The 456,702-nt window shown below is 68.6% G+C and carries 409 protein-coding genes, 1 tRNA gene, 5 pseudogenes and 2 riboswitches (1 of these 417 only partly in view); of the genes and pseudogenes, 203 read left to right on the top strand and 212 right to left on the bottom strand.

From position 1 onward, the window contains the following. The 5 genes from KME78_RS07835 to KME78_RS07815 form a co-directional block, all read left to right on the top strand. Nucleotides 1-1,571 carry the 3' portion of a hypothetical protein gene (locus KME78_RS07835; RefSeq protein ID WP_219528094.1) on the top strand. The gene continues 391 nt to the left of window position 1, outside the view, so 1,571 of the gene's 1,962 nt are visible here — the last part of the coding sequence; its start codon lies beyond the left edge, outside the window; it ends in the stop codon at nucleotides 1,569-1,571. Then, nucleotides 1,555-2,604, top strand: a complete 1,050-nt coding sequence (locus KME78_RS07830; RefSeq protein WP_219528093.1) for a hypothetical protein — start codon at nucleotides 1,555-1,557, stop codon at nucleotides 2,602-2,604. The genes KME78_RS07835 and KME78_RS07830 overlap by 17 nt, the downstream gene beginning before the upstream one ends. 5 nt (nucleotides 2,605-2,609) lie before the next feature. Beyond that, complete coding sequence (locus KME78_RS07825; protein WP_219528092.1) at nucleotides 2,610-3,254, top strand: hypothetical protein; 645 nt, start codon at nucleotides 2,610-2,612, stop codon at nucleotides 3,252-3,254. Next, complete coding sequence (locus tag KME78_RS07820; protein WP_219528091.1) at nucleotides 3,251-3,478, top strand: helix-turn-helix domain-containing protein; 228 nt, start codon at nucleotides 3,251-3,253, stop codon at nucleotides 3,476-3,478. Before KME78_RS07825 ends, KME78_RS07820 begins: the two co-directional genes overlap by 4 nt. Nucleotides 3,479-3,745: 267 nt before the next feature. Next, complete coding sequence (locus KME78_RS07815) at nucleotides 3,746-4,159, top strand: RNA-binding S4 domain-containing protein (RefSeq protein ID WP_219528090.1); 414 nt, start codon at nucleotides 3,746-3,748, stop codon at nucleotides 4,157-4,159. A 36-nt stretch (nucleotides 4,160-4,195) separates the two neighbouring features. On the opposite strand, the gene KME78_RS07810 is transcribed toward KME78_RS07815, so the two are convergent. From KME78_RS07810 to KME78_RS07800, 3 genes are all read right to left on the bottom strand, one after another. Beyond that, entirely contained in the window at nucleotides 4,196-5,638 is a 1,443-nt protein-coding gene (locus KME78_RS07810; protein WP_219528089.1) for a serine hydrolase domain-containing protein, read from the bottom strand. Between the two features lie 53 nt (nucleotides 5,639-5,691). After that, nucleotides 5,692-7,269 carry an SMI1/KNR4 family protein gene (locus tag KME78_RS07805; RefSeq protein ID WP_219528088.1) on the bottom strand — a complete coding sequence of 526 codons (1,578 nt, stop codon included), beginning with the start codon at nucleotides 7,267-7,269 and terminating at the stop codon, nucleotides 5,692-5,694. 390 nt (nucleotides 7,270-7,659) lie between these two features. Beyond that, nucleotides 7,660-8,691 carry a DUF6461 domain-containing protein gene (locus KME78_RS07800; protein ID WP_219528087.1) on the bottom strand — a complete coding sequence of 344 codons (1,032 nt, stop codon included), beginning with the start codon at nucleotides 8,689-8,691 and terminating at the stop codon, nucleotides 7,660-7,662. A gap of 844 nt (nucleotides 8,692-9,535) precedes the next feature. On the opposite strand from KME78_RS07800, the gene KME78_RS07795 reads away from it, so the two are divergent. Continuing rightward, nucleotides 9,536-9,760 carry a hypothetical protein gene (locus KME78_RS07795; protein ID WP_219528086.1) on the top strand — a complete coding sequence of 75 codons (225 nt, stop codon included), beginning with the start codon at nucleotides 9,536-9,538 and terminating at the stop codon, nucleotides 9,758-9,760. Between the two features lie 48 nt (nucleotides 9,761-9,808). Here the strand turns inward: KME78_RS07795 and KME78_RS07790 are convergent, their stop codons facing one another. The 10 genes from KME78_RS07790 to KME78_RS07745 all read right to left on the bottom strand — a co-directional run bounded on the left by KME78_RS07790 (nucleotide 9,809) and on the right by KME78_RS07745 (nucleotide 20,505). Continuing rightward, nucleotides 9,809-10,363, bottom strand: a complete 555-nt coding sequence (locus KME78_RS07790) for a hypothetical protein (RefSeq protein WP_219528085.1) — start codon at nucleotides 10,361-10,363, stop codon at nucleotides 9,809-9,811. A gap of 59 nt (nucleotides 10,364-10,422) precedes the next feature. After that, complete coding sequence (locus KME78_RS07785; protein WP_219528084.1) at nucleotides 10,423-11,709, bottom strand: Nramp family divalent metal transporter; 1,287 nt, start codon at nucleotides 11,707-11,709, stop codon at nucleotides 10,423-10,425. A 28-nt stretch (nucleotides 11,710-11,737) separates the two neighbouring features. After that, nucleotides 11,738-13,387 (bottom strand): chaperonin GroEL, encoded by a 1,650-nt coding sequence (gene groL / locus KME78_RS07780; RefSeq protein ID WP_219528083.1) that lies wholly within the window; start codon nucleotides 13,385-13,387, stop codon nucleotides 11,738-11,740. 64 nt (nucleotides 13,388-13,451) lie between these two features. Then, nucleotides 13,452-14,477: an NAD(P)-dependent alcohol dehydrogenase gene (locus tag KME78_RS07775; protein WP_219528082.1), complete on the bottom strand. Its 1,026-nt coding sequence runs from the start codon at nucleotides 14,475-14,477 to the stop codon at nucleotides 13,452-13,454. After that, entirely contained in the window at nucleotides 14,474-15,199 is a 726-nt protein-coding gene (locus KME78_RS07770; RefSeq protein WP_219528081.1) for an iron-sulfur cluster assembly protein, read from the bottom strand. The genes KME78_RS07775 and KME78_RS07770 overlap by 4 nt, the downstream gene beginning before the upstream one ends. Beyond that, a complete protein-coding gene (locus KME78_RS07765; protein ID WP_219528080.1) occupies nucleotides 15,196-16,224 on the bottom strand; it encodes an amidohydrolase family protein in 1,029 nt (342 codons plus the stop codon). Before KME78_RS07765 ends, KME78_RS07770 begins: the two co-directional genes overlap by 4 nt. 15 nt (nucleotides 16,225-16,239) lie before the next feature. Continuing rightward, nucleotides 16,240-16,599 (bottom strand): propane 2-monooxygenase effector subunit MimD, encoded by a 360-nt coding sequence (gene mimD, locus KME78_RS07760; protein WP_219528079.1) that lies wholly within the window; start codon nucleotides 16,597-16,599, stop codon nucleotides 16,240-16,242. 1 nt (nucleotide 16,600) lies between these two features. Continuing rightward, on the bottom strand, nucleotides 16,601-17,716 hold the full coding sequence (locus tag KME78_RS07755; RefSeq protein WP_219528078.1) for an aromatic/alkene monooxygenase hydroxylase subunit beta: 1,116 nt from the start codon (nucleotides 17,714-17,716) through the stop codon (nucleotides 16,601-16,603). 13 nt (nucleotides 17,717-17,729) lie between these two features. Further along, nucleotides 17,730-18,770 carry an FAD-binding oxidoreductase gene (locus tag KME78_RS07750; RefSeq protein WP_219528077.1) on the bottom strand — a complete coding sequence of 347 codons (1,041 nt, stop codon included), beginning with the start codon at nucleotides 18,768-18,770 and terminating at the stop codon, nucleotides 17,730-17,732. A 91-nt stretch (nucleotides 18,771-18,861) separates the two neighbouring features. Beyond that, on the bottom strand, nucleotides 18,862-20,505 hold the full coding sequence (locus KME78_RS07745; protein ID WP_219528076.1) for a ferritin family protein: 1,644 nt from the start codon (nucleotides 20,503-20,505) through the stop codon (nucleotides 18,862-18,864). 213 nt (nucleotides 20,506-20,718) lie between these two features. Between KME78_RS07745 and KME78_RS67065 the strand changes: the two genes are divergently transcribed. Beyond that, entirely contained in the window at nucleotides 20,719-22,518 is a 1,800-nt protein-coding gene (locus KME78_RS67065; protein WP_219528075.1) for a sigma-54-dependent Fis family transcriptional regulator, read from the top strand. Between the two features lie 84 nt (nucleotides 22,519-22,602). Here KME78_RS67065 and KME78_RS07735 read toward each other — a convergent pair whose 3' ends face one another. Then, nucleotides 22,603-24,486: a DNA/RNA helicase domain-containing protein gene (locus KME78_RS07735; RefSeq protein WP_308126841.1), complete on the bottom strand. Its 1,884-nt coding sequence runs from the start codon at nucleotides 24,484-24,486 to the stop codon at nucleotides 22,603-22,605. 616 nt (nucleotides 24,487-25,102) lie between these two features. On the opposite strand from KME78_RS07735, the gene KME78_RS07730 reads away from it, so the two are divergent. The 11 genes and pseudogenes from KME78_RS07730 to dpdD all read left to right on the top strand — a co-directional run bounded on the left by KME78_RS07730 (nucleotide 25,103) and on the right by dpdD (nucleotide 46,012). Further along, on the top strand, nucleotides 25,103-25,342 hold the full coding sequence (locus tag KME78_RS07730) for a hypothetical protein (protein WP_219528074.1): 240 nt from the start codon (nucleotides 25,103-25,105) through the stop codon (nucleotides 25,340-25,342). Between the two features lie 63 nt (nucleotides 25,343-25,405). After that, entirely contained in the window at nucleotides 25,406-26,491 is a 1,086-nt protein-coding gene (locus tag KME78_RS07725) for a scabin-related ADP-ribosyltransferase (RefSeq protein ID WP_219528073.1), read from the top strand. Between the two features lie 2 nt (nucleotides 26,492-26,493). Further along, nucleotides 26,494-26,928: a hypothetical protein gene (locus KME78_RS07720; protein ID WP_219528072.1), complete on the top strand. Its 435-nt coding sequence runs from the start codon at nucleotides 26,494-26,496 to the stop codon at nucleotides 26,926-26,928. Between the two features lie 341 nt (nucleotides 26,929-27,269). Then, nucleotides 27,270-27,380: pseudogene (locus KME78_RS64015) on the top strand (transposase); the annotation flags it as partial. A gap of 1,184 nt (nucleotides 27,381-28,564) precedes the next feature. Next, a complete protein-coding gene (dpdE, locus tag KME78_RS07715) occupies nucleotides 28,565-31,726 on the top strand; it encodes a protein DpdE (protein WP_246650732.1) in 3,162 nt (1,053 codons plus the stop codon). Next, on the top strand, nucleotides 31,723-34,164 hold the full coding sequence (gene dpdF, locus KME78_RS07710) for a protein DpdF (protein WP_219528070.1): 2,442 nt from the start codon (nucleotides 31,723-31,725) through the stop codon (nucleotides 34,162-34,164). The genes dpdE and dpdF overlap by 4 nt, the downstream gene beginning before the upstream one ends. After that, nucleotides 34,165-35,142 (top strand): hypothetical protein, encoded by a 978-nt coding sequence (locus tag KME78_RS07705; protein ID WP_219528069.1) that lies wholly within the window; start codon nucleotides 34,165-34,167, stop codon nucleotides 35,140-35,142. After that, complete coding sequence (locus KME78_RS07700) at nucleotides 35,139-38,078, top strand: ATP-binding protein (RefSeq protein WP_219528068.1); 2,940 nt, start codon at nucleotides 35,139-35,141, stop codon at nucleotides 38,076-38,078. Before KME78_RS07705 ends, KME78_RS07700 begins: the two co-directional genes overlap by 4 nt. A gap of 751 nt (nucleotides 38,079-38,829) precedes the next feature. Next, complete coding sequence (gene dpdJ, locus KME78_RS07695; protein WP_219528067.1) at nucleotides 38,830-43,245, top strand: protein DpdJ; 4,416 nt, start codon at nucleotides 38,830-38,832, stop codon at nucleotides 43,243-43,245. Further along, the gene (gene dpdK, locus KME78_RS67850) at nucleotides 43,242-43,778 is read left to right on the top strand and encodes a phospholipase D-like domain-containing protein DpdK (RefSeq protein ID WP_372454889.1); all 537 of its coding nucleotides are present in this window, start codon (nucleotides 43,242-43,244) and stop codon (nucleotides 43,776-43,778) included. Before dpdJ ends, dpdK begins: the two co-directional genes overlap by 4 nt. After that, on the top strand, nucleotides 43,775-46,012 hold the full coding sequence (gene dpdD / locus KME78_RS07685; protein ID WP_219528065.1) for a protein DpdD: 2,238 nt from the start codon (nucleotides 43,775-43,777) through the stop codon (nucleotides 46,010-46,012). The genes dpdK and dpdD overlap by 4 nt, the downstream gene beginning before the upstream one ends. 313 nt (nucleotides 46,013-46,325) lie before the next feature. On the opposite strand, the gene KME78_RS07680 is transcribed toward dpdD, so the two are convergent. The 8 genes from KME78_RS07680 to queC form a co-directional block, all read right to left on the bottom strand. Beyond that, nucleotides 46,326-46,580, bottom strand: coding sequence for a DUF6444 domain-containing protein (locus tag KME78_RS07680; protein WP_219528064.1), 255 nt, complete (start codon nucleotides 46,578-46,580; stop codon nucleotides 46,326-46,328). A gap of 354 nt (nucleotides 46,581-46,934) precedes the next feature. After that, entirely contained in the window at nucleotides 46,935-48,044 is a 1,110-nt protein-coding gene (dbpB, locus tag KME78_RS07675) for a DGQHR domain-containing protein DpdB (protein WP_219528063.1), read from the bottom strand. After that, nucleotides 48,044-49,279 carry a tRNA-guanine transglycosylase DpdA gene (dpdA, locus tag KME78_RS07670; protein ID WP_219528062.1) on the bottom strand — a complete coding sequence of 412 codons (1,236 nt, stop codon included), beginning with the start codon at nucleotides 49,277-49,279 and terminating at the stop codon, nucleotides 48,044-48,046. The genes dbpB (KME78_RS07675) and dpdA overlap by 1 nt, the downstream gene beginning before the upstream one ends. Further along, entirely contained in the window at nucleotides 49,276-50,424 is a 1,149-nt protein-coding gene (gene dbpB, locus KME78_RS07665) for a DGQHR domain-containing protein DpdB (RefSeq protein WP_219528061.1), read from the bottom strand. The genes dpdA and dbpB (KME78_RS07665) overlap by 4 nt, the downstream gene beginning before the upstream one ends. 966 nt (nucleotides 50,425-51,390) lie before the next feature. Beyond that, nucleotides 51,391-52,185 carry a GTP cyclohydrolase FolE2 gene (gene folE2, locus KME78_RS07660; RefSeq protein ID WP_219528060.1) on the bottom strand — a complete coding sequence of 265 codons (795 nt, stop codon included), beginning with the start codon at nucleotides 52,183-52,185 and terminating at the stop codon, nucleotides 51,391-51,393. Further along, nucleotides 52,185-52,544 carry a 6-carboxytetrahydropterin synthase QueD gene (gene queD / locus KME78_RS07655; protein ID WP_219528059.1) on the bottom strand — a complete coding sequence of 120 codons (360 nt, stop codon included), beginning with the start codon at nucleotides 52,542-52,544 and terminating at the stop codon, nucleotides 52,185-52,187. The genes folE2 and queD overlap by 1 nt, the downstream gene beginning before the upstream one ends. Beyond that, nucleotides 52,541-53,179, bottom strand: a complete 639-nt coding sequence (gene queE, locus KME78_RS07650) for a 7-carboxy-7-deazaguanine synthase (RefSeq protein ID WP_219528058.1) — start codon at nucleotides 53,177-53,179, stop codon at nucleotides 52,541-52,543. Before queE ends, queD begins: the two co-directional genes overlap by 4 nt. A gap of 6 nt (nucleotides 53,180-53,185) precedes the next feature. Further along, a complete protein-coding gene (gene queC, locus KME78_RS07645) occupies nucleotides 53,186-53,890 on the bottom strand; it encodes a 7-cyano-7-deazaguanine synthase QueC (protein WP_219528057.1) in 705 nt (234 codons plus the stop codon). A 493-nt stretch (nucleotides 53,891-54,383) separates the two neighbouring features. On the opposite strand from queC, the gene KME78_RS67060 reads away from it, so the two are divergent. Further along, nucleotides 54,384-54,899, top strand: a complete 516-nt coding sequence (locus tag KME78_RS67060; RefSeq protein WP_219528056.1) for a VUT family protein — start codon at nucleotides 54,384-54,386, stop codon at nucleotides 54,897-54,899. A gap of 842 nt (nucleotides 54,900-55,741) precedes the next feature. Continuing rightward, nucleotides 55,742-55,945, top strand: coding sequence for a hypothetical protein (locus tag KME78_RS07635; RefSeq protein WP_219528055.1), 204 nt, complete (start codon nucleotides 55,742-55,744; stop codon nucleotides 55,943-55,945). Between the two features lie 423 nt (nucleotides 55,946-56,368). On the opposite strand, the gene KME78_RS07630 is transcribed toward KME78_RS07635, so the two are convergent. Further along, nucleotides 56,369-56,851 (bottom strand): ATP-binding protein, encoded by a 483-nt coding sequence (locus tag KME78_RS07630; RefSeq protein ID WP_219528054.1) that lies wholly within the window; start codon nucleotides 56,849-56,851, stop codon nucleotides 56,369-56,371. Between the two features lie 395 nt (nucleotides 56,852-57,246). On the opposite strand from KME78_RS07630, the gene KME78_RS07625 reads away from it, so the two are divergent. Together KME78_RS07625 and KME78_RS07620 are read left to right on the top strand one after the other, a co-directional pair. Next, a complete protein-coding gene (locus KME78_RS07625) occupies nucleotides 57,247-58,062 on the top strand; it encodes a helix-turn-helix domain-containing protein (protein ID WP_219528053.1) in 816 nt (271 codons plus the stop codon). Next, on the top strand, nucleotides 58,050-58,256 hold the full coding sequence (locus KME78_RS07620) for a DUF397 domain-containing protein (protein ID WP_246650605.1): 207 nt from the start codon (nucleotides 58,050-58,052) through the stop codon (nucleotides 58,254-58,256). The genes KME78_RS07625 and KME78_RS07620 overlap by 13 nt, the downstream gene beginning before the upstream one ends. 245 nt (nucleotides 58,257-58,501) lie before the next feature. On the opposite strand, the gene KME78_RS07615 is transcribed toward KME78_RS07620, so the two are convergent. The 3 genes from KME78_RS07615 to KME78_RS07605 form a co-directional block, all read right to left on the bottom strand. After that, nucleotides 58,502-58,963 carry a PaaI family thioesterase gene (locus KME78_RS07615; RefSeq protein WP_308126839.1) on the bottom strand — a complete coding sequence of 154 codons (462 nt, stop codon included), beginning with the start codon at nucleotides 58,961-58,963 and terminating at the stop codon, nucleotides 58,502-58,504. A 137-nt stretch (nucleotides 58,964-59,100) separates the two neighbouring features. Further along, a complete protein-coding gene (locus KME78_RS07610; RefSeq protein WP_219528052.1) occupies nucleotides 59,101-59,772 on the bottom strand; it encodes an enoyl-CoA hydratase-related protein in 672 nt (223 codons plus the stop codon). A gap of 40 nt (nucleotides 59,773-59,812) precedes the next feature. Then, complete coding sequence (locus KME78_RS07605) at nucleotides 59,813-59,986, bottom strand: LmrA/YxaF family transcription factor (protein ID WP_219528051.1); 174 nt, start codon at nucleotides 59,984-59,986, stop codon at nucleotides 59,813-59,815. 375 nt (nucleotides 59,987-60,361) lie between these two features. On the opposite strand from KME78_RS07605, the gene KME78_RS07600 reads away from it, so the two are divergent. Both KME78_RS07600 and KME78_RS64005 read left to right on the top strand, forming a co-directional pair. Further along, a complete protein-coding gene (locus tag KME78_RS07600) occupies nucleotides 60,362-63,304 on the top strand; it encodes a glycosyl hydrolase (protein WP_219528050.1) in 2,943 nt (980 codons plus the stop codon). Nucleotides 63,305-63,392: 88 nt separating this feature from the next. After that, complete coding sequence (locus KME78_RS64005) at nucleotides 63,393-63,935, top strand: MarR family winged helix-turn-helix transcriptional regulator (RefSeq protein WP_219528049.1); 543 nt, start codon at nucleotides 63,393-63,395, stop codon at nucleotides 63,933-63,935. A gap of 1 nt (nucleotide 63,936) precedes the next feature. Here the strand turns inward: KME78_RS64005 and KME78_RS07590 are convergent, their stop codons facing one another. Genes KME78_RS07590 through KME78_RS07570 form a run of 5 tightly spaced genes read right to left on the bottom strand, consistent with a single transcriptional unit; the run spans nucleotide 63,937 to nucleotide 69,773 of the window. After that, entirely contained in the window at nucleotides 63,937-64,974 is a 1,038-nt protein-coding gene (locus KME78_RS07590; RefSeq protein ID WP_219528048.1) for an ABC transporter permease, read from the bottom strand. Beyond that, entirely contained in the window at nucleotides 64,967-66,535 is a 1,569-nt protein-coding gene (locus KME78_RS07585; RefSeq protein ID WP_219528047.1) for a sugar ABC transporter ATP-binding protein, read from the bottom strand. Before KME78_RS07585 ends, KME78_RS07590 begins: the two co-directional genes overlap by 8 nt. A gap of 33 nt (nucleotides 66,536-66,568) precedes the next feature. Continuing rightward, nucleotides 66,569-67,648: a sugar ABC transporter substrate-binding protein gene (locus KME78_RS07580; RefSeq protein WP_219528046.1), complete on the bottom strand. Its 1,080-nt coding sequence runs from the start codon at nucleotides 67,646-67,648 to the stop codon at nucleotides 66,569-66,571. Between the two features lie 53 nt (nucleotides 67,649-67,701). Then, nucleotides 67,702-68,490, bottom strand: a complete 789-nt coding sequence (locus tag KME78_RS07575; RefSeq protein ID WP_246650603.1) for an SDR family NAD(P)-dependent oxidoreductase — start codon at nucleotides 68,488-68,490, stop codon at nucleotides 67,702-67,704. Next, nucleotides 68,475-69,773 carry an enolase C-terminal domain-like protein gene (locus KME78_RS07570; RefSeq protein ID WP_308126838.1) on the bottom strand — a complete coding sequence of 433 codons (1,299 nt, stop codon included), beginning with the start codon at nucleotides 69,771-69,773 and terminating at the stop codon, nucleotides 68,475-68,477. Before KME78_RS07570 ends, KME78_RS07575 begins: the two co-directional genes overlap by 16 nt. 340 nt (nucleotides 69,774-70,113) lie before the next feature. Between KME78_RS07570 and KME78_RS07565 the strand changes: the two genes are divergently transcribed. The 8 genes from KME78_RS07565 to KME78_RS07530 are packed head-to-tail and all read left to right on the top strand — an operon-like array spanning nucleotide 70,114 to nucleotide 76,922. Beyond that, a complete protein-coding gene (locus tag KME78_RS07565) occupies nucleotides 70,114-70,812 on the top strand; it encodes a FadR/GntR family transcriptional regulator (RefSeq protein ID WP_219528045.1) in 699 nt (232 codons plus the stop codon). Continuing rightward, complete coding sequence (locus tag KME78_RS07560; protein WP_219528044.1) at nucleotides 70,809-71,660, top strand: fumarylacetoacetate hydrolase family protein; 852 nt, start codon at nucleotides 70,809-70,811, stop codon at nucleotides 71,658-71,660. The genes KME78_RS07565 and KME78_RS07560 overlap by 4 nt, the downstream gene beginning before the upstream one ends. Beyond that, nucleotides 71,660-72,634: an aldo/keto reductase gene (locus KME78_RS07555; protein ID WP_219528043.1), complete on the top strand. Its 975-nt coding sequence runs from the start codon at nucleotides 71,660-71,662 to the stop codon at nucleotides 72,632-72,634. The genes KME78_RS07560 and KME78_RS07555 overlap by 1 nt, the downstream gene beginning before the upstream one ends. Then, a complete protein-coding gene (gene larA, locus KME78_RS07550) occupies nucleotides 72,619-73,917 on the top strand; it encodes a nickel-dependent lactate racemase (RefSeq protein WP_219528042.1) in 1,299 nt (432 codons plus the stop codon). Before KME78_RS07555 ends, larA begins: the two co-directional genes overlap by 16 nt. Beyond that, nucleotides 73,914-74,606: a nickel pincer cofactor biosynthesis protein LarB gene (larB, locus tag KME78_RS07545; RefSeq protein ID WP_219528041.1), complete on the top strand. Its 693-nt coding sequence runs from the start codon at nucleotides 73,914-73,916 to the stop codon at nucleotides 74,604-74,606. Before larA ends, larB begins: the two co-directional genes overlap by 4 nt. Continuing rightward, nucleotides 74,603-75,775, top strand: a complete 1,173-nt coding sequence (gene larC / locus KME78_RS07540; protein WP_219528040.1) for a nickel pincer cofactor biosynthesis protein LarC — start codon at nucleotides 74,603-74,605, stop codon at nucleotides 75,773-75,775. Before larB ends, larC begins: the two co-directional genes overlap by 4 nt. Continuing rightward, entirely contained in the window at nucleotides 75,775-76,638 is an 864-nt protein-coding gene (gene larE / locus KME78_RS07535) for an ATP-dependent sacrificial sulfur transferase LarE (RefSeq protein ID WP_219528039.1), read from the top strand. Before larC ends, larE begins: the two co-directional genes overlap by 1 nt. Next, the gene (locus KME78_RS07530; protein WP_219528038.1) at nucleotides 76,635-76,922 is read left to right on the top strand and encodes a WD40 repeat domain-containing protein; all 288 of its coding nucleotides are present in this window, start codon (nucleotides 76,635-76,637) and stop codon (nucleotides 76,920-76,922) included. Before larE ends, KME78_RS07530 begins: the two co-directional genes overlap by 4 nt. 8 nt (nucleotides 76,923-76,930) lie before the next feature. Here the strand turns inward: KME78_RS07530 and KME78_RS07525 are convergent, their stop codons facing one another. The 3 genes and pseudogenes from KME78_RS07525 to KME78_RS67840 all read right to left on the bottom strand — a co-directional run. Beyond that, nucleotides 76,931-77,590 (bottom strand): hypothetical protein, encoded by a 660-nt coding sequence (locus KME78_RS07525; protein WP_219528037.1) that lies wholly within the window; start codon nucleotides 77,588-77,590, stop codon nucleotides 76,931-76,933. Next, nucleotides 77,587-77,973 (bottom strand): serine hydrolase domain-containing protein, encoded by a 387-nt coding sequence (locus KME78_RS67845; RefSeq protein WP_372454888.1) that lies wholly within the window; start codon nucleotides 77,971-77,973, stop codon nucleotides 77,587-77,589. Before KME78_RS67845 ends, KME78_RS07525 begins: the two co-directional genes overlap by 4 nt. A 103-nt stretch (nucleotides 77,974-78,076) precedes the next feature. Then, nucleotides 78,077-78,604: pseudogene (locus tag KME78_RS67840) on the bottom strand (serine hydrolase domain-containing protein); the annotation flags it as partial. Nucleotides 78,605-78,979: 375 nt separating this feature from the next. On the opposite strand from KME78_RS67840, the gene KME78_RS07515 reads away from it, so the two are divergent. Further along, nucleotides 78,980-79,219, top strand: a complete 240-nt coding sequence (locus tag KME78_RS07515) for a hypothetical protein (RefSeq protein ID WP_219528036.1) — start codon at nucleotides 78,980-78,982, stop codon at nucleotides 79,217-79,219. 275 nt (nucleotides 79,220-79,494) lie between these two features. Then, complete coding sequence (locus KME78_RS07510) at nucleotides 79,495-79,635, top strand: hypothetical protein (protein WP_219528035.1); 141 nt, start codon at nucleotides 79,495-79,497, stop codon at nucleotides 79,633-79,635. On the opposite strand, the gene KME78_RS07505 is transcribed toward KME78_RS07510, so the two are convergent. From KME78_RS07505 to KME78_RS07490, 4 genes are all read right to left on the bottom strand, one after another. Then, a complete protein-coding gene (locus KME78_RS07505) occupies nucleotides 79,619-80,230 on the bottom strand; it encodes a TetR/AcrR family transcriptional regulator (RefSeq protein WP_281428632.1) in 612 nt (203 codons plus the stop codon). The two genes, KME78_RS07510 and KME78_RS07505, sit on opposite strands and share 17 nt — an antisense overlap. Next, the gene (locus KME78_RS07500; protein WP_219528034.1) at nucleotides 80,227-81,309 is read right to left on the bottom strand and encodes a saccharopine dehydrogenase family protein; all 1,083 of its coding nucleotides are present in this window, start codon (nucleotides 81,307-81,309) and stop codon (nucleotides 80,227-80,229) included. The genes KME78_RS07505 and KME78_RS07500 overlap by 4 nt, the downstream gene beginning before the upstream one ends. 328 nt (nucleotides 81,310-81,637) lie before the next feature. Beyond that, a complete protein-coding gene (locus tag KME78_RS07495; RefSeq protein WP_219528033.1) occupies nucleotides 81,638-83,188 on the bottom strand; it encodes a right-handed parallel beta-helix repeat-containing protein in 1,551 nt (516 codons plus the stop codon). 279 nt (nucleotides 83,189-83,467) lie between these two features. Then, nucleotides 83,468-84,982, bottom strand: a complete 1,515-nt coding sequence (locus tag KME78_RS07490; RefSeq protein ID WP_219528032.1) for an MFS transporter — start codon at nucleotides 84,980-84,982, stop codon at nucleotides 83,468-83,470. A gap of 175 nt (nucleotides 84,983-85,157) precedes the next feature. Between KME78_RS07490 and KME78_RS07485 the strand changes: the two genes are divergently transcribed. Genes KME78_RS07485 through KME78_RS07475 form a run of 3 tightly spaced genes read left to right on the top strand, consistent with a single transcriptional unit; the run spans nucleotide 85,158 to nucleotide 88,917 of the window. Beyond that, a complete protein-coding gene (locus KME78_RS07485; protein ID WP_219528031.1) occupies nucleotides 85,158-85,529 on the top strand; it encodes a YciI family protein in 372 nt (123 codons plus the stop codon). After that, on the top strand, nucleotides 85,526-86,746 hold the full coding sequence (locus tag KME78_RS07480; RefSeq protein WP_219528030.1) for an RNA polymerase sigma factor: 1,221 nt from the start codon (nucleotides 85,526-85,528) through the stop codon (nucleotides 86,744-86,746). The genes KME78_RS07485 and KME78_RS07480 overlap by 4 nt, the downstream gene beginning before the upstream one ends. A 44-nt stretch (nucleotides 86,747-86,790) precedes the next feature. Beyond that, nucleotides 86,791-88,917 (top strand): P-loop NTPase family protein, encoded by a 2,127-nt coding sequence (locus KME78_RS07475; protein ID WP_219528029.1) that lies wholly within the window; start codon nucleotides 86,791-86,793, stop codon nucleotides 88,915-88,917. Here the strand turns inward: KME78_RS07475 and KME78_RS67055 are convergent. Genes KME78_RS67055 through KME78_RS07450 form a run of 5 tightly spaced genes read right to left on the bottom strand, consistent with a single transcriptional unit; the run spans nucleotide 88,886 to nucleotide 95,909 of the window. Further along, nucleotides 88,886-90,106: a cytochrome P450 gene (locus tag KME78_RS67055; RefSeq protein ID WP_219528028.1), complete on the bottom strand. Its 1,221-nt coding sequence runs from the start codon at nucleotides 90,104-90,106 to the stop codon at nucleotides 88,886-88,888. The two genes, KME78_RS07475 and KME78_RS67055, sit on opposite strands and share 32 nt — an antisense overlap. A gap of 22 nt (nucleotides 90,107-90,128) precedes the next feature. Beyond that, a complete protein-coding gene (locus KME78_RS07465; RefSeq protein ID WP_219528027.1) occupies nucleotides 90,129-91,322 on the bottom strand; it encodes a cytochrome P450 in 1,194 nt (397 codons plus the stop codon). After that, nucleotides 91,319-91,537 carry an MbtH family protein gene (locus KME78_RS07460; RefSeq protein WP_219528026.1) on the bottom strand — a complete coding sequence of 73 codons (219 nt, stop codon included), beginning with the start codon at nucleotides 91,535-91,537 and terminating at the stop codon, nucleotides 91,319-91,321. The genes KME78_RS07465 and KME78_RS07460 overlap by 4 nt, the downstream gene beginning before the upstream one ends. Then, the gene (locus KME78_RS07455; protein ID WP_219528025.1) at nucleotides 91,534-94,626 is read right to left on the bottom strand and encodes a non-ribosomal peptide synthetase; all 3,093 of its coding nucleotides are present in this window, start codon (nucleotides 94,624-94,626) and stop codon (nucleotides 91,534-91,536) included. Before KME78_RS07455 ends, KME78_RS07460 begins: the two co-directional genes overlap by 4 nt. Before the next feature lie 32 nt (nucleotides 94,627-94,658). Further along, on the bottom strand, nucleotides 94,659-95,909 hold the full coding sequence (locus tag KME78_RS07450; protein WP_219528024.1) for an MFS transporter: 1,251 nt from the start codon (nucleotides 95,907-95,909) through the stop codon (nucleotides 94,659-94,661). Between the two features lie 140 nt (nucleotides 95,910-96,049). On the opposite strand from KME78_RS07450, the gene KME78_RS07445 reads away from it, so the two are divergent. Beyond that, on the top strand, nucleotides 96,050-97,216 hold the full coding sequence (locus KME78_RS07445) for a cytochrome P450 (protein WP_219528023.1): 1,167 nt from the start codon (nucleotides 96,050-96,052) through the stop codon (nucleotides 97,214-97,216). Next, complete coding sequence (locus KME78_RS07440; protein ID WP_219528022.1) at nucleotides 97,213-99,426, top strand: M20/M25/M40 family metallo-hydrolase; 2,214 nt, start codon at nucleotides 97,213-97,215, stop codon at nucleotides 99,424-99,426. The genes KME78_RS07445 and KME78_RS07440 overlap by 4 nt, the downstream gene beginning before the upstream one ends. On the opposite strand, the gene KME78_RS07435 is transcribed toward KME78_RS07440, so the two are convergent. The 8 genes from KME78_RS07435 to KME78_RS07400 form a co-directional block, all read right to left on the bottom strand. Beyond that, complete coding sequence (locus KME78_RS07435; RefSeq protein WP_219528021.1) at nucleotides 99,414-100,166, bottom strand: thioesterase II family protein; 753 nt, start codon at nucleotides 100,164-100,166, stop codon at nucleotides 99,414-99,416. The two genes, KME78_RS07440 and KME78_RS07435, sit on opposite strands and share 13 nt — an antisense overlap. Nucleotides 100,167-100,171: 5 nt before the next feature. Continuing rightward, on the bottom strand, nucleotides 100,172-101,434 hold the full coding sequence (locus KME78_RS07430) for a cytochrome P450 (RefSeq protein WP_246650602.1): 1,263 nt from the start codon (nucleotides 101,432-101,434) through the stop codon (nucleotides 100,172-100,174). Beyond that, on the bottom strand, nucleotides 101,431-103,584 hold the full coding sequence (locus KME78_RS07425; RefSeq protein WP_219528020.1) for a non-ribosomal peptide synthetase: 2,154 nt from the start codon (nucleotides 103,582-103,584) through the stop codon (nucleotides 101,431-101,433). The genes KME78_RS07430 and KME78_RS07425 overlap by 4 nt, the downstream gene beginning before the upstream one ends. Then, nucleotides 103,571-108,757 carry a non-ribosomal peptide synthetase gene (locus tag KME78_RS07420; RefSeq protein WP_219528019.1) on the bottom strand — a complete coding sequence of 1,729 codons (5,187 nt, stop codon included), beginning with the start codon at nucleotides 108,755-108,757 and terminating at the stop codon, nucleotides 103,571-103,573. Before KME78_RS07420 ends, KME78_RS07425 begins: the two co-directional genes overlap by 14 nt. Before the next feature lies 1 nt (nucleotide 108,758). Next, the gene (locus KME78_RS07415; RefSeq protein ID WP_219528018.1) at nucleotides 108,759-113,192 is read right to left on the bottom strand and encodes a condensation domain-containing protein; all 4,434 of its coding nucleotides are present in this window, start codon (nucleotides 113,190-113,192) and stop codon (nucleotides 108,759-108,761) included. 3 nt (nucleotides 113,193-113,195) lie between these two features. Further along, complete coding sequence (locus KME78_RS07410; RefSeq protein ID WP_219528017.1) at nucleotides 113,196-113,939, bottom strand: thioesterase II family protein; 744 nt, start codon at nucleotides 113,937-113,939, stop codon at nucleotides 113,196-113,198. A gap of 97 nt (nucleotides 113,940-114,036) precedes the next feature. After that, nucleotides 114,037-114,243 (bottom strand): hypothetical protein, encoded by a 207-nt coding sequence (locus KME78_RS07405; RefSeq protein ID WP_219528016.1) that lies wholly within the window; start codon nucleotides 114,241-114,243, stop codon nucleotides 114,037-114,039. 3 nt (nucleotides 114,244-114,246) lie between these two features. Continuing rightward, nucleotides 114,247-116,169 (bottom strand): B12-binding domain-containing radical SAM protein, encoded by a 1,923-nt coding sequence (locus KME78_RS07400; protein WP_219528015.1) that lies wholly within the window; start codon nucleotides 116,167-116,169, stop codon nucleotides 114,247-114,249. Between the two features lie 126 nt (nucleotides 116,170-116,295). On the opposite strand from KME78_RS07400, the gene KME78_RS07395 reads away from it, so the two are divergent. Beyond that, on the top strand, nucleotides 116,296-116,514 hold the full coding sequence (locus tag KME78_RS07395) for a ferredoxin (RefSeq protein ID WP_219528014.1): 219 nt from the start codon (nucleotides 116,296-116,298) through the stop codon (nucleotides 116,512-116,514). On the opposite strand, the gene KME78_RS07390 is transcribed toward KME78_RS07395, so the two are convergent. The 11 genes from KME78_RS07390 to KME78_RS65970 are packed head-to-tail and all read right to left on the bottom strand — an operon-like array spanning nucleotide 116,502 to nucleotide 132,773. Beyond that, on the bottom strand, nucleotides 116,502-119,903 hold the full coding sequence (locus KME78_RS07390) for a non-ribosomal peptide synthetase (RefSeq protein ID WP_219528013.1): 3,402 nt from the start codon (nucleotides 119,901-119,903) through the stop codon (nucleotides 116,502-116,504). The two genes, KME78_RS07395 and KME78_RS07390, sit on opposite strands and share 13 nt — an antisense overlap. A gap of 5 nt (nucleotides 119,904-119,908) precedes the next feature. Beyond that, a complete protein-coding gene (locus tag KME78_RS07385; protein WP_219528012.1) occupies nucleotides 119,909-120,874 on the bottom strand; it encodes a carbon-nitrogen hydrolase family protein in 966 nt (321 codons plus the stop codon). A gap of 1 nt (nucleotide 120,875) precedes the next feature. Further along, the gene (locus KME78_RS07380; RefSeq protein ID WP_219528011.1) at nucleotides 120,876-121,592 is read right to left on the bottom strand and encodes a gamma-glutamyl-gamma-aminobutyrate hydrolase family protein; all 717 of its coding nucleotides are present in this window, start codon (nucleotides 121,590-121,592) and stop codon (nucleotides 120,876-120,878) included. Further along, nucleotides 121,589-122,959, bottom strand: coding sequence for a PLP-dependent aminotransferase family protein (locus tag KME78_RS07375; RefSeq protein WP_219528010.1), 1,371 nt, complete (start codon nucleotides 122,957-122,959; stop codon nucleotides 121,589-121,591). Before KME78_RS07375 ends, KME78_RS07380 begins: the two co-directional genes overlap by 4 nt. Then, nucleotides 122,956-125,304 (bottom strand): carbamoyltransferase HypF, encoded by a 2,349-nt coding sequence (gene hypF / locus KME78_RS07370; RefSeq protein ID WP_219528009.1) that lies wholly within the window; start codon nucleotides 125,302-125,304, stop codon nucleotides 122,956-122,958. Before hypF ends, KME78_RS07375 begins: the two co-directional genes overlap by 4 nt. After that, complete coding sequence (hypE, locus tag KME78_RS07365) at nucleotides 125,305-126,354, bottom strand: hydrogenase expression/formation protein HypE (protein ID WP_219528008.1); 1,050 nt, start codon at nucleotides 126,352-126,354, stop codon at nucleotides 125,305-125,307. After that, nucleotides 126,351-126,935: a cysteine hydrolase family protein gene (locus KME78_RS07360; protein ID WP_219528007.1), complete on the bottom strand. Its 585-nt coding sequence runs from the start codon at nucleotides 126,933-126,935 to the stop codon at nucleotides 126,351-126,353. The genes hypE and KME78_RS07360 overlap by 4 nt, the downstream gene beginning before the upstream one ends. After that, on the bottom strand, nucleotides 126,932-128,209 hold the full coding sequence (locus KME78_RS67050) for a 2OG-Fe dioxygenase family protein (RefSeq protein ID WP_219528006.1): 1,278 nt from the start codon (nucleotides 128,207-128,209) through the stop codon (nucleotides 126,932-126,934). Before KME78_RS67050 ends, KME78_RS07360 begins: the two co-directional genes overlap by 4 nt. Further along, the gene (locus KME78_RS07350; protein WP_219528005.1) at nucleotides 128,206-129,606 is read right to left on the bottom strand and encodes a condensation domain-containing protein; all 1,401 of its coding nucleotides are present in this window, start codon (nucleotides 129,604-129,606) and stop codon (nucleotides 128,206-128,208) included. Before KME78_RS07350 ends, KME78_RS67050 begins: the two co-directional genes overlap by 4 nt. Continuing rightward, nucleotides 129,603-132,593 (bottom strand): condensation domain-containing protein, encoded by a 2,991-nt coding sequence (locus tag KME78_RS07345; protein ID WP_219528004.1) that lies wholly within the window; start codon nucleotides 132,591-132,593, stop codon nucleotides 129,603-129,605. Before KME78_RS07345 ends, KME78_RS07350 begins: the two co-directional genes overlap by 4 nt. Nucleotides 132,594-132,641: 48 nt before the next feature. Then, entirely contained in the window at nucleotides 132,642-132,773 is a 132-nt protein-coding gene (locus tag KME78_RS65970; RefSeq protein WP_281428630.1) for a hypothetical protein, read from the bottom strand. A gap of 158 nt (nucleotides 132,774-132,931) precedes the next feature. Here KME78_RS65970 and KME78_RS07340 point away from each other — a divergent pair, with 158 nt between their 5' ends. Further along, a complete protein-coding gene (locus KME78_RS07340; protein ID WP_219528003.1) occupies nucleotides 132,932-133,531 on the top strand; it encodes a hypothetical protein in 600 nt (199 codons plus the stop codon). 1 nt (nucleotide 133,532) lies between these two features. On the opposite strand, the gene KME78_RS07335 is transcribed toward KME78_RS07340, so the two are convergent. After that, nucleotides 133,533-135,770, bottom strand: a complete 2,238-nt coding sequence (locus tag KME78_RS07335; RefSeq protein WP_219528002.1) for a helix-turn-helix transcriptional regulator — start codon at nucleotides 135,768-135,770, stop codon at nucleotides 133,533-133,535. A gap of 701 nt (nucleotides 135,771-136,471) precedes the next feature. Here KME78_RS07335 and KME78_RS07330 point away from each other — a divergent pair. Continuing rightward, entirely contained in the window at nucleotides 136,472-137,947 is a 1,476-nt protein-coding gene (locus KME78_RS07330; protein ID WP_219528001.1) for a serine/threonine-protein kinase, read from the top strand. Here the strand turns inward: KME78_RS07330 and KME78_RS07325 are convergent. The 3 genes from KME78_RS07325 to KME78_RS07315 all read right to left on the bottom strand — a co-directional run bounded on the left by KME78_RS07325 (nucleotide 137,944) and on the right by KME78_RS07315 (nucleotide 141,246). Next, nucleotides 137,944-139,944 (bottom strand): GxGYxYP domain-containing protein, encoded by a 2,001-nt coding sequence (locus KME78_RS07325; RefSeq protein ID WP_219528000.1) that lies wholly within the window; start codon nucleotides 139,942-139,944, stop codon nucleotides 137,944-137,946. The two genes, KME78_RS07330 and KME78_RS07325, sit on opposite strands and share 4 nt — an antisense overlap. 160 nt (nucleotides 139,945-140,104) lie before the next feature. Beyond that, a complete protein-coding gene (locus KME78_RS07320; RefSeq protein ID WP_219527999.1) occupies nucleotides 140,105-140,803 on the bottom strand; it encodes an SDR family NAD(P)-dependent oxidoreductase in 699 nt (232 codons plus the stop codon). 77 nt (nucleotides 140,804-140,880) lie between these two features. Next, nucleotides 140,881-141,246, bottom strand: a complete 366-nt coding sequence (locus KME78_RS07315) for an SgcJ/EcaC family oxidoreductase (RefSeq protein ID WP_219527998.1) — start codon at nucleotides 141,244-141,246, stop codon at nucleotides 140,881-140,883. A 69-nt stretch (nucleotides 141,247-141,315) separates the two neighbouring features. Between KME78_RS07315 and KME78_RS07310 the strand changes: the two genes are divergently transcribed. Further along, nucleotides 141,316-141,951 carry a TetR/AcrR family transcriptional regulator gene (locus KME78_RS07310; protein ID WP_219527997.1) on the top strand — a complete coding sequence of 212 codons (636 nt, stop codon included), beginning with the start codon at nucleotides 141,316-141,318 and terminating at the stop codon, nucleotides 141,949-141,951. Here KME78_RS07310 and KME78_RS07305 read toward each other — a convergent pair. From KME78_RS07305 to KME78_RS07290, 4 genes are all read right to left on the bottom strand, one after another. Then, entirely contained in the window at nucleotides 141,942-143,096 is a 1,155-nt protein-coding gene (locus tag KME78_RS07305; RefSeq protein ID WP_308126837.1) for a glycerophosphodiester phosphodiesterase, read from the bottom strand. The genes KME78_RS07310 and KME78_RS07305 overlap by 10 nt on opposite strands. Before the next feature lie 137 nt (nucleotides 143,097-143,233). Beyond that, nucleotides 143,234-143,659 (bottom strand): hypothetical protein, encoded by a 426-nt coding sequence (locus KME78_RS07300; RefSeq protein WP_308126836.1) that lies wholly within the window; start codon nucleotides 143,657-143,659, stop codon nucleotides 143,234-143,236. Then, nucleotides 143,656-143,934 (bottom strand): CopG family transcriptional regulator, encoded by a 279-nt coding sequence (locus KME78_RS07295; RefSeq protein WP_219527995.1) that lies wholly within the window; start codon nucleotides 143,932-143,934, stop codon nucleotides 143,656-143,658. The genes KME78_RS07300 and KME78_RS07295 overlap by 4 nt, the downstream gene beginning before the upstream one ends. Nucleotides 143,935-144,050: 116 nt before the next feature. Further along, nucleotides 144,051-146,546 carry a polysaccharide lyase family 8 super-sandwich domain-containing protein gene (locus KME78_RS07290; RefSeq protein WP_219527994.1) on the bottom strand — a complete coding sequence of 832 codons (2,496 nt, stop codon included), beginning with the start codon at nucleotides 146,544-146,546 and terminating at the stop codon, nucleotides 144,051-144,053. A 257-nt stretch (nucleotides 146,547-146,803) separates the two neighbouring features. Between KME78_RS07290 and KME78_RS07285 the strand changes: the two genes are divergently transcribed. The 3 genes from KME78_RS07285 (at nucleotide 146,804) to KME78_RS07275 (ending at nucleotide 148,607) form a co-directional block, all read left to right on the top strand. Beyond that, nucleotides 146,804-146,986 (top strand): hypothetical protein, encoded by a 183-nt coding sequence (locus KME78_RS07285; protein ID WP_219527993.1) that lies wholly within the window; start codon nucleotides 146,804-146,806, stop codon nucleotides 146,984-146,986. 82 nt (nucleotides 146,987-147,068) lie between these two features. Next, nucleotides 147,069-147,845: an SDR family oxidoreductase gene (locus KME78_RS07280; RefSeq protein WP_219527992.1), complete on the top strand. Its 777-nt coding sequence runs from the start codon at nucleotides 147,069-147,071 to the stop codon at nucleotides 147,843-147,845. A 90-nt stretch (nucleotides 147,846-147,935) separates the two neighbouring features. Then, the gene (locus KME78_RS07275) at nucleotides 147,936-148,607 is read left to right on the top strand and encodes an expansin EXLX1 family cellulose-binding protein (protein ID WP_219527991.1); all 672 of its coding nucleotides are present in this window, start codon (nucleotides 147,936-147,938) and stop codon (nucleotides 148,605-148,607) included. Between the two features lie 19 nt (nucleotides 148,608-148,626). Here KME78_RS07275 and KME78_RS07270 read toward each other — a convergent pair whose 3' ends face one another. The 4 genes from KME78_RS07270 to KME78_RS07255 all read right to left on the bottom strand — a co-directional run bounded on the left by KME78_RS07270 (nucleotide 148,627) and on the right by KME78_RS07255 (nucleotide 151,772). Continuing rightward, nucleotides 148,627-149,010, bottom strand: coding sequence for a VOC family protein (locus KME78_RS07270; protein WP_219527990.1), 384 nt, complete (start codon nucleotides 149,008-149,010; stop codon nucleotides 148,627-148,629). Beyond that, on the bottom strand, nucleotides 149,007-149,786 hold the full coding sequence (locus KME78_RS07265) for an arsenate reductase/protein-tyrosine-phosphatase family protein (protein WP_308126835.1): 780 nt from the start codon (nucleotides 149,784-149,786) through the stop codon (nucleotides 149,007-149,009). The genes KME78_RS07270 and KME78_RS07265 overlap by 4 nt, the downstream gene beginning before the upstream one ends. A gap of 81 nt (nucleotides 149,787-149,867) precedes the next feature. Beyond that, entirely contained in the window at nucleotides 149,868-151,088 is a 1,221-nt protein-coding gene (locus tag KME78_RS07260) for a cytochrome P450 family protein (RefSeq protein WP_219527989.1), read from the bottom strand. A 99-nt stretch (nucleotides 151,089-151,187) separates the two neighbouring features. Continuing rightward, complete coding sequence (locus KME78_RS07255; RefSeq protein WP_219527988.1) at nucleotides 151,188-151,772, bottom strand: TetR/AcrR family transcriptional regulator; 585 nt, start codon at nucleotides 151,770-151,772, stop codon at nucleotides 151,188-151,190. A gap of 74 nt (nucleotides 151,773-151,846) precedes the next feature. On the opposite strand from KME78_RS07255, the gene KME78_RS07250 reads away from it, so the two are divergent. From KME78_RS07250 to KME78_RS07195, 12 genes are all read left to right on the top strand, one after another. Then, a complete protein-coding gene (locus KME78_RS07250) occupies nucleotides 151,847-152,800 on the top strand; it encodes an SDR family oxidoreductase (RefSeq protein ID WP_219527987.1) in 954 nt (317 codons plus the stop codon). A gap of 61 nt (nucleotides 152,801-152,861) precedes the next feature. Beyond that, nucleotides 152,862-154,043: a helix-turn-helix domain-containing protein gene (locus KME78_RS07245; protein ID WP_219527986.1), complete on the top strand. Its 1,182-nt coding sequence runs from the start codon at nucleotides 152,862-152,864 to the stop codon at nucleotides 154,041-154,043. A 104-nt stretch (nucleotides 154,044-154,147) separates the two neighbouring features. Further along, complete coding sequence (locus KME78_RS07240) at nucleotides 154,148-155,185, top strand: ABC transporter substrate-binding protein (RefSeq protein ID WP_219527985.1); 1,038 nt, start codon at nucleotides 154,148-154,150, stop codon at nucleotides 155,183-155,185. Then, entirely contained in the window at nucleotides 155,182-156,762 is a 1,581-nt protein-coding gene (locus KME78_RS07235) for a sugar ABC transporter ATP-binding protein (RefSeq protein ID WP_246650600.1), read from the top strand. The genes KME78_RS07240 and KME78_RS07235 overlap by 4 nt, the downstream gene beginning before the upstream one ends. Continuing rightward, nucleotides 156,755-157,849, top strand: coding sequence for an ABC transporter permease (locus tag KME78_RS07230; protein ID WP_219527984.1), 1,095 nt, complete (start codon nucleotides 156,755-156,757; stop codon nucleotides 157,847-157,849). Before KME78_RS07235 ends, KME78_RS07230 begins: the two co-directional genes overlap by 8 nt. 133 nt (nucleotides 157,850-157,982) lie before the next feature. Then, a complete protein-coding gene (locus tag KME78_RS07225; protein ID WP_219527983.1) occupies nucleotides 157,983-159,008 on the top strand; it encodes a LacI family DNA-binding transcriptional regulator in 1,026 nt (341 codons plus the stop codon). Beyond that, the gene (locus tag KME78_RS07220) at nucleotides 159,005-161,065 is read left to right on the top strand and encodes a beta-galactosidase (protein WP_219527982.1); all 2,061 of its coding nucleotides are present in this window, start codon (nucleotides 159,005-159,007) and stop codon (nucleotides 161,063-161,065) included. The genes KME78_RS07225 and KME78_RS07220 overlap by 4 nt, the downstream gene beginning before the upstream one ends. Further along, nucleotides 161,058-162,383, top strand: a complete 1,326-nt coding sequence (locus KME78_RS07215; protein ID WP_219527981.1) for an ABC transporter substrate-binding protein — start codon at nucleotides 161,058-161,060, stop codon at nucleotides 162,381-162,383. Before KME78_RS07220 ends, KME78_RS07215 begins: the two co-directional genes overlap by 8 nt. Then, nucleotides 162,380-163,276, top strand: a complete 897-nt coding sequence (locus KME78_RS07210; RefSeq protein ID WP_219527980.1) for a carbohydrate ABC transporter permease — start codon at nucleotides 162,380-162,382, stop codon at nucleotides 163,274-163,276. The genes KME78_RS07215 and KME78_RS07210 overlap by 4 nt, the downstream gene beginning before the upstream one ends. Further along, on the top strand, nucleotides 163,273-164,112 hold the full coding sequence (locus KME78_RS07205) for a carbohydrate ABC transporter permease (protein ID WP_219527979.1): 840 nt from the start codon (nucleotides 163,273-163,275) through the stop codon (nucleotides 164,110-164,112). The genes KME78_RS07210 and KME78_RS07205 overlap by 4 nt, the downstream gene beginning before the upstream one ends. 24 nt (nucleotides 164,113-164,136) lie before the next feature. Beyond that, complete coding sequence (yicI, locus tag KME78_RS07200; RefSeq protein ID WP_219527978.1) at nucleotides 164,137-166,419, top strand: alpha-xylosidase; 2,283 nt, start codon at nucleotides 164,137-164,139, stop codon at nucleotides 166,417-166,419. Nucleotides 166,420-166,421: 2 nt separating this feature from the next. Continuing rightward, the gene (locus KME78_RS07195; RefSeq protein WP_219527977.1) at nucleotides 166,422-167,816 is read left to right on the top strand and encodes a GH1 family beta-glucosidase; all 1,395 of its coding nucleotides are present in this window, start codon (nucleotides 166,422-166,424) and stop codon (nucleotides 167,814-167,816) included. 16 nt (nucleotides 167,817-167,832) lie between these two features. On the opposite strand, the gene KME78_RS07190 is transcribed toward KME78_RS07195, so the two are convergent. Then, nucleotides 167,833-168,360: a hypothetical protein gene (locus tag KME78_RS07190; protein ID WP_219527976.1), complete on the bottom strand. Its 528-nt coding sequence runs from the start codon at nucleotides 168,358-168,360 to the stop codon at nucleotides 167,833-167,835. A 105-nt stretch (nucleotides 168,361-168,465) separates the two neighbouring features. Here KME78_RS07190 and KME78_RS07185 point away from each other — a divergent pair, with 105 nt between their 5' ends. Continuing rightward, nucleotides 168,466-169,410: a hypothetical protein gene (locus KME78_RS07185; RefSeq protein ID WP_219527975.1), complete on the top strand. Its 945-nt coding sequence runs from the start codon at nucleotides 168,466-168,468 to the stop codon at nucleotides 169,408-169,410. Between the two features lie 7 nt (nucleotides 169,411-169,417). Then, entirely contained in the window at nucleotides 169,418-169,711 is a 294-nt protein-coding gene (locus tag KME78_RS07180; protein ID WP_219527974.1) for a hypothetical protein, read from the top strand. Nucleotides 169,712-169,736: 25 nt separating this feature from the next. Here the strand turns inward: KME78_RS07180 and KME78_RS07175 are convergent, their stop codons facing one another. Together KME78_RS07175 and KME78_RS07170 are read right to left on the bottom strand one after the other, a co-directional pair. Then, nucleotides 169,737-170,696, bottom strand: coding sequence for an LLM class F420-dependent oxidoreductase (locus KME78_RS07175; RefSeq protein WP_219527973.1), 960 nt, complete (start codon nucleotides 170,694-170,696; stop codon nucleotides 169,737-169,739). Next, entirely contained in the window at nucleotides 170,693-172,126 is a 1,434-nt protein-coding gene (locus tag KME78_RS07170) for a carotenoid oxygenase family protein (protein WP_219527972.1), read from the bottom strand. Before KME78_RS07170 ends, KME78_RS07175 begins: the two co-directional genes overlap by 4 nt. A 78-nt stretch (nucleotides 172,127-172,204) precedes the next feature. On the opposite strand from KME78_RS07170, the gene KME78_RS07165 reads away from it, so the two are divergent. Next, complete coding sequence (locus KME78_RS07165; protein ID WP_219527971.1) at nucleotides 172,205-173,767, top strand: class I adenylate-forming enzyme family protein; 1,563 nt, start codon at nucleotides 172,205-172,207, stop codon at nucleotides 173,765-173,767. On the opposite strand, the gene KME78_RS07160 is transcribed toward KME78_RS07165, so the two are convergent. Then, nucleotides 173,745-174,680, bottom strand: a complete 936-nt coding sequence (locus tag KME78_RS07160; protein WP_219527970.1) for a winged helix-turn-helix transcriptional regulator — start codon at nucleotides 174,678-174,680, stop codon at nucleotides 173,745-173,747. The genes KME78_RS07165 and KME78_RS07160 overlap by 23 nt on opposite strands. 119 nt (nucleotides 174,681-174,799) lie before the next feature. On the opposite strand from KME78_RS07160, the gene KME78_RS07155 reads away from it, so the two are divergent. After that, entirely contained in the window at nucleotides 174,800-175,831 is a 1,032-nt protein-coding gene (locus KME78_RS07155; RefSeq protein ID WP_219527969.1) for a hypothetical protein, read from the top strand. Nucleotides 175,832-175,926: 95 nt separating this feature from the next. On the opposite strand, the gene KME78_RS07150 is transcribed toward KME78_RS07155, so the two are convergent. Next, entirely contained in the window at nucleotides 175,927-177,279 is a 1,353-nt protein-coding gene (locus tag KME78_RS07150; protein ID WP_246650595.1) for an RNA-guided endonuclease InsQ/TnpB family protein, read from the bottom strand. A gap of 66 nt (nucleotides 177,280-177,345) precedes the next feature. Between KME78_RS07150 and tnpA the strand changes: the two genes are divergently transcribed. Then, the gene (gene tnpA / locus KME78_RS07145; protein WP_219527968.1) at nucleotides 177,346-177,762 is read left to right on the top strand and encodes an IS200/IS605 family transposase; all 417 of its coding nucleotides are present in this window, start codon (nucleotides 177,346-177,348) and stop codon (nucleotides 177,760-177,762) included. 291 nt (nucleotides 177,763-178,053) lie between these two features. On the opposite strand, the gene KME78_RS07140 is transcribed toward tnpA, so the two are convergent. Further along, nucleotides 178,054-178,602 carry a hypothetical protein gene (locus KME78_RS07140; RefSeq protein WP_219527967.1) on the bottom strand — a complete coding sequence of 183 codons (549 nt, stop codon included), beginning with the start codon at nucleotides 178,600-178,602 and terminating at the stop codon, nucleotides 178,054-178,056. Nucleotides 178,603-178,661: 59 nt separating this feature from the next. On the opposite strand from KME78_RS07140, the gene lepB reads away from it, so the two are divergent. Further along, entirely contained in the window at nucleotides 178,662-179,153 is a 492-nt protein-coding gene (gene lepB, locus KME78_RS07135; RefSeq protein ID WP_219527966.1) for a signal peptidase I, read from the top strand. A 47-nt stretch (nucleotides 179,154-179,200) separates the two neighbouring features. Here lepB and KME78_RS07130 read toward each other — a convergent pair whose 3' ends face one another. From KME78_RS07130 to KME78_RS07120, 3 genes are read right to left on the bottom strand one after another with little or no spacing between them, the layout of a single operon-like run. Then, nucleotides 179,201-179,842 carry a phospholipase gene (locus tag KME78_RS07130; protein WP_246650590.1) on the bottom strand — a complete coding sequence of 214 codons (642 nt, stop codon included), beginning with the start codon at nucleotides 179,840-179,842 and terminating at the stop codon, nucleotides 179,201-179,203. A gap of 7 nt (nucleotides 179,843-179,849) precedes the next feature. Beyond that, nucleotides 179,850-180,956 carry a Gfo/Idh/MocA family protein gene (locus KME78_RS63995; protein ID WP_219527965.1) on the bottom strand — a complete coding sequence of 369 codons (1,107 nt, stop codon included), beginning with the start codon at nucleotides 180,954-180,956 and terminating at the stop codon, nucleotides 179,850-179,852. Then, nucleotides 180,941-181,645, bottom strand: a complete 705-nt coding sequence (locus KME78_RS07120) for a ThuA domain-containing protein (RefSeq protein ID WP_246650589.1) — start codon at nucleotides 181,643-181,645, stop codon at nucleotides 180,941-180,943. Before KME78_RS07120 ends, KME78_RS63995 begins: the two co-directional genes overlap by 16 nt. A 244-nt stretch (nucleotides 181,646-181,889) precedes the next feature. Between KME78_RS07120 and KME78_RS07115 the strand changes: the two genes are divergently transcribed. Continuing rightward, a complete protein-coding gene (locus tag KME78_RS07115; protein WP_219527964.1) occupies nucleotides 181,890-183,185 on the top strand; it encodes an extracellular catalytic domain type 1 short-chain-length polyhydroxyalkanoate depolymerase in 1,296 nt (431 codons plus the stop codon). 25 nt (nucleotides 183,186-183,210) lie between these two features. On the opposite strand, the gene KME78_RS07110 is transcribed toward KME78_RS07115, so the two are convergent. From KME78_RS07110 to KME78_RS07085, 6 genes are all read right to left on the bottom strand, one after another. Then, a complete protein-coding gene (locus tag KME78_RS07110) occupies nucleotides 183,211-183,978 on the bottom strand; it encodes a trypsin-like serine protease (protein WP_219527963.1) in 768 nt (255 codons plus the stop codon). 127 nt (nucleotides 183,979-184,105) lie between these two features. Then, nucleotides 184,106-185,329 (bottom strand): formaldehyde dehydrogenase, glutathione-independent, encoded by a 1,224-nt coding sequence (gene fdhA / locus KME78_RS07105; RefSeq protein WP_219527962.1) that lies wholly within the window; start codon nucleotides 185,327-185,329, stop codon nucleotides 184,106-184,108. Nucleotides 185,330-185,386: 57 nt separating this feature from the next. After that, nucleotides 185,387-186,286, bottom strand: coding sequence for an MIP/aquaporin family protein (locus KME78_RS07100; RefSeq protein WP_219527961.1), 900 nt, complete (start codon nucleotides 186,284-186,286; stop codon nucleotides 185,387-185,389). A 71-nt stretch (nucleotides 186,287-186,357) separates the two neighbouring features. Next, on the bottom strand, nucleotides 186,358-188,163 hold the full coding sequence (selB, locus tag KME78_RS07095) for a selenocysteine-specific translation elongation factor (RefSeq protein ID WP_219527960.1): 1,806 nt from the start codon (nucleotides 188,161-188,163) through the stop codon (nucleotides 186,358-186,360). Next, nucleotides 188,163-189,455, bottom strand: coding sequence for an L-seryl-tRNA(Sec) selenium transferase (gene selA / locus KME78_RS07090; RefSeq protein ID WP_246650588.1), 1,293 nt, complete (start codon nucleotides 189,453-189,455; stop codon nucleotides 188,163-188,165). The genes selB and selA overlap by 1 nt, the downstream gene beginning before the upstream one ends. Nucleotides 189,456-189,467: 12 nt before the next feature. Beyond that, nucleotides 189,468-189,560, bottom strand: a tRNA-Sec gene (locus KME78_RS07085). A 59-nt stretch (nucleotides 189,561-189,619) separates the two neighbouring features. On the opposite strand from KME78_RS07085, the gene selD reads away from it, so the two are divergent. Next, entirely contained in the window at nucleotides 189,620-190,624 is a 1,005-nt protein-coding gene (selD, locus tag KME78_RS07080) for a selenide, water dikinase SelD (protein ID WP_219527959.1), read from the top strand. A gap of 41 nt (nucleotides 190,625-190,665) precedes the next feature. Here the strand turns inward: selD and KME78_RS63985 are convergent. Then, nucleotides 190,666-190,794, bottom strand: a pseudogene (locus KME78_RS63985) (DUF4287 domain-containing protein); the annotation flags it as partial. A 17-nt stretch (nucleotides 190,795-190,811) separates the two neighbouring features. Between KME78_RS63985 and KME78_RS07075 the strand changes: the two are divergent. Beyond that, nucleotides 190,812-191,036, top strand: coding sequence for a hypothetical protein (locus tag KME78_RS07075; protein WP_219527958.1), 225 nt, complete (start codon nucleotides 190,812-190,814; stop codon nucleotides 191,034-191,036). A gap of 30 nt (nucleotides 191,037-191,066) precedes the next feature. Here KME78_RS07075 and KME78_RS07070 read toward each other — a convergent pair whose 3' ends face one another. Both KME78_RS07070 and KME78_RS07065 read right to left on the bottom strand, forming a co-directional pair. Next, the gene (locus tag KME78_RS07070; protein ID WP_219527957.1) at nucleotides 191,067-192,566 is read right to left on the bottom strand and encodes an alpha/beta fold hydrolase; all 1,500 of its coding nucleotides are present in this window, start codon (nucleotides 192,564-192,566) and stop codon (nucleotides 191,067-191,069) included. Nucleotides 192,567-192,621: 55 nt separating this feature from the next. Further along, entirely contained in the window at nucleotides 192,622-193,113 is a 492-nt protein-coding gene (locus KME78_RS07065) for a hypothetical protein (RefSeq protein ID WP_219527956.1), read from the bottom strand. A 103-nt stretch (nucleotides 193,114-193,216) separates the two neighbouring features. Here KME78_RS07065 and KME78_RS07060 point away from each other — a divergent pair, with 103 nt between their 5' ends. Both KME78_RS07060 and KME78_RS65965 read left to right on the top strand, forming a co-directional pair. Beyond that, nucleotides 193,217-193,801, top strand: a complete 585-nt coding sequence (locus tag KME78_RS07060; protein WP_219527955.1) for a TetR/AcrR family transcriptional regulator — start codon at nucleotides 193,217-193,219, stop codon at nucleotides 193,799-193,801. A 215-nt stretch (nucleotides 193,802-194,016) separates the two neighbouring features. Next, nucleotides 194,017-194,139: a hypothetical protein gene (locus KME78_RS65965; protein ID WP_281428629.1), complete on the top strand. Its 123-nt coding sequence runs from the start codon at nucleotides 194,017-194,019 to the stop codon at nucleotides 194,137-194,139. A 182-nt stretch (nucleotides 194,140-194,321) separates the two neighbouring features. Here the strand turns inward: KME78_RS65965 and KME78_RS07055 are convergent, their stop codons facing one another. Continuing rightward, nucleotides 194,322-194,627 carry a hypothetical protein gene (locus KME78_RS07055; RefSeq protein ID WP_219527954.1) on the bottom strand — a complete coding sequence of 102 codons (306 nt, stop codon included), beginning with the start codon at nucleotides 194,625-194,627 and terminating at the stop codon, nucleotides 194,322-194,324. A gap of 193 nt (nucleotides 194,628-194,820) precedes the next feature. Here KME78_RS07055 and KME78_RS07050 point away from each other — a divergent pair, with 193 nt between their 5' ends. The 3 genes from KME78_RS07050 to KME78_RS07040 all read left to right on the top strand — a co-directional run bounded on the left by KME78_RS07050 (nucleotide 194,821) and on the right by KME78_RS07040 (nucleotide 197,573). Next, nucleotides 194,821-195,363 (top strand): GntR family transcriptional regulator, encoded by a 543-nt coding sequence (locus KME78_RS07050; RefSeq protein WP_219527953.1) that lies wholly within the window; start codon nucleotides 194,821-194,823, stop codon nucleotides 195,361-195,363. 14 nt (nucleotides 195,364-195,377) lie between these two features. After that, nucleotides 195,378-196,094: a GntR family transcriptional regulator gene (locus tag KME78_RS07045; protein ID WP_219527952.1), complete on the top strand. Its 717-nt coding sequence runs from the start codon at nucleotides 195,378-195,380 to the stop codon at nucleotides 196,092-196,094. A gap of 102 nt (nucleotides 196,095-196,196) precedes the next feature. Beyond that, nucleotides 196,197-197,573 carry a sensor histidine kinase gene (locus tag KME78_RS07040; RefSeq protein WP_219527951.1) on the top strand — a complete coding sequence of 459 codons (1,377 nt, stop codon included), beginning with the start codon at nucleotides 196,197-196,199 and terminating at the stop codon, nucleotides 197,571-197,573. Here KME78_RS07040 and KME78_RS07035 read toward each other — a convergent pair. Both KME78_RS07035 and KME78_RS07030 read right to left on the bottom strand, forming a co-directional pair. After that, nucleotides 197,511-198,155, bottom strand: coding sequence for a response regulator (locus KME78_RS07035; RefSeq protein WP_219527950.1), 645 nt, complete (start codon nucleotides 198,153-198,155; stop codon nucleotides 197,511-197,513). The genes KME78_RS07040 and KME78_RS07035 overlap by 63 nt on opposite strands. Before the next feature lie 2 nt (nucleotides 198,156-198,157). Next, the gene (locus KME78_RS07030; protein WP_219527949.1) at nucleotides 198,158-199,033 is read right to left on the bottom strand and encodes a CPBP family intramembrane glutamic endopeptidase; all 876 of its coding nucleotides are present in this window, start codon (nucleotides 199,031-199,033) and stop codon (nucleotides 198,158-198,160) included. A 197-nt stretch (nucleotides 199,034-199,230) separates the two neighbouring features. Between KME78_RS07030 and KME78_RS67045 the strand changes: the two genes are divergently transcribed. Continuing rightward, complete coding sequence (locus tag KME78_RS67045) at nucleotides 199,231-200,427, top strand: right-handed parallel beta-helix repeat-containing protein (RefSeq protein WP_219527948.1); 1,197 nt, start codon at nucleotides 199,231-199,233, stop codon at nucleotides 200,425-200,427. 46 nt (nucleotides 200,428-200,473) lie between these two features. Here KME78_RS67045 and nrfD read toward each other — a convergent pair whose 3' ends face one another. Genes nrfD through fdh form a run of 3 tightly spaced genes read right to left on the bottom strand, consistent with a single transcriptional unit; the run spans nucleotide 200,474 to nucleotide 205,351 of the window. Beyond that, nucleotides 200,474-201,379 carry an NrfD/PsrC family molybdoenzyme membrane anchor subunit gene (gene nrfD, locus KME78_RS07020; RefSeq protein WP_246650587.1) on the bottom strand — a complete coding sequence of 302 codons (906 nt, stop codon included), beginning with the start codon at nucleotides 201,377-201,379 and terminating at the stop codon, nucleotides 200,474-200,476. Beyond that, the gene (locus tag KME78_RS07015) at nucleotides 201,376-202,167 is read right to left on the bottom strand and encodes a 4Fe-4S dicluster domain-containing protein (protein WP_219527947.1); all 792 of its coding nucleotides are present in this window, start codon (nucleotides 202,165-202,167) and stop codon (nucleotides 201,376-201,378) included. Before KME78_RS07015 ends, nrfD begins: the two co-directional genes overlap by 4 nt. After that, a complete protein-coding gene (gene fdh, locus KME78_RS07010) occupies nucleotides 202,160-205,351 on the bottom strand; it encodes a formate dehydrogenase (protein WP_246650583.1) in 3,192 nt (1,063 codons plus the stop codon). Before fdh ends, KME78_RS07015 begins: the two co-directional genes overlap by 8 nt. Nucleotides 205,352-205,412: 61 nt before the next feature. Between fdh and KME78_RS07000 the strand changes: the two genes are divergently transcribed. From KME78_RS07000 to KME78_RS06990, 3 genes are all read left to right on the top strand, one after another. Further along, nucleotides 205,413-205,715 (top strand): PadR family transcriptional regulator, encoded by a 303-nt coding sequence (locus KME78_RS07000; protein WP_246650577.1) that lies wholly within the window; start codon nucleotides 205,413-205,415, stop codon nucleotides 205,713-205,715. Between the two features lie 28 nt (nucleotides 205,716-205,743). After that, complete coding sequence (locus KME78_RS06995; protein ID WP_219527945.1) at nucleotides 205,744-206,559, top strand: hypothetical protein; 816 nt, start codon at nucleotides 205,744-205,746, stop codon at nucleotides 206,557-206,559. A 53-nt stretch (nucleotides 206,560-206,612) separates the two neighbouring features. After that, nucleotides 206,613-206,701, top strand: a riboswitch (SAM riboswitch). A gap of 7 nt (nucleotides 206,702-206,708) precedes the next feature. Continuing rightward, nucleotides 206,709-207,332, top strand: coding sequence for a GNAT family N-acetyltransferase (locus tag KME78_RS06990; RefSeq protein ID WP_219527944.1), 624 nt, complete (start codon nucleotides 206,709-206,711; stop codon nucleotides 207,330-207,332). Between the two features lie 7 nt (nucleotides 207,333-207,339). On the opposite strand, the gene KME78_RS06985 is transcribed toward KME78_RS06990, so the two are convergent. Beyond that, on the bottom strand, nucleotides 207,340-207,861 hold the full coding sequence (locus KME78_RS06985; protein WP_219527943.1) for a hypothetical protein: 522 nt from the start codon (nucleotides 207,859-207,861) through the stop codon (nucleotides 207,340-207,342). A gap of 106 nt (nucleotides 207,862-207,967) precedes the next feature. Then, nucleotides 207,968-211,483: a WD40 repeat domain-containing serine/threonine protein kinase gene (locus tag KME78_RS06980; protein ID WP_219527942.1), complete on the bottom strand. Its 3,516-nt coding sequence runs from the start codon at nucleotides 211,481-211,483 to the stop codon at nucleotides 207,968-207,970. Nucleotides 211,484-211,630: 147 nt separating this feature from the next. Here KME78_RS06980 and KME78_RS06975 point away from each other — a divergent pair, with 147 nt between their 5' ends. The 3 genes from KME78_RS06975 to KME78_RS06965 all read left to right on the top strand — a co-directional run bounded on the left by KME78_RS06975 (nucleotide 211,631) and on the right by KME78_RS06965 (nucleotide 214,883). Further along, complete coding sequence (locus tag KME78_RS06975) at nucleotides 211,631-212,884, top strand: AAA family ATPase (RefSeq protein ID WP_219527941.1); 1,254 nt, start codon at nucleotides 211,631-211,633, stop codon at nucleotides 212,882-212,884. Further along, nucleotides 212,884-213,597 carry an RloB family protein gene (locus KME78_RS06970; RefSeq protein WP_219527940.1) on the top strand — a complete coding sequence of 238 codons (714 nt, stop codon included), beginning with the start codon at nucleotides 212,884-212,886 and terminating at the stop codon, nucleotides 213,595-213,597. The genes KME78_RS06975 and KME78_RS06970 overlap by 1 nt, the downstream gene beginning before the upstream one ends. 212 nt (nucleotides 213,598-213,809) lie before the next feature. Next, nucleotides 213,810-214,883 (top strand): RICIN domain-containing protein, encoded by a 1,074-nt coding sequence (locus tag KME78_RS06965; protein ID WP_219527939.1) that lies wholly within the window; start codon nucleotides 213,810-213,812, stop codon nucleotides 214,881-214,883. Between the two features lie 49 nt (nucleotides 214,884-214,932). On the opposite strand, the gene KME78_RS06960 is transcribed toward KME78_RS06965, so the two are convergent. Together KME78_RS06960 and KME78_RS06955 are read right to left on the bottom strand one after the other, a co-directional pair. After that, on the bottom strand, nucleotides 214,933-218,472 hold the full coding sequence (locus KME78_RS06960; protein WP_219527938.1) for a serine/threonine-protein kinase: 3,540 nt from the start codon (nucleotides 218,470-218,472) through the stop codon (nucleotides 214,933-214,935). Nucleotides 218,473-218,520: 48 nt separating this feature from the next. Further along, entirely contained in the window at nucleotides 218,521-218,958 is a 438-nt protein-coding gene (locus KME78_RS06955) for a hypothetical protein (RefSeq protein WP_219527937.1), read from the bottom strand. Between the two features lie 141 nt (nucleotides 218,959-219,099). Between KME78_RS06955 and KME78_RS06950 the strand changes: the two genes are divergently transcribed. The 4 genes from KME78_RS06950 (at nucleotide 219,100) to KME78_RS06935 (ending at nucleotide 223,124) form a co-directional block, all read left to right on the top strand. Beyond that, entirely contained in the window at nucleotides 219,100-220,146 is a 1,047-nt protein-coding gene (locus KME78_RS06950; RefSeq protein WP_219527936.1) for a hypothetical protein, read from the top strand. 105 nt (nucleotides 220,147-220,251) lie between these two features. Beyond that, nucleotides 220,252-221,244: a zinc-binding dehydrogenase gene (locus KME78_RS06945; RefSeq protein ID WP_308126834.1), complete on the top strand. Its 993-nt coding sequence runs from the start codon at nucleotides 220,252-220,254 to the stop codon at nucleotides 221,242-221,244. Nucleotides 221,245-221,351: 107 nt separating this feature from the next. Then, a complete protein-coding gene (locus tag KME78_RS06940) occupies nucleotides 221,352-222,368 on the top strand; it encodes an RNA polymerase subunit sigma-70 (RefSeq protein WP_219527935.1) in 1,017 nt (338 codons plus the stop codon). A 234-nt stretch (nucleotides 222,369-222,602) separates the two neighbouring features. Beyond that, nucleotides 222,603-223,124, top strand: coding sequence for a hypothetical protein (locus KME78_RS06935; protein WP_219527934.1), 522 nt, complete (start codon nucleotides 222,603-222,605; stop codon nucleotides 223,122-223,124). A 45-nt stretch (nucleotides 223,125-223,169) separates the two neighbouring features. Here the strand turns inward: KME78_RS06935 and KME78_RS06930 are convergent, their stop codons facing one another. Both KME78_RS06930 and KME78_RS06925 read right to left on the bottom strand, forming a co-directional pair. Beyond that, the gene (locus KME78_RS06930) at nucleotides 223,170-224,696 is read right to left on the bottom strand and encodes an alpha/beta fold hydrolase (protein ID WP_219527933.1); all 1,527 of its coding nucleotides are present in this window, start codon (nucleotides 224,694-224,696) and stop codon (nucleotides 223,170-223,172) included. Between the two features lie 127 nt (nucleotides 224,697-224,823). Beyond that, the gene (locus tag KME78_RS06925) at nucleotides 224,824-225,453 is read right to left on the bottom strand and encodes a TetR/AcrR family transcriptional regulator (RefSeq protein WP_219527932.1); all 630 of its coding nucleotides are present in this window, start codon (nucleotides 225,451-225,453) and stop codon (nucleotides 224,824-224,826) included. A 77-nt stretch (nucleotides 225,454-225,530) separates the two neighbouring features. On the opposite strand from KME78_RS06925, the gene KME78_RS06920 reads away from it, so the two are divergent. Both KME78_RS06920 and KME78_RS06915 read left to right on the top strand, forming a co-directional pair. After that, entirely contained in the window at nucleotides 225,531-225,926 is a 396-nt protein-coding gene (locus tag KME78_RS06920) for a DUF4345 domain-containing protein (protein WP_219527931.1), read from the top strand. Nucleotides 225,927-225,985: 59 nt separating this feature from the next. Continuing rightward, complete coding sequence (locus KME78_RS06915; RefSeq protein ID WP_219527930.1) at nucleotides 225,986-226,504, top strand: hypothetical protein; 519 nt, start codon at nucleotides 225,986-225,988, stop codon at nucleotides 226,502-226,504. Nucleotides 226,505-226,522: 18 nt separating this feature from the next. Here the strand turns inward: KME78_RS06915 and KME78_RS06910 are convergent, their stop codons facing one another. After that, complete coding sequence (locus KME78_RS06910) at nucleotides 226,523-227,008, bottom strand: hypothetical protein (protein WP_219527929.1); 486 nt, start codon at nucleotides 227,006-227,008, stop codon at nucleotides 226,523-226,525. 203 nt (nucleotides 227,009-227,211) lie between these two features. Between KME78_RS06910 and KME78_RS06905 the strand changes: the two genes are divergently transcribed. Both KME78_RS06905 and KME78_RS06900 read left to right on the top strand, forming a co-directional pair. Continuing rightward, nucleotides 227,212-228,531, top strand: a complete 1,320-nt coding sequence (locus KME78_RS06905; RefSeq protein WP_219527928.1) for a hypothetical protein — start codon at nucleotides 227,212-227,214, stop codon at nucleotides 228,529-228,531. Between the two features lie 167 nt (nucleotides 228,532-228,698). After that, nucleotides 228,699-229,037 (top strand): MiAMP1 family antimicrobial peptide, encoded by a 339-nt coding sequence (locus tag KME78_RS06900; protein WP_219527927.1) that lies wholly within the window; start codon nucleotides 228,699-228,701, stop codon nucleotides 229,035-229,037. A 94-nt stretch (nucleotides 229,038-229,131) separates the two neighbouring features. On the opposite strand, the gene KME78_RS06895 is transcribed toward KME78_RS06900, so the two are convergent. Together KME78_RS06895 and KME78_RS06890 are read right to left on the bottom strand one after the other, a co-directional pair. Then, on the bottom strand, nucleotides 229,132-229,947 hold the full coding sequence (locus KME78_RS06895) for an alpha/beta fold hydrolase (protein WP_246650572.1): 816 nt from the start codon (nucleotides 229,945-229,947) through the stop codon (nucleotides 229,132-229,134). A gap of 133 nt (nucleotides 229,948-230,080) precedes the next feature. Further along, nucleotides 230,081-230,662: a dihydrofolate reductase family protein gene (locus tag KME78_RS06890; protein WP_219527926.1), complete on the bottom strand. Its 582-nt coding sequence runs from the start codon at nucleotides 230,660-230,662 to the stop codon at nucleotides 230,081-230,083. A 445-nt stretch (nucleotides 230,663-231,107) separates the two neighbouring features. Between KME78_RS06890 and KME78_RS06885 the strand changes: the two genes are divergently transcribed. After that, entirely contained in the window at nucleotides 231,108-231,923 is an 816-nt protein-coding gene (locus KME78_RS06885) for a CPBP family intramembrane glutamic endopeptidase (RefSeq protein ID WP_219527925.1), read from the top strand. A 232-nt stretch (nucleotides 231,924-232,155) separates the two neighbouring features. Next, nucleotides 232,156-232,743 carry an RICIN domain-containing protein gene (locus tag KME78_RS06880; protein ID WP_219527924.1) on the top strand — a complete coding sequence of 196 codons (588 nt, stop codon included), beginning with the start codon at nucleotides 232,156-232,158 and terminating at the stop codon, nucleotides 232,741-232,743. A 107-nt stretch (nucleotides 232,744-232,850) separates the two neighbouring features. Here KME78_RS06880 and KME78_RS06875 read toward each other — a convergent pair whose 3' ends face one another. Both KME78_RS06875 and KME78_RS06870 read right to left on the bottom strand, forming a co-directional pair. Then, nucleotides 232,851-234,101: an RNA polymerase sigma factor gene (locus tag KME78_RS06875; protein WP_219527923.1), complete on the bottom strand. Its 1,251-nt coding sequence runs from the start codon at nucleotides 234,099-234,101 to the stop codon at nucleotides 232,851-232,853. Further along, a complete protein-coding gene (locus KME78_RS06870; protein ID WP_219527922.1) occupies nucleotides 234,101-234,481 on the bottom strand; it encodes a YciI family protein in 381 nt (126 codons plus the stop codon). The genes KME78_RS06875 and KME78_RS06870 overlap by 1 nt, the downstream gene beginning before the upstream one ends. A gap of 317 nt (nucleotides 234,482-234,798) precedes the next feature. On the opposite strand from KME78_RS06870, the gene KME78_RS06865 reads away from it, so the two are divergent. Further along, nucleotides 234,799-235,536, top strand: coding sequence for a VOC family protein (locus KME78_RS06865; RefSeq protein WP_219527921.1), 738 nt, complete (start codon nucleotides 234,799-234,801; stop codon nucleotides 235,534-235,536). 65 nt (nucleotides 235,537-235,601) lie between these two features. On the opposite strand, the gene KME78_RS06860 is transcribed toward KME78_RS06865, so the two are convergent. The 6 genes from KME78_RS06860 to KME78_RS06835 all read right to left on the bottom strand — a co-directional run bounded on the left by KME78_RS06860 (nucleotide 235,602) and on the right by KME78_RS06835 (nucleotide 241,761). After that, the gene (locus KME78_RS06860; RefSeq protein WP_219527920.1) at nucleotides 235,602-236,033 is read right to left on the bottom strand and encodes a BP74-related protein; all 432 of its coding nucleotides are present in this window, start codon (nucleotides 236,031-236,033) and stop codon (nucleotides 235,602-235,604) included. 162 nt (nucleotides 236,034-236,195) lie between these two features. Then, nucleotides 236,196-237,182 (bottom strand): hypothetical protein, encoded by a 987-nt coding sequence (locus KME78_RS06855; RefSeq protein ID WP_219527919.1) that lies wholly within the window; start codon nucleotides 237,180-237,182, stop codon nucleotides 236,196-236,198. Between the two features lie 75 nt (nucleotides 237,183-237,257). Further along, nucleotides 237,258-238,325 (bottom strand): glycerophosphodiester phosphodiesterase family protein, encoded by a 1,068-nt coding sequence (locus KME78_RS06850; protein ID WP_219527918.1) that lies wholly within the window; start codon nucleotides 238,323-238,325, stop codon nucleotides 237,258-237,260. A gap of 199 nt (nucleotides 238,326-238,524) precedes the next feature. Next, on the bottom strand, nucleotides 238,525-239,658 hold the full coding sequence (locus KME78_RS06845) for a hypothetical protein (protein ID WP_219527917.1): 1,134 nt from the start codon (nucleotides 239,656-239,658) through the stop codon (nucleotides 238,525-238,527). 40 nt (nucleotides 239,659-239,698) lie between these two features. Then, nucleotides 239,699-240,745: a winged helix DNA-binding domain-containing protein gene (locus KME78_RS06840; protein WP_219527916.1), complete on the bottom strand. Its 1,047-nt coding sequence runs from the start codon at nucleotides 240,743-240,745 to the stop codon at nucleotides 239,699-239,701. Beyond that, nucleotides 240,742-241,761 (bottom strand): epoxide hydrolase family protein, encoded by a 1,020-nt coding sequence (locus KME78_RS06835; protein ID WP_246650569.1) that lies wholly within the window; start codon nucleotides 241,759-241,761, stop codon nucleotides 240,742-240,744. Before KME78_RS06835 ends, KME78_RS06840 begins: the two co-directional genes overlap by 4 nt. 265 nt (nucleotides 241,762-242,026) lie before the next feature. On the opposite strand from KME78_RS06835, the gene KME78_RS06830 reads away from it, so the two are divergent. Then, nucleotides 242,027-242,458 carry a DUF3592 domain-containing protein gene (locus KME78_RS06830; RefSeq protein WP_219527914.1) on the top strand — a complete coding sequence of 144 codons (432 nt, stop codon included), beginning with the start codon at nucleotides 242,027-242,029 and terminating at the stop codon, nucleotides 242,456-242,458. Nucleotides 242,459-242,519: 61 nt separating this feature from the next. Continuing rightward, nucleotides 242,520-243,398 carry a DUF1963 domain-containing protein gene (locus tag KME78_RS06825; RefSeq protein ID WP_219527913.1) on the top strand — a complete coding sequence of 293 codons (879 nt, stop codon included), beginning with the start codon at nucleotides 242,520-242,522 and terminating at the stop codon, nucleotides 243,396-243,398. A gap of 42 nt (nucleotides 243,399-243,440) precedes the next feature. On the opposite strand, the gene KME78_RS06820 is transcribed toward KME78_RS06825, so the two are convergent. After that, nucleotides 243,441-244,427, bottom strand: a complete 987-nt coding sequence (locus KME78_RS06820; protein WP_219527912.1) for a WD40 repeat domain-containing protein — start codon at nucleotides 244,425-244,427, stop codon at nucleotides 243,441-243,443. 404 nt (nucleotides 244,428-244,831) lie between these two features. Between KME78_RS06820 and KME78_RS06815 the strand changes: the two genes are divergently transcribed. Continuing rightward, the gene (locus KME78_RS06815) at nucleotides 244,832-246,133 is read left to right on the top strand and encodes an aspartyl protease family protein (RefSeq protein ID WP_219527911.1); all 1,302 of its coding nucleotides are present in this window, start codon (nucleotides 244,832-244,834) and stop codon (nucleotides 246,131-246,133) included. On the opposite strand, the gene KME78_RS06810 is transcribed toward KME78_RS06815, so the two are convergent. Then, a complete protein-coding gene (locus KME78_RS06810) occupies nucleotides 246,090-246,494 on the bottom strand; it encodes a glycerophosphodiester phosphodiesterase family protein (protein WP_219527910.1) in 405 nt (134 codons plus the stop codon). The genes KME78_RS06815 and KME78_RS06810 overlap by 44 nt on opposite strands. A gap of 39 nt (nucleotides 246,495-246,533) precedes the next feature. Then, nucleotides 246,534-247,109: a hypothetical protein gene (locus KME78_RS06805; protein WP_219527909.1), complete on the bottom strand. Its 576-nt coding sequence runs from the start codon at nucleotides 247,107-247,109 to the stop codon at nucleotides 246,534-246,536. Here KME78_RS06805 and KME78_RS06800 point away from each other — a divergent pair. The 4 genes from KME78_RS06800 (at nucleotide 247,080) to KME78_RS06785 (ending at nucleotide 249,810) form a co-directional block, all read left to right on the top strand. Then, nucleotides 247,080-247,322 carry a hypothetical protein gene (locus KME78_RS06800; protein WP_219527908.1) on the top strand — a complete coding sequence of 81 codons (243 nt, stop codon included), beginning with the start codon at nucleotides 247,080-247,082 and terminating at the stop codon, nucleotides 247,320-247,322. The two genes, KME78_RS06805 and KME78_RS06800, sit on opposite strands and share 30 nt — an antisense overlap. A 421-nt stretch (nucleotides 247,323-247,743) precedes the next feature. Further along, entirely contained in the window at nucleotides 247,744-248,271 is a 528-nt protein-coding gene (locus KME78_RS06795) for a SigE family RNA polymerase sigma factor (RefSeq protein WP_308126833.1), read from the top strand. A 1-nt stretch (nucleotide 248,272) separates the two neighbouring features. Then, entirely contained in the window at nucleotides 248,273-249,436 is a 1,164-nt protein-coding gene (locus KME78_RS06790) for a WD40 repeat domain-containing protein (RefSeq protein WP_219527907.1), read from the top strand. Between the two features lie 83 nt (nucleotides 249,437-249,519). Then, nucleotides 249,520-249,810, top strand: a complete 291-nt coding sequence (locus KME78_RS06785) for a hypothetical protein (protein ID WP_219527906.1) — start codon at nucleotides 249,520-249,522, stop codon at nucleotides 249,808-249,810. 63 nt (nucleotides 249,811-249,873) lie between these two features. Here KME78_RS06785 and KME78_RS06780 read toward each other — a convergent pair whose 3' ends face one another. Next, on the bottom strand, nucleotides 249,874-250,422 hold the full coding sequence (locus KME78_RS06780; RefSeq protein WP_246650565.1) for a TetR/AcrR family transcriptional regulator: 549 nt from the start codon (nucleotides 250,420-250,422) through the stop codon (nucleotides 249,874-249,876). 25 nt (nucleotides 250,423-250,447) lie between these two features. Continuing rightward, entirely contained in the window at nucleotides 250,448-250,921 is a 474-nt protein-coding gene (locus KME78_RS06775) for a nuclear transport factor 2 family protein (RefSeq protein WP_219527905.1), read from the bottom strand. 515 nt (nucleotides 250,922-251,436) lie between these two features. Between KME78_RS06775 and KME78_RS06770 the strand changes: the two genes are divergently transcribed. From KME78_RS06770 to KME78_RS06755, 4 genes are read left to right on the top strand one after another with little or no spacing between them, the layout of a single operon-like run. Next, the gene (locus KME78_RS06770; protein ID WP_219527904.1) at nucleotides 251,437-251,838 is read left to right on the top strand and encodes a YbaB/EbfC family nucleoid-associated protein; all 402 of its coding nucleotides are present in this window, start codon (nucleotides 251,437-251,439) and stop codon (nucleotides 251,836-251,838) included. After that, nucleotides 251,835-252,155 (top strand): hypothetical protein, encoded by a 321-nt coding sequence (locus tag KME78_RS06765; protein ID WP_219527903.1) that lies wholly within the window; start codon nucleotides 251,835-251,837, stop codon nucleotides 252,153-252,155. The genes KME78_RS06770 and KME78_RS06765 overlap by 4 nt, the downstream gene beginning before the upstream one ends. A gap of 45 nt (nucleotides 252,156-252,200) precedes the next feature. Beyond that, on the top strand, nucleotides 252,201-256,241 hold the full coding sequence (locus KME78_RS06760) for a zeta toxin family protein (protein WP_219527902.1): 4,041 nt from the start codon (nucleotides 252,201-252,203) through the stop codon (nucleotides 256,239-256,241). Beyond that, nucleotides 256,238-257,311, top strand: coding sequence for a hypothetical protein (locus tag KME78_RS06755; protein WP_219527901.1), 1,074 nt, complete (start codon nucleotides 256,238-256,240; stop codon nucleotides 257,309-257,311). The genes KME78_RS06760 and KME78_RS06755 overlap by 4 nt, the downstream gene beginning before the upstream one ends. Before the next feature lies 1 nt (nucleotide 257,312). Here KME78_RS06755 and KME78_RS67040 read toward each other — a convergent pair whose 3' ends face one another. The 3 genes from KME78_RS67040 to KME78_RS06740 are packed head-to-tail and all read right to left on the bottom strand — an operon-like array spanning nucleotide 257,313 to nucleotide 260,673. Next, nucleotides 257,313-258,140, bottom strand: a complete 828-nt coding sequence (locus KME78_RS67040) for a zeta toxin family protein (RefSeq protein ID WP_219527900.1) — start codon at nucleotides 258,138-258,140, stop codon at nucleotides 257,313-257,315. Between the two features lie 20 nt (nucleotides 258,141-258,160). Then, on the bottom strand, nucleotides 258,161-258,325 hold the full coding sequence (locus KME78_RS06745; protein WP_219527899.1) for a hypothetical protein: 165 nt from the start codon (nucleotides 258,323-258,325) through the stop codon (nucleotides 258,161-258,163). A gap of 17 nt (nucleotides 258,326-258,342) precedes the next feature. Further along, nucleotides 258,343-260,673: an ATP-binding protein gene (locus tag KME78_RS06740; RefSeq protein WP_219527898.1), complete on the bottom strand. Its 2,331-nt coding sequence runs from the start codon at nucleotides 260,671-260,673 to the stop codon at nucleotides 258,343-258,345. 368 nt (nucleotides 260,674-261,041) lie between these two features. Here KME78_RS06740 and KME78_RS67835 point away from each other — a divergent pair. From KME78_RS67835 to KME78_RS06725, 3 genes and pseudogenes are all read left to right on the top strand, one after another. Then, a pseudogene (locus tag KME78_RS67835) lies at nucleotides 261,042-261,185 on the top strand (IS5/IS1182 family transposase); the annotation flags it as partial. Nucleotides 261,186-261,470: 285 nt separating this feature from the next. Then, on the top strand, nucleotides 261,471-261,704 hold the full coding sequence (locus tag KME78_RS06730; RefSeq protein ID WP_219527897.1) for a hypothetical protein: 234 nt from the start codon (nucleotides 261,471-261,473) through the stop codon (nucleotides 261,702-261,704). Continuing rightward, complete coding sequence (locus tag KME78_RS06725) at nucleotides 261,701-263,767, top strand: hypothetical protein (RefSeq protein ID WP_219527896.1); 2,067 nt, start codon at nucleotides 261,701-261,703, stop codon at nucleotides 263,765-263,767. Before KME78_RS06730 ends, KME78_RS06725 begins: the two co-directional genes overlap by 4 nt. A gap of 922 nt (nucleotides 263,768-264,689) precedes the next feature. On the opposite strand, the gene KME78_RS06720 is transcribed toward KME78_RS06725, so the two are convergent. Beyond that, entirely contained in the window at nucleotides 264,690-265,199 is a 510-nt protein-coding gene (locus KME78_RS06720) for an ATP-binding protein (protein ID WP_219527895.1), read from the bottom strand. A 180-nt stretch (nucleotides 265,200-265,379) separates the two neighbouring features. On the opposite strand from KME78_RS06720, the gene KME78_RS06715 reads away from it, so the two are divergent. The 6 genes from KME78_RS06715 (at nucleotide 265,380) to KME78_RS06690 (ending at nucleotide 273,546) form a co-directional block, all read left to right on the top strand. Further along, nucleotides 265,380-266,237: a helix-turn-helix domain-containing protein gene (locus tag KME78_RS06715; protein WP_246650561.1), complete on the top strand. Its 858-nt coding sequence runs from the start codon at nucleotides 265,380-265,382 to the stop codon at nucleotides 266,235-266,237. A gap of 18 nt (nucleotides 266,238-266,255) precedes the next feature. Further along, a complete protein-coding gene (locus KME78_RS06710) occupies nucleotides 266,256-266,465 on the top strand; it encodes a DUF397 domain-containing protein (protein WP_219527894.1) in 210 nt (69 codons plus the stop codon). A gap of 131 nt (nucleotides 266,466-266,596) precedes the next feature. Continuing rightward, the gene (locus KME78_RS06705; protein WP_219527893.1) at nucleotides 266,597-267,511 is read left to right on the top strand and encodes a YDG/SRA domain-containing protein; all 915 of its coding nucleotides are present in this window, start codon (nucleotides 266,597-266,599) and stop codon (nucleotides 267,509-267,511) included. A 203-nt stretch (nucleotides 267,512-267,714) separates the two neighbouring features. After that, nucleotides 267,715-270,780 carry a DEAD/DEAH box helicase gene (locus tag KME78_RS06700; protein ID WP_219527892.1) on the top strand — a complete coding sequence of 1,022 codons (3,066 nt, stop codon included), beginning with the start codon at nucleotides 267,715-267,717 and terminating at the stop codon, nucleotides 270,778-270,780. A gap of 484 nt (nucleotides 270,781-271,264) precedes the next feature. Next, on the top strand, nucleotides 271,265-271,951 hold the full coding sequence (locus KME78_RS06695) for a hypothetical protein (RefSeq protein ID WP_219527891.1): 687 nt from the start codon (nucleotides 271,265-271,267) through the stop codon (nucleotides 271,949-271,951). Beyond that, on the top strand, nucleotides 271,948-273,546 hold the full coding sequence (locus tag KME78_RS06690) for an ORC-CDC6 family AAA ATPase (RefSeq protein ID WP_219527890.1): 1,599 nt from the start codon (nucleotides 271,948-271,950) through the stop codon (nucleotides 273,544-273,546). Before KME78_RS06695 ends, KME78_RS06690 begins: the two co-directional genes overlap by 4 nt. A 120-nt stretch (nucleotides 273,547-273,666) precedes the next feature. Here KME78_RS06690 and KME78_RS68400 read toward each other — a convergent pair. After that, nucleotides 273,667-274,096 (bottom strand): annotated as a pseudogene (locus KME78_RS68400) (IS1634 family transposase); the annotation flags it as partial. A 271-nt stretch (nucleotides 274,097-274,367) separates the two neighbouring features. Next, a complete protein-coding gene (locus tag KME78_RS06680) occupies nucleotides 274,368-274,607 on the bottom strand; it encodes a GntR family transcriptional regulator (RefSeq protein WP_219527888.1) in 240 nt (79 codons plus the stop codon). Between the two features lie 180 nt (nucleotides 274,608-274,787). Here KME78_RS06680 and KME78_RS06675 point away from each other — a divergent pair, with 180 nt between their 5' ends. Further along, nucleotides 274,788-274,970, top strand: coding sequence for a hypothetical protein (locus KME78_RS06675; RefSeq protein WP_219527887.1), 183 nt, complete (start codon nucleotides 274,788-274,790; stop codon nucleotides 274,968-274,970). Between the two features lie 116 nt (nucleotides 274,971-275,086). Here KME78_RS06675 and KME78_RS06670 read toward each other — a convergent pair whose 3' ends face one another. Next, nucleotides 275,087-275,350: a hypothetical protein gene (locus KME78_RS06670; RefSeq protein WP_219527886.1), complete on the bottom strand. Its 264-nt coding sequence runs from the start codon at nucleotides 275,348-275,350 to the stop codon at nucleotides 275,087-275,089. A gap of 5 nt (nucleotides 275,351-275,355) precedes the next feature. Here KME78_RS06670 and KME78_RS06665 point away from each other — a divergent pair, with 5 nt between their 5' ends. Continuing rightward, nucleotides 275,356-275,622: a hypothetical protein gene (locus tag KME78_RS06665; RefSeq protein ID WP_219527885.1), complete on the top strand. Its 267-nt coding sequence runs from the start codon at nucleotides 275,356-275,358 to the stop codon at nucleotides 275,620-275,622. Between the two features lie 140 nt (nucleotides 275,623-275,762). Here KME78_RS06665 and KME78_RS06660 read toward each other — a convergent pair whose 3' ends face one another. The 9 genes from KME78_RS06660 to KME78_RS06620 all read right to left on the bottom strand — a co-directional run bounded on the left by KME78_RS06660 (nucleotide 275,763) and on the right by KME78_RS06620 (nucleotide 285,057). Next, complete coding sequence (locus KME78_RS06660) at nucleotides 275,763-276,089, bottom strand: hypothetical protein (protein WP_219527884.1); 327 nt, start codon at nucleotides 276,087-276,089, stop codon at nucleotides 275,763-275,765. Nucleotides 276,090-276,151: 62 nt separating this feature from the next. Next, a complete protein-coding gene (locus KME78_RS06655) occupies nucleotides 276,152-276,439 on the bottom strand; it encodes a hypothetical protein (protein WP_219527883.1) in 288 nt (95 codons plus the stop codon). Nucleotides 276,440-276,497: 58 nt separating this feature from the next. Continuing rightward, on the bottom strand, nucleotides 276,498-276,809 hold the full coding sequence (locus tag KME78_RS06650) for a hypothetical protein (protein ID WP_219527882.1): 312 nt from the start codon (nucleotides 276,807-276,809) through the stop codon (nucleotides 276,498-276,500). Between the two features lie 349 nt (nucleotides 276,810-277,158). Then, on the bottom strand, nucleotides 277,159-278,367 hold the full coding sequence (gene hutI / locus KME78_RS06645) for an imidazolonepropionase (RefSeq protein WP_219527881.1): 1,209 nt from the start codon (nucleotides 278,365-278,367) through the stop codon (nucleotides 277,159-277,161). Further along, the gene (locus KME78_RS06640) at nucleotides 278,364-279,695 is read right to left on the bottom strand and encodes a formimidoylglutamate deiminase (protein ID WP_219528163.1); all 1,332 of its coding nucleotides are present in this window, start codon (nucleotides 279,693-279,695) and stop codon (nucleotides 278,364-278,366) included. Before KME78_RS06640 ends, hutI begins: the two co-directional genes overlap by 4 nt. Nucleotides 279,696-279,733: 38 nt before the next feature. Then, nucleotides 279,734-280,921, bottom strand: coding sequence for an allantoate amidohydrolase (locus tag KME78_RS06635; protein ID WP_219527880.1), 1,188 nt, complete (start codon nucleotides 280,919-280,921; stop codon nucleotides 279,734-279,736). Between the two features lie 35 nt (nucleotides 280,922-280,956). Beyond that, on the bottom strand, nucleotides 280,957-282,630 hold the full coding sequence (gene hutU, locus KME78_RS06630; RefSeq protein WP_219527879.1) for a urocanate hydratase: 1,674 nt from the start codon (nucleotides 282,628-282,630) through the stop codon (nucleotides 280,957-280,959). A 70-nt stretch (nucleotides 282,631-282,700) separates the two neighbouring features. Then, entirely contained in the window at nucleotides 282,701-283,561 is an 861-nt protein-coding gene (locus tag KME78_RS06625) for a MurR/RpiR family transcriptional regulator (RefSeq protein WP_219527878.1), read from the bottom strand. A gap of 14 nt (nucleotides 283,562-283,575) precedes the next feature. Further along, nucleotides 283,576-285,057, bottom strand: coding sequence for an aromatic amino acid ammonia-lyase (locus tag KME78_RS06620; protein ID WP_219527877.1), 1,482 nt, complete (start codon nucleotides 285,055-285,057; stop codon nucleotides 283,576-283,578). Between the two features lie 122 nt (nucleotides 285,058-285,179). On the opposite strand from KME78_RS06620, the gene KME78_RS06615 reads away from it, so the two are divergent. Genes KME78_RS06615 through KME78_RS06600 form a run of 4 tightly spaced genes read left to right on the top strand, consistent with a single transcriptional unit; the run spans nucleotide 285,180 to nucleotide 288,523 of the window. Next, on the top strand, nucleotides 285,180-286,268 hold the full coding sequence (locus KME78_RS06615; RefSeq protein WP_219527876.1) for an ABC transporter ATP-binding protein: 1,089 nt from the start codon (nucleotides 285,180-285,182) through the stop codon (nucleotides 286,266-286,268). Further along, nucleotides 286,265-286,912: an ABC transporter permease gene (locus tag KME78_RS06610; RefSeq protein WP_219527875.1), complete on the top strand. Its 648-nt coding sequence runs from the start codon at nucleotides 286,265-286,267 to the stop codon at nucleotides 286,910-286,912. Before KME78_RS06615 ends, KME78_RS06610 begins: the two co-directional genes overlap by 4 nt. Then, entirely contained in the window at nucleotides 286,909-287,571 is a 663-nt protein-coding gene (locus KME78_RS06605) for an ABC transporter permease (protein ID WP_219527874.1), read from the top strand. The genes KME78_RS06610 and KME78_RS06605 overlap by 4 nt, the downstream gene beginning before the upstream one ends. 19 nt (nucleotides 287,572-287,590) lie before the next feature. Then, complete coding sequence (locus tag KME78_RS06600) at nucleotides 287,591-288,523, top strand: ABC transporter substrate-binding protein (RefSeq protein WP_219527873.1); 933 nt, start codon at nucleotides 287,591-287,593, stop codon at nucleotides 288,521-288,523. Between the two features lie 3 nt (nucleotides 288,524-288,526). Here the strand turns inward: KME78_RS06600 and KME78_RS06595 are convergent, their stop codons facing one another. Next, nucleotides 288,527-289,030 (bottom strand): hypothetical protein, encoded by a 504-nt coding sequence (locus KME78_RS06595; RefSeq protein ID WP_219527872.1) that lies wholly within the window; start codon nucleotides 289,028-289,030, stop codon nucleotides 288,527-288,529. Nucleotides 289,031-289,286: 256 nt separating this feature from the next. Here KME78_RS06595 and KME78_RS06590 point away from each other — a divergent pair, with 256 nt between their 5' ends. The 5 genes from KME78_RS06590 to KME78_RS06570 all read left to right on the top strand — a co-directional run bounded on the left by KME78_RS06590 (nucleotide 289,287) and on the right by KME78_RS06570 (nucleotide 294,971). Further along, nucleotides 289,287-290,066: a hypothetical protein gene (locus KME78_RS06590; RefSeq protein WP_219527871.1), complete on the top strand. Its 780-nt coding sequence runs from the start codon at nucleotides 289,287-289,289 to the stop codon at nucleotides 290,064-290,066. Between the two features lie 182 nt (nucleotides 290,067-290,248). After that, nucleotides 290,249-290,881, top strand: a complete 633-nt coding sequence (locus KME78_RS06585; protein WP_219527870.1) for a hypothetical protein — start codon at nucleotides 290,249-290,251, stop codon at nucleotides 290,879-290,881. Between the two features lie 74 nt (nucleotides 290,882-290,955). Further along, nucleotides 290,956-292,335: a DUF4331 domain-containing protein gene (locus KME78_RS06580; protein WP_219527869.1), complete on the top strand. Its 1,380-nt coding sequence runs from the start codon at nucleotides 290,956-290,958 to the stop codon at nucleotides 292,333-292,335. A gap of 24 nt (nucleotides 292,336-292,359) precedes the next feature. Beyond that, complete coding sequence (locus tag KME78_RS06575; RefSeq protein ID WP_219527868.1) at nucleotides 292,360-293,643, top strand: tetratricopeptide repeat protein; 1,284 nt, start codon at nucleotides 292,360-292,362, stop codon at nucleotides 293,641-293,643. Beyond that, nucleotides 293,640-294,971: a High-affinity nickel-transporter gene (locus KME78_RS06570; protein WP_219527867.1), complete on the top strand. Its 1,332-nt coding sequence runs from the start codon at nucleotides 293,640-293,642 to the stop codon at nucleotides 294,969-294,971. The genes KME78_RS06575 and KME78_RS06570 overlap by 4 nt, the downstream gene beginning before the upstream one ends. Nucleotides 294,972-295,063: 92 nt before the next feature. Here KME78_RS06570 and KME78_RS06565 read toward each other — a convergent pair whose 3' ends face one another. Both KME78_RS06565 and KME78_RS06560 read right to left on the bottom strand, forming a co-directional pair. Continuing rightward, nucleotides 295,064-295,672, bottom strand: a complete 609-nt coding sequence (locus KME78_RS06565; RefSeq protein WP_219527866.1) for a DJ-1/PfpI family protein — start codon at nucleotides 295,670-295,672, stop codon at nucleotides 295,064-295,066. A 67-nt stretch (nucleotides 295,673-295,739) separates the two neighbouring features. Beyond that, on the bottom strand, nucleotides 295,740-296,729 hold the full coding sequence (locus KME78_RS06560) for an alcohol dehydrogenase catalytic domain-containing protein (protein ID WP_219527865.1): 990 nt from the start codon (nucleotides 296,727-296,729) through the stop codon (nucleotides 295,740-295,742). A gap of 27 nt (nucleotides 296,730-296,756) precedes the next feature. Between KME78_RS06560 and KME78_RS06555 the strand changes: the two genes are divergently transcribed. Continuing rightward, nucleotides 296,757-297,329: a TetR/AcrR family transcriptional regulator gene (locus tag KME78_RS06555; RefSeq protein ID WP_219527864.1), complete on the top strand. Its 573-nt coding sequence runs from the start codon at nucleotides 296,757-296,759 to the stop codon at nucleotides 297,327-297,329. Here KME78_RS06555 and KME78_RS06550 read toward each other — a convergent pair. Continuing rightward, nucleotides 297,288-297,755: a tautomerase family protein gene (locus KME78_RS06550; RefSeq protein ID WP_219527863.1), complete on the bottom strand. Its 468-nt coding sequence runs from the start codon at nucleotides 297,753-297,755 to the stop codon at nucleotides 297,288-297,290. The two genes, KME78_RS06555 and KME78_RS06550, sit on opposite strands and share 42 nt — an antisense overlap. Nucleotides 297,756-297,950: 195 nt before the next feature. Then, complete coding sequence (locus tag KME78_RS06545) at nucleotides 297,951-298,916, bottom strand: helix-turn-helix transcriptional regulator (RefSeq protein ID WP_219527862.1); 966 nt, start codon at nucleotides 298,914-298,916, stop codon at nucleotides 297,951-297,953. Between the two features lie 63 nt (nucleotides 298,917-298,979). On the opposite strand from KME78_RS06545, the gene KME78_RS06540 reads away from it, so the two are divergent. The 5 genes from KME78_RS06540 to KME78_RS06520 all read left to right on the top strand — a co-directional run bounded on the left by KME78_RS06540 (nucleotide 298,980) and on the right by KME78_RS06520 (nucleotide 304,961). Next, nucleotides 298,980-300,125 carry an epoxide hydrolase family protein gene (locus KME78_RS06540; protein WP_219527861.1) on the top strand — a complete coding sequence of 382 codons (1,146 nt, stop codon included), beginning with the start codon at nucleotides 298,980-298,982 and terminating at the stop codon, nucleotides 300,123-300,125. A 62-nt stretch (nucleotides 300,126-300,187) separates the two neighbouring features. Next, nucleotides 300,188-302,488 carry a helix-turn-helix domain-containing protein gene (locus KME78_RS06535; protein ID WP_219527860.1) on the top strand — a complete coding sequence of 767 codons (2,301 nt, stop codon included), beginning with the start codon at nucleotides 300,188-300,190 and terminating at the stop codon, nucleotides 302,486-302,488. Nucleotides 302,489-302,635: 147 nt separating this feature from the next. Continuing rightward, nucleotides 302,636-303,121 (top strand): hypothetical protein, encoded by a 486-nt coding sequence (locus tag KME78_RS06530; RefSeq protein ID WP_219527859.1) that lies wholly within the window; start codon nucleotides 302,636-302,638, stop codon nucleotides 303,119-303,121. Between the two features lie 96 nt (nucleotides 303,122-303,217). Further along, nucleotides 303,218-304,447: a serine hydrolase domain-containing protein gene (locus KME78_RS06525; RefSeq protein WP_246650558.1), complete on the top strand. Its 1,230-nt coding sequence runs from the start codon at nucleotides 303,218-303,220 to the stop codon at nucleotides 304,445-304,447. A 31-nt stretch (nucleotides 304,448-304,478) separates the two neighbouring features. Further along, entirely contained in the window at nucleotides 304,479-304,961 is a 483-nt protein-coding gene (locus tag KME78_RS06520) for a hypothetical protein (protein ID WP_246650555.1), read from the top strand. Here the strand turns inward: KME78_RS06520 and KME78_RS06515 are convergent. Continuing rightward, entirely contained in the window at nucleotides 304,878-305,528 is a 651-nt protein-coding gene (locus KME78_RS06515; RefSeq protein WP_219527858.1) for a TetR/AcrR family transcriptional regulator, read from the bottom strand. The genes KME78_RS06520 and KME78_RS06515 overlap by 84 nt on opposite strands. A gap of 48 nt (nucleotides 305,529-305,576) precedes the next feature. On the opposite strand from KME78_RS06515, the gene KME78_RS06510 reads away from it, so the two are divergent. After that, a complete protein-coding gene (locus tag KME78_RS06510) occupies nucleotides 305,577-306,026 on the top strand; it encodes a VOC family protein (RefSeq protein WP_246650553.1) in 450 nt (149 codons plus the stop codon). 157 nt (nucleotides 306,027-306,183) lie between these two features. Beyond that, nucleotides 306,184-307,176 carry a DUF8094 domain-containing protein gene (locus KME78_RS06505; protein ID WP_219527857.1) on the top strand — a complete coding sequence of 331 codons (993 nt, stop codon included), beginning with the start codon at nucleotides 306,184-306,186 and terminating at the stop codon, nucleotides 307,174-307,176. On the opposite strand, the gene KME78_RS06500 is transcribed toward KME78_RS06505, so the two are convergent. The 4 genes from KME78_RS06500 to ilvD all read right to left on the bottom strand — a co-directional run bounded on the left by KME78_RS06500 (nucleotide 307,163) and on the right by ilvD (nucleotide 312,424). Then, nucleotides 307,163-308,335 carry a hypothetical protein gene (locus KME78_RS06500; RefSeq protein WP_219527856.1) on the bottom strand — a complete coding sequence of 391 codons (1,173 nt, stop codon included), beginning with the start codon at nucleotides 308,333-308,335 and terminating at the stop codon, nucleotides 307,163-307,165. The genes KME78_RS06505 and KME78_RS06500 overlap by 14 nt on opposite strands. Before the next feature lie 4 nt (nucleotides 308,336-308,339). After that, nucleotides 308,340-308,636, bottom strand: coding sequence for a calcium-binding protein (locus KME78_RS06495; RefSeq protein WP_219527855.1), 297 nt, complete (start codon nucleotides 308,634-308,636; stop codon nucleotides 308,340-308,342). Nucleotides 308,637-308,743: 107 nt separating this feature from the next. Then, the gene (locus KME78_RS06490; RefSeq protein WP_219527854.1) at nucleotides 308,744-310,738 is read right to left on the bottom strand and encodes a hypothetical protein; all 1,995 of its coding nucleotides are present in this window, start codon (nucleotides 310,736-310,738) and stop codon (nucleotides 308,744-308,746) included. A gap of 39 nt (nucleotides 310,739-310,777) precedes the next feature. After that, entirely contained in the window at nucleotides 310,778-312,424 is a 1,647-nt protein-coding gene (ilvD, locus tag KME78_RS06485) for a dihydroxy-acid dehydratase (RefSeq protein WP_219527853.1), read from the bottom strand. An 84-nt stretch (nucleotides 312,425-312,508) separates the two neighbouring features. Here ilvD and KME78_RS06480 point away from each other — a divergent pair, with 84 nt between their 5' ends. The 3 genes from KME78_RS06480 to KME78_RS06470 all read left to right on the top strand — a co-directional run bounded on the left by KME78_RS06480 (nucleotide 312,509) and on the right by KME78_RS06470 (nucleotide 314,069). Next, a complete protein-coding gene (locus KME78_RS06480) occupies nucleotides 312,509-313,228 on the top strand; it encodes a GAF and ANTAR domain-containing protein (RefSeq protein WP_219527852.1) in 720 nt (239 codons plus the stop codon). 210 nt (nucleotides 313,229-313,438) lie between these two features. Further along, nucleotides 313,439-313,762, top strand: a complete 324-nt coding sequence (locus KME78_RS06475) for a DUF6355 family natural product biosynthesis protein (protein ID WP_219527851.1) — start codon at nucleotides 313,439-313,441, stop codon at nucleotides 313,760-313,762. A 13-nt stretch (nucleotides 313,763-313,775) separates the two neighbouring features. After that, on the top strand, nucleotides 313,776-314,069 hold the full coding sequence (locus KME78_RS06470; protein ID WP_219527850.1) for a DUF6355 family natural product biosynthesis protein: 294 nt from the start codon (nucleotides 313,776-313,778) through the stop codon (nucleotides 314,067-314,069). 96 nt (nucleotides 314,070-314,165) lie between these two features. On the opposite strand, the gene KME78_RS06465 is transcribed toward KME78_RS06470, so the two are convergent. Together KME78_RS06465 and KME78_RS06460 are read right to left on the bottom strand one after the other, a co-directional pair. After that, nucleotides 314,166-315,128: a quinone oxidoreductase family protein gene (locus KME78_RS06465; protein WP_219527849.1), complete on the bottom strand. Its 963-nt coding sequence runs from the start codon at nucleotides 315,126-315,128 to the stop codon at nucleotides 314,166-314,168. Beyond that, nucleotides 315,091-315,435, bottom strand: coding sequence for a hypothetical protein (locus KME78_RS06460; RefSeq protein WP_219527848.1), 345 nt, complete (start codon nucleotides 315,433-315,435; stop codon nucleotides 315,091-315,093). Before KME78_RS06460 ends, KME78_RS06465 begins: the two co-directional genes overlap by 38 nt. 270 nt (nucleotides 315,436-315,705) lie before the next feature. On the opposite strand from KME78_RS06460, the gene KME78_RS06455 reads away from it, so the two are divergent. After that, nucleotides 315,706-317,694: a zinc ribbon domain-containing protein gene (locus KME78_RS06455; protein ID WP_219527847.1), complete on the top strand. Its 1,989-nt coding sequence runs from the start codon at nucleotides 315,706-315,708 to the stop codon at nucleotides 317,692-317,694. Here KME78_RS06455 and KME78_RS06450 read toward each other — a convergent pair. After that, the gene (locus KME78_RS06450) at nucleotides 317,687-318,532 is read right to left on the bottom strand and encodes a helix-turn-helix transcriptional regulator (RefSeq protein WP_308126831.1); all 846 of its coding nucleotides are present in this window, start codon (nucleotides 318,530-318,532) and stop codon (nucleotides 317,687-317,689) included. The genes KME78_RS06455 and KME78_RS06450 overlap by 8 nt on opposite strands. Nucleotides 318,533-318,590: 58 nt before the next feature. On the opposite strand from KME78_RS06450, the gene KME78_RS06445 reads away from it, so the two are divergent. From KME78_RS06445 to KME78_RS06435, 3 genes are read left to right on the top strand one after another with little or no spacing between them, the layout of a single operon-like run. Beyond that, nucleotides 318,591-319,385: an alpha/beta fold hydrolase gene (locus tag KME78_RS06445; protein ID WP_219527845.1), complete on the top strand. Its 795-nt coding sequence runs from the start codon at nucleotides 318,591-318,593 to the stop codon at nucleotides 319,383-319,385. Beyond that, nucleotides 319,382-319,828 (top strand): DUF1905 domain-containing protein, encoded by a 447-nt coding sequence (locus KME78_RS06440; RefSeq protein ID WP_219527844.1) that lies wholly within the window; start codon nucleotides 319,382-319,384, stop codon nucleotides 319,826-319,828. The genes KME78_RS06445 and KME78_RS06440 overlap by 4 nt, the downstream gene beginning before the upstream one ends. Nucleotides 319,829-319,884: 56 nt before the next feature. Beyond that, entirely contained in the window at nucleotides 319,885-320,424 is a 540-nt protein-coding gene (locus KME78_RS06435) for a ferritin-like domain-containing protein (protein ID WP_219527843.1), read from the top strand. 10 nt (nucleotides 320,425-320,434) lie between these two features. On the opposite strand, the gene KME78_RS06430 is transcribed toward KME78_RS06435, so the two are convergent. Beyond that, nucleotides 320,435-321,610 (bottom strand): cytochrome P450, encoded by a 1,176-nt coding sequence (locus tag KME78_RS06430; protein WP_219527842.1) that lies wholly within the window; start codon nucleotides 321,608-321,610, stop codon nucleotides 320,435-320,437. Nucleotides 321,611-321,659: 49 nt separating this feature from the next. On the opposite strand from KME78_RS06430, the gene KME78_RS06425 reads away from it, so the two are divergent. The 3 genes from KME78_RS06425 to KME78_RS06415 all read left to right on the top strand — a co-directional run bounded on the left by KME78_RS06425 (nucleotide 321,660) and on the right by KME78_RS06415 (nucleotide 324,474). Next, complete coding sequence (locus KME78_RS06425) at nucleotides 321,660-322,217, top strand: TetR/AcrR family transcriptional regulator (protein WP_219527841.1); 558 nt, start codon at nucleotides 321,660-321,662, stop codon at nucleotides 322,215-322,217. Between the two features lie 172 nt (nucleotides 322,218-322,389). Then, complete coding sequence (locus tag KME78_RS06420) at nucleotides 322,390-322,791, top strand: VOC family protein (protein WP_219527840.1); 402 nt, start codon at nucleotides 322,390-322,392, stop codon at nucleotides 322,789-322,791. Between the two features lie 147 nt (nucleotides 322,792-322,938). Beyond that, the gene (locus KME78_RS06415; RefSeq protein ID WP_219527839.1) at nucleotides 322,939-324,474 is read left to right on the top strand and encodes an alpha/beta fold hydrolase; all 1,536 of its coding nucleotides are present in this window, start codon (nucleotides 322,939-322,941) and stop codon (nucleotides 324,472-324,474) included. Nucleotides 324,475-324,542: 68 nt separating this feature from the next. Here the strand turns inward: KME78_RS06415 and KME78_RS06410 are convergent, their stop codons facing one another. Next, nucleotides 324,543-325,205, bottom strand: coding sequence for an NADPH-dependent F420 reductase (locus KME78_RS06410; RefSeq protein ID WP_219527838.1), 663 nt, complete (start codon nucleotides 325,203-325,205; stop codon nucleotides 324,543-324,545). 101 nt (nucleotides 325,206-325,306) lie between these two features. Between KME78_RS06410 and KME78_RS06405 the strand changes: the two genes are divergently transcribed. Then, a complete protein-coding gene (locus KME78_RS06405; protein ID WP_308126830.1) occupies nucleotides 325,307-325,693 on the top strand; it encodes a winged helix-turn-helix transcriptional regulator in 387 nt (128 codons plus the stop codon). A gap of 40 nt (nucleotides 325,694-325,733) precedes the next feature. Here KME78_RS06405 and KME78_RS06400 read toward each other — a convergent pair whose 3' ends face one another. Next, nucleotides 325,734-326,492 (bottom strand): SRPBCC family protein, encoded by a 759-nt coding sequence (locus tag KME78_RS06400; protein ID WP_219527837.1) that lies wholly within the window; start codon nucleotides 326,490-326,492, stop codon nucleotides 325,734-325,736. Nucleotides 326,493-326,709: 217 nt separating this feature from the next. Between KME78_RS06400 and KME78_RS06395 the strand changes: the two genes are divergently transcribed. The 4 genes from KME78_RS06395 (at nucleotide 326,710) to KME78_RS06380 (ending at nucleotide 329,517) form a co-directional block, all read left to right on the top strand. Further along, nucleotides 326,710-327,294 carry a hypothetical protein gene (locus tag KME78_RS06395; protein WP_219527836.1) on the top strand — a complete coding sequence of 195 codons (585 nt, stop codon included), beginning with the start codon at nucleotides 326,710-326,712 and terminating at the stop codon, nucleotides 327,292-327,294. Between the two features lie 36 nt (nucleotides 327,295-327,330). Further along, nucleotides 327,331-328,500 carry a sensor histidine kinase gene (locus tag KME78_RS06390; protein ID WP_219527835.1) on the top strand — a complete coding sequence of 390 codons (1,170 nt, stop codon included), beginning with the start codon at nucleotides 327,331-327,333 and terminating at the stop codon, nucleotides 328,498-328,500. Further along, nucleotides 328,497-329,174 (top strand): response regulator, encoded by a 678-nt coding sequence (locus KME78_RS06385; RefSeq protein ID WP_219527834.1) that lies wholly within the window; start codon nucleotides 328,497-328,499, stop codon nucleotides 329,172-329,174. The genes KME78_RS06390 and KME78_RS06385 overlap by 4 nt, the downstream gene beginning before the upstream one ends. Before the next feature lie 130 nt (nucleotides 329,175-329,304). After that, a complete protein-coding gene (locus KME78_RS06380; RefSeq protein WP_219527833.1) occupies nucleotides 329,305-329,517 on the top strand; it encodes a hypothetical protein in 213 nt (70 codons plus the stop codon). 64 nt (nucleotides 329,518-329,581) lie between these two features. On the opposite strand, the gene KME78_RS06375 is transcribed toward KME78_RS06380, so the two are convergent. After that, nucleotides 329,582-330,187, bottom strand: a complete 606-nt coding sequence (locus KME78_RS06375) for a TetR/AcrR family transcriptional regulator (RefSeq protein ID WP_219527832.1) — start codon at nucleotides 330,185-330,187, stop codon at nucleotides 329,582-329,584. Between the two features lie 45 nt (nucleotides 330,188-330,232). Here KME78_RS06375 and KME78_RS06370 point away from each other — a divergent pair, with 45 nt between their 5' ends. The 6 genes from KME78_RS06370 (at nucleotide 330,233) to KME78_RS06345 (ending at nucleotide 333,668) form a co-directional block, all read left to right on the top strand. Beyond that, nucleotides 330,233-331,171: a beta-ketoacyl-ACP synthase III gene (locus tag KME78_RS06370; RefSeq protein WP_219527831.1), complete on the top strand. Its 939-nt coding sequence runs from the start codon at nucleotides 330,233-330,235 to the stop codon at nucleotides 331,169-331,171. A gap of 21 nt (nucleotides 331,172-331,192) precedes the next feature. After that, on the top strand, nucleotides 331,193-331,912 hold the full coding sequence (locus KME78_RS06365; protein WP_219527830.1) for an alanyl-tRNA editing protein: 720 nt from the start codon (nucleotides 331,193-331,195) through the stop codon (nucleotides 331,910-331,912). Beyond that, the gene (locus KME78_RS06360) at nucleotides 331,909-332,484 is read left to right on the top strand and encodes a helix-turn-helix domain-containing protein (protein ID WP_219527829.1); all 576 of its coding nucleotides are present in this window, start codon (nucleotides 331,909-331,911) and stop codon (nucleotides 332,482-332,484) included. Before KME78_RS06365 ends, KME78_RS06360 begins: the two co-directional genes overlap by 4 nt. 98 nt (nucleotides 332,485-332,582) lie before the next feature. Continuing rightward, nucleotides 332,583-332,918, top strand: coding sequence for an antibiotic biosynthesis monooxygenase family protein (locus KME78_RS06355; RefSeq protein WP_219527828.1), 336 nt, complete (start codon nucleotides 332,583-332,585; stop codon nucleotides 332,916-332,918). Nucleotides 332,919-332,983: 65 nt separating this feature from the next. Next, entirely contained in the window at nucleotides 332,984-333,310 is a 327-nt protein-coding gene (locus KME78_RS06350) for an ArsR/SmtB family transcription factor (protein ID WP_219527827.1), read from the top strand. Further along, nucleotides 333,279-333,668 carry a VOC family protein gene (locus tag KME78_RS06345; RefSeq protein ID WP_219527826.1) on the top strand — a complete coding sequence of 130 codons (390 nt, stop codon included), beginning with the start codon at nucleotides 333,279-333,281 and terminating at the stop codon, nucleotides 333,666-333,668. Before KME78_RS06350 ends, KME78_RS06345 begins: the two co-directional genes overlap by 32 nt. Here KME78_RS06345 and KME78_RS06340 read toward each other — a convergent pair. Both KME78_RS06340 and KME78_RS06335 read right to left on the bottom strand, forming a co-directional pair. Continuing rightward, complete coding sequence (locus KME78_RS06340) at nucleotides 333,665-334,318, bottom strand: response regulator (protein WP_219527825.1); 654 nt, start codon at nucleotides 334,316-334,318, stop codon at nucleotides 333,665-333,667. The genes KME78_RS06345 and KME78_RS06340 overlap by 4 nt on opposite strands. Beyond that, nucleotides 334,315-335,496, bottom strand: coding sequence for a sensor histidine kinase (locus KME78_RS06335; protein ID WP_219527824.1), 1,182 nt, complete (start codon nucleotides 335,494-335,496; stop codon nucleotides 334,315-334,317). The genes KME78_RS06340 and KME78_RS06335 overlap by 4 nt, the downstream gene beginning before the upstream one ends. Nucleotides 335,497-335,667: 171 nt before the next feature. Here KME78_RS06335 and KME78_RS06330 point away from each other — a divergent pair, with 171 nt between their 5' ends. Further along, complete coding sequence (locus KME78_RS06330; RefSeq protein ID WP_219527823.1) at nucleotides 335,668-336,066, top strand: hypothetical protein; 399 nt, start codon at nucleotides 335,668-335,670, stop codon at nucleotides 336,064-336,066. After that, the gene (locus KME78_RS06325) at nucleotides 336,066-336,359 is read left to right on the top strand and encodes a multicopper oxidase domain-containing protein (RefSeq protein ID WP_219527822.1); all 294 of its coding nucleotides are present in this window, start codon (nucleotides 336,066-336,068) and stop codon (nucleotides 336,357-336,359) included. Before KME78_RS06330 ends, KME78_RS06325 begins: the two co-directional genes overlap by 1 nt. Here KME78_RS06325 and KME78_RS06320 read toward each other — a convergent pair. After that, nucleotides 336,282-336,884, bottom strand: a complete 603-nt coding sequence (locus KME78_RS06320) for a TetR/AcrR family transcriptional regulator (protein ID WP_219527821.1) — start codon at nucleotides 336,882-336,884, stop codon at nucleotides 336,282-336,284. The genes KME78_RS06325 and KME78_RS06320 overlap by 78 nt on opposite strands. A 64-nt stretch (nucleotides 336,885-336,948) precedes the next feature. Between KME78_RS06320 and KME78_RS06315 the strand changes: the two genes are divergently transcribed. Beyond that, the gene (locus tag KME78_RS06315; protein ID WP_219527820.1) at nucleotides 336,949-338,199 is read left to right on the top strand and encodes an FAD-dependent oxidoreductase; all 1,251 of its coding nucleotides are present in this window, start codon (nucleotides 336,949-336,951) and stop codon (nucleotides 338,197-338,199) included. Nucleotides 338,200-338,234: 35 nt separating this feature from the next. Then, nucleotides 338,235-341,132 carry an ATP-binding protein gene (locus KME78_RS06310; protein ID WP_219527819.1) on the top strand — a complete coding sequence of 966 codons (2,898 nt, stop codon included), beginning with the start codon at nucleotides 338,235-338,237 and terminating at the stop codon, nucleotides 341,130-341,132. Here the strand turns inward: KME78_RS06310 and KME78_RS06305 are convergent. Then, nucleotides 341,054-342,376, bottom strand: coding sequence for an FAD-dependent monooxygenase (locus KME78_RS06305; protein WP_219527818.1), 1,323 nt, complete (start codon nucleotides 342,374-342,376; stop codon nucleotides 341,054-341,056). The genes KME78_RS06310 and KME78_RS06305 overlap by 79 nt on opposite strands. 197 nt (nucleotides 342,377-342,573) lie before the next feature. Between KME78_RS06305 and KME78_RS06300 the strand changes: the two genes are divergently transcribed. Beyond that, nucleotides 342,574-343,587 (top strand): fatty acid desaturase family protein, encoded by a 1,014-nt coding sequence (locus KME78_RS06300; RefSeq protein WP_308126828.1) that lies wholly within the window; start codon nucleotides 342,574-342,576, stop codon nucleotides 343,585-343,587. On the opposite strand, the gene KME78_RS06295 is transcribed toward KME78_RS06300, so the two are convergent. Next, the gene (locus KME78_RS06295) at nucleotides 343,588-343,800 is read right to left on the bottom strand and encodes a hypothetical protein (protein WP_219527817.1); all 213 of its coding nucleotides are present in this window, start codon (nucleotides 343,798-343,800) and stop codon (nucleotides 343,588-343,590) included. Nucleotides 343,801-343,866: 66 nt separating this feature from the next. On the opposite strand from KME78_RS06295, the gene KME78_RS06290 reads away from it, so the two are divergent. The 4 genes from KME78_RS06290 (at nucleotide 343,867) to KME78_RS06275 (ending at nucleotide 347,753) form a co-directional block, all read left to right on the top strand. Next, entirely contained in the window at nucleotides 343,867-344,991 is a 1,125-nt protein-coding gene (locus KME78_RS06290) for a sensor histidine kinase (protein WP_246650550.1), read from the top strand. Continuing rightward, complete coding sequence (locus KME78_RS06285; RefSeq protein ID WP_219527816.1) at nucleotides 344,988-345,656, top strand: response regulator transcription factor; 669 nt, start codon at nucleotides 344,988-344,990, stop codon at nucleotides 345,654-345,656. Before KME78_RS06290 ends, KME78_RS06285 begins: the two co-directional genes overlap by 4 nt. Before the next feature lie 96 nt (nucleotides 345,657-345,752). Then, a complete protein-coding gene (locus KME78_RS06280; protein ID WP_219527815.1) occupies nucleotides 345,753-347,003 on the top strand; it encodes a cytochrome ubiquinol oxidase subunit I in 1,251 nt (416 codons plus the stop codon). Between the two features lie 9 nt (nucleotides 347,004-347,012). After that, nucleotides 347,013-347,753, top strand: a complete 741-nt coding sequence (locus KME78_RS06275) for a cytochrome d ubiquinol oxidase subunit II (protein ID WP_219527814.1) — start codon at nucleotides 347,013-347,015, stop codon at nucleotides 347,751-347,753. 264 nt (nucleotides 347,754-348,017) lie between these two features. On the opposite strand, the gene KME78_RS06270 is transcribed toward KME78_RS06275, so the two are convergent. The 4 genes from KME78_RS06270 to KME78_RS06255 all read right to left on the bottom strand — a co-directional run bounded on the left by KME78_RS06270 (nucleotide 348,018) and on the right by KME78_RS06255 (nucleotide 352,471). Further along, on the bottom strand, nucleotides 348,018-348,365 hold the full coding sequence (locus KME78_RS06270; protein WP_219527813.1) for a hypothetical protein: 348 nt from the start codon (nucleotides 348,363-348,365) through the stop codon (nucleotides 348,018-348,020). Nucleotides 348,366-348,490: 125 nt separating this feature from the next. Next, nucleotides 348,491-351,241 (bottom strand): DNRLRE domain-containing protein, encoded by a 2,751-nt coding sequence (locus KME78_RS06265; RefSeq protein WP_219527812.1) that lies wholly within the window; start codon nucleotides 351,239-351,241, stop codon nucleotides 348,491-348,493. Nucleotides 351,242-351,438: 197 nt separating this feature from the next. Further along, complete coding sequence (locus tag KME78_RS06260; protein ID WP_219527811.1) at nucleotides 351,439-351,657, bottom strand: DUF397 domain-containing protein; 219 nt, start codon at nucleotides 351,655-351,657, stop codon at nucleotides 351,439-351,441. Next, nucleotides 351,650-352,471 carry a helix-turn-helix domain-containing protein gene (locus KME78_RS06255; protein WP_246650647.1) on the bottom strand — a complete coding sequence of 274 codons (822 nt, stop codon included), beginning with the start codon at nucleotides 352,469-352,471 and terminating at the stop codon, nucleotides 351,650-351,652. Before KME78_RS06255 ends, KME78_RS06260 begins: the two co-directional genes overlap by 8 nt. A gap of 159 nt (nucleotides 352,472-352,630) precedes the next feature. Here KME78_RS06255 and KME78_RS67830 point away from each other — a divergent pair, with 159 nt between their 5' ends. Both KME78_RS67830 and KME78_RS06245 read left to right on the top strand, forming a co-directional pair. Then, entirely contained in the window at nucleotides 352,631-353,107 is a 477-nt protein-coding gene (locus KME78_RS67830; RefSeq protein WP_372454886.1) for an ATP-binding protein, read from the top strand. 145 nt (nucleotides 353,108-353,252) lie between these two features. Then, nucleotides 353,253-353,561, top strand: coding sequence for a hypothetical protein (locus KME78_RS06245; RefSeq protein ID WP_219527808.1), 309 nt, complete (start codon nucleotides 353,253-353,255; stop codon nucleotides 353,559-353,561). Between the two features lie 7 nt (nucleotides 353,562-353,568). On the opposite strand, the gene KME78_RS06240 is transcribed toward KME78_RS06245, so the two are convergent. From KME78_RS06240 to KME78_RS06225, 4 genes are all read right to left on the bottom strand, one after another. Further along, nucleotides 353,569-354,456: a hypothetical protein gene (locus KME78_RS06240; protein ID WP_219527807.1), complete on the bottom strand. Its 888-nt coding sequence runs from the start codon at nucleotides 354,454-354,456 to the stop codon at nucleotides 353,569-353,571. Beyond that, nucleotides 354,453-355,034, bottom strand: a complete 582-nt coding sequence (locus KME78_RS06235; RefSeq protein ID WP_219527806.1) for an RNA polymerase sigma factor — start codon at nucleotides 355,032-355,034, stop codon at nucleotides 354,453-354,455. Before KME78_RS06235 ends, KME78_RS06240 begins: the two co-directional genes overlap by 4 nt. 140 nt (nucleotides 355,035-355,174) lie before the next feature. After that, complete coding sequence (locus KME78_RS06230; protein WP_246650549.1) at nucleotides 355,175-356,869, bottom strand: alpha-amylase family protein; 1,695 nt, start codon at nucleotides 356,867-356,869, stop codon at nucleotides 355,175-355,177. Continuing rightward, complete coding sequence (locus tag KME78_RS06225) at nucleotides 356,870-357,853, bottom strand: aldo/keto reductase (RefSeq protein ID WP_219527805.1); 984 nt, start codon at nucleotides 357,851-357,853, stop codon at nucleotides 356,870-356,872. Nucleotides 357,854-357,909: 56 nt separating this feature from the next. On the opposite strand from KME78_RS06225, the gene KME78_RS06220 reads away from it, so the two are divergent. From KME78_RS06220 to KME78_RS06210, 3 genes are read left to right on the top strand one after another with little or no spacing between them, the layout of a single operon-like run. Continuing rightward, complete coding sequence (locus KME78_RS06220) at nucleotides 357,910-358,794, top strand: LysR family transcriptional regulator (RefSeq protein ID WP_219527804.1); 885 nt, start codon at nucleotides 357,910-357,912, stop codon at nucleotides 358,792-358,794. A gap of 29 nt (nucleotides 358,795-358,823) precedes the next feature. Next, the gene (locus KME78_RS06215) at nucleotides 358,824-359,027 is read left to right on the top strand and encodes an EF-hand domain-containing protein (protein ID WP_219527803.1); all 204 of its coding nucleotides are present in this window, start codon (nucleotides 358,824-358,826) and stop codon (nucleotides 359,025-359,027) included. Between the two features lie 59 nt (nucleotides 359,028-359,086). Further along, the gene (locus tag KME78_RS06210; protein ID WP_246650548.1) at nucleotides 359,087-360,277 is read left to right on the top strand and encodes a PucR family transcriptional regulator; all 1,191 of its coding nucleotides are present in this window, start codon (nucleotides 359,087-359,089) and stop codon (nucleotides 360,275-360,277) included. 4 nt (nucleotides 360,278-360,281) lie between these two features. Here the strand turns inward: KME78_RS06210 and ccrA are convergent, their stop codons facing one another. Both ccrA and KME78_RS06200 read right to left on the bottom strand, forming a co-directional pair. Beyond that, entirely contained in the window at nucleotides 360,282-361,574 is a 1,293-nt protein-coding gene (ccrA, locus tag KME78_RS06205) for a crotonyl-CoA carboxylase/reductase (RefSeq protein WP_219527802.1), read from the bottom strand. Further along, a complete protein-coding gene (locus KME78_RS06200) occupies nucleotides 361,571-367,225 on the bottom strand; it encodes a type I polyketide synthase (RefSeq protein WP_219527801.1) in 5,655 nt (1,884 codons plus the stop codon). Before KME78_RS06200 ends, ccrA begins: the two co-directional genes overlap by 4 nt. 228 nt (nucleotides 367,226-367,453) lie before the next feature. Between KME78_RS06200 and KME78_RS06195 the strand changes: the two genes are divergently transcribed. Both KME78_RS06195 and KME78_RS06190 read left to right on the top strand, forming a co-directional pair. Continuing rightward, nucleotides 367,454-368,614, top strand: coding sequence for an alpha/beta hydrolase (locus KME78_RS06195; protein ID WP_219527800.1), 1,161 nt, complete (start codon nucleotides 367,454-367,456; stop codon nucleotides 368,612-368,614). Nucleotides 368,615-368,740: 126 nt separating this feature from the next. Next, nucleotides 368,741-368,965 carry a hypothetical protein gene (locus KME78_RS06190; protein ID WP_219527799.1) on the top strand — a complete coding sequence of 75 codons (225 nt, stop codon included), beginning with the start codon at nucleotides 368,741-368,743 and terminating at the stop codon, nucleotides 368,963-368,965. A 313-nt stretch (nucleotides 368,966-369,278) separates the two neighbouring features. Here the strand turns inward: KME78_RS06190 and KME78_RS06185 are convergent, their stop codons facing one another. From KME78_RS06185 to KME78_RS06165, 5 genes are all read right to left on the bottom strand, one after another. Then, nucleotides 369,279-370,460: a hypothetical protein gene (locus KME78_RS06185; protein ID WP_219527798.1), complete on the bottom strand. Its 1,182-nt coding sequence runs from the start codon at nucleotides 370,458-370,460 to the stop codon at nucleotides 369,279-369,281. 154 nt (nucleotides 370,461-370,614) lie between these two features. After that, nucleotides 370,615-371,844, bottom strand: a complete 1,230-nt coding sequence (locus KME78_RS06180) for a glycosyltransferase (RefSeq protein ID WP_219527797.1) — start codon at nucleotides 371,842-371,844, stop codon at nucleotides 370,615-370,617. Then, complete coding sequence (locus KME78_RS06175; protein ID WP_308126827.1) at nucleotides 371,841-373,190, bottom strand: MFS transporter; 1,350 nt, start codon at nucleotides 373,188-373,190, stop codon at nucleotides 371,841-371,843. Before KME78_RS06175 ends, KME78_RS06180 begins: the two co-directional genes overlap by 4 nt. Further along, nucleotides 373,187-375,958, bottom strand: a complete 2,772-nt coding sequence (locus KME78_RS06170) for an MMPL family transporter (RefSeq protein ID WP_246650546.1) — start codon at nucleotides 375,956-375,958, stop codon at nucleotides 373,187-373,189. Before KME78_RS06170 ends, KME78_RS06175 begins: the two co-directional genes overlap by 4 nt. Beyond that, on the bottom strand, nucleotides 375,951-377,621 hold the full coding sequence (locus tag KME78_RS06165; RefSeq protein WP_219527796.1) for a fatty acyl-AMP ligase: 1,671 nt from the start codon (nucleotides 377,619-377,621) through the stop codon (nucleotides 375,951-375,953). Before KME78_RS06165 ends, KME78_RS06170 begins: the two co-directional genes overlap by 8 nt. 188 nt (nucleotides 377,622-377,809) lie before the next feature. Here KME78_RS06165 and KME78_RS06160 point away from each other — a divergent pair, with 188 nt between their 5' ends. Continuing rightward, the gene (locus KME78_RS06160; protein WP_219527795.1) at nucleotides 377,810-379,060 is read left to right on the top strand and encodes an MFS transporter; all 1,251 of its coding nucleotides are present in this window, start codon (nucleotides 377,810-377,812) and stop codon (nucleotides 379,058-379,060) included. Here KME78_RS06160 and KME78_RS06155 read toward each other — a convergent pair. Both KME78_RS06155 and KME78_RS06150 read right to left on the bottom strand, forming a co-directional pair. Next, nucleotides 379,019-379,570: a hypothetical protein gene (locus KME78_RS06155; RefSeq protein WP_219527794.1), complete on the bottom strand. Its 552-nt coding sequence runs from the start codon at nucleotides 379,568-379,570 to the stop codon at nucleotides 379,019-379,021. The genes KME78_RS06160 and KME78_RS06155 overlap by 42 nt on opposite strands. A 102-nt stretch (nucleotides 379,571-379,672) precedes the next feature. Further along, complete coding sequence (locus tag KME78_RS06150; RefSeq protein ID WP_219527793.1) at nucleotides 379,673-380,254, bottom strand: hypothetical protein; 582 nt, start codon at nucleotides 380,252-380,254, stop codon at nucleotides 379,673-379,675. Between the two features lie 129 nt (nucleotides 380,255-380,383). Between KME78_RS06150 and KME78_RS06145 the strand changes: the two genes are divergently transcribed. The 7 genes from KME78_RS06145 (at nucleotide 380,384) to KME78_RS06115 (ending at nucleotide 386,965) form a co-directional block, all read left to right on the top strand. Further along, on the top strand, nucleotides 380,384-381,013 hold the full coding sequence (locus tag KME78_RS06145) for a helix-turn-helix domain-containing protein (RefSeq protein ID WP_219527792.1): 630 nt from the start codon (nucleotides 380,384-380,386) through the stop codon (nucleotides 381,011-381,013). A gap of 113 nt (nucleotides 381,014-381,126) precedes the next feature. Beyond that, complete coding sequence (locus tag KME78_RS06140) at nucleotides 381,127-382,296, top strand: homogentisate 1,2-dioxygenase (RefSeq protein ID WP_219527791.1); 1,170 nt, start codon at nucleotides 381,127-381,129, stop codon at nucleotides 382,294-382,296. Next, nucleotides 382,278-383,048: a hypothetical protein gene (locus tag KME78_RS06135; protein WP_246650545.1), complete on the top strand. Its 771-nt coding sequence runs from the start codon at nucleotides 382,278-382,280 to the stop codon at nucleotides 383,046-383,048. Before KME78_RS06140 ends, KME78_RS06135 begins: the two co-directional genes overlap by 19 nt. Beyond that, entirely contained in the window at nucleotides 383,045-384,148 is a 1,104-nt protein-coding gene (gene fahA / locus KME78_RS06130) for a fumarylacetoacetase (RefSeq protein WP_219527790.1), read from the top strand. Before KME78_RS06135 ends, fahA begins: the two co-directional genes overlap by 4 nt. A 70-nt stretch (nucleotides 384,149-384,218) precedes the next feature. Beyond that, nucleotides 384,219-385,385, top strand: a complete 1,167-nt coding sequence (locus KME78_RS06125) for a L,D-transpeptidase (protein WP_219527789.1) — start codon at nucleotides 384,219-384,221, stop codon at nucleotides 385,383-385,385. A gap of 72 nt (nucleotides 385,386-385,457) precedes the next feature. After that, nucleotides 385,458-385,889 (top strand): NfeD family protein, encoded by a 432-nt coding sequence (locus tag KME78_RS06120; protein ID WP_219527788.1) that lies wholly within the window; start codon nucleotides 385,458-385,460, stop codon nucleotides 385,887-385,889. A gap of 2 nt (nucleotides 385,890-385,891) precedes the next feature. Then, a complete protein-coding gene (locus KME78_RS06115) occupies nucleotides 385,892-386,965 on the top strand; it encodes an SPFH domain-containing protein (protein WP_219527787.1) in 1,074 nt (357 codons plus the stop codon). Between the two features lie 22 nt (nucleotides 386,966-386,987). Here KME78_RS06115 and KME78_RS06110 read toward each other — a convergent pair whose 3' ends face one another. Beyond that, nucleotides 386,988-387,626, bottom strand: a complete 639-nt coding sequence (locus KME78_RS06110) for a hypothetical protein (protein WP_219527786.1) — start codon at nucleotides 387,624-387,626, stop codon at nucleotides 386,988-386,990. A gap of 363 nt (nucleotides 387,627-387,989) precedes the next feature. On the opposite strand from KME78_RS06110, the gene KME78_RS06105 reads away from it, so the two are divergent. Together KME78_RS06105 and KME78_RS06100 are read left to right on the top strand one after the other, a co-directional pair. Beyond that, nucleotides 387,990-388,847: a helix-turn-helix transcriptional regulator gene (locus tag KME78_RS06105; protein WP_219527785.1), complete on the top strand. Its 858-nt coding sequence runs from the start codon at nucleotides 387,990-387,992 to the stop codon at nucleotides 388,845-388,847. A 2-nt stretch (nucleotides 388,848-388,849) separates the two neighbouring features. Next, the gene (locus tag KME78_RS06100) at nucleotides 388,850-389,680 is read left to right on the top strand and encodes an oxidoreductase (protein ID WP_219527784.1); all 831 of its coding nucleotides are present in this window, start codon (nucleotides 388,850-388,852) and stop codon (nucleotides 389,678-389,680) included. A 16-nt stretch (nucleotides 389,681-389,696) separates the two neighbouring features. Here KME78_RS06100 and KME78_RS06095 read toward each other — a convergent pair whose 3' ends face one another. The 3 genes from KME78_RS06095 to KME78_RS06085 are packed head-to-tail and all read right to left on the bottom strand — an operon-like array spanning nucleotide 389,697 to nucleotide 392,053. Continuing rightward, on the bottom strand, nucleotides 389,697-390,263 hold the full coding sequence (locus KME78_RS06095) for a hypothetical protein (RefSeq protein ID WP_219527783.1): 567 nt from the start codon (nucleotides 390,261-390,263) through the stop codon (nucleotides 389,697-389,699). Further along, a complete protein-coding gene (locus tag KME78_RS06090) occupies nucleotides 390,260-390,847 on the bottom strand; it encodes an RNA polymerase sigma factor (RefSeq protein WP_219527782.1) in 588 nt (195 codons plus the stop codon). The genes KME78_RS06095 and KME78_RS06090 overlap by 4 nt, the downstream gene beginning before the upstream one ends. Before the next feature lie 30 nt (nucleotides 390,848-390,877). Beyond that, nucleotides 390,878-392,053, bottom strand: coding sequence for a Gfo/Idh/MocA family protein (locus KME78_RS06085; RefSeq protein ID WP_219527781.1), 1,176 nt, complete (start codon nucleotides 392,051-392,053; stop codon nucleotides 390,878-390,880). A gap of 177 nt (nucleotides 392,054-392,230) precedes the next feature. Between KME78_RS06085 and tdh the strand changes: the two genes are divergently transcribed. The 4 genes from tdh to KME78_RS06065 are packed head-to-tail and all read left to right on the top strand — an operon-like array spanning nucleotide 392,231 to nucleotide 396,561. Beyond that, entirely contained in the window at nucleotides 392,231-393,259 is a 1,029-nt protein-coding gene (gene tdh, locus KME78_RS06080; protein WP_219527780.1) for an L-threonine 3-dehydrogenase, read from the top strand. After that, entirely contained in the window at nucleotides 393,259-394,434 is a 1,176-nt protein-coding gene (locus tag KME78_RS06075; RefSeq protein WP_219527779.1) for a glycine C-acetyltransferase, read from the top strand. The genes tdh and KME78_RS06075 overlap by 1 nt, the downstream gene beginning before the upstream one ends. A 28-nt stretch (nucleotides 394,435-394,462) precedes the next feature. Further along, nucleotides 394,463-395,389 carry a LysR family transcriptional regulator gene (locus tag KME78_RS06070; protein ID WP_219527778.1) on the top strand — a complete coding sequence of 309 codons (927 nt, stop codon included), beginning with the start codon at nucleotides 394,463-394,465 and terminating at the stop codon, nucleotides 395,387-395,389. A gap of 5 nt (nucleotides 395,390-395,394) precedes the next feature. After that, nucleotides 395,395-396,561: an MFS transporter gene (locus KME78_RS06065; RefSeq protein WP_219527777.1), complete on the top strand. Its 1,167-nt coding sequence runs from the start codon at nucleotides 395,395-395,397 to the stop codon at nucleotides 396,559-396,561. A 78-nt stretch (nucleotides 396,562-396,639) separates the two neighbouring features. Here the strand turns inward: KME78_RS06065 and KME78_RS06060 are convergent, their stop codons facing one another. From KME78_RS06060 to KME78_RS06025, 8 genes are all read right to left on the bottom strand, one after another. Beyond that, nucleotides 396,640-398,271, bottom strand: a complete 1,632-nt coding sequence (locus tag KME78_RS06060) for a GTPase (protein ID WP_219527776.1) — start codon at nucleotides 398,269-398,271, stop codon at nucleotides 396,640-396,642. Beyond that, nucleotides 398,268-400,043, bottom strand: coding sequence for a GTPase family protein (locus KME78_RS06055; RefSeq protein ID WP_246650544.1), 1,776 nt, complete (start codon nucleotides 400,041-400,043; stop codon nucleotides 398,268-398,270). Before KME78_RS06055 ends, KME78_RS06060 begins: the two co-directional genes overlap by 4 nt. Before the next feature lie 9 nt (nucleotides 400,044-400,052). After that, on the bottom strand, nucleotides 400,053-400,709 hold the full coding sequence (locus KME78_RS06050) for a response regulator transcription factor (protein ID WP_246650632.1): 657 nt from the start codon (nucleotides 400,707-400,709) through the stop codon (nucleotides 400,053-400,055). A gap of 65 nt (nucleotides 400,710-400,774) precedes the next feature. Further along, a complete protein-coding gene (locus tag KME78_RS06045) occupies nucleotides 400,775-402,196 on the bottom strand; it encodes a sensor histidine kinase (protein ID WP_219527774.1) in 1,422 nt (473 codons plus the stop codon). Continuing rightward, nucleotides 402,196-402,891 (bottom strand): response regulator transcription factor, encoded by a 696-nt coding sequence (locus tag KME78_RS06040; protein WP_214644281.1) that lies wholly within the window; start codon nucleotides 402,889-402,891, stop codon nucleotides 402,196-402,198. Before KME78_RS06040 ends, KME78_RS06045 begins: the two co-directional genes overlap by 1 nt. Before the next feature lie 14 nt (nucleotides 402,892-402,905). After that, nucleotides 402,906-404,096 (bottom strand): L-2-hydroxyglutarate dehydrogenase, encoded by a 1,191-nt coding sequence (lhgD, locus tag KME78_RS06035; RefSeq protein ID WP_308126826.1) that lies wholly within the window; start codon nucleotides 404,094-404,096, stop codon nucleotides 402,906-402,908. After that, entirely contained in the window at nucleotides 404,093-405,082 is a 990-nt protein-coding gene (locus KME78_RS06030; RefSeq protein ID WP_219527773.1) for an NAD-dependent epimerase/dehydratase family protein, read from the bottom strand. Before KME78_RS06030 ends, lhgD begins: the two co-directional genes overlap by 4 nt. 48 nt (nucleotides 405,083-405,130) lie before the next feature. Further along, complete coding sequence (locus KME78_RS06025) at nucleotides 405,131-405,949, bottom strand: NAD(P)H-binding protein (protein ID WP_219527772.1); 819 nt, start codon at nucleotides 405,947-405,949, stop codon at nucleotides 405,131-405,133. Between the two features lie 66 nt (nucleotides 405,950-406,015). Between KME78_RS06025 and KME78_RS06020 the strand changes: the two genes are divergently transcribed. Continuing rightward, on the top strand, nucleotides 406,016-406,423 hold the full coding sequence (locus tag KME78_RS06020; protein ID WP_308126825.1) for a winged helix-turn-helix transcriptional regulator: 408 nt from the start codon (nucleotides 406,016-406,018) through the stop codon (nucleotides 406,421-406,423). Between the two features lie 13 nt (nucleotides 406,424-406,436). On the opposite strand, the gene KME78_RS06015 is transcribed toward KME78_RS06020, so the two are convergent. Continuing rightward, nucleotides 406,437-406,742 (bottom strand): hypothetical protein, encoded by a 306-nt coding sequence (locus tag KME78_RS06015; RefSeq protein WP_308126824.1) that lies wholly within the window; start codon nucleotides 406,740-406,742, stop codon nucleotides 406,437-406,439. A 157-nt stretch (nucleotides 406,743-406,899) separates the two neighbouring features. Here KME78_RS06015 and KME78_RS06010 point away from each other — a divergent pair, with 157 nt between their 5' ends. Both KME78_RS06010 and KME78_RS06005 read left to right on the top strand, forming a co-directional pair. Beyond that, on the top strand, nucleotides 406,900-407,400 hold the full coding sequence (locus tag KME78_RS06010; RefSeq protein WP_219527770.1) for a MarR family winged helix-turn-helix transcriptional regulator: 501 nt from the start codon (nucleotides 406,900-406,902) through the stop codon (nucleotides 407,398-407,400). After that, on the top strand, nucleotides 407,391-408,674 hold the full coding sequence (locus KME78_RS06005) for an MFS transporter (RefSeq protein WP_219527769.1): 1,284 nt from the start codon (nucleotides 407,391-407,393) through the stop codon (nucleotides 408,672-408,674). The genes KME78_RS06010 and KME78_RS06005 overlap by 10 nt, the downstream gene beginning before the upstream one ends. Here KME78_RS06005 and KME78_RS06000 read toward each other — a convergent pair. Further along, nucleotides 408,606-411,767: an ATP-binding protein gene (locus tag KME78_RS06000; protein WP_219527768.1), complete on the bottom strand. Its 3,162-nt coding sequence runs from the start codon at nucleotides 411,765-411,767 to the stop codon at nucleotides 408,606-408,608. The two genes, KME78_RS06005 and KME78_RS06000, sit on opposite strands and share 69 nt — an antisense overlap. Nucleotides 411,768-411,983: 216 nt before the next feature. On the opposite strand from KME78_RS06000, the gene KME78_RS05995 reads away from it, so the two are divergent. Next, nucleotides 411,984-412,541, top strand: a complete 558-nt coding sequence (locus tag KME78_RS05995) for a hypothetical protein (protein WP_219527767.1) — start codon at nucleotides 411,984-411,986, stop codon at nucleotides 412,539-412,541. 67 nt (nucleotides 412,542-412,608) lie between these two features. Here the strand turns inward: KME78_RS05995 and KME78_RS05990 are convergent, their stop codons facing one another. After that, complete coding sequence (locus KME78_RS05990; protein WP_219527766.1) at nucleotides 412,609-413,466, bottom strand: helix-turn-helix transcriptional regulator; 858 nt, start codon at nucleotides 413,464-413,466, stop codon at nucleotides 412,609-412,611. A 162-nt stretch (nucleotides 413,467-413,628) separates the two neighbouring features. Here KME78_RS05990 and KME78_RS05985 point away from each other — a divergent pair, with 162 nt between their 5' ends. Next, on the top strand, nucleotides 413,629-414,552 hold the full coding sequence (locus tag KME78_RS05985; protein ID WP_219527765.1) for an NADP-dependent oxidoreductase: 924 nt from the start codon (nucleotides 413,629-413,631) through the stop codon (nucleotides 414,550-414,552). Nucleotides 414,553-414,555: 3 nt separating this feature from the next. Here the strand turns inward: KME78_RS05985 and KME78_RS05980 are convergent, their stop codons facing one another. Beyond that, nucleotides 414,556-415,563 (bottom strand): hypothetical protein, encoded by a 1,008-nt coding sequence (locus KME78_RS05980; protein WP_219527764.1) that lies wholly within the window; start codon nucleotides 415,561-415,563, stop codon nucleotides 414,556-414,558. A gap of 7 nt (nucleotides 415,564-415,570) precedes the next feature. Continuing rightward, nucleotides 415,571-416,845 (bottom strand): MATE family efflux transporter, encoded by a 1,275-nt coding sequence (locus KME78_RS67035; protein WP_219527763.1) that lies wholly within the window; start codon nucleotides 416,843-416,845, stop codon nucleotides 415,571-415,573. Between the two features lie 52 nt (nucleotides 416,846-416,897). Here KME78_RS67035 and KME78_RS05970 point away from each other — a divergent pair, with 52 nt between their 5' ends. Next, complete coding sequence (locus KME78_RS05970; protein WP_219527762.1) at nucleotides 416,898-417,866, top strand: aldo/keto reductase; 969 nt, start codon at nucleotides 416,898-416,900, stop codon at nucleotides 417,864-417,866. Between the two features lie 95 nt (nucleotides 417,867-417,961). Here KME78_RS05970 and thpR read toward each other — a convergent pair whose 3' ends face one another. From thpR to KME78_RS05950, 4 genes are all read right to left on the bottom strand, one after another. Further along, entirely contained in the window at nucleotides 417,962-418,519 is a 558-nt protein-coding gene (thpR, locus tag KME78_RS05965) for an RNA 2',3'-cyclic phosphodiesterase (protein WP_219527761.1), read from the bottom strand. Nucleotides 418,520-418,541: 22 nt separating this feature from the next. After that, complete coding sequence (locus KME78_RS05960; RefSeq protein WP_219527760.1) at nucleotides 418,542-419,765, bottom strand: MFS transporter; 1,224 nt, start codon at nucleotides 419,763-419,765, stop codon at nucleotides 418,542-418,544. Between the two features lie 23 nt (nucleotides 419,766-419,788). Further along, on the bottom strand, nucleotides 419,789-420,241 hold the full coding sequence (locus KME78_RS05955; protein ID WP_219527759.1) for a MarR family winged helix-turn-helix transcriptional regulator: 453 nt from the start codon (nucleotides 420,239-420,241) through the stop codon (nucleotides 419,789-419,791). A gap of 114 nt (nucleotides 420,242-420,355) precedes the next feature. Beyond that, on the bottom strand, nucleotides 420,356-421,798 hold the full coding sequence (locus tag KME78_RS05950; protein ID WP_308126823.1) for an NCS2 family permease: 1,443 nt from the start codon (nucleotides 421,796-421,798) through the stop codon (nucleotides 420,356-420,358). Nucleotides 421,799-421,880: 82 nt separating this feature from the next. Here KME78_RS05950 and KME78_RS05945 point away from each other — a divergent pair, with 82 nt between their 5' ends. Beyond that, nucleotides 421,881-422,096, top strand: a complete 216-nt coding sequence (locus KME78_RS05945) for a DUF2530 domain-containing protein (RefSeq protein WP_308126822.1) — start codon at nucleotides 421,881-421,883, stop codon at nucleotides 422,094-422,096. Between the two features lie 91 nt (nucleotides 422,097-422,187). After that, nucleotides 422,188-423,708 carry an alpha/beta hydrolase gene (locus KME78_RS05940; RefSeq protein WP_219527757.1) on the top strand — a complete coding sequence of 507 codons (1,521 nt, stop codon included), beginning with the start codon at nucleotides 422,188-422,190 and terminating at the stop codon, nucleotides 423,706-423,708. Nucleotides 423,709-423,788: 80 nt separating this feature from the next. Here KME78_RS05940 and KME78_RS05935 read toward each other — a convergent pair whose 3' ends face one another. Both KME78_RS05935 and KME78_RS05930 read right to left on the bottom strand, forming a co-directional pair. After that, complete coding sequence (locus tag KME78_RS05935) at nucleotides 423,789-426,845, bottom strand: sacsin N-terminal ATP-binding-like domain-containing protein (RefSeq protein ID WP_219527756.1); 3,057 nt, start codon at nucleotides 426,843-426,845, stop codon at nucleotides 423,789-423,791. A 101-nt stretch (nucleotides 426,846-426,946) separates the two neighbouring features. Beyond that, nucleotides 426,947-427,747: a DUF3027 domain-containing protein gene (locus tag KME78_RS05930; protein WP_219527755.1), complete on the bottom strand. Its 801-nt coding sequence runs from the start codon at nucleotides 427,745-427,747 to the stop codon at nucleotides 426,947-426,949. Nucleotides 427,748-427,915: 168 nt separating this feature from the next. Between KME78_RS05930 and KME78_RS05925 the strand changes: the two genes are divergently transcribed. Next, nucleotides 427,916-429,529, top strand: coding sequence for an MFS transporter (locus KME78_RS05925; RefSeq protein WP_219527754.1), 1,614 nt, complete (start codon nucleotides 427,916-427,918; stop codon nucleotides 429,527-429,529). On the opposite strand, the gene KME78_RS05920 is transcribed toward KME78_RS05925, so the two are convergent. Continuing rightward, complete coding sequence (locus tag KME78_RS05920) at nucleotides 429,526-429,921, bottom strand: cold-shock protein (protein ID WP_219527753.1); 396 nt, start codon at nucleotides 429,919-429,921, stop codon at nucleotides 429,526-429,528. The genes KME78_RS05925 and KME78_RS05920 overlap by 4 nt on opposite strands. 91 nt (nucleotides 429,922-430,012) lie before the next feature. Next, nucleotides 430,013-430,633: an HAD family hydrolase gene (locus KME78_RS05915; protein WP_219527752.1), complete on the bottom strand. Its 621-nt coding sequence runs from the start codon at nucleotides 430,631-430,633 to the stop codon at nucleotides 430,013-430,015. A gap of 102 nt (nucleotides 430,634-430,735) precedes the next feature. Here KME78_RS05915 and KME78_RS05910 point away from each other — a divergent pair, with 102 nt between their 5' ends. Together KME78_RS05910 and KME78_RS05905 are read left to right on the top strand one after the other, a co-directional pair. Further along, nucleotides 430,736-431,173 carry a hypothetical protein gene (locus KME78_RS05910; RefSeq protein ID WP_219527751.1) on the top strand — a complete coding sequence of 146 codons (438 nt, stop codon included), beginning with the start codon at nucleotides 430,736-430,738 and terminating at the stop codon, nucleotides 431,171-431,173. A gap of 35 nt (nucleotides 431,174-431,208) precedes the next feature. Then, complete coding sequence (locus tag KME78_RS05905) at nucleotides 431,209-431,826, top strand: TetR/AcrR family transcriptional regulator (protein WP_219527750.1); 618 nt, start codon at nucleotides 431,209-431,211, stop codon at nucleotides 431,824-431,826. Nucleotides 431,827-431,830: 4 nt separating this feature from the next. Here KME78_RS05905 and KME78_RS05900 read toward each other — a convergent pair whose 3' ends face one another. Then, complete coding sequence (locus KME78_RS05900) at nucleotides 431,831-432,805, bottom strand: hypothetical protein (protein WP_219527749.1); 975 nt, start codon at nucleotides 432,803-432,805, stop codon at nucleotides 431,831-431,833. Nucleotides 432,806-432,849: 44 nt separating this feature from the next. Here KME78_RS05900 and KME78_RS05895 point away from each other — a divergent pair, with 44 nt between their 5' ends. After that, nucleotides 432,850-435,246 carry a helicase-associated domain-containing protein gene (locus KME78_RS05895; RefSeq protein ID WP_219527748.1) on the top strand — a complete coding sequence of 799 codons (2,397 nt, stop codon included), beginning with the start codon at nucleotides 432,850-432,852 and terminating at the stop codon, nucleotides 435,244-435,246. Between the two features lie 31 nt (nucleotides 435,247-435,277). Continuing rightward, nucleotides 435,278-436,756: an AMP-binding protein gene (locus KME78_RS05890; protein ID WP_219527747.1), complete on the top strand. Its 1,479-nt coding sequence runs from the start codon at nucleotides 435,278-435,280 to the stop codon at nucleotides 436,754-436,756. Here the strand turns inward: KME78_RS05890 and KME78_RS05885 are convergent. Both KME78_RS05885 and KME78_RS05880 read right to left on the bottom strand, forming a co-directional pair. Then, complete coding sequence (locus tag KME78_RS05885) at nucleotides 436,753-437,673, bottom strand: hypothetical protein (protein WP_219527746.1); 921 nt, start codon at nucleotides 437,671-437,673, stop codon at nucleotides 436,753-436,755. The genes KME78_RS05890 and KME78_RS05885 overlap by 4 nt on opposite strands. Nucleotide 437,674: 1 nt before the next feature. After that, on the bottom strand, nucleotides 437,675-438,178 hold the full coding sequence (locus KME78_RS05880) for a SigE family RNA polymerase sigma factor (protein WP_308126821.1): 504 nt from the start codon (nucleotides 438,176-438,178) through the stop codon (nucleotides 437,675-437,677). 124 nt (nucleotides 438,179-438,302) lie between these two features. Here KME78_RS05880 and KME78_RS05875 point away from each other — a divergent pair, with 124 nt between their 5' ends. Together KME78_RS05875 and KME78_RS05870 are read left to right on the top strand one after the other, a co-directional pair. Beyond that, entirely contained in the window at nucleotides 438,303-438,665 is a 363-nt protein-coding gene (locus KME78_RS05875) for a hypothetical protein (protein ID WP_219527745.1), read from the top strand. Nucleotides 438,666-438,727: 62 nt separating this feature from the next. After that, complete coding sequence (locus KME78_RS05870; RefSeq protein WP_219527744.1) at nucleotides 438,728-440,380, top strand: DNA repair helicase XPB; 1,653 nt, start codon at nucleotides 438,728-438,730, stop codon at nucleotides 440,378-440,380. 215 nt (nucleotides 440,381-440,595) lie between these two features. Here the strand turns inward: KME78_RS05870 and KME78_RS05865 are convergent, their stop codons facing one another. Then, nucleotides 440,596-440,931 carry a hypothetical protein gene (locus KME78_RS05865; RefSeq protein WP_219527743.1) on the bottom strand — a complete coding sequence of 112 codons (336 nt, stop codon included), beginning with the start codon at nucleotides 440,929-440,931 and terminating at the stop codon, nucleotides 440,596-440,598. A gap of 112 nt (nucleotides 440,932-441,043) precedes the next feature. Here KME78_RS05865 and KME78_RS05860 point away from each other — a divergent pair, with 112 nt between their 5' ends. The 3 genes from KME78_RS05860 (at nucleotide 441,044) to KME78_RS05850 (ending at nucleotide 444,084) form a co-directional block, all read left to right on the top strand. Beyond that, nucleotides 441,044-443,044: a HelD family protein gene (locus KME78_RS05860; protein WP_219527742.1), complete on the top strand. Its 2,001-nt coding sequence runs from the start codon at nucleotides 441,044-441,046 to the stop codon at nucleotides 443,042-443,044. A gap of 78 nt (nucleotides 443,045-443,122) precedes the next feature. Beyond that, nucleotides 443,123-443,653, top strand: coding sequence for a YbhB/YbcL family Raf kinase inhibitor-like protein (locus KME78_RS05855; RefSeq protein ID WP_308126820.1), 531 nt, complete (start codon nucleotides 443,123-443,125; stop codon nucleotides 443,651-443,653). Next, nucleotides 443,653-444,084: a GNAT family N-acetyltransferase gene (locus tag KME78_RS05850; protein ID WP_246650532.1), complete on the top strand. Its 432-nt coding sequence runs from the start codon at nucleotides 443,653-443,655 to the stop codon at nucleotides 444,082-444,084. Before KME78_RS05855 ends, KME78_RS05850 begins: the two co-directional genes overlap by 1 nt. An 80-nt stretch (nucleotides 444,085-444,164) precedes the next feature. Here KME78_RS05850 and groL (KME78_RS05845) read toward each other — a convergent pair whose 3' ends face one another. The 5 genes from groL (KME78_RS05845) to KME78_RS05825 all read right to left on the bottom strand — a co-directional run bounded on the left by groL (KME78_RS05845) (nucleotide 444,165) and on the right by KME78_RS05825 (nucleotide 448,859). Then, nucleotides 444,165-445,790 (bottom strand): chaperonin GroEL, encoded by a 1,626-nt coding sequence (gene groL, locus KME78_RS05845; protein ID WP_219527740.1) that lies wholly within the window; start codon nucleotides 445,788-445,790, stop codon nucleotides 444,165-444,167. A 309-nt stretch (nucleotides 445,791-446,099) separates the two neighbouring features. Further along, nucleotides 446,100-446,300: a cold-shock protein gene (locus KME78_RS05840; protein WP_173525743.1), complete on the bottom strand. Its 201-nt coding sequence runs from the start codon at nucleotides 446,298-446,300 to the stop codon at nucleotides 446,100-446,102. Between the two features lie 239 nt (nucleotides 446,301-446,539). After that, on the bottom strand, nucleotides 446,540-446,815 hold the full coding sequence (locus KME78_RS05835) for a MoaD/ThiS family protein (protein WP_214644534.1): 276 nt from the start codon (nucleotides 446,813-446,815) through the stop codon (nucleotides 446,540-446,542). Between the two features lie 23 nt (nucleotides 446,816-446,838). Next, nucleotides 446,839-448,071 carry a threonine synthase gene (thrC, locus tag KME78_RS05830; RefSeq protein ID WP_219527739.1) on the bottom strand — a complete coding sequence of 411 codons (1,233 nt, stop codon included), beginning with the start codon at nucleotides 448,069-448,071 and terminating at the stop codon, nucleotides 446,839-446,841. Nucleotides 448,072-448,084: 13 nt separating this feature from the next. After that, nucleotides 448,085-448,225: riboswitch (SAM riboswitch) on the bottom strand. A 79-nt stretch (nucleotides 448,226-448,304) separates the two neighbouring features. Then, nucleotides 448,305-448,859 (bottom strand): RNA polymerase sigma factor, encoded by a 555-nt coding sequence (locus KME78_RS05825; protein ID WP_219527738.1) that lies wholly within the window; start codon nucleotides 448,857-448,859, stop codon nucleotides 448,305-448,307. A 31-nt stretch (nucleotides 448,860-448,890) separates the two neighbouring features. On the opposite strand from KME78_RS05825, the gene KME78_RS05820 reads away from it, so the two are divergent. Together KME78_RS05820 and KME78_RS05815 are read left to right on the top strand one after the other, a co-directional pair. Then, the gene (locus KME78_RS05820; protein ID WP_219527737.1) at nucleotides 448,891-450,315 is read left to right on the top strand and encodes an alpha,alpha-trehalose-phosphate synthase (UDP-forming); all 1,425 of its coding nucleotides are present in this window, start codon (nucleotides 448,891-448,893) and stop codon (nucleotides 450,313-450,315) included. Between the two features lies 1 nt (nucleotide 450,316). Next, nucleotides 450,317-451,480 (top strand): MFS transporter, encoded by a 1,164-nt coding sequence (locus tag KME78_RS05815; RefSeq protein WP_219527736.1) that lies wholly within the window; start codon nucleotides 450,317-450,319, stop codon nucleotides 451,478-451,480. Here the strand turns inward: KME78_RS05815 and KME78_RS05810 are convergent. The 3 genes from KME78_RS05810 to KME78_RS05800 are packed head-to-tail and all read right to left on the bottom strand — an operon-like array spanning nucleotide 451,458 to nucleotide 453,227. Further along, entirely contained in the window at nucleotides 451,458-452,048 is a 591-nt protein-coding gene (locus KME78_RS05810) for a hypothetical protein (protein ID WP_219527735.1), read from the bottom strand. The two genes, KME78_RS05815 and KME78_RS05810, sit on opposite strands and share 23 nt — an antisense overlap. A 51-nt stretch (nucleotides 452,049-452,099) precedes the next feature. Then, nucleotides 452,100-452,870 carry a trehalose-phosphatase gene (gene otsB, locus KME78_RS05805; protein WP_219527734.1) on the bottom strand — a complete coding sequence of 257 codons (771 nt, stop codon included), beginning with the start codon at nucleotides 452,868-452,870 and terminating at the stop codon, nucleotides 452,100-452,102. 54 nt (nucleotides 452,871-452,924) lie between these two features. Further along, nucleotides 452,925-453,227, bottom strand: a complete 303-nt coding sequence (locus KME78_RS05800; protein ID WP_214644527.1) for a DUF3263 domain-containing protein — start codon at nucleotides 453,225-453,227, stop codon at nucleotides 452,925-452,927. A gap of 116 nt (nucleotides 453,228-453,343) precedes the next feature. Between KME78_RS05800 and KME78_RS05795 the strand changes: the two genes are divergently transcribed. The 3 genes from KME78_RS05795 to KME78_RS05785 all read left to right on the top strand — a co-directional run. Beyond that, entirely contained in the window at nucleotides 453,344-454,150 is an 807-nt protein-coding gene (locus tag KME78_RS05795; protein ID WP_219527733.1) for an SAM hydrolase/SAM-dependent halogenase family protein, read from the top strand. Between the two features lie 193 nt (nucleotides 454,151-454,343). Further along, nucleotides 454,344-455,357: a hypothetical protein gene (locus KME78_RS05790; RefSeq protein ID WP_219527732.1), complete on the top strand. Its 1,014-nt coding sequence runs from the start codon at nucleotides 454,344-454,346 to the stop codon at nucleotides 455,355-455,357. Continuing rightward, nucleotides 455,354-456,702 (top strand): S8 family serine peptidase (locus KME78_RS05785; protein WP_219527731.1); only part of this gene is annotated, 1,349 nt, incomplete at its 3' end. The genes KME78_RS05790 and KME78_RS05785, both read left to right, overlap by 4 nt.

Raw genomic sequence — 456,702 nt, 5'->3', positions numbered from 1 at the left:
TCCTCGTCGATCTGTCAGCGGCCGACCCCTCGGAGTACAAATCCGTGCAAGAGCGGCTCTCCTCCTACCGCGCCCAGTTACCCGACCACCGGGCCTGCATGGTCGTAGTGGTTCCCGACGAGTGCCATCTGCTTGCCGAGTTCGGCTCGCTGCTGGTCCGTATCGGCGGCCCCTCGGCCAGGCGCGTGTTCCAGCGCTATCTACATGTCGAGGGGATTGAATACACGGTCGAGGAGATCGATACGGCTGGGCTCAAGCGATATCTGGTGTCCGGCTCGATGCTGGATGTTGCCGAGCTCGCCGACCGCGTGCGTGAGGTGAAACGCTCCCAAGGCGGCCGTGGCGGCTTCGCGATGTGGTGCCGCGAAGCCATCGCGGCGCTCTCCGACCGGGGCAGTGACGTTTTCAACGACGTCAGGAAGCTTCGAGATGGAGGCCAACGCGCTCTGCTGCTGTCCGCCGGGCTGTTGAGCGGTGCCCCCGCCGAAGCGGTGGAGCACACCGCCGGCATCCTCCTCACCGTGTCGGGCCGCCCCGAGGAGGAGCCAACGTTCGAGCGGCCGGACCTGGCCGAACGCTTTCACGAATTGAAGCTGATCCGGGACCGAGAAAGCGTCCGCTTCAAACGTTCGGCCTACGACCAAGCCGTCAGAAAGTACTTCTGGGACAACTTCCCCAGGCTCCGGGACTCCTTCCGAGAGGCGGTCGCACGCGTGGTCGAATCCGGGGAACTGGAGACCGACAAGCGTCTTGAGCTCGTCTCCCGCTTCGCCTATGAGTGCTTGAGGACGAACCGTCCGGATGACCTCGATCAGCTGGCCTTCCGATGGGCGCGGAGAGAAGACCTGCTCCCATTCTCGGCCCGCGCGCTGGAGTACGGGCTCCTCGACCCTCGTCACGCACGCCGGTTTCGTCAGCAGATCTACGTTTGGGTCAGTGGAACGGAGCCGCAGCCCTGGTTCGGATGGGTCCTCGTCCGGGTCTGCGCCGACATCATGGCGCAGCAGTATCCGGAACAGGCGCAGATCCGGCTGCTCCACCTCACCCGGCACAGCAGCTCCCTGGTCTCTACCCGGGCTCAGGACGCGCTGTGCGAGCAGGCCGAGCAGAGCCTCCGCCTCTACCGCCGTCTCCTGGCCCGATTGACTCTCAACGCCAGGCGGGGGTGGTCCTACGGTGAGGCCGCGACCTTTCTCAAAGCCTCCGCCCCGGAGAGACTGACCGTCCGCTCCCGTGGCCGATCGGCGCCGCTCGGAGACAGGAGAGTCAGAGAAGGGCTATCCACCTGCTGGACGGCCCTGCTGACCCAAAGGCCCCGCGAGGAATGGACGGAACGGCTACGCACCTGGCTCGACCAGCTCGACGCCGACCCCTGGAGGAAATACTTCATGAACGTTCTGATCGCAGCGGTCCGCGACGACGATCGAAGCTGCGCGCTGCTCTATCTGGAAGTCCACGCCCGGTCACTGAGACAGCCGGAGGACTCCGCCAAGACGCTCCTGGACGCCATCGATACCGCTCAGGGCGTGACCTTCGCAGCTCAGGAGGGCCCCGGTGAGCACAGGCAGTAAAGTCATCGCTCTACTCGTCGCAATCGTGCTCGCAGGCCTGGCATACCTGCGGATAGGAGCATCACTCGGATGGCCGGCCTGGCTCTGGCCGGTCACCGCCGCCGGCGCTCTGCTCACGGGTCTTGCCCTGTTCGTCCGGCGCGCGACCAAAACGTCTTCACGCCCGCTACCGGTGACCGACTTCCCCGAACCGATCCATGTTCCACCGGCGGATCCGTTCCGCAATTCTCTGGTCTCTGACCTGCGGCTCCAGAGCGCCGACCCCGACTACTGGTTCTCCTTGTCGGTCACTGTCCGATGGCGCCCGTCGAGGTACGCCGACGCCTCCGCTTCCGACGTACATCTCGACGATGTCGCCATACAGTCGATTCTGGATCGCGCCCGCCCCGTAGCCGCTCGGCACTCCCCTATCCACCCCGACCTGCTCCGACACGACCTCGCAGCCGCGCTCGGCGATCTCCGCGCCGATTCGTCAGGCAGCATTCTGGTCATGGGCCGCGACGTCGCGGTGAGGCTCCCGGACGAAGACGAAGCACGCCTCACCGAAATGTCACGCATCCGAAAGGACTACCAGCTCTGGGAGCAGAGACGCGAACACGAACGCCTCCAGCGTGACTATCTCGCCAAGAACTTCTTTCCGGACATGGGAAGCGCCGTCGTATGGCTGCTCGCCACCAACGAATGCGAGATAACGGAGACGGTCGCGCGCCTCGCCGATCTCGCCCAGTTGACGTCAGCGGCCAACAACGAGGAGGTCCCGCCCGCGCTCCGATCGCTTGTGACGCAGCCATTCACCCTGGCTCCGACGCTTCTCGCCGCCGACTCCGAACCTCTCGACCTCACTCCCCCAGTCGCCCAATGGCTCGACGGGCTCACCTTCACATCCGACGAGGAACGCCAGGTATTCCGCCTGCGCCTCACCAAGTTCCTGCAGGAAACGAAGCAGGCGCCTCAGGCCGACCGGATCACCGAATGGTATGGCGACGCGGAGCCCGATGGTCCAGCAGAACCCACCGACCCATCAGAGGAGTAGGACTCATGGCACTGCTCCCTTGGAAGGAAGCACACCACGTCATCAGCGAAGCCGTTCTCCGATCTCCGCTCACCTTGGTCATCCCGACCGATCAGGGGCCTGTGACGGTGAGGTACGAGGAGGTCAGGAACGCGTCGTCCTGCGAAAATCAGGCCAAACGCGCCGCTGTGTGGCGGCAGGCCATCACTGCAGCGCGTCGCGAACACCAGCAGGACGACTCATGGCGGTTGTTCGTCCTTTGGCTTGCGATGCCACGGATCCTGCGTGCTTCGTACAACGCCGTGATTCGGCTCCGCGTTGAGCGGAGGGACGTGGAGGCCGAGATGTTCCTCGCCCTCCTGGAGGGCCTGGAGACCGTAGACCTCGCGCAGACAGATGTCGGCGAGGTTCTCATCCGAACCGCGGCAAGCCGAGCTTGGCGCTTCGCACGAACTTCGGCAGCTCGTCAGGCCGTCGGAGATGTCGCCGATCTACCGGACCCGGCCCCACCGGACTTCCCGAACATGGATGTCTCGAACCTTGCCGCTGAGCAGATCGAGGACATACGGCGTGACCTACTGGCCAAACGCCTGGGGCTGGCTCCCCCACGACGTCCTCGGAGAAGAAGGCAGGGAACTCTGGCGCTGCGTCAGGCAGGAGACCCCCGATGACCCGGCCCCTCACCTTTGCCGAAGCCTTCGACCTACCGCTCTCCGTCGATCTCGCCACGGCGGCCCGCGCCTTCGGCATCTGTGTCGGGACGGCGTACCGGCTGGTCCGCCTCGGAACGTTCCCTTGTCCCGTTATCCGGGTCGGACGCCACTACCGCGTCCCCACCGCCTCGATGCTCGTAGCCCTGGGCGTCGAGGAAAGACCTGTCTATTCCGAGGAGTGACCGAGGGTACCCATCCTGATCCGTCTGTTGTGATCGTTGATCTGGATGCTAGGGCGGCAGGTAGAGACGGACGCCGATGCCTCTGGTTAAGTTGGCGGGCCACCGCAGCCGTAGACGGCGGCAAGGTAGTGAAGGCTCAACAGGACAGGCCGACGTCGACAATCCGGTCAGCCCGGCCGTCGTCGTTGAGGCCGTTGGCGCGCCGCTCGACCTTGGCCAGACAAAGCTGTGAGGCTGGCGGCGCGACGGTCTCAGTAAAATGTCGGGATGGCAGGTGAGCAGCTGAGTGCGCGGGCGGACAGCTGGATCTGGTCGGTGCGGCTGACCAGAACTCGTTCGATCGCGTCCGACGCCTGCCGGGGCGGTCACGTCCGGGTCAACGGGGTGCGGGTCAAGCCCGCGCACGTCGTCCGGGTCGGGGACGAGATCCGGCTGCGGCACGAGGGCCACGAACGCATCGTGGTCGTCTCCCGGATCATCAGCAAGCGCGTCGGCGCCACCGTGGCCGCCGAGTGCTACGTCGACAAAAGCCCTCCGCCTCCTCCGCGCGAGGAGACCGTGACGGTGGCCGTCCGGGCTCGGGGTGCGGGTCGTCCCACCAAACGCGAGCGCCGCAGCATCGACAAGCTGCTCGGACACCGGGCGGTGGAGTCGCGCGGCGGCCAGGAGCGTCCGGAGTGAGCGCGCATGCCACATCGAACTGGATGTGCGGTTCTCCTACGCGACGTCGGGCCGTGTCATCAGCGGCGAACGTAAATGCAACGCCAAACTGGGGCCGGTAAGAGGCACGGTGCTCCACGTCGCCACCGCTGTCCCCGCGTCGGCGTCGAGCACCAGCCGTACCCGGTGCGGGGTAGTGATGACATAGAGGTCGGCAACGAACATGTCGCCCTGCCAGGCGCCGGCGGCGACGACCGGGCGGCCGAGCGGCGAGCTTTCCCGCCATTCGCCGTGGCCGACGGCGATCTTGAGAGACGACCCGAGTCGCAGGTGCCATCCGCCGTCCACCGGCTCGACGGACACCGTGGTTCCGTCGGGCACGGCCGAATCCTCGGCGGAGGCGTCGATCCTCGCCGCACCGGAACGGGAAGGTGCGGCCGAACCCGGCACCAGCGCGAGTGACAGCCGCCGCAGCCGATCGGCGAGGATCTCGTCGTCCTCGGCGCTTCCCGCGTCATCCAGACCGGGCAGCAGACAGTCCCAGAAGACGCCGGGCAGTACGTCTGTCTGCTCGACGGCGGCGGTCACGACGACCACGAGATCGTGGGACGGGACGACCACGCATTGCTGGCCGAAGGCGCCGTTACCGTGGTAACCGTGACGCGACATCCAGAACTGGTAGCCGTACCCGCAATGAAAATCGGGGTTGGGCGAGTCGTCGTCGAGTTGCCGGGTCTCGATGGGGGTCTCGATGTGCCGTCTGGTCGCGAGCTCCACCCATTCGCGCGGGACGAGCCGGCGGCCGCCCCAGACGCCGCCGCGCAGCAGCAACTCGCCGAAAGCGGCGACGGCCTCGGTCGTGAGGTGCAGCCCATGGAATCCGAAGGCGGCACCGCTCGCCACTCGATCCCATTCGGCGTGGTCGACGCCCATCGGCCGGAACAGGCGGTCGTCGAGCAGCTCCGGCAGGCCGCGGCCGGTGACCCGTTCCACCATCCGGGCCAGGACGAAGGTAGTCGCATTGTCGTAGGTGTGCCGGGTTCCCTCAGGATCGGAGAACGGTACGCGCAGGAAGCCCTTCACCAGGTCATCCGGTTCCAGCTGCCAGGCCTCGGCGAGGCTGTCCGTTGGGTGTCCGGCCGTCATGGACAGCAGGTGGTGAACGGTGAGGCGGCGTCCCTGCTCCGAGATGTCGGCCGGAACGTGATCGGGCAACACGTCCACCACCCGATCGTCCAGCGAGAGCAGCCCGTCGGCGATCGCGAGCCCCACGGCGACCGAGGTGAACGACTTGGTCAGCGAATAGAGAAGGTGCGGGCGTTCGGCCGAGTACGGTGCCCACCAGCCTTCGGCGACGACGTGGCCGTGGCGTACGACCATGATGGAGTGACACTCGATGGATTGCGCTTCGAGCCGGTCCAGCAGCGCGGTAATTGCGCGGGACGACATCCCCGAGGCGGCCGGTGTCGACCGTGGCAGCAGGGCGCGTTGAGAAGCCATCCAGGGACCCTAACAAATCAGCCCAATCAAGTTTCGAGACATCGCCTGCTGCCTCAGAACCACATCATGGGCCCGTCACTGGACGGATCCAGCGCGGTGAGCGGCGAGGCCAGCCTGCTCGTCAGGTCGGCGATCACCAGCTCGATCAGGGTGCCGGGGAAGGTGCGCCGGTCGAATTCGACGTCCCAGACCATCGTCCACCGGTCGGGGTCCGGATCGCCGGTATCCCACCAGATGCAGTCACGCCCTTCGGTGTTCGCGCACCACAACAGCCCTCCTGAGGCAGGATGCACGGCCATCGCCTCGTCTTCCTCCCAGCCGAGATATTCGACCTCCTCTTCGTGCCGCCCCTGGAGCTCCTCCGGATGTCCGATCATGATGCCGTTGATCCCGATCGACCCGTACACCTCGAACAACCTCTTGTAGTCCCTCGGCAGCCGCAATCCGAGCGACCGCTCGATCCCCGGCCAGTCGTAGGTGTGACCACCGGTCCGCGACTCCCCGATGATCGACGCCAACTGCGCCAGCACATCTCGCGGCGCCTCCTCGGCAGGCGCGGTGGAAGCGGCGGGATCGACGACCGGCGGGAACAGCACGCGTGCACGCGGCACCGCCGACAGCGACAGCACGGGCAGATCCAGTCGCCCATCCAGCCACCGATCGAGAAAGCCCGTGGCGCCGTACGGCAACCGCTGCCACCCAAGACCGTCGGCATCCAGCAGCACCACCGGCCACTCGGCCGACTCGGCGCTGACAGGAAGCCACCAGCATGTCTCGCCCCCGTCGAACACCCCCCACAGCCGCAACCCGCCCGGCTCGGGCGCGATCGGCGACGGGACCACCCGCTCCCCCGCCGCCCTCCGCGAACGCAACCGCTCACTCACCACGGCCTCCTCCGCAGCCAGGTCGAAGCCCTCCGGCGCCCCGGGACCGAGCAACCGCAGCACGCCGGCCAGTCTCCCCACGCCGTACTCGCCTACAAGCGCGGCATAGTCATCGGGCACCCCCGTGGCTGCCTCGACCCTCGCCGCTTGCCCAGCGACCTCGAGAGCGAGCGGCACTCCCGGGAAGGAAGCCCTCTCCGGCACGTCCTTCAGCACGAGCGGGGCGAAGTTCCAGGCGTACGGAGGCGACACCGCAGGCAGGGCCTCCCCCAGATCCAGGCCTCCGCTCACCCGCGCGGCGAGCACCTCCGTCAGGGGCGCGTCCACCAGCCGCCACTTCTCATCCGGCCAACTCTGGGTGAATACCCTGGTCGGCCAGTCATTCGGATCGGCGGACACCGAGGTGTCCCAGAAGTAGTACTCGCTTCCGCGCGACTCACCCCACACCAGGAGCCCACCTGGTTCGGGATGAAAGGCGAACGGGTGAGACGGCGGATCACCGGCACGGATGCTGCGCTGTAGCCCTTGCCGTTGGTCGAGTTGTCGGAAATAACCGCCGCGGTCGGAGTGATGGGGCACCACGACCCAGATCCATTCTCCGACCAGTACGGGACCATACCTCTCTGCGAACTCTTTGTAGTCGTCGGGAAGCCGGAGCCCGAGCCACTGTTCGAGGCCGGGCCAGTCGATGGAAAAGGCAGCGGGGGTCGGCGGGCCGATGACGGTGGCCAGGGAGGCAAGGTCCATGCCTGGATTGTGCTGCAGCACACCCGCTCCCGCCTGGCGGACAACGCCAGCAAAGGTTCGCTTGATCGCGGCGGGCACCGCAAGGGGTTAGCCCCGGGTGCTGGTGCACTCCCGGGGCTGGTCCTCGTATATGTCGTGCCGCTGCGCCCGACCTGGATCACAACGCTCCCCGCAGGCGTGTACGGCGAATTGACCTCAGACAATCCAGCACCAGCTGCGCGGGCGGCACCGGCGGGTGCCTCCTTGACGGCATCGTCGTACATGCCCGCCAACTCGTCCTGAAAGGCGTCATCGAACAGCTTGTGCCGGTGTAGACGCAGGAAGATGACCAGCTTGGCCCGTTTGATCGCCTTGATAATGGTCTGCCATCAGAACTACATGATCGGCGCTCTAGGGCGAAGAGCGGGCGATACGGCGCAGACATCGGTCCATAAGAACGATGACGGCTTTCTGGTCGTCGGTGAGATGCCCCATATAGGCGTGATCCGCGACTGCGCGCGCGGATCCAATAAGATCGCCTCCCAGCGCGTCCAGCAGTACATTCACTGCCCGCAGGCGCAGCGCCTGCTCCGGGCCGGTGTCCTGTACGAGGTAGTCGCGCAGCGACGCGACCTGGCGGCGGAGTTCCTTGCGTCGCGTGGCGTCGTCGTCGCCATTCAGGGCCTCCAGCGCCTCGTCCACGGTGGGGTGCAGCAAATGCGAACCCTTCACCACCGCCATCACCATCAGGTATCTGATGCGAGCGACATTGCCGGGCGAGGGCTCATCGACGATCGCCCGGATCTCCGGATCGTCCAGCACGTGGTGATCGCGGTACCGCTCCGGGACGATGTCGTCAGGGAGAGGATCCTCGACGAGCAGGCGCGTGAGGCCGTCGCTCAGAAGCCACTGTTCCGTGAGCCGTTCACCAGTAATGTGCTCTGCTGCCAGGAGAGCGGCGGCCTGCCGCGCGAAGAGATCTTCGGCGTCAGCCGAGTCGATGATCGCGTCGGCGTCTCCCGGAAGGCGGCCTGATCGGGCAGACGGAGAGCCCGTCGGCCGAACGGCGTTCAACTCGCCGGCGGCGGCGTAGCCCAGACGGTCGCCTTGCTCGCTGTCGAGCACGACGCTCACCGCTCGCCCGCGAGCCGATAATGCCCGCAGGACTTCAGGTCTCGCGCCCTCGCATCCGTTCGGTTCGACGACCAGTGTCCAGCTACCGATCGTCCCGGCGACCAGAATGGGCAGAACACCGGGGATGTCCGCGTTGTACTGCTCAACCTGGGCATCTTCCACGCTCATGTGTTCCGCTGCGGCGAGGTCGGCACCGAACACGCGCGCCACCTCGTCCAATCCGGCCAGCTCGGACCATGTCAGGCATGTCGGATCGGAAAACCACACCGACACAAGCGCCCTGTAGTGATCGAAGTCGTCTTCTCGCACGCCTCATCGTCCATCGTGAGGAGCCCGGCGGACGTCCTGGAACGCCCGCCGGCTCGGTTATCTACTGCGCGGACTGCTGCCCGTCATGGATTTTCACGTAGAAGGTGTCTCCGGGGAGCACCCTGTATCGCTGCCAGAAAATGCTCTGGGTTGACCCCGCCTTGCCGAAACGGGTCTCGCATTCGGCCTTGACGTCTCTCCTCGCCGGGTTCTTGAGCTGGACGGGCCGGGTAGCCGGGTGTACAGCCCGGCACGTAAATGCCTGCCGTCGGGGTTCGCCCAGACCTTCATGGTCTCGGTGAACCGGACCGGAATTTCGACAGGTTTACCGGACTTGGACGCTTTCTCCCAGACACTCTTAAGAGCTGGATCCGAAGCGACGCCGGGTTTCGTTGTTGACGCGGAAGTCGGGCTGGGGGATGGCGTGGGGCCCTGGGCGATCGCGGGCGCACTCATGAGCGAGAGCGGCAGCATCAGAGCTGCGGTCAGGGCAGCGCGGCGGCGCATCAGGGCGGATAAGCCGGACGCTGATCGAATAAACGTAAAGATCATTTCCAGTAACGGGAACGACATGCTCCGTGATCATCAGACGTGATCCTTCCGAGCACCTCGGCGAGCTGCCCCATCACGCTCATCCGATCCAGCGGCAACCGTCCGTTCTCCACCTTCGACAGTCAGGAGACGGACCGGCCAACCTTTTCGGCAAGGATGGCTTGATCCCCATCCTTACGGGGTTGCGTCCAGGCCTGGAGTGGCGGTTCGGTGGCGAGCCGACGCAGGCGGAGACCGAGCCTTGTCTCACAGTGAGACGCGCGCCGTCGACGTGACGGGGTTGGATGTCTGTATGGAATGGGTCACGCTCGCGGAAGCCATGGCACGGCTCGGCGCACTCGGCCTGGGCACTGCGATCGTGAACGTCATAGCCCTGCGGCTGGTCCGGATTGACGAGGTACCCGGCTGGGTTCAGGTCCGGATCCGCTGGTGGAGCGCGCACAACCCGGCGTTCCTGATGGCCAGCGCGGCGGTCATGGTCGTCGGCCTGGTGACCCTCGCGGCGACCGCGGGCTGATTGCGGCGGTCGGCTTCGGGACATGGAAGGCGTTCTCACGTTCCTGAACTATGCCAAGCCGGATGCGGCCTCCCTGCGCCACGGCAGCACTACGCCCTGCCCGAGAACCGCGTCCCACGCCTGGAAGATCTGCATGACTCCGATTGCGGACTCGTCGTCGAGCAGGTTGCGCGGCCCCGACGCGACGGCGAGGAGCGCATAGGAGAAGACCAGGCAGGTCTGCTTCTCCGGCGAGTTCTGATGAGTCTCCAGCTCCCCCAATGCAGCCGGGATCACGCGTTTGGCGAGCCGACTGATCCCGCCGATGCCACGAGTGGCGAAGTCGTGGGCTCCGCGCACAATCTGCGCACGGCCGGCGGTGATCTCCGGCGTCGGCGCGGGCACTTCCGACGGGGCGAACCGCGCCGAGTTGACGATCGCGCCGAACAGGGCGCTCACGACGCGGCTGCCGTGCTCGACGGTGTACGGGGGTTGCCGGGCTCCGGCTCCCATCAGGTACTCAGCGATGTCGTCGAGGAGGAGCACCTCGACCGCGGGCATCGCATCGACGGTGAGCGCCGCGAGCCCGTCGAGACTCGCTTGCTGCCAAGACTTGCCGGTCATGGTGCTCCAATCTGGACTGTGCGGGGCCGCCGCCCTGACTCGGCCGGTTCGGCCAAGCGCTACCCGGTCAGTACGAGGTCGATGATCACGAATCCGTTGAGCGCCAACACGACCGTCGTGACGACCACGCCGAAGAAAGTGGTCCGCACGCGGTTGGCGAACGCACCCATGAGGTCACGGCGAGCCGTGAAAATCATCAGGGGAACGAGCGCGAACGGCAGGCCGAACGCGAGTGCGACCTGGCTGAACACGAGCGCCTCGGTGGGGTCGGTCACCAGCGCCAGGACGACCAGTGCGGGCACCGAGGACACGGCCCGGCGCAGCCACACGCTGCTGTTGCGCCGCAGGAATCCCTGCATGACCGCCTGCCCGCTGTAGACACCCGCGCACGCCGAGGCGAGCCCGGAAGCGAGCAGCGCCACCGCGAAGACCGCCGCGAACACCGCCCCCGAGCGGTCGAGGAATGCCGCGTGCACCGAGACGAGCGAGTCGCCGTTGCCCGCGGGCAACGAGGTCGCCACCAGGAGCATCAGGAGGTTCACCACGCCGGCCACGCCCAACGCGATGATCACGTCGCGGCGCAGGAACCGCAGGACGGCCTGGGTGCGCAGCGTGCCCTGCCGGTCCGGGGAGAGGCCACCGATCAGGGAGGAGTGCAGGAACACCGCGTGCGGCATCACGGTGGCACCGATGATGCCGCACGCGAGCAACGCGCTGCGGGAGTCCGGCAGGCGCGGCACCAGACCCGACACCGCGGCGACCGGATCCAGCGGTGAGTTCACCACCAGGTAGAGGAAAGCGAGCGCCAGCACGAACAGCAGCCCGACGACGACGGCGGAGAAACCCTCCCGGCCGCGCAGGCGTACCCGCAGGATGACCATGGTGGCCGCTGCCACGATGAGCCCCCCGTTGAACAGCGAAATGTCGAACAGCAGGTTCAACGCGACCGCGCCACCGACGAACTCGGCGAGGTCGGTCATGATCACCACAGCCTCGGCGACCAGCCACAGCCCCAACCGCACCGGCGTCGAGGTGTGGTCACGGCAGACCTCGGCGAGGCTGCGTCCGGTCGCCAGCCCGAGCTTGGCCGCCAGGTACTGGACGAACATGGCCATCAGACACGCGGAGACCACCGCCCAGATCAGCATGTAGCGGTAGTCGATGCCGGCGCTGATGTTGGTGGCGACATTGCCGGGATCCACGAACGCGACCGCGGCGACGAAGGCCGGGCCGATGAGCCCCAGGAACCGGCCGCGGGCGAGGAACCCGCGGCCGGTCTTCGGGTCGACACCGTGCTGTTCAGGAGCGGGCGGCGCGTAAGCGATGTCGGGCGGTTGCGGGTTCATGTCGACTCCTGACGGGTCCGGCCGAGCATCACGGAATGTTCGACGGCCGTACGAGACCCTCTGCGAGATCACCGAATCCGGGTGCGTGGATCGCGCCCGGATTGCCCACGACCTCCTCGACGATCAGCGTCTCGGTGGTCAGCAGCAGCGCGGCGATGGAGGCGGCGCTCTGCAGGGCGGAGCGGGTCACCTTCAACGGGTCGATGATGCCGAAGTCGAACATGTCCCCGAACTCGCCGGTGACGGCGTTGAACCCGTGCCCCGTCGGCAGGTTCTTGACGGCGTCGACGATCTCGTCCCCGTGGTAGCCCGCGTTGATGGCGATCCAGCGCAGCGGTTCCGCGAGGGCGTCGTGCACGATCCGGGCGCCCAACCCCTTCTCGCCCGGCAGCTCCAGCGCGTCGACCGCACCGCCCGCCTGCACCAGCGCGGAGCCGCCGCCCGCCACGACGCCCTCTTCGAGCGCCGCCCTGGTCGCCGACAGCGAGTCCTCGACCCGGTGCTGCTTCTCGGTGAGCTCGACGCCGGTGGCCGCGCCGACGTGGATGACCGCGACGCTGCCGGACAACCGGGCGATCCGGGCCTGCAGAGCGTCCCTGTCATGGTCGTTGGCGGCCCGCTCGAACTCCGTCTTGAGCTGCTCGATGCGCGCGGAGACCTCGCGGTCCGGACCGGCGCCGCCGACGAGCGTGGTCGTGCCGTCGGTGACGGTCACCCTGCGGACCTGGCCCAACTGGTCGAGTCGCACGGTGTCCAGGGCGAGGCCCGCGTCGGAGGTGATCACCTGGCCACCCATCCAGATCGCCAGGTCGCTCAGCTCGGCGATGCGCCGATGCCCGAAACCGGGCGCGCGCACGGCGACCGAGCGGAACGTGTTGTGCACGTTGTTGGCCGCCAGCATGCCCAGTGCTGGGCCTTCGACGTTCTGGGCGAAGATCAGCAGCTGGCGACCGGACCTGGTGACCTGCTCCAGGACCGGCATCAGCTCCTGGACCTTGGTGATCTTCTCCGACGTGAGCAGCACGTACGGGTTGTCGAAGACCGCTTCCATGCGTTCGCGGTCGGTCACCATGTAGGGCGAGATGTAACCGTTGTCGATCTCGACGCCGTCGACGTAGGTGACGTCGAGCCCGAACGTCGGCGACTCCTCAACGGTCACGATGCCGCGGCGGCCGACCCGGCCGATCGCCGACGCGATCACCTCGCCGATCTCGCGGTCGTTGTTGGCCGACAACATCGCCACGCTCGCCAGGTCGGACGGGCCGCTTACTTCACTGGCCTCGCTGGACAACCGGTCGAGCACGGCTTCGACGGCGGCCTCGATGCCGACCTTGAGCAGCATCGGGTTGGCGCCCTCGCCCACCGCCCGCAGGCCCTCGCGGACCATGGCCTGCGCCAGCACGGTCGCGGTGGTGGTGCCGTCGCCCGCCACGCCATTGGTCTTGGTGGCCACCTCCTTGACGAGCTGTGCGCCCATGTTGGCGAACGGGTTGCGCAGTTGGATCTCCCGCGCGATGGTGACGCCGTCGTTGGTGATCGTGGGCGCGCCGACCAGCTTCTCGATGACGGCGTTGCGCCCCTTGGGACCGAGGGTGACCTTGACCGCGTCGGCGAGCGCGTTCACGCCGGTCTCCAGCAGTTGCCGCGCCTCGACGTTGAACCGCAGATCCTTGGCCATGACGTCCTTCTTCCGGGGTGTGTGGTGGCTGCGGGGACTTCCGGGGTGTGTGGGCTGCGGGGATCTAGGGCACGAGGATCGCCCGGCCGCGGACCTCACCGCGGTCGAGGTCATCCAGGGCCTTGGCGAAGTCGGACAAGGCGTACGTGGAGGTGTGCAGGGTGACTTTGCCCTGGGCGGCCAGGACCATCAGCTCGGCAAGGTCGTTGTAGGAGCCGACCAGGTTGCCGATGAAGTTGATCTCGGTGGAGATGATGTCGATCGTCGGCACATGGAGAGCGCCGCCGTAGCCGATGACGTAGTAGCTGCCGTTGCGGCGCAGGCTCGCGACACCGTCCTCGATCGCGCCGCCCTCACCGACGAAGTCGATGACCGCCTCGGCGCCGCTTCCACCGGTCAGCTCCCGGACGGCTTCGATCTGGTCGCCGTCGGCGAGCACGGTGTGGTCGGCGCCGAGCTGCTCGGCCAGTGCCAAGGCGTCGGCGTTGCGGTCGACCACGATCATCTCCGCCGAGGACAGCGCGCGTAGCACCTGGACGCCGATGTGGCCAAGCCCGCCCGCGCCGATGACCAGCGCCTTGTCGCCGGGGCGCAGGACGCGGGCCGCCTTGGCCACCGCGTGGTAGGCGGTAAGCCCGGCGTCGGCGAGCGCTGCCACGTCGGCCGGCTGGAGCGAGTCGTCGAGCCGGATCGCCGACCGTGCCGTCGTCTTCAGGTATTCCGCGTACCCGCCGTCCGTGTCGATGCCGGGGAAGGAGGAGTTGACGCAGTGCACGTCGTCGCCGAAGCGGCAGGCCCGGCACAGCCCGCAGGTCACCAGCGGGTGCAGGATCACCGCGTCCCCGACGGCCACGTTGGTCACGGCGCTGCCGACCGCCTGCACCCAGCCCGCGTTCTCGTGGCCGATCGTGTACGGCAGATCCACATTGGACTTATCCGCCCACTGGCCCTCGATGATGTGCAGGTCGGTTCTGCAGACACCAGCCCCGCCGATCCGGACGATCACGTCCAGCGGCGAGTTGATCTCCGGATCGGCGACGTGGACCAACTCCGGCGCCGCGTGGTACTTCCCGAGCTGGACGGCCTTCATGCCGACGCCTCCTGTTCCGGGTGACGGGGTCGCTGGTCGGCGGCCGCGTGCGGGTAGCGGGTGGTGAGCAGGCCGCGGCAGAAGTGCGCGTTGCCTTCGATGCTCACGCGTACGGTGCGGGCGAACCGGAGCCGGAACGGGATCTGCTCCGCCGGCACCGGTTCGCCACCTTCGTCGACGAACACCGGCGAGTCGGCTGCCACCGGCAGGCCGATGTCGGCGCGTCGACGCAGCAGGCTGGCGCGTTCGGGGCCGTCCGGCAGATCTCCCAGGTGCGCCTGGGACAACCCCTCGACCGTCCAGCCGTCCTTGATGAGCCGCTGACAGGCGCGTTCCAGGCACGCGGTGTGCGCCTTGCGCTGGAAGTTGCGCCGCAGGTCGTGCAGTTCGGCCACGGCCTCCCCGGGGAACGATCCGACGAAGCCCGCCCCGGCCGCGACGCCCGCGTTGATCTCGGCGGCGGCGAAGTGCTCCTCCAGCACGACGGACACGTGGTCGACACCCTCGACGGCCATCACGGCGTCGTATGCGTCGGCCACCATGAGGTAGGCGAAGTTCGGTGCGCAGAAGTACGTCGGCAGCCGGAGCCGCACTTCCGCGCGGCCGCCCCCGACGGTGGTCTCCGTGACGAATCCGAGGTCGACGATCGACTCGTCCAGCTCCGGATCCCGAACGGTGCTCAACGCGGTGACCACCGCACCGCACGGGTCCTGGGTAATCATGCCGTCGCACCCACGGCGACCTCGGCCGCGGGCTCCACCGGGATCTTCGACGCGAGCCCTTCCGGTACAGGCAGATCGTAGAGCCGGGCGGCGGTGAGGCCGAGGATCTTCCGCTTCACATCGGTCGTGAGCGGCGAGTACTCGTCCAGGTCCGCCGGGATCTGGAAGTCCACGAACTTCTCGATCAGCCACTTCGGCGTCCAGAGCGCGTAGTCGCTGGAGAACATGATCCGGTCCTCCCCGATCCAGTAGAGGAGCTCGCCGATGATCTGGGCGAAGTACCGCGGCCTGGTGTGGATGAACGGCATCGCGACGGCCAGTCCGCCGTAGACGTTGGGCTCCTGGGTGGCGATCCAGCAGAAGTCCTCCAGGCGCGGCAGTCCGACATGCTCCACGATGAAGTTGAGGTCGGTGAAGTCCGTCGCCACGGCGTCGATGTCGGCGACGTCGAAGGAGTCACGGTCGAGCGGGCGGATCGTCGGTCCCTTGTGCACGTGGATGTTGGTGATGCCCAGCTCCTGGCAGGCTTCCAGGTACCGGTACGACCACGGGTCGGTGAGCTTGTAGCCGCGGGAGTCGCCGTGCCACTCGGCGGTGTAGAGCTTGACTCCCTTGAGCCCGAACCGTTCGGCGTCCGCCCGCAGCCGGTCGAGCCCGGCCTGCTCGTTGCGCGGGTCGAAGTTGTGGTTGTACGTGAGCTTGCCGGGATGCCGCTGGGTCAGCGCCCACGCCTCTTCGGTCTGCCCGAACCCGTTGCGGTAGAAGTCGCCGAGGTAGGCCGGCTGGAAGATCGCGTGGTCGACGTAGCCGTCGGTGAAGAGGTCCTTCATCAGGCGTCCACCGCCGTAGTAGGTGTACTCGTCGTACGGCCACACGGCGTCTTCGGGGCTCAGGTTCTTGTGGTAGTCGTAGAAGCAGTCGATGAACTGCTTGCCGTGGATATTGCGGCAGTTCTGCTCGCGGCCGTCCCACAGGGCGATGTGCGAATCGACGATGAAGTAGTCCTCGCCGTCCTTGGTGTACATCTGTTCGGACCTCCTCTACTCCACGGGCGTGAGATCGAAGCCGATGTACTCGGCGGCGTCCTCGGGGTTGGCGAACATGATGGTCTTGTCGTCGAGGTGGACCATGCGGCCGTAGTGGGTCGACATGATCTCCTCGAAGTCCGACCCGTCGAACTCCGTACCCAGGGCCTCGGAGATCTCCTGGTAGTCGAAGACGATCTTGTTCTGACCGTCCACGCGGATCATCGACGGGTACTCGGAGATGACGATGCCGTCCTTGGCGCCCATGACCTCCGCGACGACATAGCCGTTCTGGTTGTTCATGAGCGTGACTCCGCACATGTTGGACGAGGTCCGGTTGACGTCGAAACTCGCAGAACTCGCAGAAGAGGTCATTTCACTGCTCCTTCGCCGCGATGAGGCCGAGGTCGGTGATCAGAGTCTGGAAATCGGCGGTCGCGGCGGCGTACGACTCCGCGAACGTGACCGCCCGGTCCGCCGGCTGCGACCAGATGGGCTGCAGCTCGTACGCGGCGCGCCGGCTGACCGGCACCCACTTGTCGAGCCAGCCCTGCATGACGGACCTGTTCTGCTCGCCGTGCTCGGCGTCGTTGGCCAGCAACGAGAACAGCGCGCGGGTGTAGCGCAGGTCGCGGGTGTAGTCGTTCTCGCCCGCGCCGATCAGCGTCGGGGTGATGTAGTCGCCGTTGCGTGCCGCGATCTGCATGATGAGGTCGCTGCGGAACAGCACCCCCACGAGCGGCTCGAACACCACGTTGGTCGCGAACACCGCCTCGGCCCAGTCCTCGACCGCGGTCAGCAGTTCCACGTTCTCCCGGACCCCTTGCCACGACGGGTTGTCCTTCCACGTGGCGCGGTGCGCGCCGCCGTCGAAGGCCTCAAGGGACTGGCTCAGATCCAGGTTGTACAGCGCGATGTCCTGCGCGAAGCGCAGCCGGTGGACGCTGTTCACGGCGATCGCATTGTTGATCATGTTGGTCGGCGCGGACCGCTGCGCGGACACGAAGACGTGCATGCCCAGCCCCTGCTCGGCGTGCATCCAGGCGCCGACGTTCTCGGCGACGAACCGGGTCCAGGTCGGCGACCAGTGCGCGTAGGCGCCGGCCTCCTTGGCGTTCTGGAGGTTGAGTTCGATCTGCCGCACCACGTTGGCGTTGTTGCGGTAGATCGTCTGCTCCCACTCCTCGTTCGGGTCGAGGAAGGCATGCCAGTTGCCACTCTTGAGCGCGGTCCAGTCGAGCGGGTAGCCGCCTTCGCCGTCCGCGAACCCGTAGATCCAGCCCTGGGTGAGGTGCCGCGCCGGGTCCGGCTGGACGTCGGTGGTAACGTCCTCGTAAACGGTGGCGCGCATCTTCTTCGGTTTGAAGTAGTTGTAGGACCTGCTGCTGGAGCTCGGGAATTCCAGCATCCCCGCCTCCGCGCCGGTGAACTCGGGCTTCGGGAAGCTGACGGGAGCCTGGTGCTGCCTTTTCTCCTTGGCCGGCGTGCTCATGAACAGCCTTCTTTCAGTCGTTGCCGGATTCGGCGGTGATGGTGAACTTGTCGAAGTGGATCTGCTCCCGCGGGACGCCCACCTCGCTCAGCAGTCCCAGTGCGGCGTCGATCATCGGGGGCGGCCCGCACAGGTAGACGTCGCACGACGACAGCGAATCCTCGTGCCGGCCGACGACGTCGTGGACGAAGCCGGTGGTGGCCTCGTTCCAGTCCTCGGGCCAGGACTCCGACAGGCACGGCACGAACGTCAGTTGTGGCAACCGTTCCCGCAGTTCCGCGATGTCCTCGAGCGAGATCAGGTCCGCTTCGGTGCGCGCGCCGTAGTAGAAGACGACCTCGCGCTCGTTCCGGCTCTCGGCCATCTGCCGCAGCAGGGCCAGCATCGGCGCCATCCCGGCGCCACCGGCCGCGAACACGAGCCTGCGTTCCGAGGAGGCCTTGAGGGTGAACGTCCCGTACGGGCCGGTCACGTCGAGCTTGTCGCCGACGTCCAGCTGTCCTTCCAGCAGACCGGAGAAGTGACCGCCGGGGTAGCGCTTGATGATGAATTCGAGCGTCCCGTCCGGGGACGCCGGCGCCGCCATCGAGAACGACCGGTGCTCGTCGTGGTCCGGGATCCGGATGTCGACGTACTGGCCGGGATAGAAGCGCAGCTCCCCCTCCACGATCCGCAGCACCAGCCGGGTGATGTCGCGGCTCAGGTCGGTCATCGACATGATCTCGGTGCTCACCGTCACCACCGGCAGCCCGGAGTGGATCATCTCCTCATCGAAGTTGATCAGCTCGACCTGCAGGTCGGAGTAGGCGTGCGACCGGCAGAGCAGGACATATCCCTCGTCGCTCTCGTAGTCGGCGAGCGCGAACGTCGAGTAGCGGTCCATCTGGACGTCGCCGTCGAGCAGGAACGACTTGCACGCCGAACACTGGCCTTCTTTACACCCATGCATGAGCATCACGCCCTGCCGGAACGCGGCGTCGAGAACGGTCTCGTCCTCGGACACCTCGATCTCGATGCCCACAGGCTCGAAACGCACTTTGTGCTGATCGTTCATCGCCTTGCCGCCCTTTCGACGCGGTTCGGGACCCGTGCAGCGCGAGGTGGGTGGTGTGCACTGCCCACCCCGCCCTGGTCCACGGCGTCGGTCACACGCCCGACGGCGTCCGGTTCGGGTTGGCCCGGTAGGAGGCGGCCCACGCCTCGCGCTCGGCGTCGGCCATCTCGTTGAGGGTCACGTTCGGGCTGCCGAACGGGATGCCGCGCATGTCGTCGAGCGTCCACAGCTTCTTGGGGTCGCTGAGGTCGAGGTGCGGTTGCGGGATGAGCGTCTTGCCGTCGTCCCGGACGTAGCCGAGGTCGGAGATGATGTCGGCGAGGTCCTGGCCGTGGTACAGCGTCTCCCACTCCCGCTTGCCGGTGAGCCGCCCCATGTTCGGGGTCTCCCTGCCCTCGTACACGGGCCGGAACGCCACCGCGTCGGTCCAGTGGCAGGTCTCCGAGCAGTAGGTGCGCCACTGGCCGTCGACCTTCTCGACGACCATGTCCTCGCGGATCAGCGCGGGCACCATGCACGTCCAGCAGCGGTGCGGGTACTCGTAGCCGACGTTCTCGAAGGCGATCGGCTTGTTCTTGCCGGGGTAGGCAAGCCGGTTGTAGGCCTCCCACCAGTTGCCGAACTGGTCGTACCAGCCGGGGTACTTGTGCTCGAACCACTCGAAGTCCGCGTCGGTCATGGCGTCGATCCGCCAGTAGTTGACCGGCCAGCCGGTCGCGAAGAACTGCGCGACGCGGTGCACGTAATGCTGGTTGTAGATCCGGTCCCATGCCTTCTCGACCAGGTCGTGCGGGATGACCAGGCCGTACTTCTCCAGCGGGATCAGGTAGCTGCGGTAGTAGTCGTCGTAGATCCACCGCCGCCACATCTCGGCGTAGGAGTCCCGGTCCTTGCGGCGGTCCTTCGTGCCGTACTCGATGAACGTGCCGATCGCCGCGTCCACGACGCAGTGGTTGTTCCACCAGGCGTAGCGCAGGTCCCGTTCCAGCAACTGGCGGTTGCCCTCGTCCGCCAGCGCCATCAGCAGGATCGAGTAGCCGTTGCTGATGTGCCGCGACTCGTCGGACTGCACCGAGTGGAACACCGTCGGAAGCAGGTAGTCGCCGTTGGCGGCCGCCTCGGACGGCATCGCCACGAACAGCGTGTTCGTGAACGCCGTCTCCGCGACCAGCGTCAAGTACACGTTCGCCGCGGTGATGGCGTCGCCGGTGATGAAGCCCTCGCCGAACTGGCGGCCGATGGTGCCGCAGTAGCTGTTGGCGAACGCCTTCTCGGTGATGTCGAACCCGGCCGGGTCGATGTAGTGGTTCATGTACAGGCGCTTGAGGTTCATCTGGATCGTCGAGTGCCGGACCTCGTCGATCATCTGCACCGCGAGCCCGTTGTGGATCTGCGGGTTGGGCACGGCGTCGATCGCCAGCGGCATCGCCCGCGCCGCCGAGATCTCCGGGAACGGGATGATGGACAGGAACAGCTTCTGCCACTCCATCCAGCGCTCCTGGACCTGCCGGAACATGTTCCCGCGAATCGCGCCGTCCATTGCGCCGAATACCCGGTTGTCCTTCTCCTCCTCCATCGGGAAGTAGGAGCGCAGGATCTGCTTCAGCGGGTCCTTCTTCGGCGACTTGTCGAACTTGTAGTCGGTGCCGAACTTCTTGGCCGGGGTGGCGAACGTCGGTTCCCACGACAATTCCGTGATCTTCTCGTGCGCCTTGCTCAGGCTCTGTCTGCTCACTGCGTGGTCCTCTCTCGACCTCTCTCGACACGGGATTCGGCGCCGCCGGCCGATGACCGTGGCGAAAACGCCGTCATCCACGAGCGGGCTTGTTGACGCGGGGTTGCTGACTCATGACACCCCGACTACGGGAGTGTTACCGTCTCAATCTGAGATCCCGGTCACACGCCCGACGCCTACTCTTGGAGAGAACGGCAATCCAGGGAGGCTCCCGTGGCGAAGGCCCTGAGCAGCGGATCCGCAGAGCCCGCACCCGCGGCGGCCAGCGACGCCGAGATCCGCCACGCCCGCGACAGCTTCCTCAGCGGCACCGGTGAGCGCGGTCCCCACGTCAGGTGGACGATCCTGGCGTCCTGGGAGCGGTCGCGGGACAACAACGTCGAGGCGGATCGGATCCTCGCCCCGTTCATCCGCGATCCCGATCTCGAAACGCCGTTGGCGCGCGGCGCGGCCCCCATTCTCGACATGCTGCACGAACAGTTGCGCGGTGAAGCGGTCAGCACGATCCTCACCGATCAAACCGGGCTGGTGCTCGATCGGCGGGTTTCCAGTCTCCAGATCAGCGAAGCCCTCGACGCGGTCCAGTTGGCGCCCGGTTTCAGCTATGCCGAGAAATTCGTCGGCACGAACGGAATCGGCACCGCCATCTCCAGCGGATCGTCCGCATTCGTCGACGGCAGCGAGCACTACGCGGGTCAGCTGGGCCAATTCGCCTGCGCGGGTATGCCCATCCGGCACCCGGTCCGCGGCAAGGTGATCGGCATCCTGGACATCACGGCGTGGCGACATACGCCCGGACCGCTGCTGACCGCGCTGGCGGCGTCCACCGCCCGCCAGATCGAGGCGGAACTGCACGCCCAGACCGGCATGCGCGAACTCGCGCTGGTGCACGAATACATGAAGATCTGCCAACGGTCGCCCGGGCCGGTGCTCGCGTTGAACAACGACGTGGTGATGATGAACGACGCACTCCGGCACCTGGTCGACCCCGCCGAGCAGCAGACGTTGATCGGCTACGCGGTCGACACGATGCGCGCGGACAAACGGCACGCGTTGCGGACGGTCGAGCTGCCCAGCGGGCGTACGGCACACCTGCGCTACTCCCCCGTGTCGACGGGTTCCGGGCTCGCGGGTGGCGTGTTCCGCATCCGGGTCGAACGACTTCCGGCACCACTGGCGGGCGGCGTCTCGCTGCACCGCACTCAGCGGATGAACCCACCCGGTCTGGCGGGCACCGGCCCGGCGTGGACGCGGTCGGTGCAGCAGGCCGCCGCGTGCTTCGCCACAGGTGACTGGTTCGTGATCGAGGGCGAAGCGGGTGCCGGCAAGTTCGCCCTGCTACGCGCGGTGCACCAGCAGCGCGAGCCCGGCAGACACTTCCGCGTCACCCAGCCGCCCGCCGCGGACGATTTCGACAGCTGGCTCGAAACCCTGACCGAGGACCTGACCACACCCGGCGCCACGGTCGTGCTCCGGCACGCCGAGCGGTTGTCCGAACAGCAGGCATCGGCGACGGCAGACCTGCTCACCGACCGCACATGGGACGCGGCGCGGATGGTCATCGCGCTCCAGACACCCGACGCCGTGGCGCCCCTGCGGTCCATCTTCCCGCGCACCGTCGAAGTTCCCGCGCTGCGCCACCACATCGACGACCTGCCCGACCTCGTGCACCACCTGCTCCGGCAGTTGACCAAGGACGACCAGCTGATGTGCTCGCCCCAGGCGCTGGCACAGCTGGCCCGGCTCGACTGGCCGGGCAACGTGAGCCAACTACGCGGGGTGCTCGCCACCACGATCAAGCACCGCCCCAAAGGCGTCGTCGATGTCGCCGACCTGCCGCCGGAATGCCGGTCGGCGAGCCATCGGCTGCTCACACCAATCGAGGCGCTCGAACGCGACGCCATCGTCAACGCGCTGCGGGACAACCAGGAGAACCCGACAAAAGCCGCGAAGGCGATCGGCATGTCACGAGCCACGATCTACCGGAAGATCCGCCAGTACGGCATCTCGTGACCCGGCAGAAGGATCTGGACACGATCTTCCTCGCCCTTCCTCGCGTGGAGTGGGCTGGGCAGGTTCAAGTCCTGCCCGAGGCCTTCATACACGCGGCTCCAGCAGCTTCGCGAGGAACTCCTGCGTTGCCGGATCGACCGAGTACACGGCAGTGCCCATCATGCCCCGAGTCAGCAGCACCTTGTACGTATTGCGGATCAGTCGGTCCGCGTGTTGGTCGCTGACCCCCCTCCGCCTCAGCTCCGGGTCCTTGCTGGCGCTGCGCACGGTGACCAACTTTCCGTCGCGATAGACGAGGTCCGGGCCGAAGATCACGCCGTTCCAGTCGTACTCGAAGCCCTGCGCGGTGTAGACGCACCCCACCTGCTCGAATCCACCGGGCGCCGAGGCCCATAAGGCACTGGCCGGAGCGTTCCCCACGGCCCTGTCGCCCTTGACGTTCCACGGCCGCACCCAGTCACCGATTCGTACATCGGCGACCAGGCTGTCATCTTCGTTCGGGGCACTCCAGGGCCAGCAGAACCCGGCCGTCATCCGCGCCGAGTACCCCGCTTCCAACTGGGCCCGCAGCAGAGCCTCCAGCTCGTAGGGCGACTCGGTGAGGGAAACCGCGAAATGGTCGTCGCCCGTCCACATCTCCGGAGCGTCGCCGTCCAGCCCCAGCAGGCGCAGCACCCACTCCTCGTACTTACGGCTCCCACCGCAGCGGAACTGCGCATCCAGATCGACCTGGTGCACAGCAAGGCCGAGAGAATCGGCGTGGGCGGTGATGTCGGCGACCCGCCCCATCTCGCCCGGCCGTACCACCTGATGCTCATCCAGCAGGAAGACCGGCACCCTCGCTGCGTTGATCAGCTCGTCCAGTTGTGGCCGGCCCGTTCGCTGGGCCGATTTGGTGAACCTGTTGGCCGAAGTCTCGCGAATGCGGTGGGCCTCGTCGCAGATGAGGACATCCAGATCATTGGGGTTGGCGGTCATGAAGTTGTTGAAGTACTTGAACATCGTCTTCATCCGGGTCGACCCCTTGGCGACAACACGCCTCATCGTCTCAGTGAAGGAGCGTGAACCAGTGGCATGCAGAGCCGAGTAACCACGGTCGGAGAGCTCACCCAGCAAGGACAACGCGATGACGCTCTTGCCGGAGCCAGGCCCGCCGGTAATGATCACCACCTGCTTCGAGTTGCCCGCTCGAGCCTTCTCCACTGCATGCAGCACCATCTCGTAGGCCAGGCGCTGTTCGGCCAACAGGACGAACTGATCGCGATTCTTGATCTCCCCGGCGGCGGCCTTGAGCAGTTGCTTGGACGGCCGGATGGAACTGGACAGCAGGCGATCGGCCGCCGCAGCCCCAGGATCGGGCGCGAACTGCGCCTTGAGATAGTCGACGAACTGGCCCCGGCGCGTCTTGCTGAAGAGCCGGGTGCGCTCGTCCTCGACGTGGTCATAGAGATCGTGGATGTCCGGGTCGCTGGCGTTGTGCAGGTAAGCCACCCCACGCACCGCATTCCAGTGCTGGTCCAAGGCTCCGACGAAGTCGGCCAGGTATTCGCAGTAGCCTCGCACCTGCACGACCGGGTGAAGCTTGGGCCGATCGCCCATGCCGGACACCAGAACGAGATCAGCGTCGTCCTCGTACAGCTCGGCCTGGCTCCACTGCTTGAGCTCGACGATCAGGTAAGAGTCAGCTCCCGTACGCCGGTCGTGCCCGGCGAGAATGACGTCGGCCCGCTTGCTGGTTAACGGCAGCTGGTACTCGATGAGTATCTCGACGCCACCGAGTCCGGCTTCGACCAGATCTCGAGCCAAAATCGGGATGCTCCGATCCCAGGACCTGCGTTCCCCCTTGCCCGGATTGATGCCTTGGGTAGCGCGCAGGTTCTCAGCGATCACATCGCTGAGGATGCGCTCGGGCACCGACTCAGACACCAACTGAACCAGGCTTTCCGCCGAATGCCGGAAAACGGCCACGGATGTACCCCCAGGCAGCACGAAAGACTCGTGCGGTATGGGGGCATGTCCGCTACCAGAGCGGAAGCCCGTCGGGCCGCATCACCGATACGTCCAGAAGATTACCGGGATCTTCCGTCTATCCGGTCCCGATGAGCCAACGAGAGTCTCGAACGGAGCACCAATCAATATCCCCATGTGGCCCGAGGATCTTGATCACGTGAGATAGCGAGATGATTTGGAAGGCATTGTTCGAGGTACGTAGCGAATCGCGGGACGGCCTGTAGCCGACGAGACGCCCACGCCTACGGTGCCATCGTGCAGCACCTTGCCCTCTTCGATCTCGACAGAACTCTCATCGACCTCGATACGGCGTTCTTGCATTGCGACGGAGTCGGTGGTCAGGGAACTGGATAGCGCCACCGCGGCCAGCGTCCGTGCTGTGAGCACGAGCTTACGCGTCTCCTGTCAGACGTAAGAGCGCGCCCGAACGAGAAGAGGCACCAGAGCCTCCCAGCGCATTATCTGAGATATCAGACCAATCCCGACGATTCGGTTGCCCTCCCTCCTGCCTTTGCAGTCCAATGGCTTCACATCTTGGTCTCGTGCTCGATCACCGCGCCCAAGGGAGCCGCGTATGACCCGGGAGCAAGTGGAACAGGCGTTACGCCGAGCAGAGCAACTGGTCGACGAGGCCCGGACCAGCCTCGACCGGGCCGTGTCGCTCATGTCGCAGGACATCTGGACTGGGCCGGCCGCGCAGCGCTTCGGCCACGAACTCACCGGTCAGCGCCAGGTCCTCGTCGCGGCATGCACGGAGGCAGTAGACGAACTCCGGGCGCTCCTCGCCCGTACGCCCATGGACAGCCCCGGCTAGGCCATGGGGGAACTTGAGGGCATGGTCCCTGAGGGAGTCAGGGCGCTGAAGGAAGCACTGCGCGTGGCTGAATCGTCGCTGGGTTCCATCGGGGACGAGTTATGGGAGTTGCTGCGTGGGGCCTGGCTGTCGCCGGTCTCGGCCAACAGGATCCGACAGGTAGCCGGGTGGGCCGGGCAGCAAGGGCCGGAGGTCAACCGGCGGTTGCTGATCCTGGAACGGATGGAACTCGACAAGCCGGAGATGTTCGGCGGCGGCAAGCCGGTCCTTGTCGACGAGTCGTTACTCGCCCCCGGAGCGGTCCTCCCGCTGACGGGAAACTTCTGGGACCGCATGGGCCAGCAACTCCAGGCCACCTTTGACCCGAACCTGAACTCCGGTAACCCGGTGACCGAACAGGTCAAGGGCGCCGTCGAGGGCGTAGCCGGGTTGGGCGAGATGGTGGTCAAGCTCTCCCCCAATCGTATGATCTTCGATCACATGGGATGGGAACGCAACATCAATGACCTTGCGCAGGCCGTGGTTTCGGGGGTTCAGGATCCGGCCGCGCTCGCCAAGTCGGCGGTGGACTGGGACACATGGGCGTCCAACCCTGACCGGGCGTTTGGCCGTCTCATCCCGGACATCGTGGCGGCCATCACGTCGGGCGCGTCCAGCAGCGTGGTCTCCGGCGGCAAGCGGGTGACTGGCGCCCTGGCGCGAGCCGCCGAGAGCGCGCGGGCTCACCCGCCACCGAAGACCTGGTTACTCAAGGGCGGGACCCCTGGACGCGTAGCCCAGGACGTAGCGCCGCTGTTCCGCGGCGATGGCCGCAGAGCAGAGAAGATATTCGAGAACGGTATGACCGCCCGCGACCCCGAGATGAGCATCGAACAACACATGACCGGCGGAAACGGGTTAATCGCAGCCTCCGAGAGCAAGAGTGTGGCCCGAGGGTTCGCGATCAGGCACAAGGGCTTCATCTATGAGATCGATGACTGGGGCAACGGCACGCCTGTGAAATACGGGGGCCGTGTCAAGTACCTGCTACCTGAGCAAGAGATCGTATTCACCAAGATCGAACCTGAGCAGATCAGAGGCGCTTGGAAATTGGGCAAGTTCGACGAGCCGGACACATGGCTTCCGAACCCGAACTATGTACCGAGGTGAGCATGTACAGGCTCGAACTGGTCGGCCTTGCAGACGAGTCACGTCTGCCATGCGTCGTGACCTTGCGAGACGCTGACGACGACATATGCGAGCTCCGCCTCGATCGGGAGGGCGCTCGGCCTCTGGTGTTCCGATCGCCGGTGGACTTCGAGGACACCCTGATCGAGCTGAGGAAGGAGCTTGAGCGCCAAGGCCTTCTCTTGCTGTGTAACAGGTTCCGACGGAACGCGTTCGTCTCCTCGATGGCCCGCCAGATGAGCACCGGCCTGTCGTGCTATCTGGTGAGCCCAGGCAAGCCAGTAGATCCCGAGAACGTCGTCGATTCCCTCGGCCCAGCCCCCCGGGAGGCCGTGGTCATCGCCGAGGAAGGCGCGAAGTACATCAGCGAATGGATCGCCGGCTTTGACGACGATGACGACGGGCCTAGCTGGAGATAGAGCTGATGACACGCCAGGTTGCGAGGTGGCACGCGGGGCGGGAACGCGGGAACAACTCGTCGCACCCGACGTAGCGACTCGGGGGCGACGAGGGCATCGGAGCACCCGTTGTAGCCGCCCGCGTCACGAACGCCCTCGCCCTGTACAGGCCGCTAGTCGGCATCGATCAGGCGGAGATCAGGCTCCACGGAACCGTGCTCTACAACTCCATCTACAGCGCAGACGATGAGCTTCCGATCAGAGTGTGGTTCGTGAGTCTATGCCCGTGATGTCGCGGTGTGATCGTATGGATTTGTAGCGTTACCGCCGGTTGGCGGGTCCGGTCGTGCTGTGATGGTCGAGTGACTGAGCGCAAGCCCTACCCCAGCGACTTAACCGACGCGCAGTGGGCATTGATCGAACCGGTGCTCACCGCATGGAAGGCCGACAGAATGATCACACCGGAGCCCGCCTACATGTCAGGTCGTACGGGAAACGACATGTCAGGTAGTACGCCGACAATCTCCTCGTGGTCTTTGATTTCCTCCAGCATGTCGTCTCTCCCGCCGTGGTCACTTGCGAGCGCCCTGCACAGGCTGCCCGCAAGAGCCGCTAGGACGGAGCGAATCTAATCCGCGTGCTCGAAGCACAGTGAAGGGCCCATGGCGCGACTCCGGCGTCCGACTAACAAACGACCTCAACGGGTCAAGCAGCTACGACGTCGGCGGGCAACCACCCCGATTTTCAGCCCAGAACGGGCATCCCGCCAGGGATATCGAGGACTAACAACGGCCTTGGACGATCACGGACGTAGGTGGACTGGGATCGCCCGATAGAGGCCCGTGACCAGCATGTCGAGGCGCCTGTGGACAGCTGTGGACGATTACGTTCTCACTCGTAATGAAGTGATCGGGTTGAGGCCGTGACGATCGCCCGCTCCGACTCTCCGCTGGCGCGCCGAAGCCGGCCAGGCGCGCCGCGGGCGCCGGTCGCCGGCGGCGGGAAAGAGTTCGTATCGAGGCCGAGCTCAGCAATAAGTTCCCGGCGCGATAGTTCCGACGCCGACGACTTTACCGAGTTGGGCCTCCACGGCGGGGTAAGGGCGATCGTGCCCTCGGTCTTGTGGGAGCGGCCCCGATCCGGGCGGTCAGGTCATCGGTACGCGTTCGCGCACCACAAGGCCGCTCTTTAACCGCAAGTGCAGCCACGGCATCTAACCGCGAACGCGCTGGTGGCTGGCTCCTTGGATCTGGGTGGATGTCGACCAGGCGAGGAGGCTGGAGAAACGATAGTCGCCCCCCAAGCAGAGACAGCATCGCCTCATTGCCTTCTCATCCTCGCGACAGCCGTGCTGGTAGTGGTCTTCGCGCTACAAATCACGCTGACCTTGCTGTTCGGCGTCGTGCGTCGAGTTCGCTTAGCCTGCCACGCGTCGCCGTAGACTGGCCCTGCGCAGCTCGCCACCGCCCTGACACTGCTCATGGCGGCTGCCTCAACATCACCACAGAACAAACCTCTAGCACGCACTTCTACCACTCGATCCGTCATCTGAGTACGCATCAGCCGGCCGATACCGGGGGAAATCCAGATAACAGAACGGATGACGCCTTCGCCAGGTGCTATGAGAAGTGCTACAAAAGATGTCTAGTTGCTGCGGATGCCGGAGGTCGTTGGGGCTGTGATGGGTCCATCGCTTACCAAAGAACCCTTTCCGGCCGTAAATATCCGCTTTGTCAGGGATAGCGAGCTGGGCTGGGGCCGCACCGACCCTGCCTCAGGAACGATCGCCTTCTTTGATTCGCCGATGCGATCTGAGGTGGTTCTGCCGGTGGCTGGCCGAACGTACCAGGCGGCTCGGCTACCTCCACAACAGAGGGTGTGGTGGTTTGATGGCGCGCGGTGGATCATAGGGCGGATCGACTCCCCCCGCAATGCGGAGGCCGATGCCTACTTCGTCCATCTGCCGAACGGCAGCACGAAGATCTTGCCCTCCGCTGAACTCCGCGTCCGTTGGTCCGTCCCACTAACGGACCCGCTCGGCCTGCTCAAGGCGGGCACAGTAGAGACCCGCTTTTTCCATACCCATAGGACTCGCTTCCTGCATACGGTATTGGAACAGCGCAGCGCCTCCCTCAGCCTCGGCGGGATTCTCTCGTCCGCTGTAGAGATTCACGATCATCAGGTCGGTGCGGCGCGCCGGGTGCTCGCGGACCCAATACCTCGCTATCTGCTGGCTGATGAGGTAGGCCTAGGCAAGACCATCGAGGCTGGCATGGTGCTCCGGCAGTTGCTGCTCGACATGGCAGGATCCGCAGTTGTCATTGTTCCTGACCAGGTCGTCGGGCAGTGGAAGCGAGAGCTCGCGATGAAGTTCCGGGTGCACTATCTTCCTGGGACAGTAGAGGTCATCGCGCATTCAGCAATCGGATCCATCCGACCTGAGCCGAGAATGCTCACGATCGTCGATGAGGCACACCGATTTACCGAACGAGTGAACTACGGTGGGAATAGTCCCCGCGACCAGCAATACGACGCACTGCGCACCATCAGCCATGCATCGAAGGCGCTTCTTCTGTTGAGCGCGACACCAGTTCGAAGTAACGAGGATGCCTTCCTGGGGCTACTGCACCTGCTGGATCCGGTGAACTATCCCCTGACAGACCTAGCCGCATTTAGGCACCGCGTAGAAATGCGCGATGACCTGGCCCAAGCCATGTCGGCGATCAACGCTGAGACTCCACTCCGCTATCTCGACGAGCCGCTAACCAAACTCTCCCAACTGCTACCGAACGACCCAGTGGCCAAGACACTCATTTCCGATGCTCGCCGGTGCATCGGAGCCGGAGTTGAGGACGAAGCTAGGAGGGAGATTAGTGCACTCCGTGTCTACATCTCCGAGACCTACAGACTGCACCGCCGGATGGTGCGCAATCGCCGCTCCACAGCGGTCAAGAAGGGCTTTCCCGCACGAGGCCGCCAGTTGGCAGACCCATGGCTTCTCCCAGATCCTGATCACCGCCGCCAGGATCTATTCGCCGCGTTTGACGACCTTCGTCTCGGCCTTGAGTTGGAGGAGCACCCCAAGGCGGGATACATTCTGCAGATCATTCTTGGACGCATTCTTGCACCCATCGTCTCACTTGAAGATCTTGTTAGGGCGCTACGGGGCAATCCAGATCACGACCTATCGGCCGGTGAACTAAATGCCGTTGACGACCTCATGCAATCGGTCACTGGTCAGGCATTCGCCGGTGATCTCGAACAAATTATGACCATGGCCACCGAAGCCGATCGGCTGTCTGCGGCAGTCGAGTGGGCCAGGCAACGGGTCGGGAGGCAGAAATACGCTGTTGCTTGCACGTTCCCGAATACTGCCCGCCTCGTTAATCAATTGCTAGTAAACGAGTTGGGTAGCCATCGCGTCACTGCTCTGCTTGAAAATCAAGGAGAAAGTCTTCGAAGCCGCCTGACAACTGAGTTCAAACGCAGTACGGAGCGAAGCATACTTGTCATCGACCGGTCCGCCGAAGAGGCGACTAATCTTCAATTGATCGAAGAAGTACTACACCTCAACATGCCCACGTTTAGCACCCACCTCGAGCAGCGCCTCGGCCGCTTCGACAGATGGAGCGAACTGCACAGCCCAGTGCGTTCCGTGACTTTCAGGGAAGCTTTCGCCATCGGGCGCGACCATATTGACGCCTGGACAATGACGCTAAACGACGTATTCGGCGCTTTCACCTCCTCGACGTCGACCCTGCAGTATGTCTTGACGGACCTTGAGCGCGAGTTCTTTCAGACGGCAGTTACCGAGACTCTTGCTGGTGCGCGAGAGCAGATGCTAGGAAAAGTCGGCGAGTTGACAATCCAGCATCGCCGGATATCTGGGCAAGATATCCTTGACAGCATCGAGGATCGGGCCCAAGACGAAGACTTAGCGCGGCGACTCGCCACCGTTGACGCTGGCCAACGCCAGATCGACAAGGCCGTTCATGGCTACCTAGTGGAGATGCTCCGCTTCTCTGTCTTTCCCGAAGACGATTACGTGCGTTTCGGTGTGAGTAAATCGAATCCGCCCTTGCTGACAGAGGATTGCGTGAGGGCAATCGGAACACAGGTGTTTAAACAGGGATACACCTCCGATCGCATCACGGCCGAGTCCGGCCTAGGTTTCCTACGCTGGGGCGAGCCATTGGTCAATGCCTTCGCCCAGGCGGCTGAGATCGACGATCGAGGGAAAGCCTTCGCAATCGAGGTCCAGTGGCCGTCCCGTCAGCCAGATCGAGAGCCTTGGGTAGCCTTCTGCTTCGATGTCAAGATTGCGCCTGCGCCGATCGACCTTTTCGGGGCCTTCGACCCCGACGGAACTCTCTACCGAGCGGTGCAGGCACGCACTGAGTCCTTTCTGCCGACCACCATGGAGCGGGTCTGGTGGCTGTTGGGCCGACGCGAAGGAGAACCCTCCCTAATTCGTGCTCTGGAGCAGGCGGAAGGAGTAAACCTTGGCAGCCGTCCCGAGCGTTTTCGCGAACTAACCGCCCCCTTCAATTGGCCTCGTGTTTGCGACGATGTGTTCCGGAGCGCCATGGCCGCCGTCCATGGTCGCGACCGCGTGATCCAGCGTCTCGACGAGGCACGTCGGCGGGCTACTGCCGCGCATGAATGGGAAAATGTGATCTTGCAGGCCCGGTCTCGCATCGACGGAGAGTCACCTTCAGATGAGACTGTCATGGCCGCCGTTAACCACTCCCTAGCCCATCCGGTGTTTAACCTCGATAGCTGTGGGGCGGCGTTCATCACTTGGGTGTTCCGCCCATGACTACCTACCCTTTGCAGGAGATAGCAGAAGCGTGCCCGCGCCTGGTCCGGCGGCTGAAGTCGGCCGGGAATCCGCGCCCGGCGGAGATTCTGCCGATGATCCGGTCAGTACTGGTCGCCCGGGGCTATCAGTCGGTCGCCGATTCCTCCGAACTGTCGGCAATATCAGCGGTCGAATGGCGCGCTCATGGCTTTGTAGGGGGAGAAGGGCATTCCTGGCGAGCCCAGCCATGGCTGCCCTTATGGCTGGACGCCCAAGGATCGGCACCTGACGAGGAGCCCGCTCGATGCTCCCCACGGAGACCCAACTGGCGATTGACCGCCGACCGTTTTTACGCCAGCGTGGCGAAACGGTCTGACTATCTGAGTCCTGGTCAAAAGGCCAGCGTCCGCGCGATCAGCGCAGCCCGCGGGGGCGACGCCATCATCTGTGTGCTTCCCACCGGATCTGGGAAGACGGACGTCATCCTTACTCGAGCAATCAGCAATCGTCCCCGGCAGACATGCCTCATTGTTCCCACCACTGCCCTTGCGCTAGACCTTGAGCGACGGGTTCAGGAGCTCACGGGGGAACAACTCCTGTTCGCCTATCACGGCGAACTGACCACGAGCGAGAAGAAAGAACTGGCGCAACGGGTGCGCGAGGGAACACAGTGGCTGATTATCTCTTCTCCCGAAGCGGCGTGCACCGTACTTGCGCGACATCTTGAAGAATCCGCAGCTGAGGGCAGGCTGGATCTACTCGCGATCGACGAAGCACACATCGTCGCGGAGTGGGGCGACACGTTCCGACCTGCCTTCCAGACATTCGCGGGACTGCGGCGGCGCTTGCTTGACCTTGCACCCACTGGCCGGAAACCCGTCACTGTGATGCTCACAGCAACCCTTGACGACTATGGCCTCGAGGCGCTGCGTCGCCTCTTTCCTGGAGAGAGCGAACTGCTGGTATCTGCGCAGGTGACCCGTCCGGAGCCAGCCTGGTGGATGAGCCACTGTGCGACAGAGGAAGAGAAGCGTGAGCGCTTCCTTGAAGCATGCCGGCACATGCCACGACCACTCATCGTCTACACCAGTTTGCATACCTCTGAGGACTCCACCAATGTGTCGACAGCCTTGTCCTGGCTTCGCGCTGCAGGGCTGAAGGCAATCGCCGGTGTATCAGGCGGCGTATCGGCACAGACACGTCAGGACGCTACTCGTGGTCTGCACCTCGCTGGTGACCAGGCCAAAGACCTCGACATTGTTGTGGCCACGTCAGCTTTTGGCCTTGGCATGGATGTCCCTGACGTACGGGGTGTGATTCACCTATGTGTGCCCGAGTCAGTGGATCGCCTGTACCAGGAAGTAGGCCGGAGCGGCCGAGATGGCAGAGCATCGGTCGCAATGGTCTTGTGGACTGACTCAGATGCCAAGGTCGCACAGGGGATGGCCGAAGCGAGGCTCATCGGAGATGAGAAGGCATGGAAGCGATGGCGCAGCATGAAGAGTCGAGGTGCCATTGAGGAGGGTGTACTAAAGGTGGATCTCACTGCGCCTACCGAGGACGTGACCTATCCATGGAGCGACGCCAACCGTTACTGGAACACACAGACTCTCTCCGCGATGGATCGTGCCAGGATGATCAGTGTGGAATGGCCGACTCCGCCGGGTGTCCCGGTTGATGCCACAGACGAGGCATTGCAGGAGATCTTTGCAACGCATCGAAACTCGATGTCTGTCCGTATCCGACATGGTGACCTCGCTGACGAAGCCACCTTCCGCAAGCGTTTCCGCGATGCACAGTCACTGAGTCGCGCAGCGGCGGCCGCGTCCCTGGAATCTGCGACGAAGATCCTCGATGGACTTGACAACTGCGTGAACCGCTACTTGGCTGATCACTACCGCCTCAGCATGGGATCTGGCATGCTCCCAACTATTCGACAGTGCGGAGGCTGTCCCTTCTGCCGAGCGCGTCGATTGCCGCCAGCGTTGCTGAAGCATCCTGTGAACCCGCTGTTCAACGGCGCCCTCACTGCTACGGCTGGTCTTAGGCTGCGCCGCCTGGCACCGGAAGGACGGCTATGTGTATGGACCGAGGGGCTTCAACCCGATGCCGTGCAGGAACTCATCAACCGCCTGGTCAGTCAAGGCGTCATAGCCCTGGTGACCGCGGGGCCATGGTCGCTGCATCCTCGCACGGCCCGATCCATCTGGTGGGAAGACACCGTCTCGGGCTGGCTGGCCGCCTCGAACAACGTGCTCGTTCCCACGCTTGTCCGGGTCGACGCGGGACAGCCGCCGGCGAGCGAGTGGGCACTCTTGCTGACCCAACTCTCGCGGGGACCGCTGACCGTTGTGCTATGCACCCGTGACGAACCGAGTCCCTTCGGTGGTCCAGCGTTACTAAGGGAATCCTGGGGCCCGGCTTACCACATCGATCACATTTTGCGAAGGCTATAGATGGCACTCCTCAACCCGCCGGATATCCTCCCTGAGGCGATGCGCTTTCTGGTGAGGGCGCTGGTCGCACTCCCGAAAGCGGAGGCAGAGCGGGAAGAACTTGTGAGCCTGGTGGCTCCTCGTGGCCTCGCAGAGGCAATGGACTCGATGGCCATCGGGGCGGCCGATCCTTCCGAGGCTGACCCGGATGACCTACGTGCGGGTGGCTCTATCATCGCCAGTGCCTCACTCGACGCGCTGCGGATGCTCGGCATGGTTGAGCAGTCAGGCAACCGAATCAAGCTGGCCACCGCAGAGGTAGAACGCTGGAAGGTCCCAGCCGACGTCACCCCTCGGAGCATGTTCCAAGCCTTGCTCGATGCAGTGATCACGGTGGCCGACTCGGATGCATCGAGCGGGGTGGGAGACTTCGTTCAAACGTTGGTTCTCCTACATACAGCCGGAGAGCCCTTGCGTCCGTTTGACAGATTCGAGTCCCCTGCGACCAGTCGTGACGGACGGAGCTTTGCAATCAGGCAAGAGCAAGTCCTCGGCTCCGAGCGCAAAGGCTGGCTGGTTCCGAACCGGGAACAGTGGTCATCGTTTCGCCGTTGGGCGTCGTACTTGGGACTCGCCCGTCCTGTGGGCAGCAGTGGACTTATTCCAGACGCTAGCGAGGCCTTGGCCTGCCTACTGCCGACGCTAGCGCCTGGCGACTACGATGTGCGTGACTTCGCTGCACGATGTGCATCAGCAGTTCCGATCCTGGATGGCAGGGGCTTGCAGTTCGGCCACGATCCGCAGTATGAGGGTGATCACGCGATACTCACCGGCGGTTTAACAGTTTCGCTCCTCCAACTCGAGGCGGACGGTTTCCTGACAATGGAAAGAAGGAGCGACGCAGGCGGCCGGACCCTTCGACTGCGTCCTGATGGGTCAGCCGATCGTATCGTCACCACGGTAGTTTGGGAAAAGACTCGAATTAGAGGTGACCTGTGACCGGGAATCGCGTCTGCTGGAATCGGGCAGCGGTCGACTTCGCCACGCAGGTAGACGTTGGTGGCCTAGAGGTAGACGACCCTCGCGCCGACGCCGTGTTTAACGCTATCCACCAGCAGTTGCCGGTATGCCGGGAGCAGGGCGGCCGCTCCGTCGAGGAAAGCGAGGAGGATGTCCTTCGCACCTTTACGCGGCCGATCACCTCGAATGAGCCGCTGTTGCTCTTCATCAAGGGTGAGAAGGGTACGGGGAAGAGCCATCTAGTGAGGTGGCTCAAGACTCGTCTAGGGGCTCGTCCGTCCTGGCATATCGTCTATATCGAGAAGCGGAACACATCGCTCCGCAGAGTAACAGAGAAAATTCTCGCAGGAATTGACACGCCTAAGGCGAGGCAACTCCGTGAGGAGCTTGAGCGCGCGTCGTCGGAGATCGCGAGCGCAGAAGAGGCGGTTAGCGCCCTGTTGGCCAGGCTCGACCACCTGGTGACATTCGACCCAGCCGCCGAAATCCGTGGCCTATCGGGCATGTCGGCAGCCGAACTCACCGACCTACGCCGTAAGACGCACCGACTGCTCGGTGACTACACCTTTCGCAATGCACTGAGCAGAAGCGACGGTCCAGTGCACCGGATCGTCCGCCTTGCTCGTGGCGGGGCAGAGCCATCAGAGGACATCGATGAGGCCGACCTTCATCTGACTGAGGCCGACCTACAGGTTGACCCGTCTGTCTTCGACGATCTCGGGCCAGAACTCCAAAACCTGGTGGGGTCTCTGGTGTCGAACCGACACCTACGTGCTGATATTGCCACCCTATGCGACTGGTACCTGCCACGCGCAAAGGCTGAGGTGTTCATGGGGCAGGGAACCGATCTGCTTAGCGTCTTCGAGGACGTGCGAGAGGAGATCGCTACCCGCGGGCAGGAACTCTGCCTACTGATCGAGGACCTCGTGTTGCTGCATGGCATCGACAAGCAACTGGCGCAGGCACTCACGATTCCTGCCTCCTCCCGGTTGTGTAAACTCCGTGCCGCGATTGCCGTGACATCCGGGTACCTAAACTCCCTGGACACCTTCACCGATCGAGGCGTGCAGTTCACTCTCAACATCAACCTCAAGGCCATCGGCCAAACAAGCCTGCGAGACTTCGTCGGCCGATACCTGAATGCGGGACGCCTGACCGATGCTGCGCTCAGTGACCCTGGGTCTCGCAACCAGAAACCCGACATCCCGAACGCATGCCTATCGTGCGAAGACCGACTCCGATGCCACGCAACCTTTGGCGCGTCAACGGACGACTATGGATTCTATCCCTTCAACGGCGCTGCCATCGACAGGTTGGTTGAACTAGCCAGCCCTGGCGACTTCCAGCCTAGGGAGATTCTCCGTGAGGTCATCCGGGGACCACTGGAGACTGCCGAAGAGGAGTTGCCATCGGGCGGAATATTCCCGTCTGGCCAATTCGCCAAGCCCCTGGACGACGTACGGCAATCAATCCCCCCAGGGATGCGAGCCGCTATTCGTCGTACTAATCATTCCAACGCCGATGCCGAACTGAGCCTGCGCGCCTTCTACGCTCAGTCACCACCAAACGCCGATCTGGCACTCGAAGCCGTCGCAGCCTATTTCGGCAGTCAACTGAGTAGTGGCATAGCCGGTGACCAAGATGACTTGGAGGAGAGGGACGATCCGCCGCGTAAACTGCAACGGCAACCGGCAAGCGAGATCGATCAGTGGGCCAACGGTGTTGGGTTGCTCACCTCTGGCAACGCAAATCGCGTTCGAAGATGGATCTGCGACGCAGTGATCGCCCACCTGCAGAACGGCCCATACGGAGTCGTCACCAGTAGGACCAAGGGGTCCAGGCCTGCCTGGCTGATCGGTTCTCACACACTGCGCCTGACTGACGTCCAAATTGACCGGGCGCAGGGCGGAGGTGCGGGCGAGAGCCCAATCCCATTCCGGATAGAGGCCACGGACGATAACGCCCTCCTTATCCAAGGAATCCTAGCGGCCGTCGATGGAAGCAGCTTGGACTCTGTAGATCAGGGGCGTTGGTTCTTCTACCTCCAGACAAGAATTAGCGCCTACGCGAGCAAACTCGCCCATCTGGCAACAGTCGATGCTGCGACCCTACCGGCCGCCGTGCAAGCGCTTGAGGTGCTGCGCTACGCGGCCATAGATCCCGGTCAGACAGTCTCCACCGCTCTGCCGGCGATGCTAATGCCGGTATCGCCGGCGGGGCAGCATCCGGTCGTCGAGAAGTTCCTCAAGGAGGTGCGGCCAGTTCGTGAAGAGGCGCTGGCAACTGTCCGAGCCCATGCCACGGCGGCCAAGGGAGCAGGAAAGCCATCGCTGTTCGACGTAGGCCCACTCTTGCGGCATATCCAGGCGCACCTGAAAGCACGGTCAGTTCAAAGGGAAACCGCCGCTGAAGACCATGACAGCCAATTGCTGAGGCAACTTCAAACTCGACAGTCGCGAGCGGCAGAACAAGCCTGGAACGACGTGGCACGAAGCGTCCAGGACGTGGGAAGATTCCTGGATCCAACTGAGGACCTGAGTGCTACCCTCAAGGTCGTCGATCGTCTCGTTAAGGAGTGCCATCCTCGGGGTCGATTGCCGCGCGCTGACTCCAAAGAGCAGTACGAAACGATTCGGAACCAAGTCGGTACTGAGGCTATGGAGTCCTATCGACGCCTCGGCATAAAGATTGCCAGCAAAATTGGACCCGGCGACCTCTGGGACATCCTCAATAATCCCATGCCACAACTGACCGCGCTTGGGCGCTTCGCACAAGTGACGAACGAACTTCTCTCCAGCCTGGAGCAAAACTTGACGGCTACGCAGATCACTGGAGCCGTAGACACAGATGCCCTGATACGAGAACTCCGAGACCTGGCCACACTGCTGGACAAGGCAAGTCAGGAAGCCCAGTGATGCCCTCACCAGAGTCGCTAGCCTCTCGAGCCGAAGCCCTGCTCAACCGACTGGCGCAAGTAGAGGCCCAGGAGGCCGACCAGCAGGCACGGGCCGAGATCGAGAAAGCTAGGATGCGAACTAGCAGAGCGCGCGAGGATCTAGATAATGCGTTGCGTGTAATCCCACTTCTTGCAGAACATGGGCTAACCCTGCCTGCAGCCCGCAAGGCGATAGCGGCCGAGCTTGCTAAGGCCCGAACTGCATTGCGGACAGCAGCGACCACAATCGTCGGGGCACCCATCGGAGATGTTGCCTCCCGAATACGCTCACAGTCGGTCAATAACGCATTGGACAGTGCTGGCAAGTTCTCCCGATCCCTTCTCGTCGACCTTAATCGATCCGTTGACACGAAGCGGATGCAAATTCGACCGGATGGGATCGAGCAGCCGATAGTCGCTTATCCCGGGTCCAGCGAGGCGCTGGCAGCCAGGCTGCGAGGGATCCAGTCGCTATTTGCACGCAAGGTCGAGAGTCTCAGCCCAGACGACTTGGTGAAGCGATTTCAGGACATCGTGAACGGCGCCGCATCGTGGACGGCGGATCGGCCGAAGTTGGACCAGAGCCTCGAACGCCAGCACCCGGAGGTCAGTGACTTCCTCCGCCAGGCGGCAACTGAGGATGGCGCGCCCTGGCGACTCATCACGTCTGCCGTCCGGGCTTGGTTGTCTGACCCCGAAAACACGGTGAACCTTAGGATCGTGCTGCGATCATGACTACTCTTGACCGTTCCGCTCTTCTCGCCGCTCTCGACGCCATCGAGGAAGCCGACGCACGGCATATCGCGTGGGGACTCATCGACGAGTCCTGGACACGAGACGGCCTTGTCGAATTCCTCCGGGAACATTGGGGCGGCCCCGATACGGAAGCCTGCATCGATGAGTTGCTGGCCGAAAACCTCTTAGTCCAGTTGCCTAGAGAATGGCCGGCCAGGTACCGGACTAGAATGTCTGAGTCGGTGCGCCTTTTCGCCAGACTCCGTCAGTTGTTTCCTGGCAAGCCCTGGCAGTCCGGAAGCCGACTGGTCTCAGACTTCCGTTTCCTTCGCAGGCCGCGAGCCTTTCCCGAGCGAGACTTCAAGCCTGCCGAGGTCCCCAAACTGTTGCAGGGGCGTGAGATCCCTGTCGCTGTTCTCTCTCAGGTCGGGCGTGTCCTGGCTGGACGGTCCCTGTCTCGCTTTCAACTCGCCGCTACAGCTGAGATCTTCTCGGCGCTTCGATCCAAGAGGGATCGTGGTGTCGTGGTCGGTGCAGGCACCGGAAGCGGCAAAACCCTTGCATTTTACCTACCTGCATTGTCGCAGTTGGCGGCTGCGGCCACCGGCTCGCGCCTTATTGCGATCTATCCCCGCAACGAGTTGTTGAAGGATCAGTTGGTGACGGCGTTGCAGGAGGTACGTTCCCTCCGATCCTCTGGCAGTCGCCTCCTGACCATCGGAGCCTATTTCGGGCCGACGCCATTCAGCAGCGATGGCGAACCAGACAGACGAGGCGGTTGGCGGAAAGACGGATCGTCTTGGCTCTGCCCATTTCTGACCTGCCCTGCAACTAACGGTGGCATTAACTGTGGTGGCGCGCTTGCTTGGGTCCGCCCTCCAGGCCGCCCCGCCAGTCCTGTGGACTGGGGACATCTAACGTGCCAGACATGCGGTGGCCAGGTCACTTCGGACGAACTCCGACTGACCCGCACTGCTATGCAGAAGCAGGTGCCCGACATCCTGTTTACGACCACAGAGATGCTGAATCAGCAACTAAGCGACGGGTGGTCGAGGCACGTCTTCGGGGTAGGGCAGGGTCAAGCACCCGATCTCGTCCTGCTCGACGAGATCCACACCTACTCAGGCACGAGCGGCGCCCAAGTTGCCTATCTACTCCGGCGCTGGCGCAAGCTCATGAGCCGCCCAGTCACTTGGGTGGGCCTGAGTGCCACACTGGCAAATGCAGCCGCGTTCTTCGCTGATCTGTGCGGCCTTTCCCCCGAATCTATAGCTGATGTCCGTCCTGATCCGGATGCAATGAAACGCAAGGGAAGCGAGTACCAACTCCTCCTTCGCGGGGATCCCGCCTCTCAGGCAGCTCTGCTGTCGACCTCCATCCAGAGCCTCATGCTGCTGCGGCGGATCCTGGACGAGAACGGAGTCAGCCCTGGCGGGCCGTATGGGACACGGGTTTTCGCTTTCCTCGAGAACCTTGATCTGGTTAACCGGCTCTACCGCCAGGTGCTGAACGCAGAAGGCCGCGATCCCTTCGGGAATCCCGATCGCCAAGGACACGTCCTCGCCAGCCTCCGTATCCCGGATGACGCTGCTCGCTACGCTGGGATCAGTGACGAAGCGGAATGGGATCGTGAAGGCCAGTTTTGGTGGCTTCCAGACAAGCTGGGCTTCGCGACACGTTCTCTACAAATATCCCGGACATCGTCACAGGACACCGGCGTCAGCCAGTCCACCGACATTGTCATTGCAACCTCGTCCCTAGAAGTGGGATACGACGATCCCCGAGTGGGGGCGATCCTTCAGCACAAGGCGCCGCGTGACATTGCACAGTTCCTGCAACGCCGAGGTCGGGCCGGAAGAGTACAGGACCAACGTCCCTGGACCGTCGTCGTGCTTTCAGATTACGGGCGCGATCGGTTGGCCTTTCAGTCGTACGAGACGATCATTGACCCATCGGTTCCGGCCAAGAACCTACCGTTGGGGAATCAATCTGTACGCAAGATGCAGGCCGCGATGTGTCTCATTGACTGGATCGCCGTGCGACTTGGCGTCGATGGATCGCAGCGTTGGTCCGTACGCAGGATCCTTTCGAAACCCGGCGAAAAATCTGGCCTAGTACAGGCGTGCCAGCAACTTTTAGTTGAGGTCCTCGAAGGCGGTGCTGCTCAACAGGACCTGTTCGCCTTCGTCCAGTCGAGTCTCAGCTTGAGCCGTGAGGAGACGCAGAGTATCTGCTGGGAGTATCCTCGCTCGCTCATGCTCGAAGTCGTGCCAACCGCCTATCGCCGGCTGACCAGCAACTGGTCCACCGTACAATCGCGGGAGGTAGTCCCGGGCACTGACATCGTCGCGCGGCAGCCACTACCAGAGTTCATTCCGTCAACGTTGTTTAGTGATCTCGCACTTCCGGAAGTAGAGATTGTCCCACCGCCTAATTACGACCCGGCGGCAGAAACGTCCATGCCAGTTGGAATGGCACTCAGCGAACTCGCTCCAGGGAAGGTAACGCTTCGCTGGGCCGTGCAGAAGGTGCGGGGCCTATGGATCGAGGCACCAGCATACGGGGTGCTTGATCTTGACGCCGGGTTGGCTTCCGGCGGTGAAGTGATCACCAATGTCTCTACGCCGGATGGCCCCGTCCCCGTGGTCCGGCCCGTCGTTATCCGCCCGACTGTACCGCCGCCCCACGTCCAAGCAACCTCCAACGGTTGGCTCAAGTGGCGTTTCGCCATCGACGATGACGAAGAGGGAACGCAACTGCCCCGTCCGCGCAACAACCCTCTCGGCCAGTTGGTCCCTGAGGTAACAGCGTTCCTAAATGCTGATCGCGGTCCCCTGCAAACCTGGCGGTTCGCGCTGGAAGGTACGGCCGAAGTCGTGATGCCGGGGACTCGAAGGCGCCAAAACCTCACGTTCACGCGTCGGGAAAGACGCGCCGCCGTCGGCTTCGCCAGCACCATCGATGCGCTCCTTGTCACCGTTGCCGTGCCGCAGTCACTGGCCGCCTTCAAGCTGGATACCGATCCCGGCAGGCTTCGGCAATTGCGCACGGATCGGTTCGCGCACCTTACCCGTGAAGGTCTTGAACAAAGCGGCTTAGGCCCATTTACTGCGGCATGGGTCACCGACGTGGTCCTATCGGTAGCGGCTGACGCAGTGCTTCGCGGAGACGGCATCGATAGCCTGCTCGGACTCGGGCCACAACAGTGGCAGTCGCTGGCAGCGAGCGTAGTAGACGGCGTCCTTCTCGCCACCAACCATACCGAAGTCGACGAGACGCCCCTTCGAGATACAGTTCTTGACGCCCTTCAGAACTCAGACACAATCCAGGTTCTGGAAGAGACAATTCCAACCCTTAACGAGAAGCCCGACCAGACATGGCTACCGTGGATCCGGTCTCGGTTCATGCACACCCTAGCCGCGGCCTGGCAGGCCGCGGTACAGCAAGTCTGCCCCGATTTCAACGTAGACGCCGATGCCTTGGTAGACATCCTCGACGAGGGAGGGCCGCGCGCACGCATCGTCATGTCTGACACCGTTCCGGGTGGCGGTGGATTAATCGAGGCCCTGACTCGCCGCCTAGCGGACGATCCGCGGAGATTTGATGCCCTCGTCGCGGCAGCTGTGGAGCCCTCGGACTCCGAAGAGGTAGACCCATCGCTACGCCGGGTCCTGGAGTTGCTGGCGACCAGTGCTCCGGTCCGCGATGCGGCACAGCGTTTCCGGGCAGGAGTAGCCGACAGACTGCAGGCGTGGCAGGATCTCAACGCTTGCCTTGCCGAGGAGGGAATCCCCCAGACGCATGCGAATCTCACCGCGCTGTCAACGCGCATATTTCGGCCGGGATCAGGCGCCGAGAGTGACGATCTTCTCCGCCTGGCTCTGGACCGCTGGGATGACATCGACGTTCGCGCCGGATTCGCGATTGACCACCGCGCCATATGCGCGTTCCTGGCAAAAGACGATCAGGTGCTCGACAAGCTTAGGCGCGTTGCGGCTCCCACAAACGAAGCAGATTCACAGACCAGAGCGCAACTGGTCCTTCTCAGCCTGCTGTGGACGCGAGCATACGCACGGCGCCCGGAAACGCTACGAGCAACCAATCGCTTCATACAAAACCCCCTAGCCACGGAGAGAACTCTGCTGAGAGACGTGCTGCCCACTCGGCCTGCGGGTGTCGATGTTGACAGTGAAGAGTGGCGCGACGCCCTAGCCTCTGCGCTGCGCACCCGCGGCACCGCCCGACTTGTCAGCAGTTCCGGCAGGACATCGGTTCTAGCGCGGGCGGTTCGGGAGTTGATGGTTGACCCACTCGAACTCGATTGGCTGCATGTCTATCCACAAATGGAAGGGATCATTAGGGAAGACGGTCGGTACTCAGTCTCAGTCTCGCTTCGAGAGGCGCCGCAATGAGCACGCGACTCATCCATAGGTCAGCGGCCTCACCCAGTCGAGACCTTACAGAGTGCCTTGAGGGTTTGTTCCTCTCCGAACTGCTAAACCCAGGAAAACGCCTGCTCGTTGTCTCGCCCTGGATGTCGGACTTTCCAGCGCTGGACAACCGAGGTGGCAAATTCACTTCACTCAATGCAGCCTGGACAGCGACGTTCGTACCATTTTCCAGTTTACTTCGGGCAATGCTCCAGCACGGCGCCTTTATCCGACTCGCCTGCGGCCCTGGCGATCGTGAAACGGAACTCCTATCACGCGTCGAGCAGGCCGCATCGCTGGACGGGACCACTGCTCGCCTCTCGCTCACTCGACTGCCACGGGAGCATCGCCTATTCAGCCATGAAAAGGCACTGATAGGTGACACATGGGCAGTCTATGGATCAATGAATCTTACCTATAGTGGAGTTACTATGAATGGGGAACTTATCACGGTCACGACAGATGCCGCACGAGTTGCAGCGGTCGCAACCGAACTACTTGGCCTCTTCAAGTGAACTCCATCCTCCCCGATGCGGCGTGGACCAAGTTTATTGCGGCCTTCTTTTCACCGCCCAACGAAATCACCGCCACCGGCAATGAAGCGGCCGAAAGAATTATCGCCCAAGCTGAAGCGGCATGGTTTGCCAATCCAGCGTCTCCCTTTGTTCTCCCGGTCAGTGCATCCAGTTGGACATACTGGTATGTAATCTTCCCTGATCAGGATCAACAACTGTGGATTCGCGATCTGATCCAGGCTTACGTAGGATCGTGGATCGACTTTTCCGGACAGCCTGTCCCCGAGGACTCCGATTTGCCACTGGATCAGGCCGTCCGTGCGCTCACTGGCCCGCAAGGCTGTTCATACCGGCTTCTGGTCCCGAGGGATGCCAATGTGGAAGCCAGAGTCCGCGAAGGCTTAGTCCGGCTGACTCGCTCACTTGTGGCCCGTCCCTATCGAAGGATCAATCTGGCTTTGCCGTTGGGGCGACTCATCGGCGACTTCTGGGACTCCTGTGCTTCTGGAGCGGAGGCCAGGACTGAAGAAATCCTGAACGTCCTAGAGAAGGATCATCGGCTTTCGAGGGCCAACAAACTGTTTCTACGGTTGCAGTATCTGGCAACCTTCGAGCAGTGGGATCGGCTTGAACAGTTCGATGAACTTCCGGACCTGATCCGCCTTGACCGGCCCGTCTTGGCTTCGGATGCACTAGCTCGCCTCGCCATGGCCCGCCTTCCAGATACGGCCGACCTCACAGACTTTGTGCGATCGACTTCAGCGTACGGATGCCTCCTGGGATCGGCGACCATGATTAGGTCAGCGGCCGGGGCCCAGTACTACGCCTACTGGTCGCTGTCATCAGGAGAGCCGGCTGAGGTCGTCGCGGCACGCCTCCTCGAATCGGGCTGGCTTGATCGAGCCAACGGCCGGCGCGACCTTGCGGCTCTACTGTCCGTGCCGGGCACACTCGACCGGACACCAACCGGAGAGCCGGACCTCGCCGAGCTGCACTTGGCTCTCGGAGGAGGACGCCTCGACGCCGCGATCGAGGTCCTTGCGCGAGTCACTCCGTCCGCCACCTTGCTTCCGGTCCTCCTCGAACTGGTTACAAAGACTCTTAGCAACCGCTCGATACAACTCCTCCAGCATTGGCGGGGGCAGCTCGTCGAGTCAGACATCTGCCACATAGTGTCTGGCCGACTCGCAACGAGTGGGAACCAGGTCGCCATCGCTGCCGAGCCTATAGGAGTAACGCTCAAGGCCGTATTCGCCGACGGCATTAGCGCCACTGAACGCGCTCGGACAATTGCTGAACTGCGAGCCCAGGCAGTCCCCCGCCTCATGCAGCCTGGAGTACTGCATGAAGTTGTCGACGTGGCGCGGCCTCTCAGTAGGTCACTAGACTCTTCCCTTCTTCCACATCTCATCGACCTGCTGCTCGACATGGAACGGAATCTCTTCTTGGCGGCCGGTGACGTAGCCGGGATCCAAGACCTGCGGTTGACTATCGTCGAGGCCTGGGCCCTGGGCGACGAGTCGGGCGATCGCCATCGAGCCGCCCGACTCCTCGATCTCGTCGCCCGAACTCTCACTACGGGCGTATCAGCATCGATCTTCGATGAACTGGTAGAGAGCCTTCGTGCCGGTTGGACACCGTTCCTGACTGACGCCGACCTGTCCCTCGGCCTCGAAATGATAGAAGTCCTTGCAGCAACACGGCCCGACGCGGCCGTGGAGATTCAAACGTTCGCTACGCAGATTCTGAGCCGGATTGGTCCACACAACGCACGGCGAATTGACGCCGTATTGCTGGAAACGGCCAAGATGCTGGCGGCAGACTTCGGGCTGGAACTGGCAATCCCACTAGAGCCAGATGGCCAAGCACTGAAGGCCGGCCTTCGGACCAGGCCACCTGAAGGTTGTTTCGTGGCGATATATTCCTTAATGGAGCCTGCAGCCAACCGGGCAGCAGCAATTGTGCGCGACTGGTACCCCGAAACCCGCGTCGAAACTTTCACTGATAAGGTGGCAAGCACAGCGCTAAGAAACGCTGCGAAGCAAGCCGACCTACTAGTCATCGCAGATAAAGCGGCAGCACACGCCGCGACAGATGCTCTCAAAAAAGCGCGTGGCCGTAAACCAATTAATTACGCGCTTGGCAAAGGATCCGCGTCTCTAGTAGAGGCGGTTATCGAAGGTTTCACCACAATTTTTGGCGATGCCGCCCATCGCACGGAGAAGCATAACTAGAATATTTCAGTTGGACTGCAGACGAATTTTTCCAGGATAAAGGAATCGGGCGAAGCCGCCAGTCAGCCTTTCAATGGGCGGCCGTGTTTCCGATTGCTCTACTCGCTCGACGAGGGTGTTCTCAAAAGAACTGAGCATGTATCCATTCACGCCTGTGAATGATCAGGCGTTACTCGGTGACCTGCAGCTTCACCGGCGGAGTGTCGAACACCTGCACCCGCGCGCCAACCCTGCCCTCCAGGCACGCCAGTTTGTGACCACACCCGGCACAGCCGGGCGGGCCGATCATGGCGACCCAGTCAGCGCTGGTCCGTCACACCAGCGCATGGCCGTCATGCCCCGACTGTCCGCCGCGCGGCCGGGACGAACGCCTCTTGGCCTTCTTGGCGCGCTTGTCTCGCGTCGCCGGACCATCCGAACCCGGCGGCATCGAGAAGTGGGACGAATCCATCCCCACCCGCCGATTCAACTGCTCGATCTCGGCCATCAGAGCAGCGATCACCCTGTCCCGCTCGGCCACTGCAGCCAGCAGTTCCTCACGACTCCAACTCGCGGAATCGGGGGCCACCAGCCCAAAGTATGACGACCCGTCCCAAGATCCCTATAGTCAGCAGAAATAGCGCGTCTACCCCAAACAAGACACCCAGCTCAACAGCAGGCCTGAATGGATACGTTCCACGCTCGTTTGTTCGCCGTCGTCGTCGAGCGGCTATACCACTTCCGTCAGTACTGAAACAGTCGTCGGCGATCGACTTGACGTCCGCGGCCGAGACGATCCATCGGCACAGCCCTGCTCCTACGACGTCATGTCCACCAGGTAGCCCATGGCGTCGATGCCAGCGCATCCCGTTATGCGGAATTTCTTGGTCTTTACGCTGCCCGCATGCCAGAGAATATCTCCGTACTTGATCGCCACTCTTTCTCAAAAGAGAGCTTCCTGTTTGATCAGATACAGCAAGCCTTCCGTTAGCAACCGGACGTCATTAGGTGTGTTTTGGAAGCTGTTCCACTTACGGGCCTCATTTGCGCCGAACTTCCACGCACCGCCCGTCCACGCAGCACCTACCTCGATTCGTTTGAGCGCGTCGTTGACTGCGCCAGCGATCTGCCGGGGAGGCAGATCCTCTGTGAGGTGATCCATGATGAATCCCATCGCCTGGATTCCCACGCCATGAGTGAGTCGCGAGAGCCTGGGAGGTAGTGACCATGCCTCGGGGAACATCTCGCGCACCAAATCCCAGTAAGCGTTGAGATGGGCCAGCATCTGGTCGATATCGCCGGCACCGTCCATGGGATCGCGATACTGATAGAGGGCACCCTGATACAAACTGTGCTCGATCATGCGGAGGATACTGTTGTCTTTGATGTAGCCATTGGGGGACGTTGGCGTGGCGATGATTCGGTAGAACGGGCCATTAAACGTCCCATTGAGGCGAGTCATCAGAGCCGCAGGAAGTTGGCGACGAGCATAAGCGGGTGGCAGGTGTGCGTTCGTATCCGGCAGGAGCTCGTGGATCAAACCCTTAGGAAGGGGTTTGGTGTTGTTGACGAGGATGAACTGAGCGCGCTGTTCGGCATCGTTGTCCGCTATGAAGCCGACAGCCGCGACAGGGAACTCCCCGATGTCGGCATCCCGGATGGCAGCACTTCGCTGCTGTCCGTCGACTACCCATGCCGGCTTCTGATCATCCTCTAGGGTCTCGTCCATGGGGACAACCAGTTCCCCGGGCACCGAGTAGCCGACCTCGTGACTCGTGACCCCGGCTTCGAAGCGAACACGGCTGTCGAAGGCGAGTACTAGCGCATTCGGCAGCATCGGGTTCTCGGACTCCAGGTAGCGCTGGATCGCCCGAATGTGACTAGCGACCTCAGGGCGCTGATACCCCTGGAGTTGGTCCTTCCCATCGCGACGTATGCGGGAGACCGCAGCGAACTCGTGGAGCCTCTTACCGTCGACGGCGAAGCAATATATACGGCGCGATCCCTGCCGGACCTCCAACGCTGGAAGACGAAGGATCTGGCGGTCGGCCATTAGTTCTCCTGTCCAAGGGGGTGCTTGATGTGGTGCATCTTAGTGGCGAACACCGACAAGTTATGAAACCCGCGACTCTTGTTCCGCTCAGATCCACGGAAGATGGCTATCTCAATACCATGAGCCGTACAGATCGTGCACTTGCAGGACTTCCAGGGCTTGGCTTCAAGGGTAACTCGATAAGCCGAAATCTTGCTCTTCTTTTTTTCCGGCTCAACCAGATTTTCATACTCTCCGAGAATCTCGATCACCCTGTCCACGTTTTCGAGGTCTACGTCATACGCACGAAGGCGCTTCATACATTCTCGCTCTGCGGACTTGGCTTTCGCCTGCGATATCTCGCCTGCCAGGATCCGCCGTTTGAGTACCGGGTTCCCGTCGACCTGCGGCACACGAATAGCGGTATACGCCACGCTCTCCGTATGATAGTTGTTACGGTCGTCCATGAACGCCTGCCGGAACGGCGAAGTGCTGTCGAAACTCGTGACACCATAGACGGAAAATTCTTCCATAGATGTCACCCTTGTGATCCCCAAGAGATGCAACTCTGTGGCGGGCAGGCGCACCTGATCGATTTCTTTTAGGCAAGCGAGGATGTCGTGCGTCTTCAGCGGTACCATACCTCCGAGGGCGATGCGCTGATACCCGAATTCTTGCAGGCATTTGACGCTGTCGGCATAGCTTGCCGGGCTCCATCCCTGCGCAGCGCCTACGGCTTCGATCTTGTTCCCTCGCTCTTGAACGCGGGTATAGAACTCAGCCGCATACCGCAGCGAGATCTGCCGTCGCTCCTTCCAAACGCGGTTCACCAATGCGTCGGGCACTGTCGGATCGTAGCCGAAGATCACATGATCGATACTAATCCCCGAATGGAAGTCGCAGCGCTCGTAGAAGTCCAGCACCTCTTCCGTTGTGTATGGTGGCAATTCCTCGTCCACATAGTTGAAAGCGCCGCAATCCCCAATGGTCACTACGTTCTCGGGCAGCCTGAAATATCTTGAGACACCCAATCGATACAGCCGCTCCCGCTGTGGCATCGAGTATTTCCCAGCTCCCCTCACTGAGCCGTCAACGATCGCTTTGCTCACAAGGAGTCCATCATATGGTTGTGGCTTAAGAACTTCATGAGCATATTTATCATCGCGCTGCCGCACGCGATACGGAGAATGCTCTTCGGTAACAAAATTGAAAGTCGGACTGATCTGATCCTGACTGTCTGGGAAGTAAAATTTCACGCCAGCTCCCTACGTGCAATCTGATAGACCCGGATGAGATAGTTAGAGAGCTCGTGAACGTGCTTGCTTACATTTTCGATCTCATTCCATCGGTGCCCTAGCTCATCCCAGGAACCCGAGGTCCACCTACAGTACGGGGCGATAATTTTTAGATGTTTCCGCACTGTCTCCGGAGCGTCTGCACGCAGTGGGTCTACGACACCCAAGATCCTGTCCATGAGTCGACCCATGGCTCTGATCCCCGCACCATGCATAAGCCGACTCTTCTCTGGAGGTTTCGCCCACGCCTCGGGGAATGTCTCTCTAACCGCCATCCAGTAGATGAAGAGCGCCTGAATGATCCCGTCGAAGTCAGTCTCTCCTCTACCGATATCCCGGTACGGATAAAGGGCCCCAGAAGGTGACGTGAGACTCTCCTGAATCATGTCCACGATTCCAGTATCCGTTACTACCGCGCCACTTTGCTTCGAGCCTGCTGTAGACGCACGCTTGATCAATCCGTAGAACGGCGAGCTCTTATCCGAATTCAGGACATCGCACAGTTGAGAGGGCGCCTTTCGGATTGTAAGGCGTGATGGAAGTGGGCTGTCGACCTCGGGAAGGAGTTCCGTTACAAGTCCACGAGGCAACGGTTTCGTGTTGTTGATCCGGACGAACTGATCCCGCTGCAGGTTGACCGTGTCAGCGACGAACGCAGTGATCGGTACGGGAAAGTCACATCGTCGTGTCTGTGCGAGCGCTAACGCGCGCTGTTGCCCATCAACAATCCAAGCCGGCTTGGGCTTCCCATGCTCCGGAAGGGGTATCGTGAGTCGTCCGGTATCGGAGACTCCGTCGTCAGGATGCCTGTTTCCACCACGAGTGCTCCGGAAATGTACTCGCGGCGATAGGGCCATGATGATCGGATTGGGGAAGATCGGGACATCGCTATCCAGGTATTGAACGATCTCGTGTATGTGCTTCTTAACCTGGGGGCGCTGGTATCCGATCAGCTTGCCTGCCTCATCTCTGCTCACCCTGGAAATGTCGGCGAAATCGAGAATCTCCTCGGCACGCAGCATAAAGACGTACAGAGGGTAGTCCTTCGCCTGGATGATCCGAAGAGCACGAACCTCGGTTGTACGCGACTTGGGTGAGGTCGTCATCCCCACTCCCCCGCCGCCGTCCGAGACTGTTCAAGGAACAAGTTTCTAAAGCGGGCTTGCTCGCAGGAGCGTCCTGAACTTCGCAACTCACGCAGCAGACGTGTAGCTGAGGTGGGGCCAAACTCAAGGCGTTCCTGGATGAACGCGCGGACTTGGTCGTCAGTCATGGGAGTGCCTGCCGGCTTGCGAGGGGCGTCAGGCGCGGAGGCGATGACCTCCCTCATGAGCTTGGCAAGCAACGGACGTCGCAAAGCATCCCCACGCAGGCCAGATTCCTTGAGCGCATACTCCGCAGCACGAACGTTTAGCGAGAGGAGACTGCCGCCCACCACGGTTCTGAGAGCTGCTGTCACCGGGACCACCAGGTCATCGATCTCTGGACAGCGTCCCGCGGGTCCGATCACGGAGAGACTGTCACTATCGGACAACAGCGTGGCTGCGTCACGTAGATCAGTTGAGCATGCTCGCAGGTAGGGTTCCGATAGGACGGCAATGATCGCGGAGTTAGGGTCTTGAGCCGCTAGCGCTGCGAAGGAACGTGGCTGGTCGCCCTGCGGTCCGACCCACTGCGACATCCGCGCCCACCACTGGCGGGTTCCTTCAGCGTCGCTGGCGACTGAGTCCCCGTGTCCGAGAGCGAACGTGGCCGCATACGGGGCGAGGGGCGTTGTGACGGGGATTAATCCATACCCAGCCGAGCAGACCCAGAGGGTTGCGTGCCCGCCAGCCACTTCAGCCAAGCGCCGAGCAATCAGCCAGTGTTCACCAGCGTACATACCGCTGGCCGGAACCCGAGAGGGTGCGGTAGAGATGCGCCTAACCCATTGGTTGCAGCGCTCATCGACATCTATACTCGGCAGGTTCCGCACTCGGAGGTCGTCGGCAACGGCGATGCGCTTACGGTTCGTGCACGTCACCACGACATGCACGGTTTGGCCGTTCTGGCCAACGCTGTGGTCCATATTTCTATGCGCCGTTCGGAGAGGTCCAGGAGACTACTGCATAGGCCGCGTGGTTGTGGATGCTCTCGTCGTTGACAGCCCGCACCCGGTATGCGGTGATGCAGTCGGAGGCCGCCAGGACCAGACAGACGTTGCGGACCATGTCTTCAACGAAGACTGGATTGTCGTAGCCGGCCATGGTCACATAGCGCTCATCCGGACGCTTGAGCAGCGCGTAGACCGGAGAGGAGGCTGCGCTCTCTGCGATGTCGATCAACTCATCGAACCACAGATCAGTCGAATGGTTGGACGGTTTGATCTCAATTGTGATGTGACCGCGCTGGTTGTGGGCACCACGGTCGCTGATGGCTTTGCTGCAGGGGCATACGCTGGTGACCGGTACGTCGACCCTCAATATTGATTGGGCGCCGGAATCGCTAGTGGAGGCCGTTACTGCGCACGTGTATTCGACGTACGCTCGCGACCGTGTGACGGGTGCCTCGCGTTCGAGGAAGTAGGGAAAAGCCAGATGCACGCGGGCGCTGGAGCTTCCCATGTGCTGCCGCAAGTCTTCAGCTAGACCGGTCGCAGTAGCGAGGGTCAACTGGTCGCGTGCACCATGAAGCGCCTCGATGAAGCGGCTTAGGTGAGCGCCCTTGACTTCGGGGCCGAGGGTGACCGACATGGCAGCCGTGGCGACGGTTTCTCGCTTGGCGCCCTGCCCGTCGGCGACGAGAATCGGGTAGCGAAGACCCTCGATCCCAACTTCGTCAAGGCCTATACCGCGACTGTCAGGAGTTCCCTGCACGTCCTCGAGCATCAGTTCTCCCCGCGGTAGACGCAGCCGGAAGTACAGGTCTCTCGAACAAGGATCGCCGACAGAGGCAGACTAACGATAAGACGATCCCAGATCCATTTCGCTAGAACTTCGCTGGTCGGGTTCTCGAGCCCGGGCACCTCATTGAGGTAGTAGTGGTCGAGCTGATCCAGAATGGGCTTGAACGCAGCCTTGATCTCGGCGAAGTCCATCAGCCAGCCCGTACCGGGGTCGACCTCGCCGCGGACATGTACCTCTATCCGGTAGCTGTGTCCGTGGAGCCTGGCGCACTTGTGACCAGGCGGTACGTTCGGCAGTCGGTGAGCGGCTTCGAACGTGAACTCACGGAAGATCTCGATCAACGGATTCCCAGGGTCTTGTGGGTTTGTACGCTCAACTGCCACTGCGGATGTTCGAGGCAGTACTCGATCGCAGCCTTTGTGTTGGCGACGAGGTCCTCGCTATCCATCGGTTGAAGCAGGAAGCGATCAAAGTCAAGGCCTTCGAAGAGTTCGGGCTCCACACCGGCCTGTGGGTAGACCAATTTCAAGTCCTGCCCTGACGTCAGTACCAGTTCAGTGCCGGCCTTCGGGCTCACACAGATCCAGTCGATCCCGCCGGGAGCGTGCTGGGTGCCATTCGTCTCGATGGCGACTTCGAAGCCTTCAGCATGCAGGGCATCGACTGCTTCGGTGTCCAGTTGCAGCAGGGGCTCTCCCCCCGTGCACACCACATACGGGCGGCTACGCGGATGCGGCTGTCCCCGCCACGTCTTGGCTACAGCAGCGGCGAGATCGGCTGCCGTGCGGAACCGGCCGCCGCCAGGACCATCCGTCCCCACAAAGTCTGTATCGCAGAACTTGCAGATCGCTCTGTGCCGGTCCTTCTCCCAGCCTGTCCACAGGTTGCAACTGGTGAAGCGGCAGAATACGGACGGCCGCCCTGCGTGGCTCCCTTCCCCCTGCAGCGTGTAGAAGATCTCCTTCACCCGGTACATGGCAGATCAAGCCCTCTTAGAGGTGAAGGATGGATCGACCATGCCTAGCTCAGCGAAGCCCCGTCCACGAAGAAGGCAGGAGTCACAGGTCTCACAAGCGCGCCCATCGATCGGGTCGTAGCAACTGTGGGTCCAGGAGTAGTCGACTCCCAGATCGAGACCGCGCTGGATCGTCTGCGCTTTCGTGAGTTCGATCAGAGGGGTATGGATCTTCAGCTTCTGAGTGCCCTCCACACCGGCTTTGGTTGCGAGGTTGGCCATGCGCTCGTAAGCCTCGATGTACTCCAGTCGGCAGTCCGGGTAGCCGCTGTAGTCCAAGGCGTTCACCCCGATGAACACATCTGACGAGCCAAGCGTCTCCGCCCAGGCGAGCGCGAAGGAGAGAAAGACTGTGTTGCGAGCCGGGACGTACGTGATCGGAATCTCGGTGCCGAGATCGTCCACACTGTCATGGTGCGGCACGTCGAGAGCATCGTCAGTGAGCGCGGATCCACCGAAGACAGCAAGGTTGATGTCAGCGATCACATGCTCTGCCGCCCCCAATTCGACGGCGATCTTCTTAGCAGCCTCGAGCTCCTCGGTGTGACGCTGCCCGTATCGAAAGCTGAGCGCGTAGGTCTCGTAGCCTTCCTGACGCGCGATGGCGAGGACAGTCGTCGAGTCGAGACCGCCGCTCAGGAGGACAACGGCCTTCGGCTTACTTGCATCCATCTGATCACCCTCAGTCATCGCACTCACCGAAACTTACACCTCAGGAACCTCAGAAGGCAGCGTAGTTTCCAGAGATGCATCTGCCAACCCAACCGTCACCCGATGGGCTGCAGGCGCACCACCTCCCGAGCGGGCCTCCTGCTCGTCGTTACTCCTCACCGTTGCCAGGCTAGAAGGCACTGGGTTGCCGAGGCCCTCGACCACACGAATCTGTTGGGAAAGTGAGGCCCAAACTCTGATCGCTGAACTAGCAGTTTCTGGCCCTTGCAGCCACAGCTAGACAAAGATCACGTTGGAGCCGCAGCTTCCTTCGGAAGGTGACGCACCTGTAGCAGACCAAGATCATATGATCCATCCGGCAAGGAGGGGGGATGTCCAGAAACTACGGGATCCGCACAGTTGTCGGTGCCAGGCGTTGTAATGTCGGGACGCTCGCCCTGATGGCATCCCCTTGGGAGGGCCAGACAGACCGTTCTGATCAGAGAGTAGAACCGTGAAGGTTTCCGTTGCCGCCGGTAGCGCCGCACTCCTCGCGTACATCGCTACGATCCCTGCAGCGAACCTCGCGGTGACCCACCTTGGGGCGGTCCCTGTGGGCTTCGGTTACGTCGCGCCTGCCGGCGTGTACATGGTGGGATTGGCGCTCGTGCTTCGCGACCTCAGCCGAGAAACTGCTGGCCGCTTCGCTGTCCTAGTAGCAATGGCCGTTGGCATTGTGCTCTCATACTTGCTGGCCGATCCCGACCTCGCCATGGCCTCAGCCGTGGCCTTCGCCGTGGCTGAACTGGCGGACTTCGGTGTCTACGAACCGCTTCGCCGGCGAGGATTGATGATCGCCATGCTTGCATCGAACGCCGTCGGCCTACTAGTCGACAGCTTCCTGTTCCTGAACCTGGCCTTCGGCTCCCTTGAGTACCTCCCTGGGCAGATTCTCGGCAAGGTGTGGATGACCCTTGCGGCAGTTGCAGCCTTGGCCCTTCTCCGGCGGCGGCGACGGGTTGCGGCCTGAGGTTCCTTGGTGGCTATCGTCGGGCAATCGGATGCCGCGGTAGTCCACCACACAGCGCCGGGACATACGCGGGATGATCAAGCAGGTGGTACGATCCGTCACTGCGTTTTAGCAGGTCAGCACACCTAGGTCGGTGTCCCCGTCGGCGCTCTCCTAGAGCGGCACCGCTTGGCTGCCACGCGGCTTCCGTTCCTCGGGCCTGGCGGCTCTGCGGTATGGGTCCACTCGCCACCGGATGATGAGGCAGGCCGCTGGCCGGGGGGACCGAGTACAGCAACACTGCCTTACGCGAATACAGGCCGCCGATCCCCTGGCATTTTCGCGGGACACGATGTCGCCGTCACGGCCGTGGGGCGATCGGCGCCGAGGCGCGAACTAACCATGCTGAGGCGCCAGCGGCACTGACTGCAACGTCCCCACACCGACGCGTCCGGGCCGCACTGTTCGGAATCACCATGGCCCCTCACTCTTCCAGACTTCTGTCAGCTTAGGAGCCGCCGGAAAATTACTAGGTGCTTTGATCTCGGCAGGCTGGCGTGTCGGGGTGGGCCTGTCAATGGTCAGCTGCGTGTGGGTCTGGCCCACTTTTCGGAAAGTGGGCCAGACCCACCTCGAACCGGCCACCTGCGGGGGCTTTTACATGGCCACGGACAGGGCCTGTCATGGTGAGGGTATGGGCGATGGGCGAGATGGCTCGGCGATGACCTTGGCGGTGAAGTTTCGGCTGCTCTTTCCTCATCTGGACGAGCGTCAGCGGCAGCTGCTGATGGGGGCCGAAGCCCAGACGCGCACAGAGAGGGCCCCTGCGGGACGCCTATGATCCGCTGGCACGATGCGCCAGGGTGATTCTCCTCGAAGGGCCAGAAGCCGTCGCCGCGAAGGCAGAAGCCGTCAAACAGGCGGCCACAGATGCCAACGGAGCGCTGTGGTACATCGCACAAGGCGCCCCTGAAGCACGTTCCCGCTTCGACAACGCCCACCAGGTGTTCCGTGACCGGCTGCAGAGCTTCATCGAAACGGCCCGAGCGACGATCGGCTCCCCGTAACAGGTTGCTCTGCGAATACCAAAGGGGACGTAGTGGCGTTCACTGGCCTTACTGGGCGCTTCGGAGGTGAGACACGAACATAAGCTGGCCTCGCCCGAGAGGATCAGCGCCCACATGCGTTCCGCCACCTGGTGGCGCCACGGGCCGGCGTATGCCTCACCAGGAGGCAATGCCTGGTTCGTGCGGCGGATCCGATAGTTGCCGCCGCAGGCCAGGAGTTCGTAAACGATCGCGCCACATGAGCAGGTGTAGTCGAGGACCCGGCAGCGGGACGGCTTATCCGCGGTCCACTCCAGGAGGGTCTTCGGGCCGTCTGCCCGGTGGGGTGGGTGTGGAGAGAGTCCAGGGCAGGGCCATGTCTTCGTCTCCAGACATGCGGGTGGAGCCGGGGCGTCAGCCGCGCGCTTCTCGTTGGCCGCGGCCTCAACGCGGCTCATCCAGCGCTCCAGATCCTTGGTTGATCTTCAGGGCGGCCCAGACGATTTTCCCGCCCGTGCTCGGCCATCGATAACCCCAGCATGCGGCTGTCTTGTCGACCACCTGCAGCCCTCGTCCGCCCTCTTCCGACGCGTTGGGGTGAACGATTCTCGGCGGCTTACGACTGGGATCCCACACCTCTATGACCACGTCATGGACCGTCCGATGGAGGCCAATCCACACGCGTCGATCACACCAGGCGAACATCCCGATTTCTTCTTCATGGGCATTTTCGCTTTGTTCCACGGCTTTTATGCCATTGGTAACGAGCTCGCTGATGATGAGCTGTGCGTCGTCGATCAGCTCTTCGCAGGCCCACCCCTCTAGCACCCGCACGACATGTCTACGCGCAATCGACACAGATACCGGAAAGGCGGGCAGCTCTATGCAGTTGTGTTGATTCGCCGTTTTCTTCGCCGCTCCGCTCACATCGCGCTCCCGGAGACAGTCGTGTGGATCCGCACTCGCTTGGGTCGGCGCCGGCCGCATCTCCCACTCATGGCCTGCGACCCCTTTCTCCTGCCGATCAAGCTCCGGATGTACGGGCCGGACGACCTCTCCACGAGCTGAGCAGTGCGCGTCCATCTCGTCGACCACCTCCACGGGCCTGGAAATCCGTTCATCGCACGCGACGAAAGCGCCGTCGTTCGCTGTTGCGTGGAACCCAAGCATGAGGAATATTGGCGGCCGGTAGAGCCTCCGCTTCACGAAACTGGATGACAAAAGAAGACGCAAAGCCTGTATTATCTGTCGCACATCCGTCGTTCTATTGCTGCGGCCCTGGATATTCCATGGGCGGCAGAGCGTGATGATCGGAGGGCAGGGTGGATACCGGCAACAGCGATCAGATGTCACCGCGGGCACGCTTCGCCTCTAACCTGGAGCACTACCGGAAGAAGGCGAAGCTTTCCCAAATATCGCTAAGCGCCCGTATGCGATGCCATACCTCCCTTATCAGCCACGTCGAACGGGGGCGCCGGACGCCGACGCTGGAGTTCGCCGAAGCGGCCGATCAGGCTTTCGGGCTTGATGGGCATTTCGCAAAGCTATATAGGCAAATCGCCCATTCACCCGCCCTCGGGTGGTTTGCACGCTGGGTGGAGGAGATAGAGCCGCAGGCGGTCATCCTTCAGTCGTGGGATCCACTCCTGGTGCCAGGGCTGCTCCAGACCCCGGAGTACGCGCGAGCGATCTTCTCCACAAAATCCCCTCCTGACCGAGCAGAGGAACGGGTTCAGGCTCGTACTCGACGCATGCAGATCTTCGACGGTCCTACCCCGCCGGTCTTCCTGGCATTGATCGAAGACAGCGTGCTGCATCGTCCGATCGGAGGGGCAGAGATCCTCTTGAATCAGCTTCGCCACCTGCAAGAGCTCTCACAGCATCCACGAATCACTGTCCAGCTAGTGCCTACCACTGCTGGTTGCGTGGCTGGCACAATGAGCGCGTTCGCTCTGGCGCGTCTACGCGATGGCTCCGAGGTTGTTTCAGCCGACTCGGTCCTGTCCGGCCAAGTCACCGGCGATCACGATGCAGTCGCGCAACTCAAGGTGAGATATGACAACATCAGAGCGGACGCACTTCCACAAACAGTGTCGCAACAGGCAATAGAGGATGCGATAAGGAAATGGGCGAGCTGAACCTTGACAAGGCGGAGTGGCGCAAGGCGACCGCCAGCGGCGATAACGGCCAATGCGTTGAAGTAGCAACCAATCTGCCCAACGTCGTAGCCGTGCGTGACAGCAAGAACCCAACCGGGCCTGCATTGATCTTCACGCGCGATGAGTGGACGGCTTTCCTGCACGGAGCGACCCACGGCGAGTTCGACGTCTGATCACCGGGAAGCCTTCGCGTGCTGTCGCAAAGACTTCCCGCATCGCCGTACGACTCTTAACGAGAACCTCATGTTCGGGGTCAGGCGCCGCAGCAACGGGGTACAGCGGCATTGCTCTTCTCCCCCACCGCGGCGCCGATTCCACTCGCGGCCACCGTCCTGGCAATCACCGTGCAGGCCGTGTACGGCAGCGGTGTCCTCAAGCACGCTCGCCCTGCGGTGTGAACCAAGGCTCCAAACCACGGTCAGTCGCTGCCTCCGATGATGAGGCAGGTGGTGGTGGCATGGGCGATCAGCTTTCCCTGATCGTCCAGGACCTTGCCTTCTGCTGTGGCAGTACGGCGGCCGGCGTGGATGACGTTCCCCTCGGCGGTGAGCGTTTGACCTCCGGTGTGGGCTGCCCGGATGTAGTTGACCTTGAGTTCGAGGGTCGTGAAGCCGACGCCCGCCGGGAGGGTGGTGTGCACCGCGCACCCCATGGCGGAGTCCAGGAGTGTGGCCGCGATGCCGCCGTGGACCGTACCGAGGGGGTTGGCGAAGTCGGGCCGGGTGTCGAGCGAGATGACGATGCGGCCGTGCTCCACTTCGTCGAACCGCATGCCGAGCAGCCTGCCGATCGAAGGGACGTCGGGTTCGGTCGACCGCACGGACTGTACCCAGCGCATCAGTTCGAGGCCCGACAGAGCGGTGAAGTCGGTCGTGGACACGGATTGCTCCTTGCGGTGGTGCTGATAGAGAGCCGTCGGGTGATGGTCAATCCTGGAGGCGTTCAATGCGGGTGAGCGCCTGCTTGTGCCAGGTAGGGGTGGTACCGGGCTACTCGTCGGCCGTGGCGGATACGGCGTCAGCCCATGACGCTGGTCGTGTCACGCAGGGCGGCCAGGACAGGTGCGTACATGCGGGTTCTGATGGTGGCAAGGATGTCGCCCGCCTTGGGCGCCTGGGCCCGGGCGATCTCGACAGCGGTCGTCCGTACGACGTCCTCGTCGACGGCGTGGTCAACGATGCCGGCGGCCGCGGCGTCATCGCCGCCGTAGCGGCGGGCGGTGAGCATGGCCTCGTGGGCGGTCTGCGGCGTCAGGCGGGACTGGATGAGAGCGGACATGCCGGGGGTGAAGGGGATGTTGATGCCAGCCTCGGGCAGGCACCAGAAGCCGCGGTCGGCGCGCATCACACGGAAGTCGTGGGCCAGCGAGAACATGGCGGCGGCGGCAAAGGTGTGCCCCTGTAGCGCTGCCACGGTGGCCACCGGCAGGCACAGCAGTCGCGCGAAGAGCGCGTGCACCGAGGTCACGTAGTCCTGCTGCTGGTCCGCGTGGGCGAACAACCAGTCCAGGTCGAGCCCGGTGGAGTAGAACTTTCCGGTCGCGGCGGTCACCAGGGCGCGGGGCCCGTCCGCCTTTTCCACCTCGTCCAGGGCGGCATCGACGGCGGCTATCCAGTCGGGGTGGAAGCGGTTCTCGCCGTCGCCGAGGTCGAGGATGAAGATGTCGTCCTGGCGGTCGAGTACGGGCATGGCGCGGCTCCCTCAGGCTGGGCGATCACGGGCGGGGCGGTCACGGGCGGGTGCCGAGACCGGGGTCAGGGTTGGGCCGGTCCCTCAGGGCGTGGACCAGCAGGTCGTGGATCTCGGCGGCGGAGCGGGCGAGTTGCGGGGCGTCGTCGTTGGTCTCCACGGCCACCGCCACAATCGGGCAGCCGGCCCGGAAGTCCCTCTTGCGCGGACTCACACCGCCACCGACTTTCTTCCTGCACTCATCGACACTACCGATGGGTAACTTATGCCGTACGTCATAGAAGATGCAAGAAGCAACCGAACGAACGTCGGCCAAGGAGCCCAGGAACCCAAACCGCATGAATCGTTTTAAGAATCATGAGCGAAAGAGAGTACTCGTGAGGTGTGAGTGCGAGGCATGGCAGCCCGACACCTGAGCCTCTCACGCAGGAGCGCGAGGCTAGTCAGGCCCGGTTAGAGCAGGAAGCTGCCCCACGCCGACGTTTTATAGTTTCCTCACGACATTGCTTTTGCGCGCGACGCGGCCTAGTGTCGGCCCCAACGGCACCCGCAGGATGCGTTAAATCGATGCAACCGTGAAGAGGAACGCATGTCACTTGACGACCTCACCCGCCTGGTCACCGACCCAGCCATCGAGTACCGCCCGGAGGTGCGATGGTGGCTCGCTGAGGGCCTGCACACTGACGAGACGCTGCTGCGCGAGGTCGACACCGCGCACCGGCTCGGGTTCGGCGGCATGGAGTTCCTAGCCATGGACGAGGCCGGCATCGACCACGCCCGTTACGGCTGGGGCTCAGAGGAGTGGACGCACGACTCTCACGTGGTGGTGAAGGAGACGACCAGCCGGAACATGGCGGTGAGCTTCACCTCCGGTACGAACTGGGCGAACGCGAACCTGCCCACCATCACCCCCGATCACCCGGCCGCGGCGCAGGAGCTCGACGTGGTGACCGAGGACCTCGGGCCCGCCGGCTCGCGCAGCGGCCTGCTCCCGCGCGTGGACCTCGACGCCGAGGCGCCCACGACTCAGCTCCCCGGCCATCGCGGCAAGGTGACCGAGCAGCATCTGGTGGCCGTCGTGGCCGCGCGCGTGCTGGAAGCCACCACGCTCGACCTTCAATCTGTCGTCGACCTCACCGACCAGGTGCGGGACGAGACGCTGGAGTGGCGCGCCCCTGCGGACGGCCAGTGGCGACTGTTCGTCTTGTGGATGCACGGCACCGGGCAGACCGCCTCGCCCTCGGCGTCGGTCAACTACACCGTCAACTACCTGGACCGGGACGGCGTCGAGGCGGTCATCGACTACTGGACCTCGGTCGTGCTCACCCCCGAGCTGCGCGAGCAGATCAGCCGCAACCCGCGGGTGCAGATGTACATGGACTCCTTGGAGCTGTCGACCTACGGCGCCGGCGGCCTGTTCTGGGGGCGTACCTTCGCCGAGGAGTTCCGGGCCCGCCGCGGCTACGACATCACGGTCTGGCTGCCCTTCCTGCTGCGCAGTGTGCCGTTCATGGCGGTCAGTACGACCTATCACTACGACGTACGCGAGGAGCACCGCGTCACCGTCGAGAAGGTGCGCTTCGACTACGTGCGTACGCTCACCGACCTCTACATCGAGAACATGCTGCGCCCGTTCGCCTCGTTCCTGCACGACAACGGGATCACGCTACGCTCCGAGATCAGCTACGGGCTGCCGTTCGAGCTCACCCGGCCCGGGCCTGAGGTCGACGGCATCGAGAGCGAGTCCCTGGAGTTCGGTGCGCAGATCGACGCCTACCGGTTGATGGCCGGGCCCGCCCACCTGTTCGGCAAGCAGTACTCCTCCGAGACCGGCGCGACCACCCGCAACCACATCCTCGACCACCGCTTCTACGACCAGATCATCGCCACCCAGCTGGCGGCCGGGATCACCAAGACCGTGCTGCACGGCTGGGCGAGCACCGCCGGCGCCGAGGGTGTCACCCAGTGGCCGGGGCATGAGGGCATGTGGTCCAGGTTCTCCGAGCGGTTCGACACCCGGCAGCCCGCGGCCGAGTTCTACCCCCTGTGGAACAAGGCGATCGGCCGATACCAGGCCGTCCTGCGCCAGGGCAGGCCACGGATCGACGTCGGGATCCTGCGTACCGACCACTTCACCGACAACACCATTGGCCTGGCCCTCACGGACTCGGAGGGCCGTCGCATCCAGGACGAGGACGCCTACGGGCGCATGTGGATGCGCGACCGCCAGAACCACTGGTGGCAGGACCTGGACATGCAGGACGCCGGGTGGACGTACGAGTTCTTCGACGGATCGCTCCTGCCGCGCGATGAGGTGTCGTTCACCGATGGACTCGTCCAGCCTGACGGCCCCGGCTACCAGGCGCTCATCGTCTACCAGGAGACGCTGGACGCGAATGTGGCGGCCAAGCTTCTGCAGTGGGCGCGCCAAGGTCTGAAGCTTGTCATCGTCAACGGCGCCCGCGAACTCAAGTGGCTCGTCGCCGGCCAGCACACCACCCATCACCAGGCGGCGGCCCGAACCCCGGGCCTGGACGGCCGCGATGAGGAGCTCGCCCAGACGATGGCGGAGCTGCGCGCGCTCCCGACCGTCGCCGAGGTCCACGATCCCGCCCATAGCCGCCAGGCGTTGCGCGACCTCGGCATCTCCGGACGCGCCGAGTTCACCACCGGCAACCAATCCGTCCTGAGCCACCTGCGCGAGGACGGTGACCTGCTGCACCTGTACCTGTACCACTTCCTCTACGAGACCGGCGAGCCGACCACCGTCGAGGTCGCTCTCCCAGGCATCGCGGCCGCCCACCGGATCGACGCCTGGTCCGGTGACATCCGGCCCCATCACGGCGTACGGCACGAAGCGGGCCGGACGATCGTCACCGTGTCCCTGGCCCCAGGCGAGATGGCGCTGCTCACCCTCGACCGCGCGGCGGCGCAGCCGACGGGGTCCGATCCCGTCACGGCGAAGCCGTTGCAGGAGATCTCCCAGTGGACGATCGCGGTCGAGAGCTGGGACGCCGGCGACCTGGAAGTGATCTCCGAGGACCGCGGGCTCGGCTATGAGACCCGCGAGGAGCGCCCCCTCACGGCCATCACCCGCCTCGACGCCGGCCACGGCCCCCTGCGGCCATGGAAGGACCTCCCCGAGGTGGGGCCCGAGGTCAGCGGTGTCGGCGAGTACACCGCCACTTTCACTCTCGACCAGGCCCCGGCCGCCGGGACCAGGTACGTGCTCGACCTCGGATCGACCGCCGGCGCCTTGGGCTGTGTCCAGGTCAACCAGGGCGTGGTCAAGGGGTTCGACACTTCCTGCCCGCAGGTGGACGTCACCGGCGACCTGCGGCCGGGCCAGAACCAGGTGACGGTCCGCGTTTCCAGCTCGCTGAACAACCGGCTGCTCGCCCGTGGCTACTACGACGCGATCCCTGACATCATCGCGTCCTTCACCGGCGGCAACGAGACGCAGCAGACGACCGTGCACGGCCACGGGCTGCTCGGACCGGTACGGCTGCTGCAGGAGACGACGACAAGCTGAGCCGGTCGCGCGGGCGACCAGGTGCCCTGACCGGTCGCCCGCGCCAGCACATAGGCTTTCGCCGAGTACGAACTAGGGGAGGCACATCGTGGCGCGCGCACAACGCTACGAGCTGGACGATCCAGACATCGACCTGTCCCCCGCCATCGCGCCGGATCCTCTCGACCTGCGTGTCTCCTTGGCCTCGATCATCCACGAGGCCGACAGCCTCACCAGGCGGCTGACCGTCATGGCCGCTGTCGACTTCCCGGTGAACGACGTGTCGATGTTCCTCGTCGTCAACCAGCTCAGTTATCGAGGGGCGATGCGTCCCAGCGAACTGGCGGAGGCCCTGGGCACAGGACGGGCGAACCTCTCCAAGATCGCCCACCGCCTGGACGAGGCGGGCCTCATCGTACGGGTGCGCGAGCCCTCCGACGAACGCGGCGTACTGCTCGCACTGACCCCCCGAGGCCGGGAGATCGGGGAGCGGATCATGGCGCACGGCCAGCAGCATGTCGACACGATGCTCGCCGACTGGAGCGAGGAGGACGTGACCACACTCAAGCACCTCCTCTCCCGCCTGGCCCGCGACTCCATGGGGATGCGGCAGACGCCACAAAAGCGCATCGAGCCGAACCGTCACCGGTGAATCATTCTTGGACCTTTCCTCCGGTGATGCGGGAGATGACCAGAGCGATGATGATGATCGCACCGTTGAGGGCGCCGATCCACTGGGCGGGGACGCCCGCGAGGGTGAGCACGTTCTGGATCAGGTAGAGGAGCAGAACGCCGGTGAAGGCCCCGAAGATCGTCCCCTTTCCGCCGTTCAGGCTGATGCCGCCGATGACGGCAGCGGCGAAGACCGTGAAGATGTAGCCGTTGCCCTGGGCGGAGGCGACAGAGGCCAGCCGGCCGGACAGCAGCAACCCGCTGAGCGCGGCCAGAACGCTCGCCGTGACGATGACGATCCACAGCACGCGGTCGGTGCGGATGCCGGCCGCCTTCGCGGCGTTCACGTTGCCGCCGATGGCGTACAGCGACCGGCCGAAGCCGGTGAAGCCGAGTACCACGATCCCGATCGCGAACAGCGCCAGGCAGATCCAGATGGAGGCGGGGACGCCGAGCCACTGGGTCGTACCGAGGTACATCATCGATTCGGGCAGTTGGAAGAACGTCTGCCCACCGGAGATCCCGGTCAGAATGCCGCGCAGCACGATGAGCATGCCGAGCGTGACGATGAAGCCGTTGAGCCCGAACCGGATGATGAGCAGCGCGTTGGCGGCGCCCACCAGCAGACCGACGGCGAGGGTGACGGGCACCGCCCAGGCACCCGGAAGGAGGCCGAGACCGTGGCCCGTCCCGGCGGAGACGGTGAGCCAGGCGGCGACCCCGGGCGCCAGCCCCATGGTGGACTCAAGTGAGAGGTCCATCTTCTTGACGATCAGCACCATGGTCTGCGCGAGGACAAGTATCGCGATCTCGGACATGGTCTGCAGGATGTTGATGAGGTTGTCAGGCTGGAGGAACACCGGGCTGACAAGCTGGCCGACCACTCCGATGACGATGATCGCGGGGATGAGCGCCAGATCGCGCAGGCGGGCGAAGGCGATCCGGCGCTGGTTGCCGTCGGCCGAGGACGAATCGGTGCCGGGGGTGGCGTCCGGGTTCGCGGTCGCGGTCTCATGCATCGAGGTCCACTCCTTCCATCGCGGCCACGAGGTCGTGGTCGTGCCAGCCGCTGGCCATCTCGGCGACCACGCGGCCCTTGAACATCACCAGGACGCGGTCGCACATTCGCAGGTCGTCCAACTCGTCGGACGCGATAAGCGCGCCCGTGCCCAACTGGACGATCTCCTCGACCTTGCCGAGGAGGAATTCCTTGGACCGCACGTCGACGCCGGCGGTCGGGTTGATGAGGACGAGCAGCCGTGGGTCGTTGGCCATCGCCCGAGCCATGACGACTTTCTGCTGGTTGCCTCCCGAGAGTCCGGAGACCGGCACCTCATGCCCGGGAGTTTTGATCGCCAGCCGCTTGATCATCGAACGGGCGAGGGCGTCCCGGCGAGGCCCGCTGATGAATCCCGACGGTCCGAGCCGTTCGGGAATCGTCAGCGTGCTGTTGTCTGCGATGGACATATCAGGCACGAAGCCCTGATCGTGGCGGTCCTGCGGGACGAACCCGGCTCCGGCCGCCAGGGCGGCGGACACGCTGCCGGGCCGTGGGCGCTGTCCGGCGATCTCCACGGCGCCCGCGCCGGCAGTGCGCAGGCCGACGACCGTCTCGGCCACCTCGGTACGGCCACTGCCCGCCGCACCGGCCAGACCGACGATCTCACCCACGCTGACCTGGAACGACACATCGTCGTACGCGCCCTCCGCGGACAGGGCATCGACCCTGAGCACGTGCTCCCCGCCGGGCCGGTGCGCGGCTTCATGCCCGTGCTGTGCCGCGGCCGTGGCGGCCTCGCCGGTCATCGCCGCGACCAATTCCGCGCGCGGCAGCTGCTCCACGGGCGCGGTGAGGATGTGGCGCGCGTCCCGGAAGACCGTCACCATGTCGCAGATTTCATAGATCTCCTGCAGATGGTGACTGATGAAGAGGAACGTGACGCCCTGCTGCTGGAGATCATGGATACGGGCGAAGAGCCGGGCGATCGCAGCGGCGTCCAGTTGAGCCGTCGGCTCGTCGAGGATGATGAAGCGCGCGCCGAACGACAGCGCTCTGGCGATCTCGACGAACTGCCGTTGCTCGATGGTGAGGTCTCCCGCCCTGGTTCCGGCGCTCACGTCCACCGACCAGCTCTCCAGCAGTTCCTGGGCTTGGCGGCGGAGCGTGCGCCAGCTGATCAGTCCGGCGCGGCCCCGGCTGTACCGGTTGAGGCACAGGTTCTCGGCGACCGTCAGCTCAGGGATGATCGTCGATTTCTGGTAAACGCAGGCCACTCGCTGCCGCCAGGCGTCGCGGTCGGCGAGCCGTGGCGCGGGCTGCCCGCCGAAGGTCAGCACCCCTTCATCCGGGGCCTGCAGACCGGTCAGGATCGACACCAGGGTCGACTTGCCGGCTCCGTTGCGCCCCACGAGCGCGTGGGTCTCACCCGGCATGATCGTGATCCCCGCGCCGTCGAGCGCCAACGTCGAACCGAACCGCTTGGTGATCTCCGCCGCCTCGGCGACGGGTGGCCCGGCCGGGGGCCGCCCGTCGCCGCTCGGGGCTGGACCGGAGCTCGTCGCCGGCTCCCGATCGCCCATATCAGCCGCCTTCCTTCTCTCGCCGGCTTCCGATCAGCCGAGGTTGTTGCCCCACAGGGACTTGTCGTCGCTCTTCAGGCTCTTGACGCCGCCGTAGGTGCCGCCGTCGGAGGTGACGAGCGGGGCCGAGAGCTGGTCCTCCAGCAGGCCCGGGCGGACCTGGATGATGGTGCTGTCGTGGTCGGTCGGGCCCGGCTGGAACGTCTTGCCGTCGATCGCGGCCTTGAGGTAGTCCAGGGCGTACTTGGCGTAGAGGTCGGCCGGCTGCGAGACGGTCGCGTCGACCTTGCCCTCGGCGATGGCCTTGAGCTCCTCTGGGATGCCGTCGTTGGAGACGACGTAGACGTGCTTGGGGTCATCCGGCTTCACCAGCAGGCCTCGCTGTTGCAGCACCTGCAGCGTCCCGGCGAGCGCGAAGCTCGACTGCATGTAGACGCCCTTGATGTCGGGGTTGGCGATCAGGTCCGTCTGCAGCTTCTGCGCGGCGATCGCGCCGTCCCAGTTCGTGGCCTCCCCGAAGACCTTGATGCCGGGGTAGTTCTTCTTCATGCAGTCGTTGAAGGCCTCGGTGCGGTCGCGGCCGTTGACCGAGGCGAGGTCGCCCTGCAGCATGACGACTTTGCCCTTGCCACTGAGCTTGGTGCCGAGGAACTGGCAGGCCTTCTCGCCGTACGCGCGGTTGTCGGCCCGGACGACCATGTAGACGTCTCCGGTGTCGGGTCGGGTGTCGACGGTGACAACAGGGATCTTCTTCGCGGCGAGTTGCTGGAGGGTCGGGGCGATGGCGGCGGTGTCCTGGGGTGCCATCGCGACGCCCTTCACGCCCTGACTCATGAACGTCTGCGCGTTGGCGGTCAGCTTGGCGACGTCGTTCTGGGAGTTGGTGGTCTTGATGTCCAGGCCGAGCTGCTTGGCGTATTCGGGCGTGTACTTGATGTAGGAATTCCAGAAGTCGGTGTCGGAGCGCGGGTAGTCGACACCCACCACGGGGGAGCCGCCGCCGGTGGTCGCCGTGTTGCCGGAGGCGCCGCCAGAGCCGCCACCGCAGGCCGAGAGGAGGGAGATGGCCAAGCAGGAGCCGATGCCAGCCACGGTTGCCGACCTGAGTTTCATGTGTTCTCCTTGCCGCTGACCTCGGTTCGCCGAGGGACAAAGTTGGTGCTGAGTCAGTTGCGTGGACGGATTCGCAGGCCGCTCATGCCGCCGTCCACGGCAAGATCGATTCCTGTTGTGGCTCCGGCGAGCGGGCTCGCCAGATACGCGATGGCCGCGGCGACTTCCTCGGCGGTCACGAGCCGGCCGGTGGGTTGACGCGCTTCCAAGGCGCGGCGTTCCGCGGCCGGGTCCGACGCCGCCGCCAGTAACCGGCCGACCCACGGGGTGTCAACGGTGCCGGGATTGACGCAGTTGACCCGGATACCGGCGTGCACCAGGTCGGCCGCGCTCGCGCGGGTCAGCGACAGCACGGCGCCTTTGGTGGATGAGTACAGAGCGCGGTTCGGCAGTCCCGCCGTTGCCGCGATGGAGCAGGTGTTGACGATCGCGGCCTTCCCCGGCCGGGTCCGTGCGGAGTGGCGCAGGTGGGGAAGCACGGCACGGGTGACCCGGACGATCCCGAACACATTGATCTCGAAGACCCGGCGCCACTCCTCGTCGTCGTTGTCCTCGATCGTGCCCTGGGCGCCGATTCCCGCGTTGTTGATCAGGATGTCGATCCCGCCGAGGAGCTCGGCGGCTCTGCCGACGGCCCCGCGCACCGAATCGTCGTCGCCGACGTCCGCCTGGAACCCGGTGAGCGGTTCGACCACGTCAGGCTTCAGGTCGAGGCAGGCGACGCGTGCGCCCCGCTCGGCGAGGAGCGTCGCGGTCGCCAGCCCTATGCCGGAGGCGCCGCCGGTGACGATCGCGGCCAGGCCCGCGAATTCCTGCGGGCCGTTCATCAGGTGGTCGCCCATTCCGGGCCGTCCGGATAGCGGTGGCGGGCGACGGAATCCGGGTGGAGCTGGGCACCGATCCCCGGAGCCACCGGGGCGAGGTAGTGGCCTTCACGGATCCGGACCGGGTCGGTGAAGTGCTCGTGCAGGTGGTCGACGTACTCGATCACCCGGTCCTCGGTGCTGCCGCTCACCGCGACGTAGTCGAACATGGCGAGGTGCTGGACCATCTCGCACAGTCCGACGCCGCCGGCGTGCGGGCAGACCGGGACGCCGAACTTGGCGGCGAGCAGCAAGATGGCGACGTTCTCGGTGACGCCCGCCACCCTGCTCGCGTCCATCTGCAGGATGTCGATCGCGCCGGCCTGGAGCAATTGCTTGAACATCACCTTGTTGTGGGTGTGCTCGCCGGTCGCCACCTTCATCGGCGCCACGGCCTGGCGGATCGCCGCGTGGCCGAGAATGTCGTCGGGCGAGGTGGGCTCCTCGATCCAGTACGGCTTGTACGGCGCGAGCGGCCGAAGCCATTCGATGGCCTGGGGAACGCCCCAAGCCTGGTTGGCGTCGATGGCGATGCGGATGTCGGGACCGACGGCCGAGCGGGCCAGTGCGAGGCGACGCAGATCGGTCTCCTGATCGGCGCCGACCTTCAGTTTGATCTGGGTGAAGCCGTCGGCGACCGCCTGTTTGGCCAGATGGACGAGTTTGTCGTCGGTGTAGCCGAGCCAGCCTGGGGTGGTGGTGTAGGCGGGGTAGCCGTGCGCGAGCAGGTGACGCGTCCGCTCGGCCCGGCCAGGTTCGGCTTGCCGGAGGATGGCCAGAGCCTCCTCGCGCGTCAGCGCGTCCTGCAGGTATCGGAAGTCGACCAGGTCGACGAGCCGCTCCGGGGACATCTCCGCCAGCAGGCGCCATACCGGCTTGCCTTCGCGGCGGCCATAAAGATCCCAGATCGCGTTGTCGATGGCCGCCGCCGCCATGTGGATGGTGCCCTTCTCCGGGCCGAGCCACCGCAGCTGGCTGTCACCGGTGAGCCTGCGGGAGAACGCGCCGAGGTCGGCGAGCACCTCCTCCACCGGCAGGCCGATCACCAGTGGCGCCAGTGCCTTCACGGCGGCGACCTCGAGGTCGTTGCCGCGGCCCACGGTGAATGCCAGTCCGTAGCCCTCGCCACCCGCGCTGGTGCGGACCACCACGTAGGCGGCGGAGTAGTCCGGTTCGGGGTTCATCGCGTCGGAGCCGTCGAGATCGCGTGAGGTGGGAAACCGGACGTCCACCGCCTCGACGGCGCTGATGACCTCAGTCACGGCGGCCGACGCCTTCCCAGCGACCTCTATGGGTCGCGACGGTCATCGGTGCCGGTCTCCCGATGGGTTTCGGTTGCGTGAACGGTGCGCTAGGTCGGTGCTTCGACATGGGATGAATGTATACGCAGAAGGGAACGTCGTGTCTAGGCTTGCTCTCATGATTTTGACATAATCGCAGTTCACCTTGATGACGTGGACATATCATCAGCGCCGCCCTCCCGGCGAGACATGGGATTACTGCTTTCCAGACATGGGATGTCGCTGCTACGCTGCGGAGACGAACCGATCACAATGTCCGGCTCTCCCCCTGTGAAGGCCGGACCGCCCCGGGGGATCGTCGATGTCATTGACCGACAAGGCCATCACGCGTATTCGCGAGCTCATCCAGTCCGGAGAGCTGCCGCCCGGTTCCAAGCTGCCGCCCGAGCAGCAGCTGGCCACCGAGCTCGGCCTGTCGCGCAACCTCATGCGCGAGGCCGTCAAAGCGCTGGTCGTCACCCAGGTCCTGGAGATACGTCGAGGTGACGGCACCTATGTCACCAGCCTCGAACCGAGCCTGCTGCTCGGCGGGGTGGGCGGCGCGGTCGAACTGCTCCAAGGCGACATGCTTCTGGAGGTCACCGAGGTGCGGCGGCTGTTCGAGCCCATGGCCACCGGGCTGGCCGCAGTGCGGATCTCCGCCCAGCAGCTCGGCGAGGTCGAGCGGCATCTCGACGCCATGCGCGAGGCGCGTGACGACGTCGAACTGCTGAACAGGCACGACGCCGCGTTCCACCAGGCGGTCATCGCCGCCACGGGCAACCAGACCCTGGCGACCCTGCTCAAGGGCATCGCCGGCCGTACGCTGCGGGCCCGGGTGTGGCGCGGACTGGTGGACGGCAACGCCGGCGCCCGCACGCTCGCCGAACACGAGGCCATCTACGAAGCTCTGGTCGAAGGGGACGCCGCGCTGGCCGAGGCCGCGGCACGCATGCACGTCAGCACAACGGAGCGCTGGCTGCGCGCATACCTCCAGCAGAGCGAGACGGAGAAAAGATGAAATTCCTGCGTGTGGGACCTGCGGGCGCCGAGCGTCCCGTCGTCCTCGACACCGATGGCCGACCCCGTGACCTGTCCCGGCTGGCCTCCGACATCGACGGCCGATTCCTGTCGGGCGACGGCGTCGAACGCACCCGCGCGGCCTTGGCGGCCGACGAGCTGCCACCGATCGAGCTCAGAGGGCAGCGGATCGGCGCACCGGTCGCGCGCCCCGGCAAGGTGGTCTGCATCGGGCTCAACTACAGCGATCATGCGGCCGAGACCGCGACACCGGTCCCCGGCGAGCCCGTGGTGTTCATGAAGGCCGCCAACACCGTGATCGGCCCGGACGACACCGTGCTCATCCCGCGTACCAGCGTCAAGACCGACTACGAGATCGAACTGGCGGTGATCATCGGCCGCACCGCGCGTTATCTGGACTCGCCGGAGGACTCCGACGCGGTCATAGCGGGGTACACGATCGCCGACGACGTCAGCGAGCGGGCCTTCCAGCACGAGCGCGGCGGACAGTGGGACAAGGGCAAGTCCTGCGAGACGTTCAACCCGCTCGGCCCCTGGCTCGTCACGCCGGACGAAGTCGGTGACCCGCAGGCGCTCGGCATGCGCCTGTGGGTCAACGGGGAGCTCCGCCAGGACGGTCACACCAAGAACATGGTGTTCGGGGCCCGCCACCTCGTCTGGTATCTCAGTCAGTTCATGGTCCTCGAACCAGGGGATGTGATCAACACCGGCACTCCGGCGGGCGTGGCTTTCGGGGCCAACGACTTCCCCTATCTGCGTCCGGGTGATGTCGTCGAAGCCGAGATAGACCGGCTCGGCCGCCAGCGCCACACTTTGGGGCGGGCCTGATGTCGGCTCTGGGCACGAGCGCGGCCGGGTGTGTCCCGCTCGGCCGCACCGAGGTCACCGTGAGCCGCATCGGACTCGGCACCGCACCGCTGGGCGGCCTGTTCGCTCCCGTGTCCGAAGATGAGGCGGCCGAGACCCTGGCGGCGGCCTGGGACGCCGGAATCCGGTTCTTCGACACCGCACCTCACTATGGTGCGGGGCTCGCCGAACGGCACCTCGGCGCCTTCCTCACCGACCGGCCCCGCGCCGAGGCCGTCGTGTCCACCAAGGTCGGCAGGCTGCTCGACCCAGGCCCGGCCACGTCCGGCGGCGAGGGGTTCTTCGGCGCCCCCGACATGATCAGGACACGCGACTACAGCTCGGCCGGAGTCCGCAGGTCGCTCGCCGAGAGCCTGGAACGCACCGGTCTCGACGCCTTCGATCTGGTGCTGATCCATGACCCGGACGACCACTGGGAGCAGGCCGTGGGCCAGGCGTTCCCCGCGCTCGCCCGGCTCCGCGACGAAGGGATGATCAAGGCGATAGGCGTGGGCATGAACCAGAGCGAGATGCTCACCCGCTTCGTCGCCGAGACCGACGTCGACTGCGTGATGGTGGCCGGTCGTTACTCCCTCCTCGACCGCGGCGCGGCGGACGAACTCCTGCCACTCTGCCTGGCGCGCGGGGTCTCCGTGCTGGTCGCGGGCGTGTTCAACAGCGGCGTGCTCGCCGACCCGCGTCCTGGCTCCACCTATGACTACGCTCCCGCCTCGCAGGACGTCCTGCGGCGCGCCATGGAGCTGGCGGAGTGCTGCCGCTCCCACGGAGTCCCGCTGGCGGCCGCCGCGTTGCTGTTCCCGCTGCGCCACCCGGCCGTTACCGGGGTGGTGGTGGGTGCCCGGACCCCCGCCGAGGTCATGGAGAACGTAGCCCACGCCGCTATGACCGTTCCCGAGCCGCTGTGGGACGAGCTCGACGCATGGGGGCGATCCTGATGATGAAGAAGGTCCGCCTCGCCTACGGCGAATCCGGGCTCGATATCGACGTCGACCCCGCGGTGACCACGGTGGTCGAGCCCGTGCACCACGACGCGGCACCCGACCAGATGGCCATGCTGGTGCGGGCGCTGCGCGAGCCGGTGTCCGGGCCGCCCCTGCGCGAGCGGGTACGTCCCGGGCAAACGGTGGCCATCTCGGCCTGCGATGGCACCAGGCCGCAGCCGCGGCACCTGATGATTCCGGCGATCCTCGCGGAACTCGACGGAATCATCGATCTCGACGACGTGGTGGTCCTGGTCGCCACCGGCACCCACCGGGGCAACAGCACCACCGAGCTGCGCCAGATGTTCGGAGACGACGTCGTCGACTCCGTCAGGGTGGTCAACCACGACGCCCGCGATCCGGGGCAGCTCACCTGGCTCGGCACTCACGGCGACGGGGTGCCCGTCTGGCTCAACCGCGAGTGGGCCGAGGCCGACGTGCGGATCACCACCGGCTTCGTCGAACCACACTTTTTCGCCGGTTTCTCGGGCGGTCCCAAACTGGTGGCGCCCGGACTGGCCGCCCTGGAGACCGTGCTGGTCCTGCACGACGCGGCCCGCATCGGGAACCCCAGAGCCACCTGGGGGATCACTCACGGAAACCCTGTCCATGACGACGTACGGGCCATCGCGGCGGCCACGGGGGTCACCTTCTCCTGCGATGTGATACTCAACCGCGACAAGGACATCGTCGCGGCCTTCGGCGGCGACCTGCTGCCGATGCACGCCGCCGCGACCGCGACCGCCAAGCGCATGGCGATGCGACCGGTCCCGGAGCCCTTCGACGTGGTGGTGACCACCAACTCCGGGTTCCCGCTGGACCAGAACCTCTACCAGGCCGTCAAGGGCATGTCCGCCGCCTACCAGGTGGTCCGCCCGGGCGGCACCATCATCTGCGCCGCCGAGTGCCGCGACGGGTTCCCCGGCCACGGCTCCTATCGCGAGGTGCTGGCCTCCGCGCCGTCGCCCCGCGCACTGCTGAACGAGATCCAGGCCCGGGCCCGCACCGTACCCGACCAGTGGCAGGTCCAGATCCAGGCCCGCATCCAGTGCGGCAGCCGGGTCATCATGCATACGTCGTACCTGAGCGACGCCGACCTTGCCACCGCGCATCTGGAACAGACCGGCGACGTCTCCACCGCGCTCGCCGCCGCGCTGGCGGCGGCTGGGCCGGGGGCGCGCGCGTGCGTTCTCCCGGAGGGGCCACAGACGATTCCCTATCTCGCGGGGGCGTCATGACCCGCCCGACGAACGAACCCACCGTGCTCGATCTCGGATTCGCCAGAGTCGACGTCGGCAGGGAGGCGAGGCAAGGGCTTCCGGAGGTCGTCTACGGGCCCGGCAAGACGGCGGAGCAGGTGAAGGCCATCGTCGCCGGCCTGCTCGCGCACAACACCGGTCCCGTCATGGTCACCCGCGTGGCCCCTGAGGCGGCTGGCGAGATCCTCACCGGTAGTCCGGGCGGCACGTACGACCCTGAGGCGCGGCTGCTGCTGTGGCGGCCGGCGGCCATCGGAAGTTTCAAGGTCATGGTGGTGGCGGCCGGTACCTCCGACCGTCCGGTGGCCGCCGAGGCGGCCACCGTGTGCGCGGCCGTGGGCCTCGACACCACCGCCGTCCACGACGTGGGCGTCGCCGGGATCGAACGCGTCCTGCAGGTGCGGGAAAGACTCCAGGCCGCGGACGCCGTCATCGTCGTCGCCGGCATGGAGGGGGCCCTCGCCAGTGTCGTTGGAGGCATGGTCCGCTCGCCGGTCGTCGCCGTGCCCACCTCCGTGGGCTACGGGGCGTCCCTGGAAGGGGTCACGGCTCTTCTCGCCATGCATGCCTCCTGCGCCGCGGGTGTGACCGTGGTCAACATCGATTCCGGGTTCGGCGCCGCCATCGCCGTCCACCGAATCGCCCAGGCCTGGGGAGGACGCCGGTGATCTGCTGGATCAACCCCTTCACGGGTCTGGCCGGCGACATGCTGCTCGGCGCGCTCATCGACGCCGGAGCGCCACTGCCCCGGATCCGCGCCGCCGTCGAGTCCACCGGCCTCACCGGCTTCGAGCTGACCGCCGAACGCGTGGTCGAGCACGGCCTGGCCGCCACCCGCGTCCACGTCGACGTCACCGACGACCGCTCCGAACGCCGCGCGGCCGAACTCATCGAGTCGGCCGCCAGAGCACGGCCCCAGCAGGCGGGCGCGCTCGCCGTCGCGGCGCTGACCGCCATCGCCAAGGCCGAGGCACGGCTGCACGGAGCCGACCCCTCCATCGTTCACCTGCACGAGCTCGGGGGCCATGACACGATCGTCGACATCGTCGGGGTCGCGGCGGCACTGCACTACCTGGACGTGACCGAGGTCGTCTGCGCGCCGCTCCCGCTCGGCACCGGTTCGGTCCGCTCCGCCCACGGGGTGATTCCCTGCCCGGCCCCCGCCACCCTCGCGCTGCTCAACGGAGCCGCCGTCACCGGTACCGCCATCCCAGGGGAGACCGTCACCCCCACCGGCGCCGCCCTGCTCGTCGCGGCCCACACGCGGTACGGGCGGCCTCCGCCGATGACGGTTGCCGCGACCGGCTACGGCGCGGGCACGCGGCCCTTGGCGGACCGTCCGAACGTCACCGCCGTGACGATCGGTCACCCCGCCGAGTCCCAGCAGGGAGCCGCCGAGCAGGTCGTGGTCCTGTCCACCAACCTCGACGACGTCACCGGCGAAGTGCTGGGCCACACGATCTCCCGGGCGCTGGAAGTCGGCGCGCTCGACGCGTGGGCGACGCCCGCGGTGATGAAGAAGGGCCGTCCCGCGCACGTTCTGCACGTCATGGCGCGGCCGGAGACCGCCGACCAGCTCAGTCGGCTCGTCCTTGCTGAGACCGGCAGCCTCGGGATCCGCCAGACCACGGCCGACCGGGTGGTGCTCCCCCGGAAGACCCGCACGGTCGACGTGGACGGGTGCGCCGTCCGGGTCAAGTGCGGGCCCTACGGCGCCAAGCCCGAACACGACGATGTCGCCGCGGCGTCCGCCCGCCTCGGCCTGCCGCTGAGGACCATCGCCCGGCACGCCCTGCAGGCGTGCACCGGGGTCGCGGACGACGAAGGGGAAGCCTAGTGAGCGCCGCCATTCCCGAGCGGTCCGCCGGCCCAGGGCTGGAGGAGACCCTTCTGGCGCGCATACGGGCCGTCGGTCCGATCGCCGTCGCCTATTCCGGCGGGGCCGATTCCGCACTCGTTCTGGCTGCCGCGGTGCGGGCCCTCGACCCGGAACGGGTGCTCGCCGTCACAGCCCTGTCCGAGAGCCTGGCCACCGCCGAGCTCGCCCCCGCCACGGAGCTCGCGGCGTCCCTGGGAGTCCGCCATCTGACGCCGCGCACGCATGAATTGAGCCGTCCCGGATACCGGGCCAACGGCCGCGACCGCTGCTACTTCTGCAAATCGGAGGTGCTGGACGTGATCGCGGAGGTGGCCGCCGAGCACGGGTTCGACCGGATGGCCACGGGCACCAACGCGGACGACGCCGCCGACCCGTTCCGCCCCGGCATCCAGGCCGGTGCCGAGCGCGGCGTCCACACGCCGCTGCGCGACGTCGGCTTCACCAAGAGTGACGTCCGCCTGGTCAGCCGCCGGTGGGGCCTGCCCACCTGGGACAAGCCCGCGACGCCGTGCCTGGCGAGTCGCATCCGTTACGGCATCGAGGTCAGCTCCTACCGGCTGGCCCGCGTCGATCGCGCCGAGACCGCGATGCGAGCGCTGCTCCACCGTACGGGCGTGCGAACCTCTGACCTCCGTGTCCGCGATCTCGGCGACGCTGTGCGCGTCGAGGTGGACGCCGCGGCCGTGCGAGCGGTCATGGCGTTGCCGGGCCTGGCAGAGGCCGTGGCCGCCGCCGGGTTCGGGCACCGCCCCGTCAAGGTCACGCCGTTCCACTCAGGCGCCCTCAACATCGAGCCCTCCGCCCTCCCGCAGCAGGAATGACGTTGGTCCTCGCCACCGCGGAGCGCTCCTGGGGCCTCACCGACCGCCGCCGTCCCCAGGAGCGCTCCGCGCTGGAGGCCCATTCCGACCATGTGTCGTCGGTCGCGTTCAGCCCGGACGGGCACACCCTGGCGACCGGTGGTTACGACCGGGCGGCGCTGCTGTGGGAGACGGACGTGGGGCGCCTGGCCGCGCGGATCTGCCGGACCGCCCATCCGCCGATCACCGCGGCCGAATGGGACCGGCATTTCCCCGGGCTGCCGTACCGTCGGCCGTGCCCGTAGCTGCGCGTTCAGCTCGAACGACCAGCCCGCTCGTACTCGATGACTCGGGCGTTCAGCATGAGCAATCGGAGGTTGTTGACCAGCGTGACGGCGACCAGGCAGCCGGCGATGAGTGCGATCGTGCCGTAGCCGGGGCGGTCGTCGGCCAGCGAGCCCACGGTGGCGAGCCCGCCGATGACGACGACGATCCAGCCGAGCCGCAGGCCGGGCGCGATGCCGTCAATGGCTCCGTGCAGCACCAATTGGCCGCAGCGCAGGAACTGGATGCCGAGCAGCGTTGGTATCCCGGCGATGAAGCATCCGACGACCATCACGGCGACGATCGCTCCGGCGCTGCTGCCGTTGTCGTGTGGGATTCGATAGGCCGAGACGAGGATCGCGACGGCCACGAGGAACCACGGCACGCTGTAGGCGATGAGGAACACGGCGACGCTGCGGAAGTTGCGCCGTAGCGTGGGATCCGCCATCGCCGGTGACGGCCGGAAATCTGGCATCCAGCCGGCGATCATCCGACGGACCAGCAGGCCCGCCGGCACTCCGGCGAAAACGAGGCCGACGACGAACAGCGGAAGACCCGCCCGGACGTCGCCGTCCACGAGCTCGCCCAGCCCGATCGCGAGCGTCAGCACGCCGGCGGCGACGACGAAGCGCAGAAGCCGGAGACTCACGCGGCCCCCTCGGCCACCTCGGCCGCCACGGCGCGGAACGCGATGAGGGCCTCTTCCTGATCAGGAGCGCCTCCGGCGATGGACGACTTGACGATGACGACGCCCTGCTGAGGTGAGACGTAGATGTACTGGCCACCTAGCCCGGCCGCCGTGAAATCGCCTCCCTCGCCGAGCCACCAGTGCAGGCCATAGTGCGGATTGGCCGGCGACGGTTTGGTGGACAGCTTGACCCAGGAGGCCGGGACGACCTGGCGGCCGTTCGCCTTGCCGCCGTGCAGGTAGAGCAGGCCGAAGCGGGCGAAATCGCGGTCGGTGGCGTAGTAGCAGCAGTAGCCCAGACTGTCGCCGTGCGAGTCGTTGCCGACGGTCGCCGTGGACTCCATGCCGGCGGGCCGCCAGATCTTGCGCTCGACGTAGTCGTGGTAGCGGCATTCCGGTGGTCTTGGTGATGAGCCGGGCCAGGACGAAGGAGTTCATGCTGGTGTACTCGAACTGGGTGCCGGGCTCCCAGCCCTGCTTCTGGCGGGCGGCCATCTTGCTGATCGAGTAGCCCTTGTTGGCCGCGGCCTGCAGGCGTGGCGCGTCGGTGGCCTCGTCCCAGTCGATGCCGGACGACATACGCAGCAGCTCGCGAATGGACACCCCGGCGTAGCCGGAGCCGGTCAGCTCAGGCAGATATTTGTCCACGGGGTCGTCGATCGATCGGATGTGCTTCTCCCTGAGCGCGATGCCGACGGCGGTCGCGGTGAATGACTTGGCCATCGACCAGGACTGGAAGCGGGTGTCACGGCTCGCGCCGGTGTAGCGCTCCGCGACGATGTCCTGGCCGTCCAGGACGAGGAAGCCGTTGGTCCTCGTACGGGTGAGGAAGTCGTCCAAGGTGTGTTCCTGGCCTTGGTAGGTGTAGGTCACCGAGAGCTTCCTGGGCGTGCTGCGTAGCTTGATGGGGTGGGCCGACGGTTTCAGCACGTCGGCGGTCTCGGCTGAGGCCGGGGCCGGGGCCACTGCCGGCATGGACAGTGCGAGCGCGACCGCGACCGCGTAATGGGTGATGCGCATGTCATCTCCTCCGAAGGATCAGTTCGGACGGATGGTGACGTGCTTTTCTGTCATTTCTCTGGCAAGAGCTAGCCCATCAACTCATGGCAAGCCTGGTTGCGCATCTGGAACTCCGGGAGGGAAGGCGGGAACAGTTCGTCGCACTTCGCGGCCAGCGGCGGGACCGGGGGCTTGCTCTCGCTGTCCTTCGGCTCGACTCTCCTGGTCTTCCTCACAACACGATCAACGGGGATCGTGGTCTTCCTGGGTGGGGGCGCCGGGACATGCTGATGACGCTTGCGCGGCACAGCCGAGACCGGTGATCGACGAAGGCTCCCCGACGATGTCGCCTTGCTCTTCGGCACCTTGGGACGTGAACGTGGCGTCGCCGAGGACAGCATCCGAGGTGCGGGCGTGGATGCCGGCGGCGAGGTGACCACAGCCGAACGCTCGGCAACGCTCTGGCGGGGTGTCGGCATCGAGGCGACATTGGTTCGAGGTGAGGCGCTGTCAGTAGGCCACCCGCCCGACCAGATGCCGAAGCCTACGCAAGCCAGGAAGCCGGCAATGAGCGCCGGCCTGGCCGAATGAAGCCGCTTCCGCAGAAGTGATCGCTTCGGCGGGGTTGGCGTCGAGTACCTTCTCCAGGTAAGGGAGTCGGACGCGGTGAGGAGCCGGGGCCGCTTCCGGAGCGGCAGGCCGTACGGCGGGCGCCGTGTTGGGCGGGGCTCTTCGGGTGAGGGAGCGGGGTGGTCGTGATCGTGCATGATCCTCCCTACTCACTGCCCTACCTGCCAGCGTGCCGCAGCGCGGCCACGTCCAGCGGAAGCGACTCGGCAAAGAAGGCCGTGCACTAGGAATTGGTCATGCGGACCTCAGTCTTGGCACTCGTGGCGATCGCCGGAATGGTGATCATCGTGGTCGCGGCCGCGATCGCCACTGTCGTGCTCGTCCTACCAGGGCCGCCTACCCGTACGATGATCGTCGCGATCAGTTGGCCTCGTTGACTCCTAGCAACACCAGGGCGGTCCTCAACAGCTGCGCGTCGGTGGAGTCGGAGCGGTCTCCCGTGATGCCGGAGCGGAACAGGGAGGCTCCCTCCAGCAACATGACGAGGATTTCCGCCCGCGCGCGGCGCTGATCCTCGGGTTGGTGGGGGTCGATCCGGCCGATGAGCGAGGCGACGTGGTCGAGGTAGTCCCGGTAGAAGGCGCGGGTGACCGAGGCGATGTCAGGGTCACGGGCGGCCAGGGCCCAGATCTCGGTGAACAGCTGGGTCAGCCGCGGGTCGGTGTGTTCGGCCAGCAGGGTGGTGACCAATTCGGTTGGGTCGTTGTCCAGGGGTCCGTCGGCCGGGGCGCGGGTGAGCTGGGCGAGCCGGCCCAATGAGTGCTCCAGGGCACGGGCCAGCACCGCTTGGATCAAGGCGGCGCGGCTGGGGAAGTAGTACTGCAGATGACCCAACCGCACCCCGGCACCTGCGGCTACGGACCGCATCGAGAGTCGAGCGTTGCCCTGATCGATCAGGATGCGCTCGGCGGCCTGCAACAGGGCTTGTCGTCGGTCGTCCCCCTTAGCGGTAAGGGACCCGGGGGTTGTCATGCCGCTCGCGCCTCATGGCCGGGGTGGCGCAGGAGTACGACGCCCATGCTCTGGAGGAATTCGGGAACCTGCGCGGCTCGCGGGGTCATCTCGGGGAAGACCACGCCCTGAGGGGCGGGGGCGCCATCGAGGCCCAGCACACGGTGCAGGCCCGCGAGCGCGCCGACCGCGGTGAGGTGGCTTTGGCCGTGGGGGTCGCTGATGGTGACCGCCGCCGTTTGATCACCTCGGGTGACGTCGATGCGCACCTGTGCGGTGCCACCGTCTCCGGGGGAGTACAGCAGGGTCCGGCGCAGGGCAGTGAAGCGATCTCCGCGCCCCCAGCGGAACAGGCCAGTGCGTTTGGCGGCCAGCAGCGCGGAGGTGGTGGCGGTGGAGCTGAATCCGATCCGGGTGGTCGCGGTGGTGACTCCCAGGGTGAGAGGCAGGGTGAACTGCTCGGGAGTGTCGATGCGGGCCACGCGGGTCAGCGTGTCACCGATCCGCACGCGGCGGGTGTCACTGAGGGGCATGACCAGCCGCCTGCGGCCGTTCTCGACCACCTCGTAGTCCAGGCCGAGGCGGTCCATGAATTCCACCGAGTCGGCTCCGGCCTGGTCGGCCAGGTCCCAGCGGATGGCCACTTCCGCTTGGTCGGCGCCACCGAGTGCGGCCGCCAGCGCGGCGGCCACCAGGTTGACCACCCCGCCCATCCATCCCGACGACAGCAGGACGGGCGCGCTGGGGTGTGCCAGCGTCGCCACGGTCGCGGCCCGTTGTAGCCGGGCAGTCCATCGGGTGATGTCGACGTACGGCACGCCCCCCGCGAGTGCGGCGCGCAGCACTCGGTCGTCGGGGTCGTTGACGGCGCTGACCACTGCCCGTACCGAGGCCGAGAATCCCGTTGGGTCGGCCAGGTCCCAGCGTCGCACTTCAGCCCTCAGACGGTCGGCCAGAGTCGCGCCTCGCTCGGGTGACCGGCCGGTCAGCAGCAACGGCCATCGCTGGGCCGCCATCGTGGAGAGTTCCGCTCCCACGGTTCCGTAGCCGCCGACAACCAGCACCGGGCCTGTCTCATCAAGGCGCAACCTATCGCTCATGACACGCACTATAGGTCAGTCGACCTAAAATAGCGAAAGTAACCTGGTCCGGCTCCTGTGGCCGGATGAGGTGCGTGCGGCCCAACAGGGTCGCACGCACCAAACCGGCCTCGATCCACCTAGAAGATGAGCGCGTACTCGACGGCCGTGGCGGCGGAGGCTGCGGCCTGTACGGCTGCGACGGTGACCAGCGCCACTGCGAGCATGATCACGAATCTGATGGCAGTACGCATGCGAGTTCCCTTCGGCTGTCGGTTGGCGAATTTCCTTTCTTCATCCTCTTCGACGCGGGGCGGAGTCGGGATGACTCGGTCACGGCGTTGGCGGGCTAGCCGAAGGTCACGACGAGGTGGCCGTCCGCGGCGAAGGACCAGTGCAGGGAGCCGGTGTAGGAGGAGCATCGGGAGCCGTTCGAGCCGGACCAGAACTGGTTCGAGCTGTCGGCGTCGCCGACGATCCGGTCGTTCGTGCCGCTGCTGCTGCGGCACGAGACGTTGTTCCGGAACACCGAGGTGCCGCCGTCGAACGAGTAGTTGCGCTCGGTGTTGTCGATGCTGACGTTGTTCGAGATCGACATCGTGCCGAGGTTGCGGTTGTAGGTGAAGCCGTGCTTGCCGTTGCGGTACGCGATATTGCGGCGGATGACGTGGTTGACGCCGATGTCCTCGCCGCCGAGCTTGTAGCCGTTGCGGTCGCCGTTTCCGTTCTGGGTGCCGTTGCTGAGAGTGCCGTTGCCGTACGAGAGGGAGTCCTCGATGGTCACCGCGCCGATGGGGCCCGTGTCCGTCTTGGTGTAGAGGTCCCAGCCGTCGTCGATGTTGTTGTGGGAGACGGCGTAGCGGAAGACGTTCCCGGGGCCGGAGGTGAGCTTGGCGGCGAAGCCGTCGGCGTCCTCGCCGTCGGAGTCGGCGTTGTCGTGCGACTCCGCGCTCAGGACGAGGTTGTTGGCCGGCCACTGGTCGTGGGGGGTGTCAGAGGCGATCCGGGAGATCTGCAGGCCCGAGTCACGGTTGAAGCGCGTCACCGTGCGCTCGATGATGTTGTTGCTGCCGCCGACGAAGATGCCGTTGTCGCCGGCACGCTCGACGACGATGCCGTACAGGTGCCAGAACGACCCGTTCAGGGCAAGCCCGCGGTTGGCCGAGTCCTCGCTCATGGCGGAGAAGTTCAGTACTGGGGTCTCACCTGGGTAGGCGGACAGTTTCTTGCGGGCGCTGGAGGTGCCGTTGTTGCCCGCTGCGATGGTGAGCGTCTGGGAGAGGCTGTAGGTGCCGCCGCGGGCGTAGATCGTCCCGCCGGCGGTGATGCGGGTGATCGCTGAGGCGAGGGTGGTGGGGCTCGATTCCGTTCCGGGGGCGCTCGCGCTGCCGTTCGGGGATGCGTACAGGGTGTCGCCTGGGGGTTGTGTGCTGCCTGTTGTGAAGTCGAGGTAGTCGAGGTTCGGCAGGCCGGTGCTGCCGGTGGGGTTGAAGCGGATCGTGTTGGTGCCCGCGTTGACGTTGATGGTCAACGTCTTGGTGACCCAGGTGTCCCAGGTGCCCGTGCCTTCGAATGACGGCGACTGCGTGGTCGTACCGTTGACGATCAGGCTGGTGGGACGGGTGGTGGTGGTGCCGTTGGCGAACCGTGCTCCCAGCGTCGCCGTGCCTGCCGCCGAGGCGTTCACCGTGAACTGGGCGTAGGCGTTCGCGGCGTTGGTGCCGTTGCAGAAGCCGCTGCCGGAGTAGCCGGCCCAGTTGGAGTCGATCGTGCCGGTGCAGACCGCGGGCGAGGTCTCGGCCTCGTACCGCGTGGTCGCGGCATTGGCGGCGGATGGGGACAGTCCGACTAGTCCGCTGGCTAACAGGCTGGCGCACGCGATGACGGCTTTTAGGCGCATCTTTCGTCTCCATGGGCTTGGTAAGCGCTTTCCGGTGGACGAGCGAAGCTAAGCACGCACCGCCGAGTGCGGGAAGCCCTGGTGCGACGAGACCAGCCGCAGCGCGGCAACCTCACCGGGAGGTGGCGAGTTGGCCCAGGTCACGGGCGGGGAGGAGGTCTCGTCCTCATGCTGGGCGGCTGGGCGGCCGTGAAAATTTCAACGGCGACAGCGAACGGACAGCACGCGCCGGGCGAATGAGCGCAGGCAGCCACAACGTCGGCCTCGGCAGGGTGCCAGCTATGAGTGAGTCGCCTCGAAGTCAGGCATTGCGGCCGGGGTGATCCGGGTTGCCGGGCGCAGGATCAGGACCAGCACGGCCAGCCCGGCGAAGATGATCGCGGCGACGACGCCGGTGACGTGCAGGCTGGCGGTGAACGCCTCCCGGGCGGCGTGCAGCAGCTCAGCGCCTTGGTCGGCGGGAAGGCGCTGGCTGGCGGCGATCGCGCCCGCCAGCGAGTCGGACGTGCCAGCGAGTGATCTGCCGGCCATCCCGCTGCGGTAGACCACCGCGGCCACCACCCCGAACAGCGCGAAGCCCAACGAACCGCCGAAATAATTGCCGGTTTCCGACATCGACGCCGCCGAGCCGGCCCGCTCCGGCGGTACGGAGCCGACAACCAGACCGGTGCCCAGCGCGAACAGCGGGCCGGTGCCCAGCGCCAGTACGGTGATGCCGATCATCACCAGCGGCAGGGCGATCGCACCCTCGACGTCGACGGCGACCAGCAGCAGGCCGCCCAGCGCCGACCCCACCAGCCCGCCGGCGATCGCGGTCGTCTGCTTCATCCGCCTGGCCAGCGTCGGCGCGGCCATGGTGCCGGCCGCCACACCCAGGCCCATGGGTGCGAACAGCACCGCCGACGCGACCGGCGAAAAGCCCAGCACGCTCTGCAGGTACTGGGTCACCAACAAACCCGTGCCGGCCATGGCGATGCCGGCGAAGACCAGCGCGACGACTACCGCTGTGAACGGGCGGTTGCGGAACAGGCGCAGGTCCAGCAGCGGTGTCTCCAGCCGCAACTGCCGGCGTACGAAGACGAATCCGATCGCCGCACCGGCGACGAGGGCAGCGGCCGGGACGACCGGCGCGCTCTCGACGGTCAGTTGCTTGATGCCGTAGACCATCAGAAGGACCGACACGAGCGACAGCCCGACGCTGGCCAGGTCCAGCCGGCCGGCCTGGTCGCTGCGGAACTCCGGCAGCAGGAACGGCCCGGCGAGCAGCAGCAACGCCATCGCCGGTACGGCGGCCAGGAACACCGATCCCCACCAGAAGTGTTCGAGCAGGAATCCGGCGAGTACGGGGCCGAGTGCGCCGCCGGTGAACTGGCAGGTCGCCCAGATCGCGATGGCCTGCCCGCGCCGGCGTTCGTCGCGGAACATGTTGGTGATCAAGGCGAGGGTGGACGGCGCCAGGGTCGCGCCGGCCACGCCCAGCAGCGTACGCGCGGCGATCAGCATCAGCGGGCCGGTCGCGCAGGCGGCCACGACCGACAGCACCGCGAACGCCGCTCCGCCGATCATCAGCAGGCGTCGGCGGCCGATCCGGTCGCCGAGCGTACCCATGGTGATGACCAGGCCGGCCACCATGAATCCGTAGCTGTCGCTGATCCACAGCTGCTGGACGTTGGTGGCACCCAGGTCGGCGCTCAGCTGTGGGAGTGCGAGGAGCAGCGCCGTCATGTCCATCGCGACGATCAATGTCGGCAGCGTGAGGACGATCAGGCCCAGCCACGCCCGGTTGACTCGCATATCTGTAACTTCCTGTTCTCTAGAGGGTTCGACGGATGGTCGGAACGGTCGAGAGCTTCTTGACATCGGTCCCGGTGAAAACTCATGCGAAAGTTCTGGCGGGGGATGTCAAGACGAGGGCGGCGGCTCCGACCAACCAGTCGAAGGGACCAGCCGAACCACGAGGGAGTACGAGATGAAGTTCCTGATCAGCCTGCACATCAACCCGGCCGTGCTGGACGCGCTGACCGACGAGGAGAAGGCCGCGATCGGTGACGGCCACGGCAAGTTCATGGAGGCGCTGAAGAAGTCCGGCGAGCTGATCACCACGCAGGCACTGGTCGACCCGTCGCAGGCCGCGGTGGTGTCCGTACGCAACGGCCAGCCGGTGGTGACCGACGGGCCTTTCCTGGAGTTCAAGGAGTATCTGGGCGGCTTCTACCTGATCGACTGCGAGAGCAAGGAGCGGGCGATCGAGCTGGCGGCGCAGATCCCGGACTGCGCGATCCAGGGGCTGGGGGTCGAGGTGCGGCAGGTGATGTTCGCTGACGGACAATTGGAGGCATGACCACCGCACCTGCCATCGAGGACCTGCTGCGTGAGCTCACGCCGCAGGTCCTCGGCACGTTGGTACGCCGGCACGGCCAGTTCGAAGGGTGTGAGGACGCCGTACAGGAGGCCGTTCTCGCCGCGACCACGCAATGGCCGGCTGAGGGGCTGCCGGACAATCCGCGCGGCTGGCTGGTGACGGTCGCGTCCCGGCGGCTCATCGACCAGATGCGCAGTGACCACGCGCGCCGCGAGCGGGAGTCGGCGACGGCCACCGAGGTGGTGCCTGAGGACGTACCGGACACCGACGACACGCTCGTCCTGCTGTTCCTGTGCTGCCATCCGACGCTGACCGCGGCCTCCCAGACCGCCCTGACGCTGCGCGCGGTCGGCGGCCTGACCACCGCCGAGATCGCCCGCGCGTTCCTGGTGCCGGAGGCCACGATGGCGGCCAGGATCAGCCGGGCCAAGCAGCGCATCAAGGCGGCCGGCAGCTCGTTCAGCCTGCCGGACGGCGCGGAGCGCGAGGAGCGGCTGCGGGTCGTACTGCACGTGCTGTACCTGATCTTCAACGAGGGCTACACCGCCTCATCGGGCAGCGAGTTGCACCGCGCCGACCTCGCGCGCGAGGCGATCCGGCTGACCAGGATGGTGCACGCGCAACTGCCCGAGGACAGTGAGGTGACCGGGCTGCTCGCGCTGATGCTGCTCACCCACGCCCGCCGGGAGACGCGTACGACGGCGACCGGCGACCTGGTGCCGCTGGACCAGCAGGACCGTACGCGGTGGGACCGCGAGCTGATCGACGAGGGCATCGAGCTGGTCAAGACGTCGCTGGCCGGCCCGGCGCTCGGGCCTTACCAGCTGCAGGCCTCCATCGCCGCCACGCACGCCGACGCGGCCACGGCCGAGGAGACCAACTGGCCGCAGGTGCACGCCCTCTACCTGGTCCTGGAACGGATCGCGCCCAATCCGATGGTCACCCTCAACCGGGCGATCGCGCTCGCCGAGACCGAGGGCCCGGCGGCCGGGCTGGCTCTGCTGGCCACGTTGGACGGTGACGAGCGGATGGCCGGGCATCATCGGCTGCTGTCCGTACGGGCGCATCTGCTGGAGAAGACGGGCGACCTGGCCGGGGCGTACGAGCACTACCGGCGGGCCGCGAAGGCCACCGCCAGCCTCGCCGAGCAGCGCTACCTGGAGTCCCGGGCCAGTCGGGTGAGAACACACCGCTAACGGGCTTGACCGTGCGGGCGACGGCCGCGCATGGTGCTCCTGTGGTGCAAGCCAACCCTCTGCACTCCGATCCCGCCTTACGCGACCTCTACTCGGCCGCGCTGACCCGGGCGCTGCACGATCCGGAAATCCGTGACGCCTTCGACTATGTGACGGTGAAGCCGCTGCACATCCGCCTGGAGATGATGGAGCAGGCGGGCGAGGTCTTCGCGGCCGTGGTGACCCCGGCCGAAGATCTCCCTGGTAAGAATCCCCCAGCGCGCCCTGCCTCGGTGCCATGGACCCCGCTGGTCCTGGTGGCTTTCGTGCCGCTCGCGCTGGGTGTGGCGATGGCAGACTGGCGGATGACCGTGCTGGTCGCCTTCGCCGGCCTCGTGATCGGCTCGTACGTGATTCTGGCGCGTTCGCGGGGGTGGGCCGACGTAAACGATCGCCTGCGGTCGTTTCCGTACTCGCCCTTTCAGGTAAAGCTTGTGCGGGCTCTGGAGAACGGCGAGCTCACGGCACAGATCCGCCAGCGCATCAATGCCCGCCGGGCCCGCTTCGACCCCACCTTCGGCGTGGTGGCCAGTCCCGGGCTGAGTGAGTCGTTCGACAGCGCCTACCATGTGCCGACGCGGGCGGTTGACGACCTGGAGGAACTGCTCGGCCGGCTGTCCGGGGCAAGCTTGGGCATCGCGGGACCGCGTGGATCCGGCAAGTCGACGTTGATCCGGCGCTACTGCGAGAACCACTCCCTCAAGCCGGGAACCGGACATCTGCGGTTGCTGGTCTCGGCTCCGGTGGAGTACGCCTCGCGCGACTTCGTCCTGCACCTGTTCGCCGCGTTCTGCCGTGCCACGCTGCGGCACCTCGGCCCCGGCCGCAGGCGGCGCGTCGGGCTCGCTCAGGTCCTCGGCCTGCTCGTGTACTGGCTGGTGGCCAAGGCGCTCGCCACCTGGCCCGCGGTCCTGGGCGAGGCTGCCGAAGGAGCGGCCGTGGCCGTCGGGCGAGTGCTCGCGCGGCTCATGAACGCGACAGGCCCGGCGCGCGAGTGGCTGGCCGTCATCGCCGACCGGTACGCCGACGACCTAACGCCCAAGGCCGTCGGCCTCTGGTCATCCGGCCTCGTTATGCTGCTCGGCCTGGTCCACTTCGGTCTGTCGATCCGCCGCAGGGGGCGCAGGCACGATCCGGCCAACGAGCTGAGGACGCGGGCACGCCGCCATCTGGTGCAGATCCGCTATCTGCAGACCCAGAGCGTGAGCTGGTCGGGCACGGTCAAGTTTCCGGCCTGGGTCGACGCGCAGCTGAGCGGCGGGCGAAGCCTGACAGAGCAGCCGCTCAGCTACCCGGAGATCGTCTCCGCCTTCCGTTCCTACGTCCGCGACGTGGCCGATCGCCTCCAGCCGGACCACAACGTGTACATCGGCATCGACGAGCTCGACAAGATCGGATCGGGAGAGCGGGCTGAACGCTTCCTCAACGAGATCAAAGGCATCTTCGGCCTCCCCCACACGTACTTCATGATCTCGGTGTCCGACGACGCGATGAGCGCCTTCGAACGCCGCGGACTGCCGTTTCGCGATGCTTTCGACAGCTCCTTCGATGAAATCGTGCGAGTGGGACCACTCTCCTACACCGAGTCCATGCGCTTCCTCTACCGGCGCGTCGTCGGACTCACCGAGCCCTACATCGCCTTCTGCCACTGCCTGTCGGGCGGGATGTCCCGCGATCTCCTTCGCGCCGCCCGCGCCGTCATTCGCGCCGCCCACGCTCTGCCCTCCGCGGCGCTGACCCCGATCTGCCTCGCCGTGCTCAAGGACGAGGTACGGAAGAAGTCACGCGCGCTCATGGACGTGGCGGACGACCTGCCCGACGACGTCCTCGACCTGCTCCACGACCTGGCCCATCGCCGATCGGACCGCACACCGCGCGAAACCCTGCGGAGCCTGCCGCACGGTCCATTGGCCGAGCCCGCCCTCGAATTCGCCGCCTACTTGTACTTCTGCGCGACCCTCGAGGAGATCTTCACGGGCGAGCTGACCGGGCCTGGCGATGCGGACGCCTTCGACGGCCTCGCCGCCGCCCGTCACGCCTTCGCCTTCGACACCCGCCTCGCCTGGCGGACGATCTCCGCCGCTCGGCGAGCGTGGGCGCTCAGGCCGTACGACCTGCCTGTCGGAGCTTGAGGTGGACGGGCAGGGACACCACGCCGGCGATTTCGATGGAGGAGAGGTGTGTCGGTGGGGCGGTGAGTTCGATGTGGTCGAGGCGGTCGATGAACTCCTCGAAGACCAGCCGGAGGGTGAAACGGGCCAGGTGACTGCCGATGCAGCGATGGGAGCCGCTGCCGAAGGCTATGTGGCGGTTCGGGCTCCTTGCCGGGTCGAAGGTGAAGGGGTGGGCGAATTCCCGTTCGTCCCGGTTGGCTGAGGCGATCCAGGCGGCGACCGCCTCCCCCGCGCGGATCGTCCTGCCGTACATCTCCACGTCTCGGCGGGCGTGCCGGACGAAATGGGTGGTCGGCGAGGCCCAGCGGAGCGCTTCCTCCACCGCTGTGGCCGTGGACGCGACGGCGGGCACGCGGCCGCCCCGTTCAGCGAGGGCGATGAGGGTGGCCAGCACCACCTGGCCGGAGGTGACGACGCCGCCGATCAGCAGGCTGAAGCAGTTGAGGACCACCTCTTCGCTGGTGAGCGGACGGCCGTCGACGGTGATCGCCTGGAGGTGGGCGATCAGGCCGTCCTCCCGGGGGCGCCCGATCTCGTCGGCGAAGTACGCCATGAGCTGGTGGTGCGCCCGCAGCCGGGTGACGCGCTCCGAGCCGGTGCGATAGTGCGGGTCCAGCGGTGCTATCGACGCGTAGCCCAGGTCGGCGAGCAGGTCGACGTCGGCCTTGGGCAGGCCCATGACCAGGGCCAGGATCTCCATGGGCAGGCGCGAGAAGGCCGGCGCGCAGTCCCACTCGCCCGGCTCGACGGCCGCGCGGATCAGGGCGCGGGCGGCGGGTTCGTACCGGAGCACGGCCTGGGTGGTCAGCTCGTGGCCGAGCGGTTTGCGGATCCGCCCGTGCGCCGGTGGGTCGGTGCCGTGCATCATGCGGCCGGCCGCCGGGTCGGGTGTGCCGCTCTGCCACAGAGCTGTGCCGCACTCGGAGGTGAAGTTCTCGTGGTCGCGGAGCACTCGCTTGACGTCGGCGTGCCGGGTCACCGACCAGAAGCCCGGGCCGCCGGTCCGCTCGCTCCAGTACAACGGCTGCTCCGCGCGTAGCCTCTGCCAGGCGAGGTGGGGGTCGCCGGAGGTGTACAGCGCCACGTCGGCGAGGTCGGTGTGGTCGAGGTCGGCCCGCTCCTCGGGCCCGGGTGCGGTGATCCTCACGGGTCCGCCTTCAGAGTGATCTTCACGGCTCCGCCTTCAGCGCGACGGGCAGGCTGCTCATCCCGGACAGGAAGTTGGAGTACAGGTGGCGCTCGGCCCCGGCACGGTCGAGCGCGCCCACGTACGCGCGCAGAGCGTGGAGCATCGCCGCGATCTCGACCCGGCCCAAGTGCGCCCCGAGGCAGAAGTGCGGTCCGTACCCGAGCGTGAGGTGCTTGTTCGGCGATCTGCCCAGGTCGAAGACGTCGGGCGCGTCGAAGACGGCCTCGTCGCGGTTGGCGGAGGTCAGCCACAGCGTGACCAGGTCGCCGCGCCGCAGGACCGCGTCGCGCAGCGTCACGTCCTGGGTGACCGTACGGCCGAAGTGCATGGTGGGCGTGGTCCACCGCAGGACCTCCTCGACGGCGTCGCCGATGGAGACCTGGCCGTCCTTGAGCGCCCGCCACTGGGCAGGGTGGTCGATCAGGGCCGCCACGGCGCCGATCATCGACAGCCTACTGGTCTCGTCTCCCCCCATGATCAGGCTGTAGCAGTTGAGCACGATGTCATCGTTCGACAGGGCGGCGCCCTGGACGGTCGCCCCGGCCATCAGACTGATCACGTCGTCGCCCGGCGCGGCCCGCCGTCGCCGGACCAGGTCGGTGAAGTACAGCAGGATCTCCACCCGGGCCACCTGGTCGGCGCGGGCCTCCGGCGTGCTGTAGTCGGAGGCCAGCGCGGACTTGGTCAGCCGCAGCACGTGCTCGCGATCGGCTTCGGGCACCTGGAGCAGGTCGCAGATGGTGGTCAACGGGATGATCGAGGCGACGTCCCGGGCGAAGTCGCATTCCCCGCGCTCCAGTGCCAGGGCGATCAGCCGGTCCGTGCTGTCGCGCACGCCGTCCGCGACGCGCTCCAGCGCCCTGGGGGAGAACGCCTTCAGCAACAGCCTGCGCAGCTCGGTATGACGCGGGCCGTCGGTCACGGCGAGCATCCGTCCCGCTCCCCCGTCGGCGCCCTGCAGCATCGTCGCCAGGACGTTGCCCTTCTGAGAGGTGAACCTGTCGTTGTCCATGAGCACCCTGGCTATGTCGGCGTGCCGGGTCAGCGCCCAGAAGCCGGGTTCCGGATGCCAGTGCACCGGCTGCTCCGCCCGCAGCCGCCGCCACACCTCGTGCATGTCGTGGCGGGCGTAGGTGGCCGGGTCGGCCAGGTTCGGCGGGTGCGCGGCGGTCATGGCCGGGCGTCGTCCATGGCCTCGATCAGGCTCTTGGGCCGCATGTCGGTCCAGGTACGCTCGACATAGTCCAGGCAGGACTGACGGTCGGCCTCGCCGTAGGCGATCTGCCAACCGGCCGGCACGTCGGCGAACCGGGGCCACAGCGAGTGCTGTCCCTCGTCGTTGACCAGGACGTAATAGCGACCCTGCGGGTCTTCGAACGGGTTGCTCACGGCGGTGTCCCTTCTGCTGGCGATGCTGACAGGGCCGGGTGGCTGAGCAGGCGCTCGACACTGGGCGCCTCATAGAGCGCGCGGATCGGCAGGCGTACGGCCATGGCGTCCTCCAGGTCGCTCACCAGGGCCATGGCGCGCCTGCTGTCACCGCCGAGCGCGAAGAAGTCGTCGTCGACGGAGACCTGCTCGGTCCGGAGAGCTCGGGCGAACAGGGCGCACAGGATTCGCTCGCGGGAGGTGCGTGGCGGGGTGCCGGAGCGCGGCACCTCCGGTGCGCGGTCGAGGGCCTGCCGGTCGAGGGCCTGGCGGTCGAGGGCCTGGCGGTCGAGCTTGCCGTGCGGGGTGAGCGGCAGCGCGGCGAGCGCTGTGAACGTCGAGGGCACCATGTAGTCGGGTAGCGCGCCAGAGACGTGTTCCCGCAGGTCTTGCGCCACGGGCGGCGGCGTCACGTAGGCCACCAGACGCTGGTCGCGGACGACCACGGCGGCCTGCTTGACGGAAGGGTGAGCGCTCAGCACGGCCTCCACCTCGCCGAGTTCCACCCGGTTGCCGCGCACCTTGACCTGCTGGTCCGCGCGGCCGATGAAGGACAGTTGCCCGTCCGGCTCCCACCGCGCCAGGTCCCCTGTCCGGTACATGCGTTCGCCTGGGGCGCCGAAGGGGTTGGCGATGAAGCGCTCTGCGGTCAGCCCTGGGCGGTTCAGGTATCCGCGTGCCAGGCCGGGGCCGGCGAGATAGAGCTCGCCTGTGACGCCTTCGGGCAGGGGGCGCAGCCACGGGTCCAGCACGTACGTCTGGGCATTCACCACCGGCCGCCCGATCGGCGGTGCTGCGCTGCTGGTCAACGGGTCACTGATGGTGGCGCACACCGTGCTTTCCGTCGGACCGTACGCGTTGAACAGCCGCCGCCCGGCCGCCCACCGTTCCACCAGATCGGGCTGCAGCCTCTCCCCGGCCAGGATCAGGGCCGCGCCGGGCAGGGTTCCCTGTTCTGGTAGTACGGCCAGCGCCGCAGGGGTCAGGGTGGCGTGGGTGATCGCGAGCGGGTCGAGCCGTCGCGGGTCCGACAGCAGGTCGACCCGGCCGCCGCCGGTCATGACGAGCGTCCCGCCGGTCAGCAGCGCCATCGCCACCTCCCACCCCCAGGCGTCGAACCCGGGCGAGGAGAACTGCAGCACCCGGGCCCCTGGACCGGCTCCCAGCCGTTCGACCTGGGTGGCGACCATGGCGGCCAGCCCGGTGTGCGGGACGACCACGCCCTTCGGCTCTCCTGTGGAGCCCGAGGTGAAGATGACGTAGGCCGGGTGCTCCGGGCGGAGCGCGACCTCGCCCAGGTCGGTGTCCGGCTGCCGGGCGATGTCCGGCGCATCCAGCGCGATGGTGGGGATACCGGCGTGCCGGGCGATGTCCCGCGCGTCCGGCGCGATGGTGGGGATACCGGCGATCGTGGAGCCGGATTCGGTGACGAGGGCGACGGGCTGGGCGAGCTCGACGGCCTGCGCGATCCGGCCGGCGGGGTAGGCGGGGTCGAGCGGCAGGAAGGCCGCTCCAGCCTTCATGACGGCGAGCGCGGTGATGACCAGTTCTGGGGAAGGCGGCAAGGCGATGGCCACGATCCGTTCGCGCTCCGCTCCCTGTTGCCTGAGGTGCCTGGCCAGCTGGTTCGCGCGGGCGTTCAGCCGGGCGTAGGTGAGTCGTCCGTCGGGCCATTCGAGTGCCGTGGCGTCGGGGGTGGCGCGGGCCTGGGTCTCGAAGAGGCGGGGCATGGGGTCGCGACGGACTCGGCGGGGCGCGGGACTGTGTCCGCTGGGGTCTACGGTCCGGAGCCGGTGGAGGGGAAGGTCTGGTTCGCCGGCGGCGGCTTCCAGCGTGCGCATGAGCCGGTCGGCGAGGTGCCTCGTCTGCTCCTTAGTCAGCTGTTCTGGGCGGCGGCTGAGCGTGATGTGGTCGGGGTCGTCCCAGGTGAGGGTCAGGGCGCAGCGCTGGCCGTGCCGGTGGCGGACCCGTGTGACGGCCGCGTCGTGGATCGTGGCGGGAGTCGCCTCTGGGGGGAGGACGAGGGTGTCGAAGAGCCTGTTTTCGGTGGGTGGCGGGCCCTGCTCCGTCAGGCGCCGTACGCGCTTGAGCAGGACGGCGAAAGACTCCTCCGGGTCGAGGCGCACCCACAGCGGCACGAGGGCCGTCAGCGGTCCTATCGCCTCTGGCGGGCCCTGGCGCTGGGCGATGCCCAGTACGGGGTCCGTCCGGCCGGTGTGTTCGGCCAGGACCATCGCCCAGGCGGCGGCGAGCATGTCGGTGCGGCTGCTGCCGAGGTCCGCCAGCCCTTTGGGGACGGGCAGCACGATCGACTCGGGCCACGCGGTGGCGAGCGAGATGTCGGGGACGAGCGCGGTCGTGAGCGAGGCATCGGGGACGAGCAGGGTCGGCCGGTCTGGCAGCTCGACGGCGGACGACGGCCGGGCCGCTGGGCGCGGCGGCTCGGTGGCGGACGGGGGCCGGGCCGGTGCGAGCGGCGGCTCGGTGGCGGACGGGGGCCGGGCCGGTGCGAGCGGTGGTGGGTCAGGGCGGTGGCCGCGGTAACGCAGGAGCAGCTCGTCGAGGATCAGCCCGGCAGATCGCCCGTCCATCACCATGGCGTGGCCGGTCAGCGCCAGGCGATGCCGGTCCGGGGCCAGCCGCAGCGCCAGGAACCGCAGCAGCGGCGGCGCCGCGAGGTCGAAACCGCGAGAGTAGTCCGCGCGCAGCAGCGCTTCCGCGCCCCCGGACGCGCACGACAACGCTTCCGCCGACGCGCTCAGCAACACTTCCGCGTCGCCGGACACACACGGCCGCGCTTCCGCGTCCCCGGACGCGCTCAGATCACGCTCCACCCACGCGGGACCGGCCGACCCGGCGACGACCTGGCGCCGTCGGCGGACGCAGGCGCGCAGGATCTCGTGTGCGGCCACCACCTCCTCGGCGGCCCGGCGCAGCGCCGGAAGGTCCACCGGGCCCCGCAGGTCGACGACGAGCTGCCGATGGCAGGCCGCGGCGGAGCGATCGTCGAACAGCGACAGGAACAGCAGCTCCTCCTGCTGAGGCAGCAAGGCTCGCGCCTCGTCCCGCCGCCGCCGCGTGATCATGTCGTACGGCAGGCGGGCAGGATGGCACGCAACGGCACGATGCTCAAAGCCATGATCGCCACCGCCGAGAACAAAGCCACCCGAGGACCGAACGAGTCACTGATCAGCCCACCGGCCAGCGAGCCGACCGGAATGGAGGCGAACAGCACCAGACGCACACTGGCGCTCATCCGGCCGAGAAGGTTGTCGGGGGTGACCCGCTGCCTGAGCGTGTACGACAGGACGTTGCACATGCTCACCGCGATGTTGGCCAGGAAGAACCCGACCAGCCACATGACCCCCATCGTCACGGCGGAGCCCGACGCCGCGGGCACGATGACGAACAGCACCGCGCTGCCCACCACGCTGACCGCGAAGACGCGACGCTCGCCGTACCGCTCGATGAGCTTGGGCACCTGGGTGGCGCCGAGGAAGGCGCCCAAACCGGCGGCGGTCAGGGATGCGCCGTACCAGCCGGCGCCGGCCTCCTGCGTCTGGGTGGCGTGCAGCAGGAAGGCGACCAGGAAGGCGAAGCTGCCGCCGTTGAAGAAGAAGCCCTGGATCGCCAGCGAGCGGATCGTGCGTTCCTTGGCCACGTAGCGCAGTCCCTCGCCGATGTCGGCCAGGACGGTACGGTCGCCCGCGGGTTCCGGCTCCGGCTCGCGGCGGCGGATGGTCAGCAGGGAGAACACCGACAGCAGGTACGAGAACGCGTCCACCACGAGCGCGACCGGCGGCGACTTGGTGGCCTGCACCACCAGACCGGCCGCCGCGGGGCCGAAGAGGTCGGCCGCGCCCTCCGTCGAGGTCGTCCACGAGTTGGCCTCCGCGAGGCGGTCACGGCTGACCAGCGCGGGCACGTACGCCATGTGGGCCACCTCGAAGATCACCGTGCAGCAGCCGGTGACGAGGGCGATGAGGCAGAGCAGGGCCAGATTCAGCATGTCCGCCCAGGCCAGCAGCGGGACCGACAGCACGAGCAGGAAGCGCACGCTGTCACACATGATCATCAGCGGCCGCTTGGCGCGCCGGTCCACCAGCGCGCCCGCCAGCAGGGGGACCACGAGATAGGCGGCGTAGACCGACCCCTGGACCAGGCCGAGCCCGGTTCCGTCCGCGTGCAGGGTCTGCGTGGCCAGCAGGGGCAGGGCCACGACGGTGAACTGGGTGCCCATCATGGAGACGCCCTGGCCGAGGCAGAAGGCCACGAAGTCCCTGTCCCGCCACAGAGATCGCTTCGATGCCGCGGATGGCGCCTCGCCCGTCATGTTCCTCCAGCAGCCGTCATGAAGCCGGACTCATGCAGGATCCGCCGCGCCCGCTGAGCTCGGGAAGTCCGGAAATCTCCTGACAGCCCGCGAGGCCTCCGGACAGGGTCACGGCGGTCGGCCCGTCATACGGTGAGTGCATGTCCGTCACCATGACGCTGACCACATACGCCGACGCCTTGGACGCCTACCACCGAAGCGAACTGTGCCAGGCCCAGTACGACGACGGCACCGTGATCATGGCGGACGTCCTGGTCAACCTGCACGGCACCGATCACCGCGACCGGCGGCGAGTGGAGAACCGGCTCTTCAGGCGGGAGACGCTCGCCCACTACGAGCGGGTCGTCATTCCCCCGGTGCTCGACCGGGCGGTGGAGAAGGCGCGCGCCGAGGGTGCGACGGAGCTCGTGGCGTTCGGCCACGACGTGATGCTGGAGATCGCCACCAGGATGTGCGGGATCGACCGGCACGAGGGCGACGCGGCCGAGCTGGCCAGGCTGAGCGCCCACCAGCGCACCTTCATCGAGGCGCTGACGCTCAAGCAGTCCACCCTCGACAAGGGCGAACGGCTGGCCGCGATCAAGGCGTCGCTGGAGGAGTGGGTCGCCGAGTTCTTCGAGCCGTCCGCACGGCGGCGACGCGCGCTGCTGGACGAGGGCACGGACGCGCCACCGCTCGACCTGCTCACCACCCTGCTGCGGGCCCAGCGGGAGCTCGGGTTGCCCGATGACGTGATCGTCAGGGAGTGCGCGTTCTACCTCATCGTCGCCTCCCACACGACGGCCACCGCTTTCGTACGCGCGGTGGACGACCTGATGAAGTGGCGGGAGTGGCACCCGGACATGCCGGACGACGCCTCCTTCGTCCAGCGGTGCGTGCACGAGACGGTGCGGCTGAACTCCAGCAGCCCGGTCGGGATGCGCCGGGCGCTGTCCCCGGTCACGCTGCGCTCGGGGCTGGAGATTCCCGAGGGCGCCACCGTGCTCATCGACCTGCACGCGGTCAATCGCGATCGGTCGGTCTACGGGCCGGACGCCGAGGAGTTCAACCCGGCTCGTACGGTGCCCGCCGGGGCCCTGCCGTACGGCCTGACCTTCGGCTCCGGCATGCACGTGTGCATCGGCCAGGACCTGGCCGTGGGGTCCGTGCAGCGTGACGACCCGGAGACCCGGCTGTTCGGGCTCGTCACGGTCGCCGCGCGGGAGTTGTTGCGTTCCGGTGCGCGTGCCGATCCGGAACAGCCGCCCGAGCGTGACACCACCACGGTCCGGCGTTACTGGTCGCGGTATCCGGTGCTGCTGACGTGAGGAAGTGGCTCGCGCTGCTGCCTGTCGCGCTGGTGGTCGCCTCGCTGCTCACCATCCGCCCCTCGCCGCCACCTGGGCCGTTCTCCGTCGAGCGAGCCATGGAGCACATCCGGAGGATCGCGGTCCGGCCCCACCCGATCGGTTCCGCCGCCAACGCGGCCGTACGGGACTACGTGACGGCCCAGCTCAAGACCGTGGGCCTGACGCCGTCGGTCGAGCGCGCGGCGACGGCCGTGGTCCATCCGGAACGGACGTACCGCGCGGGCACCGTGGAGAACGTCAGGGCCGCCATCCCGGGCCGGGACAGTACGGACAAGGTGCTTCTGGTCGCCCACTACGACTCGGTGACCGGCGGGCCCGGGGCCTCCGACGACGGCTTGGGCGTGGCCACCCTGCTGGAGATCGCGCGCCTGCTGCGCATGGAACCGCAGCAGCGCAACACCGTCGAGCTGCTGTTCACCGACGGCGAGGAGGCCGGAACACTCGGCGCGCACGCCTACCTCGCCGGATCGGCCGCGCCGTCCGCTGATCACACGGTGGTGCTGAACCTGGAGGCCAGGGGCACGACGGGGCCGGTCGTGATGTTCCAGACCGGGCCGGGTAACAGCGGGCTCGTCTCGGCTCTGCGCGGGGGCGTGCCGTTCGCGACGTCCTTCACCGACGAGGTGTACCGGCGGCTGCCGAACGACACCGACCTCACCCAGTTCCTCGAGCGCGGCTTCACCGGGATGAACTTCGCGGTCATCGGCGGCTCGGCCAGGTACCACACGACCGTGGACGACCTGGGCAGCGTCGACCCGGCCACGCTGCGGCAGATGGGGACGACGGTGCTGGCCGCGAGCCGCGAGCTGGCGCAGGCTGATCCGCGCGTGCGCGACAGAACAGACGCCTCCTACTTCACGGTGCTCGGGCTGCTCGTCTCCTACCCGTTGTGGCTGGCCGGGCCGCTGGCCGGGTGTGCCGTGGCCGGCTGCGTCGCGGCGATCGCGGTGGCCAGGCGGCGGGGTGTGCTTCGGTTACGCGCGCTGGGTGTGGCGGGGGTGGGGCTGCTGGTTCCGGTGATCGGGGCGGCAGTTGTCGGGTGGGTCTCGTGGCAGGGGCTGCTGTTGTGGCGTACGGACTATCGCGCGCTGTTCAGCGGGGAGCCGTACTGGAGCGGGGTGGCGGCCGGTCTGGTCTTGGTGACGGTGGTGCTCGGGCTGGTCTGGGCGGGTCTGGCGCGTCGCCGGGCGACCGAGGCCGAGCTCGCGGGCGCGGTGTGCGTGTGGTTCGCCGTGCTGGCTGTGCTGCTCGCGGTCTTCGTGCCGGGGGCCGCCTATCTGTTCACCTGGCCCGCGATCGTCGGGGCGGCCGGGGTGTTCCTGTCGGCCGTGCATCGCCCCTTCTATCTCTCCGCGGCGGGGGTGGTCGCGGTGCTGCTGTTCACGCCGTTGATCGTGCTGTTCTTCCCTGCTCTGGGCCTGGGTGGCGCGCCGGTGCCGCTGGTTCTGACCGTGCTGGGTGTGCTGGCGTGCGTGCCGTACGTTCCGCCCGCGCGCCGCCGCGCCGGCCCGGTGGGGATCGCGTCGATCGTCGTGCTCGCCGTCGTCGTGCTCGTCGCGGGTGCCGTGCTCGACAGGGTCGACGCCCGGCACCCGGCCCAGGTCAGCCTGCTGTACACCGCCGACGCGGACACCGGGCGGGCCCGCTGGGCGGGCCGGCCGGCCGGAGACTGGCAGCGGCGCTACGTCTCCGGCGGGCCCACCTCGCTGGAGGCCGACTTCCCCATGCTCCTGACCGGCGACGGCTACCACGCCGGGCCGGCGCCCGCCGAGCAGGTCCCCACGCCGAAGGTGACGGGCCTGCGCGCCGTTACCGTCGGATCGGCTCGGGAGTACGTCGTGGACGTCGCGATCGGCCCGGGCACCGCCACCGGGCTGGCGGCCTACCTGGACGCCGGGCCGCAGACCGTGGAGAGCGTGACGATCTCAGGGGTGCGGCTGCCCGGCGGGCACAACCGCCCCTTCGCGTCGACCCCGTGGCGGTGGGGTGTGGAGCTGGCCGGGCCCGGCACGAGCGTGCGCCTGACGGTGCGTGCCAGGGACACACGGCCCATACGGCTGCGCCTGGTCGCCCGAGGAACGCTGACCCTCCCGCTTCCGCCGGATCTCACCTGGTCGGCCGCGGACTCCGGCGAGACGCTGGCCGCAAGGACCGTTCAGCTGAAGTGAAGCCCGGATCGGGCCCTGAGGTCGACCACGAACATGTCCAGCAGCTCCGGCGGCGCGGACATGAACCGGTAGTGCTCGCCGTCCAGCAGCCGGAAGTCCGTCGGCGCGCAATCAGCCCATCCCGCCATGAGGTCCGGCGCCACCTCGTCGTCCTGCCGCCAGCCGATGGCGCTGATGGGGCAGTCCAGGCGGAGGGGCTCGGCCAGGTGATAGCGCTTGTTCATCTCGATGTCGGCGCGCAATACCGTCATGCTCACGTCGAGCAGATCGGGAGTGGGCCGGCCGCCCAGCTGCCGGATCAGCTCGGCCAGCTCCGTCCGCAGTTCCTCGTCGCTCATCTCCAGGAAGCGCCCGTACGGTCCCTGATGGGGAGCCACCTGGGAGGAGACGAAGATCCGGGCGGGCACCGGATAGCCGCGCTCGGCCAGCCGTACCGCCGTCGCGTAGCCGGGAAGGGCCGATCCGCAGTGGCCGAAGAACGCGAACGGACGGTCCAGGTAGGGCAGCAGGCCGTCGGCGAGCTGCCCGGCCAGCTCCTCGTAGGTGGCGCAGGGCTCCTCGCGCAGCCGGCTCTCCCTGCCTGGCAGCTGGACGGGGCAGATCTCCAGCTCGCCGACGAAGCGCGGCCACTGCCGGTACATGCTGGCCCCGCACCCCGAGTACGGCAGGCAGAACAGCCGGATTCCGGCCTGCTCCGACGGGGTCCGCAGCAGCCAGCGGCGTGATCGGTCAGCGGGCATCGGCGTCACACCGTCTCGGCGAGGGCCGCGTACGACGCGTTGGCCCGGGCCGTCAGCGGCATGTGCTTGATGCCCGCCACGAAGTTGGACCGCAGATGCTCCACCTCGCCCGCCTGCTCGAAGTCGGAGAATCCGGCCAGCAACTCCTCGAAGAGCACCCGCAGACTGGCCCGCGCCACGGTGTGGCCCACGCAGTAGTGGGCGCCGCTGCCGAACGCGATGTGCCGGTTGGGCCGGCGCCGGATGTCGAAGACGAACGGGTCGGGGAAGACCGTCTCGTCGCGGTTGGCCGAGGCGAGCCAGACCACGGCGGCGTCGCCCGCCCTGATGGTCTCGCCGCCCAGCTCCACGTCGGTGGTGGCGTACCGCATGAAGTGCACGGCCGGAGAGGCCCAGCGCAGCGCCTCCTCCACGCCGTTCATGAGCAGCTCGGGGTGCGCTGCCCAGTCGGCGAACCGGTCGGTGCCCGCCAGCTCCAGCATGGCCGAGGTCGGCACGCAGGGCGTGGTGACGTTGGCGCCGAGCAGCAGGCTGTAGCAGTTGGACAGGATCTCCCCCAGGCCGAGCGTGCGGCCACCGACGTCCATGGTCGCCAGCAGGCTGATGAGGTCCTCACCCGGACTCCGCCTGCGCCCGGTCACCACGTCCTGGAAGTAGGCGAACAGTTCCCGGTGCGCAGTCTCAAGCGTCTCCTCCGACCCGCCCAGGGTGTATTCGGGGTCGTCGGGCGCGATGGACATCGTCGTCAGTCTGATCAACTGGGGCCAGTCCTCGCGGGGCAGCGCCATGATCGTGCCCGTGACGGCCATCGGGAGTGCCGACATCGCCGCGGCGAAGTCCATCGGCTCACCGGTGGCCAGGGGCGCGAGCAGCGAGCGTACCTCCTGCCGGATGGTCTCCTTGTGCCGGGTGATCGACTTGACGGCCAGGGCCCGCTGCACCGGCTCGCGCATGCGGGTGTGCTTGGGCGGATCGGTCGCCGCCATCTGCCTGCCGCCCGCCGGATCGTCCTTGCCCAGCAGGTTGAGCAGGGTGCCCCGCTGGGAGGTGAAGCAGGTGTGGTCACGCAGCACCCGGTCGCCGTCCTCGAAGCGGGAGACGGACCAGAACCCCAGCTCCCCGTCCACCGGATGCCAGCGCACCGGGTGGCGCACGCGCAGGGCGTGCCAGACCGCGTGCGGGTCGCCCTCGCTGTACAGCCGGGCGTCGATCAGGTCCAGGCCGTCGAGGTCGACGGCCTGGGGGTCGCCTGGCAGGGACATCCTCATGAGCGCTGACTTCCCTTCGCGTGGTGCCCGGCCGGGGCGAGCAGCCGGTGGATCTCCTTGGCCAGCTCGGTGACGGTCGGGTTCAGGTACAAGGTTCTGGCCGGGATCTCCAGCTCGAACTCCTGCTGGACCCGGCCGAGCAGCTCACCGGCGATCAGCGAGTGGCCGCCCAGCTCGAAGAAGTCGTCGTGCACGCCCACCTTCTCCACGTCGAGCGTGTCGGCCCAGACGTCGGTCAGGTACGACTCCAGCCAGTCCGAGGGCGCCACGTACGGACCGTCGACGGTACGCGGCGCGGGTGTGCCGGCGGCGACCGCGGCCCGGTCGACCTTGCCGTTGAGGGTCAACGGCAGCCGCCGCACGACCAGCAGCCTCGGCGGGACCAGGGTGGGCGGCAGCTCGCGGCGCAGCGCGGCGCGCAGGTCCGCGGCGAGCCCGGCCGTGTCGGCCGCGTCGTCGCGGGGGGTGACGTAGGCCGCCAGGCGCCTGCCGCCCGCCGGATCGTCCTCGGCGAGCACCAGCGCGCCGGAGACCTCGGGCCGCCGCATGATCGCGGCCTCCACCTCGCCGGGCTCCACCCGGAATCCATGGATCTTGACCTGCTGGTCGGCGCGGCCGAGGAATCTGATGGTGTGATCGGGCTGCCAGCACGCCAGGTCTCCCGTGCGGTACAGGCGCGCCCCCGGCTCGGCCGCGAACGGGTCGGCCACGAACCGCTCCGCAGTGGCGCCGGGTCTGCCCAGGTAGCAGCGGGCCAGACCGGCGCCGCCCGCGTACAGCTCCCCCGGCACGCCGACGGGGACGGGCCGCAGCAGCGAGTCGAGGATCGCCACCCGGGTGCCGCGGATCGGCCGGCCGATCGGCACCCAGTCGATGGCCGGCGGCGTGGCCGAGGTCCAGCAGGTGGTGAAGGTGGTGTTCTCGGTCGGTCCGTAGCCGTCGGTGAACAGCAGGTCCGGGTGGGCCGCCATCAGCTCGCGTACCGCCTCGACGGAGACCACGTCGCCGCCCGCGAGCAGGTGCCGCAATCCGGCCAACGCGTCGAGATGCTCGGCCACCATGCGGTGGAAGAGCCCCGCGGTCAGCCAGAGCACGCTCACCCCCTCCGCAGCCAGGGTCTCAGCCAGCTCCTCCAGGTCGAGGGGGCCGGGAGGGTGCACGACCAGCAGCGCGCCGCTGGTCAGTGGCGCCCAGAGCTCCATCGTCGAGGCGTCGAAGGCGACCGGGGCCAGCTGCAGGAAGACGTCGCCGGAGCGGAAGTCGGCCCAGTCGGGACCGTCGACCAGCCGGGCCACGGCCGTGTGCGGCACGCAGACACCCTTGGGCTCTCCGGTCGAACCCGAGGTGTAGCTCACGTAGGCCAGATCAGCCGGACCTACCCGGGGTGGGGGCACTGGCGCGTCTTGCTCGTCGGGGCGTACGAGCGTGATGTCCGGGGGAAGGCCGAGATCGTCCCGGGAGCTGATCACGATGTGCGCGCCCGCGTCGCGCAGCAGGATGTCCCTGCGCTCGGCGGGCGCGTCGAGCTCCAGAGCGACATAGGCGGCGCCCGACCGCAGGACCGCCAGCAGGGCGATCACCGCGTCGGCCGACCGGTCGAGGAGGACCGCCACCGGCCTGCCGGGCCCCGCGCCGTGGCGCAGCAGCACGGCCGCCAGGCCGTCCGCCCGGTCGCACAGCTCGCGGTAGGTCAGCGTCGACCCGGCGAAGCGGACGGCCGGCGCTTCGGGCGTCCGTGCGGCCTGCTCGTAGACCATGTCGTGGACGCACCGGGGTACGGCCGTCGGCAGGTCGTACCCGCCCCAGCCCAGGAGCTCGCGGCGGTCGAGCACCGTGGCGAGCGGTAGGCAGGACAGCGGCAGCGACGGGTCGGCCACGCCTGCCGACAGCGCGACCGCTACCTGCCCGGCCGGCGGTTCACCGGCCGGAAACCGTACCGACGACGCCTTGACCAGCGCCGCACGCCCCGCGACCAGCCGCTTGCGCAGGGCGCCGAAGCTCGGGTCGTCGCCCACGGCCACCTCGGCCGGCCTCTCCTCCTGCCCGGCGGAGGGGGTGTAGACGACGGAGACGCGGTCGGCGCCCGTTCGCCGCCAGGCGACGGCGAGGGCGGCGGTCAACCAGTCCGCCCGGTCGTCAGCGAAGCTCATCGGCCCTCCTGTCCCTGGGGAGCAGGCCGGGCACCATCGTGTCCGGCAGGTCACGCAGCCGCTCGATCAGCTCGCGCAGCTCCGTACGCGAGGTCTGGGCCAGTTGGAGCAGCTCGATCTGCCGGGCGAGCTCGGTCAGGCTCCGCCGGCCGAGCACGTCCGACATGCCGATCCGGACGCCGAAGGTGTCGCGTACGCGCGTCATGACCTGCGCCGCAACCAGGGAATGTCCGCCCAGTTCCGCGAAGTCGTCGTATCTGCCCACCTGGGGCACGGCGAGCACCTCGGACCAGATTCCGGCCAGTATCGTCTCGGCAGCCGTCTGCGGCGCCACGTACTCCTGGCCGGCGGCCGGCCCGGGGTCGGGCAGGGCGGCGCGGTCCACCTTGCCGCTGTTGTTCAGGGGCAGGGCGGCCAGTACGACGAACGTGGCGGGGACCATGTAGTCGGGCAGCCGTTCCGCCAGGAACCTCCGCAGGTCGCCGACCGGGGGCGGGGTGCCATGGTGGGTCAGGTAGGCGATCAGCCGCTGGTCTCCCGCTGGTCCGCTTCTGCTGTCGACGACCACGGCGCGGACGGCCGGATGGGTCAGCAGGACGTGTTCGACCTCGCCTGGTTCCACCCGGTTTCCACGGATCTTGACCTGCTGGTCGACTCTGCCGAGGTACTCCAGCGTGCCGTCCTGCAGCCAGCGGGCCCGGTCGCCGCTGGCGTAGCGGCGGCCACCCGGCAGGTGGGGATCGGCGAGGTACCGCTCGGCCGTCAGCGCGGGCTGGTTCGCGTAGCCGCGTCCCGGCGCCACGCCTCCGACGCAGAGCTCGCCGGGCATGCCGGCGGGGGCGGGCCGGCCGTACCTGTCCACGATGTAGATCACCGCGCCGGGCAGCGGGCGGCCGATGGTCACGCGGTGCCCGGGGTCCGGGCCGGGGAGGATCCTGGCCACAGTCACCTCGATGGACGCCTCCGCCGGGCCGTACATGTTGAGCAGCTCCACCCCCGGCAGCACCCGGGCGACGTCGGCCACCAGGTCGGCGGTCAGCTCCTCACCCGCGGCCAGCACCCGCCGCAGGGTCGCGGCGCACCCTCCCGCGCCCGGGGTGTCGAGGAAGGCCCGCAGCACCGACGGGACGAAGTAGCAGTCGGTGACGCCGTTGCGGGTGATGAAGTCCACGAGGTAGTGCGGGTCCCTGCTGCCGTCCGGATCGGGCAGGGCGAGCGAGGCGCCCGTCAGCAGCGGCCACAGCATCTCGGTGATCGAGACGTCGAAGCCTCTGGGGGTTCGCACCAGCATGGAGCGGCCCGGTCCCAGAGGTATGGTGTCGCGTTTCCACGCGGCGTGATTGGCCAGGCCGCGCCCGGTGACCGCCAAGCCCTTGGGGCGGCCGGTCGAGCCGGAGGTGTGCAGCACATAAGCGAGGCTGTCGAGCGGGGCGCGGCGTCCGGGGCGGGCAGGGGAACCCTGGTCCGCCGGCAACCGGTCGATCACGGTGAGCGGCCGGACGTCGTCGATCGTGGACCGGGTCCTGGCGGGCGGGTGGTTGGTGTCCAGCGGCAGGTAGACGCCTCCTGCCTTCCATACGGCCAGCATCGCGACCACGGCGTCCGCCGAGATCGGCAGGTGCACGCCGACCAGCCGCTCGGGGCCCACGCCTCGGTCGATCAGGTGCCGGGCCAGCCGGTTGGCCCGCTCGTCCAGCTCGCGGTAGGTCAGCCGGGCCATGCCGGTCAGCGCCGGAGCGTCGGGAGTCCGGTCGACCTGGGCGTGGAAGTGGTCGAGCCAGTGGGGGTGCTCGGCCACCGGCGTGTCCAGCCCGCCGAAGCGCCGCAGCACGCGGTCGAGTTCCGGCGCGTCCATCGTCGCCAGCCGGGACACGGGCTCGCCCGGGTGGTCGACGGCTTGCTCCAGGATCAGCGTGAACGACCTGAGGACGGCTCTGACGGTGGACTCCTCGTAGAGGTCCGCGGCGTACCGGAGGGAGCCGGCCAGTCCTCGGTCCGGTGTGTCGGCCAGGTGCAGGGCCAGGTCGAAGGCGGCTTGTCTGGGCAGGATCTCCAGTTCGCTCGCGGTCAGTCCCGGCACGTCCCACTGCGGCGTCACCGGCTCGCGCATCACCAGGCCCGCGCGCAGCAGAGCGGTGGGATCGCTGCGGGCCGCGCCCGCCTGCCCGGCGATCTCCTCGAAGGGGACCGACGCGTGGCCGAAGGCTGCCAGGCATGTCGTACGCACTCGTTCGAGCAGCTCGTTGAAGGCGGGGTCGCCGGTGACGTCGACGGGGAGCGGCAGGGCGTTGGCCAGGAACCCGACCACGGCCGCCGCCTGGGGTGCGGCGCGGTTGGCGAAGGGCACGGTGACGGGCACCGTGGGCTGGCCGCTCCACCGGGAAAGGGTCAGGCCCAGGGCGGACAGGAGGACCATGAAGGGTGTCGCACTTGTCTGCGCGGCGAGGGATTTGACGCGGCGTACGGTCGCGGGCGACAGCTCGACGCGGAGCTCGGCGGCTTGGTGGGCGGTTCTGCCTTGGCGCGGCCGGTCAGGGATGAGCTCGAGGAGCGGCACATCGGCCAGCGTTTCCCGCCAGAAAGCGCGGCCTGCCGGGCTTGGTGGCGGGAAAGCCTGGCTGGCCGAGCTCGGCGCTCCATGGGATGCCGCGTCTGTGCGGTGTGTTGCCGGTTCCCGGCCGGCCGGGCTCAGCGCTCCGTGGGATGCCGTGCCTGTGCGGTGTGTTGCCGGTTCGCGGACGGTGGTGCGGGCGTGCACGATCTGTCCGAGATCGCGGACGAGCAGGCCCGCCGACCATGCGTCGAGCGCGCCGTGATGGCCGGCGAAGGCGAGCACGTGATCATCGGCGGCGAGCTGGAGCACGGCCGCTCTGACGGCGACCTCGCCGTCGAGCGGGATGGCCGCGCCGAGAGTGTCACGGCACCAGCGGGCCACGGCCGCCTCGTCCGCGCCGGGCAGGTCGACGATCGGCACGTGGACACCGGCGCCCTGCCTGACCTGCTGAACGATCGTGCCGTCGGGTGCCTGCACGATCGCCGTGCGCAGGGACTCGTGGCGGCCGATCAGCTCGGCCGCCGCCCGCGCGAGCAACGTGCCGTCCAGCGGCCCGGTGAGCCGCAACCCGCCCATGACGACGTAGGCGGCGCCCATGCCGAGCTGGTCAAGGAGCCACATCCGCCGCTGTCCCGGCGAGGCGGGAACGGGCTCACCCGGGTCCCTCGGCCCGGACATGGACGAGGGAGCGGGAGCGGGTATGGGCGCGGACACGAGCGCGGACACGGCGGCGGCGGGCAGCTCGGCCGGGCTGATGCCGGACAGCAGCTGCTCCAACGGCACGATCAGGCCGAGGTTCTCCGCGAGCGCCACGCTCAGGCGGACCGCGCGCACGGAGTCGAGCCCCTGCGCGGTCAGCGGCAGGCCGTGCTCGACCCGCTCGACGGGCAGCTCCAGGATGGCGGCGACCAGCTTGAGCAGATCCTCGCGCGTCGTGCGGACCGCGCCGCCGCTCTCGTCGGTGGACAGGCCCCTCTCTTCGGCGGGCGGGTCGACCGGCTTAAGCCTCCTGAGGGTTCCCGCGAGGTAGCGGTCCCGGCAGGCGCGCCGCCGGGGCTTGCCGCTGGTGGTGTACGGCACGGCGCCCGGTGGTACGAGCAGCACCTCGTCCACGGTCAGTCCGTGCTGTTCCGCCACGGCGACCCGGACGGCCGCGCGTGCCCGATCGGCGGTGGTCGCGTCGATCCTGGGATCCGCCTCCTGGACGACCACGACCTGTTCCCTGCCGCCGTCGTCCACGCCGAAGGCCGCGCCGCGTCTGCGCAGTGCCGGGTCGGCCCGGCTGACCGTCTCCTCCAGGTCCTGGGCGTGGTGGTTGCGGCCACGGACGACGATGACGTCCTTGGCCCGGCCGACGACGTACAGCTCGCCGTCGCGCAGGAAGCCCAGGTCGCCGGTCGGGAGGTAGGGCTGGTCTCCGAGACGGGCGGAGAAGGCGGTGACCGTGTCGTCTGTGCCGTTCAGGTAGCCCCGTGTGATGCTGCCCCCGCTGACCCACACCTCGCCGACCGCGTCCGCCGGGCACGGCTGGGTCGTATCGGGATCGACGATGAGGACGTCGCACCCGCGGGGCCGGCCGCAGCTCACCACATTGACGGCGGGCCCGTCGGCGGGCGGCTCGACGCGGCCGGACGTGAGCGCCTCCCGCGAGACCTCGACGGAGGTGACCGGCTGCCCGGCTCCTACGCCGGTGACCAGGAGCGTCGCCTCCGCCAGCCCGTAGCAAGGGCGGAAGGCGGCCCGATCGAACCCGGCAGGAGCGAAGCGCGCGGCGAACTCGTCCAGCGTCGCCGCTCTGACGGGCTCCGCGCCCGCCAGCGCGTGCCGCCACGAGCTCAGGTCGAGGCCGTCGAGCTCGTCGGGGGCGATCCTGCGTACACACTCCAGGTAGCCGAAGTCGGGCGCGACGCTGATGGTGGCACCGTACTCGCTGATCAGCTCCAGCCATCGGCGCGGCCGGCGCAGGAACTCCAGCGGCGACATCAGCACGCACGGAAAGCCGCTGTAGACGGGCTGGACGATACCGCCGATCAACCCCATGTCGTGATAGGGCGGCAGCCAGCTCACCCCGACGCTCGACGGTCCCAGCTCGAAGGTGGCGGCGATCGTGGCGGAGTTGTGTACGAGATTGTCGTGGCCTATCAGCACCCCTTTGGGGGCCAGGGTGGAGCCGGAGGTGTACTGCAGGAAGGCGATGTCGCCCGGCACGGGCACGGCCGCGTGTCCGGCGCTCTCCAGGTCCGTGCAGAGGTAGTGCGTCTCCAGCCCGCCGACGGCCGCGAGGGTGACCGAGTCGGTCAGTACGACGTCCGCGGCCGCCTCGGCGGCGATGCCATGCGTCCGTTCCAGCCCCTTGGCCGTCGTCGGCGGGTAGACGGGCACGGCCATGACCCCGGCGTACAGGCAGCCGAAGAACGCGGCCAGATACTCCGAACCCGGCAGGTGCATCACCAGCGCCCGCCTGGACCCCTCAGCGGCGAGCAGGCCCGCGACCTCGCGGGCCCTGCGGTCGAGCCAGGCGTAGGTGAGCGTACGCACCTTGCCGTCCTCGCACACGTGGAAGGCGGTCTCCTCCGGCGTCGCGGCGGCCCGCCCGGCCAGGACGTCGACAATGGTCATCTCAGGCCTCCGCGCCACCGCGTCGCCTCCTGCGGTCGATCCTGCGGATGGCGGGCGCGGCACGGCCGCCGCTGCCCACCTGTTCCACGTAGCCGGCCACCGCGGCCACCGTCGGCGTCTCGAAGAGCTGCCCCAGGGGCAGGTCGGTGTTCAGTTCCGCGCGGATCCGCTCGACGACCTCCGCGCCCATGATCGAGTGGCCGCCGAGTGCGAAGAAGTCGTCGTCCACGCTGATCTGGTCGATGCCCAGGATGTCGGCCCAGATCTTGGCGACGGCCTGTTCCATCGGGGTGCGCGGCGGGGTGCCCTCCGCGGCCTGCCGTACGCGCTCGGTGCGGGGCAGCGCCTGGAGGTCGAGCGTGCCTTCCGGCGCGATCGGCCAGTCCTTGAGCACCCGCAGCGAGCTCGGGAGCAGGTATTCGGGCAGCCGCTGGCGCAGATAAGCGCTGATCTTGGGCGCCGCCGCGCGCGCCCTGGCCGGGTACGCGACGTCGTTGGCCCAGCCCAGTGGTCCCTGGGTCGTGGGGCCGAGCGGCGGGAGGGGCAGGTGGCCGTCCTGGGTCCTGCGCAGGATCACGTCGGTGAGACCGCTCGACGCCGGGCCGATGATGGTCTGGTAGCCCAGCCGTCCCGCGCCCTCGGCCAACGCGACCAGGTCCACTCCCGGCCCGGCGGCGGCCAGCAGGGCGGCCAGATCTCGCTCGTCGCCACCGTCCATGAGAACGGCGGCCTCCGCGTACGGCTGCAGGCGGGCGTCCGGCAGTCCCCGCACCTCGAGCATGGGCTGCTCCGTGAGCCGGTCGAGCAGCGAGTCGAGGGTGAGGCCGTCGGCGCGCCAGTCGACGCTCGGATACGCGGGCGGAGTGACGGCGTCGCCCACGTGCAGGACCACGTCGTAGCGGTAGCCGTACAGCTCGGGGGCCTTGACACCCGTCCTGGCCAGGACGGTGGCGTGGGAGATCCCCGGTGTGCGGCCCGCGAGGCCGGTGAACCAGGCGGGGTCCACCGCCAGCTCCTCCTCCTGGGCGATCCGCTCCGCGATCGTCCTGCGCAGCTCGGGGGCCGGCGCCTGGGGGTGCTCGCCGTACGTGGACAGGAGCAGCGCGGGCAGCAGCGGCAGGCTCCTGACGTCGGAGATCACGATCGCGCCGCCGGGCGCGGTCCGCCGGATGGCAGCCCGTACGGTGAGCTCCAGGTATTCCAGGTGAGGGAAGTGCTGGACCAGCGAGTTGAGCAGGACGACGTCGAAGCCGGCCGTGGGAAGCCCGTCCATGTCGTCCGGGGCGAGCCGCAGCAGCCGGGTCGTGTCCGCCTTGGTGGCCAGCCAGTCCTCCTGCTCGCGGATGCGGCTGAGCGCTCGCGCGGACAGGTCCGTGGCGGTGTACTCCTGGCACCGGGGCGCGAGGCGGAACAGCAGGTGGCCGTTGCGGCAGCCGATCTCCAGGACGCGGCGCGGGCGCAGGTCGAGCACTCGCTGGACGGTCCCGTTCACCCAGGCGCGCATGTCCTCGGCCGGGAAGCGGGCGCCGGTGACGGGGCTGGTCCAGCCGGTGAGGTTGAGGGCTGGGTCGTCCTCGGTGGCGCGGGTGGCATAGCGTTCCTCGAACGCCTTCCTGCCGTCCGTCGTCTCCTGTGCCGGGCGGAGTGTCACGTAGGCGGCGATCTCCTCTCCGGCCACGAGGGCGGTCGCTCGCCGTACCTCCGGGTGGTCGTGCAGGACGCCGCGCAGGTCGGTCACCTCTACGCGGCGGCCGCGCACCTGGGCTGGTTCCCGCTCGGGACCGAGGATCTGCAGACTGCCATCGGCCAGCCACCGTCCTCTGTCCCCTGCTGGGCGGATCCAACCGTGGGGGCTGTGCGGGTCGCGGACCGCGGCGGGATCGCCTGCGGCCTGACCGCCCAGGTGGATGCGCCCGGGGACGCCGATCGGGAGGGGGGCCAGGTGCTGGTCCAGCACGTACAGGGTCGCGCCCTGAACCGGCCGTACGGCGGGCAGCCCGGCCGGTTGTACGGCAAGCAGCCCGGCGGACCGGTCGGTGGGCCGGTCGGTGGGCCGGTCGGTGGGCCGGTCGGTGGGCCGGTCGGTGGGCCGGTCGGTGGGAGGCGGGCAGGGCAGCGGCGCGGCGGCCACGGGGAGCAGGCCGGCGGAGGGCCGGTAGACCTGCCACAGCGACACCTGCGGCCAGCGCTCCGTGTGCTCGGCCAGCAGGTCGGGCCACGGGTCCTCGCCGCCGAGCACCACGTGACGCAGGCTCGGTGGGTGCGGCAGGTCGAGCAGTTGGGACGGTGTACAGGCGACGACACTGACGCGCTCGTTCGCGAGCAACGCCGCGAGGCCGTCTCCGCCGCCGTCGCCACGGTCGTCTCCGCGGTCATCGCGGCGGTCGTCTCCACGGAGTACGGCACGCCCGCCGAGAACCAGGGCCGCCAGTGGTTCGAGGAGTTCGACGCCGGGCACGCGGGGGCCCAGGCAGGCCAGCGCGTCCCCTGGGCGGAAGCCGAGTGCGTCGCGCATCCAGTCGGCGTAGGACAGCAGTTCGGCCACCTGCGAGGAGGACGCCTCGGGCATGGCGCGCGCGTCAGGACCGGTGCCGATGGTCAGAGAGCGCAGGTCGTCGTGGAGCAGTCGGAGAACGGGGGCGGGTGTGCCGGGACCCGCCACGACCGCGCCCGATTCCACGACGGCCAGCGCCGCGACCGCCGCCCAGGCCGACGGTGGGGCGTCGATGGCGACGGCCTGCCCTGGCTCGAGTCCCAACTGCTCCAGCCGGCGCGCGACGGCGTCGCGCGCTGCCGCCACCTGGCCGGCGTCCCAGCGTCGCCCGCCGTCACTGAGCCCCGATGCGGTACCAGCCGCCGCCCGCAGGCGCCAGGCGAGCATCGCCGCCGAAGACCGCGCATCCGACCCGGCGAGCACATCCGCCGAGAACTTCGCATCCGACCCAGCTAGCACAGCCGTCGACGACTGGGCAGCCGGCCCGGCGAACCTGGCGCGTTCCCGCTCGTCCAAGACAGGCAGTCTCGACACCGCTCGCAGTGGGTCGTCCAGCGCGGCGTTCAGCACCGCCCGCAGCCCGCCGTACAGCCGATTGACCCCGCCTTCGTCGAACAGGTCGGTGGCGTACCAGATGTTGCCTTCGATCCCGCCGTCCGAGCTGGGCGACAGCTCCAGCTCCAGGTCGAATCGGGCCTTGCCGGTGTTGAGGCCGCCGAAGTCGATGCTCAGGCCGGGCAGTTCCAGGCGCGGCCGTGGCGCGTTGTGCAGGCCGAGCATGTGGCGGATGAGCGGGGCCTGCGCTCCGGCGTCGCGCTCGGGGTTGACCTCCTCGACGATCCGGTCGAACGGCACGTCCTGGTGCGCGTACCCCTCTAGGCAGACCTGCCGCGCCTGGCGCAGCAGGGTCAGAAAGGAGGGGTCGTCCGACAGGTCGAGCCGCAGCGGCAGGGTGTTGACGAAGCAGCCGACCAGGTCCTCCAGCTGCAGCCGGTTGCGGTTGGCGATGGGCGAGCCGACGACCACGTCTCGTTCGCCGCTCCATCGTGACAACACCACGCCCAGGGCCGCCAGCAGCACCATGTACGGCGTCGCCCGCTCCGACTCCGCGAGCCGGGTCAGCCTGCTCACCAGGCCGGGCTCCAGGTACACCGGGACCGCGCTGCCGTCCCAGGTCCGCGTGGCCGGTCGGGGGCGGCCCGTCGGCAGTTCCAGCAGCCGTACGCCGGCCAGCTTCTCCTTCCAGTAGGCCACCTGCAGACCCACCTTTTCGGCCAGCCATTCCCGCTGCCACAACGTGAAGTCCGCGTACTGCACGGCCAGTTCCGGCAGCGGGGAGGGCAGGCCGCTGACGCGGGCGCCGTAGAGCGCGGCCAGCTCGCGCAGGAGCACGCCGAGAGACCAGCCGTCGGTGGCGATGTGGTGCTGCGCCAGCAGGAAGAGATGATCGTCCGGGGCCAGCCTGACCAGCATGGGCCGCATCGGCACGTCGCGTTCGAGGTCGAACGGCTGGTTCACCACCTGGTCGCGCAGGCGCCGGAGCTCGGCCTCGCGCTCGCCCGGCGCCCGCCCGGACAGGTCCGTGACGGGCAGGTCCAGGTCACGATGCGCGGCGACCCGCTGCACCGCCCGGCCGTCGACCATGTGGTAGGTGGTCCTGAGCACCTCGTGGCGGCGTACGATCTCCGTCAGGCACTGGCGGAGGACGCCGACGTCCAGCCGGCCGCGCAGGCGCGCCTCTCCGGCGATGTTGTAGATGGTGGAGCTCGGCTCCAGCCTGCTGAAGAACCAGATCCGCTGCTGGGCGTAGGACAGCGGCACCTCGCGCAGGCTCGGGGCGCGCGCGGTGATGGCGGGGATTTCGCGGCCGATACCCTGCTCGTCCAGCAGCCGGTCGAGCAGCCTGATCTTCTCCGGTGACAGTGATGTACGGCCGGCCATCGCCTACCTCTCCGTCGCGGCGGGCAGATCGTTCAGCAGGGCTTCGAGCAGCGGCTCCGTGGCCGTCTGCGGGAAAAGGTGCCCGCCTGGGAAGACGCGCACGGCGAAGTCGTGGGCGCCGGTGTCCTGCCAGGCGAGCGCGTCGGCCCTGGACATCGAGGGATCCGACTCCCCCAGGTAGACACGGACGGGGCAGCTGAGCTTCGGCAGCGGCACCGCGCTCCTGCGGGAGGCGAGGGCGAGGTCGGCGCGGACGGCGTCGATCAGGTGCCGCATGAACTCGTCGTGGCCCCGGATGCCGGGCGGCGTTCCGCCCACGGCATCGAGGTAGGACAGGATCTGCGCGTCGGTGGCCGTGTCGTCGAAGGGGATCCGCTCGCGGTTGGGGACCTGGGCGGCCGCGGCCACGAACAGCGCGGGCTGCCAGTCCGAGCGCTGCTGGAGCGCCTGGCACAGGTCGGCGGCGAGCATCGCGCCCATGCTGTGGCCGAACAGCGCCAAAGGTCGGTCGAGCAGGGGTTCGACGGCTCTGATGAGGGGGCCTTCGAGGAGTTCGTCGAGGTTCGTCACAGGGGATTCCGTCAGGCGTGAATCGTGTCCCGGCAGTTCGAGTGCCAGGACTCCCACCCAGCGCGGCAGGCGTTGCGCCCATCGGCGGTAGACGTGAATGCCGCCGCCGGCGCACGGCAGGCACAGCAGCCGTATCGACGGATCCTCGGCCTTGGACCAGTCACGGATCCACCTCATGAAGCACCTCGTCTCATCGGGGTCTCAGCCGGGCCGGGCGTAGCGTGCCGGGGCGGGCGAAGCTGCTCCCACCCCGGCGGCCTTGTTCCTCGGCCGTCTACCTCAACCGCTCGTGAGCGATGCCTTCCTGGGCGAGACGCTCATGCGCGATGCCCTCCTGGGCAAGGCGCTCATGCGCGATGCCTTCCTGGGCGAGGCGCTCGTGAGCGATGCCCTCCTGGGCGAGGCGCTCGTGCGCGATGCCCTCCTGGGCCATCCGTACCGTCACGGGGCGACGGGCTTCCAGCTTCGTGATCAGGGCCACCTGTTACACCTCCTCCGACACTCTCGTGGGCTCAAGGAGCCCCGCCGACTGCAACTCCGCGAGCAGGTCCGGGGCGAGCTCCAGTTCTCCGCCCTGCGCCACGCAGTCGCGTACGCGGTGCAGCTCGCCGGCCACCGCCTCATCCACGAGGCAGTACCGCAGCTCACCGCCCTCCCGGAACACCACATAATGTCCGGGACCTTCGCCGGGATCCGGTTCGTCGTCACGAGTCAGTCCGGCGAGAGGCTCCTGGAGCCACACCAAGTCGTACGGCATGACCTGATAGAGGGTGGATCGTCCGTCCTGGCGCACGCGCACCCCGCTCCGCATCGGGGTGACGCTCACCTCGAGTTCGGCTCGCTCCAGGTCGAAGGCGTCCTTGGCGCGTCCCGACGACGACAGGGCCGCGAACCGCTCCTGGAACAGCTCGCGTTCGGTGTGCCTGCGTATCGGCGCGGCCATGGCGGTCAGGTCGCCGAGCTCGTCGGCCAGCCCGTCGAGCAGGCCCCACAGCGAGCCGCCGTCGTCCAGCGCGTGCCTGAGCAACGTTCTGGGGAAGCTGCTGAACAGCGTGTACGCCAGGTGCATGGCCGTGACGAAGCGGGTGTACCGCGGGACCGGCATCACCGTGGAGTGGAACGGGAACAGCTCGGGATGCGCCTGCGCGTAGGGGTTGACCTGGATGACGGGCGGCGTGTCCAGCAGCAGGCGCGGCTTGAGCTCGGTGTAGTGGCGAGGGACGTCGGCCATCTGCGCGCTGGTCCCGGTGCTGTTGTAGACCGTGAGGGTGTTGAGCCGGATCCCGCAGCCGAGGTTGCGGGTGAGCAGGGCGGTCATCAGCGCCTTGTCGGTGTCGCCGACGTCGCCGTTGCTCGGCGGGTCGATCATGAAGGCGCAGGTGGGTACGATGCCCCGCGACAGGCACGCCGACAGCCGGTCGCGCAGGCCGTCCCAGCCCTTGAAGAAGTGCTTGCCGAAGGCGAGACGAGCCTGGTCGGAGATGGCGTCCACCCCGATGAACAGCTCCGTGCAGCCCGCCTCCGCCAGCGGGTCGAGCAGGTCGGGCACCAGGCGCTGCATGGTGGCGTAGGCGTTCCACGTCATTCCCGTGTCGGCTGCGATCAGCGCCTGGCACAGCTCCTTGGTGGCGGCGGCGGAGTTGACCAGGTTGTCCTGGACGAAGAACAGGTGCCGGGCGCCGAGCTCGTAGAGGCGTCCGACCTCCTCGGCCACCCGGTCGAAGGATTTGACCTGCTCGCCCTGCCCCCAGTGGCCGGGGCTGTAGCAGAAGGAGCAGCGGAAGATGCAGCCTCTGCCGGAGTCGAAGTTGAGCAGGCGCAGCGGGTTGAGCCGGAAGTAGTCCTGGAGCGGCACCAGGTCGTAGGCCGGAAACGGCAGTTCGTCGAGCGAGCCGAGTGTCTTGAGCCCACGACGCAGCTCCACGTCCCCGCCGCGTCGTGAAGCCACGTTGACCAGCTCGTCCCCGCCCGCGGCGCCGCGTAACCGGCGCAGGAGGCCGAGCAGCGGCTCCTCCCCCTCGCCGGTGATCACGTGGTCGATCCAGGGATAGAGGGTCAGCGCCTCGCGGGCGATGGCGGAGAAGTGCGGGCCGCCCAGCACGGTGACCACCGCCGGGTCGGCCTCCTTGACCAGCCTGGCCAGTTCGAGGCAGACGTGCGACTCCAGCGCCATGGAGGTGAACCCGACGACGTCGGGCCGGGTCTCCGCGATGGCGTCGACGGCCCGCCGGTAGAACTCCTCCTGGAGGAACGACGGGTCCAGCATGCCCTGGAGATTGAAGTCCAGCAGCGACACGTCGGCACCGTCCTCGCGGGCGATGGCCGCCAGGGTGAGCAGGCCGAGCGGTGGCGCGAGATCGTAGCGGTCGAGGTATCCGTTCGGGGGCTGGACCAGCGTCAGGCGCATAGCAGCCACCTTTCGACACGCTCCCACCCTCGGGTAGTCGGGAGAACCCCTGACCGGCATGGCCCTGGCGACCGGCCGTGGCTGGGATAGCGTCGCATCGTCGTCCGAATCGTCTGGGCAGGGATCATGGGATACACCGTCCGCATCGACAAGAACCTCTGCATGAGCTCGGGAAGGTGCGTCCTCGACGAACCTGATGCGTTCCGTTTCGACGACGACGAGCTGGCCGAGCCGACCACGGGCGTCACGGAACTTCCCGGGGAGCGGCTGAACGCGGCGGCCAGGGCCTGCCCGTCGGGCGCGTTGCGCGTGTTCATGGACGGGCAGCCGCTTCAGCCGCGCTGATCATGGCCCGTCACGGTCTCCTCCGCCAGCCCCACCACCAGGTCGGCGACCGCGTCGACGTCGACGCCGCCCATCATGCCGAGCTCGCGCAGCTCGGCGGCCAGGTCACGGACGGTGCCGGCGATGAGGAAGACAGGGATCGGCAGGTCGACGCGGAACAGCTCTCTGATGCGTGAGACCGCCTGGGTGGCCAGCAGCGAATGGCCGCCCAGGTCGAAGAAGTCGTCCAGGACGCCGACCCGGTCCACCTCCAGCACGTCCGCCAGCACGTCCGCCAGCACCTCTTCCAGCTCCCCTTCCGGCGGTTCGTAGTCGGTCGAGGGGTTCAGCCGGCCTCCTGGATCAGGCAGCGCGCCGCGGTTCAGCTTGCCGCTGGGCAGCCGGGGCAGCCGGTCCAGGACGACGAACTGGCTGGGCACCATGTGACCGGGCAGGCGGTCGGTGAGGAACTGGCGCAGCTCCGACTGGCTCGGCGCGGGGTCGGCGGTGACCGTCACGTAGGCGACCAGCCGCCGGTCTCCCCCGGGTTCCTCGCGCGTGACGACGACCGGCTCGCCCACGGCCGGGTGCGCGGCCAGGGCGGCCTCCACCTCGCCCGCCTCGATGCGGAAGCCGCGTACCTTCAGCTGGTGGTCCAGGCGGCCGAGGAATTCCAGGTCGCCGTTGGGCAGGAACCTGGCCCGGTCACCGGTGGCGTACATGCGTCCGCCGGGTCGTACGGCATGCGGATCGGCCAGGAACCGCTGGGCGGTCAGCCCCGGGCGTCGCCAGTAGCCGCGGCCGGGACCGAGACCGCCGATGTACAGCTCGCCGGGCACGCCGAGGGGGACGGCGCGTAGATGCCGGTCCAGGACGTAGACCCGGTGGCCGGGCAGCGGGCGGCCCCACGGGATGCTGGGCAGCGGGATGTCGCCGCGCGGCACGGGATAGGAGGTGGAGCAGTAGGACACCTCCGTCATGCCGGCCAGGTTGAGCAGCCGGACCTCCGGCACGAGGCGCTGGAGCCTGGCGGGAAGCGCGGGGGGCATCCGGTCACCGCCGAGACCCACCGTACGCAGCCGTACGCCGGGCAGGCCGTCCCGCTCGGCGGCGTAGTTGACCAGCATGTCCATGAGGGCGGGGGCGGAGCTCCATGCCGTGACGCGCTGCCGTACGAGCAGGTCCCTCAGCTGGACCGGGTCGGTGATCTCGATGTCGGAGGGCACGACGACGGTGGCGCCCGCGGCCAGCGCACCGAAGATCTCGTATACCGACATGTCGTAGTTGAGGGAGGAGATGGCGAGCATGCGGTCGTCGGGCGTCAGGTGGTAGACACCGTTCATCCCGCAGACGCTGTTGACGACGCCGGCGTGTTCGTTCATGGAGCCCTTGGGCCTGCCGGTGGATCCGGAGGTGTAGATCACGTAGCACAGGTGGTGTCCGCGCGCCCACTGCGCGGGCCGGTCGGCCGGGCGGGCGGCGATCTGTTCCGCTTCGCGGTCCAGGCAGACCACGTCGAGCTCGGCGTCCGCCAGGATGCCGGAGTCCGCGACGGGTCCCGTGGTGATCACCAGCCGGACTCCGGCGTCCTCGACCATGTAGGCGACCCGCTTGGGCGGATAGCCGGGGTCGAGCGGGACGTAGGCGGCGCCCGCCTTGAGCAGGCCGAGCAGTGCCACGACCATGTCGGCCGAGCGGGGCAGGCAGACGCCGACGACCTGCTCAGGCCCCGCCCCGCGCTCCCGCAGGTGCCGGGCCAGGCGGTTGGCGCGTTCGTCCAGTTTCCGGTAGGTGAGCCGGTCGTCGCCGCAGACGACGGCGACGGTCTCGGGGCCGGCGTCGGCGCGCGCCTCGAACAGGCCGTGGATCGTCTCCGCCGCGACCTCGGCCCTGGAGTCGCCGCCGCACAGCCGCTCCAGCAGGTCGAGCCCGTCCGGCGCGGGGATCAGCGGGGCGGCCGAGATCGGCTGTGCCGGATCGTCGACCAGGCCGGACAGCAGCAGGCCGAAGCAGTCCATCATCCGCTCGATGGTGGCCGCGTCGAACAGGCCGGTGCTGTACTCCGCCCGCCCCTCGATGCCGCCCTGCCCGTCGGGCACCAGGTCCAGGCACAGGTCGAACTTGGTCGACTGGGACTGCTGCTCCAGCAGTTCCAGGCTCAGCCCGGACAGCCTGATCTCCGGCATCGGTACGTTGCGCAGGGCCAGCATGACCTGGACGAGCGGGACGGGCCCCGTCGTACGGTCCACGCGCAGCTCGCGGACCAGCCGCTCGAACGGCACGTCCTGATGCTCGTAGGCGGCCGTGCATTCGCGGCTCACCTGGGCCAGCACGTCGGCGAACGCGGGGTCGCCCGACAGGTCGAGCCGCAGGGGCAGGGTGTTGGCGAAGAACCCGATGAGGTGTTCCAGGTCGGGGTCGCTCCGGCCGGCGATCGGATAGCCGATCACCAGGTCCTCCTGGCCGCTCCAGCGCAGCATCAGCACGGCGAAGGCGGCCTGCAGCCCCATGAAGAGGGTGGCGTCGTGCTGCTTGGCCAGCAGCTCCAGGCGGCGCGTCACCTCCGGGTCCAGCCGCAGCGGCACCGCCGCCCCGGCCGAGGTGCGAGCCGCCGTGCGCGGCCGATCCGTCGGCAGCTGGAGCACCGGCGCCCCGTCGAGCCGCTCGCGCCAGAAGCCGAGCTGCGCGGCCAGGGCTTCCTCGATCCGGTCGCGCTGCCAGACCGCGTGGTCGCCGTACTGGACGGACAGCTCCGGCAGCGGCGATGGACGCCCCTGGGCGAGGGCCTCGTACAGCGTGGCGAGCTCGCGTACGAGCACGCCCATCGACCATCCGTCGGAGACGATGTGGTGCATCGTGAGCAGCAGCACGTGCTCCTCGTCCGCCAGGCGGAGCAGCGCCAGCCGCAGGCCGTGCTCGGCCGTCAGGTCGAAGGGCCGGCCGACCTCGGACCGGTAGCGCGCCTCGACGGTGGCCTCCCGATCGGCCGCCGGCAGCTCCCGCAGGTCGGTGACCGGCAGCCGTACCAGCGCTGGCTCGTCGACCCGCTGGTACGGCTTGCCGTCCACGATGGGAAAGGTGGTGCGCAGGGTTTCGTGGCGCCGCACGATCTCGGTGAAGCAGCGGGCCAGAACATCGACGTCGAGCCGCCCGCGCAGCCGTACCGCGACGGGCATCACGTACGCCACCGAGCCGGGTTCGAGCTGGTCGAGGAACCACAGGCGTTCCTGGGCGAAGGAGACGGGCAGCGGGGAGCCGCCCTGGCGCCGGGGGATGCGCGGCCGGACGGCACGGCGCCTGGCCAGTTCCCTGGTGAGCAGGTCGCGCCGCTCGGGCGACAGCGACTCGTACGCCGCCAGCAGCTCGGCGTCGAGGCCGTCGAGGCCGTCGAGGCCGTCGATCTCGCTCATGCCGCTCACCTCTCCTCGGTGCTGTCGACATCGGTGCTGTCGATGAAGCGCACGGCCGCGGCGCGTCGGCGGTCCACCGTCATCTGGAAGACATCGGGCCGTGAGTAGTGCCCGGTGGGGTCCAGGTTCTGGCGCGCGCCCCGTACGACGGCGGGATCCAAGTCGGCGACGATCACGCTCTCCTCACCGACGAGCGGAGGGACCAGCCAGGCGCCGTCCGGCCCGGCGATCGCCGAGCCGCCGTCGTGGCCGGTGCCGCCCGCCGCTTCCAGGGCCTGGCGCAGCGGGAAGTCCTTGGGGACGTCCTCGGCCGAGGTCAGCCCCGAGGCGGCCAGCGAGTAGACCCGCCCCTCCATGGCGATGAACCTGGCGCAGTCGGTGGTGTTGCCTCCGGAGCCCGGCCAGACCGAGACGTGGAGCGTCTCCCCGTCGCCGTAGAGGGCGTGGCGGGCCAGCGGCATCCAGTTCTCGTAGCAGCACAGCCCGCCGACGCGGAAGTCGCCGATCTGGTGAGTACGCAGTCCGTTGCCGTCTCCCGGGGCCCAGACCAGGCGTTCCTCGTAGGTGGGCACCAGCTTGCGGTGGACTCCCACGATGCCGTCATCCGGTGAGATCGTCACCAGGGAGCAGTAGATCGAGCCGCTGGCCGTACCGGCGCCGCGCTCCGCCACACCGACCATGGCGAACAGGCCGTGCTCCCTGGCGGCGCCGGCTATGGCGTGGATCTCCGGCCCGGGGATGGTCACCGCGGCGTCCAGATAGGCGGCGTACGCCTGCTTCTGCGCGGTGTCCTCGAAGCGCGAGGCGCTCGTCATGGACAGCCAGAACGGGTAGCCGGGTAGGAAGGTCTCCGGGAAGACGACGCAGGTGGCGCCCTGCCGGGCGGCCTCGGCCATGAGCCCGAGCGCCTTGTCGGTCGTTGCGCCTGCATCCAGCCAGACGGACCGGGTCTGGACCGCCGCGATTCGCATGTCACACCTCGCTGAGCTTGGCACGGTAGGTGGCCGCGGCTCGGACCAGCGCGGCGAAGAGCCGGTCGTCGCCGAGCAGTTCGGGATGCCATTGGACGCCCACGACGAACGGCTTGCCCGGGTCCTCGACGGCCTCGGCGACGCCGTCGTCGCTGAAGCCGGTCACCGTCAGGCCGCCGGGGTCGGCGACGGCCTGGTGGTGATGGGAGTTCACCACCGCGGCCGCGCCGAGGAGCCCGGCGAGCGCGCTGCCCTCGGCGAACTTCACCTCATGACTGCCCATCGTCCCGGTCCGAGGGCAGTGCCGCGTGTGTCCGAGCAGGTCGGGCAGGTGCTGGTGCAGGTTGCCGCCGTAGGCGACGGCCAGGAGCTGGATGCCCCTGCACACGCCCAGGACCGGCAGGTCCACGGCCAGCGCGGCCCTCAGCAGGGCCAGCTCGGCGACGTCGCGCTCGGCGTGCGGCGGCTCGCCGCACGGGTGCGCCTCGGCCCCGTACAGCGCGGGGTCGAGGTCGGCGCCCGCGGGCAGGACCAGCCCGTCCAGGCGGTCGAGCACGCCGGCGTCCGCCCCGTCAGGCGGCAGGATCACGGCGCAGCCGCCGCCGCGCTGGATGCCCTGGACGTAGGAGTGCGGCACCAGCGCCGCGGTCGTGTCCCAGATGTTCCACTGGGCGCGCTCCAGGTAGGAGGCGATGCCGATCACCGGCCGACGGCTCATACCAGCTCCGCCGCGAGCCGCTCCGACAGGTCGAGCGCCGCCGCCTCACCATCGGGCAGGTCGAGCAGGCCGGCCGCGCACAGGGCCAGCGCCTGGCGGAAGAGCGGCGATCCCGGCTCGACCGGCGTGCCGTACCCGGTCCGGTCCCGGCAGCCGCGCCGCAGTTTGGCGACGCGGGCGCGCAGCGACTCCGCGCTCGCTCTGTCGTGTACGGCGAGCACGAAGATCTCGGCGAGCTCGTCGATCTCCTGCCCGGCCAGGCCGCGCCAGGTCGGTTCGTTCAGCCCGACGCGGAGCGCCCATCCCTGGAAGCCGGGCAGGTCGGGGATGGCGTTGACGCGCAGGCCCGCCTCGTACAGCCGGGCGCCGGCGTCCATGGCGGGCACGCCGTCGGCCTCGATGTCGATCCACAGCTGGTGTCCGGCGGAGTAGCCGCGATCGGCCGCCGCCAGCGTGAGTCCCAGCTCGGCGGCGCGCGCCCCGAAGCGGTGGGTGTTGTCGACCACCGCGCGGGCGTAGCGGTCGCCGCCGAAGTCGCGGAACTCCTTCAGCGCCAGCCCGAGGCTGATGGTGGCGGCGAAGTGGTGGCTGCTGATGAGGTAGTCCTGGGCTTCCAGCACGCGGTCGGCCAGATCCTGCCTGTTGGTGGTGAAGACCGCCTTCTGCGGGCCCGGGAAGGTCTTGTGGGTGGATCCGCCGAAGCTGTCGGCGCCGCAGCGCAGCGGGTTGGGGAAGACTCCGCCGAGCACCAGCCCCAGCCAGTGGCTGACGTCCACGTGCACCAGCGTGGGACGGCCGGTGGATCTGACGGCGGCGACCAGCGCGGCGACGTCGATCGGGAACAGGCAGTGCGACTGGTCCACGTAGACCAGCGTCGGGGCGGCCTCCGCCACCAGCGCCGCGACCTGCTCGTAGTCCAGCTCATGCGGGTCGGGTCCGCGCAGGAAGCGCACGTTCAGCCCCAGGCGGGCCGCGATGCTGGGAGTGGCGTAGTGACCGCCGTTCTCCGGCGCGATCGTGAGGACGGTGGAGCCGTGCGGCCCACCTAGCGCGGCCAGCACCAGGGTCATGGCGGAAAGGCCGCTGAGCGGTCGCAGGGTGGCGTGGGCGGCCCCGGTCATCTGCCGCAGCAGCGGACCCGCGAGCTGGGTCTCCAGCTTGGCCAGGCGCTGGCCGCCGCGGAAGCGCCAGCTCTGCGGGTCCTCCGTCTCGTTGAAGAAGTAGCGGTGGTAGGCGTCGAGCATCATCGGCAGCTTGGCCAGGCCGGACATGGCGTTCTCCGAGGGGACCATGCTGAAGGTGCGGCCCGCCTCCTGCTCGTTGTCCCGCAACAGGCGCAACACGTCGGCGATCGACGGTTCGCTCATTCGGCCACCTCTCTGGTCAGACGGGCGTTGGCCACCATCACCTGGCCGAGGGCGATGCCCCCGTCGTTGGTCGGGACCAGCCGATGGCACCAGGCCCGGAACCCCGCCCTGCGCAACGCCACCAGGCAGTTGATCAGCATGAACTCGTTGAGGAAGACCCCGCCGGACAGCACGACCTGGTCGACGCCGTACGCCTGCCTGATCACCGTGCACTCCTCGACGACGGCGGCCACGACCCCCGAGTGGAAGCGCCTGCTCAGGTCCGCCAGGGCCGCGCCGGCCGCCAGGTCGTCCGCGAGCCCTCGTACGGCCGGCCGGAAGTCCAGCTCGCCCACCCCTTCGTGCTCCGTGCGCTCGAAGGGGTACGGCGAGCCGACGGTGAGGTCGCGGCCCAGGAGCCCTTCGAGCCCGATGGGGCCCTGGGCCTCGAACTCGGCGCGCGAGCACACGCCGGCCAGCGCGGCGACCCCGTCGAACAGCCGGCCCATGCTGGAGGTCGGCGGCGAGTTGAGTCCCCGCTCGGCCATCGTGGCGAAGACGTGGCGCTGCCGTTCGTCGAGCTGCCGGAGGACGGGGAACGCCTCGACGGCCGCCTCCGGCCGCCCGAACGCGGCCATGGCGAGCGCGAACCCCGTCCTGATCGGTTCCAGCACGGCCTTGTCCCCGCCGAGCAGGGGAAGGCGCCGCAGATGGGCGACCCGCTGAACGGCCGCGTAGTCGCCGAGCAGGAACTCCCCGCCCCAGATGGTGCCATCGGGGCCGTAACCGGCGCCGTCGAAGATCACCCCGAGTGTGGGGCCGTCGAGTCCGTTCTCGGCCATGCACGCGGCCATGTGGGCGTGGTGGTGCTGCACGCGCAACGCCCTGGAACCGAACAGCTCGAGCGCCCTGCGCGTCGAGCGGAAACCCGGGTGCAGGTCGCAGGCCGCGTACGCGGGGGTCACCTGGTGCAACCGGGCCAGGTGCTCCGCCGTTCGGCCGTGGGAGGCGAAGGTCTGCTCGTTCTTCAGATCGCCGATGTGCTGGCTGAGATAGACCCTGGCGCCGTCGGCGACGGCGACGGTGGTCTTCAGCTCGGCGCCGTAGGCCATGATGGCCGCCGCCGGGGCGCTCAGGTGCACCGGATACGGCGCGTAGCCGCGTGACCTGCGGATGAACGTGATCACGGACCGGTCGAGGTCCGGATGGGTGGAGCAGCGCACCACCGAGTCGTCCACCCGGGTCTCGATCTCCCTGTCGTGGTGCAGGATGAGGTCGGCGACCTCGAAGAGCTGGTCGAGCGCGTCACGATCGCGATAGGCGATCGGCAGGCCCGAGACGTTCCCGCTGGTCATCACCATGACGTCGAGGCCGGACTCGTCGAGCACCAGCCAGTGCAGCGGCGCCGACGGCAGCATCACCCCGAGGTTGGGGTTGCTGGGGGCCAGCTCCTCCGGCAGGGCGCCCGGCAGCTTTCTGACCAGGACGATCGGGCGGGCAGGCGAGGTCATCAGCTCGGCCTCGTCCGCGGTGACCTCCGCGATCCCCGCCACCGCCGCCAGGTCCCGCACCATGATCGCGAACGGCTTGGCGTCGCGCTTCTTGCGCGCGCGCAACCGCCGGACCGCGTCGGCGTCGCGGGCGTCGGCGGCCAGATGGAAGCCGCCGACACTCTTGATGGCGACGATCCGGCCGGCCGCCAGAGCCATCGCGGCCAGGCGCAACGCCTCCTCGCCGGATCCGGCCTCGCCATCGGGTCCCGAGAGGGTCAGAGCCGGCCCGCAGGCGGGACAGGCGATCGGCTGCGCGTGGTAGCGGCGGTCGGCGGGATCCTCGTATTCGCCGCGGCAGTCGGCGCACATGGCGAAGGCTGCCATCGTGGTCCGCTCCCGGTCATAGGGCAGGGAGCGGATCAGCGAGTAGCGCGGGCCGCAGTTGGTGCAGTTGATGAACGGGTAGCGGTGGCGGCGGTCGGCCGGGTCGAACAGCTCGCGCAGGCACTCGTCGCAGACGTGGGCGTCGGCGGGGACGATCGTCGCGGCCCTGCCCTCTCCGTTGCTGTGCCGGATCTCGAAGCCGCCGTCCTGCTCGCCCGTGGGCGTAAGGTGCTCGACCGACACCTGGACGACCCGCGCCAGGACGGGGGCCTGCTCGCGCAGCGCGGTGGCGAAGCGCGCCAGGGCCTGCTCCTCTCCCTCCGCCTCGACGAGCACGCCGCGTGGATCGTTGAGCGCCCAGCCCGACAGCCCTTCCGACCGGGCCAGGTTGTAGACGAAGGGCCGGTACCCGACGCCTTGGACGACCCCGTTGACCCGGATCCGCCATCGCCTGAGCGTGGTGGCCGTGGAGGACAACTGCGCGGTCATCTAGCACAACCTCGGCAGCTCGGCGCCCTGGAGATCCTCCAGCTCGGCGACCCGGCCGTCGGGCCTGACGATCTCCACCCGCGCTCCCCGCGGCTCGGCCACCTCGCCGATCTGCGCCGCGGCCGTGCCGTACTTGTGCGAGCGGAGGATCTCCAGCACGGCGTCGGCGCTGCGCGGGGCGACGAACAGGCACAGACAGCCCTCGTTGGCGCAGTTGACCGGGTCGATGCCGAGCATCTCGGTCGCCATCCTGGTCTCGAAGCGCACGGGCAGCGCCGTCTCCTCGATCCGGATGCGCGCCGCCAGCCGGAGCGCGTACTCGTGCAGCACCGCCGACAGCCCGCCACGCGTCACGTCCCTGATCGAGCGGACGTCCCCGGCGGGGACCGCGTCCAGCACGGCCTCGACGAGACCGTTCAGCGGCGCGCAGTCGCTGGGCACCCGCTCTTCGAAGCCGAGTCCCTCCCTGATGGACAGCAGGTGGACGGTGTGGTCGGCGATGTGGCCGCTCAGCAACACCCGATCGCCGGGCCGTACATCGGTCATGCGCATCGAGGGGCGGTGCAGGAAGCCGACGCCTGTGGTGTTCAGGTAGATCTGGTCGGCTTCGCCGGTCCTGACCACCTTGGTGTCGCCGGCCACCACGCGTACTCCGGCCTCACGCGCGGTCTCGCGGACCGACTCCAGCACGCGGATCAGCTTGCCGAACGGCAGGCCCGACTCGATGATCATGGCGAGCGTCAGGTAGCGCGGAGCCGCCCCGATGACCGCCAGATCGTTGACCGTCCCGCAGACCGCGATCTTCCCGATGTCGCCGTTGCCGAAAAAGGGCGGGTCCACCACGAAAGAGTCCGTGGTGACCGCCAGCCGGGCGCCCTCGACCGCCAGCTCGGCGCTGTCCTCCAGCTCTCCCGCGTAGGCGTCGCCGAGCACCTCGACGATCAGGTCGACCAGCTCGCGGCTCAGCCGGGCACCGGTGCCGTGGTCGAGGACGATCCGCTGATCGGTGTCGGGCTCGGCCGCTGACTTCACCCAGGCGCCGTGCGTCACGGCGTGATCTGGACCTTGCGTGGCAGATGCCCCTGCTGGTCCAGGGTCCGCAGCAGTTCGCCGGCGTCGGTCACGGTCGCGCAGTAGCCGGCCAGCCACTCCAGGGCGCGATCGCGGTCCTCCGCGCGGGCGGACATGACGCAGTCGGAGGGGACCCAGACGTTGTAGCCGCGGAAGAAGGCGTCGGCCGCGGTGGTCTGCACGCAGATCTGGGTCTGCATGCCGGTGATCACGACCGTGGTGACCCCGAGCGCCTGGAGCCGGTCATGCAGGTCGGTGCCGTAGAAGCCGCTGTCCTTGTTCTTCTCGACGACCTGGTCCTTCTCGGCCAGGAACCGCGGCAGGATCTCCGCGCCCGGCGTGCCTTTCTGCACGGGCAGCACGCCGTCGTAGCGTTCGGCGTCGGGATCGTCGGCCAGGTTGATGAGCTGCAGATGGAAGATCGCGTGGCCGCGTCCGCGCATCTCGTCGAGGAACCGGATGAAAGCCGGGGCGGCCGCCTCGACCGCCGCCTGCCGCTCCTTGTTCTTGTTCACCAGGTCGAACTGCAGATCGTTGGTCAGTACCGCGATCTCGGTCATGGCTGCCCTTTGGTCGCGTCGGCGGGTGGGACGAAGTCGACGATGAGGACGTCTCGGGCGGCGAACCGCTGGGGGTCGAGCGGCTCGATCGGCGTGACGTAGTGCTGGAGGCGGCGATCGTCCAGGACGAGCTGGTCACCTGGCTGTTCGAGCGTCACGACGCGCAGCACTTCGCCGTCGTCGGTGTGGACCGAGCTCTCGCCGCCGACGATGTTGATGCGGTTGACCAGCAGGGAGGTCACGAACGTGACGCCATCGCGGTGGCGGCCCTGCGGCGCCGGCTTGCCCACCTGCTCCGCGCTGGTGATGATGCGGAACGGATGCACCTGGACGCACCAGCGATCGATCCCCTCGACCGCGCTCACGACGTCGCCCAGGACCCAGATCAGGGGCTCGAGCAACGGGTCGGTCGCGAAGCCGTCGGTGAGCGGCTCGAACTTGCGGTCGATTCCGCCGTTGAGGGTGTTGACGGACAGCTCCTGCCGGTAGCTGGTGTGCGGGAGCCGGGTCAGGGTGCGTGTTCCGGTGTCGAGGTCGTACTGACCGAAGCGCCGGTAGCGGTAGGTGCCGCCATCGCGCATGTAGGTGTCGAGGATGAGTTCCTCCCAGTGGCGGGCGAAGCGCTGCCAGTCCGGTGGCCTGGCGCCCAGCAGCTCCGACAGCCCGGCCGATCCCATGACGTGGTTGCCGTCCTGGGAGAGCTCATGGGCGGCATGTCGCAACGCGTCCATTTCCCCTGCTCGCCTTTCCGATCCGTGGCGGTACACCTGGGACTCTTCAGAGGCCGCCGAGGGGGTGCGAGTCCGGGGAACCCCCGACACGCCGGGCATCCACTCGCGTACCAGGTCGGCCAGATCCCGCGGGTAGACGGGCTCGGTCGCCGACGGCAGCGCGGCCAGCGGCCACCAGCGGTCGCCCTCGCCCGACGGCAGTGCGGCCGGCGGCCACCAGCGGCCGCCCTCGCCCGGCGACCGTCGTCCCGCGCCGCAGCGGCACAGGACGATGTCCTGCTCGTGCCTGACCAGCTCGCCGGACCGCTCGAAGGTCACGGTACGCCGGAGGGGCGCCCCTGCCGGAGACGCGGTCAGGCCCAGCTCGCCGAGCAGCCGCAGGCAGCCGTCGACCGCGGACTCGCCGGCCCGCAGCGGCCGGCCGGGCAGGGACCAGAAGGCCGGCTCGGCGGGGCGCGCGTGCCGTACCAGCAGCACTCTGTCCTGCTCGTCGAGCACGGCGACCCTGACGTGCCGCGGTTCGCCCCCGCGCGGGATGATCACGACACCCGCCCCCGCCGGCGACCGTCGAAGACGGGGAGGTCCTGGCCGGCGATCAGCTCCGCCAGCAGATCGAGGTAGTCGGCCGCGAGGTCGGCTATGCGCTCAGGCGAGAACAACGCGGTGCGGTAGGTCATCACCAGCACGGCCTGCCTGCCGCGTGTCCTGATCCGTACGGCCAGCGGGCGGAAGGCGTACTGCCACGGCGGCGGCATCAGCTCGACCGCGAGGTCACCGGTGGGCAGGTCGACGTCGGGCTCGCTCTCGGTGGTGAACTGCACGTGGAACAGCCTCGCGAGCAGCCCGGGGTCGCCCAGCTCGTCGGCCAGCAGATGCGGTGGCAGGTCATGGTGGGCGAAGTCGCTGGTGGCGGCCTCGCGTACCTGGGCGAGCAGCTGCGTGAAGGTGGGATCGGCCGACAGGTCCTGGCGGAAGACGATGTCGTTGGAGAAGTCGGCGATCAGGTCTTCCACCTCCAGCCGGTCCCGGTAGCTGATCGGCGCCCGCACGCTGATGTCACGCTGCCCCGAGTACCTGGCCAGCTGCACCATGAAGGCGGCGCAGCCGAGCATGAACAGGGTGACCCGGTGTGTCCTGGCCGTCTCGGTCACCTTGGCCAGCAGTTCGGGCGGGATCGGGAAGTAGGCGGTGTGGCCGCTGATCGAGTGTTCCGTTGGGGTCAGGTCCGTGGGGATCCGGGCCGGTTCGGCGCCGGCGAGCCGTTCGGTCCAGTAGCCGAGCAGTTGGTCGCCGCGGGGTCCCGCCAGGTGTCGCCGGTACCAGGTCGCGAAGTCGGCGTACTGCACCGGCAGCGGCGGAAGGCCGGCTTCGCCGCCCGAGCGGGCCGCGAGGTAGCCGATCACCAGGTCGCGGACGAAGACCTCGAGCGCGCGGGCGTCGCCGATGATGTGGTGGATCAGCAGCATGGCGATGTGGTCGTCCTCGGCCAGCCGCAGCAGCCGCAGCCGGAACAGCGGCCCCCGCTCCAGATCCACCGGGGTGTCGACCTCCGCCCAGGTCAGCGCGGGGAAGTCGGCCAGCTCGACGTCCTGGACGGGGATCCGGCCCGGCCCCGGCGGCAGCACGACCTGGCTGAGCCCCGCCTGGCCGGCCTCGAAGACGGTGCGCAGGGTCTCGTGCCTGGCCACGAGCGCGGTCAGGGCCCGCTCCAGCGCCGCCACGTCCAGGTGGCCGCGCAGGCGGATCCCGCCCAGGATGATGGAGGCCAGCTCCGGCTCGGCGAGCACCTCGGCGTACATGCCCTCCTGCGACGGTGACGCGGGAAAGCGCTGCACGCCCCCGGTCCGTTCGAGTGCCGGGATCCGCGCCGGGCGCCGGGCGGAGGCGCGGCTCAGCAGCCTGGCCTCCAGCCTGGCCCGCTCTTCGAAGTCGATGCTCATAGCGCGGCATCGACCTCCTCGGCCCGCGCCAGTTCCTCGAACAGGTGCCTGGCGAAGGCCTCGAGCGTGGCGTCCGGCGCGTAGAGCAGCCTCAGCGGCAGGTCGGCCCCGAACGCGTCACGCGCGCGGGAGACCAGCTGTACGGCGAGCAGCGAGTGCCCGCCGAGCTCCAGGAAGTTGTCGTCCATGCCCACCTCGGGCAGGCCGAGCAGGTCGGCCACGATGGTGGCGATCTCCTGCTCGATGGGGGTCCTGGGCGCGATGCTGCCGGTCTGCAGCTCGCCGACGTCGGGCAGGTCGCTCCAGCGGACGTCTCCTGAGGGATCGCGCGCGATGGCGCCGACCATGGCCCACCTGCCTGGCACCATGGGCGCCGGCAGCCGAGTCAGAACGTGTCTGCGCAGGTCGCCGAGGCTGCTCTGGCCGGTGGGCGTGAGCACGACATAGGCGACGAGTTCCCCGGGCCGTACGCCGACGGCGCAGTCGGCGACGTCGCGATGCCCCATCAGCACGGTCTCGATCTCGTCGGTGGGCACCGGGTAGCCGTCCAGGTCGACCACGCGGTCGAAGCGGCCGAGCAGCTCCAACCGCCCGTCCCTGAGCCGGGCACGGTCACCGGTACGCCGCAGCCGCCCGCCCGGGTGTTCCGCGAACGGGTCGGGAACGAAGCAGGCCGCCGTCGACGCCGCGTCCTCCCGCCCACGTCCCAGGGCGGGACCGGCGAGGTACACCTCTCCCGGCATGCCTTCCGGCACCGGTTCCAGCCAGGGGTCGAGCACTCGTACGCCGGCCGTGTCTCCGTTCTCGTCGCCGGACGGCGACCGTCTTCTGACGGCGTGCACGGCGCAGCCGCCCTCCGGCCGATACAGCTGGATGAGCTCCACCGGCCGGCCCGCCCACAGGCGCCTGGCCACCGCCCAGGCCGCCGGGCCGCCGTCCAGGACGATCCGCAGCACTGAGCCGGGCACGACACCCGTCCCGGCGGCCGCCAGGTCCGGCAGGACGCTCGCCGGCACGGCCAGGCCGGTCACGTCGGCTTCCGCGACGGCCGCCAGAGCCTCCGCGAAGGCGGGTTCGCCCTGCGGCAGGACCAAGGTCGCGCCGGCGGCGAGGATCGGCAGGACGTCGCGCCAGGCGGACTCCACCGGGGCGAGGCACAGCCACCGCTCTCCGGCCTGCCACTCCGGCGTCCGGCACAGCGCCGCGAGCCCCGCGTGGGTGTCCGTCCCGCACACCAACTGGCTCGGCAGGATGGCCACGTCCGGGCCTGGCTGTGGGAGTTCCGCGCCGTCCGCGGTCGTCACGGTGATCGCCGGTCGTGGGGCACCGCGTCCCGCCGGTCTGATCACGTAAGCGGCCCCGGTTCGCTGGAGCAACTCGGTGGAGGCGTGTGCGGCGAGCGGTGCGATGACGCCACCCGCCTGCAGAATCCCCAGATAAGCGGCTACCAACTCCGCCGAACGGCCGAGCGACACGGCGACGGGAGTCTCGGCCCGCAGCCCGGCGGCCCGCAGGCGACGGGCTATCTGGCGGCTCCACGAGACCAGCTCGCCGTAGGAGACACGGCCGGCACCCTGGATCACCGCTGGAGCGTCCGGGTCCGCCGCGGCGCGCGCCTCGACCAGCTCGTGCGCGGGCGTGAACTCACCCTTCGCCACCACGCCCGATCGGGCGGCCGCCGCGCGCTCCTCTTCCGTCAGCAGGGGGAGCCGGGAGATCGGCTGCTCGGGATCGGCGGTCAGTCCGCGGAGCAGTGTCACGAACTGCCTGGTGAGGCGCTCCGCTCCGGCCCGGCTGAACAGGTCGGTGCTGTACTCCAGGACGCCCAGGTAGCCGGATCCCGCCGGTTCGACGTTGAGGGCCAAGGCGTACTTGGCGGTGCCGGTCGGCACCCACGTCGGCTCCAGGGTCAGCTCACCCGCGTGCCACGGCTCGCTGGGGATGTTCTGCAGCACGAACATGACCTGCGCGAGCGGGGTGCCGGGACCCACGTGCCGCTGTGGCTTCAACAGCTCCACCAGCTTGCCGAACGGCAGGTCCTGATGGCGGATCGCGCCGGCGCACACCTCTTTGACGTGGTCGAGCAGCTTCAGGAAAGCCGGGTCGCCGGACAGGTCGCCGCGCATGACCAGCGCGTTGACGAACAGCCCGATCAGGCCCTCGGTCCCCGTCTGTCCGCGGTTGGCGACCGGACAGGCCACGGCGACGTCGTGCTGCCCCGAGTGCCGGTGCAGGAGCACCTGGTAGGCCGCCAGCAACACCATGAAGACGGTGGCGCCGCGCTCCTTCGCCAGCCGCTCCAGATCGGAGACCACCGAGGCCGGGATGTCGAACATGACGGTGTCACCGTGGAAGGACGGCTCTCGGGGCGTCTCGCGGTCGCCCGCCAGGCGCAGCGGCGCCACTCCCGCCAGTCGGTCCGACCAGTAGTCGACGAGCTTTTCCAGCCGCTCCCCGCGGAGGTTGTCCAGCTCCCACTGCGCGTAGTCGGCGTACTGGACGGGCAGGTCGCCGAGCTCCGGCCGCCGTCCCGCGGCGAGCGCCGCGTAGCTGTCGGCCAGTTCCCTGAACAGGATGGCGTTGGACCAGCCGTCAGTGACGATGTGGTGCATCACCAGCACCGCGACGTGCTCGTCGGGAGCCACGCGCAGCACGGTCATCCGCAGCAGCGGGCCCGCGGCCAGGTCGAACGGCCGGGTCACCTCGGCGCGGACGGACGACTCGACGTCCTCCGGTGCGACCTCGCGCACGGGGACGGTCACGGGCATGCCGGGCAGGATCACCTGAACGGGGACGCCGTCCTCCACCTCGAAGACGGTACGCAGCATCTCGTGCCGGTCGACGACCACGTTGAGCGCGCGTTCCAGGAGCGCCGTGTCCAGGGGGCCGCGGATCCGCATGACGCCGCTGATGTTGAAGACCGGCTGCGTCGGGTCGAGTTCGTTGAGGAACCACAGGCTGCGCTGTGCCAGAGAGGTCTCCGCCACAAATGCCTCATCGGACACGCTCGGCCCTCCGATCTGCAGGCGACCGTGTCAGTAGACAGGCGGGCCGACGACCGTCACCAGTCCGGTGAACTCCGGACGTACGGGGCCGGGCCGCGGAATGTGCTCGGCGAATCCGGTGCGTGCCGGGTCCTGGACGCCTGCTTCCCGAGCCTGTCGCATGCCCTGTCAGGGATGGTCCCGACTTCGGGCCGGCGGCGGGAGCCGTCAGCATCCCTGGTGGAGGTGCGACCATCAACCTTTCGATCCCACGCCGGTTCAACGGTCCCCCCACGACGGCCCATGGAGGGTACGCCTGCGGCGTCCTCGCCGCGCGTGCCATGCCGTACCTGGGAGAGAGAGTCGCGGTCAGCCTGCACCTGCCGCCGCCGTTGGAGCGGGACCTCGATGTACGGGTCGCACCGCGCCGCGTGTCGCTGTGGGACGGCGAGGAGCTGATCGCGAGCGCGTCGCCCACCTCGATGCGCATCGCGCCGCCCGCGCAGCCTCCTTCGGCGGCTGTGGCGGCGGCCGAAGGACGTTACCCGGGGCACGCCGCTCACCCCTTCCCGAGCTGCTTCGTCTGCGGAGTGACGCGCGAGGACGAGGGGCTGATGCTGACCCCGGGGCGGGTCACCGGGCAAGCCGACACCGTGGCCTGCACCTGGACCCCGGCCGGGACGGTTCCCGAGGAGATCGTCTGGAGCGTGCTGGACTGCCCGGGCGGGTGGACCGGCGATCCGGTGAAGCAGCCTGCTGTGCTGACGTGGATGACGGCGCGGATCCGCCGGCTTCCCGAGCCCGGCGACCGCCTCACCGTGGTCGGACGGCTCGTGGAGCGCAGACCGCGGACCATGATCACGACGACCGCGCTGTACGGCCGACCGGCGAGAGCGCCACTGGCCTCGTCCGCCTGCATCTGGACCCGGCTCGAGACGTGAGCTACCGGGCGCCTTCCTGGCCGACGATGTGCGCGATCTGAGCGCGGGAGTAGATTTCCAGCTTCTTGAAGATTCGGCTGAGGTAGGTCTCGACGGTCTTGTGGCTCAGCCGGAGCCGGCGGGCTATCTGCTGGTTGGTGCAGCCGGTGCTGACCAGCACGGCGACCTCGGCCTCGCGCGAACTCAACATGCTCAGCTTGTCGTCCGTGACCGGGGTGTCGGCGGCGATCTTCGCTCTGACGGTCTCCATCGCGGCGTCCAGTTCGATCTCCACCGCCATCCCGCGATCGTGGCCATGGGTGAATCCGTTGTCACCGGCGAGCTGGGCGCCGAGGCGGCTGAACCGGTCGGCGAGGCCGTCCGCGCCCTGGCTCCGATGCGCCCGCTCAAGCCCCCTGGCGAACTGCTCGAACAGGAACAGCTGCCCCCGGCTGGAGGCCAGCTGGAATCCGCGCTCCAGGTGGGCCAGGGCCGATTGCTCCCAACCCAGGCGCATCTCTGTCGTGCCGAGCCGGTGCAGCAGCTCCGTCTTGGCGGCGAGTTGCTCGTCGGTGAACGCGTCGACGAGCACCCCGGCCTCGGTCGCGTACAGTGCCGCCGCGCCCTCGCAGTGCGTACGCAGGCTCGCGTCGGCCAGGATGCTCAGCGCCGCGCACTGGACGAGCGGGTCGGGATGAGTGAGCGCCGGGTGCAGCATCGTCTCGGAATCCACCTCGGCGGCCTGGCTCGAGTCCACGAGCGTGGCGGCGCTCTCCAGCAGCACGCCGACCTCGCGAACCTGCTTGCTGAACGCCTCCCCCGCCAGGTCCATGGCGAAGGCGTGCCTGCCGAGCAGCCGGTGCGTACGCATGCACCACTCCACGGCGTCGGCCCGCGCCTCCGGGGTCAGCTCGTCCAGGTGCGGCCAGGCCGCGGTCAGCACCACTCGGCTCTCGTCCAGTCGCCCCATTATGGTCAGGGCCTTGCCGAGCAGCAGGCGGCACTCGGTGTCCGCGCACCGGCTCAGCGCGTTGCGCATCCACCGCGCCGAGCTGGCCGGCGAGGTGAACAGGGTGGCCCTGGCCGCCTCGACCAGCGCCTCGTGCCGTTCGGCCGGCTGCGCCGTCGTCTGCTCGATGCAGGAGGCGATGGTGACCGGCGAGGGCCGGTGCCCGGCCGGCATGTCGAGGGTGCGCCGTTTGACACCGTACGACCAGCCGCCATCCGCCGCGTGATAGATGAGCGCGCGGGTGATGGGATGGTGGAAGCGGAGCCTTCCGGTGAGGCCGGCCGTACTGACGATGCCCTCTCTTTGGAGCTCGTCGATGCCGGCGAGGACGTCATCCTCCCCCATGTTCCCGATCGCGGCCACGACGGAGGGCTCGAAGAGGTCGCCGTTGATCGCCGCGGCGCACGCCACCCGCCAGGCGAGTGCCGACAGCGCGCTGAAGTCGAAGATGGACGGGTCGGGTATGGCGGGCGGTGTCCCTCTGACCAGGTCGTCCGCCGCGTAGAACCGTACGTCGGGATATGCCTGCTCCACGCCGCCCTGCACCATCGACTGGAGCAGCCCGGGATTGCCGAGGGCGTCGCGCGAGACCAGGTGCCGGTGGATGGGGTCGAGCCCGGACGGCAGGATCCGTTCCACGTCGGTGTCGCTGAGCGGTTTGACCTCGATCGGCACAAGATGGCGGTGCCCGGCCTGCCGCAGCATCGAGGTGATGCGGGTGCCCCCGGTGGAGGTCCGGTAGGCGAGGGCGAAGATCACCCGCGTGTCGGGCGGGTGCCGCAACAGGTAGTCGATCATGGCCAGCGACTGGGTGTCGGCCCGGTGCACGTCGTCGAGCGCGAGCAGCAGCCCCACCGATCCGGCCAGCCGGTCCAGGAGGATCCGCATCGCGTGACACAGGCCGTACATGTCCTCCGAGCGCGCCGGCTCGCCCAGAGCCGGCGAGATCCGCGCCAGCTGGGCCACCTCCTCCACGCTGAACCCGTTTGGAGAGAGATCCGCCAGCACCGGATCGAACGCGTCGGTGAGCAGGGCCAGCGGGCCGCCTTTGGCCTTACCCTCCACCACGGTGAAACGGCGCTCGCGCGCCTTGCGGATCAGCTCGTGCAACAGACTGGTCTTGCCCACGAAAGGGTCGCCGCTGATCTGGACCGCGCGTATGGCCGGGCTCGCCTCGTCGAGGATTTCGTCGAACAGGACCAGCTCGCGCCCGCGCCCCGCTAACCCCGCCGGACACTCACGAGTGGTCATGGAAGCACTCGCGGCGCTTGAAACGTTTACCGGCACCGCGCTCTCGCCGCCTTTGGCATCATCATGATCAGCCATCCCCGAAAGACGACCCTGACCGGGTCAACAACCCCAAACTGGCCGAACCTCCGTCACCCAGCGCGGCATACCTTTCACTCCCAGGCATTTAGCGCCACAAGCGGAATTCCTCCGGCAAGTATCTATAAGAATCGGCGATGACACCAGGGCTTGACAGTCTGCTTGACGCCTGGATCAGTTCCAAGGTGGGCGAGTCGCGGACTTCCCGTACCAGACCAATCACCAAGCGTGGTGCCTTTTCGTCCGACTGACGATTCCACGGCAATTCACTTGAGCATCAGTTGTCGCGCAGCCGCTGCGCCTAGCCGGGCGGGCCCTGAGATAGATCGGGCCGATTGCCCGATTGACGAGGATTCGGGGTGGACCTTTAAAAGGGACATTATCGCCTCGCACCACAAAATTAACTATGCGCGGGCGTTGCCCGGCATCAATTGTGTCGACTTTTAATCCGCGGGTTCTCCGGAAGGGGCGCTGCCGCCATGCCCGGTGATCCTCCTGTCCATCCACGACGGCGGCCAAGCGGACGAACCCGTAGAATGCCGATCTTCAGCTGAGGAGGAGCAGATGAAGATGGAGACCCGATTAGCTCACGAGCGGACGGCGCCGATCGCCGCCCCCGACCCGACGTGACCGTCATCGCGAACCGCTACCGCCTGCTGTCGCCTCTGGGCCAGGGCGGTATGGGCACTGTCTGGCGGGCCGTCGACGAGCTGCTGCGGCAAGAAGTCGCCGTCAAGGAGGTACGCCTGCCGCCGGAGCTCGATCAGGCCGCCCGCGCGGAGCTGACCGAGCGCACCCTGCGTGAGGCCCGGGCCGCGGCGCGGCTGCGCTCCCATCCGTCGATCGTCACCGTCCTCGACGTCGTCATGGACGGCGGCCGGCCATGGATCGTGATGGAGCTGATCAACGGCCGCTCGCTCGACCAGATCGTCCGCCAGGACGGGCCGACCTCCCCCAGCCGGACGGCATGGGTGGGGCAGCACGTGCTCGACGCCCTGACGGCCGCGCACTCCATGGGTGTGCTGCATCGTGACGTCAAGCCCGGCAACGTGCTGATCACCCAGGACGGGCGCGTTCTGCTCACCGACTTCGGGATCGCCACCCTCGCCGGGGACGTGGCCCTGACTCAGACCGGCCTGCTCAACGGCTCGCCGGGCTACATCGCTCCCGAGCGGCTGCGCGGCGAGGCCGACGGCCCGGCGGCCGACCTGTGGTCGCTCGGCGCCACCCTGTACACGGTGGTGGAGGGCAGTTCGGCCTTCTCCGGCATGAACTCGGCCGCGGTGATGGCGGCCGTACTGCTTCATGAGCCCGCGCCCGCCCGCCTGGCGGGGCCGCTCGCGCCCGTCCTGGCCGCGCTGCTGGAGAAGGATCCGGCCCAGCGCTGCACTCCCGAGCAGGCGGCCGTCTGGCTGCGGGACGTCGCGCGGGGCGACGTGCCCGAGTCCGTGCCGACGGTCCCGCGTGGCCGGCCGCGCCCCGTGAAGAGGCGCCGGATCGCCCTGATGGGCGGCGCGGCCGCCGCCGCGGCGCTCTGCGTCGTGGCGGGGCTGATGATCTGGCTGAACATGCGTGGCGTGCCCCAGCATCCCGGCTTGAAGACGCTGCCATCGACCGGCTCCACCTCCTCCGCCCCTTCGCCCGCGGCCGTGAAACTGTTCCGCACCCAGCCCAAGACCTGCAAGCTGCTGAGCAACACGCAGGCAGGCACGGTACTCAGCGGTTCGGCGAAGCTCACGCTCCGCTCCACCGCGCGCTGCCAATGGTCGAGCCCCGACAGCGCGATGATCACGCTCACCACGTATCGCGTCCCCACGGTCAAGAACTGCAAGGCGAACTTCGACGGCGCGGTGACCCCGATGAAGGACGAGAAGCTGAACTTTCCGAAGACCAAGTTCCGGTCCTCTCGAACGGCCGGGTACCGTACGTTCTCCTACGCGCGCAGCGCTCCTGATATACGCCCGGGGTTCCACCGTTCCGGGACGGTGTTCTGCCTGACGAACCTCTTGGTTTCCGTGGACTACTGGGGTCCGCAGGCCGGATACGGCGCCGTGGACCGCACGGCCGCGTACGCCGTCAAGGCGTTGGGGGCCAAACGTTAAAGTGCCGCGTCGTTCAGCAGTTTGAAGAAGGTGTCGCCGCGGACGATCTCAAAGGGGTCGGTGAGCAGGGCGCCGAGCTCGGCGACGTCGGACGGCGTCCAGTTCCACGCGTTGATCGCGCCGGCGATGAACAGTGGTGACTTCCCGTCCCAGCCCTCGATGTGCTTCAGCAGTGTGTCGCGATACTCCTGGGCTTTTCCCTGCGGGGAGAAATTGCCGATCAGCGGAATGCCGGCCGGGCGGGTCAGCAGGTCGCCGCTTTCCCACGACTGGATGATGCCGCGTAACGGGGTGTTCTTTCGGTACGAGCCGACGATGCGCTCGTCGAACGCCACCCAGCCGGTGTTCTCCGGGTTGCGGTAGTTGTAGGCGTAGACCAGGTCCATGCCGGTCTCACGCAGGAAGCGTCCGCTGAGTTCGGTGTAGGCGTCCACGTCCTTCGCGGGCCACGAGCCCGGATAGGTGTAGCCCGCGCCGGAGGGGCCGGAGATCAGCAGGTCGTTGGCGGTGGCCGTGCGCTGGTAGTGCGCCAGGAGTGCGGGGCCGATGTCGGCCAGCAGGGGGCTGACGGTCCAGTTCACCGGCACGCCGCCGCGTTTCGGGTCGTCCCAGAGTTCGCGCATTCTGCGCTGGCAGTACTGGATGTTGTCGCCCTCGCCGAAAGTGAGGGTGAGGTAGACGCGGTTGCGCAGGGTGGCCGCCGGTCTCGGGCGTACGCGGTTGGAGACCTTCGCGGGGACGCCCGCGTGCACGGTGGCGTTCATGTAATAGTCGGCGGGCACCACTTCCACGGCGTGCTGCGAGGCGCGGTCCACGCCGCCCCATTCGCCCGCCACGTCGTTGGAGAACCAGCCCGTATAAGGGGTGGTGGGCTTCACCTTGCTGAAGATCTCGTCGAGTAACGTCCCCGTCGCGCCCGAGGGCGGCAGCCAGAACACCATCGCGCGCATCGCCGCCGCGTAGTCGCGGAAATACGGGAAGGGCTCCACGCGCGTGGGCGCGGTGGTGGCGGCGGTGACCAGGTATTGGTTCCACAGGTCGACCTCGACCAGGAGCTGCTGGGTGCCGGCCGGCGCGGTGAATCGGTAGATGAAATAGCCGCCACCGTCGGAGAAACGGTTGGCGTCCCCGCCGATGGAGGAGTTGAGGCCGTCGAACAGATAGGGGGCCTCGGCGTCCGTGCCCGGGATGAAGGACACGATCTCCTTGCCGTCGGCCTTCACCTTCACCGAGCCGACCGAGGCGCCCCAGCCGTCGTCGCCGAGGGAATCCTGGAAACGCAGGTACACGCCGTCCTGGCCGGAGAGCTCCTGGCTCAGGTCGAAGCTGCGTACGGCCCGGTTGGAGGCGTCACGGATGCGCTCGCTCTCATGGGCGACCTCCCGCCACTGAACGCCGTCCACCCGCGCCGTCCTGGTCGGCGGGAGTCCGGTGAGCAGCGCGTGCGTGCAGCGGGGGAAGAGGTTGTCGAGCTGCCACCGATACGTCCCCAGAACGTCGTCGGCTTTGAAGCGGCCGCGCAGGTCGGTGATGATTCTGAGGCCGTACCGGCCGGCCTGCTCGGCGGTGGCGGCGACGGCGTTCTCCAGCCCGGCCAGCGTGGTGGCGACGTTCACGGAGTCGGGCACCGCGGGATCGTGCACGATCGCGCCGCGTACCTCGTTCTTGTAGCGGGCCACGAGGTCGAGCGGCCGGTCGTGGCGCGTCACGGCAGCGCCGGTGCTGGACAGCCAGCGGAGGTCGTAGCCGGCGCTGTCGTAGTTGAAGTAGAGGCGGGGCTGCCGCCGGTTGACGATTCCCTGGAGGGTGGTCAGCAGCAGCTGGTCGTTTCCGTGGAGCGCGCTGACGTCGGCGACGTCGAGCCGGGTGGGACGGCCGAAGTTCGGTAGGAGAGCAGTACGGGTTGTGGCGGCGGCAGGCTCGGGAAGCGTGATCCCGAGACCGCCGGCCGCGAGGACCACGCCGTTCGCCCAGAGGAAAGTACGTCGTGACACCATCAGCGATCGCTGCTCCTTGCTGGAGGGACCGGGACTGACATCGTTGTCATCTGCAGCGAACCTAACCGCCTGACGAAATGTTGTCCATGGTGTAAATGCGCCGGCAACCAGCACGACCGCGAGCACCCGTCACAGACCCCGCGGAAGTGCGGTCACGCGGTCAGTGGCCGGCGCTCATGCCACCGTCGACGTGCAGGATCTCGCCGGTGACGAACGGGGCGTTCTCGAGGTAGACCACCGCGTCGACGATGTCGCTCACCTCGCCCATCCGCCCGACCGGGTGCAGGCCGGCGAGGACCTGGTGGGACTCCTCGGGGTGCATCGGGGTCTTGATCGTGCCCGGCGCGACGGCGTTGACGCGGACGCCGCGGGTCGCGTACTCGATGGCGAGGCCCTTGGTGACGGACTGCAGGCCACCCTTCGTCAGCGAGGCCAGCGCGGCGGGGACCCTGGAGTCGGCGTTGTCGACCAGGCTGGTGGTGATGTTGACGATGTGGCCGCCGCCCTGAGCCAGCATGTGCGGAATGGCCAGCTGGGTGATGCGGAAGAACCCGGTCAGGTTGATGCCGGTCACGGTCGCGTAGTCGTCGGCGGTGTACTCGGTGAAGGGCTTGGCGACGAAGATCCCGGCGTTGTTGATCAGAGTGTCGACCCGGCCGAAACGCTCGACGGCGGCGGCGATGACGCGCTCGGCGGTGGCCGGGTCGGCGATGTCACCCTGGACGGTTACAACGTCGGCGTCGTTGACGGGGGCGATCGTGCGCGAGGTGGCGACGACGCCATAGCCGAGCTTGCGGTAGGCGGCGACGAACCCGGCACCGAGGCCCTGCGACGCACCGGTGATGACTGCGACCTTCATGATGACCTTCTTTGTGCTTGTGGACTGATTACTAGCCGACCGGTCGTCTATTAACATAGACGACCGGTCGACAATCGTCAATGTTCCGTGATGACCTTGGACACGTGGTACTGGCGAATCCGCCACGTGCCCTGATCACGCCGAAGGACCAGCGAAAGGTGCACCGCCACTTCCCAGCCCTTGGGGCCACCGAAGGTGACGTCCGCGAATCCGCCGGCCATCTCCTCGCCGATGGTGTACGTGCCCAGGACGGTGACCTCGGCGGTGCGGCCATCCGGCACCGCGTCGTAGTAGGCGCGTACCGCGTCGCGGCCGGTGACGACCTTGGGCCCGAAGCCCTGGAAGAGGGCGTCCGAGGTGAACAGGTCGGCCATCGCGTCCACCTGGCGGCCGTCGAAAGCGGCCTTCCAGCGGTTCAGGATCTCGCGCATCGGATCGGTCATGGTAGCTTCCTTCGTGATGAGTAGTCGACCGGTCTAGTAAAAGTAGACGACCGGTCGTACACTGGCAACATGGGACGAACCAGTGATGCCAAGGAGAGGATCCTCAGCGCGGCGCAGACACTCATCGAGCTGCGTGGCTACTCGGCACTAGGGGTGGCCGAGATCTGCAAGGCGGCAGGCGTGCCGAAGGGTAGCTTCTACTACTTCTTCGACTCCAAGGAGGAGCTCGCCCTGGCCGTCATCGACGAGCATTGGGCCGAGGAGCGCAGCGGCTGGAACCGCATCCTGCGCAGCGATGACCCGCCCCTCCAGCGGCTCCGGCAGCTGTTCGAGGCCACCGAAGCCGACCAGCGCGCCGGGCAGCAGAGCTGCGGCACCGTCTCGGGCTGTCTTTTCGGGAACCTGACCCTGGAGATGAGCAACCAGACGGAAGCCCTACGCGAACGCCTGCAGCAGATCTTCGAGGCGCAGGTCGGCATGGTGGAAAAGGTCATCACCGAAGCCCGGGAGCGCGGAGAGGCCACCGTCGCCGACACCCACGAGGCCGCGCGATCCGTCGTCGCCCAGCTCGAAGGCCAGGTGCTCTTCGCCAAGCTCTACAACAACACCCAGCACCTCGACGCCCTGTGGACGAACTGCCTGGCCCTCCTCGGCGCCACCGTTCCCGGCCGCGCCGAGGAAGACTCCTTGCCCAGCTACTCCTGACCCTCTTCCGGCAGGCCGTTGTCGAACTGCTTCGGCTGCACCTGCTTGTGCGGCTGACCCCGCTCGGCCTTCGCCAGAGCGGCGGTGTCGGGATAGTCGGCGACGAAGGCGTCCACGCCCTGGTCCAGGTGCGCGCGATACTCCGCCAGCGCGTCACCGTGGTCGGTCGGGACCTGACCGCGGCGCAGCTGCAGGGGCAGATACTGGTTCTCGCTGCGGAAGGTGTACACGCCGATCTTCAGTCTCGCCTTGTGCGCGTCGGAGACCAGCGTCGTCGGGGTGCCCGAGCTGCCGTCCGGGTTGATCGGGATCACCGATGACTTGTCCGGCCCGATCCACTGCGCGTACTGCGCGATCTTCGCCAGCCCTTCGGGCTTCATCATGTCCGCGTAGGTCGTCGGGTCTCCGGCCGCGGTCAGATCGTACGGCTGGCCGGTGGTGCCCAGGGCCTGCCACAGGGGCACGCGCAGGTCCTTGGCCACCCGCTTCAGGCTGGACGGCTCGAACGACTGCACCACGACCGGACTGTTCGGCCGGTTGAGCCCGTTGCGCTTGACGGTCTCGATCAGCGGCTCCTCCAGCGGCAGCCCGATCGACCTGAAGTAGGTCGGGTGCTTGGTCTCGGGAAAGACGCCGACCTGCTTGCCGTACTGGTGCGAGAGCCGCTTGGCCAGGTCGAGCACCTCCTGGAAGGTGAGCACCTGGTAGTAGCCGTTGTACACGGTGTTGCGCTGGCGGATCGCGGGCAGTCGCTCGACCGCGCGCAGCGTCTTCAGCTCGGCCAGCGTGAAGTCCTCGGTGAACCACCCGGTCACGTTGCGCCCGTCGACGACCTTGGTGGTCTTGCGCGCGGCGAACTCGGGACGCAGCGACACGTCGGTGGTGCCGGAGATCTCGTTCTCGTGCCGGACGACCAGCACGTGGTCCTTGGTCGGCACCAGGTCGGGCTCGATCCAGTCGGCGCCCATGGCCACGGCCAGCTCGTAACCGCCCTGCGTGTGCTCGGGGCGGTGACCCGCCGCGCCGCGGTGGCCGATGATGACCACCTGGGACCGGTCGGGCGCGGCTTCGGCTTCGGCCCGAGCCGGGCCGGCTCCGGCCAGGGGGATGAGGAGGGCGAGGGTGGTGGCTGCGATCTTTCGCACGTGAGACTCCCGGCGGTGTCCGCACCGGAGACTTTCACCGGTGATCACCGCGGGCATTATGGTAAGGACCGAAATCCGATAATGGGCCAATAACGGCGAAATTTCCGGTGACAAGCACGATCACCTTGCGGCGGACGTCACACCTTCTTGACGACGATCGAGTCCGGGACCAGCTTCTCCAGGTCGTCCGCATCCGAGGTGAAGACGGTGACCTGCCCCTTCTGCTGTCGTGCGATGACGGCGAGCACAGCGTCGATCGCGTACTTGTGGCCGTGCAGCTTGGCATCGGCCAGGAGCCGGCGGGCCTGACGGGCCTGATCTTTCCCGATGTCGGCGACATCGAGCCGGGACAGCACCCAGTCCCAGCGCTGCTCGGTGATCCTGCCGTCGAACGCCTCGACCACCGTCATCGGAGACGTCACCACCTCCGCTTGGCCCCGAGCCGCCAGGTCCAGCCAAGCGATCATCTTCCGGTCGCCCCGGACGGCCAGGGACAAGGCTTCGCAGTCGAGTACGAAGATACGCAGCGGCGCCTGCCCGTGCTCACTGCTCGGCTTGCTCACGCAGTCTCTCCGGCGTCGCGCTTTCCCCCGGCGCGGCGGCGCTCGTGCTCAGCGTCGAGATCTTCCAGATCCTCGATCGCCGCCGCGCGCTCCTCGTCGGTGACCGGGCCGTACTCCTCCCCCAGCCAGTTCACCAGTTCCAGCAACCTGTCCCGGTCGCGCTTGAAGCGCAACGCCTCGGCGACGTACGCCGACAGGCCCCGTTCGGCCGCATCCGCGCGGATCTCGTCAAGGAGCTCCTCAGGGATCGTCACCGTTACCTTCTTGGTCGCCATACACCAGACCATACTTCAGGTACAGATCGCCTTACCAGGCTTTCAGCGCGCTCTCCCTTGCGTCCGCAGGGTCGCTTCGGTCTCTTGTCCTTCGCCGACTGGGGCCGAAGGCCGGTTCAGCGCAGCGTGGCGGTGAAGGTGCGGCCGTGCGTGTGCCGGGTTGTCGCCTGGATCAGGGTGCCGCCCGGTACGCGGCGTACCGTCACCCCTTCGTCGGCCTTGTCGAGCCTGAGGGAGGCGCCGAGCAGGACGACGGAGACGCGGTCGCGTTTCATCGTGGGGTCGGACAGGGCGACGACCGTGCGCTTGCCGGACTGGACGATGACCGAGGCGGGGCCGTCGATGAGCAGGCGCTCGGCGTGGCGCGGGCCGTCGGAGAAGACGTTGGCGGCGACGATTCCGAGCGTCTTGTGCTTGATCGCTTGTACGTGCCGGTCGTTGGCCAGGACGACCAGGTGGCCGTCCGCGTAGCCGCGCAGGCGGGCCTCGGTCGCGTTCGGGACCAGGGCGTAGGCGAGGGCGGGGACGGCGCCGGTGGTGGGGTGGGCGATCGAGGCGGTGAACACGTTCTTGGTCACGCTGGTGTCGGGATTGGACGTACGCACGACCCTGCGGCTGCGGGTCACCGTCTCCAGCCCGGCCGCGACGGCCTGCCGGGTGAGGAAGGCGTAGCCGATCGCGGTACGGCGGGTGCCGTTGGCGTAGCGCAGCCAGCGCGGGGGCGTGGTGTCGCCCGTCTGCCAGGCCTTGCCGGTCCAGCCTTCGCCGGTGAGTACGACCGCGTCGCCGGGAGCGGCGATGCGGCTGTCCACGGTGGTCACCGCGTCGCGGCCGCCCTCGCCGGAGACGCCCGCGGCCAGCACCACGATCTCGTTGTCGAGCATGAACCAGGACTTGGTCGCGCGGGCGTTCTGGTAAGCGACGAAGTCGTCCGGCAGGATGCCCGCCTGTTTGGCGGTGTAGGCGGCGTCGTCGGACTGGACCATGCCGGCCGCCCCGTACGCGCCGAGCGTCGTGCCGCCGGAGAAGGCGTTCCCGGCGCGGGGGAAGTACACGTAGGTGTTCTGGGACTCCGAGGAGGAGGTGAAGTTCAGCGGGTGACCAGGGTTCTCGTACCAGAGCCGGCCGTACAGCTCGGGCACCGTCCGCCGCTCCTGCACCGGCGCGGTGATCCCGGCCAGCCGGTACGGCGAGACGGCCGTGTAGTAGTCGACGCCGAAGACCTCGCGCTGGTCCTCACCCGCGAGGTAGAGGTAGTAGGCGCCGTCGCCCTGGAACCAGGGCATGAGGTTCTCGCCGCTCATGTACTCGTACTTGCTGATCCGGTCGGAGCTGCGCGCCAGGGCGAAGGCGTAGCCGGGGCGCCGGTGGACGGTCCTGTCCATGGCGTTGAACGCCACACAGCGCTCTGGCGCATTAAGGTCGGCGGCCGGGATGGCGGAGTCGGCGCGGATGGCCGCGTACCGGGCGACGCTGATCGGGGAGACGAAGGTGGCCGTGTCGGCGGCCGGCAGGAACTTGACGTACTTCTTCAGGGCGAGCGCGCCGGCGCCCTCGACGTGATCGGCCAGGTCGGAAACGGCCTCCACGACCACCCCTACGTCGGCGTAGCCGGTGGTGGTGCGCGAGGCCGCCCGCCCCTTGACGATCTCCATCATCCACCCCTCGAAGATCAGCGGGGCGAAGCCGTCGGCGACCCAGCGGTACACCACGCCGGCCAGGTCGGAGGTGCCGCCACTCGTCGCGCCCTCGAGCATCTTGAGGGTCTGGACGACGCGGGTGAGCAGGGCCTTCCCGTACGAGCCCGTGTAGGCGACCGAGTCGTGCTGGATGAAGGAGCCGTCGCGGTAGTAGCCGTCGGTGACCCCGTGCTGGAGGTTGTAGGGGTCGATCGTGGCGAAGACGGTGGCCTGGTCGGAGATGGCCTTGCCGACGCGGGCGTCGTCGCCGGTGAGCGCGCCCTGCAGGATCCGGTTGCCGGTGATGTCGGCCAGGTTCGCCCCGGTGTGGAAGCGGGAGTCGAGGTCGACGTCGCCGTTCTTGCCGTTGCGCAGGTAGGCGTCCATCGAGGCGATGTAGGTCGCCGTCAGGTCGGGCCGTTCGGCCCGCAGCCGTTCGGCCAGCAGGGCCAGCGTCCTGCTCACCTGGGTGGAGATGCCGATCTCCCAGTTGAACCAGTTGCCGTAGTAGCCCGCCGACTGGTTGCCGTAGTAGCGCTCGTGCAGCCACAGCAGACCGTCGACGACCCGCCGCTGGGCCGCCGCGTCACCCTCCAGTTCGCCGCCTGGTGTGCGGGTCGCGAGCGCGATCTCGTACAGGTACTGGAAGGCCAGTCGCAGGTTGGCGTCGTCGGTGCCGAGCCGCAGGCCGGAGAACAGCTCGCCGTCGCCCGCCTGGTCCATGGCGGTCAGCCGCTGCTTGGCGTTCCGGAGGATCACCGCGAGATTGCCTGCTACCTCGGGCCGGGCGTTGACCTCCGGGGTGCCCGCGAAGATGGCCACGGTGTTGGCGAGCAGCCGCGCGTGATCGACCCCCGCTGCGGCACGCGAGGGGGAGGCTACGGTGAGCAGGCCGGCGGCGGGGAGCAGGGAGAGAACCTGGCGACGAGACATGTGCGACACGGCGGACTCCAGGCTATTGGAGGGTATGCCGGGCTCACCTTACATGATCTATTACGTCGGCCAAGGTGCGAAAAAAGCGGCATGCGGACTTTGCAGTGCTTTGCCGCTTGCCGAGAGACCCCGCGGACCACCCTCGCTAGAGTGAGAAATGTTCGATGCGCCGTTCTGGCGCTTCCCGGGGAGCCCAAGTCGACGCTCCGTCAGTCCTGAATCATCTGGACGATCATCACCTTACGGAGTGATCTCTGATGTTCGAACGCCTTCTTGTTGCCGCCGCCGTGGTGGCCTCCGCAATCATCGGCTCGACCGCACTCACCACGCTGGCCGCGAGCGCGGCCGACACACCGAGCACGACCATCGCCGCCGCCCAAGCTGCCGCCACACTGGCGGAGCCTCCCATCCCTGATGACGACGAGGACAGAGCACGCTGACCTAGGTGACCGCCGCGGTGAACGACCCGTCGGCCGGCAGCCGGCTCAGCGAAATCAAGCAAACGCTTGGTAATGTTGTGGCGTGCTGCTGGAGGGCAAGGTCGCGGTCGTCACCGGGGCGGGTCCCGGGCTGGGTCGGACGCTGGCGGGGCTGCTGAGCGAGGAGGGCGCCAGGGTCGTCGTGGCCGCCCGCACCTCGGCGACCGTGGCGAAGACCGCCGCCGAGGTGCCGGGCGCGCTGGCCGTACCCGCCGACGTGACCAGGGTCGACGACGTACGGCGGCTGGCCGACACCGTGATCGACCGGTTCGGCCGGGTGGATGTGCTGGTCAACGCCGCCTTTCCCGGCTCGCACCGCAGGAACGTGCTCGACATGTCGGCCGACGACCTGGAGGCCTGGCGCGGGGCCGTCGAGACAGGCGGCTATGGGACGCTGCTGGCCTGCCGGTTCATCGCGCCGCACATGGTGGCCCAGGGCTCCGGCTCGATCGTCAACATCACGTCCATGTCGTCCCGCACGGGTTACGCGGGGCGCAGTGACTACGCCGCCGGCAAGGCCGCCGCGCACCTGCTGTCGCACTGCCTCGCCGACGAGCTCGGGCCGTACGGGGTTCGGGTGAACTGCGTCGCGCCCGGCTGGATCGCCAGCGAGGTGCTGGACGAGTGGATGCGTACCCGGGCGGCGGCGGAAGGCGTGACCTTCGAGGAGATCCTCGCCCACGACGTCTCGGCGATGGCGCTGCGCCGCATCGCCACGGAGGAGGACGTGGCCCGCGCCGTCGTTTACCTCGCCTCCGACCACGCCAAGGCCGTCACCGGCGCCACCATCGACGTCAATGGCGGCCAGCTCTTCACGTGACACGGCATATACGGATATCTCGTGCTTTACCGTACCGTGATGCACTCTTTTCGCTACTGTCACATCCGTCCCGCACGAGAGGAACCCCGGATGCGACTTTTACCCCCCGTTCTCGCCACCGCGCTCGCCGCGACCTCGCTCCTCCCAGCCCCCGCCCTGGCGCAGGCCAAAGCGATCAAGGGGCAGGCGACCATGTACGAGCTCCAGTCGGGGGGTGGCAACTGCTCATATCCGTCTTCTCCCGCCGGCAACCTGTACGCCGCGCTCTCCCCCGGCGAGTACGCCGCCGCGGCCGCCTGCGGCGGCTACCTGGACGTCACCGGACCGAAGGGCACCGTCCGGGTCAAGGTCGTCGACCAGTGCCCGGAGTGCGCCGCAGGGCACATCGACCTGAGCCGTACGGCCTTCGCCCGCGTCGCGGACCCCGCCAAGGGCCTGGTGGGGGTCACCTACCGCCCGGTCTCCAACCCGCGCGTCGGCAGCCCGCTGTCCTTCCGCGTCAAGGAGGGGTCGTCGCAGTGGTGGCTGGCCCTGCTGGTCATCGACCACGGCAACCCGCTCACGTCGGTCGAGGTGAAGGGCGCCGGCGGCGCGTGGCGCAAGCTGGCCCGGGCCGACTACAACTACTGGATCGCCGATTCCGGCGCGGGCCAGGGCCCCTTCACCGTGCGGGTCACTGACACCCGCGGCCACAAGGTCACGGCCAAGGGCATCCGCCTGGCTCCCGCTGCCGTCCAGCGCACCACCACCAAGATGTACTGACAGAGGGCGGCACCACGGTTCAGCGGGCCGGTTCGAATAGTTCGATGAGGTTGCCGGCCGGGTCGGTGAGCAGGATCTGGCGGCCGCCGGGGCCGGCGACGACGTCGCCGCGGAAGGACAGTCCGGCGGTACGCAGCCGGTCGATCTCAGCGTCGAGGTCCTTGACGATGAGATGGATGCGGTTGCGGCCCGGCGCGGTGGAGTCGTCGGGCGTGGCCCGGGCACCGGAGCTCGCCGGCCCGGACAGCAGCAGCCGCAGCGGGCCGCGGACCACGTCGGCGAACGCGGGCGCGGGGTTGGTGCGCAGGGTGAAGCCGAGATGAGTGGTGTAGAAGTGGACGGCGGCGGCCACGTCGTCGACGATGTAGCGGACGCCGGCGAGCTCGTCGGGTGTTGTTGTCACGGCTGAACCTCCGTATTCGTGACGTGGGAAAGAACGGGCAGCAGATAGCGGATACGCGTGTCGATGTCCGCCGCCATGTGCCGGAAAGCGGGGTAGCTGGCCTGATCGTTGTCGTTGCTGGCGGCGGGGTCGGGGATGCTCCAGTGGATCGGTCGCGGCTGATCGCCGAACTCGGGGCGGACCTCGCGGACCTTGTCGCACAGGCTGATCAGGTGATCGAAGCGGTGGTGGGCGACCGTGTCCAGGTGGCGTGGCCGCTGGCCGGCGATGTCGATGCCGTAGTGCTCGCGCAGGACTCGCACGGCGTTGGGATGCAGGTGCGGTTTGGGGTGGCTGCCGGCGCTGGCCGCCTCCACGTGACCGCTGGTGCGATGGCGGAGCAGGGCCTCGGCGACGGGCGAGCGGGCGCTGTTGCCGGTGCAGGCGAACAGCACGCGAGGCCGGACCGGGGGGTCGGCGGTCGTGGCCGATGGTGGAGCGGGATCGAGGCGCAGCGCCGGGTGCAGGGCGGCACCGGCGGCGGTCAGCGCCTGCGCGCAGCGCTCCAGGTCGAGGTGGTAGTAGCTGTCACGGGCGTCGAAGCTGCTCCGGTGGGCGGTGACCAGCCCGGCTCCGCGCAGCAGTCGCAGATGGTAGGAGATCAGGTTCTGCGGGTGGCCGAGCCGGTCGACGAGCTCGCGGACCCGGTAGTCGCTCGCGGCCAGCTCGGTCAGCAGCCGCCACCGCAGCGGGTGGGCGGCCATGCGTACGAACGCCGGGGCCGTGCTGGACACCACGCCTAGCAGAATACATCAAACCTGTTTGATGCATTCTGTCCGGCCCGGCAGCCAGGGCTGTCCGGGCCGGACGTCAGCGCGTCAGGGAGTGGCTATACCGAGGTCGACCGGCAAGGACAGCGGGCCGATCGTGAAGAACGACGGGGAGTACGGGATCTCGTCGGGGTCGATCGCGAGGCTGAGCCCCGGAAAACGCCGGTACAGCGCGGCGAGCGCCAAACGGCCCTCCATCCGGGCCAGCGGCGCCCCGATGCAGAACCGCGGGCCGTGACCAAAGCCGAGGTGTCCGGTCTGCTCGCGGGTGATGTCGAACCGGTCGGCGCTCTCGCCGTGCTCCGCCGGGTCGACGCCGGTCGCCTGGAAGACCACACCCACGGCGTTGCCCTTGGGGATGTCCACCCCGGCGATGGTCACGTCCTCCGCCGTGAAACGGAAGCTGGTCATCATCACCGAGTGGCGGTAGCGCACGGTCTCCTCGACCACGTCGGCCCACCGGTCCTCGGCCTTGGCGAGCTCCAGCTGGTCGGGATTCCGGGCCAGCGCCACGATGGCGTACCCGAGCAGGTGGACGGTGGTCTCGTGGCCGGCCACGAGCATGATCCACAGTAGGCCGACCAGTTCGTCGGCGGTGAGGTGGTCACCCTCGTCGCGGATCTGAACCAGGCCGGTGGTGAGGTCGTCGCCCGGTTCGCGCTGCTTACGCTCCACGAGGTCGTGCAGGAACGCCATGAGGTTGTTCTGCGTCGCGAACGCCTCCTCCGGCGGAGTGGTGTGCGCCAGCAGCGTGGCGGTCCACTTGCGCAGCCGGAGCCGGTCCTCGACGGGCACGCCGAACAGCTCGCAGATCACCCACATCGGCAGTGCCTCGGTGAAGGCGGGAACCAGGTCCGCGCCGTCACCGGTGGCCGCCACCTCATCCAGTAAGTCATCGATCATCTGCTGGATCCGCGGCTCCATGGCCTGCACCCGGGCGGGCGTGAACGCCTTGCTGATCAGGCCGCGCAGCCGCCGGTGGTCGCCGCCGTCCATGGTGGACAGGTGACCGCCCTGAATGATGGCGCGCAGCGGCCAGTCCTCGGGAATGGAGCCGTCGTGCAGCGCGGGCCAGTGCTGGGGATCCCTGAGGAAGGTCTTGTTGTCCCCGGCGAGGATCTCCCGCACCGCCTTGTGGGTCAGTGCCAGGTAGGCGGGTACGCCTCCCGGGAATTCCACCTCGACCACGGGCGCGATCTCCCGGAACCGGATGCAGGTGTCGAGCGGGTTCTCGCCCACGACCGGGAAAGAGGGGAGGCTTGTCGTCATTTGACCCCTTAGTCAGGAACTCCGTAAATAGTCAGTGATCACATCACATAGCGGTTGGGGTCGACAGACAACAGATAGCAGTGATCAGTAACGTGATGGTTACCTTGTGTCCACCCTAGAGGCGCCCGCGGTCACGGCTTTCAGCTCGTCCATCGACTCCCGGATGACGCGCGACAGGTCCGGCCGGCCGGTCTCGCCGATCCAGCGGGCGAAGGCGACCCTGAAGACGGCGATCCCCGCCTCGGCGGCCAGGCTCGCGGCCGGGTCGGTGATGCCACGCAGGCGCAACGCGTCGGCGATCGCCTCGGCGAGTGAGGCCAGCTTGATCAGCTCACGCTCCAGAAGCTCCGCGTTCGCGGCGATGATGGCCTGGCGCCGCTGGGAGTGTTCGTGGCGCTCCTGAAACAGGGCACCGGCGGCCTCCAGGGCCGCGGCTATCGCGTCGATCGGCGCCGCGGAATCAGGCGCCTCGGCGACGGCGTGCACGAAGACCTCTCGCAGTGCGCCCTGCCCCCCGAACAGCACCTCGCGCTTGTCGGCGAAGTGCCGGAAGAACGTTCGCTCCGTGAGCCCCGCCCGCTTGGCGATCTCGGCCACCGTGGTCTGTTCGTACCCGCGCTCGCCATAGAGCTCCAGTGCCGCCTGCTCAAGTCGGCCACGCGCGTTCGGCTCCCATCGCCCCATGCCCAGATCATAGTTGATGACAGTGACTGACATGCCTTACAGTGATGTCAGTACCTGACATCGGAGGTTCTCTCATGCGTGTTTTCGTCACCGGCGCGTCCGGCTGGATCGGCTCCGCCGTCGTCCCCGAGCTCATCGGCGCGGGCCATCAGGTCACCGGGCTGGCCCGGTCGGACGCCTCGGCCGCCGCCCTCACCGCGGCCGGGGCGCAAGTACATCGCGGCACGCTTGACGATCTCGACAGCCTGCGGAGTGCGGCTGCCGCGTCGGATGGCGTGATCCACCTCGCGTTCAAGCACGACATCGCCTTCTCGGGCGACTTCCAGGGCGCCGTCGACGCGGATCGACGCGCTGTCGAGGCGTTCGGCGAGGCACTCGCGGGTTCCGACCGGCCGTTCGTACTCGCCTCCGGGACGCTCGGGCTGGCGCCGGGGCGTGTGGCGACCGAACAGGACGGCCATGGCTCAGGGGAGCCGAGTAGCGGCGCGCGGAGTGCGCTGCCGGGCGGCGGTGCGCAGGGCCGGATGGCCACCGCGCAGTTCACGCTCGCCCTCGCTTCCCGCGGCGTCCGCTCGTCGGTGGTACGGCTCCCCCCGACGGTGCACGGCGAAGGAGACTACGGCTTCATGGCGATGTCGGTCGGCATCGCCCGCGACAAGGGCGTCTCCGGCTACCCCGGCGACGGGTCCAACCGCTGGTGCGCCGTGCACCGACTCGATGCCGCGCACCTGTTCCAACTGGCGCTGGAGCAGGCCCCGGCGGCATCGGTGCTGCACGCCGTCGCCGACCAGGGCGTGCCGATCCGGACCGTCGCCGAGGTGATCGGCCGGCATCTGGGCATCCCGGTGGCCGCCATCTCTCCCGAGGACGCGGGCGCGCACTTCGGCTGGCTGGCCGGCCCCCTCTCGGCCGACTGCCCGGCCTCGAGCACGCTGACCCGCGAGCTGCTGGGCTGGCAGCCGACCCAGCCCGGGCTCATCGACGACCTGGACAAGGGCCACTACTTTGATCTACCGACCAAGGACTGACGAGACGACCCCAGAAAGGGGACAATAGGCACAAATCACCTAGGCGGTCGGGGGAACGCCAATGGTCGACATCGATGTTCCGATCTGGGCCGCGCGTCTGCGGGTCCTGCGCCGGGGGCGGCTGTGGAACCATCGGGAGCTCGGGAGACGGCTGGCCGACGCGGCGGACGAGACGGGGCGTGATCAGCTACCCGACCCGGAGACGATGATTCGGCTCTGGGAGGCCGGGGAGCGGCGGCCCGACGAGGCGAACGCGGAGTTGCTCTGCCGGGCGTTCGGCGTGGCCGAGTCGGATCTCTTCGTCGGGGACGCGGCCGGCACCACGCTGTGGCACTACCTCACCGGCATTCCGCTGCGGTCGGGGATGTTCACCGCCGAGGAGGAGGAGCGTACCGGCCGGGCGATCGAGGCACCCCAGCGGGCCGATGAAGGAACGGTCAGTTACTTCAGGACCACCCTCGACGCCTACACCCGAGCCGATCTCCGACCCGCCGACCTGATCCACGTGCTGCGGCCGGTCTTCGCCGGGATCGAGGAGTTCCACCGCGAGGCCGGTCCACCTGTCCGGCGGGCCTTCCTGATGCTCGCCGCGGAGAACGCGGAGCTGATCAGCCGCATGCACCACGAGTCCGGCGACCCTGACGAGGCGCTGGCCTGGTCGGACGAGGCCATCCGCGACGCGCGTGAAGCGGCGGACGCGCTGCTGGAGGCCTATGCGCTCGCCCAGCGGGGCGGTCTTTCCGACACCATCGGCGACCCCGGCCGGCTCGTCGACCTCGCCGTCGCCGCCCGCGAACGCGCCCACCTCCCGCCGTGGGTGGACGCCCTGTCGCGGGACCACGAAGCGCAGGGTCATGCCCTCGCCGGGGACGTGGACATGTGCCATCGCCGCCTGGAGGAGTCGGCGCAGTCGCTGGAGGAATGCGGCGACGAACCGCCGTACCGGTCCGAAGCGCACAACGCCCTGTGCGCTGGGTGTCTCGTCGATCTCGGCCAGGCCGGCGGCGCGATCGAGATCCTGGAACACGAACCGCCGAAGGCGCAGCCGACCTATGCCGTCGCCTACGCCCTGGCCCGCATGGCCCACGCGTACGCCGACGCCCACGAGCGGGAGCGCTCGGCCGAGACGGCCCGTCAGGCTCTTGCCCTGGCCAGGCGGAGCGGCGCGTCGCGAGCGCTGCGCGAACTCGCCAGGGTCCAGCTTCCCCGCCAGGACGTGCGGCACAGACGCATCCTGCTGTAGCGCGTGGCGAGCACGAGTAATGCGTTCTTTTCTCTTCGCTAACTCCAACCAGTGAATTCCCGGGCTTTGCTGGAAGGGAATCAAGACTTCTCCGGGGGGCCGTCATGGCTCGTTCTCGTATCGTCTTCTCGCTCTCACTGGTCGCGGCGATCGCGTTGGTGGCGCTGGTGCTCGGGGTGGTGGGCGGCCGGGCGACGAGCTCGGCCGTACAGGCGGCCGGTGGAGCCGCGGGCGGGGCGGCCAGCGGCAAGAAGATCGACGTGATCATCAAGGCGAGCGACTCGTCGTTCTGGCAGACGATGATCGCCGGGGCCAAACAGGCGGGTGGGGATTTCGGGCTGAACGTGAGCACCTTCGGCCCGACGTCCGAGACGAACATCGACCAGCAGGTCCAACTGGTGGAGAACTCCATCTCCCGGGGCGCTGACGGGCTGGTCATCGCGCCCAACTCCTCCAGCGCCCTGAACTCGGCGATCGACCGGGCGCGCAAGGCGGGTCTCAAGGTCATCACCGTGGACAGCCGCGTGACCACCCCGTCGGAGGGGTTCATCGGCACCGACAACGTCAAGGCCGGAATGCAGGCGGGCAAGCGCATGTGCGCGCTGCTCAAGGCGCAGAACAAGACGAGCGGCAGCGTCATGATCGAGTCCTCCGTGGCCGGCATCCAGTCACTCGTCGATCGGGACGCCGGCTTCAAGCAGGGCATCGCGATCAACTGCCCGCAGGTCAAGGTGGCGCTGCAGCGCTTCAACAACAACGACATCAACACCGCGGCCTCACAGGTCAACGACGCGCTGACGGCCAACCCGAACCTGGCGGGGGTGTTCGCGGACAACAACACCTCAGGCGTCGGCGCCGCTCGGGCGATCCAGGACAACCACGCCGCCGAGACCGTCCCCGTCGTGGCGTTCGACTCCGACCCGCAGGAGAACGCCGCGCTGTCGGCCGGCACCATCGACGCGCTGGTGGTGCAGAACCCGTACTTCTTCGGCTACCAGGGCGTCCTGGCCGCCGGGATGGCCACGGTCAAGCGCATCCCGCCGCGTGACATCGATCCCGGTGCGGTCGTGGCCGACAAGACGAACATGACCGAGCCCGACGTCAAGCAGCTGCTCAACCCGCCGACGATGAAGGCGGAATGATGGCCGAGCCCGTCGTCGAACTGCACGGCGTCTCCAAGGCCTTCGGCCCGGTCCAGGCACTCAACGACGTCTCGCTCCGGCTGGTCCCCGGCCAGGTGAACTGCCTCGCCGGGGAGAACGGCGCGGGGAAGTCGACCCTGATCCGGGTGCTGACGGGCGCGCTGCGCCGGGACAACGGCAGCTACGAGATCGCCGGCCGGCCGGTCAACACGCCGACTCCGGCATCCGTACGCGCGGCCGGCGTCCAGGCCGTCTACCAGGAGCTCAGCCTGCTGCCTCACCTGTCGGTCGCGGAGAACCTGTTCATGGGCCGCCTTCCCGCCCGTACCGGGATCATCGCCAGGGGCCGGCTGGAGACCCGCGCCAGGAAGGCCCTCGACGAGGTCGGCCTGACGGAGCTCAGCCCGCAGGCGATCGTGGAACGGCTCCCGGCGGCCACCCGCCAGCTCGTGGAGATCGCCAAGGTGCTGACCGCGGACTCCGTGAAGGTGATCGTCTTCGACGAGCCGACCACGGCGCTCACCGAGGCGGAGTCGGAACGACTGCTCCAGCACATCCTGCGGCTGCGCGAGCGCGGAATCGCGATGCTCTACGTGACCCACCGGCTGGAGGAGATGTTCGAGATCGGCGACTGGGTGACCGTCCTGCGGGACGGTGGCCTGTCCGAGGCCGGGCCGATCAGCAGGTACGACGAGGACCGGCTGATCACCGCCATGGTCGGCCGGGAGATCAGCTCGCTCTATCCGGAGACCCACCGGCACGCGGGACCGCCCGCGCTCCAGGTCCGGGGGCTGCGCCGGTTCGACGGCTCGCCGAGCATCGACCTCCACGTCGGGGCCGGGGAGATCCTCGGCATCGGCGGGCTGCTGGGGGCGGGAAGGAGCGGGTTGCTGCTGTCCATCTTCGGCGCCGCGCCCATCGTCGCCGGTCAGGTGGAGGTCGCCGGCAAGCCGGTGAAACCGTCCGGGCCGCGCGTGATGATGAACGCCGGAGTAGGGCTGCTCACCGAGGACCGCAAGGTGCTGGGCCTGCTGCCGGAGCTGTCGATCAGGGAGAACGTCACCATCGCGAGCCTGCGCAGCGGCTCTCGCCACGGTCTGCTGCCCGGCCGCGAACAGGCCGAGGAGGCGGACCGGCTGCTCGACAGCCTGCGGCTGCGTGCCGGTTCCTACGACCAGCCGGTCTCGACGCTGTCCGGCGGCAACCAGCAGAAGGTGCTGCTCGCCCGCTGGCTGCTCACCAAGCCGAAGGTGCTGATGTTCGACGAGCCCACGAAGGGCATCGACGTCGGGGCCAAGGGCGAGCTCTACACCGTCATCGGTGACCTGGCGGCGAGCGGGCTGGGGATCATCGTGGTCTCGTCGTACCTCCCGGAGCTGCTGGGGCTCGCCGATCGCATCCTCGTGCTGCGCGACGGGGCGGTCGCGGGCGAGCTGCCCGGCTCCGCCACCGAGGAGGAGGTGCTCCACCTGGCGAGCGGCACCGGAGGCGCCGCACCTCCGGCCACTGCGGATGAGCCTCCGGCCGCCGCAGGCGAGAGCACGGACGACCCAGGAGGGGTGAGCCGAGATGCCTAAGCTGATCTGGCGCGAGCCGATCGAGACCACGACGATCACCAACCGGCCACCCACCGACCAAGCCGACGCGGCCGCGCTGGAGACGGTGCCGCAGCCCAGGCAGGCGGCCGAAGCGACGGCCGAGCCCAAGCGACGGGTCATCACGCTGGGCGACATCGCCGGACGGGAGAGCGGCGGGCTCGTCGTGCTGCTCGTGGCGATCGGCGCCCTCACGCTCGCCAGCGACGAGTTCCTCACCGGCAACAACCTGGCCAACCTCGCCCGCCAGGTCGCCATCTTCGGGATCATCGCGGTCGGCCAGCTCCTGGTCATCCTGACCGCCGGGATCGACCTGTCGGTCGGCTCGATTCTCGGCCTGTCCGGCGCCTCCACCGCGCAGTTCCTGGTCGCGGGCATGCCGATCCTGCCGTCGATCCTGCTCGGCGTGGCGATCGGCACCGTGCTCGGCATCGTCAACGGCCTGCTGGTGACCAAGGCCCTGCTGCCGCCGTTCATCGCGACGCTGGGCATGCTCGGCATCGCCCGCGGACTGGTCCTGGTCACCACCGACGCCCAGACCATTCAGGGTGTGCCGGACGCGTTCCAGGTCATCGCCAACGGCACGATCCTCGGCATCCCCAACCTGCTCATCATCGCCGCGGCGATCACCGCCGTGATGTGGTTCGTGCTCGCCCGGACGGTCTTCGGCCGCTACATCTACGCCGTCGGCTCGAACCCGGAGTCGGCCCGTCTCGCGGGTGTCCCCGTGCGGATGGTGACGATCTCGGTCTACATGATCTCGGGCCTGCTCGCCGGTCTCGGCGGGGTGCTGCTCGCCTCCCGCCTGGGCGCGGGCATCCCCACCGCCGGCACCGGCTTCGAGCTCAACGCGATCGCCGCCTGCGTCATCGGCGGCGCGAGCCTGTTCGGCGCGAAGGGCAGTGCGGTCGGCGCCGCCACCGGGGCGCTGATCATGGGCGTGCTGAACAACGGCGGCAACCTCCTGGCGATCAACGCCTTCTACCTCCAGATCGCCATCGGCGTGCTCATCCTCGTCGCGGTCGGGTTCGACCAACTCAACACCAGGCGGTCGGCCGCGAGCGGCTGACCACGCAGGCCGTATTTAGGACGGCAGATTTAACGATATTGACATCTCCGTAAAACGGACCCTAGGTTGTGCGAAACGTTTCGACAACCGTACAGGCCGGTCATCGGCGGCCTCGCACAGGGCCGGAGTGGGTATGTCCAAGTTGCGTGACGTGGCCGAACGGGCACAGGTGGCGGTCAGCACCGTCTCCGCCGCGCTCAACGGCACCCGCCCGGTGGCGGCGGCGACCAAGCGGCGCATCGAGCAGGCCGCGGCCGAGCTCGGCTACCGCCCGAACCTGCTGGCCCGGGGCCTGCAGAGCAAGCGGACGCGCATCCTGGCGCTGCTGTTCCCGGCGCCGCGCAGCGGGTTCGGGCTCACCGAGATGCAGTTCGCGACCGGCGCCGCCGAGGCGGCCAGCGAGCTGGGCTATCACCTGCTGCTCTCCCCCGAGAACGCGGACCCGATCGAGGAGCTGCGCCACCTCACCGGCCTGGGGCTGGTGGACGGCGTACTGCTGATGGAGGTGGGCCTCGACGACGAGCGGCCGGAGTTCCTGTCGGCGGCCGGGGTGGCGTTCAGCATGATAGGGCGGACCCGCGAGCCCGGCTCGATCGACTACGCCGACATCGACTTCGCGGCGACGGCGAGGGACGCCGTGGCGCACGTGGCCGGGCTGGGGCATCGCAAGCTGGCCTTCTTCAACCTGTCGACCGACACGTACGCGGCCCAGTATGGGCCCGCGATCCGGGCCGAGATCGAGTTCGCCGGGGCCGCCCGCGCGGCCGGGATCGATTACGTGGACGACTTCCGCCCCGGCTCTGCCGAGGAGGGCAGGCAGGCGTTCGAGGAGCTGGTCGCCGCGCATCCCGACGTGACGGCGCTGGCCGTCATGGACGATCACGCGGCGGTCGGCGTGATCGCCGCCGTGGCGGCACGCGGCTGGCGGATCCCGGAGGACCTGACGCTGCTGCTGGTGCTGTCGTCGGCGCGCGTCGCCGAGATGTTCCACCCCAGGCTCACCACGCTGGAGCCGCCCAGCGCCGAGCTGGGCCGGCTCGGCGCGCGGATGCTCATCGACCGGCTGCGGGGCGACGCCCCGCCACAGCAGCGGCTCGTGCCCTGCCGCCTGGTGATCGGCGACAGCTCCGCACCACCACGCGAAGGGAGAACGGTATGAGGCTGGGGACGCACACGCTGACCGACGGGCGCGGCCTGCTGTTCGGCGGGGACTACAACCCCGAGCAGTGGCCGGAGGAGGTCTGGACCGAGGACGTCGAGCTGATGAAGGCGGCCGGGGTCAACCTGGTCACCGTCGGCGTGTTCAGCTGGGCACGGATCGAGCCGGAGCCGGGCGCGCGGGACTTCGGCTGGCTGGACCGGGTCCTCGACCTGCTCGGCGCGGCCGAGATCGCGGTCGACCTGGCCACGCCGACCGCCTCGCCGCCGCCGTGGCTGGGACACCGCTGGCCGGAGACGCTGCCGGTCGACGAGTCGGGGCACCGCCTCTGGTACGGCTCGCGCAACCAGTTCTGCCCGTCGTCGCCGGTCTACCGGGAGCGGGCGCTGGCGATCGTGACCGACTTAGCCGACCGGTACGCCGGCCACCCCACCCTGGCCCTGTGGCACGTGGGCAACGAGTACGGCCAGATCTGCCACTGCGACGAGTCGGCGGCGGCCTTCCGCACCTGGCTCCAGGCCCGCCACGGCGACCTGGACACGCTCAACGAGGCATGGGGCACCACGTTCTGGAGCCAGCGCTACAGCGACTGGGCCGAGATCATCCCCCCGCGCCGCGCCCCGTACATGATCAATCCCACGCAGCAGCTCGACTGGCAGCGCTTCTGCTCCGACGCGCTCCTCGCCCACTACCAGGCCGAACGCGACATCCTGCGCGAGCGCACCCCCGGCACGCCGGTCACCACGAACTTCATGGGCCTGTTCAAGCCGGTGGACTACTGGTCGTGGGCCGGCGAAGAGGACATCGTCTCCAACGACTGCTACCCCGACCCGGCGGACCCGCTCTCCCCCGCGCGGACCGCGCTCACGCACGACCTGATGCGCGGGCTCGGCCAGGGACGGCCCTGGCTGCTGATGGAGCAGGCCACGAACGGCGTCAACTGGCGCCCGCACAACCTGCCCAAGCCGCCGGGGCAGTTCCGGCTCGAATCGCTGCAGGCGGTGGCCCGCGGCGCCGACGGGCTCTGCTACTTCCAGTGGCGGGCCTCGCGCTTCGGCGCCGAGCGCTTCCACGCCGCGATGGTGCCGCACGCGGGCCCGGACACGCGCCTGCACGCCGAGGTCCGCGCGCACGGCCAGGAGCTGCGCGAGCTCGCCCCCGTGGCGGGCGAGCCGGTGCCGGCGCGGGTGGCGATGGTGTTCGACTGGGCGAGTTGGTGGGCGCTGGAGGAGCGCGGCCGGCCCAGCGACCGCCTCAACGCACCGGACCAGCTCCTGAGCTACTACCTGCCGTTCTGGGAACGCGGTGTGAGCGTGGATCTGGTGCCGCCTTCGGCCGAGCTGAGCGGTTACCCGCTGGTTGTGGTGCCGAACCTCTACCTCATCAGCGATCAGGACGCCGCCGCGTTGACCGCGTACGTGCACGGCGGCGGTGTGCTGATGGTCGGGCCGTTCTCCGGGATCGTGGACCCGCGGGCGCACGTACGGACCGGGCGGTTCCCCGCGCCGCTGCGTGAGGTGCTCGGCGCGTCCGGCGAGGAGTGGCTGCCCGCGCCCGAGGACCGGCCCGTGCGCTGCCAGTGGACCGGCGGCGGCGAGCCCGCCGCGCACGCATGGACCGGCGGCGCCGAGTTCACCGCGCACACCTGGACCGAGCTGATCGCCGCGGAGGGCGCCGAGACGGTGGCCGAGTTCACCGAAGGTGACCTCGCCGGGTACCCCGCCGTGCTGCGGCACCGCGCCGGGCAGGGCGTCGCCTGGTACGTGGCGACCATGCCCGAGCCGGTCGCGCTCGGCGCGCTGGCCGGGCGGCTGCTGGCCGACGCCGGCGTGCGCGGGGAGCTGCCCGACCTGCCGCCGGGCGTCGAGGCGGTCCGCCGCGGCGACGTCCTGTTCCTGCTCAACCACGGCACCGCCACCGTACGGCTGCCGATCCCCCACGCGGCCGATGACCTGCTGACCGGATCCCCCGCGACGGGCCACGTCACGCTCACGCCGCGTGCGGTCGCCGCGCTGCGCCCCCGAGTTCAACCACCGTTTGGAGATCCCCTTGCGTAGAAGAACGTTCCTCGCCTCGTCGGCCGCCACGCTGCTCCTGGCCGGTTGCGGCAGCACCGACGACTCCGGCTCCGACGCCACCGCCCCGGCTCCCTCCCCCATCGCCGGGGACGAGAACGCCGCGGCCTCCCTGGTCTTCTGGAGCTGGGCGGAGAACATCCAGCGCGTCGTCGACCTCTGGAACAAGAAGAACCCCAACCAGCAGGTCACCCTCAGCGGGCAGGCCGCCAGCGACGAGCTGATCGCCAAGTTCCTGACGGCGGTCAAGGCGGGCAACGCGCCCGACGTCCTGCAGGCGGAGTACCAGTCGCTGCCGACCCTGATCACCAACAACGCCCTTCAGGACCTGACCAACTCGATCACCCCGGTCAAGTCCGCCTTCCCCGAGGGCACCTGGAACCTGACCTCCTTCGGCGGCGCCACCTACGCGATTCCCGCGGACGTCGGCCCGATGATGCTCTTCTACCGCGCGGACCTGTTCGAGAGGCTGGGCCTCGCGGTGCCGAAGACCTGGGAGGAGTTCGGCGCGCTCGCCGAGACGGTCCGGCAGAAGGACCCCAAGCGCTACCTGACCACGTTCTCGCCCGGCGACGCCGGCTGGGTGGCCGGGTTCGCCCAGCAGGCCGGGGCCAACTGGTGGTCCAACCAGAAGGAGGCGTGGAAGGTCGCCATCGACGACCCGGCCACCCGCAAGGTGCTGAGCTTCTGGGGCGGGCTGGTCAACTCGGGCGCGGTGCTCGGCGACCCGATGTACACGCCGCAGTGGAACAGCCAGATGAACGATGGCACCATCATCGCCTGGCCCAGCGCGGTCTGGGGCTCCGGCGTCCTGGCGGGCGTCGCCCCCTCCAGCAAGGGCAAGTGGAAGATGGCCCCGCTGCCGCAGTGGAGCGCGGGCGAGAACGTCACCGGCTTCTGGGGCGGCTCGTCCACCGCGGTCAGCGCGACCTCCAAGCAGAAGGCGCCGGCGGCGAAGTTCGCCAGATGGCTGAGCACCGACCCCGAGGCGCTGAAGGTGCTCGTCGAGATCGGCCTCTACCCGGCCGCCACGCTCGGCCAGACCTCCGGCGGGCTCGACGCCGCGCCCGCGTACATGACCGGTCAGCCCGACTACTACGAGTCCGCCTCGAAGATCTCGAAGACGGCGCGCGGCTTCGACAGCTGGGGGCCGAACACCAACGTCACCTACGGCCAGTTCGAGGACCAGCTGCCGACGGCGGTCAAGAACAAGGCCGACCTCGCGGCCGTGGCCACGAAGGTGCAGCAGGCGAGCGTCGCCGACCTGAAGAAGCAGGGCTACCAGGTCGTCGGCGGATGACCGGAAAGCAGAAGCGCGCGCCCTACCTGATGGCGGCGCCGGCCGTCATCCTGTTCACGGTCTTCATCGTCATCCCGATCGGGTACGCCATCTGGCTGAGTCTGCACGCCATGCGGGTGCGGGGCGCCGGGTTCGGCATCCGGACCGAGGTGTTCATCGGCCTGGAGAACTACCTGGAGGCGATCGGGGACTCGGCGCTGTACGAGGCGATGCAGCGCATGCTCGGCTACGGCGTGATCATGGTGCCCGCCACCATGGGCCTGGCCCTGCTGTTCGCACTGCTGCTGGACGCGCCCAGGGTCGGGGGCAAGCGCGCCTCGAGGATCACGATCTTCCTGCCGTACGCGGTGCCGGGCGTCATCGCCAGCCTGCTGTGGGGGTTCATCTATCTTCCGGCGGTCAGCCCGATCAGCGCCGCCCTGAAGGGGGCCGGCCTGCCGGCCGCGGACTTCTTCGGTGACGTGTCGATCTTCTTCTCGGTGGCCAACATCGCCGTGTGGGGCTCGGTCGGGTTCAACATGGTGGTGCTCTACACCACGCTGCGGGCCATCCCCAAGGAGCTGTACGAGGCCGCCCGCCTCGACGGCGCCAGCGAGTGGCGGATCGCGCTGCGGATCAAGGTGCCGCTCCTGCGCCCGGCGCTCACCATGACCTCGGTCTTCACGCTGATCGGCATGCTGCAGGTCTTCAGCGAACCGGCCACGCTGCGGCCGATGACCAACGCCATCAGCCAGGACTGGGTGCCGCTGATGCGGATCTACCAGCAGGCGTTCGTGGACAACGACATCTACCTGGGCGCGGCCAGTTCGGTGCTGCTGGCCGGCGCGACGGTGCTGCTGTCACTGGCCGCGCTGGCCGTCCTCAGGACCCGTAGCGCGAGGAGCGATCGATGAGAGCGCGCACCAAGATCGTGCCCACGCTGATCCTGGCGCTCGGCGGCGTGTACGCCCTGCTGCCCCTGCTGTGGGTGGTGATCGCGGCGACGAAGGGCCCGGAGGAACTGTTCACCACGTTCTCCGGCTGGCCCAGCTTCAACGGCGGCTTCACCGGCAACATCGCCGCGCTGAGCGCGTACGGCAACGGGCGGTTCTGGCTGTGGATGCTCAACAGCCTCATCTACGCCGGCGGCGGCGCCTTCCTGACCGTGGTCGTGTCGGCCGCGTGCGGGTACGCCCTGGCCAAGTTCCGCTTCGCCGGGCAGCGGCTGATCTTCGGGGCGCTGCTGGCCGGGGTGCTGGTGCCGCAGATCACCCTGGCCATCCCGCAGTATCTCCTGCTGTCGGACATGGGGCTGGTCGGCACCTACTGGTCGGTCATCCTGCCCAGCGTCATCAGCCCGTACAGCATCTACCTGTGCCGCATCTACGCCGCCGCGGCCGTGCCGGACGAGATCCTGGAGGCCGGCCGGGTGGACGGGGCGGGTGAGTTCCGGCTGTTGTGGTCGGTCGGTGTGCCGATCATGACGCCGGGGCTGGTGACGGTGTTCCTGTTGCAGTTCATCGGCATCTGGAACAACTTTCTGCTGCCGTACATCATGTTGGCGAACGACGACCGCTTCCCGCTCACCGTGGGGCTCTACTCGCTGCTCAACCGGGGTGCCTCGCAGCCGGCCCTGTACAGCCTGGTGATCAGCGGCTCGCTGCTGTCGATCATCCCGATCATCGCGCTGTTCCTGTTCCTGCAGCGGTTCTGGCGGCTCGATCTCGTGGCCGGCAGCGTCAAGGGCTGACCACCCGACTCACGAAGGATTGTGATGAAGTTCAAAGACGGCTATTGGCGGATGCGTCCCGGGGTGCGGGGCGACTACGCCACCGCGGCCCACGACGTGACCGCGGACGCCGCCTCGCTGCGGGTGCTCGCGCCGACCCGGCCGATCACCCGTCGCGGCAACACCATCGACGGGCCGGTCCTGCGGGTGGACCTGTCGTCCCCCATGCCGGACGTGATCAGGGTCCGTACGGTGCACTTCGCCGGGTCCGTACCGGCCGCACCGGTTTTCGAGGTACGGGACGAGGCGCCTGCGGTGAAGGTCACCGTGGACGGCGAGGAGGCGAGCCTGACCAGCGGCGCCCTGACCGTCAAGGTGCGCAGGGACCTGCCGTGGGAGATGTCCTTCAGCGCGGACGGCCGGGAGCTGACCCGCAGCGCCGGCAAGAGCCTGGGCGTCATGCACGATGCCGACGAACGGCACTTCATGGTCGAGCAGCTGCGGCTGAGCGCCGGGGAGCTGGTGTACGGGCTGGGCGAGCGGTTCGGCGCGCTGGTGCGCAACGGGCAGTCGGTCGACATCTGGAACGACGACGGCGGCACCAGCAGCGAGATGGCCTACAAGAACATCCCCTTCTACCTGACCAACCGCGGTTACGGGGTGTTCGTCAACCATCCCGGGCGGGTCTCGTTCGAGGTCGGGTCGGAGACGGTGTCGCGGGTGCAGTTCAGCACCGAGGGCCACGACCTGGAGTATCTGATCATCCACGGGCCGACGCCCGCCGAGATCCTGCGCCGCTACACGGCGCTGACCGGCCGGTCGGCGCTGCCGCCCGCGTGGTCGTTCGGGCTGTGGCTGTCCACGTCGTTCACGACCGACTACGACGAGGCCACCGTGGCGTCGTTCGTGGACGGGATGGCCGAGCGGGGGCTGCCGCTGAGTGTGTTCCATTTCGACTGCTTCTGGATGCGGCAGTTCCGATGGTGTGACTTCGAGTGGGATCCCGAGGTGTTTCCGGACCCGGCGGGGATGATCGCCCGGCTCAAGGAGCGCGGGCTGCGGGTCTGCCTGTGGCTCAATCCGTACATCGGGCAGGCGTCCGCGCTGTTCGACGAGGGGGCGGCGGCCGGTCTCCTGCTGCGCCGCCCGGACGGCCGCGTCTGGCAGGACGACCACTGGCAGGCGGGGCGGGCGGTGGTGGACTTCACCTCCCCGGCCGCCCGCGAATGGTACGCGGACAAGCTGCGCGGGCTGCTCGACCTGGGGGTGGACGCGTTCAAGACCGACTTCGGGGAGCGCATCCCCACCGACGTGGTCTGGGCCGACGGCTCGGACCCCGAGCGGATGCACAACTACTACAGCCTGCTCTACAACCAGACCGTGCACGACGTACTGGCCGAGCGGCGCGGCGCGGGCGAGGCCGTGCTGTTCGCGCGGGCGGCCACGGTCGGCGGGCAGCGGCTGCCGGTGCACTGGGGCGGCGACTGCGAGTCGACGTTCGAGGCGATGGCGGAGAGCCTGCGCGGCGGGTTGTCGCTGGGCCTGGCCGGGTTCGGGTTCTGGAGCCACGACATCGGCGGGTTCGAGGGGCGGCCGGATCCGGCGGTCTTCAAGCGGTGGGTGGCGTTCGGGCTGCTGTCGTCGCACAGCCGGTTGCACGGGAGCGGGTCGTATCGGGTGCCGTGGCTGTTCGACGAGGAGTCGGTCGACGTGCTGCGCTCCTTCACCGAGCTGAAGCTGCGGCTGATGCCCTATCTGTACGGTGTCGCGGTCCAGGCCGTTCATGAGGGATTGCCGATGATGCGGGCGATGCACCTGGAGTTCCCCGGCGACCGGGCCTGCGACCACCTGGACGCCCAGTACATGCTCGGGCCGGATCTGCTGGTGGCCCCGGTGCTGTCGGCGGATGGGGAAATTTCCTATTACGTCCCTGACGGGGGGTGGACGCGGCTGCTCGACGACGGCGAGACCGTCACCGGGCCCGGGTGGCGTACCGAGCGGCACGGGTTCGACAGCCTGCCGCTGCTGGTACGGCCGGGAGCGGTGCTGGCGACGGGCGCCCGCGCGGACCGGCCCGACTACGACTACGCCGACGGCGTCACCCTGACCGCCTACCAGCTCGCCGACGGCGCGTCCCGTACCGTTACCGTGCCCGCCATGGACGGCGGCGCCGGGGCCGTGTTCGAGGTGACCCGCTCGGGCGACCGCGTCCACGCCCGCCGCGTCCAGGGCGCGCCCGCCCCCTGGAACCTGCGGTACGCGGGCGCCCACGGCACCGCGGCCGCCGACACCGACCACATCGAGATCACCCTCAGCTCGAAGGAGTGACCATGCCCACCTTCCCCGAGAACTTCCTGTGGGGCACCGCCACCGCCGCCTACCAGGTCGAAGGCGCCTGGGACGAGGACGGCCGCGGCCCCTCCATCTGGGACACCTTCTCCCACACGCCCGGTCTGGTGACCAACGGCGACACCGGCGACCTGGCCTGCGACCACTACCACCGCCTGGAGGAGGACCTCGACCTCCTGGCCGGCCTGGGCGTCGGCGCCTACCGGTTCTCCATCTCCTGGCCGCGCGTGCAGCCCGGCGGTCGCGGGGCCGTCAACCGGCCCGGCCTCGACTTCTACGCGCGCCTGGTCGACGGGCTGCTGGCCAGGAACATCGCCCCGGTGGCCACCCTCTACCACTGGGACCTGCCGCAGGAGCTGGAGGACGCGGGCGGCTGGCCGCACCGCGACACCGCGCTGCGCTTCGCCGACTACGCCAAGCTCATGGGCGAGGCGCTCGGCGACCGCGTCCACACCTGGATCACCCTGAACGAGCCGTGGTGCTCGGCCTACCTCGGCTACGCCTCCGGCGTACACGCGCCGGCCAGGACCGACCCCGCGGCCGCCCTGGCCGCCGTGCACCACCTGAACCTCGGCCACGGCCTGGCCGTCCAGGCCCTGCGCTCGGTCGCCGACCCGGCCGCGCGGATGTCGGTCACGCTCAACCTGCACCACGTACGCGGCGTGTCCGAGCGCGACGCCGACGCGGTGCGGCGCGCGGACGGGCTGGCCAACCGGGCCTTCCTCGGCCCGATGCTGCAGGGCGCCTACCCGAGCGACCTCATCGCCGACACCGCCTCGGTGACCGACTGGTCGTTCGTCCGCGACGGCGACGAGGCCGCCGCGTGCGCGCCGCTGGACCTGCTCGGCGTCAACTACTACAACCCCGTCCTGGTACGCCAGTGGGACGGGGTCAGTTCGCGGGAGACCGCGGACGGCCACGCCGACGGCGCCGCCTCCCCGTGGATCGCCTGCGAGGACATCGAGTTCGTCCGCCAGCCCGGCCCGTACACCGAGATGGGCTGGAACATCGACGAGACCGGCCTGACCGAGCTGCTCCTGCGCCTGCACCGCGACCACCCCGGCCTGCCCATGATGATCACCGAGAACGGCGCCGCGTTCGCCGACGTCGTCGGCGATGACGGCCGGATCAGGGACGAACGGCGCATCGACTACCTGCACCGCCACCTGACGGCCGTCACCGAGGCGATCGCCGGCGGGGCCGACGTGCGTGGGTACTTCGTGTGGTCGCTGATGGACAACTTCGAGTGGGCGCACGGCTACGCCAAGCGGTTCGGCATCGTCCGTGTGGACCACGACACGATGGAGCGCACCTGGAAGGACAGCGCGTACTGGTACCGCGACGTGGTCGCCTCGGGCAAGCTGCCGGTGAGCTGAGGCCCTTCGCCCCCGGTCAAGCTGGGAAATCCTTCGGATTGATGGAGCTGGTCCGCGCGTTTCCTCCCTTGACCGGGTTGAGGGTCAGGGTCCAGATGCTCGTCGAGGTAGCGGTCGTGCTGAACTTCAGCCGATCGTTGAACCGCTGGTACACGGCGTTCCGGCCGAACCTGCCCTTCGACGTGCTGAACCGGGAGCCGGTGGTGAAGAAGACCCGGTACGTCCCGTCCCTGACGTCCTTGACGCTGGCGGTGGACCTGGCGCGAACGTAGATGCTGACCGCCTTGGCCTTGCCCTTGACCAGCGTGACGACCCCGTCCCTGGAGGTGCCGTTCTTGATCTTGAGAGTGCCCAGCCCGCCACCGAGCCGGTGGTAAAGAATCTTGCCGTTGCCCGGACGCGCCGCAGCATCCGTCCGCACCACCGCGACGACGGCCCGCTCGCCGACCGCGGCGGCGGGGGCAGCGGCCACCAGTCCACCAGCCAGCGCGAGGGCCGCGACGACACCGGCACGTAACGGGGTTCCTTCGAGAAGTCTCTTCACGGTGAACATCTCCCTGGGAGGGCGTACGGTCAGACCGAACATAGAAGAGCCCGGCGCGCTCGCCTAGATGCGGTGTCGGAAGCGGCATCCTGTCAAGATCGCCAAATGCTGCGATTAGTCACGACACTCCTGGCGGCGATGCTGCTATTCGACGGCAGCCAACTCCCGTTCGAACCGCGTACGTTCGAAGACCACGCCGCCCAAGCCGTCGGGACCTGGCGGACCAGCGGTGCCGGGGAGATCTGGCGCAAGGGTTTCGTCCCGATCGAGGACCTGAGCGCGATACCGCCGAAGGTGCTCAAGCAGATCGAGAAAGATGAGGAGTACGGCTGGGTGGTGGCCGGCCCGCTCCCCGCTCCGCCGGCCGACGCGCAGGTCCAGTGGGACGACGGGTCCACGATGCGGGTCCCCGTGGTCACACCGCGAGAGGCACTGCTGGCTTTGTCGCCCTGGCCTCATGAATACACCTTCCCTGACGGCGAGGCGTACAAGCTGACCAGCGCCATCTACACGAGGATGCGGCTGAGCACCCTACGCGGCATGGCGACCGTGCCCGCGTGGCGACTGTACTTCTCGAACCTGCCCGGCCCGATCGACCGCGTCGCGGTCGATCAGAAAGCGGTCGGTACAGTCGAAGCCGCCGTCGGGGACCACTTGGCAGGCCCCGTCAGAGACTTCGAGGTGCTCGACGAACGCACCCTGCTGGTCAGCTACGACTACGGCTCCTGCACCAGCGACCAGCCCGACGTCCGCCTACGAGTTCGCGAAGATCCGGATCTGGTGGTCCTGGGGATCTACGTCACCGAGCACGTCAGCGGCATGTGCGCGGGTGTCGGCCGATCCGGCCAGGGTGTCATCAAGCTCCACGGGCCGCTGAATGACCGCGTGGTGTTGGACGCGGTAAGCAGGCTCCCCGTCCTGTGTAATCGTGCGCTGAACACGTGCCTTCTGGAAAAGGATGACATCCCGGGCAGAGAGCGGAACATTACAGTGATCGTCATGAGGACATCAGCGGCTCTGGTGGCTCTCGCCCTGCTCGGCGCAAGCTGACGACCGGGTGCTGCGCGACCCCTCGACGTGGCCGCTCGACGAGTACAGCACCACGACCACCGCTGAGGAGGGTTTCGCGGGCCCGGCCGAGCCCGCTGTCGTGGCCATGGTGGGAGAGAGCGGGGTGATTCTGTTCTGCACGCCCACCCGGATGTTGCTCAAGGTCAAGACCAAGGGCGCCAAGGTCACGCTGGACGGGAACGCCGCCGCCCAGGTGTCCGGCAACAGTGTGTCGGTGGTCGTCGGCACGCCCGCCGCTCGCAAGGAGTCGCTGCCCCAGGCGACCGTGAAGGTCCGCTAGGGCGGGCTGGAAGGCTGCACCGAAGTCAGCGTAATGCCACGTCCAAAGCCTTGAGCGTGGCCGCGCCGCCGGGGTCGCGGTCCGTGCTCACCGGTACCAAAGCCACCTCATCCACCCCAGCCTCGGCGTACGCGGACAACCGCGCGCCGACCGTATCCACATCGCCGAGCAGCGAGACCGAGGCGGCCAGTTCGTCGGGCACGGCGGCGAGCAGTTCCCGGGGATGCGGCCGGGTGCGGGCGAATGCGACGACGTCGGCGAAGCCGGCCTCGGCGAACATATCGCCGTACCCCGGAGCGGGCAGGTACCCGACGACGGCCCGGCGGATCCGATCGATGGCCTCGCGGTCGGGATCCACAGCGGCGGTGACCCAGGCGGTCACGGGGGTGGCCGGGTTCACCGCACGCACCTGGGCGACCAGTCGCGCGGCCGAGGCGGGCGTGATCAGGTTGAGCACCATCCGGTCGGCCATGGCGGCGGTCCGGACGGCCGACGGCCCGAAGGCCGCGACGGACAGCCGCGAGCGCGGGGCGGGCAGGCGGAGCCGGTAGCCGGTGCTCGCCACGGACGATCCGGCGAAGCCGGAGCGCTCGCCGTCCAGCAACGGGCGGAGGGCCTCGACGGCCTCCCGCAACGCGGTCGCGGATCGAGCGCGCGAACGCCCGTGCCACCCCTCCACGACGAGCGGGCTGGAGGTGCCCACGGCGACGTCCACCTGCCGCCCGGTCAGCCCGGCGACCGAGGCCGCGCCCATCGCGATCATCATCGGATCGCGTACGGCCACCGCCAGCGGCCCGATCGTGAGCCGGATCCGCGTGGTGGCCAGCCCGATGGCGGTGGCCAGGGCGAAGGCGTCGTACGTGGCCATCTCCCCGATCCACAGGGACGGATAGCCCAGCTCGTCAGCGACCCGGGCCGTCAGCAGGGCCTCCTCCGCGGGGCGGTCCTGCCACAACCCAAGAGACACGCTGAGCGAGGGGTTCACCGCAGTTGCTCCGCCCGTACCCAGGTGGCGTGGAAGCCGAGCGGGACCCGCCGGGGCAGCAGCACGCGGGCGATCGGCCCCTCCGAGAGCCGGGCGGCGTGCAGGACCTGCACCTCGGAGCGGCCCTCCCGCTCGTCGGTGACGAAGCTGACCAGGTAGCCGTCGTCCTCGGCGGTCGAGCCGTCGCGCGGGGCGAACGGCGCCTCGCTGCCGTATCGGCCGGGGCCGTAGCGGTAGGTCTCCTTGGCGCCGGTGACGTTGTCGTAGCGGACCAGGCCGTCGAAGAGGTTGGTCTCGGCGTCGGCCACGGTGACGTTGTAGGCGTACCGCGTGGGGTATCCGGTGGAGCGGGCGTCGATCGAGGGGAACTCGGTGTTCTGGTCGGCGTCCACGTACCCCTCCGACGTGCGTCCCGTCCGCAGGTCGAAGCGGTAGCGGTACATCCGCGCGTCGAGCTTGAGATAGGAGATCATCCGCGCCAGCGGCGAGCCGGTCGTGGACGGCGTCGGGCGCGAGACCCGGCAGACGTCCAGGATGATCTCATCGCCCTCCTCCCAGGCGTTGACGACGTGGTAGATGTAGCACGGCTTCGCCTCGAACCAGCGAATCGCCCGGCCCCGCCGCGGGATCACGCCGAAGCGCGCGGGCAGCTCCCGGTCGAAGGTCAGCTTGTAGCGCCCCTGCCGGGCGGCGTCGAGGTCCTGGTACAGCGGCAGATCCATGAGGATCGCGTGGTCCCGCGTGATCGCCATGTCGTGCGGCAGCCGCGCCCCCGGAAGGTCCAGCTCCACGCAGTGCTCCACGGCGCCGCCGGGTCCGACCACGCCGTAGCGCAGGTACGGCGGGCGCGGCCCGTAGTCGAACCAGAACAGCTCACCGGTGCGCTCGTCCACCTTGGGATGCGCCATGAAGTCACCGTTGAGCGTGTCGAGGAAGGTGTCGACGCCGAGCGTCTCCAGTGAGAGCGGGTCCAGACTGTACGGCGCGCCGCACAGATACCACGAGGCCAGCACCTTGCCCCGATGGAAAATCACATCAGTGTTGGCCGTGTCCTTGAACGGCAGGCCGCGCGCGTTGCCGAACGGGTTGCCCTTCGGGTTCTCCATCACACCGGTCCAGAGCGACCGCCCGGCGGCGGACTCGGCCTCGAACGCCCTGGTACGCACCCAGCGGTTGCGGTAGCGGGCCCGGCCGTTCTCGAAATGCATGGCGTGGACCATGCCGTCGCCGTCGAACCAGTGGTAGCGCCCCCTGACCGGGAAGCGGGCGTTGGGCCCGTTGCGCAGGTAGACGCCGTTGAGGTCCGCGGGAATCTGCCCGATCACCGTGAGCTCGTCCGCGGTGACCTCGTCCTGGACCGGTGCGTAGACGCCCAGCAGGTACGGGTTTAACTCGCCGGATTCATCCACCATCACGATACTTTCGGCCATATCTGAAAGCTACGATAAGCGAAGTCAGGAGTCAATTGACGGCGTATTCTTGGGGCCATCACCCCCACGGGAGTCGCGATGACGCATTCCGCCGACCGGATCGCCCGCTACACCGCCAAGGGCTGGTGGACCGGTGACACGATTGACCAGCTCCTCAGGACGCAGGTGGCGGCCAAGCCCGACGACACGGCGATCGTGGACCCGCTCGACAAGCTCGTCGGTCCGATCAAGCGGCTGACCTGGGGACAGCTCGGCTCGGAGGTGGACCGGGTCGCCGGCCTGCTGCACGAGCGGGGGATCGGCCCCGGCGACGTGGTTGCCGTACAGCTGCCCAACAGCGTCGAACTTGCGGTGAGCCTCCTGGCGATCGTCCGGCTCGGCGCGACCGTCACGCCCTTCCCCGTGCAGTACCGCGCGTACGAGCTGGCCCAGCTACTACCCCTGTCCGGCGCCCGGCTGCTCATCACCGGCCAGGAGTCCAGAGCACCGGAAGGCACGCCCACGCTGTCGTGGCCGGGCGATCTGGAGGACGTGACCGGCGCCGAAGCACCGTGGCGGGTGGCCGATCCCGCCGAGCGGGTGACGATCTGCTGGACCTCCGGCACCGAGGCCACTCCCAAGGGCGTGCCGAGGTGCCACTACGACTGGCTCGCGGTCGAGGCGATCTGCACCGCCGCACCCGCGCTCACCGGCCAGGACGTGATCCTCAACCCGTTCCCGATGGTGAACATGGCCGGGATCGGCGGCGTCTTCCTGCCGTGGCTGCGGGTCGGCGCGGTGCTCGTCCAGCACCACCCCTTCGACCTGCCCACCTACCTGGCCCAGATCGCGGCCGAGCGGGTCACCTACACCCTGGCCCCGCCCGCACTGCTCACCCTGCTGCTGCACCAGGAGGCGATCCTCGCCAAGGCCGACATCTCCTCGCTCACCCGCATCGGCTCGGGCTCCGTCCCGCTGCCGCCGCCGATGGTGCGCGGCTGGCAGGACCGGCACGGCATCGCGATCATCAACTTCTTCGGCTCCAACGAGGGCATCGCCCTGCTGTCGGACCCCGCGCACATGCCCGACCCGGAGGTACGCGCCCGCTTCTTCCCGCGCCCAGGAGCGCCGGGGGCGCCGGAGTTGCTCGACCCGGTGCGCACCAGGCTGGTCGCTCCGGACGGGAAGGAGATCACCGAGCCGGGGATCCCCGGCGAGCTGCGGCTGACCGGCCCCACGGTGTTCGCGGGCTACCTGCCCGGCACGGCCGAGACGGACCCGTTCGACGAGGACGGCTATCTCAGGACCGGCGACCTCTTCGAGATCGCCGGCGACCAGGGCCAGTACCTGCGCTATGTCGACCGCGCCAGGGACATCATCATCCGCGGCGGCATGAACATCGCCCCCGCAGAGCTGGAAGCCCTACTCGCCGGGCACCCCGCGGTCGCCGAGGCGGCGGTCGCCGGCTACCCCGACGACGTGCTCGGCGAGCGGGTCTGCGCGGTCGTGGTCCCCAACGGAGAGATCGACCTCGACTCGGTCGTCTCCTTCCTCAGGGACAAGGGCATCGCCTCGTACAAGCTCCCGGAGCGGCTGGAGATCGTCGAAGCGCTACCCCGGAACCCCGTCGGCAAGGTGCTCAAGAGGGAGTTGAAGCTGTGACCCGCTTGGGGATGACGAAGTGCACCTCCGTACGGCTGAGCGCCTGCCCACACGACCGGCACCGTAGACACGGGCGGAACGGCTGCCCGCACGCGCGATGGGTGACACGCAGGTCGGTGTCCGGCGGGCCGGTGTACCAGGTCTGCGCCCAGTCGACGATGAACGCGAAGACCCCGAAGAAGTCCATGCCCTTGTCGGTCAGCCGGTACCGGGGCCGCGTCCCGGGCTCCTCCACGGCGAGCACGCCCAGCTCCGTGAAGAGACGCAGCCGGTTGGACAACACCGACGGGGCCACGCCGAGCTCCGCCTGGAAGTCGGCGAAGCGCCGGATGCCGAGGAAGGCGGCCGCGAGGATCACCGTGCTCCAGCGGTCGCCCAGCAGCTCGAACGTCTCGGGGAGGTAGGACAGCGGATCGCCCTCGCCGCGGACGGTCCTGCGGTGATGGCGCGGCACCGTCACCTGGGCGAAGGTGGCCGCGCCCCGTACGGACTCGGTGTCACGGGCGGCGACCGGCGCCCGGCCGCAGCTCGCACAGCCCAGCTCCACGTCGGTACGGTTGCCGCAGACGTCGTGCGTCAACTCCGGCAGCCCCTGGCGGCGCGGCACCCACCTGCGTTCCCATGACCAGATCTCCACCAGCATCGGCCACAGCTCGACCGCGCGCTCGGTCAGGAGGTATTCGGTGCGGGTGCGGCCTTGCTCACGGTAGGGGACCGGCCGCAGCAGCTCCCCCGCGACCAGCTCCTTGAGCCGGTTGGCCAGCACCGACTCGGACATGCCCAGCTCGTCCCGCCAGTCGGCGAAGCGCCGGACGTGCAGGAGGAAGGACCGCTGCAGGATCAGCAAGGTCCACTGGTCACTGATCGCCAGCAGCGCCTGCCCGATCGCGCTGGGCCGCTCCGCTCCCGCCACCCGTTCCTCGCCTTCCTGCTCCTTCGACGATAAAAGCTATCTCGGCCCGGCGCACGCCCGGCGCTCCGTTCTCCTCAATGACCACCTCCGTTCACAACCGCCCCATAGATTCCGAGACCATGGGATTCAATGACCTGTCCCGGCGGTCCCTGCTCGCCGGCGCGCTGTCCGGAGTCGGGCTCACCGTGCTGGGCGGTACCGCCGCCCAGGCAGCGGCTCGACCGACCCGGGTACTGATCGCCACGAACGAACCGTGGGGCACCTATCACGCGGCACCGCTGCTGCCCGAGGCGCGGCGCCTGGGATGGGAGGTCGTGCAGCTCGTGCCCGACCGATCAGGGATAAAGCCAGGTGATCCAGTCCCGGTCGCGACACCTGACGAGAACCCGCGAGGCGATCTGCTCGTGGTGACCGGCGCCGGGGACTGGCCCGCCGACTGCGCCGCGCGGCTGCGCCACCTGCCGCTGATCGCGAGCTCGCTGGCCTACCAGTTGCCCGTCGAGGCGCCCCGCGCGAAGGAGTTCCGCGAGCGGCTACGGGCGATCACCGCCTCGTCGCCCGCCGAGGCGAAGGTGTTCGACGACTACCTGGGCACGCGCCGCCCGATCACGGTCGTGGGCACGCCGCAGACCGACGACCTGCCCCGGCATGTTCCGGAAGCGGGCACCGTACTGGTGCTCACCAGCGTGACCAAATCCAGTAGCACCGGCGGTTCCGCACCCGGCACGGACCTGCTGCTCGCCGCGGCGGAACGCCTCGCGGCGGCCGGCAAGCACATCCTGGTCGGGCTGCACCCGCGCGAGGACCGCTCGCTGTGGGAACGGTACGAGATCAGCGCGGTCCCGTCGGTCCAGGCGTCGGCACGGGCCGAAGCCGCCATCGGCATCCCCGGGACCGTTTTCCCGGTCGTCGCCGCAGTAGGTGTCCCGCTGGTCGGCTGCACGGACCCGCGCCTGCAGATCCCCGACTACCTGCTGAGCGTCTGCACGCACACGATCAGCAGCGCGGACGACGCGGTGACCGCCGTGGAAACGGCCGAGCCCGTCTCGCGCGAGGTGCTCTACGAGGCGGTCGGCCCGATAGGCGGCTCGGCCAGGCGCCTGTTCAAGGTATGGCGAAAGGCCGGGCTCAGGGCCCACGCCGCAGCGTGACATAGCCCTCGACCCCTGGACAATATGGCAGTCAGTTACGTGATCTGACGGATTGACCTGCTCCCCGTCCTGAAGGGACGGGGATTCCCGTGCCGCTATGCGGCAGCTCGTGCCGGTTGCGCGGCTCGTGCTGTGGGACGGGGTGCTTGACGTTTCTCGGACCCGGGTGGGTCTCCACGCCCTGAGACGACCAGCCCGGCCGCCTGTCCTTTGGTCTTGATGTTCTGCGCCGCGACGATGTCGGCGTGCTCGGTGTGCCCGCAAGACGTGCAGGAGAAGATCGCTTGGCTCTTGCGGCTCTTCTCGTCCACCTTCCCGCACGCAGGTTCCGGGCACGTCTGGGACGTGTACGCGGGGTTGATCTTATAGATGACGCTGCCGGTGTAGCGGGCCTTGGAGCGGAGGGCGACTTCCAGGCCGTACCAGCCCTTGTCGAGAATCGCCTTGTTGAGCCCGGATTTCGCGGCCGCGCCGTTGCGCAGGAACCTGCCCGGCCGGTCGGGGTCGGGCTTCGGTTTGACGGCCGCGCTCATGCCCTTGGTGTTCAGGTCTTCGATGACCACGTGCCCGTACGTGCGGGTGAGTCGGTGCGCGGCTTGGGCGTTGAAGTCAGCGCGCCGCCACCGGACCCGCCGCATGATCTCACTCATCGCGGCCACGACCGTCTTGCGCCGCTTGGATCCCTTCTTCGTGCGGGCGAGTTGGCGTTGCAGCCGCAGATACCGTTCCGCTTGGCCAGGCGTGAGATACCCGAGGTCATCCTCCCGTTTCCCCCGCTCCTTCCGACCCTCTCTCCTCTCCGGTGGGAGCTCCCTCGAGGAAACACCGTCAGTTCCGGCGTGGCGGCGGTCGAAGAACTCCCCATCAGAGGTCACGGCGGCCGTGACCACCCCCCGGTCCACGCCCACCCATTGAGGGCACGCATGGCGCTCACGCTCGGCGATCCCATCGTCGACCAGGAAGCTGATGAACCAGTGCCTGCCGTCCCGGGACACGGTCGCGGACTTGACGCTCCCCCCGAGCGGGCGCGACATCCGAAACCGCGCCCACCCGAACTTGGGCAAGAACACCCGCCCCCACTTACGGCCTACCCGCTCAACGGGCAGGTGTTTGCCGGTGGGGAACCGAAACGACGGCTGGCCCTTCGCCTTCGACATCCAGCGCACCTTCCATGTGCCATGCTTGCGGCACGCCTGGTCCAGGTCCTTCAGCGTCTGCTGGATCACCTGGGCGGGGGCGTCGGCGAGCCACCCGCAGTACGGGTCCTTCTTCGCCTCGGCGAGCTGCTTGCACTGCTGCTCATAGTTGATCCACTGCCCGCGCCGCCGGTACTCCCGCCGTTGTTCCAGCCCGGTGTTCCACACGGCCCGGCAGATCCCGCCCAGCCTTTCGGCGAACGCCCGCTGCCCGAAGTCGAACTCCAGGCGGTACTTCCGGCCCGCCAACATGCGCAACACCCCCTGCCCCACGGGACGCTTGCATCTCACCGACTCGAACACATTATCATCTGGTCTATGAGCCAGGAAGTGGAATATCGACGAGGCAGACACGTGGTTACCGCGATGCACGTCCATCTGGTCTTTGTCACCAAATATCGCACAAACGTGTTCAACGACGCGATGCTACGCCGCTGCGAAGACATCATGATCGAGGTGTGCGACAGCTTCGAGGCCGAACTCCGCGCGTTCAACGGCGAACACGACCACGTCCACCTGCTCATCCACTACCCGCCCAAGGTCGCGATCAGCAAACTCGTCAACTCGTTGAAGGGCGTCTCCTCGCACTACCTCCGCAAAGAGTTCACCGACCGGGACAACCCCGCCATCACGCACGGCCCCTTCTGGTCACCCAGCTACCTCGCCGCCTCCTGCGGCGGAGCACCACCATCGATCATCAAGGCATACATCGAACAACAGCGCCGCCCCACCTGACGCTCCGGCTCCACACTCCGCGCTCCGGGATGCCCCGTCTACCGCAGGCCACCCCCCAACCCCAAAAGAGGACCGCATTCAACCCCGGCCCGAAGGCCGAGGCTTTCTGCAGACCTTCGATAGGAGCGCCGACGATCACGAACAGGAGCACCTGGAATGAGCGATGCGCCACGACTGCACACCGTCGGCACCACTCCGCTGAACCGAGCCCGCGACCTGCGCCCGATGATCGAACTGGCCGGCCCCTGGCCCCAGATCGGTCGTGGCTGCTCTTCGCCCTCGAATAGCGCGTCAAAGCCAGAAGATCACCAACACGACGAGGCCGAGGCCCAATGCCGTGAAGGCCGCTGTTCTGGGGTCGCGGGCGGCCTCCCGGCGCGCGGAGATCACCAGCACGACGCCCATGGCCAGCGCCGCCAGCAGGTGCAGGCCGTACCAGAAGGGAATGGGAAGTTTCCCCAGGACGGTCCCGGACAGCAGGTCGTCGACGGATCCATAGCCGGTGAGGCCACCCAGCAGACTCAGGCCCAGGCCCAGCAGCGCGAGCGTGTGCCGCAACCGGCCGAGCAGGGCCCAGACGACGGCTCCTATCACCAGCAGAACCGAGGATTGATGGTGCAGTTGCCGCATGAGCGCACCGCCACGCACCTCGAAACTAGTCGTCAGGGCGGACTCGTAAGCTTCGCTCATCATGACGCCTCGGAGCGGCTCGTAGCTGCCGTCGTACGGCGTCAGCTGGCCACTGGGCGTGTAGAAGAAGGTCAGAAAGCCGCCGGTGAGCAGGACCACCACGAAACAGTAGATGAGCATCTCGCCTACCAACTGCCGCGCTCGCTCCATTCGGCATATTTCACCACGAGCTGCCGGACGGTGATCGTTAGATGGGCATAATGGCGACGGTGAAGCGTGCACCGTTAGTCCTGCTGGCCGTCTTGACGGCGGGCTGCTCGCTCTTCGGGCAGCAGGGATATACCGTCTCCAGCGCCGCCATGGAGCCCACGCTCAAGCAGGGCAGCCATGTCACGGCCCGCCTGACCGGCGATGATTACGCGCCCAAGCCGGGAGACATCGTGGTCTTCTCGGCGCCGGAGTGGGGAGAGACGGACGCCCATATCTTCCGCGTCATAGGAGTGCCAGGGAGCACGGTCGCCTGTTGCGACGAGCGGGGGCGGCTGACCGTCGACCGGCGGCCCCTCGACGAGCCGTACATCGGCAACGCCGACCCCTCCGCTCTCACGTTCTCGCTCACTGTGCCGCCGGGGCGGCTCTGGGTGTTGGGCGATAATCGCGGCAAGGCGCTGGATTCTCGGGCGCACCAGGGGGATCGGGGCGTTGGCACCATCGCCGTAGCGAACGTCATAGGCGTCGTCGACGCCGAAACCCTCACCTGAACGCGAGGAGGGGATGCGATGAATGCATCCCCTCCTCTCCGTTCAGTTCACGCGTCGGCGTTCTGGGCGTTCAGTTCGGCGTCCCGCTTGACCCGCTGGATCTGCGCGTCCGTGACGACGAGATCACCGAGCTCCCTGACGGCCTGGTAGTACGTCCAGGCCAGGCCGTCACACGTGGCCTTGGAGATTCCCGAGTATCCGGCGCACACCTGCTTCATATCGAAATAGAAGGCGCTGTCGATACGATCCTTGTTCGCCGGGAATTGGCTCACGGCCTTGTAGTTTCGATAACCGAAATCGTGCCGCCTGCACGGCATCCGGAAATCGAAGCCGAGTGGTTGGTCGGGGCTGCTGGAGCACAGGTCGGTGGACCAGTCGAAGGCGTAGTCGGCCCAGGCCGCCTGGTTCTGCCAGGCCGCCTTCCAGGAGGCGGCGCTGGCGGCGGTGGGCTGGGAGAATCCGGAAAGGGCGGCGAGTTTCTGCTCCAGCGTCACCGCGTAGGCTGGTAGTGCGAATCCGAGGACGGCGATCAGGGAGAGGACGACGGAGGCTAACGGCGCGAGGGATCGTCTGACCATGAGGACCTGCTTCTCTTGCCAAGGTTCACCGGACGGTCCAACAATGATGCGAAGTGCCGCCTGACGCAGAAGCAGATCCTGCTTAACTTCCTCGGGAATGTTCGCCGACAAAGAACCTTTACATCGAGTCGATATTCTGCAAAGGCTCGATCAGGGCCACCGGCGGTGGCCGTTCGCAGGTGCTCGTGATGTTCACCGAAGTGCCCGAGTGTGCCGAGGTCAGCAGCGACTCCATGACGTCGAGCACGTGGTAGGCCAGCGATCCACTCGTACGAGGCTCCTCGCCCGCGGGGGTCGACGCGAAGTCGGCCAGGCCCACTCCGCGACCGGCCCCGACGTAGCCGGCCGCCGCCGGAAGAGTCTGCCAGCCGTCCTCCCGCCCCTCCGAGAACAGGACGGACCCATCGAAATAGTTGGGGTCGGGGACGACGAGCGAGCCCGCCTCGCCGTGCACTTCGATGTTGGGCGCCTTGGTCGCCGTCCCGTCGAAGCTCATCACCAGCGTGGACAGCGCTCCGGAAATGTGCACGAGCACTCCGGTGACGTGCGTGTCCACCGTCACCGGGATCTCCTCGCCCTGGCGGGGGCCCGAGCCGATGGTGCGCTTGGCCCGGGTGCGGCTGGCGGCGCCGATGACCGTCGCCACCGGCCCGAGCAGCGTCACCAGGCTGGTGATGTAGTAGGGGCCCATGTCCAGGAGCGGGCCGCCGCCGGGGGCGTAGTAGAAGTCGGGGTTCGGGTGCCAGCGTTCGTGGCCGGGCGTCATCATCGTCGCGGTCGCCGCGACGGGTCTGCCGATCAGGCCGTCGTCGATCGCCTTGCGCGCCGTCTGCGTACCGGTGCCCAATACGGTGTCCGGCGCGCAGCCCACGCGGACCTGAGCGGCCTCGGCCGCCCGCAGCATCCCCGCGGCGTCCTCGGCGGTCGCGGCAAGGGGCTTCTCGCAATAGACGTCCTTGCCGGCCGCGATGGCCTGGAGCGCGATCTCGGCGTGGGCCGCCGGAATGGTGAGGTTGAGCACGACGCCGACGCGCGGGTCCGCCATCAGCTCCGCCACGCTCAGCACGTCGACCCCCGCATAGGGCCGCACCGCGTCCCGCGCCCGGTCAAGGTCCAGGTCGGCCACGGCCACCAGCCGCAACTGCGGCAATCGGTCGATGGTCTGGAGATACTGCGCCGAGATGGCACCGCACCCCACGATGCCGACGTTCACCGGCTGGCCCACAGCATGCCCCTTTCGATGATGGTGCGCACGTTCTCGTCCTGGAGGACGTCAAGGCTGTGCCCCGGGGTCGCGACGAAGATCCGCCCGCTCCCCCACCGCCGGGTCCAGATCGCCGGCGAGGTGACCTCCCGATGCCAGGGGTCCCACGGGCGGACCTTCTGCGTCGTGGTCGCCAGCACGTCGATGTAGTCGTCCGTCAGCACCCAGTACTGCTCGGTCACCAGGCCGAAGTCGGCGAGGCCCGCCGTGATGGGGTGATCGCCCGCTTCAGGCGGCAGGTTCACGGTGTACGGCACGTAGTTGTCGGCCTGCGAGCCTTCGCACTCGGCCGGATCCTTGCCCGGATGGCAGGCGAACTGCCCGCCGATGAGATGCAGGTAGTCGGAGGAGTTACGGAAGGAGTCGGCGATGCCACCGTGCCAGCCCGCCAGCCCGGTGCCCGACTCGATCGCGGCCCGCAGGCCGTTGAGCTCCGCGGGCTCGATCGTCCCCATCGTGTAGCACTGCACGATGAGATCGACATCGGCCATGAACCCAGGATCCGCGTACGGCGCGGGCGAATCCGCCCGGTGCACCTCGAACCCCTGCTTTTCGAGGAAGGGGATGAACAGCTCGGTGGCGGCGACCGGAGCGTGCCCTTCCCAGCCGCCTCGCACCACCAGAGCCTTCCGGCCGTGATCGTCCGTCATGCTTCCACCCATCCGCTCGGCAATGGACGACTCTGATCATCGCATTCCATCCCAAAACGGCCTAAAGGTAGGTCACGAACGCCTGGCCATCGATCCGAAAGTTTCAAGCTTCTTGCCCTCGCTGGCTGAGCCTTCCCAGGTCACTTGCCTGCCCAACTCTAAGGCCCACGTGGACTCTTGTCTCTCGAAATATTTTTGCGAATACTCCGAATATTTCGGTCCGCATCGAGAGAACGGGAAGCGGATGAGGACAACCACCAGAGTGCTCGGCGCCTTGATCGCCGCCGCGATGTTCGTCGTCGCCTGGCTGACCATGGCCTCGCCGGCGTCGCCGGCCTCGCTCACCGAGGTGACCAACTTCGGCACCAACCCCAGCGGCCTGCGCATGCACCTGTACGTACCGAACAACGTCGCGGCCCGGCCGCCGATCCTGGTGGCCGTGCACTACTGCACGGGCTCCGGACCCGCCTTCTACTCCGGCACCGAGTTCGCCTCGCTGGCCGACAGGTACGGATTCATCGTCATCTACCCCTCCGCCACCAGGAGCGGAAACTGCTTCGACGTCTCCTCGCCGCAGGCGCTCAAGCACGACGGCGGCAGCGACCCGGTGGGCATCGTGTCCATGGTCAAGTACGTCGAGCAGCACAACAACGGCGATCCTGCCAGGGTCTACGTGACCGGCGCGTCCTCGGGCGGCATGATGACGAACGTGCTGCTGGGCGACTATCCCGACGTCTTCAAGGCCGGGGCGGCGTTCATGGGAGTGCCGTTCGGCTGCTTCGCCACCACCGACGGCTCCGGCTGGAACAGCGCCTGCGCCAACGGCACCATCATCAAGACCCCGCAGGAGTGGGGCGACCTGGTGCGCGGGGCCTTCCCCGGCTACACCGGGGCGCGTCCGCGCATGCAACTGTGGCACGGCACTGAAGACGCAACCCTCCGCTACCCGAACTTCCAAGAAGAGATCAAGCAGTGGACCAACGTCCACGGGCTGAGCCAGACCCCCGCCTTCACCGACCACCCGCAGTCGACCTGGACTAGGACCCGTTACGGCGGCACCGGCACCAACGTCGCCGTCGAGGGCATCAGCCTCCAGGGCGTCGGGCACAGCCTCCCGCAGGGCGGCATGGCCGCGTCGGTCATCCAGTTCTTCGGCCTGGACGGCGGAACGCCCGGCACCCCGACGCCGACTCCGACTCCGACGCCCACCCCGACGCCGGCCGGGGCCTGCCGCATCACCTACACCATGAACACCTGGAACACCGGATTCACCGCGTCCGTCACCATCACCAACACCAGTGCGTCCCCGGTCAACACCTGGGCCCTGACCTTCACCCTCCCCGGCGGACAGACGGTCACCTCCGCCTGGAGCGCCACCATCTCCCCCGCCAGCGGCCAGGTCACCGCCAGGAACGTCAGCTACAACGGCACCATCGCGGCCGGGGCCTCGACCAACTTCGGCTTCCAGGCCAACCACAGCGGCAACACCGGCAAACCCACTTCTTTCGCCCTCAACGGCACGACCTGCGGCATCGCCTGACGTAGTGCGGGGCCGGGGACATGTCTCAGGGCAGCGTGACGAACTTACCGAGGAACTGCCGGGCAGCGGCGGTGTCCAGGCGGTAGTCGAAGTTGGTCGCCTTGCAGAAGTCGTCGGCTCCGCTGACGGTGGTGGCGATGAGGAGGTGCGAGGTGGGACCGCCCAGGAAGTTCGGGCCGCCCGAGTCGCCGAAGCAGGTGCTCCCGTCGCCCTTGGAGCGGTTCACCGACAGGTCGAGCCACTTGCGGGAGAGGGCCTCGAAGGAGATGGAGGCCTGCTGGCGGATGTCGGAGTAGTCGAAACGCCGCTCTTTCCGGCCCACCGCGCCATATCCGACGGGGGTGAACCGCGCTGTCTTCAGCTTGTTGTCGGCCTTGAGATGGTCGAGCATCCCCGCGGCCGGCAATGAAGCCGGCTTGATGCCCGGGACGGCCGTCTTGAAGATGACGACGGCCATGTCATGAAGCTCGGAGCTGTCCTTGAAGCGCGTGTCCGGCACGTAGCGGCCGGTGTAGGTCTTGTCCCCACGCTGGTACTCGCTGTCGAAGGAGACCTGGGCGGTCTTCTGGCCGTGCTCTCCGCAGTGGGCGGCGGTGAGGAAGACGGTGGGCGAGATGAGCGTTCCGGTGCAATAGCTCCACGTGCCGTCGTCGTGCGGCTTGCCGGCGATGAGAGCTCCCACCTCCGGATGGCCGTTTCCGTCGGCGGAGCCATGGGTGATGGCAGCGGACGCGGGCGTGGCGACACCGGCCACACTGGCCACAGCAATCAGGGCAAAGGGGACAAAACGCATGCGGGAACTGTAAGTTGCGTCAGGCCTCCGCACAAAAGAATGGGGGGAAAATTTACCTACCGATTGTCACGCGGCAGGACGAAGGCGACGTGCTGCGAGCGGCGCTTCGCACCGCTCGCAGTTGTCGCTAGGACGACCTGGCGAGCATGCCGTGCGGGTCGAGCACGTACTTGCGCGCGGCCCCCTCGTCGAACTCGTGGTAGCCCCGCGGCGCGTCGTCCAGCGGGATCGCCGTGGCGTTGACGTTCTTGGCGATCTGCACCCGGTCGTTCAGGATCGCCATCATGAGCTGACGGTTGTACCTCATGACCGGGCACTGTCCGGTGACGAAGGAGTGCGACTTGGCCCAGCCGAGGCCGATCCGGATGGACAGCGAACCGCGCTTGGCCGCCTCCTCGTGCGCACCGGGGTCGCCGGTGACGTACAGGCCTGGGATGCCGAGCGCGCCACCCGCCCGGGTGACGTCCATCAGCGTGTTGAGCACCGTGGCGGGGTGCTCCTCCTCCGACTCGTGTCCGTGACCGCGCGCCTCGAACCCGACGGCGTCGACGGCGCAGTCCACCACTGGTTCGCCGAGAATGTGCTCGATCTGGTCCTTCGGCTCGCCCAAGGCTACGTTGATGGTCTCGCAGCCGAAGGTGTGCGCCTGGTCCAGCCGCTCCTTGTTCAGGTCGGCGACGATCACCACGGCGGCACCGAGCAGGAACGCCGAGGTCGCCGCGGCGAGCCCGACCGGGCCGGCGCCGGCGATGTAGACGGTCGATCCCGGCTTCACCCCCGCGCTCACGCAGCCGTGGAACCCCGTCGGGAAGATGTCCGCGAGCATGGCCAGGTCGAGGATCTTCTCCATGGCCCGGTCCTTGTCCGGGAACTTGAGCAGGTTCCAGTCCGCGTACGGCACCAGGACGTAGTCCGCCTGCCCGCCTACCCAGCCGCCCATGTCGACGTAGCCGTACGCCGAGCCGGGCCGGTCGGGGTTGACGTTCTCGCAGACGCCGGTCTTGCCCTCCTTACAGTTGCGGCAACGGCCGCAGGCGATGTTGAACGGTACCGACACGAGGTCGCCGATCTTGACGAACTCCACGTCGGGACCTACGTCGACCACCTCGCCGGTGATCTCGTGGCCGAGGATGAGGCCCTGCGGAGCCGTGGTGCGGCCGCGTACCATGTGCTGGTCGCTGCCACAGATGTTCGTCGCCACCGTTTTGAGGATGGCGGCGTGCGGTAGTTTGCGCCCTACATTGGCCGGGTTTACACCTGGGCCATCTTTGAGCTCGAATTCGGGATAGTCGGTCTCGCGTACCTCGACCTTGCCTGGACCGTCGTATGACACGCCCCTGTTACCGGGCATGACGATCCCTCCCTTGTACGAAATGACGGATGTTTCGTTCGGTCACTTGGTCACGGATCACCTCCTGTGTCCGAGGTGCCAGCGGCGGCGGCCTCCGTGCCCCACCCGGTCACGGATCTGTTCGTCGTGCGGCTGCCGGGCCGCCGGAATGTCACCCACGGCACCCTGCGCGGCCTCGGCCATCTCGCTCCGCGGCTCCCCCGCGCCGACGATCTCTCCGGCGGCGCCCTGTTCGACCAGCTCCGGCACCTCGCGGGCCGGGCGTGCCACCAGGTCGTACACCACGACGGCCAGCACCGCGCCGATGATCGGGCCGGCGACGTAGACGCCGTACAGCGCCCATGGCGCGTTGCCGCCGAACAGAGTGGTCGTCAGGTACGGCCCGAACGTACGGGCCGGGTTGATGGAGCCGCCCGTCAGCGGGCCGATCAGGAAGATCTCGCACGCCACGGCCAGTCCGATCATCCAACCGGCCCAGCCGGACGGCGCCCGCCGGTCGACCGCCAGCGCCATGATCGTGAGCAGCAGCAGGAACGTCCCCAGTGCCTCCAGCAGGATGCCCTGCCCGTAGTTCACGCCCGGCCCGAGCGCCGTCAACCCGACGCCCATGGTGACAGCCCGCCGGCCGAACCCACCCACGATCAGCAGGCCGCCGGCGAACGCGCCGACGAGCTGGGCGACGATGTAGAACGGCACCTCGGCCCACGGGAACCGGCGTCCCGCGGCCAGGGCGATGGTGACCGCCGGGTTGATGTGCGCGCCCGACGTGGTGCCGAACGCGTAGATGACCAGCGCGACCACTATGGCGAACGACAGCGAGATGATGCCGAGCCCGGGATAGTCCAACCGGCCGTTCCCCATGACCAGCGCGGCCACCACGGAGCCGGCACCGAACAGCACCAGCAACATCGTTCCGATGGCTTCCGCGACGAGACGCCGCGGCAGGTCTCCAACCATCGCAACCCCCCGATGACGATGGTTTATCCCCAAATTCGAATATATACCTGACATCCCGAAAAGGAGTTTTGTCAGGGGCAGCGGCGATGGACCTCGTCCACCCGTCGGGTGAGCCCGCTCCGGTCGAGGTGTTCGAGCAGCGGCACCGCGACCCGCCGGCTGGTGTCGAGGGCGCGCCGGGCCTGGCTCACCGTGAAGGGCTGCGGCAGGCGGCTCAGCACCTCAGCCGCCCGGGCGTCCGCGCCGGGCAGCAGCACGATCCCGTCGGTCACGCGCAGCAGCCGCCCGGCCCGTACGGCCGCCGCCACCTCCCGCGAACCCAGCCCCAGCTCGGCCAGCCGCCCGGCCTCCGGCGCCTGGAACGGGTGCGCCGACAGCTCCACCCTCAGCCGCTCGACCGCCCGGGCGACCGGCGCGGGCAGGGCGGAGGGGCCGGTCATGATCCGGCCCTCGGTGAGTGTGAGGGGTGGGCGTACCAGCGCGGCGACCAGTTGCCGATCGGGCAGGTCGAGCTCGTGGCGGGCGGCTTCGAGTGGCATGCCGGGGTCCAGCGGGTGTTCGACGGCGTACCGGCGCGCCGTGGCCGTCAGCCGCTCGGCCAACTCGGCCCAGTGGTCGGGATCGGCGTACCAGTCCCCGCAGACCGTGGCGGTCACGCCCAGGTCAGACGCGCCGACCACTCCCGTGCCGTATGTGCCGGATGTGCCGGATGTGCTGACCATCGCGATCAGGTCGGCCGCCCGCAGCAGCCGGTGGATGCGCAGGGCGGAGGCGGCGTCCGGTCCGGCCGACTCCAGGCGGGCGGCGTGCTCCCGCGCCGCGCCCCGGCGGCCGAGCGCCGGCGGACGTACGTCGAGCACGCTCGCCCCCGCCAACACCCGTACCTCCGCCCGGTCCCGGCCGGGATCGCGCAGCAGCAGCACGTCCCCGAGGCGGAGCGGGAGCGGGCGGGCCAGGCGCAGCCGTACGACACGCCCGCCGAGCATCCGCACCTCACACCCCACCGCCGCCGACCCGATGTGCGCGATCAGCCGCCGAGGCGGCCGCCACTCCTCCCCGACATCGCGGAGATCCCCTACCGGGGAGATCCGGACGTCGACCAGCTCCGTGTACGTCCACCGGCCGGGTGTGACCAGCGCCCGGCCTCGCTCAGGCAGCCCGTGACCACGCAGGTTGACCGCCACCCTGGCGACACCGGCCACCGAGGACAGCGGCTCCTTCAGGGCCTCCAGCGCCCGCACCCGTACCGACTCCCCACCAAGCGCCAGCTCGTCACCCACCGAAATGGTGCCCGCAGGCAGAGTTCCGGTCACGACAGTCCCGCTACCGACCACGCTGAACGCCCGGTCGATCCACAACCGCACCGGCGCCTCCGGATCAGGCACGGGAAGCCCGGCGACCAGCCGATCCAGCGCCTCCCGCAGCCCCCCGAGCCCCTGTCCGGTCCGCCCGCTCACCACCACAGCCTCAAGCACACCAATGGTCAGCCGAGTACGGGCCTGTTCGAGGGCCGGGCCCGGGTCGGCGAGGTCCGCTCGGGTCACCACGAGCAGGCAGTGCCGCACGCCGAGCGCCTCCAGCGCCACCACATGCTCCTCGGACTGCGGCATCCACCCCTCATCCGCGGCCACCACGAACATCACCGCCGGCACCGGCCCCACCCCGGCCAGCATCGTCCCGAGAAACCGCTCATGCCCCGGAACATCCACAAAGGCAAGGCGCCGCCCCGACGGCAGCGTCGTCCACGCGTACCCCAGCTCGATCGTCAGCCCGCGCCGCCGTTCCTCCGCCAGCCGGTCGGGCTCCATCCCGGTGAGCGCCCGCACCAGCGTGGACTTGCCATGATCGACGTGCCCCGCCGTGGCCACGACGTACATCAGCCGCCTGCCCCGAGGATCGCCCGCACCACGTCCTCGTCGCGCTCACCGGGAACGGTACGGAGGTCGAGCAGCAACCGCCCGCCTTCGATCCGTCCGACCACCGGCGGCTCACCGGTCCGCAGCGGTGCGGCGAGCCGTTCGGGCAGGCTGACGGCGGCGCTCGGCAGCGTCACGCCGGGCGCCCCGCCGCCCCCCACGGCGGCCTGGCTGGGCACCGCCCGCGCGTCGACACCCGCGTCGACGAGCCGCCCGGCGAGCACCGCGGCCCGGTCACCAAGCGCGGCGGGGTCGGCGCGCAGCGCCCGCCGAACGGGCACGGCGGGCCCGCGGAGCGTGGCCTCCAGCGCGGCCAGCGTCAGCTTGTCGACCCGCAGGGCGCGGGCGAGGGGGTGCCTCCTGCACTGTTCGACCAGGTCACGGCGGCCGAGGAGGAGACCCGCCTGCGGCCCGCCGAGCAGCTTGTCGCCACTGGCCGTCACCAGATCCGCCCCGGCCGCCAGTACGGTCGTCGCGTCCGGCTCGGCGGGCAGCAACGGCTCACGAACGAGCAGGCCGGAACCGATGTCGGCGACGACGGGCACGCCGAGCCCGGTCAGCTCCCCTACCTCGACGGAGCCGGTGAACCCCTCGATCCGGAAGTTCGACGGATGGACCTTGAGCACGCATCCGGTCTCCGGTCCCACTGCTTTGGCGTAGTCCTGGTAGGAGGTGCGGTTGGTGGTGCCCACCTCGCGCAGCCGCGCCCCGGTGGAGCCGAGCAGGTCGGGGATGCGGAACCCGTCACCGATCTCCACGAGCTCGCCCCGGCTGATCACGATCTCCCGCCCGGCGGCCAGTACGGTCGCCACCAGTACGAGCGCGGCGGCGTTGTTGTTGACGACGTGCACGTCCTCGGCGGCCGGCACGGCCCGGGCGAGCGCGTCCAGCGCACCCCGCCCGCGCCGGGCCCGAGCACCGGTCGCCAGATCGAACTCCACGTCGGCGGGGCCGGCCACGGCGACCATCGCCTCGATCGCGGCGGCCGACAGGGGCGCCCGGCCGAGATTCGTGTGCACCAGCACACCCGTCGCATTGATCACCGCTCGCAGGCTCGCGGCCTGCGGCGGGAGCGCCGCCACCGCCGCGTCGGCCACCTCCTCGGGACCGATCTCACCGCTCCGCGCCCGCCGCTGCGCCCACGCCACGGCGTCCTTGACGACCGACCGCCCCAGCCGCCCGCCCGCCGCGACCAGCCGCGGATCGGCGAGTACGGCATCGGTACGCGGTACGTGCCTTCGTGGGTCCACCATTCGAAAATAAGACGGAGGCGGACGGGAATCGAACCCGCCAGGCCGAGGACCTCGGCCTCGTCGGTTTTGAAGACCGCGGGGGCCACCAGGCACCCAGACGCCTCCAAGGGGAAACCTACTCGTTCAGCGGGGTATGAGCTGAAACGCCACACCCGGAGGACGCCATGACACGATCCAGCGAGAAGGTCCGGCTGACGCAGTACGCACACGGTGGCGGCTGCGCCTGCAAGATCCCGCCAGGCGAGCTGGAGGCCGTGGTGGCGGACCTCCACACACGTGACCCCGGCGCCACAGGTGAGCTGATCATCGGGCTGGACGACGGGGACGACGCCGCCGTGGTCCGCATCGACGGCGACCGGGCGATCGTGGCCACCGCCGACTTCTTCACCCCCGTCGTGGACGACCCTTACGACTGGGGCCGCATCGCGGCGGCCAACGCCCTGTCAGACGTGTACGCCGTCGGCGGAGAGCCGTTGGTGGCGGTCAACCTGCTCGGCTGGCCCCGGGAGAAGCTCCCCTTGGACCTGGCGAAAGAGGTGCTGCGCGGCGGCCTGGACATGGCCATGGCCGCGGCCTGCCACGTCGCCGGCGGCCACAGCGTCGACGACCCGGAACCGAAGTACGGCATGGCCGTCACCGGCCTGGCCGATCCCGCGCACCTACTGCGCATCGACGGCGGCCACCCCGGCCTGCCGCTGTCTCTCACCAAACCGCTCGGCATCGGCGTGCTCAACACCCGGCACAAGGCGACCGGCGAGGTCTTCCCGCAGGCAGTAGCGGCGATGACCACCCTGAACCGCGACGCCTCCCGAGCGGCGCTGGCCGCCGGAGCGGAATGCGCCACGGACGTGACCGGCTTCGGCCTGCTGGGCCACCTGTACAAGCTGGCCAGGGCGAGCGGCGTCACGGCCGTCGTGGACGCAGCGGCCGTACCGTACCTGGAAGGGGCCCGTGAGGCGGTACGCGACGGCTACGTCAGCGGCGGCACCCGCCGCAACCTCGACTGGGTCCGTCCATGGCTCGATCCCGGCGACCTGGGCGAGAACGACCTGCACCTCCTCGCCGACGCCCAGACCTCCGGCGGCCTGCTGGTGGCCGGAGAGATCCCCGGCGCACCGATCATCGGCGAACTACTCCCCCTGAACGGCCCCCACCTGCGACTCCGCTGACCATCTAGTAAGCAGCAGCAGCGTTTGCGCGGGTCAACTCCTCAGGGCCGATTGTTCTTGCCGTCCAGCCACAGCGTGTCGGACTCATCGCGATGGGAACCCGAGCTGTCGACGTGTTTAGCGTCGATCTTCGACCCCTTTTTGATCACGTGCACCAACGCCATCGCGTGCCGGCTACGAGGTCCGCATGGGCGATGTCACGCTCCACCTGCAGATCATCGATGGAACACTCACGGACGGCATCGGCCCGCACCCTGCCCCCGACCTCGTCATCGAACGGCTGACCGGCCACCCCATCCGCGAACTGATGAGTGGCAGCAAGACTCCCAGCGAAGTACTCCACGACGGCAGCGTGCGCGTGGAAGGCGATCCCGCGCTACTCAGCCGATTCCCCGAGATGTTCCGCTTCTGATCAACAGACCGATGATCCGCCGGGTTCGGCTCAGATCCGGGTAACGATGACCTGCCAGGCCTGGATGCCGGCCGATCCGGTCGGGCTGTCGAGCGTCGTTGGTTCGAGCGAGTCGATCCGCCAGCCGTCGGCGAACGTGGTGGTGATGTCGTCGAGGGTCACCCGCCGCGGTCCCTGATCGCCCGGCTCCTGGTCGCTGAAGCACAGCATGAGGTACCGGCCGCCCGGCGTGAGCACGCTGCGTACGTTGTCGACGTAGGTGGCGCGCTCGTCGTCGTCGAAGATGTGGAACAGCCCGCAGTCGAGCACCGTCTCGTAGGATCGTCCGAGGTCGGTCAGGCGCTGGGCGTCGCCCAGGACGAACTGCGCCGAGAGTCCCCGCTGCCGCGCTTTGTCCTCGGCGGCGCGCAATGCCGCGGGAGCGAGGTCGACGCCGGTGGCGTCCAGGCCGAGTGCGGTGCACATGAGCACGTGCTCGCCGGTCCCGCAGCCGACGTCCAGCACCCGACCCTCGATGATGCCCCTGTCCGCGAGTGCACGCATCGCCGGTTGGGGCCGGCCGAGATCCCAGTGCGGCGTGGCGACGTACGAGTCGTCCCACTCGCCTGGACTCATCAAACCCGGCGAATGTGTCGCGTGGTAGCCCCCGTTATGACCCGGCTGGTGGTCGCGATCTAAATCCCCGTGGCCCGGGTGATCGTGGCCCGCGGGGTTCGGCGGACTCTGCGGTATCGGAGCGCCGGTCCGCTCAAGCGCCGCGACGAGCCCAAGGGCGAACCCCTCGGGGTACGAAACGCAACCGACATGGCCACCAGGCAGTTCGACGACGGTTCGGCCGAGCGTCTGGCCCAGCACCTCGGTGACGTCGTGCGCCGGGTAGCCGTGTCCGTCGCGGCCGACCGCGGGCACGATCCGGTCGGCGTACGTCCTGAGCGCGGCCAGGTCCAGCTCGACCGCCGGGTACTGGCGCAACTCATGCTCGAACCAGTAGGCGGCATTGGCGTCGTTGCGTGGCGCGCCCGCCATGACCAGCCGATCCGACGGTGGGAAGGTACGGTCACGGAACGCCTCCAGCGCCGGCCCGATGCCGACCCGGCGGTACATCTCATAAAGCTCCGCGAAAACGTCGATCCATTTCTGCCCGTCGGGCAGGTACCGCATGACCGGCGGCTCGAACGGGATGACGGTGCCGACCGCGGCCGGATGCCGGGCGAGCGCGGTGAGCGCCACGATCGCGCCGGAACTGGCGCCGAAGACGATCGCGGGGTCGTCGCCGAGGTGCGTGATCAGCCGCTGGACGTCGTCGGCGTCGGTCGCCAACCGGCGGCCGTAATCCTGCGGTCCGTCCAAACGGCTGCGTGAGAAGCCGCGCCTGTCGTAGATGACGACCATGTACCGCGCCATGAGGTGTTCGGTCACCCTACGGAAGACGTCTGCCGTGCCGCCCGCCCCCGCGATCATGACCAGGGTCGGGCCGCTGCCGTGGGTCTCGTAGTAGAGCCGAGCCCCGGGCACATCGAGGTAACTCATCTGCCTTCTCCATTCTTGAAGATCTTGATCGCAAGCCGGAGCCGCACCGGGCGGGTCATGTGAGGGCCTGCTTGATCGCCGCGAGATGCGCCGCCTGGTGCGCCGTCATCTCGTCGATCACCTGCTGGAGCGTGCGGTGCCCGTCGGCGAACCGGTTCGCCTTGGCGGGCACGCTGTCGAGTTGCTGGTCGGTCAGGTCGCCCAGCAGGGTGACCGGCTGTTCCACCCGGTGCAGCAGTTCCAGCACGTCGGCGACGGTCGCGGGCGGCGGCGCGTGCCGGTGGCCGGCACCGTGCGCATGGCCGTGACCGTGGCCGTGTTCAGGAGCGGCCGGGACGTACCCGGTCGAATGCAGGAACCGGCCAAGACGGGCATAACCCTCGGCCAGATGCGCAGCGGCCGAGGCGACGGTGCCGGTCGTTTCCCCATCACCATCTGGGCAGCACTTACTCAGGTCCGCGTCGTCCAGGGCGGCGAAGACCGCCGCGCTCTCGTCGAGTTGGCGGCGCACCTTCGCCATCAGCTCAACGCCATGTCCGTCCACCACGATGTCTCCTCGTGTCGGTGCCAACGAGATCAGTTTTGCTATACATAATGTCTCTGTCAATTGCAGAGTGTCTCGATGCTTGTCACTGTGTATCATCGAGCTCATGCCGAGGCTGTGGAACGAGACCATCGAGGCGCACCGCCGCGACGTGCATCAGGCCATCCTCGACACCACCGCCGAGCTCGTCACCGAGCGCGGGCTGCGGTCGGTGACGATGGCGCAGATCGCCGAGCGGACCGGCATCGGGCGCGCGACGCTCTACAAGTACTTTCCGGATGTCGAGGCGATCCTGGTCGCCTGGCACGACCAGCACGTCGCCGGCCACCTCCAGAACCTTGCCGACGCCAGGTCGACGGCCGCGGACCCCGCCACGCGACTGCACGCCGTGCTGGCCGCCTACGCACACATCGCCCACGAGATGTCACACCGGCACCCCGGCACCGAGCTAAGCGCGCTGCTGCACCGCGACGAACGCGTCGCACATGCTCAACAGCAACTGCACGACCTGGTCCGCGATGCACTGACCGAGGCCGCCCACGCGGGCATCATCCGCGCCGACGTCACCCCCGACGAACTGGCGACCTACTGCCTGCACTCCCTCACCGCGGCCGGCGACCTGCCGTCAACGGAATCGATCGGCCGCCTCGTCACGCTCACGCTGGCCGGACTACAACCCGACGAACGGTAACGACCGAGGCGGCCGATCTTGAGGAGCGGCAGCCCGGGTGGCGCGGTCGGCATGTTGGCCACAACACGTTGGTCGCGGTTGCCACCTGTTTTGGCTTTGCCACAGGCGCGTCCACGCCGAACAGGACAACATCGACACGGGGTCGCCCCATAAGGACGACGATCACCACCTCGCCCGGCCGGACCAGTGCAAACCCTCCCGGACGTTGAGGAACTTTGCTCACAGTGACCTGCCTGGGGCAGTTCATGGTGCTGCTCAACAGCACGATGGCGCTGCCCGATATGCAGTCCCTGGCCGGCGCCCACGTACTGCCGTTGCTGGCCGCGGACAGGCCGTAACACCTCATCAGGCCCGATCACCCCCGACTCGATCTGCAGGTCGTCCCAGTGGACGGACCATCGCCGCACCCCGCCAGGCAACTGGCCTAGCTCGTCCTCCAGCGCGATCAAGGCGAACGTGCCATTACGCAGAATGCTCACCACGGTGCCTTGCCGTCGGGCGGAAGAGACGACATCGGCGATCAGCTCCGAGTGCGGATGGTGCCGGTAGACCTCTGCGTACCGGCAAGCCACCCGCCGAGCGGCTCTAACGGGTTCGTCCGCTGGATGCCGGGCGTACAAGACTCGCTTGCGCTGGTCGTTCCAACCACCCGCCACCAGAACCAGTTGCCATCGCACCACACCACGAGGCTGACCCACACCGATACCAGAGCAAGCCCGTAGCCGACGTGAATGTCGGAGGCGATGCCCTGATCAGCCAGGGCATCGCGAAGGGCATGAGCGCTCTGTGCAGGGCTGATGGCGATCACCGACGGCTTGAGAAGCATGCATCCCCACCCCTTCGACCTCTTCGCGGGCCGCCGATCCTAGACCCGATCGACTTGCGACAACCTTACTGCGATTCGCGAAAGGCAGTAAAAAAACAACGTCCGCCAGCCACAACTCCCTTGATCAGCGTGTGACGCCACCGACCCGGTACGGTGGCTGCTGAACGGGCTTTCGTGACCGAAGGAGGAGCGCATGGAAGACGCGGGCTGGGTCAGCGTTTCCGCGCCCTACGTACGGCCGCGGCGTCCCGGAGAGCCCGATGCATGGGCGGAGGAAGCCGCCCAGCACGGCAAGGTTGGGACGCACCACCTCCAGGCAGTGGAAGAGGTCCATCCGCCGAAGGAAGTTGCGCGGGCCTTCGGACTGGCAGCGGATCAGACCGCCTTCGTCCGCCGCCGTCTCGTGCTCGCGGACGGCCAGCCCACGGAGCTCGCCGATTCCTACTACCCGGCGACGATCGCCCGTGGCACTCAGCTCGCCGAAATGCGGAAGATCCCTGGCGGGGCTCCCACCCTTCTCGCCCAGCTCGGCCACCACCCGCACAGCGCGGAAGAAGCCGTCCGAGCCCGCCCCGCGACCGAATCAGAGCGACAGGCTCTCGATCTTCGACCAGAGGACTGGGTTCTACTCCTGACCCGCATCGTTCGAACTGACGACGGAACGCCGATCGAGGTCAGCGTGATGACGATGGTGGCCCACGGTCGCGAGTTGCGCTATCAGATGATCATCAAGTGAGGAGACCGGCAATCGTGGGTACGCGGCTGGATTCTCGTCCGCGCCATCAGCAGATCGCGGCCGAACTGCGTGCGGAGATCATGTCCGGTGACCTGAAGTCGGGCGAGCAACTCCCTTCCACGCCTCACTTGGTGGCACGTTTCAACGCGGCGAACGCAACGATCCAGCGCGCTCTTCAGTCACTGAAAGACGAAGGATTCGTACGCGGCCACGCTGGGAAGGGCGTGTTCGTCCGCGACAGGCAGCCTCTCGTTGTCAACACGAGCACGTACATGTCTCCAGATCCCCGTGGATATAGCTACGAGCTACTGAAGGTCGGGCAGGTAGCACCGCCCAGTGATGTGGCTGCGGCGTTCACTGTCAGCGGTGAAGATCTCGTCGTCATGCGTCATCGACTGCTGCTGCACGACGGCGCCCCCGTGGAACTGTCATGGTCTTACTACCCGGTAAGCATCGCAGCAGGAAGCCCGCTGGCCGGCCGGGGAAGAATCCGCGGTGGCGCGCCACAGGTGCTGGCCGACCTCGGGTTTCCGCAACACCACTTCATAGACCGCATCTCCGTTCGGCAGCCGACCGAAACGGAGGTGCAGGAGCTGGATCTCCCACCTGACGTGCCGGTGTTTCGGCAGTTCCGTGTCGTCTACAGCGACAGTGAGCGGCCGGTCGAAGTGTCGGTCTTGATCAAGGGTGGGCACCTGTACGAGCTGTCGTATCACCAGACCGCAGACTGACGGACCCGGACGCGAGTCGACGGGAGGAGCTCCGTGGATGACCCCCGTGGTCACCACGGGGTTTGGCGCGTCGCTGGAGCGGCCAGGCTCCACAATGGTCGGGTGCCCAGGCTGATCACCCTACTCGCGGTCGTGCTCGCCGCCTTGGGAACAATGGCCATGATCGGTGCGGAGTTCGTGGTGACGAAGGTCCCGCTGCTGTTCATGGGATATGCGGCGGGGGCTGCCGCGGTATCGGGTGGCCTCTGGGCGAGGACGCGGTGGCCGGACAGCCCGGTGGGATCGTTGCTGGCCTGGAGCGGGGTGATGTGGCTGGCCACCGGGGTCGGCTACGCGGGCGCGCCCGCGGCTGTCGCGCTGGGCGCGGTGGCGGCGGCCCTTCAGCACGGACTGCTCGGACACGTGATGGTCGTGCTCCCGCACGGCCGCGCGGACACGCCGGTCCGTCGAGGGGTCGTGGCGCTCGGCTACACGGTGCCACTCCTCTCCGCCGCGATGTCGATGGCGTACGGAGAGCAGCCCGACGGGGGGTGCCTCTGTCTGGCTCAGGTGTCAGGACGGACGGCGCTGGCCCTGTTCGGGGTGGCGATCGCCGGTGCGTATGCGGTCGGGCTGTCAGCGGCGGTGTTCCTGCGCTGGGCTCGGCTGCCGCGGCAGGAACGCGATGCGGCCGTCACGTTCTCCGGGCTGGTGCTCATGCTGCTGGTGCTGGTACTCGAGGCGGAAAACCTGGCGCAGGCCGGTGGACTAGCGGTGTACTTCACCGGCGGGTTGCTGGACAGCCTGGTCGTGCTGGGTTTCATCGTCTGGCCGCTGGCCTATCGTGTCGTGCTCGGACGCAGGGAGGCGACGCGCCGGATGGCCGAGCTCCTCGACGCCGGCGATGAGGCCAGGCGCCGGATCGAGCGGGACCTCCATGACGGCGCCCAGCAGCGGCTGGTCAACGTGCGGCTGTTGCTGGGACTGGCGCGTGATGAGCCGGCCCGCCTCGGTCAGGCCGTCGCCGAGCTGGGCCGGGCTTTGGAGGAGTTACGGGAGTTGGCGCGCGGCGCGTTCCCCGCGGTGTTGGCCGATGCTGGGCTGGGTCCCGCGCTCGGCTCGCTGGCTGAGCGGGCCGCCCTGCCGGTCCGGGTGCGAACCGATCTGCCCGTTCGGCTGGCGCCGCAGGTCGAGCGCACCGCGTACTTCGTGGCCGCGGAGGCGCTGGCCAACGCGAGCAGGCACGCCCGCGCGACAACCGTGGGGATCACCGCTGTGCTGGAAAAGGGCCTGGTGACCGTGGAGGTGACCGATGACGGATGCGGGGGTGCCGTACCGGGAGGAGGCCTGCGCGGCCTGGCCGACAGGGTGGAGGCGTGCGGGGGGAGTTTCTTACTGCACAGCCCGCCTGGGGCTGGAACCACCGTACGAGCTGTGCTACCCGCGCAGATATCGGAGGACGGCCAGGACCCGTCGGTTGTCGGCGGCCGTGTCCGTTAGGCCGAGCTTGCCGAAAGTGCCACGGACATAGCCTTCGACCGTCTTCTGCGTGAGTCCGAGCAGGTCAGCGATGCCCTGGTTTGATCTGCCCTCCGCGACGAGAGTGAGCACTTCCCGCTCACGTGGGCTGAGCCGGTCGAGCGGGCCGGGCTCACGGGGCCGGGACACCAACTGCGAGACCACGGCGGGGTCGAGCACGGTCTGTCCGGCCGCCACGCGGTGCAGCGCGTCGGCCAGCTCGGCCGGTGCCCCGACCCGGTCCTTCAGCAGGTAGCCCGTCCGGTGCGGGATACCGCCGAAGAGCTCTCCCGCGTGGTAGGTCTCCACGTGGTTGGACAGGAGCAGCACCGCGACGGACGGATGCTCCCGGCGCAGCCGGATGGCCAGCTCCAGCCCTTCGACCGTATAGGTGGGCGGCATGCGGATGTCCAAGATCGCCACCTCGGGCGGGTGGGCGCGAACCAGTCGCGCCAGCGTCTGCCCATCGCCGGCCAGGCCGGTGACGGTGAACCCCGCGCGTTCCAGAAGGACGGCCAGGCCCTCGCGGAACAACGCGGAATCGTCGGCGATCATCACCTGCATGGTCACACGGTAGCCAGAGCCGCCTTCCCGCGCGGCGCCCGGATGTGGCCCGCCCGCGCGGCCAGGAAGAGAAGGACAGCTCCCACGACCGTGGCGACCAGGATGAGGACGAGTCCGGACTCCGGATCGCCAGGGCCGCCGGTCCACAACTGCGGGCCGTTGACATGCCCTCGCAGCAAAGGGGTTTCGCTGTTGGCGCCGGCACCGGTCGATCCCGCCCCGAACACCGAGTTCTCGAACAGGTTCCAGCCCGTATGGATGCCGATGGGCAGCCACAGCGAGCGGGTCAGCAGGAAGCCGCCGCCGAGCACGAGCACGCCCGCCACGGTGACGCCGACCAGTGTCAGGGCCGTGGCGTTGGCGTTGGGCGCGTGGATGAGCCCGAAGACCACGGCGCTGAGCACAAGCGCCCACCAGGAGCCGATGGCCTTCTCCGGCAGCCGCAGCATCACGCCGCGGAAGGCCCACTCCTCCCAGAAGGCGACATACAGGGCGAGCAACGTCATGGTGACGAGCGAACCAATGTCCACCGTGACCGCCGAGACGGTGTACCAGCCGGCCACAGCCATGATTCCGAACACCGCCGCCTGAACACCCGCGCCGACCGCGAAACCGCTCAACAGGTGGCGGACCGCGTTCTTGGCCGGGAAGCCGAGACCGGCGAGCGATTGACGCTCCATGCGCCGGGCCAGCGGAATGGTGATGAGCGCTGCCACCACTCCGGCCAGGCCCAGCAGCAGCCCCAAGACCGGGGTGAAGTTCTCAGGGCCGATCTGTAAGGCCGTGGCCAGGACGGCTTGCAGGGCGAAGAAGACGGCCAGCACCACGAACAGCAGGGCGAATGCCTGAGGCAGCGGATGGCCGAGGAGTTTGCGCATGGGGGAACTCCGGTTGGTAGGGGGCGGCTCGATACTCCGGCACGCTGCTCCAACCGTTCAAGATCCGTATTTTCCTCGAGGGATAACCCTGGGGACGGGTTCCGCGCATCTGTGACCAATCTGACATTCATCTCAATAGCCATACATTTCATACTGATCTTGCACGTAAACGATCTTTATCCCCCTGGAGACGAGAAGTGCATAAATCGGTATTCACCCTGGTCTCGGCCACCGTCCTGGCCTTGGCCGCCACCGGGATCGCCGTCATAGCGCAACCGACCCCCGCCGAGGCCGCCCGCAAGGAGGTGCAATGCACCGGCACGGACGACGCCACGATCATCAACAACGCCATCACGGCATCGAAGGCCGGCGACGAGATCGTGATCTTAGGACGCTCGGTGACCGCGGCCGAGCCGGCCGTGTGCGTCATCAACAAGACCATCGTGCTGCGCGGAGATCGCACGTACCGCGGTGACTCGCGCACCGGCCTGCGGATCAAGCAGGCGGACAGCGTGAACCTGCCCGCCCTGCTGGCCTCGGACACCTGGGACGCGAATCAGGCGTACTCCGGCAACCCCATCCGCGTCGAGCGGCTCACCCTGGACGGCAACCGCGCCAAGAACACCACCGGGACCGTCGGCCTGATGCTGCGCTCCTGGGGCAGCAGGATCTCCGACATCCAGATCGAGCAGACCTCCTCGGACGCCATCCGCCTGAGCAACCCGTCGAAGAACGGGACGACCATCGATTCCGCCACCAACACGATGGTGAACGGGGTGATCAGCGACGTCTACATCACCGGCTCCGGCGGCGCGGGCGTCAAGGTCCTCGACCCGGACGGCGGCGTGATCACCGACTGGACGTTCACCCGCTCATGGGTACGCGACAGCGGCACCAGCGCCGTCGAATCGGACAACGCCGCCGGCTGGCTCCTCAGCGACCTGCACCTGTACGGCAACGCGAGCAGCGCCCTCGACCTCAACCGCTGCTTCGGCACGTCGATCCAGGGCAACTACATCGAGGACTTCGGCTACCAGGCCACCACGGCAGAGGCGTGGTTGTACGGCATCCGCTGCGTAGTGCAGGAAGGCGCGACCACGACGATCTCCAACAACAAGATCCACAACTTCCGCGACGCGGGCAAGACGCCGCCGACGGGCCCTCACTACTACTACATCGCCCTGGACGGGGTGGACTCGGGCGCCGGGAACGTCGTGGTCACCGGCAACGCCATTCTGGGCAACGGCACCGCCGACCAGACAGGGCTGCAGTACGAGAAGAAGAGCGGCGCGTCACTGACCGTCGTCTCCACCGGCAACCTCGTCAAGAACGTGACCAAGCCCCTGGTCAAGGTCCCGAATGACACGACGGTCACGGTGAACGCGGGCCTCTGACACACCTGCTCGGGCGCGCATGCGACCGCATGCGCGCCGCGCTGTCCTAGGTGCAGAGGCGCTCTCGCTGCGGAACGACGGTGTACTTCGGGTCGGCGGCCGACGCCCTGCCCGCCTCCAGGATGCCGAACCGAGTACACAGCGCACCCGCCGTCAGGGCGAGACCGGAAAGCGCGGTCAGGACACGGCCGCGCCCGGCGACCGCCGCGAGCAGCCCGCCACCCGCCGTCAGCACGCGGGCCGAGAGCATCAGGCGCCCCGCCTTCCCCACCCGATACGGCTCACCGACCAGCCCGAGCCGACGTTCCATCAGCATGCCCGCGACACTCTCCACCACCGCCCCGACCACCGCCACCACCCGAGCCGGCCCCGCCTCCGCCCGAGGGGTCGCCAGCATGCCCACCGCCCCGGCGCTGGCCAGCGCGCTCCCGGCGAACAGGAACGGCAGCTCCCGATAGGCCTCGTGCCAGGCGGGTACGGCGGTGTCGGCGACCACGACGGCCGTGTAGGTGGCGGTCAGCGGGCCGGTCAGGCCCGTGGCGAGGGCCGCCGCGTCGCCCGCGACGGGCAGGATCCCGGTCAGCTCGGTCGAGGCGGCGACCGCCGACAGCCCGCCCTGGGCGGCCAGGAGCCAGGAGCCCAGGCTCATCGGCGAGGTGGGCTTGAACACGCGGAACATGTTGAGAAACCGAGAAGGCCTGCCCAGTTCGGCTATGAGGAACCCGGTGCCGGCGGCGGCGCCGAGCGCCGCCGCGACCCGGGCGGTGCGCGCCAGCCGGTCGTGCCCAGTGAGCCCGGCCATGACCGCCATCACCGACGAGGCCCCCGACAAACCCCCCGAATAGAGATATGTCGGCATATGGGGTTCGTGCCAGACGGGGGCCTTGAGCACCGGCCGGCCGTAGTACGAGCGGAACTCCGCCTCCGGCACCATCGACCGCTCCCGCGTCATCGCCGCGCCCCCGAACCCACAAAGGCCACCGCCACCGCCCCGGCCAGGGACAACGCCGCCACCCCCGCCCAACGCCACATGGACGGCAGGTCGCGGGTGGTCACCACGGGATCCGGCGGCAGCCCGTACACCTCAGGCTCGTCAAGCAGCAGGAAGAACGCGCCCGCCCCGCCCACCCCGTCGTCCGGGCTCTCGCCGTACAGCCGGGCCTCGGTCCGCCCGTCGGCGCGCAGCCGTTCCACCCGCTCCTCCGCCCGCTCGCGGAGCTCGTCGAGCGGGCCGAACTGGATCGAGTCGGTCGGGCACGCTTTGGCGCAGGCCGGTTCGAGGCCGCCGCGCTGCCGGTCGTAGCACATGGTGCACTTCCACGCCCGCCCGTCGCCCTCCCTGCGGTCGATCACCCCGTATGGGCAGGCCGAGACGCAGTAGCCGCAGCCGTTGCAGATGTCCTCCTGGATCACCACCGTGCCGAACTCCGTGCGGAACAACGCACCGGTCGGGCAGACGTCCAGGCAGGCGGCGTGCGTGCAGTGCTTGCACACGTCCGACGACATCAGCCACCGCTCCACGCCGTCGTCAGCGCGGTCGTCAGGCGCCCGCACCGACTGCTCGATGAAGGCCACGTGCCGCCAGGTGCTCGCCCCGAGCGCCCCGGTGTTGTCGTACGAGGTCGCCTCGAACACGAACCCGTCGTCGGGCAGCTGGTTCCACTCCTTGCAGGCCACCTCGCAGGCCTTGCAGCCGATGCAGACGCTCGTGTCGGTGAAGAACCCCATCCGCTCAGCCATGGCGGTAACCCTCCAGCAGATCGAGCATCGCCTGTCCCCTCGGCCGTCTGCCGGGCCGTACGTCGCAGGTCATGGCCTTGCCCTCCTGAATGTGCACGTTCGGGTCGAGCACCAGCGGCAGCAGGTCGTTGGCGACGTCGCCGGTCACCAGGCCGCCACCGCCCCAGCCCCAGTGGTACGGCAGGCCGATCTGATGGATCACCCGGCCCTGGACGCGCAGCGGCCGCATCCGGCCGGTGACCAGCACCCTGGCCTCGATCACGGTGCGGGTGGTCACGATCGTCGCCCAGCCGCCGTTGACCAGCCCCACCTCGGCGGCCAGCTGCGGGGACACCTCGCAGAACAGCTCCGGCTGCAGCTCGGCCAGGTAGGCCAGCGGCCGGCTCATGCCGCCCGCCGTGTGGTGCTCGGTGAGCCGGTACGTGGTCAGCACGTAGGGGAAGCGCGGCGACTCCGGCGGGTTGTAGGGGCTCTCCGGCCGCGAATAGATCTCGCGGGCGGGGTTGGCCTGCTGGGCGTACAGCGGGTTGCCGACCGGCGACTCGTGCGGCTCGTAGTGCGCGGGCAGCGGGCCGTCGGCCAGCCCGGCCGGCGCGTACAGCCAGCCCTTCCCGTCGGACTGCATGATGAACGGGTCGATCCCGGCCAGCGCCGCCTCGGCCTTGGCACCTTCGGGCGGCACGTAGTCCGGTGGCTTGCCCTTCTCGAAGTCGGGCACGTCGTGGCCGGTCCACTCCCCGCGTTCGGCGTCCCACCAGACATAGGCCTTGCGCTCGCTCCACGGACGGCCCTCCGGGTCGGCGGAGGCCCGGTTGTAAAGGATCCGCCGGTTGGCCGGCCAGGCCCAGCCCCATTCGGGCGCCACGGGGGACTGCTCCCGCCCCGGCCGGCGCCGGGCCGCCTGGTTGACCTCGTCGGCGTAAACCCCGCAGTAGATCCAGCAGCCGCAGCTGGTGGACCCGTCCGGCTTGAGCTGGGTGTAGGAGGACAGCGCCCGCCCGTCCGGGCCGACCCCGTTGATCTCGCGGAGCACCGCCGACGCCGACGGATCCCGGTGCGCCCCCTCCTCGGGATAGTCCCAGGTCAGCTCGCGCAGCGGCCGGTCGATCTCGTCGCCGGTCAGCCGCCGCCTGACCAGCTTGCCGAGGTGGTAGTAGAACCACAGGTCGCTGCGGCAGTCGCCCGGCGGGTCGAGCGCCTTCTCCCGCCACTGCAGCAGCCGCTGGGTGTTGGTGAACGTGCCTTCCTTCTCCACGTGGCTCGCGGCGGGCAGGAAGAACACCTCGGTGGCGATGTCCTCGGTACGCAGCTCCCCGGTCTCCAGCTCCGGGCCGTCCTGCCAGAAGGTGGCCGTCTCCACCAGCGTCAGGTCGCGTACCACCAGCCAGTCGAGGTTGGCCAGGCCGAGGCGCTGCGCCCGGCCGCCGGAGGAGCCTACGGCGGGGTTCTCCCCCACCACGAAGTAGCCCTTCACCGTCCCGTCGATCTGGCCCATCACGGTGTTGTAGTGGCCGTGGTCGCCGGTGAGGCGTGGCAGGTGGTCGAAGCAGAAGTCGTTCTCCTCGGTGGCCGCCTCCCCCCACCACGCCTTGAGCAGGCTCACCAGGTAGGAGCGCCGGTGACCCCAGAAGCCCTTCTCGCCGCCCTCGCGGGCCAGGTAGTCGGCCAGGCCCTCGTGCCGGTGGGCGTGGGGCATGGACAGGTACCCGGGCAGGAGGTTGAACAGCGTCGGGATGTCGGTCGAGCCCTGGATGCTCGCGTGCCCGCGCAGCGCCAGGATGCCGCCACCGGGCCGGCCCATGTTGCCCAGCAGCAGCTGGAGGATCGCGGCGGTGCGGATGTACTGCGCGCCCACCGTGTGCTGGGTCCAGCCGACCGAGTACACCCAGGCGGTGGTGCGCTCCCGGCCGGAGTTCGCGGTGATCGCGTCGGCGAGCTCGACGAAGTCCGCCCGCGAGATGCCGCACAGCCGCTCGACCAGCTCCGGGGTGTAGCGGGCGAAGTGCCGCCGGAGGATCTGGTAGACGCAGCGTGGATGGCACAGCGTCGGATCCGTCGCCGCGCTGGGATGCGCGGCGGGCCCGCCGGAGCCGTAGGTGTCCGCACCGGCGGCAGCGGCGTGGTGCCGGCCGCCCTCCAGGTGCTCGCCCGGCGCCTGCTCGCCCGTCCCCTCGTACGCCCAGCTGCTCGGGTCGTACGTACGCGTCTCCGGGTCGAAGCCGGAGAACAGCCCGTCGAGGTCCTCGGTGTCCCGGAAGTCCTCGGACACGATCGTGGCGGCGTTGGTGTAGGCCAGCACGTACTCACGGAAGTCCAGCTCATTGCCGAGCACGTGGCTGATCAGCGCCCCGAGCAGCACGATGTCGCTACCCGCGCGGATCGGCAGGTGGCGGTCGGCCAGCGCGCTGGTCCGGGTGAAACGCGGATCCACGTGGAACACCTTCGCCCCCCGCGCCTTGGCCTCCACCACCCACTGGAACCCCACCGGATGGCATTCGGCCATGTTGGAGCCCTGGATGACGATGCAGTCCGCACCCGCCAGGTCCTGCTGGAAGGTGGTCGCGCCGCCACGCCCGAAGCTGATCCCCAGACCGGGGACGGTGGAGGAGTGTCAAATACGCGCCTGGTTCTCCACCTGGATCGCGCCGAGGGCGGTGTAGAGCTTCTTCATCAGGTAGTTCTCTTCGTCGTCGAGCGTCGCCCCGCCCAACCCGGCGATGCCCATCGTGCGGCGCACGACCTTGCCCTCATGGGTCTGCTGCCACGTCTCCCGCCGGGTCCGCACGACCCGGTCGGCGATCATCTCCATCGCGGTGCCGAGATCGAGCCGCTCCCACCCGGTGCCGTGCGGCCTCCGGTACAACACCTGTGTCTGGCGCCCGGGATGCGTGACCAGTTGCTTGCTCGCCGACCCCTTGGGACACAGCCGCCCGCGCGAGATGGGCGAGTCGGGGTCCCCCTCGATCTGCGTGACCCGGCCATCCTTGACGTACACGAGCTGCCCGCAACCGACCGCGCAGTAGGGACAGACCGACCGCGCGACCTTGTCGGCCTCCTGGATGCGGGGAGTCAACGCGTCGGTACGGGCGGAGCGCGCGGCGTCGCTCCTGCCGTCCTCTCCCTTGAGCTGCCGAACCACCGGCCACCGGGAGAACCATCCCCCACCGGACACAATGCGAGCCATGCCCAGATATGTACGGCCTAACCACCGTTATATGCATAGATCATCGACATATGCTGATCGCATGAGGCAAATGCAGGAGCCCAGCTTCCTGATCCTGACCGCGCTCGCTGCCGGTCCACAGCATGGATACGGCGTCATCACCGACGTGGAGCGCATCTCCGACGGCCAGGTCCGCCTACGCGCCGGCACCCTGTACGCCGCTTTCGACCGCCTCCAGGCGGAAGGACTCATCACCGAGGACCGGGAGGTCGAATCCGATTGCGTACGAGGAAGCCGGCATTCAATATTGACTCGGAATCCCGAGGAGAGCCGGTTCTTAAATGGCAAACCATTCGAAATACCCACGAATCCGACATCCTGTTGAGCAGCGGCGTTGGTGGAATCGGCCTGCCGTGAAATGGGCCGGCACTGCCATTGCCACCCCGGTGCTTGTCGGCGTGCTGATCTGGGCGATACAACAGCCGTTCACCTCGTCGGCCCGCCCGAGCGCCACACCGGATTCTCGTACGCCCTCTCCGACCCCGACACGCCCCGCGGGGCCAGCGGCGTCAGTCGATCTCGTCCAAGTGGAACATTCGAACCTTCACAACACCTGGATCTTTCCCCAGGTGGTGACCCTCTCAGGTGATCAACTTGCCCAGCTCAATGCCCTACCGGAATATTCAGATGCACAACACAGGTGGTTTCGGCAACAAGGTGGCGTCGACCCGTACAGCACCGACCTCAAGATCGTCGTTCACGGAAACGCGGATCGGCCCGCGCGCATCATCGGAATGAAGGCGGTCCCCCGCTGCGGCCCACCGCTGGCCGGCACATTGTTCGAGAGCCCGAGCGCGGGCAGCGAGGACAGCATAAAGATCGGCCTCGACCTCGATGAAGCAGACCCCCGAGGCAAGACGCTGGTCAACGACTCCGAATGGGGTGGAGATTATTTTCGAGAGAAGACGATCTCCCTCAAACGCGATGAAGAGATCGCTTTTCAAGTGATCGCGACAACACAAAAGCATTACTGCGAGTTCTCGATCGAGCTCGATGTGCTCAGCAACGGCAAACTGACCAATCAGCGCATCGACGACCACGGCAAGCCTTTCAAAGTCAGCGCCCGCAACACCGACTACGCCTCCTATCAGAAAATGTATATCGGCGGAGTGGCCAACGACGACGGCAGCGGCAAGTGGCGCAGTGTGGATCCGCAGACATACCAGTAGGTCGGGTTGACGTTTGACGCCGCCCGCCACGCTGAGGCAGGATCTCTCCACCGAGATCATCCAGAGGATCCGAGGGGCCTGGCCCGATGACGGTCCGGCAACCTGCCCGAGGGCAAGGTGCCAACGCCAGGAACGATGAGGAGAGTCCCATGAGCCCACGGCTCGATGTCCCCGTGCTTCATGGATCGTCCGTTCGGCTGGAGCCGCTGGCGATGAGGCACGCGCCGGATCTGGCGCGGGCGGCAGAGGAGGATCGTTCCTCCTACGGTTTCACCTTGGTCCCCCGGGCCACCGAGATCGAGGATTATCTGGCGGCCCAGTTCGCTCGGGTGGACGAGGGGCTGACTCCGTTCGCGCAGGTTCGGGTGCGGGACGGGATGGCGGTGGGATGCACCGCGTTCTGGGACCCCCGGACCTGGCCGGACCGGCAGGACCTGCGCGCCGTCGAGGTCGGTTGGACCTGGCTCGCGGCTTCGGCGCAGGGCGCCGGGATCAATCTCGAGGCGAAGCTCCTCCTCTTCACCCATGCGTTCGAGACGCTGGGCGTCGCGCGCGTCGACCTCAAGACGGACGCCCGCAACGAGAGGTCTCGTCGGGCCATTGAGCGCCTCGGCGCGTGCTTCGAGGGGGTGTTGCGTAGCTGGTCGCCGTCCTGGGCGCCCGGCGAAGCGGGGATGCTGCGAGATTCGGCCATGTTCTCCGTGATCGCGGCCGAGTGGCCGACCGTCAAGGCGGCGCTGCACACTCGCCTCACCCCCGTGAGTGGCGGGTAGTCCGCCATCAGGCGATGATCATTGCTACCAGGACGAGGGCCGAACCACCCATCACCACAGCGTGGCGAATGTTCTGGAGGACAGGCATGACCCAGGTGGGAAAGCCGTCCCCGGCGGCCTTGAGGAGGGCCTGCACGTCGATGCGCTGAAGGATCGGGTCGCCCTTGCGGTCGAAGGCGGCCTTCACCGACTTGGCGGCGGTCAGCTGGCTGTACAGGATGAGGACGTTGCCGGCGAGCACGATCGGCTGGAAGATCCACGACAGGGTCTGTCCCCAGTGGCTGCCGGACAGGTTGAGGACGGCGACGATCGTCATGACCAGAGCGACCGTGGCGGGGACGATCGTTTCGTGGCCACTGGCGTCAAAGCTGATCTTGTTCTGTTCCAGGACGGCTACGGGGACGCCTTGGCGGTTCAGTTCCGCCTCCGCGCAGGCTTTCGCGCGGGGTCCGTAGAGGTGGCGTACCAGAGGGATGCTCAGGAAGGCCAGGGCGATGAGCAGTTGCAGCAGAGCAGCGAATGCGATCATGGTGGGTGTTCTCCTCATCCCGGTGTTCCGTTCTCGACGAACACGACGATGCCCACCACCCCTGAGACCCGGCTGACCGCGCGCTGTCACGGGCCCGCGGCGACTGTCAGCCCGGATCAGTGACAACCGTCAGAGCCGGCTTCGGGCAGGTCTCCCGGTACGCGACATCACCCAGGTAGTGGCTCCACTCCGCTTCGCTGAGCCTGCGTCCCGCGCGCCCGCACACCAGCGCGGCGACCCGTTCTGCGCCGACGGGGATCTCCCAGATGTCGCCGTCGGCCGAGTAGTACAGCATGCCGCCGTCGGCGCTGAAGGCCAGCGAGTCGACATCCTGGATGGTCCCGGGGTCGAAGCCGCCGCCGAGCCGCCGCCTGTTGACGGGGTCCCAGAGCTGGAGGACGCCACCGCTGGCCGCCGCGAGCACGTCCCCGCTCGGTGAGAAGGCCAGGACGCTCGCGGGACCCGCCGCTTTCGGCAGCATGGGACGCAATGCCTTCGGCTCGGAGGGGTCCCAGAGCGAGACGCGACCCGTCTCGTCGTAGGCGATGGCCATGAGACCACGGCCGCTCAGGGCGACACCGTTCCCACCGGAGGTGGACGTGTCATAACCCTCCCCGACCAGCTTGCCGGTGGCCACGTCCATGAACCTGCCGGAGCCGGTGGCGAGCCTCTTGCCGTCGGGCAGGTACGGGCCGCCGTCGCTGGTGGTGGCGCTGTCGTGCAGAACCCGTCCGGTGGCCGCGTCGACCACGGTCAGCCAGTACTTCAGGGTCTGCCCGTACGGGCCGAGGACGAGCGCGATCGTCCTGCCGTCGGGGCTGAACACGGCCCGTGACGGTGAGAAGCCGTCGACGGCGTGCCGAGAGCGGATCGACCAGATCCGTTTGCGGGAAGCGACGTCGACCAGCTCGATCCGGCCGGACTCCGACGCGATGAGCAGCCGCCTGCCCAGCTCGTCGAACCGCAGCACGGCCAGCATGTTCGGGTCGGCGGGAAAGCGAGCGACCTCCTTGCGCTCGCGCATGTTCCAGAGCCGGATGTACTTGCTGTCAAGGCCGCGGATCGCGGCCCACTCGCCGCCGGGACTGACGATGGCGTCGTCGCCCCCCGTCCTGACCGAGGCGGCGCGCGTGGACAGGTCGACGCTGACCACCGAGTCGTCCATCAGATAGCGCAGGGTCGAACCGTCGAAACCGACATCGGACAGATCGCCCTCGGACTGGTACGTGAGCAGCTCCAGGTCGTGGTCGGCGACCTTCCACACCCGGAGCTTGCGTACGTTGAACGCGGCGAGATAGCGGCCGTCGGGGCTGAACCGGAGCCGCGGAAAGTGGCCGGCGCAGACGTCACAGGACCAGGCGTCCTTGTTACGACGGCGTCCGGTGACGGTGTCCAAGAGCACCACCTCGCTGCCCGCGCAGGCCAGGGTGCCGCCGTCGGACGAGAACGCGGCGACCGAGTGCGTCCGGGGGCCGCAGCCCGCGTAGCGATGCTCGGGGGTCCAGCCGGGCAGAGCGCGCTCGGCGAAGCTGTCGCCGGTGAGCAGCAGGTGCTTGCCGGTCCGGTCGATCAGCGGACCCCACCCGTGCATGGCTTCGACCCTGCCGAACTTCCTGCCGGTGCGCAGGTCCACCAGGTGGTCGAGGTCGTTGTCGTAACTGACGGCGAGAGTGGCCTCGTCCTCGCCGATCGTGACGCCGATCAGCATGCCGCCCGCCGGAATGAGCTCCTTGAACAGCCGCTTGCCGGTGGCGAGGTTCCAGACGCCGAGCTCTTCGTGGGTGTAGATCGCCACCAGCCGTCCGGTCCTGCTCAGCACCGGAGCATTGAGCTCCGAGCTGTCCCTCAGCCCCAGCCCCTGCCAGCCGCCCGTCCGCTTGCGCGTGCGGACGTCGTACACGTTGACGCCGCCGTCGCTGACACTGACCAGCGTGCGGCCGTCGCCGCTGAGCGTCCGCGTGGCCACCCCCTTGACCTGCGGATCGTGGAAGACGGCCGTCTCCTGCTGCTGGAGCGAGGCCATCAGCGCCGAGCGGGCCTCGGCCTGCGGGGAGACGCGCCACGCCGCCACGCTGAGCAGCATCGCCAGGACCGGGTCGGTGGTACGCAGCCGGTCCGCCTCGGCCGCCACCTGCTTGGCGGTGACCACGTCGCGCTGACCGGTCGCCTGCTGTCGTTGCCACAGCGCCAGCCCGCTCGCCACCAGCGACACCACCAGCAAGGCCGCCAGCGCCGTGGTGGTCAGGGCCCTGCGCCTGGCGCGCTTCCTGGTCAGCGCGGTGCCCGCCTGGAGGAAGTCGCGCTCGCGGGGAGTGAGCGTCACGTGGCGGCGGCCGGTGGCCGCCCAGCTCAGCGCGTGTTCCAGGCGGCTGCCCTGGAGCAGGTCGCCGTCGCGCCGGCCGTTGTCGGTCCAGTGCCGCGCCGCGCTGGTGATCTGGCTCAGGACGGCGAGGCCCTCGCGGTCGGCGTCCACCCACATACGCAGCCTGGGCCAGGCCCGCAACAGCGCGGGACGCGACAGCGCGACCGACTCCTCGTCGGTGACGACGACGTACGAGAACGTCCGAAGGATGCGCCGGATCGCGGCGGCCTCGGGCTCGGGACGCCCGCCGAACAGCTCGTCCTGGGAGACGGCCCTGCCGCTCTCGCGACCGTCCTCGTCCACGGCGACCAGGCGCAGGAACACCTCGGCGGCCAGCTCACGCTCCTGCGCCCCGAGCGCGCCATAGGCGTCCTCGGCGATGGTGCCGAGCGCCGGATCGACCTCGCCCTCGCCGCGCACACCCTGGGCGGCGCGGCTGCCTTCGGTCAGGAGCCCTCTGGTGTCGCCACCGTTGCCGCTGACCAGCGCGAGCAGCAGGTCACGGGAGGCCGGCCTGGTCGCGGGGTCCTTACGCATCGCGACCGCGACCAGCTCGGCCAGCCGGGGCGGCAGCGCGCTCAGATCGGGCTGGTGCGACAGCACCCGGTGCATCACGCCGCCGAGGTTGTCGGCGTCGAACGGCTCCTGCCCGGTGGCGGCGTACACCATGATCACGCCCCACGCGAACACGTCCGCCGAAGCACCCGCCCGCTGCCCGGTGAACACCTCGGGCGCCATGTAGCTGGGCGTGCCCGACACCTCTCCGGTCCTGGTGAGCGACATGTCCAGGGTCCGCGCGATGCCGAAGTCGATCACCCGCGGACCGTCGGGACCGAGCAGCACGTTGTCGGGTTTCAGATCGCGGTGGATGACGCCCGCCTCGTGGATCGCCGTCAGCGCCGTCGCCACCGCCGTCGCCAGCCGGTGCAGATCGTCACCGGTGAACCTGCGCCCCTCACGCACGGCCTGCCGCAGACTCGGCCCGGCAACGTACTCCGAGACGATGTACGGCCTGGGCCCGTCCAGCTCCACATCCAGCACCCTGGCCGTGCAGAACGAGGCCACCCGGCCCGCGGCGGTCGCCTCCTTGGCGAACCGGTCGCGGCTGTCGTCGCCGACCGCGTGCAGCATCTTGAGCGCCACCCGGCGCCCGTCCCCGTCGTACGCCTCGTAGACGACCCCCTGCCCGCCCGACCCGATCCGGCCGGCCAGCCAGTAGCCCCCGATGTGCTGCGGATCTCCCCCGCTCAGCGATCCCACGGCGGATTAGACGCGCATCGTCACGCATGAGTTGTCCCGCTTAACCCTCATCATGCACCTTCTTCTCCGGCGCCCGACGAGCGTCGCGTAGAAAATCTGCATGTATCAAACTAGAATGGATCCAGAGAACGGATTAGAGGGCGTGCAATGCTGCTCAGATTCAGAGGCGCCAACCATAGATCGTTTCGCGACGAGTTCGAGGTCTGGCTGGCGGCGAGCAAGTTCAATCAGGAGGCAAGGCGCCCTGCCGGTCTCGCTGAAGATCCCGACCTGGCCTACCTACCCGCGACCGCGATCTACGGCTCGAACGCGTCCGGCAAGTCGAACGTCCTGCATGCCATCCGCTGGATGCGGCAGGCCGTCCTCAACTCCGTTCACGGCTGGTCCACCCTTGACGGCATCCCACGCGAGCCGTACGAACTCGACCCGGACGCCCGCACGGATACGTCCCTTTTCGAGGTCGACATCGTTCTCGACGGTGACCGGTACGTCTATGGCTTCGAGGTGTCCGACCAGCAGGTCGAGACCGAATGGTTGCATACATACCCCGGTGGACAGGCCCGTCGGCAGGTCTGGTTCGAACGCGACGCCGATGCCGACGAGCCGTTCGCTTTTCCTGGCGAAGGACTGAAGGGGCCGAAGGAAAGCCTTGTCTCCCAGACTCGGCCCGACGCGCTGTTCCTGACCGTCGCCGCGGCCTTCAATCAGCCATATCTCAAGCCGATCCACGACTGGTTCCGGCACAACCTCTGGTGGATCAGCCCAGGGCACGACTTCGAAGATCGGCAGAGCTTCACCCGCAAGATGCTCGACGATCCACGGCAGCGGGAGCGCATCATCGGGCTTCTCAAGGTCGCGGACCTGGGAGTCGTGGGCACCGAGATCGACAGCCTGACCGGCGAGCTCCGGCTCGTACACGAAGGCTCCCACGGACCTGTCGCGTTGAGCTACGAACGACAGGAGTCCATGGGCACCCGATCCTGGTTCGCCTTCCTCGGCCCCCTCCTCACCACCCTGGACCACGGGGCGGCCCTCCTCGTCGACGAACTCGACACCAGCCTGCATCCCCTCTTCGCCGCCGAGGTCCTCCGGCTCTTCCAGGATCCCGCGGCCAACCCCAACAACGCGCAACTGGTGTGCACGGTCCACGACGCGACCCTGTTGGGCCGCACGCACATCTTCCAGCCATTGGAGCGGGACCAGGTACGCATCACGGTCAAGAACCGGCACGGCGCCTCCGAGATCTATCCGCTGACCGACGCCCGTCCTCGCAAGACCGAGGCCCTCGACCGCAACTACCTGGCCGGCGTGTACGGCGGCGTGCCAAGGCTGACCGTCGGCGAGATCGCGGAGACCCTTGCCAGGCCACTCACGGAGCCGACGACGGAAGTGCGTCCTTGATGGCCAAACGCGGAGCACCCGGTGGAGCTACTCCGCCGCGTCCAGGTCAGGGCAGCCGCCGAAAGAACAATGTCCTGTTCATAGTCTGCGAGGGGCAGACCGAGCGGAGCTACTTCCACCATCTCAACCACCGTTATGGAGCGGAGCACAATTTCCAGATCCAGCTCACCCCGCGCAAGGTCACCGAAGGACAGCAGTTCAACGGCTATAAGCCAGCCCCTGCGGTACGAGAGGCGATCCGGCTCAAGAAGTCCACGAAAGGGATCAAGAACTCCGTGTTCTGGGCGGTCTTCGACCGTGATGAGAACGAGGACATCTACGAGGCGTTTCGTCTTGCCCGCCAGAACGGGATCAACGTCGCCTTCTCCCATCCGCACTTCGAACTCTGGCTCTGGCTCCACTTCGCGTCAGGCCCACCTGGCCGGCTCGGCGGAGACCGTACGGCGATCCCCGCGAAGCTTCGAAGGACCAAGGAGTTCGCAGATTTCGAAAAGCTCATCGAGCCTCATCACTTCGAAGAGCTGATCAAGGAAGGTCGACAGGCAACGGCGGTCAAACTGGCCCAGCAGCTCGTGATCGACTGCCCGAGCGGACGCTGCGCTCCCGCATCAGAGCTCGGCGCACCCGGCCATGCACCCTACTGCGACATCCTCTTGCGCGATCCCTCTACCGACATCTACCGCATCCTTGAGGTCCTGGGGATCATCTCCTAACGGCCGAAAAGCATTTCGGGAAACCTGTTCTCAGTACGTCGGTGCCGCTCTGTAACGTTCATAAGATCTTGCCGAAAACCTTTTCGTCAGTCATGGTGTCCGTTAGGTCGGCCTGCGCTCGTTCCCCACGACACGGAAGACGTGTACCGATGAGACGATTACCAGCTGCCATTGCGTCACTCGCCGCCGCCACGCTCTTTTTGATCATGACGGTGGCCGCCCCACCAGCCAATGCCGCCACGACATTCACCTCGACAGCCGTCAACCAGAACGGCGGCAACTGTCTGACCCTGCCCAACAGCTCCACCACCAACGGCATCCAGCTCACGCAGGCAGCCTGTAACGGCGGCGCCAACCAGAACCTCACCTTCACCCCGGTGAGCGGCACCACCGACCAGTACACCATCGCCACGTCGACCGCCGGCAGGTGCGTGGACGTCTACGGCGCGTCCACCGCCGACAACGCCACGGTCATCCAGTGGACCTGCTCCAGCGCCAACAACCAGAAGTTCCGCCTGGTGACGGTCAGTGGGACCGACAAGACCTTCAGGCTCCAGGCGGTGCACTCCAGCAAGTGCGTCGTGCCCACCGGCGGCTCCTCGGCCGCCAACGCCGGCCTCGTACAGTTGCCCTGTGACGCGGTGTCCTCACGGACCTGGCGGTTGCCGAACTACAGCAGCGGTGGCGGCACCACCACACCCCCGGAGAAGACCGTCCGGGTGTACTGGCTGAAGCCGTCCGACGTGGCGTACGACCAGCGATGGCCGGACGGCATCGCCAACGTCATGCGCGAGGCGCAGCGCTACTACAAGCAGGAACTGGGCAAGACCTTCACCCTCAACTCCACCGTGGTCGAGGTCGTCAACGGCGACCACGTGAAGAGCTGGTACGAGACCACCCCCAACGGCAGCGACCCGTACTGGTGGACCGTCTTCAACATGCAGCAGGAACTGATCAGGAAGCTGAGCCTGCGAGCACCCGACTCGCGCTGGATCAACGTGGGTGAGATCAGCGCCGAAGGCAACGGCGCGGGCGGCGGTGGCGGAGGCGGCTGGGTGATCCTGAACCAGCACGACGCCGACGGCGCCGCGGGCGTGAACGGCCCGATGAACCGCTGGTACGGCGGCATGGTCCACGAATTGGGCCACGCCTTCGGCCTGCCCGACTCGACGTCCACCGACGGGACACCGATGTCCGCGTCGTTCTACAACTACCCGAACACACACTTCAGCCAGAGTCAGAAGAACGGCATCTTGACCGGCCCGTACGGCAGCTTCCTGAGCTGACCTCGACAGACGTATACCGGCCCGACCTCGATCGACGGGGACGGGCCGGTCACGGGCAGACCTCCCGGTACGGCACGCCGGGCAGATACCGCTGCCAGTCGGCCCGCGTCAGCCCCCGCCCGGCGCGGGCGCAGATCGTGGCGGCCGTCGCCTCGGGGCCGACGGACATGTCGCGCAGCACGCCCGTGTTGTCGAGCGTGTGCAGCACCACGCCACCCGATCCGAACGCGGCTGACACGAGGTCCTCGTCCACCGCCATCGACGGCCCGAGCTTGCGCGGCGTGGCGACGTCCCACAGCTGGACCTGTCCCGCGCCGATCGATGCGGCCACGTCGCCCTGGGGGGAGAAGACGATCTGGGTGATCCCGACGCCGTCGTTGGGGCTCGCCCGGAGTGTCGGGCCGCGCTTGTCTCCCGTGGCCACGTCCCAGAACGCGAGCCTGCCCGACCCGTCACCGGTGGCGAGGGTGGCCCCATCAGGGCTGAAGGCCATCCTCTGCAGCCTGCCCTCGAGCCCTCCTGAGCCGAACCCGGGGCCCGTCGGCTGTCCGGTGGAGAGATCGATCAGGTGGTTCCCCGAGTTGGTCACCGGGACCAGCATCGGGCTACCCGGCCGGAACACGACCTCCCACAGGTTCCCGGTTTCGACGGACCGCATCCACCTGTGGTGCGGCACGTCCCAGACGAACACCCGGCTGTGCCCCGTACCCTCCAGGTCGTCGGTGGTGTCGGCGGCGCCGACCGCGACGAGCGTCCCGTTACCGTTCACCGCCACGGTGGACGCGATCCAGCCGCTCGGCAGCCGCCCCGCGGACACGCGCGCCGGCTGCGAGGTGTCCCGCATCTCCAGCCGCTGTCCCATGGCGCCGATGGACGCCAGCAGCCGCCCGTCCGCGCTGAAGGCGAGGGCCATGGCCCCGTCCCCGATCGTGATCTTCAGCGGGGAGCCCAGCGGGCGGCGCCGCACCACGTCCCAGAGCACCAGGTGCCGCGACCCGGCGTTCTGCTGCGTGGCCAGGAACCGGCCGTCGGGGCTGAACACGGCGGTCTCCGGGGTACGGCCGGGCAGCCGTACGGGGTGGATCAGGTCGGAGATGTCGAGGCTCACCACGGTCTCGTCGGCCAGGTAGCGCAGGGTCGTACCGTCGAAGGCCACGTTCTGCGGCTCGACCCGGTAGTCGAGCAGGGTGTCCCCATCGGAGACGCGGACGAGCCGGAAGCGGTCGTCGTCACCGGTCACGAGGTAGCGGCCGTCGGGAGTGAACCACATGCCCCAGCCCGAGGACGCCCGGTGCGCACGCGTATGTCCAGTACGCAGGTCCACGAACGAGATGTCCGAGTCGGTGCCGCACGCGACCGTGTGCCCGTCAGGGCTGATGGCCGCCACCTCCCCGTCCTTGACGCAGGTCGTGTTGTCGTGCCACCGCGCCACCGGCTTCCCGCCCGGCAGCCTCAGCAACTGGAAATGCCCTTCGAGGTCGGCGTTCACCACCAGGTCGCCCGCCGCCGTGACGCTCGGCCTCAGCATGCCGGCCCTGGTGGAGATGGTCGCGCCGGTCCGTAAGTCCCACAGGTCGCCGCCTTGGCTCCCCAGGACGTTCACGTACCGGTCGCCGGTCAGGAACTGGAGACCGCCGAAGAACCCCGGAACCTCGATCTTGCGCCTGGCTCCCGTCTGCCGGCCGGTGCTCGTGTCCCAGATGGTGACGGCATGCCCCGCGGCCACGGCCAGCAACCGGCCGCTGGGGCTGAGGCCGGCTCCGAGGAACCGGTCCGCGCCCAACTTCAGGTCGTTCCAGCCGCCGATCCTCTTGCCCGTACGCACGTCGTAGATCCGCACGCCCTGCGGGAACACGCTGACGAACGTACGCCCGTCCGCGGTCATCTGCCGGACGGTCTCGGCGCCTGTGTCAGGGTCGGTGAACGCCGCGCGCTCACGCTGTGCCCACGCGTTCTCCAGCGTCGCCCGCGTCGCGGGGACGGGGGCCAGCCGCCAGGCGGCGACGCTGAGCTGCATCGCCCGGACCGGGTCGGTCGCCCGCATGGTGTCGGCCTGCGCTGCCACCTTGCCCGCGACCGCCTCGTCCCGCTGTGCCGCGACGATCCTGCTCTGCTCCGAGACCAGGCGGCTCTGCCACACGGCGACGCCGCCGCCCACCAGGGCGAGGACGAGCAGGACGGCCAGGGCGACCGTGAGGAGGCGGCGGCGCCTGACCCGGTGGCGGGTGGCGGTGGTGCAGGCGTCGAGGAAGTCGCGTTCGAGCTTGCTCAGGGTGAGATGGCGGCGGCCGGCGGCGGCCCAGCGCAGGGCGGTATCGAGGCGGCTGCCCTGGAAGACGTCGCCCTCACGGCGCCCATGGGCGTTCCAGTGGCGCGCGCCACTGCGGATCATGTCGTGTGTGGGGAGTCCGTCGCGTTCGTCGCCGACCCAGGAGCGCAGCCGCGGCCAGGCCTGCACCAGCGCCGGCCGGGCCAGGGCGATGTCGTCCCCCCGCGTGATCACCAGGTAGCCGAAGACCTCCAGGATCCGCTCCAGTGCGGCCTGTTCCTGCGGCGTCCTGGCCTCCGCCAGCTCCTCCCGCGACGCCGCCCGTACGGTCACCTCGCCGGTGTCGGTGACGTTCACCAGGCGCAGGAACAGATCGGGGACCAGATCACGTTCGGCGGGGTCGAGGAATCCGTAGGCGTCGTCGGCCAGGGTGCCGAGCGTGGGGTCGGCCGGGGCGCCACGGTCGAGCAGCCCTGCCTCGGCGCTGCCGACGGTGAGCAGGTCGGCCTGGCTGCCCTGGAAGCCGCTGACCAGGCCGAGCAGCAGCTCGCGCGCGGCCGGCCTGCCGACGGGGTCCTTGGCCAGGGCCGCCGAGACCAGAGGCCGCACCGACCGCGGCAGCACCGTCAGATCCGGCTCGGCCGACAGAACGCGGTGCATGACCGCGCCCAGGTTCTCCGCCCTGAACGGATCGTCGCCGGTCGCCGCGTACACCATGATGGCGCCCCAGGCGAACACGTCGGCGGGCCCGCCGGCGCGCTGCCCGGTGAACACCTCCGGAGCCATGTAGGTCGGGGTGCCGGTCACCTGACCGGTGGCGGTGAGCGACATCTCCGGGGTACGCGCCACGCCGAAGTCGATGACGCGCGGCCCGTCGGGCCCCAGCAGCACGTTGTCGGGCTTGAGATCGCGGTGGACGACCGCGGCGTCGTGGATGGCGGTCAGCGCCGTGGCCACCGCGGTCGCCAGCCGGTGCAACTCGTCGCCGCCGAACCGCCGCCCGCCGTCGACCGCCTGACGAAGGCTGGGCCCCTCGACGTACTCACTGACCAGGTACGGCTTGGGCGCGTCCAGATCAACCGCCAGCACCCGCGCGGTACAGAACGACGCCACCCGCTGAGCGGCGGCGACCTCCTTGCCGAACCGGGCCCGCAAATCCCGATCGCCGGCGGCGTCCCCGTGCAGCACCTTGATCGCCACCCGGACGCCCTGGGGATCGTACGCCTCGTACACCACCCCCTGTCCCCCGGCACCGAGCCGCCCGGCCAGCCAGAAATCCCCCAGCCGCGCCGGGTCTCCAGGAAGCAGGGCCGACGCCATCTCTCCACCCCGTCATCTTTGATCGACTATGTCGATTAGATGCCGTCCTCATGCCGGGAGTTGTCCGCTACGCAGCGCGCGGATCGCGGCCAGCACCTCCGCCCGGTTCCCGGCCGCCTTCATCCACCCGGGCAGCCGCTCCAGCAGCGTCTGCGACCCCGCGGGCGTGGGCCGCTCCCGCTGCGCCGCGGCCACGTACGCCTCCAGCAACTCCAGGTGCGGAACGTTGTACGCCCACAACACCCGCCCACAGCACGGCCGCCGCAACCACAACGGCAGCCCGAAGTAGGGGTCGTCCGGCCCGCCGAGCTCCGGCACCACGAGCGGGCCGCCCCGGGTGAAGTACGCGTCCCCGGCACCGCTGCTCCACTGCCGCGGCCCCCATTCGGCAACGTGGGCGCACCCGGGGCAGGTCAGCCGGTGCGGCGCCGTCAGCCAGCCGACGGCGTACTTATGGACATCGCGATGATCAGGATGTACCGCCACCAGCGCACATCCGTCGCACCGCGGACACCGGACCAGGATCTCCTTGGCGAAATGCCACAGACGCACACCGGGATCCCGAAACCGTTCTCCTGGGGCTCGCTCGACTTCCACAGCACACATCCTGCCCTCAGGGTGATCTTTGTGAAAGAAATGGACATGGCCATCGAGGAACACCTGATCACCACAACCGCGCGCCTGCTGGAGCAGTGGCTACCTGACGTCCCCGCATGGCGTGTGCAGATCATCAGCGGCAGTGCGCCTCGCGTGTTCGACGAGGATTGGGAATCGCCGCCGCCACTGACAAAGGTCAGCGAGTACGGCCGGTTCCCGGAGACGTTCGGCGGCGCGGACGGGAACCGTTTCCCTGTCGAGGCCGAGCTGCTGGAGTTCGAGGAAGGCCTGGACTACTACTGCGGCCAGCGGGCTTCAGCCGGTCGGCCCGACGAGTCCGCCGCGTACGTCATCGAGGCCCTGACCGAGACCTTGGAGGCGGGTTCCGGACCGCTCGACCGACGCGTCCGGCCGCTGGTGGGCTTCCTGGCCGGCGTGCTGACCGAGTGGGCCTGCGAGCACCTGCTGCGGATCCACGTCGCCACCGAGCCGGGCGGCGCCCGGCTCGACGACGAACTGCACCTTCTCGTACGCGATCACGATGGGAAAGCCTGCCGGCTGTCCGTGGCCCCGAGCACCGCGGTGCCGGCCGCCGGACTGGACACGCGGACCACCTGGGACACGACGCTGCTCAGCGAGTTCCTCTGGGTGAACAACAACAACGCGGTCGGCTTCGAGATCACCGTCGAACCGCACGGCCTCGTCCTGGACACCAGTGCCGATGCCACTTTCCGCACCTGGAAGGGGGTCGAAGATGACGACTTTCGGCTTCTGGACGGCGCGGCCCTGGCCACCGTACTCGCCGAGACCGAGCAAGCCGCCGCCGACATGGCCCTGTCCGTGTGCCTGAGCGAGGACGACGACCTGGACGACCCTCAGCCACCCGCGGACCAGCTCGTCATCCCGGTCCTTCGCGATCTCATCGACACGCTCACCAAAAGGGTCGCCGGCGACGACGAGAAACCGCTGCTCGCCTACAGCAACGGCTGGCCGCTGGAGTTTCGCGGTGAAGGCGCCCGACTGGTTCTCGTCGGTCCCGAACAGGTCGCTGTCATCGACGTCGATGACTCATGCTGACCACCGCTTCAGCGGCCGCCGATTCCTTTCCACGGTGGCCGAGGTCTACATGGTCGACGGTCCGGCCCGCCGAAGAGGCCGGCCGAGAGTAGAGAGCTGATCACCGTGACCATTCCCGCCACCATGCGCGCCCTGCGGCAGACCTCGCTGAAGGGCACGCAGGACGTACGTCTGATCACCGACGCGCCGGTACCGAGCCCTGGCCAGGGCGAGGTGCTGATCCGGGTCGCCGCCGCCGGCGTCAACTTCGCCGACATCTCGAAGGCCCACGGCACGTTCCTGAACGGCCCGCAGCCACCGTACCTGGCGGGTTTCGAGGCCGCCGGCGAGGTCGTGGCGGTGGGCGAGGCGGTGACCGGCCCACGACCCGGGACTCGCGTCGTCGGCGTCGGATACGGGGCTTTCGCCGAGTACATGGTCCTGCCCGCTGCCGCGGCGATGCCGCTGCCGGCCGGCTGGACAGCCGAGCAGTCGCTGGGCCTGGTCGTGAACTGGCCCACCGCACTCGCCGCGCTCAAGCCCCTGGGCCGCATCACCGCCGGGGAGACCGTGCTGGTCCCCGCTGCGGCGGGCGCGACCGGCCAGGCCGCGGTGACCCTGGCCAAGCACTACGGCGCGACGGTCATCGCCACCGCCTCGCCGAGCAAGCACGAGACGGTGCTGGCACTCGGCGCCGACCACGTCCTGGACTCCCTCGACGGCGACCTCGCCGCCGAGGTGCTGCGGCTGACCGGCGGTGCCGGTGCCGATCTGGTGCTGGAGTCGGCGGGTGGTGCCACGTTCAGCGCCGGCCTGGCCGCGGCCAAGCCGGTCACCGGCCGGATCATCGTGTACGGCCTGGCAGGCGGCGAAGCCGCGATCACCAACTGGGAGCTGGTGTACAAGCACCAGGTCCACATCATCGGCCTCAACATCGGCGTGCTGATCCAGGCCGCACCCCAGATGTTCGGCGAGCTCATGGGCGAGCTGTCCGCCCTCATCGCCGCCGGCGTCCTCACCCCGACACGCCCCACCACCTACGACCTGGCCGACGGCCCGAAGGCCCTCGCCGAACTGGAAAGCCGCGCCACAATCGGCAAACTGGCCCTGCTACCGTGACAACCCGGATGCCCGCTGACCTGGGTTTCGATTCCTTCGCAACAGCGTCCCGGTCGTAATGAACGACGGCCCCGACCGGCGGGACCGGTCCGGACAAGGAACAACGCATGCCGAGCAAGGAATCCGCGGCGGCAGCTCACCTGCGGGAGGCGGCGGACCAGGACCGGTTCGCCGCCGAGACCGAGCGGTTCCGCCGGGAGCTGCTGGCGCACTGTTACCGCATGGTCGGCTCGGCGCATGACGCCGAGGACCTGGTGCAGGAGACGTATCTTCGAGCATGGCGTTCCTACGCGGGCTTCGAGGGCCGTGCGTCGATGCGGTCCTGGCTCTACAAGATCGCCACCAACGTCTGCCTGACCGCGTTGGAGCCGCGCCGGATCCGGGTGCTGCCCTCAGGCCTGACCGGCCCGTACGACGGACCCGATCACCCGCCGAGTCATGTCGCGCCGGGCGAGGTCTCGTGGCTGGAACCGCTGCCGGACCGATGGATCGCCCCGGCCGCCGACGATCCGGCCGCGGCGGTGGTCGCCCGCGAATCACTCCGGCTGGCGCTCATCGCCGGCCTTCAGTACCTGCCCGCCCGCCAGCGCGCGATCCTCATCCTGCGCGAGGTGCTGGCGTTCTCCGCGGCCGAAACCGCGAAGATCCTCGGCACCACTACCGCGGCGGTGAAGAGTGGCCTGCAGCGTGCCCGGGCACGGCTGGACGAACTGGCGCCAGAGCCCGAGAAACTGCTCGAACCGACCGACCAGCGGGCGCGTGCGCTGCTCGACGGCTACATCGCGGCCTTCGAGCGCTCCGACGCCGGCCTGCTGGAACAGGTGCTGCGGGCGGACGCCACGCTGGAGGCGACACCGTTCCGCGAATGGCAGGCCGGTCGGGTGCGGTGTATCCGCATGCTCGACGCGTACGTGATGGGCGCGCCGGGCGACTGGCGGATGATCGCCACAACAGCCAACGGCCAGCCCGCCGCCGTCGAGTACTACCGGGACGCGGACGGCGCATTCCGGGCGAACGGCATTGTGGTGCTGGCCGCGACCGCCACCGGTGTCTCCCGCGTAATCGCGTTCCATGATCCGGCGCTGGTCGCAATGTTCGGCTTCCCAGACGTGCTCGCGGACTGATGAATTGCCGCCATTCTTCCGGGAGCTGGACGAAGAACATTCTTTGCCGCCCGGCTGACGTCACACGACATTAAAGCGTCTCTCTTCCGTTTTTCTTCCGTTCGCCTTCCGTCGCAGGTGAGCGATGCGCGAGCGGTTCCGCAATTCGCCGCCACCCTCGTGGACCGGGCGAATCTGCTATACCTCTCAGGGCCGCGCCAAAGGCGCGTGGCATTAAACCCGAAAGAGGTCCGAATGGCCATGTACGAACGGCAGACACCCGCCCAATTCGACGACCGGCGCGCCGCCAATGCCCCCGAGAGGCCGGCGAACTTAACCCGAGCGGTGTACGCGGCCATCGCCGCCGCGACGCTCAACGTGATCAGCGCCATCGGACTCATCGTCTCCGGCGCGGAGGCGATCAAAGAGCAGATCGCCGCGAACTCGAACGGCGGCTCCGCCCCCGTGAGCCTCGACGAGGTCGACATCCACAGCGACCGGTTCGAGTCGCTCCAGATGATCTACTCCGGGCTCGCCTACAGCACGATCTTCTGGTCGCTCGTGCTCGTCCTGCTCGCCTGGCTGGCGCTGCGCGGCGGCGGCGCCGTCCGGATCTTCGCCACGATCATCGTCATCGTCTCGGTGCTGTTCAAGCTGGTGGGCCTGTTCATCACCCTGCCCACCCTCACGCTGGTCGCCGACGCGCTCGTCGCCGTGCTGGGTCTGGCCGCGACCATCTTGTTCTTCGGCGCCGGTGGCAAGGCAGCCCGCACATGAAAAGACCGCCGGACCGCGGCGTATGCCGTGGTCCGGCGGCTCTGGTTACCAGTGCTGCTTGTCCGTTGGCCACGTCCTCTGTGGCTGCTTCTTGAGCAGGCTCTCCTCAGGCGTACCCACGGCGCAGCGGGTGCCGCGCGGAGGCACGGTCAGAGCGATCAGGTATTGGTCGATGATGTCCGTCTGGCACTTGTCCTTGCCGTAGATGCGGTGCCCCCAGCCCTCGTAGGTGAGCAGCACAGCCTTCGGACCGAGTTGCCGCGTCGCGTTGGCGGACCACATGTACGGCGTGGCGGGATCATGCAGCGAGTTGCCCAGCAGGATCGGTGCGCTGCCCGTGTACTTCAACTGGTGCGGCGGGTTAGTCGTCGTGGAGTTGAGGCAGATGGGCATGTCGTCGATCGGGTACGGGTGGTACCCCACGTCGGGCGCCAGGTGCTTGGAAATCTTCATGTAGAAGGCGTATTCGGCGTAGTTCCGCACCCGGAGGTTGTAGTCCTGGCAGAGGATCCGGGTGGGCAGCTCGGCGGTGTCGCCCTCCACGGGCCCCCGGCCCGGCAGCGGCGGGACCCACGACGGCTCCGGCCCACCGCTCAGCCAGTTGATGACCTCGCTCAGCAGGCGCCAGTCGGGCCCCTCGGTGCCGAGCGCCGCGTTGTAGATGACCTGCAGCTCGGTCATCGGGCGGTCCGGGGCGGTCGGGTAGTACAGCTTGCCGCTCCGGGCCTTGGCCCGCAGATCCCGCCACATCTGACGGACGTCACGCCCGTGCAGGACACAGCTGGTGTCGGCCTCGCACCATCCCACGAACTGGTCGAAGGCGTCCTCGATGGCGATCGCCTCGGTGCTGAGGAAGCCCGCGACGCCGAGACTGTGGTCCATGTTGCTGTCGAGCGCGAGGGCCCGGATCCGGTTCGGGAACATCTCCGCGTACATCTGGCCCATCAGCGTCCCGTACGAGATGCCGTAGTAGGTCAGCTTCTCCTCACCGAGGGCGGCGCGGAGGGCGTCCATGTCGCGCGCGACGTTGCGCGAGTCGACGTGGTCGTACAGGGGGCCGGTACGTGCCCGGCAGTCCTGATGCAGCTTCTTGGTGAAGGCGTCCCAGGCGCTGTACTCGGCCTGGCTCGAGATGACGGTGTGCGGCATCTGGTTGTACACCGAGGCCGAGCAGATCACCGGGTGACTGCGGCCCACGCCCCGGGGGTCGAAGCCGACGATGTCGAAGCGCTTCTGCAGCTCCTCGGTGTACGAGTCGGGAGCGCCGTAAACGGCTTCGACACCCGACCCACCCGGGCCCCCAGGGTTGATCACCAGAGACCCGACCCGAGCCGTCGGGTCGGTGGCCTTGCGCCGGGCGATGGCCAGGTCGATGGTCTCGCCGTTCGGCTTGGACCAGTCGATGGGGACGGTCAGCTTGCCGCACTCGGCGCTGGGCTCCTCCTCACAGGGCGCCCAGGTGATGCTGCTCTGTCCTGCTTCCGGCTCGGTCGCCGCGGACGCCGCAGGGACGGGTAGGACCGCCGACAGTGCTAAAAGCGCGGTAGCGAGCAGAGTCGTCTTTCTTCGCACGTTGCTCCAATCATGGTCGGCCTGCACGCCCCCCGTTTATGAGCGTTCGGCCAGCCTCGATCATGGCTTGTGCGGGACGTTGTTGTGACTTGCACTCATAAATTCGCACAAAGTGGTACGGCAGGCCCTAGGCACCCGCGGCGGGCCCTTGTCGCGGCCAGTCGGGGGCGAGGTCCTCGGCGAACAGCGGGCGGAGGGCGCCGATCACCGCGCCGACGCAGACATCGCGCAGCTGGGTGCGCGTACAGGTCGCGTGGGTGAGCCAGTCGACGCAGAGCACCTGGACGAAGACCAGCCAGCTCTTCAGGACGCCGGACACGGCCTCGCGGGCGCTCTCGTCCGCGAGCGGGAGTACGGTCAGCAGCCGCGCGCGGAGCGCGTCCAGCTCGTTCGTCATGATCGTCTGGATGACCGGGTCACCCGCGAGGACCCGGTTCGCGGCAAGGACGGCGTTGCGGTTCGCCACGAAGTAGTCGAGATGGACGTCCAAACCCTGGATGAGCTGCCCCACCAGGGAGTCGGCGGAGTCGAGGCGCGTCTCGGCGAGCAGCTGGTCCGCCGCCTGCTGGTAGACGGCCGCGAAGAGAGCCTGCTTGCTGGGGAAGTGACGGTAGAGCAGGGCCCGCGAGACACCGGCCTCTTCGGCGACCTCCTCCATCAGCACGTCGGCGTACGGGTGTGCGGCGAACAGCCGTGCGCCGACGGCGAGGAGTTGTGCGCGACGGTCGGCGGGCGTGAGTCGCTGGCGGGTAGGCACGCAAAAAGCTTAGTTGACATGAGTCTACTAGTGCGCCCACTGTAGTAGACACATGTCAACTAAGCGTTGGAGGGATCATGGCCAGAGTTCTGCGCGTTCTCACCCAACTGATGGGCTGGGCCTGCGTCGCGATCGGCCTGTTCCACGTGGCACTCGGCAACGCGGCGATCCCCGGCGCCGGCTCCGCCGGTACGACGATCGACAGCTGGGGCCGGTTCATGGGGGCCAGCTTCGTCGGCTACGGGCTGGCCTGGCTGTGGGCCGCGCGGCAGCGTCCGATCCCGGCTCGGGCGGTGCGGTGGCTGGCCGCCGTCTTCCTGCTGGGCGGCGTGGGCCGGCTGCTCTCGCTCGCCGTGTACGGATGGCCGCAGTGGTTCCAGATCGCGCTGACGGTGATCGAGCTCGGCCTGCCGCCGGTCTTCTTCTGGCTGGCCGACGCGGAGGAGCGGGCCCTGCGCAGCGATGTCAGGTAAGTAGAAATCAGTTACGTGAAATCGTGACAAGCGTGTGCGGCATGCTGGAACCTGGATAGGTGGCCACCTTCATTGCCATTGCGGGTCTTCTATTCGCCGCAGGCAGCTTTGTGTACGCTGCATTGACCTATCACGTCAAAGATCGAAAAGGCCCGACGACCACGGCTCCACAATCGCCGTACTTCGCCACGCCACCGGTGCACGATCCTGCACAACCGCCAGCACAAGGCATCTCTTGGCCCATACGCGCCTATCCGCAGCGGCGGTCCATCAACCGACAGCCGCAGTGGGTGTTTGTCAGTGCCTGGAGCATGGCCGGGTTGATCATAGTTGGAGAGCTGGTGGGCTTCGTAAATCCGGGCAAAGATCTCGGTTGGCTCGGCCTCTCGGCTGCTGGAATTGGCCTTGCTGTCGCCGTCCCCTTGACCATTCGTCTCGAAAGAACTGCTGACGACGACTACATCGGCACGCTCATCGGGGTTCTGTTCTGGGCACTTGTTGTGATCGTCATCAGAAGTTTTTTCCCAGACTTGATGATCCTGGAGATCACCTGGCCGGGCGGTGTTCTCCGACTGTAGTCCCGCGGCCTGAAGTCCTTACCGGTGGAGGCCGCGTTGGCGGGAAGGTTGCCTGCCGCAGTCGCCGTAGCCGCTCCAACCGCCCGAGGCTCGGAAGGCGGATTCGATCGTTCCCCTGAAGGAGACGCATCTGCCCCTGGCGTTCGCCTTCACCGGACCCGCGTAGTACTTGAAGTTTCCCGCGTCCTCTTCTTTGCGCGGAGCGGTGAAGGCGAGGCCCTGCACGAGGAGGGTCGCCGTGGCCCTGGTGGGCGTGCCCACGAAATCCGACTTTATGGTGACGACGCAGTGCTCTCCCGTGGGCGGGCTGTAGAGCAGGTAGACCTGGCCACGCATCGTGTTCGTCTGGTCGGTGACCGGCATGCGGCCGAGCGCCACCGTGTTGAAACCGCTGCCACATAGTTGCTCGGGGGTGTACCCGCTTGCGGCGCCGACTGGTGCTGCTAACCCGGCGGTCGCGAGCAGGGTTACTGCGGCGAGTCGAGTGAAGGCGTTTCTGGTCACGAATTCTCCTCCCACGCCAGATACCCATGATCTGGCGGAACTTGGGGGCGGCAGGGCGGCGCGGATGGTGACCATCCGGCGTTTTCGAGGCTGGCGGGTCCGCCGGTTGTCCGGAAGTGGCGCTGATCAAATCCGGACAATGAGTTGTCCACGGACAATCGGGTCTGTTGACTTGATCACTAGTGGAGGCAGCGGAGGAGGCGATGGCCGCGATGAACCGCAAGGTGGGCAGGCCCCAAGGCGCCCCTCGCGGCAGCACACAGCAGGCGAACACGTTGGCGGAGTTCCTGCTGACGCTCACCGCCGGGATGACCGTCCGCGAGCTCGCCGCGCGGTATCACGTGGGCAAGACGCTCTGGAGCGAGTACCGCTCAGGACTGAAGATCATCCCGTTGGAGCTGCTGACGCGACTGGTACAGGACCAGCACGAACCGGACGAACGCATCCGCCACGGTCACATGGAGACTGCCGCCCGGCTGCACACGGCGGCCCTCGAAGCAACACACCGGGAACCCGTCCCGGTAGCTCCGCCTCCGCTGCCCTCACCGACGGCGGCGACGGTCACAGAGGCGGCGGTCATGGAACCGGCCGCGAGCCCCGAGCCGCCTGCGGCAAGACGGCATCGTCCACGCCCCCTGTTCCTCGTCGGTGGCGGCACCGCGATCGCGGTTCTCACGGTGCTCGCCCTGCTGCTCGGATGGGGTTCTTCGAGCGGGGACGCCGTGTTCGCCGTGGGACCGGGCGGTCATGGCATCTTCCGCTGGGATGGCGCGGACGCAGCGGGCTGGACCAGAATCGGCGACGGAGCCAAGCGCCTGCACTCCGGGCCCGCCGGCCTGTTCGCGACCGGCACGGACGACCGCCTCTACCGATATGAAGGCCGACCCGGCCGCTGGTCACTGATCAGTGAGGCCGGCGGCGACTTCGCGGTCAGCGGCGCACACGTCTTCCGGCTGGCCGCCGACCACCAGTCCGTCGCCGTGTGGAACGGGCACGGCACGTCATGGACCACGATCGGCGGCCCAGCAGTGCGGTTGTACGGCGGCGAGCCAGGGCTTTTCGCGACGAGTCCGGAGGCGGGGTGGATCTTCCGGTATGCGGGCCGCCCCTTCTCCTGGGACCGCGTCGGCACGGCGGGGGCCTCGTTCGCTCTCACTGACCGTCACCTGTACGGCCTGACCCCGGAACGCGCTCTGGTCAACCGTTGGCTCTCGGACGATCCGTCGGCACCCTGGCCGTCCTGGACGTACGCGGCAGGTCCGGCGGCAGAGCTGTACGGAGGCCCCGCCGGCCTCTTCTCCACCGACCCCACGGGCGCACGGCTGCGCGTTCTCACTGACTCGACGACCGGCCTCGCGGACCAGATCTGGCAGGACATCGGCCCGGCCGGCGCGGAGGTGGCGGTCGGCCGGGAGGCGGTGTTCGTACTGACCGAGGACCGCTCCCGGATCCTGCGCTGGTCCGCCGACTCCGGCACCTGGCAGCACATCGGCGGCCCCGCCCAGACCGTGACGGCGGGCTGAGTTCGCTCCACGGACGGGATCTCGTAGAGACGGTGGCTTGACGTCCAGTTGTCACGCGTGGTGCAAGTGGGGCGTAAGTGGCGGTCAACCGTTGATCCATATGTTCCTCATGTCAGGAAAAACCACGAACTTTTGGTAATCAGTTGCGACGCATTCGGAGGATCACTGTGAAGAGCATCAAGAAGATCGCGCTCGTCTCTGCCATCTCTGCCTCCCTGCTCACCATCATGGGTGGTGCCGCCAACGCCTCAACCTCCGCGGCCCCCGACTCGATGTTCGTGGCCTACGAAGGGCCGGGCTTCACCGGCAGGACTCAGGTCATCACCCAGTGCGGCGTGACCAACCTCCGCTACCGCGGGTCGTACAAGTGGTACGGCGCCGGCCAGTCCGGCCGGATGCACAACGAGATCAACACCAGAGGATCGGTGCACTTCACCCTGCCCACCAACCGCAACGCGCAGCAGAAGACGGGCATCGGCTGGAAGAGCATCTTCAAGGTGTGCTGACGCCACTGTGACATCGGTTTCGCGCCGTGCCGTCCCGGATCAAGGTTCGCCTGCCCGTCGGCCGCCCGCGCGCGGTGGCCGCCGACAAGGTTCGCTAGCACAGATCGTCCAGGAAGCTGCTCAGCGCGGCATTGACCTCCTGAGGCCGCTCCAATGGCGGCAGATGTCCCGTTGCCGGCAGGTCGAGCCGCCGGGCTCCCTTGATCTTCTCGGTCAGCAGATCCGACACCGCCTGGATGCCCGGCACATCCGACAGCCCGTTGATGACCAGAGTGGGCGAGGTGATCTCCTGCAGCCGATCCTTGGCCGACAGGTGCCGCTCCGTCACGGGCCGGCGATTCCAGGAACGCTCGAACACCCGGCGTATCATGGCGAACGCCAGCTCCCACACCTCCGGATCGAGATCGTCCATAGCGCGGTCGGGCCCGGCCACCTGCCATAGCGCATGGGCCCGGGCGAAGGCGTCGAGATCGGCGGGAACGACCTCCGCTGTCCCGCTCCGATAACGGGCCAGCCGGTCGGCAGGGACGGTGCTGTGCACCCGCTCCCGCGCTTGGGCGATCATGTCATCGGGCCATTGGTGGCCCGACAGCCCAGAGGAGATCAGCACGAGCCCGGCCACTCGATGCGGCGCCACCAACGCCGCCTCCACCGCGTGCGAGCCCCCCATCGAATCACCCACCAGCACCGCCCGTTCCACGCCGAGTCCGTCCATCAGGCGCAGCAAATCTTCATGGTGTACGAGTTCGCCTGCAGGATCGGCCGACTCGCCATACCCGCGCCAGTCGTAACCGATCACCCGGTAACGGTCGGACAGCGCGTCGCGCTGGTGTCTCCACATGCGCCGATCGGCGATCCCCGCGTGGATGAGCACCACCGCAGGCCCCTCACCCACCTCGTCATAGGCCAAACCATCGATCCTCATCACGCCCCGGATCGTATGAGCCGAATCGAAGCATCACAGGGGAGTTCGCAGCCGGCGTACCTGGTGCCGGCTCCGCTCGCTCTCAGCCACGTCCCAGCCGTTGAGCGCGACAAATATGTCAGACATGCAGGGTGGGCCGGTAGACGAGCTCTTGGATGTGGCCGTCGAGCGTCCGGCTCTCGAGCAGCTCGAGGTCGAAGTCGCCCGCGCCCGCGAGGATTGGGCTGATCCCGGTCCGTCCGGAGATAACGGGGAAGATCGTCACTTGCAGGCGGTCGACAAGGCCGGCGGCCATCAGTGCCCGGTTCAGCGACAGGCTGGCCTGCGAGCGAAGCGGCACGTTCGACTCCTTCTTGAGCCGGGCGACGATGTCCACGGCGTCACCGCTCACGATGGTCGCGTCCGGCCAGCCAAGGGTGTCCTGCAACGTGGAGGACACCACCGTCGCCGGCATTCGCATCGTCCGGACGTTCCACTCATCGAGCGTGTTGGGGTCGATGCCCGAGGACATGATCTGAGCGGTCTCCCGAAAGGTGGTGGCCCCGAAGACCATCCGCTGCTCGGTAGCGAACGCTGCGGCGCGGTGCTCGAGCAACTCGGGGCCCTGCTTGCTCCAATAGCCGCCCCAGTCAGCGCCCTCGGCGTAGGAGCCGTAGCCGTCGAGGGTGGAGAAGACGTCCCAGGTGTAGGTAGCAGTCATGATGCTCTCCTCGAGTGCGGTTGATCGGGTGTGTGGATTCAGACTGGAAACCACGGCGAAACTCATCGCCGTATGAGCGGGAGAGATCGACCTGACGGGTCAAGGCGGAGCGCCTGCGGGCCGTACGAACGCGAACCTGGAACGCCGAATTGCTCTCGGCTGACGGGTCGCGAGTAAGGACGAAACACCGCACTGATTTTGGCCTACGGAAAAGCGCCTGACCAGGTCATTGATCGGACATTCTCCGGACATTGGCGGCGATCAAGGCAGGGCCCGGCTCACCGGACCAACATCGCGCGCCCCGTCACGACGTCGGACGCATCCTGGCCACTCTCTAGCCCCCGCCCGGTCCGCACCCACCATAACCTGCACCTTTCACGGCGACTCGAAGCCGTATCAGGTCCATGTCAGCTCCGTGTCGGGTCGCGGGGCCACGATTCTCGGCATGGACACATCAATGCAGCCCCCGGCCAACACCCAAGGCGCCCAGCCGAAAGGCTTCGTCGCGAAGCTCCTCGCCGACCGTCACTCCGTCCCGCTCTCCATCGCACTGCACCTGGTGCCCGGCGCGGTCATCGTCGCCGTGTACGCGTTCATCGCCGCTCCCCTGGTCCGGACGATGGGCTTCCCGATCTTCCTGGCCTGGGCCATCGCCCTCGCGGTCGTGCTCTTCCCGCTCCAGCTGTTCCTGCTGTGGCTGGGCAAGAAGCAGACCGGCCGCTTCACGATGAAGGGCGTCGTCCACTACCGGGACAAGCCGCTCTCGCGCGGCAAGGTCTTCTGGCTCGGGGCCGCGTGCCTCGTGTGGATGACCGTGGTCTCGCTCTCGCTGACCCCGCTGGACAACATCGTCTACGACTGGTTCTTCACCTGGGTGAACTACCAGGGCGCCGGCCCCGACGGCACCGCCTACCTCCAGGGCTACTCGCAGGAGCTCGTGCTCACCACGCTGCTCATCTGCGCGCCGTTCACCGGCTTCACCCTGCCCCTGCTCGAGGAGTACTACTTCCGCGGCTTCCTGCTGCCCCGCCTCCCGCAACTCGGCAAGTGGGCCCCGTTCTTCAACACCTTCTTCTTCTCGGTATACCACTTCTGGGCCCCCTGGACGGTTCTGTCGAAGCTCGTCTTCCTCTACCCGGGCGTCTGGCTCGCCTGGAAGAAGAAGGACATCCGCCTCTCGATCACCATGCACCCCGGCTCGGCACTGCTGATGACCGTGGTCGGCGTCATCGCCCTCGCCTCCGGCGCCTACTCGATTTGACCTGCTCTCCGCCCTGAAGGACGGATATTCCAGGCACAGAAAGCAACCGATCACGGCTTTATGCTTCGGCCTCATTTGACCGCGAAAGATGCACCGAGCCACCTTTTCTTTACTTTTCCTCAAAACTCGAATCCAGCGAATCCACAACCATCGCAACCCCTAAATCTGAGGATTCTTGCGCAAGCCACTGCGGTGCACGGTTAGAGAAATTCCTTTAGCCGTGGAGGTAGACATGAAGAAGTCAGCGCGACTGGCAATGACGCTGGGAGCCTCTGCCGTCATCGCCAGTGGCATCCTCGCCACCCCAGGAGCAACAGCGGAAACCGGCTCCGCAGGGCAACCTGTCGTCGCCGCCCATGCGAACGCTCTCCCCTCGACCGTCTTGCGCAGCAAGGCCGGCAGCGGCAAGTGCGTCGGCCTGGGGAACGGCGGCAGCATCGCGAACGGGACCCCGCTGGTGATCTGGGACTGCCACTTCCACCCCGACCAGATCTGGCAGGGCAACAACGACCGCTCCATCCGCACACTCGCCGGCAGCGGCAAGTGCGTCGGCCTGGCGAACCGCGGCAGCACCGAGAACGGCACGCCGCTCGTGATCTGGGACTGCCACCTCAACCCCGACCAGCAATGGAGGTTCGCGGCCATGGGCGGCGACACCTACTCCATCCGCAGCTTCGCCGGCAACAACAAGTGTGTCGGTCTGGCGAACCGCGGCAGCACCGCCAACGGCACCCAGCTGGTGATCTGGGACTGCCACCTCAACCCCGACCAGCGATGGGGTCTGCCTGAGTCCCCTGCGGCCTTCGGATTCGCTTCCTGACCGAGGCTTCGCCACCACGCTCGCCATGAAAAACGAGCGTGACCACAGCGTCGCAGGCCAAGGTCGTACCCCACTGTCAGCCATCTCCACAGGCCGCGCTGGAGAAGTCAGTCCAGCGCGGCCGCCTTGCGTAGCAGCACTGAGCGTTCGCGCTGGTTGGCGCACAGCCGGGCCGCCAGTTCCAGCTCGGCGCGTGCCTCCGGGAGCCGTCCGAGTCGGGCCAGCAGCTCCCCGCGTACGGTCGGCACCAGATGCGAGCCGGGGAGCCGGTCCAAGGCGATCAGCTCGTCCACGATGGCCAGGCCTTGCGCCGGACCCGAGGCCATGGCCACGGCGACGGCCCGGTTGAGCTCGACCACCGGCGAGGGCGCGACCCGGCCGAGCGCCTCGTAGAGCACCACGATCCGGTCCCAGTCGGTCTCCTCGACCGACGGCGCCGACGCGTGGGTGGCGGCGATCGCGGCCTGCAGGCCGTACGGGCCGAGCCCGCGAGTCGATGCCTTGGCCAGCGCGGCCAGCCCACGGCGGATCGCCGAGAAGTCCCACCGCCGCCGGTCCTGCTCGTCGAGCAGGACCGGCGAACCGTCCGGGCCGGTCCGGGCCGGGAAACGCGCGGCCGTCAGCTCGCACAACGCCAGCAGGCCGTGCACCTCCGGCTCGTCCGGCTGCAGCGCGGCCAGCGTGCGGGCCAGCCGGATCGCCTCATACGCGACATCGGGGCGCAGCAGCCGGTCACCCGACGTGGCCGTCGACCCCTCGGTGAAGATCACGTAGAGGACGCTGAGTACGCCGCCCAGCCGCTCCCGGCGCTCGCCGGCTGGCGGCAGCTCGAACGGCACCCCGGCCGCCGCGATCGTCTTCTTGGCCCGGGTGATGCGGGCCTGCACGGTCGGCACGGGTACGAGGAACGCGCGGGCGATCTCCTCGCTGGACAGGCCGGCGACCACGCGCAGGGTCAGCGCCACCCGGGCCTCAGGGGAGAGCACCGGGTGGCAGCTGATGAACATCAGCGCCAGCACGTCGTCATCGATCCGGTCGGGATCGATGCCTTCGTCAACCGCCGAGCCGACCGCCGAGCCGACCGCCGGGTCGACCGTCGGGTCGGTCGCCAGCAGGGCGTATCGGTCCTGCAGGGCGCTCCGGCGGCGGATCGCGTCGATCGCCCGCCGCCGGGCCGTGGCCATCAGCCAGCCGGCCGGATTGGCCGGAGCGTCGAGCGGCCACGACACCAGCGCCTCGGCCACCGCCTCCTGGGCCGCGTCCTCGGCCAGCCCGAAATCGCCGGTGAACCGGGTCAGCGCGGCGACGATCCGCGCCGACTCGATCCGCCAGACGGCCTCGACGTCGGCCGTACCCATCAGCCCTGGACCGTGCTGTCCTGCGGAACCTCGTCCTCGCCGGGCACCCGCCGGATCTCGATCTTGGCCCCAGGGGCCACCGGGACCCGCTTGGCCCACTCGACCGCCTCCTGCTTCGAGGCGACGTCGAGCAGGAAGAAGCCCCCGAACAGCTCCTTGGTCTCCCCGTACGGCCCGTCCGTGACCACCGGGACCTCACCACTGAAGTCGACCACGACGCCCTGGCCCGGATCGTCCAGACCTTCGGCCCCGAGGAGCACGCCGGCCTTCATCATCTCCTCGATGAACAGGCGGGTCTTGGCAATCCCCTCCTCGATCGAGGCCATCATGGCGGCGTTCGACTCATCGGTGCCCCGCATGATCAGCATGTACTTCGACATCGCGTTCTCCTCGTCCCGCGGGGCCGCCTCTCGGCCCTCGCACCTACAGGTCGAACGAGCGGCCCGCGGATCGACACGGCCCCGGAAAAATCTCTCACCGCGACACAGCCGATCCCTCCGACCCGCGCGTTTCGCCCGTCAGACCGGCCCCTGAGCGATGGCTGACGCGGACGCCCTGCTGATCAGAGAGCTTAACGTCGCGTCTTTGGAAGGCGGCGACGCTCACACGGACCTGGGACTGGCCACCTCGCACCTAGCCCACCTTGAGCGGCCGAATACGAACAAGGCCTTATCTACCTGGGCATATGATCAGCGGCATGGCATTGAGACTTGTTCAGGTGAACTTCAAGGCTCAGGATGACGCGGCGCTCGGCCGTTTCTGGGCGGAGGCGCTTGGCTGGGGCATGTCCAGCGAGGGACCCGGCGTGACCAACCTCGAGCCCGAGGGCTTCGTCTGGCCGGACCCCGCCGGCTTCTACATCGATTTCGTGACCGTCCCGGACCCCGAAACGGTGAAGTACCGCGTACACCTCGAACTCGCCACCACCTCCGCGGCCCATCAGACCGAGTTGGTCGCGCGCCTGAAGGAGCTCGGCGCCACGCCCGTCGATGTGGGCCAGGGCGACGTCCCGTGGACGGTTCTGACCGACCCTGAGGGCAACATGTTCTGCGTGCTGGAGCCTCGGGAGATCTATCGGGACACCGGCCCGATCGCCGCCGTGGTGGTCGACTGCGCGGACCCGCGGGCCTTGGCGCGGTTCTGGGGCGAGGCGGTGGACTTGACCGTGCACGAGGTGACCGACGATCACGCGGTGCTGCGCTCCGCCGATGGCGTCGGGCCGTATCTGGAGCTTTGCCGCACGTCCGACGTGACGACCGTGTCGAATCGCATCCATATCGACCTGCTGCCGTACCCCATTGACGGCAAGGAGGCGGAGGTGGCCCGGCTGCGGACTCTGGGCGCCATCAGCGCCGACGTCGGCCAGGGCGAGGTGTCGTGGACGGTGCTCGCCGACCCGGAGGGCAACGAGTTCTGCGTCATCGGCAAGGGCTGACGCAGAGCATGGGGGCGGCCCCTGGAGCGGTTCTCCAGAGGCCGCGGCGGCGGACGACGTCCGTTCTATGGCGCCGGAATTTCGCGCACGAGCCTGGAAGTCCAGTCGCACCAGACGAGGCCGGGCAGGAACGCCCCGCCGGCCTCGTCCAGGTAGTCCTCGACGTAGGGGATCGTCGCGTCGCATACCTCCAACGCCTGGTCGAAGAAGTCGACGGTGTCGGTGTTCAGGTGATAGCTCCAGCGCGGGTTGTAGGGGGCTTGGCGCTTGAGGATGCGTCCGATGACGTGCGGCCGATCTGCGGTCTCGCCGTTCACCAGCTCGCGGGCGTGCTGGATCTTGGCAGGGTCGGTGAGCTTGACGACGAACTCTTCGCGGGTGACGTCGGTCATCACGAAGTAGGCCGACTCTGCCGCCTGAGCGGGTGCGGGGGTGGCGACGCTGAGAGCCGCGATGGCTGCGAGAGCCGTGACGATCTTAGTCAGGGTGCGGTGCATGGATGCCTTTCACCTCGTACGATTACTGAGCGTTGACGTTGCATACGCTAAGTAATCACAAGCAGACCGGCGCACCCTCTGGCGTCACAGTGACAAGGTCATCACCTTCTGCCACGCCCTTCCGCTGGACCGCCAACGGCAACGTCGCCGGGCTGTGTGCGGCTACCGGGTGTCGGTGACTCGGAAGGTGCTGAGCTGGTCGGAGTAGCGCGGATCGCTGCCCGAAGGGTAGAAGGACGCCTCGGCGCCCACCCAGCCGTGGAAGCCGCCGTCGTCGTCGATGATCTGCAGCAGCGGCTTGACGTGGGAGTTGCCGGTGTAGCAGAACTCGCCGCGCTCCCTGGCCAGGCACGTGCACCAGTGCCAGAGCGTGTCGCGCCGGTCGTTGCTGGAGACCTTGACCAGGTAGTACTGGATCGAGCTGTCGTTGGTGGCCGTGCCGCCGCCGTAGTTGGGGCAGCCGCCGCTCGCCTGGCAGGCGCTCGCCGACGACGGCTGGGCGTAGGTCAGGCACCAGGTCGTCGTCGTGCACGTGCGGTAGGCCGTGTTGGCGAACACCTGTCCGGTCGAGGTGGTCACGTTCTCCTTCGTCCAGGACGCGAGATCCTGCTTGAGCGTCCCGGGGAAAGCTTGCACGGTGCTCATCGACCGGCGTGTGGACAGCGCCGCGTTGCTGCCGTAGCCGTAGGCGTGGGTGGCGAGGGTGTTGTACTTGCTCTCCAGCCGGACGAGCGTGCCGTCGCTGTTGGGCCGCAGGTACCACTGTTCGGACCAGGTCTGGGCGATGTTCCACGTGATGTTCAGGACGTCGCCGGCGACGCTGAAGGTGCCGGTGCGCGACTCGGGCAGGGAGTCCATGAACCCGCCCGCCGTCAGCACCTCACAGTGGCGAACGCGGGTATGGCCGACCGCGCCGCTGACGGTCGAGCAGCTGTCGAGGTCGGGTGTGGTGCCAGTGCCCTCGCGGGCGGCGGGCGCGTTCTGCCACCACAGGTACGTGCGCGCCGTGACGGTGCCGTCGGTCGCGAACTGGTACGTGCCCAGACGCACCCAGTTGTCCCGGACGTCGGCGCGCAGCCGGCCCAGGGTGACGACGTAGTTGGCCTTGCCGCCGGGGAGCTCAGTGGCGTCGGCAGGGGTCGGAAGCAACGTGCGGCAACTTGCCGCCGACCCGTGAACGACTCACTCCTGAGTTCCGGGCCAGGACGCTCGCCCGGGAGGGAGTCAGTGTGGCTCGTAGGCCTTCGGCAGTCGCATGCCGCGGTCGGCCATGATCTGCCGGACGTGGTTCGGGTAGTTCGTGATGATGCCGTCAACGCCCATGTCCATGAGGGCCTCAATGGTGGCGGGGTCGTCGCAGGTCCACGGGACGACCTTCAGGCCCCGGGCGTGCGCCTGCGACACCATCGCCTGGTCGGGGTAGAAACGGAAGCCCGCGTCACCGACCTTCCCACTCTGCGGGAAGCCGTAGTTAGGAGAAAGGGCCGTGACGCCAGGGACGGCGGCGGCCGCCTTCACGAAATCACCTTCATAGTCGTCGACGTCAATGCCACCGAGCCACGGAGAGGCGCCGGGCTTGCCGACCTGAAGGAAGTCGTAGTTCGTCAGCGCCACCAGCGGCCACGTCGGCGCAAGCCGATGCATCTCCATCAAGGCGCCCCAGTCGAAGGACTGGATGGTGACCTGCCGCTCGATCCCCGAGGCGTGGATCTCTTCGAAGACCCGGCGGACGAACAGCTCGCGAGGCGCGGTCTGCTGGGGCGCGCCCGCCTCGACCTTGGTCTCGATGTTGAGCGTGACCTGCTTGGCGCGGTAGCTCTTGACGAGGTTCAAGACGTCCTTGAGCTCGATCATCCGGAAGCCCTTGATCTGCTCCTGCTCGGGGAAACCGGGCAACTGCTGATACCCGCAGTCCATGGTCTTGATCTGAGCCAGGGTCAGGTCCTTGATGTACTTTCCGACGTACGGGTACAGCGGATCGCCGGGCGTGACCGGTGCCGTGTCGCGGCACTTCTGGGCGCTGATCTGCCGGTCGTGGTTGACGACGACCTTCTCGTCCTTGGTGACGTGGGTGTCCAGCTCCAGAGTGCTGACCCCGAGGCGCATCGCCTTACCGAACCCCTCCAGCGACTCCTCGGTCGTCATGCCGATGCCACCGCGGTGGGCCTGAAGGTCGAAGTGGGTCTTCTGGGGCAGCACGCCGGGATCGTCGGCCGTTGACGCGTGGGCAGCTGCTGGCGCGGCGAGCGCGGGCACAAAGGCCAGGCTCACCAGGACGTGACGAAGGCGCATGAGGGGGCTCCGCTGCGTTAGGTCTATATGGCCTGACGACGCTAGATCGTTGGCCAACCCCCGTAACGACCATGGCGTGATGGGGGCATGAACCTTCGCGGAACGCGCAGGTGGCGGCCCCCAGGCGCGCCCGGTAGCGGAGAGCCCCTGGGCTCAAGACGTCATCGGCGCCGGTCTGATCCCCTGGCCGAGGGGCCGACTACCGGAAGGCGCGGTGGAGCTGGGTCATGGTCTGCTCGACGCGGCTCTTGTCGCCGACGACCACGTAGGTCTCGTAGTTGACCTTGTCCCCCTTGTCCATGGCCCCGCTGGGGCTGGTGACCTGGATGGTGTTCTCGCCGAAGTAGCCGTTGTAGTCCATGGGCGGGCGGGTCATCGTGTAGTAGTAGGCCTTGTCGCCGAGGACTTCGGGCTTGACGTACATGCCGAGGCAGTATGCGCCATCGTCCGTGCAACGGACCATGGGGTCCTTGCTCGTGTGAGAGTCCACGGGCTTGGGCGACAGGCGACCGGTGTCGGGGCTGTAGGAGAAGACCTTCGTGAAATCCGACTGCAGGTAGGCGACGAGGACGCCACTGAAGTGGTCGTGGCGTTCGTCGTCGGAGGTGATCGTGGCGGCGGCGCGGAAGACGTTCTCCAGCGCGGGCGCGTCGTGATCGGGGGCGAGCTCGATCTCGGTCTGCAGCCAGTACGGCGACAGGCCCATGGTGAACGGGACGCGCTCGTCCTGGTGGTCGGCGCTGCGGCAGTTGCCCCAGCCCGGTTTCGTGTCCGCGAGGGTCACGAACATCGCGGGCCTCCCCGCCGTGCGGATGGAGCTGCCGGAGCCGGCCATGGTGTAGAGCGCGCTCGTGCTGGGACCGTGGTAGGGAGGTGGCTGGCCCACGTCGTCCAGGCGAGTGCCGGCCTGCGTGGGGTTGTAGCACTCGGTCGCCGCCTCACCCTCCTGCCAGGCGTGGAAGGCGTACTGGAAAGCGGCACCGTGGCCGCCGCTGGAGATGAACTCCTTGTTGTTCACCTTGACCGACGCGATCGCGCCGGCCAGCGCCGTCGACGTCGTGACCGCCAGCCTGTTGCGCTGGTCGACCAGGACGGACGCCGTGACGTCCTCGAACGTCCGGTCGTAGTTCTTCTTCGTGGCGCATGCGGACTTGTACGTGAGCACGAAGTCGTTGTAATCCGGGCTGCTCCGTGGCGGCGCCTCACACGAGCTCTGCGCGGCCGTCGCTGCCACTGGAGTGACCACCGCCGTCATGACCGTGACCGCGGCCATGGTGAACAGCCATCGGCGGGCGGGGCGATGACTGCGGTAGGTGGAAATGTCGTCTGACACGGAGAGCCTTTCTTGGAGTAGATCATGAGTCGGCTGCTGATCAAGTGGCGAGGAAACCGCGGAGTGCTTCTGCCTCGATCTCCACAGCGTCACGCTCTGCGGCCGACAGACTCGTGAACGTCTCGACCTGCACCTGTCCGTCCCGGAGAGTCCAGACACCACGCCAGAGCCCGTCCACGAGCAAGGTGCCTGTCCTGGCGCCGTTGCCGGGTGGCAGCGGCACTTTCCTCCCGTCCGGGATCACCCGGGATCGGTCTTCGTGTGACAGCAGCAGGTTGTCGTATTCAGGCAGGAAGCGTGGCGGCGCGGGCGTGTCCGGGTCAGGCCGCGGCGCATGTGGCAGATCGAACAGCTCGCACCCGGCCTCGTCACGGAATGCGATCAACTCAATTCGGCTGATGACCTCGCGCAGCCGGGTCAGTCCGGACCAACGTTGTACGTCCGCGACGCTCGCCGGGCCATATCCGGCGAGATAGCGACGTACCAGTTCCTCCGCTGAGGGGTCGGGATCGGGAGACCGGCCGAGGAAACTCTCCGTCGTGCTCCACTTCGGCGGCCCCGATCGGCCCCACAGGCCGCGCGGCGGCACCTGCACCAGTGCGAGGTGGTGCGTTACCGCATAGGCGAGGACGGTCGGGTCCACATCCGGCCACCGTTCCGCGAGCGCACGCCCGAGCTCGGCGCGGGTGTGTGGTTTCTCGTCCAGAATCATCCTGGCCAAGCTCAGCAGCTCCGTCTGATCCACCCCGGTGGCGCGGCCGCCGAAGTGGGCAGCGAAGTCTCGCGCGTGTACCGACGTGAAGTGGTGATACCAGGACAGGTCATCACGGGCGCTGACCAGGTGCACGGTGTTGCGCATCAAATGGGCACGTACGGCTGCCCGTTCCGCGATCAGCGTCGTCAGGTCAGCGGCGCGAAACCCGGCCAGCCGGGACCACAGGCCGACGTAAGGAGCGAGCGGCGCCTGCGCCTGCATCCCCGCCAACTGCTCGATCGCATCCAACGCCGGCAGCTCGGCTCGCCGCAGCAGGAACTGACGAGCGAGCGTGGCCCTGTTCAGGGCACGCCGACTGAGCACGTCGGTCATCGGAGCCCGTCGAAGAAGGCGGACAGGTCTTCGGCCAGCTGCGCCGGCGCCTCCATGGCGGGGAAGTGCCGACCACGCTCGTGCTCCACCCAGTGCACGTCCTCAGCGGGGCCGATGAGGCGGCGAGCCGTCGGGTCCGCCCCGAAGACCGCATACCCCTGCGGCACCGTGGGCGGCGTTCCCCAGTCCTGGGAGTGGGCCTGCTCGTAGAGGAAGCGCGCCGCGGACACGCCCGAGCCGGTGAACCAGTACACACTGATGTTGGTGAGCAGTTGGTCCCGGTCGATCGGCAGGTCGGTCCACAGTTCGAAGCTTTCCGCGATCCATGCCAGCTGCATGACGGGCGAGTCGGTCAGACCGTACCCCAGGGTCTGCGGACGGGTGTTCTGGATGGCCAGGTAGCCGGAGTCGTTCTGGCGGAACTGCTCGATCCGGTCCAGAGCCAGCCTGTCGACCGGGTCGTCCGGGTTCAGTTGGTTCGCGATCCAAGGCATGAACGTCGCCGTGGCCGCGGCGGTGTAGGGGTCGGTGACCACGTGGATGCCGATGACGTGCTCGCCGTCCAGCCCGCCGACAGCGCCGGAGACGCCGGCACCGACGTCGCCGCCGTGTACGCCATATCGGTCGTAGCCGAGCCGCGCCATCAGCTCCACCCAGGCTCGAGCGGTGCGGCCCATCGCCCATCCGGGTTCCCGTAACGGCGTGGAGAATCCAAAGCCTGGCAGTGAGGGGATCACGACGTGGAAGCCCCGGTCCACGAGCTCCGGGATCACCTTTTCGAACTCGACGAACGAGCTGGGGTAGCCATGCGTGATCAACAGGGGGATGGCGTCGTCGCGTTCGGACCTGACGTGCAGGAAGTGAATGCGCTGGTTGTCGATCTCTGTGGTGAACTGGGGTAACTGATTCAACCGCGCCTCGGCCGCCCGCCAGTCGTACCCTGCGCACCAGTACTCGGCCAGGCTTTCCAGATCGGCCTGCGGAATGTCGATGCTGAACGGGACTCCGGCGTTCATTGTCCTCTTCCTCATCTGCCTGTGACGGCGTTGTTCGCCAAGGGGCAGCGACGGCGGGGTCATTGATGGTCGTACCCTTCCCCACGCTTCTCCCGAAGCGCAATAAGAAGAGGCCATTTCTAAAATGTCGAAAACGTCGCGACCAACCGAGAAGTACGGTGGCCCCGCCACCGCTACGCCGACGCCCAGTTCCTCATCGGCTGACAGCGGGAACCTATGGACCTCCAGGACGTTCTAAGGTGCAGGCGACCCAAGGAGATCCACGGTGGAAGATCTGTTCCAGTACTTCCCGCTGCTGTTCGTGGCGTTTGGAGCCCTGATCATGCTGAGTTCGATCAAGGGAATCATCGACGGCAAGCAGTTCGTACGGCGGGCGCAGCGGGTGCCAGGCGTGGTCAGCGACGTCCGGACCACGTTCGTCGGGCGCGGGCAGAACTTAAGGGCGAGACAGCGGCCGGTTCTCACCTTCACCACCGTGGAGGGACGGGAAATCACCACCGAGGCAGCGACCACCTCCGACCTCGGCATCGGCAACGAGACCGAAGTGCTCTACGACCCGCAGAACCCGACCAACGCCATGCCCGCGGACAACGCCGACGGCGGCTACAGCGGAATCGTCATCGGGCTCATCGCGGTCGTCATCGGCCTGGCCTTCTTCTCTAAATTCTCCGATTTCTCTAGTTTCTCTGGCCTCTGAGAGGGCGCCCAAAAGGCCGAACTGGTGATCTTCGGCGGCATTGCGCTGCTTTCATGGTCGGGTGAGATACGAAGAGGCGCCGTCCGGCGTGCGTGAGCTGTGCGTCGAACATCTGGGGGAACACGTGGGGGGCCAGCTGGCGGCGTTGGCGCGGCCCGGGTTCGATCTGAAGCCTGCGGATGAAGATGCCGCGGCGACTGGGTTGTGCCGGTGGGGCGGCCCGGCGCTGCTGGAGCCGGGCACACCGTGGCCTGTGTACGCGGGTGTGCCGCTCAGCCTCTATGCCGTGCTCGATGTCGGCGCGCTCGGCCCGTGGCTCGGTGATCAGGTCCCGTCGACCGGGTCCGCGCTGCTCAATTTCTTCTTCTTGGATCCAGAGACCGGATCCAATGAGGTTCCGAAAGATGCCGGCAGCTTCAGCTTTGACGATCCGCGGGTATGCCGGGTCGTGCCTGCTGACCCGCAGCGCGCGGTCGAGGTCCCGGCACCGGATCCGGCCCCGAGGTTCGACCCGGTTCGGATGCACGCCAACCCTGTCGTCACTTTGCCCTCGATGTCGTCCTACGACTGCGATCCGGTGCTCAGCACCCTCGACTACGGAGATGAGATCGAGCGGTCATCGCTTTACCGCGTGGATCCTGGCTGGCTGGTGGTCGACAAGTTCGGCGAGGATGCCTGGCCGCGGTACTGCGTGAACGAGCAAGGCATCGAGTGGGGTGGCATGAGCAATCAGGCGTTCGGCTGGCCGCCGATCCGAAGCTACGGCGTTGACCTGTTGCAGGAGCTGTCGCAGGAGGAGCCGTATGCTCACCTGCTCACTCTCGCCGGCACCGACATGTGGGAGTGGGGCGACGGGGGCATTTTGCGGTTTGTCGCCCCGGCAAAAGCACTCCGGGCAGGCGACCTGAGCCAGGTACGAGCCAACCCCGACGGCTGGTAGCACCGCGGTCTCGTGACCCGTTGGCGAGCACAGCTGTCTCATTCATATGAGCTCTGAGAGCGCCGGCCACACCTCCACGGCCGCGAAGGCGCCGGGGAAGGAGTACACCAGCCGGCCGTTCGGGGTGAAGGTCATGGTGCTCACCGGTATCCACCCTGGCCCCGGTTCCGGTCCCATCACTGCGAGCGGTTGCCCGCCTGGGTCCAGGAGGTATACGCGTCCGCCATAGTCGACGGCCACGGTCCCGTCCGCCGGATTCAGCGCCGCCACGCAGGTGTGCACCATGTCCTTTCCTGGGACCATGTTCACCCTGTCGTGTCGGGGTATCGTCTCCCAGTTCCGCAGGGGACGCCGACCGTCGAGGTCGCCCACACACAGGTGACCGTCGGCCGCCAGCACACGACCGCGTACCGAGTCCGCCAGGACGGTCCGGATCCAGACCCCGTTGTCACTCGCGGGCGAGCTCAAGGCTGGAAATCGGGAGTCGGCGTCCCGCAGCGTCCGGACCGGTACGCCGGTCCGCAGGTCCCAGAGCACGATCGAACGATCCCAGCTCATCGTGATCACATGGCGCTCGTCGTGGGTTACCGCGACCCACATCACCTCTTCTGTGCCCGGCAGCGTGAATCTGCAGGATCCCTGGCGCAGATCCCAGACCCGCGTACCGTCCCCGGCCGCCGTGACCACGACCTGACCCACCGCCGACACCGCCAGGATCGGGTGGCTGTGCCCGGGCAGCTCCGTGGTTACCGTCCAGCTCGCCACGTCCCAGATCCGGATGCCGTACTCGCCGAAGGCGTGCGTGCTCGTGGCCATCAACCGGCCATCTGGGGTCACCGAAAGCTCAGAGACCCCCAGCGAGCCCGAATCCACTCGGACCACTTCACCGGTGGACAGCGAGACGGTGAACAACTGGCCGTAGGCATCGACGACCACACAGGTGTCCCCGTCGGGGAGGACCGCTCGCGCCTCGGGGATGTACGCCTGATTGATCTTTATCTTGCGAATCGGTGTCAGAACTTCGATCAACGGCTTGCTCCAGGGTCGGTGACAACGCGCCGACCGCTGAGACGGTTTCTTGACGGCGAGAGCGTCGGCGCGAGCGTGACACAACCATGACAGGGCGCGGACGAGGCGCGGACACGGCCGGTCGACAGTGGATGGGTTGCTGGCGGGCGAGTTACGGAGCGTGCTGGAACCCGGGGCCGTGTCGCCGGGGGTCGTCGATCGGGGATGACCCGGCCATGCGGGAGGGCCTGGAGCCGGCCCTTCCCCGGTGGGCTGCCCGCCTCAGGACGACGCCGGGCGGCCTGGGTGGCCCGACGACTCCGGCGTCGCTCTCGGCAAGCGGGGCGAGATGAGCCGGCCGGAGCTGCTGTGACCGCCGGTCGGACAGAACGTCACAGCGAAGGTGATCACGAAGAGGAGAAGACATGGCTGATGACAGGCAATGGAGCCGGCGTTCGCTGTTGCGGGGCGCCGCGGTGGTGACCGGTGCGGCCGCGACGGCGCCGCTGCTGGGCGGGGCGGCCACGGCGCTGGCCGACAACGGGGACGCGGACGCGCTGTTCAAGGCCGGCAAGTTCGAGCAGGCCGGCCGCGCATATGAGGAGATCCTCAAAACAGACCCCAAGAACGTGCACGCGGCCCGCCGGCGCGGCTACGTCGGGCTGCTGTCCAACCGGTTCCCCGACGCCGAGAGATACCTCAAGGTGGCCATCGAGCTGGCGCCTGCTGACAAGGACGCCAACCGGTTCCTGGCCGACTGCTACATCCGGCAGGACAAACTCGCTCTCTCCGCACCGCACTGGCAAGCGGCCGGCGACGAAGGCGCGGCCAAATTGTGCGCGGCATTCCGCGGCGAGCCGTACCAGTTCCACGGCGACATCGCGCAGGTGCGCTTCCTGCAGATGGACCCCCAGCCGCTGGTAGAGGGGGTTTCGATCAACGGCGGACCGCCGAAGCGCTTCACGTTCTACACCGGTGCCCCGTCGCTGAGCGTGTCCGCGACGGTGGCCAAGGAAGCCGGGCTGAGCCCCGTCGCCAGTTCGAAGATTGATTACTTGAACGGCAAAGTATGGCGGCACGTAGGAGTTCTGGAGTCGTTCAAGCTGGGCGGCATCGAACTGCGCAACCTCCCCGTGTCGTGGATGGAGTGGGAGTCGGGCGGAGATGTCACCACTGAGAACGACGGCATGATCGGCACGTGGGTCTTCTACCACTTCCTGACCACCTTCGACTACGCGGGCCGGCAACTGATCCTGCGCCGCCGCACCCCCGAAACGGCCGGCAGGGCACGCGCCGCCGCCTTACGGGCGGGCGCCGAGCCCCTGCCGCTGTGGCTGGCCCGTGAGCACATGGTCCACAGCAGAGGCAGCATCGCCGGCTCCGGCCCACGGGTGGTGGCCGTGCCCATCGGCGGGGGCAGCGAGCCCGCCGCGGTCGCGCACGGGGACACGGCCGAGCAGTTGCGGATCCGCACCGACTACGACCGCCCGATCGAGACGTTCGCCCACAGCCATCCGGCCGTCACCTACCCCTGCTACCCGAAGGAGATCCGCCTCGGCAACGCCGTCGCCAACGACATCTACTGCAACACGAACCCACAGTCCCTGCTCGCCCCCTTGGGGTTCGACGTGCCGGCCACCTTCTTCCACAGCTTCTACAAGCCGTACAACGTCACCCTCGACTTCACCGACATGAACCTGTACATCGCCCGCGGTCCGGCCACCTGATCACTGCGACCGCACGGGCGTCATAGCTCGCCCGGGTCGCGGTAGGCGGGACGATGCCGTCAACGCCCATGACCATGAGGGCCTCTACGGTGGCGGGGGCGTCGCAGGTCCACGGGACGACCTTCAGGCCCCGGGCATGCGCCTGCGACACCATCGCCTGATCGGGGTAGAAACGGAAACCCGCGTCACCGACCTTCCCACTCTGCGGGAAGCCGTAGCTAGGAGAAAGGGCCGTGACGCCAGGGACGGCGGCGGCCGCCTTCACGAAATCACCTTCATAGTCGTCGACGTCAATGCCACCGAGCCACGGAGAGGCGCCGGGCTTGCCGACCTGAAGGAAGTCGTAGTTCGTCAGCGCCACCAGCGGCCACGTCGGCGCAAGCCGATGGGGCGTGAATGCTCATGTGGGAGTGTGCGGAAAGAGGTTGAACTCTACAGGTGGAAGAGACAGTTCCTCGCGTACCGCATCAACGAACCGCCTGAATGCTTGTTGTGAGTGCAGCCTCTCCCGACTCCAGTCTTCCACCAGAAATACACGTTCCTGAGCATCGTAGAACAGCTTGGTAATGGACTTGTCCAGCGAGTTTGCTGCGGCAACGACCGCAGGCGATCCGTGAAGCCATACCCCAGTGAGAGCGCAGTCCCAAGCACGGTCGCGCCGGGCCTCCTCGACCGCTCTCCGAAAGGCATCAGTTTCAGGACCTGCTAACGCAACAGAGCGGATGCTTTCATAGACAGACTGAAACTCTTCGGCGAAACGCTGATAACTGGCTACTTTCTGATCTCGACGCCAGCGCGCAGACTCGGACCGAGCATCCCAGAGTCTGCCGATGATGATCCCGAGAACCCCTGCTATGGCAGCTATCACCGCCGTGCTCATTACTGCATTGTCGCTTGCATCGCGCTCCTGGGCCAGGAAGCCTGCTGTGCGCGGAAAGAGAAGAAATTGATCACGGACATCAAGGAGTACCAGCACGCGCCGGAGCTCGTCGAGGCGGAGGAGGTTGTCGGCGGTCAGGTCGAGGACATCGTGTCCTGGATCAACAAGTACTCCAACCTGCGCGGGACCGTCGGGCAGACAGCAATCCGTGGCCGCGCCGGGGAGTACGTGGACATCCAGACTCCGGTGGGTATGCGTCGCGCGGCCCTCGGCGACTACGTATGCCACGACGGTTCCGCCGAGCTCTAGCCGGTCCCGAAGTCGATCTTCGAACGCCGGTTCGCGCTGATCGTGGACCAGTTCCACGGCGAACCCGAGTGCCAGCAGACGCTCACGACGTTCGCCGAGCAGGCAGGCGCCCGCGCGCTGTGGGTGACCGAGGGCCTGCCGCCTTGTCCGGCTGGCCCACCTAGTTGCGGGCCGATCGCGGTGATCGCGCGAAAACTTCTGCGCCAGGTCGCAAAGATTGCCCCACCCCAGCGCGTCCTTATGCCAACAAAACGCGAGGAACGTGCATCTAGCTGATTACTGGACTAGTGCGTGCTTCGTCATTGTTTGTCAAGAAGAGCGGAGTTCTGGCGGCAGTGAAACCACCAAACATGATCACCAAGCTGCTCGTCGTCACCGGGCTGTTGACGGCGGTCACCCAGTTGCGCGGCGAGATCTCCCGGTGATCGGGGATCCCGCGGGCCGGCGCGCGTTCGACGAGTTCGTGGCGGCGCGCTCGCCCGCGTTCATCCGCCTGGCTTATCTGCTGACGGCCGGAGATCAGCATGCGGCCGAGGACCTGCTGCAGACCAGCCTGGCCAAGATGGCGCTCAAGTGGCACAAGATCGACGATCCGGCGGCATACCTCCGGCAAATGATGTATCGCCAGCAGATCTCGTGGTGGCGGCGCAGGAGGGAGTACGTCGTCGCGGATCTCCCCGAGCGGCCGGGCGCGGACACGACGCACGACGTCGAGCTCAAGATCATGATTCAGGACGCGCTCGGAAAGTTGACCTCCAAGCAGCGGGCCGTGCTCGTGCTCCGCTACTTCGAAGACCTGTCGGAGTCGACCGTGGCCGCCACACTCGGCTGCAGCATCGGCACGGTACGCAGTACCGCTCACCGGGCCCTGGCCCGGCTCCTGCAGCTGTGCCCCGAGCTCCACGACCTGTACCTCCATTCCACGTTCACCGCCCGGAAGGAACCTTGATATGAGCGCTGACGAGCTGGTGAAGGATGTCCTCGCCGCGGTGGCCGACGATGCCAGGCTGCCGGCCGGCATGGCGCAGGCCGCGTGGCGGCAGCGCACGCGCATGCGGATCAGGCGGGCGACCGCCACAGCGGCCGCGCTGGCCGCCGCCGTCACCGTTGGCGTGATCACAGTGCCCTCCCTCGTCCCTCGCGACGACCCCCAGGTCGCCACGAGCCGGATCGAGGGCCGCATCGCAGCCGATCTCGGCGGCCCCACACCACAGAAACGCGTCGCGGCCGGCCGCGTCACGCTCACCGCGTACGCCGTCTGCGAGCCGAGTTGCTCCTGGTACCTCTTCACGCACGCGGGCACGGGCGGCTACACGGGGGCGCGATGGGGATGGGTCGACGTGGCGCCCTCGGGCCGGACGGCCGCAGTGCTGGAAGAGACGCTGCCCGCCCGCCGGATCGGCCTGGTGGACACCACCACCGGCAGCCTGCGACGCTGGATCGACTTGGGCCGTGCGGGGGCGGGAAGCGTCGCCTGGTCGCCGGACGGAAAGCGGCTCCTGGTGACCACGTACGACCACATCCCCGACCTTCTCGCCGATCCCGCCGGAAAACCGGACGCACGACAGGTCAGGACCGGCTTCGCCATCGTGGACGTGGAGAGCGGCAAGGCCACCTTCCACGACCTGCCCGGCGACCCGGACTCCGTCGGCCTGCGCAATGATCTCTTGTGGAGTCGCGACGGCTCGCTGATCTGGGAGGAAACCGGCGCCCGGCAGGAACCCCGCAAGTATTACGATCTCACCGGGCGCCCTCGCCCCGGCCCCGCCCACGAGTCCGCGAGCGACCAGCCCGCCGGGCTTTCCCCCGACGGCCGCCGCCTGGCCATGGGCGGCAGGAGCGGCTCGGCCCCCTTCGTCGTGGACGTCGCTTCCGGCGACACGACTCTCCTGGAGCCATCGGGTGATCACGTCATCTTGCAGTCGCTGGCCTGGGCCGACGACACGCACGTGATCGCCTGGGCCCAGGACCGCGCGACCGTGGACAGCAGCAAGTCCCGCTACCGCCTGGTGCTGGTCGACGTGACGGGCAAGCAGAAGGTCACCCCGCTCACCGGCTGGACCGGCACCCTCAGCCGTCCGAACTGGATGCCCGTACTCACCACCGAACCGTGATCCGCGGCGGGCGTCGGCCAGGCCCAGGGCGGCGGCCACGGGTAGGGGGCCGCCGCGCCGCCATGTCCAGGCGGAACGTGCCGTTGAGCGCCAAGTTCGGCGAGGATGCCTGGCCGCGGTACTGCGTGAACGAGCAAGGCATCGAGTGGGGTGGCATAAGCAATCAGGCGTTCGGCTGGCCACCGATCCGAAGCTACGGCGTCGACCTGTTACAGGAGCTATCGCAGGAGGAACCTTACGCTCACCTGCTCACTCTCGCCGGCACCGACATGTGGGAGTGGGACGACGGGGGCATTCTGCGGTTTGTCGCCCCGGCCAAGGCACTCCGGGCAGGCGACATGAGCCAGGTACGAGCCAACCCCGACGACTGGTAGAACCGTGATCTCGGGTGGTTTCGCGGGGGTGATTCCTTCCGAGGGATCGGATTCATCAACCGGTCATCGATAGGTGAGGACACGCGCCCAGGGCTCATCGATGTCGGCCAGACCCAGCACGGCCACCACGTTGTCGAGCATTCCGGCGCCGAACCAGTGCCGCACGGCGTCGTCGTCGCCCAGCAGCTGCCGAACGGTGTCAACCTGCTTGGCGTAGCACCGACGCACGGCCTGCCCTACTAGCGGCTCACCGGCGGCACAGTTCGCCTGCATGAGGAACCGCATGATGGTCCGGTCCGCGATGAGCGCGGCGTAGGCGCCGCGCGCCGCATCCAACGCCGCCTCGGGCGCCAGCCCGGCCCCACCCGACGCCGACGAGTGCGCGACCAAGGTCTCGGTCATCACGACGGACACGTGGTCGACCGCCGCCGCGAACAGCGCTTGCTTGTTGGAGTACAGGCGGTAGATATACGGCTGAGAAATGCCGACCCGCTCGGCTATCTCGTGTGTCGTCGTACCGTAGAAACCCTTCTGCGCGAAGCAATCGATCGCGGCGGCCATGATGGCTTGACGTCGTTCGTCGCTCTTCGTGGTAGTGCCGGCGGCAGGCATGGGCATCAGTTAAACACGGCTCTTCTCAGCCTCCAAAAGTCACGCTGAGGTCAGGCTCGGACGGCACGTCGGCGGGTGTGAGTGCCTCGATCGCCACCAGCGGGTTCCAGTAGTCCAGGTAGTGGGTGATGAGCGCGTCGTCATCGGTCCGGACGACGGAGATGCACGTCTGCTCGTACGGCTTGCCGGTCGTCCGTGCGGTGCCCGTCGAGCGGAACTCGGCGATCACGAGACTGGGATCGACCGTCTCGTGGAACACCAGGTCGACGAACTCGACGTCGAAGGTCTCGGGGAAGTTGCTCATGTGCGCGAGCAGTGCGTCCCGTCCCGTTACCTGCCGGGGGACGCCGACCGGCGCGAACGGGAACTCGAGCACCGCGTCCGGGGCGAACAGCTTCACCCATTCGTCCGTGCGTCCTGCGGCGGTAAGGCGCAGGTGCTCAGACACGGTGTGCTGGGCAGCGGCGCGGCGGTTGGCGTCGTCTTCTTTGGCTGGCATATCAGCTCCTAGGTTAGTGATTGACCTATAACATACCAACCTGCAGCACCTGCATCGACCGCTGGCCGCTCTTCAACGCGGGCATATCGCTGATCATCGGAGACCGCGACTTCGGCGCAGCGGGTGCCAGGCTTTGCCAGCGACGTCCGGACCACGTTCGTCAGGCGGGCGATGCAGCGGCCGGTTCTGACCTTCACGACCGTGGAGGGGCGGGAAATCACCGCCGAGGCAGTGTCGGTCGCGGTCACCCGGGGCGCGGGATAGCCGGCTCCGGGGTTGGTCAGGTGGCGGGCCTACAGGGACAGGTCGCGGGTCACGTCCACGACTCATCAGTCTGCCGCATACCACCGACAGATTTCCGCTGGCCTAACGACGTCACAACGCATTCCTGAAACAGGAATTCCTCGTCTGTTCTCTTACTCCGCATACTTCTAAAAACTTTCAAGTATTCAAAAACGCATCAATCGCGGGCTAGGGTGGCGGGAAATCTCTATCCGTGAACGTGGTGGTGATAAATGGTGTCTTCGCTGCCGGTGGACGCCGACGGGCTGCGCGCATACGCCCAAGAGCTGCGCGACAACTTCGTACGCCTGCAGAACGAGTCGCGGGCATTGCACGACAGGGCCCGGGCAGTGCGGGTAACCGGGCGTTCCCCCGACGGGCTGGTCACGGTGACGGTGGGCGCGCGCGGCGACCTCGTACGCCTCGATCTCGATCCGCGGGTGTTCCGGCGGCCGGACTCGGGGGCGCTGGCCGCGGTTATCACGGAGACCCTGCACCGGGCGGCGGCCCAGGCTCAGGAGGAGGTCATCGCGATCTTCGAGCCGCTCATCCCGCCGGCTCAGATGCGGGCGCAGCTCCAGGGCGACCTCGACGCCGGGCTCTGGCCGCTGAGCGAGGGCCGGGACAGCCCGTGAGGGAGGGGCTGCGGATAGAGCGCGGGCCGGTCGAGGCGGGCCTGGCGCGCTGGGACGCCATGGCCGCCGACCTGGACGGCGCGGTCCGGGACGCCGTGGCCCGCATCGAACGGCTGCACGTCGCCGCCCCATGGGGCGGCGACTCGGCGGGCAGGGAGTTCCAGCGGGCGTACATGGAGGACGACGGCCCCGACCTGGTGCTCTCCTGGGCGAGGAGTATGGTCGGCGAGATCGTCGACACGGGTACGGCAGTACGGCAGAGCGTCGACGGCTCGGTGGAGGCGGAGGCCGCGTCGTTCTCCAGGAGGAGGGCCTAGCAGCTTGACCACAGCCCATCGGCGCGAGGGCGGGCCGGGGCGGACATGGCCATAGACACCGGTCCAGGGCGCAACATCAGCTCCCCGGTCACCGGCACCCCCGGGAGCCGGGACGACACGATCGGCAGCAGCGGGTTCGCCACCGATGTGGAGAAGGCGTGGGGCGAGAGCCTGCCGCCGCTGGCCGACATCCTGCTCGCGTTGATCTCTTCCGGGCAGCTGTGGCCGGAGGGCAGTGAGAGCGAGCAGGCGGCTCTGGCGGTGGCGTGGGCGGACCTGGCGAAATGCTCGGCGACCGCCGCCGAAGCTTGCGGCATCGCGGGCGGCAAGATCCTCGAAGGCTGGCGAGGCCCTGCCGCCGACGCCTTCCGTGGTCAGGTCGAACGCCTCGGCTCCGAGGAGTCGGGGCTGAGCGCGCACGCGCAGGTGGCGTACGCATACGCGGTGCAGCACGACGGCTTCGCGCGCGAGACGCAGTACGCCAAGTTGTCGATCAACGCCGGGTTCTGGGTGACCTTGTCGGCCGCCTCAGTGGCCGCGCTTGCCACGTTCTTCAGCGCCGGCGCCACCACTCCCCTGCTCGGTCCATATGCCAGGGAGCTGCGCAGGTTCCTTGACCAGGTGTTCAAACGGCTGGACGAGGCCGCGGGCGCCCGCTTCGCCGGGAGAGCCGCCCCCAAGGCCGCAGTGGTGAACAACACCCGCCTGAGCGCGCTTGGACGCGGAAAGGCCCTGCTGGCCAGGGCGATCGCCAGCCACGCGGTGCGGGAGGTGCCGGAGGAGCTCGCCGAAGGCTTGGTGATCGACGGCTACGCCCAGCAACGACAGCGCGACCTGGGCACACGTACGCGGTGGGATGGTCAGCGGACCATGGCCACCATGCTCGGCGACGCCGGCGGCGCCGTGCTCGCCTCCCGGCTCGCCCGGCCGATCTCCAGGTTCGTGAACGGACTTCCGGGGGTCAGGGCCCTGAACAGCGTCGCCGGGGACACCGCGGGCATCCTCAACGCATTCCGCCGCTACCCCGGCCGCGCGCTCCAGACCGCGCTCACCAACGGGGCCGTGTCGGTGCCCGCCGGGTTCGTGGCCAATGGTGTCGTGTACGGCAAATGGCAGCTGCCCTCGGCAGAAGGGGTGCTGGGAAGCATGGCGGCCGGTGCCGGGCGTACGAACACGATCAGCCCGTTCAGCGTCGACGTCGCCGGCGCGATCGCCAATCCCCGCGCCGCCCTGGACGCCGCCCACACGACGGCCGCCGCCGCTGACGCCTCGCGTTCGGGTACTGCCCCGCCCGCGACGCCGGGCACCTCGGGCACGTCGAGCACGGTCAGCAGTACGGCGAGTGTGACGGCGAGCTCACAGGCGAGCACGGGCGCGACCGCCGCCGCCACCACCACGAACGGCGTCGCATCCGTCACGGCCCCCAGCCCGGTGGCCCCCGCAGCCAGCGGCGCGCCCTCCCCCGCTATCGGCGGAGCACCGCGTACAGCCGTCGCCACCGGACCCCTTCAGCTGCCCGTCACCGCCGGAGCGCCCAGCGCTCCCTTTCCCAGCGGAACCTCTCAGCCGCCCGTCGCGGGTGGGACTCCTCAACCGCCCGTCTCCTCGACGCCGACCGGTCCCGCCCACACCCCCACCACACCCACGGCCGCGCCACCTAACACCGCGCCGCCCACCCCAGCCACACCTACTGCCGCGCCACCCTCCACCTCCGCGCCACTCGCCACCTCCGCGCCACTCGCCACCGCTGCTCCCACTGCGGCTCCGAGCGATGAAGGAACCCGGGCTGCGGCACCGCCCGCCCCTCACCAGGGCGCACCACCGACGGGACCCGCGCGCCGTGAGCTGGTGCCCACTCACAGCGATCTCGTCCAGGCCCTCAACGGCACGCCCCTCGCACCCACGTCCTCCGCCGCGTCGCCCGTCTCCGGCGAACCGGTAGGCCGTTCACCGTCCGGCCCCAAACAGCCGACCGAGCCGCAACGGATCCAGCAGGACGCCCCCGTCAGGCACGCACTCACCGATGAGGAGATGCGTGACATCTTCGACCGCCGCATCGTCCCCGAGCTGCTCTCCGGCGCCACGCGTTCCCAGGAGCCAACGATGATCGTCGTCGGCGGCCAGCCGGGCGCGGGCAAGTCGACCACGATCCGCCGGCTCCATGACGAGTTCCAGAGCAAGGGCGGGGCCATCCAGGTCATCGTCGACGACTTCAAGGTCTTCCATCCCACCTACGCCCAGTTGCTGGCCTGGGACGAGGTCGCGACCAACAACATCATCCAGCCGATCGCCAAGGCGTGGCAGGCGATGGCGTTCGAGCACGTCATCCAGCAGGGCTACAACGTGGTCGTGGAGGCCACGCTGGGAGACCCGCGCGAGGCCGGCGCGTTCGTCCGGCAGTTCAAGGATCACGGCTACCGGGTCGAGACCGAGTTCGTGGCGGTGGCCGGAGCGCAGAGTCGATTGTCGATCCTGACCCGTTATCTGAGCGAGAAGGTCAGCGAGGGCGCCGGCCGTTTCGTGCCCGCGAGCGCGCACGACAGCCGCTTCCACGGATCGGCGCAGACGGTCGGCCACCTGGAGTCCGACGACCCGCCCGCGATCGTCAACGCGGTGCGCATCCGGCTGCGCAACGGCGAGGCGATCTTCTCCAACCGCCGTGGCCCCAATGGCGCCTGGGTCGGACGGCCGGGCGCGCGGGAGGCCCTGCTCACCGAGCGGGAGCGCCCCTGGTCGGCGGCCGAGCGCCGAGATTTCACCCGCCGCCTCAACGATCTGCGCGCCACCCTCGACCGGCAACGCCTGGAGCACCCCGAGAACGCCGCGACGTACGACCAACTCGGCCACGAAGCCGACGCGGTCGAGGCCATGGCACGGCCGTGGCTGGCCCCGGACGAACCCGCCGCGTACCAGCCCCAGCCACACGAACCCCAGCCGCCCGATCCCCCGCCCGCCGAGCGGCGGCCGGACTTCGAGCGCAGGCTCGGGGACGCGCTGTTCCACGACCCCGCCGCCCGGGCGGCCGCCGAGCGTACGGTGGCCAGGCTGTTCGACGTCCTCACCGTCCTCCATCAGGAGCTTTACCCCGGCACCCCGGCACCGCGCACCGAGCAGGCGTTCTTCAAGCACGACCCCAGCAGCCCCGGCCAGGTGGGACGCGACGTGATCCCGCTCGCGGACCTGCGCCGCGAGGGCAACCTGCGCATGCTGATGACGGCGCTGTACAACGGGTCGTTCTTCAGCAAGGACGACCTCACGCTCAAGGAGACTCTGTACGAGCTGCGCGCCCGGCCGGATTGGCGGCAGATCGCGGCCCGCGCCGGTCTGGACGTTCCCCGGCTGGAACCCATCCTGGAGCGCCCGCTCGCCAACTCCAGGGAGATCTTCAAGATCGCCACCCTGGGCGCGCATTCGCCGGACGCCGCCGTCGTCGTGGCCGAGTACAAGGAGAGCCAGGCTGCCAGATGGTCGCGTACGCTCGAGGAGACGCAGGCCTTACGGCGAACGCCAAAGGAGTTCCAGGATCGCCGGATGCCCCTGCACGCGCTCGAACTGGCGGCCCAGCGGCAACCCCTGCCCGCACAGCCCGCGGTCTCGATCAAGGAGCCGCCCGCCTCGGCCGACGCCGGAAACGTGATGGACGACCCGGCCGCCGAGGAGAACTGGTCGGACCTCCTGGCAAGGCCGGACGCCGAGGACCCCGATCCGCTGGAGCCGATGAGCTGGGTGCTGGGAACGGCCCAATTCGGGATGCACACCGATCACCCGTGGTTCGAGGAGGTCTCCACCGGGGCGGGTTTCCCCGTCATCGCCGGAATATCGGGCACTGCCGCCCGCCTCCACTCGATATTCCTCTGGATACGGCCGGCCGGCGTCAGTGAAGAGCATTTCGTCCGTGCGCTGCTGGGCTGGATGCTGCCGACGGAGGATCATTCGATATACGAGGTCATCCGCGGTGTGGAGGTGGCGTCGCCGCGCGCGTTCGAGGGATATGAGAATGCGAAGGACCTGTACCGCCACCTCTCTCCTCAGGACATCAGCATGAACGTCACCGCGGACCGTCAGCGAAGGAACGAGACAGGATGACGCCCTACCGGTTCCCGAGCCTGGTCGCGGACTGTCACGCGATGCTGCTGCGCCTGTCCGGGCGGGTGCCCGACGGCCTGATCGCCGAGGCCAGGGACCGGCTGGTCGCCGAGGATCTGGAGAGCCTCGCCAAGGCCGTCGCCGTCGCCGTCGCCGAACGCGGCGTGCCGCTGGCCGATCGCGACGCCGGCCTCCTCACCGGCCTGCTGGCGAGCGCGGGCGTTCACGCCACGCTCACCGCCGAACCGGACGCGGCGGGCCCGGCATGGGAGTTCGCCCCGGCGCCGCTGGCCGTGCTCCGCGTGCACAGGGAACGGATCGGCCGCTGCCTCGACCTCACCGACACGAAAGACCTGGCGCTCGCGGACACCCTGCTGGACGACCGGGACACGACCATGATCGAACTGGTGGCCGCCCGGTCGGGAGCCCTCGGCCTGTGGCGGGCGTGGCGCTTCCCTCCCGACGGCCCTCCCGGGCCTCGCGCGAAACGGGTGTACCTCGCCGAGGTCGCCCCGGACACTGATCCCTGCCTGCTCGCGCTGCGCGCGCAGGTCGCCCTGAGTGAGCGGGGCGAGGCGGATCCGCAGGTCGAGGTCTACACGGACGCGTCGGCCCTGCCGCCATACCAGCGAACCGCCCAGGCGCGCTCGTCACTGCTGTGGGCGCCCACCCGGCCGTACGCCTTCCACAGAGCGCGGGTGTACGACGCCGTGGACGGCGGAACGGGCCCCGGCTTCCACGCCGACCATCCGCTCATGACCGATTCGGCCCAGCGCGAGCGGATCATCGGTTACCTCACGTCCGCGACGGTGATCCGCGACAATCCGGTCCTCCGGGACGACATCGTGAACCCCTCGCGACACCGCGTGGTCCCCTGGAGCTTCCGTACGGACGGCGCCTGGATCTGGTCCGATGCCGTGGCGTACTACCTGCGCGAGCACGCCCTCGCACCCGAGACGGACTTCCTCGCCCACCTTGGCGGCGCTGGCGCCCGCCCGCCGTCCCTGGACACGGTGACCTGGTTCCGCGCCCGGGCCGCGCTCTTCCGGCGGGCCACGCCCGCGACCTGAGTCACCGGTCCGGCAGCACTTCCCAGTTCCCGTGGCGGCAGTGGTAGCGGATCATGAGCTGCAACCTGGCGACCGCCTCCGGCACAGCCGTCATCTCGACCTCGACCCGATATCCGGCGTCCCGGAAGAGCGCCGCGTAGCCGCTCACGTCCTCGGCGTGGTTCGCGCCGACCTCGAGCGCCACGTCCACCCGGCGGGCGATCGCCCGTTCGACGGCCAGGGCGCACCAGCCGAGCGCGTCCGTCATCACCCGGTCACCGGCGACCGGGTCGTCATGGAGCACGAGGTCCCAGCTGTAGGGGTGGTGGGCGAGGAACGCCTCCGGGTCGATCACCTCCCACGCGTTGGGCGCGACCCGGGCCCGCGTCGCCCGGCGTACCAGCGTCGTCTTCCCGGAGCCCGGCTCCCCCGCGACGAGCAGCGCGGCCGGCTCCGGACTGGGCGTCGCGGCGTCCAGCATCTCGGGCACGATCCGCTCGGTGAACAGGCGGGTGTGCTCCGCCCGGGTGAGCCGGTACTCGTCCGGCGCCGTGCGGGGAACCACTTCGAGCGTGCCGCCCAGCTCGGCGACCCGCGCGCCGTGCGCCTTGACGGCCCGCCCCACGGCGACCCGGTCGGCCGGGTCGAGGCCGGTGAACTCCCTCAGATACCTGCCGCGCAACGCCCGCCACGACTCTCGCGCCAAGAGATTGCCTTCCGCGGCCTGCTCCTGGGCGGTGCACCAAGCCATGAGGCTGCCGATGACGTCCAGGGCGGCCTCGAAACACACCGCCTCGTCCCAACCGTCTGTCCCACCCACCGGCCCGGCCTCCGTCAGGAAAGGCTCCACCTCGCGATCTTCCGGCCAGCCTATCCCGCCCGCTGAAACGCCGTGCGGACCGGCCAGTGCTCCAACACCCGCTGGACCGCGCCGGCAGCCTGCGGGCCGCTCTGCTCGTTGAGCTGGCGCACGAAGGCGCCCTTGGCCGCCGCCGGCCCGACCCGGCACCCGACGAAGGTGGATTGGTCCGTCAAGAGATCGGCGCTCGGCGTCATGAGGAACTCCCGGGAAGACCGTCCTCCTGTGCGCCCACCCACGCGGCGATCTGCGCCCGCGAATTGAACCCGAGTTTGCACAGGATGTGCTCGACATGTCCTTCGGCGGTACGCTGCGCGATCACTAGCGTGGCCGCGATCTCCCTGTTGCTCATGCCCTTGGCGACGAGCTGGGCGATCTCCCTCTCCCGCCGGGTCAGCGGAGACGGCTCGCGGGACGGCTTCTCCGGCATCGCGCCCTGGCCCATGGCGTACGCGATCGCCTCGGTACGGGCTAGCACGGTGCCCTTGTGGAAGGCGAGGTCGAACCCCTTGCCACCGAGGCGTTCCCGCGCCACCATCTCAGCGGCCTCGTGGTAGCCCGACAGGTAGCCGAACAGCGGCCCGCCGAACGCCCTCCAGGTCTCCTGCGACGCCCCGAGCAGCACGACGGCCCGCTCGGCGTCCTGGCTCGCGGCCATCCACGCCAGCGCCTCGATGCACAGGGCGATGCCCAGCCGGTCGTTGAAGGGCTCCTTGAGCCGGATCGCCTCGCGCTCCATCGCGACCGCCCGCGCGGTGTCGCCGTGCCTCCACATCTGGATCCCGAACAGCCACAGCGTGTACGACCTGAACCAGTGTTCCCGGCGGCCCTCGCAGATCGCCAGGCACTCCTTGAACTGCGTGAGCGCCTGATCATCATGACCGAGGAGGGAGTGCGCGGTGGCCAGGTACATCAGCGAGTTGACCACGCCCATCTGGTCGTCCACCGTGCGATTGCCCTCGAGCGCCGCGTCGAGGAGGTCCACCGCGGCGGCCGGGTCCTGCTGGATCAGCGCCGCGAGGCCGGCGACGTAGGTGGCCCCGGCCAGGACCGCCGCGTCGTCGAGACGCCGCGCGAGGCACCGGCACTCCTCCAGCATCGGGGCCACTTCCGCGAAGTCGCTCTGCAGGGCCGCCAGCCGCGCGTTCACCAGGAGCGCGCGGGCGCGGACGGGAGTCGGCGCCGAGTCGGCGGCCAGCAGGCGGTCGAGCCAGATGCGTCCCTCGCGCAGCGAGCCGGCCGCGATCCAGTAGAAGCGCAATGCCGTGGCGATGACCAGGCCGGACTCGACCTCGCCGGGTGTCGCGAGGCAGAAATCGAGGGCGGTGCGGAGATTGCCGTGCTCACTGCGCAGGCGGGTGAACCAGGCCACCTGGTCGGGCCCGTACCAGCCCTGCTGGGCCCTGGTCACGAGATCCCGGCACCAGTCGCGATGCCGGACCCTCAGCGCCGCCTCGTCGCCCGACTCCCGCAGCCGGTCCCGGCCGTACTGGCGGATCGTCTCCAGCAGCCGGTAGCGCACCGTCGCCCCCTGCTCCACGCGGGTCAGGACGGACTTGTCCACCAGCCCGGTCACCAGGTCGACGACCTCGCCGGGCAGGATGCCGTCCCCGGAGCACACGTGCTCGGCCGTCCCCAGGTCAAGGCCGCCGGAGAACACGGAGATCCGGTGCCACAGCAGGCGTTCCTGCTCGGTGCACAGGACGTAGCTCCAGTCGATCAGCGCCCGCAACGTCTGCTGGCGCGGCAGGGCCGTCCGCGCCCCCCTCGTGAGCAGCCGGAACCGATCGTCCAGCCGGGCCAGCAGCTGCTGCACGGACAGCGCGCTCAGCCATACTGCCGCCAGCTCGATGGCCAGCGGGATGCCGTCGAGCCGCCGGCAGATCCCCGCCACGCCGTCCAGGTTGGCGTTGGTGACCTCGAAGCCGGGCAGCACGACCTGCGCCCGCTCGGCGAACAGCCGCACCGCGTCCGACTGCCGCATCGCCTCGGTGGACGGCCGCAACCCGTTGGCCTCCGGAACCTGCAGCGTCGGCACCGGTATGAGGTGCTCGCCCTCGACGCCGAGCGCCTGCCGGCTGGTCGCCAGGACGTGCAGCCCGGCCGAGCGCAGCATCAGCGCCTCCACCATGGCGGCACACTCGACCAGCAGGTGCTCGCAGTTGTCCAGCACGATGAGCACATGCCTGTCCCGCAGGTGGTCGGTGAGCACCTCGATCGGAGTCCGCGCGGAACGGTCCGGGATCTCCAACGTTTCGGTCACCGCCTGGACGAGCAGCTCCGGGGTCTCCAGCGCCGCCAGCTCGACCAGCCACACGCCGTCGGGGAAAGCACGCCGTACGTCGAACGCGACCCGCAACGCCAGCCGGGACTTGCCGACACCGCCCACGCCGACGAGGGTCACCAGCCTGGCTTCCGAAAGAAGCCGCTTGACCTCGGCTATTTCGTGCCGACGGCCCACGAAACTGTTGAGTTCCGCAGGCAGTCGGCAACCGCCGGACACATTCCGTGCGGCCACCGGCATGCTCGCTCCAACGACTCAGGCGCTCGGGGCACTCTGCCACCATACCTGGTCGCCATATTCCAGATTATGTCTCGGCCAGTTCGTCGAGGACGACCTGCGCGGTTGGGATGCCGGGCGGTCCGGCCCACGCTGCGTTCGCGGCGAGCGGGATGAGCAGGGAGTGCGCTGACGGTGGCGCTGATAGAGGTGAGGGCGATGCGGCGCATGGGAGCCCTTCTGTTCCCGGCGCTGCTTTCGATCATGGCGAAGGTGTCCCGACCTGACCTGCACCAACCACCGAACGTAGGACGGAACGAAGTAGCACGCAGGTGGCACGTAGATCGTGGCAAGCGGTGTTCTTGGGTGCGGGGACGTCGAGGGCGGTGAACACGTCGCGCTGGGGCTTGGTGAGCTCGGTGGACTGGCGGAAGGCGCCCGAGGGGCCGGTGCGCGCCGCCGTGGCCCGCGCGTCACGTCTGGCCTACGCCATCCTCGACGGCACCCTCATCCCCATCGATCGGGTCGCCGATGAGCTTACTCAGCTTGAAACCGGCTCACTGTGACGTTTAGTCAAGAGTCAACTGCGGGTATCCGTCATGGACGTGCCAACAGGCAGAACAAAGCGTACGAACCACACGCAATCAAGAAAGAGTAGACGTCCGTCGGAGTCTGCATGTCGCTTCAAAGGTGTACGCACTGGCGAGTTATTTGGCTCGAATTGTAAGGAAAAATTCCGAGTTTGTTGGATACCAGGGCAATCGGCCCGGAGAGAGCTATCGTCTCTAGGGGGCTTGGGAGTCGTACGAGGAGAGATCGGCATGCCTGATCTTGATCGCGAGGCGATGCGGGCAGCGGCGCAACGCATCCAGAAGCTGTCCGACGACCACTGGTGGGCCCTTCACCCTTCCTGCGAGCTACTGGATGCCGACGCATGGGTCGGACCGACGGGCGTCCGCTTCAGCCAGACCGTACACGGCCGCGAGCGGGAGCTACGCGCGATGCTCGCCCGTGCCGTCGCGGACGCCAGCGACAAACTGGCAGGTACGAGGTGAGCTTCACCGGGATCAAACAACCCGAGTTCGACAGTCTGGTCTCCAGGCACAGCGCGGCGGCCCAGCAACTCGAGGGACTGGCCGCGGCACTGCACGGCGAACTCTCGGCCGCGGGGCTGGACACCGGACCGGCGCTGCGCATCCGCGACATGGCCAGGGAGGTCGGGGCGGAGGTCGAGGACCTGCGGCGGCGGCAAAACCTGATCAGGGAGATGGAACGACTGAAGGTCACTTTCGGCACGCACACGCCGGCCGGGACCATGGTTCCCGTCCCCGATTCGCTGGCAGCCGCCGAGGGATTGCTGAACGGAACGCTGGCCGCGAACGCCGCAGTGGCCGCAGGCCGCGGGGACGCCAATGCCATGGCGCAGCTGCGAGGACTCGCGGGCAAGTCCTCTGACCCGGAGTTCGTCAAGGCCTTCCTGGCCAAACTGGGGGCCAAGGGCATCACCGAGCTGCCGGCGGCGCTGGCCCTGCAGATGCGGGCCAACGTAATGATGCGGAGCGCCAAGGGCGACCAAGTGTCCCAGCAAGTCAAGGAGGGCATGAAGCTGCTCGCCACGGCCCTGGCCAAGGGCACCAATCCCAAAGACCCGGCGTTCATGGGCGAGGCGTTCCTCTCCCAGTTGGTGAAGGAAGGGCGAGCGCAGCACAGGGCCAACGAGGTGGCTTACGTCGGCTATCAGGCGCAGGCACTGATCTGGCGGGCGAGCGACGGCAAGCCGCCGTTCTCCAAGCGATTCATGGAGGTGGTGGGCCGGGACGCGATCGTCCATCAAAAGGAGCTGTCGGATTCCGGCCCGCCCTACGCCAACGCCATGGACTTGGCCACCGTGCTCGGGCTCAGCGATTCGATGCAGCCCGGCGGGCCCAACATGGGGGAACCGGGGAAGCCGATCAAGGCTAGCGTCATCGACGATCTGTCCCAGGCCGCGAGACACACGCCGGAGGCAGCGCAGGCCCTGCTCTTCCACACCCCACAGGGCTGGAACAAGAGCATCATGGAGTACTTGCTCACGGATCGGCTGGACGGCTTCAACCACACGAAGAACTACGCTCCGGTCGCCGGCCTTCTGCAGACGGCGTTGAGCGGCAAGGACAAGGAGTCGCTCAAGTTCACCAACGACGCGCTCGTCATCCTCAAGACGGAACTCGACGGTGTCTTCAAAGCAGGGGACGACGGGAAGCTGACAATCGTCGACCAGAAGAAGCTGGACCGGTTGTCCTTCCTGGACGGACCGATGGGGACAGTCATGGCCGCGCACATCGATGAGATCTTCGGAGTCTTCGAAAAAAGATCCCCTGACCTGAAGAACATCAACCAGCTCGAGATGGATCGGGTGCTGACCTTCGTGGGCCGCAACGAGGGCGCAGTGAAGGCTCTGGTGGGCGCGGAAGCCCAGCGCATGTTCAAGGCGATCCAGGAGTCCTACAAGCTGGGCAACGGGGAAAACATGCAGCAATTGCTTCTCCCTGAGGCTCGCTTCATGGGGCACCTGCTCGAACCTCGAAGGCTGGTCCTCATGGCTCAGGCTAAGAGCGATGAACAGGCCAGGGCAGAGCTGAAGGGCCTGATCAATGATGTGCTGGGCGAGCTGACCGGGCCTGCGGGCAAGCTTGCTGGGCGGTTCGGGGACTGGGGGAACAAAGCCCACGAGAAGCTCACACCGATCGTGTTCGAAAATGTCTCGGCCTTCCTAGCCGAGCGGCTGATAAAGGAGGGCCTAACCAGGAACTCGGCGTTGCAGCAGGCGAACGACGACCGCGAGATGACCATGTGGATGGTTCGCGAGATGATCCTCGGCGCCAGGATCGCGCAGGGCAAGTGGGATCCGAAGGCGATGGAGAGCCTCAAAGGGAGCGCGTTCGCCACCGACGACAACCCGCCGCGTCTCAAGCCGCTAGACGAAATAACGTCGAACCCCGAGACCTTCGACAAGTTCATCGAATGGGCCCGAAGATATTCGACCGATGAGGCTACGATGCAAAGCGTGCGGGAAGCAATGGACAACAGTGCCGGCGTGGATGTTCACGGAAACCTTGGCCTGGATCGAAACTACTGATATGTCAACACGCAAGGCGATATCAAGCGCACTTCTCTTGCTTGCACTGACCTCCGGCTGTACTAGAGACAACGTCGACAAGCCGCCGACCATCACCGCCAGCAGCGCGCCCGTCGTGGACTCACAACCCTATTGGTGTGACTTCCTGCCACAACAGGCGGTACGTGCAATCACTGGTATCACCGTCCCACTGGCGGAGAGCAAGGAGGGCGTTCCCTCCAGCCATGGACAATGCTCGCTGCGGAACGAGTACAACCGGCTTTCCCTGCTATGGTCCGCTGGAACGGGTGATGAGGTCCTGGAGATCGCACGCAAGAACTTTGGCAGGAAGCAGCTATCGGCGCTACCGGCAGATCTCGGAGTTGGGCTGATCGCATACACGGGCGACGTTCCACGCACTAAACCGTACTACACGATGATGCTGTTCCAATGCGACGGAAAACGACCTTGGATTAGCGTCGACCTTTCTGAGGTTGCGAGAGGACGCGACCCTGTCAGGGATCTAACCGAGCTACTCCGAATCGCCCGCAAACGCTATGGCGAAATACATCACTGCGCCCCCAGGGCGACGTGACCAGGGTGGAGGAAACTCCGTCCAGGTCAAGGGTCTTAATTTAGTCGTGAAAGATTAGCCGGCAAACCCCTGGAGGAGGAGGTTCCAAAGCCGCACCGTACGGGCACTCGTGAGCCACGCGGTTTCATGCGCCTCATCCCCATCTGGCGATCGGACAGTCCTGCGGATGAACATGAGCCCACCGGCCTGGCACAGCTCGTAGACCACGGACGCGCACTCGCATGAATGGCGGCGCACCCGCACGCGGTGGGCCCGAGGAGACGGGGGCTGCCAGTCGATTGGCTCATAACCGGCTTGAAGTGGCACAGCGTGCAGACCATGCCAAGTATGGTCGATCATGTACACCTCTCACGTTCCCGAGAAGACAGCAGACGACACCGCTGGGGACGGCCAGGCCCGCGAGCCCCAGAAGCAGTCGCATGTCGGCTCCATCAGCGGTATCTCGTCCGGCGGCACCGGATCACCGGCACCACCGCCGCAGGCGAGGTCAGCCCAGACGACGCGCCCGGTTTCATCGCCCGTGACGCTGAGCCGGGCGCAGAGGGCGGCCACTATGGCGAGCCCTCGCCCGCCTTCTGACATCTCCCCCCCACGGCATGCGCGCAGGACGGGCTTGCTCGATCCGCCAGCGTCCTTCACTGCGATTCGAGCGGTGGTCCTGGACGACCAGATGCCGACCGTGAACACACCGCCCGCCGACCTCGTGTGCAAGATCGCGTTGCTGGCCAACTCGACGAGGCACGAGATCGCATCATCGCGTGCAGGACAGTCCATCAGCAGCGCGGCAGCGAGCCGACGTACGGTCCGCAACTGAACTCGTTCACCAGGGAAATCACAGCGCCACGCCATGCCGTTCATCGCCCCTACCTTTCCTTTCGCCGACGGCGTCGGACGCCATCACGCAAACGACTTGCTCCGTTACACCCCGCAGCTAGACTGATGCTTACATGCACCATGCAAGCTTGCACAGCGAATCGCTGAAGATCTCTTAACTGCAATACGCAGCGGAACCTGCCAACAGCCGACAAGGTGGTGACCATGAGCGGGAAGCGTGGCGTGACGCTCCGAGCCCAATGGCTCGGCAAGCACCTACGGGAGTTGCGCGAAAGCGCGGGCCTCACGCTAAAGGAAGCCGGCGACTACCTCCAGCGCGACGCTTCCACAGTGAGCCGCTTCGAGGCGGGCCTCTATCCGGCCCGCACCCCTGACGTCATCGCCTTGCTCGACCTGTACGGCGTCACAATCCCGAACGAGCGCGAAACCCTTACCCGCCTGAGCCGCGAAGTGTGGCAGAACGGCTGGTGGGACGACTACTCCGGCGACGTGTCGCACGGCATCGTGGACTACGCCTGGCTGGAGAACCGCGCCGAGAAGATCAGCTCCTTCGACGCCTTCGTGATCCCCGGCCTGCTCCAGACACGGGACTACATGGAAGCCGTCATCCGCGCCGAGGACCCGGACGCCTCGAGCGAGCAGATCGAGCGCTGGATCGAGTTTCGTCTGACCAGGCAGAAGATCCTGACCGACGACGGTCCCGTCTTCTCCACGATTCTGGAGGAGTACGCACTACGCCGCATGGTCGGCGGCCCCAAGGTCATGCGCAGTCAACTGGCCCACCTCACAGGTCAGGCCTCCTGCCCCAACGTCGAGGTCCTGGTCCTTCCAGTCTCCGCAGGAGCACATGCCAGCCCGGACGGTGCCTTTCGCATCTTCGAACTGCCCGAGCCCTACCCCGCCGTCGCGTACGTCCCTACGCCAGCGGGTTCCATCTACGTGGAAGGCCAGGCAGCTGAGAGGCTTAGGGTGAAATATGACCGCATTCACCGCGATTCGCTCGATGCCAAGGACTCGCTGGAACTGATCGCGGCAGTTGCGGACAGCCTCTCCGACGCCTAGGGATGGAGCCGTCCGATCATGACCACCCCCGACATCTCCTGGCACATCAGCAGCTTCAGCGCCGATGGCGGCGGCAACTGCGTTGAGGCCGGCCCTCTGAATGACGGAACAGGTCGAGTGGCGGTCCGGCACAGCAAGCTTCAAGGCGACGCGATCGTCTACACCAGGGCGGAGTGGCAGGCGTTCCTGGCCGGGGTGCGGGCGGGAGAGTTCGACTTCTTCGATTAGCGGTCCTCCAACAGCGTCCTGTTGCGCTCGCACGAGTGCGAGACTACGCGGACGCACTGCCCCAGACCAGTCAAGTCGTACCAGGCCACGCCCGCTTGGAACCATTTGGTGCTCATATTAGTTATGTCGGCATGGCGAGGATCTTTGGGCACATTTACGGCCAACCAGTAGGGTCGACGTACGAGAATCGACGTGCACTACGCAATGCGGGCGTCCACGCGCCGCTACGGGCAGGCATCTCAGGAACTGGAAATGACGGCGCCGATTCCATCGTGGTCTCCGGCGGGTACGTGGACGACAAGGACTACGGCGACACCATCGTCTACACGGGTCATGGCGGTCGCGACTCAGACACAGGCCGGCAGGTCCGCGATCAAGAGTTATCCGATCCCGGTAACGCCGGACTGGTCCGCGCTGGGCTCGAGGGGCTGCACGTTCGCGTCGTCCGGGGCCGTAACCCTGACTCGCCATATGCTCCCAGCTCCGGACTCCGGTACGACGGGCTGTTTCGCGTGGAGTCCTACGGGGCGAAGGTAGGCATCGACGGATTCCGGATCTGGCAATTCACCCTGGTTAAGATCCCAGACGAAGCGCCTACGACAGCTACGCCGCCTCCTCTTCAGAGCACGATCGATACGGACACGAACGGCCCAGGCCCTGCCTCGGTGACCGAGACCGTGATTCAGCGAATCGTCCGCAGCAGCAAGGTCGTTCAGCAGGTGAAAGCCTGGTACTGCCACGAGTGCCAAGTCTGTGGGCTGGCCATAGAAGTGGCCGGCGGCCTATACAGCGAGGGAGCCCATATTCAGGCCCTCGGCAGCCCGCACCATGGCCCCGACGTTGTCGAGAATGTCCTCTGCCTATGCCCGAACGACCATGTCCGATTCGACAACGGAGCTATTTACCTGTCCAACGATCTCAAGGTGATCGATGCCCGCACCGATCAGATCACGGGGGCCCTCACCGTGAACCGCTCACATCGGATCGATCCGCAGTATGTGGCGAACCACCGCGCACGATGGACAACAGGTACGGGTCGCGAGTAGGTCTGTCTACTTGATGCTGAGTATCTGAGGGTCGGGGTTAGCCTGCGAATGGGCGTTCGCACGCGTGCCATGTAACCCTAAAGTTGGACTAGCCTCGATCTTTGGTGATCTTTCTACGGTCGTCCTGGGTGTTCGGCTACTGAGCTGAGGCAATAAGCCGCTTACACCCTCACATCACCACGCCGCGCCCTATAGTCGCGGGCGTGAGCGATCTGCAGCCGGGCGTCTACGAGCACCTAATTACCTATCAAGTAGGCGCCCTGCTACGCGCAGTACCTGATCAAGAACTGATCGACCGACGGTCGCTGGATATCGCCGACTCCCACGAAACCCTGGCACGGCATCTGGCCGCGCTGACGCGCCGGGCACTACGCGCCGTCCGAGGGGAAACCGACGCGGTGCGTCTGGCACGGCAGGTCGAGATCGTCAACCGTATCGCTGATCTAATCGGCGACCTGGTGCCTGAGGCCGCCGCATCCGAAGAACTCGTGGAGGCCGCCGAGGAGCTACTGGGCTTCGCCAGAAGCCGGGACGTGGCCGGGCAAGTGCGGTTCCCGCCGCGTCCAGCAATTCCTCTCACGGGCAGCGCGTTGCTGGTAAACGGCAGAGGCCAACCAGAGATCGGCCATGAGCTCAAGCACGAGCTAGCCTCCGCAGATCGCGTGGACCTGCTGTGCGCCTTCGTGAAATGGAACGGCGTACGGGTGCTGGCAGAGGCGATCGAGGAGCTTTTGGCTCGCGGTGGACGGCTGAGGCTGGTGACCACCACTTACATCGGCGCCACCGACCGCCTCGCGGTGGACCGGCTTGCCGCCATGGGCGCGGACATCCGCGTCTCCTACGACACCCGAATGACCCGCCTCCACGCTAAGGCATGGCTGTTCCACCGGAAGTCAGGCCTGTCCACGGCCTACGTGGGCTCCTCGAATCTATCCAAGACGGCTCTCAGCCATGGTCTGGAATGGAACGTACGGCTCGCCCAGGCAGAGCAGCCACATCTGATCGACACCTTCGCGGCCACCTTCGACGACTATTGGGACGACCCTTCCTTCGAGCCGTATGACCCGGCGAAAGATGCCGAGCGGCTCGACCGTGCCTTGTCGGCCGAGCGCTCCGGCAGCGGGCAGGTCGTCATCGATTTCGCCCACGTCGATGTCCGCCCTTACCCTTACCAGCGCGAGATCCTTGACGAACTCGCCGCCGAACGCCAGATCCACGACCGATGGCAGAACCTGGTGGTCATGGCCACGGGAACCGGCAAGACTGTGGTCGCTGCCCTGGACTATCGCCGGCTACGTGACGTCGGGCAGGCTGACTCGCTGCTGTTCGTCGCTCACCGTGAGGAGATCTTGCGGCAGAGCCTGCTCACCTTCCGCCAGGTGCTGCGCGACGAGACATTTGGCGAACTGTACGTCGGCGGCGCGCGCCCCGAGCAATGGCGGCACGTCTTCGCCTCGATCCAATCTCTGCACGCCAACCCGTTGCCAGAGACGGATGCGTTCGACGTATTAATCGTGGACGAATTCCACCATTCCGAGGCTTCAACCTACCGGCGCTTGCTGTCCACCGTGCGCCCGAGGGTGCTGCTTGGTCTGACCGCGACGCCAGAACGAGCGGACGGGCAAGACATCAAGCACTGGTTCGGCGGTCGGATCGCGGCTGAGCTGCGGTTGTGGGAGGCACTCGAGCGTGGTCTACTCGCGCCGTTCCAGTACTTCGGTATCCACGACGGCACCGACCTGCGTCAGGTCGGCTGGCGTCGGGGACAGGGTTACGACACAGGCCAGTTGTCCGGCGTCTACACGGGCAACGACCGTCGGGTGGCCGTTGTGTTGGAGACGCTCAATCGCAAGATCGGCGACGTCGGACGAATGCGCGCCCTCGGGTTCTGCGTGAGCATCGACCACGCCCGCTTTATGGCCGACCGCTTCACCCGAGCGGGGCTCCCCTCGGTCGCAGTCACGGCGCAGAGCTCGCCGAGCGATCGTTCCCAAGCGTTGCGTGACCTGCGAGCACGCCGGATCAACGCAGTGTTCACCGTTGACCTCTTCAATGAGGGCGTCGATGTTCCAGAGATCGACACCGTACTCTTCTTGCGCCCCACCGACAGTGCCACTGTCTTCCTGCAGCAGCTCGGCCGTGGCCTGCGGCTGTCCGATGACAAGCCGTGCCTGACCGTGCTCGACTTCGTTGGCAACCAGCACAAGCAGTTTCGCTTCGATCGGCGCTACCGGGCGCTCACCGGTGCCAGTCGTACCGGAATCGCCCGCGAGATCGAGCAGGGCTTTCCCACCTTGCCTGCCGGTTGCGTTATTGACCTGGACCGCGATGTACGCCGCCTAGTCCTTGAGAACGTACGGCAAGCGCTCAGCCTTAATTGGAAGGACCTGTCTCGCGAACTGCGCGATCTCGGCGATGTCACTCTGCCGCGGTTTCTGGACGAGACCGGACTGGATGTGGAGGACCTCTACCGGCGGCGGCAGGGATGGGCCTCCCTGCGGTACGCCGCGGGCCTTGAAGCGGATACCCCAGATGAGCAGTTGGGCCGTGCCTTCGGCCGGATGCTGCATATCGACGACGTCGAGCGCCTCGCCTTCCTGACCGAAGTGCTGAACGGCCGAACCCCGCGCTCACCCCGCGAGCTGCGTCTCCTGGCCATGCTGGACGTCATGTTGTGGGGCGGTACCCAACCTGCCTCCGGCATGGAGGCCAGACTCGCGCAGCTCACTGGTGCTCGGGCTTTGGAGCTTCGGGAACTAGCCGGCGTGCTGCACTCAGGGATTCGTCACGTCGCCCCGCAGTTGGACCCGATCGTGCCGTTGCACGTCCATGCCCGCTACAGCAAGAACGAAGTCTTGGCCGCCTTCGGCGTGGACAAGCCCGCCCACATGCGCGAGGGCGTGAAATACGTTGAGGAGCACAAGGCGGACCTGTTTTTCGTCACCATCGACAAAGCCGAAGACCACTACTCTCCGACCACGCTGTACCACGATCGGGCGATAAGCGAGGAGCTCTTCCAGTGGGAATCGCAGAGCACCCTGCGCTCCTCCGCCGCAACCTCTCGCCGCTACCTATCCGGCGCGTCCACAGTTCACCTGCTGATCCGCCAGTCCAAGCGTGACGAAGGGCTGGGCGCGCCGCCGTACACCTACGCCGGTCCAATGCGTTACGTCAGCCACGAAGGCGAACGACCAATCCGCTTCGTCTGGCGTCTGGACCACCCGCTCCCGCCCGACGTGTTCCACTATGCAAAGGCCACAGCCGGCTGACGACGTCCACAAAGCGAGTTGCGTGATTGTGGCTGGCGCACTCGCGACGCTCAGGTCAAGTGCGCGGTAGCGCCACGCACGGGCGGCGAAGGCCAGGCACATCCCACGGCTCGATTGCCTCGCGCCAGATCAGCGTTCAACCGGCCAGCCATCTACGGACTCCCCGTCCCGGTACGAGGCCGGAAAGATACCGATCGTCCACATGGGCAACACCCACCGGCTCATCTCGATCTGCCGATAGCGCTCGTCTGTGAGCAGCGCTCCCGGCAGCGCGCGTGGGAAGAGGCCCTGGGCGACCCTTCACGCCTATGCCGACAGGTTGCCCTAGCTGTTGATATGGCCTCAAATGACCGAATCGCACCGAATGCTCCACGATTAGAGGACAAGTCGCGAAGGCGGTGCTAACTTTACTAGTGTGGGAGATTCAGCAGTCGTCAGCGCGCACAGCGTCGAACATATGATGCTCAGGCTACACCAAACATGCATGGATCACATTAAGCGCGCCACGAGTGAAGCAGAGCCGGAAATCAACAAGGTTTTGCACCTAGAGGCAGATCTCACGACATGGCTACGCGTCCTTGACAATTACCCGGAATCTCAGCAGCTGCGATCCGCCCACCAAGACTTCGGTCTGGCATTCTATGCGATCATGAGCGGTCTATATCGTCAAGCATTTTCAAGCCTGAGATCGTTTCTTGAAGTAACAGCAGGCGCTACCTATCTGAGCGCCCTGGAATTTAAACGACGTCAATGGATCAGCGGAAATCTAGATATCAGTTGGTCCTCGATCGTTTCTCCTGAAGAGGGCCTCTATTCTACGTCTTTTTTGACGGAGTTCTGCCCAGAGGCAATCTCTGAACAGAAGCAAATGATCAAGTCCCTCAAAGGAGCGTATCGGAGATGCTCAGAGTACATTCATGGAAACGTTGCAACCTCGCAAATGCTACCCAATGACATATCCCATCGAGCGGATATTGTCGCAGAATGGCTATCCATCGCGAAAGCGGTACTGTGCTCAATAATCCACTGCTTTATGGTACGTTATTATATTGACTTTAGCGAACCTCAGCGCCGGATCGTCGAGGCATCACTTGAGGATCATCTGTCGAGCTTCTCTTCGGTACGAAAGCTATTGGGACTGCCTCTCGAGGAAGGGAACGCACGGGCATGAGCGAGCTATACTTCCGCACGGAAGACCTGACACCCGAAGAAGTCAGCGATTACTTCGTAGAGACCGAATTTGACCGCCGCACGATCGATGCGCTAAAAAGCAAGAAGACAGTAGTTCTACAAGGCGCACGAGGTGTAGGTAAATCTTTTCTCCTAAAAGTAGCCCAAAAGGAGTTGGATGAAAGCTTTTCCACGTCTAAAACGCTAGCCGTTTATATCACCTTCAATAAGGCAGGATTGCTACAGACTGCAGATTCCGAACGCTTCAAGCATTGGATGTTGGCTAAAATCTGCGAACGAATAATTCGAGAGGCACGCAAAAAAGGAGCAATTCGCCACAACAGCACTATTTTTGCTACGCTTTCGCACGACGATAGCGACGAAGTTACTGAGCTGCGCCTACAGAAATTGCGAAGCCAGCTAGAAGACGCATGGAAAAATGACTCTCTTCCACAGACGATTGACTCCGGCATCGATCCAGAAGTTATCAAGGATGCGATTGAGGATCTTTGCTCTCAAACTTCTGTGCGACGGGTAGTACTTCTAGTAGACGAAGCCGCTCACGTCTTCATCCCGGAGCAGCAGCGCCAATTCTTTACTCTAATGCGCGACCTACGAAGTCCCTATCTATCGGTTAAGGCTGCAGTATACCCTGGCGTAACATACTTTGGAGACTCTTTTCAGCTGAGCCATGATGCAGAGCTTGTCAATGTCAATCGAGATATTCTGGATAAAGGCTATCTCGAGGCAATGCGAGAGATAGTGCTGCGCCAAGATCCCGAGCTGCAATCTAATATTACAAAAAATGGCGAGATATTTGATGCCCTAGCTTTCGCCGCTAGCGGTAATCCTCGCACCCTCCTCAAGACGGTTTCGGCGGCCTCTCCTCTGAGCGCGAACAATGCACAGCGGACCATGCGCGAATACTATCGAGAGACTATATGGAGTGAGCACTCGGCACTAGGTGACCGTTACATAGGGCATCGAGCTGTAATTGACTGGGGTCGACAATTTCTTCAGAAGCACATCATCCCTATGCTGAGGAAAAAAACCGGCGAAGCTGGAGATTCAGACAAACGGGTATTCATCTGGATTCATCGTGATGCACCTGCGCCGGTGAAAGAGTCGCTTCGCCTCCTGTGCTATAGCGGAATTCTGCATGAAGCTGGTAGCGGACTGGTTGCTACCCGAGGCCTAACGGGCACGCGGTACATGCTGAACATTGGAGCAAGGACAGGTCCAGAGGCGGATCCAGTGTCCGCGACGACATGGCTCCGACGGGCGATCTCAATCAAGCGCATGGTGGAATTCGGAGCGAACCATGAGCTGTATGAAAGTATCGCTCGGCTTGACGTCGATAAAATGGACGAAGAGCGGCGGGAGTTTATAAAGTCCCAGCTGGATCGATCGGTTGATAAACTTGATATGACAGCCTTTGCTAAAGGCCGACTTAAGACGCTCGGATTTGACACTGTCGGAAAGATACTTGCTGCGTCCGAAAGTGATTTTCAGCAGGCCAAGTGGGTTGGCCCCGTTCGGTCACGTCAGATGATGAATATCGCCACCGCTGCAGTGATGGAGTATTTGTCTGGGTAAGTTATACCCGCGTTCCGTAGATGTGTAGCGGGAAAAGCACAAAGATCTGAGGTCTGAGCTGCGGAAACGCTTACGGGCACGCTGATGTGGCGTGTCGCTAGGCGTGATTGTTGCGCCTGGTCAGGCGTCTGCGGTGGGGATGGCTTCGACGCTCTTCTTCGGGGTCGGGAGGTCGAGTTTGGCCAGGATGTCGCTCTGGGGCTTGGTCAGCTCGACGTGCTGACGAAAGGTTCCCGTTAGGCCAGTGAGGGTGGCGACCGTCAGGAGGTCGAACTCCTGACGGATGCGGTTCCAGGTGATGCCGGTGTTGGTCTCGATGATGCGGATCAGCAGCAGCGCCAGCCAGCGCAAGATGAGGTGCGCGAATGCGTTCCTCCAGCCGGTAATAGACCGGGCACAGGTCGATGACCTACTTCATGTCGCATCAGCTTCGCTCCGAGAAGGTTTTGTCGCCGAGCGTAGCGTCTTCGGTGTTGCTGTCGAGATTGCTGGTGGCCAGCAGATACTTGCCGTGCAACCGCTGTTCGGCCTTGGCCTTGGCTCGGTCCAGTTAACCTCGATTCGTGTGATCGCTTACGCATTCGGCGGCCGACAATTTGCTCTTCGGCGCGATCGCGGTTGGCGACCGGCGCGAACAGCACGCGTTCCATGTTGGTGGTGAAACGCCAGCCGCCTTCTTGATCGCCCGGCCGGCCATGCTCCGACCCATGTAAAGGTCCTGCTCAAGGTCCTCTTATACGGCGCTTCCCGCTACTGCGGATTCCGGACACGGGTCACCCGCAGGGGCCAGCAGGGGAAAGAAACGAAGCGGACTGCTCAAGTCAGTTCTCACGGGGCGCCACGAAGGTTCCGCGGCCCTGGATCGCGATGACGAAGCCCTCTTCGCGCAAGATGCCGATGGCCTTTCTGACGGTGTCGCGGCCCACTTCGTGCTCATGCATCAACCTCTGCTCAGTCGGGATCGGCCGGTTGGGCGGGAGTGTGCCATCAGCGATCTGTGTCCGCAGCAGGTCGGCAAGCTGGCGATAGAGCGGTACCGGCCCCTCGTGGTCGATCGTCATGAACATAGACCGTAAATGTCCGCATCCGTGGCCCATCACTCGCCCACGTTTGCACTCGGGTGCAGACGTTTGCAGACGTTTGTATTAGCCTGGCACTGCATGACCTTCAAGGGAGTCGGGCCCGTCCTCGCGACCCAAACGCCAAGACGGGCCCTTGATCGGACACCGGAGGTCCGACCCATGGGTAACCCAATCACAGACCTACGATTCGGGTCCTGCCTGACAGCCGAGATCCAAGCCGTACTCGAGAAGCACGGCTACCGGCTGCCTCCAGGCGGCGATCACATCCGTGAACTCGTCATGGCTCGCGTCGACATCGCGCTCAAGAACCTCGTCGAGATCTTCGAGGGGCGGACTTGGTGACATGGCGGGATGACATCCGCGACTTCCATGGTCCGCACGTCGCGTCGCCCCAGCCGGGCCATGTCAAGCTGACCTGGTGCGCACCGACCCCGCGGGCTCAGCGTATCCGCGTGGTCTCACACACCTGCGAGTGCCGCCAACTGACGTACGAATTGTGCGCCGCCGCCGGCCAGGGCTTCGTCCGCCGTACGGACCGAGAGAAGGGCACCGTCCGCGAAACCGCGTGGACGTTGAACGCAGTCGCCAAACGTACCTTCGATCAGATCCTCCAAGGCGAGGCCCGGTGAGAGCAGCGCGGCGGACGCCTTCCTGGGCTCGTCCGTCGCGTCTGCGGCAACACTGTGCGGGTCCTTGATCGGGATCAATGCCGAAGGAATCACAAGAGATGAAGACCTTCACGGTGACCATCGCCGGTACTGAACGATTCGACGGAGAAGCGCCCTACACCTGGGTTGTGGAGGCATCCGACGTGACGAGCGCCATGAACAAGGCCCTGGCCTACCACGCGCTTTCGCAAGAGCAGCGATTGTGTGACCTGGAAATTGATCCTCTGCACACGTTCGAGGGCCTGCCCCCTGAGAACTGCGGATATCACTGGAACGACCTACGGCTTGCAGCTCTCGAAACGGACGGCGCCAATGGACGAGAATGAGTGCAAGTCCGGATCATGACGTGCGGATGGTCCAGGCATCGCTGAGCGCGAAGGCCGTTGTCCCCTCGCGCGGCGAAAGCCGAACGCGAGGGGACAACGGCCTTCAAGAAAGATGGCCTGGAGCAGCCGCGGTTACGGCATCACGCTCGTTGCCAGCCCTTGGGCAGGTCCGGAACTGCCTGAGTACTGTTCGGAGACAGGTTCCCACGAATGAAAAGTGCCCAATCGCGCCCGTTCGTGGCGCACGCCGAGCGGTCGTAGGTCCACCAGCCCTGAGAGGCGCCCCACCTGCGCTGTGCCTCGCAGGTCGCCTCGTCCGGATAGAAGTTGTAGATCCACCAGACATCATCGGCGGACACAGCCGCCGCTGCCGGGGCGTTGGCCGCCCATGCGGGCGAGCCCAATGTCAGGCCGCCGCCCACGAGCACGCCCGCGATCGCGAGCGTCGCCGCAGTCTTCTTTGTCATCCGCACTGCTTCCTCCTGGTCTCGGCTTTTTCGTGGTCTCGTCGATCTGTTGCCGGCAGATTTCACGTCAAGGGGTCATCGATGTACTGGACCCAGAGGTCGTAGGTGTCACCAACGATTCTCTTGCACGTGTAGCCGATCGCGCCGTTCTGGTTGACGTAGATCCGGCCTGCCCGGGCGCATTCTGAAAAGGTGGGAAAGCGGCCTGACCATTCGTTCCGCTGGGGAATCTGCACAGCGCTTTCCGATTGTGTGCTACCCTGCACCGCGAAAGCGGGAATCGTAGGAGAAAGCGCCAGGGCGAGGCCGGCGACCCCAGCGGCCACGTGCTTTGCCATGCGAATGTGCATGCTTTTTTCCTTCTCTCCGGAACCTAGGTTTGGAAATGGCTTGCCTGTGACGCGCACGTCACCAGGGGGCCGAGAAGCTATGGCGGGCGCCGACGAACATCTCCGTCCCCGGAGGGACCACCAGGGATGGCCACCCGTCGCACCACATACCGTCGTAGACCGTGATCGGAGCGTCCGTGTCATTGGCGACACGCGTGAAGCCCGTGCCGACGCGGGTGCAGCTGGCCTGGGGGTTGTTGATCACCACTTGACGCCCGCTGTCGTCCTTCAGGACGAGCCGCCCCGTCGCGGCCAGTGCTGGAGCAGCGCTCGCGCTCACCAACCCAGCCGCCGCGACCGCCGCCACCACGCCCTTCTTGACCTTCGACATCCGTTCTCCTCTCGGGAGCCTCGCCACTGCAACCGTGGCATCGACAATCTTGCAAAATTGATCTGTCGTCGCCCTGTCTCATGTCTGTCCTCGTGCGGCAGAACAAGGTCGCAGGCATTCATGTCGGCGGATCTGCTGATCAAGGCGCAGTCGGACCGCAGCTATTGCGGCGTTCCGTATCCCGAGGAACCGCCACCGACCACTACCGCAGTCATCCCGCGGACGGACTCCCTACTCGGTCTTGCAAGATGAGAACGCTTCGGCCCTGCCAGCAGCAGGCACCCGTAGAGAAGCCGTCGGCGCCCCACTCGGCCACGGGGGCGACCGTGCGAGTCCTGCGAGGAGTCGGTTAGGACACCACTTGGCGGCCGCGCTGCCAGACGGCGGAGATGAGCGGGACGCCGGGTCGATAGGCCAGGTGGACGTGAGAGGGAGCGTCCAGCAGCATCAGGTCGGCGCGTGCGCCCACCACTATCCGGCCCACGTCGTCCCGCCGCAACGCCCGCGCTCCGCCCAGCGTCGCCGCCCACACCGCCTCGTCGGGAGTCATGCCCATCTCCCGAACCGCCAGGGCGACACAGAACGGCATGCTGGTGGTGAAGCTGGAGCCAGGGTTGCAGTCGGTCGACAGTGCCACCGTCACGCCCGCGTCCAAAAGGCAACGGGCGTTCGGGTAAGGGGCTCTGGTGGAGAACTCGGCCCCCGGCAGCAGGGTCGCGACCGTAGTCCCCGAGGCCAAAGCGTCCACATCCGCGTCGGTGAGGTGGGTGCAGTGATCGGCGGAGGCGGCGCCCAGTTCGACGGCGAGTCGGACGCCTGGTCCGTGGGTGAGCTGGTTTGCGTGGATCCTGGGTACGAGGCCGCGCTTGATGCCGCTCTCCAGTACGGCCCGTGCCTGGTCGCCGTCGAACGCCCCTCGCTCGCAGAAGACGTCCACCCATCGAGCATGCGGGGCGCAGGCGTCCAGCATCTCCCCGGTCACCAGCTCCACGTACGCATCTGGGTCGTGCTCGGCCGGTACGACGTGCGCGCCGAGGTAGGTCACCTCGTCGGTGTGCTGCGCGGCGATGCGCAGCAGGCGGGCCTCGTCCTCGACGGTCAGGCCGTAGCCTGATTTGCACTCGATGACCGTGGTGCCCTGCCGCAGTGCCTCGCCCACCAGGCGGGCCACCCCCGCCGACAGCTCCTCGTCGCTCGCCGCGCGGGTGGCCGCCACCGTCGTGCGGATGCCGCCTGCGGTGTAGGGCAGGCCGCGCATCCGTGCGTCGAACTCGGCCGTCCGGTCACCCGCGAAGACCAGGTGGGCGTGGGAGTCTACGAAGCCGGGGAGCATGGCCCGGCCGCCGGCGTCGTACATCTGATCCGCTGCCGGAGCCCGCGAAGCCGGCCCCACCCAGGCGATCTCCTCGCCGGAGACGCCGGAGCCGCCGGAAATGACGACGGCGGCGTCTGTGATGAGCCCGAGCGGGCCCTCACCCAGCTGAGGGTCGTTGGTGACCAGCGTGGAGATCCCAGTGATCAGGAGGCTTCCCGTCGTGTCACCAACCGCGCGAGTCATGACGCCACCCGCGCGAGAGCCTGCCGCAGCGCGCCCGCGACGTCGGGAACGAGCTGGTGGACGCCGCGCCGTACGATCACTCGGCCGCCCGCGACGACGTCGCTGACGTCGGCGGAGGTGGCCGCGAAGACGGCGGTCTCCGCACCGTGCAGCGGGCCCGCAGTCCGACCTGAGTCGAAGGAGCCCGCAGTCCGGACCGAGCCAAGAGATCCCGCTGTCCGGACCGAGTCGAGGGAGATCGTGACGAGGTCGGCAAGCGCTCCGACTTCCAGCGTGCCTGCCTCCGGCCACCCCAGGGACGCGTGGCCGTCGACGGTGGCGGCCCGTAGGAGCGCGTCCGCCGTCCAGTGACCGCGACGACGGGTGCGCAGCCGCTCGTTCAGCTCCATTGCCCGGGCCTCCTCGAACAGGTCGATGACGGCCTGGCTGTCGCTGCCGAGCGACAGCGGCGATCCCGCATCCTGCACCTCACGAGCAGGCCCGATGCCGTCCGCGAGATCGCGCTCGGTCGTGGGGCACATGCAGACCGTGGTGGCGGAGCCGCCGAGCAGCGCGATGTCCTCCGAGGTCAGGTGGGTGGCGTGTACGGCGGTGGTACGCGGCCCGAGCAGTCCGCGGTCGGCGAGCAGGCGCGTAGGCGTGACGCCGTACGCCGCCAAACAGCCCTCGTTCTCGGCGGGCTGCTCGGACACGTGCGCGTGGATCGGGGCGTTCCGCTGAGCCGCCCAGGCGCCGATCACCCCGAGCTGGTCGGCGGGAACGGCTCGGACCGAGTGGACGGCCGCGCCGACGCGGGCGTGATCGCGTTCCTTCAGCCCGCTGACCCGCTCAGCCCACGCCTCCCCTGAGCCGTCGCTGAACCTGAGCTGGGTCTCGTCCGGTGGAGCGCCGAACCCTGACGAGAGATAGCAGGTGTCGAGCAGGGTGATCCGGATGCCGGCCTGGGCGGCCGCCTCGATGAGTGCCTCTCCCATCGCGTTCGGGTCGTCGTAGGTGACGCCCCCAGGAGCGTGATGGAGGTAGTGGAACTCGCCGACGCAGGTGATCCCCGCGAGGGCCATCTCGGCGTAGACCGCCCGCGCCAGCTCCAGGTACTCGTCGGGGGTGAGGGCCGCCGCGACCCGGTACATGGTCTCGCGCCAGGTCCAGAAGGTGCCGCCGCCGAGCTGCGTGGCCCCGCGCAACGCCCGATGGAACGCGTGCGAATGGGCGTTGGCCAGGCCAGGGATGACCAGGCCGTCCAGCACGACGGCGTCGCCGGGAGCGCTGTCCGCCTGAAGAGAAGCGATACGGCCCCCCGAAACCTCGATGAGCACGCCTGACTCCATCGCGCCGGTCCACGCGTACCTCGCCCAGAACCGGCCGTTCACAGCAGGTCCTCCAGGACGCTGGCCAGGGCGACCACGCCAGCGAGACAGTCGGCCTCCTCGGCATGTTCCGCCGGGGAGTGCGAGACGCCGGTCGGGTTCCGTACGAAGAGCATGGCCGTGGGGATGGCAGAGGCGAGAATGCCCGCATCGTGCCCCGCCCCGGTCGGCAGCACGGGAACCCCGCCGAGCCGACCGGCCAGGCGGTCCCTGAGCGGCCGGTCGAATTCGACCACCGGCGTGTACGACTCGCGGGTAACCTCCGCCCCCGACTCGTGAATGATCTCTTTCACGAGCGTGTCGAGAGTGTCCGAGTCGGCAGCACGCGAGTCCAGCCAAGCAGTCACCCGGGAGGCGATGGCGTTGGTGCCATTGGGCTCGACGGAGATCTTCCCGAAGGTGGCGAGCGCCCCAGCCAGCCTGGCCTGCTCACGGGCGTTCAGGACAGTGGCGGCGTAGGCCAGCATCGGGTCACGGCGGTCCTCCAGGCGAGTGGTGCCCGCGTGATTGGCCTCTCCGTGAAAGTCGAAACGCCAACGCCCGTGCGGCCAGATCGCCGACGCGACGCCGACCGGCGCATCGCCCAGGTTCCGACCCTGCTCGACGTGGAGCTCGACGTACGCGCCGATGCGCGCGAGCCGCTCGTCATCACGGCCGATCGCAGCGGGGTCGTGTCCCGCGCGCTCCATCGCATCGCCGAGCAGAACGCCGTCCTCGTCTCTGAGAGACCGCGCGTGACCCGGATCCAGGACCCCCGCCGTCAGCCGGGACCCGACGCAAGCCACCCCGAACCTGGCGCCCTCCTCGTCACCGAAGTTAACGATCGCGAGCGGGCGGCGGCCACCGGCGGCACCCCGATCCCGGAGCGTGCCCTCGCCCTGGAGCGTTCCCCGATCCCGGAGCGCGTCGAAAGCCGCGAACGCCGACACGACGCCAAGCGGCCCGTCATACGCTCCCCCATCAGGCACCGAGTCCAGATGAGAGCCGGTGACCACAGCGTCCCCAGCCGAGGGGTCTCCGTACCAGGCCCACTGGTTACCGTTCCGGTCGACCTCGTAGGTCAGACCCCTCTTCAGCGCCTGCTCCCTGAACCACGCCCGGCATTCCCCGTCGGCCGCGTTCCAGGCATGGCGGCGATATCCCCCGGTCGCGTCATACCGACCGACAGGCAGAAGCTCGCGCCACATCCCCCGGAAATTGCCCTCAACCTGCGAAGGATCGATCACGCCGAGTCGCCCTCACGCATCGGGATCCGCACACCGCGCTCCTGAGCAACCTCGTTGGCCCGGTCGTACCCGGCGTCAACGTGCCGGATAACCCCCATACCCGGATCGTTGGTGAGCACCCGCCGAATCTTCTCGCCAGCGAGCGCCGTGCCATCAGCCACCGTGACCTGCCCGGCGTGAATGGACCGGCCGATGCCAACGCCCCCACCGTGGTGAATGGACACCCACGACGCACCGGAAGCCACATTGACCATGGCATTCAGCAGCGGCCAGTCAGCGATGGCGTCGGAGCCGTCGAGCATGGCCTCGGTCTCCCGGTACGGCGAGGCGACGCTGCCGCAGTCGAGGTGGTCACGGCCGATGGCCAGCGGAGCGGAGATCTCGCCACGCGCCACCATGTCGTTGAACCGTTCGCCGGCCTTGTCCCGCTCGCCGTACCCGAGCCAGCAGATACGCGCAGGCAGACCCTGGAAGTGCACCCGCTCCCCCGCCAGCCGGATCCAGCGGGCCAGCGACTCGTTCTCCGGGAACAGGTCCAGGATCGCCTGGTCCGTCTTGGCGATGTCCTTGGCGTCGCCCGACAGCGCCGCCCAGCGGAACGGGCCCTTGCCCTCGCTGAACAGCGGCCGGATGTAGGCGGGGACGAAGCCGGGAAAATCAAACGCGCGACCGTACCCAGCGAGCTGGGCCTCACCCCGGATCGAGTTCCCGTAGTCGAACACCTCGGCCCCAGCGTCCTGGAAGCCGACCATCGCCTCCACGTGCCGGGCCATCGAGTGCCTGGCGCGCTCGGTGAACCCGACCGGGTCCTTGTCCGACTCAGCGGTCATGTCCTCGAACGCCACGCCGAGCGGCAGGTACATCAGCGGATCGTGCGCCGACGTCTGGTCCGTGACGATGTCGATCTCCGCACCACGCGCGAGCAGCTCCGGTACGGCCTCCGCCGCATTGGCGACCACGCCGATGGACAGCGGCCGACGCGCGTCCCGCGCTTCGTAGGCCAGCCGCAGCGCCTCATCCAGCGACGAAGCCTTGACGTCGAGGTACCGGTGCTCGATGCGCCGGTCCACGGAGCGCGGGTCGCAGTCGACGCAGATGGCCACCCCGCCGTTCATGGTGACGGCCAGCGGCTGAGCGCCGCCCATGCCGCCCAGCCCGGCGGTCAGGGTGATCGTCCCGGCCAGCGAGCCGCCGAACTTCTTCGCGGCCACGGCCGAGAACGTCTCGTACGTGCCCTGAAGGATCCCCTGAGTCCCGATGTAGATCCAGGAACCGGCCGTCATCTGCCCGTACATGGTCAAGCCGAGCTGCTCCAGCCGCCGGAACTCCGGCCACGTGGCCCAGTCTCCGACCAGGTTGGAGTTGGCGATGAGGACTCGCGGCGCCCACTCGTGCGTGGTCATCACGCCCACCGGGCGGCCCGACTGCACGAGCAGCGTCTCGTCGGCCTTCAGGGTGCCGAGCGTGCGGACGATCGCGTCGTAGGAGCGCCAGTCACGGGCCGCCTTGCCGGTGCCGCCGTACACGACGAGCTTGTCGGGATGCTCGGCGACCTCGGGGTCGAGGTTGTTCATGAGCATCCGCAGGGCGGCTTCCTGCTGCCACCCCTGGGTATTGAGCGTCGTGCCACGCGGCGCCCGAACCGGGCGCGGACCGCTGCTCTGGTCCATGTTCCTGACCTCCCCATCTGCGCAATCTATTCATACATGTCTATCTTGAATGAATTCATTCAGTCAATAGCTAGTCCGTGAACAGGCCGCGCGATGCCGCTGACTGCTCGAACGCCTCCAGGCGGGCCTGCGCGCCCGGGATCTCGTCGACCATGGTCTCCAGCAGGACCCGGCCGAGCATCATGGGGGCGCAGGCCGTGTCGAAGATCAGTTCCGTGCCGACCGGCGCGGGCAGGGCCACGTCGGACAGGTCCGCCGACGGCGCGAAGGCGTTGTCGGCGATGGTGACCACGCTCAGCCCTGCCTTCTTGGCGGCGGACAGGCCGTCCATCAGTTCGGCGGGGTAGCGGGGTAGGGCGAAGCAGAGCAGGGCAGTCGCCCCGGCGTCGGCCGCCTGATCGATGCGGTCGGCGAGCATCGAACCGCCCTCGTTGAGCAGGCGCACGTCGGGGTGGACCTTGGCGGCGAAGTAGGCCCAACCCGCGGCCTGCGCCGCGGCCGCGCGCAGGCCGAGCACGGGCAGCGGCCGGGAGGGTGCCAGCAGCCGGGCAGCCTTGACGATCGCCGTCATGTCCGACAGCGAGCCGGCCAGATGCTGCAGGTTGGCGATCTCGGTGCGTACCGCCCGCTGGGTCTCGCTCAGGACCGTACCCTCGCCCGTCTCGCCCCTGCCCGCCGAGTCGGGCAGGCCGAGCTCGCGGATCTGCTTACGCAGCGCGGGGTAGCCGTCGAACCCCAGGGTCATCGCGAACCGGGTCACCGACGGCTGGCTCACCCCCGCGAGCTCGGCGATCTCCACGCTGGACAGGAAGGCCGCCTGCCCGGCGTGCTGAACCAGGCAATGCGCGATCCGCCGCTGGGCGGGGGTCAGCCGATGCCCTTCGAACAGGCGCAGCAAGCGAGCCTCCGGCGCGACATCGTCCGTGTTCATGACTCTCCAGGGGTCTACAGATCGGCCAGTGCGTCGAGGAGACCGGCAGCCGCCGAGACGTCCGCCGTGAGCGGCCGGTCCTCCATCGATTGCTCAAGATTGTCGTCCACCAGCGCGTACGCGCGACCTACCGGCAACAACGTCGCCTGCCTCACACTGTCCGGCTCTAGCTGACGCAGGGCGCGGACGGCGGCGACGAGCTCGCAGGCGAGCACCAGCCGGAACGCCTCGACGGCCCGCAGCACCTGGCGGGCGGCCTGCGAGGCGAAGCTCGCGACCTCCTCCACGCTCCGCGACAGTACGGCGTGGCCGGACGAGGCCGGGGTCGCCGCGTTCCGCAGCTCGGCGAGGGCGGCGTTCGCGCTGTATTCGAGGATGAGCACCCCGGAGCCGGCCGACGCCCCATCGGCGAGGAACGGACGCAGCCCCGTGATGCCCGGCTCGGCCAAAGCCGCCAGCCGCGCCGCCGACAGCCGCGCCGTGGGCAGGAGCGCAAGAGACAACTGGTCCAGCGCGAGCGCCACGTGCGCCGAGAAGAAGCCTCCGTGATGGTACGACGCCGGCCCGCCGTCAGGGCCGTCCGCGCTGATCAAAGGGTTCTCCGCGCCCGCGTTGAGCTCGACGGCCAGCACCCGCTCCAGCGCGTCGGAGGCCTCCAAGGCCGGCCCGTGGATCTGGGGGAAGCAGCGGAAGGCGTACGGGTCCTGGATGCGGCCGGTCGGTGGCGCGGGCCGGTCCGGCGCGCCGACGAGCCGGCGGACCTCGGCGGCGGCACGGATGTTGCCCGGATGCGGGCGCGCGGCGTGCACCGGCTCGGCGAAGGCCTCCAGCGAGCCGTCGACGGCCAGCAGGGAGAGCGCGGCCACCACGTGGGCGGCCCTGAGCAGGCGGTCCAGGCTGTGGCGGGCCAGCGACGCCTGTCCCAGGGTGAGGGCGTTGCTGCTGATCAGGGCCAGTGCGTCGCCGGTTTCGAGGCTGATCGGGGGTGGCGGGGTGGGACCGCCGTGCCAGGGGTGCTCTCCGGCGAGGGCCAAGCCGAGCTGGGACAGCGCGGCCAGGTCGCCGGTGCCGACCGCGCCGTACTCGTTCACCGGCGGGTGTACTCCGGCCTGGAGCGCCACCGTGAGCCCGCGGACCACCTCGGGGCGGAGCCCGGCGTTTCCCACCAGGAGCTGGTTGAGCCGGACGATCATCATCGCCCGGACCTGCCGCGCCGGCAGCAGTGCCCCTATCCCGCCCGCGTGGCTGCGCAGCAGGCGTAGACCGTGCAGGTCGAAGTCGGCGGGATCGACGTCCAGGCTGCGGTTGGCGCCGACGCCGGTGCTGCGCCCGTAGACGCGCCCGGTGGCGACGAGTTCGCCCGCCCTGCGCCACGACCGCTCGACCTTGTCGTAGGCGGTCGGGGGCACCTCCACGCCGACTCCGCCGTCGGCGATCAGCGCGACCGTGTCGCTGTCAAGACCGTGTCCGTCGAGCTCGATGAGTGGGACGCCCACGCCTACGATTTGAGACGCCACGATCTTCAACTCCCCTTCACCTGCACAGAACCGACTATTGACACATCTTCATTCGTGCTTGAGTCTGCATGAATACATGCAGACCGGCAAGGGTGGTGTCCATGATCCGATTCGAGTCAGTCACAAAGAGGTTCGCCAACGGCACGACAGCCGTGGACGACCTCTCCGTGGAGTTCCTCGAAGGAGGCATCACGGTGCTCGTCGGGTCCTCCGGTTGCGGCAAGACCACCACGCTCCGGATGATCAACCGATTGGTCGATCCCACCTCTGGCACGGTCAGCCTGGGCGGGCGCAACGTACGGGAGTTGCCCGCGGCTCAATTGCGGCGCGGCATCGGGTACGTCATCCAGCAGGCCGGCCTCTTTCCGCATCGGACGATCCTGGACAACATCGCCACCGTGCCGACGCTGCTCGGCTGGGGCCGGCGCAAGGCCCGCGCCAGGGCCGCCGAGCTTCTTGAGGTCGTCGGCCTGACCGCCGAGTCCGGCAAACGCTATCCCCACCAGCTCTCCGGCGGTCAGCAACAGCGCGTGGGCGTCGCCCGCGCGCTGGCCGCCGACCCGCCCGTCCTGCTCATGGACGAGCCGTTCGGGGCGGTCGACCCGGTGGTCCGGACCCTGCTCCAGGATGAACTGATCCGGCTGCAGGCCGAACTACACAAGACCATCGTCTTCGTCACCCACGACATCGACGAAGCCGTACGGCTCGGCGACCGCATCGCGGTCTTCCGCACCGGCGGGCACATGGTCCAGTTCGCCCCGCCCGCCGAGCTTCTCGCCCGACCCGCCGACGACTTCGTCGCCGGATTCCTCGGGGCGGAACGTGGGTTGAAGCTGCTCTCCCTCATCTCGCTGCAGGATGTGCCGTACGAGCCGATCGCAGCGGTACGGACCACGGACACGGCCGCGCGGGCGCGCGCGGAGGCGACGGGGCGGTGGCTGCTCGCGGTCTCCCCCGATGGCAAGCCTGCGGGCTGGGTCGACGTCCACGCGCTCGACGGATCGGATTCGGTCGGCCAGACGGCCCTCACCCCGGTGCGCGGCCTGACCGATTCCGACTCATTGCTCTCGGCGCTCAACGAGACCGTCTCCTCTCCCACCGGGATGGCGGTACGGGTGGACGCGGCGGGCGTGCTGGTCGGGGCGTCCAGAGACGACGTCGTGCACGCCCATCAGCGGAGCCTCGCATGATCATTGAGTGGGGCTGGCTCACCACGCACACCGACGACCTGCTGACGCTCACGCTGGACCACCTGGCGACCGCGGTCCCCGCCGTGCTGCTCGGCCTGCTGATCGCGCTGCCGCTCGCCGTGGTCGCCCACCGCATCCGTCCGCTCCGCGGACTGCTGCTCGGCATCTCCAACATCATGTTCACGGTGCCGTCGCTGGCGCTGTTCGTTCTGCTGCTGCCGATCACGGGACTGACCAGGACGACCGCGATCGCCGGGCTGACCGTGTACACCCTGGTCGTCCTGCTCCGTAACACCGTCGAGGGGCTCGACAGCGTACCCGCCAAGGTCCGGGAGGCCTCTCTCGCCATGGGCACGAGCAGGCTCGGCACGCTGGTGAAAGTCGAGTTCCCGCTCGCCCTGCCGGTGATCATGGCTGGGGTCAGGGTGGCGAGCGTCATGACCATCTCCCTGGTCAGTGTGGCCAGCTACATCGGGTACGGCGGCATCGGCCAGCTGTTCACCGACGGCTTCCAGCGCAGTTTCCCCACGCCCGTGCTCGCCGGAGTGGTCCTCACGCTGCTGCTCGCGCTGGCCGCCGACGCGGTGCTCGTCCTTGTGCAGTGGCTCTGCACCCCCTGGATTCGCAAGGGAGCGCGCGCATGACGGATCTCTTCTCCCAGTTGGCCGCCTGGCTGACCTCCGCCGGCCAGTGGGCCGGTCCGGAAGGCATCGCCCAGCGGCTGCTCGAGCACGTGGAGTACTCCCTGCTCTCCACTCTCGTCGCCGCGCTGATCGCGCTGCCCATCGGGTTGTTCATCGGCCACACCGGGCGCGGCGCGTTCCTCGCCATCAACCTCGCGGGCTTCGGTCGGGCCCTGCCGACCGTGGGCATCGTCACGCTGGTCTTCCTGGTCAGCGGCCTGAGCATGACCCCGGTGTACATCTCCCTGGTCGCGCTGGCCATCCCAGCGATCGTGACCAACACCTACGCGGGCATGGCCGCGGTCGAGGCGGACACCAAGGACGCCGCCCGCGGCATGGGGATGACCGGGCTTCAGTCCTTGTGGCGGGTGGAGATCCCGCTCGCCGCTCCGCTGATCATGACAGGGCTGCGGTTGGCGACCGTACAGGTCATCGCTACCGCGACCATCGCGGCCTATGTCAGCTTCGGCGGTCTCGGCCGGTACATCTTCGACGGGCTCGCCCAGCGCGACCTCACCCAGGTCCTGGGCGGCGCCGTCCTCGTCGCGGTCCTCGCCGTGCTCGTGGACCTCATCCTTGCCGGCATCCACCGCATCCTCTTCCGCCACCGTCTTACTTGATCTTGATGGAGCCATCTTCATGAATCGCCGGAACTTCGTCGCGGGCGCTCTCGCCCTCGCCGTCCTCCCCGTACTGGCCGCCTGCGGCGGCGGCACGACCAGCCTGAACACGCCGCCGTCCGCCACCGGGTCCGCCGCCGTGGCGGACTCCACGATGGTGATCGGTACGGCCAACTTCTCCGAGAACCAGATCCTCGGCTATCTCTACGCCGACGTCCTCGACGCCGCGGGCGTGAAGGCGACGGTCAAGCCGAACCTCGGCTCGCGGGAGATCGTCGTACCCGCGCTGCAGAACGGCGACATCGACCTGCTGCCCGAGTACCAGGGCAACCTCCTGCTGTACTTCGACCCCAAGGCCACCGCGAGCGACTCCGACGCCCTGCAGAAGGCGCTCACCGACAAGCTGCCGAAAGGACTGACGGTCCTGCCGCCCGCGGCCGCCGAGGACGCGGACGTCTTCACCGTCACGAAGGAGACCGCGACCAAGTACGGCCTCAGCACCCTCGCCGACCTGGCCAAGCACAACGGCCAGCTGGTCTTCGGCGGACCCCCGGAGGTCAAGACCCGCCAGGTCGGCGTGGTCGGGCTCAAGGACGTCTACGGTGTCGAGTTCAAGGAGTTCAAGTCCCTCGACGCCAGCGGACCGCTGGTCAAGGGAGCCCTGAAGAGCGGCGGCGTCCAGATGGCGAACCTCTTCAGCACCGACGTGGACATCGCGAAGAACGGCTGGGTCACACTGGCCGACCCGAAGCACCTCATCCCGGCCCAGCGCGTCGTCCCGCTGATCCGCGCCGACAAGGCCACCGACACGGTCAAGACCGCTCTGGCCAAGCTGAACACCGCGCTGACCACCGAGGAGCTGAGCAAGCTCGACTCGCTCGTGGACAACGACCACAAGGACCCCGACGAGGTCGCCACCGAGTGGGTGAAGGCTCACGGCCTGTCGAGCTGATCCTCAATGGCCGGAGACCAGGGTCTTTAGTGCGACGATGGCCAGGCCGAGGATGAGGTTGGCGATTCCGGAGACGATGATGACGCTTCTGGAAGCGTGGATCTGTACCGCGGCCGTGACGGCCCAGCCGACCTGGCTCGCCACCGCGACACACAGCGCCGCCCAAGCCGCCACCGTGTTGGACATGCCCAGCCCTGAGGCCAGGGCGGCGGCTATGGACGGCGGAAACGAAGCCTGTGCCAGCGGCCATTCACTCCTGGCCACCGTCCGCAAGTTTCCCCAGGTAAAGGGCCTGGCCGGATACCCGGAGCCCACGACCTGGACGTAGACGTGGGTGATCCAGAACACCACCCCCGTACAGATCAGGAGAGTGACGAGATCCGCCGGGGTCGGCGGTCCGCCCTCGGCGGCAGAGCCGGCGACCACGGATGCCGCCAGCAGCGACCCGTACACGGCACCCCCGGAGTGCACCCGCTCCGATGCCGCACCCGCATCACGCCCGTCCATGACTGCAGTGTCCTTTGCGCCCGTCCGATCAGCCGATCGACGGGCGCAGGCATGTACAGACTTGGCGCAGGACTTCCCAGGATCTGCCGACAAGTCGATCACGCGGGCCCGGGAGAGGTGGCATCACCCGCTCAGCGGACCCTGATCCACCGAACGAGGGCTGGACGGCATCTATCAGACAGCAGCTCTATGTGATGTCATAACTACTGTCAGTAATCGCCGTGCGCCGTCCCCCACCCCCCGAAGGAGCACCTGCATGCGCTTGAATCGTGCGGCCCTGATCGCCGGTGGCACCGCACTGGCCGCCGCTCTCCTGTCCGCCGACCCCGCCATGGCGGCTCCACCCGGTTCGCCGGGAGGCGGCTGCCTCTCCGAAGGGCAGATCGGCAGCTACCTCTCCAAGGAGGGCAGCGCGAAAGCCACCTTCTCCACCGAGTTCCTCAACGAGTTGAGGAGGGCCGGAATCAGGTTCGAGCCACTGAACCCGATCGAGCCGGTCGACGGCGGCACCGCCGCCTGGATGCCCATCGGCGAACGGTACGACAACATCGAGACGCCCAGCGGGCGGGTCTGCTACCCCGGCGGGTTCCGCTTCAGCAACGACGAGACGGGCGCGACGTACGAGATCGACACCTTCTGGGTGCTGTTCGCGGCCATGGGTGACAGCAAGTTCTTCGCCACACCGATCGTCCACGGGCACCCCCGGCCCGGCGGTGAGCTGACCATGGTGAACTTCAGCGTCCCACAGGCGCTGGCCCCCGGCAATTTCGTCCCGCACCGCGGAGGCGTCGGTCCGCTCAAGGTCATCCTGTCCATGGATCGGGGCTGGGCCGCGGACCTCAACAAGGAACTCGGCACCAAATTCTACGGCGGCATGCACTGGGCCGACCTGGACATCGCCTGGCAGGGCCCGCCCAGCCGGCCCGTCAAGTCCGGCTCCTCACTCGGCATGCTCGGACTCAAGATCATAAGCGATGCCATCCAGAGCCAGGGCGGCTCCGGCCCGGCCCCGCCGAAGCCAGGAGGTTTCTTCTAAGCGATTTCCCTCCTCATCACCACTGCGCCATTAATTGCTTTTCCCATGCCCGAATTCAGGGCGCGAATTCCCCTGACGGGCTTTTTAAAATTCCTTTACAGAGAGTGATTGCACAACTACTTTGAGTATGTCATTGCACGTCAGAGGCATTGCAACGCCTCTCGCCGACGAAAGGACATGCTGTGCGTGCTCTTGTTCGCATCGCTCAAACAATCGTGATCGGCGCCGTGGTCTTCGCGGCCGCGCCGGTCTCCGCCGCCCATGCCGGTCCATTCCCACCGCCCAGCGCTGCTTGTTTCCGGTTTCCGTACTTCGGCCCGAAGGGACACGCGAACTTCGACTTCGGCCCCGACATCGTCAGGCTCTTCAACGAGCGCGGCGTCCAGGTGGAGGGCATCGCTCCCATCGAGGCCAAGCCCGGCAACAAGGGCATCTACATGCCCATCGGATGGAAGCAGGACCACATCAACCCGTGCAACGGCGTCTACTACCCCGGCGGCTTCACCCTCAACGACGTCAAGAGCGGGCACAAGGTCGCCATCCACGACATCTACCTGCGTGCCGACGGGACACACACCCAGGTGGAGATCGACGGGAAGCCGCAGGGCGAGCAGCTCGTGGCCACGTACAAGCTGCACGAGTTCGCCTGGAACGTGCCCACGCCGCGCCCGCTCGAGGGCGGCATCGGACCCAAGTACTGGCCCTTCTACGTCAGCGGGTACCTCAGCCGGACGGTCAAGGACCTGACCGGCATCTCCCTGAACGAGGGCGACTACCTGGCCAACCTCGACGCGGTCGTCCAGTACGTGCCGTAGGCGACGCCCCCTGACCTGAGCTCCACCGGGCCGTGCCCCCGGGCACGGCCCGGTACTCGCGAATCGAGAGACAGATGCAACTGACCAGCGCTCAGAGCCGATGGACGTGGATCGCCGGCGCCTCCATCGCCGTCCTGACGGCCACGGTGCTCCTCGGTCCCACGATGCGGCCGAGCACGGCGAGCAGCCACTGGGACGCCCCCGCCACCACCCTCAACAAGCAGATCGACGCCACCGACCTGTACGCCTTCACCAGCCCGGAACGGCACGACACGGTCACGATCGTGGCCGACTACATCCCTTTCCAGGCTCCGTACAAGCCGTACCAGTTCGACACCGACGCCCGCTATGAGGTGCACGTCGACAACACCGGTACCGGCAAGGCCGCGGTCACCTACCGATGGACCTTCACCAACAAGGGCCTGCCGGCGCCCTCCTTCATACGCAAGCGCGAGCACAAGGCCGGCCCGCTGGACTCCCTGGTCGAGCAGAGCTACACGCTGACCAGGCTGCGCGACGGCAAGTCGGAGACCCTGGTCCGCGACGGGTACGCCGCCCCCACGGACATGGGTCCCCTGGTCACCCCCAACTACCCGGCGCTGCGCCGCAAGGCCGTCGTCGACCTGCCGGGCGGGGGCAAGGCGTTCACCGGCACCGCCGCCGACCCGTTCTACTCCGACAACCGCGCCGTCAACCTGCTCAGGTTCGGGCTCCCGTTCTTCCCCGTCAAGACCGGCGTGCCGCTGAACGTCAGCTCCCTGGCCCTGCAGCTCCCCAAGTCGGAGCTGGCCTTCGGCGGTGACCCGGCCCGCAACCCGGTCATCGGTGTCTGGACCACCGCTTCCCGCAAGTCGAGCGGCCTGCTCGGCTCGGGCTCGGCCGACTACCGGCAGGTCTCCCGGCTGGGTAACCCCAACTTCAACGAAGTGATCATCCCGCTCAAGCAGCGCGACCACTTCAACACCCTGCGGCCGGACGGTGACGAGAGCGGCAACCTCGTCGTGCCGTCCACGCTCGACCCCGACCAGGCCACGGTCGTCGCCAAGCAGGCGAATGTCACAGCGCCGCCGGCGCCGCGCAAGGACCTTGAGCAGATCTACCTCACCGGCCTCACCACGCGGGCGGACGGGCCGATCAAGCAGGATCTCAACTCCCACCTGCTCAACCAGGACACCTCACGCGTCGCCAAGGCGGAGGAACTGCGGCTCAACATGAGCACGCCCGTCGCCACCGCACCCGACAAGTACGGCATCCTCAAGGGCGACGCCCAGGGCTATCCCAACGGCCGCCGCCTCATCGACGACGTCGTGACCGTCAACCTGCGGATGCTCCTGGGCGAACCCGCGGGCCGGGGCGCGCCGGGCCTCATCGCCGAGGACAACCCGGCGTTCCTGCTCAAACCCATCACCGGCAGCTTCCCCTACCTGGCGCTGCCCGTCACCGCCACCGGCTGAACCCAGATGAGTAGCGTACGGCGATTGCTGCCCCTGCTGGGATGCGTGCTGCTGGGCTGCGTCCTGCTGACCCTCTACGCCCCTGGCGGATTCCTGCGCCGGAACGAGCCGCCTCCGGCACCGGCGGGCTGGTCACCGTACGACCTGGCCGGATCGATCGAGGCCGCCCAGACACGCCTGCGCCGTCAGCCCGACGACGCGGCGGTCTGGGCGAGCCTCGGCGGCATGTACCTGGAGCAGGCCCGCCGCACCACGGACACCACCTACTACGGCAAGGCCCAGGGCGCGTTCGAACGTTCACTGCGCCAGCCCACCGTCGATGGAAAGCCGTACATCGACGCCGTGATCGGCATGGGCGCGCTGGCCAACGCCCGGCACGACTTCGCCGGCGCGGTGCGCTGGGCCGAGCAAGCCCGTAAGGAGGCGCCGTTCCGCTGGGCTCTGTACGGCGTGCTCACCGACGCCCACCTCGAACTCGGCCAGTACGAACAGGCCGAGACCGCGCTGCGCCGCATGCTCGACGGCCGCCCCGACCTCGCCTCCTTCACCAGGGCCGCCCGTCTGGAACACCTGCGCGGCAGGCCCGGCCCCGCCCGCGAGGTGCTGCGCCGCGCCTGCGCGATCCCCGGCGACGCCGCCGAGTATGCCTTCTGCCAATGGCAACTCGGCGAGCTCTCCTGGAACAACGGCGACCCTCGAACCGCACTCACCGCCTACGCCCAGGCGCTGGCCGCCGACCCCGAACACGTCGCGTCGCGGGCCGGCAAGGCGCGCGCGGAGGCCGCGCTCGGCCACACCGACCAGGCCCTGCGCGACTATGCCACCGCCGTCGCGCGCTCCCCGTCGTTCGTCGTCGAGTACGGAGAACTGCTCGAACACCTCGGCAACGGGGACGGTGCCAGGCGGCAGTACGCCGTCTTCACCGCCCAGCACAAGCTACTGGCCGCGAACGGAGCCGTCGACAACCTGGCCATCGGCATGTTCGAGGCGAACCACGGCGACGCGGATGCCGCGGTCCGGCACCTGCGGGCGGAATGGAGACGACGCCGGAGCGTCGAGGTCGCCGACGCGCTCGGGTGGGCGTTGCACCAGGCCGAGCGCCATGCCGAGGCCGCCACCTACGCCGCCCGAGCTGACGCGCTCGGCGGGCGCAACGCGCTGTTCGCCTACCACCGGGGCGAGATCGAGCACGCGCTCGGCCACACCGCCGCCGCCCGCGACCACCTGCGCAGAGCGCTGTCCATCAACCCGCACTTCTCCCCGGCCGGGGCGACGCGGGCGCGTGCGCTGCTCGCGGAGATGCCATGATCACGGCACTCGTCGCCGCGGTGCTGGCGGCGCATCCACTGGGGAACTTCAGCATCAACCACTACGACGGGCTGACGATCCACCGCGACAGGATCGAGCACCTCGCCATCGTGGACCTCGCCGAGATCCCCACCCTGCAACAGCCACCGACCGGCCCTGCGGACACCCACGCCCGTCGCACCTGCGCCGAGTTGCGTGACGCCGTCCGCGCGCAGGCCGGTGGGCGGCTGCTGACCTGGCGCGTCACCGACGCCTCCTTCGCCTACCGGCCGGGCGCCGCGGGGCTGCGCACCAGCAGGCTCACGTGCCGCCTGACCGCGCCGCTCCGCGTCGACCGGCCGCTCGTCCTCACCTTCGCCAACGGCTACCGTGGCGACTCCGTGGGCTGGCGGGAGATCACGGCCAAGGGGGACGGCGTGCGCCTGCGCGACTCCGACGTCCCTGCGAAAAGCGTGTCGGGCGACCTACGCGACTACCCCGCCGACCTGCTCAGCTCACCGCTCGACGTACGCCAGGCACGCCTGACGGCGGAACCTGGTGACGGCGGTTCGGGCGCGCCGGCGGACGTGCCGGGTGTGGACGCCGTCACCCGCTACACCGGCCTGCTGGCCGACCGGCTCAACACACTGATCGGCGCCGACCGGCTGACCGTGCCGCTCGGGCTGCTGGCCTTGCTGTTGTCGCTGGCGCTGGGCGCCGTGCACGCGGCGATGCCCGGCCATGGCAAAACCGTCATGGCCGCCTACCTCGCCGGACGGCAACGACGGATGCGGGACGCCGTCACCGTCGCCGCCACGGTCACCGCCACGCATACAGCGGGCGTGCTGGCTCTGGGGATGCTGGTCACGGTCGCCAGCGCGATCGCCGGTGAGGTGGTGCTGAGCTGGCTCGGCGTGGCGAGCGGACTCCTCATCGCCGTGATCGGCGCTGGCCTGCTCCGCTCCGCCTTCCGTAACCGGACCCGCCTTGGTCATGGGCACGGGCACGGTCATGGGCACGGGCACGGTCACGGGCACGGGAGGGGGTCGGGTGGGGTCGTGGCGCTGGCTGTAGCCGGTGGGCTGGTGCCCAGCCCGTCCGCCCTGGTGGTCCTGCTCGGTGCGATGGCACTGGGACGCACCGCGTTCGGCGTCCTGACCGTGGTGTGCTACGGACTCGGCATGGCGGTCACGCTACTGATGACCGCGCTCGCCCTGCGCGGGCTGGGCGACCTTACTTTGGGCAGGCGGATGCAGCGGTTGCGCCCGTACAGCGCCGCCATGACCGCCACGCTCGTCCTGCTCGTGGGCACGGGTGTCACTTTGCGCGCGGTGGCCGCTCTGGTATGAAGACCACATGCGCGAGCTCTGCGCAGTCTGTTTGCAGGTGGGGGCGATATGGATCTTCTTCGATTCCCCCGGGCGACCCGACCTGAGACCAGTCAGTGCAGCGCTGCCTCGATCGCACGCACCCTGGACATGACGCGCTGAACGATCTCCTGCTTCTCGCCCACAGGCGCCGCATACTCGATCACGGCCCAGGCGGCGGCCTCGCCGGCCGTGTGGAGCAGCGTCCACGCTGCCAGATACACAGATGCCAGGCATCCGCCCGCGGTCGCGATCGCGCCCTCCGCATGGAACGGCTCGTCCAGCACCGTCACCCCGCGCTCCTCGAGCCAAGGCCGCGTGATGGTGTCGGTGCAGGCAGGTCGCCCGGCAAGGAGACCGAGCTGCGCGAGTACCAGGGCTCCGGAGCACTGCGAGCCGATCAGCTGTCGCGCGGGATCAAGCGGCAGACGCGCCAGCAGCGTGTCATCAGCCACGACATCACGCGTCTTGATGCCGCTGCCGAGGAGAACGGCGTCGGCCTCGGCGACGAAGTCCAGCGGCCGCTGACCGGTCACTTCCACGCCGTTCATCGATGTCACGACGGGCGTGGGTGTCGTGATGTATGCCGTCACGCCTTGCGGGCGAGCACGGTTGATCAGCCCAGACGCGATGAAGCTGTCGAGTTCGTTGAATCCGTCAAATGTGACGACCGCGACCTGCAAGACCACTCCCTATGCAGCAATCCCTTACAACCTCAAACAGTACAAGTCCCCACCTCGCACCGCGCTCTCAATCTCCGTCGAGTGGATCGCGCCGCAACACGACCTTGGTGGTGCGGGCACCGTACGCCTGGGGCGCCTGGTCCCACTCGGCGGTCAGCGTGGTGACGCGTTCGGCGGGGAAATCGGTGCGGTGCACGAAGTCCAGCAGCTCGGGCAGGATCGCGCGGGAATGGGAGACGCCCAGGTGAAGGGTCGCGTCCGTGGCGTACATACGCATCAGCGGCACCCGGGTGCCGGTGGCCAGGTAGTAGCCGACAGCGGTGCAGATGCCGCCAGGTGCCAGCGCACGCATGGCCATCCGTACCCCCGAAGCCATGGAAGTGGCTTCCACGGCGACGTCGTATTCGCCTTCGGGACGAGTGGGGGTGCGGGCGCCGAAAGAGGCGGCGAGTTCCCGGCGATGCGAGCTGCGGTCCACATAGTCCACAAATGAAGCGCCATGGGCGGCGGCGAGGTTGTCGCCGGCGGCGGCCACGCGCAGGGCAGGCACGCCATCCGGCACGGGGACGAGCAGGTGGTTGGCGTACGGCACGCGCACCCGGTCGGCGACCATCCCGCCCCACGGGCCGCACGAGGGGCCGAAGCCGTACGCGGCCAGGGTGCCGGTGGCGCGGGCGCACTTGGCGGTCAGGCCCCGTAGGCAGCGTGGGCAGGTGCCGCAGGAGATCGCCCATGGCACGATCACCCGCTGGCCGACGGTCACGGAGGTCACTGCGGGTCCGGTCTCGACGATCTCGGCGACGCATTCGTGGCCGATCGCGAAGGGGCCCTTGAACGGGACGGGGCCGACGATGCTCGCCACGATCGGGTCGATCAGGCCGAGGGCCAGGCCGGCCTGCATGGGGCGGGAGACGGGGCGGTGGATGGGGACGGTGTCGCCGTCGCAACGTCCGGCGATGAAGGGGCGGACGATGGCGTCGTCCGGTTCGCGCAGGCGGGGCTCTTCGGTCTCGTGCCAGGCCAGTCTGCCGCTGCGCTCGAACCTCAGCTCATACATGCCGCTCCCTGCTATTACGATCGTTATATGGCAAGTTCACGGGACCGGATCGTCATGGGGGCGGCCGATCTGATCCGGCGGCGGGGGCTGGCCGGCAGCACCGTGCGCGATCTGGCCGCGCATTCTGGGGCGCCGCTGGGCTCGACCTATCACTACTTCCCCCGTGGCAAGCAGCAGTTGGCGGCCGAGTCCGTACGGTATGCCGGTGACCTGGTCTCCTCCGCCTTGAGCAGCGAGTTGAAGGCCGGGCCGGTGGCCGGGTTGCGGGCCTTTCTGGCGTTGTGGCGGCAGACGGTGATCGACAGCGACTTCCGCGCGGGCTGCCCCGTGCTGGCCGTCGCCGTGGAGGAGCCGCCTTCGCAGGGCGAGGCCGAGGCGATCGCCGCCGCGGCCGAGGTCTTCACCGCCTGGGAGCGACTGCTGGCCGAGGCGCTGCGCGAGCACGGTGTCGCGGACGCGGGCCCGCTGGCCACCCTGATCGTCGCCGCGGTGGAGGGTACGGTGGCCATGTGCCGGGCCAAGCGTGACATCCAGCCGCTGGACGACGTCGCGGCCCAGCTAGAGCAGCTTCTTGCGGATCGCATCGGCGCGCTCGGCTGAGAAGACGCCGCTGTCGAGCAGGTCCAGGATCGACAGCACACCGCCCCGCGAGCCCCAACCACCCTCCTCGATCACCCGGAAGGTCACCCACCAGCCCGGCGGAGCCTTGTCCAGGCCACAGGCTTCGGCCATGGCGTCGAGCACGCGGGTGATCACCTGCGCGCGGAGGCTCCGGGTCCAGTCGGCCTCCATGACGGCCACGTCGATGGTCATGGCGTCGACTCCCGAGTCACCGAGCAGCACGCCGCCGATGGCCATCATGTCCGGCGCGGGCTCGATGAAGTGCACCTGGAAGCCCACCCGGGCGGCCTCGGCGAACTGGCCGAGCTCGGGCACGAGTACGGCGTCGGTGAGCGTACGGGCCAGCCTGCGACGCTGGTCGCCGGTGAGCCGTCCAGCGGGGGCGGTAACAGTGATGACAGTCATGATGGAGCGATTATAACGATCGTCATAGAGATCGACAGGGCGACGCGAGGTCGGTGCCCGCCGATCGGCGATCCTGCGTACGCGCAGCCCGCGAAACAGGGAAAATAGAGTCCGCGAAACAGGGAAAACTTGGCCCGCGAAACAGGGAAAACCTCCGCGGTGGAGGCATGGCCGGCAATGCCAGCGACGTGATCATTATTTGGTGGTCGATGATTCGGCTGCGGTGGCGAGGCGGGTGGAGAGGGTGCGGATGCGGTCGACGAGTTCGGGCGGCGCGTGCACTTCGAAGTCGATGTCCATCAGCGCGACCCAGACGGCGAGTTCGTCAAGGTCGTTCGCGCCGCTGGACAACGTGCAGGACCGCTCGTCGATCGGCTCGATCGTCCCCGTCGTGGCCGGCATGTGCTCGGCGACGACCTCGGCCGGAGCGTACATCGTGAAGCGGCCCTGATATCGATAGGGCGCGCTGGAGATCGACCGGGACATGTAGGCCGCCACGTCGGAGTCGGGAGGGTCGCGGGGGACGAACCGCGGTCCGTTCGGCGTACGCGGGCTCAGGCGGTCGATCCGGTAGGTGCGCCAGTCGGCCCGGTCGGTGTCCCAGCCCAGTAGGTACCAGTGCCTCCCCGAATGGACGAGCCGGTAGGGCTCGGCGGCGCGGACGCTCTCCTGCCCGTCGTGCGTCCGGTAGTCGAATCGCAGGGTCTCGTGGTCACGGCAGGCGGCGGCGATCGCGGTCAGGGACGCCGGGTCCACCACCGAAGCCGCCCGCCCCATCGGCACGGTCATCGACTGCAGCGCGTGCACCTGATGCCGGAGCCGGGACGGCAGCACCCGTTCCAGCTTGGCCAGTGCCCGCACGGAGGTCTCCTCGATCCCCGACACCGAGCCCCCGGCCGCCGTCCGCAGCCCCACCGCGACCGCCACCGCCTCCTCGTCGTCCAACAGCAGCGGCGGCAGGTCCGTACCCGCGCCGAGCCGGTAACCGGGCGCGCCCGGGATGGCGTGCACGGGATAGCCGAGCTCGCGCAGCCGCCCGACGTCACGGCGGACGGTACGCACGGTCACGCCGAGCCGCTCCGCCAGCTCCACGCCCGACCGCTCCCGATGGGTCTGCAGGAGGGAGAGCAGTTTGAGCAACCGGGCCGATGTCTCCAACATGCTCTCCAGATTGCCCCATTCCTAGGACCGCACCTGTCCTAGGTGCTTCCTAACGTGTTCTGCATGACGTTCACCACGGAGATCAGCCCGTTCCGCATCGACATCCCGCAGTCCGCGCTCGACGACCTGCACGACCGGCTGGCGCGTACCCTCTGGCCCGACGAGCTGCCCGGTGTCGGCTGGTCGTACGGCATCCCGGTCTCGTACGTGCGGCGGCTGGCCGAGTACTGGCGCGGCGGATACGACTGGCGAAAGCACGAGGCGGCGCTCAACGAGTACCCACAGTTCACCACCGAGATCGACGGCCAGAACATCCATTTCCTGCACGTGCGCTCCCCCGAGCCGGACGCGCTGCCGCTGGTCCTGACCCACGGCTGGCCCGGCTCGATCGTCGAGTTCATGAAGATCATCGGCCCGCTCACCGACCCGCGCGGCCACGGCGGCGACCCCGCCGACGCCTTCCACGTCGTCGCCCCGTCCATCCCCGGCTTCGCGTTCTCCGGCCCCACCCGCGAGACCGGCTGGGACCTCAGCCGGGTAGCCCGCGCGTGGGCCGAGCTGATGAGCCGTCTCGGTTACGAGCGCTACGGCGCCCAGGGCGGCGACAGCGGCTCGGTCATCTCCCCCGAACTCGGCCGCGTCGCCCCCGACCGGGTGGCCGGCGTGCACGTCAACGGCGCGCTCGGCTTCCCGACCTTCGACCCGGCCGAGATGGAGGGCCTTACCGAGGCCGAGCTGGCCCGCATGCAGCAGTACGCCGACAACGACCGTTCCGGCTACGCGATGATCCAGGCCACCCGGCCGCAGACCGTCGCCTTCGGCCTGCACGACTCCCCCGCCGCCCAGCTGGCCTGGATCGTGGAGAAGTTCAAGGAGTGGACCGACCCCGCGCACGACCTGCCCGAGGACGCGGTCGACCTGGACCAGATGCTCACCGACGTGACGATCTACTGGCTGACCCGCACCGCCGCCTCGTCCGCCCGGCTCTACAAGGAGGGCTCGGCACAGTGGGGAACGCCGGTCGAGCGCTCGGAGGTCCCGCACGGGGTCGCGGTCTTCCCCGGCGACGGCGGGATCCGGCGTGTCGCCGAGCGCGAGCACAACGTGATCCACTGGTCGGAGTACGACCGGGGCGGTCACTTCGCCGCCATGGAGGCCCCCGACCTGCTGGTCGACGACGTGCGGGCATTCTTCCGTAAGGTCCGCTAAATCACGTCATGATTTGGGGTCATTTGGGCGGTATGCCACGCCTGCAGCTCTAAGATCAGCGCGTGAACCTTGAGAAAGGCCCGCAAGAGCTGGCGGGGCAGCTACGGCAGCTGCGTGACCTGGCCGGACGGAGCCTGCGGGAGCTGGCCCGCGACGTCCACGTCAGCAGCTCCTCGCTGTCGCGCTATTTCTCCGGTCAGGCCGTTCCAGCCTGGCCGACGGTGGTGGCGCTCTGCAAGGCGGCCGGTCGGGACCCCAGGCCGATGCGTGAGGTGTGGGAGCGGGCCAAGGACGGGCCCCAGACGGGCACGGTCGCCACCGCGCCGGTGCGTAACGACCTGCCGCACGACATCACCGCCTTCACCGGGCGCCGGGAGGAGCTGGCCGCCCTCCTCGGCGCCGCGCGGAAGACGCCGATGGTGGCGATCGACGGCATGGGCGGGGTGGGTAAGACCGCGCTGGCCGTACACGCCGCGCATCTCCTGACCGCCGACTTCTCCGGCGGGCAGCTTTACCTGGACCTGCACGGGTTCACTCCGGGCAAGGAGCGGGTCGAGCCCGCGGAGGCGCTGCGCGTGCTGCTGGCCGCGCTCGGATTACCGCTCGGCAGGATCCCCGACGGGGTCACCGAACGGGCCGCGCTGTGGCGGTCGGAGCTGGCGACGCGGCGCGCGATCGTCCTGCTGGACAACGCCGCCGACGCCGAACACGTACGCGATCTGCTCCCCGGCGCCGGCCAGAGCTTCGTCGTGATCACCAGCCGCCGGCGGCTGGTGGAGCTGGACGGCGTCCTGCCGATCTCGCTGGACGTGCTGCCGACAGAGGAGGCGGCGGAGCTGTTCGTCGAATCCGCAGGCGGGACCCGGCCCGGTGACGTCGGCGAGGTGCTGCGCCGATGCGGGAACCTGCCGCTGGCCATCCGGGTGGCCGCCGCGCGGCTGCGGCACCGGCCCTCGTGGACGCTGGACACGCTGGTGGAACGGCTGCGTGAGGGCGAGCTGGCGGTGTCGGAGGTGTTCGGGATGTCGCTGCGGCAGCTCGATCCCGCTCAGCGGCGGATGTTCCGGCTGCTCGGGCTGGTGCCGGGCGAGGACATCGACGCGTACGCCGCGGCCGCCCTGGCCGGGATCCCGCTGGGCAACGCCCGTTCCCTGCTGGAGGACCTGGTCGACGTCCATCTGCTCCAGGAGCCGGCGGCGGGCCGTTACCGGATGCACGACCTGCTGCGGCAGGTCGCCCGCGCCGACGATGCCGCGGCGGACCCCGGACCGGCGATCGCCCGGCTGGGCGACTACTACCTGAGCGGCATGCTGGCCGCGAAAAAGCTGATCGAGCTGGTCCTCATCCCCCTGCCGGTCATCGTGTCGCAGCCGCCACCCGCGGTTCCCGACCTCGCCGGCTACGACGGAGCCCTCGACTGGCTGGACACCGAGCGGGGCAACTTCACCGCGACGTTCTCGCTCGCCGTGGAGCTGCGCATCGATGCGGTGTCGGTCGGGCTCGGCCAGCTCGCCCTGGTCCCCGACGGGCAGCGCGTCGGCACGGCGCAGCTGATCCACGGGCTCGAACTCAGCATGCCCGCCGCCGAAAGGCTCGGCGAGCGCCGTATGCTCGCCTCACACCGGTACCTGCTGGGCGCCATGCTGATGCGCGTCGGCCGGCTGGCGGAGGCGGTGCGGGAGCTGGAGGCGGCCCGCGTGCTGATGGTCGCGGAGGGCGACATCGTCGGCCAGGTCCTGGCCATCGCGCAGCTGGGGGAGGCCCGGCTGTACGCCGATGACGTCAAAGGCGCCGTCGAACTCCTGCGCCAGGCGACCGGGCTGCTGCCACCCCGCGAGGTCGCCACCCGCGTGTACACGAACGCCCGCCTCGGGCATGCTCTGGTGCTGCTCAAGGAGTACGGCGAGGCCCGCGAGGTCGTCTCGGACGTGATCGAGACCGCGCGCGGACTGGACCGGCAGAAGGAGCGCATGTGCCTGGACGTGCTCGGCCGGGCGGCACTCGGCCTGGGTGACGCTCAGACCGCCCTCGACTGCGCCGAACAGGCGCTCGCGCTGAATCGGGGGACGCGCCATCAGATCTTCGAGACGATCAGCCTCACGGACGCCGCCGTCGCCCTGCGCCACCTCGGTCGCGACGAGGAGGCGGCGGCCAGGCACGCCGAGGCCATGGGGATCCTCGAAAGGGGCGGTGAGACGCATCGGATGGTGCAGAGCCTCCTCCCGTACGCGGAGGCCTGCCTGGCCACGGGCGATCGGGACGCCGCGACGCGGCACTTCCAGGAGGCGCTGGAGATCGCCACCGCGGACGGCCTCAGCTATCTGGTGTCGGCGGCGCGTGCGGGTCTGAGCCGGGCGTCCTGAGTGTCCCGTCCCGTCCCGGGACATCCACGCAACAGCCGTCCGCCGACGTGACGGCGCAGTTCAGCCGGGTATCGGGGGAATTTCCCGCGTTCCGGAAGGCCCGGCATGGCTTGTCCCGGGCAGGCCGCCGGATCGAGGCTCTCGGCCATGCACACGACGCCTTCCTTGCTCATCACCGAGCTGGACGCGCTGCCCGTCCAGTGGGAAGTGGAGGGGACACTCGCCGCGCCGGTCGCGGCGGTCGCCGCGCTCCTGCTCACCGTCGCTGAGGGGCGGGTGGGCGATGACAACCTGCTGGTCCTGGCCAGGGCGTCGGCGGCACGACAGGGGGCGATGACCGTCGTGGCCGGGTCCGGCGCCGGCGCTTTCCGCGCCGAGTTCGCCGGGCCGGTGGAGCCGGTGGAGATCCAGGTGGACCAGGCCCGGTCCATGGTGGCGGTGCGGAGCTGGTACGCCGGGGTGCACGCCGTCACCGCCTGCCCCGAAGGAACCCGGGTGACCCACCGCGTCCACCGGGTCCTTCCCGACCATCCGGGATTCGCCGCCGGAATCGCCGAGATCGGCCTGCGTACCCGCATGTCACGCGATCTGCGGCAAGTGCTGGGTGTGATCGCCGACCGGCTCGGCTGCTGACCATCCCGCGTATCAGCGGCGGCGTCAGGACGACGACTGCCCGGTATCAGAGCGGTCAGCGATGGTGTCTCGCAGAGACCTTAAGTAGGGAGATTGATGATGGGAACTGGCAACAGCGGCTTCTCCGAAGCGGGGCTGCGCAGGCTGCGTGAGGTGCTGGGACGGCATGTCGATTCCGGCAAGATCCCCGGGCTCGTCGCCCTGGTCAGCCGGGGCGAGGAGACGCACGTCGAAGCACTCGGGACGATGCGCCACGACGGTGGCGCGCCGATGCGCCGCGACACGATCTTCCGGATGGCCTCGACGTCCAAACCGCTCACGGTCGCGCCGGCGATGATCCTGCTCGACGAGTGCCGGCTGCGGCTGGACGACCTGGTAGAGCAGTGGCTGCCCGAACTCGCCGACCGGCAGGTGCTCAGGCGGCCCGACAGCCCGCTGGACGACACCGTGCCGGCGCGGCGGCCGATCACCGTACGGGACCTGCTGACCTCCACGTTCGGGCTCGGCATGGATCTGACGGCGATGAGCTTTCCGATCATGGGCAAGGTTTTCGAGCTGGAGCTCACCGGCCATGGAGCCCCGGTGCCCGGACCGGACGAGTGGATGCGCCGCCTCGGCACACTCCCGCTGATGCACCAGCCTGGCGAGCACTGGCAGTACCACATCAGCATCGATGTGCTGGGCGTGCTCGTCTCCAGGGTCACCGGCCGGCCGTTCGAGGAGTTCCTGCGCGAACGCGTCCTCGATCCGCTGGGGATGAAGGACACCGCGCTCCACGTACCCGCCGACAAGATCGACCGGCTGCCGCCCTGCTACGCCCCCGATCCGCAGACAGGCGAGTTCACCGTATGGGACGAGGCCAAGGGGGGACTCTACAGCCAGCCTCGGGAGTTCCAGTCGGCCGCCAATGACGTGGCCTCGACCGTCGACGACTACCACGCCTACTTCCACATGCTGCTGAACGGCGGGATGCACGAAGGCCGGCGGATCCTGTCCCGGCCGGCCGTCGAGCTGATGACCACCAACCGCCTCACCCCCGAGCAGAACGCCGCCCGCACCGCCATGGCCCGCAACAGCGTCCATGTGGGCTTCGGCCAAGGGCAGCAGGGCGGCTGGGGCATCGGGATGGCGGTGCGTACCTACCGTGGCGACTACGCACCCATCGGCCAGTTCGGCTGGGACGGCGGAACCGGCACCACGGTGTACGCCGACCCGCACAACCAGCTCACCGGCGTCCTGCTCACCCAGGTCGGGCTGTCGGTCCCGGATCCGGCTCGGCTCATCCACGACTTCTGGACCACGCTCTACCAGGCGATCGACAACTGACCCGGTTTCAGCTTCGAAGGAGTACACCACCATGTCCATCACCCTTACCGACCAGGACAAGAGCACCCTGCGCACCGCCGCCTACGGCGCCGTCTCACTGATGTCCGCCGCCGATGCCGCCGGCTCACCGCACAAGGCCGCCACCAACGGCTCCATCGCCCTGACCTCGGCGACCGGCCTGGTCGGGCACGTACTCGCCGCGAAGAGCAAGGACATCAACCTGTACGGCAAGTCGGTGGCCGAGCTGGCCGACCACGTACTGCCGGCCCTGACCGCGGCCATGAGCCTGCTGAACAAGCAAGATCCGGCCGAGGCCGACAACTTCCGCAGGACCGTCATCATCGCCATCGAAGCAGCCACCCAGGGCCGGCCCAGCCCCACCCTGGCCGAGATGGCCCGCAAGATCACCGCGGCCCTCGACGCCGCTGGTTCAGCCGAGCAGTTCGCGGGTGGCGGCGTTTTCGAGCCAGGCGGCGTATTGCTCGACCGGCCAGCCGCGGTGCCGGCGCAGTAGCTGGTGCATGTGGGGTGAGGCGAGCGCGTAGAGGGTGTCGGCCGCGGTGGTGGGATCGAGGCCGTCGCGGAGTGCGCCACGCTGGTGCAGCGCCGTCGTGAGGGCGAGATGCACCCGGTGGGTGGCATCAGCCCCGGCGTCGGCGGCGGCGCGCATGTCGGGGTCCGCGCCGGCCGCTTCGACGCTGACCATGATCAGGTCGCCGGCACGTTCGAGTAGATCGGTACTGTAGGCGATCACTTGCGCGATCGCCGCCCGCGGGTCGATCTGGTGGCGAGCGGTGGTCATTTCGGGACGGTCGAAGACCCGGACCGGCTCCTCGTCGCCGACCGTGGCCACGCTCAGCGTATGGGTGAACAGCTCCGCCTTGGTCGGGAACGCATCGTAGAGCGTTCGTTCGCCGACACCCGCCGCGGAGGCGACCCCCCGCATCGTGGTGGCGACGTACCCGCGCTCGACGAACAGCCGTGCGGCGGCGTCGCGGATGCGCGACCGGGTGGCCGCTGCCGACGCGGCGCGCGCCTCGGATCGGTATGCCCTCTTGACGTCGCCGGCCATGCCCTTCATCCTACACATATTAGCCGCAGTCGAACTGCGCCCAATATGGGGGTTCCGATGACTAACCCGATCCTGTCCGGCATCCATCACGTGAAGATCCCGGTTTCCGACCTCACTCGGTCCGTGCAGTGGTACGGGCAGGTCTTCGGATTCGCCGTGACCACGGAGTTCCCAGAGGCCGACGGCACGGTGCTCGGTGTCGCCGGCACCGTGCCCGGTCTCGGCGACACCCAACTCGCGCTGCGCGTCAACCGAGACGCCGCACAGGGATGCGTCGGGTTCGACCCGGTCAGCTTCGCCGTTGACGACCTCGCCGACGTCCATGCCTGGGCGGCCCACCTCGACACCCTCGGCGTCGCCCACTCACCGGTGATCGAGGCAACAGTCGGCTGGCTCCTGGTCTTCGACGACCCCGACGGGATCAGCCTGCATCTGTACAGCTGGGCGGGGCACGGCGTCGACCATTCCGACCGGCCCGGCTATGGACGAGCAGTTACCACTGCATGACGAGCACCCGGCGCAGTGTTGTGAAGGTGACGTCAACGGGACCGGTTTCTCAGCCGCATTAAAACTCGTCGATCTATAACGAGAATGTCTGGCAATTGTCTGAACCTGGGTCGATCGGCGCTACGTACTTCGTGGCAATCGACATCCGGAGACAGCGATGAACATTCGCCATTCAGCTCCCGTTCTTGCCGCTCTTGTCCTTTTCGGTGTCGCCGCCTGCGGGGGTGGCTCCGCTCAGAAATCCCCATTCGCCGACCAGGCGCGCACGGCTCCGGTCCAGCAAGGAGTGGTCACCCCGGGGGAGGCCAAGCGCGTTCTCGACCGCTACGAGAAGCTGGCCGGGCAGGCCGTACTGCAGGGCAAGGGGTGGGAGGCCGCGGAGGCCGGACTTTCCCTGCGGCAGACCAAGGCCGACGAGCAAGTGAACGCGATGATCGGCAACCGCAGCACTAATCCGATGGAGATGAACAAGACCCGGTTCACCATTCCCAGGAGCGGCGCCAATCCGCCGTGGTTCCTGGCCGAATTCGCGCTGAAAGGAGGGAAATCCTGGAGGCAGCTTATCTTCCAGAAGACGACCCAAGGGTGGCGCGTGGTGGCGTCCTCCGTCACGGACCCGAAGATGAAGGTGCCCGCCATCGCCAAGGATCGCGACGGACTCGCCACTGCGCTGCCGGTGGACGAACGCGGGACTCTCACGATCTCCCCCCGGCAGGCTGCCCAGTCGCATGCGCGCCTCTTCGCCACTGCGGGCGCCGACCCGCGTGCCCGGCAGACGATCGCTCCGGGCAGCTTCACCACCGAGCTCGTCAAGACCGTACAGGATCAGCGGAAAGGGCTGGGCGGCCAGTGGAATGTGCGCTACCAGCCGAGACTCGCGCCGGAGATCTTCGCGCTCAAGACCTCTGCGGGCGGGGCCCTCATCTGGTACGGATTCCTGACGAGAAACAGCTTCGTCGCTCACCAAGGAAGCACGTATACGGCAAGCTTCCCTGGTCGCCAGACCGCCGCTCTGAGCCACGGCGAGACCTTCAAGAAGCGGGCCGCGCTCAATAGCGCGAGCACCTATCTCGCCGTCATACCGTCAGCTCCTGGAAAGGTTCGCGTTCTCAATGAGTGGTTTTCGCTGCTCAGCATCACAGGGTCCTGATGTGGATGAGCCCGGCGCGGTCGAACCGCTCGATCAGGCTGGGCTTGCGCAGGTGCTGAGTGCGCAGGCGGGTGAACCGCTCAGAGAACGCGGCCATGCCATCAACACGACGAGCCACCGTTTCGAGGTCCTTGAGCAGTTCGACCGCCTGGTCGTACTCGACGGCCCGCTTGGTGGCGATCAGTGCCTCCGCCCGCGCCCAGGCCGTCTCCTCATCCCGGGCCAGCTCATCCAGGCGCCGCTCGCAGGCCAGGGCGCGCTCCCGCTCGCGACGAGCCTCCTCTTCGGCGCGCTTGGCGGCGGCCGAACGTTCGCGTTCCTGGCGTCGTACGGCAGCAGCGTCCAGCAGAGCGGCGACCGTACGACGGGGGCCTTCCACCGGCGGCACCGGCCCGCGGAAGCCGCGCCGTAGTTCCATTCGTACCTGGGCCGCCTGGTCTTGGGCCACGCGCAAGAGCAGCGCGTCCTTCTCGGCCGCCGGGAGGGCTGCGATCCAGGCCGCCAGCGCGGCGGGATCATCGTGTGCAGCGGGCGGCGACGAACTCGCTTCGGCGGCCACCGCCAGCAGGTCCGCATCCAGACGCAGGAAGTCGGCCAGGGCCCGCTGGGACGCCGTGAGGGAGCCGAGCCCAGGCGGGACAGGCGGTTCGAGTTCGTCTTCTTCGTCGTATTCGAAGGCGTCCTCGTCCCGTTCCCAGGCTCCGTACGCCGACAGCCAGGCCAGATAGAGCGGCCGCAGGTCTCCGGCGGCGAGTTCGGCGCGAACCCCGATGATCGCTGACAACGAGCGTTCGACGTCCTCCTCCCAGAACTCCTCCTCGGCTTCGCTGGTCAGGTCCAGGATGAGGTTTTTGCCGGAGGTCCAGGCGGTGACCTGCTCGTCGACGCAGTACTGTTCGGCGATCTTCGGGCTCAGGAGGCTCTTCGGCAGGCGGAGCATGACGCGGTGGGTGCCCCAGTTGGCCAGGTACAGGTGGGCGTCGTAGAAATGCTCCATGAGCTGGACGGGGTCGCCGCGGAAATCGCCCCAGTGGTATTCGTTGGTGAAGCTGGAGGCGGTGATGTGGGCCCGGGTGGACAGCGCACATACCTGGGCCTGTTGCTGCTCATCCAGCGGCCGATCGATCGCGAGGAACTCGTAGTACTGGTACTCGCTCACCGACTCACGCAGCCCAACGCTGAGCTCCGGCAGGACACGGGTCAGGGAGCGGCAGGTCGAGGATGCCGATCGCCTGCCGTTCCTTTCCCCGCTCGCAGATCGCCACGATCCCCGACCCGGGACGCCAGTCGACCTTCAGCACGGTCACCTCCATGCCCAGGATCTGCGTCTGGAACGGCACGGCCAGGTGCTCTTCGATGACCGATTGGAAGGCGGTGAGCTGTTCGTCCTCGTCATAGGCGTCGACGGTGGCTTCTCCGACGAGCGCGTCGAGCCTGGCGCGTTCGGCTGATGGGGGCATGACCGCCAATCGTAGCTAAATGATCATCCACGCGACGGCAAGACCTAGCGAAGTCGTACCGGGCCCGCGTCGGTCGGCCTCACCAATCCGATGTGTCCTGGACGCGGTCAGTGTCTACGCTTCTTGCCGTGGCCGCCACGCCGGCCGCGTGACCCCGGCGCGTTGCCGGCCACGAGGCGCAGCGGATGGTGGGCTCGGGTCAACCGTGGCAGGAGCGCGCCCAGCTCCTCCAGCCCGGCGACATCAGGATGCCCAGAGCTCAGCGCCGCCTCGATCACCTCCCTCGTGTCCTTCCCCGCTGCCTCGGTGACCTCGTCAAGGACTGCCTCCGGTCCCCCGAGCTCAAGGAGGACGAGCAACTCCTCCGCCAGGAGCAGCAGTCGCTCCCGGTCGCTGAGGGACTCGGGCTGGATGTCTTCCCCGTCGAGGAGCGCGCTCAGGGCGATGGGGCCCAGGACCGGGTCGTCACGCAGGCCACGGATGATCGACAGGCCGTCGGGCAGAGCTTCCGTCATGGTGCCGAGCATGGCCGTCGCCCGCGTACGGAACGGGCAGTCCCGTACGGCCCGCAGCAGCCGCTCGACGTCCTGGCCCGGCACCGCCAGCCACCCGGCCAGCTCGACGGCGGCCGCCTCCGGCGGGTAGTGCTGGGCGAGCAGGCCCAGCAGTTCGGCGGGCGGCGCGGTGGCCAGTTCGCCGATCAGCGGGGCGTCACGGCCTTCGGCGAGCATGCGTTCCCGGGTGGCCCGCAAGCCCAGCGGTGTCAGCCGAGCCAGCAGGAGGTCGGGATCGCGCAGGCGGGCACGGAGCCGCTCGGCCGCCGCCGGACCCAAGGGCTGCTCTTCGTCATCGAGGTCGCTGGAGTACAGCTCGTCGGCCGCGCCATGGCTCAGCTCGACGGCACCGAGCACGGCCAGCGCCTCGAGCGCCGCCAGCAGGTCCTGATCGACCTGCAGCCGCCACCCCTGCTCTCGGAGCCCCCAGTCATCGAACTGGAAGTGCTCCTTGCAGGCCAGCCACACCGACTCCTGAAGACGGACCACGGGGACGGGACTCGGCAGGCCGTACATCGAGTTCAGCACGTCCGGCAGGATCTCGTCGAAGGCGCTGACGAGCACGGAGGCGGAGTACCAGGACGTGGGCGGCGCCCCGATCGTGCCGCCCAGCTCGAAGAACACCTCGAACGCACGGCTCCACAGGGCTTCCGGATCGCGCAGGATCGGCGCGGCCTTGGCCCCCCGGAACACCTGTCCCTTGCTCGTACGGATCAGGCGTGCCTTCTTCGCCCAGGTGAGCATGCGGTTCACCTGGCGCATCTCGGCGACGCGCAGGTCGTCTTCCCCGGTTTCCAGCAGCGCCGCCAGTTCGCGGGCGTCGGGGCGCCGGGGAAGCCCCTCGGCGGTGAGCGGCCGCCCTTCCGCACCGGCCCACTCCGCCACGGCGGCGAGCTGTCGTACGAGCACGCTCTGAGCCGCCGCCTCGGCGAGCTCCGCCGCAGGCGGCAGGGCGATGGGCGGCTGGGCGTACGCCCGCTCCTCGTCCAGCTCCGGCTCGGTGAGCCGGGCCATCATGAGCTGGTCGAGGACCTCCGCGTCGTATGGCACCCGCCCGGCATCGATGTCCCGCTGGAACTTCTCCAGCGCCCGGCGATCGTCGAAGTCGACACCTCTGTCGAGCGCGATCCGCGCCCAGAACTTCGCGACGCTCTGCCGGAGCGGATCGTCCAGCGCGGCGGCGTACTCGGCCGCGGTCACGGCGTCCGACAGCTCCGCCACCGGGGCGCCGCGCGGGTCCCACAGACCTGACGCGTCGAGGTAGCGCAGGAGTGTCCGCAGGCTCTCCGGCGCGGCGTCGAGCACGTCCCGGGGAGCGACGACGTAGTGAGGCGTCCAAACCAGCAGGAAGCGCCGCACCTGTTCCCGATCCCAATGGGCCAGGCGGCCGTCGCGGCTGCGGTGACGCGATTCGAGAGCCGCCGCCAGCACCACGCTGTCCGCCGGCAGATCGCGTTCGCCGGCCCAGGCGAGGCAGCGGCGGGTCAGCAGATCCGCGGCCGCCTCGTACTCCTCGGTCTCGTCCGGTTCGAAGAAGGTCCGTGTCATGGTCGTCTCAGGTTAGCCAGCCAGGTGCTCCGGCACCGGTCAAACCGTCACCGCCCCGTCCGAGGCGGACTTCACGGTCGCCGCGTACTTGGCCAGCACCCCCCGCTCGACCGGCCGCTCCGGCCGCACCCAGGTGTCCCGCCGCCGACCCAGCTCCTCCTCCGGCACGCTCAGATCGAGCGTCCCCGCCGCGCTGTCGATGACGACCACATCACCGTCATGCACCAGCGCCAGCGGCCCGCCCACGTACGCCTCGGGCGCGACATGCCCGATGACCATCCCGTGCGAGACCCCGCTGAACCGCCCGTCGGTGACCAGCGCCACCGAGTCGCCCAGCCCCTGCCCCACCAGCGCCCCAGTGATCGACAGCATCTCCCGCATCCCGGGCCCACCGGCCGGACCCTCGTACCGCACGATGATCACATCGCCCGGCCGGATCCGCCCCTCCTGGATCGCCGCGAAACAGGCGTCCTCGCCGTCGAACACCCTGGCCGGCCCCTCACGCCGGAAATCCTCCTTGCCGCTGAGCTTCAGCACGCACCCGTCGGGAGCGAGCGAGCCACGCAGGATCGCCAGCGCCCCGCGCGCCTTGGCCGGGTGTTCCACGGTCGCCACCACCTGCTGTCCTGGCGCCTCCTCCGCCGCCGCGGCGACGTCGGCGTAGGTACGGCCGTCGACGAGCACGGCGTCCGGGCGCAGCAGGCCCGCCTCCAGCAGCCGCCGCGCCACCAGCGCCGTGCCGCCGGCGCGCCACAGGTCGGCGGCGGTGTGCCGGCCGCTGGGCATGAGCCGGGTGATGATCGGGACCTGCCGGCAGATGGCGCCGATCTCGTCGATACGCAGCGGCAGCCCGGCCTCGCGGGCGATGGCGAGCAGGTGCAGTACGGCGTTCGTCGAGCCGCCCATGGCCGCCACCGAGACGATGGCGTTGTGCAGGGCGTCCTCGGTGAGGACCCGCGAGGGTCGGGCATCGCGGGCGAGCGCGTCCATGACGATCTCACCGACGCGCTCGGCGGCGGCGTTCTTGGTGTCGGCGACCGCCGGGATGTCCCCGATGCCGAACGGGGCCAGGCCGAGGAAGTCGGTGACGCTGGCCATGGTGTTGGCGGTGTACTGGGCGGCGCAGGTGCCGGGGCCCGGACAGGCGTGCTTGGCCAGGTCGTCGACGTCGGCCTGGTCGAGCCGGCCGACCGCGCGCTCGCCGAGCGCCTCCCACATGTCCTGGATGGTGACGTCCCGGTCGCGCCAGCGGCCGGGCATCATGCTGCCGCTGTAGAGGACGACGGCGGGTACGTCCAGGCGCGCCAGCGCCATGATCGCCGCCGGTACGGTCTTGTCGCACCCGACCACGCACACCAGGGCGTCGAACCCGTGCGCCCGCCCCATCAGCTCGATCGAGTCGGCGATGATCTCACGGCTCACCAGGGAGGCGCGCATGCCGGGGGTGTGCATGGTGAGGTTGTCGGAGACGGCGATCGTGTTGAACTCCATCGGCGTGCCACCCGCCCTGCGTACGCCGGTGGCGACGTGGGCGGCCAGTTCGCGGTGGGTGAGGTTGCAGGGCATCGTGCCGGTCCAGGTGGAGGCGATGCCGATCATCGGACGGCGCATCTCCTCCTCCGACATGCCCATGGCGTACAGGTGAGAGCGGGCGGGTGCGCGGTCTGGATCATCGGCGATGCTCATGGAACCACCCTACGAACAGGGTCGCCTCAGACGTTAGGCGGCACCGGCCCAGGGCAGTTCACGGGCGAGATGGCAGACTCCCCGATGGACACCGCAACGCTTCATGAGTTGTCCGCCGTCATGGACGGCGCCGAGGACCTCGGCATGGCGCTCCGTCACATCGCCGACATCGCCGCCGCCATGCCGGGCCGGCCCATGACGGGCGTGACCCTGCGCCAGAACGGGCGCGTAGAGACCGTCGCCTCTTCCGCGGCCCACGTCAGGGTGTTCGACGAGATCCAGTACAGCGGCGGCCAAGGCCCCTGCCTCGACGCCATGGCGACCGGGGATCCCGTCGCCGCCACCGATCTCGCCACCGAAACGCGGTGGAGCGGATATCCGGCGCGGATGCTCGCTCACGGGGTCAGGAGCGTACATTCCCAGCCGTTGCGGGTCGAAGGCGTATGGCTGGGCGCGCTGAACCTCTACTTCCGCCGACCCGGCGCCCTCGTCCAGGAGGCCAGGCGGGCCGCCCGCCTGACCGCCGAGCACATCGGGCTCCTCCTCGACGCGGCCCTGCGCTCGGCCCGCCAGATCGAGCTGGCCACGCAGCTCCGCGAGGCCCTCGGCACCCGCGCGATCATCGACCAGGCGCTCGGCATCATCATGGGCGAACACCACTGGACCGCCCACGACGCCTTCGACCTGCTGCGCCAGATCTCCCATGAGCAGAACCGGAAGGTACGCGAGGTGTCCTCCGATCTCATCCGGTCGGTGAGCGGTCATCCCCCGGAGAGCCTGCACTTCGACGATCCGCCGTCCTGAGCGCCCAGGTAAGAACAGCCGCTCGTGATCACGTCTGTGTGAGGCAACCCGCCGTCCAGGTCTGGTCATCGATGGAGCGACTCCGTCCGAGTCCGTCCGACTCCGTCCGCACCCCTGTTGGACACCCAGACCACGGGCTTTGCTGACTAGCACCGCGGCGACCTGGCGAAATAGCCGCTGCGGTTCAAGACCAAGGAGGAACTCATATCCATGAAACGCCTGACATCACACGTACGACGCGCAGCCGCCGGCATCGCCATCGCCGGCACGCTGACTGCTCTTCCGGTGGCTCTTCCTCTCACACAGGCACATGCTGACGGCTGCGGCTTCAAAGTGGAGGGAGTTCGCACCGTCTACTACCACTGCGACAGCCGCACGAACGTGTGGATCCACATCAACTTCACTACCCAGACGAACGAGCCGGATCTATGCGTCCCTCCCGGACGCACCGACATCGGCCACGTCTTCATCGTCAAGAACGCCTGGTACGCCGGCCAGACCTGCGACAAGCCCGGCGACATCCGCTGGCCATGACAAGGAGAATCACATGCTCGGCAAGCTGGTAACGGCGACCGTCGCCGCCTCCGTCCTCCTGGCCACGATCGCGACCTCCACGGTGACGGCCTCACCCGCTCATGCGGACAACTACTGCGGCTTCGTGCCTGGCACGACCGGGCTCGGGGGGCATTCGCCGTACTACGTGCACTGCGACGCGAACACCCGCGTCTGGGTACGGGTGCTGGTGGCCGCATCCGAAGACTACGACCTGTGCGCGGGTCCCGGCCAGAACGTGCTGCACTCCCTGGCTCATTACGCCTACTACAAGGGGGCGCTCTGCTGAACCCTCTCCTGGACGCCTGACGTTTCCCTGGTGGTGGTGAACGCGGCCGCGTTCACCACCACCATCCGCTAGGTGGTCGATCAATTATTCGGGCGCTCACACGCGTTCGACTTCGAGCACGAGTTTGCCCGTCGTACGGCCGGACTCGATGCGGCGGTGCGCCTCCGCGGCCTGCTCCAGCCGCAGCGACTCCACCTGCACCCGCAGCTCCCCGCTCGCGGCCGCGGCCACCGCCCGGTGCAGCGCCCGGCCCGCCTCCGCGGGGAAGGCGGCGGAGAAGGCGGCCAGGTTGAACCCGGAGACCGTCTTGTTGGTGAACCACACCTCGTTGGCCGAGATCCCGACGTCCTCGGCGCCGGAGGCGTTGCCCATCACCACCATCCGGCCCATCGGCGCGAGCAGGTCCAGGCTGGTCCGGCGGGTCGTACCGCCGACCATGTCCACCACGACGTCGAACCGGCCGGCCTCGGCCACCTGGTCGCGCAGGACGACCTCGTCGTAGCCGAACGCCTCGGCCTTCTCGATCTTGGCGGCGCTGCCCACGGTGCCCACCACCCGGCCCGCGCCCAGCAACCGGGCGGCCTGGCCGAGCTGGCTGCCCACGCCTCCGGCGGCGGCGTGCACGAGCACGCTCTCCCCCGGTTCGATGCGAGCCACCCGGTCGAGCACGAGCAACGCGGTGGTGCTGTTGGACGGCAGCGCCGCCGCGATGCCCAGCCCGAGGTCGTAGCCGTCCAGCGGGGCCACCAGGTCGGCGGAGGTCGTCACCACCTCGGCGTAGCCACCGCTGTCGACGATCGTCAGCGCGGCGACCGGCTGGCCCACGCGCAGTCCCTCGACGCCGGGGCCGAGCGCCCGGACACGGCCGGACACCTCGATGCCGGGCACGAACGGCAAAGGCACGTCCACCACGCCCTGCCGGTAGAGGATCTCGGCGAAGTTGGCGCCCGCGTAGGCCACGTCGATGGAGACCTGCCCCGGCCCGGGCTCGGGGATCTCGACCTCGTCGAGGCGGAGGACGTCAGCGCTGCCGAATTCGGGAATCGTGATTGCCTTCATGCCGTCCATCGTGCTCCGACGGCCATCGGCAAGGCAGTGTCAGCTCAACCTGGGTGTGCCACCACCAGGGTATGAACTGCTGCTTATTTTCGCTACGAAGGCCTGAATATCCGCCATGATCCTCATAGTTTTCCTCTTGGTCGGCGGTGTCGGCCGGGCCGAGCAGGATCATCTGGCAGGGCCGGTCATGGTTCGGCGAGACGCTCGCCGAACCGGTTGCCTGCGGCGCCGCTGGGTCTGCACGTCCGCGACATGGGGGGTGCGGCTGGTTTTGGCCAAGCAGGCAGGTCAGAATGTTGTCGTTCATATGTTCTACCCGCCAGGGTCAACCAGTGGTAATGTTTCGGCTACCGATCGTGAGATTGCGTTCCGGAGGGGCGGGGTGCAGGCATGCGGGCGTACCGGCTCCCCGCCGATCACGACGCGCTGACCGTGTGGTGCACCTGTTGCCACGACCGCCGCCCGGTCGGCACCCTCGTGCCCGCATGTGGTTACCGGCCGTCGAGCGGTGCCCAGGTGGCGGCCGATCTGAGGGCGGTTCGCCATCTTCGGCCCGCTCCCGAGACGGGAGCGGTGTATGAGTGAACTCACCGCGACCGCCTCTTGCACCGCTTATGCGGCGGTGGTGGAGGCGAGTGGCGAGGTCGTTTCGCAGGGTCTGCTGGTGGTGCGGGTGGCGTGGCTGGCCGGCCTGGCAGGCGACCTGACCGCCCGCCTGATCGCGGCCCGGTGGAATGCGGCCGATCTGGACGCGCTGGAGTCCGGGGTGGGGCTGGACGGGCGGGTATTGCCGTCGAAGGGCTGGATGGCTGTTCGGCGGCTGGGCTGGGGCGTGGGTCCGGCCGCGGGCGTGCACGTGTGTGATCGGGTGATGCGGTGCGCGCAGGAGCAGGCCGCTCGCCTGTTGCGGCTGGCGTTGCACCGGCGCCGCCTGGTGGCAGCGATCGTGGCGACGTGGCCGGAGAATGCGGGTGCGCGTACCGGCGCCGAGTGGGATGCGTTGCGCGCGCTGCTGCCGGACGGGGTGAGCGCGGCGGACATCCGCAACCGGACCCGGCAGATCCGCACCTACCTCGACGAGCAAGAGGTGTTCCCGGCCGATCTGACCGACCTGGAGGAGACGCCGAACGTTGCGGCACAGATCGTACTGGCGGCCGCCGACCGGCAACTGCTCACCCTGCAACGCACCGGCAGCCACACCGCCCGCCTGCGGGTGCGGCTCCCCCTGGTCGAATCGCCCGCGTCAGCCAAGGACTGGGCCTGGCATGCGCTGCCGGTCGCGTTGCCGCCGACCGTGCCACCGCAGGCAGCGTTGCGCACCCCCACCTTGCGGGTGGCAAAAGGCCGGGTACGCGTCGACCTGCCGTTCCAGACCCCCATCGGCTTCGCGCCCGCCACCGGGCATGTGATCGGGTCCGGCTTCGACTGGGGCCTCAACACCCTCCTGACCGGCGTAACAGGGCAGTTGGCCGACGGCCGGGTGATCAGTGATGGGCGGCCGTTCGCCTACGACGCGAGCGGCATCTGCGCCAAGCTGCACCGGCTGCGGGCCGAGCGTGAACACCTGGCCGCCAAGCACCGGCACATGGAAGAGCTGCTGGCGGGGATCACGCTGGCTGATTCCCGTTACGTCGCGTTGAGTACGGCCTGCCAGGCTCTCGGTGTCGAGCATGAGCGGCTGTGCGCTCGCATCCGACATGTGAACAAGGCGCTGGCCTGGTCGGCGGCGCGATGGGCGGTCGACCAGGCCGCCGCCGCCGGGGCGACGGTCATCTACCTGGAAGACCTGGCCACCCTGGAAGCGCGCGGACGCAACGCGAAGGCGAACGCGCGGCTGTCGGGACAGGTACGCGGGCAGATCGTCGAGGCGATCCGGCACCTGGCGGCCAAGCACACCATCGCCGTGGTCACCGTCCCGGCCCGCGGCACCTCCAGGTACTGCCCCCGCTGCGGGGAGGGCACGTCGGCGCTCAAGCATTGCCCGGCCCCGGACCGGCTCGACGAGCGGGGCTGGAGGTGGGCCTGGTGCCCGGCCTGCGGCCTGTCCTGTGACCGGGACTGGGCAGCGGCCGAGCGGATCCTATCCCGCGGCCTACTCGGCCAAAACGCCACCCGCACCCACCGCTCGACCGGGGCGCGCACCATCGCCACCGTCGTGGAGGGCAACGTCGCCCGCGCCCGCCGAACCCGCAAGCCCACCCGGGCGGCCCGGCGCGCCCGCCGCACCCGAGCAGACCTGCACCCCCGGCCGGCGGCGCGGGACAGAGCCAAGAACCGCCCCACCCCAAAACGACCCACCCGCACCTCAGCCAACGCACGAAACAACTCGATGACTTTCAGCCGTGTGCCCGACCGGCGCACGGTGCCCGCCCCACCGCCCACCGGCGATGGACAGCGTCCGGCGGGCCATGCACCCAAGCCGGGACGGCGCCAGCCGTACCGGACAGGGCATGTCAGGAATTCTCACCATCGGACCGGCTTCCACCACGCCAAAGCCACCCCCGTACTCACGCTCCTCGAGCACGGGAACAGCCCAGGCCAGGCCACGCCTGTCCGAGTTACCTGATTCCTTCAGGGAACCACAGAGAATTCAAGACGCTCTCCACCTTCTCCTTGGTGTCGGTGTCGGGGTGCGGCGTGTGGAGCACCACGTTGAGGTCCGCGCGATCCGGCAACCGGAACAGCGAATACTCGAAGGTGAGGTCCCCGGCTTCGGGGTGCGTGATCGCCTTGATGCCCTGGGAGCGGGAACGGACATCCGGCCGCGCCCACAGCTCGGCGAACTCCGGACTGGCCGTGCACAGCTCTTCGGCGATCCGCTCGAAGACCGGATCGTCGGGATACCGGACCGCGCCGGCGCGGAAGTCGGCCACCATGTCCGGGGCGAACTCGTGCCATTCGGTGAACCTGCCGCGATAGGTCGGGTGGGTGAAGAAGGCCACCATGCAGTTGCGGACATCGTCGTCATAGCCGAACACCCACCTGGCGGCGTCGTTCATCGCCACCAGGCTGTAGTGCCGGTCCAGCACGTGCGCCGGGTTGGGCATCCAGGCGTCCAGCACCCCGCGGAGCTGGTCGCTCAACGGCTCGCCCGGCCGGCCCGCGGGGTCCGGCGGATTGAGCCCGGCGAGCACGTACAGGTGCGTGCGCTCCGCCTCGTCGAGCCGCAGCGCGCGGGCGACCGCGTCCAGCACGGCGTCGGAGACCTTGATGTCGCGTCCCTGCTCCAGCCAGGTGTACCAGGACACCCCGACACCGGCGAGCACGGCCACCTCTTCCCTGCGCAGTCCGGGAGTGCGGCGGCGACCCGCGGCAGGCATGCCGACGTCGGTGGGTGTGAGGGCCTCCCGCTTGGCACGCAGGAACTCTTTGAGCTGGTCACGGCGGCGTTGACTGGCAGTCACCAACTCACCATAAGCGACGTCTCTTGACAAATTTAATTGTCGGTGAGAGTCTGCGACCATGGACAAGGTCACTTCCAAAGACGGCACCCAGATCGCCTATGACCGCATCGGCCAGGGTCCGGCGGTCATCCTCGTCGACGGCGCGCTCTGCCACCGCGCGGCCGGGCCGAACCCTGCGCTGGCCAAGGAGCTGGCCCGCAGCTTCACCGTCTACACCTACGACCGCCGTGGCCGTGGCGCCAGCGGCGACACCGCGCCGTTCGCCCCCGAGCGCGAGATCGAGGACCTCGCCGCGCTGGTGGAGCAGGCGGGCGGCACCGCCTTCCTGTACGGCATCTCGTCGGGCGCGGCGCTGGCCATGGCGGCCGTCGAGAGCGGGCTGCCGGTGTCGAAGGTGGCCGTCTACGAGGCGCCGTTCGTGGTCGACGACACCCGGCCGCCGATCCCGGACGACTATGTGCAGCAGATCGACGAGATGGTGGCCACCGGCCGCCGAGGCCAGGCGATCAGTTACTTCATGCGCGAGGGCGTCAACCTGCCCGGCGCGATCGTCTTCATGATGCGCTTCATGCCCGCCTGGTCCGGCATGAAGGCCATCATCCACACGCTCGCCTACGACGTCGCGTTCGTGGCCGACTACGAGCGCGGCAAGCCACTGCCCGCCGCCCCCTGGGCCTCGGTCAAGATCCCGACCCTGGTGATCGACGGCGGCAAGAGCCCGGCGTGGATGCGCAACGGCATGCGGGCCTGGGCCGGCGTGCTGCCCAACGCCGAGCACCGCACGCTCGACGGCCAGACGCACATCGTCAAGGCCACGGCCCTGGCACCGGTTCTGGAAGGGTTCTTCCGATGAGATTCCGCGCCGTCGTCCAACTGAACGGCAAGACCGCCACGGGCATCGAGGTCCCCGCCGACGTGGTCGAGGGACTCGGCGGGAGCAAGCGGCCCGCCGTCAACGTCACGATCAACGGGTATGAGTACCGCAGCACGGTCGCCTCCATGGGCGGCCGGCACATGCTGCCGATCAGCGCCGAGCATCGGCAGGGCGCGGGTGTGGCCGCCGGTGACGAGGTGGAGGTCGCGCTGGAGCTCGACACCGCGCCGCGCGAGGTGGCGGTGCCCGCCGACCTGGCCGCGGCGCTCGACGGCGCTCCCGAGGCCAAGCGCTTCTTCGACGGGCTGTCGTACTCGCGCAAACTCCGTTATGTCCTGCAGGTCGAGGGCGCCAAGAAGGCCGAGACCAGGCAGCGGCGGGTCGCGGACACCATCACCAGGCTCGCCAACGGTGAGGCCTGACCGCACTTTTGCGGGTGAAATGGCGTCGTCGCCAAGTGAGTGGGCATAGGGGCGCCATGGCTGAGTTCCTGACCGACATCAAGACCATCCGCGAGCGTGCCAGGGCGGAGATCGGCAAGGGGCCGATCACCGACGCCTACGGTGCCGACCTGGAGCGCGTGATCCAGGTCTGCAACGAAGCCCTCGCCACCGAGCTCGTGTGCGTGCTCCGCTACAAGCGGCACCACTACACCGCCTCCGGGCTGCAGTCGGAGTCCGTGGCGCAGGAGTTCCTGGAGCACGCGGCCGAGGAGCAGGAGCACGCCGACAAGCTCGCGTCCAGGATCGTGCAGCTCGGCGGCGAACCCGACTTCAACCCCGACACACTGAGCTCCCGCGCCCACTCCCAGTACGACGAGAGCCGCGGGCTGATCGACATGATCAAGGAAGACCTGGTCGCCGAACGGGTCGCCGTGGCCAGCTATACCGAGATCATCCAGTGGCTGGGCGACAAGGACATCACCACCCGCCGCGTGTTCGAGGAGCTGCTCGCCAAGGAGGAGGAGCACGCCGACGACATGCAGAGCCTGCTCGAACGCATCCCCTCAGATACCTGATCCCACGCAGTCACCACTTCACGGGCAGCGAGACGAGGCCCGAGGTCAAGGAGTCGGCGCGCAGCCGGAGCTCCTCGACGGGCACCGCCAGCCGCATCCCCGGAAAACGCGGGATGAGCTGGGCGAACACCGCCTGCAGCTCGATCCGGGCGAGCGGCGCCCCGATGCAGTAGCGAGCGCCGTACCCGAACGAGACGTGACCCGCCGCCTGCCGGGTGACGTCGAAGCGCTCCGGGTCCGCGAACACCTTCTCGTCGTGGTTGGCCATGCCGATGTGCAGCAGGACCAGGTCGCCCGCCTTGACCAGGGCATCGCCGACCGCCAGATCGACGCGGGCGTATCGGGGGATGCCGCCGGTGCCGTTCACCATGGGCGTCCGCATGATCTCTTCGATCGCCCCGGTGAGCAGGTCGGGCTCGGCCAGCAGGGCCTCCCATTGCCCGGAGTTGGCCAGCAGGAACAGCGCGCCCATGCCGATCTGCACGACCGTGGTCTCGTGCCCGGCGAACAGCAGGCCCATGGCCCGCCTCGCGATCTCGTCGTCGTCCGTGTCGGGCAGCTCGGTGAGCCGGGTGATCACGTCGTCGCCCGGTTCGTGGCGCTTGAGGGCGACCATGCGTTTGCCGTACTCGTACAGGTCGGCCAGTCCCCGCATCGAGCGGGCATTGTCGGCGGTGTTGCCCGCCGCCTCCGACCAGGCGCGGAACTGGTCGCGATCCTCGTACGGCACGCCGAGCAGCTCGCAGATGACCAGGATCGGCAGCGGCAGCGCCAGCGCCTGGTGGAGATCGGCCGGCGAGCCCTGGCGCTCCAGTTCGTCGAGCAGCTGGGTGGTCAGTTCCTCCACGCGTGGGCGGAACGCCCGCATGCGTTTCGGCGTGAAGTGCGGCTGGAGCACCGACCGCATCCTGGTGTGGTCCTCGCGCTCGGTGTCGAACTCACCCATCGGGCCACCGAACAGCGCGGACTCGCCGATGCGCGCGGCCTGCTCCGGCTGGGGGTGCGAGCGGCCGAGCCGGTCGTCGTCGAGCAGGCGGCGTACCTCCTCATAGCCCGTCACCAGCCAGGCATCGTCGCCCGTCTGCGTGTGAACGCGATGCACCGGCCCCTCGGCCTGGAGCGCGCGCAACAGCGGCGCCGGCCGGAGGAGCTCGGGCTGGTCGAAGGGAAGCTTGTTTACTGGCATGTGTACAACGGTATTTGTAGACTGGAGAGTAAACAAGAGGAGCGCGCGCATGGAAACCGTCCGGCGGATGCCCCGAGCCGAGCGCCGGGAGCAGATCCTCGACGCCGCGACGCGCGCCTTCGCGGGCAGCGGCTACACGGCCACCGGCCTCGACGACGTGGCCGCCGAGGCCGGCGTGAGCCGGGTGATCCTCTACCGGCACTTCGAGTCGAAGACCGATCTCTATCGGGCGGTGCTCGACCGGGCGTGCGCGCATCTCGCCCAGCGGGTGGGGGACGCGGGCTTCACCGACCGGACGATCCCGGCGCTCATGCGGGCGGCCGAGGCGGACCCCGACGGGTTCAGGCTGCTGTTCCGGTACGCGGCCCGCGAGCCGGAGTTCCGTGACCTCGTCGACGACTTCTCCAGGGAGTCCGTCCAGATCGCCCGCGAGCATCTGGCCGCCAGGATCGCCGACCGGCAGTGGGCGGACTGGGCGGCGCGGCTGGTGTTCGCGGTGGCCATCGAAGGGGTGATCGCGTGGCTGGACGCCGGACGGCCCGATCCCGGCACGGCCGCCGAGCGTGTCTCCCGGGCCATCCACGGCGTCATCGAAGCGGCCTCCTGACCGCTCTGGAAACGGCTTTGGGTGTGACTCTTCCTCAGTAAGAGCCTGAGCTGGGCTTTTGTGGTCATGACTGGTCGATTGGGGTGCCACCTTCTACCATGGGTGCAGCCGTGTAAGGCGGTGGTGAGGGTGGGTTCGTTGCTGGAGGAACTGGCGCGGCGGGAGGGCTGGGATGACACCGGATGTGCATATCTCGCTCATGCTCGCGGTCCAGGACGCACCTGCCGCTGTTGACTGGTACAAACGTGCACTCGGCGCGACGGAACTGTGGAACCTTGGCGGCGTCGCCGGGCTGAGCATCGCCGGTGCCCCGGTTTTCGTGGGCGAGCCCGAGAACAACGGCTGGAACGCTCCGGCCATAGCCGGCACCAGGACCGTGCGAGTCGAGGTCTTCACCGACGACCCTGACGGATTCATCGAACGTGCCGTGGCAGCCGGCGCGGACGGCAGCATCGACGAGATCCGCGACCATCAGGCGCCATGGGGCGTTCACCGGCAAGGAGGCTTCGTCGACCCGTTCGGCCACCTGTGGCTCGTCGGGGACAAGTCTCCCCTGCAACGGTTTCCTGGCTAGCTGACCCTGCCAGCGCGCGGCCGACCGGGTCTCAACCGATTCACCGACCGACGGGCATGACGATCTGACCCACCTCACTCGAAACGAGCCGCACCCAGCGGCTTTGGAAACGGTGAGGAAACCGCCGCTGCGTTACACCTGTCCCGCATGACGTACCGAACATCACTCACGGCGCTGGCGTTGGCGCTGGTTCTGGCAGGGCTGGTGACGCAGCCTTCCGCGGCGGGTGCCACCAGCCCGCCGTCGGTTCAGTGGAAATCCTGCCCGGCCTACTCCGATGAGGTGATCAAGAGCCTGGGCGTGGCGGAGGAGCGGGTGCCGGACTTCCGTACCCTGATGAAGCGCCTGGAGTGCGGGACGGTCAGCGTCCCGCTGAACCACCGCGACCCCGGTGGGCGGAAGATCGACATCGCGGTGACCCGGCTGACCGCCACGGACAAGGCGCACCGGCTCGGCGCCACCGCCGTCTTACCGGGAGGGCCGGGCAACAGCGGATACCTGGACCCGATCCTGCGCTCCGCGCTCAGGAACGAGGAGATGGCCAAGCTCAACGAGCGATACGACATCATCGGCTTCGACCCGCGCGGCGTGGGGTACAGCGCCAAGGTCGCCTGCCCCATCGAGCCAGGAGGCCCGCAGGAGCCGGGCACGCTGACCAAGGAGGCGGCCAGGAAGATCTACGATGCCCAGGTCGCCGCCGGCCAGAAGTGCGGACGCTCCGACCCCGCCTTCCTCGGCCAGCTCACCACCACGAACGTGGCCAAGGACCTGGACCTGGTGCGGACCGCACTGGGTGAGCCCTCGCTCAACCTGCTCGGCTTCTCCTGGGGCACCTATCTGGGGATGGTGTACCGCAGCCTGTTCCCCGAACACACCGGACGGGCCTTCCTGGACAGCGTGGCGCCGCCGTGGACCCGTCTTGACGAGCACCTCGAGGGCGCCGCGGCGGCGGCCGAGCGTGACTTCGGACGCATGGCCGCCTGGCTGGCCCGCCGCGATGAGACCTACGGCCTCGGTACGACCGCCCGGCAGGTGCGCGAGGAGGTGGTGAAACTGGTCAGCGCGTACGACAAGAGCCCCAAGACCTACACCGACCTGCAGCGGCCCATCGACGGCGCGGCCGTCGCCGACCTGGCCAGGCGCAACTCGACCGAGTGGGCGCGGGCCGGCAAGGCGCTGGCCGAACTGCGGACGGCGACGGGCACCACCGCCCCGCCCACCGTCAAGGAGATGTTCGGCGCTCCGATGGGGGCGCCGGTGCCCGGTGCGCCGGAAATGCTGAACATGACGATGAACATGGCGGTCGCGTGCAACGAGGACAGCAGCCGGCTCAGGTTCGACCCCGCATGGCGTGACTACCAGCAGCTCGTGAAGCGCCACCCGGCGACCGGCCGGGGCTGGGGACTGGCTGTCATGTGCTCCGGCTGGCCGCTGCCGGTGCAGCAGGCCACGTTGAAGCGGGGCAGCGGGTCGCTGGTGCTGGCGGGGCATCTGTACGAGTTCATGTCCGTCTACGACTGGACGCTGCAGACGCGGCGCGCCATCGGCGGCACCGTCTACACGGTCGCCGACGACGTGCACGTGTCCACCACCCGGATACCTGAGTGCGCCGCCGACGTGGTGCGCTACTTCGAGACGGGCCGGATCGACAGAGGCTGCGCGGGCAGCCCGATCCCGAGCTGATCCCGGGCCTCCGGGCCCGGTAGCCCACCATGGACTGCCAGGCCCGATGGCTCTGCAGCGGGCCGAGGTCAGGCGTCAGAATGGGCGAACGCCTCCTGAAGGGGCGGCAACATCTGGCGGGCGTCGTACCCGGCGAACCACAGGCCGACCACGAACACGCTCACGGCCTCCAGGTATCGCGCCCGACTCAGCCCACCTGCCCGTACCGGATCGAACCCCAGATCGCTCACCAGACCGGCGACCACCTCCACGGCCCGCTCATCGTCGCCGCACAGCGGCACCCCCAGCCCGCGCCCCGCGTGGGAGGTCCATACCTCCGCGGCACACACGTTGAACGCCTTGACAACCCCCGCGCCAGGGGCCAGCCCGGCCACCCGCTCAGCCACCGCGGCCTCGGCCAGCAGGAACGAGTTCGGCGCGTTGGTGAACGCGTCAGGCTCGTAGGCGTTGGTGCAGTCGATCAGCGTCCGACCGGCCAACGCGCCGTCCGCCGCGCCGACCTCGGTGAGAATCCCGCCCACCGACAGGGCAGGTACGGCCAGCAGCAACGCCTCGCCGTGCGCCGCGGCGGCGCGCAGATCACCGCCACGGGCGCCCGACCCGATCGCCTCGGCCAGCTTGCGCGCCTTCTCCGGCGACCGTGCGCCGACCATCACCTCGTGCCCCGCCCGCGCCCAGCCCGATCCCAGCGCCTCGGCCATCTGCCCGGCCCCGAGTATGCCAATACGCATGTCTTTCCCTCTTCCTCGCCTGAACGTCAGCTTCCTGCGAAGACGGTAAGCGTGCCGATAGGCACCTCCAGGTGCCGAACGAATGCGGGAGACTGGCGCGTGTGGACCACCACGACGACTCCCCGTTCGAGCCCTACGGCGACTTCATCGCCGACTGCCCAGCCCGTCTGGCCGTGGACCTGTTCGCCCATGCCTGGCTGCCGGTGGTGGCGTTCGCCCTGAAGGACGGGCCCATGCGCCCCGGCCGGCTCCGCCGGGAGATCGGCAGCATCAGCCAGAAGGTCCTCACTCAGACCCTGCGTCGCATGGAACGCTGCGGCCTGGTCGAACGCCGACGCTATGCCGAGGCCCCGCCGCGGGTGGAGTACGAGCTGACCCAGGCGGGCAAGGACTTGCTGACGCCGATCCGCGCCCTGGGCGACTGGGCCTACCGCTATGCCGACACGGTCCTGACCGCCTACGACGACTCCGCCCGCACGGCCGGCTGACCCGCACGGCCAGGCGGGGCCATCCGCCTCCGCGTGGCTGCTAGGAGCTCTGAGCGAAGGTCTTCGCCAGCCAGGACTGCCAGGCCTGCTCCAGCGCCTGCCCGTCGATGTCGGTGTAGGCATGGTGCTCGACCACGACCGTGCCCTGACCGTGGATGAACATGTAGAGCCCGTCGGCGGTCCGCACCCCGGTGAACGCGCCCGGATCGGTGACCCACTCCACGACGCCCTCCTCCGGCGCGACCCCGTCGAGCGTGATCGTGACCCGGTCGCCCGCGGTGATGCCGCCGGTCAGGCCGAGCACGTCCTGGAAGGCGGCCGATGCCTGGGCGTGCGACGTCTGCGGGCCCCAGAGCATGAGGTTGTGCGTCGAGATCCGGCCGCGGAAGTGCTTGAGGTAGGTGGCCAGCTTGTTGAGGTATTGGAGGTCGCCGATCTTCAGCGCGTCGTACTCGGACTCCCAGTTGTCGCCGAGGAAGCCGTTGTGCACGAAGCGGAGCACCGTGCTGCCGCCCTCGCGGCCTTCGATGAGGTATTCGAACGCCATGAACGTGCCGTCTTCGGGGTTCTCGTCGCCGCAGTAGGCGAGCCGTTTGCCCGGCTCCCATGTGGTGATGGTCGAGCCCATGGTGAAGCCGCCGCCGAAGGTCTGCTTGCCCCTGCCGCCCTCGCGGGGCTCCAGCTCGCTGTGGCCCATGAACCAGGAGTCGATGCCCGGCCCTTCGGCGATCGCCTGCCAGACCTCCTCGGGTGAGGCGTCCAGCTCGATCTCGTGACTTACCTCGAACTCGTGTGGCATGACCGGCTCCTCGGTGGATGTCCCCTTCCGTGCTGTCGACACTTCCACCGACAATAGAATTTGTCAAGCATGCCATGATTGTCGGTACGGTCGCCCATGGGGGCGAGCCGACTCACTCTTGAGAGGGAGGCTGAGGATCGCCCGTCGCGGCGATCCCTTTCGAGCGGATAAATCCGAGGATTGGCGGCATATCCCGCACCTCCGAGGAGAACCGACCATGAAGAATCGCACCGCGCTCATCGCCGCCCCGCTGCTCGTCCTGGCCTACGGCGTGCTCAGAATCGTCGACGGCCTCGACGGCGTCCGCGGTCCCGGCGTCGCCTGGACCGTCGGGCACCTGGCGTTTCTCGGCGCGTTGACACTGTTTGTCCCGATATTTTGGGAAATGCGGAGCATGCTGGGGCGGTCTGCGGTCGCCAGCACGGCCCTGGTCGCGGGCGTCGTCGGGATCGGCTGCGCGGCCGCCCAGTTCACGATCGACATCATCGTCGGCTTCCTGGCGGCCGACCATGACGCGATGAGCCCCATGTTCGAGCAGGTACAGGCGGTGCCGGGCGTGTCGCTGGCCGTCTACAGCGCGGGCCCGATCCTGTTCTACGTCGCCCAGCTCGCCTTCGCCGCCCTGCTCGCCGGGCACCGGATGGTCAAGGTCTGGGTGCCGGTCGCGGTGCTGGCCGAGATCGTGCTGTCGGCGGTGAACAAGGACCTCATCCCGGTGGGCGCGGTCCTGCTGTTCGTCTCGTTCCTGCCTCTGATGGGCCGCCGCACGCCGGTGGCGCGGCACGTCCCCGCTCACGCATGAGAGACCTCCGGTAAAAGTGCGGAAAGATGAGGCACTGTGTCCGACTTGTCGCTTATTGACATCGTGCGGCGAAGGATCGGGGCGCTCCCTCACCTGTGGGTGGACGGCGCGCTCACCGCGGCGATCCTGATCGCCCAGCTCTGGCCCCTGCTGTCCAGCGACGAGCGGACCGGCGTGCCCTGGGACTGGTGGGGGTATGCGGTGGTGATCGCCGCGTCACTGCCGCTGATCTGGCGGCGACGGGCGCCGATCCCCGTACTGATCATCTGCCTGTGCACGGGCGCCCTCTACGATCTCGCCGACCACGTCGCGCGCCAGCCCATCTGGTACGGGGGGCTCGTCGCGGTGTACACGCTCGCCGCCTACTCCGGCACCTGGCAGCGGATCGTCGTGTTCGCCTTCACGATCGCCGGTGGCCTGCTCCTGGTCGGCTCGTCGGAGACCGCGCTGCGCGGGACCGTGCTGTTCGTCGCCGCGTACGCCATCGGCAGGGCCACGGCCACCTCCCGCGCCCACGCCGCCGCGCTGGAGGAACGGGCCGAACGGCTGGAAAGGGAGCGACAGGTGGAAGCGGAACGCGCCGCCGAACAGGAGCGCGCCAGGATCGCCCGCGACATGCACGACATCCTCGCCCACGCGGTAAGCCTCATGGTCGTCCAGGCCGAGGCGGGGCCCGTGGTGGTCAGGAGCGACCCGGCCCGGGCGGAGGCCGCCTTCGACGCGATCGCCGCGGCGGGGCGGGACGCGATGATGCAGCTCCGCCGGATGCTGGGTGTGCTGAAGGACGAGGAGGCGCCGCGCGCGCCCCAGCCGACCATCGACGATCTGCCCGCCCTGGCGGACCAGGTCTCGCACGCGGGGCTCCGGGTGGGGTTCGCCTCGACCGGCCGGCCGCGTCCCGTCTCGCCCGACTGCGCCGTCGCCGCGTACCGGGTCACGCAGGAAGCACTCACCAACATCGTCAAGCACGCCGGCGCGAACCACGCGGACATCCGGCTCACCTGGGAGGACGACACCTTGCTGCTCGACATCACCGACGACGGCCGGGGCCGCGCGATCAACGGGCACGGACTGCCTTCCGGGGGGCACGGGCTGATCGGCATCCGGGAGCGCGCCACCGCCTGCGGGGGCACCGCCGTGGCCGGTCGCCGCACGGACGGGCCGGGCTTCCAGGTGTCGGTACGACTCCCCCTGGCCCAGGCATGACCGGCGGTGGTTCGGACGCGCGCCCGAGCATCCGGGTCGTGGTCGCCGACGATCAGGAGCTGGTCCGGGGCGGGTTCGCGATGATCCTCGACGCTCAGCCGGACATCGACGTGGTCGCCGAGGCGGGCGACGGCGTCCAGGCGATCGCCGCGGTCCGCGAGCACGCGGCGGACGTGCTGCTGCTCGACATCCGCATGCCCAGGATGGACGGCATCGAGGCCGCCAAGATCGTGTGCGCGGAGACGGGCTGCCGGGTGCTCATGCTCACCACGTTCGACCACGACGACTATGTCTATGACGCGCTGCGGGCGGGCGCCAGCGGGTTCCTGCTCAAGGATGTGCGCCGTGATGACCTGGTCAACGCCGTACGGGTGGTCGCGGAGGGGGAATCGCTGCTGGCGCCGACGGTGACCAGGAGGTTGATCTCCGAGTTCACCTCCCGGCCGGCCGCCCGGCCCGGTGCGGCGCTGGACGTACTGACCACGAGGGAACGCGAGACGCTGCAGCTCATCGCACGCGGGCTGTCGAACGCGGAGATCGCGCAGGCCATGGTGGTCAGCGAGCACACCGTGAAGACGCACGTCAGCAATCTGCTCGCCAAGCTCGGGCTGCGTGACAGGGTGCAGGCGGTGATCACCGCCTACGAATCGGGCCTTGCGGTGCCGGGTGCGTAATACGTGGCCGGACGGGGTAGGCGGGGACGTATTCGACCGACGACCCGGGAACGGCCCTAACAGTGGATGAAACACCCTTCCAGGTGATGCAATGGGCCGACCCGCTACCCGCTATCACCGAGGAGGCCCGTTGAGAGACAACCTCGACCTCGCCGCGAGCGCCCAGCAGCTGGCCGACGCCGCGCCGGCGGGCTCGCTGGACCGCGCGGCGGCCGCGTCCGTGGCCATCACGCTGGCCACCACGCGCGACGTCATCCAGGCCAGGCAGACGCTCGACGGACTCGCACCGCAGGACGTACGCCAGGCGGCGCTGACGCTCTTCGAGGAGCTCTCGGAGAGCTGACCGGACCGACCCCCTTACCGACGCCGCACCCAGCGGGGACGAGCGGCGTCTTGAGCGTGCCCTTTCACGAAATGATGCCGAGGCGAGCCCGTACGCCCCGGCGCGCCCATTCGACGGCCTGGCGGTCGCCGTGCAGTTGCAGGGCGTGGTTCAGCGACATGACCAGGCCGGTCAGCTCGAACACCAGCTGATCGGCATCGGTGCCCCCCGGCAGGTCCCCGGCGGCCACGGCCCGCCGCGTCTCCTTGAGCAGCCGCGCCCGCCAGGTGTCGAACCGGGCCTCCACCGCGTCCCGCACCGCCCCCGCGCGCCCGTCGAACTCATGGGCCGCGGCGACGAAGAAGCAGCCGCCGGGAAAGACCCCGCGCTCCAGGTAGGAGATCCAGGCCTCGCAGAGCGCCCGCAACCGTGGCATTCCAGGCTCGATCCGTACGACGGGCTCCCAGACCTCCGCGCGGAACACCTCGCCCGCCCGCTCCAGCACCGCCAGTTGCAACGCCTCTTTCGCACCGAAGTGCCCGAGGACACCGGACTTGCTCATGCCGAGCTCGGTCGCGAGACGGCCGATGGTCAGCCTTTCCAGCCCCTCGACGGAGGCGATGCCGACCGAGCGGTCGAGGATGGCGAAGCGGGTGCCGAGGGCCTCCGCCACGGATCTACGCGGACTCATCGGCCCACTTTAGCGTCCGAACGGTCGGTTGCTATAGTCCGGCCCATGAACGGATCACGCATGGTCGCCACCGGCCACTACCAGCCCGCCAAAGTGCTGACCAACGACGACCTCGCCGCCATGGTCGACACCTCCGACGAGTGGATCACCAAGCGGGTCGGCATCCGTACCAGGCGCATGGCCGGGCCGGAGGAGGGCGTGACCGAGCTGGCCGGACACGCGGCGGCCAAGGCGCTGGCGGGCAGCGGGCTCGACGCGTCCGACATCGACCTCGTGCTGGTGGCCACCTGCACTCAGACCGAGAGAGCCCCGAACATCGCCTCCCGCGTCGCCGCCAAGCTCGGCGTGCCGGACGCGGCCGTCATGGACCTGGGCGTCTCATGCTCCGGCTTCACCCACGCGCTGGCCATGGCCGACCACACGATCAGGGCGGGTGCCGCCACGCACGCGCTGGTCGTGGGTGTGGACAAGATGACGGACGTGACCGACTGGAGCGACCGTACGACGTGCGTACTGACCGGCGACGGCGCCGGAGCCGCGGTGCTGAGCGCGGCGGCGGAGCCGGAGATCGGGCCCGTCGTCTGGGGGTCGGCCCCCGAGCTGGGCGATGCGGTGCGGATCGGCGGCACGCCCACCCGGTTCGCCCAGGACGGCCAGACCGTCTACCGCTGGGCCACCACGCGGCTGCCGGACATCGCCCGGCGCGCGTGCGAGCGTGGCGGCGTCCAGCCGGAGGAACTGGCGGCCGTGGTGCTGCACCAGGCGAACCTGCGGATCATCGAGCCGATCGCGCAGAAGATCGGCGCGGTCAACGCGATCGTGGCCCGTGACGTGGTCGAGTCGGGCAACACCTCGGCCGCGAGCGTCCCGCTGGCGCTGTCGAAGCTGCTGGAGCGGGGTGAGGTGCGGCGGGGGGCGCCGATGCTGCTCTTCGGGTTCGGCGGGAACCTGTCGTACGCGGGCATGATCGTCCACTGCCCGTGAAGCGTTCGATATAGTGAACCTATGGTTCATCATATCGGAGCACAGAACGCCCTCTACCTGGAGGACACCTACCTCACCAGCGTCGACACCAGCGTGACCGCGACCGGATACGACGAGACCGGTGGCAAGTGGGTCGCGGTGCGGCACAACATCTTCCATCCGCAAGGCGGCGGCCAGCCCGCCGACCGCGGCCGGCTGGGCGAGTGCGAGGTCGTCCCGGTACGCCATGCCGGGACCGGCCTCGTGGTGCTCCACGCGGCCGAGAGCCAGGGTGCCGGGCTGGACGGCCTGTCCGAGGGCGATGTCGTTCGCGCGCGCATCGACGCCGACCTGCGCCTGCTGCATGCCGCGCTGCACACCGCCGGCCACCTCGTCGAAGCGGCGGGCCGGCCCGAAGGCTGGACGCTGGCCGGCAGCAACCACTTCCCCGGCCAGGCCCGCGTCGAGCTCACCCCGCCCGAGGCCGGCTCGCGGCTCGCCGATGGCGAGGAGAGGGAGAAGGCCGCCGACCGGCTGCGCGTGTTCGTGGCCGCGGCCATCGCCGACGACCTGCCGGTCACCGCCGAACTCGACGACGAGGGACACCGCGTCGTACGGCTCGGCGACATGCACGCCGCCCCCTGCGGCGGCACTCACGTGCGCAGCCTCGCCGACCTGCGAGAGGTGACGATCTCCGCCGTGAAGCTGAAGAAGGGCCGCGTCCGCGTCTCCTACACCGCCGCGCACAGGTCGTCGCGATGAGCGCCCCTGGCCGGGACCGCCGTCCGACCAGCAGTGCCGCCGCCGCTGCCGGTGCCCAGATCCAGCGCCGCCGGCAGCAGCGCGGCATGAGCCAGGCCGAGCTGGCCCGGCGGACCGGGCTGAGCAAGGCGACGCTGTCACAGCTGGAGGCGGGCATGGGCAACCCCACCATCGACACCCTGGACTCCATCGCCGTCGCCCTGGCCATCCCGCTCACCGACCTGCTCATCCGCCACGGCGACCCCGGCACCGTGCACATCGCCTCGACGATCGCCGGCCAGGACGAACCCACCCGCGAACTGCTGCGCCGCATCAGCGGCGGCCACAGCCTGGAGATCTGGCGACTGCGCCTCCCACCGAACACCACCGTCGACGGCATCCCCCACGCCCCCGGCACGACCGAGCACCTCCTGGTCTCCTCCGGCAGCCTCCTCGCAGGTCCGGCCGACGATCTCCGCCGCCTGGCGGCCGGCGACATGCTGGCCTTCGCCGGAGACGCCCCGCACCGCTACCGCACCGACGACATCCCCGCCGACGTCACCGTCGTCATCGCCTCCCCGGTCGCCGGCTGAGAAGCCGGACGGTTCGGCGCCCTCCGCGCGGTGCGCGTACCCAGATCGCGAGGCGTCGCGCGCTGACGCTAGCGTTGGAGGGGAGGAGAGGGGTTCCGTTGTCAGTCGTGAAGATCAACGTCCTGACCGTGCCGGCGGAGATGCGGGAGGAGCTGGAGCGACGCTTCTCCAACCGGGCGGGCATGGTGGAGTCGGCCGACGGGTTCGAGTGGTTCGAGCTGCTCAGGCCGGTCGAGGGCACCGACCAGTACCTGGTCTACACCCGCTGGCGCAGCGAGGACGACTTCCAGACGTGGCAGCAGGGTCAGGCCTTCCAGCGCGGGCACGCGCAGGCCCAGGCCGCCCAGGGGCACGGCCACGGCCAGGGGCCCGCCGCTTCCGGATCGCAGGTCTGGTCGTTCGAGGTCGTCCAGAGCGCCGCCCCCAAGAGCTGACCCTCATCGGGCCGAGGCCGATCATTAGCCGATCCTTCAGTTGACATGCAAGCATCCACTTGCCTATGGTGCGGCATGTGGGTGACGTCTTCAAGGCCCTGGCCGATTCCACGCGCCGGACGATCCTCGACGAGCTGACCGACCGCAACGGACAGACGCTCTTCGAGATCTGCGCCCGGCTGACCACCAAGCATGGGCTCGGTTCGTCGCGGCAGGCGATCTCGCAGCATCTCGACGTTCTCGAGGCTGCCGGCCTGGTCGAGACCAGGCGTGAGGGCCGGTACAAGTTCCACTACATCAACACCACGCCGCTCGAACCGATCATCGAGCGGTGGCTCACCAAGCCCGAAGGGGACCGGCATGAGAATCCACCTGGCGAGCGTGTTCGTTGACGACCAGGAGCAGGCGCTGCGCTTCTACACCGAGGTGCTGGGGTTCGTGAAGAAGCACGACATCCCGCTCGGCGAGCACCGGTGGCTGACCGTGGTGTCGCCGCAGGACCCGGACGGCACCGAGCTGGTGCTCGAACCCGGCGCCCACCCGGCGGTCAATCCGTTCAAGGAGGCGCTCGTCACCGACGGCATCCCCTTCACCTCTTTCGCCGTCGACGACGTCAAGGCCGAGTACGAGCGGCTCCGCGGCCTCGGCGTGCGCTTCACCCAGGAGCCCGTGGACATGGGGCCGGTGACCACCGCCGTGCTCGACGACACCTGCGGCAACCTGATCCAGATCGCTCACCAGGCCGGCTAACCGCTCCCTGCGAGGCCGCTCTGGTACGCGATGATGGCCAGTTGGGTGCGGTCGCGGGCGGGCAGCTTGGTGAGCAGCCTGCTGACGTAGGTGCGTGCGGTCTCGGGGCTGATGAACAGCTCGGCGGCGATCTCCTGGTTGTTCAGGCCGCGCCCGATCGCGGCCAGGACCTCGCGTTCGCGGCCGGACAGGCCTTCGACCAGCTCCGGCCTGGTCCGCGGGTGCGCCGAGGCGGCGGCGCGCATGACCTTCTCGGTGATCGACGGCGCGAGCAGCGATTGGCCGCCGGCCACGAGGCGGATGGCATCGCGCAGGTCCTGCGGCTTGATGTCCTTCAGGAGGTATCCGGAGGCGCCCGAGCGGATCGCGTCCAAGACGTTCTCGTCCTCGTCGAACGTGGTGAGCACGATGATCCGGACGCTGTCCAGGTTGGGGTCGTCGAGGATGCGCCTGGTGGCGGTGATGCCGTCGAGCACGGGCATGCGGATGTCCATGAGCACGATGTCGGGCCGGTGCGCGCGTACCGAGTCGACCGCGCTCTGGCCGTCGCCGGCCTGGGCCACGACGGCGATGTCTCTGTCGTGTTCGGCCAGCGCGCGCAGGCCCGAGCGCAGCAGCGGCTCGTCCTCGGCGATGACGATCCTGATCATGTACGGGGCTCCCGGGTCAGCGGCAGCCGGGCGCTCACGGCGGTGCCGGACGTCGACGACCTGCTGGTGCTCAGTGCGCCTCCCAGGAGGGCCGCCCGCTCGCGCATCCCGGCGATGCCGCGCCCGCCCACGCTCGGCTCGGTTGTCGCCTTGCCGTCGTCGCCGATGGTCAGGTAGAGCGTGTCGTCTTCGATCCTGGTCGTGACGGTGAGGGTGGTCGCGCCGGCGTGCTTGATCACGTTGGTCACGGCCTCCTGGGCGATGCGGTGGGCGGCGGTGGCGATCGTGGGTGGCACGCGCGCCGGGTCGGCGGCCAGCTCGGCGCGCGTGGCGAGACCGGCTTGCCGGGCGGTCTCGATGATGGTCTGGATGCCTTCCAGCGTGTGGGGCGCGCGATCGCCGTGGCCCGTCCGCGCCGGGGAGTGCAGCATGGACACGGTGGCACGGAGTTCGCGCAGAGATCGCGTGGTGGCGTCGGTCACGTTGGACAGCGATCGGGTCACTGTGGCGTCGTCGCGCCCGACGGCCTCGCCGGCGACGTTGGCGTGCACGGTGACGACAGCCAGGGCGTGCCCGATCGTGTCGTGCAGGTCGCGGGCGATGCCGATGCGCTCCTCCTGCATGGCGCGTTCGAGGCGGTCGCGTTCTCGCTCGCGTTCCAGAGTGATGATGACTTCCTGTTGCTCGCGCAGCTGGTGGCGGCTTCGCACGGTTGAGGCGAGTGCGATCGCGCAGGCGATCAGTGCGGCGTTGGTCAGCAGGTCGTAGGACAGAACGTCGCCCGGCTGGTGCTCGTTGACGGCTCGGAAGAAGGCGGACACGGCCAGCAGTACCACTCCCGCGCCCAGTGGCCACCGGATGTTCCTGCGTTCGGCGGCGAAGTAGAGCGCTGCGGCGGCGGGGGCGGCCATGCCGATCGGTGGATAGTCCATGGCGTAGTAGGTGAAGATGCCGAGAATGGTCGTCGTGAGCACCGCGAGTGGGGCGGCTCGGTGCGCGAGCAGCAGGACGCCGAACCCACTCGCGAAGGCGTAAGCGCCCCACCCGCTGTAGCCGCTGCTCGGGGCGCCGACCGCGATGATGAGCGAGATCGCGAACGTCTGTCCACAGGCGACGAGGGTCAGGAACACCCAATCCGGGACGCCGTCAGCGTCCTGGGGTCGTCCGTGCTGGAACATGCGATCCGTCCTGCTCTGATATGCCTCGCCTGTCCCGTCCTAGTCTGCGGCCTGGTGCGCGGCGGGTCGGGCCGGACCGCGCAGATGTCGCTTCTCGACGTACAAACGGGCCGCGAAATGACGCTTGAGGGGCGATGCGCGGCGGGACCACGCGTTCGTACGTTCGACCGCATGACGTCGAACCAGCAACCTCCGGAGTCCCTTCTTCATTCGCTCAACTGGCTGCTCATTGTCGGTCTGGCGGGCATCGCACTCATTCGGCCGCTGTTCTCCATCGTGGGCCTGTCGGACGCGCTCGGAAAGCCGGCGACGCCGATCGTCCTGACGGTCGCGATCTCGCTGGCCTGGATCCTCATCGTCGGGCTGACCAAGGTGCGCAGGCCCGTGCTGACGCTGGTGCTCGCCGGCCTCCTGTACGGGGTCGTCGCCATCGCGACCAGCGGTCTGGCACTGCGCGGCCCCCTCGTCGTGATCTTCGGCAGCGTGTCCATCCTCATCACCAACCTGATCTGGGGGGCGGCCTGCGGCCTGCTCGCGGTGCTGCTACAGCGCCTGCGCGGGGTGCGTTGATGTTGTCCAGACGGGCGCTGCTCAGGCTCGGCGCCGCCGAACGATGGATCATCCGCTCGCAGAACGTCGAGCACCCCATCCACATCCACCTGGCCCCGTTCCAGGTCGTCGGCAAGGACGGCAACGACGATCCCGGGCCGTTCAACCACGGTTGGAAGGACACCGTGAACCTCGACAGCGGCGGGCGGGCCGAGATCCTCATCCGGTTCGACGGCTTACGGAGCCGGAGCGTCGCGCAAGTGGTCGGCCAGTCTCTCCAACTGCTCGGCGTAGTAGTCGCCGAACTCAGGTGAGCCCGGGTCGAGGCCGCAGGCGGCACGGACGAGCTGCGGGAAGGCGATCCCGGCCGCGGCCATCCCGAACAGCGCCACCATCAACGCGGCCGGGTCCAGGTCGGCGGGGAACTCCCCGGCCTCCTGGCGGGCGCGCAGATGCTCCAGGTCGCGCCGCACGTCTTCGGCGAGGGCGGGATCGGGCGGGCCGTCGTCGGTGAGCCCCTGCCAGAGCATCAGCTTGCCGAACTCGCGGCGGCTGGAGTTGGCGCGCGCGTAGCCCGCGACGAGCCGGCCCAGCGACGATCCCCGGTCGGCGAACACGCTCTCCTCGCTCTGCCAGCGGGTGTTCAGCGCGCGGAAGAGCCCCTCCTTACCGCCGAAGTAGTAAGAGATCAGCTGCTTGTTGACCCCGGCCCTGGCCGCGATCTCGCCGACCCGCGCCCCCGCGAACCCCTTGGCCGCGAACTCCTCCAGCGCCGCCTGCAGGATGCGGGCCTTGGTGCGCTCCGGGTCGCGCTGCTTCTCCTCCGGCTCTCGTCTCATGTCCGGACTTTATCATCCATCCGGATGGTTGACAGAATTATCCGTACGGTTGATAGTCGTGGACATGACAGAGCACATCGCGATCATCGGTGGCGGGGTCGGCGGCCTCTGCCTCGCCCAAGGACTGCTCAAGGCCGGCAAGCACGTCACCGTCTACGAGCGGGACCGCACCCCGGCCGACCGGCTGCAGGGCTACCGGGTGCACATCGACCCCAACGGCGCCCGCGCCCTCCACGACTGCCTGCCGGCGGCACTCTGGCAGGCGTTCCTCGCCACGACCGGGCATGGTGGTCAGGACTTCGGCTTCCTCACCGAGCGCCTCAGGACGCTGGCGCTGATCGAGACCCCGCCCGCGGCCGACCCGGTCGACGACCACCACTCCGTGAGCCGCATCACGCTCAGGCAGGTGCTGCTGAGCGGGCTGGAGGAGGTGGTGCGGTTCGGTAAGACGTACGAGCGCTATGAGCGGCTGCCCGACGGGCGCGTCGAGCTGTTCTTCGCCGACGGGTCCAGCGACACGGCCGACATCGTGGTCGCCGCCGACGGCGGCAACTCGCGGGTGCGCAAGCAGTATCTGCCGCACGCCGAACGGGTCGACACCGGCATCACCACGGTGGCCGGCAAGTTCCCGCTCACCGACGAGACCAGGGCGCTCATCTCCCGGCGGCTCGTCGAGGGGCCGAACACCGTCGTCCCGCCCAAGGGCCTCGGCCTGTTCTGCGCCCCGCACGACCTGGGCGACGTGGCGCCGGTCGGCGCCATCGGGGCGACCGAGCAGCGGGGCGCGCTGATGGACAACGCCGGCAGCTACATCCTGTGGGCCGTGGGCGCCACCAAGGACCGCTTCCCCGCCGACGTCGCCGTGCTGCCGGGCGTCCGGCTCAAGCAGGCGGTGGCGGGGATGGTCGAGTCCTGGCATCCCGACCTGCGCAAGCTGATCGACCTGTCGGACCCCGACACGGTCTCGCTGCTGCCGATCCGTACCTCGATCCCGATCGAACCGTGGCCGGCCACCACCATCACACTGCTCGGCGACGCCATCCACAGCATGACGCCGATGCGCGGCATCGGCGCCAACACCGCGCTACGCGACGCCCGCCTGCTCTGCCTGGCGCTGACCGGCGGGCGGGACACGGTCGAGGCCATCGCGGACTACGAGGAGCGGATGCGCGAGTACGGCTTCGCGGCCGTGCGGGACTCGCTCCGGGCGGCCGAGCAGTTCATCGGCGAGAGCCGGGCCGCCAGGATCGGCTTCAAGACGTTCCTGCGTACGGTCCAGCGCTTCCCGTCGCTCAAGGCGAAGGTCTTCGCGTGAGCGCCGTACCGTAGGGGGCGAGGCTTGGAGGGTGGATGCGGATCGGGATCCTGGGGCCGCTCCAGGTTGCGGGGGCCGCGGTCGGCGGCGCGCGGGTGCGGGCGCTGCTGGTACGGCTGGCGCTCGACCCTGGGCGGGTGGTGACGACCGACCGGTTGATCGACGACCTGTGGCCGGGTGAGCCGCCCGAGCATCCGATGGCCGCGCTGCAGTCGCTGGTGTCCAGGGCGCGCAGGGAGGCGCCTGGCCTGATCGCCTCCCATCCGAACGGCTACCTGCTCGACGTCCCGGCCGGTGAGGTGGACGCGTGGGCGTTCGAGCGGCTGACCCGCGCGGGCGACGCGCACGCGGCGCTGGCGCTCTGGCGCGGACCGGCGCTGGCCGGTGTCGATCTGCCCTTCGCGGAGGCTCCGGCCGCGCGGCTGGAGGAGCTGCGGTTGGCGGCGCTGGCGACCAGGATCGCCGACGACCTCGCCGCGGGCGGCGGCATCGTGGGCGGCGATGTCGGAGGTGGCGATGTCGTGGGCGGCGATGTCGGGGGTGGCGACCTCGTGGCCGAGTTGGAGGAGCTGGTCGCCGAGCACCGGCTGCGCGAGCCGTTCCACGCGCTGCTGATGCGGGCCATGGTGGCGAGCGGGCGGCGGGGAGAGGCGCTGGAGGTCTTCGAGCGGATCAGGGCGGAGCTGGCCGACGAACTGGGCGTCGATCCGGGAGCCGAGCTGCGCGAAGCGCACCTCGCGGCGCTGCGTGACGAGGAACCGGCGCCGCGGACCAACCTGCCCGCCCGGCTGACCAGTTTCGTCGGGCGGAACGACGACGTCTCCCGGATCCGGACGCTGACGGACGCCCGGCTGATCACCCTCGTGGGGCCGGGCGGGGCGGGGAAGACCCGGCTGGCCGTCGAGGCCGCCGCGACGCTGCGGGTGCCCGACGGGGTGTGGCTGGTCGAGCTGGCCCCGGCCGCCGGGGTACGGGCCGCGCTGGAAGCCGTGCTCAAGACGTCCGACCTGGTCAGAGCGCTGCGCGGCACGTCACCCGTGATCGTGCTGGACAACTGCGAGCACCTGATCGACGAGGCCGCGCGGGTGGCGCAGTGGCTGCTGGGCGAGGTGGCCGGGCTGCGGATCATCGCCACCAGCAGGGAGCCGCTGAACATCCCCGGCGAGTCCCTGCACCCCGTGCTCCCGTTACCGCAGGAGCCCGCCGTGGAGCTGCTCCGCGACCGGGCCGCCGCCGCCCGCCCCGACCTGGTGCTGGCGCCGGACGAGGCGGCGCGGATCTGCCGCGAGCTCGACGGCATCCCGCTGGCCATCGAGCTGGCCGCCGCCCGGCTGCGGACGATGTCGGTGTCCATGCTGGTCGAGCAGCTCGGCGACCGGCTGGCCTTCCGCGGCAGCCGTACCTCCGAGCCCAGGCACCGCACGCTCCGCGCGGTCATCGACTGGAGCTGGAACCTGCTGTCGGAGGAGGAGCGGGAGCTGCTGCGGGGGCTGTCGGTGTTCTCCGGCGGCGCGACGGCCAAGGCGATCGCCCGGATCTGCGGCGGTGACCTGGAGCTGCTCTCCTCGCTGGTCGACAAGTCGCTGATCGCGGTCTCCGGTGACCGCTACACGATGCTGGAGACGATCAGGCAGTACGTCACGGGCGACCTCCCGGAGATCAGGCAGGCCCACGCCCGCTACTACGCCGAGCTGGCCGAGGCCGCCGAGCCGCACCTGCGGACGGGCGAGCAGGTCAAGTGGCTGGCGCTGCTCGACGCCGAGCAGGGCAATCTGGACGCGGCGCTCCGGCACTCCGACGACCCGCTCCGGGTCATCCTGCCCAGGCTGTGGCCGTGGATGATGCGCGGGCGGCGGCACGAGATCACCGCGCACGCGACCGCCGTGCTGCGCCGGGTCGGCGAGGTCCCGCCCGAGGGGCGGGAGCTGGCCCACGGGCTCTGCATGATGGCCGCCATGGGCGCCGAGCCGACCCGGGCGATCCTGGAGTCGGACCATCCGGCGGCGCTGCACTCGTGGGCGATGGGCAGCGCGCTGGGTCCGCCCCCCGACGTGGTGGCCATGACGGAGGCGGGCGCCGAGCGGCTGCGCGATCATCCCGACACCTGGACCAGGTCTACGGCGCTGCTGGTGGCGGGCATCGTCCGGTTCGAGTACGGGGCGGTCGCCGGTGCCGAGTCCCTGCTGGAGCCGGCGCTCGACGGCTTGCGCAGGACCGGCGACCGCTGGGGACAGTGGACCGCCTACTACTGGCTGTCGCTGGCCGCCGAGAACCGCGGCGACTTCGCCCGCGCGCTGGTCCTGGCCAAGGAGCCGGAGCCGATCGCGGCGGAGCTCGCCGCGCTGGGGGCGCCGCTCGGGCCGATGAGTTTCCTGCTGCGGCTCGGCCAGCTCATGACGCGCTCGGGCGACCACGCCGGCGCCGCCACCGCCCTGGAGCGGGCCTGGCAGGCAGCGCTGCGGTCCGAAGACTCGCTGACCATCGCCCGGGTGACGCACGCCAGGGCCGAGCTGGCCAGGCGTTCCGGCGATCGGGGTGAGGCCGCCCGGCTGCTGCGCAGCGCCCTGGCGATGGACATGGATGCTCCTCCCCAGTTCAGGGCGTTCATGAACGTCGAGCTGGCCCGCGTCGCCGAGCCGGACGAGCCGCTGCGCAGGGCGCTGGAGCTCATGGCCATCTGCGAGGACAGGACCGCCCGCGCGACCGTGCTCGAAGGCGTGGCCGAGCACCGCGAGCCCCAGACGGCCGCCGAGCTGCTGGGGGCGGCCAGGGTGCTCCGCGGGATCAGCGAGTCGGCCGACCCGTTCGTGGTCGCGCTGGCCGCGCGCTGCCGGGCGGCACTGGGCGCGCGGCGCTATGAGGAGGCCCTGGTCAAGGGGGCGTCGATCCCGAACCCCGAGAGGTACGCGCTGAGCCCGCCTTCGTCCCCGTGATAGCCGATGTAGCCGTCGGGGCGGACCAGGATGATGCCTTCCTGCCCGTCGAGCGGCGGCAGGACCCTGATCGCGTCGCCGTACTCCCGGCCGGTGGCGCCGAGCAGCAGGAAGTGCGTGCCGCGCTGCTCGTCGAAGAGCGTCCCCAGGCGTTCGCCGCCCCGCTCGCCCACGGACAGGGCGCTGCCGAGGTAGGCCAGGTCGAGCTGGTTGGTGTCGTCGCCGCGCTCGATGTCGCGCTCCCGGTGCAGCCGGGTGCTGAGACCCAGCACGTGCGCGGCCACCGCCATCCGCTCGTCCTCGTAGGTGTCGATCAGCGCCGCCGAGCCGACGGCGAGCTTCCAGCCCAGGTTGTACGCGTCCTGGACCCCGGTGTTGAGCCCCTGCCCGCCGGCCGGCGAGTGCACGTGCGCGGCGTCCCCGGCCAGGAACACCCGGCCCACCCGGAACCGCTCGGCCATCCGGACGTTGGCCCGGTAGTCCGAGCGCCACAGGATCTCGTCGAGGTGGACGTGCGGGGCGTGCTTCGTGACGAGCGCGCGCAGGTCGTCCTCGCCCGTGTACGGCGCGACGAGCTGGAAGACGTCCGTGTTCGGCAGCGGGCAGAGGCCGAAGTACATGACCTGCTCCTCCATGGAGCCCCAGAGGTGCCAGTAGTCGCGGTCCAGGTCGCCGGTCTTGACGTCGGCCAGCAGCATGCGCTCGCTCTCGTACGTCTCCCCCGCGAAGCCGACGCCGAGCCGCTTGCGGATGGTGCTGCGGCCACCGTCGGCGCCGACGAGGTAGGCGCAGCGGACGGTCTCGCCGCCGCCGAGCGTGGCGGTCACGCCCTGCCCGTCCTGCTCGAAGCCGGTCACCTCGGTGCCGAACTCGACCCGATGGCCCAGCTCCGCGAGCCGGTCACGCAGGATCCGCTCGGTGCGCCACTGCGGTTGCATGGTCAGGTTCGGGTACGGGACACCCGGCGACGGCTCCTTGGGCTCGTCCATCCGGCCTTCCCAGACGATCTGCTCGCCCTTGTAGCTCCTGATGCCCGGGTAGCCGCTCCCGGTGGCGAGGATCTCGTCGATGACGCCGAGGTCGTCGAAGACCTCCAGCGTCCGGGGCTGCAGCCCCTTGCCGCGCACTCCCGTGGGCGGCTCGGCCGACCTCTCGACGATGCGCAGGTCCACGCCGCGGCGGGCGAGCTCGATGGCCAGGGTCAGTCCTGTCGGCCCGGAGCCGACGATGAGTACGTGTGTCATGCCGGCCACGATGCGCGCGACCGCTGCCAGATCTCTGTCAGCGGCTGCCACGGGATTCGCGTGCGACATGGGCGTAACCATGGCTTGACTTAGACGAGACTATTTGCAGGCGCGACGGCGGATACTAGCCGTGATCTCCCGTCATCACGGAGAATGCGCAGGGTGGGGGCAACTTCCACCTCTAAGTGAGGAGACCTGTGGCCGATACAGGCACGCTCGAAACCCGTGGTAGTGACTTCGCGAAACTGGCCCGACAAATCCAGGACGCCGGCCTGCTTGACCGGCGTCCCGTCTACTACGCCGTGCGGCTGACCCTGGTGTTGGCCGCATACGTCGGTATGTGGGCATTGTTCTGGTGGGTCGGCGACTCATGGTGGCAACTGCTGGTGGCCGTCGCGCTCGGCGTGGCCTCCGCGCAGATCGGGTTCGTCGCCCACGACCTGGGGCACCGGCAGGTCTTCAGGACCCGCCGGGTAAGTGACGTCGTGGGGCTGCTCATCGGCGACTTCGGCATCGGGCTGGGCTGGGGCTGGTGGAACACCAAGCACAACCGCCACCACGCCAACCCCAACCACGAGGACGAGGACCCCGACGTCTCCCCTGCCGTGATCGTCTGGTCGACCGATCAGGTGCGCCGGAGCCGGGGCCTGCCGAGGTTCATCGCCAAGTGGCAGGCGTTCTGGTTCTTCCCCCTGCTCACGCTGGAGGCCTGGCACCTGCACATCGCCAGTGTCAAGGCGGTGTTCGCGCCGACGACGAAGCACCGCAGGATGGAGGGGGCGCTGCTGCTGGCGCACTTCGCCTGCTACTTCGGCATCGTCTTCACCGTGCTGCCGATCGGCATGGCTCTGGTCTTCGTGCTGGTGCACCAGGGGCTCTTCGGCGTCTACCTGGGCAGCACGTTCGCGCCGAACCACAAGGGCATGCCGATCCTCACCAAGGCCGACAAGCTCGACTACCTCCGCAAGCAGGTGCTGACCTCGCGCAACGTCAAGGGCGGCGTGTTCGTGGACGTGGCGCTCGGCCAACTCAACTACCAGATCGAGCACCACCTGTTCCCCAACATGCCGTCGCCGAACCTGCGCAAGGCCCAGCCGATCGTCCGGCAGTACTGCGCCGATCTGGGTGTCAGCTACCTGGAGACCGGGCTGTTCGCCTCCTACGGCCAGGCGCTGCGTCACCTGCACGAAGTGGGCGCCCCACTACGCTGATCAGCCGCCGTCGCGACGCCGGAGGAGGTCGTCGCGGCGACGTTCCAGGTCCGCGATCAGCTCTTCCTGCTCGTCGGCCATGCTGATCATCGCGCCGATCTCCACCTGGTCGGTGGCGCCCATGTCACCGATCTGGTCGCGCAGATCCTTGGTCTGGGCTCGCAACCTGGTCAGGTCCTCTTCGACCTGACGCAACTCGTCTTCTACGCTCATGCTCCGGCTCTACCCATTTGCGGGGCGGTTGGGCACCTGGCGGGCAGGACGTACAGAATGGGCGGCATGCGGACGTTGTCGGCCGGCACCATCGTGTCGCTCGCGGTGGTCATCGCCGTGCTGGCGGGCACGGTCGCCACGTCCTTCCTCCATCCGGACATCGCGCCGAACGCGCTGGACGTCCTGCTGCCGCTCGCGGCAAGTGCCGGGGTGCTGGTACGGCAGCGCTATCCGGTGGCGGCGCTGATCATCGTGCTGATGGCCGTCGCGTTCTACTACCCGTTCGCCCGGCTCGACGGGCCGGTGATCGTCCTGTCGTTCGTGGTCCTGTACACCGCCGCCGAGCTGGGCCATCTGATCGCCGCCATCGCCGCGGGCGCGGCCTCGCTGCTGGCCATGGGGCTGGGCGAGACCGGCGGGACCCGGCACGTGGACGACAGCATGTTCTTGATGATCGCCGGTTGGGTGGTGGCCGCCGTCGCCGGTGGCGGCGTGACCCGCAACCGCCGCGCCTACCTGCGGGAGGCCGAGCGGCGCGTGCTCGACGCCCTGCACAGCAAGGAGGAGGAGGCCAGGCTGCGGGCGAGCGAGGAACGGCTGCGCATCGCCAGGGAGCTGCACGACGTACTCGGGCACAACATCTCGATGATCAACGTACAGGCCGCGGCGGCGCTGCACGGGCTGAAGAAGCGGCCGGAGGACGCGGAGGCCGCGCTGAGGACGATCAAGGAGACCAGTAAGGAGACGTTGCGCGAGCTGCGGACCACGCTCGGGGTGCTGCGGCAGGTGGACGAGGGCGCGCCGACCGCGCCCGCCGACAGCCTGGCCCGGATGGAGGCGCTGGTCGCCGGCTCGGGGCTGGACGTGCGGACCGAGCTGTCCGGGCCGCTGGACGAGGTGCCGACCGAGGTGGACCTGGCCGCGACCCGCATCATCAGGGAGGCCCTGACGAACGTCTCCCGGCATTCGGGAACCGCTGAGGCGCGGCTGAGCGTGACCAACCAGTCCGGACATATCGTGATCCGCGTGGAGGATGATGGGCCGGGAGCGACGTACACCGACGGGAGCGGGTTCGGTCTGCGGGGCATGCGCGAGCGCGCCACCGCGCTGGGCGGCACCCTGGAGGCGGGTCCCCGGCCTGGCGGCGGCTTCCTGGTCGTCGCCGACCTTCCACTGAACGGAGTGCGATGATCCGCACGTTGCTCGCCGACGACCAGAACCTCGTACGGGCCGGATTCCGGTCCATCCTGAGCGACGAGGACGGCATCGAGGTGGTCGGCGAGGCGGCCAACGGCGCCGAGGCCGTGGCCAGGACCCGCGAGCTGCGGCCCGACGTGGTGCTGATGGACATCCGGATGCCCGAGATGGACGGCCTGGAGGCGACCCGCGTGATCGTCACCGACCCGCGGCTCGACGGCGTCAAGGTGATCATCCTGACCACGTTCGACCTCGACGACTACGTCTACGGCGCGCTGCGGGCGGGCGCGAGCGGGTTCCTGGTCAAGGACACCGAGCCGGCCGAGCTGATCCACGCGGTCAGGGTGGTGGCCAGAGGTGACGCGCTGATCGCGCCCTCGGTGACCCGGCGGCTGATCGCCGAGTTCGCCGGCCGGGTCAAGCGCCCGGAGCCGGGCCCCCGGCTCAACGCGCTCACCGAGCGCGAGCGGGAGGTCATGGCGCTGGTCGCGGCCGGGCTGTCCAACGACGAGATCGCGGCCCGGCTGGTGCTCAGCCCGGCCACGGCCAAGACGCACGTCAGCCGCATCATGACCAAGCTCGGCTCGCGCGACCGGGCGCAGATCGTGGTGCTCGCCTACGAGGCCGGCATGATCACCCCGGGCTGGCTTACTCCCTGAGATGTACGGCGGGCGGCCCGTTGACACCACAGGTGTACGACAGGTGCACGCCCCGGCATGACGCGGCGGAGGTGACCTTGACCGGAACCTCTGAGCATGGAGACCGTAGACCTCGCCCGCCTGCAGTTCGCCCTCACCGCGGGGGCGCACTTCCTGTTCGTCGCGCTGACCCTCGGGCTGGCGACGCTGGTGGCCGTCATCCAGACCTGGGCCACCTTGACCAACAGCCCGGTACACCTGCGGATGACCCGGTTCTGGGGCCAGCTCTACATCATCAACTACGCGATGGGCATCGTCACCGGGCTGGTCATGGAGTTCCAGCTCGGGCTGTCGTGGAGCGGGCTCACCGAGTTCGCCGGGAACGTGTTCGGCTCCTCGCTGGCGATCGAGACGATCGTGGCGTTCTTCATCGAGTCCACCTTCCTGGGCCTGTGGATCTTCGGCTGGAACAAGCTGAACCGGTGGGCGCACCTGGCGCTGATCTGGGTCGTCACGCTGACGGCCTACGCCTCGGCGTTCTGGATCCTGATCTCCAACGGCTTCCTGCAGAACCCGGTGGGCTACCAGCTCAAGGACGGTGTCCTGCGACTCACCGACTTCGGCGCGCTGGTGGCCAACCCGGCGGCGCTGGTCGCCTTCTTCCACATCGGCGGCGGCGCGCTGATCGTCGGCGGCTTCCTGATGGCCGGAGTGAGCGCCTACCACCTGGCCAAGCGCACCGCCGAGCAGGACTTCTTCCGCAAGTCGCTGCGCCTCGGGATCGGCGTGGCGCTGCCCGCGACGCTGTTCACCGCGACGTTCGGCGGCATCGGCTTCCAGACGCTGCAGCCGACCAAGCTGGCCGCCTGGTCGGGCAGCACGCACCGGCTGGCCGAGGCGCAGGCGGAGATGGTGGCCAAGTACGGCCCGGGTGACTACCTGCCACCTTTGGGCTGGGTGCATGCCGGCGGGATCACCATGCTGACGCTCTTCGCGGTGCTCTTCTTCGTCTCCGGGGTGAGCTTCCTGCTGATGCTGTTCCGGCCGGTCGTGCGCGGCTTCCGGCCCTGGCACTGGCTGCTGACCGCGCTGATCCCCGTCCCGTTCGTGACCATGATCGCCGGGTGGATCTTCCGCGAGATGGGCCGCCAGCCCTGGGCCGTGTACGGCCTGCTGAAGACGGCCGACGCCATGTCACCGGTGTCGTACGGCCAGATCAGGTTCTCGCTGACCGCGTTCGTCACCGTGTTCGCCGTGCTCATCCTGGTCAACTACTGGCTGCTGGCCAGGACCGCCCGCAAGGGACCGGACGCCGTCACGCTGGGCGACCGGCCACTTGCGCTCGTAGCCCCCACTCTGACCTTCTGAGGAGCCGTCATGGAGATCCTGATCCTGGCCTTCTTCGCCCTCGGCTACCTCGTGCTGGCCGGGGCCGACATCGGCGTCGGCATGGTGCTGCCGTACCTGGGGCGCGGCGCGGACGAGCGGCGCGAGGCGATCGCCGCGATCGCGCCGTTCTTCCTCGGCAACGAGGTGTGGCTGGTGGCCACCGCGGGGGTGCTCGCCGGGCTCTTCCCCTCGCTGGAGGGCTCGTTGCTGAGCGGCAACTACTCGCTCGTCGTGGCGCTGCTGCTGTCCTGGGTCATCCGGGACATGGGGCTGTGGCTGCGCGGGCGGCTGCCGGGCGTCCGGTGGCAGGGGTTCTGGGACGGCGCCGTCGTGGCCGGTAGCTGGGGGCTGGCGCTGAGCTGGGGTGCGCTGCTCAGCGACGTGCTGCTCGGCATTCACGGGCCTCTCGCGCTGCTCCCCGCCCTGCTGGTGGCCGCGTTGTTCGCCACACACGGGCTGTCGTTCGCGGCGCTGCGGCTGCGGGGCGTGCTGCGCGCGCGGGCTGCGGTGCTATCCGGCGGCACCGGCGAGGGTCGAACCTATGCCCTGACCGCGACGGCCCTTGTGGTGATCGGCGTGCTGGCCGGCTTCCGGCTGCCGCTGGCGCCGGGGACCTCGGGCGCGTTCCTGGTGCCGGTCATCCTCACGCTGATCCCGTTCCTGGTGGCCTCACAGGCATGGGTCTGGTGGACGTTCCGGCACCGGGTGACCGGGCCGTCTTACCTGTAACCTCCAAGTTCAGACATTGAGATCGTGACAGCCCCGCGATCCAAGCGACCCCTTGACTCCCGGATCAACGGTCCGCTGTCCCTGTGGGCACGACCCACTGAGTGGGCTGTCCGGTGATCGTGACCCACGTCGGGATCTCGTCCGGGACGACGCTGCAGGACGTCCTCTCCGGTCTTACCGGCACCCAAATAAGGGCGGCGCACATCAGGAATCGTGCCACCAACTCCAAATGTGCGCTTGGCTGCAGTGTTCGGCACCCGCACCCTACGTCAGGCACTGTTGCATGGTCTTCACTTGCGAGCCCGTGATCGGGCAGACCTGGACCTCATGCCCCTGCTCGTCGAAAATCTTCCGGCGTCCCAAGGGGCGGTCGAGCGTGACGGGCACAACGACAACTCCGCCGGTACCGATGTACGATCGCGGCCACAACTCGTCCCGCCACTTCTCCAGTAGCGTGCGCTCACGTCGAGGGCAGACGTCGCGAAGCACCACACGGACCCGCACACTCGTCTTGGACTCGGCCACTTCAGTTTTATCGGCCTTGAGGCATTCCGTGGAGTTCGTCCCGCTAACCGCTTGCAGGATGAGGACCCGTCCTTCCACCTCGACCATGTCGATCCACCCGTTGAAGGGTGGTTCAGGCGGCCGAGACTCCCGTATGGAGGTCACCATGGATATCGCGACGGCCAACACCAGGAGGCAGCAAACGCGCCACAGGAAGGACGGGCCAACGGAATTCATTTCTTGTAGATGTCCTTACCGACAGCCTTCATCACATCATGGAAGTCGGTGAAGTAGCTCACGCAGGTGGACTGGACATTCTCATTGCCCTTTCCGCCACTGTAGATGCCCTTGGCTATCACGTATCCATCGCTCTGGCGGAAAGTGTAGACCGGCGCGCCTGAATCACCGCTGACCGGGCACCTGCCAGTCTTCTTGCCGACCTGAACCCACCGAACCGTGCCGTCAGATTCTCCGGTTTTCCGGTCTGTGTATTCGATCTTCCAGGCGATGTCGGTGACCTTGAAGCGGCAGATCTGGCCCCAGGATACTGGATCTGGATCTTTGGCTGGACTGGCGCCGCCGATGCAGTACTGGTCGCCTTCCCGAGCGCGGACCGAGAACCGTCCGCCCACCCATTCCTTGACGGATGAGTTCCTGTCGCCGATGAAGATGGTGGGGCTCGTGACCCGGCCGAGCAGCGTCTGGATCAGGGACACGTCGCCGTAGTAGGTCGGCTGGTTCGGCAGTTTGATCGTTCCTTGACCATCCCGCCAGTTCGTCCATTCGACGATGCCAGCGCTCGCGAGCCTCCCATCTCCCTCAGCACAGTGCCCGGCGCTGACCATGAGGCCGTCGGACGCGCGCCCCATGGCGAACGCGGTCGTGCACGCCCCGTAAACAGTGGTGTTGTCAGACTTTCTGGTAGTGAACACAGAACCGCCGTTGAGCTTACCCGTGTCCTTTTGCCGGGTGTCGTCGGCTGCGAAGGAGTCTTCAGCTGCGGAGGGGTTCGCCTGGACGTTCAGGTGCGGACGGTCACTCTCCGAACGCAGCCAGATGGCCACGTTGTACGTGCCGTACCGGTCCGCCAGCGCCTTTCGAAGCCCGGCGGATGCGTCGGTGGACTGCACCACGACCAGGTTGCGCTGGGGCCAGGTCTGCGTAGCGAACAGCGCGGTTCCCGCCGGGATCGTCTCGTCCAGATCGAGCACCTGGTCAGTGATGGCGTTCAGCGCCTGGTAGCTGTTGGCGACCTCGGTGTACCGGGGAGTGATCGAGTACGGGGTTTCCGGAGCGGCCACCGCAGAAGTCCGGGCCGCCGGCGAATCCTCGCTCTCGAATCCGATCGCGAGGGTCTCGTCGGCGTCGCCGTTGTCCACCGCGATCCCGCTCAGCACTTGGCTCGCGGTGTCCTTGCCCGCCAATGTCGCGGGAGCGACCACCCGCCCGCTGGCCGGGTCGAAGTACGGCGGGGCCAAGGTGGTGGCGTTGGCCTGTGCACGGTCGTCAGCACCGTTCAACGCGTGCACATTTTCAGAGGAAACCGGGAGGGTGTCCAGCTTCCAGTCCGCGGGCGCGGTGAACACTTCCACACCATCGGGCCCCGCCAGGTATAGGACTTGAGGTGACGGGACCGGTTCGGTGACGACCGTCAGCTTCGGCACGTCTGTGCCGGGGTCCCCGTACTCGGTGGAGGCGAGCTCGCGGAAGTTGTCGGAGGTGTTGGCCTCGTTCGGCTCCTGCAGTGTGAGCCCATAGTTGGGGCTGCCGCTAGCCCAGGCTGCGGCGATCTCCTTGACAGGCCAGTCGAGTGTCCGTCTGCCGCAGTCGCTGGCGTGGGACTGGGTGACGATCGTGGCACCCTCAGTGGTCGTGGCCGGCTTGTTGGCCCAGGTGAGGTTGTACGGATCCCAGCGACTGGTGGTCCGCCGGACCTGGATGCCGTCTCCAACCTCTCCGCAGCCCGGGCCATCGGTGTTCACCACCGACAGCTTCGCGTCGATGATGCGCTGACCCGTGAGAGCCATGGTGTCGAAGCGCAGCAGGACGCGGTTGCGTATGCCGAAGATGCCGCCGGCCATCAGCAACGGCGAAGACGGGTCTCCCGTGCCGCCCTCGTCGGAGACGCCCACGTCCGCGCTCGTCGGCATCGCGACCGAGCCGCTGATCGTCACGGGGAAGGCCGCGGTGTCCAGCTTCGCGCCGTCCAGGGCCACCCGCAGGTTGTCGCCGGACTGCTCGCTCTTGAACGCGCCGAGGGCTGATTTCGCGGCCGTGCCCCGTCCCGGCTTGATGTGCAGGCGGGGTGTTGACGCGTGCAGAGCAGTTCGTCCCTGGGCGTCCACGAGCTCCTCCCGCCGCTCGCCGGATGAGGCGCCCTTCACCTGTACGGGAAGCGTGAGGTCCAGGGGTTTCGCCGGGCGATGCTGGAGGACGATCTCGTAGCGGAATCCCGTTGCCATGGCGCTGACCACGAGCTGGGCACCGTCGCCCAGGTCGTACGTCGCTCGGTTCGCCGAGACCTGAGGGCGCGGGAGCGGGGTCGGCCATGACAAGGCTAGCGATTGGCCTGCGGTGGTCGACAGCTGGGCGAACGGTTCGGACTTCCCGCCTGCCGTGAAAGCGAGCGGAGCCTTTACGAGTTTCGGCCGAAGAGCGCCGTCCTTCTCGACGAGCCCCGTGTCGATCCAGGCCCATGCTCCGTTGTTCTGCTTGAGCCGCACGGGTAGGGACCAGGTTTCGATGACCACCTGCCCGTCTTGCCGGCGGACCACTCGCCGGGATTCTGTGGCGGCGCCCAGGATCTCGCCTGGTGGCTGCTTGGTCGCGGCCGCCATAGAAACAGGCGACGGGCCGGCTTCTTGTGCTTGGACGAGCGGAGGGTTGAGGACCGAGGCGGCGAGGGCCGCACCCGTTGTGACGGCGAGAGCTGAGCTTCGTAATAACCGTCTAGAACGCAAAGGCGCCATCTCCATGAAGATCATGACAGTCTGAAAATCCAGGAGTGAGCGTAGATCACGAACGGCGGCGCGGCAAGATCAACGCAGAGTCATAGCGCAATGACTGGAGCGTGAATTCCGCAGCATGGCGTGTACAGATGCCTCCTATACTTTCGGCGCAGGAAATCTCGGGCAGGGAAAAGGGGCCCAGCTCAAGCCGGACCCCTTCTACGGAGAATGAGCTAGGAGAGGTCGAACTCTCCCTTGCCGGCTCCGTCCAGGAAGGCTGACCACTCTGCGTGAGTGAACGACAGAACGGGCCCCGATCCTTGATCCTTGGTGTCCCTCACCAGAACCGAGTCATCGGCGCGCCGCATCACCTCGACGCAGCTACCGCCGTTGTCGCCCGACGCTTTCGCCTTGGTCCAGACTCCTACCGGCAGACCTGGTGTGTTACTCATAGCGGCTCATCACCTCGCGTATGATCTCCCTGCTGGCGTCAACGGGATGCGCCATGTTGGACAGGGCATCCCATCGCACAATAAGCGCTTGTACGGTCTGAGTGCGATTGGTTACCAGACCTTCCTCAGCGCTCTCTATGTAGGCGTGGTCAGGTCCGCCGTCCCTCAGAGTAGCCACCTCGAACGCGCCCAGCAGGCCCGTGGTCAGCCCTGCCGCAAGGGGTAGCACCCTGACCGTGACGTAAGGAGGATTGAGGATCTCCAGGATTTTCGCAAGCTGCTCGCGCATCACCTCTTTTCCGCCCACTGGTCGGTGAAGAACATTTTCATCGACCAGGGACGAATACATCGGAGGTGGCTTTCGGAGAAATACAGACTGCCGTCGAATTCGAAGCTGTACCGCTTTCTCGGCTTCATCCTCTGTCGCGCCTGGCTTACCTAGGAAGACTCGCCTTGCGTAGCTTTCCGTCTGGAGCAGACCGGGAATGATCATCGGCTCCGAGGTACGTATGGTGTGCGCGGCGGCTTCTACACGTGGCCACTCCTGGAACCACTTCGGCCCGAGAGAGTTGTGGATCTGTGGGAGGAGTTCCAGGAGCTGTCCGTGGAGGCCAAGAGCTTTCTCGATCTCTCGCGTCAGCTCTTCGCTCGGCTTGCGCATCATGCGCTCAACGTGCCCCACGGCGCTCTCGCTGTAGGTGAGTCGCTCCGCTAGACGCTCTTGGCTCAACCCTTGTTTCGTCCGGTACGAACGGAGGCGGGAGGAGAATTCCTTCCATGCCTTCCTACCAGGATCCTGCCCATTTTCGGCCATAACAACCCTTTCGACCCTCTGCCCGTGCTCCCTCACTTACGCCCACGCGGTGAATCCGGAAGAAACTGTACGCCTACTTTTGAGGACTGGACAGGGATAGAACGCCATTGTGAGAGGGCCTACCGAAATCGTAGGACTGTAAGTCCAGATGCCCCAGGTATGTCCGATCTTGTATCACCCCAGGGTGGATCCATGTATGCACATAGCTCCCAAGTACACCGGACGTTGCTTCGCGCCAGTCCCGACACTCCACATCAAGCCCGCCAAATCGTGCGCATATGGTCAGCCCTCGACTTGGGGCTGAAAAGTGACCTGCTGGAGGATGTCTTGTTGGTGGTCTCCGAATTGGTGACCAACTCCCTGAAGCATGCACACTTCACCCCGGGTCGGGAATGGGTTCAACTCAGCATCGATACGGATCCAGCGTGCGTCCGCGTGACGGTGACGGACCCTGGCCATCCCACTGAATATCCGCAACGGCGCCTGGCAGACTCGCGGGGCTTGAGCGGCCTCATAGCGGGAGGCAGGGGACTACAGATCGTTGATCATATTTGCAACGGCGCCTGGGATACGAGCCTGACGGAGAGTCATGAACGCATAGTTCAAGCCCGAATTCCCATAGATCCCCACACCTGACAGGTGCACCCACCTGGGCAGAAGCCGGGCGGGGCAGCCGCGCAACAAGGCCGCGAGATTGGCGAAACATGCTGCGACAACGGACTCGCCGAAACGACTCGAACTCGTCCGGCGAGCCCTTGACCACACACTGGAGGTGCGACCCATGGACAACTCCACAACCACCCCGACTGTGCTGGATGAGTGTCTGAGTCCGCACGTGGCCATGGTTCAGCGTGATCATGTGCGGCTGGAGTGGCGCACGCCGTACCCGGTGCTGGCGCGGGCGCGCGTAGTGGCCTGGACCTGTTTCTGCCGGACGACGGTCTACGAGCTGTGCGAGAGCGCAGGGCAGGCGTACATCCGCCGCACCGTCCAGTTCGGCCGCGAGCACGAGGTACACGAGACCTCTATCCGGCCGATCAATGAGACTCGGGCGATCTGGACCGGATTGTTGTCCGGAAGAGCCCGTTAGAACCAGGTCAGTCGAGCTTGACGGAGCCGCCCGTGGCCGGTGTGTTCAGCTGCGCGCTCGTCCGGCCGGTGAGCTCCTCGATGGAGACGCTGTGCCGCGACCCGTCCTGGAGGATTGTCGTGACGCCCGTGACGCCGCCCCGACGTGAGGCGTTCTCGCGCTCCTCCGTCGTCGGCGCGTCCGGCCACCAGGCCGCGAAATAGCCGCCGGTGACGGTCGCGGTCACGCTGCCTTTCGCCTCCGTAGAGAGCTCCAGACCCACCACGCCGGCACCGACCCTGCCCGTCACGATACGCACGCTCTCCTCACTCGAGCTCACGACCGAGCCGAGGGCGGCCCGCGCCGACCCGGCGGGAACCGGCGGAAGCGGCTGCGCGCCGGACCCCGGCGTGGTGCCACCCACGGCAGCGATGTCGCCATCGCGGAACAGGCACCTGATCTCGGCCAGATGGCTGCTGTCGTCGTTAACGTAGACGAGCGTCCATGGCCCCCGGCCTTCGGTCACCACGGGCCGGAAACCGAGCTCGCGCCCGGTTGTGCGCTTGGCGGCGTCCTGGGCGTGGTCAAGGCACTTCTCCTGGGCCTCGGCGGCCTGGTCACCGCTCACCGTGTGCGGCGTCGCGCTCCACGCTGCCATCGCCGCGCCGCCGCCGAACACGCCGGGCAGCAGCAGCACCGCCGCGATGCCGGCGGCCACCCCTCCGCCGATCATGGTGAGCCGCCGGGCAGTGAGCACGCGAGGGCGGCTGATCGTCGGTGTGGGCGCCCCCATCGGGTCGGTGTCCATTACCCGGGCCAGCAGGGCCCGAGCCTTGGGGTCGGTGCTGGTGTCCAGGTCGGCCGGGGTGACAGCTGGGTCCAGGTCGCGCAGGGCGTGGTCGAGGGTGTCGTTCATCGCGTGCTCCGGGAGTCGACGGTGGCGGTCGCCACGGGCTGGGTTTCTGTGGTGGGAGCCGCGTCGGCGTGGTGGCGCAGGGCGCGCCGGGCCCGGGTAAGTCGAAGCCGGAACGCGACGGGGGAAATACCGAGCACCCGCGCGGCCTGTGGGGCTGTGAGGCCGTCCCACACGGCCAAGGCGAGCGTCTCCTGGTGGAGCGGGCTGAGCCGCCGCCACGCCTGGACGAGGTCGAGCCGGCGTGCCACCAGCTCGGGATTCAGCCCGGCCGCCGCAGCGCCGGTCAGCTGGTCGTCGGCGATGCGGACGGTGAGCGCCTGTCGCCGCTGGTCGGCCCGCAGCCCGTTGCGGAGAGTGCGGTGTGCGACGCCGAACAGCCAGGCCCGCGCCTCGTCCGCCGCCCGTGGCACGTCGTCCAGGCGCCGCCAGGCGACGAGGAACACGTCGGCGACCACGTCCTCGGCGTGGGAGGGGTGGACGCGACGCTCGACGAACCGCAGTAACGCGGCATACGTCTGCTCGTAGAGATGCGCGAAGCGCTGGGTGCGCTCCGGCGGCTCGATGTCGGTGACGTTCATGCCTAGCTCATGTCCGGCAGGCCCGCAGGTGTGTCGCGAACCGTATCGTGCCCGGGCGCGTGGTCCGCACGGGCTGAGGCGCGTCCGCTCCATCGGTCCGCGCACAACCGTCACCCAGCAGCGGGACATCTTCCAGAAAGCTAGTGAGACATGACCGAGGCGTCCTCGGCGGGGATCTCCTTCGGCGAGGCGCGCAGCCAGCGGCAGCCGTGCGGGTCCAGTGTCAGCCGGGCCACGCCCTCCTCCGAGACATCCAGTGTCCCGTCCACCAGGAGGTCCGTGAGCGTGTGCGACTCCAGCCCGGCCAGCTTCAGCTCCACGTCCTGCGCGGTTTCGCCGAGGTTGTGGAGCACCACCACCGTGGCGCCGTCGGCGTCGCAGCGGTGCGCCAGGATCGCGGGATCGGCCGTCTCCAGCACCGTGCAGTCGCCCCAGGCCAGCTCCGGGCACTCGCGATAGCGCTCGATGAGCAGCTGGAACCAGCGCAGCAACGAGTCCTGCTCCCGCTTCTGGTCGGCCACGTTGATCCGCGCGGGCGCGTAGGCGCCGGCCGGCATCTCGCGTTCGGGGGCGCCCCGGCTGAAGCCGCCGTCCGGCGACCACTGCATCGGCACCCGTACGGCCATGCGGCCCTCCGCCTCGAGGTTCTCGCCCATGCCGATCTCTTCGCCGTAGAACATGACAGGGGTGCCCGGCAGCGAGAACAGCAGGCTGTAGGCCATCTTGATGCGGCGCATGTCCCCGCCCAGCATGGTCGGCAGGCGCCGGCGCAGGCCGCGGCCGTAGATCTGCATGTCCTTCTCGGGGCCGAACGCCTGGAAGACCTCCTGACGTTCCTCGTCCGTGAGCTTGTCCAGCGTCAGCTCGTCATGGTTGCGCAGGAACATCGCCCACTGGCAGTCCTTGGGCGGCCGGGGCCGGGACCTGAGCGCGTCGGCGAGCGGCTCGGCCTCGCCGCGCGCCAGCGCCAGCCACGCGCGCTGCATGCCGATGAAGTCGAAGCACATGGTGAGCTGGTCGCCCAGCCCCTCGCCGAAGTAGCCGAGCAGGTCCTTGTAGGCCAGGTTGACCTCGCCGAGCAGCACCGAGGCGCCCTCACGCCGGGTCATGAAGGCCCGCAGGTCCGCCAGGAACTCGTGCGGGTCGGCCAGCTGGGGCTGGACGTTCTCGATGAGGAACGGCACCGCGTCCACCCGGAACCCCGACAGCCCCAGCTCCATCCAGAAGCCCAGGATCCTGGCGATCTCGTCGCGCACCTCGGGGTTGCTGACGTTCAGGTCGGGCTGGTGGCGGTAGAAGCTGTGCAGGTAGTACTGGCCGGTCGAGGTGTCGAGCTGCCAGATGCTGTCCTCCTTGTCGGGGAAGACCACCTGCTGGGGATCGTCCGGCTCCGGCTTGTCCGACCAGACGTACCAGTCGCGCAGCGGCGACTTCTTGCTCGACCGCGACTCGATGAACCAGGGGTGCTGGTCGGAGGTGTGGTTCACGACCAGGTCCGCGATCACCCGCATACCGCGGTCCTTGGCGGTCCGCATGAACTCCACGAAGTCGCCCAGCGTGCCGAGCCGCGGGTCGATGGCGTAGAAGTCGGTGATGTCGTAGCCGTCGTCCCGGTTGGGGGTCGGGAAGAACGGCATCAGCCACAGGCAGGTGACCCCCAGCCCCGCCAGGTAGTCGATCTCCTGCGTGAGCCCGCGGAAGTCGCCGACCCCGTCATCGTTGCCGTCCTTGAACGTCTCGACGTCCAGGCAGTAGACAACGGCGTTCTTCCACCACAAATCAGACGTGTACGTCAGTCGCATGGCGCCACCGCTACCCAGGAGCCGGTCGCACATTCAGAGCAGGGTGCCGCCGGTCACCTCGAATCCGGCGAGCGCCTCGTCGACGCGGGCCAGCGTGTCGCGGTGCAGGACGAGGTCGGCGGCGGCCAGGTTCTCCTCGATGTGCGCGGGCGTGCGGCTGCCCGGGATGGCCACCACGTGCTCGTACTGGTGCAGCAGCCAGGCCAGGGCCAGCTGGGCGGGGGTGATGCCCAGGCGGGTGGCCAGGTCCCTGATCGGGGCGTAGCGATCGTTGTTGCTCGCGAGGTTGTCGGCGGAGAAGCGGGGCGCGTTGTGCCGGAAGTCGCCCTCGCCCAGCTGCTGGACGGTGCCGGTGAGGAAGCCGTTGCCGAGCGGGCTCCAGGCCACGATGCCCACGTTCAGCTCGCGGGCCGTCTTGAGGAGGTCGGGATCGACCGGCCGCCACATCGACCACTCGTTCTGCACGGCCGCCACCGGGTGCACGACGTGCGCCCTGCGCAGTTCGTCGGCGGTCACGTTCGACAGGCCGAGGTGCCTGACCAGCCCGGCCTCGACCAGCTCGGCCACCGCTCCGGCCGTCTCCTCGATCGGCACGCCCGGGTCCACGTAGTGCGAGTAGTAGAGGTCGATCACGTCGGTGTCCAGGTTGCGCAGGCTCCGCTCGGCGTAACGGCGGATCATCCGCGGCTCGGCGTTCACCCGCAGCTCGCCGAACGCGTAGCCCACCGGCTGCGATCTGCTCGCCTCCCCCTCCGGGATGGCCAGGCCGAACTTGGTGGCGACCACCACCTCGTCGCGCCGGCCCTTGATCGCCCGGCCGACCAGGCGCTCGTTGTGGCCGTCCGCGCCGTAGGCGTCGCTGGTGTCGATGTGGGTCGCTCCGGCGTCGAGTGCCGCCTTGAGCGCCGTCTCGGCGCGGGTGTCGTCGATGTCGCCGTACACGCCGGGGGACAGCACCATCGCGCCGAAGCCGATCGCGGGGACCCGCAGGTTGTTTCCAAGTTCACGTGTCTTCATGTGGTTCATCCTGCTTCCGGTACGGGCGACGCGTCCAAGACCTTCTGCTATAACCGATGGTTATGGACGTGCACCTGCGGGACCTGCGTTATTTCGTCGCGACGGCCGAGGAGCTGAACGTGACCAGGGCGGCCGAGCGGCTGTTCGTCTCCCAGCCCGCACTGTCCAAGCAGCTCAGGGCGCTGGAACGGCAGCTCGGCTTCGACCTGTTCGAGCGGGTGCCCTCCGGTGTGGTCCTCACCAGGCAGGGCGAGGCGCTGCTGCCGACCGCGCGCGAGCTGCTCGACCGGTGGAACGCCGGGCTGGAGACCGCGCGGGCCGCGGCGCCCACGGGCACCCTGGTCATCGGCATGCAGACGGCGGTCGGGCGGGGGATCCAGCAGGAGGCGATGCGCCTGTTCCGCGCGGCGATGCCCGGCTGGGAGGTGTCGCTGCGGCTGGTCGGCTGGGACGATCCCAGTGGCGGCCTCACCGACGGCGGTTCTGACGTGGCCTTCATCTGGCTGCCTGTGCCCGAGGGGCTGAACACGCATGTTCTCGCCACTGAGGGCAGAGGCGTGGCCATGCCGGACGATCACCCCCTCGCCGGGCTGGCGGAGATCCCGTTCGCGGCCCTGCGCGACGAGCCGTTCATCGCGCTGCCCACCTCGGCGGGGCCGCTGCGCGACTACTGGCTCGCCCGCGAGTTCCGGGACGACGAGCCGGTCATCGGGGTCACGGCCAACACGCCTGAAGAGGTGTTCGAGGCCGTGACCAGCGGTCTGGGCGTCGTCCTGGTGGCCGAGGGCAACGCCGCGCTGTACAAACGGCCCGGCCTGGTCTACCGCCCGGTGACCGGGCTCCCGCCGGGCGAGCTGGCCATCGCCTGGCGTTCCGGCGATAAAAGGCCAGAAGTCAGGGCATTCATCGACGCACTCCGAGAAAGCGCCACTAAGGTCTGACCGACACGGATCTCGCGAAAGGGCGACCCATGAGCACCGATTACACGATCACCTTCGACCTGATCGACGCTGACAAGGACGGCCGGATCTCCGCCGTAGAGCTGGTGAAGCTGATGGAGGTGCTGGGTCAGCCGATCACACTGGAGGCGGCACAGGCCGGGGTGCAGCGGCTCGACAAGGACGGGGACGGCCTGATCGACGTGGAGGAGTTCGGCGCCTTCGTACAGAAGTAAAACAAGCACTTGCTACACAAACCTCTGCCGCGCGGGTAACAATGGCGACAGGAGGGACGATGGCCAGCAAGAGTGACACCAGCGACACCCGGATCTCCGCGGACATCGTGAAGACGCTCAGGGCCGGAATCGGCCGGATCTCCGCCGAGGTGATCGGGGAGATCCAGGCCCGCATCCCCGAGTACGCCCGCCCATCCGACGAGGTCTACATCAAGGTCGTCAGGATGACCGTCGAGCAGGCCATCGACGGCTTCCTCGACCACATCCAGGACCCCGCCGCCCCCTGGGACCCCGAGCCGTTCCGCATGATCGGCAAGGGCGAGGCGGCGGAGGGCCGCAACCTGGAGCCGCTGCAGGCCGCGATGCGGCTGGGCGCCCGGGTCGGCTGGCGGCGGCTGACCGAGATCGCCGACCCGCTCGGGCTCTCCCCACAGTCCCTGTACGACCTGGGCGAGGCCATCTTCATCTACCTCGACCAACTCGCCGACGCCGCGGCCGAGGGCTTCGACGAAGCTCGGGCACACGCGGCGGGCGAGATCGAGCGGCGCCGCAACCGGCTGCTCGACCTGCTGCTGAGCCGGCCGCCCGCCGGTTCTGAGGCCATCTCCGACCTGGCCAAGGCCGCCGGGTGGCGGCTGCCGAAGACCGTGGCCTGCGTCGCGCTCGACGACCAGCACGGCACCTGCCGCTCCCCCGCGCTGCCGCCCGACGTGCTGATCGGCCTGGAACGAACCACGCCATGCCTGCTCGTACCCGACCCGAACGGCCCCGGCCAGGCCCGCATGCTGGAGACCGCGCTCCGCGGCTACCTGGGCGCGATCGGGCCCGCCGTGCCCCTGCCCGCCGCCGCGTCGTCGCTGCGGTGGGCGGCCGAGGCGCTGGAGCTGTCCGGGCGCGGCGTGCTGCCGCGCGGTCTGCTGCGCTGCACGGACCATATGGCGACGCTGGTCGTGTTCAAGGACGAGGAGCTGGTCGAGGCGCTGGCGGAGGTACGGCTGGCGCCGCTGGCCCACCTGCGGCCCACCCAGCAGGACCGGCTGGCAGAGACGCTGCTGGCCTGGCTGCGGTACGGCCGGGGAGCCGGGGAGGTGGCGGCTCGGCTGCATGTGCATCCGCAGACGGTTCGGTATCGGCTGCGGCAGTTGGAGGAGCTTTACGGGGACCAGCTCGCCGATCCGGACATCCGCTTCGAGCTGGAGATCGTGCTGCGTGCCCGCCGGGCGGCCGCCCTGGCCGCCCGCCCGCTGTGAGTCTCTAGGAACGGAACAGTCTGAGGCGGTCCTCGCCGATGCGGTCGCGGTGGGCGGGGTCCTCGATGCCGAGGTCCGGGCCGGGGGCCAGGGTCAGCACGCCGACCTTCCCGACATGCTGGTTGAGCTGGACGGCCCGCGCGGCGTCCGCCGCCTCGGCCAGCGGGTAGACGCGGGAGAGCGTGGGGTGGATCATGCCGAGTGAGATGAGGCGGTTGACCTCGTGGCATTCCTGGTAGTTCGCGCCGTGGGAGCCGATGATCTGCTTGAGCCGCATCCACAGGTGCCGGTTGTCGTAGGCGTGGTCGTACCCGCTGGACGACCCACACGTGACCACCTTCCCGCCCTTTTTCGCGACATATACCGAAGCGCCGAAAGTGTCCCTTCCGGTGTGCTCGAACACGATGGCCGGGTCCTCGCCCACCTGGCGCCGGATCTCCGCCCCCAGCCCGCGCCACCCCTTCTCATCGGTCAGGTCGTCGAAGCGTGAGCGGTCGACGACGTGCTCGCAGCCCATCCGGCGCAGCAGCGCGGCCTTCTCCGGGGAGCTCACCACGCCGACGGGGATGCCGCCACCGTTCCTGACGAGCTGCACGCCGTACGCGCCGAGCCCGCCCGACGCCCCCCACAGCAGCACCACGTCGCCCTGCTTCATCCGGGCGCCGCGCTCGCCGACCAGCATCCGGTACGCGGTCGACGCGCACAGCATGTTGCACGCCGCCTCCTCCCAGCTCAGCTGCCGCGGCTTGGGCAGCAACTGCGTCGCCTTGACCACCGCGAACTCCGCCAGCCCCCCGAAGTTCGTCTCGAACCCCCACGCGCGCAGGTCCGCGGCCAGCATCCCGTCGTGCTGCACGATCGGGTCCTGGCCGTCGAGGTAGGCGGGGCTGGTGACCACCCGGTCCCCGGCCCGCCAGTGCCGTACGGCCTGACCCGTCCTGACCACCACCCCGGCCGCGTCGGAGCCGAGCACGTGGGTGGGCAGGTCGTGGCGCGGGTCGGTGCGCCCGAACCGTTCCAGGAACGCGAACGTCGGGATCGGCTCGAACATGGCCGACCAGATCGTGTTGAAGTTGATCGCACTGGCCATGACCGCGACAAGCACCTCGTCGGGCGCCAGCTCCGGCATCGGCACCTCCCCCACGTGCAGCGACTTCCGTACGTCCTTGTCGCTCATGTCGCCGAACATGCCGACCTCGTCCTTGCGCAGGTACAAGGCCCGGTAGCGGGTCGGCACCTCCAGGCTCGCCAGCTCGGCGGGCCCCGCGCCCGCCACCACGGCCTCTGCCAGCGTCATGCGAGCCTCCTCTTCAGGTCGTCGGCGATGCCTTCGACGTGGGGTGGGTCGAGCAGGTTGAGGTGATGCGAGCCGGCGATCTCGACGATCTCCAGGCGCGGGCTGTGGGGGCGGAAGCCGCGCGCCGGATCGTCCTGGTGCGCGTACCGCACGTCCTCGACCGTCCAGGGGGTCGGCTCCGTGGAACGGTAGAGAACCACTTCGCCCTGGTACGGCCCGGCTTCGTACCGGTCGAGGGCCCGGGTGTCCTCGTGCGAGGTGATCTGGTGGCGCAGGATGGCCGGGCTGAGCAGGTCCAGCACGCCGGACTCCGCGATCCGCTCCTCGGCCAGCGTGAGCTGCGCGCGCTCGTCGAGCTGCCGGAGCTCGTGCTTGTCCAGGCGGACCTGAACGCCGTAGGTGTTATGCAGATATGTCGCGAAATCGGCGTACCGCTGGGCCTGGATCTCCCGCCGCCGCTCCTCCGGCACCCTCGTCGGCAGGCCCGCGTCGATCATCGCGACCAGCTCGGCGTCGTCGTCCAGCCGTCTGGCGATCTCGAAGGCCAGAGTCCCGCCGAACGACCATCCGCCCAGCCGGTAAGGCCCGGGACAGGTCCGCTTGACGGCCTCGGCGTAGCGGGCGGCCCGCTCGGGGATGCCCAGCTCAGCCGCGTCGTCCAGCCGTTCCAGGCCGATGACCGGGAGGTCCAGGCGGGCGGCCAGCAGGGCGTACACGCCTGTGGTGCCACCGGCGGGGTGCGCCAGGAACAGCGGCCGGCCGCCGGTCCGTGTGGTGAGGGGTCTGACGACGGCGAGCCCGGCCTCGGCGACCTCGCCCTGGCGTACGGCATCGGCGATCTCGGCCACCCGGACCCCAGAGCCTGTCTCGACCGGTCTGCCGAGTTCGTGGCTGAGGAGGTCGAGGGCGGTCGCCAGCACGTCCGGCGCGATCGTCTCGGTGACCGAGGGCACGCGTCCGAGCAGGCCGGTCAGCACCCTGACCACCTGCCGCTCCGCCGCATCCCTCGGGCCCACCATCGCGCTCGCCGGTTCAGGCTGTGTGATGCCTAGGACGGTGCGGGCCAGGTCGCCCAGCGTCCCGCCGTTGAGCAGCGGCGCCGTCGGGATCGTGACACCGAAGTCGTACTCGATCGTGCCACGCAGCCGAGTGGCGGCCAGCGAGTCGAGCCCCAGCCCGGTGAGCACGGCTCCCTCGTCGAGCCGCTCCGGCTCCACCCCGAGCACGGCCGCGACCCGCTCCCTGACCTGCCGCACGACCTCCTCGGGCCCCCGCTCGGCGAGATCGCGCGCCGCTTCCGGGGCGACCTCCGAGAAGTACGGAAGGCGACCGATCCCCGGGAACACCGACAAAGCCGCGGCCGGAGCGACCCTGACCACCCCAGCGCACCGGTCACGCTGGATCAACGCCTCCAACGCCTCGACACCCTCCTCAACGGTCAACGGCTCGACCCCGGGCATCGCGGCCGCCCCGGCCCACGTACCCCAGCCGATGGCGACGGCGGGCAGCCCCCGCGCACGACGCGACTGGCAGAGGGCGTCCAGCCAGGCGTTGGCGGTGGCGTAAGCGGCCTGGCCAGGGGACCCGAGCAGTGCGGCGGCCGAGGAGAAGGCCACCCACCAGTCGAGGTCCAGGTATTCGGTGGCCTGGTGAAGGCGGAGCGCGCCGTCCACCTTGGCGGCCCAGACCCGTTGGAGGCTGCCCAGGTCGAGATCGGCTGTCAGCCGGTCGTCCAGGACGCCGGCGGCGTGTACGACTCCGCGTAGCCGTACCCCTCCGTCGGTCGCAGCCGCCACGAGCTGCTCGGCCGTACCCTGAGCGGCCAGATCGCCCACCACCACCTCGGCGACGCCCACGAGATCACTCGGCACGGGAGCGGCGGAGCGGCCGTTCAGCACGATGCGGGTGGCACCGCGACCGGCCAGCCAGCGCGCGACGACCAGCCCGAGCCTTCCGTTCCCACCGGTGATCACATAACCACCGGGCCCGGCGACCGGGGGATGCGACCCGGGCGTCAGGGGAACGCGGCGCAGCCGGGCCGCATAGCGCGTGCCATCGCGCCAGGCCACTTCGTCTTCCCCGCTGTCAGCGGCGAGTTCCTGTGCCAGCGCGTTGAGGTCGTCGACATCCACCAGCCTGACGCGCACTTCTGGGCGCTCGAACGCCAGCACCCTGACCAGCCCGCTCACCGAGGCGGGACCGGGATCGGCCGCTTCTCCGTCCCGTACGGTCTGAGCGCGTTCGGTGACGATCGTGAGCTCTGTCCCCTGGTCGGCGAGGTGGGCCAGTTTCAGGATCATCCGCTGAGCCGCCCGAGGATCGAGCAGCCGTGGCACCCGTACGACGGCACCCGACCCGCCACCCGTCGGAGTCGCCGGCAAGGGGGCGGGGACCCAGACGCGTTCGACGAGCTTGTCGTCGAGGGGCACCGGGATGCTCGACGCCGGGATCTCCCGGGTACCGACCCCGTGGAGCGTGCCGTCCGCGGCCACCCGCTGTACCCTCTCCAGGGCCTCAGTCGGCCGTGCCGTCTGTGTGAGACAGGCCGAGCCGTAGACCGTCCAGGAGCCCGCGGCGTTCTTGGCCGCCAGCTCTATCCGGGTGCCCGTCAACGTGACCGTCACCCGCGCGGGCAGGGGCAGCAACGCGTGCAGGGCCACCTCGTACACCTCCGCCGATCCGTACACCTCCGTGGCGGCCGCGTGCGCGAGCCGGGCCACGACGCTGAGCGGGAGCACGGGGTGGCCGTGGCGATGCCAGCCGGACGACTCCAGCCGCCAGGGCGCGTCGGCGAGGTCGTCGAGCGTGGTGCTCCACGAGTGTCCGGCGGGGGACTCGACGTGCGCGCCGAGCAGGCGGTGTCCCGGTGGGCGGCGGTACGGGGTGACCCAGTGGCGCGTGTGCCGCCACGGCGCTCCCGGTACGTCCACCACCCGGCCCCGCGTCCTGGGCGTGATGGCGGTGGCCACGGTGGCGAGCTGGGTGTGGAAGGCGTGGTCGTGACGGCGTTCGAGGGAGTGGGTGATCAGCGTGGTGGCCGGGAGCGTGTCCTGGAGCGCCTGGCTCAGCAAGGGGTGCGGGCTCACCTCGGTGAAGACGGTCAAGCCGTCCTCCGCGGCGGCCCGTACGGCCTGGAGCAGCCGCACCGGGCGGCGCACACCCGCGGCCCAGTACGCGGCCTCGAACGTGGGGGTCTCGCGGGGGTCGTCGAAGACCGTGGAGTAGTACGACAGGCGCGGCCTGGCCGGGGCGATGGCGGCGAGCTCGGCCCGGATCTTCGGCAGCAAGGGGGCGACCTGGGGTGAATGACCGGCGCCTTCGGTGGTGAGCGTCCTGGCGAACAGACCTCTGGCCTCGACCTCCGCCACGAACCGGGCGATCCGCTCGGGGTCACCGGTGACGACGGTCTGGCTGGGCGCGGCATGAACCGCCACATGCAGGTCACCGGGCACCTCCCCGGCGCCCACCCCGACCACGGCCATGGCCCCGGTTCCGCTGCCGACGGTGCCGAGGAGGCGGGCGCGGCGGCAGATCACCCGTACCGCGTCGGGCAGGTCGAGGCCGCCCGCCACCACCGCGGCCGCTACCTCGCCCATCGAGTGGCCGATCACCGCAGCGGGCTCGATGCCGTACGCCTGCCACAGGCGGGCCAAGGCCACCTGGACGGCGAAGATCATGGGCTGAACCGTGGTGACGCCCTGGGCCTGAAGATCGATGCCGGCCTCGGCATGGAGAAGGGGGGCGAGTTCGTCGATCGCCTGTCTGTAGGGCGGTTCCGTTTCGTAGAGGTGGTGGCCCATCCCCTGCCACTGCGAGCCGTAGCCGCTGAAGACCCACACCGGCCCGACCGGAGCCAGGGGGACGGGTCGGGGGGTGACGGCGGCGAGTCGTTCTCTCAGCTCGGGTATGTCGGCGGCCAGCACTGCTGTGGCGCTGCGAGCAGGACCGGCCCGCCTGGCCAGGGTGTGGGCCACGTCGCGGAGGTCGGCCGTGGGCTGCCAGGCGGCCAGGGTCTCCGCGTGCTGCCTGACGCGATCGGGGGTGGCACCGGTCAGGACGAAGACGTGCTTGGCGGGGACGGGCCGGGCGATTGCCGCCTCCTGCGCCCGGTACGCCGCCAGGGCGACGTGCGCGTTGGTGCCGCCGAAGCCGAACGACGACACCCCCGCTCGCGCGTCCGGCCGGGGCCAAGGCGTGGGCGAGGTGACGACCCGCAGCGTCTCCCAGGGGATGTGCGGGTTCGGCTGCCGGAAGTGCAGGCTGGGCGGGATCACGCCGTGCCACAGCGCCAGGACCGTTTTGATGAGCCCCGCAACCCCGGCAGCCGCCTCCAGATGGCCGAGGTTCGTCTTGGCCGAGCCGAGCAGCACCGGCCCGGGGAACGCCGCGGCGATGGCCCGCGCCTCGATGGGGTCGCCGAGGAACGTGCCCGTTCCGTGCGCCTCCACGTAGTCGGGCCCCCGGTCCAGCCCCTCGTACACCTCGCGCAACAGGGCCTCCTGCGCCTCGGGGTTCGGGGCGACGAGGCCGTTCGAGCGGCCGTCCTGGTTGACGCCGGTCTCCGTGATCACCGCGAGCACCCGGTCGCCGTCCCGCTCGGCGTCCGCCAGGCGTTTGAGTACGACGACGCCGCAGCCCTCCGCCCGCACCATGCCGTCGGCCGACGCGTCGAACGCCTTGCACCGCCCGTCCGCCGCCGTGCCGCCGCCCTGGTCGAACGCCACCGTGACCAGGGGTGACAGCAGCAGGTTCACGCCGGCGGCCAGGGCCAGGTCGCACTCCCCCGATCTCAGGGCGCCTACCGCGAGGTGGGTGGCGACGAGCGAGGACGAGCAGGCCGTGTCCACCGCCATCGAGGGGCCGCGCAGGTCGAGCAGGTATGACAGGCGGTTCGCGGCGATGCTGGGCGCCGCGCCGGTGGCCGTCCACGCACCGACGCCGGACAGGTCCGCGCTGGTCAGATAGGCGTACTCGGTGCTGGAGATGCCGACGAACGCCCCGGTACGGCTGCCGCCCAGCGACCTCGGGGCGATGCCGCCGTGCTCCAGCGCCTCCCAAGCCGTCTCCAGGAGCAACCGCTGCTGCGGATCCATGAGCGCCGCCTCGCCCGGCGCGATCCCGAAGAACTCCGCGTCGAACCCCGCCACATCCGCCAGGAACCCGCCATGCCTGGTCGTCCTGGCCAGCACCTCCTCCGTGCGCGTCGACCCGTCGTCGAACGCCTCCCACCTGCCGGCGGGTACCTCACCGACCGCGTCCCGCCCTTCGAGCAGCAGGTCCCAGTACGCCCCTGGGCCGTGCGCGCCCGGCAACCGGCACCCCACCCCGACCACCGCCACCGGCTCCCCGAGCACACCGGGGGCTCCCGGCTCGCTTTCCCGCGATGGCTCGCTTTCCCTCGGCGGCTCGCTTTCCCGCGGCGGCGCGGCGAGTGCGCGGGCCAGGCGGTTGATCGTCGGGTGCTCCCAGGCGAGGGTCGGGCTCAGCTCCCTGCCGAGCAGTTCGGACAGCTCGCCCGCGATCGCCACCGCGTCACGCGACGACAGGCCGTACTCCTCCAGCGGACGTTCCGGATCGACCCGCTCGGCTCCGCGTGACGCGATCCGCTCGGTGAGGAAGCGGCGGATGTCGGCTTCACCCAGTACGTTCACGAGGGCTCCCATGCTGCCGGGTGGTCGGCCAACATACCCGCGCCCTCCGGCGCTGGGGCAGCCCCGTACCGAACATTCTTCGGGTTCGATTTATCACGCCGGTGACAACCCCCCGGTTTTGTCCGGCAGAGCGCAACCAACGACGATATTTCGTTGCATTGGGTCATAGCTGGGCCGGTGCCGTGGCCCCTAGCCTCGCCACGGTCTCACTTGCGGAGAGGAGCCCTCATGCGATCCCACGGCCTGCTGGCACTGGCGACGACGGTGCTCCTCGTCGGGTCGAGCGCCACTCCCGCGCTCGCCGATCCAGGCTGGTCGATCGTGCCCGACGGCAAGACGGCCACGCAGCCGCCGACCACCGACGCCCATCGCGCCGGTTCGGATGGTCGGCGGCCAGCGGCGGACCCCGGGACCGCGAACTATGTGCCCGGCCAGAAGGCCCTCCCCGGCAGCGCCCGCGTCGTGCGGGAGCGGTGGCTGAGCCCCCGCATGCTCGACCTTCTGATCTCCTCACCGTCGATCGGCCAGATGACCCCGGTCCGCCTGCTGCTCCCCAAGGGCTGGTCCAAGAACGCGAACCGAACCTGGCCCGTCCTGTACCTCCTGCACGGCGGCGCCGACAACTACACGTCCTGGACCCGCATGACGGACATCGCCGCCTTCACCGAGAACCTGGACGCCATGGTCGTCATGCCGGAAGCAGGCCGAGCCGGCAACTACTCAGACTGGTACAACAACGGCAAGGGCGGCACACCAGCGTGGGCCACGTTCCACACGTACGAGGTGCGGCGGCTGCTGGAGATCGGCTACCGCGCGGGCACCCGCCGAGCCGTCGCCGGGCTGTCGATGGGCGCGTACGGGGCGATCAAGTACGCGGCCCGCTATCCGGGAATGTTCCGCTTCGCCGGTGCGTACAGCGGCATCATGGCCACCCGGCTCCCCGGCATCCCCGCGATCATCATGAACGCCCAGGCCAGCGAGAAGCAGGACCCCAAGGCCCTCTGGGGCGACCCCCTCCGCGACAGCAGGGTCTGGGCGGCCAACGACCCCGTGGCCCTGGCGCCGGGCCTCAAGGGCGTCTCCATCTACATCTCGAGCGGCACGAACAGCTTCATGGGCCCCCTGGACCCGCCCGGCTCCCCCTGGCACCCGGCCCACCTCGGCGAACCCATCTCCGCCTACACGGCCAAGGCCCTAAGCAAGCGGCTGAACAGCCTGGGCATCCAGCACACCCTGAACCTGTACGGCAACGGCACCCACACCTGGCCGTACTGGATCAGGGAGTTCAAGAACTCCTACCCCATGATCCTGGCCGCGCTGGGCCTGCCGGGCGGCGGCTCGCCCAAGGTGGACAACCGGCATGACTGGGAGTTGGCGTCCCGGCCGTAAACCGCAGCTTTCCGGGCGCCCTCAAACCGACAAACCGCTGGTTTTCCCCGGTTTTCGCGCCCGAAAACCTAACCACTGCGGCGAATGTGGCGTTCTAAGATCTCAGGGTGGCGCATACTGGAGTAGATGAAGCCGCCCAGCGCCGCGACCCGGCGCCACCTGCCCACCAGCCCCTTCAAACCCCCGCCCCCGGCCCCGCCGGTCGAGGTCTTCACCTTGGACGACCAGGTGTCCCACGACCGCTATGGTCTCGGTCGGGTCATCGGCGTCGAGGACGAAGCCGTGCTCATCGACTTCGGTTCACGCCAGGAACGGATCACCACCCCATACGCCAAGCTGATCAAGCTCTAAGACCAGCCTGGCAATACAGAAACCCGCAGGCAGCGTTCGCCAGAGGGCGCTGTCGGTCTGTCTTGACGCGTGTTATCGGGCCCGGCCCATGAAAGCATGGTCATCGCCTTCAGGCGCTCAGCGTCGTTTGGAGCTCAGGCGGTGATAGTGGGGGCAAGTCCCCACACTTCCGGCGAGATGGCCGTCCGGCCTCTCGCGCTCCCCGGGCCCAAGCCGTCTGGCCAGTTCGTGCTACCGGAAATCGCCACCGCGAACAACGACAGAAGCGCGCCTCCGGCTGAGCCGAAGACGCGCCTTTTCTTGTGTCGGTACGTCAGGCGGTGTGCAGGTACACCTGGCCGAACACCTCGGACAGCTTCTTGAGGTCCGTAGCCGTGTCGACTTCCGGCGCCGACGGGTCGTAGATCGTGGCCAGCCGGGGACGGATCGAGGTCAGCTTCTTCAGCTGCTCCCAGGTGGCGTTCTCCGCCCACTTCTCCCCGTACAGCCTGCTGACCTGCCCCTGGTCGTTCTGCCAGCGGGACCAGAGGTTGACCGTCTCGGCGGCGTCGGCCTGGAGCGGGGCGGCGATGCGGTCGGTGATCGACTTGGTCGCCTGCTCGGTGGTGAGCTGCGGCGAGCCCACGGTGGCGAAGCCCGCGTCTTCCGCGGCGATCTGACCGTAGGCGTCCCACGCGCGCGCCCGGACCTGGATCCACTGGTTGCGCTGGGCCTCGGTGGCGTCGATCTTCCAGGTGGCGTACTCCGTCGCCAGGTGACCGCTGTCCAGGGCGAGCTGGTCGACCAGGCCCTTGGTGAGCCAGGCGCCGATCCGCTCGGGGTCGAGCAGCGGGTACTTCTTGGTCATCTCGGCCTTGCACGCGTCGTTGGCGCCACAGCCGAGCAGCGGCACCACCGTGTGCACGGCCAGCTTCTTGCCCGGCGCGAGGTTGTGGAGCGTGGTCGTGGCCTCGGTGACGAACTTGTCGATCTCGTCAGCCGTCTCGAACGTCTTGTTGAACCCGAGCTGCGAGCTGAACCTGATCCCCACGGCCCCCTGCTGCGCCGCGACCGCGGCGACCTTCTTGGCCGCCTCGGCGAGCTTGCCCGCCTTCCAGTCGTCGGCCAGCTCGGCGTCGATCCAGACGCGCATCCCGGCCGCGGCGGCGGCCTTGACGGCCTGGCCACCCGCGGTCTTCTCGGCGGCCTGGATCTCGGCCGCCGACAGGCCCTCGGGGTTGACGAAGCACTCTTCACCGGACTGGCACTCGGGCGAGCCACCGTCCTCGGCGCCCTCGACGTCGGGCGAGTCGACGTCGTGCAGCTGGCCGTCGCCCTCGGAGTCGTTGGCGCACTCGTTGCCGGCTTCGGTGCAGTCGACGGTGATCGGGTCCATCGGGCCGGCTTCTTGCAGGTGCTCGCCGTCGTTCGCGAGCCAGAAGTTGGCGATGTCGAGCGCCTCTTCCGGCGTGGCCATCCAGCGGCAGACGACGTACGCCGGCGTGTCACCGGACATCAGGTCGTTACAGCTACGCGGATCGTCCTCCGACCAGGCTGGAACACCTATGCCTAACAGTGAGAGTGCCAATCCGATGACGAAAATCTTCCTCAGTCGCATGGCGCCTTACTCCAAGGGGTGATCGTGGACACATCGCACAATATCTGGATGATCAGCTACCTTCAATGAGATCAACGGCGTTCTTCACGCCGCGTTCAACCTTTAGTAGTTTCCCGAGTTGCGCGGCTTTATCGTTATATTCCGGTACAGCCCGCAGCCGCGCGGCCAGCGACCGCCCGCTCAGCGCCCTGATCGGCAACGGCGGCGGCCCCGCCCCCAACACCGCCACCCTGCGTCCCCAGAACGGCTGGTCGGAGAAGAAGGGGCAGACGACATTGGGCACCCCGGCCGCCAGCCCCGCCGCCGTGGTCCCCGCCCCACCGTGGTGCACAACGGCGGCCATTCGCGGGAACAGCACCTCGTGCGTCACCTCTCCCACCGGGCAGACGTCCGCCGACGCCGCCACGGGCAGCCCCTGAACCACCGCCCGTACCCCGGCCAGCCGCACTGCTGCGACCACCTGCTCGGCGACCGCCTCCGGCTCGTCCGGCACCATGCTGCCGAACCCGACGTACACAGGAGGCGGCCCATCGTCCAGGAAGCCGGCGAGGTCGGAGGGGAGCGAGCTGCCCGGGTCGGGTGAGAGGCACCAGTAGCCGGTGAGGTGCACATAGTCGGGCCAGTCGTACGGCCTGGGCACCACCAGCGGGCTGACCCCGCACAGCACCGGCACCCGATCCCGCCGGTCGGCCGCGAACGGGCTGCCCCGTAACGGCCGCAGCCCGAGCACCTGCCCGCGCAGCCGGTTCACCATCGGGGCCAGCATCAGCCAGCCGAGCCGTTCGACCGCGGCATAGCTGGCCCGGTTGCCGATCCTGCCCAGGGTCCGGCGCGGGATCAGCGGGTTCGGGAACTCGCCGGTCGGCTCGCTGGGCTGGAACTGCAGGATCCCGTACGGCATGCCGTACCTCTCGTGCAGGTGCCTGCCGAAGGAGCCGAGGGCGGGCGCGAGGACCAGTTCGGCGTCCGCGCAGGCGGCGTCCACCTCGGTGAGGAGCGTCGCGGCGAGGGGCTCGACGACGGCTCGCAGGCCCCGCACGAACCCCAGCGGCCCGCTACGCAACCACGCCTGTCCTTCCTCGCTCTCCACGATCGCGACGGGATCCACCCCTAACGCCGCGAACCGCACTCCGGGACGCTCATAGCGCCCCACCGCCAGGCGTTCGTAGCGTTCCGGCGCCACGAGCGTGACCTCGTGCCCGCGCGCACCGAACTCCTGGGCCAGCGCCACGCACGGCTGGATGTCCCCCCGCGACCCCATTGCCAGCACCGCGACCCTCACGGCAGTGCCAGCAAGGCGATCAACGCGCCCAGTAGTACGAGGGCCGCCGCCACCAGTAACCCGAGCGCGTACCCCTGAGAAAAGCTCCCGGCCTCGTGCACGATCACCCCAATAGCCGCAATCCCCAACAGGCCGGAAATCTCACGACTTACGGAGAAGATCCCGCCCGCCACCCCGGCCCGAGACTCCGGCACCGCTCCCAGCACAGCCGACCCCAGCGGCATGGTCAACGCCGACCCCACCCCGATCGCGCAGACGGCGGGCCCCAACCGCGCCCACCCGTCCCCCGCCTCCAGGAACGCCGCCACGACCATCCCACCCGCCACCAGCACCAGCCCGCAGGCGACCGTCCGCCCGCTCCCCAGCCGCCGCTCGATCACCGGCACCAGCGGCGTGACGACCACGACCAGCAACGCCAACGGCACGAACGCCACCCCAGAGGCCGTAGGCGTGAACCCGAGCACCCCTTGCAGGAACAGCGCGGTGTAGAAGAACACCCCATTGACCCCGAGCCCCCACAGCACCTGAGCCAGCACCCCGCCCGCGAAGCTCCTGACCGCGAACAGCCCCAGCTCCACCATCGGCTCCCGCGCCCCACGCTCCACCATCAGGAACAGCATTCCCCCGCCCGCGCATCCGGCCACCGCGAGCACGATGGGCGGCGACGCCCAGCCGTACTCGCCGCCGTGGATCAGCGCGAACGTCCCGCAAGCCAGAAACACCACCGATGCCAGCGACCCGGGCACGTCCACCCTGAGCCGCTGTTCGGAGCGCGTTTCCGGTATCGCGACGGCGGCCAGTGCGATGACGGCCGCCCCCAGGGGCACGTTGATCAGGAAGACCCAGCTCCAGTGGGCGTGCTGGCTCAGGTACCCGCCGACCACCGGCCCCAGCGCCAGCGCCCCGGCTCCCGACGCCATCCAGACGGCCACCCCCAGCGACCGATCCGCCCGGCCCGCCAGTACGGCCAGCGTCGCGGGCAGGATGAGCGCCGCCCCGGCCCCCTGCGCCAGCCGCGCGGCGACCAGCGGCTCGATCGACGTGGCCAGCCCGGCGCCGAGCGACGCCACGGTGAAGACGGTGAGTCCGGCGAGCAGCACCTTGCGCCGCCCGTACACGTCGGCCAGGCGGCCACCGGCGATCATGAGACCGGCGAAGGTCAGGATGTAGCCGGTGGCGACCCATTCGAGCGCGCTCAGGCGGGTGTGGAGGTCGCGCTGGATGCTGGGCAGGGCGACGGTGACCACGGTGTTGTCCAGCGTCGTCACGAACCCGGCCAACCCGACGACCGTCAGGAGCAGCGGGGAGCGGGTGGCGGGCTGGGCTGGGGTGAAGGCCAGGGTCACGTGTCCACTTCCGCCCAGGTCCAGCCGGGTCCGTCGGGGTTCGCCCTGACGACCCTGGTACGACCGGCGGTGACCTTCTCCCAGGTGGGCCGCTGCGTCTCGGAGCCGGAAGCGTCCGGGTCGTCGGTGGCCGGTGGCCGCTTGGGGACCGCGGACTTGGCGGTGCTGTAGGGCCGCTTTCTGACGGGGGGCGCCGGGGCGGGCGCGATGACGGGACGGCCAGGCGCGGGAACGGCGGCCCCCGAGGCAGGCGTGGGGTCGTGTTCGGCGGATACCGGGATGGGGTCCGTGTCCACGCCGAAGATGGCTGGGCGGCCGTTGACGGTTACCGCTGCGCCCCCAGGATCGTCCTCGGCCCAGTGCCAGCCGGGGCCGTCCGGGTTGGGCTTGATCGCCCTCCCGGGACGCGGGCTGAGCGCCGCCTCGTGGCGCCGAGCTCCGCCGACGCCCGCATTCGCCGACGCGGCGCCCTGGAACGGCGCCGATGGGGAGGCCGCGTCCTCGGAACCCGCATCCCCGTAGGCCGCCCGCCCAGAAAGCGGGAGTTCAGGAAGCGCACGCCCAGAAGGCCGTCGCCCGTCCGGCGGTGGAGATTCGCGGAACTCGATCCGCCGATGAACCCCCCGCAACACCCCCGGCAGCCACCAGTTCGCCCCACCCAGCAGCCGCATCGTCGCCGGCACCAGCAGAGCCCGCACGAGCGTGGCATCCACCACGATCGCCACGAACATCCCCACCCCGAGCAGCTTCACGATCGTGATCCCGGCCGTCGAGAAGGCCCCGATCACCACCAGCAACAGCAGCGCCGCGCTGGTGATGACACCCCCGGTCCGCTGCAGACCGGTCGCCACCGCCGCCGTGTTGTCGCCGGTCCGCAGCCACTCCGCCCGCACCCTCGACAGCAGGAACAGCTCGTAGTCCATCGACAGCCCGAACACCACCGCCAGGATCAGCACCGTCACCGTGGCCTCGATGGTCCCCGTGGACGTGAAGCGCAGCCACGGTGCCAGGTGGCCGTCCTGGAAGGCCCAGACGATCACCCCGAACGAGGCCCCGATCGACAGGACGTTCATGAGCAGGGCTTTGACGGGCAGGACGACGGAGCCGAAGGCGGCGAACAGCAGCAGGAACGTGACCCCGCCGACCACCAACGCCATCCAGGGAAGCCGGCCGAGCAGGCTGGACAGTAGGTCCATCTGGGCGGCCGTCGGGCCGCCGACGACGATCTGGCGGACGTTCGGCTCCGGGGCCATCGATCTGATCAGCGTCACCAGGTGCTGGGCCGCGTCCGACATGGGGTCGTAGGAGTAGCGGACCGCCAGGCGGATCGCGCCGTTGGCCTGGGAGAAGCCGGCGAGGTCGACGCCCGTGACCCCGGGCAGCTTACGCAGGCGGTCGGCGAGGGGCTTGGCGTCGGTGGGGTCGATCGGGGTGACGGCGCTGATCGGCGAGTAGCCCTGACCGAGGGGGCCGGGGGCGGCGGGGCGGGTGGTGAAGGAGCGTTCGATGAGGACGTGGACGTCGATCGTGGCCATCGAGTTCTTGGCGAAGTCGCGGTCGACGGTCTCGGCGACGCGGCGGCTCTCGGAGGCGGCGGGCAGGACCCGGTGGTCCACGTTGCCGAACCGTACGTGGGCGAACGGCCCGGCCAGCGCGAGGAGTACGGACGTGACCGCGACCAGGTAGAGCACGGGCCGTTTCATCACGCTGGAGGCGATCGCGTGCCAGACCCCGGCGCCCGCGCGGGCCGCGCCGAAGTGAGGGGTGACGCGGAGAGCGTCCACGCGGGGACCCAGGACGGCGAGCGCGGCGGGCAGGACGACCAGCGCCGACACCATGGCCACCAGCACCACGGCCGCCGCGCCCAACCCGATCGAGCGCAGGAACATCTGCGGGAACAGCAGCAGTCCCAGCAGCGAGGTCGCCACGGTCAAGCCGGAGAAGGCGACGGTACGACCGGCCGTCGCCATGGTGCGCACCACGGCCTCCCGGGTCGGCAGGCCGGACCTGATCTGCTCGCGGAAGGCGGTCAGCACGAAGAGCGAATAGTCGATGGCCAGCCCGAGCCCGAGCATGGTGACGACGTTCAGCGAGAAGACCGAGACCTCCGTCACCTCGGTCAGCAGTCTGAGCAGCACGAGCGCGCCGATCACGGCGAGCAGCCCGACGAGCAGCGGCAGCCCGGCGGCCACCAGGCTGCCGAACACCACCACGAGCATGACCAGCAGCACCGGCATCGAGATCGCCTCGGCGCGCGCCAGGTCGGCGGCCGTCTGGTCGTTGAGCTCCTTCAGCAGCGGCACCGAGCCGCCGACCTGGACCTGGAGGTTCGCGACTGGCAGCAGGTCCTTGATCGCGGCGTACGCCTGCTGCTTGGCGCCTTTCAGGGTGATCAGGGCATAGGTGGCGTGCTCGTCGGTGGACATCAGCTCCTTGGAGCCGGTGGTCCAGTACGTGGCCAGCTTGCGGACGTACTGGGCGGGCAGGGCGCGCAGCGAGTCGTGCACGGCCTTCTTGAACCGCGCGTCGCGCACCTTGACCTGCGGGTGCCGGTAGAGGACGACGACGTCGGGGGTGTTGCCGCTGTACCAGGCGTCGTTCCAGCGGGCGGCGGTGGTCGAGTCGGCGGCCGGGTCCGCGAAGCCGCCGTCGGCCATCCGGCCGAACAGCTGCAGCCCGAAGGGCGCGACCAGGATGGCCGCCACCAGGCTCAGCACCAGCAGCGTCCACCTGCCGCCGTAGATCAGGCGCCCCGCCGACTCAAACAAGGGCGCCCTCCAGGTACGCCCGCAGGCAGGCCCGCCGGGCGATCTTGCCGCTGGTCGTCCGGGGTACGGTGCCGGTGCCCGTCAGCACGAAGTCGTGCACGGATAAATCATGAAATTTCCGGACCGCTGCGCGTACCTGGGCCGCCACCTCGGCCGAATCGGTCTCCGCGCCCCCGCGCGACCGCTCGGCCACCACCACCAGCCGCTCGGTCTCCTCCCCCGGCACGGAGAAGGCCGCCACGTGATCGCGGCGCACGGCCCGGTGCGCCTCCTGGACGGTGACCTCGATGTCCTGGGGATAGTGGTTGCGCCCGTCGACGATGATCAGGTCCTTGATCCGGCCGGTGATGTAGAGCAGCCCGTCGGACACGACCCCGAGGTCGCCCGTCCGCAGCCAGGTGCCGTCCTCGCCGTCCAGCGTCGCGCCGAACACCTCGGCCGTGCGCAGAGGATCGCGCCAGTAGGCGCGCGCCACGTTCGGGCCCTGGACCCAGACCTCCCCCACGTGCCCGTCCGGCAGTGCCCGGCCGCGCTCGCCGACGACGCGCACCCGCTGACCGCCTGCCCGCCCGCACGACACCAGCGTGGTGAGGTCCCCGAACCCGCCGTCGTACGGCACGGCGCGGCCGTCGCGCAGGGCGTCGCGGTCGAAGGCCGTGGCCACGACGGCCTCGTCAGGCCGCATGGCGGCGACGAAGACCGTGGCCTCGGCCAGCCCGTACGCCGGGGTGTGCGCCTCCGGCCGCAGGCCGCACCCGCCGAACGCGGCGTTGAACGCCTCGACGGTGCCGGGCCGTACCGGCTCCGCGCCGTTCAGCATGACCCGCACCCCGGACAGGTCCAGCCCTTCTTTGTCGACCGCGCCGACCCTGGCCGCCGTGTACTCGAAGGCGAAGTTCGGCCCACCGGTATAGACGTCGTCGAACTCGCTGAGCAGCCGCAGCCAGCGCACCGGACTCATGACGAACGCCACCGGATCCATGAACGCCACCTGGTTGCCCGCCACCATAGGCAGCGCGACCGTCGCGACCAGCCCCATGTCGTGGAAGAGCGGCAGCCAGAGCGCCGCGACCGAGGTACGCGGCCTGGCCCGGAACATCTCCCACAGCTGCGCGGCGTTGGCCGCGAGGTTGCCGTGCGTGATCTCCACCCCGGCGGGCGCCCGGGTGGAGCCGGAGGTGTACTGCAGATACGCCAGATCACCTGGCTCGACCCGTACGGCCGCCCACTCCTCGGCGAGCAGGTCGGAGACCGTGTCGACGGTGATCACCGTGGCACCCACGGCGAAGTCCCGCACGCCGGGCAGCACGGCCGTGGTCGTGAGGACGGCGACCGGATCGGCGTCGGAGTAGGCGCGGGCCAGCCGGTCGGCGTGCCCCGGCAGGTCGGGCGCGAACAGCGGCACCGCCACGACCCCGGCGTAGAAGGTCCCGAGCACCGCCACCACGTACGCGAGTCCCTGGGGAGCCAGGATCGCCACCCGGTCCCCGGGCCCCGCGACCTCGCGCAGCCGTACGGCCAGCGCCCGCGCTTTGAGATCGGCCCGAGCCCAGGTCAGCGTCTCGCGGGACCCGTCACCCAGGTAGTCGGCGAACGTGTAGGCGGGCGCGTCCGGGATCTCCCGCGCCCATCGCGCCACGCGCTCGATCAGTGCCTCGGGCATGCCCGGGTCCCCTCGCCGACTGCAGGAACCTAGAAAATTACGGCAGAAAGCATTGCGATTCTTGCCAAACGCCGTCACATTCCGCTTTCGGTCTTATCAGCGGCGTAACAAGCGGCAGAAATCCAGACGACAGCTGATGCCAGGAACCCGCACAATAGTGAGCGTTTGGGCGATTAGGGGGCCACCAAGTGCAGGGCTATCTTCACGATCTCGGCCTGCTCCGAGATCGGCGGTTCACGCTGCTGTTGACCGCCAGGACCATCTCGGTGCTGGGCAGCGCCTTCGCGCCCGTGGCGCTCGCCTTCGGCATCCTCGCCCTGCCCGGCGCGGACGCCACCACCCTCTCGGTGGTGCTCACCGCCGAGGCGCTGCCGATGGTGGTGTTCATGCTGGTCGGCGGGGTGGTCGCGGACCGGTTCCCCAGGTACAGGGTGATGACGGTCAGCGAGTTCATGAGCGCGCTGGCCTTCTTCGCCCTGGCCGCGATGATGCTGTCGGGCTGGACCCCGCTGCCCGCGATGGCCACCGCCGCCGCCTGCAGCGGGGTGGCGATGGCGATGATGTTCCCCGCGCTCACCGGCATCATCCCCGAGGTCGTGCCCGCCGACCGGCTGCAGGCCGGCAACGCGCTGCTCGGCCTGGGCGCCAACAGCTCGCGGGTGGCCGGCGCGGTGCTGGGCGGTGGCACGGTCGTGCTGTTCGGTGGCGGGTGGGCGCTGGCCGTGAGCGGGCTGATGTTCACGGTGGCCGGGGTGCTGATCGCGGCGCTGCGGCTCACGCCAGGCGCGCGGGACGCGGCGGCCGGGCATTCCGTGCTGGCCGACCTGCGTGACGGGTGGCACGAGTTCAGGTCCCGGCAGTGGATCTGGGTGGTGGTCGCGCAGTTCTCCGTGCTCGTGATGGCGCTCCAGGCGGGTCACGGCGTGCTCGGGCCGCTGCTGGCCAAGGAGAGTCTGGGCGGGCCCGCGGCCTGGTCGGCGTTCCTGGCCGGTGAGGCGGTGGGCACGATCGTGGGGGTGATCGTCTCGCTGCGCGTCCGGCCCGGCCGGCCCATCCTGGTCGGGACGCTGCTCTGCCTGCCGACCGCCCTGCCGTACGTGCTGCTGGGCACCGGCGCGCCGTTGTGGGCGATCGTGGCCGGCGCGTTCATGCTGGGCGTCTGCTTCGACGTGTTCGGCGTGCTGTGGCAGACGACCATGCAGCGCGAGATCCCGCCGGAGTCGCTGTCGCGGGTCAGCTCGTACGACGCGCTGGGCTCGATGATGTTCGGCCCGATCGGGCTCATGCTGGCCGGACCGGTGGCGAACCTGGTCGGCACGCGAGCGGCGCTGCTGGGCTGCGCCGCCCTCGTCGTGCTGTCCACGCTCGCCGCACTGCTGGCTCCCGGGGTACGCGACCTACGCGCGCCCGATCCGGTCGCCGAGAGCGTGCCGGGCTGAGTCGTCCTCGGCCAGGTCGCGCCGGGCCGAGCGGAAGTACGCGTTGGCCCTCGGCTGGAACATCAGCGTCACGGCGCCGAGCACGGCCAGCACGTGCAGCACCCGGCTGCCGGCGAACATCAGGCCCATCGCGTCGGCCCCGGCGAACGCCTCGGCGACGGAGTGGCCGTCCATCAGCCATTGGATGGGCCCGATGACCAGCGAGAGCGTGCCGAACACGCCCAGCGTCACCGCCAGCGTCCAGCGGGCCCAGTTCGCGCCCCGCCTGAGCCGCAGCGCCAGGAAGACGGCCGTGACGAAGACGACGAGCCGGATCCCGACTCCGGACAGCAACTCGCCCGCCGAGGCCGTCCCCGAGGACAGCAGGTCGCCGACGACCAGGACGGTCTCGAACACCCCTGCCGCGACCGCGACCAGCCACAGCGTGGCGGCGGCCTGCACGGTGGGGGGCGGCTCGGTGGGGGGCGGCTCGGTGGGGTTCGGCGCCGAGCGGGGCTTGAGCATGGTCATGACGGGCCTCCAGGGTGATCGCTTCCTGGCAAGTGTGCGCCGCGCGACCCCGCCGGATCAGGCACGCCGTCCCCCGAATGGCTGGTCAGGCTGGCACTACCGTCAGACGACGATCAGCGTCACCACCACGCCCGCGCAGTTGCCCGCCACACAGATACGTACGGGCACCTCGGACACCCCGGCGGACTCCGGGATGCCGCCGATGTGACCGTCGGGGCCGATCGTGACGCCTTTCGGCAGCTTGCCGTGGTCGGTGACGGAGAACGTGGGTGGCACGCCCGTGGGGCCGCCCTCGATCGTGATCTGCTCGTCGTAACGGTTGCCCACCTTGCCGGGGAAGGCCAGCTCGCTCGGCTGCCAGGGCAGGTTCCGCAGCACGACGATCGTGATCTGCTGATCGGCGCAGTCCTGGCCACGGCAGAGCTGGACGGGCACGGCGAAGGTACCGGGACGCTGGGGGATGCCGTGCAGCCGGCCCGCGGCGTCCAAGGTCACGCCCGGTGCGAGGGCGGCGGGGCGGATCGTGACGTCGTCCTCGAACGGCATCAGGTGATCATCCACCTCGATGCCCTGCGTGACGTAGAAGACGGTCTCGACGAGCCGCTTGGTCGGGGGATCAACGTGCAGGACGGGCAGGTCGCTCGACACGGCCACGGTCCGCGTGACCGGCAGCGCGGGAACCAACGCGCACAATCCCAACCCGGCAACAACCAATCCCCACGTCAGCCGCATTTCGCCCCCCGGTCTGTCTCCCCGATACGTACCCCGGCACCGCGCAGCGTTACTCCTGGCTCACGCGTAGATAATCGGCTCATGGCCGCTGAATCCGCCCAGACCCTGGAACGTGGGCTCCGCCTGCTGAGGCTGCTCGCCGACGGCAAGGGCGGGCGGACCCCTACCGAGCTGAGCGCCGAGCTGTCGCTGTCGCGGCCGGTGGTGTACCGGCTGGTGACCACGCTGCTGAGCGAGGGGTTCGTGCGCCGGGACGCCGAGGGGCGGGTGCATCTCGGGTTCGGGGTGCTCGTGCTGGCTCAGGCCGTACAACCGCTGCTTCGCGCGGCGGCGCTGCCGACGCTGCGGCGGCTCGCCGAGGACGTGGGCGCGACCGCGCACCTGACCGTGGCGGAGGGCGACGACGGGCTGGCCGTGGCGGTGGTCGAGCCGTCGTGGACGAACATGCACGTGGCCTACCGGGAAGGGTCGCGTCACTCCCTGCTGCGGGGCGCCGCCGGGCAGGCGATCCTGGCGCTGCGCGAGGGCCGCGACGACTATCTGGTGACGGAGGGGCAGTTGCAGGAGGGCGCGCGGGGCATCGCCGCGCCCGTTACCGGGGTGCCGTGGCTGGAGGCGTCGGTCGGCGTGGTGACGTTCGGGTCGCTCGACGAGTCGGCCGGGCTGCGCGTGGTCGAGGCCGCCGCCGAGCTGGCCGGCGCGCTGGGTTGACAGCCGCCGCCGAGCTGGACGGCGCGCTGGGTTGACATCGCCCGCCCGATGGCGGACGGTAGTTGCAGATAGAGGACACAGATGTCCGATAAGCGGACGCTCTGGAGGCGACGATGCCTTACTACCGCGTCGTGGGCGAGGTGCCCCGTAAGCGGCACACCCAGTTCAGGCGGCCCGACGGCGGTCTCTACGCCGAGGAGCTGATGGGCGAGGAAGGCTTCTCGTCCGACTCCTCGCTGCTCTACCACCGTTACCTGCCGACCGCGATCGTCAAGGCCGAGGCCGTCACGCCGCCGGCGGACGTCCGCCTGGAGCCGAACCTGCCGCTGTCGCCGCGCCACTTCCGCACCCAGGACCTCGGCAGCGCGGGCGACCTGGTGGCGGGGCGGATGCAGCTGGCCGGCAACGCCGACGTCCGGTTGTCGTACGCCACCAGCGACCGGCCCAGCGAGCTCTACCGCAACTCCATGGGCGACGAGTGCGTGTACGTCCAGGCGGGCCGGGCCCGCTTCGAGTCGACGTACGGCGTCATCGAGGCCGGCGCGGGCGACTACATCGTCATCCCGACCGGCACGATCCACCGGTGGGTGCCCGACGGGCAGGTCAGCGTGCTGGCCATCGAGGCGGCCGGGCACATCAGGCCGCCCAAGCGCTATCTCTCCCAGTACGGGCAGTTCCTGGAGCACGCCCCCTACTGCGAGCGCGACCTGCGGAGTCCGGCCGAGCCGCTCGTCGTCGAGGGCGAGGAGGTCCCGGTGCTGGTCCGCACCCGGGGCGGGCTCACCAGGCTGGTCTACCGTAACCACCCGTTCGACGTGGTCGGCTGGGACGGCTACCTGTACCCGTTCGCGTTCAACATCAATGACTTCGAGCCGATCGTGAAGAAGACGCACGCGCCGCCGCCGGTCCACCAGACGTTCGAGGGGCCGGGGTTCGTGGTCTGCTCGTTCTGCCCGCGTCCGCTGGACTTCCACCCCGAGTCCATACCGATCCCCTACAACCACCACAACGTCGACTCCGACGAGTTCATGTTCTACGTGGGCGGCGACTACTCGGCCCGCAAGGGCTCCGGCATCGACGTCGGCTCGATCTCGCTGCATCCGGCCGGCTTCACGCACGGTCCGCAGCCCGGGGCGGTGGAGGCGGTCATCGACGCGGTCAGCCGCGGCATCACGACCACCAGCGAGATGGCCGTGATGGTCGACACCTTCCGCCCGCTCGACCTCGGCCAGGCGGCTCTGACCTGCGAGGACCCCGGCTACGCATGGACTTGGGCCCGATGATGCTCTACATCGCGCTGGTCGACGACGCCGGCCTGTTCCCGCCGACCTCCCTGCACATGTCAGAAGCGCTGGCCCGCCACCAGCGCGACCAGGAGCGGGCCTCCCAGGTGCTGACCCACCGCTTCCTCTGCCCCGCCAGCCGCCTCGACGGGCTGCGCCGCGAGGACGCCCCGCCGCGCCGGATCGGGCTGATCGTGGACACGCCGGAGATCCCGCCGTTCGACGATCTGCCCGTGGACTCGGTCGAGATACGCGTGGACGCCCTCGCGCTGCTGCCCGCAGGCGGCCTCCCGCCGGACGTGCGGTTGTTCGTCGAGGTGCCCGCCGGGAAGTACGTCGCCGACGTGCCCAAGGGCGCCGCGCTCAAGGTGCGCTGCGGCGGCCTGACCGCCGAAGCCTTCCCACCGGCCGAGCATCTCGGGGCATTCATCCGGTTCTGCGCGGAGCACGACATACCGTTCAAGGCCACCGCCGGTCTGCATCACGCCGTACGTCATTTCGACCCCACGCTCGGCGTCGACCGGCACGGCTTCCTCAACCTGCTGCTCGCCGTCTGTGAGGCCGTGGAGCAGCGCGACCCCGTGCCCGTGCTGCGCACCACGGATGTGGGCCACCTCGTCCAGCTGGCCCGCGCCGTGTCCGAGGAGACGGCGGAACGGGCCAGGGCGCTGCTGGTGAGCTACGGCTCGTGCAACACCGGGGCCCCGCTGGACGACCTGCGAACGCTGGGACTGATCGAGGAGGACGCGTGACCTGGGGTGCCGACAACCTGCCCTACGGGGTGTTCTCCCGGCGCGGCGAGGCGCCACGGGTGGGCGTGCGCTACGGCGACCGGGTCCTCGACCTGGCCGCCGCGCTGCACGACGAGGTGTTCGCCGCGCCCACCCTCAACCCCTTCATGGCCAGGGGGCGCACCGCCTGGCACGACACCAGGACCCTGATCGTCAACAAGCTCACCTCCGACCTCGCGATCACCGAGCCACACCTGGTCCCGCTGGACCAGGTGCGGCTGCACATGCCGTTCGAGGTGGCCGACTACGTCGACTTCTACTGCTCGCTGGAGCACGCCACCAATGTCGGCCGGATTTTCCGGCCCGGCACCGAGGGGCTGCTGCCCAACTGGCGGCATCTGCCGATCGGCTACCACGGCCGGGCGGGCACGGTCGTGGTAGCCGGGACCCCGATCACCCGGCCGCACGGCCAGCTCGGGGCCGGGCGGTTCGGGCCGTCCGCCAAGCTCGACATCGAAGCCGAGCTGGGCTTCGTGGTCGGCGTGCCGTCCGAGCTCGGCGCGCCCGCCGGGGCCTTCGAGGACCACGTGTTCGGGGTGACGCTGGTCAACGACTGGAGCGCGCGCGACATCCAGGCGTGGGAGTACGTGCCGCTCGGGCCGTTCCTCGGCAAGTCGTTCGCCACCTCGATCTCGCCGTGGATCACGCCGCTGGAGGCGCTGCCCCGGATACCCGGCCGCGCGCAGGATCCCGAACCGCTCGACTACCTGCGCAGGCAGAGCGACTGGGGGCTGGACGTCTCCGTCGAGGTGTCGCTCAACGGCGAGGTCGTGTCCCGCCCGCCGTACTCCGCCATGTACTGGACGCCGGACCAGATGCTCGCCCACATGACGGTCAACGGCGCTTCCCTGCGGACCGGCGACCTGTTCGCCAGCGGCACGATCTCCGGCGCGCAGCGCGAGGAGCGGGGTTCGCTCATCGAGTTGACCTGGAACGGCACCGATCCGATAAAGCTCGCCGGAGGAGAGACCAGGACATTCCTGGAGGACGGCGACACCGTGACGATCAGAGCCACGGCCGGCGGCCGCACATTGGGGGAGGTTTCCGGAACCATCCGATAGGTGACTCGACGTGCTCATTCAGTGACTCCCCGCTAACCTGGATATCCCCTTCCCGGAAAGCAGGATTGAGATGCGGCGCGCCGCGGCCACCTTTCTCGTGGCCCTACTCCTCACCTCTCTCACCGCGGGCTGCGGCTCGGTAACCGCCGAGCGGCCGACGCCCGCGCCACCCGTCGTCCAGATCTCCCCGGCCTTCGACGCGGTGCGCGCCCGCCCGGATCAGGGCCTGGTCGTCAAGGCGCAGGGCGGCAAGCTCAGCCAGGTGCTCGCCTTCGTGGCGGGCGCGCCGGTGCCGGGCACGCTCGACGCGTCCCGTACGACCTGGCGCTCCTCCTGGACGCTGGCCCCCGGGTCCGAATACACGGTGACCGCCACCGCTGCGCGTTCAGGCGCCCCGTCGACGGTGGCCATGGGCCGCTTCCGCACCCGCGACGCCGGCCACACGTTCCAGGTCGCCGCCGTCACCCCGATGCCGGGCGAGACCGTCGGCGTCGGCATGCCGATCATTCTCGACTTCGACACCCCGGTGCGCGACAAGGCGGCCGTGGAGCGGGCGCTGGAGGTCAAACCCACCACCGAGGGCGCGTGGCGCTGGGTCGGCGACACCCGGGTGATCTATCGCACCCGCGACTTCTGGACGCCGGATCAGCAGATCGCGGTCACGGCCCACCTGACCGGAGTGCGCATGGCGCCCGGCGTCTACGGCGTGACCGACCGCACGTTCGCCTTCACCGTGGGCCGCGAGCAGTCCAGCTCGGTCGACACCCGGACCCACCAGATGGTCGTCAGGCGCGGCGACCGGATCGCGCAGCGCATGGCCATCAGCGCGGGCATGGCCACCACCCCCGAATACACCACGACCAGCGGCATCCACCTGACCATGGACAAGGGCAACCCGGTCCGGATGATCTCGCCGGGCCGGGTCAAGGGCGAGCCCGGCTTCTACGACGTACTGATCGACCATGCCGTGCGCATCTCCAACAGCGGCGAATATGTCCACGCCAAGAACAACATATGGGCCCAGGGCCACGCGAACGTCAGCCACGGCTGCGTCAACGCCCGCCCCGACCAGGCGGCCTGGTTCTTCGCCACCTCGCTGCGCGGCGACCCGGTGACGATCACCGGCACCGCCCGCCCACTCCGGTGGGACAACGGCTGGGGGTTCTGGCAACTGCCGTGGGAGAAGTGGCGGCAAGGCAGCGCCTTGTACCGCCCCGCGCCCCTGCCACAGCAATGATTCCGGCATTACGGTAGGAGGGGGGAACCAGCCGAGTACTCAGGCCCGTTATGCCATCAGGAGGGCCGGAACATGGATGAATGGATCATCTGGATAATCCTGGCAGTCGTCCTCGGCGTGGCGGAGATCTTCACCGTCACCGCAGCGCTCGGGCTGCTCGGCGCGGCCGCCCTCCTCACCGCGGCCACCGCCGCCATCGGTCTGCCCGTCCCCCTGCAGCTGCTGGTCTTCGCCCTGTCTTCCACGGCCGGTCTGATCGTGATCCGGCCGGTCGCCCTGCGCCACCTCCAGCAGCCGCAACTGCAGCGCTTCGGCGTGGAGGCGCTGGTCGGCAGGCAGGCGTACGTCCTGTCGGAGGTCACTGGACGCGAGGGCAGGGTCCGCATCGGCGGCGAGGAGTGGTCCGCGCGCGCCTATGACGAGACCTTGGTGATCCCCACGGGCGCGACCGTCGATGTCATAGAGATCGAGGGCGCCACAGCCCTCGTATATCCCCGGGAGTGACCATGGATCCGCTGTTGGTGGTCGGACTGCTCGTCATACTCTTCGCGGTGTTCACGGTGCTCAAGGCCGTGCGGATCGTGCCCCAGGCACGCGCCCGCAACGTCGAGCGCCTCGGCCGCTACAACCGTACGCTGAAGCCGGGACTCAACTTCGTCATCCCGTACGTCGACCGCGTCTACTCGATGATCGACCTGCGCGAGCAGGTCGTGACCTTCCGCCCACAGCCGGTCATCACCGAGGACAACCTGGTCGTCGAGATCGACAACGTCATCTACTTCCAGGTCACCGATCCCCGGGCGGCGGCCTACGAGATCGCCAACTACCTCCAGGCGATAGAGCAGCTCACTGTCACCACCATGCGTAACGTCATCGGCGCCATGGACCTGGAGAAGACGCTCACCTCCCGCGACCACATCAACAGCCAGCTGCGCGGCGTGCTCGACGAGGCCACCGGCAAGTGGGGCATCCGCGTCAACCGCGTGGAGGTCAAGGCCATCGACCCGCCGAAGACCATCAAGGACGCGATGGAGAAGCAGATGCGGGCCGAGCGTGACAAGCGGGCGGCGATCCTCAACGCCGAAGGCCAGCGCCAGTCGCAGATCCTCACCGCCGAAGGCGACAAGCAGAGCCGCATCCTGCGCGCCGAAGGCCAGCGCACCGCGGCCATCCTGGAGGCGGAGGGCCAGTCGCGGGCCATCGACCAGGTCTTCCAGGCGGTCCACCGCAACGATCCCGACCCCCAGCTGCTCGCCTATCAGTATCTGCAGATGCTGCCGCAGCTCGCCCAGGGTCCCGGCAACACCTTCTGGGTGATCCCCAGCGAGGTCACCTCGGCGCTGCAGGGCGTGCAGAAGGCGTTCACCGAAGCACTGCCCAGGTCGGCGGCGACACGGGACGACATGCCGGAGAGCTCGGCGGCGGACGAGGAAGTCGCCCGGGCCTCGGAGGCGGCGGCGGAGGCCGTGGCCGACGCCCAGGACGCCGAGAGCCCCAACGGGCCCCGCCAGCTCACACAGGGTGTGGAGGACCCGTCGGCCGCCTTCCCCGATCTGGAGAAGGAGCGTCAGGAGCGCTGACCCGGCCGGGTGCCCGCCGCGATCACGCGGCGGGCACTTTTGGTTTTGGCGGCGCCGGCTCCCCTTGGGCGGCCGTCGGCTCGACCTTGGCCTCGACCTTGGGCTCGACCTTGGCCTCGACGAGGGTGGGACGGGAGGCCACGTCGAACAGATCCCGCACCTGAGGCGCCCGGTGCACGACACTGGCCCGACAGGCCAGCTTGACCGCCGCATCGGCCAGGGTGACGTCCCGGTTCGTCTCCGGAACGTTGTCGCCCATTTTGGTGATCAGCCACTCGGAGATCTCCGCCCAGGAGTAGAGGCTGACGTTGTCAGCCTCTATCAGCGGTTCGGGGAAGCCGCCGGGCCCACGCTGCCCGCTCGCCAACTGGCGGAAGCTGGCCTGCGTGCGGCCACCGTGCCGCCGGGCCGCGTCGCCGAGCGTCACCGCGTCACCTTGCCCCACACCGACGGCCCACAGCTTGTCGACCGAACCGATCTGGATGAGCACGGAAGTGATCACCTCCAGGAGGCTCTCCCCTTCGCGCTCACACATGAGGTAAACGCCGCCATCCGGGTCCCCTGCCACAGCGCAGTCGTCCAGACCAGCCTCGTAGAGGGTGTCCGTCTCCTCGTCACTGGGCACCCGGTTCAGCATGACGCGGAAGTTCCAGGTGGTCATGAGCCCTCCTCTCTCGTGCCGCACTCAGCATGCTCGTAAGCCCATTCGAGAATGCCTTTGGCATGGTTTCCCGGATTACGTGGCGTCGACCACACCTTGAAGGGTGTGGCTCCGCATGAGCACTGGATGCACCCCCAGCGATGCCCGTTGTGGTCCTCGACCACAGTCAGTGTCTGGATCTTGCGCAGCCTCTTGAAAGCCGCGTTGATCTCGTTGTGCTGATGTCTTCCTCGACCAACCATGTTCTAACTGTGCAACAGTGTTACACACTTAGAACGGCATTTCCAAGCCAGGAGCCCCAACCCGCACCCTGGGAGTGCCAGGTCCACCCTGTTCTGCCTGGTCGTGCATAACCTCGAAGGCATGGACAGCGACAACCGGCTGGGCGATTTCCTGCGAGCGCGGCGGGAGCTGGCCAGGCCCGAAACCCATGGGATGCCCGCCGCGGGCCGCCGCCGCACTCCCGGAATGCGGCGGGAAGAGGTCGCGATGCTCGCCGGGGTCAGCACCGACTACTACATCCGCCTCGAACAGGGCCGGGACAAACATCCGTCGGCGCAGGTGCTCGAGGCGCTGGCCAACGCGCTGACCCTGGAGGAGGACGCCGTCGCGCACCTGCACGAGCTGGCCCGCCCGCAGCCGCGGCGCAGGCGGCGTGCGGGACGGCCCGAGCGGGTCGGCCCGGGGCTGGTCCGGCTGCTGGAGCGCTGGCCGGACACCCCGGCGCTGGTGCTCGGCCGCTACCTGGACGTGCTGGCCTGCAACGCGCTCGGCGCGGCGCTGTTCGGCTGGCTGAGCGATCGCAACCTGGTCCGGTCGGTGTTCCTCGATCCGCAGGCCCGCGACTTCTATCGCGACTGGCAGAAGGTCTCCCAGGACTGCGTCGCGTCCCTGCGGGCGACCGCCGGCGCGGATCTGGACGATCCCCGCCTGACCGACCTGGTCGGTGAGCTGTCGCTCAAGAGCCCCGATTTCTCCCGCCTGTGGGCACGTCACGAAGTACGCGGCAAGACGGCGGAGTTCAAGCGGTTGCGTCATCCGGTGGTCGGCGAGCTGGACCTCAGCTACGAGGCCCTGACCGTCAACAGCGCCCCCGGCCAGCAGCTCGTCGTCTATCAAGCCCATCCTGGAAGTGCCTCCGAGCAGGCGCTGTCCCTGCTGGGCAGCCTCACCGCGCCGCCCGTGATGCGCGACATCGCCATGACCGAACGGGAAAGGTAATCATGTCTGTCTGGTTCATCACCGGATGCTCCACCGGCTTCGGCCGGGAACTGGCCACGCTCGTCCTCGACCGCGGCGAGCGGGCCGTGGTGACCGCCCGCGACCCGGACCAGGTCGCCGACATCGTGGCCGACCACGGTGACCGGGCCCTGGCCCTGCCGCTGGACGTCACCGACCCCGCGCAGGTCACCGCGTCCGTCGAGCGCGCCGAGGAGGTCTTCGGCAGCATCGACGTGCTGGTCAACAACGCGGGGTACGGCTACCTCGCGGCGATCGAGGAGGGCGAGGACGCGCAGGTCCGCGAGCTGTTCGAGGCCAACGTCTTCGGGCTCGTGTCCGTCACCAAGGCGGTGCTGCCCGGCATGCGGGCCAGGCGGCACGGCCACATCCTCAACGTGTCCTCGGTCGGCGGTCTCGCCGCTTTCGGGGCCACCGGTTACTACCACGCCACGAAGTTCGCGGTCGAGGGGCTGTCGGAGTCGCTCGCGGCGGAGGTGGCGCCGCTCGGGATCAGGGTGACCATCGTCGAACCCGGCGGTTTCCGTACGAACTGGTCGGGGCCCTCGATGAAGCAGTCGGGGACCCGCATCGACGACTACTCCCAGACGGCCGGCAAGCGCCGGGAGACCACCCTGGGCACGTACGGGAGCCAGCCCGGTGACCCCGTGCGCGCCGCCGAGGCCATTCTCACCGTGGTGCGGTCGGCGAACCCGCCGCTGCGCCTGCTTCTGGGGGGTGACGCCCTGAACGTCGCCAACGCCAAGCTCGACACGCTCCGACGCGACTTCGACGGGTGGAAGGAGCTGACCCTCAGCACCGCCTTCCCCGTATGACCGCGTAGGGCGGGCCTCAGTGCGACAGCGGCGCGTCCGTAGTGTCGACCAGCGTGCAGTCGGCGACCGGGCCCTCGGCGACGCGCGCCCAGATGCCAGCCACCACGGAGCCCTGGACGCCACCAACGCTGAACTCCAGCACTCCGGTCTGTCCTTCCTTGATGACGCTCGGGTCGATGGTGAAGTTCGCTCCCTCCGGCGGCGGCCAGACCACAAGCCCCACCTCCTTCGGCAGGAAGTGCGCGGCACGGGGCTGCGGGCTGCACTTCTTGCCCCGGGGGATGTAGTTCACCACCACGTTGATCCCCTTGGCGCGCAGGTCCGACTGGAGCTTGTCGGCGTCCTTCACCTCGTTGATCTGGATGTTGACGGTGCCGTCGGGGTTGTCAGCGATGGCGTACGCGGGGGTGCCGCCGAGCAGCAGCGGGATGGCCACGGCCGCTGCGGCGGCCAGGCCAAGCGCGGGCGCCAGGACGATGGGCCGCAGCAGGCGTCGCTTCGGCTTGTCGATCTCGGTCATCACGAACTCCTTGAGCAGTCGGTGACGGCCCTCGGGAAGATCGCGGTCGTATGGTCGGCTCATCGGATCTCCTCCTTTGCGGGGCCTTTGTCTCCTACTACCTGTCGGGGCGCGGGCGGCGGTTCCGCGAGCCGGCCGAGTTTCTGGCGCGCTCGCGACAGCCGGGACCGGACCGTGCCCACGGGGATGCCGAGCGCCTCGGCCGCCTCCGCGTAACCGAGCCCGGACCAGACGCAGAGCGCGAACACGTCCTGCTCCTGGCGGCGCAGCGAGCCGTAGGCCGCGCGGACGGCGGCCAGCCGTTCCGCGTCGTCGATCCGGCCCACGATCTCGTCGGCGAAGTCCGGCACGGCCTCGCCCCTGGGCATCCTGGCCAGGGCGTCGTCGTGCCTGCGGGCGGCCCGGCGGGCGTTGCGGGCCACGTTGGTGGCGATGCCGAGCAGCCATGGCCGCAGCGAACCGCCCTCGATGTCGATCCTGCCGCGTAATCGCCAAGCTTCCAGAAAGGTCAGCGCCATCACGTCCTCGGCCGCGGACCAGTTCGCGGTCAGGCGGAAGGCATGGTTGTACACGGCCTTCGCGTAGTCGTCGAAGAGCTGCGCGAAGGCCGCCTTGTCCCCGGCACGTATCCGGGCACGTGTCGACATATCCACACAAAGGAACTGTCCGCACACACGTCAGGGTTCCAACTGCCCACGGTCGAAGTACGCCGCCAGCTCCGGGTCGATCGCCGGGACGTCGTACGGCATGCCGCCGTCGCGCAGCGACATGGTGGCCATGTAGCCGGCGGCGACGCTCATCCGCGCGGCCACCGGGGACGTGTCGGTGACCCCACCGTCCCGGACGAACCCGCAGAACTCTCGCATGATGTTCGTGTCGGCACCCCCGTGCGAGCCGGTGGCATCGGGCACCCGGTACGCGATGTCGCCGTCGTTCCGGTAGCCCGACGGGCCGGTGTTCCAGACCTTGACCGTGTCGCCGGGGCCGTCGCCGAAGTTCTCCAGCCGGCCCTCGGTGCCGATCACCGTGTAGTTGCGCACGTAGTCGGGGGTGAAGTGGCACTGCTGGTAGGCGGCGATGACGCCGTTGTCGAGGCGCATGTTCATCACCGACACGTCCTCGACGTCGATGACATGGTTGAGGTCGCCGCGGCTGGCCGGCGGCCAGTCGTACTCGCGCAGCCAGCCCTCCGGCCTGGGCGTGTCCGGCTCGCGGCGCGGCAGGTCGCCGTAGAGCATGAGGTCGCCGAGGGCGTTCACCCTGGTCGTGTAGCCGCCGGCCAGCCAGTGGATCACGTCGAGGTCGTGCGCGGCCTTCTGCAGGAGCAGGCCCGTGGTCCGGGTGCGGTCGGCGTGCCAGTCCTTGAAGTAGTAGTCCCCGCCGTAGGACACGAAGTGGCGCACCCAGATCGTCTTCGGCTCGCCGATGACGCCCCGCTGGATGATGTCGCGCATCAGCCGGACCACGCCCATGTGCCGCATGTTGTGCCCCACGTACAGCCGGGTCCCGGTCCGCCGCGCGGCGCGCAGGATGTTGTCGCAGCCCTCCACGGTGATGGCCAGCGGCTTCTCCAGGTAGACGGCCTTGCCGGCCTCCAGGCAGTCGATCGCGACGCGCTCGTGCGTGTCGTCGGGCGTCACGACGATGACCGCGTCGAGGTCCGGGCGGTCGAGCAGCCGGTGGTGGTCCTCGGTCAGGAACGCCCCGTCGAACCGTCCGGCCTGGCTCTTGAGCACCGCCGGGTCGGAGTCGCAGAGCGCGGCCACCACCGATCCTTGACCAGGCTGATGCGCGTAGCGTGCCAGGGCGGCGCGGAGGCCGAGGCCGATGACTCCGATGCGCAGGTCTTCCACCCAAGCGAGGCTAGCGCTCGTTTATGCAAAAAACCAGCGCCAATAGTGCGATATCGGGCACGCCGTACGAGTGGCGTGAAGGGAAGCTGTGGGGGCACTTAAGAATCCTTCGATGGACACGTCCCCAAGCGAGCGGGCACAGTGCGTTAGGTTCGGGGCAGAGGGAGAGATGGAGCCATGAAAGCGCTGGTCAAGGAGCGAGCCGAGCCTGGATTGTGGCTGGCCGACGTGCCGGAGCCCACACCTGGTCCGGGTGAGGTGCTGATCCGGGTGCTGCGTACCGGCATCTGCGGCACCGACCTCCACATCCGGAAATATGACGATTGGGCGCGGCATACTCTGAAGCTTCCGCTGATCGTGGGGCATGAGTTCTCCGGGCACGTGGTCGAGGTCGCACCCGGCGTCGAGGACATCTCCGTCGGCGACCTGGTGAGCGGCGAGGGGCACATCGTCTGCGGCAAGTGCCGCAACTGCATGGCCGGGCGCCGCCATCTGTGCCGCAACACCATCGGGCTCGGCGTGAACAGGGACGGCGCCTTCGCCGAATACGTCACGTTGCCCGCCTCCAACGTCTGGAAGCACCGGGTGCCGGTCCATCCCGACGTGGCGGCCATCTTCGACCCGTTCGGCAACGCCGTACACACCGCGCTGTCGTTCCCCCTGGTCGGCGAGGACGTGCTGATCACGGGCGCGGGCCCGATCGGGCTGATGGCGGCGGCGGTGGCCACGCACGTGGGCGCGCGCAACGTGGTGATCACCGACGTCAGCGAGGAACGCCTCGACCTGGCCGGCAAGCTCGGCGTCTCCCTGGCCCTGAACGTCGCGCGGACCTCGATCGCCGAGGGCATCACGCGGCTCGGCCTGCGCGAGGGCTTCGACGTCGGGCTGGAGATGTCCGGGAACCCGCGGGCCGTACGCGACATGATCGCGAACATGACGCACGGCGGGAAGATCGCGATGCTCGGGCTGCCCGCCGAGGAGTTCGCCATCGACTGGGCCACGGTGGTGACCTCGATGCTCACCATCAAGGGCATCTACGGCCGGGAGATGTACGAGACCTGGTACAACATGTCGGTGCTGCTGGAGAAGGGTCTCGACCTGTCCCCGGTGATCACCGACCGCTACTCGTACCGCGATTTCGACGCCGCCTTCGACACGGCGGCCAGCGGCCGCACGGGCAAGGTCATCCTGGATTGGAGCGCTTGATGTTCACGAACGTACGCGATCAGCTGCGTGCGACGCTCGACGAGATCACCGAGGCGGGGCTGCACAAGCCCGAGCGCGTGATCACCACGCCACAGAGCTCACAGGTGAGCGTGGCCGGCCGAGAGGTGCTGAACTTCTGCGCCAACAACTACCTCGGCCTGGCCGACAACCCCGAGGTGGTCGCCGCCGCCAAGGAGGCGCTCGACCGCTGGGGCTTCGGGATGGCCTCGGTACGGTTCATCTGCGGCACCCAGGAAGTGCACAAGGAGCTCGAAGCCCGCCTTTCGGACTTCCTCGGCCAGGAGGACTCCGTCCTCTACAGCTCGTGCTTCGACGCGAACGGCGGCGTCTTCGAGACGCTGCTCGACGCGCAGGACGCGGTGATCTCCGACGCCCTGAACCACGCGAGCATCATCGACGGCATCCGGCTGTCGAAGGCCCGCCGCTACCGCTACGCCAACCGCGACATGGCCGAGCTGGAGGCCAGGCTGAAGGAGGCGTCCGACGCGCGGCGGCGGCTGATCGTGACCGACGGCGTGTTCTCCATGGACGGCTACCTGGCGCCGCTGGCCGACATCTGCGACCTGGCCGAACGCTACGACGCGATGGTCATGGTCGACGACTCCCACGCGGTCGGGTTCGTCGGGCCGACCGGTCGCGGCACGCCCGAGCTGCACGGCGTCACCGACCGGGTGGACATCATCACCGGCACCCTGGGCAAGGCGCTCGGCGGGGCCAGCGGCGGCTATGTCGCGGCCCGCAAGGAGATCTGCGAGCTGCTGCGTCAGCGCTCCCGCCCGTACCTCTTCTCCAACTCCCTCGCCCCGGTCATCGCCGCGGCCTCGCTGCGCATCCTCGACCTGCTGGAGACCTCCAGCGAGGCCCGGGAGCGGCTGCGCGCGAACACCGCGCGCTTCCGCGCCAAGATGACCGAGGCCGGGTTCGACATCCTGCCCGGCGACCATCCGATCACCCCCGTGATGATCGGCGACGCCGCCGAGGCCGGGGCGATGGCCGAGCGGCTGCTGGAGCTCGGCGTGTACGTGATCGGGTTCTCCTATCCGGTCGTGCCGCACGGCCAGGCCCGGATCCGGGTCCAGCTGTCGGCGGCCCACTCGGCCGAGGACGTGGACCGCGCGGTCGACGCCTTCATCCAGGCCCGCGCCTCGCACTGACGCTCCGGATCCCACGTATTCTCGCTGCGTGATAGACACGCGGCGGCTGCGTACGTTGCGCGCGGTGGCCGACCATGGCACGGTCACCGCCGCGGCCGCCGCACTGCACCTCACCCCCTCGGCCGTCTCCCAGCAGCTCGGGGCGCTGGAGCACGAGGTGGGCCACCGGCTGTTCACCCGCGACGCGCGCGGCGTCCGCCTGACCGCGGTCGGCCAGATCATGCTCACCCACGCCAACGAGGTGCTCGCCCAGCTCGAACGCGCCGAAGCCGAGATCGCCGCCTACAGCACGGGCGCGGCGGGCGAGGTGACCGTCGCCTGCTTCGCCACCGCGATCAGCGCCGTGCTCTCCCCCGCCATCACCGCCCTGCGCACCGGCTCCCCGGGGCTGCGGATACGGGTGCTCGACGCCGAGGGCGACCACAGCCTGACCATGCTGCTCGACGACCGGGCCGACCTGGCCATCGCGGTGGAGTATCGCGGCGCCCCGGACGCGGCCGATCCCCGCCTGCACCGATCCGCCCTGTACGCGGAGCCGTTCGACCTGGTGCTCCCCCAGGATCACCCGCTGGCGGGCGCCGGCGGCCCGCCCCCGGCCGATGCGGTCCGGCTCGGCGATCTCGCCGGCGAGACGTGGATCGGGCCCTATCCCGGCAACCCCGTCCACGACGTGATCACCTTCGCCTGCGAGCAGGCGGGCTTCTCACCGAACTTCGCCCACTGCTCCGACGACTTCCGCGCCGTGGTGGCACTGGTCGGCGCCGGTGCGGGCGTGGCCCTGGTGCCCAGACTGGCCCTCCGCGACATGGTGCTGCCGGGCGTCGCAGTACGTCAGACGCCGGGGCCCGAGCGGCGGGTCTTCGCGGCCGTGCGGCGCGGTGCCGAGGCTCATCCTCTTCTCCGGCCGCTGCTCGGCACCCTGCACACGATCGCCGATTCCCTCGGGGCCGGGTGAGACGCATGGGCGTGCCGTACCGGAAGCTGTTCGGTCTGCCGGGTGTTACGGCGCAGGCCGTCCTCGGGTTCCTGGCCCAGCTCACGCAGCAGGTCGCGCCGGTGGGGATCGTGCTGGTGGTGCAGGCGTCGAGCGGCTCGCTGGTGCTGGCGGGGCTGGCCGCGGCGGCGTTCGCCATCGGCGCGGGGATGGCCAGGCCCGTCCAGGGGCGCGCCATCGACCGGCGAGGGCCGCGAGGGGTGCTGGCCGTCAGCGCGTTGGCGCACGTCACGGCCCTGATCGCGGTGGTGGCCGGCGCCGGTGCCGGGTGGCCGGGGTGGACGATCGTGGCGCTGGCCTGGACGGCCGGGGCCGGACTGCCGCCGGTCTCGGTGACCATGCGCGTCGAGTTGGGCGCCCGCCTGGCCACGGAGGGCCGTACCGCCGCCTACAGCCTCGTGTACCTGGTGCAGGAGCTGGCCATGCTCACCGGCCCGCTGCTGTTAGGGGTGCTGATCGCGCTGGCGTCGGCGTCGCTGGCGCTGGGTGTGGTGGCCGTCGCCGCGGGGGCGGGCACGCTGGCCTTCTCCCGGGCGCTGCGGGTCACCGGTCCCTCGCGGTCGGCGGGGCGGGGACGGGTGTTCCGGCATCTCGGGATGCGGTTGCTGCTCGTCGTGATGGTGCTGCTCGGCGGGGCCATCGGGGCGCTGGACGTCGGGGTGCCCGCTCTAGCGGCGGCCCGGGGCATTCCGGCCGCGACGGGCCTGCTGGTGGCGGCGCTGTCGCTGGGCGGCGTGGCCGGGGCGGCCGTCTACGGCGCCCGCCGGTGGACGGCCGCTCCCGCGCGCCGGCTGACCGGGCTGCTGCTGGTCTTCGGTCTCGCGCTGGGGCCGCTGGTGCTGGTGTCGGCGCTGCCGCTGTTCTGGGTGGTGCTCTTCGCCGGGGGTCTGATGCTCAACCCGGCGCTGACGACCACGTCGCTGCTGGTGGACGAGCTCGCGCCGGGGGCGCAGGCGGAGGCGTTCGGGTGGGTGTCGACGGCGGCGAGCGTGGGGGCCGCGGCGGGGTCGGGGGTGGCCGGGGTGGTGGGGCAGGAGTTCGGGCCGTCGATGCCGTTCCTGGTGGCCGCCGGTTTCGCCGGCCTGGGCGCGGCCCTGTCGACCCTCCTCCTCGGACCCACCGGCCGCCCCTGACAGGACCGTCGGGCCGCAGGCGATCGCCTCAGGAAGCGGTCCAGGCACGAGCGCAGGTGATCGCCTCGGTGAAGCGGGTCAGGCGCGGGCGCGGGTGATCGCCTCGGTGAAGCGGGTGTGCCTGGCCAGTTCGCCCTTCACCGGCTCCAGTACGTACTCGGCGCCGACCTGGGCGATGGCCGACCGCAGGTCCTTCGCCACCCGGCGCGCCCGGCGCTGCCCGCCCGCCCAGGCCGCCAGCCGGGACAGCAACGCGATCAGCACTCCGGCCAGCGCGCCCCCGCCGAGCAGCACCGTCGGCCACGGCACCACGCCCAGCGTCGGCAGGGGCGGCTGGGGCAGGCGCAGATAGTCCATGCCGAACAGCACCCCCAGCCACAGCCCACCGGCGACCATGACGGCGAACACCAGCCACTGCAGCATCCCCACCGCCCGCCACCACCTCGGCCGCCTGGTCGCGCCGAGCGAGGTCGTCGCCACCGCCCGGTCCACGGCGTCGGCCAGCTCTCCGGCCCGCGACCGCGCCGCCTGCCGTACCGCCGCCGCCCACACCCCGTCCAGGTCACTCGCCGCCGCCTCGCCGACGTCGCGGATGGCGGTCTCGACCTGTGCCTTCTGCACGGCCGAAGCGACCGGGACGGACGTACGGCCGACGATCTCCAGGTCGCGTGACGTGCCGATGCGCAGCCTGCGCAACGGGTCGGGCCGGAACCGCCGGACCCACTTGGTGACGGGCCAGCCGGTCGCCACCACGGCCCGGTGCCGGTGCCCCTTCCGCACGGCCGCCACGACCAGCGGCACCCCGGCGGCCTCGGAGAGCGCGGCGGTGAGCGGCTTCCCCAACCCGGCCACCGCGCCGGCGTCCGGGAGCGGCGCGGCGGACCGGTCGGCCAGGTGGTCGGCGGACTGGTCGGCCAGGTGGTCGGCGGCGGCGGACACGTCGGCGGACAGACGGGCGGACCAGGAGCGGCGCTCGGCCACCCGCTCCGCCAGGAGCGCGCGCAGCTCGGCCAGGCCCGCACCCGTACGCGCGGAGGCACCGAGGATCGGCACCCCCGTCAGCCCGTCGTCGTCCAGGAGGCGGCGCAGGTCACGCAGGCACCGGTCCACCGCGTCGGGCGGCAGGCGGTCGATCTGGTTGAGCACCACCACCATCACGTCCCGGTGCCCGGCCAGCGGGCGCAGGTAGCGCTCATGCACCGCCGCGTCGGCGTACTTCTGCGGGTCCAGCACCCACACCAGCAGATCCACGAGCTCCACCAGCCGGTCGACCTCCAGGCGGTGCGCCAGCCGGATGGAGTCATGGTCGGGGAGATCTAGCAGGATAAGTCCGGAAAAGTCGGGCCCGACGGCGGCCGGAGCATGCCGTTGGGGGATCTCCAGCCAGTCGAGCAGCGGACCCGCCCCCGCCCCGTCCCACAGCGCCGCCTGCGCGGTCGACGTGGTCGGCCGGGTGACGCCCACCGCCGCGAGCTCGTCCCCGGCCAGCGCGTTGAACAAAGACGACTTCCCGCTTCCAGTGGCCCCGGCCAACGCCGCCACGGTGTGATCCACCGACAGGCTGCGCCGTACACCGGCCCGTTCCGCCACCGCCCGCGCCTGGGACACCACGTCGGCCGGCAGCCGCCCCTCGGCCAGCTCGGCCGCCTCCAGCAGCGCGGCCAGCCGGGAGTCCAGCGACGGCCCCTCCTTACGACGCAGCAGCTTCACGAGCCCTCACCTTCAGCGAGACCTTCGGCCGGCCCCTCAGCCGGACCTTCGGCGTCGGAGACCGGAGCCGTGCCCGACGGCAGTTCGGTGCGATGGGCGCGGACCGCCTGGGCGGCCTCCCGCAGGGCGCCCGCCGCCCCGGCCGGTGGCTCGACCGCCGCCAGCAGCTCGGTGAACCGCCCGGCCTCCTCCTCCAGCAGTCTCCGCACCCGTTCGCGCAGATCCTCGCGCGCCTTGACGGTCAGCGTCCGCACCGCCTGATCACCGAACACCGCCTCCAGCAGCTTCTGCGACAGCACACTCGTCCCACCCGCGATCCCGACCTCGATCCCGGTCAACCCACCCGTAGAGGCGAACACGGCCAGCATCAGCAGCAAACCTGCCCCATTCACCCCGAAGGAGGCGATCCGGGCCGTAGTCCGTTTCTCGGCGCCTTCGTGGCGTACCAGGTCGAGGACGTACTCCTGCCATCCCCGCACCGCCGCCGAGGCCCGTTTGCTCAGGTCGGGGGAGGTCCGGCCCAGCCGGGCCGCTTCCACCGCGCCGACGTTGGCGATGATCCCGGGACCGCCGGGCGCGGCCGACCAGCCCTCGAGGCTGCGTTCGGCGGCGGCGTCGGCGGCGCCTCTGATCAGCGTCTCGACGCCACTCTCCAGCGCGTCGCGCAGCGAGTCGGCGGGCACCCGCCCGGTGAAGAAGCCGACGACCCGGTCACGCAGCCAGCCCACCCGGCTCTCCAGCGAGCGCATCAGGTCGCCGGTGCCGATGAAGTCCTGCCAGCGGGCCAGCACCTCGCCGCGGAGCAGCGACCCGTCGCGCATGCCCTCGTCGAAGTCGGCCAGCCCGCCCGAGTAGGCCCCCGACACGATGGACCGCAGCGCGTCGAACCCGGCCTGCTGCCGCGTGACCGCGTCGGCCAGCAGCGGCACCCGCGTGACCAGGCTGTGGAGCGCCCCGGACAGCGTCTGCCTGACGACCCGGGACCGTTCGGCCGCGTCGGCGGCCAGTTCGGACAGCCACGCGGAGATGGGCGACACCAGTGCGGCGGGCAGCCGCGCCTTCTCCGACGGCAGTGCCGCCTCGGGCACGGTGAACAGCCGGGTGCCGGCGAGACCGTTCTCGACCAGCAGGCGTTCGAGATCGCGGGTGACGGGCTCGACGGCCTCGGCGGGCACGCGGTCGAGCACGAGGGCGAGCGCCGTGCTGCGTTCGCGCGCCGAGCGCAGGAAGCTCCACGGCACCTCGTCGGCGTAACGGGCGGCGGTGGTGACGAACAACCACAGATCGGCGGCGGCCAGCAGTTGCGCGGCCAGCTCGCGGTTCGCGGTCACCACCGAGTCGATGTCGGGCGCGTCGAGCAGCGCCAGCCCCGCGGCGAGCGACGGAGAGGTGACCACCCGCAGCGCTCCGACGGCCGATCCGGTGCCGCGGGACAGCCCGGGCAGGACGTTCTGGCCCATGAACCAGTCGCGGTCGGCCGGGCTCACCACCAGCGTCGGCACCAGCGTGGTGGGCCGCAGCACGCCGGGCTCGGCGACGTCGGCCCCGACCAGCGAGTTGACCAGCGTCGACTTGCCCGCCCCGGTGGAGCCGCCGACCACGGCGAGCAACGGCGCGTCGATGGCCCGCAGCCGGGGCAGCAGGTAGTCGTCGAGCTGGCCGGTGAGCTCCTTGAGCGCGCGCCGGTCGTCGGCGGCCGCACCGATCTCGAGCGGGAACAGCTCGCCATCGAGCCGGTGGCGCAACTCCTCCAACGCGCCCAGCAGATCCATAGGACCACGCTAGCCCGCCGGTGGCTCCCGCAGCACATAACCGACGCTACGCAGCGTGTGGATGAGCCTGGGCTCGACGTCGTCGACCTTGCGCCGTAGGTAGGAGACGTACGACTCGACCACACCGGCGTCGCCGCCGAAGTCGTAGTTCCAGACGTGGTCGAGGATCTGCGCCTTGGACAGCACCCGCCCGGCGTTGGACATGAAGTAGTGCAGCAGCTTGAACTCCGTCGGCGACAGCCGTACCTGCCGCCCGTTGCGCCAGACCTCGCGGGCCTCCTCGTCCAGCTCCAGGTCGGCGACCTGGAGGCGGCTCGCGGGCGCGTTCTCCCCGCGCGTACGCCGGAGCACCGCGCGGATCCTGGCCTGGACCTCTTCCAGGCTGAACGGCTTGGTCACGTAGTCGTCGCCCACCCCCAGCCCGAGGATCTTGTCCTCGGTGGCGTCACGGGCGGTCAGGAACAGCACCGGCACGCCGATCCGCTTGGCCACCTCGAACCCGTCGAGATCGGGCAGCATGACGTCCAGCACGACCAGATCCGGCGTGGTCCGCTCGGCCACCTCGACGGCCTCGTAGCCGTCGGCGGCGGTCAGCACCTCGAAGCCGGAGAAGCGCAGGCTCGCGGACAGAAGGTCCCGGATGCTGGGTTCGTCGTCCACCACCATGATCAGCGCCTCGGGTTTAGTCACCTACCCAGAGTGACTCAGGAGGCTGAGGAATAGCTGAATGCTCACTCCAAGGCGAGTGGGAGTTCGACCCGGAACGTGGAGCCCTGGCCGGGCGCGCTGTCGAGCAGCACCGTGCCGCCGTGCGCCTTTACCAGCGCCTGCACGATGGCCAGGCCGAGCCCGCTGCCCCGGTCGTCGCCCGAACGCTGGCGCGACCTGGCCGAGTCGGCCCGGTAGAACCGCTCGAACACCCGCTCGACCTGCTCGGGCGTGAGCCCGGGCCCCTTGTCGGCCACTTCCAGGAACGCCGTGTCCTCCCCCGCCCCGACTCGTATCGTCACCGGGGTGGCCGGCTCGGTGTGGGTCAGGGCGTTGGTCATGAGGTTGGTGACCACCTGGCGCAGCCGTACCTCGTCGCCGGAGACGATCAGCGCCGCGCCGCCGACGACGTCCAGGCTGATCACCCGGTCGGGCGCCAGGATGCGCGCTTCGTGCACCGCGTCGGCGGCCAGCGCCAGCATGTCGACCGGCCGCATGCGCAACGGGCGCTGCTGGTCGACGCGGGCGAGCAGCAGCAGGTCGTCCACGAGCAGGCTCATCCGGCCCGCGGCCTTCTCCACGCGCTGCATCAGCTCGGCGGCGTCGGCCTTCGGGTTCTGCCTGGCGTACTCGGCGAAACCGCGGATCGAGGTGAGCGGGGTGCGCAGCTCGTGCGAGGCGTCGCCGACGAACTGGCGCATCCGGTCCTCGGAGCGGCGGGCGGCCGCCTCGGAGGCGGACCTGGCGGTGAAGGCGGCCTCGATCTGCGCGAGCATCCCGTTGAGCGACAGGGCCAGGCGGCCCACCTCCGTACGCGGGTCGCCGGTCGGCACCCGGCGGCCGAGCTCGCCGCCCGCGATGGCCTCGGCGGTGCTCTCGATCTCGGTCAGCGGGCGCATGCTGCGCCGGACCATCGCGACGCCCACGACGGCGAGGATGAGCAGGATGCCGCCGCCGCCCAGGATCTCGATGAGGCCGAGCCGCCGGGTGATGTCCCTGACCTCTTCCAGGTCGGCCGCGATCACGTACTCGCCCGCCGGTGCCGAGGCCTGCAGCACCCGCCACTCGCCGTCGCCGCTGACCGCCCGCGTCGTGTAGAGCCCCGGTCCCGGTGACTGCGACAGCACCGGCCTGGGCCTTGCGTCCACGTCACGGTCGCCGAACACCGGGGTCAGCGTCCCGCCCGGCGGCTGCACCAGCACGATCGTGTCGGACTCGATCAACGCCATCTTGTCGTTGGTCTCCTTGCCCCGCTCCCGCTTCTCCTGGTCGTGCTTGAGCTTGTTCTCCACGCGTACGGCGAGCAGCTGGATCTGGCTGTCGACGCGGTTCATCAGGTAGCCGTGCAGCACGGAGACGCTCACTACGCCGATGAAGGTCAGCCCGAGGCCGAGCAGTGCCAGCATGGCGGCGATCAGCTTGATCCTGAGCGGCAGACCGCGCATCACGGACTCGGCGGCAGCCGCAGGACGTATCCGACACCACGCAACGTGTGAATGAGCCGCGGGTTGCGGTTGTCGATCTTACGGCGGAGCACCGACACGTAGGACTCGACGATCCCGACCTCGCCTCTGAAGTCGTAGTCCCAGACGTGGTCGAGGATCTGCGGCTTCGACAGCACCCGGCCCGCGTTCGTCATGAAGTACCGCAGCAGCTTGAACTCGGTCGGCGACAGCGACACGGCGTTGCCGCCGCGCCACACCTCGTGGCTCTCCTCGTCGAGCTCGATGTCGGCGAACGTCAGCCTGGGCGGCGGCGCCTGCGACTCTCCACTGGTACGGCGGAGCACCGCGTGGATCCTGGCGACCACCTCTTCGAGGCTGAACGGCTTGGTGACGTAGTCGTCGCCGCCGATCGTCAGCCCGCGGATCTTGTCCTCGGTCTCGTCGCGGGCGGTCAGGAAGACCACCGGCACGTGCACGCCCCCGCCGCGCAGCCGCCGTACGATCTCGAATCCGTCGAGGTCGGGCAGCATGACGTCGAGCACGACCAGGTCGGGACGGTGCCGTTGAACAGCGGTGACGGCGTCCAGGCCGTTCTTGACCGTGGACACGTCGAAACCCGCGAACCTCAGGCTCGCGGCGAGGAGTTCGAGGATGTTGGGGTCGTCCTCGACGATCAGCAGTCGCGCTTCCATCATCTCCAAGCATGCACTCAACGGACGAGTGCTGGGACAATTCCGGCGATGTGCCTGGCAATCGCCAGGCTGGAGGTGGCCGCGGGAGACGGCGCGTTGCGGACCAGCACGACCCTGCCCTGAACGTCCACCGCGAAGTCGTCGACCAACCGGCCGTCCTTCGCCACGGCCTGGGCGCGTACGCCGCCCTCGGTTCGCCGCAGGTCGGAGGCGGTGAGCTCGGGTACGTAGCGGCGCGCGGCCCGGACGAAGGCCCCCTTGACCAGCGAGCCGTGGACCTCCTTGACCCCGGTGCGCCAGTGCTGCCGGGCCATGCGCAGCGTGCCCGGCCAGCGCAGAATCTGCCAGGAATTACGGAGGTTCGTTCCCCGGTAACCCTCATACGCGAGCGCCAGCACCGCGTTCGGCCCGACCAGGACCTCACCGTCGATGTGTCTGGTCAGATGCACGCCCAGGAACGGGTACCGAGGGTCGGGCACCGGGTAGATCAGGCCGCGCACCAGGTCCTTGGCCGCCCCTTCTAGCGCGTAGTACTCGCCCCTGAACGGCACGATCCTGATGTCGCCCGGCCGTCCCGCCATTTTGGCCACCGCGTCGGTGCTCAATCCCGCGCAGATCACCAGCCGGTCGAAGGCGAACCGCCGCCCGGCGGCCAGCACCTCGACGCCCTTGAAGGTCTCCCTGATCGCCCTGACCGGGTGCCCGAGCCGTACCGAACCGCCCAGCTCGGCCACGTCGAGCGCGAGCCGGCGCGCGACGGCGGGGAAGTCGGCGATCGCGGTGTGCGGCGAGTGAACCGCGCCGACGCCGACCGCGTGCGGCTCGATCTCGCGCAGGGCGAGCGCGTCCAGCTCGGCGATGCCGGGGACGCCGTTCGCCCTGGCCCGCTCGGCCAGCGCCGCCAGCCGCGGCCGCTCGGCGCCGGTGCAGGCCACGACCAGCTTCCCGACCTCCTCGTACGGCAGGCGGTGGAGCGCGCAGTACTCCTTGAGCAGCGCGACGCCTTCGCGGCAGAGCCTGGCCTTGAGCGAGCCCGGCGGGTAGTAGATGCCCGCGTGGACGACGCCGCTGTTGTGGCCGGTCTGGTGCGCGCCGACGCTGTTCTCCTTTTCGAGGACGGTCACCTCGGCACCTCTGGTGGTGGCGAGCTCGCGGGCGACCGCCAGGCCGACGATGCCGGCCCCGATGACACCGATCTTCTCTGTCACGGCGCCAGTCTGCCTACTCTGCGGGGATTCAGATGCCCTTCAGCGGCAAGCCAGCGCAATGTATCCGAAACGGTGTCTTCTACCGGGCGCAGGGTGAGTTCCAGGTCCTTGAGCGTGGGGCCGTCGTCGGTGGGGACCAGGGTGAGCATGAAGTCGGCCGCGTCACGGGTGAGCGGGTAGTCGATGGGCACCAGCCGCTTGAGCCGGTCGAGCACCGCGGCCATCCCACGCAGCACACCACCGGGCATCCGGTAGGCCCGGCCCGCCCGCCCCGTCACCTCCGCGCATATTTCCGCCAACTCACCCCAGGTACGGAAATGTCCCCCAAGCAGGTAGCGGCGATCCCGGAGCCCAGGTGTGAAACAGCGGGCCAGCGCGACGGCCAGATCCCGGACGTCCAGCACGCTCACACCGCCCGGCACGACCGGCCACCCCCACCGCAGCCCGGCGCGGAGCCCCTCGTTGAGGGCGTCGAGCGTCGGCTGTCCCGGCCCGGCGATGCCGCCCGGATAGACGATGGTCACACCGCCCAGCTCCCTGGCGTACCGCTCGCCCTCGACCTTGGACCTGCCGTAGGCGTTCCTGGGGCTGGTCAGCGGGCTGTCGGCGGTGATGAGCGGCTCGGCGGGCGGCACGAACACCGCGATCGTGGAGACGTGCACGATCGGATCCAGCCCCAGCTCGGCGGCCTGTCCGAGCACGTTGCGCAGCCCGACGACGTTGGACCCGCGCAGGTCGGCCCCGTGCCCGGTGACCCCCATGTCGGCGGCGGCGTGCAGCACCGCGTCACACCCGTCCAGAGCCGCTCGTACGGCCGCCGCGTCGCGAATGTCCCCCTGATGCACCACCCACTCCCCGGCCCCCAACACCCGTCGCACCTTTTCCGGATTTCTCACCAAAAGGCAGGGCTCATGCCCGGCAGCGATCAGGGCCGCGACCGCGTGCGACCCGACGAACCCCGAGGCACCGCTCACCAGGACACGCATGCCCTGGAAGCTAGCGCTTACTTGGTTACGTCGGCAACCATGGCCGCGCTATTCGAAGGCCGCGACGTTGCGCTCCGCCCACTCGGCGAAGGTGCGGGGCGGGCGGCCGAGGAGCCGCTCGACATCGGCGCTGACACTCTGCTCGGCGGCCGACGGGGCGCCGAGGGCGCCGAGAGTGGCCTCCACGACCGGCTCGGGCATGTATCGCAGCATCTGGTCCCGCGCCTCCTCGCGGCTCTGCTCGACGAACCGCACCGGCTCGCCCAGGGCGTCCCCGATCGCCGTGGCCTGCTGCCGGGGTGAGATCGGCGCCGGTCCGGTCAGCGTGTAGATGCCGCCCTCGTGGCCCGGCTCGCGCAGGGCGACGGCGGCGACCTCGGCGATGTCGGCCGGATCGATGGCCGGCACCGCGGCGTCGCCGAACGGCGCCCGGACCGCCCGTTCCTCGCGGACCGAATCGGCCCATTGGAACGTGTTGGAGGCGAAGTTGCCCGGCCGCAGCATCGTCCATTCCAGGCCCGACTGCTTGACCGCGTCTTCCAGACGCGAGGGATGGCGTCCCGTGCCCACGCCATGCGAGGACAGCAACACGACCCGCCCGACGCCGGCCGCCCGCACGACGTTCATGACGGCACCGAGATCGCCGTTCGCCATGAAGTCGGGGGAGGTCAGCAAGAACAGCGCTTCAGCTCCTTGGATGGCGGGTTTGAGACTCGCCGGCTCGGCCAGGTCGGCCTGCCGGTGTCGCACCCCCATCGGCACGTCCGAGATCTTCCGTGACACCGCCGTCACCTGCTCGCCGCCCGCGACAAGCGCCTGCACGAGCGGCTGTCCGACGTTGCCCGTTGCTCCAGTCACCACAATCATGTTGGGAAGGTACTAGCGCCGTGATAGTAGGTACCTAGAGGAAAGTATTGGCGAGGAAGGCTGATTGTGACCAACGACACAGCTGTCGGCATCCCCCCGGAACAGGCATGTCCGATCGCCCCGGTGGTCGACATCGTCTTCAGCCGCTGGACCACGCCCATCCTGTGGGTGCTCAACGAATACGGGCGGCATCGGTTCGTGGAGCTGGAACGCCGGATCACCACCATCACGCCCAAGGTGCTGACCGATCGGCTGCGGCAGCTGGAACGCGACGGGCTCGTCGTACGCACCTACCACCCCGAGGTTCCGCCGCGAGTGGAGTACGAGATCACCGAATTGGGACGGAGCCTCTCGCCGGTGTTCGAAGCGCTCGCCAAGTGGTCGGTCAACATCGGCGAGGTCGAACAGGCCCGGCTGGACTACGACACCAGGAAGCCGGTCGGCGGCCAGGCCTCGCGCGGTCGTCCGCGCTAGCTTCTTGATCGCCTCATCGGCCATTGCGCAGCACCGCGGTGAAGCCTTCACCGCGGAGCGCCCTGTCGACGACCTCAATGGAGCGGGCCAGGCGGACCAGGCGTGGCCCTTCCTGGCGATAGACATCCAGCACCGCCTCGACGGTGTGAGGGGGAAGGCGGCCTTTAAGATCGACAGCCGCGCTTCTGTATCCGGCTCTTGCCGCTTCAACAGCTGAATTGACGTGATGAAGCGCCATCCTGGCCAGCGCGACCGGATGCCGGCGGAGCACCTCGTACGCCCGATAGTCGGGCGGCACCGCATCGAGCAGCCAAGCCACAGCCGAGGCCTCCCAGTCAGGAACGCTGGGTGGGCGGACCTCAGGCGGCCACTCCGGTGGGAGATACATAACGTCATCGTACTCACGTTCGATTGGCGGCATAGTCCTCGGCCGACAATAACAACAGCACTTATATAAGTGCTTATATGATGCGCTCATGGTCGATCCCCATGCACCCGATCCCACCCAGGAGAGCCTCTGGCGACCGCTGCGGCTTCTTCAGGCCTCCATGGACGCGGACATCGCCCGGATCTACGCCAAGAAGCGCATCACAGGGCTCAAGCCGAGCTTTGTGATGGAGCTGCTCCGACTGCACGCCGGCGGGCCGATGACCATCACCGAACTGGCCGAGTCGGTCAACCGGACGCATTCGGCACTCAGCCAGAAGGTGGCCGCGATGCGCGAGGCCGGCTGGGTCCAGACCGTCGAGGGTGACGACGCGCGCAGCAAGAAGGTGACGCTCACCGACGAGGCCCGCGGCATCGTCGGCCGTCTGGCGGCGGAGTGGCGGGCCACCGAGGCCGCCATCGCCGAGATCGAGGCCGAGATCCCCTATCCGCTCTCCCAGGTCGTCGCCGACATCGAGCAGGCCCTCGCGCGCAAGAGCTTCCACGACCGGATCGCCGAGAAGCTGGCAGAGGACCCCGCATGGGACTGAGGCACACGCTGCTCGACGTGGCCCCGCTACGATCATCACCGCCGTTCCGGCGGTTATGGATCAGCCAGGCCCTTTCCGGGTTCGGCAGCCAGATGACTCTCGTCGCCGTGCTGTTCCAGGTCTGGCAGACGACCGACAGCACCGCGTGGACCGGCGCCGTCGGCTTGGCGCAGGCGATTCCGCTCGTCGTGCTCGGGCTCTTCGCCGGATCGGTCGTGGACCGCGTGGATCGCCGCAAGCTCTGCCTGATCACCACCAGCGGGCATGCCGCGTGTTCGCTCCTTCTCGCACTTCAGGGCCTCTTCGGACATCTCCCGGTCGCCGGGGTTCTGGGGCTGGTGGTGATGCATTCCTGCTTCGGCGCTGTCGGGGGCCCGGCCTCGCGCACCTTCATCGCGCACCTTCTGCCCAAGCACCAGTTGGCCGCCGGATTGGCGCTGAGACGTATCGCCTTCCAGGGCGCCTTGCTGATCGGCCCCGCGCTGGGCGGGCTTGTCGTGGGTGAGCTGGGTGTCGCCGGTTGCTACTTGCTCGACGCGCTCACTTTCGTCGTGGCGCTCTACGGTGTGTTCGGTTTGCCACGGATGAGCCCCGGAGACGAGCCCGCCCGCCCCGGACTGCGCGGAGTGCTGGACGGCCTGGCCTTCCTGGCCGGCACTCCCGTCGTCCGCGGCGCCCTGCTCACGGATCTGGCCACCACCGTGCTGTCGATGCCGATCAGCCTGTTCCCCTTGATCAACGCGGAACGGTTCGGCGACAACCCGCGCACTCTCGGACTGTTCCTCACCGCCATCGCCGTTGGTGGCGTCGCGGCGTCCCTCTTCTCTGGGACATTCACCCGGCTTCCCCGGCCTGGCCTGGTCATGCTCGGCGGATCCGCCACATGGGGCGCCTCTCTGGCGCTGTTCGGCGTGTCGCCCCACCCGTGGGTCGGGCTGGCCTTCCTCGTCCTGGCCGGCGCCGCCGACACCGTCTCCGTGGTGTCCCGGAGCACCATCGTCCAGATGCACACCCCGAGCGGGCTGCTCGGTCGGGTCAGCGCCGCTGAACAGATCGTCGGGCAGGCCGGCCCCGACCTCGGCAATATGCGCGGGGGCCTCGTCGCGGACGCTACATCGGGAGCAGCGGCCCTGGTCAGCGGCGGCTTGCTCTGCCTCGGCGCCGTCGCCGCGGTGGGAGCCACCACGCCGGACCTGCGCCGGTCCTCAGCGACACCTCCAGTCGGACCGCATGAGCAAGGGAGTGACGGCGCCTTGGCATCGGGTACGCAATGAGGCCGCTCGTTCGAGCCCCGTCGCTGCCTTGTCCGCCAGACCGGCATGGCGGTAAGCGGGGACGGCGCAGGTCGCGGTCTCGGCGGCGAGCAGGTGGTGACCGAGCTGGGCGAGGGCATCGGTGGCGCCCGAGAGTGCCTCGCCATCGGCGTGTTCGAGCCCATGGGCCGCTCTCACCAGCACGCGGCTCATGGGTGTGTCGAGTGCGGTGTCGAGCTCGTCGAGCCGGTGGAGATCGCCCTCTCCGCCGAGACGGAGCACATCGTAGCGGGCCATCGCCTCGACGCTGGGAAGTCCGATGCCGCAGGCCAGGCCGGCCGCGTACCGGGCGGCACTCACCGCGTCAGCGAGCCGGCCCTCCGCCGCCAGCGTCCAGGCGTTGCCGAGCACGATCCACGGGGAGAAGAGCCGGTTGGCCTCATTGCCTGTTTGGTCGGCGCGGTCCATCCAGGCTCGCGCGTCGTCCGCCGCGCCGCCCAGCGCGGTGGCCGTGGCCAGCCCGGTCATGAAGAGGTGGGTGAGCCGGAGGGTGTCGCGGCCGTCGAGCGCGTTGATCGCTTCCCTCAGGGATCGGCCGGCGTCGGCCGGTCTGCCCTGCGCGCATTCCACGAGCCCACGGAGACCGAGGTGGCCGGCCGACATCATCGGGCTCTGCCCGGACAGCACCTGCCGATACCCGTCGTCCGAGACGCTCCATGCCGCGTCCAGCTCACCCATGGCCAGGTACGCCAGAGACCGGGCGACGCCGAGCTCGACCACGCCCCAGGGCAGCTCCGCCTGGCGCGCTTCGGCCAGGGCCGACCCCCGCTCGTGATAGCCGGTGGCGGCCATGGCCCGCCCGAGGAAGCCCGCGGCCGCCGTGGCCGCCGCGGTGGCCCAGATGAGGGCCTGCGCACTCGCCGAGTCCGAGGCCAGCAGCCGGTCGGCGACATCCAGCACGGCCGTGCAGCGCCCGTCGAACAGCAGGATCCAGGTGCGGATCCCTTCGGCCAGATCCTCCCCCGGCCGGCCGCGCAGGAGATCCAGCGTCTGCTCGGCGGCGACGGCGTCGCCGTTGCCCCAGTACATGGTCTCGGCTCGGGCGAGGGCCCACGGGAGCAGCTCGTCACCGGGCGGGGGCTGCTCCGGTAGCACGGCTGCCGCCTCGGCGCTGCGGCCACGGTATTCGAGCACCTCGGCCAGCAGCGCGTCGGCGTCCACGGAGGGCTCGGCGTCTCTGGCGGCTCGCGCGAGGCGTTCGGCCAAGGCGAGATCCGCCCGGTTGATGGCCTGGCGGGCGCCGGTCCGTACGATGTCGGGACGTACCACAGCGCCGCCCTCGACCTGCCAGAGCGCGGCCCGCAGCAGGTCGTCGCGACGGCGCAGCGGGGTGTCCAGCAGCGCGCCCGCGAGCCGCCACCACAGCTGCCGGGCGCGGCCGGCCGATAATCGGGCACGCAGCACCTCACCGTAGAGCGGGTGCGCGAGCCGCACCTGGACGCGGTTGCCCACGCGCCCGGACACGGCCAATCCGTGTGCCTCGGCTTCGTCGATGGACGCCGGATCCACCAGCTGTGCCAGCAGCGCCAGCGGGAGCGGCTCGCCACACGCCAGCAGCTCCAGCACCATCGGGGTTCGCGGGCCGAGCGGGCGCAGGCGATCGGCGAGCAACTGCTGGATCGCGCCACGGGGACGGTAGTCACCCGCGAGGTGCCACACGCCATGCGTCTGGCGCAGTGCGTGGTCGGTGATGGCCGTCGACAGCAGCTCGCGTAGCGCGAGCGGGTTTCCCGCCGCGAGGTCGCCCAGCCGGCGCCGGGTGACCCCGTCGACGTCCCCCATGAGGGTGTGGTCGAGGAGCCGGTCCACGGCAGCCGCCGGCAGGCTCCCGAGGTCGAGCCACGGCGCCTGGCCGTCCTTCCACAACGTCGTGATCGTGTCGGGGACGGGCGCTCCCGCGCGGCAGGTCGCCACCACGAAGGCCAGGTGCTGGGCCGCGAGATGGCCGATCAGGGCCGCCGATCCCGGATCGAGCAGATGCGCGTCGTCGACGCCGATGACCACCCGCTGATCCCGGCCGTACTCCCGTATCCGCGCGGCCGCCGCCGCCAGCAGCGGCAACGCATGGTCTGCCGGAATCCGGTCGGTGGGAAGCAGGTTGGCCACCGCGCCGAACGGGATCGCGGCCAGCGAACCCGTCGCCGCCACCCATTCGGTGCGGCAGCCCCGCGCCTGCGCCAGGATCTCCCGGGCCAGCCGGGTCTTGCCGATGCCCGCCTCGCCCGAGATCACCACGCCCTTCGCGGCACCCCGCCGCAGACACGACCGGATCGTGTCCAGCTCTTCGTCCCGCCCCACGAAAGGCCAGCTCTCTGCGGGCTCTCCTTGATGCGCCGGTACGGGCCCCACCAGCGGCACCGCGGTGGCCTCCTGCCCGTTCTCCATGAGGATCGACCGCTGCAGCTCTCGCAGCCACTGCCCCGGCTCCAGCCCCAGCTCGGTCCGCAGGACGCGACGCGCCCGCTGGTAGGCCTCCAGCGCCTCGGCGCGCCGCCCGCACCGGTCCAAGGCCGTCATCAGCAGGGCCCAGCGCCGTTCCCGCAGCGGGTTCTCCCGCACCAGGCGATCCAGCTCCTCGACGAGGTCGGCGTGCCAGCCCAGCCGCAGCCGCGCGTCGGCATGGTCCTCGACCGCCCCCAGCCGCAGTTGCCCCAGCTGGGTCGCCCGCCCCTCCACCCACCGGGTAGGCGGCACATCCGCCAGCACCGGCTCGGGGGTGTGCCACACGGCCAGCGCCCGGCCCAGCCCCGCCGCGGCGCTCTCCAGACGGCCCGCCTCCAGCTCGCGCCGCCCTGACGCCACACCTCGTTCGAACACCACCGCGTCGATATCGCCGTCGTCGGCGGCGAGGAGCTCATAGCCGCGCCGTCGCCCGGCCAGGACGTCGCGGCCGACGAGCCGGCGCAACCGCGTGACGTACGCGGCGATCGTGTTGGTCGCTGTTCTCGGTGGCCGCTCACCCCACACCGCGTCCACCAGCCTGTCCGTGCTCACCACTCGCCCGGCCTCGACCAGGAGCACCGCCAGGACCACCCGCTGCTGCTCGGCGGCCACCCGTGCCCACCTGTCGCCTGTGCGGACCTGTAACGGACCTAGCATCCGAAACCGCATCGCCCCGCGCCTCCCCATCCGACACCGCCGCGAACATTTCGTCAGAAGACGGCGTGCGGATGACGAGCGGAGTCATCGCCACGTCATGGCTACGTCATGCCAGCTCCGTAGCGTCCCCGGCAGTCAGGTGATCGCGCCGACTCAACCGAGGAAGGAAGAATGCTCATGAAGATCCGCCGGCAACACCGATCCCAGGTAGTCATCGCCCGAACCGCTCTGACGCGTGTCCTGAGCGTGCTCGTGCTCGCCGTCGGCCTCGGCACGGCGGTAGCGGCGCAGACCTCCACGGCGGCCTCCGCCGCGCGGTGCAACACGGCCGCGCACGTGTACGTCAACGGGGGATACATCAAGTACGAGACCGATCCCATCGACGGCCCCGTCGCCGACCTCACCGTCCGAAACGGCCAAAGGTACAACGTCGGCGGCAACGGCATCACCCCGGACGAAGACCCCTTCTGGGCCTTCTACCGCGTGTCCGACGGTGCCCACGTGTCCACCATCATCGGCAACCGGACCGGCGGCAACTGCGTGTCCAACCAGAAGACGTTCGTCTCCTCATTGACGCCCGACACGTACATCATGCGGGCCTACTACTACGGCGGAAACAGCGGCAAGACCATCTCCGGCCAGGCCCAGCTCCGCATGATCGTGCTGCCCGCGCTCAGCGCCACCGCCCAGCAATCAGGTACCGCGGATCTCGACAAGGCATCGCGATAGCCCATCACTAGCCAGACCGCCGTCCCTCTCATGGTTCGAGGGGCGGCGGTCTGACGTGATCGACAGATCAGCGGCGTTCGGGAGCGGCCGGGGTGAAGTCGTCGTGGCCGAGGACGCGGAGCAGGCTCAGGTGGTCGATGTTGGATGTGCCGGGCGGCGGGGTGAAGATGAGGAGTTTCTGGTCCTCGGCTGGGCTGAGGAGCGTCTCGCATTCGAGTTCGAGGGGCCCGATGGCGGGGTGGTTGACGCGCATGCGGCTGCTGCGCCGTACGGCGACCTCGTGCAGATCCCACAGATCGGCGAACTCGGGGCTGACGGCCCGCAGTCTGGTGACGAGCCCGGTGGAGGCGGCGTCGCTGCCGCGCCGGGCGATGGCGGCGCGCAGGTCCGCGACGTTGGCGCGGCTGTGCTGTCGGCGTTCGTCGGGTGAGTAGATCTGGCGGATCGCGGGGTCGGTGAACCAGCGCCACACGAAGTTGCGGTCCTGTTCGCGGACCGAGCAGACACAGCCGAGGAGCGCTTCGGCCATGGTGTTGTGCGCGAGGAGGTCACCGATGTCGTTGGTGATGTGCGCCGGGGTCTCCTTGAGCTGGTCGAGCAGATAGAGCAGGCCGGGCCGTACGTGGTCGCCCGCCAGGCGGCCGGCCGGCGGCCGGTGTCCCGCCAGCAGGTAGAGGTGGTCGCGCTCGTCCTCGGTCAGGCGCAGCGCACGGGCGAGCGAGGCGAGGATCTGGGTCGAGGGCTGGGGACTCCTGGCCTGTTCGAGGCGCATGTAGTAGTCGGCGGACATCCCGGCGAGCTGGGAGAGCTCCTCACGCCGCAATCCGGGCGTGCGGCGCCGTGGCCCGGCCGGCAGACCTACCTCCTGAGGGCGTAGCCGTTCCCTGGAACGGCGCAGGAAGTCGGCGAGCTCTGGGCGGTCCATGTCCATCTCACCATCATCGCCGAGACTTCCCCCAGGTCAGCATGGCCAGCCTGGGACTGCCGATCCTAGGGAAGCCTGTCCGCTCGTGCCTGCCGCGGACCCCTGGCAGCGTGGTCAGTACCGGCCCGGATGGGCGGAAGACACCAGTTCAGGGAGCATGGAATGTCCAGGGCAGTGAGATTTCAGCAGTACGGCGGCATCGAGGTTCTGCAGGTCGTCGAGGTGGACCGGCCGGTCCCCGGAGCCGGCCAGGTCCTGGTGCGGGTCGAGGCGGCGTCGATCAACCCGGGTGAGGCGATGATCCGTACGGGAGCGCTGCATGACCGTTGGCCGGCGACGTTCCCCTCCGGTGAGGGCAGCGATCTGGCCGGGGTGGTGGCGGAGGTCGGCGCGGGGGTCGACGGGTTCGCCGGCGGTGATGAGGTGATCGGGTTCACCCACAACCGGGCGAGCCACGCCGAGTTCGTCGTCGTGGAGGCCGCCGATCTCATCCACCGGCCCGCCGGTGTTTCCTGGGAGCAGGCCGGCTCGCTGTTCGTGTCGGGAACGACGGCGTACGCGGCGGTACGCGCCGTCGCGGCAGGGCCGGGCGACACGGTGGTGATCTCCGGTGCCGCCGGTGGAGTGGGGTCGATCGCGGTCCAGCTCGCCCGCGACACCGGCGCCACCGTGATCGGTCTGGCGAGCGAGGCCAACCACCAGTGGCTCGCCGACCATGGCGCGATCCCCGTCGCCTATGGCGAGGGTGTCGCCGACCGCATCAGGGCCGCCGCCGGCGGCGGGAAGGTCGACGCCTTCATCGATGCCTTCGGCGCCGACTATGTCGAGATCGCACTCGAGCTCGGAGTCGCTCCTGAGCGGATCGACACGATCATCAACTTCGAGGCCGTCGAGAAGTACGGGGTCAAGGCCGAGGGAAACATGGCCGCGGCCAGCGCCGCGGTGCTCGCCGAGCTGGCCGCGCTGATCAGCGCGGGCCGGCTGGAGATCCCGATCGCCGGTACGTACAGCCTGGACGAGGTCCGGGACGCCTTCCGCGAACTGGAGAAGCGCCACACCCGCGGCAAGATCGTACTCAGGCCTTGAGGCCTACCGGGTGCGGCGGGCGACTAACGCGATGACGCCGGTGGCGCCCACGGCGGCGGCCAGCCAGATCAGCACGTCCCTCGGGCTGAGCCCCTCGGCCGGCGCCGGCCGGGCGGACGACGAGGCGACCGCCTTCGAGCGGGCGGACGGCGAGCTGGACGGCCGGGTGGACGGCAGCGCGGCCGCGGGCAGCGCCACCTGGTAGACCGGGCTGCGGACGCCCTCCGAGCCGGTCAGCAGGCTCTTGCCGTCACTCGTGTAGGCGATGGACTCGGCCTGCTTCAGCTCCGGCATCGACACCTTGGCGATCGACTCCCCCGAGGGGCGGTAGACCGTGGCCGAGAAGTACGTACGGATGACGTACGACGTGCCGTCGGGCGCGTACGCGGCGTCCGTCGCCATGATCGGCGCCGCGCCCACCTTGCGGAGCACGTTGACCCGGTCGGTCCTGAGCTTCTTGGGCGCCTGGTACACCGACCCGGAGAACTCCTTCGACACCACGAAGAGCCGGCCGGTCACCGGGTTGACCATGATGCCTTCGGCGTTCCTGGCGCCGTCCGCGTAGCGGAACCGGTAGCGGACCGCCGGAAGCGTGGCGTTCCGCAGGCTCGACGGCTCCATGACCTTGTAGACGGAGACGTCCGGCCAGGCCCCGTTCAGGTTGTCGCCGATGTCGGCGAACCACAGCACCCCACGCCCCGTGGCGGGATCCTTGCTCGCGGCCATCGCCTCCCAGTCACGAGCCTGCGCCCCCTGGACGCGGAACGTCGCCCGCGTCCGCCCATCGGTCCCGACCGCGTAGAACGTCGGCGCCGCGGAGCTGTCGTTGTGCGTGTAGAAGACGCCCTCCAGCGTCGGCGACACGGCCAGCCCGCTCGACTCGGTGATCCGCGGATCCTTGAACGTGAACAGCTTCTTCTCGCCCTCTTCGGCGAAGGCCGGACTCGCGGCCAGGCAAACGGCGAACACCGCGACCACCCCGGCGGTCGTTCGCTGCAAAAGATCCCCCACCCCGCCATCATGCCCCAACGGACACCGCGCCCACCCTCGCGCTGTGCCGGTGGAACCCGGTGCCCTGCAGCACGACCAGCACGCCGTTGGTCACCGCCATGAGCCACCACAGCCCGGCGAGCCCCCAGGCGGCGGCCACGGGCGCGGCGACGGCCACCATCACCCCGTAGCCGGCGGCGAAGTAGATCAGGCTCGCCCCGGACCGCTTGAGCGCGGTGAGCCCGATGCCCTGAACCGCCTGCGCCCCATCGGCCGTCGAGGCCAGCAGCATCAGCGGCAGCAGCGCCACGGCCCGCTCCCGCACGCTCGGGTCATCGCTGAACAGCATCAGCGCCGAGTCACCGAACCCGAGCAGCACGGCCGCGGCTATCGCCGTCCCCGCCAGGGCGAGCAGGGCCGCGGTCCGATTGGCCCGGCGCGCCTGCGTCACGTCGGCGGCCCTGGCAACCTCGGGCACCGACGCCTGCGCCACGGAGATCGAGAACAGCATGATAAACCCGGTGAGCGTGCTCAGCACCGCGTGCGCGGCCACGTCACGCGTGCCGGTCGCGCTCGCGGCGAAGGTGACGACCCCGAGGCCACCGAACTTGATCAGCACGGTCCCGGCCAGCGGGATGCTCACCCGGCCGAGCCGGACGATCTCCTTGATCCGTGGCCGGGCCTGGCCGACGCGCGTCCCGAGGGCGCGGCGCAGGCAGAGGTTCGAGACGGCCACGCCCGCGACGCCCGACAGCAGCCAGGCGACGCCCACGCCGGCCAGGCCGAACGGCGGCACCAGGGCGACCGTGCAACCGATCATCGCGGTCGTGGCCGCCAGGCTGGACCAGAGCACCTGGCGGCTGTGGCCGAGCGCCACGAGCACGGTGTTGGCCCCGCCACCCGAGGCGAACACCAGCAGATAGAGCGCGAGGAGCCAGGGCAGCGGTCCCAGCTCGGCCACGACCTCGGCGGGCGCCCCGGTGGCGCGGGCCAGCATCGGCACGCAGAGCACCGCGAGCGCGCCGGCCGTGCCCACCAAGAGGGTGAGCCAGCGCGCGTCCCGCAGGATCGGCACGGCCGCCGCGGGCGCGTCCTTGTACGGCGCGACGAACGGCGCGAGCCCGCGCAGAGCGCCCACGACGGCGGCGGAGGCGGGGTTCAGCACGGCCGACATGACCGCGAAGGCGGCCAGCGTGACGGTGGCGTGCCTGCCGAGCACGGAGGTGACCACGAGCGTCCCGAGCGTGGTGGTGACCATGGAAAGGAACAGGGGCACCGCGGCGCGTAGGATGCCCGACCTCACCCCGCTGACCCTACTTGGCTGGAGTGCACTCCAGGTATTTAGGGTGGAGGTCATGGATTATGTGAACCTCGGACGCAGTGGCCTCCGGGTCAGTCCACTCTGCCTCGGCACCATGAACTTCGGCCCTGTGACCTCGGAGGAAGACTCCTTCGTCATCATGGACAGGGCCCATGAGCTGGGCATCAACTTCTTCGACACGGCCAACGTGTACGGCTGGAAACAGGGCGAGGGGATCACCGAGCAGATCCTCGGCCGCTGGTTCGCCCAGGGCGGCGGCCGCCGGGAGAAGACGGTCATCGCGACCAAGCTCTACGGCTCGATGGGTGACTGGCCCAACGAAAACCTGCTCTCCGCGCTGAACATCCGCCGCGCCTGCGACGCCTCGCTCAAGCGCATGCAGACCGACTACATCGACATCTACCAGGCCCACCACGTCGACCGGAACACCCCGTTCGACGAGTTCTGGGAGGCCATGGACGTCCTCAAGCAGCAGGGCAAGATCCTGTACGTGGGCTCGTCCAACTTCGCGGGCTGGCACATCGCCAAGGCCCAGGAGACCGCCGCGCGCCGCAACTCGATCGGGCTCGTCAGCGAGCAGAGCCACTACAACCTGCTCACCCGCGCGGTCGAGCTGGAGGTGCTGCCCGCCTGCCAGGACTACGGCCTCGGCGTGATCCCGTGGAGCCCGCTGGCCGGCGGCCTGCTGGGCGGCGTGCTTCGCAAGATCGACAAGGGCCGGTCGGCCGCCGACCGCATGGTCACGGAGCTCGAGAAGCACCGCGACAAGATCGAGCAGTACGAGAAGTTCTGTGACGAACTCGGCGAGGACCCCGCGCACGTGGCTCTGGCCTGGCTGCTGAAGCAGCCCGCGGTCACCGGACCGATCATCGGCCCGCGCACGCTGGAGCAGCTCGACGGCAGCCTTCGGACGCTGGAGATCGAACTGGACGAGCCGGCCCTGGCCCGCCTCGACGAGATCTTCCCCGGGCACAAGACGGCTCCTGAGGACTACGCCTGGTAGCTCAGGTCAGCAGGGCGCCGACCACGACGATCAGCAGCAGGAGGCCGAGCACTACGGGCAACAGCCATTGGCGAGGACGGTCCACAATGTGGAGCCTAATCCCGCTCGGCGGGTGCCAGATCCCATTCGGCCAGTGACTCGTACCTCACCTGCGCGCCCTGATGGCTGCGTACGAGATGCACGGACCCCGCCCGCCAGGTCGAGCCGCTGAACCCGGACAGTGACTCGACGAGCGGGCGGAGGTCCAGCTCCGTCCGCGCCCGCGCGAGCGTCAGGTGCGGGTGGAAACGCTTCTCGTCGGTCTGTACGGCCCCCGCGCGGCGGGCGCCCGCCTTGACCGACTCCGACAGCCGGATCATCGGGTCGCCGGAGAGCCCGGCCCAGAACACCCTGGCCCGGCGGGCGGACGAGAACGCCCCGAACCCGGTGAAGGCCAGGTCCAGGCTGGTGTGCCGGCTCACGGCGCGGGCCAGCCGTACCTCGAGCTCCGGCAGGACCTGCTCGGGCACCTCGCCGAAGAAGGCCAGCGTGATGTGCCAGGTGGCGCGGTCCGGCCAGCGCAGGCCCGGCACCTGCCCGACATGCGGCTCGATGGCCCGCTCGATCTCGTCGAGCACCTCATCGGGCGGCATCAGCGCCGCGAATAACCTCATGCCACCCGATTCTGCAACGTTCTCAGGCGACCGCGAGCACCGGCTCGCCCACCCGGGCGGCGATCAGCTTCGTCAGCAGCACCGCGACCCCGGTGCCGACCAGCACGAGCACCCCGGAGAGCATGACGCCCGCCCTGGGACCGCCCAGCTCGGACAGCCAGCCGATCAGCGGGGCGCCGATGGGCGCGCCACCGGTGAAGACCAGCATGTAGATGCCCATGACGCGGCCGCGCATGTCCGGTGCCGTGGCGAGCTGGACACTCGCGTTCGCGGCCGTGTTGATCGTGATCAGCGCGATGCCGGTGGGGATCAGCAGCAGCAGGTACACCGGGTAGAACGGGGCGAGCCCGGTCGCGATCTGGAACAGTCCGAACCCGATCGCACCGGAGATCAGCATCCTGCGTGACGGGCGGGCCCGTCGCGCGGCGAGCAACGCCCCGCCCAGCGCGCCGACGGCGAACATGCTGGAGGCCAGGCCGAACGAAGAGGCGCCCGCCTTGAAGACCTCGCGGGCCATGAGCGCGATCGACATCGAGAACGACTGCGAGAACATCGACACGAAGCCGATCAGCAGCACCGGCATCAGCAGCTCTTCGCGATGCAGCACGTAGCTGAGCCCCTCGCGGAGCTGGCCCTTGGCTCTGGGGACGGGAACGGACAGGTTCAGCTCGGACTTGCGCATGAAGATCAGGCTGGAGATCACCGCGGCGAACGTGGCCGCGTTGATCAGGAAGAGCGGTCCGGTGCCGCCGAACAGGAAGATGAGCACCCCGGCGATCGCCGGTCCCACGACGCGGGCCAGGTTGAAGCTGGAGCTGTTGAGCGCGATCGCGTTCGACAGGTCCGCGCGGCCCACCATCTCGACCACGAACGCCTGCCGGGTCGGCACCTCGACGCAGGAGATCAGGCCCAGCGTGAACGCCATCAGGTAGACGTGCCACACCTGGGCGGCGCCCGTCACCGTCAGCAGGCCGATGGCCAGGGCGAGCACGGCCATCAAGGACTGCGCCACGATGAGGGTCGGCCGCTTGGGGTATCGGTCGGCCAGCACGCCGCCGAAGAGCCCGAACAGCAGCATCGGCAGGAACTGCAGCGCGGTCGCCAAGCCGAGGGCCGCCGCGCTGCCGTGGGTCAGATCGAGCACCAGCCAGTCCTGGGCGGTGCGTTGCAGCCAGCCGCCGACGTTGGACACGGCGCCACCGGCTACGAACATGCGGTAATTGCGTACCTTGAGTGACCGGAACATCCCGGTCTTGGGTTCTTCAGGCTCTAGATCCTGCTGAGCTTCTCCAGAATCGGTGCCGCCTGCCTGAGGATTGACCTCTCCTCCGCGGTCAGCTCCTTCAACCGCTGGCTCAGCCATGCTTCCTTGAGACGTCGTTCCTCCTTCAGCAGTTTCTGGGCGGCCTCGGTCACGCTCACGGTCACTTGTCGCCGGTCGGTCGGGTGCGGTGTGCGGGTCACCAGACCGCGTTCCTCTAGCGCGGCGATCACGCGAGTCATCGAGGGAGGTTGCACCTTCTCGTGCTCGGCCAATTCGCCGGGGGTTATCGCGGAATGCCGTTCCACCGCGGCGAGCGTCGCGAACTGCGTGGGAGTCAGCGAGTGCGCCGCCGCTTGTCGTCGTAGCCGCCTGGTCAGCCGCGCCAGCGACACGCGCAGGGCTGTGGCCAGGCCTGCGTCGCTGCGCAGGTTTATCTGGGACTGGTTCTTGGTTAGCATGAGTCATTACCTTTGCTAACTATACGGCATGCCACGTTATTTCCCTACCTCACCTTTCGTCTCACTCGTTGATACCCCGAGGCCGCCCCTCATGCGACGGACGGCCTCTCCAGGTCAGACCCCGAAAAGTACCCTGATCGGGCCAAGAGCGAAGTAGACCACGAACAGCGCCGTGACCACCCACAGCAGCGGGTGGATCTCCCGCCCCTTGCCCTTGACGATCTTGATCAGCACGTAGCTGAGGAAGCCGGCGCCGATGCCGTTCGAGATCGAGTACGTGAACGGCATGATCACGATCGTCAGGAACGCCGGGATGGCGATCTCGAAGTCGGTGAAGTCGATCTCACGGATCGAGGTCATCATCAGGAAGCCCACCACGATCAGCGCGGGCGCGGCCGCCTCGTACGGCACGACCTTGACCAGCGGCGCGAAGAAGATCGCGACCAGGAAGAGCAGGCCGGTGACCACGCTGGCCAGGCCGGTCCGCGCACCCTCGCCGACCCCGGCGGCCGACTCGATGTAGGTGGTGTTCGACGAGACCGAGCCCGCGCCGCCGGCCGCCGCGCCGATCGAGTCGACGAGCAGGATCTCCCGGGTACGCGGCAGCATCCCGTTGGCGTCGACCAGACCGGCTTGGCGGCCGACTCCGACGACGGTGCCCATGGTGTCGAAGAAGTCGGTGATGAGCAGCGTGAAGACGAACAGCACGGCCAGGATCACCGATACCCGGCTGAACGCGCCGAACGGGTCGAACTCCTTGAACAGCACCAGCGGGTTGTGGAAGCCGACGAGCTGGTCCGGCAGAGTGGGCACGTTCAGCATCCAGCCACCGGGGTTCTTGTCGGTGGCCTGACCGGCCTTCGCGATCGACTCCACGATGATCGCCAGCACGGTGGTGCCGACGATGCCGATCAGGATCGCGCCCTTGACCTTGCGCGCCACCAGCGCCGCCGTCGCGAGCAGCCCGACGACGAAGACGAAGATCGGCCAGGAGGTCAGGGTGTTGTGGATGCCCATCTCCAGCGGCGGACCCGCGGCCACGCGGCGGACGAAGCCCGCGTCCACGAATCCGATCAGCGCGATGAACAGCCCGATGCCGACGCTGATGGCGGTCTTGAGCTGGCTCGGGATGGCGTTGAACACCGCCACCCGGAAACCGGTCAGCACCAGGATGGCGATGATGATGCCCTCAAGGAAGACCAGCCCCATGGCCTCCTCCCAGCTCATCACCGAGGCGATGTTGAAGGTCACGAAGGCGTTGAGCCCCAGCCCCGCCGCCATGGCGAACGGCACCCGGCCGATCACTCCCATGAGGATGGTCAGGACGCCCGCCACGAACGCCGTGCCCGCGGCCACGAGGGGCAGGTTCGGCGATGAGCCGTCGCCGATGAACTGCTGCTGGACGTCCTTGCCGGTGGCGATGATGATCGGGTTCAGCACGACGATGTAGGCCATCGTGAAGAACGTGGCCAGCCCGCCACGGACCTCACGGGAGACCGTCGAGCCTCGTGCGGAAATTGCGAAGAACCTGTCGATACTGCTGCTTGTGTCACTCACGGGCGAAGAGTGACAGTATGCGTCATCTGCGAAAAGTAGCGGTGATCGGATCGAGACCTGATTGGAAGCTAGGCTGGATCCCGTGAAGCAGGAATGGCGTCCGGACCCGGAGCCGATCGAGACCAACGACATCGCGACGGTCGCCGCGGGCACGGTCGCGTGGGCGATCGCGCTGGTCGCGCTGCTGATCTTCCGCCCGGCCGCCGAACAGTCGTGGTGGATCTGGACCTGCGTCGCCGGGGTCGTGCTCGGGCTGATGGGCCTCTGGTACGTGCACAGGCGGGCGTCCCGGAGCTGACATTCGTCATCTCCGGCTGATCCCCGAAGTCAGCTGAAAGTGCTGTTTTACCCCACTACCTGGGAAAAGGCCGTCTGATCATGCTGGAGGCATGAAGAAGACCTCATTCCCCGCGCTTCTGTGCGCGGCGGCTCTCACGAGCACCGCCCTCACGGGCTGCGGGTCGGCGCAGCAGCCCGCCGCCGAGCCGACGGCGAGCACCGCCGCCTCGAAGCCCGCCGCACAGCCGGTGAAGAACACCGGCACCGTCTCCTGGAGCCCGTGCACCGGCCTCACCGGCCCCGACGGCAAGCCCGCCGCGCCCGACCCGGCCGTCGAATGCGGCAAGATCGCGGTGCCCCTCGACTACGCCAAACAGGACGGCGAGCAGATCGACCTGGCGCTGATCCGCGTCAAGGCCTCCGGTGACCGGCTCGGCTCGCTGGTCTTCAACTTCGGCGGCCCCGGCGGCTCGGGGGTCGACATGCTGGGCATGGCCGCCAAGATCTTCGGCGGCTTGGGCAGCCGCTATGACCTGGTCAGCTTCGACCCACGCGGCGTCGAGCGCAGCGCACCCGTCAAGTGCGGCGACAGCGTCGAGAAGTGGATCTCCGCGGACCCCGCGGGCGACGAGATGGCCAAGGTCGCCAAGGAGTTCGCGGCCTCCTGCGCCAAGGACTCCGCCAAGCTCCTCCCCCACGTCGGCACCGTGAACGCCGCGCGGGACCTCGACCGCATCCGCGCCGCGCTGGGCGACGAGCGGCTCAACTACTTCGGCATGTCCTACGGCACCCACCTCGGCGCCGTGTACGCCACTCAGTACCCGAAGAACGTCGGCCGGTTCGTCCTCGACGGCGCCCTCGACCCGACCGTCACCTTCGCCGAGCGCGCGAAGACGCAGTCGGCCGGCTTCAAGCAGGCATTCGACGCGTTCGCCGCCGACTGCGTGAAGCAGGGCTGCGACCTCGGCGCCGACCCCGCCGCCGTACGGAAGAGCGTCGAGACACTGCTGACCGGCCTGCGGGACAAGCCACTCAAGGTGGCCGGCCGGGAGCTCACCAAGGGCCTGGCGGGCACCGGGGTCCTGGCCGCGCTCTACTCCAAGCTCAGCTGGCCGATGCTGGAGCAGGCGGTCGCCGCCGCGGCCAAGGGCGACGGCACGCAGCTCCTCGCCCTGGCCGACGGCTACACCGGCCGCAAGCCCGACGGGACGTACTCGACGCTGATGACCAGCGTCCTGGCGATCGACTGCGTGGACAGCGCCGAACGGCCGAGCCCGGCCGACATCGACGAGGTCGAACGCGAGACGGGCAAGATCTTCCCGCTCATGCGCTCCGGGGGCCTCGGCTCGATCTGCGCGCACTGGCCGGCGCCTGGCAGCGACGAGTCCAAGAAGATCGACGCCACCGGCTCCGCGCCGATCCTCGTGATCGGCGGCAAGGGCGACCCCGCCACGCCGTACCAGTGGGCGCCCAAGCTCGCCGCCCAGCTCAAGACCGGGGTCCTGGTCACGTACGAGGGTGAGGGGCACGGCGCCTACCTCAGCGGCAGCACCTGCGTCAGCCGCCTGGTCGACGCCTACTTCCTCACCGGCAAGAACCCCGGCGCGAACGCCACCTGCCCGGCGGCGTGAACCCTCATGACGCCACGGGCAGGTCGGCACTACGCGAGCGGTCAGCGCTTCGGCGGGTCAGCGCTGACCGCAGGTCGGCGCTACGACAGGTCGGCCTCGGCCAGCAGGAGCGGCACGGCCGTGGGGTCGTGCAGCAGCGCGGCCACCGCGAGCCGGTCGTTCCACTGGCCCGTCGCCCAGGCCAGGCCGCGCGCCAGGCCGTCGAAGCCGGTGCAGTGCACCGATCCCTCGAAGAACCGCCACGTGCAGGCGACGCCGTCCACCAGCAGCTTCTCGTGCTCGACGTAGGTCTCGGGGGCCGTCGGGAGCAGGGAGCGCACCTCGGCCGGCACCTGCCGCGTCTCGCCTTCGGAGGTGACCTCGCCCTGGGCCAGCTCACCGGCCAGCGGCAGGTCGAGCAGCTCGGACAGCGACTCGGCCAGGTCGTAGGGGGCCAGCACCAGAGGCCGGTCGGTGACGAGCTGGAGCAGGTCGGGGGCCTCGACCACGACGGCGTCGTCGGCCGCGGCCACCACGATGTCGCCTCCGAGCACGGCCCGCACCCTGCCGGGTGGCGCCACCCTGGAGGGCTCCACGGCCGCCAGCGCGATCCACAGGGCCCGCAACTGGGCCCTGTCGACCTCGATGGACTCATCCGCCATCAGGTCGAGCAGCTCTTCGGGGCCGCCGTGGCCGGCGAGCAGCTCGGCCAGCGTGGTGCGTACGCCGAGCATTCCCAGCGCCACCTCGTCGAGCCCGCCGGGGGCGTCGCCGTAGAGGCCCTGGAGCAGCGGGTCGGCACCGGGCAGCCGCAGCTCGCGCGGCCGGTGCCCGTCGAGCACGGGGTGGTTGGCCAGCCACCACGCCGTGTAGGACGGCACCTCGACGCCCTCGATCCGCAGCGGGTGCAGGGCGGCGCGCAGCGGCGGTCTGGTCAGCAGCGCCAGCGCGGCGGGCCAGTCGGCGACCAGCTCCAGATCGCGCACCGCGACGAACTCCGGCACCACGGGCGGCACGTCGAGCTCCGGCAGCAGGTGGAGCACGTGGTCGAGCCAGTCGTCCTCGCCGTCGAGGTCGTGGTCGCAGTCGTCGGGGTCGAGCAGCACGTCGGAATCGTGCGCCACGGCGAACCCGTCGAGCACGCCCACGGCTTCGAGCACCCGCGAGCCGTAGGTCTCCGCCAGCTCCGGCGCGACCACCCCGAGGTGCGTGTCGGGCGCCAGCAACCCGGCCAGCGCGCCGTCGGCCAGCATGAGCTCGCCCGCCGGGTAGAGCTCGCCGTCGCTGCCGCGCAGCGCCAGCTCGGCCAGCCACGGCGCCTCTCCTGGCGCCAGCGAGGCGGCCGTCACCAGGGAGAGCACGGCCCGCGCCACGGGCTCGGAATCGGCGCTGTCGAGCGACTGCCTGACGGCGGCCTTGGTGAGGGGGTCTTCGAGGATCGTCCGGGGCGTGGCCTCGGCGGCGCCGAGCCGGAGCAGCGCCGCGTGCGCCGCGTCCGGATGCACGATCCGCAGCCCCAGCGGCGTCAGGTCGAGCCCGTCTCCGGACAGGTCGAGGCGGGTGCCGCCGAGGTCGAGGATGAGGGTGCCACGCGGGCCGCGGACCAGGCGGCCGTCGGCGAGCGGCACCGGCAGCGCGCCCAGCGACTCGGGGTCGTCGGCCGGCAGCACCTCGTAGAGCGAACGCCACCACGACGGATCCCGCGCCTCGACCGCCTCACCGGACAGCAGGTCGACGACGTCGGCCAGCTCGACCCGGCGCACGCCGAGCGAGCCCATCGCCGGATGCCGGGCGGGCCACCCGGCGGGCAGCAGGCCGGGCACGAAGTCGGCGATGGCGGCCAGCAGCTCGCTCGACCCGGCGACCACGGCCGCCTCCTGGCCGGCGACGACCCAGCCGTCCTCCTGCGGCTCCTCGGCCGGGTGCTCGACCTGCCACTCGGCGTCGGGCTCGTAGACCTCGGCCTCGGCGAACGACGGTGTGTGCACGGCCGGGGCCGGCGCGGACAGGGCCGGCAGCAGCGGGGTGGCGGGCAGGCGGCGCAGAATAGCCCGCCGGATCCTGGCGTCGAGCTCGCCCTTGCCCATCAGGGCGGGGACCAGGTCGAGGAGCTTGGGCGTGCGCGGGAGCTCGCCGAGCAGCCGGATGTAGGCGTCGGCGGCCCGCTCGACCAGGAAGTCGGTCAGCGGCCCCTTGGCGACGTGCCGCCGGTCGGTGGCCATCGGGAACGACGCGATGAGCAGCGCCGGCAGGTCGAGCGGCTCGTCGCTGGGCGTCGGCGCGTGCACCACCGGCGGCACCCCGGCGGGCAGCGGGCGGGGCTCCTGGATCTCCGCGCCCGCGACGGGCACGGCCCAGCGGAGTGACCAGTAGGGGCGGGCGCGCTCTTCGGTGGGCCGGTCGGCGAACAGGGCCGCCACCTCGTCGGGAGCGAACTCCCCCGACTCCGACACCACGTGCCACCCGTCGGCCGTCACCTCGCGCACCGAGCCGTCGAGGTCGATCTCGATGGTGGTCAGCGCGGGCATGCCGAGCAGCAGCGCGGGGCTGGTCTCCGCCAGCATGCGCCGGACCGCCGCGATCGACGCGTCGTCGCGCAGCGGCAGTCGTACGAGCGTGTCGAACCCCTGCGGCACGTCGAACGGCTCGGCCGCGAACGGCAGGCGCAGCAGCGGCACGTGTCCGCTCCGCGAGCCGAGCTCGGCCGCGAGCTCCGGCACCGAGGCCACCGCGGCGGCCGTCTCCGTGCGTGACCAGCGGACGGCGCCCGACTCGCGCGAGCTGATCGACGGCTCATCGCAGACCGACACGACCGCGGCGAACCCGACGCCGAACCGGCCCGCGGCGCCCGCTTCGTCACGCTTGCCGGAGACCCGCAGCGTCGACAGCCCCTCCACGCCGGTCGCGTCGAGCGGGGCGCCCGTGTTGGCGGCGGTCAGCACGTCGTCGCGCAAGGTCAGCCGGAGCACCCCTGGCACGCCGGCGCGCAGCGCCGCGTCGGCGGCGTTCTGGGCCAGCTCCACGATCAGCCGGTCGCGGTAGCCGCCGAGTGCGAAGTCCTCCTCGGCGTTGGCGTCCTCGCGGAACCGGGCGGTCGAGGCCGTCCACGCGGCGAGCACGGCGGCTCGCGTCCGGTCGGTGCCAAAGGTGTCGGTCATCTGTCACGATCCTGGTCGCAGGTGTGGCGGGCGCCGGCGCATGTCCGGGACCCACCGATGGGGGGCCACCGTAGGCTAGCGGCCCGCACCGACATTCGCGGTCAGGAGTGGCCGAGCTCCTCGGTGGCCGTTCCGTCGACGGAACCGGCCTCCTCCTCCATCAGATCGAAGCCCATGTCGTCGAGAATGGGCAGGGTCTGCTCGACGGACGGCGGCATGACCGCCGCCTCCGAGTGGGCCCCGCAGCCGTGGTCGGCGGCGACCACCTTGCCGTCGTCGGGGGCGTACTCATTGGCGCAGACCCCGAACACCTGCCGGAGCCCACCCGCGAGCGGCCAGTAGAAACCACAGGTGGAACACTGCGCGGGTGCGGCGTGTGCGATCGGCGTATGCGGCCCGTGCTCGCCCGAGTGCCAGCGTCTGGCAGCGCGGTCCTTGCCGATGGCCGAGAGCACACGGGCCCGGCCCAGGCCGTACTCGAAAATCGTCTGATGATCGGTGTCGTCGTCGGTCTTGACGAAACCGGGCTCCAGCCGGTCGTCGTCCTCCGGGCTCGGCAGCAGGTCGCCGACGCCCAGGTCGCCAGGGCGCAGGCGCTCGCTCCACGGCAGCCACTCGGGCGCGAGCAGCGCTCCGGACCCGGGCAGCAGGACGGCCTCGCTCACCGTGACGTTCTTCGCCCGCGAGGCGCGGGTCACGGTGACGGCCCAGCGCCAGCCGCGGTAGGCCCGGTCGAGACAGGCGAAGTAATGGGTGACGATGCGGTCACCCTCGCCCTCGTAACCGAGGTGCTCACCCGGCTCGCCGGGCCGCGCGAGCTCCTCCGCGGCGGCGCGCGCCAGGTCCACCGCGGCGACGCACGCCTGGTCGGGCGGGGAGACGCGGGTCCGGGTGCGGGTCATCTGTCCGCCTCCGCCGCAAGGTGCTGTTGGCTCACACCTCATTCTCACCCATGGCCGGACCTGAAGGTGCCCACACCGACCATCCCGGACCCACTTGAGACTCATCAAACGCCCATCCCGGGCGATCCGCCGCCGTGATGGAGCGCGGATCGGGTAAGACTGGTAAGCGTGCAAGGAGGCGACGCGTCAAGGAAATGGGACGCCGCTCGCGAGATCTCGCGGCGCGTGGGGCGAGGTGTCGCCGACGCGGGCCGCGCCACCGCACGCGCCGGCCGGGCCACCGTACGCGCGGGAAAGGCGACCGCCGGCGGCACCGCGCGGGCGGGCAAGGCCACGGCCAGGGGGGCCCAGAAGGTCGGGCAGGCCACCCGCCGCCTCACCTACGCCAACGGCGCCGACCGCACCGGGCTCGGCCGCCTGATCGAGCTCACCGCCGGCCACAGCGGCGGCGACGCGCTGGTCACGGTCGCGCTGGCGAGCACCGTCTTCTTCGGCGTGCCCGTCGGCGAGGCCCGCGGGCCCGTGGCGCTCTACCTGGTCATCACGATGCTGCCGTTCGCCCTGCTGGCGCCGTTCGTGGGGCCGATACTCGACCGGTTCAGGTCGGGCCGCCGATACGTCATGGCGGGCACGCTGTTCGGCCGCGGCCTGCTGTGCTTCGCGATGGCCGCCGCCGTGGGGCCCGGCGATCTGCCGACACTGTTCGTCGGGGCGTTGGGCGTGCTGGTGCTGTCGAAGGCGTACAACGTGTCACGCGCGGCCATCATGCCGAACGTGCTGCCCGCCGACATCACGCTGGTCTCGGCCAACGCCCGGGTGGCGCTGTTCTCGCTGATCTCGGCGGGTGTGATGGTGCCGGTCGCCGCGGGCCTGACCGCGTGGCTGGGCAGCGCGGCGGTGCTGCGTACGGCGATGGTGGCCTTCCTCCTGCTCGGCGTCCTCGCCGTACGGCTGCCGCGCCACGTCGACTCCCCCGAGCTGGAGGAAGAGGAGGCCGGGGGCAGGCCGCTGCGCTGGCGGACCCTCCTGAACGTGGGCCCGGCGGTGGCCGAGGCGGTCTGGGCGAACGTGGCCATCCGCCTGTTCTCCGGCTTCCTGCTGTTCTTCCTGCTGTTCCTGGTGCAGGACAAGGGGGTGCCGTGGCTGGCCGTACGCGATCCGTTCTTCGACATCCCCAAGACGATCGCGCTGCTCGCGGCGGCGGCCGGGCTGGGCGGCCTGGTCGGCGCGATGGTCGCGAACTGGACCCGCAACCACTCCCCGCAGCTCATCACGCTGCTGACGCTGGCCGTGACCGGCGCTATCACGATCGTGGCCGCGGTCTTCTTCGGCCTCTGGACCGCGGTCGCGGTCTCGCTCGTCACCGCGTTCGCGCAGGAGCTGGGCAAGCTCGCGCTGGACGCGATCGTGCAGCGGGAGATCGGCGAGGAGGTGCGCTCGTCCACGTTCGGCGTGGTCGAGGCGGTGCTGCAGCTCGCCTGGGTGTTCGGCGGGCTGGTCGGGCTGGTGCTGTCACTGGCCGAGAGCAGCGCGGCCGGGCTGATCACGCTGGCCGTGGCGCTGACGGGCGCGTTCGGCTGGCTGATCGTCCGCCGGCGTCAGCGGATCCGCGCCGCCAGACTCGGCGCCGAGGGTCAGTCCCAGGATCTAGTCGTACGGGACCCCGACGAGCAGGACACCGACGTGCGAGACCAAGGCGCGTGGGGCCAAGGCGCTGACCGGCGGGATCAGCGCGTCGACACCATCGACTCGACCAAGCCGCTGACCAACCCCCACGGCTAGGCGTCGAGGTCGTCGGCCACCGCTCTGAGCACCTGCGCGATCTTCTTGGCGTGCGCCGCGTCAGGGTGCTTGCCCCGCTGGTAGGAGGTCGAGACGTCGTCGAGGAGCTTGATCAGGTCTTCGACGATGACCACCATCTCGTCCGGCTTCTTACGCTTGGCCTTGGGCTTGGGCTTGGCCAGCGTCGGCGGCTGCTCGAGGATCCGCACCGAGAGGGCCTGCTGGCCGCGGCGTCCTTCGGCCACGCCGAACTCGACCTTCTGGCCGGGCTTGAGCGGACCGGCGCCAGTGGGTAGCGCGGAGGAATGCACGAAGACCTCACCGCCGTCGTCGCGGGTGAGGAAGCCGAAACCCTTGTCGGCGTCGTACCACTTGACCTTGCCACTCGGCACAGGAGGAACCTCGTTCAAACAGTCGTAAAAGATGAATGGATGTAGGTTATGCCCCGCGAGGCTCGGTAGCGACCAGGAATATTCGTGGCATTTACCAGAGTTGGCCGGCCGAACGCCAACCGGCGAACCAGTCGGCGAATTCCGTCAGGTCCCCAAGCGCCACATCCGCTCCATGGTCACGTAGTTCTCCCAGCGTGTAAGGGCCGGTCGCGACCCCGACGCTGACGGCTCCCCCGGCCCGCGCGGCCTCGATGTCCGCGACATGGTCACCAACATAGGCGGCGGCGCCGAAGCGCGCGAGTGCCGAACCCTTGTCCGCCCCGAAGACCGCCCCGACGACCTCGTCGACGGCGAGCCCGAGCATTTCGACGGTGCTGGTCGCGTCACGCAGGTTCTTGCCGGTCACGACGATGATCCTGCCTCCCTGCGCGCGTACGGCCTCAATGGCCTCCACGGCCCCGGCCATGGCCGTGTGCACCGGCACCCCGAGCTCCGGATAGAGCTCCCGGAAAAGGAGCACCGCCTCGGGAATCGCCTCCAGCGGCAGCCAGTTCGCCAGCTCCTGTTCGAGCGGCGGCCCGAGTCTGGTGATGATCGCCTTGCTGTCGATGAGCACACCGAGGCGCGCCGAAAGCTCGTCGTAGACGGCCGCGATGCCCGACCGTGTGTCCGCCAATGTCATGTCCAGGTCGAAACCCACCGATGTCGTCACAAGGTGGAGGATGCCAAACGAGTCCGTATTACGGGTAACGGGCCCTTGTTGTGGGACCGTTGGGAGTGGGAAGAAAGGAATTACTTATCGGGAGGAGTGGCCGTGACAGAGCCCCCCAAACCGCCGGAAGCGGGAGATCGGCTGGTCGCCGCCGCCAACCGGCCCAGCCCGCCGGAACGGCCCGTTTCACTCACCCAGCCGCGCCCGCACCGGCCCGCGCTGCCGCGACAGGTGACGGGACCGGTCAGGGTGTGGCGGGGAGTGGTGGCGTTCCTGGCCTCGGCCGTCCGGCTGGCGTCGCGGCTGGCCGCGCTGATTCTGGCGCTGTACGCGATCTTCACGGTGTTCAAGGCCAACCCGGCCAACATCTGGTACCAGTTCGTCGCCTCGCTCGCCTCGTCGCTGTCGGTGGGGCTGGCCAACCTGTTCCAGCTCGCCGACATACGGTGGACGACACTGGTCAACTACGGGCTCGCGGCGCTGGTGTGGCTGATCGTCGGCTCGGTCGTCGCGGGGCTGATCCGCCGGGCCGCGCCGTGACGGCTACGCTCCTTTACGGAGGTATCAGGAAAGACATGACCAGATCGACGCGTGAGCGGATCATCGACGAGGCTCTGCGGCTGTTCGCCGAGCGGGGCTACTCCGCCACTTCGGTGGCCGAGATCGAGGCCGCGTCAGGGCTCTCGCCGGGCGCCGGAGGGCTCTACCGGCACTTCAAGTCGAAGTACGAGGTGCTCTCCGCGGCGATCAACGAACATGCCACCCGCACCCGTACGCAGGTGGCCGACAGCCTGGCCGAGCTCGGCGACATGGAGTCCTCGGCCGACCTGGAGGCGCGGCTCTCGCACCTGTGCCGCGCCGGGCTGGCCAAGGTACGCGAGGAGTCGGAGCTGACCCGGGTGTTCTTCCGCGACCTGAGCCAGTTCCCCGAGCTGGTGGCGGTGGTGCGCGAAGGGCTGCTGCAGCCGATGTTCGACGCCATCACGACCTGGTTCCGCGCCCAGCCCGAGTACGAGGACGCCAAGCTCGACTGGAACGGCATCGCGGCGGTGCTCGGCGGCTCCGTGGTGCACTACCGGCTGTTCCAGGAGACGGTCGGCGAGTCGCCGGGACACGCGGAGAAGGACCAGTTCGTCACCGCCTGGGTACGCCTGGCCGTGGGCCTGCTGCCGAGCCCGGCCCCGGTCAGCTGACCCCTCAGCGGGAGTCCAGTAGCCGGTAGGCCAGCCAGGCCACGCCCAGCCCGGTGCCGATCATGAACATCAGGCCGCTGACGTCGAAGAACTGGACGACGAACGCCTGCACCCCCGGCTCGGCGCCCACCCGCAGGCCACCGACGAGCGCGCCGCCGAGCGTGTAGCCGAGCAGCGGCGCGCCGACCCCGATCACCCGGTCGCGCAGCACCCAGCCCTCCGAGAACGCCACCAGCACCGCGCCGAACGCCCACACCAGCACCGGCACCCGGAAGATCGCCACGGCCGGCAGGCCGAACGGGATCAGCAGCGCGGCCAGCACCAGGATCGCCATCGCGGCGGTCTCGCGCGGGTACTCCTTGACGATGCCGGTGGCGTCGGCGGGGGCGCCCCGGCCACCGGTGGCCGTCCGGTTCGCGCCGGACATGCCCGTCTGGCGCAACCCTGCGAACGGCAGGCCGCGTGCGGGCCGCCAGGACAGCAGGTCCTCCGCGAGACGCCGGCCGAGTTGAGCCCCCGGCGGCGGGGCCACGTCGTCGGCGATCTTGGGGAAGAACGGCGTCGCCCCTCCCGCCCCCGCGACCCGTTCCGCCTTGGCCACAGCGCCCGGCGTCACGGTTCCCCGCGCGGCCCCGGGGGCGACTCTGGCCGCCGTTCCGGACGGGGTGCCCGAGTGGGCGCCGGACACGACGCCGGGCCCCGCCTCGGCCGGCCTGCGGGCCCGGGCGGCGGACGCGGCGTCCGGCGCCGTCTCGGCCAGCCTGCGGGCCTCACGTTCGACCAGCGCCACCGGGTCGCCGAACCGGGCGAGCACCTTGACCACCTGGCGCGGGTTCTGGCTGCCCTGCCGTTCGACCTCGATCCTGGCCCGCAGCCGCTTGGCGAAGTCGAGCCGCTGATCGGGCTTGAGCACGCCGTGAGCCGCGTCGGCGGCGGCGCTGACGTAGTTGAGTATGAGCTGGTCGGCTCGCTCAATCACGTGAGCCATGCTGCCCCAATCAGGGTGGACATACCATGGCAACGATGGAGTTCACGGAGTGGATCAGGGGGCGCACCGACGAGCAGCTGCGGGCGCTGGTCTCCGCGCGTCCCGAGCTGATCACCCCGGTGCCCGCACATCTGGAGGGCCTCGCCGTACGGGCGGGCAGCCCTTCGGCGATCGGCCGTGCGCTCGACCGGCTCGACCGCTTCACGCTCGCCGTCCTCGAAACGCTGGCCGTCGCTGAAACGCGCGCCACCGCGACAGCGCAGGCGGAAACAGCGCACGCCGAAACGCAGCCCGTACGACCGGAGCCCATCACCAAGGCCACCCTGCGCGAGCTGATCCGTGGCGCGCTCGCGACCGGCAAGCCGGAGCCCGCGCTGTCGACGGCGCTCGACCACCTGCGCGACCTGGCCCTCGTCTACGGCCCCGACACCGCGCTCGGCCTGGCCCCCGGCGTACGGAAGGTGCTCGACGACCCGGCGGGGCTCGGCCCCCCTGCGGTCGAGGCGTTCCGGCACCACGCGCCCGAGCAGCTGGAGGAGATGGCCGACGACATCGCGCCGGGCACCAAGGGCTCCGGCAAGGAACGTCTGGCCGCCGCCCTGATCCACCCCGGAAAGCTGATCGAGGAGGTCTCGCCCGAGGCCAGGGCGGCGCTCGACCAGCTCACCTGGGGGCCGCCGACAGGCCGGGTGCCCAACGCCAGGCGCGAGGTGCGGATCGCCTCCGCCCGCTCGCCCATCGAGCAGCTGCTCGCCCGCGGCCTGCTGGCGGCGACGGGTGAGGAGAGCGTGGCCCTGCCTCGGGAGGTGGGCCTTCACCTGCGTAACGGCCTCGTACACCGGGACCTGTACGCCGTACCTCCGGCCCTGGAAGGGGCCACGCGGGACCAGAAGCTGGCCGATCGCACGGCGGCGGGGCAGGCGTTCACGTTCGTGCGGACGGTCGAGGAGCTGTGCGAGCGGTGGAGCGCCGAGCCGCCGGGCGTGCTGCGTACCGGCGGGCTGGGCGTACGCGATCTGAAGCGCACCGCGACCGAGCTGGACGTGCCCGAGTGGGCCGCCGCGCTGACCGTGGAGGTCGCGCACGCGGCCGGGCTGATCGCGGCGGGCGGCAACGTCGACGGCGAGTGGCTGCCCACCACCGGCTACGACCTGTGGCGGATCCGGCCGACCGCCGACCGGTGGGCGGCGCTGGCGCTCACCTGGCTGCACACCGACCGCGTCCCCGGCCTGGTCGGCGAGCGCGACGACCGTGACCGGCCGCTCAACGCGCTGCACACCGACCTGCGCCGCTCGTCCGCGCCGGCCGTGCGGTCGGCGGCGCTGGGCGTGCTCGCGTCGGCGCCCGGGCTGGCGCCCACGCGCGCGTCCGTGTTCGATCGGCTGGCGTGGGAGCAGCCGCGCCGCCGCGGGCCGCTGCGGGAGCAGCTGACGGAGTTCGCGCTGCGGGAGGCCGAGCAGGTCGGCGTCACCGGGCTCGGCGTGCTGTCGGGACACGGCCGGGCGCTGCTGGCCGGCGAGGACGCCGCCTCGGTGCTGGCGCCGCTGCTGCCCGAGCCGGTCGATCACGTGCTGCTCCAGGCCGACCTGACCGCCGTCGCGCCCGGTCCGCTGACCAGCGAGCTGAACCGCTGGATGACGCTGGCCGCCGACGTCGAGTCCAAGGGGGGCGCGACCGTCTACCGGTTCGGCGAGGGCTCGATCCGCCGCGCGCTCGACGCGGGCCAGGGAGCCGAGGAGCTGCTGGCCATGCTGGAGCGCCACTCGGCGACGCCGGTCCCGCAGGCGCTGTCGTACCTGGTCGCCGACGTGGCCCGCCGTCACGGGCGGATCAGGGTCGGCACCGCCAGTGCCTACGTCCGCTGCGACGACCCGGCCCTGCTCGACCAGATCACCGCCGACCGGCGCGCGGCCGCGCTCCGCCTGCGCAGGCTGGCTCCGACGGTCATCGCCTCCCGCTCCTCGCGCGCCGCGCTGGTCGACGGGCTGCGGGCGATGGGGTACGCCCCGGTGGCCGAGTCGCTCGACGGCGATGTGATCATTTCCCAGCTCGACAAGAGGCGCACCGAGGGCCTGCCGCCGGCCCGGTCCGTACCCCCGCCCAACGGCCTCGACGCCGAGGTGACGGCCGCCGCCGTACGCGCGCTGCGGGCGGGCGACGCGGCCCACCTGACGCGGCGCGAGCCCGCCGACGCCCCCGACGGCCAGATCCCGCGCGGCCCGGCGACCGCCACGATCTCGGCGCTGCAGGAGGCGATCAGGCAGGGCGTACGCGTCTGGATCGGCTACCTCGACTCCCAGGGCAACGCCACCTCGCGCATCCTGGAGCCCGCCCGGATGGAGGGCGGCTACCTGACGGCGTACGACGAGACCAGGGCCGCCGTCCACCGCTTCGCGCTCCATCGCATCACCGGGGTCGCCGACCTGTCTTGACGTCAGGTGTTGATCAGGCGAGGTTGGGACCGTGAGCGAGCTGACGTTGGGCCGGTTGGCCGAGGAGTCTTGGGGCAGGTTCGACGACTTCGACGCGGTCTATTACGAGGGGGTCTGGCACCGCGGCCACGCGCTGGCCGAGCGGGCGCGCAAGGTCTGCGGCGGGCTGGCCGAGGCGGGCGTACGGCCCGGCGACCGGGTCGTGGTGATGATGGCCAACTCGCCGGAGGTGGGCCTGATCTACCAGGCGATCTGGGCGGCCGGTGCGGTGGTGACGCCCGTGGTGTTCCTGGTGGGGGCGGAGGAGCTGCGGCACATCCTGGTCGACAGCGGCGCCACCGCCGTCGTCACCTCGCCCGAGCTGGTGGAGACGGTCCGGGCCACCGACGTACAGGTCCCGATATTTGTGGACACGGAGGAGCTGGAGCGGGCGGCCGAGCGGGGGCCCGTCGAGCGGGACGCCACCGATCTGGCCGCGCTCATGTACACCGGAGGCACGACCGGCCTGGCCAAGGGTGTCATGCTGAGCCATCGCGGGCTCTGGCAGGTGGCCAAGGACGCCTACGAAATGTCCCATCAAGAGGGGAAAAATCGCGCGATAGTGCCGGTGCCCCTCTCCCACGCGTACGGGCTGATCCTCACCGTCGCCGGGATGCACGCCACGGAGCCGCAGCAGGCGGTGCTGATGCGCTGGTTCGACCCGAAGGCGTTCCTGGAGCTGTCCGCCGCGCAGCGCGCCCAGTTCGGAGCGGTCGTGCCCGCCATGCTCCAGATGCTGCTGGCCGAGCCCCTGGAGTCGCACCCCCTGCCCGACCTGGCCTTTCTCACCTGCGGGGCGGCGCCGCTCGGCCGGGAGACGCTGGAGGAGTTCGAGCGCCGGATGCCCGGCGTGCAGATACTCGAAGGCTACGGGATGACCGAGACCAGCGCCGTGACGACGTTCAACCCGCCGGGCCGGCGCCGGATCGGCAGTGTGGGCCTGCCGCTGCCCGGCTACACGATCACGATCCGCGACTCCTCGGGCGACAAGGCCGAGCCGGGGGACGTCGGGGAGATCTGCGTCAGCGGTGACTCGCTGATGCTCGGCTACTGGGGTGAGCAGGCCACGGACTCCGCCGACACCGCGCTGACCGGGGACGAGCTGCGTACCGGCGACCTCGGCTGCGTGGATGACGACGGCTACCTCTATGTCGTCGACAGGAAGAAGGATCTCATCATCCGTGGCGGGTTCAACGTCTTCCCGCGTGACGTCGAGGACGCGCTCAACGAGCACCCCGACGTGGTGATCTCCGGCGTCGTGGGCCGTCCCGACCCGCGCGTCGGCGAGGAGGTCGTGGCCTTCGTGCAGCTCAAGCCGGGCGCCACGGTCACCGCCGACGAGCTGATGACCTGGGCCCGTGACCGGGTCGGCCGGGTGAAGTATCCCCGTGAGGTGATGTTCGTCGACTCGATCCCGGTCACGAGCGTGCTCAAGCTCGACCGCAAGGCGCTGCGGTCGAGGCTCGGTTAGTCGTCCGCGTCGAGGGTTCCCGTCGACCCCCACGGGATGCCCTTGGCCTCGCCCAGCGCCCGCCCGCCTGAGTCATAGGCGGTCACCTTGCTCAGCACGGCCGGGCGATAGGTGCCCTTCTTGTCGGGATACACCCGGATCCGGCCGATGTAGAAGCCGTTCCGCACGTTGGCCGCCATCTTCCGCCCGTCCGCCCACTCGACCTCCACCCGGGTCGCCTGCGGAGCGACCCTCCCTGCCACCACCAGGAAGTACGGGTCGCCGTCCCGGCCCGGGTTGATCTCCGACTGCATCTGGCCGTCGTAGGCGTCGATGCTGATCGCCCCGCGCAGGGCCGGCTTGCCGGGTGGGTCACCGCCCCAGTAGGAGAAGATCGGATCCGTCGGATAGCTGACCAGCCGGATGCCCGGCGTGCACAGCACGAATCCCTTTCGGCTGCCGACCAGCCGCGTCACCCCTAGTTTGTCCTTGGCCTCCACGAGCCAGCGGTAATCCTTCACGCCTCCGTACTGGGTCAGCCGCCGGTCGCCGTCCATGCTGTGCACCGGACCGCCCTTGGGCATGCAGTCCTCGACGGTCGCGAACTGCGCGACCGTGTTCCGCGGCAGGCCGGGGATGTCCGGGACGTGCGCGGCGGGGGGCAGGGTCGTGGACCGCGCGCTCGCCGAGGGCACCGTGCTCGCCGGCGGTGTGCTCGTGGGAGAGGCCGCGGGAGCGGTCGCGTCGTGCACTCGCAGCGCCACCCACCCGATGGCCACCACACAGGCCGCCGCCGCCATGGCCAGCCCCCATCTCGGCCACCGCAACCGTGTCCGCCTCCGTAGGACACGCGTCAGCAGCAGCTCGGGATCCACGGGCCGGGCCCGGTCGGCCAGCCTGGTCAGGGCCTCGGCGACCGAACGTTCGTCGACTGGCATCTCAGGCCTCCAGATTGACGGGTTCGCCCACCAGCCCGCGCAGCCGCTTCACGGCCTGGTGGGTCTGGCTTCGTACGGTGCCGATCGAGCACCCCATGATCCGGGCGACGTCGGACTCCGGCAGGTCCTCGAAGTAACGCAGGACCAGCACGGCCCGCTTCTTGGCGGGCAGCCGGCGCAGCGCCTGTTCGAGCGTGAGCCGGTCGTCGACCTGCGCGGTGTCGTCGCCGGCGATCCGCTCGGGCGGCGCCTCGACCACGCGCTCGCGGCCCCAGCGCGGGCTGCGCCACCGGCCGACCTGCTCGTGGTACATGACCCGCCGGACGTACGCCTCAGGATCGCCCCTGATGCTCCGCCATCGGTCCGCGGTCCTGGCCAGCGCGCTCTGGAGCAGATCCTCAGCGGCGTACTGGTCGCCGGTGAGCACGTACGCCAGACGAATGAGGCTGTCTGATCGCGTCGTGACGAACGCCGTGAAGACTCGTAGGTCATCCGGGTGCAACACGCCTCCCTGCTCTGGGGTCTCGCCCTCTAGAGACGTGTGAGAGGGTCCATATCTATGGCGTGACCGCAGACCCGGCCGGGCGCGTGGCCATTCCGTGATAAATGTTGACCTGTTGGGAGGTGGCATGAGCCAGCAAGATCCATCGGGCGAATATCCGTACCAGCCCTACGGCGCACCCTACGGCCAGCAGCCGCCACCGCACCACGGCTACGGCTACGGCTATCCCCCGCCACCTCGGCCGTCCGAGGGCCCGAGGGCCACCGCCATCGTCGCGCTGGTGCTCAATCTGCTCGCGATCGTCAGCTGCTGCAACATCCTGGCCATCCCCGGAGCCGTCCTCGCGGGTCTGGCGCTCGGCCGGTCGAGCACGGAGCCGGCCAGTGCCAAGCACCTGCTCGTATGGAGCTGGACGCTGTTCGGGGTGGGCTTCGCACTGACGCTCGCCACCTTCGTCTTCCTCGGCGTCAACGGCTATCTCGACGACTGATTACCTGTTCGGGGACTGTTCTTGCCGTCGCGTGTGTTGGATAGGCGTCAACCGTAGAAGGGATGTCCGTGAACGACGGCCCGCTCATCGTCCAGTCGGACAAGACGCTGCTCCTCGAAGTCGATCATGAGAACGCCGGCGACTGCCGCAAGGCCATCGCCCCGTTCGCCGAGCTCGAGCGCGCCCCCGAACACGTGCACACCTACCGCGTCACCCCGCTGGCGCTGTGGAACGCGCGCGCGGCCGGGCACGACGCCGAGCAGGTCATCGACGCGCTGATCAGCTTCAGCCGCTACCCGGTGCCCCACGCGCTGCTGGTGGACATCGCCGAGACCATGGACCGCTATGGCCGGCTCAAGCTGGAGAAGGACCCGGTCAACGGCCTGGTCCTGACCTCCACCGACCGGGCCGTGCTCGAAGAGGTGCTGCGGTCCAAGAAGATCCAGCCCATGCTGGGCGAACGGCTCAGCGGCGACTCGGTGGCCGTGCACCCGAGCGACCGCGGCAACGTCAAGCAGGCGCTGCTCAAGCTGGGCTGGCCCGCGGAGGACCTCGCGGGCTACGTCGACGGCGAGCACCACAAGATCGAGCTGGTGCAGGAGGGCTGGAGCCTGCGGCCCTACCAGCAGGACGCGGCCGACTCCTTCTGGCACGGCGGCTCCGGCGTGGTCGTGCTGCCCTGTGGGGCCGGCAAGACGATCGTCGGCGCGGCCGCGATGGCGCACGCCCAGGCCACCACGCTGATCCTGGTCACCAACACGGTGAGCGCGCACCAGTGGAAGCAGGAGCTGCTCAAGCGCACCTCCCTGACCGAGGACGAGATCGGCGAATACTCCGGCAGCAAGAAGGAGATCCGCCCGGTCACCATCGCCACCTACCAGGTGATGACGACCAGGCGGAAGGGCGTATACACCCATCTGGAGCTGTTCGACGCGCGCGACTGGGGCCTGGTCGTCTACGACGAGGTGCACCTGCTGCCCGCGCCGATCTTCCGGATGACCGCCGACCTGCAGGCCCGCAGGCGCGTCGGGCTGACCGCCACGCTGGTGCGCGAGGACGGCCGCGAGGGCGACGTGTTCTCGCTGATCGGCCCCAAGCGCTATGACGCGCCCTGGAAGGAGATGGAGAACCAGGGCTGGATCGCCCCCGCCGACTGCGTGGAGGTCCGGGTCACCCTCACGGACGAGGAACGGCTGGCGTACGCGATGGCCGAGTCCGAGGAGCGCTACCGGTTCTGCGCCACCACGCCGTCCAAGACCCGCGTGACCGAGGCGCTGGTCCGCCGGCACCTGGGCGAGCAGGTGCTGGTCATCGGCCAGTACATCGACCAGCTCGACGAGCTGGGCGAGCACCTCAACGCGCCGGTGATCAAGGGCGAGACCCGGATCAAGGAGCGCGAGCGGCTCTACCAGGCCTTCCGTGACAAGGAGATCCAGGTCCTGGTCGTGTCCAAGGTGGCGAACTTCTCCATCGACCTGCCCGAGGCGGCCGTGGCCATCCAGGTGTCGGGCACGTTCGGGTCGCGCCAGGAGGAGGCGCAGCGGCTCGGCCGGGTGCTGCGGCCCAAGGCCGACGGCGGCGGCGCCCGCTTCTACACGGTGGTCAGCAGGGACACGGTCGATCAGGAGTTCGCGGCGCACCGGCAGCGGTTCCTGGCCGAGCAGGGTTACGCGTACCAGATCATCGACGCCGACGACGTGCTCGGCGGCGTGTAGAGCTACCTGAGGCGAAGGCCCGGCCGCTCACCCTCCGAGCGGCCAGGCTCCGACGTCGATTACGTCCACGAGACTCCGCGGGCTGTCGACAATCGAACCACCCCCCTCACCAGCGTGCTATCGCCGCCGCACCTCTCAAGTAGCCAGCGACATACCCCCATGATCCGACAAATCCACCTGATATGCCCGAATTCTCGGTTATTGGCAGGTTGTCGTTATCTTGCAAGCATGCCGCCCAGGAAGAGCACCCCTTCGGCAGCGATCCAGGCGGCCACACTCACGCCCATGAATCGGGTGAACACCCGTGGATCGTTTCTGGCCGAGGGCGCCAGCCAGGCGGCGGCCGTGCAGCAGGCGGCGGCCACGGCGAACAATCCGGACACCGTCGAGACCGAATCGAGCCGTTGAGAGCAGGCCGACGCGGACTCGCCACCCGCGCAGAACGCCTCCAGCCCCCACCCCGCGAACACCGACAAGGCCCACAACGCCGCCAGCAAGAAGCTGGCGACCGTCGGAATGATCGGAGAGATCCCGATCCGTACCCTTGCCATGGTCTCTCTCTACCCCGGGTAAATGCTGTGGAAGCCTGCCGGGCGCCCCACTAAACTGGTCGATTCGCTGCCTACACCACCTCCGTTTCTCTGACCAGGGAGGCACTTCCGCATGCCCGCACACCAGTTGGCCCCCGACATACCCGCCGACGTCCTCGCCGCCGAGCAGGCCCACCTGGCCGAGTCGAGAGCCGCGCTGCAGGCCATGCGCCTGCACGCCCAATCACTGTCGGCCGACGCGGCCGGCGACTGGGTGTCGCAGCAGATCCTGCAGTCGCTGCTCGACAAGCGGGTGGCCGCGCTGGCCGACCACCCCGACACCCCACTGTTCTTCGGTCGCCTCGACCGCTCGGCGGATGACGACCTGCCCGGCACGATCTACGTCGGCCGCCGCCACGTGCACGACGGCACCAGCCGCCCGCTGGTGATCGACTGGCGCGCGCCGGTGTCCCGGGCGTTCTACCAGGCCAGCCCCGCCGATCCGATGAACGTCGCCCGGCGGCGCCGGTTCGGCTACCACGGCGGCCTGCTGACCGCGTTCGAGGACGAACCGCTCGGCGAGGGCGGCGACATCGGCCCCTCGAAGATCCTGACCGAGGAGATCGAGCGCCCGCGCACCGGCCCGATGCGCGACATCGTGGCCACGATCCAGCCCGACCAGGACGAGATCGTCCGTGCCACGCTCACCCAGACCGTCTGCGTCCAGGGTGCGCCGGGCACCGGGAAGACCGCCGTCGGCCTGCACCGGGCCGCGTACCTGCTGTTCACCCACCGCGAGCGGCTGGCCAGGTCGGGCGTGATGATCGTCGGCCCCAACCGGGCCTTCCTGTCCTACATCTCCTCCGTGCTCCCCGCGCTCGGCGAGGTCAAGGTCGACCAGACCACGGTCGCGGGCCTGCTCGGCGAGCACGCCACGCCGGAGGAGGCGATGGTGTCGGCGCTGAAGGGCGACGCCCGCATGGCCGCCGTGCTGGAGCGGGCGCTGTGGCTGCACATCGTGAAGCCGGAGGAGGGCGTCGTCTACAGCAAGGGCGCCTACCGCTTCCGGGTGGCCGACTACGAGGTACGCGAGATCGTCGCCTCGCTGCGCGGCACCACCCGCTACGGGCCCGGCCGGGCGGCGCTGGCGCAGCGGCTCGCGCACATGGTGCTCGTACGCATGGAGCAGCGCGGGGAGTCACCAGACGACCGGGTGCAGGACGCCGTGGCCAGGTCCAAGCCGGTCAAGCAGCTCGTCGACGCGGTCTGGCCCAAACTGGTGCCGCAGCAGGTCCTCTTCAAGCTCCTCTCGGACCCCGGCTTCCTCGCCCAAGCCGCCAAATCCGATTTGTCGCCCGAAGAGCAGCAGGAGCTGCTCTGGCGGAAGCCGTACCGAGGCTGGAAGTCCGCGAAGTGGTCGGCGGCCGACGCCGCGCTGCTCGACGAGCTCGGCGACCTGATCGAACGCACGCCCTCGCTCGGCCACCTGGTCGTCGACGAGGCGCAGGACCTGTCGGAGATGCAGCTGCGCGCGCTCGGCCGGCGCTGCCGCAACGGCTCGGCCACCGTGCTCGGCGATCTCGCCCAGGGCACCACCCCGTGGTCCACGAGCTCGTGGGAGACCGTGCTCAAACACCTGGGCCAGGACGAAGGCGAGGTCACCGAGCTGACGCTGGGCTTCCGCGTGCCGCGCGAGGTGCTCGACTACGCAGCCCGCCTGCTGCCGTCGATCGCCCCGGCGCTGGCTCCGCCGCGCTCGCTGCGTCCCGGCGCGGGCTCGCTGTCGGTACGCCCCGGCGGCGCGGTCGCCGACGCTGTTCGCGAGGCCCTGGCAAGGGAGGGCTCGATCGGCGTGATCGTGCCCGACTCGCTGGTGGAGGAGGTGTCACGGCAGCTCGACGGGCTCGCCCACGCCGTGCTCGACCCCGACGCGACCGAGGAGCACCGGCTGCTGATCGTCCCGGCGACGCTGGCCAAGGGCCTGGAGTATGACCACGTGATCGTCGTCGAGCCGGCCGACATCGTGGCGGCCGAGCCCCGCGGCCTGGCCAGGCTGTACGTGGTGCTCACCCGCGCGGTCACTTCGCTCACCGTCCTGCACGGGAAGGCACTGCCCGCCCAGCTGACCGCCTGACCCGCGAGCGGGCGCGTCGTCTCCCGAGCCCGGGGCACTCCTAGGATGGCGAGGAGGATCTCAACCAAGGAGGACGCCGTGCCCGCACCGCTTCCACACGAATACCTGCCGTCGGTCCCCGCGCTCACGGTCCAGAGCAACGACATCACGGACGGGGAGAGGCTGGGGGACCTCCATGTCTTCAACGACTGGGGCATGACCGGCCAGAACCTGTCACCTCAATTGCAGTGGTCCGGTGCCCCGGCCGAGACCCAGAGCTACGCCGTGACCTGCTACGACCCCGACGCGCCCACGGGCAGCGGGTTCTGGCACTGGGTGCTCTTCGACATCCCGGCCTCCGTCACCGAGCTGCCCACGGGCGCGGGCACCGCCCCCGAGTTCAAGGGCCTGCCCGCGGGGGCGACGCACGCGCGCAACGACTACGGCAGCAAGGAGTACGGGGGCGCCGCTCCCCCGCCCGGCGACCCGCACCGCTACGTCTACACGGTGCACGCGCTGGGTGTGCCGGAGCTGGGCGTCCCCAGTGACGCCAGCCCGGCGGTGGTCGGCTTCAACATCACCGCCAACACGCTCGCGCGTGGCCACATCGTCGCCCACTTCGGCGTCTGATGGCCGTCGATTCCGGGATGAAGATCCGCTACGCCGAGCTCGAAGACGTACCCGCGGTGCTCGACTTCTGGCTCCTGGCCGCCGAGGGCACCGACCGACGCGACTCGCCCGACAAGGTGGTCGCGCTGATCGAACGCGACCCTGAGGCCCTGCTCCTCGCCGAGCTCGACGGGCAGCTGATAGGCACGCTCATCGCGGGCTGGGACGGCTGGCGAGCGCACCTCTATCGCCTCGCCGTCCACCCGTCCCACCGGCGCAAGGGCATCGCCACCACGCTCCTGGCCGAGGCCGAGTCCCGCTTCACCGCCTTGGGCGCCTTCCGCGCCGACGCGATGGTCCTGGACGCCAACGTCTCCGCCCAGGGGGCCTGGTCCGCCGCGGGCTACACGCCGCAGCCCATCTGGTCGCGCTGGGTCAAACCCCTTAAGTGACCATCTTGTACGGCTCTTCCCCACAAAACACAGACCGGCCCGGGCAACACGCGCCCGGGCCGGTCTGATGAAAAGCGACCTTAGAAGTCCATGTCTCCGCCACCCGGCATGGCCGGGGCGGCAGGGGTCTTCTCGGGCTTCTCGGCGATGACCGCCTCGGTGGTGAGGAAGAGCGCCGCGATGGAAGCGGCGTTCTGCAGCGCCGAGCGCGTCACCTTGGCCGGGTCGATGATGCCCGACTCGAACATGTTGACGTACTCGCCCGAAGCGGCGTTGAGGCCCTCACCCGGGGTCAGGTTGCGGACCTTCTCCACCACGACGCCGCCCTCGAGGCCGGCGTTGACGGCGATCTGCTTCAGCGGCTCCTCGAGCGCCTTGCGGACGATCGCGGCACCGGTGGCCTCGTCGCCGTTGAGCTCGAGCTTGTCGAACGCCTTGGCGCCCGCCTGCAGCAGCGCCACGCCACCGCCGGGGACGATGCCCTCCTCGACGGCCGCCTTCGCGTTGCGAACGGCGTCCTCGATGCGGTGCTTGCGCTCCTTGAGCTCGACCTCGGTCGCGGCACCGGCCTTGATGACGGCCACGCCGCCGGCCAGCTTGGCCAGCCGCTCCTGGAGCTTCTCGCGGTCGTAGTCGGAGTCGGTCCGGTCGATCTCGGCGCGGATCTCGTTGACCCGGCCGGCGATCGCGTCGGGGTCACCGGCGCCGTCGACGATGGTGGTCTCGTCCTTGGTCACGACGACCTTGCGGGCACGGCCGAGCAGGTCGAGGGTGGCGTTCTCGAGCTTGAGACCGACCTCCTCGGCGATGACCTGGCCACCGGCCAGGATCGCGATGTCGCCCAGCATCGCCTTGCGGCGGTCACCGAAGCCCGGGGCCTTGACGGCCACGGAGCGGAACAGGCCGCGGATCTTGTTGACCACCAGGGTCGCCAGGGCCTCGCCCTCGACGTCCTCGGCGATGATCAGCAGCGGCTTGCCCGACTGCACGACCTTGTCGAGCAGCGGCAGCAGGTCCTTGTTGGCCGAGACCTTGGAGTTGACGATGAGGATGTAGGGGTCCTCGAGCACGGCCTCCATGCGGTCGGAGTCCGTGACGAAGTACATCGACGTCATGCCCTTGTCGAAGCGCATGCCCTCGGTGAGCTCGAGCTCGAGGCCGAAGGTGTTGCTCTCCTCGACGGTGATGACGCCTTCCTTGCCGACCTTGTCCATCGCCTCGGCGATGAGCGCGCCGATCTCGGGGTCGGCGGCGGAGATGGAGGCGGTCGAAGCGATCTGCTCCTTGGTCTCCACGTCCTTGGCCAGCTTGGACAGCTCCTCGCTGACCCGCTCGACCGCCGACTCGATGCCCTTCTTCAGCGACATCGGGTTGGCGCCGGCGGCGACGTTGCGCAGACCCTCGCGCACCAGCGCCTGGGCCAGCACCGTGGCGGTCGTGGTGCCGTCACCAGCGACGTCGTCCGTCTTCTTGGCGACTTCCTTGACCAGCTCGGCGCCGATCTTCTCCCAAGGGTCCTCGAGCTCGATCTCCTTGGCGATGGACACACCATCGTTGGTGATCGTGGGAGCGCCCCACTTCTTCTCCAGCACGACGTTGCGGCCCTTGGGACCCAAGGTCACCTTGACGGCGTCGGCTAGCTGGTTCATGCCGCGCTCGAGACCGCGCCGGGCGTCCTCGTCAAACGCGATCATCTTGGCTGCCATAAGGCTAGACCTCCCAGATGCAGGGTGGCTTCAATGGACCGAGCCGACGCCCGCGACGGCATGGGCCTGCATCTCCGTTCGGCAGACCCCATCGTCCCGATCCAGTGCTGGCACTCTCGAACAGAGAGTGCCAACGAACTGTTTAGCACTCTACCCTGCCGAGTGCAAGCCGAGACACCAGCATGCCCAGGTCAGTCAGTACGGCGGGCCCGTCATGGACCCGCCGTAACCGAGTCGACGAAGTAGGAGTGGCGGTTTCGCCCGGACTGCGGAGCCGTGCGACCTGCCGGTACTTACCAACTTCGTGATTCAGACCGCTCGTACGGCCTCCGCTTGGGGGCCCTTCTGGCCCTGGGTGATCTCGAACTCGACGCGCTGGCCTTGTTCGAGGGAGCGATAGCCGTCCATCATGATCGCTGAGTAATGGACGAATACATCTTTACCACCGTCTACCGCGATGAAGCCGTAGCCCTTGTCCGCGTTGAACCACTTGACGGTGCCCTGCGCCACTTCCGACTCCTCTTACTGGGCTCATAGATCCCGCCCATTCGACCGCGAGACCCTCAATCGCCTGACTTATGGAGATATAACCAGGCGATCGCCCTCGACCATACCTGTGGCACAGCGTTTGGCAACAGAGTCAATCTACAAATTACGCATTTCATCCGCGAGTGAGTAGTTCAACCTTGAATTGTCGGAAAAAACAGAAGGCGCCCCAGATGGGAGCGCCTTCTGATGTGAGCGAGTGGTCACCCTCCGGCGACCGCCGGGATGATGGAGATCTGCGTGCCTTCGGGGGCTGCCGTGTCAAGACCATCGGCAAAACGGACATCCTCTTCGCCAACGTAAACGTTGACAAAACGACGAATCTTGCCCGATTCATCCAGAATTCGCGCACCGATCCCCGGGTAGTCGGAGTCGAGCTTCGCCAGCACGTCGCGGAGGGTCGCGCCCTCCCCGCTCACTTCCGCGTTACCCCCGGTGTAGGTGCGCAGAATGGTGGGAATCCGCACAGAAACGCTCATGATTAACTCGCCTTTCCTGGTTGTCAGACAGCCGCGCGGAACGCGTCGAGAGAGGGCCGGATCACTGCCGTGGGCTCGGCGTCGTCGGCGACGGCGTCGAGCGTCTTGAGCCCGTCGCCGGTGTTGAGCACCACGGTCTCCGCCTCCGGGTCGAGCTGCCCGGTCTCGACGAGCTTCTTCAGCACTCCCACGGTGACGCCGCCGGCCGTCTCGGCGAAGATGCCCTCCGTCGAGGCCAGGAGCTTGATTGCGGCGACGATCTCGGGGTCGGTGACGTCCTCCACCGCCCCGCCCGTGCGGCGGGCGATGTCGAGCACGTACGGGCCGTCGGCGGGGTTGCCGATGGCCAGCGACTTGGCGATGGTGTCGGGCTTGACCGGCTGGACCACGTCGAGGCCGGCCTTGTACGCGGTCGACACGGGCGAGCAGCCGTTGGCCTGCGCGGCGAAGATCTTGTAGGGCGTGTCCTCGACCAGGCCGAGCGCGACCAGCTCCTTGAAGCCCTTGTCGATCTTCGTGAGCTGGGAGCCGGAGGCCACCGGGATGATGATCTGCTCGGGCAGGCGCCAGCCGAGCTGCTCGGCGATCTCGTAGGCGAGCGTCTTGGAGCCCTCGGCGTAGTAGGGCCGCAGGTTGACGTTGACGAAGCCCCACTTGTCGCCCAGCGGGTCGCCGATGAGCTCGGAGCAGAACCGGTTGACCTCGTCGTAGGAGCCGTCGATGGCGACCAGCTTGCCGCCGAACACCCGGGCCATCGCGATCTTGGCCTGCTCAAGACCGGCGGGGATGAACACGCAGGCGTCGAGCCCGGCCCTGGCGGCGGCGGCCGTGACCGCACCCGCGAGGTTGCCGGTGGACGAGCACGACAGGGTGTGGAAACCGAAGTTACGGGCCGCCTCGACGGCGATGGCCACCACCCGGTCCTTGAAGGAGTGGGTGGGGTTGCCCGAGTCGTCCTTGACGTACAGGGACTTGATGCCCAGCGCCCGGCCGAGGTTGCCGGCCTTGACGAGCTTGGTCCAGCCGGGGTTCATGTTCGGCTTGGTGGCGACGTCCACGGGGACGGGGAGCAGCGAGCGGTAGCGCCAGATGTTGGCGGGGCCGGACTCGATGTCCTTCCGGGTGACGCCATTGAAGGAGTAGGCCGCTTCGAGCGGCCCGAAACACTCCAGACAGGCGAAACTGGGGCCGAGGTCGTAGCGGGCACCGCACTCGCGGCAGGAGAGGGCTACGGCGGGTCCGAAATCGAGCGACATGAAGCGAGGCCTTCCCTCATCTTCGCCTGCGGCCACCTTGACCGCAGACCGGAATTGGCACCTGTCCCGGTCGGCCTCGCCAGGTCGCGAGTCTGAATCCGGGAGGGTTGCCGGGGCTTCGCAGGGCCGGTCCCTCCACCCCTCTGGATGAGCAATATTCAGTTGTGTGCTTTGACTGTACCTGGCCAGGCCCGTCAAGCGACCGTCCGTCTCACGAAGCGAGACGTACGATCTCAGCGATAATCGTCGCCCAGCACGCCCTGAACGTATTTGCGCGCCTGGTGGATGCGTGACTTGGCGGTGCCGAGCGGGATGCCGAGCTGCTCGGCGACCTCGTTGTAGTCGAGCTGCACGATGTCACGGAGCACCAGCGCCTGGGCCAGGTCGGGCTTGTCGGCCTCCAGCGCCTCCATCGCGTCGAGCAGGTCGAGCCGCGACCCGGCGATCACACTGACCCGCCGCGCGTCGGGCTTCTGCATGGGCAACTCGTCGGAGGTCTGCTCGGCCGAGCGGCGCTTCAGCGTGCGGTATGTCGTACGCGCGCAGTTTGCCGTCACGATGTGCAGCCAGGTGCTGAACCTGGCCCGTCCCTCGAAGCGCCCGATGTTGCGCGCAACGGCGAGCAGGGTGTCCTGCGACGCCTCCTCCGCATCCTGGTGATAGGGGAGGATTCGGGCGCAGTGCCGCATCACGTCCGGCTCGATCCGCCTCAGGAGCTCACCGAGTGCGCGATGATCTCCGGCAGCGGCGGAGCGGGCCAGTTCCTCGGTTAGCTCATCAAGCGCCATAGCTGGGATCCTATGGTCGGAGGGAACTTTAATGAACAGCGTCCTTGTCGCCTCTAACAGAGGACCCGTCTCGTTCACCGTCTCCGACGACGGTGTCCTGACCATGAAGCGCGGTGGTGGCGGGCTGGTGTCCGGCCTCTCCGGGGTCTTGAAGGACGACGGCGTGCTGTGGATCTGCGCCGCCCTGTCCGACGGCGACCGGGGCGCCGTACGCCAGGCGCCCGGCGGCCGGCTCGACCAGGCCGGCTACGACACGGGCGCGCTGCGGATGCTCGACATCCCGCCGGCCACCTTCCACCGCGCCTACAACGCCGTGGCCAACTCCACCCTGTGGTTCGTCAACCACCTGCTCTACGACATCCCCAACGCGCCGCTGTTCGGCACCAGGTTCCAGCGGGAGTGGGAGTCCTACCGCGACTACAACGGCGCGTTCGCGCTGGCCCTGGCCGAGGAGGCCGGGCACGGGGCCCGTGTGATGGTCCAGGACTACCACCTCACACTGACCCCGGCGATGCTCCGCGCCGAGCGGCCCGACCTGCGCATCGCGCACTTCAGCCACACGCCGTGGGCGCCGCCCGAATACTTCTCGCTGCTGCCCGACGAGGTCGCCCGCGAGGTCCTGGAGGGCATCCTGGGCGCCGACCACGCCGGGTTCCTCACCGAACGCTGGGCGGGCGCGTTCATGGACTGCTGCCGGGCCCTGCTGGGCGCCGAGGTGGATCTGGCCGCCCGTACGGTCACGCACGAGGGCAGGACCACCCACATCGGCGTGCACGGCCTCGGTGTGGACGGCGCGGCGCTGTGGGAGCGAGCCCACGAGCCCGACGTCGAGTCCAACATGGCCGCGCTCAGGGAGCAGGTCGGCGACCGCCGGCTGATCGTCCGCATCGACCGCACCGAGCTGTCCAAGAACATCGTCCGCGGGCTGGTGGCCTACCGGGAGTTCCTGCTCGCGCATCCGGAGTGGCACGGCCGGGTGGTGCACCTGGCGTTCGCCTATCCCAGTCGGCACGACCTGCCCGAATACCGCGAATACACCGCCTCCGTGCAGCGCTGCGCCCAGGAGATCGAGGACGAGTTCGGCACCGAGGACTGGGAGCCGCTGATACTCAACGTCAACGACGACTACCCGCGCTCGCTGGCCGCCTACCGGCTGGCCGACGTGCTGCTGGTCAACCCGATCCGCGACGGCATGAACCTGGTGGCCAAGGAGGGCCCGATCCTGTCGCCGCGGGCCGCGCTGGTGCTCTCGCGCGAGGCGGGCGCGGCGGCCGAGCTGGGCGCGCACGCGCTCCTGGTCAACCCCTACGACGTGACCGGCACCGCCGTCGCGCTGCACGACGCGCTGGTGATGCCCGAGGAGGAGCGCACGCGCCGCCGCGAGCTGCTGGAGGCCGCGGCCACCGCGCTCCCGCCGCAGAAGTGGTTCGCCGCCCAGCTGGACGCGCTGGCCTAGGATGTCGTCGATCTCAGAGGGCGTCCGCCTGGTCAGGGACCGGCCGACCTGGCTGATCTACCTGCAGCTGGGCACGTTCGCCACGTTCATCTACGGCCTGAGCGCCGCCCTGCCGCTCCTGCGCCTCGACCAGCGGACCTCCGGCACGGTCGCCGGCCTGCACGGCACCGCGATGGCCGTGGGCACGATACTCGCCGGCCTCTCCCTCACGTTCCTCACCAGGCGCTACGGCAGGCGGGTCACCACCTGGATCGGCCTCGCCGGGATGAACGCGGGCGTGCTCCTGGTCGTGCTCACCTCCGCGCTGCCCCTGACGCTGCTCGGCTACGGCGTGGCCGGCGGCTTCGGCTCGGTGGCCCTCTACACCGCCATGGCCGCGCTCAGCGAGCACCACGGACCGGCGGGCCCGGCCGCGATCAGCGAGGCGAACGCCGTCGGCGTCGTGGTGGGCGTGGCGGCGACGTTCCTGCTCAGCGCGATCGCGCAGACCGCGCTCGGCTGGCGGGCCGCGCTGCTCCTCACCCCGGTGCTCACCGCGCTGCTGGCCCTGACCCTGGGGCGGGTCTGGCCCCGGGCCACGACCGTGTCGGCCCCGTCCACCGGTGAGCGGCCCGCGCGGCCCGGCTGGCGCTTCCATGTGGCGGGCGGCGTGCTGTTCTGCTGCGTGGCGCTGGAGTTCACGTTCAACCTGTGGGCCGCCGAGCTGTTCGCGGCGCGCACCGGTTTGAGCGCGGCCGCCGCGGCCACCGGGTTGACCGCGTTCCTCGCCGGGCTGGGCGCGGGCCGGTTCGGCGGCGCGTACCTCGCCTTACGCCTGCCACCCGCGCGGCTGTTCCTGGGCGCGCTGGCGGTCACCGCGGCGGGCTGGCTGCTCTTCTGGCTGAGCACCGTGCCCGTCCTGTCCTACGCCGGTCTCGCGCTCAGCGGGGTCGGCGCCGCCCTGCACTTCCCGCTCGCGCTGGCCGGGCTCATCACGCACTCCGGAGGCCGGCCGGACCGGGCCGGCGCGGCGGCCCCGATCTGGGCCGGGTCCGCGATGGCCGTCGGTCCGCTCGCGCTCGGCGCGCTCGCCGACGGCTTCGGCACCTGGAACGCGTTCCTGCTGGTCCCCGTCCTCATCTGCCTGGCCGCCGGCGGGGTGCTCATCGCCAGACCGCGTGCTTGAGTACGCCGGACAGGCCAGGGGTGTTCCATGCGTCGACGACGAGCACGCCGGTCTTGGGCAGATACCACTCCCGCTGCACGAAACGGGCCCGCACCTTGCCCGTCCCGGTGACGCAGGTGCCCTTCCACGCGCGGTAGTACGCCTTGTGGCCGGGCCCGACCTGACGCAGCCCCTTCGCCGCCGCGCCGTTGAGCACCTGACCCCACTTGTGGTTGAGCGGGCAGGGCTCCACATCGGTCGCCGAGTAGAAGGGCCGGTCGGGCGTGTACGGGTTGAGCTCGTGCCCCACCTTGACGGCTGCGGGCCCGAGCACCCAGAAACCATCGCATTCCGGAGTGAAGTACGCCCCCTTGGGCTTGGCGCACTTGCCGGTGACGACGTGGATCCAGTCGCCCTTCCCGTACACCTTCCATGAACTCGGCAGGGACAGCGTCAGCCCGTTGCGCAGCTTGAGCGGATGACTGGCAGCGCTCGTAGCACTCGCGGCGCTCGCGGAGGCGGGGGCGGCTGCCACGAGGAGGGCGGCGGCCACGGCGAGACCCGCCACGGCAAGGTTTCTCTTCGACATTGCGCGAATGTACCGACATGTACTTGCAGACAGATTGGGACCGGCTGAAACTCAGGACCGGCCGTAGGCCGAAGCCAGCTCCCGCAGCAGGGCCACCACGCCGTCGGGGCCGTCCACCACGATGTCGGCCCGCTCGGCCAGCGCGGTCACCTCGGCCGAGCCGCTGCACACGGTCACGCCCGGCAGCCCTGAGTTCTTGACCGCGTCGAAGGCCGCCAGGTCACCGAGGTCGTCGCCGACGAACATGACCGACCGGGCAGCCCGTTCGGCCAGGAACAGACCGAGCGCGTGCCCCTTGTCCATGCCCGGCGGCCGCAGTTCGAGCACCAGGCGGCCGGGCTCGACGACCAGCCCGTGCTTGTCCGCCAGCGCGGCCAGCGGCTCGCGCAGGGCCGCCAGCGTGCCCTCGGGGTCGGGGCTGCGCCTGGTGTGCACGGCGACCGCCCGGCCCTTGTCCTCGATCGTCGCGCCTTTCACGCCGAGCGAGCCGAGCAGCAGTTGCAGCTCCGCCTCGGCCTGGAGCACGCCGTGCGGGGGTGGCGGCGCCGAGATCCGGCCGTCCTCCCAGCGCTCGAACCCGTAATGCCCCAGAATCACCAGGCCGGGCACGTCGGCCAGGCCAGGCCCGAGCTCCAGCGCCGTGACCACCGGCCTGCCGGTCACGATCGCCACCGCCCCGACGTGCCCGCCGAGTTCGGCGAGGACGGCGGGCGCTTCCGGATGGATCCTGGCGGCGGCGGGATCGGCCACGATCGGCGAAAGGGTGCCATCGAAGTCGAGCCCGATCACGGCTCCCGCCGGATCCTTCAGGATCGCTTCCATACCGGGTGATCCCGTATGTCTGATGTTCTTCACGCGCCTGCCTTACCCAGCAGGTCAGGGGCGCATGCCAAGCCGCCGGGCGGCGCGGTCGCGCTGGCGGGTGGAACGCAGCCGGCGCAACCGTTTGACCAGCATGGGATCCTGCTGGAGCGCCTCCGGCCGGTCGATCAGTTCGCCGAGGAGTTGGTAGTAGCGGGTGGCGGAGAACCCGAAGGTCTCCTTGATGGCCTGCTCCTTCGCACCCGCGTAACGCCACCAGTGGCGCTCGAAGGCGAGGAGTTCGAGATCGCGTTCGGAGAGGGGCTGTCGGGACGGTTCCTGGGCAGCACTGTCACCGCTGACCGGTGCAGTGTCCATGGTGTCCTCCTCGCAGGGCGCGCGACGATCACATCGTGGGAACGCGGGCCCGTGCCAATCGTAATGTGCGGAGTGCGGGTGTTCACGGCGGATTGAGAGACGTACAGTCACGAAATGTGACCTCAGTCATCACACTTCTCACTGACTACGGGCTCGAAGATGGCTATGTGGCGGCCTGTCATGGAGTGATAGCCGGGATCGCCCCCGAGGCCCGGGTGATCGACGTGTGCCACCTGATCCCGTCAGGCGATGTACGGCGCGGCGCCGCGATACTCTCCCAGACCATCCCATATCTCCCGAAGGGCGTGCATATCGGGGCAGTAGACCCCGGCGCGGGCGGAGCCAGGCGGGCGGTCGCCGTGGAGGCGGGCGGACGGGTGTTCATCGGCCCCGACAACGGTCTCCTGTCGTGGGCCGTGCGCGCCTGCGGTGGGGCGCAGGCGGCCTACGAGATCAGCAATGCCGAGTACTTCCTGCACCCCGTCTCGCCGACCTTCCACGGGCGGGACGTGTTCTCGCCAGTCGCCGGGCGGCTGTGCGCCGGGCTCAAACCGGCCGACCTGGGGCCCGAGGTTCCGCTCTCGCGGCTGGTCTCGCTGCCGGAGCCGACCTCGCAACTGCGCGAAGGCTCCGTCGAGGGCGAGGTGGTTTCGGTCGACCGCTATGGCAACACCCAGTTGTCGATCGCCGCGGGCGACCTCGCCGCGCTGGGCGTGCGGACCGGCGACACGCTCGGGGTCTGGCTGGGGCGCAGGCAGCTGGCCCTGCCGTACCGGGAGACGTTCGCGGCCGTGCCGCCGGGCGAGCTGGTGGCCTTCGCCGACTCGGCGGGGCTGATCGCGATAGCGGTGAACTCGGGTGACGCGGCCCAGCGCCTCGGCCTGCCGCCCGGCGCCCATGTACGGCTTTCACCCTCCCCTTAGACGAAAGCCACCAAAGGTAAATTACACCGCGTATCGGTCTGTTTACCGAAGCGTCAGATTGAACCGGCGATCGCATGTCAGAATGCACGGGCATCGGGCGACCCCTCCCCTGCCCGCGAGGTGCACGTTGTTCCCCTTTTCTGTTGCGCTGCTCTCTTTACTGTTCGCGGCCCTGCCGTCGGCGGAGCCACCCGTGCCGGAGCGCTGGCACGCGTGGCCGGTGGCCAGGGTGTTCCCGGGCTCGGTACCCGGCACCAGCCCTTCCGGGGCCCGCGTGACCTATGTCCTGGCCGGCGTCGCCCCAGAGGCCCCCTGCCGGGTGGCCTTCCAGCCTGGGGTCCTGCGACTGCTGCGGGGGTGCGTCACGGCGTTACGCGCCACGTACGCGGACAGCACGCAGACGTTCGTGGCGACGGTCGGCATCGCGGTCCTGACCACCCCAGCCGCCCACCCACCGGCCGCCTTCGGCCTGCCCGGCGCGCCACCGGAGACCGGCGGTCTATCCGGCGCGCCACCGGAGACCGGCGGCGGCCGCCTGTCTGCCGGGTCGTCGGAGACCGGCAGCGGCTGCCTGGCTGGCGGGGCTTCGCGGCCCGACTGCCTGTCTGCCGGGTCGTCGGAGCCCGGCAATGTCCGCCTGCCCAGCGGGCCGTCGGAGACCGGCACCGGCCGCCCGGCCAGTGGATCGTCACACATCGGCACAGGCCACCTGCCTGGCGGGCCGTCACACCTCGACACCGACCACCCGACCAGTGGACCGTCACACACCGACACAGGCCACCTGCCCGGCGGGCCGTCAGAGGCCGGCGCCGGGACCAGGTGCTTGCCGGGCCGGGGGCGGGAGACCAGCGGTGGTCGTCTGGCGGAGACCGGCGGTCCTCTGCCCGAGACCGGCGCCAGGCGCTTACCGGGGGTGGGGGCGACTGCCGGCGCGCAGGCCGATGTGCCGGTTGACCGGTCCGGGACGGTCGTGGGACGGCCGCCGACCGTGCGGCCCGTGGCGTTTCCCGATGGGCCGGCCGAGCGGTTCGGCGAGTCGCAGTACGTCACCGGCGCGCTGATCTCGTCGAACGACACCTACGTCGTGGCGACGGCCGCCGGATACGCGGACGGCCGACCGTACAAGCCGGGCGACTTCGCCGCCAGACGCCTGGGAGACACCGCTCGCCGCCTGGCCACGGTCCTGTACGGGAGCCTGACCAGATGACCAGGCCACTGGCCGCCCTCCTGATCAGGCCACTCACAGCGCGGCTACCGCTGGCCGGGTCGCTGCTGGCCGGTTTCCTGGTGGCCGGGCCGCTCGGGGCGGGGCTGTTGGTGGCCGTGGCGGGGCCGTCCGCCTCGGACGACGTCGGCTCGGTGGCGCGGGCCGCCCAGTGGCAGCTCGCCACGCTGCGCCTGCCGGAGGCGTGGCGGCTGAGCAGGGGCGCCGGCGTTTTGGTGGCCGTACTCGACACCGGCGTGAACGCCCACCACCCCGACCTGACCGGCGCCGTGATCGCCGGCCCCGACCTGACCGGCGAGGCCGGGGTGCCGGTCATGTGGGGCCACCACGGCACCGCCATGGCCAGCCTCATCGCCGGTCACGGCCACCGCGCCCCGAAAACGGGCGATGCCACACAGAGCGGCCACAGCACCTCGACAACGGCTGATGTCGCACAGAGCGGCCATAGCGCCTTGACAACGGGAGACGCCGCACAGAGCGGCGCCATAGCCACGGGCGGCCCCACACCGAGCGGACCGGCAACGGGAGACGCCGCACAGAGCGGCGCCATCGCAGCCGGCGACCCCGCGCGAAGCGGCACTGCCGCAGGCGGCCCTGCGGACAGCGGCGTGATCGGGATCGCGCCCGCCGCCCGTGTGCTGTCCATCAGGGTCACGCTGGAGAACGGCGACCCGCTCCGCGAGAAACAGCGCGCCGGCGGTCGCGACGCCCTGGCCAGAGGCATCCGCTACGCGGTCGACCACGGCGCCGACGTGATCAGCATGTCGCTCGGCGGCGGCAGCGGAGCCTGGGAGGGCTCGGCGGCCGAGGAGGAGGCCGTCCAGTACGCGATCAGCCGCGGCGCCGTGCTTGTGGCCTCCTCCGGCAACGACGGCGACACCACGAACAGGAAGAACTTCCCCGCCGCCTACCCCGGCGTGATCGCCGTGGGCGCGGTCGACCGGCGGCTGGAGGTGGCGGCGTTCTCCAACCGGCAGGACTACCTCTCGGTGGTCGCGCCGGGGACGGGCATCGTGACCGCCGACGGCGCCGACTCGTACGTGGTGGGCGACGGGACGAGTTCGGCCGCCGCCATGGTGGCCGGTATCGCCGCGCTGATCAAGGCGGCCCACCCCGATCTGTCGCCGTACCACGTACGCACGGCCATCGAGCTGGGCACCAGGCGGCGGCCCGCCGACGGCTACAACCGCGCGTCCGGGCACGGGGTGGCCAACGCGCTGCTCGCCCTGCGCGCGGCCGATCGCCTGGCCAGTCCCGCCGCCAGGCCGGCCGCGGCCGGCGTGGGCCCCGGCGGCTACTTCGGCGACGGCCCGGTCTCCCGGCCGCC

It is taken from the genome of Nonomuraea guangzhouensis, assembly GCF_019396345.1.
GTDB classification, from domain to species: Bacteria; Actinomycetota; Actinomycetes; order Streptosporangiales; family Streptosporangiaceae; genus Nonomuraea; species Nonomuraea guangzhouensis.
This window is presented reverse-complemented; position numbering and strand designations above follow the sequence as displayed.

Excerpts from the sequence above, each read along its gene's own strand:
- KME78_RS06835 (WP_246650569.1), bottom strand. The coding sequence starts at position 241,761 with ATGAACGCCGGAGTCCCGTTCAGCATCGACATTCCGCAGGCCGATCTG.
- KME78_RS07730 (WP_219528074.1), top strand. The coding sequence starts at position 25,103 with ATGACCCGGGAGCAAGTGGAACAGGCGTTACGCCGAGCAGAGCAACTG.
- KME78_RS06940 (WP_219527935.1), top strand. The coding sequence starts at position 221,352 with ATGCCGAGCAAGGAATCCGCGGCGGCAGCTCACCTGCGGGAGGCGGCG.
- KME78_RS06340 (WP_219527825.1), bottom strand. The coding sequence starts at position 334,318 with ATGATCAGGATCGTCATCGCCGAGGACGAGCCGCTGCTGCGCTCGGGC.
- tnpA (WP_219527968.1), top strand. The coding sequence starts at position 177,346 with ATGAGCCAGGAAGTGGAATATCGACGAGGCAGACACGTGGTTACCGCG.
- KME78_RS05885 (WP_219527746.1), bottom strand. The coding sequence starts at position 437,673 with ATGCCAGTCGACGAACGTTCGGTCGCCGAGGCCCTGACCAGGCTGGCC.
- KME78_RS06135 (WP_246650545.1), top strand. The coding sequence starts at position 382,278 with ATGGACTTGGGCCCGATGATGCTCTACATCGCGCTGGTCGACGACGCC.
- KME78_RS06045 (WP_219527774.1), bottom strand. The coding sequence starts at position 402,196 with ATGCGCGGTCTGCCGCTCAGGATCAAGCTGATCGCCGCCATGCTGGCA.
- KME78_RS06775 (WP_219527905.1), bottom strand. The coding sequence starts at position 250,921 with ATGCCAGCCAAAGAAGACGACGCCAACCGCCGCGCCGCTGCCCAGCAC.
- KME78_RS07790 (WP_219528085.1), bottom strand. The coding sequence starts at position 10,363 with ATGACCGGCAAGTCTTGGCAGCAAGCGAGTCTCGACGGGCTCGCGGCG.
- KME78_RS07795 (WP_219528086.1), top strand. The coding sequence starts at position 9,536 with ATGGAATGGGTCACGCTCGCGGAAGCCATGGCACGGCTCGGCGCACTC.
- KME78_RS06960 (WP_219527938.1), bottom strand. The coding sequence starts at position 218,472 with ATGGCGTCGGCCCTGCTTCCTGGAGACCCGGCGCGGCTGGGGGATTTC.
- KME78_RS06595 (WP_219527872.1), bottom strand. The coding sequence starts at position 289,030 with ATGGACGGGCGTGATGCGGGTGCGGCATCGGAGCGGGTGCACTCCGGG.
- KME78_RS07775 (WP_219528082.1), bottom strand. The coding sequence starts at position 14,477 with ATGAAGGCCGTCCAGCTCGGGAAGTACCACGCGGCGCCGGAGTTGGTC.
- KME78_RS07510 (WP_219528035.1), top strand. The coding sequence starts at position 79,495 with ATGCGGACCTCAGTCTTGGCACTCGTGGCGATCGCCGGAATGGTGATC.
- KME78_RS06610 (WP_219527875.1), top strand. The coding sequence starts at position 286,265 with ATGATCATTGAGTGGGGCTGGCTCACCACGCACACCGACGACCTGCTG.
- KME78_RS06410 (WP_219527838.1), bottom strand. The coding sequence starts at position 325,205 with ATGCGTATTGGCATACTCGGGGCCGGGCAGATGGCCGAGGCGCTGGGA.
- KME78_RS06235 (WP_219527806.1), bottom strand. The coding sequence starts at position 355,034 with ATGAACGTCACCGACATCGAGCCGCCGGAGCGCACCCAGCGCTTCGCG.
- KME78_RS06275 (WP_219527814.1), top strand. The coding sequence starts at position 347,013 with ATGGAGATCCTGATCCTGGCCTTCTTCGCCCTCGGCTACCTCGTGCTG.
- KME78_RS06125 (WP_219527789.1), top strand. The coding sequence starts at position 384,219 with ATGCGGCGCGCCGCGGCCACCTTTCTCGTGGCCCTACTCCTCACCTCT.
- KME78_RS07240 (WP_219527985.1), top strand. The coding sequence starts at position 154,148 with ATGGCTCGTTCTCGTATCGTCTTCTCGCTCTCACTGGTCGCGGCGATC.
- KME78_RS05935 (WP_219527756.1), bottom strand. The coding sequence starts at position 426,845 with ATGACCGACACCTTTGGCACCGACCGGACGCGAGCCGCCGTGCTCGCC.
- selA (WP_246650588.1), bottom strand. The coding sequence starts at position 189,455 with ATGGTGGACCCACGAAGGCACGTACCGCGTACCGATGCCGTACTCGCC.
- KME78_RS06515 (WP_219527858.1), bottom strand. The coding sequence starts at position 305,528 with ATGAAGGGCATGGCCGGCGACGTCAAGAGGGCATACCGATCCGAGGCG.
- KME78_RS06600 (WP_219527873.1), top strand. The coding sequence starts at position 287,591 with ATGAATCGCCGGAACTTCGTCGCGGGCGCTCTCGCCCTCGCCGTCCTC.
- KME78_RS06480 (WP_219527852.1), top strand. The coding sequence starts at position 312,509 with ATGGACACCGCAACGCTTCATGAGTTGTCCGCCGTCATGGACGGCGCC.
- KME78_RS06345 (WP_219527826.1), top strand. The coding sequence starts at position 333,279 with ATGAGAATCCACCTGGCGAGCGTGTTCGTTGACGACCAGGAGCAGGCG.
- KME78_RS05905 (WP_219527750.1), top strand. The coding sequence starts at position 431,209 with ATGACCAGATCGACGCGTGAGCGGATCATCGACGAGGCTCTGCGGCTG.
- KME78_RS06280 (WP_219527815.1), top strand. The coding sequence starts at position 345,753 with ATGGAGACCGTAGACCTCGCCCGCCTGCAGTTCGCCCTCACCGCGGGG.
- KME78_RS07530 (WP_219528038.1), top strand. The coding sequence starts at position 76,635 with ATGACGTTGGTCCTCGCCACCGCGGAGCGCTCCTGGGGCCTCACCGAC.
- KME78_RS05825 (WP_219527738.1), bottom strand. The coding sequence starts at position 448,859 with ATGGCGCTTGATGAGCTAACCGAGGAACTGGCCCGCTCCGCCGCTGCC.
- KME78_RS06890 (WP_219527926.1), bottom strand. The coding sequence starts at position 230,662 with ATGACTGCTACCTACACCTGGGACGTCTTCTCCACCCTCGACGGCTAC.
- KME78_RS05835 (WP_214644534.1), bottom strand. The coding sequence starts at position 446,815 with ATGAGCGTTTCTGTGCGGATTCCCACCATTCTGCGCACCTACACCGGG.
- KME78_RS06705 (WP_219527893.1), top strand. The coding sequence starts at position 266,597 with ATGGCGAGGATCTTTGGGCACATTTACGGCCAACCAGTAGGGTCGACG.
- KME78_RS07170 (WP_219527972.1), bottom strand. The coding sequence starts at position 172,126 with ATGGCCGAAAGTATCGTGATGGTGGATGAATCCGGCGAGTTAAACCCG.
- KME78_RS07810 (WP_219528089.1), bottom strand. The coding sequence starts at position 5,638 with ATGGCTTCTCAACGCGCCCTGCTGCCACGGTCGACACCGGCCGCCTCG.
- KME78_RS07295 (WP_219527995.1), bottom strand. The coding sequence starts at position 143,934 with ATGGCGACCAAGAAGGTAACGGTGACGATCCCTGAGGAGCTCCTTGAC.
- KME78_RS05940 (WP_219527757.1), top strand. The coding sequence starts at position 422,188 with ATGAAGAAGACCTCATTCCCCGCGCTTCTGTGCGCGGCGGCTCTCACG.
- fdhA (WP_219527962.1), bottom strand. The coding sequence starts at position 185,329 with ATGCCCGGTAACAGGGGCGTGTCATACGACGGTCCAGGCAAGGTCGAG.
- KME78_RS07285 (WP_219527993.1), top strand. The coding sequence starts at position 146,804 with ATGTTCGAACGCCTTCTTGTTGCCGCCGCCGTGGTGGCCTCCGCAATC.
- KME78_RS06580 (WP_219527869.1), top strand. The coding sequence starts at position 290,956 with ATGCAACTGACCAGCGCTCAGAGCCGATGGACGTGGATCGCCGGCGCC.
- KME78_RS07805 (WP_219528088.1), bottom strand. The coding sequence starts at position 7,269 with ATGGACCTTGCCTCCCTGGCCACCGTCATCGGCCCGCCGACCCCCGCT.
- KME78_RS06650 (WP_219527882.1), bottom strand. The coding sequence starts at position 276,809 with ATGTCGAAGGTCAAGAAGGGCGTGGTGGCGGCGGTCGCGGCGGCTGGG.
- KME78_RS07185 (WP_219527975.1), top strand. The coding sequence starts at position 168,466 with ATGCTGCGATTAGTCACGACACTCCTGGCGGCGATGCTGCTATTCGAC.
- thpR (WP_219527761.1), bottom strand. The coding sequence starts at position 418,519 with ATGAGGTTATTCGCGGCGCTGATGCCGCCCGATGAGGTGCTCGACGAG.
- KME78_RS06315 (WP_219527820.1), top strand. The coding sequence starts at position 336,949 with ATGACAGAGCACATCGCGATCATCGGTGGCGGGGTCGGCGGCCTCTGC.
- KME78_RS06095 (WP_219527783.1), bottom strand. The coding sequence starts at position 390,263 with ATGAGCCGACCATACGACCGCGATCTTCCCGAGGGCCGTCACCGACTG.
- KME78_RS06850 (WP_219527918.1), bottom strand. The coding sequence starts at position 238,325 with ATGCGCCTTCGTCACGTCCTGGTGAGCCTGGCCTTTGTGCCCGCGCTC.
- KME78_RS07165 (WP_219527971.1), top strand. The coding sequence starts at position 172,205 with ATGACGCATTCCGCCGACCGGATCGCCCGCTACACCGCCAAGGGCTGG.
- KME78_RS07435 (WP_219528021.1), bottom strand. The coding sequence starts at position 100,166 with ATGCCCGCTGACCGATCACGCCGCTGGCTGCTGCGGACCCCGTCGGAG.
- KME78_RS06115 (WP_219527787.1), top strand. The coding sequence starts at position 385,892 with ATGGATCCGCTGTTGGTGGTCGGACTGCTCGTCATACTCTTCGCGGTG.
- KME78_RS07820 (WP_219528091.1), top strand. The coding sequence starts at position 3,251 with ATGACCCGGCCCCTCACCTTTGCCGAAGCCTTCGACCTACCGCTCTCC.
- KME78_RS06305 (WP_219527818.1), bottom strand. The coding sequence starts at position 342,376 with ATGACACACGTACTCATCGTCGGCTCCGGGCCGACAGGACTGACCCTG.
- KME78_RS07205 (WP_219527979.1), top strand. The coding sequence starts at position 163,273 with ATGAGAGCGCGCACCAAGATCGTGCCCACGCTGATCCTGGCGCTCGGC.
- KME78_RS06005 (WP_219527769.1), top strand. The coding sequence starts at position 407,391 with ATGGGACTGAGGCACACGCTGCTCGACGTGGCCCCGCTACGATCATCA.
- KME78_RS07070 (WP_219527957.1), bottom strand. The coding sequence starts at position 192,566 with ATGAGTTACCTCGATGTGCCCGGGGCTCGGCTCTACTACGAGACCCAC.
- KME78_RS06385 (WP_219527834.1), top strand. The coding sequence starts at position 328,497 with ATGACCGGCGGTGGTTCGGACGCGCGCCCGAGCATCCGGGTCGTGGTC.
- KME78_RS06190 (WP_219527799.1), top strand. The coding sequence starts at position 368,741 with ATGAAGCCGCCCAGCGCCGCGACCCGGCGCCACCTGCCCACCAGCCCC.
- KME78_RS05930 (WP_219527755.1), bottom strand. The coding sequence starts at position 427,747 with ATGACCCGCACCCGGACCCGCGTCTCCCCGCCCGACCAGGCGTGCGTC.
- KME78_RS07825 (WP_219528092.1), top strand. The coding sequence starts at position 2,610 with ATGGCACTGCTCCCTTGGAAGGAAGCACACCACGTCATCAGCGAAGCC.
- KME78_RS07030 (WP_219527949.1), bottom strand. The coding sequence starts at position 199,033 with ATGCGCAAACTCCTCGGCCATCCGCTGCCTCAGGCATTCGCCCTGCTG.
- KME78_RS06975 (WP_219527941.1), top strand. The coding sequence starts at position 211,631 with ATGCTGCTCAGATTCAGAGGCGCCAACCATAGATCGTTTCGCGACGAG.
- KME78_RS07220 (WP_219527982.1), top strand. The coding sequence starts at position 159,005 with ATGAGGCTGGGGACGCACACGCTGACCGACGGGCGCGGCCTGCTGTTC.
- KME78_RS05870 (WP_219527744.1), top strand. The coding sequence starts at position 438,728 with ATGTCCGTGAACGACGGCCCGCTCATCGTCCAGTCGGACAAGACGCTG.
- KME78_RS06185 (WP_219527798.1), bottom strand. The coding sequence starts at position 370,460 with ATGTCCGGTGACACGCCGGCGTACGTCGTCTGCCGCTGGATGGCCACG.
- KME78_RS05955 (WP_219527759.1), bottom strand. The coding sequence starts at position 420,241 with ATGCTAACCAAGAACCAGTCCCAGATAAACCTGCGCAGCGACGCAGGC.
- KME78_RS07235 (WP_246650600.1), top strand. The coding sequence starts at position 155,182 with ATGATGGCCGAGCCCGTCGTCGAACTGCACGGCGTCTCCAAGGCCTTC.
- dpdK (WP_372454889.1), top strand. The coding sequence starts at position 43,242 with ATGAGCACGCGACTCATCCATAGGTCAGCGGCCTCACCCAGTCGAGAC.
- KME78_RS05895 (WP_219527748.1), top strand. The coding sequence starts at position 432,850 with ATGGAGTTCACGGAGTGGATCAGGGGGCGCACCGACGAGCAGCTGCGG.
- dbpB (WP_219528063.1), bottom strand. The coding sequence starts at position 48,044 with ATGGCCGACCGCCAGATCCTTCGTCTTCCAGCGTTGGAGGTCCGGCAG.
- KME78_RS07275 (WP_219527991.1), top strand. The coding sequence starts at position 147,936 with ATGCGACTTTTACCCCCCGTTCTCGCCACCGCGCTCGCCGCGACCTCG.
- KME78_RS07250 (WP_219527987.1), top strand. The coding sequence starts at position 151,847 with ATGCGTGTTTTCGTCACCGGCGCGTCCGGCTGGATCGGCTCCGCCGTC.
- KME78_RS06430 (WP_219527842.1), bottom strand. The coding sequence starts at position 321,610 with ATGCCAGTAAACAAGCTTCCCTTCGACCAGCCCGAGCTCCTCCGGCCG.
- KME78_RS07400 (WP_219528015.1), bottom strand. The coding sequence starts at position 116,169 with ATGCGCCTGACGCTGGTCCAGCCCCCGAACGGATACCTCGACCGCTAC.
- KME78_RS07560 (WP_219528044.1), top strand. The coding sequence starts at position 70,809 with ATGAAATTCCTGCGTGTGGGACCTGCGGGCGCCGAGCGTCCCGTCGTC.
- KME78_RS06140 (WP_219527791.1), top strand. The coding sequence starts at position 381,127 with ATGCCTTACTACCGCGTCGTGGGCGAGGTGCCCCGTAAGCGGCACACC.
- groL (WP_219528083.1), bottom strand. The coding sequence starts at position 13,387 with ATGGCCAAGGATCTGCGGTTCAACGTCGAGGCGCGGCAACTGCTGGAG.
- KME78_RS07060 (WP_219527955.1), top strand. The coding sequence starts at position 193,217 with ATGCCGAGGCTGTGGAACGAGACCATCGAGGCGCACCGCCGCGACGTG.
- KME78_RS07765 (WP_219528080.1), bottom strand. The coding sequence starts at position 16,224 with ATGTACACCAAGGACGGCGAGGACTACTTCATCGTCGATTCGCACATC.
- KME78_RS07610 (WP_219528052.1), bottom strand. The coding sequence starts at position 59,772 with ATGCCCGTACTCGACCGCCAGGACGACATCTTCATCCTCGACCTCGGC.
- KME78_RS06330 (WP_219527823.1), top strand. The coding sequence starts at position 335,668 with ATGACGTCGAACCAGCAACCTCCGGAGTCCCTTCTTCATTCGCTCAAC.
- KME78_RS06375 (WP_219527832.1), bottom strand. The coding sequence starts at position 330,187 with ATGAGTCCGCGTAGATCCGTGGCGGAGGCCCTCGGCACCCGCTTCGCC.
- KME78_RS06555 (WP_219527864.1), top strand. The coding sequence starts at position 296,757 with ATGGCAAGTTCACGGGACCGGATCGTCATGGGGGCGGCCGATCTGATC.
- KME78_RS06495 (WP_219527855.1), bottom strand. The coding sequence starts at position 308,636 with ATGCCCCCATCAGCCGAACGCGCCAGGCTCGACGCGCTCGTCGGAGAA.
- KME78_RS07750 (WP_219528077.1), bottom strand. The coding sequence starts at position 18,770 with ATGAACGATCAGCACAAAGTGCGTTTCGAGCCTGTGGGCATCGAGATC.
- KME78_RS06545 (WP_219527862.1), bottom strand. The coding sequence starts at position 298,916 with ATGTTGGAGACATCGGCCCGGTTGCTCAAACTGCTCTCCCTCCTGCAG.
- KME78_RS07015 (WP_219527947.1), bottom strand. The coding sequence starts at position 202,167 with ATGGCTGAGCGGATGGGGTTCTTCACCGACACGAGCGTCTGCATCGGC.
- KME78_RS06990 (WP_219527944.1), top strand. The coding sequence starts at position 206,709 with ATGAGCCCACGGCTCGATGTCCCCGTGCTTCATGGATCGTCCGTTCGG.
- KME78_RS05995 (WP_219527767.1), top strand. The coding sequence starts at position 411,984 with ATGCTCATGAAGATCCGCCGGCAACACCGATCCCAGGTAGTCATCGCC.
- KME78_RS07385 (WP_219528012.1), bottom strand. The coding sequence starts at position 120,874 with ATGCGAATCGCGGCGGTCCAGACCCGGTCCGTCTGGCTGGATGCAGGC.
- KME78_RS07620 (WP_246650605.1), top strand. The coding sequence starts at position 58,050 with ATGGGCGAGCTGAACCTTGACAAGGCGGAGTGGCGCAAGGCGACCGCC.
- dpdE (WP_246650732.1), top strand. The coding sequence starts at position 28,565 with ATGCCGGAGGTCGTTGGGGCTGTGATGGGTCCATCGCTTACCAAAGAA.
- hutI (WP_219527881.1), bottom strand. The coding sequence starts at position 278,367 with ATGACTCGCGCGGTTGGTGACACGACGGGAAGCCTCCTGATCACTGGG.
- KME78_RS06460 (WP_219527848.1), bottom strand. The coding sequence starts at position 315,435 with ATGAACGACAACATTCTGACCTGCCTGCTTGGCCAAAACCAGCCGCAC.
- KME78_RS06240 (WP_219527807.1), bottom strand. The coding sequence starts at position 354,456 with ATGAACGACACCCTCGACCACGCCCTGCGCGACCTGGACCCAGCTGTC.
- KME78_RS06010 (WP_219527770.1), top strand. The coding sequence starts at position 406,900 with ATGGTCGATCCCCATGCACCCGATCCCACCCAGGAGAGCCTCTGGCGA.
- hutU (WP_219527879.1), bottom strand. The coding sequence starts at position 282,630 with ATGGACCAGAGCAGCGGTCCGCGCCCGGTTCGGGCGCCGCGTGGCACG.
- hypF (WP_219528009.1), bottom strand. The coding sequence starts at position 125,304 with ATGACCGCGCAGTTGTCCTCCACGGCCACCACGCTCAGGCGATGGCGG.
- KME78_RS05875 (WP_219527745.1), top strand. The coding sequence starts at position 438,303 with ATGAGCCAGCAAGATCCATCGGGCGAATATCCGTACCAGCCCTACGGC.
- KME78_RS06265 (WP_219527812.1), bottom strand. The coding sequence starts at position 351,241 with ATGATCTTCATGGAGATGGCGCCTTTGCGTTCTAGACGGTTATTACGA.
- queE (WP_219528058.1), bottom strand. The coding sequence starts at position 53,179 with ATGTACCGGGTGAAGGAGATCTTCTACACGCTGCAGGGGGAAGGGAGC.
- KME78_RS07290 (WP_219527994.1), bottom strand. The coding sequence starts at position 146,546 with ATGTCTCGTCGCCAGGTTCTCTCCCTGCTCCCCGCCGCCGGCCTGCTC.
- KME78_RS06110 (WP_219527786.1), bottom strand. The coding sequence starts at position 387,626 with ATGACCACCTGGAACTTCCGCGTCATGCTGAACCGGGTGCCCAGTGAC.
- KME78_RS06285 (WP_219527816.1), top strand. The coding sequence starts at position 344,988 with ATGATCCGCACGTTGCTCGCCGACGACCAGAACCTCGTACGGGCCGGA.
- KME78_RS05820 (WP_219527737.1), top strand. The coding sequence starts at position 448,891 with ATGAACAGCGTCCTTGTCGCCTCTAACAGAGGACCCGTCTCGTTCACC.
- KME78_RS06875 (WP_219527923.1), bottom strand. The coding sequence starts at position 234,101 with ATGGGTACGGCCGACGTCGAGGCCGTCTGGCGGATCGAGTCGGCGCGG.
- KME78_RS06215 (WP_219527803.1), top strand. The coding sequence starts at position 358,824 with ATGAGCACCGATTACACGATCACCTTCGACCTGATCGACGCTGACAAG.
- KME78_RS06605 (WP_219527874.1), top strand. The coding sequence starts at position 286,909 with ATGACGGATCTCTTCTCCCAGTTGGCCGCCTGGCTGACCTCCGCCGGC.
- KME78_RS07505 (WP_281428632.1), bottom strand. The coding sequence starts at position 80,230 with ATGACAACCCCCGGGTCCCTTACCGCTAAGGGGGACGACCGACGACAA.
- KME78_RS06770 (WP_219527904.1), top strand. The coding sequence starts at position 251,437 with ATGGTGTCTTCGCTGCCGGTGGACGCCGACGGGCTGCGCGCATACGCC.
- KME78_RS06145 (WP_219527792.1), top strand. The coding sequence starts at position 380,384 with ATGGCCGCTGAATCCGCCCAGACCCTGGAACGTGGGCTCCGCCTGCTG.
- KME78_RS07705 (WP_219528069.1), top strand. The coding sequence starts at position 34,165 with ATGGCACTCCTCAACCCGCCGGATATCCTCCCTGAGGCGATGCGCTTT.
- KME78_RS06570 (WP_219527867.1), top strand. The coding sequence starts at position 293,640 with ATGATCACGGCACTCGTCGCCGCGGTGCTGGCGGCGCATCCACTGGGG.
- KME78_RS06320 (WP_219527821.1), bottom strand. The coding sequence starts at position 336,884 with ATGAGACGAGAGCCGGAGGAGAAGCAGCGCGACCCGGAGCGCACCAAG.
- KME78_RS05865 (WP_219527743.1), bottom strand. The coding sequence starts at position 440,931 with ATGGCAAGGGTACGGATCGGGATCTCTCCGATCATTCCGACGGTCGCC.
- KME78_RS06860 (WP_219527920.1), bottom strand. The coding sequence starts at position 236,033 with ATGCACCGCACCCTGACTAAGATCGTCACGGCTCTCGCAGCCATCGCG.
- KME78_RS06365 (WP_219527830.1), top strand. The coding sequence starts at position 331,193 with ATGGTTCATCATATCGGAGCACAGAACGCCCTCTACCTGGAGGACACC.
- KME78_RS06695 (WP_219527891.1), top strand. The coding sequence starts at position 271,265 with ATGGATCACATTAAGCGCGCCACGAGTGAAGCAGAGCCGGAAATCAAC.
- KME78_RS06245 (WP_219527808.1), top strand. The coding sequence starts at position 353,253 with ATGGACAACTCCACAACCACCCCGACTGTGCTGGATGAGTGTCTGAGT.
- KME78_RS06225 (WP_219527805.1), bottom strand. The coding sequence starts at position 357,853 with ATGAAGACACGTGAACTTGGAAACAACCTGCGGGTCCCCGCGATCGGC.
- KME78_RS07580 (WP_219528046.1), bottom strand. The coding sequence starts at position 67,648 with ATGAAACTCAGGTCGGCAACCGTGGCTGGCATCGGCTCCTGCTTGGCC.
- KME78_RS06335 (WP_219527824.1), bottom strand. The coding sequence starts at position 335,496 with ATGTTCCAGCACGGACGACCCCAGGACGCTGACGGCGTCCCGGATTGG.
- KME78_RS07495 (WP_219528033.1), bottom strand. The coding sequence starts at position 83,188 with ATGCGCCTAAAAGCCGTCATCGCGTGCGCCAGCCTGTTAGCCAGCGGA.
- KME78_RS06195 (WP_219527800.1), top strand. The coding sequence starts at position 367,454 with ATGCGATCCCACGGCCTGCTGGCACTGGCGACGACGGTGCTCCTCGTC.
- KME78_RS06880 (WP_219527924.1), top strand. The coding sequence starts at position 232,156 with ATGAAGAAGTCAGCGCGACTGGCAATGACGCTGGGAGCCTCTGCCGTC.
- KME78_RS06625 (WP_219527878.1), bottom strand. The coding sequence starts at position 283,561 with ATGAACACGGACGATGTCGCGCCGGAGGCTCGCTTGCTGCGCCTGTTC.
- KME78_RS07465 (WP_219528027.1), bottom strand. The coding sequence starts at position 91,322 with ATGACCGCCGCGCACCCGCCGAACCTGGCCGACCCGGCCACCTACGCC.
- KME78_RS05970 (WP_219527762.1), top strand. The coding sequence starts at position 416,898 with ATGGATTATGTGAACCTCGGACGCAGTGGCCTCCGGGTCAGTCCACTC.
- KME78_RS67845 (WP_372454888.1), bottom strand. The coding sequence starts at position 77,973 with ATGGAGTCCACGGCGACCGTCGGCAACGACTCGCACGGCGACAGTCTG.
- KME78_RS06740 (WP_219527898.1), bottom strand. The coding sequence starts at position 260,673 with ATGCCGGTGGCCGCACGGAATGTGTCCGGCGGTTGCCGACTGCCTGCG.
- KME78_RS06560 (WP_219527865.1), bottom strand. The coding sequence starts at position 296,729 with ATGTATGAGCTGAGGTTCGAGCGCAGCGGCAGACTGGCCTGGCACGAG.
- KME78_RS07340 (WP_219528003.1), top strand. The coding sequence starts at position 132,932 with ATGCCGTACCTGGGAGAGAGAGTCGCGGTCAGCCTGCACCTGCCGCCG.
- KME78_RS06295 (WP_219527817.1), bottom strand. The coding sequence starts at position 343,800 with ATGAGCGTAGAAGACGAGTTGCGTCAGGTCGAAGAGGACCTGACCAGG.
- KME78_RS06660 (WP_219527884.1), bottom strand. The coding sequence starts at position 276,089 with ATGACAAAGAAGACTGCGGCGACGCTCGCGATCGCGGGCGTGCTCGTG.
- KME78_RS06885 (WP_219527925.1), top strand. The coding sequence starts at position 231,108 with ATGGACACATCAATGCAGCCCCCGGCCAACACCCAAGGCGCCCAGCCG.
- KME78_RS06905 (WP_219527928.1), top strand. The coding sequence starts at position 227,212 with ATGGCCGCGATGAACCGCAAGGTGGGCAGGCCCCAAGGCGCCCCTCGC.
- KME78_RS06230 (WP_246650549.1), bottom strand. The coding sequence starts at position 356,869 with ATGTGCGACCGGCTCCTGGGTAGCGGTGGCGCCATGCGACTGACGTAC.
- KME78_RS07815 (WP_219528090.1), top strand. The coding sequence starts at position 3,746 with ATGGCAGGTGAGCAGCTGAGTGCGCGGGCGGACAGCTGGATCTGGTCG.
- groL (WP_219527740.1), bottom strand. The coding sequence starts at position 445,790 with ATGGCAGCCAAGATGATCGCGTTTGACGAGGACGCCCGGCGCGGTCTC.
- KME78_RS05815 (WP_219527736.1), top strand. The coding sequence starts at position 450,317 with ATGTCGTCGATCTCAGAGGGCGTCCGCCTGGTCAGGGACCGGCCGACC.
- KME78_RS06635 (WP_219527880.1), bottom strand. The coding sequence starts at position 280,921 with ATGTGGCGCGAGCTTCTGCCTGTCGGTCGGTATGACGCGACCGGGGGA.
- KME78_RS06710 (WP_219527894.1), top strand. The coding sequence starts at position 266,256 with ATGACCACCCCCGACATCTCCTGGCACATCAGCAGCTTCAGCGCCGAT.
- KME78_RS07320 (WP_219527999.1), bottom strand. The coding sequence starts at position 140,803 with ATGAAGGTCGCAGTCATCACCGGTGCGTCGCAGGGCCTCGGTGCCGGG.
- KME78_RS06325 (WP_219527822.1), top strand. The coding sequence starts at position 336,066 with ATGTTGTCCAGACGGGCGCTGCTCAGGCTCGGCGCCGCCGAACGATGG.
- ccrA (WP_219527802.1), bottom strand. The coding sequence starts at position 361,574 with ATGACGCTGGCAGAGGCCGTGGTGGCGGGCGCGGGGCCCGCCGAGCTG.
- KME78_RS07415 (WP_219528018.1), bottom strand. The coding sequence starts at position 113,192 with ATGGCCGGCCGTACATCACTGTCACCGGAGAAGATCAGGCTGCTCGAC.
- KME78_RS06220 (WP_219527804.1), top strand. The coding sequence starts at position 357,910 with ATGGTTATGGACGTGCACCTGCGGGACCTGCGTTATTTCGTCGCGACG.
- KME78_RS06540 (WP_219527861.1), top strand. The coding sequence starts at position 298,980 with ATGACGTTCACCACGGAGATCAGCCCGTTCCGCATCGACATCCCGCAG.
- KME78_RS07755 (WP_219528078.1), bottom strand. The coding sequence starts at position 17,716 with ATGAGCACGCCGGCCAAGGAGAAAAGGCAGCACCAGGCTCCCGTCAGC.
- KME78_RS07310 (WP_219527997.1), top strand. The coding sequence starts at position 141,316 with ATGGGACGAACCAGTGATGCCAAGGAGAGGATCCTCAGCGCGGCGCAG.
- yicI (WP_219527978.1), top strand. The coding sequence starts at position 164,137 with ATGAAGTTCAAAGACGGCTATTGGCGGATGCGTCCCGGGGTGCGGGGC.
- thrC (WP_219527739.1), bottom strand. The coding sequence starts at position 448,071 with ATGTCGCTCGATTTCGGACCCGCCGTAGCCCTCTCCTGCCGCGAGTGC.
- KME78_RS06120 (WP_219527788.1), top strand. The coding sequence starts at position 385,458 with ATGGATGAATGGATCATCTGGATAATCCTGGCAGTCGTCCTCGGCGTG.
- KME78_RS07225 (WP_219527983.1), top strand. The coding sequence starts at position 157,983 with ATGTCCAAGTTGCGTGACGTGGCCGAACGGGCACAGGTGGCGGTCAGC.
- KME78_RS06985 (WP_219527943.1), bottom strand. The coding sequence starts at position 207,861 with ATGATCGCATTCGCTGCTCTGCTGCAACTGCTCATCGCCCTGGCCTTC.
- KME78_RS06350 (WP_219527827.1), top strand. The coding sequence starts at position 332,984 with ATGGTGCGGCATGTGGGTGACGTCTTCAAGGCCCTGGCCGATTCCACG.
- KME78_RS06730 (WP_219527897.1), top strand. The coding sequence starts at position 261,471 with ATGCCTGATCTTGATCGCGAGGCGATGCGGGCAGCGGCGCAACGCATC.
- KME78_RS06255 (WP_246650647.1), bottom strand. The coding sequence starts at position 352,471 with ATGGCCGAAAATGGGCAGGATCCTGGTAGGAAGGCATGGAAGGAATTC.
- dpdJ (WP_219528067.1), top strand. The coding sequence starts at position 38,830 with ATGACTACTCTTGACCGTTCCGCTCTTCTCGCCGCTCTCGACGCCATC.
- KME78_RS07110 (WP_219527963.1), bottom strand. The coding sequence starts at position 183,978 with ATGCGTTTTGTCCCCTTTGCCCTGATTGCTGTGGCCAGTGTGGCCGGT.
- KME78_RS07245 (WP_219527986.1), top strand. The coding sequence starts at position 152,862 with ATGGTCGACATCGATGTTCCGATCTGGGCCGCGCGTCTGCGGGTCCTG.
- queC (WP_219528057.1), bottom strand. The coding sequence starts at position 53,890 with ATGGATGCAAGTAAGCCGAAGGCCGTTGTCCTCCTGAGCGGCGGTCTC.
- KME78_RS07720 (WP_219528072.1), top strand. The coding sequence starts at position 26,494 with ATGTACAGGCTCGAACTGGTCGGCCTTGCAGACGAGTCACGTCTGCCA.
- KME78_RS05850 (WP_246650532.1), top strand. The coding sequence starts at position 443,653 with ATGGCCGTCGATTCCGGGATGAAGATCCGCTACGCCGAGCTCGAAGAC.
- KME78_RS07445 (WP_219528023.1), top strand. The coding sequence starts at position 96,050 with ATGTCCGTCACCATGACGCTGACCACATACGCCGACGCCTTGGACGCC.
- KME78_RS07375 (WP_219528010.1), bottom strand. The coding sequence starts at position 122,959 with ATGAGCGAACCGTCGATCGCCGACGTGTTGCGCCTGTTGCGGGACAAC.
- KME78_RS06455 (WP_219527847.1), top strand. The coding sequence starts at position 315,706 with ATGAGTGAACTCACCGCGACCGCCTCTTGCACCGCTTATGCGGCGGTG.
- KME78_RS07565 (WP_219528045.1), top strand. The coding sequence starts at position 70,114 with ATGTCATTGACCGACAAGGCCATCACGCGTATTCGCGAGCTCATCCAG.
- KME78_RS07500 (WP_219528034.1), bottom strand. The coding sequence starts at position 81,309 with ATGAGCGATAGGTTGCGCCTTGATGAGACAGGCCCGGTGCTGGTTGTC.
- selD (WP_219527959.1), top strand. The coding sequence starts at position 189,620 with ATGACACGATCCAGCGAGAAGGTCCGGCTGACGCAGTACGCACACGGT.
- KME78_RS07210 (WP_219527980.1), top strand. The coding sequence starts at position 162,380 with ATGACCGGAAAGCAGAAGCGCGCGCCCTACCTGATGGCGGCGCCGGCC.
- KME78_RS06040 (WP_214644281.1), bottom strand. The coding sequence starts at position 402,891 with ATGATGGAAGCGCGACTGCTGATCGTCGAGGACGACCCCAACATCCTC.
- KME78_RS06445 (WP_219527845.1), top strand. The coding sequence starts at position 318,591 with ATGGACAAGGTCACTTCCAAAGACGGCACCCAGATCGCCTATGACCGC.
- KME78_RS06260 (WP_219527811.1), bottom strand. The coding sequence starts at position 351,657 with ATGAGTAACACACCAGGTCTGCCGGTAGGAGTCTGGACCAAGGCGAAA.
- KME78_RS06090 (WP_219527782.1), bottom strand. The coding sequence starts at position 390,847 with ATGTCGACACGTGCCCGGATACGTGCCGGGGACAAGGCGGCCTTCGCG.
- KME78_RS06760 (WP_219527902.1), top strand. The coding sequence starts at position 252,201 with ATGGCCATAGACACCGGTCCAGGGCGCAACATCAGCTCCCCGGTCACC.
- KME78_RS07050 (WP_219527953.1), top strand. The coding sequence starts at position 194,821 with ATGGAAGACGCGGGCTGGGTCAGCGTTTCCGCGCCCTACGTACGGCCG.
- mimD (WP_219528079.1), bottom strand. The coding sequence starts at position 16,599 with ATGACCTCTTCTGCGAGTTCTGCGAGTTTCGACGTCAACCGGACCTCG.
- KME78_RS07395 (WP_219528014.1), top strand. The coding sequence starts at position 116,296 with ATGGGATACACCGTCCGCATCGACAAGAACCTCTGCATGAGCTCGGGA.
- KME78_RS06935 (WP_219527934.1), top strand. The coding sequence starts at position 222,603 with ATGGCCATGTACGAACGGCAGACACCCGCCCAATTCGACGACCGGCGC.
- KME78_RS06310 (WP_219527819.1), top strand. The coding sequence starts at position 338,235 with ATGCGGATCGGGATCCTGGGGCCGCTCCAGGTTGCGGGGGCCGCGGTC.
- KME78_RS07325 (WP_219528000.1), bottom strand. The coding sequence starts at position 139,944 with ATGGTGTCACGACGTACTTTCCTCTGGGCGAACGGCGTGGTCCTCGCG.
- KME78_RS07490 (WP_219528032.1), bottom strand. The coding sequence starts at position 84,982 with ATGCGAGTCAACCGGGCGTGGCTGGGCCTGATCGTCCTCACGCTGCCG.
- larB (WP_219528041.1), top strand. The coding sequence starts at position 73,914 with ATGACCCGCCCGACGAACGAACCCACCGTGCTCGATCTCGGATTCGCC.
- KME78_RS07055 (WP_219527954.1), bottom strand. The coding sequence starts at position 194,627 with ATGCTTCTCAAGCCGTCGGTGATCGCCATCAGCCCTGCACAGAGCGCT.
- otsB (WP_219527734.1), bottom strand. The coding sequence starts at position 452,870 with ATGGAAGCGATCCTGAAGGATCCGGCGGGAGCCGTGATCGGGCTCGAC.
- KME78_RS07590 (WP_219528048.1), bottom strand. The coding sequence starts at position 64,974 with ATGCATGAGACCGCGACCGCGAACCCGGACGCCACCCCCGGCACCGAT.
- KME78_RS07420 (WP_219528019.1), bottom strand. The coding sequence starts at position 108,757 with ATGACCATTGTCGACGTCCTGGCCGGGCGGGCCGCCGCGACGCCGGAG.
- KME78_RS06155 (WP_219527794.1), bottom strand. The coding sequence starts at position 379,570 with ATGACCATGCTCAAGCCCCGCTCGGCGCCGAACCCCACCGAGCCGCCC.
- KME78_RS06400 (WP_219527837.1), bottom strand. The coding sequence starts at position 326,492 with ATGCCACACGAGTTCGAGGTAAGTCACGAGATCGAGCTGGACGCCTCA.
- KME78_RS07075 (WP_219527958.1), top strand. The coding sequence starts at position 190,812 with ATGGGCGATGTCACGCTCCACCTGCAGATCATCGATGGAACACTCACG.
- KME78_RS06720 (WP_219527895.1), bottom strand. The coding sequence starts at position 265,199 with ATGAACGGCATGGCGTGGCGCTGTGATTTCCCTGGTGAACGAGTTCAG.
- KME78_RS06105 (WP_219527785.1), top strand. The coding sequence starts at position 387,990 with ATGGACAGCGACAACCGGCTGGGCGATTTCCTGCGAGCGCGGCGGGAG.
- KME78_RS07000 (WP_246650577.1), top strand. The coding sequence starts at position 205,413 with ATGAGGCAAATGCAGGAGCCCAGCTTCCTGATCCTGACCGCGCTCGCT.
- KME78_RS06520 (WP_246650555.1), top strand. The coding sequence starts at position 304,479 with ATGTCCATCACCCTTACCGACCAGGACAAGAGCACCCTGCGCACCGCC.
- KME78_RS06920 (WP_219527931.1), top strand. The coding sequence starts at position 225,531 with ATGGCCAGAGTTCTGCGCGTTCTCACCCAACTGATGGGCTGGGCCTGC.
- ilvD (WP_219527853.1), bottom strand. The coding sequence starts at position 312,424 with ATGAGCATCGCCGATGATCCAGACCGCGCACCCGCCCGCTCTCACCTG.
- KME78_RS07195 (WP_219527977.1), top strand. The coding sequence starts at position 166,422 with ATGCCCACCTTCCCCGAGAACTTCCTGTGGGGCACCGCCACCGCCGCC.
- KME78_RS06665 (WP_219527885.1), top strand. The coding sequence starts at position 275,356 with ATGAAGACCTTCACGGTGACCATCGCCGGTACTGAACGATTCGACGGA.
- KME78_RS07035 (WP_219527950.1), bottom strand. The coding sequence starts at position 198,155 with ATGCAGGTGATGATCGCCGACGATTCCGCGTTGTTCCGCGAGGGCCTG.
- KME78_RS06675 (WP_219527887.1), top strand. The coding sequence starts at position 274,788 with ATGGGTAACCCAATCACAGACCTACGATTCGGGTCCTGCCTGACAGCC.
- KME78_RS07360 (WP_219528007.1), bottom strand. The coding sequence starts at position 126,935 with ATGACCGAGATCGCGGTACTGACCAACGATCTGCAGTTCGACCTGGTG.
- KME78_RS06425 (WP_219527841.1), top strand. The coding sequence starts at position 321,660 with ATGGAAACCGTCCGGCGGATGCCCCGAGCCGAGCGCCGGGAGCAGATC.
- KME78_RS07450 (WP_219528024.1), bottom strand. The coding sequence starts at position 95,909 with ATGACGGGCGAGGCGCCATCCGCGGCATCGAAGCGATCTCTGTGGCGG.
- KME78_RS06615 (WP_219527876.1), top strand. The coding sequence starts at position 285,180 with ATGATCCGATTCGAGTCAGTCACAAAGAGGTTCGCCAACGGCACGACA.
- KME78_RS06815 (WP_219527911.1), top strand. The coding sequence starts at position 244,832 with ATGGCTGATGACAGGCAATGGAGCCGGCGTTCGCTGTTGCGGGGCGCC.
- KME78_RS06075 (WP_219527779.1), top strand. The coding sequence starts at position 393,259 with ATGTTCACGAACGTACGCGATCAGCTGCGTGCGACGCTCGACGAGATC.
- KME78_RS06030 (WP_219527773.1), bottom strand. The coding sequence starts at position 405,082 with ATGCGTGTCCTGGTGAGCGGTGCCTCGGGGTTCGTCGGGTCGCACGCG.
- larA (WP_219528042.1), top strand. The coding sequence starts at position 72,619 with ATGGGGGCGATCCTGATGATGAAGAAGGTCCGCCTCGCCTACGGCGAA.
- KME78_RS06640 (WP_219528163.1), bottom strand. The coding sequence starts at position 279,695 with ATGGAGTCAGGCGTGCTCATCGAGGTTTCGGGGGGCCGTATCGCTTCT.
- KME78_RS07380 (WP_219528011.1), bottom strand. The coding sequence starts at position 121,592 with ATGAGCCGTCGGCCGGTGATCGGCATCGCCTCCTACCTGGAGCGCGCC.
- KME78_RS05800 (WP_214644527.1), bottom strand. The coding sequence starts at position 453,227 with ATGGACACTGCACCGGTCAGCGGTGACAGTGCTGCCCAGGAACCGTCC.
- KME78_RS07555 (WP_219528043.1), top strand. The coding sequence starts at position 71,660 with ATGTCGGCTCTGGGCACGAGCGCGGCCGGGTGTGTCCCGCTCGGCCGC.
- KME78_RS06755 (WP_219527901.1), top strand. The coding sequence starts at position 256,238 with ATGACGCCCTACCGGTTCCCGAGCCTGGTCGCGGACTGTCACGCGATG.
- KME78_RS07115 (WP_219527964.1), top strand. The coding sequence starts at position 181,890 with ATGAGGACAACCACCAGAGTGCTCGGCGCCTTGATCGCCGCCGCGATG.
- KME78_RS06780 (WP_246650565.1), bottom strand. The coding sequence starts at position 250,422 with ATGCCTGCCGCCGGCACTACCACGAAGAGCGACGAACGACGTCAAGCC.
- KME78_RS06970 (WP_219527940.1), top strand. The coding sequence starts at position 212,884 with ATGGCCAAACGCGGAGCACCCGGTGGAGCTACTCCGCCGCGTCCAGGT.
- KME78_RS07390 (WP_219528013.1), bottom strand. The coding sequence starts at position 119,903 with ATGAGCGAGATCGACGGCCTCGACGGCCTCGACGGCCTCGACGCCGAG.
- KME78_RS06360 (WP_219527829.1), top strand. The coding sequence starts at position 331,909 with ATGAGCGCCCCTGGCCGGGACCGCCGTCCGACCAGCAGTGCCGCCGCC.
- KME78_RS07485 (WP_219528031.1), top strand. The coding sequence starts at position 85,158 with ATGAAGTTCCTGATCAGCCTGCACATCAACCCGGCCGTGCTGGACGCG.
- KME78_RS05985 (WP_219527765.1), top strand. The coding sequence starts at position 413,629 with ATGTCCAGGGCAGTGAGATTTCAGCAGTACGGCGGCATCGAGGTTCTG.
- KME78_RS05860 (WP_219527742.1), top strand. The coding sequence starts at position 441,044 with ATGCCCGCACACCAGTTGGCCCCCGACATACCCGCCGACGTCCTCGCC.
- KME78_RS06290 (WP_246650550.1), top strand. The coding sequence starts at position 343,867 with ATGCGGACGTTGTCGGCCGGCACCATCGTGTCGCTCGCGGTGGTCATC.
- KME78_RS06435 (WP_219527843.1), top strand. The coding sequence starts at position 319,885 with ATGGCTGAGTTCCTGACCGACATCAAGACCATCCGCGAGCGTGCCAGG.
- KME78_RS05960 (WP_219527760.1), bottom strand. The coding sequence starts at position 419,765 with ATGTTCCGGTCACTCAAGGTACGCAATTACCGCATGTTCGTAGCCGGT.
- KME78_RS06870 (WP_219527922.1), bottom strand. The coding sequence starts at position 234,481 with ATGTCGAAGTACATGCTGATCATGCGGGGCACCGATGAGTCGAACGCC.
- KME78_RS07255 (WP_219527988.1), bottom strand. The coding sequence starts at position 151,772 with ATGGGGCGATGGGAGCCGAACGCGCGTGGCCGACTTGAGCAGGCGGCA.
- KME78_RS06550 (WP_219527863.1), bottom strand. The coding sequence starts at position 297,755 with ATGACTGTCATCACTGTTACCGCCCCCGCTGGACGGCTCACCGGCGAC.
- KME78_RS07335 (WP_219528002.1), bottom strand. The coding sequence starts at position 135,770 with ATGACCACTCGTGAGTGTCCGGCGGGGTTAGCGGGGCGCGGGCGCGAG.
- KME78_RS07140 (WP_219527967.1), bottom strand. The coding sequence starts at position 178,602 with ATGGAGCGAGCGCGGCAGTTGGTAGGCGAGATGCTCATCTACTGTTTC.
- KME78_RS06680 (WP_219527888.1), bottom strand. The coding sequence starts at position 274,607 with ATGACGATCGACCACGAGGGGCCGGTACCGCTCTATCGCCAGCTTGCC.
- KME78_RS07480 (WP_219528030.1), top strand. The coding sequence starts at position 85,526 with ATGACCACCGCACCTGCCATCGAGGACCTGCTGCGTGAGCTCACGCCG.
- dpdF (WP_219528070.1), top strand. The coding sequence starts at position 31,723 with ATGACTACCTACCCTTTGCAGGAGATAGCAGAAGCGTGCCCGCGCCTG.
- KME78_RS06530 (WP_219527859.1), top strand. The coding sequence starts at position 302,636 with ATGCACACGACGCCTTCCTTGCTCATCACCGAGCTGGACGCGCTGCCC.
- nrfD (WP_246650587.1), bottom strand. The coding sequence starts at position 201,379 with ATGACGCGGGAGCGGTCGATGGTGCCGGAGGCGGAGTTCCGCTCGTAC.
- KME78_RS65970 (WP_281428630.1), bottom strand. The coding sequence starts at position 132,773 with ATGCGACAGGCTCGGGAAGCAGGCGTCCAGGACCCGGCACGCACCGGA.
- KME78_RS06395 (WP_219527836.1), top strand. The coding sequence starts at position 326,710 with ATGAAGAATCGCACCGCGCTCATCGCCGCCCCGCTGCTCGTCCTGGCC.
- KME78_RS07585 (WP_219528047.1), bottom strand. The coding sequence starts at position 66,535 with ATGGGCGATCGGGAGCCGGCGACGAGCTCCGGTCCAGCCCCGAGCGGC.
- KME78_RS06440 (WP_219527844.1), top strand. The coding sequence starts at position 319,382 with ATGAGATTCCGCGCCGTCGTCCAACTGAACGGCAAGACCGCCACGGGC.
- KME78_RS06025 (WP_219527772.1), bottom strand. The coding sequence starts at position 405,949 with ATGATTGTGGTGACTGGAGCAACGGGCAACGTCGGACAGCCGCTCGTG.
- KME78_RS06370 (WP_219527831.1), top strand. The coding sequence starts at position 330,233 with ATGAACGGATCACGCATGGTCGCCACCGGCCACTACCAGCCCGCCAAA.
- KME78_RS07430 (WP_246650602.1), bottom strand. The coding sequence starts at position 101,434 with ATGAGGATGTCCCTGCCAGGCGACCCCCAGGCCGTCGACCTCGACGGC.
- KME78_RS07410 (WP_219528017.1), bottom strand. The coding sequence starts at position 113,939 with ATGAGGTGGATCCGTGACTGGTCCAAGGCCGAGGATCCGTCGATACGG.
- KME78_RS06690 (WP_219527890.1), top strand. The coding sequence starts at position 271,948 with ATGAGCGAGCTATACTTCCGCACGGAAGACCTGACACCCGAAGAAGTC.
- KME78_RS06590 (WP_219527871.1), top strand. The coding sequence starts at position 289,287 with ATGCGCTTGAATCGTGCGGCCCTGATCGCCGGTGGCACCGCACTGGCC.
- KME78_RS07425 (WP_219528020.1), bottom strand. The coding sequence starts at position 103,584 with ATGAGCTTCGCTGACGACCGGGCGGACTGGTTGACCGCCGCCCTCGCC.
- KME78_RS05990 (WP_219527766.1), bottom strand. The coding sequence starts at position 413,466 with ATGGACCGCCCAGAGCTCGCCGACTTCCTGCGCCGTTCCAGGGAACGG.
- KME78_RS07100 (WP_219527961.1), bottom strand. The coding sequence starts at position 186,286 with ATGGTTGGAGACCTGCCGCGGCGTCTCGTCGCGGAAGCCATCGGAACG.
- KME78_RS06790 (WP_219527907.1), top strand. The coding sequence starts at position 248,273 with ATGAGCGCTGACGAGCTGGTGAAGGATGTCCTCGCCGCGGTGGCCGAC.
- KME78_RS06415 (WP_219527839.1), top strand. The coding sequence starts at position 322,939 with ATGACGTACCGAACATCACTCACGGCGCTGGCGTTGGCGCTGGTTCTG.
- KME78_RS06840 (WP_219527916.1), bottom strand. The coding sequence starts at position 240,745 with ATGACCGACGTGCTCAGTCGGCGTGCCCTGAACAGGGCCACGCTCGCT.
- KME78_RS06420 (WP_219527840.1), top strand. The coding sequence starts at position 322,390 with ATGACACCGGATGTGCATATCTCGCTCATGCTCGCGGTCCAGGACGCA.
- KME78_RS06165 (WP_219527796.1), bottom strand. The coding sequence starts at position 377,621 with ATGCCCGAGGCACTGATCGAGCGCGTGGCGCGATGGGCGCGGGAGATC.
- KME78_RS06050 (WP_246650632.1), bottom strand. The coding sequence starts at position 400,709 with ATGGTGGTGGACGACGAACCCAGCATCCGGGACCTTCTGTCCGCGAGC.
- KME78_RS07230 (WP_219527984.1), top strand. The coding sequence starts at position 156,755 with ATGCCTAAGCTGATCTGGCGCGAGCCGATCGAGACCACGACGATCACC.
- KME78_RS07315 (WP_219527998.1), bottom strand. The coding sequence starts at position 141,246 with ATGACCGATCCGATGCGCGAGATCCTGAACCGCTGGAAGGCCGCTTTC.
- KME78_RS06655 (WP_219527883.1), bottom strand. The coding sequence starts at position 276,439 with ATGCACATTCGCATGGCAAAGCACGTGGCCGCTGGGGTCGCCGGCCTC.
- KME78_RS06065 (WP_219527777.1), top strand. The coding sequence starts at position 395,395 with ATGGGCGTGCCGTACCGGAAGCTGTTCGGTCTGCCGGGTGTTACGGCG.
- selB (WP_219527960.1), bottom strand. The coding sequence starts at position 188,163 with ATGTACGTCGTGGCCACGGCGGGGCACGTCGATCATGGCAAGTCCACG.
- KME78_RS07260 (WP_219527989.1), bottom strand. The coding sequence starts at position 151,088 with ATGACGACAAGCCTCCCCTCTTTCCCGGTCGTGGGCGAGAACCCGCTC.
- KME78_RS07770 (WP_219528081.1), bottom strand. The coding sequence starts at position 15,199 with ATGATTACCCAGGACCCGTGCGGTGCGGTGGTCACCGCGTTGAGCACC.
- KME78_RS07150 (WP_246650595.1), bottom strand. The coding sequence starts at position 177,279 with ATGTTGGCGGGCCGGAAGTACCGCCTGGAGTTCGACTTCGGGCAGCGG.
- KME78_RS07350 (WP_219528005.1), bottom strand. The coding sequence starts at position 129,606 with ATGAGCATCGACTTCGAAGAGCGGGCCAGGCTGGAGGCCAGGCTGCTG.
- KME78_RS06490 (WP_219527854.1), bottom strand. The coding sequence starts at position 310,738 with ATGACACGGACCTTCTTCGAACCGGACGAGACCGAGGAGTACGAGGCG.
- KME78_RS06475 (WP_219527851.1), top strand. The coding sequence starts at position 313,439 with ATGAAACGCCTGACATCACACGTACGACGCGCAGCCGCCGGCATCGCC.
- KME78_RS05810 (WP_219527735.1), bottom strand. The coding sequence starts at position 452,048 with ATGTCGAAGAGAAACCTTGCCGTGGCGGGTCTCGCCGTGGCCGCCGCC.
- KME78_RS07155 (WP_219527969.1), top strand. The coding sequence starts at position 174,800 with ATGGGATTCAATGACCTGTCCCGGCGGTCCCTGCTCGCCGGCGCGCTG.
- KME78_RS07785 (WP_219528084.1), bottom strand. The coding sequence starts at position 11,709 with ATGAACCCGCAACCGCCCGACATCGCTTACGCGCCGCCCGCTCCTGAA.
- KME78_RS06210 (WP_246650548.1), top strand. The coding sequence starts at position 359,087 with ATGGCCAGCAAGAGTGACACCAGCGACACCCGGATCTCCGCGGACATC.
- KME78_RS06465 (WP_219527849.1), bottom strand. The coding sequence starts at position 315,128 with ATGAAGGCAATCACGATTCCCGAATTCGGCAGCGCTGACGTCCTCCGC.
- KME78_RS06715 (WP_246650561.1), top strand. The coding sequence starts at position 265,380 with ATGAGCGGGAAGCGTGGCGTGACGCTCCGAGCCCAATGGCTCGGCAAG.
- KME78_RS06505 (WP_219527857.1), top strand. The coding sequence starts at position 306,184 with ATGAACATTCGCCATTCAGCTCCCGTTCTTGCCGCTCTTGTCCTTTTC.
- KME78_RS06865 (WP_219527921.1), top strand. The coding sequence starts at position 234,799 with ATGGCATTGAGACTTGTTCAGGTGAACTTCAAGGCTCAGGATGACGCG.
- KME78_RS06525 (WP_246650558.1), top strand. The coding sequence starts at position 303,218 with ATGATGGGAACTGGCAACAGCGGCTTCTCCGAAGCGGGGCTGCGCAGG.
- KME78_RS07120 (WP_246650589.1), bottom strand. The coding sequence starts at position 181,645 with ATGACGGACGATCACGGCCGGAAGGCTCTGGTGGTGCGAGGCGGCTGG.
- tdh (WP_219527780.1), top strand. The coding sequence starts at position 392,231 with ATGAAAGCGCTGGTCAAGGAGCGAGCCGAGCCTGGATTGTGGCTGGCC.
- KME78_RS07600 (WP_219528050.1), top strand. The coding sequence starts at position 60,362 with ATGTCACTTGACGACCTCACCCGCCTGGTCACCGACCCAGCCATCGAG.
- dbpB (WP_219528061.1), bottom strand. The coding sequence starts at position 50,424 with ATGACGACCTCACCCAAGTCGCGTACAACCGAGGTTCGTGCTCTTCGG.
- folE2 (WP_219528060.1), bottom strand. The coding sequence starts at position 52,185 with ATGCTCGAGGACGTGCAGGGAACTCCTGACAGTCGCGGTATAGGCCTT.
- KME78_RS06100 (WP_219527784.1), top strand. The coding sequence starts at position 388,850 with ATGTCTGTCTGGTTCATCACCGGATGCTCCACCGGCTTCGGCCGGGAA.
- KME78_RS06510 (WP_246650553.1), top strand. The coding sequence starts at position 305,577 with ATGACTAACCCGATCCTGTCCGGCATCCATCACGTGAAGATCCCGGTT.
- KME78_RS07575 (WP_246650603.1), bottom strand. The coding sequence starts at position 68,490 with ATGGGCGACCACCTGATGAACGGCCCGCAGGAATTCGCGGGCCTGGCC.
- KME78_RS06270 (WP_219527813.1), bottom strand. The coding sequence starts at position 348,365 with ATGGTCGAGGTGGAAGGACGGGTCCTCATCCTGCAAGCGGTTAGCGGG.
- KME78_RS06470 (WP_219527850.1), top strand. The coding sequence starts at position 313,776 with ATGCTCGGCAAGCTGGTAACGGCGACCGTCGCCGCCTCCGTCCTCCTG.
- KME78_RS67830 (WP_372454886.1), top strand. The coding sequence starts at position 352,631 with ATGTCCGATCTTGTATCACCCCAGGGTGGATCCATGTATGCACATAGC.
- KME78_RS06055 (WP_246650544.1), bottom strand. The coding sequence starts at position 400,043 with ATGGATCTGCTGGGCGCGTTGGAGGAGTTGCGCCACCGGCTCGATGGC.